The following is a 456,240-nucleotide window of genomic DNA, read 5'->3' as shown; positions in this document are numbered from 1 at the left end:
CATGAACGCGAAAACCGACACCGCGCAGTCCTCGGCCGAGGCACTGCGGTACCCCTGGGACCAGCATCCCGGCCCCGAAGAGGTCGTGGAGGTCCGGCCCGGCGTGTTGTGGGCGCGGCTGAAATTGCCGTTCCGCCTCAACCACGTGAACATCTACCTGCTCGCCGATGGCGACGGCTATGCGATGATCGACGCCGGCTTCGGCAACGAGGAAACCATCGAGGCCTGGACCAGGCTGTTCGAGGGACCGCTGAAGGGCGTCAACATCACGCGCCTGATCGTCACGCACTCGCACCCTGATCATGTCGGCCTTGCGGGCTGGATCGTCGACCGCTTCAACTGCCCGTTGGTGATGTCGCAGGTCGAATATCTGCAATCGGTCTATCATCAGAACCGCGGCACCGAAGAACGGCGCGAGGCGCAGCGGCTGTTCTTCCGCCGCCACGGCATGGACGAGTCGCTCACCGAAAAACTGCTCGGCCGCGGCCAGGATTATCTCAAGCGTGTCTCGGTGCTGCCGCCGTCCTACCGCCGCATCTCGCATGGCGACGAGGTCGTGATCGGCACACGCCGCTTCAAGGTGATCACCGGGGGCGGCCACGCGCTCGACCAGGTGATGCTGTATTGCGCCGACGACAAGCTGTTCCTCTCCGCCGATCAGGTGCTCAGCAAGATCTCGCCGAATGTCAGCGTGTGGGCGGTCGAGCCCGACCAGAACTCGCTCGGCGAATATCTGGCCTCGCTCGCAAGCCTCACCACCACGCTGCCCTATGACCTGCTGGTACTACCCGGCCACGGCGTGCCGTTCTACGGATTGAAGACCCGCATCAAGCAGCTCGCCGACCATCACGAGGAGCGCTGCAGCCTGATCGCGGAAGCCTGCCGCGAGGTGCCGCAGACCTCGCGTGCCCTGGTACCTGTCGTGTTCAACAAGCACGTGCTGGACGAGCACCAGATGGGTTTTGCCGCCGGCGAGCTCGTCGCCCACGTCAACTACATGATCGTCGAGGGCCGGCTGACGGCCGAGACGAAGGACGGCGTGCTCCAGTTCAGGACGACATGAGCCTTCGCCTCTCCCCGTAAGAACGCGGAGAGAGAGAGACGGATGGTGCAGAGCAATATTGCCATCTCGCGCGAACTTGATCGGGATCAAGTTTCAAATCGCACGATAGGGCATTTTGCCCAAATGCCCCTCGTGGCCAAATGTGGGATAGCGCATAGACATTGGAGCTGGAAAAGCTCTAAGAAGATGCGACCCTTGGTCCGGTTCCGTTGCAGGTTTCGCCGATGGATTACGCCCAGTTCTTCAATTCCGCCCTTGATCGCCTCCACTCCGAACGGCGCTATCGCGTGTTCGCCGACCTCGAGCGGATCGCCGGCCGGTTTCCGCATGCGCTCTGGCATTCGCCCAAGGGCAAGCGCGACGTCGTGATCTGGTGCTCCAACGATTATCTCGGCATGGGCCAGCACCCGAAGGTGGTCGGCGCCATGGTCGAGACCGCGACGCGCGTCGGCACCGGCGCAGGCGGCACCCGCAACATCGCCGGCACGCATCATCCGCTGGTGCAGCTCGAGGCCGAGCTGGCCGATCTCCACGGCAAAGAAGCCGCGCTGCTGTTCACCTCGGGCTATGTCTCGAACCAGACCGGCATCGCGACCATCGCCAAGCTCATTCCGAACTGTCTGATCGTGTCGGACGAGCTCAACCACAATTCGATGATCGAAGGCATCCGCCAGTCCGGCTGCGAGCGCGTCGTGTTCCGCCACAACGACCTCGCCGACCTCGAGGAGAAGCTGAAGGCTGCGGGTGCGAACCGGCCGAAGCTGATCGCCTGCGAGAGCCTCTATTCCATGGACGGCGACGTCGCCCCGCTCGCGAAGATCTGCGATCTCGCCGAGAAGTACAACGCGATGACCTATGTCGACGAAGTTCATGCCGTCGGCATGTACGGACCGCGCGGCGGCGGCATCGCCGAACGTGACGGCGTCATGCATCGGATCGACATTCTCGAAGGCACGCTGGCCAAGGCGTTCGGCTGCCTCGGCGGCTACATCGCCGCCAACGGCCAGATCATCGACGCCGTGCGCTCCTATGCGCCGGGCTTCATCTTCACCACCGCGCTGCCGCCGGCGATCTGCTCGGCCGCGACCGCGGCGATCAAGCACCTGAAGACCTCGAACTGGGAGCGCGAGCGCCACCAGGACCGCGCCGCGCGCGTCAAGGCGATCCTCAACGCCGCCGGCCTGCCGGTGATGTCGAGCGACACCCACATCGTGCCGCTGTTCATCGGCGATGCCGAGAAGTGCAAGCAGGCCTCCGACCTGCTGCTCGAAGAGCACGGCATCTACATTCAGCCGATCAATTATCCGACGGTCGCCAAAGGCACCGAACGGCTGCGCATCACGCCCTCGCCCTATCACGACGACGGCCTGATCGATCGGCTCGCCGAAGCCCTCTTGCAGGTGTGGGACCGCTTGGGTCTGCCGCTGCGCGAAAAGTCGCTGGCCGCGGAGTAGGCTTCGCTCTCACCCTCCCCTGGAGGGGGAGGGTAAGAGCCGGCCGCTCGCCGACCACCTTAACGACACCTGCAGTTCCCGGCTCCACCCGGCATTTCGCTGTCGCTTGCGCCTGCCCAACGCGCTAGATTTGCTGAGAAAATGAGACCGGGCGCGACTGCGCCTTGAGAACGTCGGGCGCTGCCGCGCCTTGGGAGAAGCACGCTCGCCATGCTGCACGACTGGGGCGTGATCGCCGCCGCCTTCGGCTATATCGGCTTCCTGTTCCTGGTGGCGAGCCATGGCGACCGCCGCTCGCCGGCCGGGCGCGGCCGCGCGTCCGGGCTGATCTATCCGCTGTCGCTGGCGATCTACTGCACTTCCTGGACCTTCTTCGGCTCGGTCGGCTTCGCCACTCGCACCTCGACCGACTTCCTGGCGATCTATGTGGGCCCGATCTTGATGATCGGTCTCGGCGCCGGCGTGCTCCGCCGCGTGATCCAGCTCGCCAAGGCCCACAACATCACCTCGATCGCCGACTTCATCGGCGCGCGCTACGGCAAGAGCCAGGCGGTGGCGGCGACCGTGGCGCTGATCGCGATCATCGGCTCGGTGCCCTACATCGCGCTCCAGCTGAAGGCGGTCGCGTCATCGCTCGAAACCATCCTGAGCGAGGACCAGGCCTTCTCCCACATCCCGATCGTCGGCGACGTGGCGCTGATGGTGACGCTGGCGATGGCAGCCTTCGCCGTGCTGTTCGGCACCCGGCAGACCGACGCCACCGAGCACCAGCACGGCCTGATGCTGGCGGTCGCGACGGAATCCATCATCAAGCTGGTCGCCTTCCTCGCCGCCGGCATCTTCGTCACCTTCTGGATGTTCTCGCCGCACGAGCTGATCGAGCGCGCGATGAAGACGCCGGAGGCGGTGCGTGCCATCAACTATTCGCCGTCGATCGGCAACTTCCTCACGATGACGCTGCTGTCGCTGTGTGCGATCATGCTGCTGCCGCGCCAGTTCCATGTCAGCGTCGTCGAGAATTCCAGCGACGCCGAGGTCGGCCGCGCGCGCTGGCTATTTCCGCTCTATCTCGTTGCCATCAACCTGTTCGTGATCCCGATCGCGATCGCCGGCCTGGTCAGCTTTCCGTTCGGCGCGGCGGATCCCGATATGTACGTGCTGGCGCTGCCGATGGAAGGCGGCGCGGACCTGCTGAGCGTCGCCGTGTTCGTCGGCGGCCTGTCGGCGGCGACCGCGATGGTGATCGTCGAATGCGTCGCGCTCTCCATCATGGTCTCGAACGACCTCATCGTGCCGCTGGTGCTGCAGCGGCGGCCGGAGGGACGCACCGGCGGCGCCGATTTCAGCGACTTCCTGCTGCGCTCGCGGCGGCTTGCGATCTTCGCCATCATGGTGATGGCCTATTTCTACTACCGCGCGCTCGGCAACACCCAGCTTGCCGCGATCGGCCTGCTCTCCTTTGCCGCCATCGCGCAGCTTGCACCGAGCTTCTTCGGCGGGCTGCTGTGGCGGCGGGCGACCGCGCGCGGCGCCATCGGCGGCATGCTCGTCGGCTTCGCGGTGTGGCTCTACACGCTGTTCATCCCGAGCTTCATGGACTCCTCGACGTCGGGCATCCTGCTGCTCCAGCACGGCCCGTTCGGGATCGAGGCACTGCGGCCGCAGGCGCTGTTCGGCGCCGATCTGCCGCCGCTGATGCACGGCGTGATCTGGTCGCTGTCGCTCAATGTCCTCACCTATGTCTTGTTGTCGCTGGCGCGCCGGCCATCATCGATCGAGCTGGTGCAGGCCGATCTGTTCGTGCCCAACACGCTCGCGCCGATCTCGCCGAGCTTCCGGCGCTGGCGCACCACCGTGACGGTGCAGGACATCCAGACCACGGTCGCGCAATATCTCGGGCCCGACCGCGCGCGGCATTCGTTCGAGGCCTTCTCCGCGCGGCGCAATGTCCGGATCGAGCCCGGGGCACCCGCCGATTTCGAGCTGCTGCAACATGCCGAGCACCTGATTGCCTCCTCGATCGGGGCCGCGTCCTCGCGCCTCGTGATGTCGCTGCTGCTGCGCAAGCGGACTGTCTCCGCCAAGGCCGCGCTGAAACTGCTCGACGATTCTCACGCAGCGCTGCACTTCAACCGCGAGATCCTCCAGACCGCGCTCAACCATGTCCGGCAGGGCATCGCGGTGTTCGACGCCGATCTGCAGCTGATCTGCTCCAACCGGCAGTTCGGCGACCTCCTCAACGTGCCCCCGCATTTCATTCAGTTCGGCACGCCCTTGCGCGAGATCCTGGAATTCATGGGCGTGAGCGATCCGGATGATCCGGCCGGGCGCGAAGCGATGATCGAACGGCGGCTCGCGGCCTACACCACCGAGGGCGAGCCCTATCTCGAACGCCTGCCGGAACGCCACATGGTGATCGAGGTACTCACCAACCGCATGCCCGGCAGCGGCTTCGTCATTACCTTCACCGACGTTACGCCCACCTTCGAGGCGGCCGAAGCGCTGGAACGCGCCAACGCAACTCTGGAAAAGCGCGTGCGCGACCGCACCGAGGAGCTGACGCGGCTGAACTCCGAACTCGCATTGGCCAAGAGCGCCGCGGAAGACGCCAGCATCTCCAAGACGCGCTTCCTCGCCGCCGCCAGCCACGACATTCTCCAGCCGCTGAACGCGGCGCGGCTCTACGTCACGAGCCTGGTCGAGCGCCAGCACAGCGGCGAGGAAACACGGCTGGTCGAGAACATCGACGAATCGCTCCAGGCGATCGAGGAGATCCTCGGCGCGCTGCTCGACATCTCCAGGCTCGACGCCGGCGCGATGACGACCTCGATCTCGAGCTTCAAGATGGCCGATCTGATGCGATCGCTGGAGATCGAGTTCGCACCGATCGCGCGCGCCAAGAATCTGGAGCTCGCTTTCGTGCCCTGCTCGCTGCCGGTCGAGTCCGATCGCCTGCTGCTGCGGCGCCTGCTTCAGAACCTGATCTCCAACGCGATCAAATACACCCCGCGCGGCCGCGTGCTGGTCGGCTGCCGCCGCCAAGGGCCCTCGCTCAAGATCTGCGTCTACGACACCGGCGTCGGCATCCCCCTGGTCAAGCGCGGCGAGATCTTCAAGGAATTCCACCGCCTGGAGCAGGGCGCGCGGATCGCACGCGGGCTCGGGCTTGGGTTGTCGATCGTCGAGCGGCTGGCGCGCGTGCTCAACCACGGCATCGCCATCGACTCCAATACAGGCGGCGGCTCGGTGTTCTCGGTGACGGTGCCGACGGCAAAGGCGATCACCCACACCGCCGCGGTGACCAGCGCGACGCCGCTGGCGCGCACGCCGATCTCGGGCGCCCTGATCGTCTGCATCGAGAACGACGCCGCGATCCTCGACGGCATGCGCACGCTGATGAAAGCCTGGGACGCCGAGGTGATCGCGGTCACGGATCCCGAAGGCGCCATGGCTGCCATGGAGGCCGCCGGCCGCCGCGTCACCGGCCTGCTCGTCGACTATCATCTCGACCGCGGCAACGGCATCGCTGCGATCCGAGACATCCGCCGCCGCTTCGGCGACACCATCCCCGCGATCCTGATCACCGCCGATCGCAGCCCTGCCGTTCAGGTCGCCGCGCGCGACGAGAGGATCGCGGTACTCAACAAGCCGGTGAAGCCGGCGTCGCTGCGCGCCCTCCTCGGACAGTGGCGCACACAGCAGATGGTGGCGGCGGAGTGAAACGCTTCAGTAGTCCGTCGACACGCTGAGTGCGCGCCAGCTCTCGAGCTCTTCGAGGCGTTGCCGGTCAGTCGCGGAGATGGCGTTGACGGCATCGCTGCCGAGCGCGATGCGCAAGGGTGGCCGATCCATCCCGACGAGCTTCAGGAGAACTGCTGCCGCCTTCGCGGGGTCGCCGGGCTGACGGCCGTCGTAGTCTCGCTGCATCCTGACAGCGGCGCCGACGACGGCATCATACTCGGCACGCCCCTCTCCGGCCGCGTGCGCGGTCTGCGCGAAGCCGGTCCTGAAGCCGCCGGGCTCGACAATCGTCACGTGCACGCCAATCAGCGCCATCTCGCGCGCCAGCGATTCCGAGAAGCCCTCGACGCCCCATTTCGCCGCGGAATAGGCGGCGCGGGCGGGAGCACCGATCCGTCCGCCAACGGACGAGACCTGCACGATATGGCCGTGGCGCTGACGACGCAGCACGGGGATCGCCGCCTTGGTGACGATGATGGTGCCGATCAGATTGACCTCGATCTGCTGCCGAAAAGACGCCAGGCCGGTGTCCTCGACCGATCCGAGCTCGCCGTAACCGGCGTTGTTCACGACCACATCGATGTCGCCATACGCCTCCACGGCGAGACCGATTGCGGCCTGCGCGGCGGCATCATCGGTCACGTCGAGTCTTGTCAGCCGCAATCGCTCCCCGAAACGTTCACGCAAGGGTTCGAGCGGAACCGTGTCGCGCGCGGAAGCGACAACACGATTTCCCGCCGCGAGCGCGGCTTCCGTGAGCGCGCGGCCGAGTCCGCGCGAGCTGCCGCTGATGAACCAGGTCTTCGACACGATCGTTTCCGGGGGGTTCACGGCGCAAGCCGGGTGAATACGTAATCCCGGCTCTTGGCACGAGCTTCGTGACAGCCCCAGCAGGTGCGGTGCTGGGCTTCGTCGACCGGCTTGCCGTTGATGAAACGGCCGAAGCCCCAGCCGCCGGTCGCGGCATATTTTTTGGAATCCTTGACCATCACCTGCACGGTGGTGGCAGCGCCCGGAATCGTTGCGGATGCGAATTCCGGCGATTGCTTCCGCTTCCAGGCGCGCTTGACCAGCATGGTACCGTCGGGAAACGGAAGCTTTCCGGCCTGATAGGCGTCGATTGCGGTCTGGTTGCCGACGACAGCGCGAAGCTCGTCGAGCGGCGCGGCCTCTTCGGCCGGCGCGATCAACTCCCACTGCTTGTAGCCGGGCGGAATCGTGACACCGAAGATCGGCGACGCGTCGGGGTTCGCGCGCTCCACCGCCGCCTCCGCAAGCGCGATCGTGACGAGATACGGCACGCATGTCAGGAGAGCCACAATCAGAATCGCAGCGAGCACGATCACCGTCGGGAACGACGATCTTTCTTTTTCAGTTTCAGTCGACGCCATGATCTTTCACCAGGCTGGGATTAACGAATGTCCTCGGTCCAGCGCGGCCGGACCGAGGGGCTGACGATTACTCAAGCGCCGTCGGCGTCGATGACAGCCTTGGCAAAGGCCTGCGGTGCCTCCTGCGGCAAATTGTGGCCGACGCCGCCGGTGATCAGCCGGAATTCGTACCGCCCAGAAAACTTCTTGGCATAGGCGCTGGGGTCGGGGTGCGGCGCACCGTTGGCGTCGCCTTCCATCGTGATCGTCGGGACGTTGATGACTGGAGCTGCCGCAAGCTTCTTTTCAAGCTCTTCGTATTTCGCTTCACCCTTGGCGAGCCCGAGCCGCCAGCGGTAATTGTGGATCGTGATCGCGACATGGTCCTTGTTATCGAGTGCGGCTGCGCTGCGGCCGAAGGTCGCGTCGTCGAACTTCCACTGCGGCGAAGCCAGTTTCCAGATCAGCTTTGCGAAATCATGTGTGTATTTCTCGTATCCGGCACGGCCGCGCTCGGTCGCGAAGTAGAACTGGTACCACCATTGCAGCTCAGCCGATGGCGGCAGCGGCGCATTGCCCGCGGCCTGGCTGGAGATCAAATAGCCGCTGACCGAGACCAGCGCACGGCAGCGCTCCGGCCATAGCGCCGCGATGATGTCGGCGGTGCGCGCGCCCCAGTCGAAGCCGGCGACGACCGCCTTCTTGATGTCGAGCTTGTCCATCAGCGCGATGATGTCCGCCGCCATGGCCGCGGGCTCGCCATTGCGTAGCGTCTCGCCGGAGAGGAAAAGCGTCGAGCCGTAACCGCGCAGATAAGGAATGATCACGCGATAGCCGGCCTTGGCGAGGATCGGCGCGACATCGACAAAGGCGTGAATGTCGTAGGGCCAGCCATGCAGCAGGATCGCGACGGGACCGTTTGACGGGCCGGCCTCGGCATAGCCGACGTTGAGAACACCGGCGTCGATCTGCTTGATCGTGCCGAACGACGCATTCGATACCGACGACCTTGGCGCTTCCGTCTCGGCGCGGGCGAAGTCGACGATGCCGAGACCGACAGCGACGGTTCCCGCGGCGACGCCGAAGAATTTGCGGCGATGCTGGTCGATGATCTGCTTCATGCTGGTGTACCTCGTTGGTAGTTGGTCGTTGGTGGCGCGTCAGATCAGTGCGACCGTGACGTCGATATTGCCGCGCACGGCGATGGAGTAAGGACAGGTCCGGTGGGCATCATCGATGATGCCGCGCGCGACCTCGGGATCTAGCCCCGGCAGGCTGACATTGAGGCGCGCCCGGAGAGCGAAGCTGCCCTCATCGAGGAGAAGATCGATTTCCGCATCGATCGCGCTTTTTCTCGGAAGCACGATTTTCCGCTTGCGCGCGGCAATCTCCATCGCGCCTTCGAAGCAGGCCGACCAGCCGGCCGCGAACAATTGCTCGGGATTGGTGCCGATGCCTGCGCCCCCCGGCGGCGACAGCTTGACGTCGAGGCGGCCATCGGAGCTGCGCGATATGCCGTCGTGTCGTCCGCCGCTGGTGTGGGTCCTGGCCGTGTAAAGTGTTTTCGCCGCTTGGGTCATGAACGTCTCCTAGCCGTCAAAGCAATGACTAGCAGCGGTTGTCCGAGCATACCCGTTTGGACTTGTGAGAAATTGTGAGGTCGCCACGCGCTTGCCTCACGAGGCCTGCATGCGCGGTCAGATGCCGATAGGGCGGACTTGCCCGATCGTCGCCATCTGGCTATCCGGTCGGTTCGAAGGGATCAGATTTCACCATGACCGAGCCGGCCAGTATCGCGACGGGAACTTTATCGTTCGGGCCGTTCACCGTAATGCCGCATGAGCGGCTCGTTACGCGCGACGGCGTGGCGCTTCCGCTCGGCGCAAAAGCCTTCGACACGCTGATCGCGCTGATGTCGCGGCCAAACGCGGTCGTCAGCAAATGGGATCTGATGGCGCTGGTGTGGCCCGGCATCACCGTTGATGAAGCCAATTTGCGCTTCCACGTCGCCGCGCTGCGCAAGGCGCTCGGCGACGGCAAGGACGGCGCCCGCTACATCACCACGCTCTCGGGCCGAGGCTATTGCTTCGTCGCACCGATCGTGAAAACGGAGAGTCCCGGAGAGCCGCGCGCGACGCCATACCGGGATTTGCCACCGGTAAAACTTCCCAACCGCCTGCTTCGGATGGTCGGGCGCGAGGAAGCAATCGCCGCCATCTCGGACAAGCTCATCGCCTCCCGCTTCGTCACGATCGCAGGCCCCGGCGGCGTCGGCAAGACCGCCGTCGCGGTGGCGATCGCTCACGACCTGCTCGAAACATTCTGCAACGCCGCGCATTTCGTTGATCTGGCCGCGCTCAGCGATCCCGATCTCGTGATCACCTCGATCCTGCTGATGCTGGGACTGCCGGCGCAGACCGACGATCCCCTCCCCGCATTGCTTGCGCATCTCCGGGACAAACGGATGCTGCTGATCCTGGACAATTGCGAGCACGTCATCGGCGCCGCCGCACCGCTGGCGGCCGAGATCTTTCACGGTGCACCGCACATCCACATCCTCGCCACGAGCCGCGAGGCTCTGCGCGTCGAGGGCGAACAGGTGTATCGGCTGGCGCCACTTGCCGTTCCGCCCGGTGATACCGGGATGACAGCCGCGTCGGCACAGACCTATCCAGCCCTGCAATTGTTCCTCGAACGTGCAACGGCCGGCGGCGCGCAGATCGTACTCGACGATGCAAATGCTGCGATCATCGCGAACATCTGCCGCAAGCTCGACGGCATGGCGCTGGCAATCGAGCTCGCCGCCGGCCGGGTCGAAGCCTACGGCCTGGAGCAGACGGCGGCGCTGCTCGACGAACGCCTCAATCTGGTTTGGCAGGGCCAACGCACCGCGCCGCCGCGGCAGAAGACGCTGCACGCGACGCTGGACTGGAGCTATAGCCTCCTGTCCGACACCGAGCGGCTCGTGCTGCGCCGGCTCGCGGTTTTCGCCGGTCATTTCACCATCGATGCCGCGCTCGAGGTGGTGCCTGACGACCGCGTCGACCGCTCCCGCCTGTTCGACGCCATCGACGGTCTCGTCGCCAAGTCGATGGTTGCGCCGCGCCCGATCGGCGCCATGATGCGCTACCGCCTGCTCGACACGACGCGCGCCTATCTGCTCGAGATTGATCCTTTCGACGCCGCACTCGCCGCCCGCCACGCGACCTATTACCGGCATTGGCTGGAACAGGCCGGCACGACATGGGCGACGCTGCCGAGCGCCGACGAGCGCGCGGTCCACTTCTCCGCGCTTCACAATGTGCGCGCGGCGCTCGACTGGTGCTTTGGCGCAAACGGCGACATCGGCGTCGGCATCGCGCTTGCCGCTGCCGCGGCCCCGATCTTCCTTGCGATGTCACTGCTGATCGAATGCCGGCGCTGGTCGGATCGTGCCTTGCTTGCGATCGATCCGTCCTCGCGCGGCAGCGCCGAGGAGATGCACATCCAGGCTGCGCTCGGGCTGACCTTGATGTTCACCCGCGGCGGCAGCGAGGCGGCGCGTGCTGCGTTGCGCAGGGCGCTTGCGATCGCCGAGGCGCGCGGCGATACGCCGAACCAGCTCCAGTTGCTCGGCCGCATGCATATCTTTCACGAGCGGACGGGACAGTTCGACGCCGCGCTCGGTTACGCCCAGCGGAGTCTCGTGGTCGCCCAAACGCTCGGCGATGCCGCCTCGATCGCCCTCGCTCATTCGCTGCTGGGCGTGTCGCTGCATCTGGCCGGCGAGCATCGCGAAGCGATGGCCATGCTGGAGACCGCCTGGCGGGGGCCGGGCACGGAACGGATCAGCACGGTCCATGGCTTCGATCATCGCAACCGCGCCGGCATCTCGCTCGCGCGCGAACTCTGGCTACAGGGCCGGCCCGCGGATGCACGGCGGCTGGCGCGTCAGACCATCGACGAAGCCGCGCAGATGGATCATCCGATCACACTCTGCATCGCGCTGATCTGGGCGGTTTCGATCGATCTCTGGAGCGGCGACCTCGACGGCGCCGAAACGAACATCGACCGTTTCATCGCGCATGCCAATTCGCGTTCGATGGGCCCCTATCTCGCGGTCGGTCGCGGCGTCAAAGGCGAGATCGCGATCCAACGGGGAAATGCCACCGATGGCGTCGAGACGATCAGGGCCTGCCTGCGCGAGCTCCATGATGCGGGCTACGAGCTGCTTACCACGACGTTCAACATCGCGCTGGTCCAAGGCCTGTTGGCAATCGGCCAGATCGAGCAGGGCGCAGGCCTGATCGACGATGCCATCCGCCTCGTCGAGCAAAGCGGCGATCACCTCTACATGCCGGAACTGCTGCGCATGAAGGGCAGGGTCCTGTCGCACCAGCCGCTGCCGCGGATCGAGGAGGCCGAGGCCTGCCTGATGCAGGCAGTTGAACTCAGCCGCACGAAGGGGGCGAAAGCGTGGGAATTGCGGGCGGCCATCGATCTGGCGCAGCTTCTCGTCGTCCGGCGTCGCCACCAGGAGGCAAGGCTATTGCTCCAATCGACGCGCGACGGTTTCGCTGCGGGCTCCGAGACGGAAGATATCAGGGACGCCGATGCGCTCCTGACGACGCTGTAGCAGGCTCACCCCGTCGGGGTGCCCTGCCTCCACTGGCCGCCCGCGATCTTCGCCGCGGCAATCACGGCCTGCGTCCGGCTCTCGACGCCGAGCTTTTGCAGGATCGCCGAGACATGCGCCTTGATGGTGGCCTCGGAGACGCCGAGCTCATAGGCGATCTGCTTGTTGAGCAGTCCTTCCGACAGCATCATCAGGACCCGAACCTGCTGCGGCGTCAGCGTGACCAGGCGGTCGCGCAGGCGTGTCATATCCGGGTCGGCGGCCGCGGTCAGGTCGATGTCGGCGGGAACCCAGACGTCACCCTCCATGACCTTGAGAATGGCGTCGCGCAACGTCTCGACGCCGTATCGCTTCGGGATGAAACCGGAGGCGCCGAAGTCGAGCGAACGGCGGATCGTGGCGCCGTCGTCGGAGGCCGAGACGATCACCACCGGGATCGCGGGATATTGCGCGCGCAGATAGATCAGGCCGGAAAAGCCGGAGATACCGGGCATCGAGAGGTCGAGCAGGATCAGATCGACGTCGGATGTCTGTTCCAGCAGCCTGGTCAGATCCTCGAACGATCCGGCCTCGTCGATCCTGGCCGAGGGCAGGACGCCCGCCACCGCCTGCCGCAATGCGTCACGGAACAGGGGATGATCATCGGCAATGACGAGATGGGTCGAAGGAGCGTTCATCGTTCTCTTGCTGTGGTTCGCGACCGGACGGCGAGTCGTTGCCGCGGCGGGTCAATTCTTCCCTGACCGGCCGTGGCATGCAAGCACACATTATCCCTTTGCAGCAAAGGGGTTAATCCCCAGCCTTCGGGATCAGCACCAGCGCCCGATACCGCACGTCAGGTGCGCGTCAGTGCGCAAGGCCGAAAGTCGTATTGGGGCGGGTTTCACGCCGATGTTACTTTGCGGTCAAGACCCAGGTTGATCCGGCATGCCCGGACATCTGGGGCGCGAGGAAATGATCTTTCGGGGAGCGACTCAACATGTCGACAATTGCTGTGGCTGAAACACGCGCGGGAGGGATGACGAAGGACGAACGGTTCGTCATTCTCGCCTCCTCGCTCGGTACCGTCTTCGAGTGGTACGACTTCTATCTCTACGGTTCGCTGGCCGGCATCATCGGCGCGCAGTTCTTTTCGGCCTATCCGCCGGCAACCCGCGACATCTTCGCGCTGCTGGCCTTTGCTGCGGGCTTCCTGGTGCGCCCGTTCGGCGCGATCGTGTTCGGCCGTGTCGGCGACATAGTCGGCCGCAAATACACCTTCCTCGTCACCATCCTGATCATGGGTCTGTCGACCTTCATCGTCGGCCTGCTGCCCAACGCGGCAACGATCGGCATCGCGGCTCCGATCATCCTGATCGCGCTGCGCCTCGCCCAGGGCCTGGCGCTCGGCGGTGAATACGGCGGTGCGGCGACTTACGTCGCGGAGCACGCGCCGAACGGCAAGCGCGGCTATTACACCTCCTTCATTCAGACGACCGCCACGCTCGGCCTGTTCCTGTCGCTGCTGGTGATCCTGTTCACCCGCAGCGCGCTCGGCGAAACCGAGTTCGCGGCCTGGGGCTGGCGCATTCCGTTCCTGGTCTCGGTGCTGCTGCTCGGCGTCTCGGTCTGGATCCGGCTGCGGCTGAATGAATCGCCGATCTTCCAGAAGATGAAGGACGAGGGGAAGAGCTCGAAGGCCCCGCTGACGGAAGCCTTCGGCAACTGGCAGAACGGCAAGCTCGTGCTGCTCGCGCTGCTCGGCGGCGTGATGGGCCAGGGCGTGGTCTGGTACACCGGCCAGTTCTACGCGCTGTTCTTCCTGCAATCGATCCTGAAGGTCGACGGCTATACCGCCAACCTCCTGATCGCCTGGTCGCTGCTGCTCGGCACCGGCTTCTTCATCGTGTTCGGCATGCTCTCCGACAAGATCGGCCGCAAGCCGATCATCCTTGGCGGTTGCCTGATTGCGGCGCTGACCTTCTTCCCGATCTTCAAGATGATCACCACCAACGCCAACCCGGCGCTGGAAAAGGCGATCGAGTCGGTCAAGGTCGAGGTGGTGGCGGATCCCGCAGGTTGCGGCGACCTGTTCAACCCGGTCGGCACCCGCGTCTTCACCGCGCCTTGCGACACCGCGCGTGCCTACCTCGCCCAGTCATCGGTCAAGTACACGACCTCGTCAGGCGCAGCGGGCTCGGGCGTCAAGGTCATGGTCAACGGCAAGGACGTCGCCTACGCCAACGCCAAGGACGGCAACCCGGCAGTGCTGGCCGCCGTGCAGGCCGCCGGCTATCCGAAGACCGGCGACGCCGGCATCGTGAAGATGTCGCATCCGTTCGACATCTTCCGCCCGCAGGTGGCCGCGACCATCGGGCTGCTGTTCATCCTGGTGCTCTTCGTCACCATGGTGTACGGCCCGATCGCCGCGATGCTGGTCGAATTGTTCCCGACCCGCATCCGCTACACCTCGATGTCGCTGCCCTACCACATCGGCAACGGCTGGTTCGGAGGCCTCTTGCCCGCGACCGCCTTCGCCATCGTGGCCTCGACCGGCGATATCTACGCGGGTCTCTGGTATCCGGTCATCTTCGCGTCCATCACGGTCGTGATCGGCTTCTTCCTGCTGCCCGAAACCAAGGACGTCGACATCAAGGCGACCTGATCGACAGCAACGATCGACAACCCAACCGGCCGCGGTCTCCGCGGCCGGTTTTGTTTTGGGCACTATCAGAGAAACATTACTGATTGCTGCCGATGAACTGCAGCACCACCTCTCGCCGGTGCGGCCGCATGCGGTGCTCGATCAAATAGATCGCCTGCCATGTCCCGAGTACGAGATTGCCATTCAGCACCGGGATCTGAAGCGAGGTCCCCGTCAACATGGTCTTGACGTGGGCCGGCATGTCGTCCGGTCCTTCGGTGTCGTGCGTCCAGCCGGCATTCTCGGGCGCGAGCCGCGACAGCGCCGTGGTGAGATCGGCGAGCACGGACGGATCGGCGTTCTCCTGGATCGTCAGCGAAGCCGAGGTGTGACGGATGAACAGCGTCAGCGCACCGTCGCGCGCGTGAACGTCCTTGATGAACGTCGTAGCTTCAGCGGTGAGATCGGTGAAACCGCGCCCGGGCGTCGGCACTGTCAACAGAGCGGTACTGATGGACGTGACCTGCACGGTCGACGGCGCCGAGCGCGTCAGGTGTTTCTCGGGTTTCATTCAAGCTCTCAAATCTTTCCCGACACGTCCTTCTGCACGCGGTTGGCCATGTCGATCAGCCGGCGCCAGGCCTTTTCCAGGAACGACATCACGCGATCGACGTCCTGCTCGCTTGGCAGCGGAATCTCGATCTTGCGATCGCCCTCGGCGACCTTCGGCTCCGCCTTCTTCAGCGGGTCGGATTTCGGCATGGACTCGTCGATCTTGCCCGACACGGTCGGTCCCGCCGCGAGCTGCGCTTTCAGCTTCTCGACCTCGGCCTGAAGCCGGCCGATCTCGGCATCGAGCGCGGTACGTTCGTCGGGCACGGCATAACAGGCCCAACCGGCGCCATTCCTGGTGCAGGTCGACACCGTTCCGGTGCGGGTGTCGAGCCGCAGCACGCCTTCGGGGATGGGCGTCATGCTGTAGCGGCCGTTTTCGCTATCGGGGGCCGGTTGCGCGGCCGCGAGATCGCCGCTGGTTGCCATCAACGCGGCAAGCGCGGCTGCCGCAAGCCATGATGCTGTGGATGATGTCGCAAGTCTCATCGCGCTCTCCGCCACGACGCGCAGGTGGCACGCCCGCACTTCTACACCCCGGCGCGGCCATCCGCCGCCAAAAACGCGCCTATGAAATCAAAGATCGCGGCAGCCGGTTTGATCCAGGCAGCGCGGCAAAATCGCGGCCGCCTTCGCCGATCATGAGCAGAGCTGCTGCGGTGCGGCGTCACGCTGTGTGCAGCGCTGTCGCACACGCCAATATCGTCAAGAAAATCAGCTACATAGTAGAAGGCGACGCAATCGTGACTTGGCTTGACTTGATTATGGGCCATCAGTATGGTCCGCGCGGCTTTTGAGGGTGGCGGGCGTAATTTCCATTCAGCCGCGGCGTTTCGGGTCTTCGTTGCATGACACAGGGCACGGGACACGGCGGGAATGGAGATCGCGATAGATCATCCGAGGAAGCTGCGCTTTCCGAACGGCTCGGGAATCTTGATCAGCGGTTGTCCGAACTTCGCGACCGCCACGTCAAGACCGAGCAACCCGCAGGTGACGGTGGAGACAGGGCGGCCAGAGCCTCGGCGATGGCGCTTGGTTTTCGGTTATCCTCCGAGTTGGTCGCCGGGGTCGTTGTCGGAGCGGGGATTGGCTGGGGTTTCGACCGCTTGCTGTCGACGTCGCCTTTCGGGTTTATCGTGTTCCTGCTGCTGGGCTTCGTGGCCGGCGTGGTGAATGTGGTGAGAACGGCGGGCGCGGGTCAAAACAGGCGCGGTGGTTCTTAAGCGATCCGCACAGGAGAGGAATGATCGTACCGGCCTCGCTGGTACGGGCCGGCCCGGCCGGCAGACCGAGACCCGCCGGCATTGCCCGGCAGACAAGAGATGCCGCGCTGATGAAAATCGACCCGATCCACCAGTTCAACATCGAGCCGCTCTTCACGCTGGGCCATATCGGCAATCAAACGATCGCCTTTACCAATTCATCGCTCTACATGCTGATCGCCGTGGCGATCATCTCGCTCCTGATGCTGGCGAGCGGCTCACAGCTGGTTCCCGGGCGCCTCCAGTCGGTCGCCGAAATCTCCTACGAGTTCGTGGCCTCGACCATCCGCTCGACCGCCGGCTCGGAAGGCATGAAGTTCTTCCCGCTGATCTTCTCGCTGTTCATGTTCATCTGCGTCTCGAACCTGATCGGCATCATTCCCTACACCTTCACGATCTCGAGCCATCTGATCGTGACGGCGGCCCTGGCGCTCCTGGTCTTCTTCACGGTCCTGATCTACGGCGTTGCCAAGAACGGCGTGAAATTCTTCTCGATCTTCGTACCTCACGGAGTTCCCGGCTACATCCTGCCGCTGGTGATGTTCATCGAGATCCTGTCGTTCTTCCTGCGGCCGGTCTCCCACAGCGTCCGTCTGTTCGCCAACATGCTGGCCGGCCACATCGCGCTGAAGGTGTTCGCGGGCTTCGTCGCCATGCTCGGCTTCTCGCTCGGCGCCCTCGGCTGGGTCGGCGGCGTCCTGCCGCTCGCGCTCACGGTCGCGCTGTACGCCCTCGAGATTCTGGTCGCGTTCCTGCAAGCCTATGTGTTTGCGATCCTGACCTGTATCTACCTCAACGACGCCATTCATCCGGGACACTGAGCGGTCCGGGGAATTTCCACCCAAAACCCAATCTTTCTTCCAAGGAGTCTAAAATGGATCCGGCAGCAGCAAAACTTATCGGCGCGGGCATCGCATGCATCGGCATGGGCGGCGCGGGCGTCGGCGTCGGCGTGATCTTCGGCAACTACCTCGCCGCGGCCGTTCGCAACCCGTCGGCCGCTCAGGGCCAGTTCGGCAACCTGATCTTCGGCTTCGCCGTGACCGAAGCGCTCGGCATTTTCTCGCTGCTGATCGCGCTGCTGCTGCTGTTCGTTCCGCTCTGAGGACGACGTTCTTCGCGCCGCTTCGACCGAAGCGGCGCGCCTGACAGCAACAGGAGTACTCCATGGCTGAGAGTCATGGCGGGGCGAAAGGTCCGGCGGCGGGCGCCCATACCGAGGCTGACGGTGGTCACCACGGTGGCGGCTTCCCGCCGTTCGAGAGCAGCACCTATGCTTCGCAGCTGGTGTCGCTCGCGATCTTCTTCGTCGTGCTTTACGTGGTCGTGTCCAAGCTCGCTCTGCCCAAGGTCGGCGGTGCGATCGAGGCGCGTCAGAACAAGATCGAGGGCGACCTCGCCGAAGCGCAGAAGCTGAAGGATCAGTCCGAGGCGGCGCTGAAGGCCTATGAAAGCGAGCTCGCTGCGGCGCGCGCGCGTGCGCAGGCGATCGGCAATGAATCCCGCGACAAGGCGAATGCGCAGGCAGACGCCGAGCGCAAGACGCTCGAAGAACAGCTGGCGGCCAAGCTCGCCGGGGCGGAAAAGACCATCGCCTCGACTCGCGCCAGCGCCATGAGCAACGTCCGCGCCATCGCGGCCGATTCGGCAGGCCAGATCGTGCAGCAACTTACGGGCGTCGTTCCGGATGCAGCGTCGGTCAATGCCGCCGTTGATGCGTCCTTGAAGGGTTAGTCGATATGTTCTTCGATCCTGAAACCTGGGTCGCCATCGCCTTCGTGATCCTGATGGTCCTGTTTGGCTATCTCGGGGTCTTCAAGAAAGCGATGACTGCGCTCGACCATCGCGCCGACCGCATCAAAGCCGAACTGGACGACGCGACGCGCCTCAAGCAGGAAGCTGCCAAGGTGCTCGCCGACTACAAGGCTCGCACCGCGTCGGCCGAACGTGAAGCTGCCGACATCATTGCCAACGCCAGGTCCGAAGCCGAGCGCATCGCGACCGAGGCCAAGGCGAAGATGGAAGACTTCGTCGCCCGCCGCACCAAGAACGCGGAGGGCAAGATCGCGCTTGCCGAGGCCCAGGCGCTGGCCGATGTCCGTGCCGCAGCCGCGGAGGCCGCCATCCAGGCCGCTTCCACGATCCTGTCGCAATCGGTCAAGGGTCAGGTCGCCGACGATCTGCTCGCCAAAGGCATCACCGAGGTTCGGCAGAAGCTGAACTGAGGGGTTTCGCCTCACCAATCAAAAAGCCGGCGCGATGAGCGCCGGCTTTTTTGTTTGTCCAAGCGATCGTGGACGGACCGACCGTTTGGCTGTCTAATCAAGTCATAAGGGCCATGATCTTTTGAGATCGTATGAAAACTGTCCAATGCAGCACGCACGGTCCCCAGCCGATGACATTCGTGTGCCAGCACGTTGTCCACGGCCTCACGAGGCGTGAACGCGTTGGCTTCTTCTGGGCGTCCGATCCAGAAAATCCAAGATCCGACGCATGGTGCAGTGAGTGCAATAACCGGGTTGCCGCGACCGGCGGTGAGTGGATCGGCGATGCACTGGAACATCTCGATCCAAAGGTACTTTGCGGAGCTTGCTATGACCTCGCAAAGGTCTTCCACATGGGCGGAAACCCTTGGTCCTAGCAGCCCCCGAGGGGGCCTACGCTGCCAGAGATATAGCCGCTACTTCTTTTTCCCCCGCGCCTTCGGCTCGGGCGCGAGCGCCTGCGGGTCGAAGCCGACATAGAAAATGTAGGTATCGGCGACCGCGGCCGACGGCACCGGATAGGCCAGATCCTCGGCGACGAAGGTGAAGGGCACGCTGCCGCCTTCCGCCATCCCGACCGTGGTCCGATAGGCCTTCGAGGCGATCACCTTCTCGCCGACGCCGCCCTGCACCACGGCGATGCGCAAGGGCACATCGACCGTAGCTGGTGCACCGGCGGGACCGGCGATGACGCGGCCCTGGATGCCGATCCGGGCCGTGACATCGCCGCCGTTGCGGAAGCATTCACGCGCCATCTTGGTGATGGTGGCCTGGAAGCGGATCTCGTTGCCGACGGCCGGCTTGCCAGTGACTCCGACCGCATAGGTGGAGGCGCCGGCGCGCACCGTGACCGGCGGGCAATCGACGTCGTCATCGGCCGGCTGGCCAGGCGCAGGTGCCGGCTTGGGCTGGGCCGGCTCGTCGGACTTGCCGCCAAACAGGCCCTTGAAGCGGTCGGTCAGCGACTGCGCCGAGGCCGGCGAGACGGCCGCAAGCGACACCGAGAACGCCAGTGCGATCACCGGGCCCTGCCGCAGCACATGCCGCAATGATCGAAGCTGCTTCACCATCAACGCCCGTACTCCATGACAATCTTCCGGCCCATCGCCGGCCGGCCAGCGGTTTATATCGCCAAAATCGGCGAACCCAAGGCAAGGAAAATAAGGCGCCGAAGACACTTTGGCCGCATGGATAAGCGGGCTCAGCCGCGAAAATCCTCGTGCAGCAGGCCGAACAACAGATGGTCCTGCCAGACCCCGTTGATGCAAAGATAGCGGCGCGCCAGCCCCTCGCGGGTGAAACCGCACTTCTCCAGCACCCGGATCGACGGCGCATTGGTGGGGATGCAGGCCGCCTCGACCCGGTGCAGATTGAGCTCGCCGAACAGCGTCGGCAGCAGCACCCGGAGCGCCGCCGTCATGTAGCCGCGATGGGCATTGGGCTTGCCGACCCAGTAGCCGATGGTGCCGGCCTGGACGATGCCGCGCCGGACATTGGCCAGGGTGATGCCGCCGACCATGGCGCCGTCGAGTTCGCGGAAGATCAGGAAGGGATAGGAGCGGTCTGCAGCGATGTCCTCGGAATAGCGGCGCAGACGGCGGCGGAAGCCGGACCGGGTGAGGTCGTCCGACGGCCAGATCGGCTCCCAGGGGGTCAGGTATTCGCGGCTGGACTCGCGCAAATGCGCCCATTGCAGAAAGTCCGACATCTGCGGCGCGCGCAGCAGAAGTCCGTTGCCGCGCGGCGCGAGGGCGGCGGGTCCACTGGATGGCAGGCGAAACAGGGCCATGGTGATGCTTCCCGGGGCAGATCAGCCCGTCTGCGCGGCTCCTAATGCAGCCGCGCCTTGGCACGTGCCCGGGTCAATCCTTCCGCAAAAGACACCGCCGTGTCCAGACCCCTGCCACTGCCTAATGCGACAACCGCAGGGCGGCTCCGCGAAAGCAGTGCACGCGCGGCGTCCCGGGTCGATTCGACGCTGACGGCGTCGATCCGGCCCACCAGCTCCTCCACCGTCTGCGGCCGGCCGTAGGCCAGCACGTGGCGGGCGAGCTGTTCGGCGCGGGACGAGCAGCTTTCCAGCGCCATCAGGAGGCCCGCCTTCATCTGCGCCTTGGCCCGCGCGATCTCGGCCTCGGTCAGCGTCTCCACCGAATCGTTCATGATGTCGACCACGACCTCCATCATCTCCGGCGCATCGGCGGGATCGGTGCCGGTGTAGAGGCCGAAGAAGCCGGTGTCGCTATAGGGCGCGTGGAAACTGTAGATCGAGTAGCAGAGGCCGCGCTTCTCGCGGACCTCCTGGAACAGCCGCGACGACATCCCGCCGCCGAGGATGTTGGTGAAGACCTGGAGCGAGAACAGCGACAGATCGCTTTGCGGCACGCCTTCCAGCGCCAGCGTCAGATGCGCCTGCTCGAGCTCGCGATGCACCACCTTGGCGCCGCCCTTGCCGAACATGGCAGATTGCGGCTTTGGCCCCGCCGTGCCCTCGAAGCTCGCAAAGCGCTTCTCGACCTCGGCGACCACCTGCCTGTGATCGACGGCGCCGGCTGCGGCCACCACCATGTCGGGTCCGCGGTAATGCGTCGAGAGGTAGCCGCGCAGCATGTCGCGGTCAAAGGCGCGCAAGGTCTTGGCGGTGCCGAGCAGCGAGCGGCCCATCGGCTGGTCGGGATAGCAGAGCTCGTTGAGGTGCTCGAAAACGACGTCGTCGGGCGTGTCCTGCGCGGCGCCGATCTCCTGCACGATGACGTTCTTCTCGCGCTCCAGCTCGTCCGGCTCGAAGGCCGGATTGGCCAGGATGTCGGCGAGCACGTCGAGTGCAAGCGGCACGTCGGCCTTCAACACCCGCGCATAATAGGACGTGGTCTCGGTCGAGGTGCCGGCATTGAGGTCGCCGCCGACCGCTTCGATCTCCTCGACGATCTCGCGCGAGGTGCGCTTGGTCGTGCCCTTGAACGCCATGTGCTCGAGCAGATGCGAGATGCCGTGCTCGTTCGGCTTCTCGTCGCGTCCGCCGACGCCGGCCCAGACGCCGAGCGCCGCGGTCTCGAGATGGGGCATTCTGTCGGTGACGACGGTCAGGCCGGACGCAAGCTTGGAAATCTCGACGCTCATCCGGCAACTCCCTGTTTCGCGGCGCGGCTGACCGACAGCACGAACCGCTCGACCTCGCCCTGCTCGTTCTTCATCACCTTCATGTGTTCGGATTTGGTCATGAGACCGTCGAGCCAGGCCGGCAGTTGCGGCCGCTGGCCGCAGGCCGCTTCGACCGCATCGGGGAATTTGGCCGGATGGGCCGTCGAGAGCACGATGCTGGGGACCGTCGTATCGGTGGTGTCGCGGTCGGCGACCGCGAGCGCGACCGCGGTGTGGGGATCGACCAGCTCACCCGCCTCGCGCCAGGCGGCGCGGATCGCAGCCGCGGTCTCGGTCTCGTCGGCGCGACCTGCGTCGAACTCCTCGCGGATCGCGGCCAGCGTCGCGTCGGGCAGCACGAACCGTCCGGACTGCTTCAGCGACTCCATCAAGCGGCGCACGCCGGCGGCGTCGCGCCGGCCGGCTTCGAACATCAGCCGCTCGAAATTCGAGGAGATCTGGATGTCCATCGACGGCGACGCGGTCGCGTGCACCTCGCGCACCTCGTAGATCCCGGTCTTGAGCGTACGCGCCAGGATGTCGTTGACGTTGGCGGCGATGCGCAGGGTGCGGATCGGAAGACCCATGCGCTTGGCGACATAGCCTGCAAAGATGTCGCCGAAATTGCCGGTCGGCACGACGAAATCCACCGCGCGCGCCGGCGCACCGACGGCAACGGCCGAGGTGAAGTAGTAGACGACCTGCGCGACGATGCGTGCCCAGTTGATGGAATTGACGCCGGACAGCGAGGTCGCATCGCGGAAACGATGGTTGTTGAACATCGCCTTCACGAGCGCCTGGCAGTCGTCGAAATTGCCTTCGATGGCGAGCGCATGGACGTTGGCCGCACCCGCCGAGGTCATCATCCGGCGCTGCACCTCGGAGATGCGGCCGTGCGGAAACAGCACGACGAGATCGACATTCTCGAGGCCCGCAAACGCCTCGACAGCGGCGCCGCCGGTGTCACCGGAAGTCGCGACCACGATGGTGGTGCGCTGGCTGCGCTTGGCGAGCACGTGGTCCATCAGCCGCGAAATCAGCTGCATCGCCACGTCCTTGAAGGCGAGCGTCGGACCGTGAAACAGCTCCAGCACGAACTGGTGCGGCGACATCTGGCGCAGCGGCACCACCGCCGGGTGACGGAAGGTGGCATAGGCCTCGTTGGCCATGCGACCGAGCTCCGCATCCGAAATCTCGCCGCCGGCGAAGGGGCGGATCACATCGACCGCGACCTCCCAATAGGGGCGACCGAAGAAGCCGGCGATGGTGTCGGCCGAGAGCTGCGGCCAAGTGGCCGGCACATACAGGCCGCCGTCGCGGGCAAGCCCGGTCAGCATCACGTCGCAGAAGCCGAGTTCGGGGGCCTCGCCCCGGGTCGAGATATAACGAGTCAAACTGCCCTCCAAAGGCCGGCCAAGCCTGAGCTTATCCGTAAGCCTTTGATTTTACGAAATTACTTGTTAACAGCCAGAGGCTTTGGGCCACCATAAAGTGTTTTGCGGCATCGGGAAACCGCTTCCCGTCTGCACTTGCCTCCAACGAAAAAGGGCTGCGGTGATGCCGCAGCCCCTCTCTTGGAAGGTCTGTCATTGATTTGTGCAGACCAGTTTGCCTTGTGCGGGTCACAGCCCGCGAAAACAGTTCGCGCCAGCTTTCGTCGCCTGTCACGACATCGTCAAGAGCGAAAACGACGGGCGCAAAGAAAATGTTCCTACTTTTCCCGACGCGCTATCGTCCGCCATTGCGCGTTGCGGCGGTTCTTGAGCGCGATACTGCTTCTTTTTCCCGAATCTAGCACTAGTTCCGGAACGAATATCACCTCCGCCCATTGTGCCCGAGGATGGTGTCGGCGGTGTCCATGCATTGCCCGGCTGGCGCCGATGCCGATCCGCCCCGCCGAACCGGATGCATCCTGGAGCAGCCGGTTCGGCGACCGGGCGGTCCTGCGAACTCAGTTCATCCCGATTTCCACTGCGATCCGGATCAGGTCGGAATGGTTCTTGGCGCCGAGCTTCTGCTTGAGCAGGGACGTGGTGTTGGCGACCGTCTTGTAGGAGATGCCGAGCGCCTCGGCGACTTCGACGATCTTGTCGCCGCGTCCGAGCAGGCGGAGAATTTCAAGCTCCCGCGGCGTCATCTGCGAGGCCGGATTGGCCTTGATCGCGGCGCCGGAGAAGGTCACGGCCTCCGCGAGCTGCGGCGAGATGAAGTTGTCGCCCGCGATCACCTTGCGCACCGCCTTGAGCAGAATCCGGGGATCGTCGCCCTTGGAGACGTAGCCCTGCGCCCCCAGCTCGACCGCCCGCACGACGAAAGCCGGATCATCGTTCATGCTGAACATGATGATCTTGGCCTCGGGATCGTCCTTGCGGATCCGCCGCATCAGCTCGAAGCCGGAGACGTCGGGCAGGCTGATGTCGATGACGGTGACGTCAGGCCGCTTGCTGATATAAGCGCGGTGCCCGGATTTGGCATCGATCGCCTCGTCGATCCGGATCGAGTGGTCCGACGCGAAAAGCGTCCGGCAACCGGACAGCACCACAGGATGGTCGTCGACGATCAGAACCTTGGTCGCCGGCTTGGCAGTATCTTGCATCGCGCGCTCTCTTGTTTTTCGACTCATAGACCGGCGGGAACAAATGGAAAGAGAAAATCCCGCCGATGCGCGTTAGAATTGACCTAATGTGGCAACGACTCTCCTTCCGGACGCAACTGTTTCTTCCGCTCGGCCTGAGCTTCCTCGCCGCGCTGGCCATGGGCGGCGTGCTGCTCCAGACCTTCGCGACCGGCCAGCTGGCGGACGAGAACGAGCCGGGGCTACGCTCGACCCGGACGGTCGCCGGAGCGCTCAACAACACCCTGAGCGCCTCGAACGATCCCCAGAAGACTCTGGACGCTTTTGTCCATTCCTTGGGCACATCCTCCGATATTCAATTCCGTTCAGTGGAAGCAGGTCCTGCGCCAGTTCCGAAGGACAGCCTGCGTGGGCTGCATAGCGTGCCCCAATGGTTCGTCGACCTGATCGCCATCCCGGACATGGATGCGGCATCTCCGATCATCATCGACGGCAGGCGCGTCGGCGATCTCGTCTTCCTGCCCGACTTGTCGGCCGACCTGTTCGAGAAATGGATCGGCTTTCTGGCGCTGACGAGCCTCATCGCCGTGCTGATGGTGCTGACCGGAACGATCGCCTATCTCTTCGCGGGATCGGCGCTGCGCCCCCTGCAGAATCTCGGCGCGGGCCTCACCCGCATCCGGCGCGGCGATTATGTGACGCCGATCCCGGTGGCAGGGCCGCCCGAGATCCGGCAGAGCTGCGAGGAGGCCAATGCACTGGCAACGACGCTCGCACGATTGAGCCGGGATAATCGCGACCTGCTGCACCGCCTGGTGTCGCTCCAGGACGACGAGCGGCGCGACCTCGCCCGCGAACTGCACGACGAGCTCGGGCCACTGCTGTTCAGCATTCGCGCCGGCGCGACCGCGTTGATCGAGACCGCGCCACCGTCGGGAAATCTCGGCAATGCCACGCAGGAGGTGATGCGATCGGTCGAGGCGCTCCAGCAGACCAACCGCCGCATTCTCGACCGGCTCCGGCCGCTCTACATCGAGGAACTGGGGCTGGAGAGCAGCGTGCAGACGCTACTCCAGAACTTTCGCAGGCAAGCGCCGCATATCGCCCTGACCGCAACGCTCGACCCTGATCTCAACGAGATCGACGGACCGCTGGCGCAGACCGTCTATCGCGTGATCCAGGAGGCATTGACCAATGTGTTGCGCCACGCCGGAGCAAGCCATGCCCATGTGCAGGCAACCATTGCCGACAGCGCGCTCACCATCGAGATCGCTGATGATGGCGGCGGCTTTCCCGCCGACAACATCTTCGGCCGAGGCCTGACCGGGATGCACGAGCGCGTGCGCGCGCTCAGCGGATCGCTGTCACTGCTTCGCGCGGACGAGCGAACCTATGTGCGATGTCGCTTGCCGGTCGAAACGAGGCGCGATGCGCAGACCTGAGGCTAGCAGGCGCAACCGGCGTGCGGCTCCTGCAGTGCCGGTCCGCACAGCGTGCTGTGGATTTTGCCTTCGGGACTGAAGCGAAACGAGGCGTGGATGCGCAGCGAGCCGGCGACGGAATATTCGAGATCGATGCCAAATGGCACGGGATTGATCTCTTCCAGGCCGAAACCCGCCGAGGAATAGGCGCTGAGCCGCGGGCCCCAATAGGTTTCGAGTTCGCGCCGTCCGCGATAACGTCGCGTGCCGTTGCAGCTGCATTCGACCTGAGCGTCGTCCGTATAGAGGTCGAGCAGCATGGCGAGGTCGCCCTTACGGCACGCATCCACCCAGTCGACGATAATTCCCATCTGATCGAAATCGCTCACGCCAAAGTCCTGTCTGCCGCGAAAATTTGCATGCGGCTTAGGATCACACTCGTGAATGTGTGCTGAATAATAAACCCCGGGCGATACCGGGTTCCTTCCGGGAACCTACGGAAAGTTCAGGCCGCGCGGCGTCCCCTCACCCAGACGCCGAATGCAATCAGCACCGCGCCTGCGAGTGCGAACCATGTGATGGCGTATTGCAGATGGTCGTCCTTCAGATGCACGTCGAGCGGGCCCGGACGCGGGATGTTGTTCTCGGGAGCGGGCTGCTCCAGGTCGATGTAGAACGGCGCAACCGCGCCCCAGCCGAGCGCGCCGGCAATGGCGAGATGATTGCGCACGAACCAGAGCCGCTTGTCGCGGTTCTCCGCCGGCGTCATCCAACCCGGCGGTTCGGGAAAGCGCAGATAGCCGGTGAGCGCGACAGCTTGCCCGGTCACGAGCTTCTTCACCGCGCGATCCTCGACGCTGCGATCCTGCATCGTGTTCTCGACGAAGCCAGCATCGATCACGACCGTCTCGCCGGTCGGGAGCCGCGCGGGCAGAAAGGCCCAGGTGCCGGGCCCTGAGGCGTCCCTGCGCACAGCCGAGCCGGACGAATAAACCATCGCATCGGGCGAAGCCGCGTAGGTCGCGGTGAAGCTGACGCGGCGGAATTCGTCGTTCGCGGGATTGAGCGCGGCCCATTGCGCCGGCGGCGGCAGCGGGACCGGCGCTTCGGCAAGCCGCTCGGTGAGCGCGGCGACCAGCTCGTGCTTGGCGGTCCGCCGCTGCAACTGCCAGACGCCGAGTGCGACGAAGGACGCGGTCAGGAACAGCGTGAACAGCGCGAAGCCGGCCACGCGAGGCTTGCGCGCAGTCTCGTTCATTTCGCGCGGTCGACCAGCCGGCCCGGCGCCGCTTTGTGGTGGAATTGCAGGGAGATCAACAGCGACTTCATGGCACGCAGCGGCAGCAGTGTGGTGGCGAGGATCAACGGCAGCCATAGCACCGCATGCAGCCAGTACGGCGGCTGATACTTGACCTCGACCACGAGCGCGCAGCCGACCACGATCGCGCCAGCCAGCATGATGATGAAAATCGCCGGACCGTCGCCGGTATCAATGAAGGCGTAGTCGAGGCCGCAACGGTCGCAAGATGGCGCAAGCGTCAGGAAGCCCGCATAGAGCTTACCCTGGCCGCAGCGCGGGCATTTGCAGCCCAGCCCCCGCATGGCGCTTTGCAGGACGGTGGTTACGGGTTCGGACGGGCCGGCGGTGTCGTTCATGATGGCGGACTCTATCACAGTTTCCGCCGAGACAGCCCGGCAGCTGAAAAGCGAAAGGGCGGCCCTGCGGCCGCCCTTTCTGATGGATCCATCACGGCTCAGTGCGCGCCGTGAGCCATGGTCTCGGCACCGTGTCCCCACACATAGATGCAGAGGAACAGGAACAGCCAGACCACGTCGACGAAGTGCCAGTACCAGGCGGCGAACTCGAAACCGAGATGCTGCTTCGACGTGAAGTGGCCGGCATAGGCCCGGAACAGGCAGACCAGCAGGAAGATGGTGCCGACCAGCACGTGGAAACCGTGGAAGCCGGTCGCCATGAAGAAGGTCGCGCCATAGACGTTGCCGGCGAAGGAGAACGCCGCGTGGCTATACTCATAGGCCTGCACGCAGGTGAACAGCGCTCCAAGCACCACCGTGAGGATCAGGCCGTATTTGAGGCCCTGTCGATCGTCCTCGAGCAGCGCGTGGTGCGCCCAGGTCACCGTGGTGCCTGAGGTGAGCAGGATCAGCGTGTTCAGGAGCGGCAGGTGCCAGGGATCGAAGGTCTCGATGCCGTGCGGCGGCCATGTGCCGGGCACCGCGCAGGCGCCGGCAGCGGTGCCGAGACCGCACCCGAACACGGCATCGCGCGTGGCGTGGACAGCGTCGGCCGGGAACAGCGCCGCGTTGAAATAGGCCCAGAACCAGGCGACGAAGAACATCACCTCGGAGGCGATGAACAGGATCATGCCGTAGCGGTGATGGAGCTGCACGACGCGGGTGTGGTCACCCTTGTACTGGGCTTCCTTGATCACATCGCCCCACCAGCTCGCCATGGTGTAGAGCACGCCCACCGTGCCGACGCCGAACACGATCGGAGCAGCCGAGAACATGTGATGCATCCAGGAGATCGCACCGACCGCCATGATGAAGGCCGAGAGCGAGCCTACGGCCGGCCAGGGAGAGGGATCGACCAGGTGATAGTCGTGATGCTTGGTTTGCGCAGCCATTGCCGTCTCTCTCCTCAATCCCGTGCCTGTCAGGCACTTATCCCCTTGTTTCCAACCCCCTGAGCGTGGGCCCGGCGATCAGAGATTCCCCTTGCGTTTGTCATCTTCGCTGGCCGCCAGCGGCTTCACCACCGGATCCTTCACCGCATAGAACGTGTAGGACAGCGTGATCGTGTTGAGCCCGTCGTTCTCGTGATCCTCGGCGATCGACGGATCGACATAGAACACGACCGGCATCTCGCGCGTCTCGCCCGGCGCCATGGTCTGCTCGGTGAAGCAGAAGCAGTTGATCTTCTGGAAGTAGGATCCGACCGTCAGCGGCGCGACGTTGTAGGCGGCCTGGCCGGCGGTGGTGCGCGCGGCCTGGTTGGTCACGGTGTAGAAGACGGTGACGACCTGGCCGATATTGACCTCGATCTCGCTCTGCTCCGGCACGAACTTCCAGGGCAGGCCGGGCGCGACGTTGGAGTCGAAGCGCACAGCGATCTTCCGCGCGATCGGCCCGGTGGCCGGCGCCGAAATGGCGACCTGGGTGGTGCCGTTGAAGCCGGTGGCGCGGCAGAACCAGTTGTAGAACGGCACCGCCGCGTAGGAGGCGCCGACCATCAGCGCGACCACGCCGCCGCAGATCGAAGCAACCAGGACGTCACGGCCAACGCCTTTGAAAGGACCACGCCCCTTGCTGGCCGCCCGGCTCTGATCCCGCGATATGGTGGGCTCGTGATCCATCTTTCCTACATCGGCCGGACGAGAACTGCCGGCCCTTTGACGATGGTGACGGCGAAGAACAGCACAACGAGCACGCCCAGCGCGAGCGCGATCGCGATCGAGCGCTGACGACGGCTCTTCCGCTGCGCCTCGGTGAGGACGATTCCATCTGGCTCGGGTTTGTCAGCCATCTGCGCGATCATGCGCCCCCAACCATCGGAGCAAGCGCGCGGACCACGACCTCGGCCAGCAGGGTCGCGAACAGTGCGAAAAGATAAAGGATCGAGAAAGCGAACAGTTTTCGCGTCGCGCGCAGCGACTGGCTGCGCTCGCGGCGGATATAGACGTTGATGGCGAGCACCAGCATGCCGGCGCCAAGGATCAGCGAGACGATGCCGTAGACGGCGTCGAAATAGCCGAGCGCCCAAGGCGCCGCGGCGACCGCGATCAGGACGATCGTGTAGAGCAGGATCTGGAGGCGGGTCGCGTCGGGACCGGCGACGTTGGGCAGCATCGGAATGCCGGCGCGCGCGTAATCGTCGGAGCGGAACAGCGCCAGCGCCCAGAAGTGCGGCGGGGTCCAGAAGAAAATGATGGCGAACAGCAGCAGCGGCTCGACGTCGACCGTGCCTGTCACCGCGGCCCAGGCCACCACCGGCGGCAGGGCGCCGGCGGCGCCGCCGATCACGATATTCTGCGCGGTCCAGCGCTTCAGGCCCATCGTGTAGATCACGACGTAGAAGAAGATGGTGAAGGCCAGCAGCGCGCCCGCGATCCAGTTGACGAGGATGCCGAGCGTCATCACCGAGAAGAAGGAAAGCGTCAGCCCGAACGCCATCGCCTCGGGACGGGTGATGCGGCCGCGCGGGATCGGCCGGTTCGCCGTGCGCGACATCTTGGCGTCGATGTCGCCTTCCAGCGCCATGTTGAGCGCGCCGGAGGCGCCGGCGCCGACGGCGATGCAGAGCAGCGAGGTGATCGCCAGCACCCAGTGGAAATGCCCGGGCGCCATCCCCAGCCCGACCAGCGCGGTGAAGATCACCAGCGACATCACCCGTGGCTTCAACAGTGCGACATAGTCGCCGACCTCCGCCTCGGAGATGCGGGGATTGATGTCGATGGCATTCTGGTCGAGGACGGACACTAATTTGACTCGTTTCTTGATCGAGCCGCGGCGCCGTCATGGGCGCCGCGGGAGATCGATTACTGGACGCGGGGCAGCACTTCGAACTGGTGGAAGGGCGGTGGCGAAGGCAGCGTCCACTCCAGCGTGGTCGCACCGGCGCCCCACGGATTGTCGCCGGCCGGCACCTTCTTCGCGAAGGCGTCGATCACGGTGTAGAGGAAGATCAGGACGCCGAAGCCGGAGATGTAGGAGCCGACCGACGAGACCAGATTCCAGCCTGCGAAGGCGTCGGGATAGTCGACATAGCGGCGCGGCATGCCCGACAGGCCGAGGAAGTGCTGGGGGAAGAACACCAGGTTCACACCGATGAAGGTGACCCAGAAGTGCGCCTTGGCCAGCGTCTCATTGTACATGTAGCCCGACATCTTCGGGAACCAGTAGTACCAGCCGGCGAAGATCCCGAACACCGCGCCGAGCGACAGCACATAATGGAAGTGGGCGACGACGTAGTAGGTCTCCTGCAGCACGCGATCGACGCCGGCGTTCGCCAGCACGACGCCGGTGACACCGCCGACCGTGAACAGGAAGATGAAGCCCACCGCCCAGATCATCGGGGCGCGGAATTCGATCGAGCCGCCCCACATCGTGGCGATCCACGAGAAGATCTTCACGCCGGTCGGAACCGCGATGACCATCGTCGCCGCGACGAAATAGGCCTGCGTCGCCGAGGACATGCCGACCGTGTACATGTGGTGCGCCCACACCACGAAGCCGATGCCGCCGATCGCGACCATCGCGTAGGCCATGCCGAGATAGCCGAACACGGGCTTGCGCGAGAAGGTCGAGACGATCTGGCTGATCATGCCGAAGGCAGGCAGGATCAGGATGTACACCTCGGGGTGACCGAAGAACCAGAACAGATGCTGGAACAGCACGGGGTCGCCGCCGCCGTCGGGCGCGAAGAACGTCGTGCCGAAATTGCGGTCGGTCAGCAGCATGGTGATCGCACCGGCGAGCACCGGCAGCGACAACAGCAGCAGGAACACCGTCACCAGGATCGACCATACGAACAGCGGCATCTTGTGCAGGGTCATGCCCGGCGCGCGCATGTTGAAGATGGTGGTGATGAAGTTGATGGCGCCGAGGATCGACGAGGCGCCCGCCAGATGCAGCGACAGGATCGCGAAGTCGACGGCCGGGCCCGGATGGCCCGAGCTCGACAGCGGCACGTACATGGTCCAGCCGGCACCGACGCCGTTGGCACCGGGCTCGCCCTCCACGAAGGTCGACATCAGCAGCAGGGCGAAGGACGCCGGCAGCAGCCAGAACGAGATGTTGTTCATGCGCGGGAACGCCATGTCGGGCGCGCCGATCATCAGCGGCACGAACCAGTTGCCGAAGCCGCCGATCATCGCGGGCATGACCATGAAGAAGATCATGATCAGGCCGTGCGAGGTCACGAACACGTTATAGGTGTGCGTCTCGTGGAAGATCTGCACGCCCGGATACATCAGCTCGGCACGGATCGCGATCGACATCGCGGCGCCGATGACGCCGGCGATGACCGCGAAGATCAGGTACATCGTGCCGATGTCCTTGTGGTTGGTCGAATAGACGTAACGGCGCCATCCGGTCGGATGGGCATGCTCGTCATGTCCGTGGTCTTGCGCGTGATCGCCGTGTGCCGCTGCGCTCGTTGCCATTTTCAAATCCTGCCTTGCGTCCCGTTCGGACCTTATGCGGTCCCGCCCTTTTTGTCGCTTTCAGTCCCCTCGAGCCTTCACCCGGCGCTTACTGCGTCGGGCCGGCCGCGGAAGCATAGGTGCTGGTGCCGCCGCTCGCGTATTTCTTCTTCGCCGTTTCGACCCAGGAGGCGAACTCCTGGTCGTTCACCACACGGATGGCGATCGGCATGAAGGCGTGGTCCTTGCCGCACAGCTCCGAGCACTGACCGTAGAACATGCCGGTCTTGGTGGCCTTGAACCAGGTCTCGTTCAGCCGCCCCGGGATGGCATCGATCTTGACGCCGAAAGCCGGCAGCGCAAAGGCGTGAATGACGTCGGCGCCGGTGACCTGGACACGAATCACCTTGTTGACGGGCACCACCATCTCGTTGTCGACGCCGAGCAGGCGGGGCTGCTTGTCCTGGGCCATCAGCGAGTCGAACTCGAACTTGCCGTTATCGGGATAGGCATAGGACCAGTACCACTGCTTGCCGGTCGCCTTGATGGTCAAATCCGCCTTCGGCACGTCGAGCTCGAGGAACAGCAGTCGGAACGACGGCACCGAGATACCAACCAGGATGAGCACCGGAACCAGCGTCCAGGCCACCTCGATCAGCGTGTTGTGCGTGGTCCGCGACGGCACCGGATTGGCCTTCGCGTTGAACTTGACCACCACGACGACGAGCAGCGCCAGAACGAACAGCGTGATCAGCGTGATCAGCACGAACAGGAAATTGTGGAACCAGACGATGTTGTCCATCACCGGAGAACCGGATTCCTGCAGCGTCCATTCCCACGGCTTCGGCTGCCCGAGTTCGGCGAATGCCGCCCCGCCCGTCGCCAATGTCAGACCCGCTACGGCCAATCCCAGCAAATGCCGGCCTACCCGGCCTATCGACATCCTCATGCCGTTCGCGCTCCCCTTACGAAATCACCCCAAGTGCGTTCCCCTATTTCCGGGAAACGCTTATTCGATCCGAACCTCTGACAAACTGCCACGCAAGAATACCTCTAAGAGGAATTGGGGCCAGATCGCTCAAACGCCGAAATCAAGCTTCTCAAACCATAATTCTTGATCTATCGCAATGCAGTCTTGAGCATCGTCTGTCAGCCATCACCCGCAAGATATTTCCTAGTAACATCAAACAAAAATACCGTTTCCCGGGACGCTGCCGCTTGACAGCGGAATTGCCCGCGGTAGGCACTGGCGAACAGCCGCGCAGGAACCTGATTCGTGCGGGCGATGGCGGTGCAAGGCGGCGCGGAATTTGCTTGCGAATCGCCTTCAAGACGCCGTCATTCCCGTATCAGTCCGCCAGGCGCGAGCGACCCAGGCGAGCAGAGGGACCGACCCGATGGGGTTTTCGAGAGGCATGGCAAGGCGGGCTAAAAGGCAGGCTGGCAGCCTCGCGAAGCTGGCCGCTCTGCTGGCGGCGGTCGTCGTCATGGCGCTTCCGGGCCTCGCCCATGCGCAGGGCGCGGTGCGCTCCGTCCATGGCGACTGGCAGATTCGCTGCGACACCCCTCCGGGCGCCCAGGCCGAGCAATGCGCCCTGATCCAGAGCGTGGTGGCCGAAGACCGCTCCAATGCCGGCCTGACCGTGATCGTGCTCAAGACCGCCGACCAGAAGAGCCGCCTGATGCGCGTGGTCGCCCCGCTCGGCGTCCTGTTGCCCTCCGGCCTCGGCCTGAAGCTCGACAACCAGGACGTCGGCCGCGCCGGCTTCGTCCGCTGCCTGCCCAATGGCTGCGTTGCCGAGGTCGTCATGGACGACAAGCTGCTCGGCCAGCTCCGCACCGCCAAGACCGCCACCTTCATCATCTTTGAGACGCCCGAGGAAGGCATTGGCTTCCCGCTCAGCCTGAACGGGCTCGGCGAGGGCTATGACAAGCTGCCGTAGGGCCGTGAGCCCGGCTGCGATCCTATTGTTTCCGTAATGTGAGACGTCGCGCCCTCGCGGATCCCGTCCGAAACCATTATCTTGCCCCACATCTCCAGATAATGGACGGACGCATGACCAACCCTGCCACGACCTCCCTGCTCGACCGCGCCAATCTCGACCGCGACCAGGTTCGCAGCGAGCTCGCGCGCGGGCTTGCCGGTGCCGACGACGGCGAATTGTTCCTGGAATACAGCCAGACCGAAGCGCTGATGTTCGACAACGGCCGGCTGAAGCAGGCGACTTATGACACCTCGCAGGGTTTTGGCCTGCGCGCCGTCAAGGACGATGCGGTCGGCTACGCGCATTCCTCCGACGTCTCGCTGCCGGCGCTGATTCGCGCCGCCGATGCGGTCGCGGCCGTGCGCGGCGGCTATTCCGGCAGCTTTGCCGCCCCGCCTCCCCACACCAATGTACGGCTCTATGCCGACGACAATCCGCTCGATGCCCCCGGCTTCGAGACCAAGGTCAAACTGCTCGCCGAGATCGACGCCTATTTGCGCGACAAGGACCCGCGGGTGCGTCAGGTCAGCGTGAGCCTCGGCGCGACCTGGCAGGTGGTCGAGATCCTGCGGCCCGACGGCGAGAGCTATCGCGACATCCGCCCGCTGGTTCGGGTGAACGTCTCCGTCGTCGCCGGCCAGGGTGATCGCCAAGAGAGCGGCAGCAAGGGCTATGGCGGCCGCGCCGGTTATGCCGAATTCATCGAGAGCAAGAACTGGCGCGATGCCGCCGACGGCGCGCTGCGCGAGGCCCTGGTCAATCTGGAATCGATTCCCGCCCCCGCCGGCGAAATGGACGTCGTGCTTGGCGCCGGCTGGCCCGGTGTGATGCTGCATGAAGCGGTCGGCCACGGCCTCGAGGGCGATTTCAACCGCAAGAAGACATCTGCCTTTGCAGGCCTGATGGGCCAGCAGGTCGCGGCCAAGGGCGTCACCGTGGTCGACGACGGCACCATTGCCTCGCGGCGCGGCTCACTCTCGATCGACGACGAGGGCACGCCGACCAACCGCACCGTGCTGATCGAGGACGGCATTCTGGTCGGCTACATGCAGGACCGCCAGAACGCGCGCCTGATGAACATGAAGCCGACCGGCAACGGCCGCCGCCAGGGCTATGCCCATGTGCCGATGCCGCGCATGACCAACACCTACATGCTCGCCGGCGACCGCGATCCGGCCGAGATCCTCGCCTCGGTGAAGAACGGCGTGTTCGCCGCGAATTTCGGCGGCGGACAGGTCGACATCACCTCGGGCAAATACGTGTTCCAGTGCACCGAGGCCTACAAGATCGAGAACGGCAAGATCGGCGCGCCGCTCAAGGGCGCCATGCTGATCGGCAACGGGCCGACCGATTTGCATCGCATCCGCATGATCGGCAACGACCTCGCGCTCGACACCGGCATCGGCACCTGCGGCAAGAACGGCCAGGGCGTGCCGGTCGGCGTCGGCCAGCCGTCGCTGCTGATGGAACGCATTACGGTGGGTGGAACGGGCGCATGAGCGTTGAGAAGGTAACTGTCACCGCCAAGCGGAAGAGCAGCGGATGGGGCGGGCAGCTCATGCAGCTCGCCGGCATCGTCGCCGCCGTGTTCATCGCCAAGGGCGCGCTCGCCGAGCCGTTCTATGTTCCGTCGGGCTCGATGGAGCCGACGCTGCTGATCGGCGATGCGCTGCTCGCGTCGAAATTCCCCTACGGCTACGGCACCTCGTCGCTGCCGATCCAGATCAATTTGCCCGAGAGCGGCCGCGTCTTCGCGGAAACGCCGAAGCAGGGTGACGTCGTGGTGTTCCGCTGGCCCGGAGATCGCTCGCAGGCCTGGGTCAAGCGCGTCGTGGGATTGCCGGGCGACCGCATCCAGATGCGGCAGGGCCAGCTCTTCATCAACGACCGCCCCGCCGAGTTGAAGCCGGATGGCGTCGGCGCTGCAGAAGACGACAATGGTGGCAGCGAGCCGGCGCATCGCTATGTCGAGACGCTGCCGAACGGCGTCTCGCACCTGATCTTCAAGATGCGCGACAACGGCCCGCTCGACAACACGCAGGAAGTCACGGTGCCGCCGGGCCATCTCTTCGTGCTCGGCGACAACCGCGACAATTCCGCCGACAGCCGCGTGCCACTGCGCTCCGGCGGCGTCGGCCTGTTGCCGATCGACAATCTGGTCGGACGCGCGGATGCCGTGGTCGGCTCCTGGGATCTCGGCATGCGCAGCCAGCCGGTTTACACGTGGCTGTCCGGCTTCCGGCTCGGGCGGTTTTTCACCGCCGTGCACTGACGGCGCACAAGCGAGGCGAAGGATCACGCCGCCTTCGCCTGCACGTTCTCGCAGAACTCCGCCAGCCGATCCGCCAGCCGCAGCGTTGCGGGGCTGGCGTCGGGTGCGGCCATCAGCGCCACCTCGGTGCGGTTGATCGGCGCAAAGCCGTCCTTGGCGGTCAACACGCGGTGCTCGGACTGGATCGACATCTCCGACAGGATGCTGAGGCCCATGCCGGCGGCCACCGCAGCCTGGATGCCGGCAAGGCTCGATGACGAGTAGGACATGTGCCAGGCCCGGCCCGCGCTTTCCAGCGCGTGGATCGCGCCGGCGCGATAGAGGCAGCCGAGCGGAAAGCCGATCAGCGGCACCGATGACGCGTTGACGTCAACCCGGTGGCTCTTGCTGGTGACCCAGTGCACCTTCTCCGGCCACACTGCGATGGCGCCCTTGGCGCCGGCCTCGCGCTTGAACAGGGCGAGGTCGAGCTCGCCCCGATCGAGATCGCGGGACAGGTTCTTGCTCTGGTCGGCGCGCACATCGAGCCGCAGGCCGGGATGCGAACGCGAGAACGCGCCCAGCAGCTTGGCGAGGCGATACGCTGCAAAATCCTCGGGGATGCCGAGCCGGACCGCGCCCTCGCTGTCGGGCTCGCGCAACACGTCGCGCGCTTCCTCGGCGAGCGTGAGCAGCCGGCGTGCATAGGAGAGCAGCCGTTCGCCGGCTTCGGTCGGACGCACGTCCTTGCCGTCGCGATGCAACAGCACCTGGCCGACGTCCTCCTCCAGCCGCTTGATCTGCTGGCTGACGGTCGACTGCGTGCGGTGAACGCGCTCCCCGGCACGGGTGAAGCCGCCGGCCTCGACCACCGAGACGAAGCTGCGCAGGAGCTCCAGGTCGAGCATGGGCGCCTCCATTCGAAAAACCACTGATTGGCAGTTAATCATTTAATTTCCAAATGACAAGCCGTCTCCCTAGATCGAGGGCTCAGGAGAATGCCCCCATGTCGCTCGCCCTCTCGATGTCCGTCCCGCGCAGCCGCTTCGACGCCCTGCCGTTCTATATCGGCCTGTTCTGCCTGCTCTGGAGCTATGCCTTCGTCGCCGGCAAGATCGGCGTCACCCATTGCCCGCCGCTGATCCTGCTCGCCGCGCGTTTCTCGCTCGCCGGCATCCTCATCATCGGTGCCACGCTGATCCGCGGTGACTGGTCGCTGTCATGGCGGGATGCGGCGATCTTCGCCGTGCTCGGCATCGCCAACAACGCGCTCTATCTCGGGCTCGGCTATACCGGCCTGCAATCGGTCTCCGCCGGCCTCGGCGGCCTGATCGTCTCGGCCAATCCGGTCTTCACCGCGGCGCTCGCCGCGCTGCTGCTCGGCGAAGGCATGACCTGGCGCAAGGCCAGCGGCCTCTTGCTCGGCGTCATCGGCGTGACCGCGATCGTCTGGCATCGCCTCGCAGTCGGCACCGATTCCATGCATGGCATCCTCTTCACGCTGGCTTCGCTCGCCTCTATCGTCGCCGGCACCATCCTGTTCAAGCTGCTGGCGCCGAAGGGAAGCCTCTGGATCGGCAACGGCGTGCAGAATCTCGCCGCTGGCATCGTGCTGACGCCGGTCGCGCTCACCTTCGCCGATATTGGCGCGATCGACGTCACGCCGAGCCTGATCGGCGCCTTCGCCTTCCTGGTGCTCGGCGGCTCGATCCTTGCCTATTGGCTCTGGTTTCATCTCCTGAAAGTGTGTGGCGCGACCGCTGCCAGCGCCTATCATTTCCTGATGCCGCCGCTCGGCATCCTGTTCGCCTACATCGTGCTCGGCGAGCATGTCGAGGCCCGCGACCTCTTCGGCATCATCCCGGTCGCACTCGGCATCTATCTGGTCACGCGACCGGCGAAGCCGGCATCGTAAGGAAGGTTCACCATGCCCATTTCCATCACCCTGATCGGCGGCCCCACCGCATTGATCGAGATCGACGGCTTCCGCCTGCTCACCGACCCGACTTTCGATGCGCCCGGCGCCTACCAGCTCCCGCATGTGAAGCTGGAGAAGACGATAGGCCCCGCGATGAAGGCCGATGCCATTGGTCCGATCGATGCCGTGCTGCTCAGCCACGACCAGCACTCCGACAATCTCGACAATTCCGGGCGCGAATATCTCCTCAAGGCAAAGCGCGCGCTGACGACCGAAGCGGGCGCCAAGCGTCTCGGCGGCCATGTCGAGGGCCTTGCCCCCTGGGCGACCGCACATCTGAAGGACCGCGACGGCAACACGCTGACCATCACCGCCACGCCCGCGCGTCATGGCCCGGCCGGCATCGAGCCGCTGTCGGGCGACGTCATCGGCTTCGTGGTGTCATCGAGCCGGAAAGACACGAGCGACGTCTATATCAGCGGCGACACCACCTGGTTCGACGGTGTCGCCGAAGTCGCACGCCGCTTCAAATGCGGCGTCGTGATGCCGTTCGCGGGCGCCGCGCAAACGCGCGGGCCGTTCCACCTTACCATGGACACCAACGACACCATCGAGACCGCACGCGCCTTTCCTAATGCGATGATCGTGCCCGTGCATACCGAAGGCTGGGCGCATTTCCGCCAGAACAGCGAGGACCTGCGCAAGACCTTCGACGTGCTCGGTTTCGGCACGCGGCTGCGCCTGCTGGAGCCCGGCGTGCCCACGGTGGTGGAGGCGCCGTGATTTGAAGTGCGGTGAACTCCCTCTTCCTCGTCATGGCCGGGCTTGACGGCGAGTCTGTGGCTCGCACGGCCAACTCAATCCTTGCGAAACACGATCGACGCCATCCAGCCCGTCATCAGCGCCATCGCCGCGGTGACGAGGCCGTAGATCAGGCCGTTCTGCCGCGCGCTCATCGCGACGAACTGCTCGAAGCCGACCTTGACAATCTCGAACGCGGTCTCGGTCTTGCCGATGAACGCGCCATCGGCGAACAGCTTGATCTCGACCTGATAGGTTCCGATCGGCACTTCCGCGGGCAGCGGAATGCCGGTGCGGAACAGCGTCGGCGTCAGGAACGTCACCGCGCCCGCATCCTCGCGATAGAGGCCGCGCTGGGTGCGCAGGCGGACGAAGGCCGAGCGGAAGGCGTCTTGCGGCACCACGTCGGCAAAGTCGCCGCTGACGCGCTGGGTCAGCAGCACGTTGTTGAGCCCGATCTGCTGCCGCCGCGCGATCTCGGGCGAGGTGATGACATCGAAGGGGCGGTTGGCGAACAGCGCCAGATAGCTCGGCACCTGCAGGAACTGCCGGTAGTCGGTGTTGATCCAGATGCCGAAGGCGCGCTCCTTGCGCCGTGTCACCATATCCGCGCGCGGGCCCATCACGGTGACCACGAGATCGTATGTCGTACGGTCGGCCGGTGTGGAAGCATCCTTCTCGATCGAGCCGAACAGCACCAACTCCTCGCCGGAATAGTCCGGCGTCACCGTGACGCGATGGTTGGAGACCGACACGATCAGCCGCTCGGCGCGCGCGGCCGAGACGGTCAACGTGACGAGCAGGATTGCGAGGAGCGCGCGCATCATCCGCTCGCTCCGAGCTCACGAATGGTGAAGAGATCCGCAGGCTGGATCACCAGCTCGATCGCGAAGCGGACGCCGACCGAGAGGATCAGCAGGCCGAGCAGCAGCCGCAATTGCTCGCCGCGGATCTTCTGGCCCGCGCGTGCGCCGAACTGCGCGCCGGTAACGCCGCCGACCATGAGGATCAGCGCCAGCACCGCGTCGACCAGATGATTGGTCACCGCATGCAGCATGGTCGCGAACAGCATGGTGACCAGGGTGAGGACCATCGAGGTCCCGATCACCGTCGAGGTCGGCACCCGCAGCAGGTAGATCATGACCGGCACCAGGATGAAGCCGCCGCCGATGCCCATGATGGCGCCGATGAAGCCGATCACGATGCCGACGATCACCACGGGAATCACGGAGAGGTAGATCTTGGAGCGCTTGAACCGCATCTTGAGCGGCAGGCCGTGGATCCAGTTGTGGGTGCGCCGCGGCGGCACCGCCCCGCGCCGGGTCCGCATCAGGGCGCGCAGGCCCTCGGAGAACATCAGGCTGCCGACCGTAGTGAGCAGCACCACGTAGGACAGCGCGATCATCAGATCGAGCTGGCCGAGCGCGCGGAGCTGCGTGAACGTCCACACCCCCAGCGCCGTGCCGGTCACGCCGCCGCACAACAACACGCCGGCCAGCGCCGGGTCGATCGCACGCCGCCGCCAATAGGCCAGCGCGCCGGAGAAGGACGACGCCGCGATGTGGCTCGCGACCGAGGCGACCGCGACCGCCGGCGTGATGCCGATGAAGATCAGGAGCGGCGTCATCAGGAAGCCGCCGCCGATCCCGAACATGCCGGACACGAAGCCGACCGCCGCGCCCATCGCCAGCACCAGGAAGATGTTGACCGGAAGATCGGCGATCGGGAGATAGAGCTGCATCGAGGGACCACGCTCCGGCGAGACGGATCGATTGTGCGGAATGCTCGCCGGACGGTCGAACGATTGCCGCGCCCTTCAATAGCGGAATTCGGTCGCGGGCGTGATCGGGAATTTCGGGCGTGGTGAATGAGCGCGCGATGAGTGTGATGAGGCTGGACTCAAGCGCAGCCAGGGCAAAGGTGCGCCTCCTCCCCCGCCTGCGGGGGAGGGCTGGGGATAGGGTATGTCCACAACGGGATAATCCCCTAGAGGATAGAACCCTCACCCGGCGCGCGGGACGATGCTTCGCATCGCCCGGAACGCGCCGACCTCTCCCGCAAGCGGGAGAGGTGCACCGAGCCCGGGGCTCGTTCTGTCTGCCTAATGCTATTCCGCCTAATGCGCAGCCGAGGCCGAGCGCTTGCTCGCCACCGGCTTCGGCGCGGGCTTGGCGTTCGCCTGCGGCGCGCTGTCCCAGCCGCCGGCGGGCGCAGTGACGTTGACGGCATCGTCCGGCTGCGGCTCTGCGCTGAAGGTCTGGATGGCGAGCTTGGCGGCGGCGAGCGATTGCGGGTCGAGGCGCTTGGCGACGTCGTCGCGCTTGCCGGAGGCATCCCCGTCGCCCTGGGCAGCTGCCAGGCTGAACCATTTGTAGGACTCGGCGAGGTTCTGTTCGACGCCGATGCCGCGGGCATAGAGGATGCCGAGGTTGAACTGGCTGTCGGCGACGCCGCGATCGGCGGCTTTCCGGAACCACTGCGCCGCGCTCTTGTAATTGGCCCCGCGTCCGCCGCCGTCGGCGTCGAGCACCGCGAGATTGTGCATCGCCTTGGCATTGCCGCGCTCTGCCGCCTGCGTGTAGTAGCGGCGGGCGATGTCGGCGTCCTTCTTCACGCCGAGGCCCTTTTCGTAGAGCGTGCCGAGGCGGAAGGTCGCGGGCACCACGCCGGCCTGTGCCGCGCGGTCGTACCATTTGGCGGCTTCGTCGTAGTTCGCCGCAACGCCCTTGCCCTCGGCGAACCGCATGCCGATCTCGAAGGCCGCAGCCGCATCACCCTTCATCGCGGCTGTGCGCAGCACGGGACCGCCGATGCCGTCAGGCAGTTTTTCGCTGGGCGGCACCTGAACCAGACCGATCCGCGCGCGGCTCGTGCCCGTCAGCGCGCCGGTGACATCGCTGCTCGCCGCGGGCGGCGGCGCCGCAGCGGGAGCGGGCGGGATTTCAACCGAGGCCGAGTTGCCCGAACCGGCGACGGGGGCCGGCGCGGAATTGTTCAGCGACTGCTTTCCGATCGGCGTCGGCGAGGTCATCGACGGCGTGACCTGCTCGGGCGCAGCCGGCTTGCTTTCGACCGGCGGCGTCTGCGGCGCGGGTGCGCTGGAGGAGTCCTCCATCGCCTGCGGCGCCGGCGGCGCAGTGCCGCCGTCGAGCAGGTTCATCGCCATCTTGAACGTGCCGAGCACGATCACGACCACGCTCGCGCCGACCAGCAACGAGCGGATCTTCGAGGTGATGGTCGAGCCGCCTTCCTGGCCCTTGTCCTTGGCGCGGCTGGCACTGGTCGCTTTGACCTTGGCACCGCGGGCGGGCTTTTCGGGCTGCGCGGCTGCGGCCTGGGCCGCCCGGCGCGCTGCGGCGATGAAGCTCGACGATGACACCGGCTCCTTCGGAGCGGTAGGGATCTCGCTGATCGCGCTTTCGGACGCGGCAATGCGCTCCGACGGCGTGGCGACGCGGCCGCCCGGCCGCGTGCCCGGCTCGAGCGGATGATCCGGCGGCAATTCCGGCGCAAGCGCCGAGCGGGCCGGCGCCGTGTGGGGCTCCAGGATCTCGCTGATCGCGCGCGGCGGCAAAGGTGGTGTGGATTGCGGCGCCATCGGCGCAAGCGGCGGCGCCGCCGGATTGGCAGCAGCATGGAATTCGCGCGGCGCCGCGACGAAGGCCGACTGCGGTGGCTGATGCGCAGCGGCCGGGTTCGGCAATTCGGGCTTGGGATCGTATTTCGGCTGCGGCTGTTGCTGCGGCCGCACTTCGCGCGCCATCGGCGCGGGCTCCATCGGCGCGGCCATGGGCATCGCCATGGACGTCGTCATGGGCTGCGGCGCCGGTGGCGCGGTGCGCACCGCGCGCAGATCGCCCTCGATCATGGACAGGCGATCGACGACGTGGCCGAGCGCGTTATGGACGGCTTCGAGCGAGTCCTGGGTGCTGCGGTTGGTCTCCGCCTGGCTGAAGCGGATGTCCGAGAGCTCGCGCTTGACGACATCCACCACGCCGGAATCGGACGATGGCGTGGAATTGCGGCTCTCGGCCAGCGCGGAATAGGTCGCCTGCTGCCGTTCCAGATGCCTGAGAATGTCGTGCAGCCCGTCCTCGACGCGGCTCAAATTGCCGTTGCGCGGATCGGAGGCGGCCTCGATCCGCTCCAGCAGATACGACACCCGCTGTTCGAGATGCGCGAACGTCGATGCGGAATCGGTACCGACCTGCATGCGGTCGAAACGGTCCGACAGCGCTCGGATCGCAGCTTCCAGATGTTCGCTGCTCTCCGACGGCTGAGGCCGCTCGCGGGTCTCCAGCGCGGCGGTGAGCGCCGCGATGCGCTGCTCGAGCACCGCGAAGCTGTCGCCTGGGCCGGAGGCGCGGGTCACTTGGTCGACCTTGGACGAGAGCAGCTGCACGTCGTCCGAAAGCCGCGCCAGCGCCTCGTTGGAGGCGACGTTGGAGACGATGCCACGCAGCGCCGAGATCGCGTCTTCGAGCTGCCGCACCGTCGAGGGATCGTCATTGGCGCGCAGGATCAGATCGAGCTTGGCGCCGAGATTGCGGATCGCCTCGTCATAGCCGGTGAGTTGCTCGGCCGGCGTCAGCGTGCGCAGCACCTGCTTGATGTCGGACAGCGCGTGCTCGATGCCTGATAGCACCTGGCCGTCGGTGCCGGACGAACGGGTCTCGTCGATGCGACGATGCAGCGAGCGGATCTCGTTCTCGATCGACTCGATCGCGCGGCGCGGCATCGCCTCGGTGATGGCGGTACGGATCTCGGCAAGCTCGCTGCGGAAGGCGTTGATCGCCTGCTCGGTATTGTCAGGACGCTGGAGCGATTCGATCTGGCTCGTGATCTTGAGCAAATGGCGCTCGAGCGACGAGAAATCGGGCCCGGGCTGCGGTGGCGGCGGAGCGTAGGCGGGTTTGGGCGGCGCCATCGGGGGCGCGAATGGAGCTGCCGCCGGCGCAATCGGCGGCGCGGCGCGCGGCGGCACCTGCCGCGGCGCGAAGCCGTCGAGTTCGCTCTGCCGCGCCGTGATCTCGGCGACGGCAACGTCGAACGACGCGGGGCTCAGCGGCGGTGAGTTGCGATAGACCTGCGCGGCGGCGCGCTCGACCGCATCGGCCTGGCGCCGACGCGTTTCGATTGGTGCCGGCCGAGGCGCCTGCGGCTGCGGCTGCGGCGGCTTTGCGATTTGCGACAGCCGTGCGTCGAGCCGCGAGATGGCGTCATTGAGCTGGCGCGCGACGCCCTGCTCGCGCGAGACGTCTGGCCGCGCAGCGTCCAGTCGTGAGGCGTCCTGTCGTGAAACGTCTTGCCGCGGCGCGGGCTTCGAGATTCGTTCGATCTGCTGGGTGATCGCGTCGAGCCGCTGGTGGATGTCGGCGACTTCGCGGCTCTCCTGGCTCGGCATTTGCGCTGAACGCGGATCGGGACGTTGATCCTGACGTTGGTCCTGGCGCTGATCGTAAGGTCCGCGAAAGTTTGGCGGGGCCGTCTCGCCGAGCGTGGAGTTCAGCCAATCGTTGAGTGACATGCCGGCACGGCGCGCGGCAGCTTCGGCCCGCTCCCGGACGGATGGGTCGATACCGTCAACACTCCACGATACGCGCGAATTCATGACTCTGTCCGGTTCCGACTCCGACGCCCCACCCGGCGCCTCCAGTCTCCCCACGCGTGCCGGTTGCAAAGACAATCGGATTTGGCGCGGGTCGTCTGCCTCGAAAACCGACTTTTGTCTGTTACGGTAAATAACGGGTTAAGGAACCCGTTGGCGGTGTCTTAAAGTTGGGCGGCCTATCTGTCGGATGCGATTGGAATCTCACCCCTCAGCACGCTCTCGGCCAGGAACTCTATGCGGGCTCACCGCTTGGAGCTTCAGCAACCAAGGAGGCTGAGAATGGCCGGTTTGACTGAAGAAGACGTCCGCAAACGCGCCTATGAAATCTGGAAAGGTGCGGGCCAGCCCAACGAGAAAATGGACAGCTTCTGGTATGAGGCTGAGAAGGAGCTGTTGGCCGAACGGTCCGAACAGGGCGATGTGCCGCCCGGCATGAGCGACAATTTGCCGGTCTAGCTGGCTGCCGATCTCCCCGCCCGGCGACGGAAGTCCCGCGGCTTTCGGTCCATTCTTCGAGGCGGCTGCCTCAGCCCTTCCCTTCGCGCTTGCCGTCCTCCAGAATCACCACCGTGCTCTTGCTGCTCATGGCTGACAGAGCCTCGAGGGCCTCCTCGCAGAAGTCGGCCACCATCTGCTCGTGCCGGGCGCCGAGCTGAAGCAGCAGCAGATTGCCGAGATCCAGCACACCCGAGGCCGTCCCCTCCGGAAAGCGCTTTTTCAGGATGCGCTCGTAGTTCGCGTGGCGGTCGCGGTGATGCTCCAGCCGGGCCATCAGATCGGTGCGCATGGGCTCGATGTCGATGCTGTCCAGCGCATGCAGCCGGATCAGGAGATCGTCCTTGATCGAGGGCGGCGTGCTCGGCCGCGCGGCCCAGTGCCGCAGCGCTGTTCGGCCCTCGGGAGTGAGCGTATAGATGAGTTTATTGGGTTTGCCTGATTGGACGACCTCACGGCCCTGGATGTAGCCGCGGTCGCGCAGCTTGGAGAGCTCGCGGTAGATCTGCTGATGGTCGGCCTTCCAGAAGAAGCCGATCGAGGAGTCGAACGTCTTGGCCAGCTCGTAGCCTGTCATCGGACGTTCCGTCAGGCATGCGAGGATTGCGTCGCCCAGCGCCATGGCACCAGCTCCCTTGAGGTCCGACCAATTGACTTGACTTTATGCGCATTGATGCATATGCGTCAATGTGCATATGAGATGCCAAAGGTCGGGGCTCAATACTCGACCCGAAAACATAGCGAAATCAAACTCCTCGCTACTGTGCATGGGGTTGTTTTCGAGCTTTTTGCCAAGGCCTTTGATCTAGGGAGGCATCCTGACAATGACCGGCCTCGAGTCCTGGTACGCCTTCATGAAGTCCCATGATGCGAAAGCGCTCTGGGACCTGCTGCATCCTGACGCCGTGTTCGAAAGCCCCGTGGTGCACTCGCCGCAGCGCGGCCGCGACATCACCTTCAAATACCTCGCGAGCGCCGAAAAAGTGCTCGGCGGTCCCGGCTTTGCCTATGTCGGCGAGTGGACAAGCGCCAATGGCGCCGTGCTCGAGTTCAAGACCATCATCGACGGCATCGAGCTCAACGGCGTCGACATCATCACCTTCGATTCCGAGGGACGCATCACGAATTTCAAGGTGATGGTGCGTCCGCTCAAGGCGATCAACATGCTGCACCGCCTGATGGCGGAGCAGCTTGCCGCCGCCCAATCCTAAGCCAAACATCATCAGGCCGCCTGCCGGGAGACCACCATGCCGATCTACAAAGCCCCCGTCGAAGACGTAAACTTCCTGCTCAACGACGTCTTCCAGATCGACCGCTACGACAACCTCGCCGGCTTCTCCGACGCGTCGAGCGACGTGCGCGAAGCCATTCTCGGCGAAGCCGCCAAGCTCGCCGAAGAGGTGCTGCAGCCGCTGAATCGTGTGGGCGATCTCGAAGGCTGCAAGCGCGCCGATGACGGCAGCGTCACCACGCCGAAGGGCTTCAAGGACGCGTTCAAGCAGGTCGCCGAGGGCGGCTGGCTCGGTCTGTCGGCTCCGACCGAGTTCGGCGGCCAGGGCCTGCCGGTGACGCTGAGCCAGGCGGTCAACGAATTCCAGTGCTCGGCCAACATGGCGTTTTCGATGTATGGCGGCCTCACCATGGGCGCGACCGCGGCGCTCATCGTCCACGGTTCGCCGGAGCAGAAAAAGACCTACGTTCCGAAGATGGTGGCGGGTGAATGGACCGGCACCATGAACCTGACGGAGCCGCAGTGCGGCACCGATCTCGGCATGCTCCGCACCAAGGCGGTGCGCCAGGCCGACGGCAGCTTCAAGATATCAGGCACCAAGATCTTCATCTCGGCCGGCGAGCATGACCTCGCTCCCAACATCATTCACCTCGTGCTTGCCCGCATCGAGGGCGCGCCGGCCGGTATCAAGGGCGTGTCGCTGTTCGTGGTGCCGAAATTCCTGGTCAATGCCGATGGTTCGGTGGGCGCGCGCAACGGCGTGGTCTGCGGCTCGATCGAGCACAAGATGGGCATCCACGGCAATTCCACCTGCGTGATGAATTACGACAACGCCACCGGCTGGCTGATCGGCGAAGAGAACAAGGGCATGCAGGGCATGTTCGTGATGATGAACGAGGCCCGCCTCGGCGTCGCGGTTCAGGGCCTCGCGCAGTCCGAGGTCGCCTATCAGAATGCCGTCGCCTATGCCCGCGAGCGCATCCAGGGCCGCTCGCTCACCGGCGCCAAGGCGCCGGACAAGGCGGCCGACCCGATCATCGTGCATCCCGACGTGCGCCGCACGTTGCTCTCGATCCGCGCCTTCAACGAGGCCGCGCGCGCCTTCGTGATGTGGACTGCGCTGAAGAGCGACGTTGCCCATCGCTCCGAGGATGCCAAGGACCGCCAGGCCGCCGACGACCACATGGGGCTGATGACGCCGGTGCTGAAGGGCTTCCTCACCGAGTACGGCTTCGCCAACGCGGTGCAGGCGCAGCAGATGTATGGCGGCCACGGCTACATCGCCGAACAGGGCATGGAGCAGTTCGTGCGCGATGCCCGTATTGCGATGATCTATGAAGGCGCCAACGGCATCCAGGCGCTCGACCTCGTCGGCCGCAAGCTGCCGCGCGACGGTGGCCGCGCCATCATGGCCTTCTTCGGCGAGGTCGGCGCGTTCGCCAAGGAGAATGGCGGCGACGAGGCGATGGCACCGTTCATCACTCCGCTGTCGACGGCGCTCGGCCACCTCCAGCAGGCCACCACCTGGCTGATGCAGAACGCGATGATGAAGCCGGACAATGCCGGCGCCGCCGCAACGGACTACCTGCACCTCTTCGGCTTCGTCGCCCTCGGCTACATGTGGGCGAGGATGGCAAAGGTGACCCAGGCCAAGATTGCCGAGAGCGGGGCCACGCCCTATCTCTCGACCAAGCTCGTCACCGGCCGCTTCTTCATGGAACGGATGCTGCCCGAGACCGCCGCCAATCTCGCGCGCATCCAGGCCGGCTCCGCCACCATCATGGAATTGCCGGCGGAAGCTTTCTGAGATTATTCGCTTCCCCAACAATCTCGACCGCACCGCGGTCGCAACCAATCGCTGCAATCAGGAGGCTCCCATGGCAGATGCCTATATCTACGATCACGTCCGCACCCCCCGCGGCCGCGGCAAGGCCGACGGCGCGCTGCACGAAGTGACCGCGCTCGCACTTGCCACCGTGCCGCTGAAGGCACTGAAGGACCGCAACAACCTGCCGGAAGATTCCGTCGACGACGTCATACTCGGCGTGGTCGATCCGGTCGGCGAAGCCGGCTCCGACATCGCGCGCTTTGCCGCGCTCAAGGCCGGTCTCGGTGAAGCCGTGCCCGGCGTGCAGATCAGCCGCTTCTGCGCTTCCGGCCTCGACGCCGTGAACTTTGCCGCAGCCCAGGTGATGAGCGGCCAGCATGAGCTGGTGATCGGCGGCGGCGCGGAATCGATGAGCCGCGTCGGCATCGGCGCCTCCGGCGGCGCCTGGCCGATGGATCCGTCAATGGCGGTGCCGTACTATTTCATGCCGCAGGGCGTCTCGGCCGACTTGATCGCCACAAAGTACGGGTTCTCGCGCGACGACGTGGATGCGTATGCCGTGCAGAGCCAGCAGCGTGCCGCGAAGTCCTGGGATGAAGGCCGTTTCGACAAGTCGATCGTGCCGGTCAAGGACATCAACGGCCTCACCATCCTCGCCAAGGACGAGCACATGCGTCCCTCGACGACGATGCAGTCGCTGGCACAGCTGCAGCCGGCGTTCACGATGATGGCACAGATGGGCGGCTTCGACGGCGTCGCCGTTCAGTCGCATCCGGAAATCGAGCGCGTCAACTACGTGCACCACGCCGGCAACTCCTCGGGCATCGTCGACGGCGCCGGCGCCGTGCTGCTCGGCAGCAAGGAGGCCGCAAGCAAGTACGGCCTGAAGCCGCGTGCAAAAATCCGCGCCTTTGCCAATATCGGCTCCGAGCCTGCGATGATGCTGACCGGCCCGGTCGACGTCACCGAGAAGCTGTTCGCACGCTCCGGCATGAAGAAGTCGGACATCGACCTGTTCGAGCTCAACGAGGCCTTCGCCTCCGTCGTGCTGCGCTACATCCAGGCCTTCGACATCGACAACGCCAAGATCAACGTCAATGGCGGCGCGATTGCGCTCGGCCATCCGCTCGGCGCCACGGGCGCGATGATCCTCGGCACCGTGCTCGACGAGCTCGAGCGCACCAACAAATCCACGGCCCTTGTGACGCTATGCATCGGCGGCGGCATGGGCACCGCGACCATCATCGAACGCGTCTAAGGATAGGGAGCGACCAACATGGCTTACAAGAACTTCAAGGTTGAGACCGATTCCGACGGCATCGCGCTCGTGACCTGGGACATCCCGGGCCGTTCGATGAACGTGCTCGACGAGACCTCGACCAACGAGCTCGACGCGATCGTCAAGCAAACCACGGCTGATGCCGCGGTGAAGGGCGTCGTCATCACCTCCGCCAAGGAGGCATTCTGCGCCGGCGCCGATCTGTCGATGCTGGAAGGCATGAACCAGGCCTACGCCAAGGTCTTTGGGGAGCAAGGCGAGACCGCCGCGAACCAGATGCTGTTCGACCAGAGCCGGCGCTTCTCGCTGGTGCTGCGTTCGATCGAGACATCCGGCAAGCCGTGGGCGGCCGCGATCAACGGCCTCGCGCTCGGCGGCGGCTTCGAAATCACGCTGTGCTGCCACTATCGCGTGGCGGCGGAGAATCCCAAGACCCGCCTCGGCCTGCCGGAGGTCAAGGTCGGCCTGTTCCCCGGCGCCGGCGGCACGCAGCGCGTGCCGCGCCTGGTGCCGCCGCAGGACGCCATGACGATCCTGCTCAAGGGCGACCCGGTTACGGTCGAAAAGGCGAAGGCGCTGAACCTCATTCACGCCGTCGTTCCCGCCGCCGACCTCGTCAAGGCCGCCAAGGACTGGATCAAGGGCGGCGGCAAGGCCGTCGCGCCCTGGGACGAGAAGGGCTTCAAGCTCCCGGGCGGTCCGGTGTTCTCCAAGGCCGGCATGATGATGTTCCCGGCCGGCAACGCAATCTATCGCCGCGAGACCTACGACAACTACCCGGCCGCGCGCGCGATCATGAGCTGCGTCTATGAAGGCCTGCAGTTGCCGATCGACGCTGCCCTGCGTGTCGAGTCGCGCTACTTCACCTCGGTGCTGCGCTCGAAGGAAGCGGCCGCGATGATCCGCAGCCTGTTCCTGTCGATGCAGGAGCTCAACAAGGGCGCTCGCCGTCCGAAGGACGTGCCCGCAACCAAGGTGAAGAAGATCGCCGTGATCGGCGCCGGCTTCATGGGCGCGAGCGTCGGCTACGTCTCGGCCCGTGCCGGCCTCGACGTCGTCCTGATCGACCGCGACCAGGAGAGCGCCGACAAGGGCAAGGCGCACGCGCAGAAGGTGATCGAGGAGCAGATCAAGAAGGGCCGCGCCAAGCCCGCCGATGCAGAAGCCCTGCTCGCGCGCATCACGGCGACCGCCGACTATGCCGCGCTGAAGGACGTCGACCTCGTCATCGAGGCCGTGTTCGAGGACCGCAAGGTCAAGGCGGAGACCTTCGCCAAGGCGCAGGAGCATATGAAGCCGGACGTGATCTTCGCATCGAACACCTCGACGCTGCCGATCACCTCGCTGGCCGAAGGGTTCAAGGACCAGGGCAAGTTCGTCGGCATCCACTTCTTCTCGCCGGTCGAGAAGATGATGCTGGTCGAGATCATCAAGGGCAAGAACACCGGCGATGTCGCGCTCGCGACCGCGCTCGATTACGTCCGGCAGATCGGCAAGACGCCGATCGTGGTGAACGACAGCCGCGGCTTCTTCGCCAATCGCTGCGTCGGCCGCTATGTCGCCGAGGGCAACGAGATGTTCCTCGAAGGCGTGCCGTCGGCGATGATCGAGAACTGCGCCAAGATGGCCGGCATGCCGGTCGGCCCGCTCTCGCTCTCGGATGAAGTCGCGCTCGACCTCGGCCTCAAGATCATGAAGGCGACGGAAGCCGATCTCGGCCCCAACGCCATCAACCCCGATCAGAAGAAGCTGATGGTGGAGCTGGTCGAGAAACAGGGCCGCCTGGGCCGCAAGAACAGCAAGGGCTTCTACGACTACCCCGAGAAGGGCAAGGGCCAGAAGAGCCTGTGGCCGGGCCTCTCGGCCCTGCAGCCGAAGCAGCTCGATCCCGATACGCTCGATGTCGAGGAGCTGAAGCAGCGTTTCCTGGTGGTGCAGGCGGTGGAAGCTGCGCGTACGGTGGAAGACCACGTCATCACCGATCCGCGCGAGGCGGATGTCGGCTCGATCCTCGGCTTCGGCTTCGCACCGTTCACCGGCGGCACGCTGTCCTACATCGACTTCATGGGCACGAAGAAGTTCGTCGAGCTCTGCCACAAGCTGGAAGCAAAGTACGGCTCGCGTTTCACCCCGCCGAAATTGCTCGAGGAGATGGCCACGAAGGGCGAAACCTTCTACGGACGCTTCGCGCCGAAGAAGGCAGCTGCCTGATCGTCTGAGCTCGTAGCGAACCAAACTGCGAAGGCCGGATCATCGATCCGGCCTTTTCCTTTGGGCAATGTCATCACGGTTGCGTCAGATATATTCCCGGTTGTGGAACCGATCACAAAATCCGCTTAGGAACCGTGTCAGCGTCCCGCTACCGCGGTATCGCTCAATGTCATAGGCGCGCCAAAGCGGCGCCGTTTTTTCGCTCGGCCCTGGCATTAGTCTTGCTGCGGGTCGGGGTCATGAATCGCGTTGGGACACTTGCCGATCCATCGGCAAGTTGAAGACGAAATAAGAAAGTGTCCTTGATGAACTCGTTGGTGCTGCGGAAGACCGCGCTCGATCGCGATCTTGCCGCCAAATATCCCTTTGCGTCTGCGACCGGTCGCCTCTCGCGGCAACAGAAGCCGGCTCGCCTGCGTCGCAAGGGACCGGTGCTTTGGACGGCCCTGGCGTCACTTGTGCTGGCTGCGGATTTTCTGCTCGCTTATCTCGCCTGGCTGGCCGTCGACTTCCTCATGGGGTGAGGCCTCGCGCCCGTGCAGCAGATACGTCGCCGCGAAGTACGCGAGCTGGCAGACGGCGAGGCAGGCGGCAATGACGGTCACGCCCGCCAGCATTCCGAAATCGTAAGCGCGAAGAACAAACGCGGATAGAATTGCGATGATCGGAGAGATCAGAACCAGCGCCCAGATCCTGAAGACATAACCCGTGGCTATTCCCACCAAGCCACTTGCAACGATCAGGACGGAGGCAATCGTCAAGTTCAACTCCGAAGAGAGTCCGAACACATCCTCAATAGTTCCAGCAAGCTCGCCCGCTTTGCGAGCATTAACAAGACAGCACTACTTACATTTGACGAACAGTCGTTCATAGGTCGGTTATGAGGGACGGCGATCCGCTGAAATGGATTCGCACCCCTGCCGTCCCGCGGCATATAAAAAGGGCCGGATCGTCGACCCGGCCCTTTCGACGATCGATCGCTCTTGCAGCTCAGGCGGCCTGCGCCAGCCCTTCCTTCTTCAGCGCTTCCTGCACCTGCGGGCGCGCGGCGACGCGGGCTTTGTAGGCGGCGAGGTTCGGCATCGCCGAAAAGTCGAACTTCATCCGGTCGGCCCAGGTCAGCATCGTGAAGAGATAGCCGTCCGCGACCGTGAACTGCTTGCCCATGAGGTAGTCACGGCCGGCGAGCTGGCTGTCGATGTATTTCAGCTTGCCCATGACGCGGTCCTTGAAGAAGGCCTTGGCCTCGTCGTTCAGCGCCGGTGCGAACATCGGACCGAAGCTCTTGTGCACCTCCGAGGTGAGGAAGTTCAGCCATTCGAGCAGCTTGTAGCGCTCGGCGCTGCCGTGGGCGGGCGCCAGCGCCTTGGCCGCGGCCTTGTCGGCGATCATCTGGACAATGACCGGACCTTCGGTCACGATCTCACCGCTGTCGAGGCCCAGCGCGGGGACCTGACCTTTGGGGTTCAGCTTCAGATAATCCTCACCATTTTCGAGCTTCTTGGCCCGGATATCGACCTTGACCAGCTCGTAGGGCAGGCCGGCTTCCAGGAGGGCGATGTGAGGAGACAGGGAGCAGGCGCCGGGCGAGTAATAGAGTTTCATGGAATTTCCTCCTCTTGACGCTTGGTTGCAGCGAATAGACGCCTACATGCACGTGCATGCAATAGTCAAGATTGATGCAGGTGCATCGAGTGGGGTAAGAGACGGGCGACGAGTTTGAGCGGGACCATGAAACGCAAGCCATCGACCGAGGCGACTTCCGCCTGGATCCGCCTGATGCGGGTGCAGAGCCGCGTGCTCGATTGCGTCGAGCAGGACCTGAAGAAGGCGGGCTTCCCGCCGCTGGCCTGGTACGACGCACTGCTGGAACTATCGCGGGCGCCCTCGGGCGAATTGCGGCCGGTGGAACTCGAGCGGCAGATGCTGATCCCGCAATATTCCACATCGCGCCTGATCGACCGCCTGGTCGACGAGGGCCTCGCCTCCCGGCGCGAATGCAAGATCGACAAGCGTGGCCAGTTCGTTGAGATCACGGAAGCGGGCCGCGAGTTGCAGAAGCGGATGTGGGGCGCCTACTCCGCCGCGATCGAGAAATATGTCGGCTCGAAACTGTCCGATGCGGATGCCGTCAAGCTCAGCGGTCTGCTCGACCGCCTGGGCTGCTCGTGCGGCGAGATGAAACTGCCACCCGTCGCCAGTGTCAACGAAACCTCGCCGCCGCGATGATCGCGCGGCCAACCAGCACGTCCGCGCACCCCATGGGTTCGCGGACCATCCCTGTCACCCGCGCGCCTTCGATCGAAGCGCCCTTTTGATTAGAGTTTGATATGGCGCGAGACCAGATCGATATGACGCCGCTGCAATCGCGTGACGAGCTCGTCGCGTGGTTCGAGGCTGGCTGCAAGGACCCGTCCGAATTCCGCATGGGCACCGAGCACGAGAAGACGCCCTTCACGCTCGAAGGCCACCGGCCGGTGCCTTACGAAGGTGCGCGCGGCATTGGCGCGCTGCTCGAGGGCATGAAGCTCCTGCTCGGCTGGGAGCCGATCATGGAGAAGGGCAACATCATCGGCCTCTACGACGTCACCGGCGGCGGCGCGATCTCGCTCGAACCCGGCGGACAGTTCGAGCTCTCCGGCGCCCCCGTCGAGAACGTGCACCAGACCCAGAGCGAGCTGATGGCGCATCTGGCGCAGGTGCGCGAGATCGCGACGCCGCTCGGCATCGGCTTCCTCGGCCTTGGGATGACGCCGTCCTGGTCGCGCGCCGACATCCCGGTGATGCCCAAGGGCCGCTACAAGATCATGACCAACTACATGCCGAAGGTTGGCCAGTACGGCCTCGACATGATGTACCGGACCTGCACGGTGCAGACCAATCTCGACTTCTCCTCCGAAGCCGACATGGTCAAGAAGCTGCGCGTCTCGCTCGCGCTGCAGCCGGTAGCGACCGCCTTGTTCGCCAATTCGCCCTTTACCGAAGGCAAGCCGAACGGCTTCCTCTCCTTCCGCTCCGAGATCTGGCGCGACACCGACAATGCGCGCGCCGGCATGATGCCGTGGGCGTTCGAGGACGGCATGGGCTTCGAGCGCTACGTCGATTACGCGCTCGACGTGCCCATGTATTTCGTCAAGCGCGAAGACGACTACATCGACGTGTCGGGCTCCTCGTTCCGCGCCTTCTTCGAAGGCCGCAACAATAATCTGCCCGGCGAGCGTCCGACGCTGTCGGACTGGGCCAACCATCTTTCGACGATTTTCCCCGAGGTGCGCCTCAAGCGCTATCTGGAAATGCGCGGCTCCGATGGCGGCCCGTGGGGCCGGTTGCCGGCGCTGTCGGCATTCTGGGCCGGGCTGCTCTACGACGACGTGTCGCTCGATGCCGCCTGGGACCTGGTGAAGCACTGGACCTCGCCCGAGCGCCAGGCCTTGCGCGACGACGTGCCGCGCTTCGGCTTCAAGGCGCGGATCAAGGATCGCTATCTGTTCGAGATCGCCAAGGAATGCCTCGTCCTGGCCCATGCCGGCCTGCGCCGGCGCGGCCGGATCGATCAGCTCGGCCGCGACGAAACCCGGCATCTGGAGCCGCTCGACCGCATCATCGATTCCGGCCGGACTCCGGCCGAGGAGATGCTGGAGAAGTTCAACGGGCCCTGGAAAGGCTCGGTGGAACCGGCCTACGCGGAATACGCTTTCTAGATTCCGGCGTTCGGAAGTTCAGCCGTTCATCGCCCATACAGGTTTGCGGCGATCAAATGGCCGGCTGAAAAAGCTGAGCGCCGTCAATAACTCGAAAGCTGTTCCGATGGGAAAGGGCCGCCTGCCTGGCGCTGTCATGTCAAAGCTCCCGGCAAGGGTCTTGGCAAGCGTCATGGCCTGCGCGACGCTGCTCTCGCTCGTGTTTTCGAGCGACCCCGCACGCGCCCAGACGGCGTTCGACCGGCCGGGCGGCGACTATTTCAACACGCCGGTCACCTCGGGTGACCCCGAGGATTGCGCACTGCAGTGTGAGCGAGATCGCCGCTGTCGCGCCTGGAGTTTCAGCTATCCCGACGTTGAAGGCGGCTCGGCCGTGTGCTGGCTCAAGAACACGGTGCCGCCGCGCGTCCCGGGCAATTGCTGCATCTCCGGTGTCCGCGGCGCCGGCGTGATCGAGCCGCGGGTCGAGGGCGTGGAAACGTCGATCGACCGTCCAGGCGGTGACCTGCGCAATTTCGAGCTCAAGGACGGCGAAGGCGAGGAGGCCTGCAAGGCCGCCTGCACCGCCGACAACAAATGCCGCGCCTTCACCTACGCCCGTCCCGGCTACACCGGACGTGAAGCGCGCTGCTTCCTGAAAAAGGAAATCAAGCCGCCGCGCCGCAAGGCGGGATTCACGTCAGGCGTGGTCAGATAGCTGCTCGCTCCTTGCGGAGCGGCCAATCGCGTCCTGCCGTTCAGTTCGCCGCCGAGACCAGCCTGCCCCCGCACGCATTCGCGTAGAACTTGCCGCCGCATTGGCGCTTGATCGCGGCGCAGCGCGCGGCCGGAGATGAATTTTGCGGGACAGTAAAACCGCAGCTCAGCCCGTCGGCGCCGCGGCCCATCCTGCCGGCGGCAAAGGCCGCGCTGGAGACGGTGATGCAGACGACGAGAATGGCTGCGGCGGCGATCTCGATCAGCAGTCTCATCAGCAGTGTCATGGGGCGCTTCCTCCATACTGATGGCTGAATTGGCCGTTAGCCTAGCACCAAATCCGCATCTCTCCGTACGCTTCCGGGTTCCCAAATCGGCCCGTTACTTGCATAATTTTACGCCAGCGCAGTGCACGGCCGCACCAGCGATGGTTCCGGTGCAGGGGCAATACGCTTAGGATGACAAGACGCGTAGGGTTAGTGGTGTTCTCGCGACCAGGAAGTGACGGCCTTGCAAGATCAATCGTTCCAGCCAAATTTCCCAGCTGCCGGCCAGCCCATCGACGAACTCGCGCTGGCTGAGATCAAGGGCACGATCCTGGCGAAACTGCGCCTTGCCATCGGCAAGGACGCCGGCATGGCGACCAAGCACGACTGGTACCAGGCCGCGGCGCTCGCGCTGCGCGACCGCATCGTGCACCGCTGGCTCACGGCCGAGAAGCACAGCTACGACGCCGGGCGCAAGCGCGTCTACTATCTCTCGCTCGAATTCCTGATCGGCCGTCTGTTCACCGACGCGCTGAACAACATGGGGCTGCTCAAGATCTTCGAGGTCGCGCTCGGCGATCTCGGCGTTTCGCTGCCCGAGCTCCGCAAATGCGAGCCGGATGCCGCGCTCGGCAATGGCGGCCTGGGACGGCTCGCCGCCTGCTTCATGGAAAGCATGGCCACGCTGTCGATCCCCGCGATCGGCTACGGCATCCGCTACGATTACGGCCTGTTCCGCCAGATCATCAATCAAGGCTGGCAGCAGGAATATCCGGATGAATGGCTCGGCTTCGGCAATCCCTGGGAATTGCAGCGGCCGGAGGTCATCTACGACATCAACTTCGGCGGCGGTGTCGAGCATGTCGACGACAAGGGCCGCGACCGCGCGATCTGGCACCCGGGCGAGACGGTGCAGGCGATCGCCTATGACACGCCGATCGTCGGCTGGCGCGGTCAGCACGTCAATGCGCTCCGCCTGTGGTCGGCGCGCTCGCCCGATCCGTTGAAGCTCGATGCCTTCAACAAGGGCGACTATGTCAGCGCCAGCGCCGAGCAGTCGCGCGCCGAAGCGATCTGCAAATTCCTCTATCCGAACGACGAGAGCCCCGCCGGCCGCGAGCTGCGCCTGCGCCAGGAATATTTCTTCGTCTCGGCTTCGCTGCAGGACCTCATCAAGCGGCATCTGTCGTCCGACGGCCAGCTCCGCAGCCTGTCGTCCAAGGTCGCGGTGCAGCTCAACGACACCCATCCGAGCCTTGCCGTCACCGAGTTGATGCGCATCCTCGTCGACCTCCACAATTTCCGCTGGGACGAGGCCTGGAAAATCACGGTCGCCACCCTCTCCTACACCAACCACACGCTGCTGCCAGAGGCGCTCGAAACCTGGCCGGTCGAGCTGTTCGAGCGGCTGCTGCCGCGGCATCTGGAAATCATCTACCGCATCAACGTGCAGCATCTCGCGCTCGCCGAAGCGCGCGCGCCCGGCGACATCGATTTCCGCGCCTCGGTTTCGCTGATCGACGAGAAGAGCGGTCGCCGCGTGCGCATGGGCCAGCTCGCCTTCGTCGGCTCGCACCGCATCAACGGCGTCTCGGCGATGCATTCCGACCTGATGCGCGAGACCGTGTTCCACGATCTCAACCATCTCTACCCCGGCCGCATCACCAACAAGACCAACGGCATCACCTTCCGCCGCTGGCTGATGCTGGCAAACCCGAAGCTGACGGACCTATTGCGCGAGACCTGCGGCGATGCCGTGCTCGACGATCCGACCCAGCTCAGCCTGATCGAGGCGCGCGCCAGCGACGTCGAATTCCAGAAGAAGTTCCGCAGCGTCAAGCTTCACAACAAGATGGCGCTTGCGCGCCTGATCGGCGAACGGCTCGGCATCAAGGTCGACCCGAGCGCGCTGTTCGACGTGCAGATCAAGCGCATCCATGAATACAAGCGCCAGCTGCTCAACATCATCGAAACAGTTGCGCTGTACCAGTCGATCAAGGACGATCCCGACGGGAATTGGGTGCCGCGGGTCAAGATCTTCGCTGGCAAGGCGGCAGCGAGCTATCGCTACGCCAAGCTGATCATCAAGCTGATCAACGATGTCGCGGAGGTGGTCAACAACGACCCCGCGATCGGCGGCAAGCTCAAGGTCGTCTTCCTGCCCGACTACAATGTCAGCCTCGCGGAAGTGATCATTCCCGCGGCCGACCTGTCCGAGCAGATCTCGACCGCCGGCATGGAAGCCTCCGGCACCGGCAACATGAAGCTGTCACTGAACGGCGCCCTCACCATCGGCACGCTCGACGGCGCCAATATCGAGATCCGCGATCACGTCGGCGCCGAGAACATCGCGATCTTCGGCATGGAAGCGGGCGACGTCATGATCCGGCGCAAGCAGGGGCTGGATGCCTCCGACGTGATCCGCAAATCGCCAAAGCTCCAGCGCGCCATCAATGCGATCGGCGGCGGTGAATTCTCCCCCGGCGATCCCGGCCGCTTCGAATCCATCGCGCATGCGCTGCGCTATCTCGATCACTACATGGTCAGCGCCGACTTCGATTCCTACTACGAGGCACAGCGCAGCGTCGATGCGCGCTGGCAGGTGGCGCCGGCCTGGACGCGCGCCTCCATCCTCAACGTCGCGCGCATGGCGTGGTTCTCATCCGACCGCACCATTCGTGAATACGCCGAGGAAATCTGGACCGTGCCGGTAAACCCGACCACGCCACTGCTGCCGAATCTGCGCGACGTCGCGGGCTGATTTTCCGCAGGATGAAATCGGCGTTACGCAGCAGGTAATTGCGCAGGCCGGCGGCGGGCGTGATATGACGTCCGTCATTGAAAGCTGGAAACAACAATGCACGCCAAGCTCCCGCATCCCTTCGACGACGCCACCCGCATCACCGCCGGTGACTCCAGTTGGCAGGGGCACACCAGCGACGACTACTGGGCCTTTGTCGGCCCGTTCGGCGGTATCACGGCCGCGACGATCCTGCGCGCGCTGATCGAGCACCCGCAACGCGCCGGCGAACCGCTGGCGCTAACCGTCAATTACTGCGCGCCGATCGCCAAGGGCCCGTTCGATCTCGACCTGCGGCTGGTGAAGGCCAACCGCTCCAGCCAGCACTGGAGCGTTGAACTGTCGCAGGGCGGCGGCGAGGTCGCAACGCTCGCCACCGCGGTGTTCGCCGAGCGCCGACCGTCGTGGGAGCACAGGGTGGCGCAATATCCTGAAGCAAAGCCGTTCGAACAGACGCTGCCGTTCCCAAAGATCTCGGCGTCGTGGGCCAACCAGTATGAATTCCGCTTCGTCGAGGGCGAGATGCGGATCGGCCCGCCGCAGGCCGAACTTGCCGGCACCTATTCGAAGATCTGGATCAGCGACCGCACTCCGCGCAAGCTCGATATGCTGTCGCTGATGTCGATGTCAGACGCTTTCTTCGGCCGCATCTTCCACGCAAGGCGCGAACTGGTGCCGTTCGGCACGGTGTCGCTGACGACGTATTTCCACACCGACAGCGAAGAGCTCGCGGCCGAGGACATCACCCGCGTGCTGGCGACGGCCGATTCGAAGATCATGCACAAGAGCTACGCCGACCAGAACGCCGAGCTGTGGTCGCCGAACGGGCGGCTGCTCGCGACGACCACGCAGATCGCGTACTTCAAGGCCTGAGTGCTTCCAAAGACTCGTCCTTGCCAGCGCAGCGAAGCAATCCAGGCTGTCACTGCGGAGGGATTCTGGATTGCTTCGCTGCGCTCGCAATGACGGCGGAAAGATCGCAAGAAACAAAAAAGGGCGGCCTCTCGGCCGCCCTTTTGCATTCAACCAAAGGCGAGAGAAATCACTCCGCCGCGAGCTTCACGTCCGGCGCGGCTGCGCGGACCTCGGCATCGACATGGGCTTCGAACTTGGCGAAGTTCTTCTGGAACATGCCGACCAGCGCGCGGGCGGTCTTGTCGAACTCGTCCTTGTCCTTCCAGGTGTTGACCGGGTTGAGGATCTCGCTCGGCACGCCCGGCAGCGCGGTCGGGACCGCGAAGCCAAAATATTTGTCGGTGCGGAATTCGACGTTGCGAAGCGAGCCGTCGAGCGCGGCGGTCAGCAGCGCGCGCGTCACCTTGATCGGCATGCGCGAGCCAACACCATACTTGCCGCCGGTCCAGCCCGTGTTGACCAGCCAGCAATCGACATTGTGCTGGGCAATGAGGTCGCGCAGCATGTTGCCGTAGACGGACGGATCGAGCGGCAGGAAGGGCGAGCCGAAGCAGGTCGAGAATTCCGGCTGCGGCTCGTTGCCGAGGCCGCGCTCGGTGCCCGCGACCTTGGCAGTGTAGCCGGACAGGAAGTGATACATCGCCTGCGCCGGCGACAGCTTGGCGATCGGCGGCAGCACGCCGAAGGCGTCGGCGGCGAGCATCACCACGTTCTTCGGCTGCGGGGCGCGACCGGTACGCGAGGCGTTCGGGATGAAGTCGAGCGGATAGGCCGAACGCGTGTTCTCGGTCTTGGAGCCGTCGTCGAAGTCCACCACGCGGGTGTCCTCGTCGAGCACGCAGTTCTCGAGCACCGCGCCGAAGCGCGTCGACGCCGCATAGATCTGCGGCTCGGCTTCCTGCGAGAGCTTGATGCACTTGGCGTAGCAGCCGCCCTCGAAGTTGAACACGCCGTTCGGGCCCCAGCCGTGCTCATCGTCGCCGATCAGGGTGCGGTTGGGATCGGCCGACAGCGTGGTCTTGCCGGTGCCTGACAGCCCGAAGAAGATCGCGGCGTCGCCCTTGGCGCCGACATTGGCCGAGCAGTGCATCGGCATCACGCCGCGCTCCGGCAGATAGTAGTTCAGCGTGGTGAAGACCGACTTCTTCATCTCGCCGGCATAATAGGAGCCGCCGATCAGCACGATCTTGCGGGCGAAGTCGATCGCGACGACGTTTTCCGACTTGCAACCATGGCGCTTCGGATCGGCGCGGAAGCTCGGCATGTCGATGATGGTGAGCTCAGGCGTGAAGGTCGACAGCTCGATCGCCTCGGGGCGGATAAGCAGCGTCCGGATGAACAGCGAGTGCCAGGCGAGCTCGGTGAAGACCCGGGTCTTGATCCGGTAAGCCGGATCGGCGCCGCCATAGAGGTCCTGCGCGAACAGCTTCTTGCCTTCGGCGTGCTTGAGGAAATCCTGGTAGAGCGTCTCGAACTGCTCGGCGGTGATCGACTGGTTGCCGGCCCACCACATCTTCTTGTCGGTGGTGGCGTCACGCACCGTGAACTTGTCCTTCGGACTGCGACCGGTAAACTCACCGGTGTCGGCGCAGAGCGCGCCGTCAGCGGACAGCACCGCCTCGCCCGCGGCGAGCGAGTACTGATAGAGTTGCGGTGCGCCGAGGTTCCAGTGAACCTGCTTGAGATTCTTTAAGCCGAATTTGTCGGCGCCGAAGGCACCGTTGCGCACGCCCGTCTCTTGCACGAAAAATCCTCCTAGAACCCGCGACACATAGCGCGACCTGACTTTGGCACCATCGCGGTCACCGTGAATTACAGGCCGTCCGGCCTCGGTTGGACGACCTAATATCGGTGAACGCTGACGTTGCCAAGCCGATCCCTTAGGATTTGGTTTATTCAAAGACCGCGCCAAACGTCGCGCATGTCAGCCCTGAGCATCCGCATCCAGAAATCACGAATGATCGCGCAACCAAATGCGTGTTTCGGCGTTTCCTGGGGTTGTTGCGACGCACAATCGTGGACCGGGCTATCGCACCTCGCCTTCACCGATCAGCGCGAACGGTCCCCAGATCGCGGGGTAAGCGTTGCGCGGCGACGAGGCGTCATCAACATACGCCAACATCGCGCGGCGCAAGGCTTCGGCACGGCCTATTTCTGGTTCGTTCTTGAGCAACTCGAAAGTCGAGGTGGTCAAGCGTGTGGCAGCTTCCGAATCCACGGCCCAGTGCGAGACCAGCAGCGCGCGGGCGCCGGCGTAGAAGAACGAGCGCGCCAGTCCCGACAGCGCTTCAGCGCCCGGCTTGTCGCCGGCAATAGTGTTGCAGGCCGACAGCACAACCCAATCCGCATTGAGCTTGAGCTGGGCAACTTCACTCGCCGTGAGCAGGCCGTCGTCCAGCTCCGTGGGTTGTTCAGGAATGGAGAGAGCAAGCGAAGGCTCGCCCAATCCCTTGATGTCGCCAGCGACGAGGCCGTGGGTGGCAAAGTAGATGATGCTGTATTGAGCAAGCGCTGCACGCTTCAGCGTCGTCTCGCTGGCATCGCGGCCGAGATGGATGTCGGCTGCGGTCGCGCCGACATCCTTGGCCACTGCATTCAACTCATCCGCCGTATCCGGCAATTGCGGCAGCGCCTGCGCCAGCTGCGCGCGATCGACGCCGGCACCGCGCCAAAAGTCGGTATAGGCTGATGTCACGATGCTGCGCGCGGCAACCTTTCCATTCGCAGCGCGACGATCGGCCGGCCCTTCCAGCGCGGGATTGAACACGGGATCGCCGAAGCCGGTCATCGGCTTCACGCCGTGGTCTCTCCGCGCAAAGGCACGCAGCGATTTCAGGCTGGCCACCGACGGCAGCACCGACACGGCCTGACGCCGCAGCAGCCAGGCGGCGCTGCGATAGCCATCGAGCGTATCCGGGATCGCAGCCTGCGGTTTCTCCGTGACGAGCAGGTGAAACGGCAAGGCGGTCAGCGCGGCCGACGGCACCACCAGCAGGTTACGCTTGCCTTGTGTCAGAGCCTCGACCGGACCGAGCAGCGCGACATAGAGTTCGTTGGCGAGCGCAAGATCGAACAATCCGGATTTGCCGGACGCATCGCGCGCTTTGCCGACATCGAGTCCGCGGCGGAACGCCGTGACCTTCTGCGCCAGCGCGTCCGCGCCGAGCGGAATCTCCTTCCACTCGACACCCTCGCGCGTGATCGCGATGACATGGCTCTGCTTGTCGACCACGGAAAAGAGCACCATCGCCTCATCGGCCGACAGCAGCGGCTGAATGTCCTTGACGGCCAGCGGCAGCGGATTGGAAAGCGAGGCGTAGTCCGGGAACTCGACGACGAACGTCTTCTGCAAGCCTGCACGCTCGTTCGCAATCGTCGCGATCCGCGCGCGGCTGCGCGCCTCGGCCGCGGCGTCGCGCTGGGCCGACTGCTTCGACACCGCGACGATGATCGCCTTGTCGAGCGCCTCGGACTCGGCCGCGAGGTCCTGATCCCGGCGCACCAGTTCGGCAAGCCGGTCGCTGCCGGCGGCAAGGCGCACGGCGAGCTTGTTCACGGCGGATGCGGCAGACGATTGCGTGCCGCGCTGGATCGCGGCGAGCGCCTCGTCCAGCGCCTTGTCGTCAGGTAGCAGATGTTGCTGCCGCGCAGCGAACAGGACCGGCAGCACGACGCGCAACTGCGCGCGGTCGCTGCGAAGGGTTTTTTCCGCGAGAGGCAGCGCGTCCGCATTTCGACCAGACACGTAGAGGAAATAAGCGAGGTTGCTGGTCGAGGTCGCGACATCAGGGTGATCGGGCCCGAGCGCCCGCTCGCGGATAGCAAGCGCACGGCGATAGAGCGGCTCGGCGTCGGCATAGCGCCGCTGGTGCTCGGAGAGGCCGGCAAGATTGTTGAGGGACCGCGCGACGTCGGGATGATCCATCCCCAGCACCTTTTCGCGGATCACGAGCGAGCGCCTGATCGGCACTTCGGCCTCCGCGTCGCGGTCGAGATCGCGATAGAGTTGACCGAGATTGTTCAGGAGGGTCGCGACGGCCGGATGCTCGGGACCACCGACTTTCTGGTAGATCGCCAGCGCCCGTTGAAACAAGGGCTCCGCGTCCGCGTAGTGCTGCTGCTTCACATAGAGCGTGCCGAGATTGTTGAGCGACTGGCCGACATCGGGATGCTCGCGCGACAGCGCCTTCTCGCGAACGGCGAGCGCACGCTTGAACAGCGGCTCAGCCTCGGAAAGCCGGCTCTGCCGCTGATAGAGTGCAGCAAGGTTGTTCAGGACCGGTGCGATCTCGACGCTGCCCAGACCCGTCCCCTTTTCCATCAGCGCGATGGCACGCTTGTAGATCGGCTCGGCCTGGTCGTCGTGGCCCTGGTCGGCATGGATTTGCGCGAGATTGTTGAGAGCGCCTGCGAGGTCGCGATTGTTGGTGGTTTTCTCGAGAGACGCCACCATGGCCTGCGCCAGCGGCAGCGCTTCCGAATATTTGCCGGCGCTTCTCAGCGCGTTGATCCGCGCGCTTTGCGCGGAGAGATCACCCTTCTGGGCGAGGCCGGGCGTGGCCAGCGATACCGTGATTGCGAGCGCCAGACCCGCAACCAGCGTCAGACGACGGCGTGTCATGAATCCTCTCGCTGCGCACCTCAAGATCATTACGGTCTTGGGTCGCAGCGATGGGCAACGGCGTTCAATTTGTAGTGCTGGAATCCAGCTTGGTGCGCGCTTCGCCAGCGAGGCGGACCAGCATTTTTCGTAGCGCCGTGCCGTTGGTCACGCGCTCCGGGAAATCGAGCCGCAGCGCGGTCTGGCCATCCTGCATATCGAGGCCCTCGGGGTCACAGCCGGTGCAGCGCCAGTCGCCCTCGGCCGCACCGAGGAGTTTGGTGGCGTAGAGCCCCATGGCGTCGCGGTGGTCGGCGTTCATGTGCTCGACGGCCCCCTCCTCCGCCACCAGCAGGTCCTCAGCGCCGGCGAGGTCGGTTAGGAACTGCTCCGGCCGGAGGTCGACGATCCGGCCAAAGCCGGCGACCAGATGGGTCCCCGTGGGCCGGATCCGGAAAAAGGAGAAATCCTTAAACGATACAAAGGCTTCAGCGGACGGATGGGCATTGAGATACCGCCGCTTGAGGAGTTCCTTGTCGGCTGCGGCCTGTTCGGCGTGGCCAGAAAGCATGATGCGGGCGCCTTCCAAGGGATCGCCGGCCCCACGTTCGTCCAGCATTAACGAGACCCGGCTATCCGCGAGAATGTTCCTGGTATGGACCGCCAAGCCCGAGATCAGCAGGATCGGGGAGCCGTCCGGGTGGCTGGCCAGATTGACCAGGGAACAATAGGGATCGCCGGAGCCCGCCATCAGCGTTGCCAGCGCGCCTTGGCGCGACCGCCTGAGCAGCGATCTGGCGAGCTTTCCGGGGTCGAAATCGGGGGTCGGTTGCATTGGCTTTCTCGGCTCGGGTGGTTGCAAGGAGGGCCTTTTTTCGGGTAAACGAGGGTCGGGTTATGGGTCGACATGCGGCGAATCTGCCGTGTTTCGTGGAACTTGGTCACACTTCAGCCCAGCTTGCATTGCTCGGTGACAAGGTTCGAACGCCAAATTCGGCACCCATGTATGCGGCGCATCAGTGGATTGCTCGCCGTTTAAGCCACGACCCAAACGGAAAGCAGAAAGCAGAGGCTCATGCCCACAATCGCTTTGGTCGACGACGACCGCAACATTCTCACATCCGTCTCGATCGCGCTGGAAGCCGAAGGCTATCGCATCATGACCTACACCGACGGCGCCTCCGCGCTGGACGGTTTCCGTACCACCCAGCCCGATCTCGCCATCCTCGACATCAAGATGCCGCGCATGGACGGCATGGAGACGCTGCGGCGCCTGCGGCAGAAGTCCGACCTGCCGGTCATCTTCCTGACCTCCAAGGACGAAGAAATCGACGAGCTGTTCGGCCTCAAGATGGGCGCCGACGATTTCATCCGCAAACCTTTCTCGCAGCGCCTGCTGGTCGAGCGCGTCAAGGCCGTGCTGCGCCGCTCGGCGCCGAAGGACCCGACCGTCACGCCGAAGGAGAACGACGCCAAGGCGCTCGACCGCGGCCTGCTGCGCATGGATCCGGAACGTCATACCTGCACCTGGAAGAACGAGCCGGTGACGCTGACCGTCACCGAGTTCCTGATCCTCCAGGCGCTGGCGACCCGGCCCGGCGTGGTCAAGAGCCGCAACGCGCTGATGGACGCCGCCTATGACGACCAGGTCTATGTCGACGACCGCACCATCGACAGCCACATCAAGCGGCTGCGCAAGAAGTTCAAGGTGGTCGACAACGAGTTCGAGATGATCGAGACGCTGTACGGCGTCGGCTACCGCTTCAAGGAAGCCTGAGCCTCACGCGCCTTCAACAAAGACCAGGAGTATCGCCGGTCCTGATTCCATCGGGACCGGGATGGCTCGATAGCTTGAGCGTGATCTTTTCGGAAAACCGCTGCACACTTTTCCGGATCATGCTCTAGGATGCGGGGATCCTTCCCACGAGAAGTCCCAACGCGGGCGTAAGCATTGCTTGACCGAACGCAGCCTGACGAGAACCAGAGCGCCGGGGATGTCGCATCCGACGGCGGTCTGGAGCACGTCGCCGAGGACAGGCCGGCCGCGCAGGGGTGGCGACCGCTGAACTGGCTGAAGCGCGCCGGGCAGTTCTTCTTCGCGCTGTCCTTCTCGAGCCTGACCCGCCGCATCGTCTCGCTCAACCTTGCCGGCCTCGTCGCGCTGGTCGCGAGCATCCTTTACCTGTCGCAGTTCCGCGCCGGCCTGATCGACGCGCGCGCGCAGAGCCTGCTGGTGCAGGCCGAAATCATCGCCGGCGCGATCGCGGCGTCCGCGACCGTCCAAACCAACACCATCACCATCGATCCCGACCGGCTGCTCGATCTCAAGCCGGGCGAGACCTATGGCGGACCGGACGAGTATTCGCCGCTGGACTTTCCGATCAATCCGGAACGCGTGGCGCCGGTGCTGCGCACGCTGATCTCGCCGACCAAGACGCGAGCCCGCATCTACGATCCGAACGGCAGCCTGCTGCTCGACAGCCGCAATCTCGAAAACGTGCTGCGCCTCAACCTTCCGCCGCCGGCCGACAAGCCCGGCTTCGTCGAGCGCGGCATGGTCGCGGTGCGCACCTGGCTGAACCGCGGCGACCTGCCGCTCTATCGCGAGCTCGGGCCCGAGAACGGCAACGGCTATGCGGAAGTGAGTGACGCACTCCAGGGCCAGAAGCGCTCGATGGTGCGGGTCAATGCGCGCGGCGAGGTGATCGTCTCGGTCGCGGTCCCCGTGCTGCGCTCACGCGCCATCCACGGCGCGTTGATGCTGTCCACCCAGGGCGACGACATCGACCAGATGGTCACCGCCGAGCGCCTCGCGATCCTGAAGGTCGGCGGTGTTGCCGCCGCGGTCATGATCATGCTGTCACTGCTGCTCGCCAGCACGATCGCAGGACCGGTGCGCCGGCTTGCCGACAGCGCCGAGAGCGTTCGCCGCCGCATCAAGGCCCGCATCGAGATTCCCGACTTCACCCGCCGCCGCGACGAGATCGGCCATCTCTCCGGCGCGCTGCGCGACATGACCAGCGCGCTCTACAGCCGGATCGAAGCCATCGAGATGTTCGCCGCCGACGTCGCGCACGAATTGAAGAATCCGCTGACCTCGCTGCGCTCCGCGGTCGAGACGCTGCCGCTGGCGCGCAACGAGAACAGCCGCGCCCGCCTGCTCGAGGTGATCGAGCACGACGTCAAGCGGCTGGACCGGCTGATTTCGGACATCTCCGACGCCAGCCGCCTCGACGCCGAATTGCAGCGCCAGGATGCGGTCCCGGTCGACCTGCGCCGCCTGCTGACGACCCTCGTGTCCGTCGCCAACGAGACCAAGCTCGGCCATGACGTCGCGGTCGAGACCCGCTTCGAGGGCCGCAGCCCAACCGACGCCTTCGCCGTGACCGGCCATGATTCGCGGCTCGGGCAGGTGGTCTCCAACCTGCTCTCCAACGCGCAATCCTTCTCGGAAGCAGGCAAAAAGGTACGCCTCACCTGCCGCCGCGTCCGTTCCGAGATCGAGATCGTGGTCGACGACGACGGCCCCGGCATCCGCGACGACGCGCTGGAGCGCATCTTCGAGCGCTTCTACACCGACCGTCCGCATCAAGGCTTTGGCCAGAACTCCGGCCTCGGCCTGTCGATCTCCAAGCAGATCGTCGATGCCCATGGCGGGCGCATCTGGGCCGAAAACCGTGCCGGCCCGCTGGACGCGGACGGCGCGCCGACAGTTGCCGGCGCGCGCTTCGTGGTGAGGCTGCCGGCGCTATGAGCCAAGGGAGATTGAGCGACGGCGGCCCCAGCGTTCACGCCTCCGCGGTCAAGGTGGGGACTCTGGCCGTGCTGATCCGCGGGCCGTCCGGCTCGGGCAAGTCGCGGCTTGCCTTCGATTTGATCATGGCGGGGCGCGCCGGCGTGGTCGAAAGCGCCGTTCTGGTCGGGGACGACCGTGTCCATCTGGCGACAGTCGGCCATGAAATTGAGGTCCGTCCCGCACCGAGACTGGCCGGCCTGATCGAGATCCGGGGACTGGGGATCCGCCACTGCGACTTCGTGGAGCATGCGACCGTCGGTCTCGTGGTCGATCTGGACGCCGCGGAGGCGGAACGCCTGCCCGCGGCAGAATCGCTCAAAACAAGCATTTCCGGTGTCGAAATACCCCGAATCCCGGTCGGACGCGGCTATTCGCCCCTCCCCTTGGTTGTTGCGGCCTTGACCACTACCAAGAGTTAACCTTCCACTAACCCTTGAGGCGATTGTTTGAAGGGAAATTGTAACCATATGAACCCCACACTCGCGACCGAATAGACCGACGCAGCTCCCCTTATCCATCCGTCTAGATTCAGGGAGATACGCAACATCCCCCCTTGCGCGGGGGCTCTGGATGGTCAAAGTGGCGCGTTCGTGCGGTGCACCAAAAGCGCCCGCGAGGAGTTTTCCGATGATTGGTCTAGTACTTGTGACCCACGGGCGCCTTGCCGACGAGTTCAAGGCAGCGCTTGAGCATGTCATGGGCCCACAAAAGCAAATCGAAGCGATCACGATCGGCGCTGAAGATGATTCCGATCTCTGTCGAAGCGACATCATCGAGGCGGTTAACCGCGTCGATTCCGGCGATGGCGTTGCGATCCTCACCGACATGTTCGGCGGCACGCCGTCCAACCTGGCGATATCCTGCATGAGCCGGCCGAAGGTCGAAGTCCTCGCGGGCATCAACCTTCCCATGCTGGTGAAGCTCGCCAAGGTGCGCGAAGAGCGCACGCTGCCCGACGCGATCGCGATGGCCCAGGAAGCGGGCCGCAAATACGTCACCATCGCCAGCCGCGTGCTCGCCGGCAAATGAGCGAGGACGCGCCGCAAGCCGGGTCGGGCGTGCCCGCGGGCGCGATCTCCAAGGACCTCCTGATCATCAACAAGCGCGGCCTGCACGCCCGCGCCTCCGCGAAATTCGTCCAGGCCGTCGAGCGCTTCAACGCGCAGGTGTGGGTGACACGCGGCGGCGAGACCGTCGGCGGCACCTCGATCATGGGCCTGATGATGCTCGCGGCCGGCCCGGGCACGACGATCACGGTGGCCGCGGCCGGTGCTGAAGCGGATGCCGCGCTCGCGGCAATCACCGAACTCGTTGAAAGCAAGTTCAACGAGGAAGGGATTTAGTCCCTCGTCACTTCGCCGGCGGCGCGATGTAGATGTTCCAGCTCATCGACGGACCAGCCTTGCCGTGGGTGAAGCGGCGCGTGGTCATCACGATGCGCTCGGCGTTCGGCGCGATCTCCGACACCCATTTCTCGAACGCCGGCAGGCGGCCGTCGGTCGGATCGAACACGCCGATGAAGCCGTATGTCTTGGCGTCCTCGCGCGAGGTCAGCCCGGAATCCCAGGCTTCGAGCGGCATCAACGCAGCCGGATGATCCGGGCTGTAGAACACCATCGGCTGGATCGATTCCATGGTGCCGGCAACGACCGCCCAGCGCGAGGCGAAGCGCGTGTGCCAGGCCTGCGTCAGCTCGCGTGCGAGATCCGAGCGCGCGCCGTAGGTCGCGGTATTGCCGGCATTGGCGGCCATCTCGCGCGCGGCGATCCAGGGCGAGGCTATCAGCGTCGCGACGCTGAGCACGAACCAGATTGCGGCGATGTTGAACAGCACCGCACCCTGCACCCGCAGCGCAGGGATCGCGACCAGCGCGAGCGGCACCAGGAAGAACAGCGAGATGCCCCAGTCGGTCTTCATGTAGATGCTGAAGACCAGCGCGCCGAGCGGCGGGCCGACCGCGACGATGATCTGGATGATCCAGACGTTCATCGCCTGCGAGAGATTGACGCCCGCATTGGCGCCGCGCGCCCAGGCCCGCGTGACGATACGCGAGGGCGCGCGCAACAGCAGCGTGAACCAATGCGGCACCAGCGCCATGGCCAGCGCGGCGAGCGCCACCGGCAAGGCCAGCAGCGCGAAATTATGCAGGACATAGCCGGCGACGAGCTGATGCACGAGGCGGCTGTCCTCGAGGCTGTAGGTGTCGCCGGCATAGGTCAGCGGCACGAAATGCACGTCCGCCAGCCAGACGACGTGCGGGATCATCGCCACCGCCATCGTCGCGATCGCCACCCACGGGGCCGCCGACAGGAGGAATTTGATACGATCGGGATGGATCAGCGCGGCAAGGCCAATGGCGCCGATCATGGTCAGTATCCAGTATTTGGTCATCAGCGCCAGCGCGCCGGCGAGCCCGAACCAGATGCCGGACTGCCAGCTCCGCTTCTCGAAGGCGTTGAGATAGGCGAGCACCAGAAGCGGCAGCGTGACGAGCTGCAGCAGGTCCGGGTTGTACTTGAAACCCTTGAAATTGAAGATCGGGTAGAGCGCGATCATCACCACGACCAGGAAGGCGCGCCGCGCGTCCACGACGCGCAAGCTCACGAGCCAGCAGATCACCATGCCGAGGCCGACAGTCGCCATCGCCAGCGCATAGGTCGCCCAGTCCGTCGCCGGGAACACCATGAACCAGAGGCCGGCCACCCAGCCCGACAGCGGCGGGTGCTTGCCGTAGCCGAGCAGGAATTTCTGGCCCCAGCCATAGGCTTCCGCGACGTCCATGTGAACGTCCTGCGCCGCCTTGAGATTGATCAGGATGAAGGTCCAGATCACCGCATGCAGGATGGCGAACTGGATCACCAGCCAAAGACGGGCCTCCGGGCGGATAGCGCTGGCAACCAGCCAGGCCCGAAAGCGGCCAAGGCTCACTCGGGCTTTGACGCGTGGTCGAGCGGAGGGGATCGAGGTCGTTGACATGGGCCGTTGCGTAGCGCGTTTTGGGCCGTCGTGGAATCAGCTTGGCGTGAAGAAAGGCCCTGAAAATACAGCAATATGGTTGCCGCACGGGGATGTGAGTGGTATCCCGCGCCCATGACGACCGTCCCCATTTCGAACATCCGCAATTTCTCCATCGTCGCCCATATCGACCATGGCAAATCGACGCTGGCCGACCGCCTGATCCAGATGACGGGCGGCCTCTCCGACCGCGAGATGGCGGGCAAGGAGCAGGTGCTCGATTCCATGGATATCGAGCGCGAGCGCGGCATCACCATCAAGGCGCAGACGGTGCGCCTTGCGTACAAGGCCAAGGACGGCAAGGACTACATCTTCAACCTGATGGACACGCCCGGCCATGTCGACTTCGCCTACGAAGTCTCGCGGTCGCTGGCGGCGTGCGAGGGTTCCCTGCTGGTGGTCGACGCCAGCCAGGGCGTCGAGGCGCAGACGCTCGCCAACGTCTACCACGCGCTCGATGCGGGTCATGAGATCGTGCCGGTCCTGAACAAGGTCGATCTTCCCGCCGCAGAGCCGGAGAAGGTCAAGCAGCAGATCGAGGACGTCATCGGCATCGACGCTTCCGACGCGGTGATGATCTCCGCCAAGACCGGCCTCGGCGTTCCCGATGTACTCGAAGCCATCGTCACCCGCCTGCCGCCGCCGAAGGGCGATCGCGACGCGACGCTGAAGGCGCTGCTGGTCGACAGCTGGTACGATGTCTATCTCGGCGTCGTCGTGCTGATCCGCGTCGTCGACGGCGTCATGAAGAAGGGCAGCCGAGTCCGCATGATGGGCACCGGCGCGGCCTATGACATCGAGCGCGTCGGTTTCTTCACGCCGAAGATGACGCAGGTCGACGAGCTCGGCCCGGGCGAGATCGGTTTCATCACGGCGGCCATCAAGGAAGTCGCCGACACCCGCGTCGGCGACACCATCACCGACGACAAGAAGCCCGTGACGGAAATGCTGCCGGGCTTCAAGCCGGCCATCCCCGTGGTGTTCTGCGGTCTATTCCCGGCCGACGCCGATGATTTCGAGACGCTGCGCGCCGCGATGGGCAAGCTGCGCCTCAACGACGCCAGCTTCTCCTACGAGATGGAGACGTCGGCCGCACTCGGCTTCGGCTTCCGCTGCGGCTTCCTCGGGCTGTTGCATCTGGAGATCATCCAGGAACGCCTGTCGCGCGAATTCGACCTCAACCTGATCGCGACCGCGCCGAGCGTGATCTACAAGATGAAGCTGACCGACGGTCAGGAAATCTCGATTCACAATCCCGTCGACATGCCCGACGTGGTCAAGATCGCGGAGATCCAGGAGCCCTGGATCGAGGCCACGATCCTCACCCCCGACGAATATCTCGGCAGCGTGTTGAAGCTGTGCCAGGACCGCCGCGGCGTGCAGAAGGAGCTGACCTATGTCGGCTCGCGCGCGATGGTGAAATACGACCTGCCGCTCAACGAAGTCGTGTTCGACTTCTACGACCGTCTGAAGTCGGTCTCCAAGGGTTACGCCTCGTTCGACTATCATCTCACCGACTACAAGCCGGCCGACCTCGTCAAGATGCAGATCCTCGTCAACGCCGAGCCGGTCGACGCGCTCTCGATGCTGGTGCATCGCACCCGCGCCGAAGGCCGCGGCCGCGCCATGGTCGAGAAGATGAAGGAGCTGATCCCGCCGCACATGTTCCAGATCCCGATCCAGGCGGCGATCGGCGGCAAGGTGATCGCCCGCGAGACGGTGCGCGCGCTGCGCAAGGACGTCACCGCCAAGTGCTATGGCGGCGACATCACGCGTAAGCGCAAACTTCTGGAGAAGCAGAAGGAAGGCAAGAAGAAGATGCGGCAGTTCGGCAAGGTCGACATCCCGCAGGAAGCTTTCATTGCCGCGCTGAAGGTCGATAGCTGAGGCGACGGCCGGGACCAGACCAGCCGGCCCGGCAAACAAGAAGCGCGAAAACAACCCCATGCACAGTAGCCGCCTCTCTGGCGGCATTGCATTTTTTGGATTTTACGAAATCTGGTTGACCCGTCGGGCAAAACAGGGGTATGGTGGCATCATCGCCGGGTGTGTGATGCAACCACCCGTCATTCCCTTCGACCGTTTGATCGATCAGGCCTTCCGCTTTGCCTCGACGTAGCGCGCGAAGCTGTCGAGGATCGCCTGCCAGCCGGCCTGCTGCTGCTCGACCGAATGCGTCGTCTCGCCGTCGAAGACGACGCGGACGACAATGCCAGTCGGACCCGGCACGAACTCCACCTCGGCCTTGCGATCGCCGAACGCGTATTCGATCCGCCTGTGTTCGACGATCTTCGTGTAGGTGCCCGCGAAGTCGAAACCCATGCTACCGTCCTTGGCCTCCATCCGGGACGAGAAGGCGCCGCCTTCCCGCAGGTCAACGGTCGCCTTGGTCGTATGCCAATCGTCGGACGCGGCATTCCACTTCACGATGTCGGCAGGCGTCGTATAGGCATCCCAGACCCGATCGATCGGGGCTGCTACGCTGGTTTCAACGGTGATCCTCATGCATTGCTCCAGTTCGTCTTTGACAGTCGAGGCGACGACTCGCCTCAGATGTGCGGGACTCATCCACGGCACGTCGGGGAGTGTCCATCCAAGGACGGTCGAGACCAGTCCGTGCCGACATGGTCGCGTCGTCGATATCTTAAAAAATTGCCGGTGGAACAGCTCCTGACCATCCGCCGACTGCCGCGAACAACTCGGCCGCCGCGGTCAATGCCCGAGCTGTTGAAGCACGGCGGACCACAGCGCAAGCGGCTCCCTGAGGGCTCCCGGCTCGGACGGCTTTGGGCGAACGGCGGTGTGCACCATGACGAGCTTGGTGGCCGGATCGACCAGGATGACCTGACCGCGGATGCCGAGCAGGGCAAATCTGCGCTCCTCGCCGGGGAGGAGCCACACCTGATAGCCGTAGCCGAAATACGGTGTGGCCACGCGCGGAGCGAGATGACCGTCGCCTGGCCTGACGGTCGTGGCATCCAGCAGCCACTGCCGGGGGATCAACTGACGGCCCTCCCAGACGCCGTCGCTTGCGAGCAGCCGGGCCAGGCGCGCATAGTCACGCAAGGTTGCGTTGAAGCAGCAGAAGGCGATCTCCTGCCCGCTCCCATCGATCGCCCATGACGCATCCGCTTCGGTGCCGATGGCATCCCAGATCCGGTCGTGGAGATAGTCGGCAACGGGCGTGCCGGTCGCAGAGCGCAGGACCAGGCCCAGGATCTCGGTCTCCACGCTTGCATAATGCCATCTGGTCCCCGGCGGCGCGGTTCGGGTATTGAATTGCGCGACGACGGCGGCAGGGTCTTGCGTCTCTTCAACGAACAGCGCTCGTCCGAGCCGGGCGATGTCATCGTGCCCATCATAGACTTCCGAGAATTCAACGCCTGACGACATGTTCAGCAGGGCCCGGATGGATGTGTTTCCATATTCCGTGCCGGCAAGGCGAGGGACGTAGGTCGAGATGAGGTCGTCGATCGACTTGATGCGGCCCTCCGAGACCGCGATCCCGACCAGCATGGCCACCAGCGTCTTGGCCATGGACTGCGACAGAAAGCGGTCGTGATCGGTCCGCGAATATTGATAGTGCTCGTACAGGATGGTGTCGTCTCTGGCGATCAAGAGGCCCGTCACCGGATTACGCTTGAGGTAGTCCGCGATGCTCAGCCGTTCCGTGCCGAAACTGTAGGTGATCGACGGCTCCGGCGCGCGCTTGAATTGCCAGGGCGCCGCCGCGCGACCGATCTTGCGCGAGGGGTAGATCTCGCCGAAATGGCTGTAGACCCCAACGAGCTTGTCAAGCTGGGTGGCGGTCCCCCGCACCCCGACGGGATAGCCCTCGGCCGCACCGTAGATATCAGCATCGGGGCCGCTATCCGAAAACACCGGCCCCGGCTCGGCGGGAGAGTTTTGGGCGTCCTGTGCAGAGGCCAAGGGCGACCAGACCGCGGAGGCGAAAATGATAGACAAGAAAAGGCTGCGGCAAACGTGCGGCCTGCGGAGCGCTCCCCAAGACATCGTACCTGACTCCCCACACGGTCTGACGTGCGCGTGACGAGAGGCACGCTATCATTCCGGATGGACGGTGTCAGCATGTGGGCCCATGGCCGTCATGGGCGGCGCACCTCGAAGTAGGTTTTGCTTCCACGATCAAAGCCCGCTCCCTCATAGAAGTGGAGGGTGCTCTCCTGCTTCGAGCCCGTTGCCAATAGAACCTTATAGCAGTCTGCCTCCCAGCCAATTTCCAACGCATGGGCAAGAACTCGTCGACCGAGCCCCAAGCGGCGGTAGTCGGCGTGAGTAACAACATTCTCGATCACACCGTATGATCGGCCGCCGCGGGACAAGTTGGGCACGATCGCAAGCGTGCACGAAGCAACCAGCAGCTCCGCTGCTTGCGCCACGATCACGGTCATGAAGCCGGATGCAAGTAATCTCGACCAGACGCGCTCGGCATCAGCCGCCTCGAGCTGAGGATCGTGCGGATGAAGATGCCGGTAGAGGTTCAGCACCTCGGGCAGATCATGTCTTGTTGCAGTGCGGATAATGGCTTCGGTCATCTACTGACATCAAGGGACGTGGTTCGCTGGCGATATTATCAGAAACCAGCAATTGTTGTCGTGAGGCGACGTGCAATGCACCGCTGACCTTGCCCTCCACCGCCGGATACGCCACCATCTCAAGGCGCGCACCATCAACAAGACCAGAAGCGCCGAGGAAACGCATGAGCAAGCCGCTGGGCATCGACTATGGCTGGGTGATCGTCGCCGCGGGGGCGCTGATGACCTGTGTCGGTTTCGGCACGATGCTGTCGCTTGCGGTGTTCCTGCAGCCGATCTCGGAGACGATGGGATGGTCGCGCGCCGGCGTGTCGGCTGCGGCGACGATCGATTTCCTCTGCATGGGCGTGGCCGCGTTCCTGTGGGGCACGCTGTCCGACCGGTTCGGCACCCGCATGGTGGTGCTTGCCGGAAGCCTGCTGCTGGGGCTCGGCCTGGTTACGGCGAGCCAGGCCACGCAGCTGTGGCAGTTCCAGCTTTGCTTCGGCGTGCTGATCGGAATTGCCGCCGGCAGCTTCTACGCGCCGATGATGGCGCTCGCGAGCGCCTGGATCGACAAGAACCGCAGCCTCGCGGTGGCGCTGGTCTCCGCCGGCATGGGCGTGTCACCAGTGACGATTGCGCCGACCGCAAGCTGGCTGATCACGGCCTATGACTGGCGCACCGCGATGCTGGTGATCGGCATCGCCGCCTGGGCGCTGCTGATCCCGGCGTGCTTCCTGGTACGCCCGGCGCCGGTAGCTGCTGGCCCCGCGGCGGCGGATGCAGCACCGGAAGTCGAGCTGACCGCAGCGCAAGCGCTGCGCACGCCGCAATTCATCGCGCTCGCGGCGGCGCACTTCGCCTGCTGCGCCGCGCATTCCGGCCCGATCTTCCACATGGTGTCCTATGCGATGGTCTGCGGCATCGCACCACTGACGGCGGTGACGGTCTACAGCGTTGCCGGCGTCTCCGGGCTCGGCGGGCGCCTGCTGCTGGGCGCGGCGGCCGATCGCATCGGCGCAAAACCGGTGCTGGTCGGCGGCCTGTTCGTGCAGGCGATGTGCATCGCGACCTATCTTGCGGTGGCGCAGCTCGGCGAATTCTACGCGCTGTCGGTCGTGTTCGGGCTCGCCTATGGCGGGGTGATGCCACTCTATGCGGTGCTGGTTCGCGAGTTCTTCGGCGCGCGCATCATGGGCACCGTGTTCGGCGCGGTGTCCGCCTTTGCCAGCCTCGGCATGGCACTAGGGCCATGGGCCGGCGGACTCGTGTTCGACAACTTCCAGCGCTACACATGGCTGCACGCCGGCTCCTTCGCGATCGGGCTTGCTGCGGTCGCGGTGGCGCTGAGCTTCCCGACCAAACGCAGGCAGCAGCTCGACCTCGGCCGTGCGGCGGTGTGACGGGAACCGGGCCTCACGGGCCGCGCAGAACATAGAATTTCGAGTCGACGACATCACCGGAAGCGACGCCGGCAATTCCGCCTTCTGCACTTCCTTGAAGTTTCTCTTCTCGTAAGATCGATGCGCGGCAAGAAACTTGTCGGTCGTGCCGAGGTAGATTGCGCTCACGCGCCGGCTGCGCATGCGCCAGCAGCGTATCGAGAAGCTTTCCCGCCACCCGCCGGTCCGCGAACGGAGCCGCAACGAACATCTTGCGAAACGCCGCCTCGTCCTGACCCGATATCCTTCAACCGAAGCGGGGACGCGCACTCATCACAGTGATGAGTGCGCGCGCCCAAGCCGGCACGCGATCAGTAGTCCCAGAACACCGGCACGAAGCGAAAGGTGTCGCCGTCGCGCGCCACGTGCCCGACCGACGGGAACGGCATATGCGTGGCGACCAGCAGCTCGCCGGTCTTCGCCAGATCCCGCAAGAGCCGGCCGCGAACGCGGGAGGCCTCCTCCGGGTCGTGTTCGAACCCGTTGAACCAGTCAGGGTGGTCGAAGCCGACCGTAAAGACGGCGTCGCCGGCGAAGGTCAGCGCATCGGCGCCGGACGTCAGGCGGACAATGCTGTGCCCGGGCGTGTGGCCGCCGGTGCGACGGACGACAACGCCCGGCGCAATCTCGTGCTCCTCGTCGAACTGCCGCAACTGGTTGTGGTACATCCTGGTGAACTGCCTGGCCGCCGCCCGCAGCGCGTCCGGAAAACCTTCCGGCATGGCGGTGCGGGAGAAATCAGGCGCCTCCCAGAACGCGACCTCCGCGGCCGCGACGTGAAGCTGCAGGTCGGGCCGCAGCCGCTCCTTCACACCGTCGACGAGCAGGCCGCCGACGTGGTCCATGTGCATGTGGGTCAGCACCACGTCGGTCACGGAGGAGAGATCGATGCCGGCCGCCTCCAGCCGCCTGATCAACTGCCCGGCCCTCGGCAAATGCAGGTCCGGGTCAGACCCCAGGCCTGCGTCGATCAGGATGGTCCTGTCGCCGCTGCGGACAACGACCGCGTTCAGAGCCCAGTCGAACGCGTCTTGCGGCAGGAACATGTCCTTCAACCAGGCGGCGCGGACGGATGGGGCGGCGTTGTGTCCCAGCATCTGGGTCGGGAGCGGCAGCACGCCGTCGCTGACCACAAGCACGTCGATGTCGCCGACTTTCAAGGCGTAGCGCGACGGGACCAGCTCTTCGGGCTGCGGTCCGGCGAGGTGCGGGGTGTCGTGCAGATTCATGGTCGTCTCCTGTTGGGTGTTGCGGATGGCTCGATTCATCGTTGAGAACTCCTGGCGCTTGGCGCTGATGATGTGTTCAGAGATCGGTGACGCGCTCCGGATCGGCCGACGCCAGCGCGGCGGCGCGTTCGGCGAGCGGCGGATAGATCCAGACCGTGTTGATCTCGCGCTTCGTCTTCTTCGCCTGATCGCCGACCATCTCCACCTTCCGCTCCCAGCCGCGCGTGAACAGAGCGCCGGCTTCGCCGAGATCGAGGCAGGTGACGTAGGCCTTCTGGTGATACGGCCTGGTCGGAACGCCTAGCAGCTCGGCGGCAGCGTTGTTGCCGGCAAAGGCGCCCATCCGCGTCGCGTGCTGGCACGACATCAGCGCGTAGTTGCCGGCATCGTCGCAGGCCGCGCGCGCGGCGTCGCCGGTGGCGAAGACACTGGCCACACCGGGCACGCGCAGATCGCGGTCGACCAGCAGCCGGCCGAAATTGTCGCGCTCGCCGGGAATCTGCGCGGTCAACGGTGCGGCCCGGATGCCCGCGGCCCAGATCACCGTTGCGGTCTCGATGCGTTCGCCGTCGGACAGGGTGACGCCGGATTTGTCGAGCGAAGCGACGCCGACACCGAGCCGGGTCTCCACGCCGACCTGCTTCAGCGCATCCGCGATGACGGGACGCGCAGCTTCACCCATGTCGGGCGCAATCGCCGTGTTGCGCTCGACGATGATGATTCGCGGCCTAGCGTCACGGCCCAGGCTCTTGCAGAGTCGCGCCGGCATTTCGGTTGCCGCCTCGATGCCCGTGAATCCGCCGCCCGCGATCACGACGGTGTCGCGCATGTCCGATATCGGCCAGCTCACCAAATGTTGCAGATGCCGGTCGAGCGCGATCGCGTCGTCGAGCGAGTCGACGCTGAAGCCGTGCTCGGCAAGGCCGGGAATGTTCGGGCGGAACAGCCGGCTGCCGGTGGCCACGACCAGACGATCATAGGAGAGCTTCGTTCGCTTCCCACCGGGCGTCGCAATGCCCACTTCGCGCGCTTTGGTATCCACCGTCTCGGCGGCGCCCTGCACGTAGACGACATCGACCGCCTTGAGCACGTCCAGCAGTGGCGCCGTCAACGTCTCGGGCTTTGGCTCGTAAAGCCGCGGGCGAACAACGAGTGTCGGCTGTGGTGCGACCAGCGCGATCTCGAGCTGATCGGGCGAGGCGCCCTTGATGTCACGCAGCCGAGCAGCGGACAGTGCGGCGTACATGCCGGCGAAGCCGGCGCCAATGATGACCAGTCGCATGTGATATCTCCTGTGATTTGAACGGATCGATGCGGAACGATCACGCCGCGAAGAACGCCGACAGCTCGGCGTTGACGACGCCGGCATGGGTCGTGCACATGCCGTGCGGCAATCCTTGGTAAATCTTGAGCTTGCTGTTCCTGAGCAGCTTCGCCGACAGCGGCGCGGAATCGGCAATCGGCACGATCTGATCATCGTCGCCATGCAGGACGAGGGTCGGCACCGCGACGCTCTTCAGATCCTCTGTGAAATCGGTCTCCGAGAAAGCCTTGATGCCGTCGTAGTGCGCCTTGGCGCCGCCCATCATGCCCTGGCGCCACCTGTTCCAGATCACTGCCTGCGATGCCGCGGCGCCCGGGCGGTTGTAGCCATAGAAGGGACCACTCGCGAAATCCAAATAGAATCGCGGCCTGTTGGTGGCGAGTTGCCGACGCAGATCGTCGAGAACCTCGATCGGCACGCCGCCGGGATTGTCTTCCGTCTTCAGCATCAGTGGCGGCACCGCGCTGATCAGCACCAGCCTGGCCACGCGATCACGGCCGTACCGCGCGACGTAGCGTACGGCTTCGCCGCCACCGGTGGAATGTCCGACATGGATGGCGTTGCGGAGGTCGAGGTGGTCGACGACCGCCGCGACATCGGCCGCATAGTGATCCATGTCGTGGCCGTCGCCGACCTGGCTCGAACGCCCGTGACCCCGGCGATCGTGCGCGATCACGCGATATCCCTTGCCGGCGAAGTACAGCATCTGGGTGTCCCAGTCGTCGGCGCAAAGCGGCCAGCCGTGGTGAAAGACGATCGGCTGGGCGGATTTCGGTCCCCAGTCCTTGTAGAAGATCCGTACGCCGTCCTTCGTCGTCACCGACGTCGTCGGATCGATCCATTGAGCGGCGGATGTCGAGCGGCTGGATTCCTCGCCGGTCGCCGTCGAGGAGCGGACGGAGAGTGAAATCGCAGACATGACCGAGGTCGCGAGGACCTTCCGGCGCGAGGTGTTCGCAAGCTGATTGAGCGGGACGTTCCAGGCCATTCTTCTTCTCCGTGTGATTGGCGTAGGCATGCTGCTGATCTAGCCAACCGGATGTGCCGCTGCCCCAGCGCCGTTGCTGCGATTGCAGAGCGATTGCTCTTCTGGCGAACCAATTTTCAAATTCGCACGAAACGCTCTAGCGCCCACGCCGGCGCCAACCGGTCGGAGTCTCGCCTGTCAGCCGCTTGAATGCAGCGGCGAACGCGGTCTGGGAGGCGTAGCCAAGCGCGGCGGCGACCGTGACGACCGACGCGTCGGTCTCGCGCAGCATCTGCATCGCCTGCTCGAGCCGGTGCTGGCGCAGCCAGGCATGGGGCGAGAGCCCGGTGCTCTCCTTGAAGGCCCGGCAGAAGTGGAAGCGCGAGAGGCCAGCGTCCGCAGCGAGCGTCGCAAGCGAAACATCCGCATCGCTCTCCGAGCGGAGGCGCTCGATAGCGCGCATCAGCACCTTCGGTGCCAGCCCGCCCACAACCGGCCGGACCGTGCTCGGCGCGCCGGCATGCGCGGCCAGCAGACGCGTCGCCAGAAGGTCCGTCAGTTGCTGCCGGAAAAGCGAGTCGAGAGTTTCATTGCCTTCCAGCACATCCGCGGCGCTCAGCAGCAGCCGGGACGTGATGGGATCGGGATGCGCCGTGCGCTCCAGCAGATCGATCGGCCGGGCCGTGTCGGCTTCATCGGCCACGCGCATAAGCGTCTTGTGCGGAAGATAGAGCTGAACGACATCGACCGGTTTTGGAATATCCCATCTGGAGCTCGCGCCCTCCGGAATGATGATCACGACCCCGGGACGAAACGTGCCGGCCGAGACAAACCGTCCCGAACGCCGCTCCATGCGCTGCACCGCGCCGTTGTAGGCCATGATCACATGATGGGTCATGGGCGCGACGACGTCGTGCAGCGGGTCGTGTCTCCAGTGCGCGATCCCGCCGCCGGAGGAGTCCAGGGCCATGCGGAACGGCTCGGTCCCGAGCACGCGGGCCATTTCCGCATCGGCGAGGGGCCGATCGGCCGCGGCTGGAGACGCCTGGCGCGGCTCGGACGTGGCCGCCGGCTCCTCCCGCGAGCGATCGTGCGAGACAGGCTTGGTCATGGAAATGGGCTCGCAAGCTCGGCGGCAGACGGGCGTGATGAAGGCCGCGCGCTACTTGCGACGCGTGCCCAGCCAATCCTCGAAGCGGATGGCGCCAATCCGCGGGTTGCTGCCGGGCGTGAGCGACCGGTCGTCCAGCTCCGCTCCGAAATAGCGGGCGTGGATATCGGCAACGACCTTGCGCGGGTCCCTGGTCGCGGCCAGGTATTTGCGGCCGAATTCGTCGAGGCTCAGTTGCTCCGGGCCGGCGAGCTCGATCATGCCGTTAATGGGATCGGCGAGCGTCACATCGGCCAGCGCGGCTGCGACATCGTCCGAGGCCACCGGTTGAAACAGCGCGGGTGACAGCCGAGCGGTCTGGCCGTCGGATGAGGAATCGACGATGCCGCCGATGAATTCGAAGAACTGGGTGGCGCGCAGGATGCTGAAGGGAATCGTCGAACTGCGGATCAGATTCTCCTGTGCGAGCTTGGCGCGGAAGTAGCCGCATTCCGGAAGGCGATCGGTCCCGACGATGGACAACGCGACGTGATGCCGCACTTTGGCGACGGCCTCGGCCGCAAGGAGATTGCGCGTCGACGTTTCGAAGAACGCCAGAACGGCGCGGTCCTCGAAGGACGGTGAGTTCGCGACATCCACGACGATGTCTGCGCCCGAAAGGGCCCGATCGAGACCCTCGCCCGTGACGGCGTCGACGCCCGAGCGGGGCGAGGCCTGAACGACATCGTGGCCTTTTTCACAAAGCACGGCCGCAAGCTTGGCTCCGATCAGGCCGGTCCCGCCGATGATGACGATCTTCATGATGATTTTCCTCGATTTTTCCGGCCAACGATGGCCTTGTGACTGACGCGAGGATGCGCGCATGCGGACGGGAAAGCCTTGCACCCGGCCTGAATTAGCCTTCAATTTTCCTTGGCTTCCCGTCCAAGCGGAGCGTGGATTTGCGTTTCTTGTTTGAGAACTATTGCCTGGACGCCGAACGGCGCGAGTTGACCTGCGGCACCGAGCTCGTCGCGATCGGGCCAAAGGTGTTCGACCTGCTGCTCTTTCTGGTTCGCAACAGGGACCAGGTGGTGAGCCGCGACGATCTGCTGGCGGCCGTCTGGGACGGCCGGATCGTCTCCGAATCGACGCTGACGAGCCACGTCAACGCGGTCCGAAAGGCGCTCGGTGATACCGGCAAGGAGCAGCGCCTGATCCGGACGGTGTCGCGCAAGGGGATGCGCTTCGTCGGCGACGTCCGGGAGGACGCGCCGCTCGCGCGCGCGGCGGCTGCACCGTCGGCCATCGCGATCGAAGCCCCCGCACCGATCCTGTCGCTGCCGGATTCTCCGTCGATTGCGGTGCTTCCGTTTCGAAACCTCAGCGGCGACGCCGGGCAGGATTATTTTGCCGACGGCGTGGTGGAAGACATCATCACCGCGCTGTCGCGCATCCGCTGGCTGTTCGTGATCGCCCGTAATTCGAGCTTCACCTACAAGGGCCGGACCGTGAACGAGAAGCAGGTCGGCCGCGAGCTCGGCGTGCGCTATGTCGTCGAAGGCAGCGTGCGTCACGCCGCAGGCCGGGTGCGCATCACGGGACAGCTCGTGGACGCCGCGACAGGCATCCACCTATGGGCTGAAAGATTTGAAGGAACGCTCGATGACATCTTCGAGCTGCAGGACCAGATCGCAATCAGCATCGTCGGCGCGATCGCCTCCCAGCTCGAGCGCGCCGAGATCGAGCGCGCCCGGCGGAAACCGACCGGCAATCTCAGCGCCTACGATCACTATCTGCGCGCCATGCCGCATTTGCACCGCGGCACGCGAGAAGCGATCGACGACGCGTTGCCGCTGTTTCACAAGGCCATCGCACTCGATCCCGAGTTCGCCTCGGCCCATGCCATGGCGGCCTGGTGCCATTGCTGGCGCAAGATCAACGGATGGATGACCGATCAGCCGCGGGAGTCCGCCGAGGGTATCCGGCTGGCGCGTCTGGCGATGGAGTTGGGCAAGGACGACGCCGTCGCGCTGACACGGGCCGGACACACGCTCGCCCATCTCGCCGGCGACGTGGACGGCGCCCTCGCACTGCTCGACAAGGCGCTGTTGCTCAACCCGAACCTGGCGGCGGCCTGGTTCCTAGGAGGCTTCCTGCGGGCCGAGCGCGGCGATCCCGAAGCTGCAATCGAGTTCCTGACCCGTGCCATGCGGTTCAGCCCGCTGGATCCCGAGATGTTCCGGATGCAGGCCGGCATGGCGATGTCGCATCTGTTTGCCGGACGTTTCGAGCTGGCCTTGTCCTGGGGTGAACAATCTCTCCGGCAGTTGCCAAGCTTCGTGTTCGTCGCGGTGATCATCGCCGCCTGTCACGGGCTCGCCGGACAAGCGGAGCAGGCGCGGGATGCTGCGGATCATCTGCGCAAGCTCGATCCTGCGTTTCGCATCTCCAGGCTCGATGGCTGGATACCGATCCGGCGTCCGGAGCATCGCGCCAGCCTCGCGAACGGCTTGCGGCTGGCGGGCTTGCCCGAGTGAGAGGCACGTCGGTGCGCTCACTCCTGGAGTGAGGACATCCCGGCCGTACCGACCGCTCCGGCGCGCGCAGCACCGCCAGCCATCACTCGATGATGCCGAAGTCCGCCACCGGCATCACCCAATAGACGAGGTTGGTCCCGGCAAACGACACCTTGAGCCGCTCCAGCAGGCGCTCGGCAGCAGCGTTTGGCAGGACGATCCGGACCAGCACCTGGTCGGCATGTCCCTTGACGCGTTCCTCCGGGCTCTGCAGCCGCACGTTGGCGCCATGTCCCGCGGCATCGGAGGCCGTAAAACCCGGCACCAGATCAGTCTGCTCGCTGAGATAGTCGAACAGCTCGTCGCGAAGCTGGCGCGCGGCGATCAGGGTGAGGCAGACCGCTTCGCTGGTCATCTGGCCGCCTTGGCAGTGCCGCCGAACCGGCGATACAGGATCGGCAGCAGGATCAGGGTCAGCAGCGTCGAGGACAACAGGCCCCCGATCACCACGATGGCGAGGGGGCGCTGGATCTCCGATCCCGGCCCCGTCGCAAACAGCAGCGGGATCAATCCGAGCGCAGTGATGCTCGCGGTCATCAGCACCGGCCGCAGCCGCCGCCTGGCGCCGTCGATGACGATGCGCTCCTCGGCCAGACCGTGCGCGCGCAACTGATTGAAATACGAGACCAGCACGACGCCGTTCAGGACCGCGATGCCGAGCAGCGCGATGAAGCCGACGGACGCCGGCACCGACAGATATTCACCGGTCGACACCAGCGCAAAGACGCCGCCGATCAGCGCAAAGGGGATGTTCACGAGCACCAGCAGGGCATGGCGCACGGAGCCGAAGGTGGTGAACAGCAGCACGAAGATGAGGCCGATCGCGACCGGTACCACGATCGACAGCCGCGCGGCCGCGCGCTGCTGGTTCTCGAACTGTCCGCCCCAGGTGAGCCGATAGCCCTTCGGCAGCGGGAGCTCGGTCGTGACCTTCTGCTGGGCCGCTTGCACGAACCCGACCATGTCGCGGCCGCGGACGTTGGCGCGGACGACGCTCATCCGGTTGCCGTTCTCGCGGTCGATCTTGACGGGGCCATCGACCCGCTGGATGCGGGCGACCTGCGACAACGCGACGTGCTGGCCGGACGACAACGTCAGCGGCAGGCTCGCGAGCAGGGTCGGCGCCTCCCGCGTCGTCTCGCTGCCCCGGACCAGGATCGGGGTGCGGCGGCCGTCCTCCAGCGCCGTCCCGATGATTCGTCCCTCGATCTGGGTGCGCAGCGCGTTGGAAATGGCATCCACGGTCAGGCCGAGGCGCCCGGCTTCCATCCGGTTGACCGCGACCGTGTAGTATTGGGCGCCCTCGTTGATGGTCGTGTAGACGTCTTCAGCGCCATCGATGCTCGACAGGATCGCGGAGAGTTTCGTCGCGATGTTGTTGAGCTGGCCGATGTCGGTCCCGAAGATCTTGACCGCGACGTCGCCGCGCACGCCGCTGATCATCTCCTGCACGCGCATGTCGATCGGCTGGGTGAAGCTGAGCGACAGGCCCGGGAAATCCGCCAGCACGTCGCGCAGGACCTGAAGCAATTCCGTCCGGTCCCGGGTTTTCCTCTCATCCACGGGTTTCAGCACCAGAAACGTATCGGTCTGGTTCGGCCCCATGGGATCGAGGCCGAGCTCGTCCGAGCCGGTCCGGGCGACGATCCCGGCCACGTCAGGCACCTTCATGAGGGCCGCCTGCAGCCTGGCATTGATGGCCATGGATTCATCGAGATTGACGGACGGCAGCGTCTCCACGCTGACGATGACGTCGCCTTCATCCATGGTCGGCATGAAGGTCTTGCCGAGCTGCGTGTAGGCGTAGCCTGCCGCGACGAGCCCCAGCAGCGCGACGAAGACGACCTTGCGTTCGTTCTCCAGGGCCCAGTCCAGCGCCGGCGCATAGACACGCTGCGCGAGGCGGATCAGCAGCGGATCGCCATGGCTCGCGGATTTGAGCAGAAAGGAGGTCGCGACCGGAACCACGGTGAGAGCCAGCAGCAGCGAGCCGGCCAGCGCGAAGATGATGGCGAGCGCGACCGGAATGAAGAGTTTGCCCTCCAGCCCCTGCAGCGTCAGCAGGGGCACGAACACGATGATGATGATCAGGACGCCGGAGGCGACCGGCTGCAGCACCTCGCACACCGACCGGAATATTATATGGATCAACGGCGGGCCCTTTCCGGGCTCGTGCTTGCCGAGATTGCCGACGATGTTCTCGACCACGACGACCAGCGCGTCGATCAGCATGCCGATCGCGATGGCGAGGCCGCCGAGGCTCATCAGATTGGCGGACATGCCGACCGCGCGCATGGCAAGAAGCGCAATGACGATGGCCAGCGGCAGGCTGAGCGCGATCACCAGCGAGGCGCGCCAATTGCCGAGAAACAGCAGCAGGAGCACCACGACGAGCACGGTGGCTTCGCCGAGAGCCCGCACCACCGTTCCGACCGCACGCCCGACCAGCCGGCTGCGGTCGTAGAACACGTTGATGGAGACGCCCTTCGGCAGCGACGGTTGCAGTTCCTCGAGGCGCGCGCGGACGTCACGCACGAGCTGGCCGGCATTGGCGCCGCGCAGGCCGAGCACGAGGCCTTCCACCGTTTCGCCATGGCCATCGGAGGAGACGGCCCCGTAGCGCGTCAGCGCGCCGACCCTGACGCGCGCCACGTCGTTGACCCGGATCGGAACCCCCTCGCGGGTGTCGATGACGATGGCCCTGATGTCGTCGATGGTGCGAATGCTGCCCTCGATGCGCACGAGCGAGCTGTCCTCGCCCTGGTTCACGCGCCCGGCCCCGTCGTTTCGGCTGTTGGCCTCGATGGCCCGCCGGAACAGCTCGGAGGAAATCCCGCGGGCGGCGAGCGCGTCGGCCAGGGGAACGATCTCGAACGCCCGCACATGGCCGCCCAGCGAATTGACGTCGGCAACGCCTGGGACGGTGCGCAGCGCGGGGCGGATCACCCAATCGAGCAGGGTTCGCCGCTCGGCCAGCGACAATTCGGCGCTGTCGATGGTGAACATGAACATCTCGCCGAGCGGGCTGGTGATCGGCGCCAGTCCGCCGCTGACGCCCTCCGGAAAATCGCGCGCGATGTTGGACAGCCGCTCGGAGACCTGGTTGCGGGCCCAGTAGATGTCGGTGCCGTCCTCGAAATCGACGGTGATGTCGGCCAGCGCGTATTTGGTGGTGGAGCGGAGAATCTTCTTGTCGGGAAGCCCGAGCAGCTCGAGCTCGATCGGAACGGTAATGCGCTGCTCGACCTCTTCCGGGGTCAGGCCCGGTGCCTTCATGATGATCTTCACCTGCACCGGAGACACGTCCGGAAAGGCGTCGATCGGAAGGCCCGGGAGAAAGACCGCAGCGGCTCCGACCAGCAGCAGCACGCCGAGTGCAACGAACAGCCGCTGCGACAGCGCAAATGCGACCAGACGCTGCAGCATTACTGGCCAGCTCCGAGCCGCGAGAGAATGCCCCGCAATGCCGAGATGCCGCCGATTGCGATCTCGTCCTTGTCGCTGATCGGGCCGGCGACCACAACGTGATCCTGGTCCTCGGCCAGCAACGTGACGGGAACGAGACGGAAGCCGCCTGCGATGGCCACAAAAACCGAGGTCTGCTCGCCGCGGCGAACGAGGCCGCTATAGGGAATCTCCCAGGCGCTTTCGCCCGCGGAGAGAAAGCTGATGCGCGCCGTTGCGGTCTGGCCGGGGCGCAGCCCACCGCCCTCGTTCGGCATCTCCGCGCGAACGAGGATGGTCTGGCTTGCCGCGTCGGTCGTCTCGGACACCAGGATGACACGGCCCGGCGCATCATAGCCTTCGATCTCGACCTTAGCGCCGGCTTGAACGGCCCGGATGCTCGACGCGGGAATTGCAATCTCGGCCCACACCGGTGAAAGCCGCGCCAGCTTCACCAGCGGCGCTGCCTGCTCCAGCCGCTGCCCCGGGGAGACCGCGATGTCGACGACGGAAGCCGCCTGCGGCGCGTGGACGGTCAGCGTGGCGCTGATCGCGGCGTCGTTGATCAGGCGTGAGACCGCCTCGTCCGACATGCCGCTCAGATGGAGCATTTGCCGCCGCTCGGCCAGCACGATGCCGGCCTGGCGAGCCTCGGTCTGGCTGGCCTCCAGAACGCGCTGAGGCACCGCCTTGCCCTCGAACAGATCGGCATTCCGCCTCAACTGGTTGTTGGCGAGAACCTCCTGCGCCACGGCTTGCAGATAGTCGCGCTGCAGCGAGACGAAGCTCGGGCTCTGCAGGGTTACCAGCTTCTGTCCAGCGATGACCCGATCGCCGCGCGCGACCGCCAGATTGGTGACCATGCCGGCGACCGGCGCGCTCACCACCCATAATTGCGGGGTGGGAATTACGATCTGCGCCGGATAGGGCAGCGTCTGATCGGTCCGGCTCGAGATCGGATGGGTCACGCGGACCCCGAGGTTCTGAGCCTGCGTCGCGGTGAGCTTCACCTCGTCATCGGCGATCGCAGCGCAAGGCAGGCTGGCGAGTGCAAGCAGGACTGGGCCCAGCATCCGCGATCGGCGCCGCGGGCACTTCACGCGAGGGAGCGAGAGCATCAATGCAAACTTCGAATGTGATTACGGACTTTAGATAGTCCGGATGGATCCGGGGGTGTTGACCTGCATCAATCCGGGGGCATGACGAGGATGTCGGCAAGGCGATCTCTTGCCGAAAACCGATAGTCGCCGGCAGGCGAAGCTCCGGCGCACCGTCCCCGCTTGCGGCGAATGAGCGCGCTCTCCATGCACCCACTGCATCGAGTCATGCAAAAGGATGGGACGCCCCCATTGAAACACCGAGGCCTGCCGCCCTTGTTGTTAAGCAATTTCTGACAGCTTTCGACAAAAGCAAGATTCTGGAAATGCCTGGGAATTCTCAATGATCAAGCTCAAGTCGATTGCCGCTCGCCTGATTCTCGCCATCGCGCTCACGGTCGCGGTGGCCTGCGCCATCCTCTCCGGCTTCTCGATCACCCAGCAGCGGGCGCTGACACGCATGGCGCTCGATCAGCAGCTCAAGCTGCAATATGAAAGCGTGATCGCGGCGATCGACTATGAGGGGCGCGCGGCGCTCGCCGTCTCGTCCGTGATTGCCTCACTGCCGCCGGTCGGCGACGCCATCGCCAAGGGCGACCGTGACGGCCTCGCCGCGCTGCTCGGCGACGCCAACAAGTCGCTGAAGGCGCAGGGCATTCCGCTGATCACCTTCCAGCTTCCGCCCGCAATCGCGTTTTACCGCGTCCATGCCCCGAAGACCTTCGGCGACGACGTCTCCACACGCCGGGAGACCGTCGTCGAGGCGATCAAGACAGGCCGGTCAATCGTGGGCGTCGAACCGGGTCGCGAGGCGCTCGGCATCTTCGGCATGACGCCGATCATGCGCGACGGCAAGAGCGTTGCGAACGTGGACGTCGGCGCGGCCTTCGGCAAGGAATTCGTCGAGCGCGCCAAGAAGCGCTTCGGCATCGACCTTGCCGTCTACTCGCTCGACGGCAAGACCCTTAACAAGCTGTCCTCGACCTTCGGCAGCACGGTGGTCACCCCGCTCGACCAGTTGAAGGGCGCGGTCGACGGCACATCGGTCCGGCACGAAGCCGAACTCGACGGCCATCCGGTGGAGGTCTATGCCGGCCCGATCAAGAACTATGCAGGGGCGCCGGTCGGCGTGCTCGAGATCATCAAGGACACGACCGAATACGAGGCCGCGTTCGCCACCGCCGAGCGCAATTTGATCCTCGGCACGGTCGCGATCCTGGCCGCGGCGATCGTGCTGGCGCTGCTGCTCGGACGCGGGCTGTCGCGCCCGCTCACCGCGATCACCGCCGTCATGAACCGGCTGTCCAGCGGTGACACCAGCGTCACCATTCCTGGTAGCGAGCGCCCGGACGAGCTCGGCACCATGGCCAAGGCAGTCGAGATGTTCCGCCGCAACATGCTCGAATCCGTTGCGATGCGTGAGGCGCAGGAGGCCGACAAGGCCAAGGCGGAGGTCGAGAAGCAGGCGCTGCAGCGCCAGATGGCCGACCGCTTCGAGGCCGACGTCAAGGGCGTGGTCGCGGCGGTCGCCAGGGCCACCGAAGGTATGCAGAGCGTCGCCGGCGAGATCACTGCAAGCGTCAACGGCACCTCGCAGCGCGCATCCGCCGCGGCGACGGCGTCCGAGGAAGCCTCGACCAGCGTGAATGCGGTTGCCGCGGCGACCGAGGAACTGGCCTCGTCGGTGAGCGAGATCGGCCGTCAGGTCACCCATTCAAGCCAGGTCGCCAGCGGCGCGGTGGTCAAGGCGGCCGAGACCACCGAGATGGTCACGAGCCTTGCCGGCGCCGCCGAGCGCATCGGCGACGTGCTGCGGCTGATCAGCGAGATCGCGAGCCAGACCAATCTGCTGGCCCTCAACGCCACGATCGAGGCGGCGCGCGCAGGCGAGGCCGGCCGCGGCTTTGCCGTCGTCGCATCCGAGGTGAAGGAGCTGGCCAGCCAGACCGCGAAGGCGACCGACGAGATCGCAAGCCAGGTCTCGGCGATCCAGGCGGCGACCGGCAATTGCGTCACTGCCATCTCAAGCATCAGCGGCACCATCCGCGAGATCAGCGGCATCACCACGACGATTGCCGCCGCCGTCGAAGAGCAGGGCTCGGCGACGCGGGAGATCGCCCGCAGCGTGCAGCAGGCCTCCGCGGGCACCACCGACGTCTCCGCCAATGTCGCCGGCGCAAGCCAGGCCGCGGATCAATCGCGCGCGCTGGCCGGCAATGTGATGGCGGCCTCGGGCGAGCTCGGGCAGCATGCATCGGCGCTGAAGACGAGCGTGGACACATTCCTGGCGGGGCTTCGGGCGGCTTAAGGTTTCGGCTGGGGTTAGGACCGCCGGGCCGCGGGCTCGCTTAAACCTCTCCCGCTTGCGGCAGGGGCGCACCGCCAATCTCCCCTCGTCATGGCCGGGCTTGTCCCGGCCATCCACGTCTTGCTTCACGGTACGAAGAACGTGGATGCCCGGGACAAGCCCGGGCATGACGACCTTTTCGGATCGCGACAGCTCGTAGTCTCAAGCCACCATCGCAGCGTGGTCCTCGTCGCCGTCGATGCCGCGCTGCGCCTTCAGCAGGCTGATGATCTCGGCGTTGGGGCGAGCCTTGCTGAACAGGAAGCCCTGGCCCTCGTCGCAGCCTTCGGCTCGCAGGCAGCTCAGCTCGGCCTCGGTCTCGACGCCTTCGGCGGTGATGGTGACGCCCAAGCCTTTGCCGAGGCTGACGATCGAGCGGATGATCGCCTGGGCCTCGCGGTTGGCGCCGAGATCGCGCACGAAGGACTGGTCGATCTTGATCTTGTCGAACGGGAAGCTTCTGAGATAGCTGAGGCTGGAATAGCCGGTGCCGAAATCGTCCATCGAGATGCGCACGCCGAGCGCGCGCAGCGCATGCAGCGTCGCCAGCACCTGGGCGCTCTTCTCCAGCAGCAGCGTCTCGGTGATCTCGAGCTCCAACCGCCGCGGCGGCAGGCCGGAATGCTTCAGCGCGTCGGTCACCACCGAGAGCAGATTGCCGCTGCGGAACTGCAGCGGGGACAGATTGACGGCGACGCGGACGTCGTCCGGCCAGGTCGCGGCGTCGAGGCAGGCACGGCGCAGCATCAACCCGCCGAGCGGATTGATCAGGCCGGTTTCCTCGGCCACCGGAATGAATTCGGCCGGCGACACCATGCCGCGCTCGGCATGCGGCCAGCGCACCAGCGCCTCGAAGCCGGTGATGCGTCCGCTCGTAAGATCGATCAGCGGCTGGTAATACGGCCGCAGCACGTCGTTCTGGATGGCGTCGCGCAGCTCGACCTCGATCTTGCGGCGGCTCTGCGCCTTTGCATCGAGCGCGGCCTCGAAGAAGGCGAAGGTGCCGCGCGCATCGGCCTTGGCGCGCGACAGCGCCATGTCGGCGCTCTTGAGCAGCTTTTCGGACTCATCGCCGTCGCCGGGCGCCATCGCGATGCCGATGGAGGCGCCGATCACCACCGAATGGCCGTCGAGCAGATAGGGATCGGCGATGGCATCCAGCAGGCGTTTGGCGAGTATCACCGCGTCTTCGGGCCGCGTGAGGCCGCTTTGAACGATGGCGAACTCGTCCGAGTTGAGCCGCGCCAGCGCGTCGTCCTCGCGCAAGGTCGAGCGCAGCCGCTTGGCGACGCCGCGCAGGAGCTTGTCGCCGACCGCATGTCCCAGCGTGTCGTTGACCGCCCTGAAATTGTCCAGTCCCAGCATCAGCAGCGCGACCTTGTCCGAGCTGCGCCGCATATGCTGCAGCATCTCGTCGACCTGCTGGCGCAGCAGATTGCGGTTGGGCAGTCCGGTGAGCCCGTCATGCTGGGCCATGAAGGCGAGCCGCGCCTCGGCGCGCTTGCGCTCGGTGATGTCCATCAGCGCGAGCAGCACCGCGGGCCGCTCGGCATAGGTCAACTCGCGCGAGTAGATCGCAAGATCGATCAGCGCGCCGTCGGCCTTGACGTGCTTCCAGGTGCGCGCCGCCTGCTCGTCGCTGGACCGATCGGCGGTCCAGGGCGGCTCGCTGTCGAAGGCCTGCAGGGAGCGGATCTTCAGCCGCTCGAACTCGGCGCGGCTATAGCCGTAATGGGCGACCGCGGCGTCGTTGACGCCGAGGATGCGCTCGTCGTCCAGCGCGCAGACGATCATGGGCACGGGATTGCCGTCGAACAGCAGCCGGAACGAGGCCTCGCGCTGCTTCAACTCGGTGATGTCGACGCGCAGGCCGACCACACCGCCGTCATCGGTGCGGCGCTCCTCGATCAGGATGACACGGCCATCCGACAGCGTCTGCTCATGCCGCTTGCCGGGCTCGTAGAGCTTCTTCAGCCGCTGCGCGATCCACTCTTCCTCGTGGCCGGCGGCTTCCGGATAGTCGCCGCGGGCAACCCCGACGCGCAGCGTATCCTCCAGCCGGGCGCCTTCCTTGAAGAGATCGGCGGTCTTGCTGTAGATCTCGGCGTATTGCTTGTTCCAGAGGACGTAGCGGCCTTCCGGATCGAGGATCACGATGCCCTGCGGCAGCAAATCGACGGCCTGGCGCAGCCGTTCATGCGATTTGCGGGCCTCGGCGATGGCCGCTTCGGCTTCGGCGCGGCTCTGCACCAGCGCGTCATCTTCAACGGGCCGATGAGGCGCGCGCGCGAATCGCGGCTTGCGCGGCTGTCGGCCAGCCCTCGCGAGCACGCTCTGCTTTCGCTTTTTTGTCTTTCGAGACCCCAAACCCAACTTCACTCGTCCTCGCCGCGTCCAGCGGCCGCAAGCTTTGAGGCAAGTGTCTGAAAAAAAAGTAATCTTCGCCGGGACCGCCCCGAGACCGTCGGCTTCGCGACTGCTGCGGGCGGCCCGTTTTGCCTGTTTGGGAGGCGCGAACGGCGTCGGCGGGCAGGGCGATCCTGCTCCCTCGTCGCAATCGGAGCGAGAGGTGGTGCAAAAACGCGCGCTCTCCATGAATCAATTCCGGAGGCGCGTCCGATTGCATGCACCTATCAAGCGAATCCCGCTCCACGCACGAATATTGGTCAACGCAGGATACGGTTATCGCGCTGTTAAAAAAGCGGCCGGACGGCGCGAAATCCAGAACTTTCGAACGATCGCGGATGGTCGAGGTGCGCTCGGAGGCCGCGGCTGTAAAGACAGCGTGAGCTGCCGTCGGCTGCGTGCCTGATTGTTAACCCTGACGAGGCGTTCGGCTATAAGGATCAGCATGAGTCCCCGCCGCCTCGCACCTCTCCTGCTTGTCATGACGTTCCTGGCCGCCGGCGACGCGCCGGCTCAGGACAAGGGCAGCGTCACGCCAAAGCCCCTGCCGCCGCTCGCCAATCCAGATGATCCCACGCTCGGCGCCAAGGAGCTGTTTGCGCGCAAGCTGTTGCCGTCGAAGGGGCCGGCCCATGTCATCGGTTCCTACACCAGGGGCTGCATCGGCGGCGCCATGCCGATGCCGCTCAACGGCGACCATTGGCAGGTGATGCGGCTGTCGCGTAACCGCAATTTCGGCCACCCCGACATGATCGCGCTGATCAAGCGGCTCGCGGCCAAAGCGAGCAAGGATTCCGGCTGGCCCGGCATCCTGGTCGGCGACATCGCCCAGCCGCGCGGCGGGCCGGCGCTGTCAGGCCATGCCAGCCACCAGATCGGGCTCGACGCCGACATCTGGCTGACGCCGATGCCGGACCGTCGGCTCTCGCGCGAGGAGCGCGAAGAGATGTCGGCGGTGATGATGGTGCGGCAGGACCGGCTCGACGTCGATCCGAAGGTGTTCACGCCCGGCCATGTGCTGGTGCTGCGCGACGCCGCGCGGGAGCCGGCGGTGCAGCGCATTTTCGTCAATGCCGCGATCAAGAAGGCGCTGTGCCGCGAAGCCAAGGGCGACCGCGCCTGGCTGTCGAAGATCCGGCCGTGGTGGGGCCACGACTATCATTTCCACATCCGCATGCACTGCCCGGCGGGCGCGGGCGAATGCGAGGGTCAGCCGTCGCAATCCGAGGACGAAGGCTGCAAGCCGGCCGATCTCGCCTATTGGTTCAGCGACGGTGTGCTGCACCCGAAGCCGCCACCGGAACCGCCCAAGCCGAAGCCGCCGATGACGCTGGCGCAGATGCCGGCCGCCTGCAAGGTCGTGCTGCACGCGAGCGACGCGAAGCCGTAGGGTGTGCTTTAGGGCAAGCTGCCGCCTCATCACTCGCTGTCGTCCCGGGGCGCGCAGCGAGCCCGGGATCCATAGCCACCGGGAGTGGTTGTGGCGCGAGCCAGTAACTCAGAGTCTTCGCCAAATTCCTCCCCGTGGTTATGGATCCCGGGCTCGCGCTGCGTGCGCCCCGGGATGACAGAGTCATTACTGGCTCCTATCCCGCGGAATGCGCTAGGATCGTCCTCGCCGCCGTGCCGTAAGTCCGTGGCATCCCGGGACGCGCATCCCGCTCTTCATACCTAACCGCAAGCCCCGCATTCACAGCGCGGCCAACGATGGGATTTGACATGCGCGCCCTCGCCATCCTCGCCGCGCTCTCGCTCGGCGTCACCTCCGCTCTCGCCGCCGAAGAGCCCAGCGGCTGCGACAAGTTCAAATGGCCGATCGCGCGCGAGCGCGCCGCGCTCACTGCGCCGGATCGTGCCAGGCTCGCGTCGGGGAGCGAACAGGCCGCGATGCCGTCGTCGGCGATCACGTTGGGGCTGGTCGCGACCACGGAGGCAAAACTGCCGACACCGCCCGAACGGGCGCCGAAGGATGGCACCTTTGCCGGTTTCATCAGCGTCAGGACCGCGAAGGCCGGGCTCTATACGATCAGCCTGTCCGGCGGGGCCTGGGTCGACGTGGTCCAGGACGGCCATGTCCTCAAGCCGGTGGCCTTCAGCGGCGCCACCGACTGCGACGGCATCCGCAAGACCATGAAATACCAGCTGTCGGCCCAGCCCTTCGTGCTCCAGATCAGCGGCGCCGGGGACAATCTCGTCTCGATCGCGATCCTGCCGGGCGAATAGGCAGGGAGCGGGCGAAAGCTCGGCTTTGACCTCAAAGGTCAGCTTTGACCTCGAAGGTCGGCTTTGACCTGTTCCGCCAGCCTGTTATGGTCACGCCCAGCGACATCCTGAGGGACCGTAAGTCCATCGGGCTTCCCGGAACAGCGCGTCCGCCGATCGCGAACCTTACTCAACCAACGCCGTCTTGCGTGCCCTATTGGCGCGCACACGCGCGCATGGAGCGCCCCGATGTCCCGCCTTTCCGTACTTTTCTCCGCCTTCGTCGTTCTGCTCGCGGCCGTGTCGCCTGCCGCCGCACAGGACAAGACCATCACCGTGTTCGCGGCAGCCTCGATGAAGAACGCGCTCGACGAGATCGACGCCGCCTATACGGTCAAAACCGGCGTCAAGTTCAGCGTCAGCTATGCCGCAAGCTCCGTGCTCGCCAAGCAGATCGAGCAGGGCGCACCGGCCGACGTGTTCGTCTCGGCCGATACCGACTGGATGGATTACGCGACAGCCAAGAAGACCATCAACGAGCCGACCCGGGTCAATTTGCTCGGCAACAGCATCGTGCTGATCGCCCCGAAGGATTCCAAGCTCGACAACGTCACCATCGCGCAGGGCTTCGATCTCGCAAAACTCGCCGGTGACGGCAGGATCGCGACCGGCGACGTCAAGTCGGTGCCGGTAGGAAAGTATGCGAAGGCGGCGCTGGAGAAGCTGGGCGCCTGGCAGGCTGCCGAGCCGAAATTCGCGATGGCCGAGAGCGTGCGCGCCGCGCTGACGCTGGTGGCGCGCGGCGAAGCCAACCTCGGCATCGTCTATTCCACCGACGCCAAGGTCGAGCCCGGCGTGAAGATCGTCGGCACCTTCCCGGCCGACTCGCATCCCGCGATCATCTATCCGGTCGCCGCGACCACGACCGCAAAACCCTGGACCAGCGACTATCTCGCCTTCCTGCGCTCGACCGCCGCCAAGACCATCCTGGAAAAATACGGTTTCAAGTTCCTGGTCAGCCCGACCACCTGAGTTTTGCGACCTGATTTTCGTGCTCGACATCTCTCCCGCCGAATGGACGGCGATCCTGCTCTCGCTCAGGGTCGCCGTGATCGCAACGCTGGTGGCAACGCCGTTCGGCATTGCGCTGGCGTGGCTGCTTGCGCGTCGCGATTTCTGGGGCAAATCATTTCTCGACGCGGTGGTGCATCTGCCGCTGGTGCTGCCGCCTGTCGTCACCGGCTATCTCCTGCTCCTCACCTTCGGCCGCAAGGGCCTCGTCGGCGGCTTCCTCGCCGACTATCTCGGCATCGTCTTCTCCTTCCGATGGACCGGTGCAGCGCTCGCCTGCGGCGTGATGTCGTTTCCGCTGCTGGTGCGCCCGATGCGGCTCTCGATCGAGGCGATCGACCGCCGGCTCGAGCAGGCAGCCGAGACGCTGGGCGCAGCACCGTGGAAGGTGTTCTTCACGGTGACGCTGCCGCTGGCGCTGCCGGGCGTGCTCGCCGGCATGGTGCTCGGCTTTGCCAAGGCGATCGGCGAGTTCGGCGCGACCATCACATTCGTCTCGAACATTCCCGGCGAAACCCAGACGATTTCGTCCGCGATCTATTCGCTGATCCAGACGCCGGACGGTGACACGGCAGCGGGCCGGCTCGTGATCGTCTCGATCGTCCTGGCGCTGGGCGCATTGATCGCCGCCGAATGGTTCGCCCGCCGCGCGACGCAGCGCCTGCACGGGAACTGATCATGCTGCGGGTCGACGTCGAAAAACAGCTTGGCGAATTCTCGCTCTCCGCATCCTTCACCAGCGAAGGCCGCGTCATCGGCCTGTTCGGCGCGTCGGGCGCGGGCAAGAGTTCGCTGGTCAACATGATCGCCGGGCTGCTGCGGCCCGATCGTGGCACCATCGTGATCGACGGCGAGACCGTCGACGACACCGCGGCCGGCATCCATGTGCCCACTTATCGCCGCCGCATCGGCTATGTGTTCCAGGATGCGCGGCTGTTTCCGCATCTCAACGTCGCGCAGAATCTCGACTATGGACGGCGGATGAACGGCCTCGCGCCCGATCCGGCCCAGCACAAGCGCATCATCGACCTGCTCGACATCGGCGCCCTGCTCGATCGCCGCCCCGGAAAACTCTCCGGGGGCGAGCGCCAGCGCGTCGCGCTCGGCCGCGCGCTGCTGTCAAAGCCGCGCCTGCTGCTGCTCGACGAGCCGCTCGGCGCGCTCGACGAGGCCCGCAAGCTCGAGATCCTGCCCTATCTGGTGCGGCTGCGCGACGAGGCCAACATCCCGATGGTCTATGTCAGCCACGACGTCGCCGAGCTGCGCCAGCTCGCGACGCAGATCGTGATGCTGAAGCAGGGCCGCGTGACGTCGTTCGGCGGGGTGAAGGTGCTGCCGTGAGAAAGGCCCGTGGCCCATCCCGCCAAACTCAATGCGGGTTGCGCGGCACCTAAACCCCCGCGACCGACGTCCACAGGTCCGCAAGCTTCCTCCGCAGCTCCTGCCTTCGCGTCAGCGGCGCAGGCGTTTCCTCGTCCTCGGGCAGACGCAGACCGACGACGCTGACGCGGCCGCCGGAGATGCTGCGTGCGACCAGGACGATCTCGCCCAGCGCCAGCTCAGCGCCCTCTTTCGGCGCGCGGTCGAGATGGACGTCGAAATAGTCGGCCAGGGTCAGCTTGCTTTCGTCATCGCTTACCTTCACGCCGTAGATCTCGGCGAGCTCGGCCAGCGTGTGCTCGGCGGACACCATGAAGTCGCCGAGCAGATGCGGATCAGGCGTCGAGCTCGGCTGCATGTCGACGAAGAAGCGGTCGAGCGATTCGGCCTTCTCCGGCGGGGCCAGCAGATAGATGTAATCGCCCGGCGCGATCGGATCGGCTTCCACGGGCGTCAGGATGTTCTCGTTGCGGATCACCAGCGTCGGCTTAGACCAGGACGGGATCAGGCCGCGGCGGAAATACAGGCTCTTTGCGCGCACCGGATAGCCCACCAGTTGCTGCTCGAGCTGGCCCGGCAGATCCAGCTCGACACGCCGCGGGCCGCGCTCGGCGCGCGGCAGCGCGACGTGCAGCTTGCGCGCGGCGGGCGCCAGGGTCCAGCCTTGCAGCAGCAGCGAGATGATGACGACGACGAAGGCGACGTCGAAATAGAGATAGGCCTTCGACAGCCCGACCAGCATCGGGATCGAGGCCAGGAAGATCGCGACGGCACCGCGCAGGCCGGTCCAGGCGATGAAGATTTTCTCGCGCCAGTTGAAGCGGAACGGCGCCAGGCACACGAACACCGCGATCGGCCGCGCGACCAGCATCAGCACGAACGCGACCCCGACCGCCGGCAGCACGCTTGAACCAAGCCGGCTCGGCGAGACCAGCAGGCCGAGCAGCACGAACATCACGATCTGCGCGAGCCAGGTCGCGGCGTCGAGGAACGCCACCACTGAATTATGCGCGCGGGTCGGCCGGTTGCCGATGATGATGCCGGCGAGATAGACCGCGAGGAAGCCGGAGGCGTGCATGATCTGCGAGCCGCCGAAAATGACGAGCGCCGCGGTGGTCACGAACGGCGCATGCAGGCCCTGCGGCAACGCGACCTTGTTGAGTGCGATGACGACGAGGCGTCCGCCGAGGAAGCCGACGGCAGCGCCGAGCACCGCCTCCTGGATGAACTCCATCGCCACATGGCCGGCCGAGCTCGATCCCAGCGAGATGTATTCGACCAGCATCAGGGTGAGGAAGATCGCGAAGGGATCGTTGGTGCCGGACTCGGCCTCCAGCGTCGCACCGACGCGCGGGCGCAGGCGCAGGCCCTGGGTGTGCACCAGCAGGAACACCGCGGCCGCGTCGGTTGAGGCCACCACGGCGCCGACCAGCAGCGACTCCGTCCAGTTGAGGTCGAGCGCGTATTTGGCGAACGGCGCCGTGATCAGCGCGGTCAGCAGCACGCCGACGGTCGCGAGCACCACGGACGGCGCGAGCACGGTGCGGATGCTGGCAAAGCGCGTCTTCAGGCCGCCGTCGAACAGGATCAGGGCGAGCGCGACGGAGCCGACCAGATAGGTGGTGCGGACGTCGTCGAACTGGAGCTGCCCGGGGCCGGAATCACCGGCGAGCATGCCGACCGCAAGAAAGACGAGCAGCAAGGGCGCGCCGAAGCGCAGCGCAAGCAGGCTCGACAGGATACCGGCCATCACGAGGACGGCACCGAGCAATATGGCGAGGCTGACAGAGTCGAGGGAGGCCATTCACCTTCCGGGTACGAATTGCTGGATTTGCATCCTTATCGTCGCAGCCCCGGCGCGCCAACCCATTTTCTCCCGCTCGCGGCCATCTGGCCGTATTTTGCGGCCTTAACGCGCTTCACTTGGCGGTGTATCAATCGCCGCGCTGCCGCCTTTGTGGGATTCTGCGGCGCCATCGAATCAAATCCTTCCGCCCCCGCCTTCCGACGAGACCTATGGACATGGACCTCAAAGACTTCATGGAGTTCGTGCAGACCACCGCACGCAGCGTCGGGGCGGAAATCTCCTCACCGTGGTTCTACCTGCAATTCGGCCTGATGTTGGCCGCGGCCGGCATCGCCTATGCCGCGGAAGCCACCATTCGCAGCCGCGTCGACATGACCTCGCTGGCGATGCGCCTGCCGCTGCCGCTCCGGCACTTTGCCCGTGTCATGGTCGCCAGCGCGTCGACGGCGGTGTTCACCCTGCTCGTGATCGTCTCCCGCGTGGTGATGTACCATGCGACCTGGCCGAGCCGCTCCTATCTCCTGATGGTCGCGGCCAAGCTGGGCTTCGCCTGGCTCGCGATCCGGCTGGTGACCTCGGTGCTGCGCAACGCCTTCATCGTCAGGCTGGTGTCGATCACCGCCTGGTTCGTGGCGGCGCTGTCCATCCTCGGCCAGCTCGATTCGACGGTCGACCTGCTCGACTCCGTCGCGATCGTGCTCGGTGGCCTCAGGCTGACGCCGCTGCTGGTGATCAAGGCGGGCGCGCTGCTGCTGATCGCGCTCTGGCTCACCAACATCGCCAGCAATTTCGCCGAAAGCCGGATCAACGCGACCAGCGACCTGACGCCGTCGGTGCAGGTGCTGCTGGTCAAGATCATCCGCATCGGACTTCTGACCGTCGCAATCGTCATTGCGCTCGGCGCGGTCGGCATCGACCTCTCGGCGCTCGCGGTGTTCTCCGGAGCGGTCGGCGTCGGCATCGGTATCGGCCTGCAGAAGATCGTCGCCAATTTCATCTCGGGCATCATCCTCCTGGCGGACAAATCGGTGAAGCCGGGCGACCTCGTCACCATCGGAGACAACACCGGACGCATCAGCGCGATGAAGACGCGCTATATTTCCGTCGCCGCCGGCGACGGCCGCGAATTCCTGGTACCGAACGAGGATCTGGTGACGCAGAAGGTCGTCAACTGGACCTATACCGACAAGAACACGCTGGTGAAGATCGCCTTCGGCACCAATTACGACGCCGATCCCAGGCTGGTGTGCAAGCTCGCCGCCGAGACCGCAGCGGCCCATCCCCGCGCCCAGAAGGGCAAGCCGCCGAACAGCATTCTGACCGAGTTCGCGGAGGCCGGCATGAAGTTCTCGCTGACCTTCTGGATCGCCGATCCCGACGGCATGGACAACGTCAAGAGCGACGTCATGCTGGCGCTGTGGGACTCCTTCAAGCGCGAGGGCATCCGGGTTCCCTATCCGGTCCGTGAAATCCGCATCCGCGGCGGCGCCCTGCCGGTCGAAACCACCGTAGAAGTCCCTAATTAGGTCGTTTTCGGCTACCAGGCCAGTAAGCTCGGCTTGCATGCAGGCCCGCAACCATTAGATTGGGACGTGAAATCAAGCCTTTCCGCGACATCGAGATTTGAGCCCAGAAAACCGCCCCGCATGAGCTACGTCGAAGCCTCCGATACCTCCCTGCGCAAGACCGGACAGATCAAGCTGCATGGTCCGGGCGCCTTTGCCGGCATGCGCAAGGCCGGTGCGCTGGTGTCCAAGTGCCTCGACGAGCTCACCGACATCGTCGGGCCGGGCGTACCGACCGAACGTATCGACCAGTTCGTCCGCGACTTCGCCTTCGACCACGGCGCCTATCCGGCGACGCTGATGTATCGCGGCTATCGCTACTCGACCTGCACCTCGCTCAACCACGTGGTCTGCCACGGCATGCCCGGCGACCGGCCGCTGAAGGAAGGCGACATCGTCAACATCGACGTCACCTTCATCGTCGACGGCTGGTATGGCGATTCCAGCCGGATGTACGCGGTCGGCCCGATCGCCCGCAGGGCCGAGCGCCTCATCGAGGTGACGTATGAAGCCATGATGCGCGGCATCGCCGCGGTGAAGCCCGGCGCCACCACCGGCGACATCGGCCACGCCATCCAGAGCTTCGTCGAACCGCAGGGCATGAGCGTGGTGCGCGATTTCTGCGGCCACGGCCTCGGGCGCATGTTCCACGACGAGCCGAACATCATCCATATCGGCCGGCCCGGCGAGGGCGTCCAGCTCAAGCCCGGCATGTTCTTCACCATCGAGCCGATGATCAATCTCGGCAAGCCGCATGTGAAGATCCTCTCGGACGGCTGGACCGCCGTCACCCGGGACCGTTCGCTGTCTGCGCAGTTCGAGCACTCGGTCGGCGTCACCGCGACGGGCGTCGAGATCTTCACGCTGTCGGAGCGGCACGGCGAGAAGCAGATCGGCTGATTGCCACCGGGGTCAACGGCCCGACGTGAACCGGATTTGCCGCCGCAATTGACGGTTGCAAAAACGGGGCTCCTTGGCAATGCTGGCGGCCGATGCCCGCCAAGCCTGACAACCACAAGAGCAAGCCTGAAGACACGCCGCACTATCACGGCCATCGCGAACGGCTGCGCGAGCGATTTTACAGCGCCGGGGCGGATGCGCTCAGCGACTACGAGCTGCTGGAGATGGCGTTGTTTCCGGCGCTGCCGCGGCGCGATACCAAGCCGCTGGCGAAGACGCTAATCAAGATTTTTGGGTCGTTCGCCGAAGTCGTGCACGCGCCGGTCGCGCGCCTGCGCGAGGTCGAGGGCGTCGGCGAGGCCGCGGTCAACCAGCTCAAGCTGATCGCGGCCGCCGCAAGCCGCGTGACCAAGGGCGAGGTCAACAGCCGCAACGCGCTGTCGTCCTGGAACGAGGTGATCGACTATTGCCGCTCGAGCATGGCGTTTGCCGACAAGGAGCAATTCCGCCTGCTGTTCCTCGACAAGCGCAACCAGCTGATCGCCGACGAGGTGCAGCAAACCGGCACCGTCGACCACACCCCGGTCTATCCGCGCGAGGTGATCAAGCGCGCGCTCGAGCTATCGGCCACCGCGCTGATCCTGGTGCATAACCACCCCTCGGGCGATCCCTCGCCCTCGCAGGCCGACATCCAGATGACGAAAGCGATCATCGACATCGCCAAGCCGCTGGGGATCGCCGTGCACGACCACATCATCGTCGGCAAGAGCGGGCACGCGAGCCTGCGCGGGATGCGGTTGATCTAGAGAACGCGGACAAGCGCCTCGGCCGATTTCGAAATCGGCCCTCCCCACCGGCGCTGTTTTCTCCCCGAGCGTGTAAGCCATTTCACATGCATCCGGCCCGCGGCCTGCCAGATTTGCCGGATCACGCTGGAGCCATGCCGCGACCAAGGCGCATGGCTCACACCTGACTTGCATGAAGAATATTTTCATCAATTTTTGCGGGAGCGGGAGATGGTTTCATTCGAGAGCTTGAAAAACGAATATGAGCGGAATTGGGCCAGTCTCGAGATCCGGCCTGCACGCCTCGCCGACGCCAATGCGGTCGCTCGCAAGGCGATCAACGGCAAGGCGACCTATCAGCAGATCGAACGGCTGACCGGCGTGCCCTGGTATTTTGCCGCCCTCTGTCACTACCGCGAGTCTAACTTCGATTTCGACACCTATCTCGGCAACGGCGAGTCGCTTCATCGCGTGACGACGATCGTTCCGAAAGGGCGCGGCCCGTTCGCCACCTTCGTGGACGGCGCCGTGGACGCCTTCCGGATCGAGAATTTCGTCGGCGCGCAGGACTGGAGCATCGGGCGGATCCTGTACCGTCTGGAGGCGTTCAACGGCTTCGGCTATCACGCCAAGGGGTGCAATTCGCCTTATCTCTACGGCGGCTCGACCCTGTACGGCCCACCCGAGGCACGGGCCGGAAAATTCGTCCGCGACCACGTGTTCGACGCGAACCATGTCGACTCTCAGCTCGGCACGGCGGTGATCCTGCACGCGATGATGGCGCTCGACTCCTCGATCGCCCTCGATAACGGCCCGCAATTTGCGAACCGCGCCGAGCCCGAGGACGATGCGGCATCGACGATCGCGCTCATGCAGCAGGCGCTCAACAAGCTCGGCGCCAATCCGCCGCTCGTGGAGGACGGCATCAGCGGACCGAAGACGAAGGCCGCGGTCTCGCAGTTTCAACAGCAGAACGGGCTGCGGGACACCGGACTTCTGGACGCGGCCACGGTCGCCGCCATCACGCGTGCGACGCAGGCCGGAGGCGCCGTGCAGAGCGGCGATCTGTCCCAGGTCCTGAAGCGCCTGGAAGACGTCGCACAATTGCTGCGGGGCGGCACGCCGCAGGCAAGCACGCCGCCAGCGACCACGTTGCCGGCGACCAACGATCCGATCAACCTGTTCGAACGGCTGTTCTCCCTCATCAACAAGACGGCGCCCATGCCCGGACCAGTCACCCCGACGACCAACCCTGCTCCCGTCGATCAGCTGAAGCAGGTCGTCGACTTGCTCAGCACCCTGCTCAACAAGGACAACAAGCCCGTGCTCGGCCAGGTCAACGGGGCGCTAGGCGAGACCATCGGCAAGCTGCTCGACGGCAAGAAGACCGCGCTCGGCATCGGCGGCTCAGTGCTCACCGCGCTCCTCTCCTCCGTCACGGCGAGCCCCAATGCTGGCGGCATCGCCGGACTGCTCGGCACGGTCGTGTCGGCGGTGCCGGGCCTCGGCCAGTTCGCGATGCCGATCTCGCTGGCGCTCACCGCCTGGGGCATGCTCGGCAAGCTGGAGAAGTGGGCGCAAGGCACCGCGCCGCCACCCAAGCCGACGACGTAGTGCGTCGGCGGTGCCTACTGACGCAGCATGATCAGGGGATCGGCGGTGTCAGGAACGCGCCGCCACTGCGCGTTGTCGTCGGCCTCGAACTGCCAGATATCGCCGGATTTTGACATCAGGATGATCTGGCCGCGCTCGAGCCGCCATTGCGTCGGGTTGAACTGCGCGATGGCCGCATCGCATCGCGGCTTGAGAAAGACCTGGAAATTGTCGGGGCCGGATTCCGTGTTGGTCAGCGTCAATCCACAGACCGGCTGGCCGTTGCCACGCACCATCGACCAGTCGCCGATCATCTGGTCCATCGACTTGGCCATCGAGCGGGCGGCGGCGAGATCCTGCAGGATGTAGACGCCCTCGCCCTGCCGCAGACCTTCGAAGATGCCGGCCTCGACCTCGGTGAAGTCGATCACGGCCTCACCGGTCGCATCCTGCAAACGAACGATGTCGAGCCCCCTGACGCTCCAGGCTACGATGTCTTTGGTGAAAGGCAGGGCGGTCTTGCAGGCCGGCTCCAGCTCGAGCTTGTAGCCCTGCCCCGCGGCGTCGGCCTTGAGGGTGACGACGCAGGTCTTGCTGCGCTCGGTGGTGGAGAGCTCCCACTGCCCGGGCATGTCCTTCTTCAAGGTCGACGTATCTTGCGCATGCGCAATGCCGATCGCGGCGACACACGCCGCGATGACCGATGCTCCGACCCGAAGAACGCGCATCAGCGGCTCTTCACCGGCGTTTCCGCAACCGGCGTCAACGGCGCCTTGCCGGAGAACCAGGCCTTGAGGTTGTCGATCACGAGCTGGTTCATCGCGTTGCGCGTCACCACCGAGGCCGAGCCGATATGCGGCAGCAGCACGACGTTCTGCATGGTCTTGAGCTCGTCCGGCACGTTCGGCTCGGCCGCGAACACGTCGAGACCAGCGGCGAGGATGGTGCCGGATTTCAGCGCCTGCACCAGCGCAGCCTCGTCGACCACGGAGCCGCGCGCGACATTGACCAGCACGCCGCGCGGGCCGAGCGCCTTGAGCACTTCGGCATTGACCATCTTGTTTGTCGAGGCGCCGCCCGGCACGATCACCATCAGCGTGTCTACCGCCTTCGCCATCTCGATCAAGTCAGGATAGTGCTTGTAGGAGACGTCCTTGGACGGATTGCGTGTGTGGTAGACAACAGGCACCAGCGAGGCATCGAGCCGGCGCGCGATGGCCTGGCCGATCCGGCCCATGCCGACGATGCCGACCTTGCGGTCGCGCAGCGAGCCTACGCTGAGCGGATAGTTCTGGGTCTGCCAGAGACCGGAACGCACATAACGGTCAGCCTTGATGAATTCGCGCAGCGTGCAGATTAGGAGGCCCATCGCGACATCGGCGACCTCCTCGGTCAGCACATCAGGCGTGTTGGTGACGATGATGTTGCGCTCGGCCGCGTATTTGACATCGACGTGGTCGTAGCCGACACCGAAGCTCGACACGAGTTCGAGCTTGGGCAATTGCGACAATGAATCCTTGTCGACGCGGGCGGTGTGATCGGTCACCGCCACGCCGCGGATCTTTTCGCGGATCGCGGGCGTCAGCCTCTCGAGGTCACCTCGCGTCTCGGCCGTGTGCACGACGAAATGATCGGAGAACCCGTTTTCGAGGATCGGCCGCGCCGGCCCATAGATCAGAAGGTCGATCTTTTCGGACGAAATCGAACCGGCAGCCATCAGTTGTCCTTTCCAAGCGCGCTTTCATGCCAGCGCCGTAAAACGAGGTGGGAAACTACCGCCAGCACCCCATAGATGACAATCCCGGCGAGCGACAACAACAGCAGCGCCGCGAACATGCGGGGTATGTTCAACCGATAGCCGGATTCGGCGATCCTGTAGGCAAGGCCGGAGCCCGCGCCGGCGGTGCCGGCCGCGATTTCGGCCACGACCGCGCCGATCAGCGACAGGCCGCCGGCAATGCGCAAGCCGCCGAGAATGTAGGGCAGCGCCGCCGGCAGCTTCAGGAACCGCAGGGTCTGCTGTGGCGAGGCGCCATAGAGCTGGAACAGCCCCGCCAGGTTGCGATCGACGGAGTTCAGCCCGAGCGTGGTGTTCGACAGCACCGGGAAAAAGGCGACGATGAAGGCGCAGACGACCACCGCGGTCTGCTGCTCCAGATAGATCAGAAGCAGCGGCGCGATCGCGATCACCGGCGTCACCTGGAGCACCACGGCGTAGGGGAACAGCGAATATTCCACCCATTTCGACTGGTTGAACAACAGCGCCAGCGCGATCCCGCCGATGCTGGCGGCGGCAAAACCTTCGAGCGTCGTCAGCAGCGTGGCGGCGAGCGATTGTGACAACACCGCCCAGTCCTTGATCAGCGTCAGGACAATGACGGAGGGCGCCGGCAGCACGTAGGGCGGAATCTCCCTGACACGGACCACGAATTCCCAGGCGAGAAGGCCGGCCGCGAACACGATGACGGGAAGCACGAAACGCGCCGCGCGCTGCGCCCCGGAGGATTTCGCGGTGACGGAGGCTTGCGCGTTCATAGCGTCGACTGCCCCGCATAGGACGGCGCCAGCGCGGCCGACACGCGGCGGCAATAGTCGGAATAGGCGGTCGAGGTGCGAAACTCCTCTCCGCGCGGCTCGACGGTCTCGATGCGGATGTCGGCCTGGATGCGGCCGGGCCGCGCCGTCATGACCACCACGCGCTGCGACAGGTAGACGGATTCGAACACAGAATGGGTGACGAAGACGACGGTCTTGCCAAGGCTGCGCCACAGCGCGAGCAAATCGTTGTTGAGGCGAAAGCGCGTGATCTCGTCGAGCGCGGCGAACGGCTCATCCATCAGAAGGATATCGGGGTCGGTGACGAGCGCACGCGCCAGCGACACCCGCATCTTCATGCCGCCGGAGAGCTCGCGCGGGAACGCTTCGGCGAAATCGGCGAGCCCGACGCTTGCCAGCGCCGCATCGGCACGCGCGAGAGCTTCGGCCTTCGGCACGCGCGCGAGCCTCAAGGGCAGCCTGACGTTTTCGCGCACGCTGGTCCAGGGCATCAGGGTCGGCTCCTGGAACACGAAGCCGATGCCATGACCTGGTTGAACACGACCTGGCTGCGCTTCGCCATCATGGCGCGACACCCGCACGATGCCGGACGACGGCGCGCCGAGCCCGGCAATCAGGCGCAGCGCTGTCGACTTGCCGCAGCCGGAGGGCCCGAGCAGCGAGATGAACTCGCCCTTGCGCACGGCGAGATCGAGCGGACCAAGCGCCATGACGCCATTGTCATAGGTCTTCGTCACGCCGCGCAGACTGACGGCCAAGGCCGTCAGGCTAGCCTCGACCCCGGACGAAGTTTTGCTCTCTACCATTGGTCGCTGATCGTGATGTGGAGGGACCGAGTCGCGCGCCACACCTCTCCCCGACGGGGAGAGGTAAGCGACGCCGCCACACCTTGATCCAGTCTCAGCATGCGTTACGGCTTGCTCGGGCGTAGCTCGACGCCGACGCCCTTGTTGACGAAGCGCAGAGTGTAGGACTTCCGGAAGTCGAGATCGGGCTTCACGACGCCGGCCTTCACCATCTTGTTGAAGAAGGAGGTGTAGCGATCGTCGCTCATCGCGCCGATGCCGTCTTTGATGCTGTCGCCGGAATCGACGATGCCGTACTCCTTCATCTTCGCAACCGAATAGGCGAGCAGCTCGTCGGTCATTTCCGGATTGAGCTTCTTGATCATGGCATTGCCGGCCGAATTGTCGCCGTAGATGTAATTGTACCAGCCGACCATGGAGGCATCGACGAAGCGCTGCACCAGATCCGGCTTCTTCTCGGCGATGTCGCGGCGGGTCTCGATCAGGGTCGAATAGGTGTTGAAGCCGGAATCGGCAAGCAGCAGCACGTTGGGCTTAAAGCCGGCGGCCTTCTCGACCGCGAAGGGCTCCGATGTGACGTAGCCCTGCATCGCGCTCTTGGGATTGGCGATGAAGGGCTGCGGGTTGAAATTGTAGGGACGGACGTTCTTCTCGCTGAAACCGTATTCCGATTTCAGCCACTGGAAGTAACTGGTCATGCCCTCCTTGGAGACGAACAGCGTCAGCGGCTTGAGGTCCTCGATCTTGGCGACCTTGGCGTCCGGCTGCGTCAGCATCACCTGCGGGTCTTTCTGGAAGATCGCGGCGATCGTCACGACAGGAACGTTGTTGGCGACCGCGTCGAACGACATCAGCGTGTTCGCAGCCATGAAGAAATCGATCTTGCCGGCGACCAGCAGCATCCGGTTGTTTTCGTTGGGGCCGCCGGGGATGATGGTGACGTCGAGCCCGTATTTCTTGTAGGTGCCGTCGGCGGCGGCCTGGAAGAAGCCGCCATGCTCGGCCTCGGCGACCCAGTTGGTGCCGAAGGTGACCTTGTCCAGCGTCTCGGCACGCGCCGGGACCGTCGAGACCAAAGCGGCCAACAAGCCCGCCGTTAACGCACGCCGCAGATGAGAGGGGCTCATGATGGCACTCCGTCGATCGCTTCTAGCCGACACCAAACCAACGCGATAGAACCGTAAGATATCAGGGGACGCGAGCCGGCCTGGCCCGCGTCCCCTGATAACCCCAAATTACGCGACAAATTCGGGCAAAGAAACCTTGATGACGCCTCCCCGCGACTGGACCGAGATTGGCTGGGCCGATGCTGCGCCCACCGAGGTTTCGCGCTGGATCGCGGTGCTGCCGCTGGCGGCGACCGAGCAGCACGGCCCGCATCTGCCTGTTACCACCGACGTGCTGATCGCGGACGCCTATCTGGCGCGCGTGCGCGAGCTTTTGCCCGCGAGCGTTCCGGCGACGTTCCTGCCCGTTGAACCCATCGGGATTTCCACCGAGCATATCGACTATCCGGGCACGCAGACGCTGCCGACCGACGTCGCGTTGAAGCGATGGACCGGGATCGGCGAGGACATCGCGCGGCGCGGAGTGAAGAAGCTCGTTATCATCACCAGCCATGGCGGCAACAGCGCGGCAATGATGCTGATCGCGCAGGATCTGCGTGCACACCAAAAGCTGTTCGTGGTCACGACCTCGTGGTCGCGGCTATCAGGCGCGGACACATTGTTCCCGGCCGATGAAGTCCGCCATGGCATTCACGGCGGCGCGGTCGAAACCTCGATCATGCTGGCGCGCTATCCCGATCAGGTGCGCAGCGACGCCGTTGCGGATTTTCCCGCAAGCAGCATCGCGCTGGAGAAGCAGTATCGCTGGCTGTCGACGCAGCGGCCGGCGCCGTTCGCCTGGCAGACGCAGGATCTCAACGCCAGCGGTGCGGTCGGCAATGCGACGCTGGCCGTGGCTGCGAAGGGCGAGCAGCTCATCGATCAGGGCGCGACGGCCTTCTGCGAGTTGCTGGCCGAGGTCGATAACTTCGACGTGAACAGGCTCGCCAAAGGCCCCCTCGGTTAGTCTGCATCTCTCTGTAACTGTTGAGGAAAGGGCCTTGCTTCGGAGCCACGTTGGCGGCTTTCGAACCGGACGCGAGGAGCCTCCGTCCAACTGGGCATGCGGACCACAACGGACCGCCTCAACCCGGATGGAGTTTCAAATGTCGATCAAGACCAGGATTGCCGCCGTCGCTCTCGCCACCCTCGCCGTCACCGGCACCATGGTGTCCACCACCTCGCAGGCTCAAGCCAAGCCGCCCGGCTGGGTCTGGGGTGTCGGCGCCGGCATCGCCACCGCCGCAGTGGTCGGCTCCGCGATCGCCGCCACCAACGACCCCTATTACGGCTACCACCGCTGCGGCTGGGTCGCCCAGTACAACGCCTTCGGCCAGTACGTTGGCCGCGTTCGCACCTGCTACTGATTCAGATACCTGAGGCCGATCTCACGTGGATCCCGCGTCCGACACGGGCGCCTCATCCACCCCGTGTCGCGCCCCCGACCCCGCCCGGCTGTCCCCCCGGGCGGGGTCATTCATTTGGGCACCGGGAATCTGTTGCAGTCCCGTCACACAGCGATGCCAACCATCTCTTGCGGCAATTCGCTCTAGTTGCTACTGCGAATTAATCGCAATAAAGTCGGTAACGAGCCTAGGGACTTGGGAAGAAATCACACCGAATCGGAATCATCTCGTCCGATCGCGTGAGCACCCGAGACTTGATGACAGGGCCGCGGCGAATCGGCAGGGATAGCGGGGCGTGGATATTCGCGTTTTGGGGGCGTGCGTTTTGACGTTGAGGGGGCTTCGACATCGGTATTTGCGAACGGCCGCGGCAATCGCCTCGGGCGTGCTGGCTTTTCCCGCCGCCGGCCGCGCGGCCGATCTGCCGCTGAAGGCGCCCGCGCTGAAAGCGGTCTATGACTGGACCGGCCTCTATATCGGCGCGCACACCGGTTTCACCCGGGGCACATCCTCCGCGACGCTGACCGATCCCACGCTCGCAACCGACAACCATGTTTTCACCGGAGCGACCGGCGGCGTCCAGGCCGGCTACAACTGGCGCCTCAATTCGGGGCTGCTGCTCGGCGTCGAAGGCGACATCTCGTTTCCGAACTATCTGCCCTCCAATCACGTCGTGTCATCGGCGGCGACCGCGCTGTCGAGCGTGGAGGAGCGCTGGGACTATGTCGCGAGCCTGCGCGCGCGCCTCGGCTACGCCACCGGCAACTGGCTGGTCTACGGCACCGGCGGCGCCGCGTTTGCCGGCGAGCGCTTCCTCGCGACGCCGACAGGCGGCAATGAAGAGAAGGTGTTGAACACGCGGTTCGGCTGGACTGCCGGCGGCGGCGTCGAATATGCCTTCGCGCCGCACTGGAGCGCGCGGCTCGAATATCTCTACAGCAAGTTCGAGAACGCCGACGTCAGCTTCCCATCGGGCGCGCAATATTCGTCGTCGATGGATTTCCATAGCCTGCGCATCGGCCTCAATCGCAAGATCGACTGGCCGGGAATACCGACCTACAATCCGAAGTCGGACGTCACGGACACCGAGTCGAGCCGCTGGGAGATCCACGGCCAGTCGACCGTGCTGGGACAAGGCTACCCGGCGTTCCGCGCGCCCTATACCGGGCCGAACAGCCTGCTCCCGTCGCCGGATTTCCAGCAGACCTGGAGCAACTCGCTCTACCTGAATGCGCGGCTATGGGATGGCGGCGAGGTCTATTTCAATCCCGAGCTTCTGCAGGGATTTGGCTTCAACAACACGACGGGCGCCGCGGGCTTTCCCAACGGCGAAGCGCAGAAATCCGGCTTCCCCTATCCGCACTTCAACGCCTCGCGGCTGTTCGTGCGCCAGACGTTTGGCTTCGGCGGCGAGCAGGAAGAGCTTGCCAGCGGGCAGCTTCAGCTCGCCAGCAAGGTCGATGTCTCGCGCCTGACCTTGCAGGTCGGAAAGTTCTCCGTGGTCGACGTGTTCGACGGCAATTCCTACGCGCATGACCCGCGAAAGGATTTCATGAACTGGTCGATCTGGGCCTCCGGCGCGTTCGACTATGCGGCCGACAAGCTCGGCCTCGGCTATGGCGCGACGGCCGAATTGAACCAGAAGCAATGGGCGCTGCGCGCCGGCTACTTCCTGATCGGCGCGGAGTCCAACTCCAGCAATTTCGACACGAATGTCGGCCGGCGCGGCGAATATGTGATGGAGCTCGAGACGCGCTATTCGCTGTTCGGCCTGCCCGGCAAGCTGCGCACGCTCGGCTTCGTCAACAGCGCCTTTGCGGGCAGTTATCGCGAGACGTTGGATAACCCCGCGTTTGGCGTGAACATCACCCAGACCCGCCGCGGCCGTCTCAAATACGGCTACGCGTTTAACCTCGAACAGGCCGTCACCGACGACATCGGCGTGTTCGGCCGCTGGAGCTGGAACGACGGCCGCAACGAGATCATGGCCTTCACCGACATCGACCGCAGCCTGTCCGGCGGCGTCTCGGTGAAGGGTGCGAAATGGGGCCGGCCCGACGACATCGTCGCCATCGCCGGCGCCATCAACGGCCTCTCGCGGGACCATCGCGACTTCATTGCCGCCGGCGGACTCGGGCCGTTGATCGGCGACGGCCAGCTCAACTACCGGCAGGAACGCGTGCTGGAGACCTACTACGCCTACGCGCTGAACAAGGCGCTGACCTTCACCGCCGACTACCAGCTCATCGTCAATCCCGCCTACAACGCCGACCGCGGACCGGTCTCGGTGTTCTCGGGGCGGCTGCACGGCGAATTCTGATCGCAGCCCGCCGTCGGTCGATCCCGAGGGCGGTTCGCGTTCGCGTCACCAGGCTAGCAGGTCTTCTGCTGCAGATGCTGGATGCATGTGCACGTCGCCGCTGCCGGGTACTTCACGTCATAATACGGGAAGCTCGACGTGGCCGGGCTGTTCGTCGAGCAGCGCGGGAACAGATAATAGCTGTCGGTCAGCTTGATGGTGCCGCTGACCGCGAAGCCGAGATTGGGCGTGTAGTCATAGGACACCTCGCTCAGAATGAGCGAGATATTCGCATTGCTCGGATTTTTCGAGTCCGGCGCCGTATATGACGACAATGTCATCTGCTGACCGATGGCTCGCGCTCCCGACGAGCTGGTCGACTTGCTCCATTGAACCGTCGCCTTGCCGGAGCTGTCGGTCGAGACCTCGGAAACCGTGATGGTTATCAGGGAGGCGCCGCCACTCGTGACGGCGTACGGGGCCATGATGGCCGACGAAGCCGCAAGAATGCTGTCCATCTGGCTCGACGTGACCTGCGTGTTTTGCGACACCATGTCGGCGACACTGCGCGCGGTTGCCGTGACCTTGACGTTCATGGACAATCCGTTGCCGAGCTCGACGCCGCCGACGTAGAGCAACAGCAAGAACGGACTGATGATGGCGAACTCCGTCGCGGCAACGCCCCTGGCATCGGTCCACAGGTGCCGCGCGCGAGACCTCATGCGGGCGATCATGACAAGCTCCTTCTAAGAACCCGGTTCATTCTGGAAAGCGGCCGACGACATGATGAGCCGGTTGCCGTTCGAAAGATTTGAGAGATTGAAACCAAGCGGCCCCAGGACGACCGGCCATACGTACATCACGCGGAGAACGACGATGTCGCCGGCATTTCCGGGATTGTACTGCCAGACATTCGAGACGGCGCCCTTGCTGTCGAACGTCAATGTGGGTGTGGCCGTGTTCGCCGAAGACCACGCATTGGCGACCTGCATGTCGACCATCAGGCCACTGCAGGTGAAGAATATCACGACCTGATCGCAGACCTTCTGCTTGAACACGGCCTGCGTCATCTGCTGGGCCTGCACCTGCCCGGTCAGAACCAGGCGAGCCGATTGGCGCGTCACTGTTTCGAGCGTCTGCTGGGCAAAGAAGACGAGAAACGTCTGAATGACCGCGATCATGAGAGCAAGGAACGGCGCGCCAACGAGGGCGAATTCGACAGCCGTGGCTCCTTTGTCATCGCCAACAAAGGCGGCGCAGCAATTGCGGCGCCTCTTCTTCGTTGCGACGTCCGGCGGGGTCATGGCGCTTTCCCTACTGCATGAGACTGGCTGTGCTTGACGCAACCTTGATGAAGAGGTTGGTCAGCGCCGTGGAAATGTCGCCGCCGGTCTGAACGCCCGCGTACAGACCGGGCGACGCGCAAGCCTGCAGTTTCTGTGCGATCGCCCCCGTAGACGAGCTCGGATTGTTGAACTGCGAGATGCGGCTCGTGTACCAGCTGTCGCTCGGCAATTGCAGATACTCGGTGTAGAGGATCGCGATGCGGATGCCCCGGTTCTTGATGGTGGTGCAGATCGCGTTGTCGAGCGGCTGCTGGCATCGCACCTGCGAGCCGGCGGCCGGAAGCGGATAGGTGGCGTTCGGGTCGCAGCTCGCCGACTTCGCGATGAGCTTGTCTTCCACCCCGTCGGTGACGAGGAAGACCACCTCTTGGGGGGTATCGCCCGCCTGATTGGTGCCGGTGCCCGGCAGCGGCATGATGGCATTCACACCCGACAGCCCGCCCGCAATGTCCGAGCCGTAGTCGGTGTTGCAACTGCCGGCAATGACACAGTTCTGGTGATCGACCGTCATCAGCTGAATGTTCGAAATCTTCGTTCCGGCGGTGGTCGGGGTGGTCAGCGTCTGGATCGTGTTCAGCTTGTAGTCGAAGGTGTAGATGCCGGCCTTGTAGGTGGTGTTGTTGATGGCCGACATGCACTGCATGACGCCGCCCGAAACACCGGACTGCGGGCATGTCCAGGGTCCGACGAGCAACTGCTTGACGGCGTTGGTCACCAGATCGATGCGCAGCGTGATGTTGTTCGCGCGCGCGACCGTGAGGTTGTCCTTGTTCGAAGAGCTTGGAGCCTTGTTGTTGGGATTGGTTTCATGGCAGGCGAACGCGCAGTTCGCCGCGTAAGACGGCTGGCTCTTCGTGGCCTTGACCATGTTGTCGATGTCGGCCTGGGTCGCACCAAGCGCCATCGACGGGGAGTCGTCCAGCAACAGATAGAAGTTCATGTTGGGCGCGCTTGACGCTCGCGCCGTCGACGAACCGGCGATCTGCCAGGTCTGCTTGCCGAGAACTCCCGGGAAATTGTTGATGGACTCGGCGGCGTAGGAGACCGTAATGGTCCGCTGCAGACCGGAATCGACGACATTGACCGTCGGTGTCGGCGCGGCCTTGAGGCCCGCCAGATTGGCCTTCGCTGCAAAGACGGCTGTCGCGGTGGCCTGGACGACCGCGTTGTCGGTCTGCGTCAGCATCGCCGGCCTCACCGCCGCGATCGCGGCCGCGTCGGCGGCCGCGTTCAGCTGCTCCCGCTTGCGCAGGGCCAGCGTGTAGTCGAGCGCCATGCCGAGCAAAAAGATGGTGGGCACCATCATCAGCGCGAAGATGATGGCGACGTTGGCCTTCCGGTTTCGGACGAAACGAAGCACTACGCGGCGGAGCATTTGACCTTCACCCTGATTGCCGTCGCTGCGGCCGAGACCATTTCCTGGTGCCTTGCGACCGGAGGAGACCAAAGGTTTTCGCAGCCGATCGCTCGCTCGTTATGAGGGCAAATATGGCTATCGCGCCTTAATCAACGCTTACGCGCGTTCCATAAACTCGGACTGCGACGGATCGAGATGTGTCACATTGAGAAAGCATCATTAACGCCGCTTAAACAGGTTCGCCGAGATTGACCCCACGGGATCAGCCCCCTCGAAAATCGAGCGAAGGCGCGAGCCTGTGCTGGGATAATTTGGGTTGAGACCGGGCATATCCCGCCTGGAGTTCCTATATAAGGGGCTCGGTCCGGCGTCCGCCGGGCCTGACATCCTCTTTCCTGCACACAATGTTGTCCGTCGAACTCATCATCGTCGTCGTCCTGATCGTCATCAACGGCCTGTTATCCATGTCGGAGCTGGCCGTGGTCTCGTCCCGCCCGGCCCGGCTGTCGCTGCTTGCCGCCAAGGGCGTGCGCGGCGCCGAGCGGGCGCTGACGCTGGCGGCCGATCCTGGAAAGTTCCTCTCGACGGTGCAGATCGGCATCACCCTGGTGGGCGTGCTCTCGGGCGCGTTCTCCGGCGCGACGCTCGGCCAGCGGCTGACGCTATGGCTGGTCGAGGCCGGTCTCTCCGCCGGCGTTGCCGACATCGTCGGCGTCGGCATCGTGGTCACTCTGATCACCTACGCCACGCTGATCGTCGGCGAGCTGGTGCCGAAACAGGTGGCGCTACGCGATCCCGAGAGCGTCGCGGTAAAGGTCGCGCCGGCGATGCACGTGCTTGCGAAGGTATCGCTGCCGCTCGTCTTCCTGCTCGATCTCTCCGGCAAGCTGATCCTCTCCTTGCTCGGCCGCGGCGGCAAGGCCGAGGAAAAGGTGTCGGAGGATGAGATCCATCATCTCGTCACCGAGGCGGAGAATGCAGGCGTGCTCGAGCCCGGCGAGAAGGAGATGATCGCGGGCGTGATGCGACTCGGCGACCGGCCGGTCGGCGCCGTCATGACGCCGCGCACGGAGGTCCACGAGATCGACCTGAATGATGCGCCGGAAGCCATTCAGGAGATCATCGCAAAGAGCCCGCATTCGCGCTTTCCCGTCTCCGACGGCGACCGCGACAAGCCGATCGGCGTGCTGCAGGCCAAGGACCTGCTGATCGCCTATATGAACGAACGCACGCCGGATCTGCGCGCGCTGGTGCGCGAGGCGCCAGGCATTCCGGCGTCGGCCGACGCTCGCGACGTACTGGCGATCCTGAGATCTGCGCCGGTTCACATCGGTTTCGTCTACGACGAATACGGTGCCTTCGAAGGCATGGTGACGGCCGCGGACATCCTCGAATCGATCGTCGGCGCCTTCCATTCGGAGCAAGGACCGCCGGAGCCGGCCTATGTCAGGCGCGGCGACGACTCGCTGCTGGTCTCCGGCTGGATGCCGGTCGACGAGTTCGGCGAGCTGCTCGGCATCGAGCTACCGCCGCACCGCTACAACACGGTGGCCGGCCTCGTGCTGCAGCAGTTCAACGCGCTGCCTGACATCGGCGATGCCTTCGACTTCGGCGGCTGGCACATCGAGGTGATCGATCTCGACGGGCGGCGGATCGACAAGATTCTGGCAAGCCGGACGGGTGAAGTCGAGACGGGGTGAGCTGGGCTCCGCTCATCATTCAACGTCTCCCGAACTTCACGCCGATGCGCCTTTCCTTGCGCCAGACCACGGTGCAGGCGAGATGCGTTCCCTCCGCCTGGATGATGAGCGTGAAGTGTTCGGGGATGCCGACGGGGCTGCTGACGTCGAGGGCGGCGCCGGTGTCGGAAAAATTGCGGACGGTACAGTCGATCGCGCCGCCGCCGAACTCGATGGTTCCGGCCTTCAGCACACGATGCCTGGCTCTATCGCGCCGCTCGTCCATGGGGCCAGTTTACACCCGAAGCTGACATCGACGTTAAAGCACGACTCCGATCCCCGATGAATTTCGCCGCCGCAAAATGCGGCGGTATCATGCGGTGGATCGGCGCCTCAGGGCGCCGGCTGGAACGTCTCCGCCTGCGCCATCCGCCAGGCGTCGCGGAACCGGGGATCCTCGGTGCCTTCCAGTAATTCTCCGGGGCGCAACGCCGGATAGAGCTGCGCGAAGGACTTCACGTCGGTCGTCGACGTCCGCTGGCTGAAGTGAATCGGGCGCAGCTGCTGCGGATGTTCGAGGCCGGCCGCGGCGATCAGCTCGGTCAGCGAATGCAGCGTGGCGTGGTGATAATTGTGCACGCGGTCGATCTTGAGCGGCACGTAGAGCGCGCGTGCGCGGGTCGGGTCCTGCGTCGCGACCCCGGTCGGGCAGCGGTCGGTGTGGCAGCTCAGCGACTGGATGCAGCCAAGCGAGAACATGAAACCGCGCGCCGAATTGCAATAGTCCGCGCCGATCGCCATCGCGCGCGCCATGTCGAAGGCCGTGGCGATCTTGCCGGACGCGCCGATCTTGATGCGGTCGCGTGCCTTGATGCCGATCAGCGCGTTGTGCACGAAGCTGACGCCCTCGCGCATCGGCATGCCCAGATGGTCCATGAACTCCAGCGGCGCGGCGCCGGTGCCGCCCTCATTGCCGTCGACGACGATGAAGTCCGGATAGATGCCGGTCTGCAGCATCGCCTTGCAGATCGCCAGGAATTCCCAGGGGTGGCCGATGCACAGCTTGAAGCCGGCCGGCTTGCCGCCGGAGAGCCTTCGCATCTCGGCAACGAACTGCATCATGCCAACGGGCGTCGAGAAGGCGCGGTGCGAAGCCGGCGAGATGCAGTCCTCGCCCATCGCGACGCCGCGGATCTTCGAAATCTCCTCCGAGACTTTCGCGGCCGGCAGCACGCCGCCATGGCCGGGCTTGGCGCCCTGGCTGATCTTGAGCTCGACCATCTTGATCTGGTCCTGGGCGGCGACGCGCGCGAACGCCTCCGGATCGAAAGTGCCGTCGTGATGCCGGCAACCGAAATAGCCCGAGCCAATCTCCCAGATGATGTCGCCGCCCATCTCGCGATGATAGGGGCTGAAGCCGCCCTCGCCGGTGTCGTGCGCGAAGCCGCCCTTTTTCGCGCCGGCATTCAACGCACGCACGGCGTTCGGGCTGAGCGCGCCGAAACTCATGGCGGAGATGTTGAACACCGAGGCCGAATAGGGCTTCTGGCAGTCGGGGCCACCGATGGTGATGCGGAATTTTTCCTCGGCATGGCTCTTTGGCGACACCGAGTGATTCATCCACTCGTAACCCTCGCGGTAGACGTCCTCCTGGGTGCCGAAGGGGCGCTTGTCGAGCTCCATCTTGGCGCGCTGATAGACCACCGCGCGGGTGTCGCGCGAGAACGGCATGCCGTCCTTCTCGCTCTCGAAGAAATACTGCCGCATCTCGGGCCGGATCTCTTCGAGCAGAAAGCGGATATGCGCCGAGATCGGATAGTTGCGCAGCACCGCGTGGCTCTTTTGCAGGAGATCGCGCACACCGAGCAAGGTGAGCGCGGCAAAGATCAGGATCGGGACCAGCAGGATGTCGAAGATCTTGCGGTCGGCGATGCCGATGCCGATCAGGAGCGCGGTGACGACCGCACAGATCGTCAGCACGATGAAACGTGGCGAGAATGGCAGAAGCAGGGTTTCCATGATCCCCTCTTCCGCAAGCGCCAGACGCTTGGGAGATAAGGATTCGGGAGCTTCCTGCGGTTTGTTGTCTTCGGCCACGATTCCCATCCTCTCGCCAGCATGAGGCGGTACGATACGCCTGCGCCAGTCATACGGATATGACGCGGCCCTTGTTTCAGGCTAGCGAATTCGGCCGTAGCAAATCAATCAGCCGGATGGGCGGATTTTGCAGTGCAGCAGAGGGATGGGGTTATCCGAGGGGACTTCAGCGATTCCCGGGCCGGAAAATGCAGACCCGGGACCCTGCGAGTTTGGCGAACGCCGATCAGCGCTCGACGAACGCCTTCTCGATCACGAAGTGGCCTGGCTTGTTGCCGGAGCCTTCGATGAAATCGCGGCCTTCGAACATCACCTTGAGCTCTTCGAGCATCGCCGGGCTGCCGCACATCATCACGCGGTCGGTGGCGATGTCGAGCGGACCCTGACCGATGTCGTTGAAGATCTGCTCGGAGTTGATGAGGTCGGTGATGCGGCCGCGATTGCGGAACGGCTCGCGGGTCACGGTCGGATAATAGATGAGCTTGTCCGCCAGCAGCTCCCCGAACAGCTCGTCCTCACGCAAAGCCGCAACGAGCTTCTCGCCATAGGCGAGCTCGGAGACCTGACGGCAGCCATGCACAAGAACGATGCTTTCGAACTGATCGTAGACATCGGGGTCCTTGATCAGGCTGGCGAACGGCGCGAGGCCCGTGCCGGTCGAGAGCAGCATCAGCCGCTTGCCGGGAATGAGATTGTCGGTGATCAGCGTGCCGGTCGCCTTGCGGCCGACCAGGATGGTGTCGCCTTCCTTGATCTTCTGGAGGCGCGAGGTGAGCGGGCCGTCCTGAACCTTGATCGAGAAGAACTCGAGCTCTTCCTCGTGGTTGGCGCTCGCCATGCTGTAGGCGCGCAGCAGCGGACGGCCGTCGATCTCGAGGCCGATCATCGCGAACTGGCCGTTCTGGAAGCGGAAGCCGGTGTCGCGCGTGGCGCGGAAGCTGAACAACGTGTCGGTCCAGTGCTGGACGGAAAGAACCTTCTCTCGGTAAAACGCGCTCATGATTTTCGATATTCCGAATATTTGCGGTTTTAGAACAACAGCGTTGCACGGCCTCTTGAAGCGAGGCGGGCACCACTTGCCATGGCGGAGGATTTCTCAGGCGTGATCTACGCCATTGAGACCAATAATCAACCTCGTTTCGGGTGCAATTGATGCCGATCAAACCGGCATTTGCGGCGGAATTGGCCGGATCATTAACGGATCTGCTGTCAGGCCCGCATCAAGGGTAATTTCTTTTCCCTGAAGGGCTCGATCGCAGCACTTAATTTCCGTCGCGCTCGCGAGAATTTCATTAAGAATAGCTCTGGTTTTCACTCAGGCATGGCGCCGTTTCCCGCATTTTTGCGGCCTTTGGCGCCAGGAATGATCAGGCAATGAGCGGCGAGCGGATCTTCGTCCAGGCGATCAGGCACTATTGTGCGAACCACGGCATCGCCGTCGATGTCCGTGCCGGTGGCTGGCTGATCGCGATGCGCCGGGGGGCAAGGCGCCATTTCGCCTTCGGCTACGACATCGGCCTCAACAGCGCCATCGCGCATCGCCTCGCCAACGACAAATCCGCGACCGCCGAGGCGCTGATGCTGGAAGGCGTGCCCTGCATTCCCCATCAGCTCTTCCTCAACCCGAAACTCGGCGAGGCTATTGTTGGCGCCGGCTGGCGAGAGGCCATGCTCGTGCTGCTGCACGACAATCCGCAAGGCGTGGTGGTCAAGCCGAACGAGGGGACGTCGGGACGATCCGTCTTCAGGGCGACGACGGAGGCCGAGCTCGACCACGCGGCTGGCGAGGTATTTTCGATGAGCACGGGGCTGGTGATCTCGCCCTATGTCGCGATCGAGCAAGAGGTACGCGTGATCCTGCTCGATGGCGTGCCACTCGTCGTCTACAGCAAGCAGCGCGGCGCGGACTGGCGGCACAATCTCGATGCCGGCGCGCAGCCGGTGCTGATGGAGAACGGCGATGTTCGCGCGGCCTGCGTGAAGCTTGCGATCGACGCCGCGCGCGCCATCGGCATCACCTTCGCGTCGATCGACCTCGTGCGCGTCGACGTCGATTGGCGCGTGCTCGAGATTAATTCCGGGGTGATGATGGAAGCCCTGGGGAAACTTCATCCGGAACTGGTGCAGGCGACGTATGACGCGGCGCTGGACCGGGTGTTTGGTCTAGCTGACCACGCGCGCTGATCTATCCCCGTCACCCTGAGGTGGCCGCTTCTTCAGCGGCCCTCGAAGGGCGACAGCCCGGCTGCAACTGCGTGGCCGTTCATCCTTCGAGGCTCGCCCAGCGATGCATTTGCATCGCTGGCCTCGCACTTCAGGATGACGGAATTTACACCTCGAACTCTTCGGCGAAGAGCACCCGCCTCAATTATTCGCGCCCGCTGAATCGTCCATCGCCTTGAAGGCTTCCTCCAGCTGCAGCGAGATCGGCACGTTCAGGCGTTCGCCGGTGGGAAGCCGTGCGGTGAACCATTTGTTGTAGAGCGGCACGAGGTCACGGTTCGAGCCGAGCTTGCGGAAACTGCGCTCGACCACGGCCGAGAGTTGCGGCTCGCCTTTCCTGAACATGATGCCGTAGGGGTCGTAGGACAGATAGTCGCCGGTGACGCGAAACTTGTCCTGTGCCTTATGGCGCGCGATCAGGCCGGAAAGCAGGATGTCGTCGGTTGCGAACGCATCGGCCTTGCCGTCGACGAGCATCTGGTACGACTGTTCGTGATCGGGCGAGGTGACGATGTTGAGGCCTAGCGATGATTTCCTGTCGGCCGCCTGGATCGCCTGCTCGTTGGTGGTGCCCTTCGTCACCACGATGGTCTTGCCCTTCAGATCGGTCAGCGACTGGACGCTCGACGCTTTCGGCACCATCAGCTTGGTGCCGGCGACGAACATCAGCGGCGAGAACGCGACACGCTTGCCGCGCTCGGCATTGGCCGTGGTCGAGCCGCACTCCAGGTCGATCTTGTTCTGGAGCACCGCATCGATGCGGTCGTCCGAGGTAACCTTGACGTAGTCGATCTTCAGATTGGGGTCGTCGACCTCGACGCCGATCTCCTCGACGATGGCCTCGCAGAGTTCGAGGCTGTAGCCGATCGGGCGGCCCGACTGGTCGAGGAACGAGAACGGCGGCGAGCTCTCGCGATAGCCGAGCCGCACGAGATGCGCTTTCTTGATGGCCGACAGCGTCGGGCTGAGCCCTTCGCCGCCGGTCTGGGCGGAAGCCGCGGTCGCGAGCAACGATGCCGCGAGCCACAGGCAGCCGCCGATCACTGACCTTGCCAGTGTCTGGCCCATGATATGCCCCTAACCATGGCCGGCCATGGCGGGCACCTCGCCGGGGATCATGTCTTCCGGCACGGCATCGCCTGGTCCCATCGCATGCTCGGGCCCGAGCTCGCCTTCCCACTTCGCGACCACGGAGGTCGCCAGCGTGTTGCCGATGACGTTGGTGGCGCTTCGGCCCATGTCGAGGAAGGTGTCGATGCCCATGATCATGAGCAGGCCCGCCTCGGGAATGTTGAACTGCGCCAGCGTCGAGGCGATCACGACGAGGGAGGCGCGCGGCACGCCGGCGACACCCTTCGAGGTGATCATCAACGTCGCCAGCATCGCGAGCTGGGTGCCGAGCGGCATATCGATGTGATAGCTCTGCGCGATGAAGACGCTCGCGAAGGTGCAGTACATCATCGTGCCGTCGAGGTTGAAGGAATAGCCGAGCGGCAGCACGAAGCTCGATATCCGCGACGAAGCGCCGAAGCGGTTGAGGCCCTCCAGCGTCTTCGGATAGGCCGCCTCCGAGCTCGCGGTCGAGAACGCGATCATCAGCGGTTCGCGGATCAGCTTCAGCAGATGGGCGTAGCGCGGCCCGATCACGATGAAGCCGACGATGACCAGGATGCCCCACAGCAGCGCGAGCGAGAGATAGAAGCCGCCCATGAACACGATGAGCTTCCAGAGCACCAGCAGGCCGTTCTTGGCGACCGTCGCGGTGATGGCGGCCCAGACCGCGAGCGGCGCGAAGAGCATCACATAGCTCGTCACCTTGAGCATGATGTGGCCGATATCGTCGATCAGCGCCAGGATCGGCTTGGAGCGCTCGGGCATCGCGCCCATCGCCACCGAGAAGAACACGGCGAAGATCACGATCTGGAGGATCTCGTTCTGCGCCATCGCGTCCGCGATCGAGGTCGGAATCAGATGGGTCAGGAATTTCTCGATCGAGAAGGCCGAGACCGGCAGGCCGGTCGATTGCGCCTTGTCGGGCAGCGTGCCGGGAAAGTTCGCGCCGGGCTGCAGCAGATTGACCATCACGAGACCCAGCAGCAGCGAGACGAAGGAGGCGCTGACGAACCAGCCCATGGTCTTGGCGAAGATGCGGCCGAGCTTGGAGCCCGAGCCCATATGGGCGATGCCGCCGACCAGGGTCGCGAACACCAGGGGCGCGATGATCATCTTGATCAGGCGCAGAAACATCATGGCGATCAGGTTGATGGAGGAGGCCCAGTCGGCGCGCGTATCGGGCAGGAAGTTGTAGATCGCCGAGCCCATGATGATGCCGAGCACCATCGCCGCCAGAATGTATTGCGTAAACCTGTTCGACATCGATTACCCCCACGTACACCGGCGCTTCATAGTGTCGCAGATATGACAGCTGCGCAACACGCTTGGCGTGCGGTCGCTTTGTCCGGATGTTCCCATTGTGAAACTGGAGGCGCCGATCTAGCCTTCATGCAGCGCACAACGGCGGCTTGCATGTTTTGTTTGCGGCGGCTGCATCAATAATCGTCAAACAAGCGAAGAGGAAACGCCATGAGCGGCAGCATCAATCGCCAGATTCTTCTGGTGGAAAAGCCCAGCGGCAAGCTCGGCCCTGAACATTTCAAGATGGTCGACGGCACGATGCCAGAGCCGAAGGACGGCGAGGCCCTGCTGCGCGTGCGTTACATCTCGCTCGACGCGGCCAACCGTGCCTGGATGCATGGCGCGACCTATCGATCCGCCGTCGAGGCCAACAGCGTGATGGCCGGCGGCGCCATCGCCGAGGTCATCAGCTCGAAGGCGCCGGAGCTCGCCGCCGGCGACATCGTGTTCGGCGACACCGGCTGGCAGGACTATGCGGCGGTGCCGGCGAAGCATCTCACCAAAATGCCGAAGCTCGAACCGATGACGCATCTGCTCAGCGTGTTCGGCATCGCCGGCCTCACCGCCTATTTCGGCCTGCTCGAGATCGGCAGGCCCAAAGAGGGTGAGACGGTCGTAGTCTCCGCGGCCGCGGGCTCGGTCGGCTCGATCGTTGGACAGATCGCCAGGATCAAGGGATGCCGCGTGGTCGGCATCGCCGGCGGCGCCGACAAATGCAACTGGCTGACCTCCGAACTCGGCTTCGATGCCGCGGTCGATTACAAGGACGGCGCCGTGTTCAAGGCGCTGCGCGCGGCGGCGCCCAAGGGCATCGACGTCTATTTCGACAATGTCGGCGGCGACATTCTCGAAGCCTGCCTGCCGCAGATGAACAATTACGGTCGCATCGCCTGCTGCGGCGCGATCTCGCAATATGACGGCGCGCCCTCCGCGCACGGCCCGCGCGGCGTGCCGGGCCTGATCGTGGTGAAGCGCCTGATCATGCAGGGCTTCATCGTGATGGACTACATGAAGGAGAGCCAGCGCGCGCTTGCCGATCTCCAGAGCTGGGTGAAATCCGGCAGGCTGAAGGTGCAGGAAGACATCATCGATGGCCTGGAGAACACGCCGAAAGCGCTGATCGGATTGCTTGCGGGCGAGAACCGCGGCAAGCGCATGGTCAGGCTCTGACGTCAGTGTCTCAGCTGCCGAGGTAATATCTACTTGCGGTAGAGGCCAAAGCGGCCAAAGATAACGTCGCGAGGCATTGCTCGCGACGCTTGCGATTGCATCACATTGATAAAGCGCCGGGCTTGCCCGGCAGGGCAGGATTCACTCGGATGTTCAACACGTTGAAACATGTTTCGACGCGCGGCGCATTGTTGGCGGCGGCGTTCTTCGCAACTGCAACAAGCGCCTTCGCGCAAGCGCCGACCGACGCGCAGAAGAGCGCCATCCGGTCCGCATGCCGCTCCGACTTCATGGCGCACTGCGCGAGTGTCACGCCCGGCGGGGTGGAGGCGTATCAATGTCTGCAGAAGAACATGTCCAGCCTGTCATCGGGATGCCAGACCGCGGTTCGCGCGGTCGAGCCGGCCGCCGCTCCAAAGACGGAAGCCGCACCCGCCGCACCGAAGACCGAAGCTGCTCCCAAGGCGGAGACGGCGCCTGCCGCGCCGAAGGCTGAGGCCACCCCCGCCGCGAAGCCGGCCGCAGCACCGGCGCCGAAGGCGGCTGCAGCCAAGCAGCCGACCAGCGCGCAGGCCGCCGCGGTGAAGAGCGCATGCCGCGCCGATTATCCCAAGGTCTGCGCCAGCGTGCCGCCGGGCGGCGCGCCCGCGCTCGAATGCCTGGAAAAGAACAAGTCGAAGGTTTCGCCGGCCTGCGAGAAGGCCGTGACCGCTGCAACCGGTGGCGGCAGTGCAGCAGCGACGGTCACGCCCGCGGGCGCTGCACCTCCAGCAGCAGCACCGGCGGCCGCGCCAACCGTGATCGTCCTGCGCCCGCTGCGGCCGCGCGAAGAGCTGTTCATCGTCCAGTCCGCATGTCGCGAGGATATCCGGACGCTGTGCGGCAGCGTCGCGCCAGGTGGCGGCCGTATCATACAGTGCGTGGCCAGCAACGCCGCCTCGCTGTCGCCCGCCTGCAAGGACGTGCTGGCACCGTTCGCGGCGCGATAAGCGGCGCGCATCCTTGCGGCACGCGTGAATGAATTTTCGCGCGCCAGCAGCGACAAACCTTTTGCCGATATCCGATTTCAATCACGACAAGACCGGGAGAAAGACATGCGTGCATTGCTGCTCATCGCTTCCGCGCTCCTTGCCTTCGGGGCGACCATGACGTTCGAGGCTACCGACGCCAACGCGGTGGTGTGTGCCCGCGGGGTCTATCGCGCCGGCTGCGCCGGGCCGAACGCAGCCGTCGTGGTCCGCAAGCCGGTTCCGGTGGTCCGCTGCACCAGGGTGCTGGTGAACGGTGTCTACGTGAAGCGTTGCGTCTGATACCCGGATGGCCAAGCCGTTGCGGTTTGGCTATGCTTGCAACGACATTGCTGCGGGCGCGCGTCAAACACGCGTCCGGAGGTGAGTTTCGGCGCACCTTGCCTTGCTGATAATTCCGCTGGCGCGGGAAGCCGGAGCCCATTAGTCTAGCCCCAGATAGTAAGTATACTGTCAATTAGGGAGGCAGACGTTGCGGATCGCCGTGATTGGCGGGGGGCCCGGTGGGCTCTACTTCGCCTATCTCTGGAAGAAGCGTCACCCCGAGGATCAAGTCGACCTGTTCGAACAGAACCCGGCCGACGCGACCTGGGGCTTTGGCGTGGTGTTCTCCGACCAGGCCCTGGAATTCCTGCGCGCCGACGACCCCGAGACGGTCGACGCGATCGCGCCGCACATGGAGAGCTGGGAGAACATCACGCTGAACCTGCATGGCGATCACGTCGCCATCGACGGCGTCGGCTTCTCGTCGATCGGCCGGCTCGAGCTGTTGCAGTTCCTGCAGCAGCGCGCGCTCGATGTCGGCGTCACGCCGCGGTTCGACACCCAGATCCAGACCATCGACCAGCTGGGCGGGCACGATCTGATCGTTGCCGCCGACGGGCTGAACTCGCTGGTGCGCCGCGCCTATGAGGGCGATTTCGGCACCTCGCTGTCCTACTCCTCCAACAAGTTCGTCTGGTACGGCACCTCGAAGCGCTTCGACACGCTGTCGCAGACCTTCGTGAAGACCGATCGCGGTGCCTTCAACGCCCATCACTACCGCTACTCGCCGACCATGAGTACCTTCCTGGTCGAATGCGACCACGCGACGTGGCAGGCCTATGGCTTTGCCTACAAGGACGCCGAGCAGTCGAAGGGCGTCTGCGAGGAGGTGTTTGCCGACACGCTCGGCGGCCATTGCCTGGTCTCCAACAAATCGGTCTGGCGCAACTTTCCCTGGGTCTGGAACGAGCATTGGTCGTTCAAGAACATGGTGCTGATCGGAGACGCTCTGCATTCGGCACATTTCTCGATCGGCTCGGGCACACGCCTCGCGATCGAGGACGCCATCGCGCTGGTCAAGGCGCTGGAATCGGACGCGCATCTGTCGACCGCGCTGCATCGCTATCAGGCCGCGCGCAAGCCGGTGGTGCAAAAGCTCGTCAACGCGGCGCGAACCAGCGCCTTCTGGTACGAGCACTTCGCCCAGCACATGCAGCTCGGCCTGATGGATCTCGCCTATAGCTACATTACCCGCTCCGGGCGCATCGACGATGCGCGCCTGCGCCATATGTCGCCCGCCTTCATGGCGCGCTACGAGGCCGCCAAGAACGGTGGCAGGGATGCGGACGGCGAGGCGACGGCATGAGCAACGAGATTCGCGACCAGGTGCCCGCGGACTGCGCGGGCGCCCGCGAGATCGGCTTTGCCGTTCCTGATATCTACAACGCCAGCCGCGTGCTGTTCGACAACCTCGGCAAGGGATACGGCGCCAAGCCCGCCCTCATGGGTGCTTCGGGTACCCGCACCTACGGGAGCTCTGCGCTGACGCGTGCCGCTGGGGCAACGGCTTCGCCTCGCTCGGCCTGAAGCGCGGCGACCGCGTGCTGCTGTTCCTCGACGACACGCCAGCCTATCCCGCCGCCTTCTTCGGCGCGGTGCGCGCCGGCTTCGTGCCGCTGCTGATCAACACGCTGACGCCGCCGGACCTGCTGCAATTCTATCTCGCCGATTCCGGCGCCACCGTTGCGGTGGCGGACGCCGAGTTCTGCGCGCGCTTCAACGTCGAGGCCTGCAAGGACACGGATCTGCTCACGCTGATCGTCGTCAATGGCGCGGTCGGCGATCACGCCGCGCCGCAGGCGATCGCCGCAGCAGACTGGCTCGCGCAATTCCCGGACGAACTGGCGGAGGCCCCGACACATCGCAACGAGATGGCGTTCTGGATGTATTCCTCCGGCTCGACCGGCCGGCCCAAGGGCATAGTGCATCTCCAGCACGACATGGCCTATAGCGACGCTGCCTTTGCACAGAACGTGCTGACGCTGACGCCGGATGACATCTGCTTCTCCGTGCCGAAGATTTTCTTCGCCTATGGTTTCGGCAACTCCGTCACCTTCCCGTTCTCCGCGGGCGCGGCGACGCTGCTGCTGCCGGGGCAACCGAAGCCGGCGTCGATCTTCGCGGCGATCGAGCAGTACAGGCCGACGGTCTTCTTCGGGCTGCCGACACTCTATACCTCGCTGACCAAGGCCGAGGGTGCGGACAAGACGGACTTTTCCTCGCTGCGCATGTCCCTCTCCGCCGCCGAAGTGCTCTCGGCAGACGTCTTCAATGGCTGGAAGACACTCACGGGCCTGGAGATCGTCGAAAGCCTCGGCTCGACCGAGGTGCTGCACATCTATCTCTCCAATCGTCCCGAGCAGAAGAAGCTCGGCGCCGCCGGCCTGCGCGTGCCCGGCTACGAGGTCGCGCTCCGCGACAAGGACGGTCGCGAGGTCGGGGACAACGAGGAAGGCATCTTGTGGGTACGCGGCGATTCCAACACGCCGCTGTACTGGAACCGGCCGGACAAGTCCGCCGAGACCATCCGCGATGGCGGCTGGATCTACACCGGCGATCGCTTCGTCCGCGATGCCGACGGCTTCCACTTCTTCCGGGGCCGCGCCGACGATCTCATCAAGATCTCCGGCCAGTGGGTCTATCCGCTCGAAGTCGAACTGTGCCTCGCCGACCACCCCGACATCCGCGAATGCGCGGTGTTCGCGGCCGAGCTGCCGGATCGCCGCATGACGCTGAAGGCTGTGGTGGTGATGAACAACCGCGCCGCCGACGAGAGCCAGGCAACGCGGCGGCTGCAGGACTATGTGAAAGGCAAGCTGCTGCCGTACAAATATCCGCGCGAGGTGATCTTCATCGACGAGCTGCCGAAGACGGGCACGGGGAAGATCGATCGGCAGGCGTTGTTGCGGATGTGAGGGGGCGAACGTAAGGAGCGCACTGGCGTCGCAACATTCTCGGTGTCATCCCCGCGAAGGCGGGGATCCATAACCACAGGGAGTGATTGTAGTCCGAGACAGATAACCACGAGTCTTCGCCAAACTCCTCCCTGTGGCTATGGGTCCCGGATCTGCGCTTCGCTTGTCCGGGACGACAGTTGTGTGTGAGGCACGAGAATCGCCTCACTTCCCCCTCACCCCGCCTTCCCCAGATGCTCCAGCGCATCCTCCGCGCGCAGCGGCACGCGCGAGGCTTCGTTGTTGAGATCGACGAGCTGTGCCATCAGTCCCATCAGCGCCTTGCGCTCAGCGGGCTTCAGCGGCTCCAGCATGCGCGCCTGGGCGCGTTCGACGGCGGGGATGATCTCGCGCAGGATCGCGGCGCCCGGCTTCGTCAGATAGAGCAGCTTGATGCGCTTGTCCTCGGGCGCGGGCTTGCGCTCGATGTAGTCCTTGGCCTGTAGCCGCTCGATCACGCTGCCGAGCGTGGAGCGGTCGAAGGCGATCACCGCCGACAGCCGCGTCGCGTCGATGCCGGGATGGGTGTGGATCGCGATCAAGGCCGCATATTGCACCGGCGTGAGGTCGAATGCCTTGCACTCCTCCATGAAGATCGCGACCGCGATCTGCTGCATCCGCCGGAACAGATAGCCCGGCGCGGCATAGACCGCGTCGATCGTGATCGGAGCCGCGGGCTTACTCGGCATCGGGCTGCTTCTCCGGCGCGGCGTTGGCGAACGCCGGCAGCGCCTTGGCCGCGGCCTCCGCTTTGAGCAGGCGCGGATAGGCCGCGACATCGACGCCGAAGCGGCGCGCATTGGCAAGCTGCGGCACCAGGCAGAGATCGGCGAGCGTCGGCGCGTCGCCGAAGCAGAACGGCCCCGGTTCGTGCCTGATCAGCGTCTCGCAGGCCGACAGTCCCTCACGGTTGACCCACGCCGCCCATTCCTGGACCTTCTCTTCGGCAAGCCCGAGCTCGCGCAGCCGCGCCAGCACCTTCAGATTCTGCACCGGATGAGTGTCGCAAGCGATGGCCAGCGCGAAGGCCCGCACCTTGGCGCGCTGCAACGGATCCTTGGGCAGCAGCGGCGGATTGGGATGGGTCTCGTCGAGCCATTCGATGATCGCGACCGATTGGGTCAGCACCACACCCGCATCATCCTCCAGCGCCGGCACGAGGCCTTGCGGATTGATGGCGAGATAGGCTGGCGCGCATTGCTCGCCCTTGCGCAGATGATGCGGCAGGTGCTCGGCGCCGAGGCCCTTCAGGTTCAGCGCAATCCGCACGCGATAGGCGGCGCTGGAACGGAAATAGCCATGCAGCTTCATCGAAACCCTCCCTTATAGTCTTGTAACGTTGACGCTACCTAGACCGTCAGTATACTGTCAATCAACAAAACAGCCGGGAGCCGCGCCATGGAAGCCGTGACCAAGACGCCGGAACGCGAAGCCTTCTACAAGAAGATCGACGGCGAGAATCTCACCGCGCTGTGGACGGTGATGAGCGACCTGATCACACCGGAGCCGAAGAGCGCGTGCCGGCCTCACTTGTGGAAATTCGACGTCATCCGCGACTACATGACGGAAGCCGGCAAGCTGATCACGGCGAAGGAAGCCGAGCGGCGCGTGCTGGTGCTGGAGAACCCCGGCCTGCGCGGACAATCCAGGATCACGACCTCGCTCTATGCCGGCGTGCAGATGGTGGTGCCCGGCGACGTCGCGCCCGCGCACCGCCACAGCCAGTCGGCGCTGCGCTTCGTGCTCGAGGGCAAGGGCGCCCACACGGCGGTGGACGGCGAGCGCACCGCGATGGAGCCCGGCGATTTCATCATCACTCCATCGATGACCTGGCACGATCATTCCAACGAAACCGACCAGCCGATGTTCTGGCTCGACGGCCTCGACATCCCGCTGGTGCAGTTCTTCGATTGCTCCTTCGCCGAAGGATCGAAGGAAGACCAGCAGCGGATCACCAAGCCCGCCGGCGACAGCTTTGCGCGCTACGGCCATAATCTGCTGCCGGTCGATGTGAAGCGGAGCTCGAAGACCTCACCGATCTTCAGCTATCCCTATGCCCACACCCGCGAGGCGCTGGAGAAGGCTCGCGCGAGCCAGGAATGGGATGCCTGCCACGGGCTGAAGCTGAAATTCAGCAATCCCGAGACCGGCGATTTCGCAATGCCGACCATCGGCACCTTCATTCAACTGCTGCCGAAGGGTTTCAAGACCGCACGCTACCGTTCGACCGATGCGACGGTGTTCTGTCCGATCGAGGGGCGCGGTCGCAGCCGCATTGGCGACGCCGTCTTCGAATGGGGCCCGCGCGATTTGTTCGTGGTGCCGAGCTGGCAGTGGGTCACGCACGAGGCCGAGGACGATGCTGTGCTGTTCAGCTTCTCGGATCGCCCGGTGCAGCAGAAGCTGGATCTGTTTCGCGAGGATCGGGGGAATGCGTGAGGGCTCGCTGCTCGCCACATCGTCATTGCGAGCGCAGCGAAGCAATCCAGAGTCTTTCCGCGGAGGGATTCTGGATTGCTTCGCTGCGCTCGCAATGACGAAATAGGCCTCACCGCCAGTGCAGCAGCTTGACCTCCAGCCAGCCGATCACCTTCCCCACCGCCAGCCCGAACACCGACAAGATCACCACGCCCGCGAGCAGTTGATCGGTCTGCATCAGGTTGCCGGCCTGGAGCACAAACGCGCCGATGCCGTATTGCGCGCCGATCATCTCGGCGCTGACGACGAGCAGCAGCGCGACCGAGGCGGTGATGCGGAAGCCGGCGAGGATCGCGGGTAGCGCGCCGGGCCAGATCACCTTGCGCACGATGGTGGCGAAGGGAACGTTGAAGCTCTGCGCCATGCGGATGAGGTTCCGCGGCACGGCGTCGACGCCGCTGTAGACCGAGATCGCGGTCGAGAAGAACACGCCGAGCGCAATGGTCGCGATCTTCGGCTCTTCGCCGATGCCGAGCCAGAGGATCAGGAGCGGCAGCAGCGCGATCTTCGGGATCGGAAACAGCGCCGAGATGAAAGTGATGCCGACGCCGCGCGCGAGCCGCGACAGGCCGATGGCGAAGCCGACCGCAATGCCCGCCGCGGTGCCTAGCACCCAGCCGACGCCGATGCGCAGCAACGAGGCGGACAGATGCTGCCAGAGCGCACCCGAGATCGCGAGCTGGTAGATCGCGCGCGCAATGGCCAGGGGCGCCGGCAGGAACAGCGGATTGACGAGACCGGCACTGCCGGCCGCCTGCCAGAGCGCGATTACGAGCGCGAGCGCGATCCAGCCGCCGAAGCGGCTCGACGCCGGCACGAAGCCGGCGCCGCGGAAGCGAACGCGCCGAGTCGTGTCGTCCTTTGCGGGCGCGCCCGCGCGCTCAAGCATCCAGAACCTCGCGTTCAGCGTCGATCGCCTCGTTGCGGATCAGCGACCAGATCTGGTCCTGCAGCGCGAGCAGCTTTTCCCGCGCCACCGTCTCGCCGCGCTCTGCGCGGGTCATCGGCACCATCACGACCTCGCGAATCCGGCCCGGCCGGCGCGACAGCACCACGATGCGGTCGGCCAGCCGCGCGGCCTCTTCGAGATTGTGCGTGACATAGACCGCGCCCATGTCGCCATCGGCGAGCAGACGGACGAAATCCTCCATCAGCAGCTCGCGGGTCTGCGAGTCCAGCGCCGACAGCGGTTCGTCCATCAGCAGGATCGCGGGCCGTACCGCCAGCGCCCGCGAAATGCCGACACGCTGGCGCATGCCGCCGGACAGCTGTTTTGGATAGGTCTTGCGGAAATCGGTGAGGCCCGTGCGACGCAGGGCGTCCTCGACCTGCGAACGCCGCTGCGCGGCCGAGAGCCGGGCGTGCAGCAGCGGGAATTCGACGTTCTCCTCGACGCTCGCCCAGGGCAGCAGCGCAAAATCCTGGAACACGAAGGTCAGCGGATTGAGGCTGTCCGCCGGCGGCGTCCCGCGCAGCTCGGGCGCGCCGGAGGTCGGCTGCAGCAATCCGCCGAGGATCGACAGCAGTGTGCTCTTGCCGCAGCCCGACGGACCCACGATCGCCACCACCTCGCCGGCGCCGACGGTGAAGGAAACGTCGTCGAGCACGGCGAGGTCGCCGAAGCGATGGGAGATGTGGCTGGCGATCAGGTCCATGAGCAAGACTCAGTTCCCGCCCCGTCACCCTGAGGTGCCGGAGCGTAGCGGAGGCCTCGAAGGGCGGCGGCCCCGCTGCATCCGGGCCGTGCATCCTTCGAGGCTCGCTTCGCTCGCACCTCAGGATGACGGAGAGAGGTAATCGCCTGCAGCATCAATCCGCCTTCACAAAGTCCCTGGCGATGATCGCATTTGCGTCAAAACCCTTGTCCGCGAATCCCTGCTCCTGGAGCCATTTGATCTGGTTGTCGACGTTCTTCACGTCCAGCTTGCCGTCGGGATCGATATAGGCGCAGTTGCCGACCACCTGCTCGACCGGAAGGTTGGTGTACTTTGCGATGATCTCCAGCAGCGGCTTGGTCTGCTCGTTGATCGGCGCGACACCGTCCTTCATCGCGGCGAGGATCACGTCGTGATATTCGCGGTCGGCTCTTGCGAGCGCGCCGAGAAGCTTCGTCGCCAGCACCTTGTTGGTCAGCGTCTTCGGCGCGGCGAACACCGCGCCCAATTGCCAGGGCGTCTCGTCCCCGACCCACCCCAAGAATTTCGCGCCGCCTTCGTCCATCAACTTGCGCGCGGTGGAGACGGGGAGCAGCGCCGCGTCGACGGTCTCGCCCTTCAGCGCAGCGGCCGCGTTCGACAGCGATTGCAGCGGGATGATCTTCACCTCGGCGAGCTTGAAGCCATACTTGTCGGCGAGCAGGCCAAGCGAATAATGAAAGGAGGAGCCGACCTGCGTGACCGCAATGCGCTTGCCCGCGAGATCCTTCGGCGTCTTCAGCCCGGCCGCGTAGGCATTGTTGCTGGCGAAATAGCCGATCAGGGGATAGCCTGCCTTCTCGCGGCTCATGCCGCCGATCACCTTCAGCACGCCCTTGCCGGCGAGATTGTAGAGACCGGCGGTGAAAGCAGTGACGCCGAAATCGATGTCGCCCGAAGTGACGGCGACGGCGATCGGCTGGGCCGCATCGAAAAACTTCAGGTCGACGTCGAGGCCGGCCTCGCGGAAATAGCCCTTGTCCTGCGCGATGAAGACCGGCGCGGAAGACGACAGGCGGAGCACGCCAACCCTCGCCTTCAGCGCGTCCTCGGCCCGGGCCGTGCCCACCGCCATGATCGCCAACAGGCTCGCCAATGCGAGCCGCGCAATCCCGATCATCCCGTTTCCTCCAGTGGTTCTCTTGTCGGCCCGTCAGAGCCCTGCGGGCACGGGCTGATCCCGCCCGATGAAGGCGCCCTGTTGTTTCAACGTTTCCTGCAACTTTTCAACCGGGATTTCGCGTGGAATCCGGTTTCCGGCGAGCGCGATCGCGGCGGCGGAACCGGCCGCCTCGCCCATCACGAAACAGGCACCGGACACCCGCGCCGCCGACTGGCCCTCATGGGTCATCGAGGCGCAGCGGCCGGCGACGAGGAGATTGTCGACGCCTTCGGGCACCAGCATCCGATAAGGCAGCTCATTATAGCCGCGCGATTCCGGGATCGGCGGGAAGGTGAACACGACATCGCCGGGAACATGGGCCTCGATCGGCCAGCCGTTGACGCCGATGGAGTCCTCGAACGAGGCACAGCCGAGCACGTCCTCGCCGCTGAGCTGGTAGCCGCCCTTGATGCGACGGGTTTCGCGAATGCCGAGCTGCGGCGGCAGGTCGACGATGTAGGATTTTTCAAAGCCCGGCACGGTGCGCAGGAATTCGAACGCGGCCAGCGCCTGCTTGCGGCCCTCGATCTCGCCGCGGGTGAGATCGTCAGGCTCGATGCCGTTGATGGCGTGGCCATCCTCGCGCGCGACTTGGGTAAAATTCACCCGCCATTCGATGCCGGATTTCTGCGGCCGCACGATGGCGCTCTTGCGCGGGAATGTGTGGGTGCCGGCGGCGAGCGCCTTTTCCATCAATTGCGGGATGGTCCGCCAGGCCTCCCCGGCCCTCACGGGATCGATGCCGTTGAGGCGCAGCATCATCGAGGGATACATCGGGTGACCGTGTTCATCGCCGAGCTCGAACGGTGCACCGGCCCAGACGGCGAGATCGCCGTCGCCGGAGCAATCGATGAAGATCTCCGCGCGCACCGCCTGCCGGCCGGCCTTGGTCTCGACCAGCAGCGCATCGATGCGGCTGTTATCGCCCATCACGACGCCGGCACCGAGCGCGTGGAAGAGGATGTGAACCTTGTGGCTCGCCAGCAGCTCGTCGGCCGCGATCTTGTAGGCCGCGGTGTCATAGGCCTGCGCGAAGACCTTGCCGAGGATCAGGTGCGGCGCATTGAGGCCGTTGAGGCGATCGATCCGCGCCAGCAGATCGGACGCCATGCCCTGCACCAGCCGATGCGCCTGACCATAGACATTGCCATGCAGGCCGCAGAAATTTGTGACGCCGGCAGCGGTGCCCATGCCGCCGAGAAAGCCGTAACGCTCGATCAGCAGAGTCTTGCGCCCGGCCCGCGCGGCCGAGGCCGCAGCGATGATGCCGGCCGGGCCGCCGCCGAGCACGACGACTTCATATTCGCCATAGAGTGGAATCTGGCGAGCGGGTTCCTCGATTGTCATGGCTCGCATGGGACGTTCCCTCTGTGGCTGTTCGTCGGGAGGATGAGGCGCGAAAAAGCACAAGCAGCAGATACGGCAGGACGATGGTGCCGTCTATCGCAGCATCGACAACATATGCCGCAGCTTCTGACGTTCAGCCCTTTGCGCTGCCCCAGTTCGCCGCCCGCTTCTCCGCGAACGACGCCAGGCCCTCAGCCGCCTCCGCGCTCTGGCGCTTGACCGAATGCAGGTGCACGAGCCGCTTGTAAGCCGCATCGTCCACCGCCATCCCGCCGAACGAGCTCTCCAGCGCGAGCCGCTTGGTCTCGGCCATCGCCTCGGGTCCGTTGGCGAGCAGCTGCTCGACCACCCTGGCACCGGCGGCCTCCAGATCGGCGAGCGGCACCACGTCATGGACGAGGCCGATGCGGCGCGCGTCCTCGGCACCGAAGCGTTCGCCCGTGAGCGCATAGCGACGGACTTGCCTGGTACCAATGGCATCGCAGAGCTGCGGGATGATGATCGCGGCCGTCAGGCCCCAGCGTACCTCGGTAATGGAGAACACGGCATTGTCGGCCGCGATCACGACGTCGCAGGCCGCGATCACGCCGGTGCCGCCGCCGAAACAGCCGCCCTGCACCAGCGCGACGGTTGGGATCGGCAGCGTGTTGAGCCGCTGCACCGCCTCGAAGGTCGCCCGCGAGGCCGCCTCGTTGACCTCGATCGATTGCGGCCGCACGCCGTTGATCCATTTGAGGTCGGCGCCGGCCTGGAAATGCTTGCCGTTGCCCCGGAGCACGACGACCCGCAGGCCCGGTTTCCGGCCGAGATCGTCTATGGCCGCGAGCACGCCGGCGATCAGCCCGCCATCATAGGCGTTGTTGACCTCCGGCCGGTTCAATGTGACGGTCGCGACGCCGCGCGCGTCGAGGCTCCACAGGACGGGGCTGGCAGTCATCGGCGATCCTCCGGTCGTTTGTTTAGCCCGCACTATGGGCGAGGCCGCGCGCCCTGATCCATATCTTTGTGGCGTAGCGCGGCCGCGCCCATCGCATGGCAGCTTGTGTCATGCTGGCGCCTGGCGGCACTATGGGATCAGGGACGGGACATATCCATGCGCATCTGCATTTTCGGCGCGGGCGCCGTCGGCAGCCACATCGCGGTTCGGCTGGCACGCGCCGGCCATGACGTCTCGTGCGTGATGCGCGGGGCGCATCTGGAGGCGGCCCGTGCCAACGGCCTCAAGCTGCGCGTCGGCGATTCCGAGGTCACCGCCAAGGTGAATGCCTCCGGCGATCCAGCCCAGCTCGGGCCGCAGGACGTGGTGATCAGCACGTTGAAGGCGACGGCGCTTCCGGGGCTGGTTTCCAGCATCAAGCCGCTGCTGCAGGACGACACCGCGATCGTGTTCGCGCAGAACGGCATTCCCTGGTGGTACGGGATCGGCCTGCCGCCGCGGCACCCGACTCCGCCCGACATTTCCTTCCTCGACCCGGGTGGGCGCCTGCGGGCTTGCATTCCGAAGGAGCGGATCATCGGCGGCGTCGTCTTCTCCTCCAACGAGGTGGTCGCGCCCGGCGTGGTGCAGAACCTGACGCCGGACCGCAACCGGTTCCTGATCGGCGAATGCGACGACCGCAATTGCGAGCGCATCACCAGGCTCCGCGGCGTCTTCAACGACGCGCGACTGGAATCGCCGCCGGTGGCCGAGATCCGCGAGGCGATCTGGTCGAAACTGCTGATCAACATGTCGCTCTCGGTGCTGTGCCTGCTGACCGGCCAGACTGCGCGCGGGGTACGCGACGACCCGGCCTTCGCCGAGGTCATTCCGCGCATGCTGAACGAGGCCAACGACATCGCCCAGCATTTCATCCCCGAGGTCAAGCGCGTGACGCGCAGCGGCCCCGCCCCCAACCACAAGCCGTCGCTGCTGCAGGATTACGAGCTCGGCCGCGCCATGGAGATCGACGTGCTGGTGAAGGCGCCCGCCGCCTTCGCCCGCACTGCAGGCCTGTCGACGCCGACGCTCGACTTGATCGCCGCGCTGGCGATCCAGAAGGCGCGCGACAAGGGGCTTTATTCCGCGTGAAACTCAGCCGAGCTGGTCGATCCAGGCGGTAAGCGCGTCGAGCACCTCTGTGAGCGCATTCTCGTTCGTACGCCCCGACTTCTTGAGCACCGCGAAGGAATGATCGCCACCTTCGACCTCATGCAGCATCGCCTTCGCTCCGAGCGCCGCGATCACAGGCTTGAGGAGGCCGAGATCAGCAAGTCCGTCGCGCGTGCCTTGCAGGAACAGCATGGGGATCTCGACATCGGCGAGATGTTCGGCGCGCTCGGTCGACGGCTTCTTGGCCGCATGCAGGGGAAAGCCGAGGAAGGCGAGCCCTTTGACGCCAGAAAATGGCGCCTTGGACTGCGCCTGCGAGGTCATGCGCCCGCCGAAGGACTTTCCCCCGGCCACGAGCGTCACGCCCGGGCACAGCCGCGCCGCCGCTTGCACCGCTGCGCGGATAGTGGCGTGCGCGACCGCCGGCTGGTCGGGACGGCCCTGCTTCTTCTCCATGTAGGGGAAATTGAAGCGGAGCGTCGCGATGCCGCGGCTCGCAAGGCCCTCGGCGACCTTCTCCATGAAGGAATGCCTCATATCGGCGCCCGCACCATGCGCCAGCACGTAGCAGGCGCGCGCATGGTCCGGCCGCGTCAGGAGCGCCGAAACCGTACCGACGCGTTCGATGTCGAGCTTGAGTTCGCGCGTCTCGACCAAGACCAGATGTTCCCGATGAATTCCCTCGATGATACCTGCGCGACCACGATCTGAAAACAGCAGACCTCGCGCTTGACCCTGATGTGTGCGGACCCGCACGAACGAAGGTCTTAGCTGACCCGCCGTTCCCGACCATCCCAGAACGGCCTGCGCAGCTCGCGCTTCAGCACCTTGCCGGCGCCCGACAGCGGCAGCGGCGTCTCGGTGATCTCGATGCTGCGGGGACATTTGTAGCCGGCAATCAACGTCTTCGTGAACTCGATCAGCTCACCGGGCGAAACCTCCACGCCGCTGCGCTTGACCACGACGGCATGGACCTGCTCTCCCCATTGCTCATTGGGAACTCCGATGACCGCACATTGCAGCACCGACGGGTGCTGCGCCAGCGCGTTCTCGACCTCGATCGAGTACACATTCTCGCCGCCCGAGATGATCATGTCCTTGACGCGATCGACGACATAGATGAACCCGTCCTCGTCCATGTAGCCGCCATCGCCCGTGTGCATCCAGCCGTCAATGACGGCCCGCGCGGTCTCCTCGGGCCGCTCCCAATAGCCCATCATCACGGTATCGCCGCGCACCACGATCTCGCCGACGGACCCTGCCGGCACGGGCCGGTCGTTCTCGTCGACGATCCGTACCTCGCAGCCGAGCGTGGCACGGCCAGCACCGCGATGACGGCCCTTTCTGCGCCCCTCCCCGACATGCTCATCGGCGTGCAGCAACGTCGCGATTGGCGACAATTCGGTCATGCCGTAAGCCTGGGTGAAACGTACATGCGGCAATGCGCGCGCGGCACGGTCGAGCACCGCCTCGCTGATGGGCGAGGCCCCATAGATGATGTGCTTGAGCGACGACAGGTCGTAGTTTCCAATCGCGGGGTGATCGACAAGCATCTGGATCATCGTGGGGACCAGCAGCACGTCGGTGACGCGCTCGTTCTGCATCGCAGCCATCACGCCCTCGGGAGTGAAGCCCTGAACGATCACGTTTGAGCCGCCGGAGAGCAGCAGCGAATACATCGCGGCCCCGTTCGCGAGATGAAACATCGGTGCCGCATGCAGATAAGTCGTGCTCGCCGGGAAAAGGCCTTCTCCGAGAGCGTTGAGGGCATTGGCCATCAGGTTCTGGTGACTGAGCATCACGCCCTTCGAACGTCCGGTGGTGCCGCCGGTGTAGAAGATGCCGGCGAGATCTTCGCCCTCGCGCATGGCATCGGCAACCGGAGCGCTGGCCGCGACCAGATCCTCATGGCTCTCCATTCCGGCCGGCCCCTCGCCGTCGTCGGCATAGATCAGCTTCAGCCCCGGAATGGCGCCAGCGAGCTGCGCGCCAACCTGCGCAAAGGCCTTGTCGACCAGCAGAACGGAGGCACGGCAATCGCGCAGCGCGTCCTCGTTTTCAAGGGCGCTCCAGCGAATGTTGAGCGGCACGATCACGCCGCCTGCCCAACCTATCGCCAGATAAAGCTCGAGATAGCGATCCGAGTTAAAGGACAGCACGGCGACGCGATCACCGTCCTTGATGCCGCGGGTGCGCAGGCCGCCGGCCAGCCTTGCAACGCGCTCGCCAAGCTCCCCCCAACTGCGGCGCCGCTGGCCATAGACGGTGGCGGGCCCGTTCGGGTTAATCTGCAACGCGCGCCGTAGCCCATGTGTGACGTTCATCCCGTTCCTCCTCCTGTGCGTTTCGTCCCTGTTGTTTTGCGTCCTGAGTTACGCCCTTGCGGCGCCCTCGGCGTCTTCTTTGCTATTTTCTGCCGGCTTTCGGTCGCCAGGCCTTCGGTCAGGCGAACCGTGAACTCGTCGGCGATTTCGCTCGGCGACAGCCCGCCGTCACGGCGATACCAGTGGCCGATCCAGTTGAGCGAGCCCGCGATCGCGAATGCCGCAAGCTTGGGATCGCAAGGCCTGATCGAACCGTCGGCAATGCCCGCGGCGATGTATCGCCGGAACGTGGCGTCGATCCGCTTCTTGGCGGCGCGGGCGACACCGGCGTTCCGCTCGGCCAGATCACGGAGGTCGAATCGCACCAGGCTCGCGCCGAAATCGGTTGCCATCAGCGCGGCATAGGCGTGCACCAGCTTGCGCAGCCTGGCGAGGCCCGAACCACCGCCGGCGGCAATCTCCGTGATCACACTGTCCACGAGCTCGGCGCCCATCGACCAGCACTCGAACAGGATTTCGTCCTTGCCCCGGAAGTAATTGTACAGCGCGGGCTTGGTGATGTTCAGCCGATCAGCGACCTCGTTCAGGGTCACGCGATGATAGCCCTGCTCCAGGAAGAGCTGCACGGCGGCGCGCAGCACCGCCTCGCGCTTCTCGTCGCGGGCGCGGCGCCTGCTCTCGAACGGCAGCCAAGGGGAAGGCGGCGCCGAGGGCGGCGGAATGGACGGCGCTGAAGCCATGCTCGATCGGTTGACTCTGGTAGGCATCGGACGATATGTTACCCATGGGTAATAAAAAGTCCAATGGGTAATTTATTGGGAGGACGCGATGTCTGACGTCATCGTCGCAGGGGTCGGCATGATCCCCTTCACCAAGCCGGGCGCCAGCGCGCCCTATCACGAGATGGGGACGGAGGCGACCAGGCTCGCGCTCGCCGACGCCGGCCTCGGCTACGAGACGGTTCAGCAGGCCTATGTCGGATATGTCTACGGCGATTCCACCTGCGGGCAGCGGGCGCTCTACCATGTCGGGATGACCGGCATCCCCATCGTCAACGTCAACAACAATTGCTCGACAGGCTCGACCGCGCTGTTCATGGCGCGGCAGATGATCGCGAGCGGCGCGCTGGATTGCGTGCTGGCGGTCGGCTTCGAGCAGATGAAGCCCGGCGCGCTCGGCAGCGTCTATACCGATCGTCCGAGCGCATTCGAGGAATTCGACGCGGCTGCGGACCGGCTGATTGATGCCCCCGGTATTCCGCTGGCGCTACGCTATTTCGGCGGCGCCGGCCTCAGCCACATGAAGAAATACGGCACCCCACTGGACGCCTTCGCCAAGGTGCGCGCCAAGGCGAGCCGCCACGCCCGGAACAATCCGCTGGCACTCTTTCGCAAGGAGGTCACGGCGGACGACGTGATGAACGATCAGGTGATCTGGCCGGGCGTGATGACGCGCCTGATGGCGTGCCCGCCGACCTGCGGCGGTGCCGCCGCCGTGCTGGTGTCCGAACGGTTTGCGGACAAGCATGGCATCGGCAAAGAGGTACGCATCGCGGCGCAGGCCATGACTACCGACACGCCGTCGACCTTCCAGGCCGGCGACATGATGCAGCTCGTCGGCTACGACATGGCAAAGGAGGCGGCAAGCCGGGTTTACGAGAGCGCCGGCGTCGGGCCTGACGATCTCGATGTCGTCGAGTTGCACGACTGCTTTGCCCACAACGAGCTCATCACCTACGAGGCGCTCGGCCTCTGCGGCGAGGGCGAGGCCGGCAAGTTCATCAATGACGGCGACAACACCTATGGTGGCCGGATCGTGACAAACCCGTCCGGCGGATTGCTGTCGAAGGGGCATCCGCTCGGCGCCACCGGACTTGCGCAGTGTTACGAGCTGACGCGGCAGTTGCGCGGCACGGCTGGTCCGACGCAGGTCGAGGGGGCAAAGGTCGCGCTCCAGCACAATCTCGGCCTCGGCGGCGCCTGTGTCGTTACGCTCTACAAGCGGCACTGACATCCATGGTCGATCAGTCAGCCGTAGGGCGCTGCTTCACGCCCGTCACCGCTCGCGTGGAGCCGGGTCGCCTTCGCTACTTCCTCAATACGCTGGATGAAAGGAACCCGGTCTACCGCAACGCAGATGCTGCGCGGGCGGCGGGTTTCACCGGCACGCCGGTGCCGCCGACCTATTTGTTCTGCCTCGAGATGACGGACGTCGACGACCCCTTCGAGATGTTCACCGCGCTCGGCATCGACCTCGCCCGCGTGCTGCATGGCGAGCAGAGCTTCGTCTATCACGCGCCGGTTCTGGTCGGCGACACCCTGACGTTCCAGCCGAGCGTGACCAGCGTGATGGAGAAGAAGGGCGGCGCGATGACGCTGATTGGCATCCGATGCGAGGTGACCAATCAGGACGGCGTGCATGTCGCCGATACCGCGCGCACCATCGTCGTGCGCAACGAGGTGGCGTCATGACGGCATCCGGAGACATCAGGGCCGGCGACCGTCTCGTCCACAAGGTCTTTCCACCGATCACCCGCCACACGCTCGCGCTCTACTGCGGTGCATCGGGCGACCATAATCCGATCCACGTCGATATCGACTTTGCCAAGGCCGCCGGATTTCCGGATGTGTTCGCGCACGGCATGCTGGTGATGGCCTATCTCGGGCAGGCGCTCACGGATGTGGTGCCACCGTCGAGGCTCCGCAGTTTTTCGACCCGGTTCGTCGCCATCACCCAGCTTGGCGCCAAGCTGACCTGCGAAGGCACCGTGACCGAACTCTTCGCCGTAGACGGCGAGCGGCGCGCAAGGCTCGCACTCACCACCAGGGACGATCGCGGCGAGGTCAAGCTCGAAGGCAACGCCATCGTCGCGCTGTAACAGCAAGAGGACACATGCAAATGGCAAAGCTGCAAGGAAAGGTCGCGCTCGTCACCGGCTCGGGCCGCGGCATCGGGCGCGCGATCGCACTGAAGCTGGCGCGCGAAGGCGCCAAGGTCGTCGTCAACGATCTCGATGCCGAGCCTGGTAACGCCGTGGTGGCGGAGATCAAGGCGCTCGGCGGCGACGCCGCCGCCGTGAACGGCAGCGTCTCGGAATCAGGTTTCGCCGACCGCTTCGTCGGGGCTGCGCTGGACAAGTTCGGCGGGCTCGACATCATCGTCAACAATGCCGGCTACACCTGGGATTCGACAATCCAGAAGATGACGGACGAGCAGTTCCAGGCCATGCTGGACGTCCATCTCGTCGCTCCGTTCCGGCTCCTGCGCGCGGCCGCCGAGCCGATCCGGGTCTTCGCCCGGAAGGAAGCCGAGGAAGGCCGCGAGGTATTCCGCAAGGTCGTGAACATCTCCTCGATCGCCGGCCTGTACGGCAATGCGGGTCAGGCCAGCTATTCCTCGGCCAAGGCCTCGCTCATCGGGCTGACGCGCACCATGTGCAAGGAGTGGGGCCGCTACAAGGTCAACGTCAATTGTGTCGCTTTCGGCCTTATCAAAACCCGCCTGACACAACCGATCGAGGCACAGCAGAAAACCATCGACGTCGCCGGCCGCGACATCAAGGTGGGCGTGCAGCCGCACATGCTGGAGGCGATGTCGCGCATGATCCCGCTCGGCCGCGGCGGCACGCCGGAAGAGGCGGCCGATGCCGTCTATCTGTTCTGCAGCCCGGAATCCAATTATATCAGCGGCCAGGTGGTCGTCGCCGGTGGCGGCCTGATTGTCTGAGAGCGAGGCACTGATGCATTACCGATCGTCGTGGATGACCGAAGAGCTGGATACGTTCCGCGACCAGTTCCGGAAGTATCTTGCCAAGGACCTGGCCCCGCATGCCGAGAAATGGCGCGCGCAGAAGATGGTCGACCGCTTTGCCTGGCGCGGGCTCGGCGAGATGGGCGCGCTGCTCGCCAGCGTACCGGAGGAATATGGCGGCCTGGGCGCCACCTTCGCCTATGACGCCGCCGTGCTGGAGGACCTCGAAAGCACGGTGCCGGAACTGACGACCGGCGTCTCCGTGCACAGCGCCATCGTCGCGCACTACATCCTCAACTACGGCTCGGAGGAGCAGAAGAAGCGGTGGCTGCCGAAGATGGCCTCCGGCGAGATGGTCGGCGCCATCGCCATGACCGAACCCGGCACCGGCTCGGACCTCCAGGCCGTCAAGACCACCGCGAAGAAGCAGGGCAATTCCTACGTCATCAACGGCCAGAAGACGTTCATCACCAACGGCCAGGCCGCCGATCTCATCGTGGTCGTCGCCCGCACCGGCGATGTCGGCGCCAAGGGCATTTCCCTGATCGTCGTCGAGACCGCGGGCGCGGACGGTTACAAGCGCGGGCGTAACCTCGACAAGATCGGCCTGCACGCCTCCGACACGTCGGAGCTGTTCTTCGACAACGTCACGGTGCCGCCGGAAAACCTGCTCGGCAATGAGGAAGGCAAGGGCTTCGTCCAGTTGATGCAGCAATTGCCGCAGGAGCGCCTCGCGCTCGCGGTCGGCGCTGTCGCCGCGATGGAGCGCGCGGTCAGGCTCACCACCGAGTACACCAAGGAGCGAAAGGCGTTCGGCAAGCCGCTGATGGACTTCCAGAACACCGCCTTCACGCTCGCCGAGCGCAAGACCGAAGCGATGATCGCGCGCGTCTTCGTCGACTGGTGCATCGAGCGCCTGATCGCCGGGGATCTCGACACCGTCACGGCGTCGATGGCGAAATACTGGTGCTCGGACAAGCAGGTCCAGACCGCCGACGAATGCCTCCAGCTGTTCGGCGGCTACGGCTACATGCAGGAATACCCGATCTCGCGCATCTTCATCGATTCCCGCATCCAGAAGATCTACGGCGGCACCAACGAGATCATGAAGCTGCTGATCGCGAGGTCGCTGTAGGGCGGAGCTAGCGCGCGCGCCAATCACGCGGCCGGCAGCCGAAACGCTGTTTGAAGCGCCGCGTGAAATGGGAGAGGTCGGAAAAGCCCCAGTCGAAGGCAATGGCGCCGATCGCGCGATCAGCCATGGCGGAATCCTTGAGATCCCCGGCCGCGCCATCTAGGCGACGATCGATGACGTAATCGGTGAAGCTGACGCCCGATCGCGCCAGCAGCTTGTGGACGTAGCGCTCGCTGATGCCGATCGCGTCGGCGACGTCGACAACGGCAAGGCCGGGTTCGCGGAGCTTGCGATGGATGGCCCGTTTCAGCGCGAGCGTCGTGACGTCGGCAAGGCTCCCAGCCTCGGCAGTCCCCGACCGGCTGCGCCGCGACAGGCTGACGGCAACCAGTTCGATCAGCGCGTGGAACAGCCTTGCGCCTTCGTCCTCGGTCATGCGCAGCGCGCCATCGCTGAGCGTGCGCGCCGTCTCCACGATGAGATGACCGACGAAGGGATCATCGGAGACGCGAGAAGCGCTGACGTCGAACGAAACCGGCAGGCGTTCGCGCAGGACCTCCGCCGGCACCCAGAACGAGGCGACCCGCAATTGCGGACCATGGTCGTGCAGGAGGGCGAACTGCCGGTCGCTGTCGAAGATGCCGACCTGTCCGGATGACAGGCTGATCTCGCGGCCATCCTGCTGGATGCGGCAGCGGCCCGCGAGTTTCAAATTGAGATAGAAGCAACTGCGGTCGGACGCGGCGATGTCGGCCGCGGAGCGACGCACCACATGCGCGGGAAAGCTGACGCGATTGAGCGCGGCACCGCCCAAGCGGATGTTTTCGACACTGGCCGGGAAGCCGGCGGCCGCCATCGGCTCCGGCGTCAGGTTCATGAAAGCCTGGCAGATCGCCTCGCGATAATAGGCGAATTGCTCGTTCGGCCGGAGGCCCGCGGTATTCCAGGCCGATTGGCGTGACGGAGTGGCGCGCTCGATCTGCTGCATCGGTTCACTCCGAGACCAATCCGGTTCACTCCCAGCCAAGCGAAAAACGGCCCGCCAGTTCACACTCCGCACAACAAGAATTGTCCGCAGCGCCTTGCGGGCGCCGCAAAAGACCCAATTCGTTCCGATCTAACCACATCCGGCGGAGGAGCCACAACATGTCGACCTACGTTCTCGTCCACGGCGCCTGGCACACCGGTGCCGAGCTTGAGCCTGTCGCGGCTCCCATCCGCGCCGCCGGCCACCAGGTCTACCTGCCGACGATCAAGGGCAACCGCCCTGGTGACGCCAAGACGACGGGGCTGAAGGAAGCAATCCAGTCGATCGCCGATTACCTCGCCGAAAACGATCTGACGGACGTCATTCTGCTCGGCCATTCCTATGGCGGCATGATCATCACCGGCGTTGCCGACCTCGCGCCCGCGCGCATCCGCCGGCTGGTCTACTGGAACGCCTTCGTGCCCAACAACGGCGAGTGCCTCAACGACATGGTGCCGCCGCACTATATAGGGCTGTTCGACGCGATCGCGGCCGAGCGCGGCGACGGCTCGGTGGTGCTGCCATTCCCGGTCTGGCGCGAGGCCTTCATCAACGACGCCGACATCGAGACCGCGCAGCGCGCCTACGACGTGCTCAATCCGCATCCGCTGGCGACCTTCACCGACAGGATCGCGCTCAAGGCCAATCCGGCCGAAATGCCGCTGGCAAAATCCTACATCAACTGCACCGAAGACACTGCGATGCCGCACAGCTACGGCTGGCATCCGCGGCTATCGGAGAAGCTCGGCCTGTTCCGGCTGGTGCAGGTGCCCGGAAGCCACGAACTTTGCTTCTCCGACCCGGCACGGCTTGCCAGGGCGATCATGGAGGCGGGGCGCGACTGAGCGGCGCGACCAGTCGCGCGGTCGCCGCTCACCTCATCCGCTTGTCGGCCACGACGAAGTCGATGAAGGTCCTCACCTTGGCGGACAAATACTTGCGGCTGGGATAGACCGCGAACAGGCGCCCTTCGAAAGCGACATCATCAGGCAGAATGTGCAACAGCCGACCGGCAGCGATGTCATCTGCAACCAGCCATTTCGGCAGGAAGGCGAAACCCATGCCTTCCAGCGCCGCCATGTGCAGCAGCGTTTCGTTGCCACTGCGCAGCACCGGATTGAGCTTGACGGTTTCGACGCCATGCTCGCCCGGATACGAAAAGCTCTCGCCCGGATAAAGCGCGTAGTGCAACAGCGCCCGCCCTGCGAGGTCGGCCGGCTTTGTCGGGCGGCCGGCGCGATCGAGATAGGGGGGTGCGGCGACCAGGTGGAACGCAACCTTGGTAATGGGACGCGCAATCAGCGACTCGTCGGGTGCGCCCGTCGCGCGCAAGGCGAGATCGAATCCCTCCTCGACCAGATTGACCAGCCGGCCGCTAAGATCGACGTCGAGACACACCTCGGGATGGCGGGCCTGGTAGTCCGCCAGCACGCCCGCGAACATCGTGTTCGCCATCCACACCGGCGCAGTCAGCCGCAGCCGGCCGCGCGCCACGACGGTCGCCTTGCTGACAGCGGCTTCGACCTCGTCGAGCGAATCCAGCATCTGGCGCGCCTGCTCGAAATAGAGCGTGCCGCTCTCGCTCAGGCTGACGCGCCGGCTGGTCCGGTTAAGCAGCCGCGTCCCCAGCCGCTTCTCGAGCTGCATGACGTGCTTGCTCGCCATGGCGGGCGAAATGCGCAGGCGCTCCGCCGCGGCCGAAAAGCTCTTCAGCTCCGCGATCAGGCAAAACACCCTCATGCTCACCAGGGAGTCCATGGAATCATCAACATTCAGGAAATGAATCGATCTTGAAATACACAATGATCAAAGACGGAGAAACTATCAAATGGTGGCAACCATCACATTATGGAGAAACCACCATGTCCGCCACCACCTTCGAGACCACCACACCCGGCCGCGCCCTTCGGATCGGCCTCTGGGCTGCGCAGGGCCTGCTCTTTTTCGTCTTCACGTCTGCCGGCCTAGTGAAGTTGCTGACGCCCATTCCCCAGCTTGCCGCGATGATGCCGTGGGCCGGCCAGTATTCCGAAGCCTTCGTCCGCAGCATCGGGCTGATCGATCTCGCCGGCGGGCTCGGCATTCTGCTTCCCGCCCTGACGCGGATCCTGCCACGGTTGACCGTGCTGGCCGCGCTGGGCTGTACCGTGTTGCAGGTGTTTGCGCTCATTTTCCACGTCTCGCGCGGCGAGGCGGAGGTGACCCCGCTCAATCTCCTGCTGCTGACCCTCAGCGTCTTCGTGCTGTGGGGACGCGGCCGCAAGGCGCCGATCGCGCCGCGGCAGTTCTGACCGCGCGGGCGCCCCGGCCATGCTGCCTGCCAACGGATGGTCCCGCAGGGGCCTGCTCGCGGGGGCGTCGATCCTCACGGCCGGCGGCGCCGCCGCGGCCAGAGGTGATCGCCTCGTCGATGGCGTCGTGATCCTGATCGACCGCAACGAGCCCTCTGTCATGGGGCATGCCGTCAGCTACGCGGCCAACCTCGCAAAACATTTCGCCGACAAGGGCGCGAGGCTGCTGATCGAGGTCGTCGCCAACGGCAAGGGCATCGACGTGTTTCGGGCCGACAGGACCCCGCTCGCCGAGCCGCTCGCGACGCTGCGGCAGACGCTGCCTGATCTCACCTACAGCATGTGCGCCTCGTCAAAAGCGATCGCTGAAGCCAAGGAGCAGGTCACGATTCCGCTGATATCGGGCGCGAGCCTCGTCCCCTTCGGGATCGGCCGCGTGGTCGACCTGCAACTCAAGGGCTGGGCCTACATTCATGCGTGAACGGCCTCGTACACCACTCACGGCATTATCGCGACGATCGATCCTCATGGCCGCGCCGGTGCTGCTTGCTTCGCTACGCGCAAGCCGCGCTCAGCCCGACACTCAGTCCTGGCCACCTGTATTCGAGTCCGGACGCAACCAGTTCATCGTGGTGCGGCCACGCAGACCGATGCCGCAGCTCAGGCTTCAGGACATCGGCGGCAAGGAGACAGTGGTCACGGCCAAGCCGGGCCGCATCACCCTCGTCAATTTCTGGGCGACCTGGTGTGCAGCCTGCCGGCTCGATCTGCCCACGCTCGCAAGCCTTGCCGGATCTCGCCTCGACCGACTCGACATCGTCGCGATCTGCACCGATACGAAGGATCTCCGCAAGATCCGCACCTTCCTCAGTGGCCTCGCCGTACAAAACCTTGCCTGCTATGTCGATGCCTATGGCACGGCGACCGAAGCATCCGGCGCAATGTTCGGCCTCGTCGGCATGCCCGTCACTTATCTGGTTGGAACGGGCGGCCACGTCGAAGGCTATATCGCCGGCGCGCCCGATTGGCTCTCACCCCCGGGCGCGCAGCTGCTGCAATATTATCGCGAGCAGAGCTAGCGCTGCGTCAAATTGGATGCCACCAGCGGCCGCCGATGACGACGCCCTCCGAGACGATCTTGCGGTCGCCGGTCAGGTGCTCGCCGACCACATCGACATAGTCGAACTGGCCCTGCCTGACCGTAACAAGCGTCGCGTCGCCGACGCTGCCGGGCCTGAGGCTGCCGAGCTCGGGACGCCGCAACGCCATTGCGGCGTTCACCGTCGAGGTCGCGATCACGTCCGAAAGCTCCATGCCCATGCACAGGAATTTCGACAGTGTCGTGACCTGGTCGAAGGCCGGACCGTCGATGCAGAGCTGGTGGATGTCGGAGGAGATCGTGTCCGGATAGAAGCCGTTGGCGAGCATCGCGCGCGCGGTCTTGAAGGCGAACGAGCCCTTGCCGTGGCCGATGTCGAACAGCACGCCGCGCTCGCGCGCGTCGAGCACCGCCTTCTTCACCGTGCCTTGCGCGGTCGCCGGCGTGTTCGGGAAGGGGCGGAACGCATGGGTCAGCACGTCGCCGGGCCGCAGGCGCGCCAGCACCTCTTCATAGCTCGGCGGCGGATGGTCGATATGTGCCATCAGGGGCATGCCGACCTCGTTCGCGACCTCGAGCGCGATGTCGAGCGGCACCGCCCCGGAGGTCCCCGATGAGTGCAGGCCGACGCGCACCTTGATGCCGACGATGAGATCGCGGTTGGCGTCGGCCACCTTGGCCGCCTCGATCGGATTCATCAGCCGCAACTCCTCGCTCTCGCCGACCATGATCCGGTGCGAGAAGCCGAAGATGCCGGCATGCGAGACGTGAAGATAAGCGAGGATGCGGACCTGGCTCGGCTCGATCACGTGCTTGCGGAAGCCGGCGAAATTGCCGGGACCGGCGCTGCCGGTGTCGACCGCGGTGGTGACGCCGGAAAGACGGCAGAATTCCTCGGCGTCGATGCCGAGCGAGGTGCCGCCCCAATAGACATGGGTGTGGAGATCGATCAGCCCCGGCGTCACGATGTATCTCGAAACGTCGCGCACATCCGTGCCCGGATCAGCCTTGAGCCCCGTGCCGATCGCAGCGACCTTGCCGCCGGCAAAGGCGACATCGGTCACGGCGTCGAGCTTCTGGGACGGGTCGACCACACGGCCGCCGCGCAGGATCAAGTCGAAAGGCATTATTGTCTCCGGATGTCGTGCTGAGATGGCCGACCGTCAGTCGGCCCAAAGGAAGGAAGCCTATGCTTCCAGCAATTTTTGCGCCGGACGGACGGAAAAGCGCAACCATTGTTTTGGCCGACGCTGCCCCATAGCCCCGCGCCTTCGTCCGCCACATCGGCGTGACACCTGCCGACCATCGCAAGCGCCTTGCGCCGATGTCGGCTTAAGCGGTGGGAGGGGAGACAGTTATGGCGATCCCGGCATGACTCGAACATGCGACCTACGGTTTAGGAAACCGCCGCTCTATCCGGCTGAGCTACGGGACCGCGGAACCCGCCGCTAGGGCAGGTTGCCTGGAGGTGTTCATATCAAAGCGAGGGCGGGATCGGAAGCCCTCCGCCGGCCGAATGCGGAGGTCTTCCCGTCCCTCACGCCTTGATATTGTTGTCCTTCACCACTTTGCCCCAATAGGCGACCTGCTTGTCGAAGAAGGTCTTGAAGGCGGGGCCGTCCTCGAGCAGCAGCGTCATCTGCTGGGTCTCCTTGAGCTGGGCGGCGGTCGCGGGCTCGCTCAATATCTCTTTGACCGATTTCGCCATCTCCGCGACGACATCGGCGGGTGTGCCTGTCGGCGCGAAGATGCCCCACCAGGCCAGCGTCTCGAAGTCCGGAAAGCCCGCCTCGATCGCGGTCGGCGTATCCGGCAGCGCCGGCAGCCGCTCGCGGCCGAGCTGCAGGATCGGGCGCAGCATATTGCTGCCGAGCTGCGCTGCGACCAGCGCCGCCGATCCTGCGATCAGATCGACATGGCCGCCAAGCACGTCGTTCATGGCCGGGCCGCCGCCGCGATAGGGCACGTGCATGATCTCGACGCCGGCCTTGTTGCCGAGCACGGTCATGGCGAGATGGCCGAGCGTGCCGATGCCGACGGATGCATATTTCACCGCACCCGGCGTCGCCTTGCAGGCCGCGACCACGTCGGCAAAGCTCTTGTAGGGACGGCCGGCGCCGGCAGCGATCACGTAAGGCGCGGTGCCGACCAGAAAGACTGGCATCAGTTCCCGCTCGACGTCGAGCGGCGGCTTGTCGAGAATGGCCGGGATCACCGCGTGGGAATCGAAGGTGACGAGGAACGCCGAGCCGTCCGCTGGGCTCTTGGCGACTTGCGCGGCGCCGAGCGCGCCGGCGGCGCCCGACTTGTTCTCGACCACGACGATGCGGTTGAGTTTCGTCTGCAGATTGCTCTGCAGCAGCCGCGCCATCGAATCGGTCGAGCCGCCCGGTGGAAACGGCACGACCAGCGTGATCTTGCCGGCCTGCGCCATCGCCGGCGCCATTGCAAGAATGGCCGGCGCGGCCAGCAGCGTTCGTCTTGTGATCGTCATGGTCCCCTCCCTTTTTTGTCTTGCGCCCGGCTTTTGCTCTGTGGCGCGTGCGGCAGGCTTCAGGTCATCCCGAAGCCCGATCCCGCTTTCTTGTATTCTGGCCGCGGCGGACTGAAGATGTCCAGCACCCGGGCGCCGTCAGGGCCGGCGCGCATGGTGTGCGGCACGTTGCCGGGCGTCCGCCAGAAATCGCCCTTCTTCACCGCGATCTCCTCATCACCCTGGACGCGGATGGCGGAGCCGTCGAGCAGCACGCCCCATTGCTCCTCGGGGTGGTGATGCAGCGTTCCCTGCGCATGCGGGCCCAGCGTCACCACCGACAGCATCGCCTGCTCGCCGGAGAAGATGCGCGTGGTGACGCCCGCGGCTAGCTCGCGGAACAGCCCGTCGGCGGGATTGTCGATATTATGGAATTCTTCCTTCTGGCTCACGCCATTCTCCCCTTCGTTTTTTCGTTGCTCAGGATTTGCCGTAGGAGCCCTGGTAGCGGCCCTCGCGGATCGCCTTCATGGTCTCCTCCTCGCGCGCAACCTGGGCGCGGACCGCTTCGAGCAGTGCTGCGGCACCAGCCGCAGGAAACGACACCACGCCGTCCTCGTCGCCGACCACGATATCGCCCGGCGAGATCACGCTGCCGCCGATCGACACAGGCACGTTGATCTCGCCGGGACCGTTCTTGTAGGGACCGCGATGGATCACCGCGCGGGCGTAGCAGGGGAAGTCGTCGCCGGCGAAGGACGCGACGTCGCGGATCGCGCCGTCGATCACATAGCCTTCGGCTTTGCGCCACTGCGCGATGGTCTTCATGATCTCGCCGACCAGCGCGCGGGTCTCGTCGCCGCCGCCGTCGACCACGATGACGTCGCCGGGGCCGACCAGCTCGAGCGCGCGGTGGATGGCGAGATTGTCGCCAGGGCGGGTGCGCACGGTGAAGGCCGTCCCCACTAGCTTGCCGCCGCGATGATAGGGCTTCAGGCCGACCGCGCCCGGCAGCCGGGCGAGATTGTCTGAAATGACCGAGGTCGGCGCACCCCTGAAGCCCTCGATGATCTCAGCGGGCGGCTTCGGCACGCTGTTCGCAGCGATCGTGATCGTCATGTCAAAAGAGTCCTTTCGTGAATTTTCTTATTCGGCGTGCGAAGATGCTTTCGCCGGCCAGATCCGGAAAGCGCGCCCTTCCTTCATCCATGCTGCGCGTTCGTCGCGCAACAGGGTGCGTCGGACTTTTCCGGAATCATCACGCGGCGGGGCGGCCACGATCTCGAAACTCTCGGGGTGCTTGTAGCGGCTGAGTCGATCCTTCAGGAAATCCGCCATGCCGTCTGCGATGGCCTGGCCGTCCGCATCCGGCTCAGGCTCGATGATGGCGTGCACGCGCTGGCCCAATTCCGGATCGGGCAATCCCACCACGACGCAGGAGCGCACACCGGGTGCTTCGGAGACGGCAGCCTCGACCTCGGCCGGATAGATGTTGGCGCCGCCGCGCAGCACCATGTCGGCGAGGCGGTCGCCGAGATAGAGATAGCCTTCCGCATCGAACCTGCCGATATCGCCGAGCGATTCCCAGCCGTCCGCGCGGCGCTTCGGCTCGGCGCCGAGATAGTGGTAGGTGGCATCCTTGCCGTCATTGTTGAGGAAATAGATCTCGCCGGTCTCGCCGGGCGCGACGTCGTTGCCGTCCTCGCCGATGATGCGCAGTTTGGCCATCTCGCCGATCTTGCCGACCGAGCCCTTGTGGGTGAGCCATTCCGTGCCCGATATGATGCACGCGCCCTGCCGCTCGGTGCCGCCATAGAGCTCCCACACCCGCTCCGGGCCGAGCCAGTTGATCCAGTTCTCCTTGAGCCACGGCGGCATTGGCGCGGCCATGTGAAACACGGTCTGCAGGCTCGAGACGTCGTAGGCGTTGCGCACGTTCTCAGGCAAGGCCCAGATCCGGTGCATCATGGTCGGCACGAAATTGACCCATTGCACGCGTTCGCGCGCGATCTGGCGCAGCGTCTCCTCGGCGTCGAACTTGACGAGGCCGGTCAGCTTGCCGCCGCCGAACAACGCGTAATGCGACACGATGAACGGTGCATTGTGATAGAGTGGCCCCGGATTGAGCAGCGACGCCCCGAAGGGAATGCTGAGCGGCAGCGCCGCCGCCGTGTCGATCACCGCCGGCTGGTGATCGAGGATCACTTTCGGCCGGCCGGTCGAGCCGCCTGAGGTCATGGCCTTCCAGTAGCGCGACACTGGCGGGTCGAGCGGCTGATCCGAAAACCCTTCCGGCACGAAATCCGCAGGCAAACGGTTCGGCGCGTTCCAGTCGGCCTCGCCGCCGACCACCAGCGCCGGCTTCAGGATCTCGAGCACTGCGGCGGCCTCGCCGCGCGGCAGCCGCCAGGATAGCGAGGTCGGCGTCGCCCCGCACTTCCACACCGCAAAAGACGTCTCGAAGAACGCATTGCCGTTCGGCAGGCCGACCGCGACGAAATCGCCGGGCTTGACGCCCTTGGCGGCAAACGCCCGCGCACGCCGGTTGGCGCCGCGCTCGAGCTCATCCCATGTCAGCGTATCCTGCCCATGTTGGACGGCGATCGTGCCTTGCGGTTTGCGCTCGGCGTACCAGCGCGGCACATCGGACAGGGGCAGCAGCATCAGGCATTTCCACTTCGTCTTCTTGGCGCCGCCTCAGGATGAGGCGCTCACGGTGCGAAGTGTAACAGCCGGAGCAAACCCTTCAAGCTATCTGCCTTCAATGCATCACCGCTCTGCCCCGCAGCCCGGAATATCGAACAGCGCCGCGAGCCCGCATTTCGAGGTCAGCATCTTGTCGCCGTCGTGGCCGACGCCGGCGATATCCCAGACCCGGTGATTGGGTGTTCCGTGGTCGCGCTTGGCCATCGCGTCCGCATAGGCATGGCCGCGGGCGTAGCGGGTGGGGCCCTGCGCCTCCGCCATGCAGCTCTTGTCCAGTGCAGCGTGCTTGGGATTGGTGTCGAGCGTGCCGAGCAGGTAGATCACCTCGCGCTCGACATAGCGCTGCTCGAGCGCCGCCGGTGTCGCGTCCGCGAGATAGTGCGGGCGGTCGCCCATGCCGTATTTCCAGTTGTTGTAGCCGGGACAGGATGCGGCGATCTTGGGCAGGGGCCGGTCCGTACTGAAATAGGCATAGGACGAGGGATTGGCGACGACATAGCGGATGTCGATGTGCTGGCGAGACAGCCTTGCCTCGCCCTTACCGGCGATGGCGTAGCGCTGCACGACCTGGCCGCCACCGGAATGACCGGCCACCACGACCTGCTTCAGGTTCGGAAAGATGCGCCGGTCGGAGAGTTTTGCCAGAATCGCATCGAGTGCCTCGAAGGACGACACCGGGGTCGGTGCGAGCGCGGCGTCGCCGCCCTCCCATCCCTCCAGCGACCAGCGCAGCATGTCCTCCGGCAGCTTGTGCGCTTCGATATCGATCTCCGTCAGAAACTGCGGCACGATCATCAGCGCGCTCTTGCCGTCGTCGCCCGCTGCGGCCTGGGCGTTGTTGGCCGATATGTAATATTCGTCGGCATTGCGCAGGCGTCCGTGCAGCACGATGATCGCGCGCGAGATCGCCGGCAACGGCATGGACCAGTCGCGGGAGAGGTAGAGCGGCAGCATTCCCCGGCCGCCGACCGCAAGCCGCGCATCGCCGATGGCCTTCACAGGCTTGCGGTTGGGCGCATCTTCGTCGGCTGCGAAGGCATGGCTGGAAAGGAGCGCCCACGCGATTGCGGCAAAACCGGCCAGCGCTCTCATGACGGACATTCCCCTTCGCATTCAAATCGATAAAACTCTAGACGCAACAGGTGCCGCGCGGCTGTGACTCTCGCGCCACGTCAAGCAAAAAATGTCAGCAATGCAGCCATGAAATTCCCGGGTTCCACGGGTGACAAGCCGGCGATAAAGGGGCAAAAATCAGACCCGACTCAGTTCGAGTTGAGTCTTGCAAGGAATGCTCTCGTAGAATGTCGGTCGTGGTTGCATCGCGTCGTGCGGCGCTTTTCGTTGCCGCAGCAGGATTTTTTCTGCTGACGCTGTCGCATGCCCAGGCACAGTGGTGGAAGCGCGCACCTGTCGATTTCGAGGAATGCGCCGACGCCGCCGAGAAGGCCGCAACCAAGACCGAGAAGACATCCGCGCTCGCCGATTGCAATGCGAAGTTCGCCGGCCGGCGCAAGGCCGGCGGCGGCTATTCCTATTACGACTTCCTGCAGGATCGCACCTTCGACATCGCAGGTCCCAATCCGACGCCGGACGAGCAGAAGAAGATCGACGAATCCTACACCGCCTATCTCGCCAATCAGCGCCGCAGCAATGAAGCGGCCCAGGCCGCCATGCGTCAGCAGCGCGAGCAGGAGGAACGACAGGCGCAGCAGATCCAGCAGGTCGCGCTGCGCACCGAGGTCGAGCGCGTGCCCGTGCCGGTGGAGCGGCCGAAGGTGCAGCAGGCCGTTGGCCCGCGAGCGAAGGGCGCCCCCTGTGCTAAGGGTTCGTTCTCCTGCGAATGGCCGCGGCTATCGGAAGGCTTGAACGATCTGAAGAAGCTGTTCAACCCGACGCCGAGCAAGCCGGCGAAGAAGGGGTGAGCTTCAGCCGTCATTGCGAGCGCAGCGAAGCAATCCAGAGTCTTTCCGCGGAGGGATTCTGGATTGCTTCGCTGCGCTCGCAATGACGGGTTGGATGGGGATTGGCGCCTACGTCCTTAATTCGGATGCTTCTTCTTGCCGCGCTTCGGTTTGACCACCGGTGTACTCGCCGGCTCCGTGACCGCCGACGAGCTGCCCAACTGCGACCGGCTCTCCTGCAATCGCCTGTCATAGCCGGGAGAGTTCATGACGGTCGGCGGCCTCGCCAAGGCGAGTGTCGATGCACCGCAGAGCGCGGCCAGCGCGAGCCCGATCGTTAGTAACCGCCTCATCGCGCCCCTCCATCACTTTCAAGCCACGCCCCGGATCTGCTGCGGCGTCAGCCGCGGCGGGCCGTTACCCGCCGCCTCGGCCTCCTTGATCAGCGCAACAATGCGGCGCATCAGCGGCACGGCGATCTTGTTCTGCTCTGCAAGAGCAATGACCGCGCCCTGGAGATAGTCGATCTCGGTCTTGCGGCCCAGCTTCAGATCCTGCCACATCGACGAGCGCGCCTCCGGATCGATCTTCATCGTGCGTCCGAGGATCGCATTGAAGATCACGTCCGGCAGCTTCAGCAAGGTCGGTGTCGAGTTCGCCGGGATCGGCGTCGCCGAGACCGGCGCAATGCCGGCCGCCTTCAGCGCAGCCAGGCCCTCCGCCATCTGGTCGGCGAACAATCTTCGCCAGTCCCGGTTCGCCAGTTGCGCGGCGAGCGGCATGTCGGACAGCGCGCTGAGTGCGTTGTTGAGATTGATGATCAGCTTGCCCCATTGCACGCCGGCGATGTCGCGGCTGGCGCGCATCGTGAGGCCGGGCACCGAGAGCGCCGCTGCCGTGTTCGCTTCGTCTTCGCCGACATGAATGTCGCCGGAAGTCGAGCGATGGAAGCGCCCCTCGCCCATCGCGATCACGTTGAACGGCACCATGCCGGCGAGCACGCGCCGCCCGCCCAGGCGCTCGCGCAGAACCGCGACATTGCCGACGCCGTTTTGCAGGGAGACGATGACGGCATCCTGCGGCGCATGCTGCGCGATCTGGTCCGCAACATCGGCGGTGTCGGCGCTCTTCACCGTGACCAGCACGATGCCGGCACTGTGGAGGATCGAAGCATCCTCCGACAGCGCGAGCTGGCCCGCGCCCAACTTTTTCTCGGAGCCGTCGAAATCCGTCAGCCGCAGGCCGAACCGCTCGATCTCGGCCTTCACCCGTGGCCGCACCAGCAGCGCGACGCGGGCGCCGGCGGCCGCCAGCATGCCGCCGACGAAGCATCCGATGGCGCCCGCGCCGGCCACCACGATCGGTCGATCCGTAACCACCAGACCTTAACTCCCTGAAGGACACGCCTTCGATAGCAGAGGAGAGGCCTGCTGCCCATGGAACGGTTGCGGTGCAATCGCCTTGTATCCGTCATGAGGGCCTCATATGTTTTCAAACGGGGCTTGTTTCCGGCAAGAGATCGCCAAGGGAGAACGCCATGGGTTTGCTCGACGTCCTCAACGGCATGCAGAACGGCCCGCGCGGCCCAAGCACGCCAAGCTCTGAGAAATCCTCCGGCGGCATGTCGCCGATGACGATGGCGCTGCTCGGCCTGCTCGCCTGGAAGGCTTTCAAGCATCTGACGGCAGGCCAGCCCGGCACAGCGCCGCAAACGTCCCCGACGCCGACACACCTCCCCCCGCCTGTGAATGCGGGCGCAGGCGGTGGCCTCGGCGGCGCACTTGGTGGAAGCGGCGGGCTCGGTGATCTCCTGAAGGGCGGCCTCGGCGGCCTGCTGGCGGGCGGCGCGGCCGGCAGCGTGCTGAGCGGCGGGCTCGGCGATCTCCTCAACCAGCTCCAGCAGGGTGGCCAAGGCGAGACCGCAAATACCTGGGTCGGCAAGGGCGAGAACAAGGCGATCGAGCCCGGCGATCTCGCCAAGGCGCTGGGCGCCGACCAGATCGAGAGCCTGTCCGCCCAGAGCGGCCTGTCGCGCGATGAGCTGCTCTCCGGCCTCAGCCAGTACCTGCCTCAGGTGATCGACCACCTGACGCCGGACGGCCGGCTACCGACCGAGAACGAGATCTCGGGCAGAATTTAAACAGAGGCCTGATCTACGAATTCGGGAAGGGAAGCACTGTCATGAGTTTCGGCGGCCTGTTGTGGATCATCGTCGTCGGCTTCATCGCCGGCCTCATCGCGCGCTGGCTCGCGCCGGGACCGAACAACCCGAGCGGCTTCATCCTCACCACCATCCTGGGTATCGCCGGCGCGTTTCTGGCGACTTTCATCGGCCAGTCGATCGGGCATTACAGCCCCGACCAGGGCGCCGGCTTCATCATGGCCACGATCGGCGCCGTGGTGGTACTGTTCATCTGGCACCGGCTGGTGGCGAGCGGTGTGATTAAAGGGTAGCGGCTCGAAGCGCCGAGAGACGGCACGCCTACTCGATATCGTCATGCCCGGGCTTGACCCGGGCATCCACGTCTTTCGATCTGCGCGGCGACACGTGGATGGCCGGGTCAAGCCCGGCCATGACGCGGAGAGAGCTTGCCGAGCACTCTCAGGTAATCAAATGCATCCCCGCATCCATCCGCACGACCTCACCGGTCATGTTGCTGGACGCCGGCATCGCCAGGAAGCAGACGAGCTGCGCGATGTCGTCGGCGGTCGAGGCGACCTTGAGCGGCACCTTGGCGACCACGCTGTCGCGCACTTGCTTGGCGCCGGCCTCGCCGCGGCCCTTGGTGAACCAGGGCGTATCGATATAGCCGGGGCACACCGTGTTGACGCGGATCAGAGGCGCCAGTGCGCGCGACAGCGACAGCGTCATGGTGTTGAGCGCGCCCTTGCTCGCGGCATAGGCGATCGACGAGCCGACGCCGCTGATGCCGGCGACCGAGGACACGTTGACCACCGCCGACGGCCGGCTAGAGGCTTTCGACCCGGCCTCGAGCAGGCTGCGCGCCGCGCGCACCATCTGGAACGGACCGATGGTGTTGACGCCGTAAAGGCGCTGGAAATCCTCCGCCGACAATCCGTCGAGATCGGCGTGAGCCACATGCTTGGTGGTGCCGGCATTGTTGACGAGGATGTCGAGCCGGCCCCAGCCGCTGGCGGCCGCGACGATCTTGCGGCAATCCTCATCCTTCGAGACATCGCCCTGCGCGACCACAACCTCCGCGGCCCCGGCCTTGCGGCAGAGCTCTGCCGTGGCCTCGGCTTCCTTCTGACTCGACGAATAGTTGATGACGAGCCGCGCCCCGCTCCGCGCGAGAATTTCCGCGGTCGCCGCACCCAGCCCGGATGCAGACCCCGTCACGATTGCGCACAGACTGTCTTTTGCCATCCGGATGTCCTTCCCCTTGATTGATTTTCGGCGACCTGTTTAGCGAGTTTGGCGCGCCCTGCAAATCGAGCAAACTCCGCTAAGCGGAATTAATCCAGATGCCGTCTCGCGCCCATGCCGGAGCCGCAGATGGGCCTGCGGTCAACGCTTGTCAGGGCCATGGCTTTTTCCGATCATCGGGCGCAAGAAGAGACTGCGCGCCGGCCCATCTGGCGGACCGCGCCAATGGTAAAACACGGGGAACGCTGTGGCGGAGAGTGACAATATCGTCGTCGAGACCGCGGAGAAAATCTTCTCCGATCTCGCCGACCCGCAGACGATCAATAATGACAAGAAGGATTCGTGGCAGGCGCCGCTGTGGCAGGCGCTGAGCGAAGCCGGCTTGCCCTTGTCGTGGGTGCCGGACGATCTCGGCGGCTCCGGCGCGAGCCTCGCCGACGGCTTTGCGCTGCTCAACGCCGCCGGCCGTTTCGCGGTCGCAGTTCCCCTGGCCGAAACGATGCTCGCCGGCTGGCTGCTGGCGCAGGCGAAGATCAACTCGCCGGAAGGTGAGATGACGGTGCTGCCGGCCTCTCCAAGAGACCGCATCACGCTCGATGCCGATGGCGCACTCTCCGGCCGTGCCCGTGGCGTACCCTTCGCGAAGGCCGCCAGGCACTTCGCGGTGCTGGCGCACGGCAAGGACGGCGTCTCCATCGCACTGGTCGACGCCGGCAAGGGCCGCATCGAATTCGGCCTCAATGTCGGCTACGACCACAGCGACACCGTCACGCTCGACAAGGTCCAGCCCGTCACCATCAAGGCCGCGCCGAAGGGCGTCGACCAAACCAGCCTGATGCTGATGGGCGGCGTTGCGCGCAGCCTTCAGATCGCGGGCGCGCTGGAAGCGATGCTCGACATTTCCGTGCGCTACTCCAACGAGCGTGTCGCCTTCGAGAAGAAGATCTCGAAATTCCAGGCTGTACAGCACAATCTCGCCCGTCTCGCCGGCGAGTCCGCCGCAGCGCTCGCTGCCGCAACCTCCGCGGCCGACGCGATCGCGAATGCAAAATCATTTGACGACGCGGTTTACCTCGAAGCCGCCTCGGCAAAAATCCGCTGCGCCGAAGCCGCGGAAAAGGGTGGCGCCATCGCGCATCAGGTCCACGGCGCGATCGGCTTCACCATCGAGCACATCCTGCACCGTTACTCGCTGCGGGCGCTGGCCTGGCGCGACGATTTCGGCTCGGAGAGCCATTGGGCCGTCGAGCTCGGCAAGCTGGTCGCGAGCCGTGGTGCCGACGAATTGTGGCCGCTCGTGGCATCGCGCTGATCAGGAGACGAGACAACAATGACCGCCGCCCTCCGTTTCGATCCGATCCGCCTGCCCGAGAAGTGCGAGCAATTGCGCAAGGAAGTGCGTGCGTTCCTTGCCGAGGAAATCGCCGCCGGCACCTTTGATCCGCACAAGCCCAACCGCGAAGACACCGACGCGCCGGAATTCTCGCGCCGGGTCGGGGCCAAGGGCTGGCTCGGCATGACCTGGCCGAAGAAATATGGTGGCCAGGAGCGTTCCTTCCTCGAACGTTACGTAGTGACCGAGGAGATGCGCGTGGCCAACGCGCCGACGCGGCGCTTCTTCGTCGCCGACCGCCAGAGCGGGCCGGTGCTGATCAAATATGCACCCGAGCACATCAAGATGGATATCCTGCCGCGCATCTGCCGCGGCGAGATCTGCTTCGCCATCGGCATGAGCGAGCCGAACTCCGGCTCGGATCTGTTCGCCGCCAAGACGCGCGCGACCAAGACCGACGGCGGCTATCTCATCAACGGCACCAAGATCTGGACCTCGTCGGCGCACATCGCCGACTACATGATCGCGATCTTCCGGACCTCGCCGCCGACCAAGGAAAACCGTCGTCACGGCCTGACGCAGTTCCTGGTCAAGATGAAGCAGCCGGGCATCCAGGTGAACCCGATCGGCCAGATCACCGGCCAGTACGAGTTCAACGAGGTCGTCTTCACCGACTTCTTCGTTCCCGAGGATCACGTGCTCGGCGAGGTCGACGGTGCCTGGAAGCAGGCCACGTCGGAGCTCGCCTATGAGCGAAGCGGTCCCGAGCGTTTTCTCGAGACCTATTATGTGCTGACAGAGCTGGTTCGCGCGGTCGGACCCAACCCGGACACGCGCAGCGCCGAAGGCATCGGCCGGCTCGTGGCGCAGCTCCACACCATGCGGCGCATGTCGGTCTCGGTTGCCGGCATGCTTCAGGCCGGCAAGGAGCCGGTGGTGGAGGCCTCCATCGTCAAGGACATCGGGACGGTCTGGGAGCAGCAGCTTCCGCATCGCGTGCGCGATCTCGCCGCTTTCGTCGAGGAGACGGCGACCAACCGCGAGACGCTGGAGCGGCAGCTCGACTTCGCCATCAAGACCGCGCCCAAACTCACCATCCAGGGCGGCACCACCGAGGTGCTGCGCGGCATCATCGCGCGCGGACTTGGTCTGCGCTAGTCGCACCGACCGGGCTTGCACTCATTCAATCGAGGATCGTCATGAGCACCTATAAAGACATCGGCGTCGAAAAAGTCGGCCACGTCGGCACCATCGAGATCCGCCGTCCGCCGCTGAACTTCTTCGACATCTCGCTGATCAACCAGATCGCGGATGCGCTCGACGAGTTCGACCGCGACATCGAAATCCGCAGCTCCGTGCTGTCGGCACAAGGCAAGGCGTTCTGCGCCGGCGCCAATTTCGGTGATCCCGCGCGGCAGGAGCAGGAAGCGCGCGAGGCCGAGAAAAAGGGCGACCCGGCCGACAACCTCGGTCCCATCAACCATCTCTACCTCCAGGCCGTGCGTATCTTCCGCGCCAAGAAGCCGATCGTCGCCGCCGTGCAGGGTGCAGCCATCGGCGGCGGCCTGGGTCTCGCGGTGTCGGCGGATTTCCGCGTCACCTGCCCCGAAGCCCGCTTCTCGGCCAACTTCACAAAACTCGGCTTCCATCCCGGCTTCGGCCTGACCACGACGCTGCCGGAGCTGATCGGCAAGAACAATGCAGAATTGATGTTCTACACCAGCCGCCGCGTCACCGGCGAAGAGGCATATAAATGGGGCCTCGCCAACGAGCTGGTGCCGCAGGATCAGGTGAAGGCAGCCGCGATGAAGCTCGCCGGCGAGATCGCCGAATGCTCGCCGCTCGGCCTCGTCTCAACTCGCGCCACGATGCGCGCAGGCCTGGCCGACCGCGTGATGGCCGCGACCAATCACGAGCTCGCCGAGCAGACGAGGCTGCGGGCGACGGAGGATTTCAAGGAAGGCGTCAAGGCCACGGAAGAGCGGCGGACGCCGAATTTCAAGGGAAGGTGACGCCGTATCACGTCAGCGTCCGCTCGCGCGGGGGTCCCGGATTTGCGCTACGCTTGTCCGGGACGACGGCGGTGTGTGAGGCAATCGCTCAGGCTCCAAGCCGGAACGTCACCCCGCCAAGCAGGAACTCGTTCCCCGCCACCGCGAGCCCCCTGGCCTTCGCGGCATGCAGCACGCTCGCAGCGTCGGTCACCCGAAACTCCAGCGCACTCATGATCTCGCTGGCCCCCTTCACGAAGCGGAAGGTCGCATTGGGCAGCTTCAGTTCGGCACCGCTACCTGGCGCAACACCGATGATCTTGCCCCAATGCTCCGCCAGCCCCTGCGGATCCGGGCTCTGCATCTCCACCGCGGTCAGCGCCTGCGTCACATCCTTGCGGATGAACTTCTGCCAGTTGGGACCGGCCGGCGGATAGGCACCAAGGATGTCGTCGCTGCCGTCGGTGTGGTTGAACTCGATGAAGGCGGCGCGGCAGTCGCGGGGGTGGAGCTGCACGCCGTGATAGGGCGCGTGGTCGATCACGTTGGCGGTGCGCACGCCCATCGCATTGGCGTTGCGGCCGCGCTCGTCCGGATCGTTACAGCAGAAGATCGCCATATAGCCGCCGCGGCCGCCGGTCTTCTCGATGAAGCGGCCGGCCGTGGTACCGTCCTTGAACGGCGCGACCACCTCCAGCAGGATGGCGTCGACCGGGAGCAACGCGTTCTCCAGGCCGTATTTGGCGACGTTGCCGTCACGGTAGCAGACCGCGAGGCCCATGATTTCGGCGATGTCCGAGATCACGGGCGCGAGCTGCGGCGCGACCAGGCAGATCTGCCGCAGCCGCACATAGGGCGCCATCGTCATGAGCCCTTGAAGGCCGGCTTGCGCTTCTCGACGAAGGCCTTGGCGGCCTCCTTGTGGTCCTCGGTGTCGCTGCAGCGGGTATGGTGGATCGCTTCGCCGTCGAAGCAATCCTCCAGCGGCAGATGCTCGGCATTGTTGATGTTGCGCTTGATGAAGCCGAGCGCAATCGATGGCCCTTGCGCCAGCGACAGCGCGAGTTCGTGCGCCGCCGTATCGATCTCGGCGTCGGGCACAACCTTGGTCACCATGCCGATCGCATGCGCCTCCTTCGCTGATAGCACCGGCGACATCAGATAGAGTTCGCGCGACCGCGCACTGCCGAGCAGCTGGGTGAGGAAATAGGTGCCGCCGTAATCGCCGGAGAATCCGACCTTGGCGAAGGCTGTCGTGATTTTGCAGGATTCGGATGCGATGCGCAGGTCGCACGACAGCGCCATCGACAGGCCGGCGCCCGCCGCCGCGCCGTCAAGCTGAGCCACCACGGGCTTCGGCATCTGGTGCAGGATTCGCGAGACCTCCATGCCGCGGCGCAGGTTCGCCATCTTCACCTCGAACGGCAGCGGCGCACGGCCCGCCGCCATCGACTTGACGTCGCCGCCGACGCAGAACGAGCCGCCCGCGCCCTTGAACAGCACCGCGCGCACCTCGGGATCATCGGCCGCGCGCCGCGCCGCTTCGACCAATCCTGCGACCATCTCGGGGTTGAGCGCGTTCTTCCGCTCGGGACGGTTCATGGTGATGGTGAGCAGCCCGCCTTCGAGCTTTTGCAGGACCATATCGTTCATGCGAGGTCTCCCTTGTTGTTGTTTGCTTCGTCATTCCGGGGCGCGCGAAGCGCGAGCCCGGAATCCATTCTTCAACCGTCACTGCCGCTCGATGGATCCCGGGTTCTCGCTACGCGAGCCCCGGGATGACGACCTGTCGTGAGGCACGCTCGCCGCCACGACGCCTCACGCCGTCACTTCTTCACCAGCGGACAGCGCGACTGCTCCAGCGGCTGGAATGCCTCGCTGCCGGGCACGGTGGCGAGCAGCTTGTAATCGTCCCAGCGGCCCTTGGATTCCGCCGGCTTCTTGACCTCGAACAGGTACATGTCGTGGATCATGCGGCCGTCCTCGCGGATCTTGCCGTTCTTGGCGAAGAAGTCGTTGATCGGCGTCTCCTTCATCACCTTGATGACCGTAGCTGCATCGGTCGTGCCGGCCGCCTTCACCGCCTTCAGATAATGCGTGACCGAGGAATAGACGCCGGCCTGTGCCGAGGTCGGCACCCGCTTGGTGCGCTCCATGAAGCGCTTGGAGAAAGCGCGGGTGTCGTCGTTGAGATCCCAGTAGAATGCTTCGGCGAGCAGCAGGCCCTGAGCGGTCTCCAGCCCGATCGAGTCGATGTCGGAGACGAAGGCGAGCAGCGGCGAGACCTTCTGGCCGCCCTTGGTGATGCCGAACTCGGCCGCCTGCTTGATGGCGTTGACGGTGTCACCGCCGGCGTTGGCAAGGCCAATCACCTTGGCCTTGGAGGCCTGCGCCTGCAGCAGGAACGACGAGAAATCCGAGGTGTTGAGCGGATGACGCACCGCGCCGAGCACCTTGCCGCCGGTCTTGGTGACGACGGCGCTGGTGTCCTTCTCCAGGTCCTGGCCGAAGGCGTAGTCGGCGGTGAGGAAGAACCAGGTGTCGAGGCCGGTCTTCACGGCTGCAAGGCCGGTCACGTTGGCCTGTCCGTAGGTGTCGAACACGTAGTGGATGGTGTAGGGACCGCAGGCCTCGTTGGTGAGACGGATCGAGCCCGGACCGTTGAACATGATGATCTTGTTGCGCGCTTTCGCGATCTCGCCGGCGGCAAGCGCAGTCGCTGAGGCCGCGACGTCGTAGATCATCTCGACGCCCTGATTGTCGAGCATGTCGCGCGCGATGTTGGCGGAGAGATCGGCCTTGTTCTGATGGTCCGCGGCCAGCACCTGGATCTTGCGTCCGAGTACCTCGCCGCCGAAATCCTCGACCGCCATCTTGGCTGCCGTCTCGCTGCCGGGGCCGGTGATATCTGCGTAAAGGCTCGACATGTCGAGGATGCCGCCGATCTTGAGCGGCGGCTTGTCCTGGGCCTGCACGGCGCTCGCGCTCAGAGCGAGCGACGCGGCAAAAATGCCCGACAAAATATTCTTCATCGTAAAGAGACCTCCCTTATCGCGCCGCACTCTTTGGGCGCTTGATTATGGCTGTTGCCGCAATCATGCCGCATGCGCAAGAGGGCAGCAAGCGCAGGTGCGAAGAGGCCGCATATTCGGCGCGCGATTTCCGCAAAGCGGAATGGTGAGGTGCGGATAAATGTTTCCACGTCGTTGCAAGAGCAGCGAGACAATCCAGACTGTCACCGCGGTCGGATTCTGGATTGCTTCGCTTCGCTCGCAATGATGGGATATGAGGAAGCCTCTTCGCGCCTCGCCACGCTTGAGTTAAGACTGACGCGCAACGCAACCTCTCCGGGCGCCGTGACGCGACTGCTTCATCTCATCGTCGCATTTCTTTTCGTCGCAGGTCGCACGGCGTTCGCCGTGCCGTGCCAATTCGAAACGCAAGGCGAAGGCCGCGCCGCCGCAATCGTCGATGCGCGTAGCGTGCGTCTCGACGATGGCCGCGAGGTCCGCCTCACCGGGATCGAACCAACCACAACGACGAAGCCGGCGCTGACGGCGCTGCTCGTCGGCCGCAAGGTCACGCTGCGGAGCACTGACGACACGCCCGACCGCTATGGCCGCCAGGGCGCGCTGGTCTTTGTCGGCGAGGACGATACCTCGGTGCAGGCCGCCCTCCTTGCCCGGGGCGACGCGATCGTCTCCGCCGAAATCACCGACAGGGATTGCGCAGCAGCCCTGATGGCGTCGGAGGCCGAGGCGCGGCGCGAAAAAAAGGGCAACTGGGCTGACCCGTCGGCCATAAAAAACGCGGAAAGTCCGGACGATATTTTGGCAGGGATCGGGCGCTTTATGGTGGTCGAAGGCAAAGTCCTGTCGGTCCGGCAAGCTGGGGCAGTGACCTACCTCAACTTCGGACGGAACTGGACACGCGGCTTTGCCGTGACTATTTCAAGGCGCATGCTACCGGCGTTCGAAAGCGCCGGGATATCCCTTAAGTCCCTGGAAAATAGACGCATTCGCGTCCGGGGCTGGGTCGAGGGGAATACGGGGCCGCGTATCGATGTGCTCCGGGTGGGACAGGTCGAGTTGCTGGGCGCAATCGAGCCGACAGGGGTAAGGCCCTAGGGGGCCAGGCACGGGTTAAGCGACGTGAATGGGGTGCTAGAACGGCACGGACGAGGTGATGGCCGCCGCCTGCGGGCTGCGCCGGCCGCGCTTTGCCTCGTGCTGGGCACAGCCCTTGCCGGTTGCGGCGATATGGGCCGGTTCCAGGCCGCGGTGCCGACCCAGACGGTCGCGATGCCGAAGCCGAAGCCGGCCGTCGCGCAGACCCCCGCCACCGAGAAGGAGCACGAGCGCATCCTGGCCAGCTATGGCGGCACCTATGACGATCCCAGGCTCGAATCGCTGGTCAGCAAGACGGTGGACCGGCTCGTTGCGGCCTCCGACCGTCCCGACCAGGGTTACAAGGTCACGATTCTCAACTCCGGCGCGGTCAACGCCTTCGCGCTGCCGAACGGCCAGCTCTACGTCACGCGCGGACTTCTTGCGCTTGCGAGCGACACGTCGGAATTGTCCTCCGTGCTCAGCCACGAGATGGCGCATGTGCTGTCCAAGCACGCCGCGATGCGCGAGGACCAGGCCCGCCAGGCCGCGATCGTCACCCGCGTCGTCACCGACATGAGCAACGACCCCGATCTTACCGCGCTGGCACTCGCCAAGACCAAGCTCACCATGGCGAGCTTTTCGCGCAATCAGGAGTTCGAGGCCGACGGCATCGGCGTCGGCATTTCCGCCAAGGCCCATTTCGATCCCTATGGCGCCGCGCGCTTCCTCTCGGCAATGGAGCGCAATGCCGAGCTGAAGGCCGGCAAGAGTTCGCTCGATCCGCGCGCGCAGGATTTCACCTCGTCGCATCCGGCGACCCCGGAGCGGGTGCAGAACGCGCAGACCATCGCACGCCAATACGTCGCTCCTGAAGGGGGCGAGCGCGACCGCGAGACCTATCTCGCCGCGATCGACAATCTCGTCTATGGCGAAGATCCCAGCGAGGGTTTCGTCCGCGGCCGGCGGTTCCTGCATCCCAAGCTCGGCTTCACCTTCCAGGCGCCGGATAATTTCACGCTCGACAACACCGCGCAGGCGGTGATCGGCGTGCGCGACGGCGGCTCGCAGGCGATGCGTTTCGACGTCGTGCGCGTACCGGCCGAGCAGTCGCTCGGCGATTACCTGAACTCGGGCTGGATGGAAGGCGTGGAGAAGGCGTCCATCGAGGACATCACCATCAACGGTTTTCCGGCGGCGTCCGCCACTGCCAAGGGCGATCAGTGGCAGTTCAAGGTCTACGCGCTGCGCTTCGGCAGCGACGTCTATCGCTTCATCTTCGCGGCACGGCAGAAGTCGACCGAGAGCGAACGCAACGCGCGCGAGACCGTCAATTCGTTCCGCCGCCTGACCCTCGACGAAATCCAGGCCGCGCGCCCGCTGCGCATCAAGGTCATCACCGTGCAGCCCGGCGACACCGTCGAATCGCTGTCCCACCGCATGGCCGGTGTCGATCACCCCGCCGAACGCTTTCGCGTCCTCAACGGGCTCGATCGCAGCGCGCAGGTGAAGGTGCGCGATCGCGTGAAGATCGTAGCGGATTGACGCTGCAGACTGTCAGCGTAGCTCGGATGGAGCGCAGAGCAATCCAGAGTTCGTGCAGGCCTCCGCGGGCGGCTTAAGCGCCCGCGTCCATGTCGCCGGCCTCGCGCTGGCCGGCGAGCCAGAGCGCGAGAAGGGTCCAGAACGCGCCGGACAGGAGATACGCGCCGGAGGCGATGACGCCGAGATTGGTGGCGAGCAACAGCGCAACGAGCGGCGCGAAACCTGCTCCGAACAGCCAGGCCATATCCGAGGTCAGCGCCGAGGCCGTGTAGCGATACGCCTGCCTGAAGTTCGAGGCGATCGCGCCGGAGGACTGACCGAAGGACAGGCCGAGCAGGATGAAGCCGATCACCATGTAGATGGTCTCACCGAACGCGCCGGCGTCGAGCAGCTGCGGGGCGAAGCCGCTGTAGATCGCGATCGCGATCGCCGATCCCATCAGCAGCGACTTGCGGCCGACACGGTCGGCAATGACGCCGGAGAGCACGATCGCCACGACACCGAACACGGCGGCGACGATCTCGATGATCAGGAAGCGCACCGGGCTTTCGCGGGTGAACAGGAACACCCAGGACAGCGGAAACACCGTCACCATGTGGAACAGCGCGAAGCTCGCCAGCGGCGCGAACGCGCCGAGCATGATGTTATGGCCTTCGCGCGCAACGGTCTCGGAGATGCGCGCGGGCTGCAATTCGCGGGTCTCGAACAGCGACGCATACTCCTCCGTCGTTACCATGCGCAGGCGCGCGAACAGCGCCACGACGTTGATGGCGAAGGCGACGAAGAACGGATAGCGCCAGCCCCAGTCGAAGAAATCGTCGGCGGAGAGATTGCCGGCGAAATAGGCGAACAGCGCGCTCGCCACGATCAGCCCGAGCGGAGCACCGAGCTGCGGCACCATCGCGTACCAGCCGCGCTGGGACGGCGGCGCGTTCAGAGCGAGCAGCGAGGCCATACCGTCCCAGGCACCGCCCCAGGCCAGACCCTGCGCAATGCGCGCCAGCGCCAGCAGCCAGATCGCAGCAACGCCGATCTCGGAATAGCCGGGCAGGAACGCGAGCGCCACGGTGGCGGTACCGAGCAGGAACAGCGCCGAGACCAGCTTGGCCGTCTTGCCGTACTCCCGGTCGATCGTCATGAAAATGACGGTTCCGATCGGGCGCGCGATGAAGGCCAGCGCGAAGATCATGAAGGAATAGAAGGTGCCGGTCAGCTCGCTCGTGAACGGGAACACCAGGCGCGGGAACACGATCACCGAGGCGATCGCATAGACGAAGAAATCGAAGAATTCCGAGGTCCGGCCGATGATGACGCCGATGGCGATCTCGCCGGGACTGGCCAGGTCATGGCCGTGCTCGCCCGAGGGAGTGTCTGCCAATGCGGTGGTCTGTGCCGTCGCCATTCGTGCGCCCTTAACGTCCTGAAAACCAAAGCCAACCGCCCGGCGGGGCGCCAGGCGATCCGGGCTTGTCTGGCTCAACATTTCGCACCGCAACATTGGACAAATTGTCCAATGTCCGGATTGCTGCGCCGCAGCTACCCGTTGCCCTCGCAAAAGAAACTCATTCTCAAAGGCTCGGCCCGTGTCCCGTCTCAAGATCCTGGCGCTGCTACCCCTGGCAGTTGCGCTTAGTGGCTGCAACTACGTCGTGCTGGCGCCAGCCGGCGACATCGCTGCCCAGCAGCGCGACCTCGTCATCATCTCCACTCTCCTGATGCTTTTGATCGTCGTCCCCGTGATGGCGCTGACGGTGGTGTTCGCCTGGCGCTACCGCCAGTCCAACACCTCGGCCCGTTATGAGCCGGAATGGGATCACTCGACCAAGCTCGAGCTGGTGATCTGGTCGGCGCCGTTGCTGATCATCATCTGCCTGGGCGCGCTGACCTGGATGGGCACGCATCTGCTCGACCCCTATCGCACGCTCGGCCGCATCCATGCCGACCGCGCCGTGGATCAGTCCAAGGCCCCGCTCGAGGTCGACGTCGTCGCGCTCGACTGGAAGTGGCTCTTCATCTATCCGGACTACGGCATCGCCACCGTCAACGACCTCGCCGCGCCCGTCGACCGCCCGATCAACTTCCGCATCACCGCGTCCTCGGTGATGAACTCGTTCTACATCCCCGCGCTTGCCGGCCAGATCTACGCGATGCCGGGCATGGAGACCAAGCTCCACGCCGTGGTGAACCACGCCGGCACCTACAAGGGCTTTTCGGCGAACTATAGCGGTGCCGGCTTCTCCGGCATGCACTTCAACTTCCAGGGCCTCGACGACAAGGGTTTTGACGCCTGGGTCGCCAGTGCCAAATCCGCCGGCGGCTCGCTCGGCCGCGCCGAATATCTCCAGCTCGAGAAGCCCAGCCAGAACGAGCCGGTGCGCCGCTACGGCACCATCGATTCCGATCTCTACCGCCTGATCCTCAACATGTGCGTCGAGACCGGCAAGATGTGCCAGAGCGAGATGATGGCGATCGACGCCAAGGGCGGCCGCGGCCATGAGGGCCTGAACAACACGCTGCCGCTGGCCTACGACAAATACGCCCGCCGCGGCAGCGCGCTCGGGCCGGAGCCGACCTTCGTCGCCGGCACCTGCACGCCCGAGGCGCCGCAGGGCAAGACGACGGCCTCCATCACGGCACCCGTCGACACCGCGCCGCTTACCGGCGCCGGCCTGAAGCGGCCGACTTTCACGCCGCTGAAGTCCTCGTCCTTCTTCCTCGGACAGCGTCCGAAGTCAGACTCCTAAAGAGAGCTCGCATGTCTCCTGATCTTCTCAAGCTCATCTTCGGCCGGCTCGGCATCGAATCGCTGCCGCTGCACGAGCCGATCGTCGTCGGCACCTTCGTGATGGTCGCGCTCGGCGGCGCCACGCTGCTCGCCGGCCTCACCTATTTCCGTCTCTGGGGCTACCTCTGGCGCGAATGGTTCACCACGGTCGACCACAAGCGTATCGGCATCATGTACATGATCCTCGGCATCGTGATGCTGCTGCGCGGCTTCGCCGACGCGCTGATGATGCGCGGCCAGCAGATGCTCGCCTTTGGCGGCTCCGAAGGCTATCTCAACGCCCATCACTACGACCAGGTCTTCACCGCCCACGGCGTGATCATGATCTTCTTCGTGGCGATGCCGCTGGTCACCGGCCTGATGAACTACGTCGTGCCGCTCCAGATCGGCGCCCGCGACGTGTCGTTCCCGTTCCTGAACAATTTCAGCTTCTGGATGACGGTCGGCGGCGCGGTGCTGGTGATGGCCTCGCTGTTCATCGGCGAATTCGCCCGCACCGGCTGGCTGGCTTATCCGCCGCTGTCCAACATCGGCTACAGTCCTGACGTCGGCGTCGACTATTACATCTGGGCGCTGCAGGTCGCGGGCGTCGGCACGACGCTGTCCGGCATCAACCTGATCTGTACCATCGTCAAGCTGCGCTGCCCCGGCATGACCATGATGAAGATGCCGGTGTTCACCTGGACCTCGCTCTGCACCAACATCCTGATCGTCGCCTCCTTCCCCGTCCTGACCGTCGTGCTCGCGCTGCTCTCGCTTGATCGCTATGTCGGCACCAATTTCTTCACGAACGATTTCGGCGGCAGCCCGATGATGTACGTGAACCTGATCTGGATCTGGGGCCATCCCGAGGTCTACATCCTGGTTCTCCCGGCCTTCGGCATCTTCTCGGAAGTCACCTCGACCTTCTCCGGCAAGCGCCTGTTCGGCTATACCTCGATGGTCTACGCCACGGTCGTCATCACCATCCTGTCGTACCTGGTGTGGCTGCACCACTTCTTCACGATGGGTTCGGGCGCCAGCGTCAATTCGTTCTTCGGCATCACCACGATGATCATCTCGATCCCGACGGGCGCGAAGATGTTCAACTGGCTGTTCACGATGTATCGCGGCCGTATCCGCTACGAACTGCCGATGATGTGGACGATCGCCTTCATGCTGACCTTCGTGCTCGGCGGCATGACCGGCGTTCTGCTCGCGGTGCCGCCGGCCGACTTCGTCCTGCACAACAGCCTGTTCCTGATCGCGCATTTCCACAACGTGATCATCGGCGGCGTCGTGTTCGGCGCCTTTGCCGGCATCAACTACTGGTTCCCGAAGGCGTTCGGCTTCAAGCTCGATGTGTTCTGGGGCAAGCTGTCGTTCTGGTTCTGGGTCGTCGGCTTCTATCTCGCCTTCATGCCGCTCTACGTGCTCGGCCTGATGGGCGTGACCCGCCGCCTCCGCGTGTTCGACGATCCGAGCTTGCAGATCTGGTTCGTCATCGCCGCGATCGGTGCCTTCCTCGTCTTCCTCGGCATCCTCTCGATGCTGATGCAGTTCGCGGTCTCCTTCCTCAAGCGCGAGCAGCTTAAGGACGTCACCGGCGATCCCTGGGACGCGCGCACGCTGGAATGGGCGACCTCCTCGCCGCCGCCGGACTACAACTTCGCCTTCACCCCCGTCGTTCACGACAATGACGCGTGGTGGGACATGAAGAGGCGCGGCTACCAGCGTCCGCTCACCGGGTTCAAGCCGATCCACATGCCCAGCAGCACCGGCACCGGCGTCATTCTCGCCGGCTTCGCCACCGCGATGGGTTTCGGCCTGATCTGGTACATCTGGTGGCTGGCGGCTGCGAGCTTCATCGCGATGCTCGTCGTCGGGATCGGCCACACCTTCAACTATCATCGCGACTTCGACATTCCGGCCGACGACGTCATCCGGACCGAGGACGCGCGAACCAAACTGCTCGCCGGAGCCAAGTAAATGACTGTCGCTGTCAATTCCTCGCAGGCCGGCGAGCCGGTCTTCTATCTCGCCGACGAACACCCGCATCCGGAAGGCTACAGCACCTCGCTGGGCTTCTGGATCTACCTGATGAGCGACTGTCTCATCTTCGCGATGCTGTTCGCCGCCTTCGGCGTGCTCGGCGCCAACTACGCCGCCGGGCCCGCACCAAAGGACCTGTTCGACCTCGACCTGGTCGCGGTGAACACCTCGATGCTGCTGCTGTCCTCGATCACCTATGGCTTCGCCATGCTGGCGATGCAGCAGAACAAGATCGCGCAGACGCAGATGTGGCTGGCGATCACCGGCCTGTTCGGCCTCGCCTTCATCGGGATCGAGCTCACCGAGTTCGCCCACATGATCCATGAAGGCGCCACACCCCAGCGCAGCGCCTTCCTGTCCGCCTTCTTCACCCTGGTCGGCACCCACGGCCTGCACGTCTCCTGCGGCCTGATCTGGCTGGTCACGCTGATGGTTCAGGTCTGGAAGTTCGGCCTGATCGAGGCCAATCGCCGCCGGCTGATGTGCCTGTCGATGTTCTGGCACTTCCTCGACGTGGTCTGGATCGGCGTCTTCACCTTCGTCTATCTCCTGGGAGTTCTGCGATGAACACCGATACCCACGCCGCTGGCGCGCACGACCATCACCACGACGACGGCCACGCCCACAGTACGTTCTCGGGCTACATGCTCGGCTTCGTGCTCTCCGTGGTGCTGACCGCGATCCCGTTCTGGCTGGTGATGAGCGGCGCGCTTCCGAGCAAGCAGATCACCGCACTCGTCATCATGGCCTTCGCGGTCGTGCAGATCGTCGTGCACATGATCTACTTCCTGCACATGAGCCCCAAATCCGAGAACGGCTGGACCATGATGGCGCTGATCTTCACCATCGTCATGGTGGTGATCGCACTGTCCGGTTCGCTGTGGGTGATGAACCACCTCAACAGCAACATGATGCCGATGCACGAGATGACGGGAATGAAGTGAGCGAGGCTCTGAATTGAGCAAGACCAGGACCGCGGCGAGCGAAACAGAGGGGACGCGCGACGACACTGCGCGCTCCCCGTCCTTGTGGCTCGCGGTCCTCTCGCTTACGGCCTTTGCCGTTCTGATCGCGCTCGGCGTCTGGCAGGTCGAGCGCCGCGCCTGGAAGCTGGCGCTGATCGACCGCGTCGAGCAGCGCGTTCACGCCCCCGCCCAGCCGATCCCCTCGCCGGCGGCATGGTCCGCGGTCACCGCCGCGAACGACGAATACCGGCACGTCAGCCTCACCGGCCGCTTCCTGCACGACCGCGAGACGCTGGTACAGGCCGTCACCGAGGGAGGCCCCGGCTATTGGGTACTGACGCCGCTTCAACGCGGCGACGGCACGCAGGTTCTGGTCAACCGGGGCTTCGTGCCGTCCGAGCGGCGCGACGCATCGGCACGCCGGGACGGCAATCCGGACGGCCCGGTCGAGATCACCGGCCTGTTACGCATGTCCGAGCCGAAAGGCGGCTTCCTCCGGAATAATGTCCCCCAGCATAACCGCTGGTATTCGCGGGACGTCGCCGCGATTGCCGCCGCCCGTGGCCTCCACGAGGCCGCTCCCTTTTTCGTCGACGCCGACGCCGGATCACAATCAGGCGGTGGCCCCATCGGCGGATTGACCGTGGTCCGCTTTCCCAATAACCACCTGATCTACGCGCTGACGTGGTTTGCCCTGGCTTTGATGCTGGCCGGCTGGCTTTTCGTCACTTTCGGCGGCGGGCTGTTCCGCCGCCAGCGCATCGTCCACGAACCGGCCGGCGGCCCCGATGCCTCCGCCCGCAGGACGGGATCAGATGCTGGAACGATCGTCGAGCAGACCTGACGACGGCAAGATGCCTCCCCAAGCACTTGCCAAAGAGCTGGGCGGGTTCGCCGTCACGCTGCAATCGCAGGCGGACGCGCGCAGCGGCTTGATCGGCGCCGCGCCGACCGACGACGAGACCAACCGCAAGAACATGGCGTTGCTGATCCAGCTGCGCTGGACCGCGGTAGTCGGCCAGATCTTGACCATCGGTGGCGTGCATTTCGGTCTCGGCATCCCCTTGCCTCTCGAGCGGATGGGCGCGGTGATCGGCGCGCTGCTGCTGCTCAACGTTTCGAGCCTCGTTTGGGTACGCCATCGCGCCGCGATCACCAACAACGAGCTGCTGGTCGCGCTGATGCTCGACGTCGCCGCGCTGACCGCGCAGCTCTACCTCAGCGGCGGCGCCACCAATCCCTTCACCTCGCTGTTCTTGCTCCAGGTCACGCTGGGCGCGGTGCTGCTCGATGCCCGCTCGACCTGGTCGCTGGTCGCGCTGACCTGCGCATGTTTCGTGTGGTTGACGCTGGCCTACAGACCGCTCGACCTGCCGCCAAATCCGCTCAGCGAGACCTATTCGCTCACCGTCGCCGGCATGCTGCTGGGCTTCGCCCTCAATGCGGTTCTGCTGGTCGTCTTTGTCACGCGCATCAACAGGAACTTGCGCGAGCGCGACGCCCATCTGGCGGCGCTGCGCCAGCATGCGGCCGAGCAGGACCACATCGTGCGCATGGGCCTGCTCGCCTCCGGCGCGGCGCACGAGCTCGGCACGCCCCTCGCCTCGCTCTCGGTCATCCTCAGCGACTGGCGCCGCATGCCGGATCTCGCCGCCGATCAGGAGCTCGCCGAGGATCTTTCGGAGATGGAGACGTCGCTGCAACGCTGCAAATCCATCGTGACAGGAATCCTGGTGTCGGCGGGGGAAGCGCGCGGCGAAGGCTCTTCGCCAACGACGGTGACGGCTTTCGTCACGGCGCTGGTGGAGGAGTGGCGCGACGCGCGCTCGGCGCGCACGCTCTACTTCGTCAATACGTTCGGCGAGGATGTCGCGATCGTCTCGGACGTTGCGCTGAAACAGGTGATCTTCAACGTGCTCGACAACGCCTACGAGGTCTCGCGTGATTGGGTCGAATTTCTGGCCGAGCGCGAGGGTGACAATCTCGTACTATCGATCAGCGATCGCGGTCCCGGCTTCGCTCCGGAAATGCTGGCGCAGCTCGGAAAGCCCTACCAGTCGAGCAAGGGCCGGGCCGGCGGCGGGCTCGGCCTGTTCCTGGTGGTGAACGTCGTGCGCAAGCTCGGGGGCAGTGTGACCGCCGAGAATCATCGCAAGCGTGGCGCCACCGTCCGCCTGACGCTGCCGCTCGCAACGCTCGCGATCGGAGGCAGCTTTGACGCCTGACCGATCGCTCATCGTCGTCGAGGACGATGCCGGCTTCGCGCGCACGCTGAAGCGCTCATTCGAGCGCCGCGGCTATGATGTCGTGCTCGCCGCCTCGATCGAGGAGGTCCGCAAGGTGCTGGAGGAACGGTCCTTCGGCCACGCCGTCGTCGACCTCAAACTCGGCGGCGCCTCAGGCCTTGCCTGCGTCGAGCTGCTGCATACGCATGATCCGGAGATGCTGATCGTGGTGCTAACCGGCTTTGCCAGCATCTCGACGGCCGTCGAGGCGATCAAGCTGGGAGCCTGCCACTACCTGGCAAAGCCGTCGAACACCGACGACATCGAGGCCGCCTTCAACAAGGCCGAAGGCAATGTCGAAGTCGCGCTCGATGCGCGGCCGACCTCGATCAAGACGCTGGAATGGGAGCGCATCCACCAGACGCTGATCGAGACCGATTTCAACATCTCGGAGGCAGCGCGGCGGCTCGGCATGCACCGGCGCACGCTGGCACGGAAGCTCGAGAAGCGGCCGGTGAAGTGAGCTGCCGTCCCGGCTAGGCCCCGCGCAGGTCCGGGACGATTCTGACATTGCGGCCCGACTTCGCCGCCTCGCTCCAGTGCCCGAGGCCAGCCGATCTTGACCGCGCAATTGCGATCATCGATGATCCCGCCGGCAAGCAGCGATGGATCGATACATCCTGGACGTGAATTGCACTCTGCTGCCGTGACTACATGTCTGTGAGAACGCGCACGGACGAATATTGTTTTTCAGATCATTTTTGGAGGCCGAGATGTTACTGGCGCGCGCGCGATGGTGTTCGCTTCTACTTGCTGCAAGCTTGTCCCCGGCGCTGGCGCAAGGCGCCGCACCGCAACTGCGTGGCAAGTCAGTGACGGCGGGATGGACCGAGGAGAGGCTTCAGCGCCTGGGCGGCATGGGCGAGTTTGCGCCGAAGAGCTTTTCGCACACGCTCAGTGCCTACGTGTCGTCGGAGGGCCGCGTGTTCGCGCGGCGGACAGTTTACGGCGGCGGCAGGGGCAGGCCGAAAACAGGCCAGGCCAGCAGTGTCGGATCGGATGGCGCGGGAAGTCAGCAGGCCCGGATCAGCGGCCGGTCTCTGATCGTGACGACCCAGTTTGCCGGCGGTGTTCGTCTCGTGCGGATCGAGTTCAACGCGGACTTCTCGGGCTGTACCGCCAATGTGGTACTCGGTCGGGAAAACGGCACCGCAATCGCGCGGGGACGCTCCTTGATCAACGGAGCGAGGCTCGAGATCAAGGAGGCGCATGTGAGCAATACGAGCTGCTCGATCCAGGCCGGCAACGTCTTCGAGCACTAGGCTGAAACCGGATGCCGAGAGCGCCCCGCCATTTCGACCATAGCGAGCCCCATTCATGAAGACGTCGCACAGTGTCACCATCGCGCTGGCCGCGTTCGCGGTGCTTTCAGCCGCCACGCCGGGCCAGGCCGAGCAGGCCACGCCGACCTGCGTCTACGCCAGCAGGAGCTACAGCGACGGCGCGTTCCTGTGCGTACAGAAATCGATTGCCCTGATCTGCCGCTCGGACGGCGGACGCTTCACCTGGACAACCGTCGCCGACAAGGATCTGGCGGATCGATGCACCGCTTCCGTACCTCATGTCCGCCCGCGTCATGTGCGGGTCCGGACGGCGGCCTATCGCGTGCACCACCGCGATCCCTCGATCAGCGCCGCCAAATGCTTCGACTTCAACGGCAAGCGATATTGCGAGTGACCGGTCTGCGCCGGACGGCGCGAAGCCCGGCGCTGAGCCGTCGATACCAAAAAGGCGACAACAAAAAGCCCGGCCGAGCGGCCGGGCTTGATGTGTTGCGATCGACGCGATGAGAAGCTTACGCGGCCTCGTCGGCGACGGTGGTGTCGCCATCGGTCTCGTCGGTCTCGCCCTCGGCATCCGCCTCGCCTTCGCCCTCGGCGGCTTCCGCCTTGGCGTTGCGGCGCGGGCTCTTGGCGAGCTGGGCCTCGATCTCCTTGACCGCTTCGGTCTCGGTCGAGTGCTGCACGACCGCGATCTCGCGGGACAGACGATCGAGCGCCGCTTCATAGAGCTGGCGTTCGCTATAGGACTGCTCAGGCTGCGATTCGGAGCGATAGAGGTCGCGCACGACTTCCGCGATCGCGACGATGTCGCCCGAGTTGATCTTCGCTTCGTATTCCTGGGCGCGACGCGACCACATGGTGCGCTTGACGCGGGCGCGGCCCTTGAGGGTCTCGAGCGCCTTCTTCACCAGCGTCGGCTCGGACAGCTTGCGCATACCGACATTGGCGACCTTGGCGGTCGGCACGCGCAGCGTCATCTTGTCCTTGATGAAGTTGATGACGAACAGCTCGAGCTTCGCGCCGGCGATCTCCTGCTCTTCGATGGCCAGGATCTGGCCGACGCCGTGAGCGGGATAGACGACGAATTCGTTGGCCTTGAAGCCCTGACGCTGGGTCACGACCTTCTTTTCCTCGACCTTCGGCGCGGGTGCAGCGGCCTTCACGGCCGGCTTGGCAGCAGCAACGGGCGCCTTGGCAGGGGCGGCAGCAACAGGGGCCTTCGGAGCAACGGGCTTGGCAGCGGGAGCCTTGACGGCAGCGGGCTTGGCAGCAGGCTTTGCAACGGTCGCCTTCGCGGCCGGTTTGGCAGTCTTGTTAGGCATTGCGCTTCTTTTGTTCTTCGAGGACTTTGCAGCCGGCGGCGCCTTGGCAGCGGCCCGACCCTTGGATGCGCTACGGCTGGCCGCGGCGACTTTTTTGGCCTCCTTATGGGAAGCCCTCGCGGAAGTACTCTTTTTACGCGTTTTCTGTGACACAGCCTGCGCGCGGAAACTGCCACGCCCCTGTTCGACATTTGGTTTCACGGGAACCCAACGGGGCCAACTGGGCTGACGGGGGGTTCAGCTTAATGTGCCCAATATAGCACATTTCCCGCAAAAATCAATGATTTAGGGGTCTTCAGGCCTGTTTTCAGCGTTCACGAAGCTATTAGGGTTAAGTTTGAGCCCGAATTAGTCTCCGGAGCCGGGGTTCGGGGAGAAATATTTCTCGAACTTGCCTTCCATCCCGTCGAATTCCTTCGCGTCGTCGGGTGATTCTTTCTTCTGGGTGATGTTCGGCCAGCTCTTGGCGTAGTCGGCGTTGACCGACAGCCACTTTTCTAGGCCCGGTTCCGTATCCGGCTTGATGGCGTCGGCGGGGCATTCCGGCTCGCACACGCCGCAGTCGATGCACTCGTCAGGATGGATGACGAGCATGTTGTCGCCCTCGTAGAAACAATCGACCGGGCAGACCTCGACGCAGTCGGTGTACTTGCACTTGATGCAGTTTTCAGTGACGACGTAAGTCATCCAACGCTCCGAAAAGCTCTTTTAAAAGTCGCGGCTTGCGTAGCGCGGATGGCCCGGCGCTGCAAGGTCGGGAACGGCCGATCATGACGGCTTTGTGCGTTTGACGGACCAAGAAATGAATTCAAAGCGCAATTAATTGCGCTGAGAATCCGGATTGGCTTCGCTGAGCTCCTCGTAGAGCACGCGGGCCGAGGCGGCATCGCCACGGCGCTCGTTGAAGGCTGTGACTTTCAACACCCGCACGGTGCGGTCCAGCGCGATGGTGAGCACGTCGCCGGTCTTGATCGCGTGCCCCGGCGATGTCTCGCGCGCGCCGTTGACGCGGACGCGGCCTTTTTCGACGAGCTCAGCCGCAGAGGTGCGCGCCTTCACCACCCGCGCATGCCACAGCCATTTGTCGAGGCGCTGCCGCTCGGACGTAGCTCACTCCATTTGACGCGTTGTCTTCACGCGAACCGCTCCACACTTCGCCTGAAACCGCTATTCCTTGCGCCCGGCAAGCTGCTCCTTCAGCGCAGCGAGTTTCGCGAAGGGCGAGTTCGGATCGACCGGACGATCGCGCTCGCGCGGGTTCGCGCTCGAGGCGTAGGGCCGCAGCGAGGGACCGCCCTGACGATCGCGGCCCTTGTCGCGGCCGCGGCTGTCGCGGTCGCCACCGGGCTTGCCCTTGTTGCGATCGCCGCCGAACTTGCCCTTGTTGCGATCACGATCCTTGTCGCGATCCTTGCCTTCGAAGCGGCGGTTCTTGTCGTCGCGTCCCTCGGGACGCGGCGCGCCTTCAGCACCACCCTCGCGCGGCTTGCGGAAATCCCTTCCGCCGTCTCTGCGACCGCCGCCATGACGATGGCGCTCACCTGGCTTGCCGCCTTCGGCAGCTTCGCCGGAGGCAGCCTCGGCCGGCGCGGCGCCTGCTTCGGCGCCAGCCTGCGGACGCTGATTGTGATGGCGCTGGTGGCGATGGCGCTCGTGGCGCGGCTTGCGATCCTCGTGACGGCCAGCCGGACGCCAGACCTCGATGAGCTCAGGCTCCGCGGGAGCGGCCGCGGCTTCCGCAGGTGCGGCGGGATCGGCCGATGCGGCGGCTTCCGGCGCGGCAGCCTCTGCCGGGGCAATCTCGGCCGGAGCAGCCTCAGCTGAAGCATTCTCAGCTGTAGCGGTCTCAGCCGGAGCAGCCTCAGCGGCTTCTTCCGCAGGCGGCGCGATGCCGGGGGCGTCTTCGGGCGTGACGGGTGCCTCGGGGGATGCTTCGAGCGCCGGCTCTTCGGGGGCGGGCTCGTCGTGCTGCTCGATGCCGGGCGCGTCTTCGACGGTCAGAGGCTCGGCGGCGGCTTCGATCGCGGTGTCCGTAGGCACGGCGGCATCCGCGGCCGGCGCTTCGGCCACGGCGGCTTCAGCCTCGGCAGCCGGCGTCTCAGCAGGAGCCACGACCGGCTTCGGCGGCAACGGTGCACGCTTCTCCATGCGATAGCCGAGCGCGCGCAGCACCGAGGCGAAATCCTCGCCGGCCGAGCCGGTGAGCGAGGTCATCGCCTGCGTCACGATGAAGCTGCGGCCGTCGAACGTGCCGGCGGGCTTTTCGCCGGGCGAATTCTCGCGCCAGGCCAGCGCCGGGCGGATCAAATCGGCCAGGCGCTCCAGGATGTCGACGCGGACGGCGCGTTCGCCGGCCTGCTTGTAGCCGAGCACGCGATAGGCATCGCGCGGCAGCTGCTTGTCGACCGGGAACGAGGTGCGGCCTGATGAGGCCAGATGCTGCGCGCCCGACAGCGAGGACAGATCGACATTGTCCTGCTTCAGCGCCCACAGCAGCGCGGCGAGCGCACGGGCGGCCGGCTTCAAGAGCCCGGGGAAATAGATGTGATAGGCGCCGAAGCGGACGCCGTATTTGCGCAAGGTCGCGCGCGAGGACTGGTCGAGATCCTTCAGCTCGCTCGCGATCTTGGGACGCTCGAGCACGCCCAGCGCCTCGACCAGCTGATAGGCGATGCCGCGGGCAATGCCGGTGACGTCCTCGGCCTTGGACAGCTCGAACATCGGCCCGAGCAGCTTTTCGATATGGGTCTTGAGCCAGAGCTCGAGCCGCGCCTGCACCTTCTCGCGCGGCGGGCCGGTGAGACGCTCGTCGGAGATGATGCGGATGCGCGGCGCCAGCGCGTCCTCTGCGGCAGACAGTCGCGCCACGGCGTCGCCGGTCCAGCGGATGGTGCCTTCCGACGTCAGCACGAACTGCTCGTCGGGCGCGCCGCCCAGTTTTTCGGCACGCGCGTTGATCTCGCCGGCGAGCACCGCTTGCGCGGCAGCCTGCAAGGCTTTCGCATCGGAGCCGGCTTCCGCCGCATCCGGTGCAAAGGTGAAGCCATCGAGACGGCCGATGACATGGCCTTCGACGATGACTTCGCCGGTCTTGCCGATTTCCGTATTCAAGCTCGTGTTCTCCCGCAGGCGGCGCATCAATACACTGGTCCGACGATCAACGAAACGCTCAGTCAAGCGTTCATGGAGCGCATCCGATAATTTATTTTCGACCTCGCGGGCGATTCCCTGCCAGCGTTCGGGGTCTCTCAGCCAGTCCGGACGGTTGGCGACGAAGGTCCAGGTGCGAATCTGCGCGATCCGGGCCGACAGCGTGTCGATGTCGCCGTCGACGCGGTCGGCCTGGTCGATTTGGGCCGCGAACCAGGAATCGGGGATGCAGCCCTTCTGCATCAGGAAGCCGTAGAGCGTGGTGACGAGCTCGGCATGGGCCGCGGGCGACAGTTTTCGGTAATCCGGGACCTGGCAGGCCTCCCACAGCCGTTCCACCGCGTCCTTGCCATGCGCGATATCGCGCACATCGGCGTCGCGGGCGGCGTGGTCGAGCACTCGCATGTCCTCGGCGATCGGCGCGCGCGTCAGCGCCTCGTGGCCGGGCGACTGGTTCAGCGACACCTGCAGCGCGCCGAGCGAGGAGAAATCCAGCTTCGAATTGCGCCATTGCAGCATCTTCACGTGATCGAAGGTGTGGTTCTGCAGCGCGTTGACGAGCTCGGGCTCGAATGGCCCGCAGCGGCCGGTGGTGCCGAAGGTGCCGTTGCGCGTGGCACGGCCGGCGCGGCCGGCGATCTGCGCGAATTCGGACGGCGTCAGGCGGCGGAACTGATAGCCGTCGTATTTGCGGTCGGAGGCGAAGGCGACGTGGTCGACGTCGAGATTGAGGCCCATGCCGACGGCGTCGGTGGCGACGAGATAGTCGACGTCGCCGCTCTGGAACATCTCGACCTGCGCATTGCGCGTGCGCGGCGACAGCGAGCCCAGCACCACGGCGGCGCCGCCATGCTGGCGCTTGATCAGCTCGGCGATGGCGTAGACCTCGTCGGCGGAGAAGGCGACGATGGCGGTGCGGCGCGGCTGGCGGGTGATCTTGCGGTCGCCGGCGAATTCCAGCTGCGACAGCCGCGGACGGGTGATCATGGAGACGCCCGGCAGCAGCCGCTCGATGATCGGGCGCATGGTGGCGGCGCCCAGCAGCAGCGTCTCGTCGCGGCCGCGTCGGTTGAGAATGCGGTCGGTGAAGACGTGGCCGCGTTCCAGATCAGATGCGATCTGGATCTCGTCGACGGCGAGGAAGGACACGTCGAGGTCGCGCGGCATCGCCTCGACGGTCGACACCCAGTAGCGCGGGTTCTTCGGCTTGATCTTCTCCTCGCCGGTCACCAGCGCAACGGCTTCGGGCCCCACCCGCGCGACGATCTTGTTGTAGACCTCGCGCGCGAGCAGCCGCAGCGGCAGGCCGATCACGCCGGACGAATGCGCGAGCATCCGTTCGATGGCCAGATGGGTCTTGCCGGTGTTGGTCGGCCCGAGCACCGCAGTGACGCCGGCGCCGGGCACACGATCGGAACGGGCGCGCTCGGAGGCGAAGGGGGGGAGGAAAAGGGCATCTGCTGATTAGGTAATGCCTGATGCGGCGAATGTCAGTGCTGTTTGGGGCGGCGAGGTGCTGACGCAGTCAGCCTGAGGCGCGAAGCGCTTGGAAGTCACCTCGCCCCGCTTGCGGCGAGAGGTCGAATTCGAGCGCAGCTCGAATTCGGGTGAGGGGGAGCTTCCGCGAATCCATCTGTCACTGCCTCTGCGGACACTCCCCCTCACCCCAACCCTCTCCCCGCAAGCGGGGCGAGGGAGAAGAATCCCGCGCAACTGTCTCACTTTGCGACGCTTTTCCCGCTGGCCTTAAGCTTCGGAACGACTCTAGAACGAATCGCGGCCGAATCGCTGACTCCCCCGAGAGTCCTGTTCCGTTCACGCAACATGTCGCGGGACTCTGATTTGACCAGCACTAGATGGAGTTTCGGCCGGTCGCACAAGCGACGATTTGATGACGGAAACTGTTAAGTTGGGGATGGCGCGGAGTCGAATCAGAATCGGGGAGGAGTCAAATGGATTCCCCGATTCCGGTCCCTTCAAATTCGGTTCGGCGAAAACAACCCCATGCACAGTAGGGAGGGTATTGAAAAGGCGTCGCTTTCTCACCCTCCCCTGGAGGGGGAGGGTCGTGACGCCTGGAGCGCAGCGAAAGGCGTCGCGGGGTGGGGTGATCTCTCCGCTCGGGCACCGTTCGTGGGGAGAGATCACCCCACCCCGCTCGCGCTGCGCGCGATCGACCCTCCCCCTCCAGGGGAGGGTAAACAAGGTCACTGCGTCTTGGCGACCTTGGGCGGCTGGGCTGAGGTGATGAAGCTGGTCGCTTCCAGCATGGCCGGTCCCAGCGGGGTCGGCACTTTCAGCCAGAACGGGACCAGGATGCGGGTGCCCGCGATCGGCGCGAAGGCGACCTCGATGTTGCGCTGGGCGGCGAGGTATTTGATCACGGGGCGATCGGGGATGTAGCCGGCCACGGGCACGAAATACAGCGAGCAGACCACGACCGGGCCGCGATAGCCCTTCTCGGCCTTCACCGCCTCCATGCGCTTGAAATCGAGCTTGAGCTCGTAGCGCATGCGGCCGTCGAACACCGCGGCGTTGCCGTGGCAGGCCTCCGGCGACAGCACATCGCCCGTGCCTGCTACGCGCACCAGCGAAGCCGTCATCGGGTCCCAGACGCCGCGGCGATGCGCTTCGGTGACGACGATGCGGTCGGCATCGACCGGCGGCTCCGGCACGATGCCGAACTCCTTCACATTGCCCTTGTCGAGCGTGATGCGGATCTCTTCGGTCTTCTTCGAGGTGGTGGTGGAGGCCTGGTAGCCGGTCGCGACCAGCGCGCCGTTGACCACCCGGCCCTGCGAGGCGCCGGCGCCGGACCCGTTGGCGATCGATTTCAGCAGGCCCGAGGTGCCGCCGCTGGCCGCGGCCGAGAACACGTCGTCGCCGATGTCGATGTTCCAGACGCCCTTGCCGACGGGAATGCCGGCCAGCGTCGCCTCATACTGCGCCTCGAGCTTGCCCTGCGCCGCCGCGGGCGCGGCTCCCCACGCCACGGCGAGCCCGCAAAGGGCCGCCAGAGCCAGCCGGCCGGCAGAACCCGGCCGGGGCGCGAAGGGGGAGGATGCGGGCACGAAACGATCCAATCGGAGTGCAGACGGTGGTTACTTAAGCCAAAAACCGCGGCAAACAATGCGTCTGGACATGTCAGGCGCGGAACTCCACCCGTTATCTCGGGGGTGAATACGCCCTTTATGTGATGGTAAGGTGCGGCAAACACTGCCGTTTTGGTGATCGGGGTCGACCTCCCCCTCGCCCCGCTTGCGGGGAGAGGGTCGGGGTGAGGGGGACTCTCCCCGGGGGAGGAGGGAATGGGGCGCAATCAACCGGCTCCTCCCTCGCGGAGACTCCCCCTCACCCGGAATCCGCGCTAATCGCGCGCATTCCGGCCTCTCCCCGCACGCGGGGAGAGGCGAAAGCCCCGCCCAAATCCTTGACTACCCGCCCCTTCCCCCCTATACGTCCGCCGCTCCCTGCAAGGACGAAAGAATTAGCCCCCGTGGCGCCCCGAATGGCGGCCGCACTCGTTGGGGATCGAACTCAAGGATTTATGCCATGTCTCGCCGCTGCGAACTGACGGCCAAGGGCCCCCTCGTCGGGAACAAGGTCAGCCACTCCAACATCAAGACCAAGCGCCGCTTCCTGCCGAACCTGGTGAACATCACCTTCATCAGCGAAGCCCTGGAGCGCAACGTGCGCCTGCGCGTCTCCACCAACGCGGTGAAGAGCGTCGACCACAATGGCGGCCTCGACGCCTACCTGCTCAAGGCCAACGCCGACGCCCTGTCGCCGCGCGCCCTCGAGCTGAAGCGCGCCATCCAGAAGAAGGTTGGCCCGTCGGTCGCGCCGGAGAAGAAGGCGAGCTAAGCGAATTTTTTGAATTGGGCGGGGGCTAGGTTGCGTCGCGTGGCGTAGGCTTAGCCGAGTAAGAGTTTGCGTGACGGCCGGATCGGAAGATCCGGCCGTTTTTGTTTGCTCGCGTAGACACCCTTTAGTTGAGACGCAACAATACTCGCTGGACCACTCATCACCTGGACGCCTCATTCTCAGGAAGGAACAGTGCATGGTTTGGACACCAATGTTCGCGTTGCCCAACGTCCAAATTGCAATGCCTATTGAAGTCCAACACTTCGGACTGATTGCGGCGACCGATCCGCGCATTGTCGAACTGAAGAAGAAGTACAAAAATTTCGCCTCGTACCTCGGTCAATTCTCAACGGAGTTTGGCAATCAAGTTACCCCAAGCCTCTTGATGTGGGATGATAAGGGTCCACAAACATATAGAAACACCGAAGCGATCTCCGCATTTCGGGACACCATCGCTCTATCGATTACGCCATATGCTTGGGCACGAAACATACGATTCCAGCGGCCGGAGAATGTGCGATTTTCCGACTGGTTTAATATCTACCCTTGGATGATAGACAAAAACTACGAGCACGTAGTGATGCAAAATTCGGGAGGACTAAACCTTCACGACACAAAGCTTTTAAAGGCGCAGACGACACCAGGCATCTCCCCTGAAGTCATACGCAGCAATGAAATAGATGACCCTCTCCTTCGCGCTCTCTTGGCACGATGGGAAATTAGATTCACAGCCGAGAAACCCGAATGGAATGACCTAAAGCTGTTCCGCGCAATTAACATGGCCAATGTTGCGGGAGCCCTTCCATCTCAAGGAGACTTCACGCCGTATGACGAAGGACGAGCCTTAGCACTATGGGCAAGCGCGTTTGAGATCCTTGCCCATCCGGGGGATGGCCAGTCCGGGCATCTGCAAGTTTATGACCTTCTTGATCGGGCAGACTGGAAATCACCCGCTTGCCAAGATGCTCGGCACCCAGCAATGGCGCCGACTGGCGTCCGCCGACCGCGCATACTTGCCTGTGCGATCTACAGCAGGATTCATACAGCTCGCAACAACTACCTCCACGGCAATCCAGTTTCAGCCGTTCAGCTAATCATCGAGCCCTATAAGCGTTACCTGCTGGATTATGCTCCAATACTATTCCGTATGGCACTCGCGGCCTCTCTCGATCTCCGCTTCAAAGAAGCTGCGCCCAATGGAGCGAACGAAAAAGCGATCAAGGACTACAAGGATCGCGAATTTGCTTTTGGGTACTCGCAACGCACCATGGAAGCCGCTTTAGGCACGTTTTATATGACACGCCATGAGCAAAATCGGCGATCAGGTCGAGTAATTTTGTGAGTTCGATTGCACAATCCCGATCGCGGGATCTGCGGGGTGCGGAGCCATCGAGACAAGCATCTCAAAGCCGAGCTTCCCTTGCCAATCTCACTACTTTGTCACAAGGAATCGCATCGTGTCAGGCGAGCTAATTACGTCCGTCCACACTAAATGACCTTCGCGACGCTACAGCCCACGGTCGTGGCTCGTGGTCTCTTTGGACGAAAGTTGTCGAAGACGCTCGCGAGGTTTGGGATGATTTTTTCTCAGTGATCAAGAAGGCATTGCGGTCGCTGGCTCATTCTCCCTAGAAAGAAGCGATCGATCTCACTGATCTTTGCGGCTGCCGCTCGCCCCCTACCCCCGAAAATCAATGCTCCGCAGCACGATCCCCGGCGGGGTGCCTTCGAACTCCGTCGCCTGATACTTCCGTTCCACGCAGGCTTCGATGCGCTCGCGCAGGCGGGTGAACTGGGCTTCGCGCTCACTGGGCCTGGCGCGCGGGCCGCGTTCGAGGTCGTCCATAGCGGAGGTGGAGATCGCGCAGGCGAATTCCTTGGCCCCGTCCTGCATCGAGAACTGGACGATACCGCGGTCCTGGTCGTGGCCGATGAAGCGGCTGGTGGTGAGTGTCATGGGATGTTCCTTTGCGCGGTTGTCGTTCCGGCGGAAGCCGGACCTACACCACGGAAGAGTGGATACGGGGACTCGGGATTACCGCCGTCGCCCCAAACCGCTTCCTGTGGTGATGGGTCCCGGCGCCCGTGCGCAATTGCGCACCAGGCCGGGACGACAGATGTGTCTGCGGCTAACTTCCGTCTTCCACCGAGAGCCTGGCGAAATCGTCGAACAGCGCGGCCACCAGGGCGCGGTGGCGGGTGTCTTCGGTGGACAGGCTCGCGGCATAGAGGTTGAGCAGATAGCGCGCCTTCACCGCAGCCTCGGGCCACGACGTGGCGGGCGCCGACATCATGCGGTTTTCGAGATCGGCCTCGCGCTCGCGCAGCTCCCTGACGTTGTTCTCGACGTCGGCCAGCGCGCGGCGCAGATCGGTCGCCTTCTGGGCGGCCATGCCGCGATGCTTGTCGAGATCCACCGGGACGTCAGTCATGGGCAACTCTTGCCTCCAGGGCTTGGACATCCGAAGCCTGCGCGTCGGCCGCCTGCGCGTCGGCGAGGTCGACCGAGCCGATCGACAGCATCTCGGTTGCGCCCCTGACGCCTTCGGACGGCACAGTGATCATGGTGGCGATGCGGCGCCAGGATGCGAAGGACAGGCCCTCGATCATCTCCTCGTCGGTGACGACCTCATAGGCGCCGGCCGGCAATTCGCGTTCGATGCCGCGAATGTGGGCCGGATGCCTGAATGTGATGGTTTCGCGCCGCGAGCGAATGGTCATGCAAGCCTCCCTTTCGCTGGTCAGGCCCCAACCGACGCTGCTGGGACGAACATGCGCCCCTTTCGCCGCAATAGCCAACGCTTTCTTCGGCGGCATCGGCGCGCAGGCTACAGCTTTAGCGCTCGCTATCGCCGGACCGCAGGCGTACGCTGGCGCATCATTGCGCGTTCACAGGAGACCGACATCATGGCCAAGGGACAGCAACGCAGCAATCGCGAGACCAAGAAGCCGAAGAAGGACAAGGCCAAGGCGATCGCCGCCGCGCCGAGCCGCAAGGACGCGGCGTGGCAGCCGGATTTCGGACCGGGGAAGAAGAAGTAGGAACGAGCGAACGAGGGCGCTGCGCTTACCCTCCCCTGGAGGGGGAGGGTCGGATCGCAGCGCGATAGCGGTGCGAGCCGGGGTGGGGTGATCTCTCCACGCGAGCACTGTTGGATGCGGAGAGACCTTCACCCCACCCCGTCTCACGTTTCGCTGCGCTCAACGTGAGCCGACCCTCCCCCTCCAGGGGAGGGTAAGAGAGGCCACCATCTCCTCGCCGTCGCGCTTTTCGGCTATGCTCGCCCGGGTCGCATGTCCGGGAGGGGGATACTGTGGAGCACGAGCGCAAAGCCGAGCCGAAGAACCTCGTCATCTGCTGTGACGGCACCGGCAACGAGATCTCCGAAAACATCTCCAACGTCCTGAAGCTGTATCGCTGCCTGCGCAAGACCGACAAGACGCAGCCGCGGCAGATGGTGTTCTACGATCCCGGCGTCGGCACGGTGACGGAGCCGACGACGTGGCACCGGCTCAGGGCCAACGTCAATCTGGTGCTGGGGCTCGCCACCGGCTACGGGCTCGATGACAACGTGCTCTCAGCCTATTGCTTCCTGGTCGAGCATTACGCGCCGGGCGACAGGATCTATCTGTTCGGTTTTTCGCGCGGCGCCTACACGGTGCGGGTGCTGGCGGGGCTGATCCACAAGATCGGGCTGATCTCGCCGGAGCAGGCCAACCTCGCGGGTTCGGGCCTGATCTCCTACAAGCAATATTCCGGCTCCGGGCGCGGCAACGACATCGCCGATCTCACCGATGCCGGCTTCGACGATAGCGGGCCGCTACCCAAGGACAAGTTCGATCTCGCCGCGCAATTCGCGCGCATCACCTCCTCGCGCTGGCCGACCGTCCATTTCATCGGCGTCTGGGACACGGTGGCGAGCGTGATCGTGCCGCGCCCCGACCGGCTGTATTGGCCGAGCTTCGAGGAGCTGGCCTTCACGCTGCGCAACCCGAGCGTCAACATCTTCCGGCAGGCGATCGCGATCGATGAGCGGCGCTGCATGTTCCGCCTCAAGCAATGGCGCGAGCCGCAGGAGTTCTGGAGCAACCGCTTCGTGCCCGACGACAGGAAGAAGCCGCAGGACATCATGCAGGTGTGGTTCGCCGGCGTGCATTGCGATGTCGGCGGCGGCTATCCGGAGACCGAGAGCGGGGAGTCGAAATATCCGCTGGTGTGGATGATCGACGAGGCGGCGAAGGCCGGGCTGAACTTCAACCCGCGCACGGTGAACCAGCTTGCCTGGGGCGTGCAGCGCAAGAACTCGCCGTTCAAATATGTTCCGCCTGAATACACCGGCACGACGGGCCAATTGCACAATTCGATGAACGCGGCCTGGCGCGTGCTGGAGTATTTTCCGAAGAGCGCGAAGTACAAGGAATGGCCGGAGCGGAAGGTGTTTCTCGGCTTCTACATCCCCGATTGCGAGCCGCGCGTGATCCCCGAAGGCGCGCATGTGCACGAGAGCGTGGTGAAGCGGATGGAGGTGGATCCGGACTATCGGCCGGTGAACTTGCCGAAGGCGTATGTGACGGTGCCGATGCCGGTGGGGCCGCATGGTGAGGTCGATCCGGGCATACTGCCACCCTCGCATGGAGGGGGAGGGTCGGCTCGCATCGCGTAGCGAGGCGGGACGGGGTGGGGTGATCTCTCCACACCTGCAGTCCCCGTGTGGAGAGATCACCCCACCCCGCTCGCGCTACGCGCGATCGACCCTCCCCCTCCAGGGGAGGGTGGGCATCCCGCGCTTTCACGCTTCGCCGCAACTTTTCATTAAAATTCTCACCCCCGCTTTAGCCGGATCGCATCATCTGCTCCGCATCATCGCGCCAAGCCCGCCGCGATCTGCGGAATTGGAGGAGAGTGCCAATGCATCCGCGCCGACATGCCCGCGTCAAGCCGGCAGGCCTGGTGTCCCGCCAGGCCAAGATCATCACCGACCCGCGCGCGCCGGTGATCCCGTGCACGCTGATCGACTATTCGGCGGGCGGGGCCTGTGTCGATCTCGGCGGCCAGGTGAATATCCCCGACAGGTTCGAGCTCCTGCACGTCAACACCAAGAAGCGCTGCCGTATCGCCTGGAAGCGCGGCACGCGCGTGGGCGTGGTGTTTTAGCGCTACTTCCGCATCCGCGCCTTGGCGCCGGCGACGATCTGCATGGCGACGCCGCCGATCCAGCCGATCAGGGCAAGCCAGGTCCAGACCATGTGCGGCTCGAGCCGCAGCACGATGACGGCCACCGACGCGAACGCGGTCAGCGTGGCGCACAGCGTTCCGGCGGAGCTGAGCAATTCCGCGGCGTCGATGTGGCTGTGGGCCTCGTCGAAGGGAAGCTGCGGCGTGTCGATGCCGAGATAGAAGCCGACGAAGCCGAGCACCATCATCAGCAGCAGAAAGCCCTGCGTGGTGAGCACGGCGATGGCCGAGCCGACATAGGCGCCGACGAACAGCCCGCACGCCGCGCCCGCGACCGCAAGACCCACGCGTTCGAAAACGTGGGCAGCCTTCCGAACCCGAAACCGCATGGCCAGCCTCCGTGTTGCCGCGAGTACACGGAGGTTAGGCCAGTTTTGCGGGGGGCGGAAGCTAAGGGGATTTACGGATGCGTGAGGGGGAAGGTTCACTCCCTCTCCCCGCTGGCGGGGAGAGGGTTGGGGTGAGGGGGAGTCGCCGCGGGGACGGCAGCAGATAGACTCGCGGAGAGTCCCCCTCACCCACATCGCATCTTCGATGCGATGTGACCTCTCCCCGCAAGCGGGGAGAGGTGAAGACCCTTACCTCGCCCCGAACGTGGTCTTGCCGAACAGCGCCTTCTGCGTCGAGGGCTGCGAGCGCCAGTATTGCGGCGGGGCTTCGACCTCGCCGCCGAGTTCGGCCGCGGCGTGCCAGCCCCAGCGCGGGTCGTAGAGCATGCCGCGGGCGAGCGCGACCATGTCGGCCTTGCCGCTCGCGACGATCTCCTCGGCGTGCTTGCCTTCCGTGATCAGGCCGACAGCAATGGTCGGCAATCCGGTCTCGCGCTTGATGGCTTCAGCGAACTGCACCTGGTAGCCGGGGCCGAGCGTGATCTTCTGCAGCGGCGAGACGCCGCCGGAGGAGGCATCGATCCAGTCGACGCCGCGCGCCTTCAGCGCATTGGAAAACTCGATGGTCTGCGCCAGATCCCAGCCGCCCTCGACCCAGTCGGTCGACGACACCCGCATGCCGACCGGCTTGTCGTGCGGGAACACCGCGCGCACCGCGTCGTACACTTCCAGCGGGAAGCGCATGCGGTTTTCGAGCGAACCGCCATATTCATCGGTGCGCTTGTTCGAGATCGGCGACAGGAACTGGTGCAAGAGATAGCCGTGCGCGCCGTGCAGTTCGATGGCGTCGATGCCGAGCCGCGCGGCACGCCTGGCGCAGTCGACGAAGGCGTCGCGGATGCGCTTGATGCCCGCGGCGTCGAGCGCGAGCGGCGCGGCCTCGCCGTCCTTGTGCGGCAGCGCCGACGGCGCCACCGTCTGCCAGCCACCTTCACTCACGGGAATGAGCTGACCGCCGTCCCAGGGCCGCGCGCTGGAAGCCTTGCGGCCGGCATGGGCGAGCTGCATCGCGATCGCCGTGGAGGAATGCTTTCGCACCGAGGTGAGGATCTGCTTCAGCGCGGCCTCGGCGGCGTCGCTGTAGAGCCCGAGGCAGCCCGGCGTGATGCGGCCGATCGCCTCGACATGGGTCGCCTCGATGCAGAACATCGCGGCGCCCGACAGCGCCAGATTGTTGATGTGGGTGAAGTGCCAGTCGGTGGCGACGCCGTCGTCGGCCGAATACTGGCACATCGGCGACACCACGAGACGGTTCTTCAAGGTCAGGCCGCGCAGCTTGATCGGGGAAAACAGGGCGCTCATGCGGGGGTTCCGGAGGATGAGAGGAATGGAAGCGATTGCATGAAGTTTAGTCGGTGAACGGCGAATTGCCAGCCGCGCAGCGGGCATGACCGCCGGCACGGCCATGCATTGCGCGCGTCATGTAGTCACAAGCCCGCACCGCATATTCCGCCGTCGTCCCTGCGCACGCAGGGACCCATAACCCCAGGGAGGGGTTTGGCGAAGACTGGTCGTTCGGAATCCGCACCAATCGCAGTCGATCAATCACGCGGTATGGGTCCCTGCGTGCGCAGGGACGACAGTGGAAATTGGGATGGCAGCGGAGGCCCTACTCCACCAGCGTGAACTGCAGCAGCAGCGTGCGCTGGAGCAGCGAAAAATTGTCGTCCGAGATCAGCGTCAGCACCGTCTCGCCCTCGCCCGTGACGTGGGCGTCGATGCCTTCCATGTTGTCGACCTCGTGGCCGAGATCGGCGTTGAACAGAGCGGGGCCGTCCACCAGCGCGCCCGGCGCGATCGATTTCAGGGGAATCGACCGGATGCGGATGTTGATGCCGGTGAACCAGGAGAATTTGCGCTCGAGGATGAGCAGCTCGCCCGAGGGCAGCAGCACCGCGTCACTGATGAGCTGCTTGTCGGTGCGGCGGATGCTGAACTGGCCCGGCGTCGGGCCGCCGATCAGAAACCCGATCAGATTGCCGTCGGCATCGAAGCCGCCCTCCGACAGCGCGATCAGCGTCCCCGCCAGCGGCTGGCCTTTCGGGACGACGACGAGAGCTTCGATCCCCTTGTTGGTCGGCAGCTTGCGCATCGCCGCCGGCGACGGGATCACCTCGCCGCGGGCGCGCGTGCCGCCTTTGGCGAAATCGAAGCGCATGATCTGGTTGACGCGCTCGAGCCCGACGTAAACGGTCGAGCCGTCGCGCGCGAGCGACTCGGTATCGTACCAATAGCGCTTCTCCGTGATCGGCCGCCCCTCGGCCCCCAGCACCGGCGCGGCCTCGACGTCGTCGAGCCCGACCATCTTGCCGCCGGAATAGCGGATGGCCCCGGTGAACCAGCCGCCCTGGTCGGAGATCGCGAGGAAGCGCTCGCCCTTGGGATCGAGCCGGATGCCGGACAGGCCGCCGAAGCCGCGAAAGGGCGAGGTCAGCACCAGGCCGCTGCGATATTGCAGTGAGCCGAACCGCACGCGCGAGCGATCGCGCGGCTCGAAATTGGGAATCGGCCGCGCGTTGACCTCGACGCTGACCGGCTCGGTGACGCTGTGCTCGGGCGGCGGTACCGGTCCGCGCGGCGGCGGCGGCACGGTCGCAGGCTGCGCTTGCGCCAGCCTCGAGAGTGCGAGAGTGGAAAATCCCGCCGCCGCGTGGCCAAGGAAGCTGCGGCGGGATCGAAGCGCGCTCACGAATGCAGTTTGCGTCGCGGGCGACCGGCCGGTTGCGTCGGCGCGGTGTTGGTCTCGCTGAACAGCTCGGCCAGCTTCTCGGTGATGGCGCCGCCGAGTTCTTCCGCGTCCACGATCGTCACCGCGCGGCGATAATAGCGCGTCACGTCATGGCCGATGCCGATCGCGATCAGCTCGACCGGCGAGCGGGTCTCGATCTCCTCGATGATGTGGCGCAGGTGCCGCTCGAGATAATTGCCGGGATTGACCGACAGCGTGGAATCGTCGACCGGCGCACCGTCGGAGATCATCATCAGGATCTTGCGCTGCTCGGGACGGCCGAGCAGGCGCTTGTGCGCCCAGTCGAGCGCCTCGCCGTCGATGTTCTCCTTCAGCAGGCCCTCGCGCATCATCAGGCCAAGGTTCTTTCGCGCACGGCGCCAGGGGGCGTCGGCCGACTTGTAGATGATGTGGCGAAGGTCGTTGAGGCGGCCCGGATTGGCCGGCTTGCCGGCGGCAAGCCACGCCTCGCGCGACTGCCCGCCCTTCCAGGCGCGGGTGGTGAAGCCCAGAATCTCGACCTTGACGCCGCAGCGCTCCAGCGTGCGCGCGAGGATGTCGGCGCAGGTCGCGGCCACCGTGATGGGGCGTCCGCGCATCGAGCCGGAATTGTCGAGCAGCAGCGTCACCACGGTGTCGCGGAAGGTCGCTTCCTTCTCGTGCATGAAGGACAACGGATGATGCGGGTCGGTCACCACGCGCGACAGCCGCGCGGGGTCGAGGATGCCCTCTTCGAGGTCGAACTCCCAGGCGCGGTTCTGCTGCGCCATCAGCTTGCGCTGCAACCGGTTGGCGAGACGGGCGACGATGCCCTGCAGATGCGCGAGCTGCTTGTCGAGATAGGCGCGCAGGCGCTCCAGCTCGTCATGGTCGCAGAGGTCTTCCGCGGCGATGACCTCGTCGAATTTCGGTGCGAAGGCGTGGTACTCCGGCCCGCGCGGCTCGTTCTTGCCGTGCGAGTTCGGACGGGTCGCCTCGCCGGGCGTCTCGTCGTCGCCGAGCTCGCCGTCGTCGAACGTGTCGGAGGTCGAGGCCTGCGCGCTTTCCATCGCGCTGTCGCTCATCTCCTCGCTCGATGCCTGCGCCTGGTCCGCGCTCATCTCCTGGGCGGCGTCGGAATCGGGCGACCCTTCCGCGCCGGACTGGTCGTTGTCGCCGTCCTGGTTCTCGTCGTTGTCCTCATTGTCTTCGCTGTCGGCATTGCGCTCGTCGCCGAGCTCGAGCGCCGTCAGCAGATCATGCACGGCATCGCCGAACCTGGTCTGGTCCTCGACCAGGGTGTCGAGTCGGTCGAGCCGCTTGCCGATCTTGTCTTCGAGGATCGGCCGCCAGAGATCGACCACCTTTTTCGCAGCCGTCGGCGGCGCGAGGCCGGTGAGGCGCTCGCGCACCAGCATCGCCAGCGCGTCGGCGAGCGGCGCGTCGGCCCGGTCGGTGATCTCGTCGAACTTGCCGCGATGAAAATGGTCGTCGAGCATCGCGGTGAGGTTTTTGGCAACGCCGGCCATGCGGCGCGCGCCGATCGCTTCGACGCGGGCCTGCTCCACCGCCTCAAACACGCCCCGCGCCTGCGGATTGCCGGGCATCAGCTTGCGATGCAGCTTTGCATCGTGACAGGCGAGCTTGAGCGCGATGGAATCGGCGTGTCCCCGCACGATCGCCGCGTCGCGCTTGGTCATCTTGCGCGCAGGCTCAGGGAGCCGCGCCTTGCCCGGCGCAAGGCCCGGCCGCTCGGCGGCAAAACTCACATCGAGCTCGGGCGACTTCGCGATCGCCTTCAGGCAGGCCGCGACCGATCGCTTGAACGGCTCGGTCGGGGCTTCCTTGGTATTGCGAAACTTGCTGTTGGAGGTGGTCATTTCACCCTATCCGTCGTCCCGGCGAAAGCCGGGACCCATAACCACCGGCCGTCGTTGGGTCAGGAAAACTATCGGCGTCGCTTCGATCGATACATCGCGCGGTGTGGGTCCCGGCTCCCCGTGCGCCGTTGCGCACTCGGCCGGGACGACACGCCGAGAGAGGTCAGCTCAGCGCCACATTCACCGAGGATTCCGGCAGCTCCGCGTTGAAGCAGCGCTGATAGAATTCGGCAACCAGGGGACGCTCGAGCTCGTCACACTTGTTGAGGAAGGTGACGCGGAACGCGAAGCCGATATCGCCGAAGATGTCGGCGTTCTCGGCCCAGGTGATCACCGTGCGCGGGCTCATCACCGTCGACAGGTCGCCGTTGGCGAAGGCGTTGCGGGTGAGATCGGCGAGACGCACCATCTTGTTGACGATGTCGCGGCCCTCGCTGGTGCGATAGTGCTTGGCCTTGGCCAGCACGATCTCCACTTCCTCGTCATGGCTGAGATAGTTCAGCGTGGTGACGATCGACCAGCGGTCCATCTGGCCCTGGTTGATCTGCTGGGTGCCGTGATAGAGGCCCGAGGTGTCGCCGAGGCCGACCGTGTTGGCGGTCGCGAACAGGCGGAACGACGGGTGCGGCTTGATCACCTTGTTCTGGTCGAGCAGCGTCAGGCGGCCCGAGACTTCGAGCACACGCTGGATCACGAACATCACGTCCGGGCGGCCGGCATCGTATTCGTCGAACACCAGCGCGACGTTGTGCTGCAGCGCCCACGGCAAAATGCCGTCGCGGAATTCGGTGACCTGCTTGCCGTCGCGGACCACGATCGAGTCCTTGCCGACGAGGTCGATGCGGCTGATATGGCTATCGAGATTGACGCGCACGCAGGGCCAGTTCAGGCGCGCCGCGACCTGCTCGATATGGGTGGATTTGCCGGTGCCGTGATAGCCGGTCACCATCACGCGGCGGTTGCGGGCGAAACCGGCGAGAATGGCGAGCGTTGTGGCACGGTCGAAGCGGTAATCAGGATCAACATCGGGCACGTGAGGATCGACTTCGGAATAGGCCGGCACTTCGAGATCGCTGTCGATCCCGAACACCTGGCGCACCGACACCTTCATGTCGGGCAAACCGGAAACTTCCTGAACTTTGGACATGGCGGCGGTCGTCATCAATCCTCCGAGGTCCCGGGCGGTCCCGAAACCGGTTATTCGCACGTTGGCTGCGGCTGGGTGCTGAAAATCAACCTATCAGAGACAACGGGCTGGCAGAAGCCCGCCCCCCAATCAAAGTTCCGTTGTCTTTTCATTGAGATAGGTAAGGAACGCGATTTTTGGAAGGCTGCCCTGCAAATCACGCTCGAATTTGGCGCCCTGAGGCACGATCGGCTGGCGCGAATGGCACTTTTACCGTCGCTCCTTACTTATGTAGGGTCTGAAGCCCCATGCCCGCCGCCAACATAGAGACGACGTGACGTCCTTTCTCGATCCCCTCATATCTTTCGTTTCGGCCCATGCGTGGCTGGCCTATCTGACCCTGTTCCTGGCAGCGCTTCTCGAGGCCGTTCCAGTGGTGGGATCGGTGATCCCCGGCTCGACCCTCATCCTGGCGCTGAGCGCCCTGATTCCGGGCGGGGAACTGAAGCTCCAATGGGTGCTGCTGGCCGCCGCGCTCGGCGCGGTGCTGGGTGACGGCTCGGCCTACTGGATCGGGCACCGCCAGCAGCGCGAAATCCTCAACACCTGGCCGCTGACCAATTATCCGCGCGTGGTCGCCGAGAGCGAGAGCTTCTTCAACCGCTTCGGCACCTGGGCCGTGTTTTTCGCCCGCTTCGTGCCGCCGATCCGCGCCTTCGTGCCCGTGACCGCCGGGGCGCTCGGGATGGTGCCGGCGCGGTTCTATGCGATCAATATCCCGGCGATTTTGGTCTGGGCGCCCGCGCATGTGCTGCCAGGGGTGCTGGCGGTGTCAGCGCTGCATGAATATGCCGGGCTGCCGCATCATGCGCACGTCGGCAAGCACATCTGGATGCTGACCGTGGTCGGCGTCGCGATCATCGGCGCCCTGGGCGTCTGGTACTATCGCCGTCGGCAGAATGGCGTCGTCGCGGAAGCAAAGCCGCGAGTTTAGACCCTGCGGAGCCACGCGCTTGCTTGCCTTACGCCGTTCACCGCGCTTGTTGCCGCTAGCGCAAGGGGACCGCTTCGGGCGACACCGCGACCGAGCCAAGCGGCACATCCAATGAATAGATGAACCCACCGGGTTCGTAGGCAAGGTGCACCCGACCGGTCAGCTGCTGGCCGAGAGACTCCATCATTCGGGTGCCGAAGCTTCGCCGGGTTGGAGGCTCGACGGCCGGACCGCCTCTTTCCATCCACACCAGCCGGAGTCTCTGCTTCGGCTCGTCTATCGTCCACGCAATTTCGACGCGGCCCGTAGGAATCGACAACGCCCCGAACTTGGTGGTGTTGGTGCACAGCTCGTTGACGGTCATGGCGAGCGCGATGACCGCCGCGGAGGTAATCCTGATGTCGGGTCCGTTGAAATGAAAACGCCGATCGCCCTGACCGTCATAAGGCTCTGTCGCGCTGCTCAGCGTGTGAGTAAGGCTGGCATCTGCCCAACTGACATGCATCAGCAGATCGTGCGCTCGTCCCAATGCAGTCAGCCTTCCCTCCATTGCCTTCTGTCCGTGCTCAATACTGGGGGCTGCGCGGAAGCTCTGGGACGCGATAGCGCTGACCATCGCCAGAGTATTCTTGACGCGATGGTGAAGCTCCCCGAGGATCAGCGTCTGCAATTTGTCTGCGGCTTGTCGCTGCTCTGCATCGATCCCGGCCTGGACAAGGAGGGCCTGCGCGTCAATCCCGGCCTGTTCGAGCAGCAGGCGGAGGCTGTCGTTCTCCGCGGAAAGGACGGCCTCCTGCGCGGGGCGGACCGCGGAATCAGCCGTCGCCAGGGCGTGAAGCGCCTGATCCGCCGGCCGCCAGTCGGTTGGTCCCGGAATGATCCTGAGCGCCCCCGCACCCACCATCTTCTGCAACTCGGCGATCATCTGCTCGACGCCAAGCGGTTTGCCGAAGAAGCGGCTATTCTCCGGCCTTTCCGCGTCAGATGGCCTCACCTGGCCTGAAACCAGTATGATCTTGATCGAGGGCCAGCGCTCGTGCACCGCATGCGCGAGTTTCAAGCCGTCGATGCTTCCTGGCATCTGGATATCGGTGAATAGCAGCGAGATGTCCGAGCGGGACTCGAGAATCGATATCGCCTCGTCGGCGTTGACGGCCTCGACTGGATGAAAGCCGGCATCCTCCACGATGTCGACGGCGCGCATGCGCAGGACCATTTCGTCCTCGACGACAAGCACGTTCGGCACCGAATCTGGATCTGTTGACATGGACGGCCTCACTCTTTCGAAAGCAGCTGGATCGGTCAGAAAGATTGTTCGCGGACGGCGAAAGGGAGCTACCCAGAAGGGACTTGCCCAGAAGGGACTTGCCCAACCACTCAGCCGCTCGACGCGGTTCGTGATTACTGCGTCTGTCGCATGAGATGACGGGCATTGGCGGCTTCCGTCAGCGCGTCGCCTCCGATCAACGGACGGAGGGGATCCGGCCTATCGCCGGGCGGTCACAAGACGAGCTTCCACGATTTTTCCGCCCGAGCCCATGTCTTGCAAACAAGAGGCGGAGAAATTGGGCCAGGTCTGTGTGGAGCAATGCGAAGCTGCTGCCCGGACTTCAAGCCGGTCCCCCTTGGCCATCGCGACGACCTCACTCGATTGCACCTGGGGGGTAAAACCCGGGAGGGCGATAACCAAAGCTCCGAGGAGCGAGAACATCGCCGCCGCCGAGAGTAATCTGACCATTTTGGGCTGCTGACTTTTTGATCTTCGGTCCCGCCACTTTCGGGGACCACTTTGACAACAACCAAAATGGCAAATGGTTCCACGAGAACAACTTGTATTTGTACAGCTATTGGAATAGTGCCGTTGCCTTGGCGAGTGAACCGGCGTGGCGCTCCTCAGCTCTTGAACGCGCTAGCCGTCCCTCTCCGCCCCGGCGCCGGGCCCACATAGCGCGCCCGCGGCCTGATCAGCTTGCCGAACAGCAATTGCTCGCCCGCATGCGCAATCCAACCGACGCTGCGGGCCATCGCGAACAAAGCGAGCTCGCTGCCCGCCGGTAGCGCAGCGCGTGCACGAGCACTGCGAGCGCGTAGTCGATATTAATGAGCTCGCCGGTCGCCTCGACGATCCGCTCGGGGACTTCCCGTGTCTACGTGCCCAAGAGCAAGATCGTCGAGGTCGAGATGAGCACCGAGGATGCCGCGACGCTGATCATGCCGGCCGACGTGGTGCAACCGGGTTCTACGCGGTGAACATTCCGGCGATCGTAGTCTGGGCGCCCGCGCATGTCCTGCCGGGCGTGCTGGCGGTGTCGGCCCTACGTGAATATGCCAAGTTGCATCATCACGGGCATGTCGGCAAACACATTTGGATGCTGACGGTGGTTACCGTGGCGATCATCGGTGGGCTCGGCGTCTAGTACTATCGCCGCCGACAGAACGGCAGTGCCGCGGCGGCGAAGCTGCAGACCTAGCGCGGGCGGCTCGCCCCATTCCTAGGGCTTATTGAGCAACACCCACAGCCGCGCGATTTTTCCGCCTTGGATTTCGGCAACATCGGCGCCCGTCACCGCGACCGGGCCGTGCTCCGGTCCGGCCTGCCAGGCCAGGTGCGCCAGACCATGATGCCCGACCGCGACGCCATCCGGCACGAATCTGAACGTTGGCCCAAACTGCGCCAGAAGCTTGCCGGCGACGCTTGATATGTCTGCCCGTCCTCGGACGATATTCGTCGGCTCGTACATGACGGGCTTCTCAACGAACAACTCGGCGATGGCGGCTCGCCGCTTGTCATCGTCCCGCTCGTTGAACACACGCTCCAGATTTGAGCGAAGCAGGTGGTCGTAATCAAAATCGGTGGTCATTTCGTAGCCTTTCGTAATTCCATCTTGCCCACAGCCGGTACAACGCCATCATTCGAACTTGACCAGATTCAGCGCTGGAAGCGGGCCTCCGGGAAACTGGGTCAACCTGCCGCCGATCGCGAGCGAACCAAGATCGATGCCGAAGAGTCCGAGCTGGTCGATCAGCGCACCGACAGCCGCCTTCGCGCCAGCATCATCGCCCGAGTAGAACAGCACGCGCTTGCCGCCGTCGCTCGCCGGGTCAGTTGCCAGCAGTTGCGACAGCAGATGATTGAATGCCTTCACCACCCGCGCACCGGGCACCAGATCGGCGAAGATTTCTGACGAGAGCCGGCCACCGAGCTCAGCCGGCTTGAACAGCGGCGCCTCGATCGGATTATTGGCATCAACCACGATGCGGCCGTCGAATGGGGGCAGGCCGGCAAGCGCGTCGGGCAGCTTCGACCAGTTGACCGCGACGAACACGATATCCTTGGCGGCAGCCTCCTCGCGGGTGCCGGCGGTCACGAGCGGGCCCAACTCGGCCACGGTCGTCGCCAAACTCTCCGGGCCGCGGCTGTTGGAGAGGGTCACTGCGATCCCCTTGGCCGAAAAGGCCTGAGCGATGGCGCGGCCGATATTGCCGGCGCCGATGATGCCAATGCTGGACATGAAAATTACTCCTGAGCTGTACGGCGATCAGCGGTGCGCTGATCGGTGGCTCAGAGGTGCCCCAAATATTCCCCTTTGATTAGCCGGGAATTTATCGTAAGATTTTCAATGATTGCTTGAGAATAGATCGTTGGAAACTCTGGCGAACCTCGAATCCTTCCTCCGCAGCGCCGAATGCCGCAGCTTTTCCGAGGCCGCCCGGCGTCTCTCGGTGACCCCGGCCGCCGTGAGCCGCAACGTCGCCATGCTGGAGCGCAATCTCGGCGTCCGGCTGTTTCATCGTTCGACGCGGAAGCTGACGCTGACAGAGGCAGGCGAGACGTTTCGCTCGGCGATCGCCGACAATCTGGAGGGCCTTCAGGCAGCCATTGCAGGGATATCGACCGGAAACGAAGAGCCTGCTGGACGCCTCAAAGTGAGCCTTCCGCCGAGCTTCGGCGCAGCTCATATCCTTCCGCTGCTTCCCGCTTTCCTCGCGCGGTATCCGCAGGTCCGCCCCGAATGGCATTTCGAGAATCGCCAGGTCGATCTGATCGGCGAGGGCTACGACGCGGCGATTGGAGGCGGATTCGAGTTGTCGCCGGGTCTTGTGAGCCGAACGCTCGCGCCGGCGCACGTCGTCGCCGTGGCGTCCCCGGCCTACATGTCCGGGAGAGTACCTCCGACCAGGCCGGACGAATTAGCTGCTCTCAACGGCATCGTGATGCGCTCGTTGCAAACCGGGCGCATCCGGCACTGGATGATGCGCGATGTTTCAGGACGCGAGGCTCAGGGATCGTTGTCCGAATCCATCGTCGTCAACGATCCCGCGGCGATGCGTGAGGCGGCGTTGTTGGGCCTCGGGGTTGCCATGCTCGCGACTGCCGACGTCCTGCCCGCGCTCGAAGATGGTTCGCTGATACGTCTCGTGCCACGCTGGTACAGCGACGCTGGCGCGATCTCGATTTACTATGCGTCGCGTAAGCTGGTGCCCGCGAAGACAAGAGCCTTCGTGGACTGGGTGATGGACGCGTTCAGGAAGAACAGGCTTGCTGAGCGCTTCGCTGGAAGTCTGAGCTGATGGCACGTATGTGCGCGCGCTTGCTCAGACTTTCTAGCCTGCGCTTGCTGCCCTCCGCCCCGGCGCTGGCCCCACATACCTTGCCCGCGGCCTGATCAGCTTGCCGAACTGCAATTGCTCGCTCGCATGCGCAATCCAGCCGACGCTGCGGGCCATCGCGAACAAAGCAAGCTCGCTGCCCGCCGGCAGGCGCAGTGCGTGCACGAGCACCGCGAGCGCGTAGTCGATGTTTACGAGCTCGCCGGTCGCCTCGACGATCCGCTCCGGGACTTCCCGTGTGAACTTTCGCGGTGCGCCGGCGCGCGAGAGCGCGTTGAGCAACGACTGCGCGCGCGGGTCGCCGCGCTTGTAGACGCCATGGCCGAAGCCGGCGAAGTGCTCGCCGAGCGCGACGCGCTCGCGCACCAGCGGCTCGACGTCGCGATCAATCAGCGTCTTGACGAGCTGCGAGGCCAGCACGCCGGCACCACCGTGCTTGGGGCCTTTCAGCGCCGCTAGCCCTGCGATGACGGAATCATAGAGGTTGAGGCCGGTCGAGGCCGCGCAGCGCGCGGTGAAAGTCGAGGCATTCAATTCGTGATCGGCGAGCAGCACCAGTGCGCGGCGGATGAGATCGGCGGCATGCTTGTTGTCGGGCGCCCAGGCCGTTGCGATCTGCTGGTGCAGCGGCTCGGCCGACGGCGCGGCGTTGAGCATGGTCGCCACCAGCAGCCGGACGATGCGTCCGCCGACCAGCGCGCGGCCGTCGTGCGCGCGGGTGAAGGCGCGGGGATCGGCGCTCGCGGCAAGCGCCAGCACGGCGATGGCGCGGTCGATTGGCGCGGCGCGGCGCGCGGCTTCCGCGATCGCGCGCATCTCGTCGGGGATTTCGGGCTGATTGTCCGGCGCGAAGGGATCGACGCCGGAGACGTCCCAGAGCAGCGTCGCGGTGTGCTCCAGCGTGTCGTCCTCGGCGAGATCGACGCAGTTGACGCCGCGGTAGATCGCGCCGTCCTCGGTGATGGTCGATATCTCCGTGTCCATCACCGGCAGGTCGGCATCGAAGCTGCGCAGGCCGCGCGGCTCCGGCGACGGCACCCGGCGCTCCTTCAGCGCGCGGACGTCCTCGGCGCGGTAGCGGTTCTTGCGCGAGTCCGGCGTCGGCTCGGAGCGGATCAGGCCGCGGCTGACATAGGCGTAGAGGGTCGCCGGCGAGATCGCGAGCTCGGCCGCGGCTTCCCGGGCGGAGAGGTAGAGCTCACTGGAATTTTTCATATTGATTTATGTAATCAAGATTGATCAATCTGTCGAGAGGCTTGAATTTCACGTCCTGCAAAGGAGATTTGGGCCATGAACATCCACCTCACCAAAAGCCAGACCGGGCTGGACGGCGTTTCCGCGGCCGAGACCGTGCTCAGCCATGTCGATGGCGAGCGCGGCGAGCTGATCATCGCCGGCGAGCATGTCGGGCGCCTCGCCGCCACATCGAGCTTCGAGGGCGTCACTGCCCGGCTCTGGAACGGCGCCAGCAAGACCACGCTCAGCGAAGCCGATGTGCGGGCCAGCCTGGGCGCAGCTCGCGCGCGCGCCTTCGCGCTCCTGCCGGAGCTGCTGGCGGCGACCGGCAGCATGGGCATCGTCGACGGGTTTCGCGCAGCGGTCGCCGGACTTCGCGCCGAGCACGGCCTTGCGCACGAAGCGACCATCGTCGGCGCGTTTCCGGTGATCGCGGGCGCGCTGGTCCGCCGCGCCAGGGGTCTTGATCCGGTCGCGCCCGATCCGAGCGCAAGCCACGCCGCCGATACGCTTCGGATGCTGCATGGGCGCGCGCCTGAAACGCGCGAGGTCACCGCGCTCGACGCCTATCTCGTCACCGCCAGCGACCACGGCATGAACGCCTCGACCTTCACCGCGCGCGTGGTGGCCTCGACGCAGGCCGATCTGTTTGCCGTCGTGACCGCAGGCTACTGCGCGCTCACGGGGCCGCTGCATGGCGGCGCACCGGAGCCGGTGCTGGAAATGCTCGACGCCATCGGCTCGCGCGAGCGCATCCAGCCCTGGGTGGATGCGGCGCTGGCTCGCGGCGAGCGGATGATGGGCTTTGGCCATCGCGTCTACCGCGTGCGCGATCCGCGCGCCGATGTGCTCAAGACCGCGATCGAGGCGCTCGCCTCTGATGGAGCCGACCTGCCTTTCGCCGGCGAGGTCGAGGCCTATATCCGCAGCGCGCTGCGAAGGAAGAATCCGGAACGGCCGCTGGAGACCAATGTGGAATTCTTCACCGCGATCCTGCTCGACGCGCTGGCCATTCCAAGGCAGGCCTTCACGCCGATCTTCGCGGTGGCCCGCGCCGCCGGTTGGACCGCCCATGCGCGCGAGCAGCAGCGGACGGGACGATTGATCCGTCCGAGCTCGTCGTATGTGGGGGCGATGCCTGCAGATTGAATGCGAGCGGCCTATCCGCGCCCGTCGGCGCTGAATCTGGTTCGGCAATTCGCCATGCGACCCAGCGACCCAGCGACCCAGCGACAAGCCGGAACAAAAGCGCCGGCCACGCATTCAATCTCGCCCCTACGAAGGTCATCGGGGGCGAACAAGAAAAGGAATGATAATGAAAAAGCTCTCCTACGCCCTCGCTGCAGGAATGCTGCTCGCTCTATCCTCACTCGCAGCACCCGCCAATGCGCTGCCGGCTCACCCTATCTCCAGCGCATCGGTTTCCGGGGACGTCGTGAACGCACGCTATCATTACGTTCCGCGGAGAGTCTGCACCGTACGCACCGTCGTCACGCGCGGCTATCATGGACGCCGCGTCGTCAAGCGCGTCCGCGTCTGTCGGGCAAGGTAACTTTGAAAGTGCCGTCCGCTTACGAGCGGGCGGCATCCAATCGCCGCGCGGTGAGGCCTCAGGCCTCCCGCACCACCGTCTTCAGATAATTATACGCCTTGATGATCTCGATCAGGCGGTCTTCGGTGGAGCGGTCGCCGCCATTGGCGTCGGGGTGATGCTGCTTCACCAGCGCCTTGTACTTGGACTTGACGTCGGCGAGCGTGGCGCTGGGTCCGAGGCCCATGACTTGGAGCGCCTTGCGCTCGGCGTTCATGATCTTGCGGGTTTCGACCTTGGGCTGGGCCTCCGGACCCTTCCGCCAGCCGGTGCGGCCGTTGAGCTCGGCGAACATGCTGAACGGATCGAAGGCGCCATCGATCTCGGCCTCCGCGCCTTTCTTGACGCCGCCATTGGCGCCCATCTTCCAGGTCGGACGGTGGCCGGTCAGCGCATCCTTCTGGTAGCGCGCGACGGCGTCGGCATTCATACCGGAGAAGAAATTGTAGTTCTGGTTGTACTCGCGCACGTGGTTCAGGCAGAAATGCCAGTACTCGCGCGAATTCTCGCGGCCCTTGGGCGCGCGGTGGGCGCCCTTGTTCTGACACCCGGTCCATTCGCAATTGACCACGGTGTCGCGCGGCTTCACTTCCGCCTGCTTGCCTTTCGGCTTGACGCGGATGGAGTCGAAGAACTTTGATGAATCGATCGGCATGACCAACTTTGACTACGCAATGCAAAAACCTTCAAGTCTTGACATTGCAATTAGCTGAGCACCCCGGGCATTGACGGGGGGCGATGACGCGCACGAAAGGCACTCATGGTTATGAAAGACACTATCAGCAACAAGTTGCGGGAAGCTTTCAAGCCGGAAAGCCTCGAGGTCGTCGACGAGTCACATTTGCATGAGGGCCACGCCGGCCATCGGCCGAGCGGCGAGACGCACTTTCGCGTGTATATCGTGTCTGCAGCCTTCAAAGGGAAGAGCCGGGTCGATCGCCACCGCATGATAAATTCGGCCCTGGCCGCGGAACTCTCCGGCAGCGTGCATGCGCTCGCGATCCATGCGCAGGCGCCGGGGGAAGGCGGGACTTAGCTCACCCTCCCCCTCCGCGGGAGGGTAAGAGTCAAAACGACGTCCCGGCCCGCTTTGGCCTGGCCCCTTCCGTCTCCGCCTCGCGCGGCACCGGTGAAATACGGAGCGCGGTGATGCGGTTGCGTTCGCGGCGCAGGACGCGGAAGCGGAAGCCGTGGAAGGTGAAGCTCTGGCCGCGATCGGGGATCGAGCGCGCCTCGTGAATGACGAGGCCGGCAACCGTGGTTGCCTCTTCGTCGGGCAGGTGCCAGTCCATGGCGCGGTTGAGATCGCGGATCGGCACCGAGCCGTCGACCACGACCGAGCCATCCGGCTGGGCGCGCACGCCCGCGACCACGACGTCGTGCTCATCGGAGATGTCGCCGACGATCTCCTCCAGGATGTCTTCCAGCGTCACCAGACCTTCCACCTCGCCGTACTCGTCGACGACGAGCGCGAAATGGGTCTTCCGGCGGCGGAACGCCTTCAGCTGCTCGGACACCGGGCGCATCTCCGGCACGAACCAGGGCGGCAGCGCGATGGTGGAGACGTCGATGCGCGAGGTGTCGCCGTCGGCGGCGCGGATTGCGCGCAAGAGATCCTTGGCGTGGAGCACGCCGATGATGTTTTCCGGCTTCTCGCGCCAGAGCGGGATGCGGGTGTATTCGGTCGCCAGCACCTCGCGCACCAGCTCCTCCGCCGGCAGGTCGGCGTTGATCATCATCATCTCGGTGCGATGGATCATGACGTCGGAGACCTGGAGCTCGCGCAGGTCCAGCAGGCCGCCGAGCATGTCGCGGTCCACCTTCTCGACCTTGCCCTCGTGATGCAGCAGATCGACCGCGCCGCGGAGGCGCTCGGTCGGCGACAGGATCGCCTGGTGCTCGCCGGCGAGGCCGAACAGCCGCATCAACACGCGCACGATGACTTCGACGATCTTGAGCAGCGGGCCCAGCACGTACATCGTCAGCCGCATCGGCCGTGCGACCGCGAGCGCCATGCGGTCCGGCGCGTTGATGGCGATGGTCTTGGGCAGCACCTCCGCGAAGATCACGACCAGGGCCGTCATCAGGCCGGTGGCATAGAGCACGCCGACATCGCCGAACCAGGCCGTGAAGATCGAGGTCGCAAGCGCGGAAGCGCTGATATTGGCGATGTTGTTGCCGAGCAGCAGCGCGCCGATCAGGCGTTCGCGCATGTCGAGCAGCTGCGAGACCACGTCGGCATCGCGATTACCCTGCTTGGACAGCCGCAGCATGCTGGCGCGCGAGGCGCCGGTCAGCGCAGTTTCGCTCGCGGCAAAGAAGCCCGAGACCAGCAGGCAGAGAATGACGATGGTGAAGCCGAGCCAGTCCATGCAGCGCTCTAGTTACTCTTGACGCGTTTTCCTGGCGCGAACCGGTACCACTTCGCTCGAAAACGCTTTGGCAAAATTCGGTTCAGCCGCGCGTCATGCCTTTTGCGCAAGCTTCTCTTGCAGGAAATCGCGCACCGGCGCCGGCTCGACATCCTTCGCGATAACGGCGCGGCCCACGGCCTCCAGCAGGATGAAGGTGAGCTTGCCACGCTTGACCTTCTTGTCCTGCGCCATCAGCGCCATCAGCGCGTCGGCATCGGCGAGACCCTCCTGCGTGAAGCCGGCGATGTCCTGCAGGCGCGTCGGCAGGCCCGCCTCGATGAGGTGACGTTCGACGCGCGCCGCATCGGCTTCGCCGATCATGCCGAGCCTGGCCGAGAACTGCGCCGCCAGCGTCATGCCGATGGCGACGCCCTCGCCGTGGAACAGACGATCGGAGAAACCGGTCGCGGCCTCCAGCGCGTGGCCAAAGGTGTGACCGAGATTTAGCAGCGCGCGCTCGCCGGTCTCGCGCTCGTCGCGCGAGACCACGCCGGCCTTGGCGCGGCAGGAGGTCGCGATCGCATGCTCGCGGCCGGGACCACCCTTGAAGATGTCGGTGTGGTTCTTTTCCAGCCAGGCGAAGAAGGCCTCATCCCCAAGCACGCCGTATTTGGCGACCTCGGCATAGCCGGCGCGGAACTGCCGCGGCGACAGCGTATCGAGCACGGCCGTGTCGGCGATCACCAGCACCGGCTGATGGAAGGCACCGAGCAGGTTCTTGCCCTGCGGCGAGTTGATGCCGGTCTTGCCGCCGACGGAGGAATCGACCTGCGCCAGCAGCGAGGTCGGCACCTGCACGAAATCGACGCCGCGGCGCAGGATCGCGGCTGCAAAGCCGGCGAGATCGCCGACCACACCGCCGCCGAGCGCGATGACGAGATCATTGCGCTCGATCCTGGCGGCGATCAGGGCCTCGCCGACCTTTTCCAGACCGGCGTAGGTCTTGGAGATCTCGCCTTCCTCGACGACGATGCGCGAGGTCGGGATACCGCTTGCTGCGAGCGACGCTTCGGCGGGCTCGAGCCAGTGCTTTGCGACGGTCCGGTCCGTCACGATCGCGGTGCGCACGCCGGGGTGTAAACGCGCGACCCGTTCGCCAAGCGAGGCCAGCACGCCGCGGCCGATGACGATGTCATAGGCGCGGTCGCCGAGCGCAACGTCGACGTTGACGGGGTCGGAATGTTTCAAGGGGGCAGTCATCGTACGGCACTCGCGACGTCGGCAGGTGGTTGGGCGGCCTGCTCGCCGCACAGATGAGCCCGCAGCGTCTCGATGCACTCCTCGACGATCTTGTCGTGCGGCACGTCGCGCGAGGCGATGGTGAGGTCGGCCTTGGCATAGACCGGCTCGCGCTCGGTGAGCAGGCGCGTGACGGTTCCTTCGGGATCGGCGGTCTGCAGCAGCGGGCGGTCGGCGCGGCGGCGCACGCGGCGCATGATGACGTCGTGATCGGCCTTGAGCCAGATCGAGACCGCCTTCGCCGCGATGCGGCTGCGCGTCTCCTCGCGCATGAAGGCACCGCCGCCGGTCGCCAGCACGATCGGCTCGCTGTCAAGCAGGCGCGCAATCACCCGGGCCTCGCCGTCGCGGAAATGCGGCTCGCCGTGGTGCTCAAAGATCTCAGGTATGGTCATGCCGGCCGCCGTCTCGATCTCGGTGTCGGCATCGACGAAGGGAAGCTTGAGCCTGAGAGCCAGGCGGCGGCCGATGGTGGATTTTCCCACCCCCATCATGCCGACGAGCACGATCGAGCGCGACCCGAGCGCCGACAGGATGTCGGCCTCAGGCGAAGCTTGGATCGGCAACGCGGCGTCGGACATGAAACTCGCTCTGGATCTTGCTCAACCTGCCGCCAAAGGCGGCATCCTTTCGCCACCTATACGACCCCGCAGGGGGCCTCGCCAGAGGACTCTTGCCACGAAACGGCGAACATGTTGGATGATTTCATTGGTTTATTTGCCCGCCAAGAGCCCTACCGAGACCCTGCACGATGCCCAGCCTGTTCCGCTTCCTGACGGTCGTCGCCGTGATCGCCGGCATCGTCTATGGCGTGGTCTTCGCGCTGGCGAACTTCGTCAGCCCGAAGTCGCGGGAAATGACGGTGACAATCCCGCCGGATAAGTTTCTCAAGAAATAGGGACTAGCTTCCTGGGCATGCGTGCAAAGCCCTCAGATGCAAAACTCACCGGCCTGTTCCTCGACATGCTCGCGGCGGAACAGGGCGCCGGGCCCAATACGCTCGATGCCTATCGCCGCGACCTCACCGATTTCTCCGAGTTTCTCGGCCGCACCGGACATACATTTGCGGATGCGGAGACGCAGACGCTGCGCGACTATCTCGCCGATCTCGACACGCGCGGATTCAAATCCACCAGCGTCGCGCGGCGCCTGTCGGCGATGCGGCATCTCTACCGCTTTCTCCTCAACGAACGCATTCGCAATGAGGATCCCGCCGCGATCCTGTCGGGCCCCAAGCGCGGCCGCGGCCTGCCAAAAGTGCTGTCGATCGCGGATGTCGACCGTATGCTCCGCCGCGCCAAGGAATTGAGCGAGGCGGCGGAGGCCTCGCCGGCACAGCGGCTACGCGCTTTGCGGCTCTATTGCCTGCTCGAGGTGCTCTACGCCACGGGCCTGCGCGTCTCCGAGCTGGTGGCGCTGCCACGAACGGCGGCCAAGCGCGATGCCCGCATGATCGTGGTGCGCGGCAAGGGCGACAAGGAACGCCTGGTGCCGCTCAACGAGGCCTCGCGGCAGGCGATGGCGGATTATCTCAGCGCAACGGAAGCGGCAAAAGCCGACAAGAAGAACAGCCTCGCCGCCTCGAAATGGCTGTTTCCCTCCTTCGGCGAGAGCGGACACCTGACGCGGCAGCATTTCGCCCGCGACCTCAAGGAGCTTGCGGTCGCCTCCGGGCTACAGGCCCGGCTGGTGTCCCCGCACGTGCTGCGCCACGCCTTCGCCAGCCACCTCCTGCACAACGGCGCCGATCTGCGCATCGTGCAGACCCTGCTCGGCCATACCGACATCTCGACCACGCAGATCTACACCCATGTGGTCGAGGAGCGGCTCAAGAGCCTAGTGCGCGACCTGCACCCGCTGGCGGAGAAGTAGCCGTCGTCCCTGCGAAAGCAGGGACCCATACCGCGTGATTTATCGGCGAGGGAAGGTGTTGGTCGTGCGGGAGGAACGCATCACTGCCAGTCTTCGCCAAACTTCTCCCTGTGGTTATGGGTCCCCGCGTTCGCGGGGACGACAGGCAGAGGCGGAAACCGCCTTGACTTCGGCCACATCTCCGCAGAAAGAGCCGTGGCCTCCCGCATGATTTGGCCCGCTCACGAACCGCCCACAAGCCAACTCATTGAAGAAGCTACACTTCTTTCCGCGACCCCAACCTCGCTTCGCTCTCTCGCCCCGTCCCCCTATATTGAGTTGATGCCAGACCAGATGCGCAGCTATCTCGACTTCGAAAAGCCCGTCGCCGAGCTCGATTCCAGGCTCGACGAACTGCGCGCGTTAGCTGCCTCCGGCAGCGACATCGGCGAGGAGATCGGGCGGATCGAGGACAAGGCGGCGCAGGCGCTGGCCGACCTCTATACCAACCTGACGCCATGGCAGAAGACGCTGGTGGCGCGGCATCCGCAGCGGCCGCATTTCAACGATTTCATCAAGGGCCTGATCACCGAATTCACCCCGCTCGCCGGCGATCGCAAGTTCGGCGAGGACGAGGCGCTGGTCGCCGGCTTCGGCCGCTTCCGCGGCGAGGCGATCTGCGTGATGGGCCAGGAAAAGGGCGATTCCACCGAGAGCCGCATCAAGCACAATTTCGGCATGGCGCGGCCCGAGGGCTATCGCAAATGCGTGCGGCTGATGGAAATGGCCGAGCGGTTCGGCTTGCCGGTACTGTCGCTGGCCGATTCCGCCGGCGCCTATCCCGGCATCGGCGCGGAGGAGCGCGGCCAGGCCGAGGCGATCGCGCGCTCGACCGATGCCTGCATGGCGCTGACCGTGCCGAACATCGCCATCATCACCGGTGAGGGCATGTCGGGCGGCGCCATCGCGATCACCACCGCCAACAGGGTCCTGATGCTGGAGCACGCGATCTACAGCGTGATTTCGCCGGAGGCGGCCTCCTCGATCCTGTGGCGCGACGGCAGCAAGGCGCAGGAAGCCGCCAACAACATGAAGATCACCGCCCAGGACATGCTCCGGTTCGGGGTGATCGACAGCATCCTGAAAGAACCGGTCGGCGGCGCCCACCGCGACCCCGCCGCCATGATCGCCACCACGGGCGACGCCATCGCCAAGGCTTTCGACGAGCTCCGTGGCCTCGACGGCGACGCCATCCGCAAGCAGCGGCGGCAGAAATTCCTTGATATCGGCCGGAAACTGGGCTGATTCGGACGGTTTTGGTGCGGTAGGGACGGTGCGCTCCCTCCCCCACCTGCGGGGGAGGGTTGGGGAGAGGGTATTTCCTCACGCGATATTCCCGATGCGGCGCGAGCCCTCTCCCGGCCTCCCCCGCAAGCGGGGGAGGCGAAGAGCCACCCCGGTAACCCCGCGTTAACCCTTTTTTTGCCCAAATCAGCGATCTCAGTTCGGTTAGGGCCCATAGGCCCAAGTAAAGCCTGAAGTCGCGTCCATTTAGTCTCTGTTGACCATGTGACTGGGCCAACGGGCTCGTGATCCCCGTTCGGGTTGCGACCACATGACCCAGAGGTTAGAATTTTAATCAATGGCTTCAGGGCATAAGCGCTGGAGCGTGGTCTGAAAAACCCGCCGCTGCGGGTCCGGATGTCCGGTCGGTCCATGCTTCGAATTGGGGTTCGCGCTGCTTGCCCGGGACGGTGTGGGGTCCATCTTGATTTCTCGTTCGCTTGCTCGCGCGCTCTTGGCTTCGGTTGCGCTGATGACGGCCAGTGTTCTGCTGGCCGGCTGCGACACCGACCAGGTTTCGCTCGCGACCAACGCCAAGGCCAACCAGCCGGTGCCGCCAAAACTTCTCGCAGCGATGGTCGAGAAGGACATGGATCTACAATCGCCGATCCTGGTGCGCCTGTTCAAGCAGGAGGCCGAGCTCGAGGTCTGGAAGCAGGCCCGCAACGGCCAATTCGCGCTGCTCAAGACCTATCCGATCTGCCGATGGTCGGGCGATCTCGGACCGAAGGTGCGCGAGGGCGACCGCCAGGCGCCGGAGGGATTCTACTCGATCAATCCGAGCCAGATGAATCCGCAGTCGGCCTATTATCTCTCGTTCAACACCGGCTATCCGAACGCGTTCGACAAGGCCCTGGGCCGCACCGGTTCGCAGCTGATGGTGCACGGCGATTGTTCGTCGCGCGGTTGCTACGCGATGACCGACGAGCAGATCGCGGAAATCTATTCGCTCGGCCGCGAGTCGTTCTTCGGCGGCCAGAAGGCGTTCCAGCTCCAGGCCTATCCGTTCAAGATGACGCCGGTGAACATGGCCAAGCACCGGAACAATCCGAACATGCCGTTCTGGAAGATGATCAAGGAAGGCTATGATCATTTCGAGGTGACGCGGCAGGAGCCGAAGGTCGATTTCTGCGAGCGCAAATACGTATTCGACGCAGCCAAGGCGCCCGACGCCAAGCGCGATCCCGTGTTCGACGCCTCCGCGAAGTGCCCGGCCTATGTGATCCCCGAGGAAATCGCCAGCGCCGTGCGCGAGAAGGATGCGCGCGACCAGGCCGAATACGCCAAGCTGGTCTCGCGCGGCACGCCGGTGGCGCGCATGAACACCGGCATCGACGGCGGCATGAACAAGATCTTCGCCGCCAAGATCCCCGAAGGATCGACCGGCCTGTCCGAGGGCGCCGAAGGCACGACCTTGCAGATGCTGGCGATGGCGAAGGCGCCGGGCACAATCCCGGGACATGTCAATCCGCCGAAGCCGAATCTCGACGCGGTCACGACCTCGCCCCAGGACGAGCCTGTCGTCGCCGTCAGCGCCCCCGCCAACACGCGCGTCGCGGCAGCCGCGCCGACCGAGAAATCCGGCTTCTTCTCGAGCCTCGGCCGCAAGATGGGCATGGGCTCTGCCGAGACCACGGCGACCACACCGCCGCCGCAAGCCACCGCGTCCGTCGCTCCGGCCACCGCGTCGACGACGCCAACCACCGCAGCGTCGAGGCTGAAGGCCGCGGTGACCCGGTTCGTACCGGGGCATGACAAGTCCAAGGACGCCGCAAAGGATGCGCCGAAGCCGGCCGTTGCAGCGAAGCCGGTCGAGCCGACGAAGCCCGATACGCGGCTTGCCGCGACGCGTCCCGCGCTGAAGCCGTCGGTGTCGGATGGCACCGGTGAAGCAACCCAGATCATGGGCGCCGCGCCGGTGGTGCAGTCGAACTCGTTCGACAGCCGGTTTGGGGCGGTGAAGTAGGCGGCGGCGACTTTCGCTCTCGCCCTGCCCTCAGCTGTCATCGCCCGCGAAAGCGGACGATCCAGTACTCAGAAACGGTTGTGATTGAACCGATAGGCCGCGACGTACTGGATGCCCCGCCTTCGCGGGGCATGACAGTCGAGATCGGAGTAAGGCCGGCGCGCTTCAGCCGCGCCGCATCTTACGGCGCCAGATACCGCACCAGCTCCGGATTGTCCCTCACCTCGCCCGCCTGCCCCTGCAGCGCGACCCGTCCGCGGTCCAGCACGTAGGCGTAGTCGGCGACGCGCAGCGCGAGGTCGAGGTGCTGTTCGACGATGATGACGGAGATCTCCTTGGCGAGTTCGATCAGGCGCTCGGTGATTTCCTCGATCACGCCGATCCAGACGCCTTCGGTCGGCTCGTCGAGCAGCAACAATTTGGGATCGCCCAGCATGGCGCGGCCGATGGCGAGCATCTTGCGTTCGCCGCCGGAGAGCGTGCCGGCGGGCTGGTCGAGGCGCTGGCCGAGTTTCGGGAAGATGGACAGCACGTGGTCGACAGCGTCGGCCTTCTTGCTCGCGAGCGAGCCGACCGCGAGATTGTCGCGCACCGACAGGCGCGCGAACACCGAATGCTCCTGCGGCACGTAGCCGATGCCGGCGCGGACGCGCTCCTGGGTGGCGCGGCGGCTGATGTCGCGGCCGTCGAAGCCGATCTCGCCCTTCCATGCCGGCAACTCGCCGACGATGGTCTTCATCAGCGTGGTCTTGCCGGCGCCGTTGCGGCCGAGCACGGCGACGCCGCCGCGCCAGGGAATGCCGAGGTTGACGTCGAACAGGACCTGGCTGCGGCCATAGCCGGCGTCGAGATGCTTGATGTCCAAAAATTCAGGCACGGCGCAGATAAATCTCCTGGACGGCTTTGTTGGCCTGGATCTCGGACACGGTGCCCGATGCCAGCACCTTGCCCTGGTCGAGCACGGTGAGGCGATCGCAGATGTCGCGGATGAAATCGAGGTCGTGCTCGACGATGACGAGCGAACAGTGCTGCTTGATCGGCTGGAGCAACTCGCCGGTGACGCGGCGCTCCTCCAGGCTCATGCCCCCGGTCGGCTCGTCCAGCAGCAGAAGCTTCGGCTTGCCGGCGAGCGCCATCGCGATCTCCAGCCATTGCTGCTGGCCGTGCGACAGCGCCGCCGCTGCGTCGAAGGCGCGATCGGCGAGGCGGAATTGCGTCAGCATGGTCATGACCTGATCGTGCAGCGCTGCGCGGGTGCGCGAGAACACGAGGTCGAGCAGCGAGGACTGCGCCTGCAGCGCGAGCAGGATGTTGTCGTACAGCGTCAAGGTCGGCAGCACGCTGGTGATCTGGAATTTCAGGCTCATGCCGGCCCGCGCACGCTCGGTCGGCGTGAACGTGGTGATGTCGGTGTTGACGAAGGAGACCTTGCCTTGCGTCGGCACCTCGGCGCCGGCGATGCACTTCATCAGCGTGCTCTTGCCGGAGCCGTTCGGGCCGATCAGCCCGTGGAACTCGTTCTCGCCGACGGTGAGCGCGGCGCCGTCGAGCGCGGTGAGCTTGCCGAAGATCTTCTTGATGCCGGCGGCTTCAAGGAGCGGCATTGCGCTTCTCCTTTTTGGCCGTCTTGGGTGTCGCACCGAAGCTGCCGACCCGCTCGCGCTCGCCGAGCACGAAACTGATCAGGCCGAGCGGGCGGAACAGGATCACGAGCAGCAGCAGCAGACCCAGGATGATCGGCCAGATGTCGCGGTAATTGTCCGAGAGCCAGAAGCTGACGCCTTCGACGATGATGGCGCCGATGACGGCGCCGATCAGCGTGCCGGAGCCGCCGAAAAGCACATAGAGCACCACCTGGGTCGAGACCACGACGCCGACCATGTTGGGCCAGACGAAACCTTCGTGGAAGGCATAGAGGCTGCCGGCAAGGCCGGCGACGGCGCCCCCAATCGTGAAGATGATCGCCTTCAGGTGCTGGACCTTGTAGCCGAAGAAGGCGATGCGCTGCTCGTTCTCGCGCAGGCCTGCGAGCGCGAGGCCAAACTGCGAGCGCACCAGGAAGCGGCACAGCAGGTAGACCACGACGAGAATGCCGAGCACGAGATAATAGAAAGCAGGGCCTTCGGTGAATTCGTAACCGCCGAGCGTCATCGGCGCGATCGAAGGAATGCCGTTCTGGCCGCCGAGATAGTACCAGCCGCGCGCGAGGCGGTCGGCGGCGTAGGAGCCGGTGAGCGTGCCGAGCGACACGAAGATCACGCTAGAGGGATGCCGGCCGAGCAGCAGGAAGCCGCCGAGCAGCAGCGAGAAGGCGAGTCCGATCAGCGTGCCCGCCGGCAGCACCAGGAAGATGTTGGTGATGTCGAGGTCACGCGCGAGCAGCGCGACGCCATAGCCGGCCGAGCCGAAGAACAGGGCCTGACCGAAGCTCATGATGCCGGCATAGCCCCAGACCAGGTCGAACGACAGCGCGAACAGCGCGAGGATGATCACGCGCGTCGCGAACACCGTGAGATAGTCCTGCAGAACCAGCGGCGCGAGCAGCGCCGCGACGAGCACGACGCCCTCGACGATCGGCAGGATCTTTCGTCCCGCCGCCGCCTGTCCTGCCGTGCCGCCGTTACTCATTGCGACGCCCGCCTCCCCGCCGATCCCGGCGGGGACCGCCTGCTCCACTACGCCCATCGATTTCGGCATTTCACGTTGAGACATCTCTGGATTGGGTTCACTTTGGTCGGCCGGAAATTTCACCTCTCCCCAGCGGGGAGAGGTGAAGAGAATGCCTCGGCATCCGCCTCAGCATTCCTTGGGATCGACGAGCCCGTCGCTGCGTCCGACGATCTCATAGTTACCGGCCTTGGCGACCGCGGTGTACATCTTCATCTTGCAGTGCCGCTTGCCCGGCACCATCTCGGCGGGTCCGCCCGGACCTTCGGCGATCTTGGCATGGTCGAGCGCGGCGGCAACCGAATCGCGATCGACCTTGCCGGCCTCCTTGACGGCGGCTTCCCACAGCTTCAGGCCGCGATAGGTGCCGGTCGCGGCGCTACCGGCGGCGAACAGGAAGTTGCCCGGAAAATCCTTCTCGTAGGCCGCCTGGATCTTGGCGTCGAAAGGATTCTCCTTGGTCAGCACCTTGAAGTAATCGAGGCAGCTGGCCAGGCCCTCGATCTCGGCGGCCTGGTTGATGTTGAGGGTGTTCTCGTCATAGTAGACGCAGGCGAGCCTGCCGCCGTTCTTGAGGAAGCCCGCTTCATAGAGCTGCTTGAAGAACGGGCCGACGCCCGGCGGAATGACGGTGTTGAAGACGACGTCGACCTTGTTGGAGATGATGCGGTTAACGGTCGAGGAGAAGTCGACCTGGTCGAGCGGGTAATATTCCTCGAACACGACTTCGCCGCCGTTCGCCTCGATCACCTTGCGGGCGTAGACGTTGAGCGTGTGCGGCCAGACATAGTTGGCGCTCGGCAGCGCGAACTTCTTGCCGCCGTTCTTGATCAGCCAGGGAATGAATTCGTCGCACTGCTGAGCCGGCGTCGGACCGGTGCAGAACAGGTAGGGCGTGCACTCCTTGCCTTCGTAGAGCTGCGGATAGATGTAGAGCGTCTTGCCGCGCGCCACGATCGGGTCCTTGATGGCGTTGCGCATCGAGGAGGTGATGCCGCCCAGCACCATGTCGACCTTGTCGCGCTGGATCAGCTTGCGCACATTTCCGACGGCGACGGACTCGTTCGACGCGGTGTCCTCGATGTAGAGCTCGAGCGGACGGCCGAGCAGACCGCCGGCAGCGTTCATGTCCTTGATAAGCATCTTGGCGACATTGGCGTCCGCCGTGCCGGCATAGGCGATCGGGCCGGTGAGGTCGGTGGCGATGCCGACCTTGATCGGGCCTTCCGCCGCGTTGGCCCAGGGCGCCGGGATCACCCAGCTGCCGACGCCGGTCGCGACCGCGCCGGTCGCAAAGGCGAAATTCGAGAGGAAACGACGGCGCGTGAGATTGGTACGATCAGCAAACATGCTTAAACCCCTTTTCCAGCGATGAGGCCCTGTGGCCGGAATTTGATGAAGACAATGGCAAGAACGAAGACGAGGACGTCGGCGACGACGGGCGCCATCACCCATGGCAGCGCGGCGCTGAGCGTGCCGATGACGCCGGCACCCGCGACCGGTCCGATGAAGGAGCCGACGCCGCCGACCATGACCGCGACAAAGCCCTGGATCAGGAAGCGCAGGCCGAGATCGGCGTAGAGGCTGAACACCGGCACGATCAGCGCGCCGGCAAGACCGGCGAGCGCCGAACCGAACGCGAAGGTGGCGCCGTACATCAGGGGCGTTGAAATGCCCGAGGCGCGCGCCAGCAACGGGTTCTCCAGCGTGGCGCGCATGCGCAGGCCGAAGCTCGTGCGCGACAGCAGGAGATAGCAGCCCGCCATCACCAGCAGCGTGATGACGATGATGGTGAAGCGCCAGGCCGAGATGTGCATGGCGCCGATATCGATGGAGCCGCCGATCGGCTCCGGCACGGTGAGATAGAAGCCGCCGATCAGCCCGCGCACGGCCTCGCGGATGATGAGCCCGAGCGCATAGGTGCCAAGCATCGCCACGATGGGCGCGGCGTAGAAGCGGCGGATGATCAGCGCTTCCAGCGCGAAGCCGAGCGCGCCGACCACGAAGGGCGCCGCGACCATGCCGGTCCAGATCGGCATGCCCTTGGCGTAGGCGAGATAAGTGATGTAGGCCCCAAGCAGAACGAACTCGCCCTGCGCGAAGTTGAAGATCCCCATCATGCTGGCGATGATCCCGAGCCCCAGCACGATCAGGACGATGATCGCGCCAAAGCTCAGGATCTCGAACGCCGCGACGAACGCGTTAGCCATGCTTTGCTGTTCCGTCCGTCTGCATTGGTGCTTCCCTCACATCTTCTTCCAGTCGCCGATCTGCTCGAAGGCATGCGCGGCGCGGTAGATGGTGGATTCCTCGAACATCCGGCCGACCAGCATCAGGCCGACGGGCAGGCCGTCGACCATGCCGCAGGGCAGCGACATCGCGGGATGATGGGTGATGTCGAACGGCGCGGTGTTGGAGATCATCTCCAGCGCCCGGGCGACGTAATCCTCACGGCTGGCGGTCGGCTCCGGTAATTTTGTCGCCTTCATCGGCGTCGTTGGCAGCAGCAACAGGTCGTATTCGGCGAAGGCCTTGTCATAGGCGGCGGTGAGACGGCGGGAGATGTTGAGCGCCTTGCCATAGTAGCGGGGACCGAAGGTGTTGTTGATGTAGGTGCCAAGCATCAGGAACAGCTTCGTCGTCTCCGACAGCGAATCCGCCTGCCGGCGCCAGCCGCGATGGAAATCCATCAGCGAGGTCGAATAGAGGTCGGACCGGGAGAGGCCATAGCCATCGCCGTACATCATGGTCTGGGTCATGCCCTCGGTGCCGATCGGCGTCCAGATCGCAGGTCCAACGAGATGCATCGGAATCGACACGGTCTCGACGGTGGCGCCAAGGTCCTTGAAGCGCTTGGCGGCTTCCCGCACGCTCTCATTCACGGCGGATTCGGCGGTCACCTGCTCGAAGCCTTCCTTGAGGATGCCGATCTTCATGCCCTTGACACCCTGACCGAGCGCCTTGGTGTACTCCTCGACCTTGGGCGCCTTGATGCGGGGATCGTAGCCGTCGTCACCGGCCAGCACTTCCAGCAGCAGCGCGTTGTCGGCAACGGTGGCGGTCATCGGACCGGTGTGATCGACGAAAACCTCGATCGGCATGATCCCGGTGTAGGGGACCAGGCCCCAGGTCGGCTTCATGCCATAGGTGCCGCAGAACGAGGACGGCATGCGGATCGAGCCGCCCTGGTCGCCGCCGATCGCCATGTCGACCTCGCCAAGCGCGACGACGACGCCGCTGCCCGAGGACGAGCCGCCGGCCGAATAGCCCATCTTGTGCGGATTATGCACCGCGCCGACCGCACCGGTGTGGCTGCCGCCGGACATGCAGAAGGATTCGCAGTGGGTCTTGCCGGCGATCTCGGCGCCAGCATCGAGCATGCGGGTGACGATGGTGGCGTCAAAATCGGGGACGTAGCCTTCCAGCGTCGCCGAGCCATTCATCATGGGCACGCCTGCAAGCATGATGTTGTCCTTCAGCGCGACGGTCTTGCCCTTGAGCTTGCCGGAGCCAGCGCCCTTCACGGTCGACTTGCGGTACCAGGCATTGCGCGGATTCTCTTCCGGCGAGGGCCGATAGCCCGGCGTGCGCGGGTATTTGACCTCCGGCACTTCGTCCGGCATCGCGCCCACGAGATTGTAGGCGTCGATCGAGCCCTGCATCAGGCCGCGAAACGAGGTGACGTCTTCATCGGACAGCGCGAGGCCGCACTGCTCGGCGACGGTGCGCAATTGGGCTGGCGTGGGAAGGGCAACGGTCACGGCGTTCTCCTTGAGGCTTCTTGGTCCCTGGCTTTGGACGAAAGCCTCCCGGTCACGCTTGCACAGCGCGGGCCAATCGGCTTCGCGTCGATACTACAGACGGAAATATTTTCCTTTTCAAGCATTATTTCGCAAATCGCCCGCGCCGGATGTGCGGCCGCCTCTCAGAGCGTCTTGACGAGCTTGAAGTCGAGGCCGTCAGCTTCGGCGAGATACATCGGCATCTCGGCCCGGCCGTCGCGCAGGGTCACGGGGCCGCGGGCGGCCGTGTAGACCGTGTTGCGCGCCGCCTTCAGCAGCGGACGCAACCCCAGCGAACCGGCCCGATTGGCGACCGTCTCCAGGAAGCGCAGCCCCTCGTAATTGGACTGGCCGACCGAGCCGACCGGCGGGGCATGCGGACCGAACATGGAATAATAGGCGCCGAGGAACTCGTCATTGGCGCGCGAAGCCATGCCGCTGAAATAGCCGGAGGCGCAGAACAGGTTCGCGGTGTTGTCGGCGCCGATGCCCAGCAGCACGGTCTCGTCCATCGCACCCGCGAGCCGCAGCGTCGAATTGGCGAGACCCGCGTCCGCGAAGGCACGATTGAAGGTGATGCTGTCGGTGCCGATCAGCGAGATCAGCACGACATCCGGCTTGGCGGCGCGGATGCGCGCCAGATGCGCCTCGTGATTGTCCTCGCCGACGGGGACGAACTCCTCCCCGACGACTTGGCCGCCGGCCTCCTTGATGTAGCGCTTGACCGAACGATGCGACTGCCAGGGCCAGACGTAATCGCTGCCGATCAGATACCAGCGCGCCGCCTTCTTGACGTCGGTGAGCCAGTGGATGGCGGGGCGGCTCTGCCAGCGCGGCGTCTCGCCGATCGCCATCACGCCCGGCGTGCGCTCGCCACCTTCATAGACCGGCGTGTAGATGTAGGGGATGCGGTTGCCCGTGACCTCGCGCAGCGCGACGCGGACGGCGCTGATATGCGAGCCCATGATGAGATCGACCTCATCGAAGGCGATCGCCTGCTCGGCGCGCCGCACGACCTCGTCGATCGGGCCGCCGGAATCGTAGATCGACAGCTCAAGCTCGCGACCGAGGATGCCGCCGCGCTTGTTGATCTCGGCGACCGCCAGCATCGCGCTGTTGGTGGAGGTCGGACCCCATATCCCTGGCGAGCCGGTGAAGGTGAGGAAATTGCCGATGCGGAGCTTGTTGCGCGCGCCGCGGCGCTTCATGAAATGCGCGTCGATTGGCGACAGGTCGAAATCCGCTGCCGACGACGACAGATTCCTGAACAGCATGGACGGCGGCAACGCCGGACCGCCGTGAGCCGGGAAGTTTACCGTCGCGCGCACGCCAACTCCTGTCCGGTACCAGACCTGAAAGCACAATGAGCAGGCGGTCGCGGCTTCCGCCCTTTTGTTGTGCAATGATCCTATTTTGAAAATATTGAATGTTCAAGAATTGAAGTGCATATAGAAGCAGCATCGATTGCAAGACATTCACTCATTTGGGTCAAGACGAAGTCTTAGCCGTGGCAAAACCGAACTCTCCGATCACCGAACACCTCGCCTACCTGCTCGCGCAGGCCAACCGGGAGATCAACCGGCAGTTGGAACTGCGCTTGAGCAAGGAAGGCGTTCCCGTCGAACAATGGCGCATCCTGAAGGTGCTGTCGGATGGCAACGGCCATTCGATGGGCGAGCTTGCCGACGCGGTGCTGCTCAATCATCCGACGCTGACCAAGATGATCGACCGAATGGTTTCCGACACACTGGTCTATCGCGTGCAGGACCCGAACGACCGCCGCAAGGTGCTGATGTTCATCTCCGACCGCGGCAAGGTGCTGTGCAGGAAGCTCAACTCACTCGCGGTGGACCAGGAAGAGCACATCCTGGAGAGCTATGGCGACAAGTCGACGAGTGAGCTGAAGCGGTTGCTGGAGAGCTTGATCGACAGCTCGAATTGAGCGGGCACATCTTCGCACGCGCCTGCGGATTCAACCTGCTACCTTGGGTCGCATTTGGGAACAAAAGCGAGGATCTCGGGTTGTCTTGCGCTCGATGTCCTATTCCGGTCCGGGTGAATTACTGACGTGGTCGCAAATGACGCCCTCCGTATTGATTGTTGAAGACGAAATCTTCGTGGCCACCGACATTGCACGCATTCTGGAAGATGCGGGCTATCGCGTGGCCGCGATTGCAGCCGACCGCGAGGAGGCTTTGGAGGCAGGTCCGGAGGCCGAGATTGCTCTTGTGGACATCAATTTGCGCGACGGTCTGACCGGGCCGCAGATCGCGCTCGAACTGTCGCGGAAGTACGGGACCAAGATCTTCTACGTCACCGCCAACCCCAAGCAAATCGCACCCAAAGCCGACACCGCGATCGGATTCATCCGGAAGCCGTTCAGCGATGATGCAATCCTGGCGGCGATCCACCACGCATGCGGGGAGGCCGAACGGTCCAGTTCGGCAGAGATTACGTTATTTACGGCGTAGGACGGCTCATCGAGCTTTTGGGGATTGCGGCCACGACGTGCAATCCGCCCGGTTTCCATGTGTTTGAAATACGCCCTCCGAGCTGGTTTGAAACGCTCAACTCGATCAGCTTCGACCCGAAGCCCTCGACGCTCGGCGCCAGATCGATGGTCGGACCTCCGCTCTCGCTCCATCCAATGACGACATCCTCGGCCGACTCGCTGATGTCGATGGCAACGCGCCCCTCGAGCGTCGAAAGAGCACCGTACTTTGCGGCATTTGTCGCCAGTTCGTGAAACGTCAGGGCAAGCGGTGTGGCGGCGCGGTCGTCGATACGACAGTCTCTTCCCGTGATCAGAATACGCCGCGGGTCTGATTGATAGGCGGACAAAAGCTTGTCCAGCAGGCCTTTCAGCGTCGCCTGCGTCGCGCTCGGCCGGGATCTGGCACTGTGAGGACGCACGAAGTCGTGCGCTTTTCCCAGCGACATGATGCGTGAACGAAGCTCGTCGGCCAAACCCTTCATCTGGGGGTGCACACGCGTCGACAGCCCGATCAGCCCGTTGATGACGGAGAAAATGTTCTTGATGCGATGGCTCAGCTCCTGGCTGACCATCTCGCGCTGCTCCATCAGCAGCTTCTGCTCGTGGATGTCGGTGCAGGTTCCGAACCAGCGGGTGATTCGGCCCTCCGCATCGCGGATCGGCAGGGCCCGTCCCAAAGTCCAACGATATCCGCCGTCCGCAGCTCTCAAACGATATTCGATTTCGTAAGGCTCGCCGGTTCTCAGAGAGTGTCGCCAGCGCTCCCAGGCGCCGTCCTGATCGTCAGGGTGGAACATTCCATTCCAGCCCTCACCGTCGGTGGAGCCCTCGGGAACCCCCGTGAATTCGTACCATCTCGCATTGTAGTAATCGTGGTGCCCATCGGGCAGCGTCGACCACACCATCTGCGGCATCGTGTCTGCAAGGATGCGAAACTTCTGCTCTGTCTCCGACAGCGCCTGCTTTGCGACGGCCTCGTTGGTCCGCTGAATCTTTGTCTTCTTGCGAAATCCCATCGCGGTCATGACCTGAGCCGCCATCACGCGCAGGCCTTGCTCCTGCAATGGCGTCAGGCCGGCTCTGGGGACGCGATCGATTACGCAGAGCGAACCGAGCGGAAATCCGTCATCGGTCACGAGCGGAGTGCCGGCGTAGAACCTGATCATGGGCTCTCCGGTCACCAGGGGATTGTCCGCGAACCTTGGGTCCTTGGTGGCATCAGGCACGACCATCAGGCCGGCGCCCAACATGGCGTGCGCACAGAACGACGTTTCACGCGGTGTCCCGGATACGTCGAGGCCTTGCTTCGCAATGAAATGTTGCATCGTGTCGCCGACGATGCTGACGAGACATATCGGGGTCTGACAGAGTGCCGCCGTGAACGACGTCAGCTCGTCGAACCCCACATCCTCCGGGGCATTTTCGAGATCATGCGCCTCGAGGATCGCGGACCTGGACGGAGTGGAATTCTCTGCGGAAGTCATGAAACCGTCTCAAGCCCATTAACACGCGCAACCAGGTTAGCCTTCAAATCCTGCGGAGGCGTCGCGAATGGCTGGCCCGACTCAAAATTCCGTTACGAGAAATTAATTCCGCAACGACCGACTGCATTGCTTTCCGCAGCAAGACAGGCAAGCGGAGCACCCGCCTGGCACGCTATCAATCACAACATCAATCGTTGCAGGGAGTTCCCGGCATATTCAGCGGCGCCATGACGTCGGCCCAGCGCAACCGTCGCCCCGACCGACGCCGAAAAGCCGCTCTACGCATACCGCCCGTGGCAGTGTTTGTACTTCTTGCCGCTGCCGCACGGACAGTCCTCGTTGCGGCCGATCTTGCCCCAGCTGGCAGGGTTCTTCGGATCGCGCAGCGCCGCGTCGGTGGCCTGCGGCGCGAGCGAGACGTTGGCGACGGCCATTTCGTCTTCGCCGGTGTTCGGGTCGAACTTGTGCGCTTCCATCGGCGGCAACACCGGCGCTTCCTGCTCCGGCGGGACGATCTCGACGCGCATCAGCTGCGCGGTAACGGCCTCGCGCAGATGCGCGCTCATCTCCTGGAAGAGATTGAAAGCCTCGGTCTTGTACTCCTGCAAGGGATCGCGCTGGCCGTAGCCGCGCAGGCCGATGACCTGACGCAGATGGTCGAGCATGACCAGATGCTCGCGCCAGAGATGGTCCAGCGTCTGGAGCAAAATGGTCTTCTCGACGTAACGCATCACGTCGGGACCCCATTGCGCGACCTTGGCCGCCATGTGCTCGTCGGCCTTGGTCTCGATGCGGGTCAGCAGTTCCTCGTCGGCGATGCCCTCTTCCTTGGCCCATTCGTCGACGGGCAGGTCGAGGCCTAGCACGCGCGTCAGCTCGTCCTTCAGGCCGGCGACGTCCCACTGCTCGGCATAGGCATGCTCGGGCACGTGCTTGGCGACCAGGTCATCGATGAAGGCATGACGCATGTCGGTGACCGTTTCGACGACGCTCTCGTCCTTCATCAGGTCGACGCGCTGATCGAAGATCACCTTGCGCTGGTCGTTCTGGACGTTGTCGAACTTGAGCAGGTTCTTGCGGATGTCGAAGTTGCGCGCCTCGACCTTCTGCTGCGCCTTCTCCAGCGCCTTGTTGATCCAGGGATGGATGATCGCCTCGCCTTCCTTCAGGCCGAGACGCTGCAGCATGCTGTCGAGACGGTCCGAGCCGAAGATCCGCATCAGATCGTCTTCCAGCGACAGGAAGAACTTCGATCGGCCGGGATCGCCCTGACGGCCGGAACGGCCGCGGAGTTGGTTGTCGATGCGGCGGGATTCGTGGCGCTCGGAGCCCATGATGTAGAGGCCGCCGGGCTTCTTGATGGTCTTGGCGGGCTTGCTGCCCTTCGCCGGCTCGATCTCGACTTCTTCCTCGGCCTTCAGCACGATCTCACGGAAATGCTCGATGTCGGCCTTGATCTGCTCGATCTTTTTGGCCTTCTCGGCCTCGTCCGTGATGCCTGCGGTCTCCTGCTGAATGCGCATCTCGAGCGAGCCGCCGAGCTTGATGTCGGTGCCGCGGCCGGCCATGTTGGTCGCGATCGTGATGGCACCGGGAACGCCGGCTTCGGCGACGATGTAGGCTTCCTGCTCGTGGAAGCGCGCGTTGAGCACGGCGAACAGCTTCGCCGGCTTGTTGGCGCGCGCCGCGGCGTACAGCTTCTGCATCGAATTCTCGCTGCCGAAATCGATCTGCCGGTAGCCGTGCTTCTTGAGGTACTCGGCAATCACTTCCGACTTTTCGATCGAGGCGGTGCCGACCAGCACCGGCTGCAGCCGCGCATTGGCGCGCTCGATTTCGGCCAGGATCGCGGCGTATTTCTCGTTCTGGGTGCGATAGACCTCGTCGTCCTCGTCCAGGCGGCCGACCGGCACGTTGGTCGGGATCTCCACGACTTCGAGCTTGTAGATGTCGAACAGCTCGTCGGCTTCGGTCAGCGCCGTGCCGGTCATGCCGGCGAGCTTCTCGTACATGCGAAAGTAGTTCTGGAAGGTAATCGAGGCCAGCGTCTGGTTTTCCGGCTGGACCTGGACGTGCTCCTTGGCTTCCAGCGCCTGGTGCAGGCCTTCCGAATAGCGCCGGCCGGCCATCATGCGGCCGGTGAACTCGTCGATGATCACGACCTCGTCGTCGCGGACGATGTAGTCCTTGTCGCGGGTGAACAGCGTGTGGGCGCGCAGGGCCTGGTTGATGTGGTGCACGACGGAGACGTTCTCGACGTCGTAGAGCGACTCGCCCTTGAGCTGGCCGGCATCGCGCAGCAGCCCCTCGATCTTCTCCATGCCGGCTTCGGTCAGCGTCACCGTGCGCTGCTTCTCGTCCACGTCGTAGTCGGTCTTGTCGAGCTTGGGCAGGAACGAGTCGATGGTGTTGTAGAAATCCGAGCGGTCGTCGAGCGGGCCGGAGATGATCAGCGGCGTACGCGCTTCGTCGATCAGGATGGAGTCGACTTCGTCGACGATGGCATAAAAGTGCGGCCGCTGGACCATGTCCTCGAGCCGGTACTTCATGTTGTCGCGCAGATAGTCGAAGCCGTATTCGTTGTTGGTGCCGTAGGTGATGTCGCAGGCATAGGCCGCCTTGCGCTCGGCATCGTCGAGGCCGTGGACGATCACGCCGGTGGTCAGGCCGAGGAAGCCATAGATCTGGCCCATCCAGCCGGAGTCGCGGCGGGCGAGGTAGTCGTTGACGGTGACGACGTGGATGCCCTTGCCGGCGAGCGCGTTGAGGTAGACCGCGAGCGTTGCGACCAGCGTCTTGCCTTCGCCGGTCTTCATCTCGGCGATGTCGCCCTCGTGCAGCACCATGCCGCCTATCAGCTGGACGTCGAAATGGCGCTGGCCAAGCGTGCGCTTGGCGGCCTCGCGCACGGTGGCGAAGGCGGGCACCAGCAGGTCGTCGAGCGTCTTGCCCTCGGCGAGCTGCTGCTTGAACTCGGCGGTTCGGGCCCTGAGCGCCTCGTCCGAGAGTTTCGAGACCTCTGGTTCCAGCGCGTTGATCGCGTTGACGCGGGACTGATATCCCTTCACCCGCCGGTCGTTGGCGGAGCCGAAAAACTTGCGGGCGAGCGCGCCGATCATGCCTTGTTCCTGTGTTCGCGATTCAACCGCGGTGCAGCCAAGAAGTTGTCACCCGCCTGCCTATCAACTCACCGTGACGCCTGATGGCGCCAGAGCCCGGACTGCGGGGGTCATCCGCCATATGGGTGGGAATTGGGCAAGCCTGGGTTCAACGGCCAAAAACGCAGCAAAATAAACGCCATCGCCATGGTCGCGACCGGGCAGAGATATGGCCCGGTCAGGGCCTTGTCAACGGCAGCCGCATTGCGGCTAATTCATCATTTTGACAGACTTTTCGCGTTGCCAAGCCCCCCTGAATTGGGCGAGTGTCCGCCCGCTTCGAGCAGCCCCCTGCTTCAACAAAAGGATTTTCCATGACCACCTCGTTCCCGGTAACCAAAACCGGCCTGCGCTTCGGCCTCGCCACCGCCCTCGTGGGCTGCCTTGCGCTGGCGCTGATCGCGGGTCCCGGCCGGGCTGCCGACGATCCGGTCCTGGCGAAGGTCAATGGCGCGGAAATCAAGAAGAGCGACGTCGCCATGGCCGAAGAGGAACTCGGGCCGAGCCTCGCCCAGATGGACCCGGCGACCAAGGACGAGAACGTCCTGTCGTTCCTGATCGACATGAAGATCGTGTCCAAGGCCGCCGAGGACAAGAAGGTCGCCGACAGCGAGGAGTTCAAGAAGCGCCTGGCATTCGCCCGCAACCGCCTGCTGATGGACAATTTGCTGGCTCAGGAGGGCAAGGCCGCCACCACCCCCGACGCCATGAAGAAGGTCTATGAGGAGGCCTCCAAGCAGATCACCGGCGAGCAGGAAGTGCGCGCCCGCCACATCCTGGTCGAGACCGAGGACGAGGCCAAGGCGGTGAAGGCCGAGCTCGACAAGGGCGCCGATTTCGCCGAGCTCGCCAAGAAGAAGTCCAAGGATCCGGGCTCCGCCGACGGCGGCGACCTCGGTTTCTTCACCAAGGAGCAGATGGTGCCGGAATTCTCGACGGTGGCCTTCGCGCTCGAGCCGGGCAAGATCTCCGACCCCGTGAAGTCGCAGTTCGGCTGGCACATCATCAAGGTCGAGGAAAAGCGCAGCCGCAAGGCGCCGGACTTCGAGCAGGTCAAGGCCCAGATCGAACAGTACGTCACCCGCAAGGCCCAGGCCGACTACGTCGCCAAGCTGCGCGCGGAAGCCAAGGTCGAGCGCACGGACCAGCCGGCGGCGGACGCCAAGCCGGCCGACCCCGCCAAGCCTTCCGACGCCAAGCCGTCCGACAGCAAGATGGCGCCGCCCGCGAAGAAGTAAGAATTCGCTGTCACTTCGCGGACGCCAATAGTATCTAACGTCGCAATGGCCGGGCAAATGCCCGGCCATCTGCATATCCAGACCTCATCAAGGCGCCACACGATGTCCTCCTCCGTCTCCCCGCTCGCTCCGAAACACGTTCCCGATTTGCCCACCATCGCGGGCGTCCGTCTTGCGACGGCAGAGGCCGGCATCCGCTACAAGAACCGCACCGACGTGTTGCTGGCGATAATGGACAAGGGCACCGCGGTCGCCGGCGTCTTCACCAAGTCGAAATGCCCGTCCGCCCCGGTGGAATGGTGCCGCGCCAAGCTGAAGGGCGGCAAGGCGCGCGCCCTCGTCGTCAATTCCGGCAACGCCAATGCCTTCACCGGCAAGACCGGCCGCAGCTCGACCGCGCTGACCGCGAAGATCGCGGCCAAGGCCGTCGGCTGCAGCGAGAGCGAAATCTTCCTGGCCTCGACCGGCGTGATCGGCGAGCCGCTGGATGCGACCAAGTTCGACGGCGTGCTCGGCGGTCTCGCCGAGACCGCCGAGGCCGGCGATTATCTCGCCGCCGCCAAGGCGATCATGACCACCGACACCTTCCCCAAGGTCGCGACCGCGACCGTCAAGCTCGGCAAGGCCAAGGTCACCATCAACGGCATGGCCAAGGGCGCCGGCATGATCGCCCCGGACATGGCGACGATGCTGTCCTTCATCTTCACCGACGCGCCGATCGCGCCGGCCGCACTGCAGGCGCTGCTCAAGGCCGGCGTCGAGGACACATTCAACGCGGTGACGATCGACGGCGACACCTCGACCTCGGACACGCTGCTGGCCTTCGCGACAGGCGCCGCCGCCGAGCACGGCGCACCTAAGATCAGCCGCGCCAGCGATCCCAGGCTAAAAGCCTTCGTCAAAGCCTTCAACCAAGTGCTCGCCAACCTCTCCGAGCAGGTCGCCCGCGACGGTGAAGGCGCGCGCAAGCTGGTCGAGATCACCGTCGAAGGCGCCAAGACCAAGGCCTCCGCGCGCAAGATCGCGATGTCGATAGCCAACTCCCCGCTGGTGAAGACCGCGATCGCCGGCGAGGACGCCAATTGGGGCCGCGTGGTGATGGCGGTCGGCAAGGCCGGCGAGCCGGCCGATCGCGACAAGCTGTCGATCTCGTTCAACGGCATCCGCGTCGCCAAGAGCGGCGCGCGCGACCCATCCTATGACGAGGCGCAGGTGTCGGAAGCGATGAAGGCGCCGGAGATCGCGATCAAGGTCTCGCTCGGCCTGGGCAAGGGCCGCGACCGCGTTCTGACCTGCGACCTCACCAAGGAATATGTCGCGATCAACGGGGATTACAGGTCGTAAGCAAACGCCGATGGCCGATCTCAAACTGACACTGGTGGTAGCTTGCGCGCTGGTCGATGCCGACAAGCGTGTCCTGATCGCGCAGCGCCCCGAGGGCAAAACGCTGGCCGGCCTCTGGGAGTTTCCCGGCGGCAAGTGCGAACCCGGCGAGCGGCCGGAGCAGAGCCTGATCCGCGAGCTCCACGAGGAGCTCGGCATCACCGTCGCCGAGCCGTGCCTGGCGCCACTGACCTTTGCCAGCTACGCCTACGAGACCTTTCATCTGTTGATGCCGCTCTATATTTGCCGGCGCTGGGAGGGCCAGGTCACACCGCGCGAAGGCCAGACCCTGGCCTGGGTCCGTGCCAACAAGCTGCGCGACTATCCGATGCCGCCGGCGGACATTCCGCTGATCCCGCATCTGATTGACTTGTTGATGTGAGGCCGACGGACTCACCACGCGCTCGGCGTCATGCCGGGCTTGTCCCGGGCATCCACAATCTTCGTGCCTGGCTGAAAGACGTGGATGGCCGGGTCAAGCCCGGCCATGACGGAGGAGAGCGTCTACGTCTCCCCCGCCTTCTTCACCGCCTCCGCCAGGCTCGCCTTCGCCGAACCCGGTTTCAACGGCTGCTGCTGGCTCGCATGCGGGGCCCAGCCCGACAGCCAGATGATGTCGAACGTCGCGCGGATACGGCCGTCCGCATCGGCGAAGCGCTCGGCGTAGATTTCGGCCATACGCAGCAGCGTCGCGCGGCGGCTGGGTGTGCGGCGCCGTTCGATCAGCACGTTGGCCGCGCCCATGCGGCGGAGATCCTGCATCAGCGCAAAGGCATTGCCATAACGCACGACGACGCGATCGACGTCGGTCACCGGCAACGCAAAGCCCGCCCGCTGCAGCAGCGCGCCGATGTCCCTGAGATCGGCGAACGGCGCCACCCGCGGCGACACCCCGCCCTCGCATTCGGCCTCCGCCGCAGCAAAGGCCTGGCGCAGCTCGGTCAGGCTGTCGCCGCCGATCATCGCGGCGAGCAGCAAGCCGTCCGGCTTCAGCGCACGACGGATTTGCGTGAGCACGCCTGGGAGGTCGTTGACGAATTGCAGTGCCAGCGCCGAGACGACGAGATCGAGGCTTTCGGGAGCGAAGGGCAGCTTCTCGGCGCCAGTCGGATCGAGTGCGATCCGCTCGATGGCAGGAAGCCGCGTGCGCAGCCCGGCGAGCCCTTCGCCTGGCGTCCAGAGATCGGCCGCCAAGTGAAACTCTCGCATCACTGCGGCTAACCGGTCGGACATGTCCTCTGCCACACGTGCCAGCAGGAAGCTCACGGCACCTTGCGCCTGCGCGCGCCGCTGCCGCGCATGCAGCAAAGCGCGGTCGAACAGGGCGGGCGGGGTTTGTGGGGTCGAAGCCATGCCGCTGGTTACGCCGATCACGGCGGTTCTGGCAATCCACCCCGTGTGGCGCTAGCTTCCCTCATGGAAGCCGACAACGGCCCTCGCGTTCCAAGCCAATAATCCGCGCCAGGTGCGCGGCGCGCCGGAGTATCCGACGATGGTCACTTGTTATCTGCGATACGAAGTCCCGCCGGACAAGCTCGCCGAATTCGAGGCTTACGGCAGGATGTGGCTGGAACTACTGCCTAGATTCGGCGGCATTCACCACGGGTATTTCCTGCCCTCGGAAGGGGCGAGCGACGTCGCGCTGGCGATGTTCAGCTTCCCGAGCTTCGCGGCCTACGAGCAATATCGGAAAGACAGCGCCGAAGATCCGGACGTCCAGAGGGCGATCGCCTTTGCAAAGGAAACGCGCTGCTTCCGCCGTTATGAGCGATCGTTCTTCCGACCCGTGCTCCCGAACACGCCCTAGGCCGATGGAGGCAGAGGCATCACGCTTCATTTCGAGCTATCTGCGCGGCGCACTCGGCGCCGGCCGCCACGTGCTGTCGCGGGCGGCACGGCTCGCGCTCGACATTGCGCTGCCGACGCTGTGCGTGTCCTGCCGCGAGCCGGTCGACGGCGAGGGGGTGTGCGCGGCGTGCTGGGCGCGGCTGTCGTTCATCGAGCGGCCCTATTGCCCGCGGCTCGGCATTCCCTTTGTTTATGATCCCGGCCCCGACATGCTGTCGATGGAGGCGATCGCGAGCCCGCCGGCCTACCAGCGGGCGCGCGCGGCGGTTCGATATGACGACGTCGCGCGCACGCTCGTACACGCTCTGAAGTACCAGGACCGCACCGACCTGGCCCCCGCCATGGGCCGCTGGATGGCGCGCGCGGGGAGCGAACTGCTTGCAGGGGCCGACATGCTGGTGCCGGTGCCGCTGCACTGGCGCCGGGCCTGGCGGCGCCGCTACAACCAGTCCGGGGCGCTCGCGCGGATCATCGCGCGGCAGAGCGGAGTCAAGGTGCGCGGCGAGGTGCTGCGCCGGGTGCGCGCCACGGAGCAGCAGATCGGCCTGTCGCGGGCCCAGCGCGCCACCAATGTGCAGGGCGCATTCCAGGTATCCGCCGACCGTCAGGCCGAGGTCCAGGGCCGCCGCATCGTCCTGATCGACGATGTCCTGACCTCGGGCGCGACGCTGGACGCCTGCGCACGGGCATTGCTCCGCGCCAAGGCGGCCCAGGTCGACGTGCTGGTCTTTGCCCGGGTTGTGGAGATCAGGTGAAGTCCCATATAATTCAATGAATTCATGACATGAGAGCGCCAGCCAACATGACCGCTGCTGTCGAGATCTACACGAGGCCCGGCTGCGGCTATTGTTCCGCCGCCAAATCGCTGCTGACCCGCAAAAAGGCGACTTTCGCCGAGTTCGACGTCGCCAAGAACCCGTCCTGGCGCGACGAGATGTACGACCGCGCCGGCGAAGGCTCGACCTTCCCGCAGATCTGGATCGGCGGCACCCATGTCGGCGGCTGCGACGACCTCTACGCGCTCGACCGCGAGGGCAAGCTCGATGCGATGCTCGAGAGCGTGAAGGCGATATCATGAGCCAGGATCAAGCTCAGGATCGCACCTTCACCGCGGCCATGATCCAGCTGCGCACCGGCCTGCTACCCGGGCCGAGCCTTGCGCAGGCCACCCAGCTGATCCGGCAGGCGGCGGCCAGTGGCGCCGACTACGTGCAGACGCCCGAAGTCAGCAACATGATGCAGCTGAACCGGACGGCGCTGTTCGAGCACCTCCAGAGCGAAGAGGACGACGCCTCGTTGAAGGCCTATCGTGCGCTCGCGGCCGAGCTGAAGATCCACCTTCATGTCGGCTCGCTGGCGCTGCGCTTCTCCGAGGAGAAGGCGGTGAACCGCTCGTTCCTGATCGGGCCCGAGGGCAATGTGCTCGCGAGCTACGACAAGATCCACATGTTCGACATCGTGCTGCCGGACGGCGAGAGCTATCGCGAATCCGCCAATTACCAGCCGGGCGAGACCGCGGTGATCTCCGACCTACCCTGGGGCCGCGTGGGCTTGACGATCTGCTACGACGTGCGCTTTCCCGCGCTCTACCGCGCGCTGGCCGAGAGCGGGGCATCCTTCCTCACGGTGCCCTCCGCCTTCACCCGCAAGACCGGCGAAGCGCATTGGCACATCCTGCTGCGCGCACGCGCCATCGAGACCGGCTGCTTCGTGTTCGCGGCGGCGCAGGCCGGCACCCACGAGAACAAGCGCGAGACCTATGGCCACTCGCTGATCATCGATCCCTGGGGCGAGATCCTCGCCGAGGGCGATGTCGAACCCGGCATCATCATGGCCAAGATCGATCCGGCCAAGGTCGAGACCGCACGCCGCGCGATCCCCTCGCTCCAGCACGGCCGCCGCTTCGGCGTGGCTGACCCCAAGGCGGGACCGGACCATCTGCACCTCGTGCGGGGATCGGCATGATCCGCTACGCGCTCCACTGCGACAAAAACCACGAATTCGAAAGCTGGTTCCAGAGTTCGTCGGCCTATGATTCCCAGGTGAAGCGCAAGCTGGTGACCTGTCCGATCTGCGGCTCGGCCAAGGTCGGCAAGGCGATCATGGCCCCGCGCATCGTCGGCAAGAAGGGGCGCGGACCCGCAACGCCGCCGCCCGAGTTTGCCGCCACGCCTGCGCCCGAGGCGGCGCCGTCCGGACCGACCTCGCTGCTGATGGCGCAGGAGCGCGAGCTGCGCGCCAAGCTGAAGGAACTGCGCGACCACATCGTGAAAAACGCCGACAATGTCGGCGAGCGCTTCGCTAACGAAGCGCGCGCGATGCATTACGGCGACAAGGAGCATCGTCCGATCTATGGCGAGGCCTCGCCGGACGAGGCAAAGTCGCTGATCGACGAGGGCATCGAGGTGTCGCCGCTGCCGACGCTGCCGGAAGACCGGAACTGACGCGGCCCCATGAGCCGCGAATCCACTCTTTCGTCACTTATCAGGTTGGATGCACCCATAGAGCAGCTCAAGACAAAACTTGGTACGTTAACTTGGGACGGCGACCCGGTGGTTACGTTGTTACGGAGCCACATCGCTGCCGTGCTCGACCGCTATTCTAGGGGAGAGATCGATGCGTCAACCGTTGAAGAGTGGGCTAATCTCGTGGAATGCCGCGAAGACATCGACTTCGAAGCAGGGTTCGAGGAACTGATCCAAGCCGCGATCTTTGATTTGGCAAACCCGATCTTGAACGGCGAGTTAAGCACACTGGTGACCGGCATCCTCGCCGGACTCCGCTGACAAGTCCTACGCCCCCACCAGCACCGCCACACCGATCACGATCAGTGCGATGCCAAGAATCTCGCGCGCCGCGATCGGCTGCTTGAACGAGTAGTACGCCACGCCTTGTGCGAACAGCACCTCGATCAGAGCAAGCGTGCGGACATTGGCGGCGGCCGTCAGCGCGAACGCCAGGAACCAGAATTGCGAGGCGAACGCGCCCATGAAGCCCGCAAGCAGCGACGGCTTCCACAAGGCCAGGATCGACTGCAGCACCTTCGGCGCGCGCCAGAGCAGGAAGATCGTCAGAATCAGCGTCTGCACGAACAGGCCGAGCACCAGCGTGAACGACGCCGACGTCACGAAGGAGACGCCCGGCACGTTGATGATCGCGCCGCGAAAACCCACCGCCGACAGCGCGAAGGCCGCGGCTGCGACGAGGCCAGTGATGGTCGGCTTCAGCTCGGCAAAACTCTTCTCGCCGCCGGGCCGCAGCGCCGTGATGACGACGCCGATTGTCGCGACCACGATCGCCAGCACCTTGAGCCAGGTCAGGTGGTCGCCGAGGAAGACGAAGCCAAAGATCGCGGTCTGGATCGCTTCCGTCTTGAGATACGCCGTCGTCACCACGAAGGAGCGGTCGTTCATGGCGAGCAGCATCAGGCCGGTCGCGACGATCTGGCTGAGCGCGCCCAGCAGCAGCCACGGCCAGAACACGGTCGGCGGCACATTGAGATGATCGCCGGTCGCCACCAGCACCACACCCAGAAACAGCAGCGAGAACGGGAAGCCGAACAGGAAGCGGATATTGGTCGCCCCCCACGTCCCCAGCGGCTTCGTCAACGACCGCTGCATCGCATTGCGCGCGACCTGGCCGAGCGCAGCGATGACGGTGAAGGGAATCCAGAGGCTGGCGATGGTGAGCATGGGGGCGGGGCTGGAGAACTGAAAGATTCCGGCCAACCTGCCGCTAGCGGCCAAGCAGGTCAATCAGGCGGATGTCATGGGTGCGATGCTAGCGCCTCGCGCGCCCCTCACACCATGCCTTCCGCCACCACCATGTAGTTCACGTCCATGTCCGACGAGAGGGACCATTTGTCGGCGAACGGGCTGTAGACGACGCCGGTCTGCTCGGTGATGACGAGGCGGTTGTCGAGGAGGTATTTCGTCAGCTCGTCGGGCGTGACGAACTTGTTCCATTCATGGGTGCCGCGCGGCAGCCAGCGCAGGACGTATTCGGCGCCGACGATGGCGAGCGCGAAGCTCTTCCAGTTCCGGTTCAGCGTCGAGACCACCATCAGGCCGTTCGGCTTCAGCATCGCCGCGCAGCGTTTCAGAAAGACGCCGACGTCGACGACGTGCTCGACCACTTCCATCGCCAGCACGATGTCGAAGCGCTCGCGCGGGTCGATCTCCTCCACCGTGGTGCAGCGGTAGTCGATCGCCAGATGGCCCTTGTCGGCGTGCAACTTCGCCGCCGCGATGTTGCTCGCCGATGGATCGACGCCGATGACCTGCGCGCCGAGCCGCGACAGCGGCTCGCACAGCAGGCCGGCGCCACAGCCGATGTCGAGCACGCGCAGGCCACCGAGACTGTTGAGGCTGCGCACGTTGCGCTCGAACTTGCGGCAGGCGGCGTCGCGGATGTAGCCGAGCCGCAGCGGGTTGATCCGGTGCAGCGGGGCCATCTTGCCGTTGGGATCCCACCACTCGGCCGAGAGCTTCGAGAATTTCGCGATCTCGGCGGCGTCGACGGTCGAGCCTGGCTGAGGGCTTGCGGGTGCGGAAGTATTTTGCTGCATGCTCATGGTTGCGCGCGGTCCTACCGCGTGGTGATCGAACTGCGGAAGGCGAGCGGCGAGGCGATGGTGGTGATCTTCTCGATACCCTCGCCCACACCCCGGATCGTCACGTCGCCATAGTTGAGAATACGTCCAAGAATCGACTGGTCGACGTCGACGCTCTCGACCTTGTCCAGCGCCATCTCGAAGGTGCGGCGCTTGATGAAGCCGGTCTTGTGCACCACCCTGAGGTTGGTAACGTCGGTCTCCGTGGTGAAGCGATGGAACCAGCCCTTCACGGTCCAGTACAGCGCGGCCAGAGCCGCGAGGCCGGAGGCGACGAGACAGAGCAGCACGAGCCCCTCGACGATGGTTTGCCGGGACGCGACGAAGAACGCCAAGGCCACAACCCAGGCCACGATCGCCGGAAAATAGAAAATCCAGTGCGCATTGGTCGAATACAGCACCTTCTCGCCGGGCTGAAGAATCTCGTCGATATAGCGCGCCATGATCCCGGTTAACCCATTACCCCACAACCGGCCCCGCAGGAACCCGCTTGCCCCCGGCCCCGCCGCTATGTATACGCGCGGTCGGTGTCCGCAGGCACCCGTCCGGTGCGGGTCACCATACTGATCCTTATGAAGGAATGCACGCGTCGTCATGAGCCGCCTCGTGATGAAATTCGGCGGCACATCCGTCGCCAACATCGAACGTATCCGCAACGTCGCACGCCATGTGAAGCGTGAGGTCGACGCCGGCCATGAAGTGGCCGTGGTCGTCTCGGCGATGTCCGGAAAGACCAACGAGCTGGTGGCCTGGTGCACCGAGGCCTCGCCGATGCACGACGCGCGCGAATACGACGCCGTCGTCGCCTCCGGCGAACAGGTGACCTCGGGCCTCCTGGCCATCGTGCTCCAGAGCATGGGAATCCAGGCCCGCTCCTGGCAGGGCTGGCAGATCCCGATCAAGACCAGCGACGCCCATGCCTCGGCCCGGATCGAGGACATCGATGGCAGCGAGATCATCAAGCGCTTTCAGGAGCGCAAGGAAGTCGCGGTCATCGCCGGCTTCCAGGGCGTCAATCCTGAAACGAACCGCATCACCACGCTCGGCCGCGGCGGCTCCGACACCTCGGCCGTGGCGATTGCCGCCGCCGTCAAGGCAGATCGCTGCGACATCTACACCGACGTCGACGGGGTCTACACCACCGACCCGCGAATCGTGCCGAAGGCCAAGCGGCTCGACAAGATCGCGTTCGAGGACATGCTGGAACTGGCATCCCAGGGCGCCAAAGTGCTCCAGGTTCGCTCGGTGGAACTCGGCATGGTCCACAACATGCCGATCTTCGTCCGCTCGAGCTTCGACAAGCCCGAGGATATCGACCCGCATGCCAACCAGCCGCCCGGCACGCTGATCTGCAGCGAGGAGGAGATCATGGAAAGCCACGTCGTCACCGGTATCGCCTTTTCGAAGGACGAGGCCCAGATCTCGGTGCGCCAGATCGAGGACAAGCCGGGCGTCGCCGCGTCGATCTTCGGCCCGCTGGCCGATGCCAACATCAACGTCGACATGATCGTCCAGAACGTGTCCGAGGACGGCAAGACCACCGACCTCACCTTCACGGTGCCGGCCGCCGACTACACCCGCGCCAAGGACACGATTACCGCCGCCAAGGCCAAGATCGGCTATGCCAGGCTGGATACCGCCACCGACGTCGCCAAGATCTCGGTGATCGGCAGCGGCATGCGCAGCCATGCCGGCGTCGCCGCCCAGGCATTTTCGGCCCTCGCGGGACGAAATATCAACATCCGGGCCATTACAACCTCCGAGATCAAATTCTCGGTTTTGATCGACACCGCCTATACCGAACTCGCGGTCCGCACCCTGCACACGCTCTACGGGCTTGATCAGGCCTAAAGCGCGACCGTCGTCGCGCTTTAGAATGTTGTTAGAGCATGGTCCTTCCGGGAGACCGCTTCGCACTCTTTTCCGGACCATGCCTGGACTAATTTTCTCTTAGCGGTCGCAGCAAACGCGAAGGTATACACACCTTCGCGTTTGGCAGGCGTTTTGCTTGGCAAAACAAGCCTCAATTCGCTATACGGCGAACAGGGTGGGCTGCCGCAGACTGTGTCCCAGTTCAGGCCGCTGATTCGGTGCAAAGCACGAAATCTCAAGAAGATTTGGGTTTGCGCCTGCGCCGGACAGACAATTCGGTTGTTTTTCTGGGATTTTGGGCCAGCCGCCGGCTGATACCGCCGGGCCCGGCAGACGGAGGAGATTGACGGTTCATGCGGAGCGCGTCGGGAGGTCCCCGCGTCTTGTTGAGACGGCTCCGCGAAACCATGGCGGAGCAGGTCTCGGCCCAGGAGCGGCTGGACAAGATCGTGGTGCTGATCGCCGCCAACATGGTGGCAGAGGTGTGCTCGGTCTATGTGCTGCGCATCGACAACACGCTCGAGCTCTACGCCACCGAAGGCCTCAACCGCGAGGCCGTCCACCACACCGTGCTGAGCGCACATGAGGGCCTGGTCGGCCTCGTCGCCAGCGAGGCGACTCCGCTCAATTTGAGCGATGCGCAGAGCCACCCGGCCTTCTCGTTCCGCCCCGAGACCGGCGAGGAAATCTACCACTCCTTCCTCGGCGTGCCGATCCTGCGCGCCGGCAACACGCTTGGCGTGCTGGTGGTGCAGAACCGCGCCAAGCGCAACTATGTCGAGGAAGAGCTCGAGGCGCTGCAGACCACCGCGATGGTGCTGGCGGAGCTGATCGCCTCCGGCGAATTGTCCGCACTGGCCCAGCCGGGCCAGGAGCCCGCTGCGCGCCATTCCGCACAGAAGGTCGGCGCGATCCTGTCGGAAGGCATCGCGCTCGGCCATGTCGTGCTGCACGAGCCGCGCGTCGTCATCAAGGATTACATCGCCGAGGACCTGCCGAAGGAAATCAAGCGGCTCGACACCGCGCTGGCCAAGCTGCGCGCCGATCTCGACCGCATGCTGGAGCGCGGCGACGTCGCCGAGGGGGGCGAGCACCGCGAGGTGCTGGAAGCCTACCGCATGTTCGCCAACGACCAGGGCTGGTCGCACAAGCTGCACGAGGCGGTCGCCACCGGCCTCACCGCGGAAGCCGCCGTCGAGCGCGTGCAGTCCGACACCCGCGCGCGCATGCTGCGCTCGACCGACCCCTATTTGCGCGACCGGCTGCATGACCTCGAGGACCTCGGCTACCGCCTGATGCGGCAGCTGGTCGGGCAGGACCACGCGCCGTCACGCGAACAATTGCCCGACAATGCCATCGTCATCGCGCGCGCGATGGGACCGGCGGCACTGCTCGACTACGACCGCAAGCGCCTGCGCGGCATCATATTGGAGGAAGGCACCGCCAATTCCCACGTTTCGATCGTGGCGCGTGCGCTTGGTATCCCCGCCGTCGGCGAGGTGCCGAACGCGCCCGGCATCGCCGATCCCGGCGATGCCGTCATCGTCGACGGCACATCCGGCACGATCTATGTGCGCCCGTCGCAGGAGGTCGAGGCGGCCTTCGCCGAGCGCGTGCGCTTCCGTGCCCGCCGCCAGGCGCAATATTTGGCGTTGCGCGATCGGCCCTGCGTCACCAGGGACGGCCAGAAGGTCGAACTGATGATCAACGCAGGGTTAGCCATCGACCTGCCGCATATCGAGGACACCGGCAGCGCCGGCATCGGCCTGTTCCGCACCGAGCTGCAATTCATGGTCGGCCAGAGCCTTCCGCGCACCAGCGACCAGCTCGCGCTGTATCGCACCGTGCTGGATGCCGCCGGCCCCAAGCCCGTCACCTTCCGCACGCTCGACATCGGCGGCGACAAGGCGCTGCCCTATATGGAAGCGGTGATCGAGGAAAATCCCGCCCTCGGCTGGCGCGCGATCCGGCTCGGGCTGGACCGTCCGGGCCTTTTGCGCGGCCAGATCCGCGCGCTGCTGCGTGCCGGCGGCGGCCGCGCGTTGCGCATCATGTTCCCGATGATCTCGGAGGTCGCCGAGTTCGACTCGGCGAAGGCACTGGTCGAGCGCGAGCTCACTTATCTGCGCCAGCACGGCCACACGCTGCCTGAAAGGATCGACATCGGCACCATGGTCGAGGTGCCCGCTTTGCTCTACCAGCTCGACGAGCTTCTGAAGAAGGTCGACTTCATCTCGGTCGGCTCCAACGATCTGTTCCAGTTCCTGTTCGCGGTCGATCGCGGCAACGCCAAGGTCTCCGAGCGCTTCGACACCATGTCGGCGCCGATCCTGCGCGTGCTGCGCGAGATCGCACGCAAGTCCAACGCCGCGAAGAAGTCGCTGTCGCTCTGCGGCGAGATGGCGTCGAAGCCGATCGGCGCGCTCGCCCTGATCGCGATGGGCTATCGCTCGCTGTCGCTGTCGGCGACCGCGCTCGGCCCGGTCAAGGCGCTCGTCATCGACCTCGACGCGAAAAAGGCCGAGGCGATGCTCGACCCGCTGCTGGACGCGCCCGCCGGCAGCGTCTCGATCCGGCAGAAGCTGACGGAATTTGCCGAGGCCGAAGGCCTGGCGTTGTAGCGGGCCTGTCCGCTCGCCTTCGCCGCCTTGCTTCCTCCGCTTTTTTTGAGACCAAACCGATGTCGTCACTCCCCGAAACCAAACTGGACGTCCTGCTCGCGCACCACGCCTCGCTCGAGGCCGAATCGCTTAGCCAGCTCTCCTCCGAACGCTACGTGCAGGTCACGCGCGAGCTTGCCGAGATCACGCCGCTGATCGAGGCGGTGAAGACTTACCGGTCTGCCGTCAAGGAACTCGCCGACACCGAGGCGCTGATCGCCGATCCCGCCACGGATGCCGAGATGCGCGGCATGGCGGAAGCCGAGCGCGACGAACTCCATCCGAAGATCGAGGAACTCGTCCAGAAAATCCGCGTCGCGCTGCTGCCAAAGGACGCCATGGACGACCGCAACGTGGTGCTGGAAATCCGCGCCGGCACCGGCGGCGACGAGGCCTCGCTGTTCGCCGGCGACCTGTTCCGGATGTACGAGCGCTTCGCTGCCTTGCAGGGCTGGAAGGTCGAGGTGATCTCGGCGAGCGAAGGCACCGTCGGCGGCTACAAGGAAATCATCGCGGAGGTGCAGGGCCGCGGCGCGTTCTCGAAACTGAAGTTCGAATCCGGCGTGCACCGCGTGCAACGCGTGCCCGACACCGAGACGCAGGGCCGCATCCACACCTCGGCGGCAACGGTGGCCGTGATGCCGGAGGTCGAGGAGGTCGACGTCGAGATCAAGAACGACGATCTGCGCATCGAGACCATGCGCGCGCAGGGCGCCGGCGGCCAGCACGTCAACAAGACCGAATCGGCGATCCGCATCACCCACATCCCGACCGGGATCGTGGTGATGATGCAGGACAGCCGCTCGCAGCACAAGAACAGGGCTTCGGCCATGAACATCCTGCGCTCGCGCATCTACGACGCCGAGCAGCAGCGCCTCGATGCCGCGCGCTCGGCCGAGCGCAAGGAGAAGGTCGGCTCGGGCGACCGCAGCGAGCGCATCCGCACCTATAATTTCCCCCAAGGACGTGTCACCGATCACCGCATCAATTTGACGCTCTACAAGCTGCCGCAGGTTATTGCGGGCGAAGCGCTCGGCGAATTGATCGACGCACTGACCACCGAGCATCAGGCCGCTCAGCTTGCCGCGCAGGGTGTTGCAGCGTGACGGGCGCGTGAGCACTCCCTTCACCGGACTATCGATCGAGAGCGCGCGCCGCGCGCTGGCCGCGCAGCTGAAGGCCGCGCAACTCGACGAAGCCGAGCTCGATGCCCGTATCCTGCTCGGCGCGGCGGTCGGCCTCGACCTCACCGGCCTGATTGCACAGGCCAGCCGGCTCCTCACTGAGGCCGAGGCATTGCGTCTCGCGCAGCATGCGCAACGCCGCATCGCCGGTGAGCCGGTGGCGCGGATTCTCGGCGTCAGGGAGTTCTGGGGCCTGCCGTTCCGGCTCTCGGAAGCAACCCTGGTCCCGCGTCCCGATACCGAGACCGTGGTCGAGCTCACACTCGAGATTTTTCGCGAACGGAAGACACCTCACCCGCCGCGCATCGCCGACATCGGCACCGGATCCGGCGCGATCCTGCTCGCGTTGCTGCATGAAATTCCCGGCGCCTTCGGCGTCGGCACCGATCTCAGCCTCACCGCGCTCAAAACCGCGAAAGGCAATGCCGCTTCTCTCGGCCTCGCCGGCCGCTCGGCTTTCCTGGCCTGCTCCTATGCTGCGGCGCTACGCGGCCCGTTCGATCTCATCGTGTCGAACCCGCCCTACATTCCCTCTGGGGAAATTCCGACCTTGAGCATCGAGGTGCGCGAGCATGATCCGCATCTGGCGCTTGACGGCGGCAATGACGGCTATGACGCCTATCGCGCGTTGATCCCGCAGGCAGCCGAACGGCTCGCGCCCGGCGGGGCCTTGATCGTCGAGGCCGGACGGGGCCAGGCGCGGGATATCGAGGCCTTGATGACGGCCGCCGGGTTAGCGGTGGACAGGCCGCCCAGGGCGGATCTGGCAGGCATTCCACGGGCGGTTTCGGCCCGAAAAATGCCCCCATAAAAGCCGGATTGGCCTGCAAAAACCTCTTGGAATATCCCTTGGGAACGACTACCTTCCCTTCAGCACATCAGTGTCGGCCCCGTAGACTTACGGGCGAAAGCCGGGCTCAAGCGAGAGCTTCACTGATTTTAGGTTCCAAGCCGCAGGTCCTGTTAAGCGCGATGGCCCATTGAGGTGCGCTGCTTTCCGACCGCAAAGTGAACGAAAGCCTGATATTGCGCGCGAAGACTAACGCAAGAAACCAGGGCTTGTTTTGGCAGGCAATATGAATGGGTTCGCTGGCAATGACTGCTGGCGGGTGGGGAACGCGTCCTTGTTGAACGCGGCGGTCGACGAACATCGGCAGGGTTCAAGCCGCTTCTCGCGCTGTGTACGCGAGGGATGTGAACCTTTGTCATCAGGTCACTCTCAGCAATCAGTAATGCGTGCAACCTTTAGGGCTGGAATTAAAGGCAGGACATGAGAAACGGTCAGAACAAGCAGCGGATGCGCAACCGCAACAATAATAACAACAACAATAATAATAACCGGCGCGGCCAGAACCCGATGACCCGGGTCTACGAGTCCAACGGGCCCGACATCAAGATCCGCGGCACCGCCTCGCATATCGCTGAAAAGTATCTTCAGCTCGCGCGCGATGCGCGCTCCTCCGGCGACCCCGTGGCAGCCGAGAACTACTACCAGCACGCCGAGCATTATTTCCGCCTGATCGCGACGGCCCAGGAACAGTTCCGCCAGAACCAGCAACCGCGCGGCGACGAGCCGATCAGCAGCAACAGCGGCGACGATGGCGAGGACGACGGCGAGAATTTCTCGAACTTCGGCCAGGAGCCGGGATTCGTCCCGCAGCCGCAGCAGCAACCCTTCGTTCGTGATGGCCAGCGCGATCATCAGCAGCGTGACAACCAGCCGACCTATCAGCGCGACAACCAGCAGCCGCGCGAGCATCGCGAACGCGACCACCGTCCGCAGCCGCAATATCAGCCGCCGCAGCCGCTGAACCAGCCCCAGCCCGTGGTTGCCGATACCGGCAGCGTCGATCGCCTGCCCTCCTTCATCACCGGCCCGCAGCCGCAGGTGAACGGCGCCCCGAATGGCGGTCCGGGCGGCTTCGAGGGCGGTGGCGGTGGCGAGCGCTTCCCGCGCCGGCGTCGCCGGCCGCACGGCCCGCGTCCCGAGCGCGAAGCCGCTCCGGCCGGCTCGAGCGACGAAGTCGCCCCCGGCGAGTAGGCCCCAGGGCTTCTTCTGATTTCATCGACCGCAAACGTCCCGGCCTTGCCGGGACGTTTTGTTTTCAGTTGCGCCCGACCGTCGTCGAGGACGGCACCAGCACCGGCTTGGTCAGCGCGGGAATCAACCGCGCCCGCTCGCGCTTGGCGGGGATCGCGCGATAGACCTGCTTGGAAGCCTCGACGATATGTACGCCCGCAAAGGGCAGTGACAGCGCCGCGCCGGCGCGCTCCCACATCTGCGCCGATTTCAGCACCCATCCGCCGGCATAGGGCGGCATGAACAGCGCCTCGCCCCATGAGGTCGGGGTGAACCAGGTCTGGCGCAACAGGTCCGTGATCTGCGAGCGGGAATAGGGCCGGCCGTGACCGAACGGCGTGTTGTCGCTGCGGGTCCACACGCCGCGCCGGTTCGGGATCACCGCGATGACGCGGCCGGACGGCGACAGCACGCGCCACACCTCGCGCAAGAGTGCGGCCGGATCGTCCGACATCTCCAGCGCATGGACCAGCAGGATGCGGTCGACCGCGGCGTCGGGAAGCGGCAGCGAGAATTCATCGACCAGCGAGGCCAGCGCCGGCCGTCCCGTCGGCCATTTCAGAACGCCCTGGGCCGCCGGCATGAAGGCGATGCAGCGCTCCGCATCTTCGCGGAACAACCCGAGATAGGGCGTCGGATAGCCGACGCCGAGCACGCGCTGGCCCTCGGCGTTCGGCCAGCGTTCTCTGATGCCGCGATTGATCATTTGCCGCGCCACGATCCCGAGGCGGCGGGAATAGAACTCGCGGAGGTCGACGACGTCGATGGTCATGACGGCAATGTAACATGCACAGGGGCGACGCCGCGCGCGGAATATTGCATTGCCTGTGCAACGTTAACGCCATATTTGTCTGACGGGGCTGAGCCCGATGGAGATGACATGGCCGCCGAAATTCGTACTTTCACGTGTTTAAACGACAATTTCGGTTATCTGATCCACGATGTGGAAACCAAGGCGACGGCGTCGATCGACGCGCCCGAGGCCGGCCCCATCCTGAAGGCGCTGGAGCGCGAGGGCTGGCAGCTCACCGACATCCTGATCACCCATCATCACGGCGATCATGTCGGGGGCGTCGCCGAGCTCAAGCAGAAATACAATTGCCGCGTCGTCGCGCCGCATGACAAGACGACGAAGATCGCCAACGTCGATCTGCGCGTCGCCAATGCTGACGTGGTCAAGATCGGCAATCTGCTCGCGCGCGTCGTCGAGACGCCCGGCCACACGCTCGACCACATCTCCTACGTGTTCGACAACGAGAAGACGCTGTTCGCCGCCGACACGCTGTTCTCGATCGGCTGCGGCCGCGTGTTCGAAGGCGACTACCCGATGATGTGGGACTCGCTGTTGAAGCTGCGGGCGCTGCCCGACGACTTCAAGCTCTATTGCGGCCACGAATACACGGCGTCGAACGTCAAGTTCGCGCTTACGGTCGATCCGGACAATGCGGCGCTGCAGGCGCGCGCGGCGGAGGTGACGAAGCTGCGGGCCGAGAACAAGCCGACGATTCCCTCACTGCTTGGTGACGAGAAGCGAGCAAACGTGTTCCTGCGGGCTGATGCGCCCGAGGTCGCAGCCAGGCTACACATGAAGGGCGCGGATGCCGCAGCGGTGTTCGGCGAGCTGCGCGAGCGCAAAAACAAATCCTGACGGGGACCGATGCCGACCGCAGCCGAGATCATCGCACGCCTCGAACTCCGCCCGCATCCCGAAGGCGGACATTACCGCGAGACGTTTCGCGACCAGACCAGCGACACCAACGGCCGGTCGCGCTCGACTCTCATTTACTTCCTGCTCGCACGCGGCGAGCGTTCGCACTGGCACCGGATCGATGCGGTCGAGACCTGGCACTATTATGCGGGCAGCCCGCTGACCCTGCGCATCGCGCATGAGGGCTGCTCCCAGCACGAGGTGCGGCTCGGCACCGACCTGCTCGGTGGCGAGCGGCCGCAGGGAATCGTCCCGGCGAATGCGTGGCAGATGGCGGAGACGACGGGCGAGTGGACGCTGGTCGGCTGTACCGTGGCACCGGCGTTCGAATTCGCGAAGTTCGAGCTCGCTCCAAAGGGCTGGGAGCCGTAGGCAAAACCGTCATCGTTTCCGCAGCACCATATCCTTCGCGGCGATCAGGCCACCGCCCGCAATCAGCACCGCGGCGATGGCGATGTTGGCGCTGGCCTTGGCAAAACCGGCGGCGATGAGGAAGCTTGTCGAGAGCAGCGGCGTTGCATAGGAGGCGGCGCCGAGCACGCGGATATCCCCCCGTTTCATGCCGATGTCCCAGGCGTAGAAGGCGGCACCGACGGGTCCGATGCCGAGCGCGATGACGGAAAGCCATTGCAGCGTCGTCCCTGGCCAGACCGTGGTTTCGAGCAAACCATGCATCAGAGCGGCGAGCACAGCGGTGGCGAGGCAGAAGCCCGCGACTGCATCGGTCGGCACCGCCTTGAGCCGGCGCGACAGCACTGAATAAATCGCCCAGACGAAGGCGGCGATGAAGGCCGCAATCAATCCCGGCACTGCTCCCGGCGCGAAGCCGCTGGTGTTCCCGGCGAACAGCAGCACGGTGCCGACGAGGCCGAGCACGGCGCCGATGACGTGATGCGCGGCAAGCCGCTCGCCCGGCAGGAACGACGAGAACAGCACGATCAAGAGCGGCCAGAGATAGTTGAGCAGCCCGGCTTCAGCCGGCGGCGCGAAACGCAGCGCGAGGAAATACAGCGCGTGATAGCCGAACAGGCCGCCGACACCGACCGCCCATACCGCGAATGGCTGACGCAGGCTCTTCGCCGCCTCGCCGCGACCGATCCAGGTGAGGAGGCCGACGAGACCGCCGATCGCGAAGGTCATGGCGGCGAGCTGGAACGCCGGGATCTTTCCGGTCGCCACCGTCATCACGGACAGCAGCGACCACATCAGGATCGCGGTCAATCCGATCAGCGTCGCGGTGCGGGGAGTCATCGGCCACTATTTCCGTCATGGCCGGGCTCGTCCCGGCCATCCACGTTGCTCCGTGGCTCGGCTGTTGTAAGGCCATGGGTGCCCGGGACAAGCCCGGGCATGACGGGAAATTGGCTTTAGGGCCGCGCGTGATGCGATCGCATCACACCATGTACTGGCCGCCATTGACGGTCAGCGTCGAGCCGGTGATGGCGCCGGCCTCGTCGGCGGCGAGGAACACGACCGCGCGCGCGATTTCCTCGGGCTCGCCGAGACGGCCGATCGGGATCAGCGGCAGGATGGCCTTTTCCAGCACGTCCTTCGGCACCGCCTGCACCATCTCGGTGTTGATATAGCCTGGGCAGATCGCGTTCACGGTGACGCCGGCCTTGGCGTTCTCCAGCGCCAGCGCCTTGGTGAAGCCGATCTCGCCGGCCTTGGCCGCGGAATAGTTCACCTGGCCGAACTGGCCCTTCTGTCCGTTGATCGAGGAGATGTTGATGATGCGGCCGAACTTGCGTCCGCGCATGCCTTCGATGACCTGGCGCGACATGTTGAACAGCGAGCCGAGATTGGTGCCGATCACGGCGTTCCATTGCTCGAGGCTCATCTTGTGGAAGGCGCCGTCCTTGGTGATGCCGGCATTGTTGACGAGCACGTCGATGGGACCGACCTCGGCCTCGACCTTCTTCACGCCCTCGGCGCAGGCCTCGAAATTGCTGACGTCCCATTTGTAGGCGGCGATGCCGGTCTCGGCCTTGAACTTCTCCGCCGCCGCATCGTTGCCCGCATAGCTCGCCGCGACCTTGTAGCCGGACGCCTTCAGCGCCTTGCTGATCGCAGCTCCGATGCCCCGCGTACCACCCGTCACCAACGCAACACGTGCCATTTCGTATTCCTTCCCTTGGACTCGTCGGACGTTTCTGGGTTTCGTTTTTAGCTACGGATTATGGGGGACGTTTGACGGACATCAAGAACAAAACGCCCGGCGTTGAGCCGGGCGTTTCTCTTTAGTCGAGGCTGGTACGGTTGCGAAGAATATTTGATTTGCAACCGCCGCCTTTTTAGTCGCGTGCAACGCACGCACTGCTGTGTGCAGCGCACGCGTCAACGACGCGCAAGCTGCCTTCAGTCACGCGCCAGACACATCGCGATACCCATGCCGCCGCCGATGCACAGCGTGGCGAGGCCCTTCTTGGAATCGCGCTTCTGCATCTCGTGCAGCAGCGTCACCAGCACGCGCGCGCCGGACGCACCGACCGGATGGCCGATTGCGATCGCGCCGCCGTTGACGTTGACCTTGGCGGTATCCCAGCCGAGGTCCTTGTTGACGGCGCAGGCCTGCGCCGCGAAGGCCTCGTTGGCCTCGATCAGGTCGAGATCGCCGACGCTCCAGCCGGCCTTCTTCAGCGCGGCGCGCGAGGCCGGGATCGGGCCCGAGCCCATGATCTTCGGATCGACGCCAGCCTGCGCCCACGACACGATGCGCGCGAGCGGCTTCTTGCCTTCCTTGGCGGCCTGCTTCGCCGTCATCAGCACCACGGCGGCGGCGCCGTCATTGATGCCGGAGGCCGAACCCGCGGTGACCGTGCCTTCCTTTTCGAAGGCGGGCTTCAGCTTCGCCATCGCCTCGAGCGTTGCGCCATGGCGGGGATATTCGTCGGCGCTGACGACGATGTCGCCCTTGCGGGTCTTGATGGTGACGGGGACGATCTCGTCGCTGAACTTGCCGGCCTTCTGCGCGGCCTCGGCCTTCTGCTGCGAGGCGACCGCGAACTCGTCCTGCTGAGCGCGGGTAATCTGCCACTGCCGGGCGACGTTCTCGGCGGTGTTGCCCATGTGGTAGCCGTTGAAGGCATCCCACAATCCGTCCTTGATCATGGTGTCGACGAACTCGACCGGGCCCATCTTGACGCCGCCACGCAGATACTGGGCGTGCGGAGCCATGCTCATGGATTCCTGGCCGCCGGCGACGACGATTTCGGAATCGCCGTTGAGCAGCGCCTGATAGCCGAGCGCGACCGTACGCAGGCCCGAGCCGCAAAGCTGGTTGACGCCCCAGGCCGGGCTCTCCACCGGAATACCGGCGCCGATCGAGGCCTGGCGGGCCGGGTTCTGGCCCTGAGCAGCGGTCAGAATCTGGCCCATGATGACTTCCGAGACCCGGCCGGGCTCGATGCCGCCGCGCTCGAGCGCGGCCTTGATGGCGATGGCGCCGAGATCGTGGGCGGGAAGGGTCGCGAACGCTCCGTTGAAGCTTCCGACCGGGGTGCGGGCGGCGCTGACGATGACGACATCGTCTGACATGGGCATCTCCTGAGAGGTTGTATGGGGCAGACGGGGCTGGGGAAACGGCTCGCCAGTCTCGGACGGCATCCTGTTAACGTCGTTGCGGCATGTCAATTGGCGGGTGACCGAATTCATGCCGCACCGCATTCAAAATAGCGTTCTTGGCGATTTCGCAAGCACGTTTTTGCTGTGCAATTAACCGTGGCGCACAAAACGGTAGCGTGAGCCCGTTGAAAATGCTTATTTTGTTGCGTTGCGTACTCTTCCCGCCCTGCGGCATAGCCCGGCAGGTTCCCGTTCTCAGCGTTTGCAAGTGAGAGCCCATGGCGAAATCAGACCAACCCACCACGATCAAGAAATACGCGAACCGCCGGCTCTATAACACCGGAACGAGCACCTACGTAACGCTGGAAGACCTCGCCTCCATGGTCAAGGACGGCGAAGATTTCCTGGTCTACGACGCCAAGACCGGCGACGACATCACCCGCTCCGTGCTCGCCCAGATCATCTTCGAGCAGGAGAACAAGGCCGGCCAGAACCTGCTGCCAACCACTTTCCTGCGCCAGCTGATCCGCTTCTACGGCGACAGCATGCAGATGGTGGTGCCGAAATATCTGGAGCAAGCCATCGCGTCGCTGACCCAGGAGCAGGAGAAGTTCCGCAAGCAGATCGCCACCTCACTTTCCGGAACCCCGTTCGCACCGCTGGAAGAACAGGTCCGCCGCAACATGGAGCTGTTCCAGCAGACGTTCTCGATGTTCAAGCCGTTTGTCCCCACTGCGGGCCGTCCGGTGACGGCGACCACGGAGGCCGAGCCCGATGCGAGCGCAGAGCCGGCCAAGGACACCAACATCGACGATCTGCGCCAGCAGATGAAGGACATGCAGGAACGCCTCGAGAAGATGTCGAAGAAGGAAGAGTAAGCCTTACGTTCGTACCGACGCGTCCGCTCGCGGCGGGCGCGCAAGCTGCCGGTGTATGGGGGTGCCACCACTTGCATGCTCTCGTCCCGGTAGGGGCCGGAGCCGCCATGCCCAACCGCAGCTCACATTGGGACAATGTCTACGCCACCAAGAGCGAGGCCGAGGTCAGCTGGTTTCAGGACAGCCCGACGATCTCGATCGAGATGATCCGCACTGCAAATCCGGATCATGGCGCGGCCATCATCGATATCGGTGGCGGTACATCCCGGCTGGTCGATTCGCTCCTGCAAGCCGGATATCGCAATGTCGCCGTGCTGGATCTTTCAGCCAACGCGTTTGATGCAGCGAGGAAACGCATCGGTCCGACCGCTTCACTGGTCGACTGGATCGTTGCCGACGCTACGACATGGCGGCCCGCCAGGACCTACGATGTCTGGCACGACCGCGCGGCGTTTCATTTCCTGATCGATCCGCGCGACAGAGCAGCTTACGTCGACCGCCTGCAGTCGGCCGTTGCACCCGGCGGCCAGGTCATCATCGCGACGTTCGCGCCCGACGGCCCGGAGAAATGCAGCGGACTGCCGGTGCAGCGACATGACAGCGCGAGCCTCGCGGCAGAACTCGGACCGGAGTTCGAGCCCGTCGAAACGCGGAGCGAGACACATCGCACGCCGTGGGATTCGACGCAGGCGTTTCAGTTCAGCCGGTTTCGCAGACGAGGCTAGCTCCGTCAGGCCGCCAGTTTCACCGCATGCGCAAACTCCCAATAAAGCTTGCGCGCTTTGGTGTAGAACGGACCCGGTTTCAGCTCGCGCTCGTCGATGCGGATTACCGGCGCGACCTTGGCAAAATTGCCGGTCGAGAAGATCTCGTCGGCGGCGAGGAAGTCGGCATAGCGCAGCGTTGTCTCGACCACGGTGACGCCATCGCCGCGCAGCAGATTGATGACGCGCTGGCGCGTGATTCCGTTGAGGAAGGTGCCGTTCGGCGCCGGCGTGAAGACCACGCCGTCCTTGGCCATGAAGACGTTTGAATTGCCGAACTCTGCGACGTTGCCGAGCATGTCGAGCATCAGCGCATTCTGGAAGCCGCGGGAAGCTGCCTCCGAAAGCGCACGGGAATTGTTCGGATAGAGGCAGGCCGCCTTGGCCTCGACCGGCGCGCATTCGGCGGTGGGCCTGCGGAACGGCGACAGCGTAATCGCGTTGCCGACGGGCTTCGGCATCGGCGCCTCGTAGATGCACAGGCACCAATTGGTGGTCTCGGGGTCGAACAGCACGCCGCCGCCCGAGCCGTTCTGCGCCCAGTACATCGGACGGACATAGAGCTCGGCATTCGCCGCGAAACGCGCGATGCCTTCGTTTGCGAGCGCGAGCCAGGTGCCGGCAACGACCACCGGCTTCAGGCCGAAGTTGATCGCGGATTGATTGGCGCGGGCGACGTGACGGTCGAGATCGGGCGCAACGCCTTCGAACGCGCGCGCACCGTCGAACACGACGGAGCCGAGCCAGGCCGCATGCGTGCGCGGCCCCATGATCGGGACGTTGCCGTCGTGCCACTTGCCCTCGAAGAAAGTCCAGCTCGGCGAATAGTCGATGGGTTTTGCGATGTTGGCCACGACCGGCCTCCCCTTGGAAATTATCCGGGCACTATTCTCCCAATTTCTAAAGGATTTCCTGCGGAGCAATGGTGAGTTACCCTCTCGGCTCGCAGGATGAGGAAAGGTCCATGCCGCTCGATCCGCTCGCAAAGCGTTTGTTGACCATGATGGCTGCGGCTGCACCGCAGCCACGGAGTCGGCCGAGTGTGGAGGCGCGTCGGCAATCGCTCGCGAAGCTGATGCAGTTTGCGCGCGCTGATGCGGGAGATGTAACGGCGTCCGACGGCATGCTGCCCGGCCCCGGCGGCGAGCTGACTTATCGGCTCTATTCACCCGCGTCTGCCGGCGAGCGTGCACCGGGCTTTGTGTTCTTTCATGGCGGCGGTCTCGTTGCCGGCAGCATCGCCACGCACGACCGCATTGCCGCGGCGCTGGCGCATGTGACCGGCTGCCGCCTCGTCTCGGTCGACTACCGGCTCGCGCCCGAGCACAAATTTCCGGCCGCCGCCGACGACGCGATCGCTGCCACCGAATGGGTGGCGCGGCAAGCCCCGTCGCTCGGCATCGATGCCGGGCGTCTGGTGGTCGGCGGCGATTCCGCCGGCGCCACGCTCGCCGCGATCGTGTGCCAGGAGGCGGCGCAGAGCGCCGGCCTCTCCATCGTCGCGCAATGCCTGATCTGCCCGGTGCTGGATTTCGAGGAGACCTCGCCGTCGCGCGAGGCCTTTGCCGAGGGCCATCTGATCGATCGCGCCACGATCGAGGCGGATCTCGCCGACTATCTGCCTGAAGGCATCGATGCCGCCGATCCCCGCATCTCGCCCTTGCGGGCGACGCGGCTTGCCGGCCTGCCCACCGCGATCATCCACACCGCCGAATTCGATCCGATGCGCGACGAGGGCAATGCCTATGCCCGCAAGCTGCTCGCCGCGGGCGTCGCGGTCGAGCATGTCTGCCATGACGGCATGGTCCACAACTTCCACGCCATGGGCGCGATCCTGCCGCAGGCGCAGCTCGTGCTGTCGCAGATCGGCGAACAGGTGCGGCGGGCGGTAGAGAAGTAAAGGCGCGAATCAGACGCGCGCGTCGAGCACGGCCCTGGCTGCCACGACATATTCCGGCCAGTGCGCGTCCGCATACCGCTCCGCCTGCCGCGCGCACGTGACGTCGGGTGCATGCGCTGCGGCGATCGTGCGCGCGAAGCGCTCCTCGGCGACCGTCACGTCGCCAGGCTCGGGAGACGGCACGGCGGCCGCCACGGCGGTCGGAGCGACAGCGAGCCCAGCCAGACCAGCGAGCAGGATGCGGCGTGACGTGTTCATGGGCTGATGTCCTTCCAATGTCCGGCCTGCACTCTGACCGGTGCGTGTGGCAGTGCGATCACGACAGGGTAACCGCGCGCATCCCTACAGTCCATCGCTTACGCGATAGTGCTTGACCGCACGAGCGATCACGTCCCATCTAGCCACCGTTCCGCCATCAAATCGTCGCGCGTCGGATTGTCACGTGTTCCATCACCGCCCATCGCATCTTCAGGCTTTGCGCGCGACTGCGATCGGACTGTCTTGTCTGACGTTGTCGGCGGGCGCCGCCTTTGCCGTCGACGATGGGGACGCACCGGCGAAGCCGACTGTGCCGAACATCTACCTCGATCTGCGCACGACCTATGCGACGATTCCGGCGGGCACGCTCGGGCTCGGTTTCGGTAACACGTCATTGTCGGCGGCGTTCGAAGCCCTGGCGGCACGACGCGGCGCCACGCTGCCCAGTGGCCTGCCCGCGGCAAAATCGATCGCCATTGATCTGCCGCTGACCGTCGACGTCAGTGATCGCGTCTCGCTCTATGGCGGCGTGTCGGGCTCGACGACCGATATCGGCAGCGGCTGGTCGACGTTCGACATCACCAGCTGGAACATCGGCATACAGGCCGACCTCTATCAGCAGAACGGCGGCAAGATCCCGACCATCACGCTGCAATCGACCCTGACCCAGTCGGTGCCGACCGAGCAGGGCATGACGACGACGTTCAACAATATCCTGGAGTTCGACTACGCACTCGACGAGGATGAGACGCGCGGCTGGCTTGCCGGCGTGCAATATACCTACACCGACATCGCCAGCCAGCTCGCCAGCATCAAGCCGAACACGATCCTCTATGCCGGCGGCTATTACCAATGGCCGAGCAACTGGAAGTTCACCGGGCGCCTTGGGGTGCAGTCGTTCGGCGGCGCTCGGATCGCCGGCCGGACGCTGGCGGAGTCCTTCACCCAGCCGATCCTGCGGCTCGACCTCGATCGCATGGACGACAACGACAACCGCCTGTTCGGCATCACCGCCCAGATCGCGTGGATGCCGAAGCCGTCATACCAGCTGACGTTGCGCACGCCGCTTTACGCCGTGCGCAAGTAGGCGCGGGCTACTCCGGAACCGGTACGTCAAAGGTGTTGAGCGTGACCGAGACCATGCAGTAGACCCCGACGAGATAGGACAGCTCGGCCGCGCCGTGCTCGCCGAACTCCTTCACCGCCGCGCGATAAGTCAACTCAGGCAGCACGCCGCCGCTCACCAGCGCTGACGCCATGTCATAAGCGATCGCCTCCTGTCTGGTGAGATCCACCGGCCGCTGCCCGGCGACGATGGTCGCGAGTTTTTCGTCGGAGAGGCCCCGTTGCTCGGCGACCAGCACATGGGCGTAGAGCTCGTAGCCCGAGCGGAAATGCGAGCCGGTGACGAGAATCGCGACCTCGCGCACAGGCGCGGGCAGCAGCGGGTTCGATGCGATCGCCTTGACCAGCTCCCACACCGGCTTGCCGAAACGGGGCTCGCGGATCCAGGGATTCCAGGGCCCGAGCAGCGCGCCGTCGTCGCGCATGTTCACGAAGCCCTTGAAGTGGTCCGTGATGCCGGCTCGCATGTCGTCATAGAGCGGCTTCTGTTCGGCGCTCAGATCTTTCGGATCGAGAATGGGAAGGCGCACGGTGGAGGTCTCCTCGTTGAGAAGACAGAAGGTCGCCCGCACCCGTGCGCATGGCAAGTGAAGTTGCCGTGACGACCGTGCCATTTTGCGAATCCGCACGGAGACGTCAGCTCACGCCTCAACGCTTCATGCGCTCTGCGGATTGACGACGTCTTCGACCGTGAGTGCCAAGGGCTGTCCTGTATCGAGGAACGACGCCAGCGCCGCCTCGAACGGCGCCGGATCGAGACCGCGCGCGGCGAGCCAGGCGGGTTCGTAATAGGTCTGCCGGTAGCGCTCGCCGGAATCGCAGATCAGCGTCACCAGCGATCCCGTCGTATTGGCCTTGAGCATCTCCGAGGCCAGTCGGCATAACGCCAGGAAATTGGTGCCGGTCGAACCGCCGACCGCGCGGCGTAGCCGGCGCGACAGCACGTTCATCGCCGCGATCGTCGCCGCATCCGGGATCTTCATCATGCGATCGACCACGCCCGGCACGAAGGACGGCTCGCAGCGGGGACGGCCGACGCCTTCGATCAGCGAAGGGCGCTCGCAAACATGGGAGCGGTCCTGCGAGCGGAAGCAGTCGAAAAAGGCGGAGTTCTCGACATCGGCGACGCACAGCCGGGTCGGATACTGGCGATAGCGCAGATAGCGGCCGATCGTGGCCGAGGTGCCGCCGGTGCCCGCGCCCATCACGATCCAGTCCGGCAACGGGCGCCGCTCGCCCTTTAATTGCGCGAAGATCGATTCGGCGATGTTGTTGTTGCCGCGCCAGTCGGTGGCTCGCTCGGCGAAGGTGAACTGGTCCATGTAGTGACCGCCCAAGCGGGCCGCGAGCGTAGCAGCCTCAGCATAGAGCGCGCGACCGTCGTCGATCAGATGGCAATTGCCGCCATAATGCTTGATCGCGGCGATCTTCTCCGCCGAAGTCGTGCGCGGCATGACGGCGTAGAAGGGAACGCCGATCATCTCCGCGAAATAGGCTTCCGACACCGCGGTCGATCCCGACGACGCCTCCACGACGGGCGTGCCCTCGCGGATATGGCCGTTGCAGAGCGCATAGAGGAACAGCGAGCGGGCCAGCCGGTGCTTCAGGCTGCCGGTCGGATGTGTGGACTCGTCCTTCAGATAAAGGTCGATGCCTGATAGCGCCGGCACGAACAGCCGGATCAGATGGGTGTCGGCGGTGCGGCACTGGTCGGCTTCGATCGCGGCCACGGCCTCGTCGACCCAGCCGCGCCGGTAGGCCGGCGTGGCGGGATCGTGCGGACGGAAGGGAAGCGGCTGCATCGGACGATATCTCTCATGATGCGAACTGCGCATCAATAGCTACGGCTCAGAATTCCAGCGGCGCGTTGTCGACGACTTCCTTCATCACGAAGAAGGTGCGTGTCTGGCGCACGCCGGGCAGCGCGATCAGCAGCTCGCCGTGGATGCGGTTGAAATCCTCCATGTCGCCGACGCGGATCTTGAGGAAATAGTCGAAATCGCCGGCGACGAGGTGGCAGTCGAGCACGAATTTCAGCTTGGCGATCGCCTGCTCAAAGGTGGCAAAGCTCTCCGGCGTCGAGCGGTCGAGCACGACGCCGACCATCACCAGCGTGCCCTTAGCCACCTTCTTCGGCGCCACCATGGCCCGGACGGTGGCGATGAAGCCGTCTTCGAACAGGCGCTGGGTGCGGCGATGGCAGGTAGCGGGGCTGATGGCGACGGTTTCAGCCAGTTCGGCGTTGCTGAGCCGGCCGTTATTTTGCAGCAATCTCAACATCTTGAGGTCGATGCGGTCGAGCCGTGGCGACATGAATGAATCTTCCGATAATTATCAGTTTTTCGGAAGAAATCCTATCACAACGCCCCTTTGCCGCAAGTTGACGCGCAACATCAGCGCAATATTCGAGAGCACCTTCTCCGGCAGCAATGCTAGCCAGCTCCCAGACAGCAACGCCAATCGGGGTGCCCCATGATACTGGACAAATTCGCGCGCTATCCGCTGACCTTCGGCCCGACGCCCGTCGAGAAGCTGGAGCGGCTGTCGAAGCATCTCGGCGGCAATGTCGAGATCTATGCCAAGCGCGAGGACTGCAATTCCGGCCTCGCCTATGGCGGCAACAAGCTGCGCAAGCTCGAATACATCGTTCCCGACGCGATCGCCTCCAACGCCGATACGCTGGTGTCGATCGGCGGCGTGCAGTCCAACCATACCCGCATGATCGCTGCCGTTGCCGCCAAGATCGGCATGAAGTGCCGCCTGGTGCAGGAAGCCTGGGTGCCGCACGAGGACGCCGTCTATGACCGCGTCGGCAACATCATGCTCTCGCGCATCATGGGCGCCGACGTGCGCCTGGTCGACGACGGCTTCGACATCGGCATCCGCAAGAGCTGGGAACAGGCGATCGACGAGGTAAAGGCGGCGGGCGGCAAGCCTTACGCAATTCCGGCCGGCGCCTCCGTGCACAAATATGGCGGGCTCGGCTATGTCGGCTTCGCCGAGGAAGTGCGCAAGCAGGAAGCCGAGCTCGGCTTCAAGTTCGACTACATCATCGTCTGCACTGTCACCGGCTCCACCCATGCCGGCATGCTGGTCGGCTTTGCCGCCGACGGCCGCGCGCGAAAGGTGATCGGCATCGATGCCTCGTTCACGCCGGCGCAGACGAAAGCGCAGGTGCTCTCGATTGCGCAGAACACGGCAAAGCTGGTCGAGCTCGGCAAGGACATCGTTGCAGACGATGTCGTGCTGATCGAGGATTACGCCTATCCCGCCTATGGCGTACCGTCGGAGGAGACCAAGGAGGCGATCCGCCTCACTGCACGGTTGGAGGCGATGATCACCGACCCCGTCTATGAAGGCAAATCGATGCAGGGCCTGATCGACTTGACCCAGAAGGGTTATTTCGAGAAGGGCGCAAAGATCCTCTACGCACATCTCGGCGGTGCGCCGGCGCTGAACGGTTACGGTTATGCGTTCCGGAACGGGTAAGGCTGAGTAGCTCTCGCCTCCTCTCCACTGTCGTCCCGGGCAAGCGTCAGTGCAGACCCGGGACGCATAGTCACAGGGAGGTGTTTGGCTAAGACTTGCAGTTCGGTACTCCTACCGATCGCAATCGATAGATTCCGCGGTATGGATCCCGGATCTGCGCTCCGCTTTGCTGCGCTTGTCCGGGATGACAATGGAGTTTTTGGAGCGCCTATCGCGTCCTGACGATCTGCAGCAGCTCGTCGCCGTAATGCTCGAGCTTCTTGTCGCCGATGCCGGGGACGTTGCGGAGTTCGTCGAGCGTCGTCGGCCAGGCCCGGACGATGCCGTCGATGGTGGCATCGTGCAACACCACATAGGCCGGCACGCCGCGTTCGCGCGCGATGTCCGAGCGCCAGGACCGCAGCCGCGCGCGCAGCTCAGGATCGACGTCGCCCTGCGGCGTGTTGGCGGCGGGCGCGAGATCGCCGCGGCGGGATTTGGCGCGGCTCGAGCGGATGCGGGTGCCAGGGGCTTCCTCGCGCAGCCACACCTCTGTTTCGCCGCGCAGCACCCCGCGCGCGGAATCCGTCAGCTTCAGCGCACCGAACGCTTCGCTGTCGCTCTGCAGATGGCCCATCGCCACCAATTGCCGCAGCACGGTGCGCCACTGCTTCTCATTGAACTCGCGGCCGATGCCGAACACCGACAGCTTGTCGTGGCCGAACTGAGTGACCTTCTCGGTCAGGCGTCCGATCAGCACGTCGATCAGGTGCATCGCGCCGAACCGCTGCCCGGTGCGATAGGCGCAGGAGAGCAGCTTTTGCGCCAGCACCTTGCCGTCGCGCATCTGCGGCGGCGTCAGGCAATTGTCGCAATTGCCGCAGTTTGCGCCATCGAGGTTCTCGCCGAAATAGCCGAGCAGCCGTTTGCGCCGGCACTGCGCGGTTTCGGCGAGCCCGACCAGCGCATCGAGCTTGCCGATCGAGACGCGTTTGAAATCGTCGGACGCGGTGGATTCGTCGATCATGCGACGCTGCTGCACGATGTCGGAGAGACCGTAGGCCATCCAAGCCGCGGAGGCCTTGCCGTCGCGGCCGGCGCGCCCCGTCTCCTGGTAATAGGCCTCGATGCTCTTGGGCAGGTCGAGATGCGCGACGAAGCGCACGTCGGGCTTGTCGATGCCCATGCCGAAGGCGATGGTGGCGACGATGACGATGCCGTCCTCGTTGAGGAAGCGGTCCTGGTTGCGCGAGCGCACGCTGCTGTCGAGCCCGGCGTGGTAGGGCAGCGCCGCGATGCCGGCATCCGCGAGTGCGGCAGCGACTTCCTCGACGCGATTGCGCGACAGGCAATAGACCACGCCGGCATCGCCCGCATGCCGTTCCCGGATGAACTCCTTGAGCTGCGACACCGCGTTGCGCTTGTCGACGATCTCGTAACGGATATTGGGCCGGTCGAAGCTAGAGACGAATTGCGGGGAGCCGCCAAGCTGAAGCCGCTCGACGATCTCCTTGCGCGTCAAATCGTCAGCGGTCGCGGTCAGCGCGATGCGCGGGACATTTGGAAAGCGCTCGGCGATGACGGAGAGGCCGACATATTCGGGCCGGAAGTCGTGACCCCATTGCGAGACGCAATGCGCCTCGTCGATCGCGAACAGCGCCACCTTGGCCTGCGCCAGCATCGACAGGCAGCGCGGCGTCACCAGCCGTTCCGGCGCGACATAGAGCAGGTCGAGATCGCCTGCGATCAGGCGTCGCTCGATGTCGGAGGCTTCCTGCAGCGTCAGCGACGAGTTCAGCGCCGCGGCATTGACGCCGGCCTCGAGCAGGCCCGCGACCTGGTCGCGCATCAGCGCGATCAGCGGCGACACCACGATGCCGCAGCCTTCGCGCAGCAGTGAGGGGAGTTGGTAGCACAGCGACTTGCCGCCGCCGGTCGGCATCAGGACCAGGCAATTGCCGCCATTCGTGACATGCCGGATGATCTCGCCCTGAGCACCGCGGAACCCGGGCAGGCCGAACACCGAATGCAGCACCGACAGCGCATCGCGGCCGTTGGACGGCGCAGGAAGCGGGGCAGTGGACGGAGGGGACATGGGGTGGCGGACCGGGCCAGGAGATTCGTCACAAGGCCAGTCGCATGACCGCGCGGGCATGGCAAGACCATCTTCTCCCCCTCCCCGCTTGCGGGGAGAGTTCAGAAAGCTACGCCCCGATTCGCCGCAGCGCTTCGGCAACCGTCACGATCGGCATGCCACGCCGCTGAGCCGATTCCAGCGCGTGACGCATCAGGGCCGGCGTACAGCCATAGGGGCTCGGCGCATCGACGACGTCATGGCTGTAGAAGATCAGCCATCCGCCGCTCGCGGCCGCCTCGTCGAAATGCCGGTCGACGCCGGCGGCATCGATCTCGAAATTGACCAAAGGCGCGGCCCGCAGGAACTGGAGGTCGATCACGTCGCGATTGACGCCGGGAAGGATGCCGCGGGCCGAGCGGAAGATTTTGGCAAGCTGCGGCTTGCGCCAGACCGAGGCGAGGCCATACGGATAGGCAAAATTCTCCAGCTTGATCGAGGAATCGATGTCGCGAAAATGATTGCGATTGCGCTCGATCTCGAGGGCCATCGTGGCCTCGTCGAGATTGGCTGCGCTCTGATGCGAGAAAGTGTGGCAGGCGATCTCATGTCCTGCACGGTGGAGCCGGACCACTGCGTCGTTCGAGAGGCCGTGCCAGTGGTCCGAAGGCCGGTCGATCAGGCTGCCGGCAATATAATACGTGCCACGGCCGCCATGCGCTTCGAGGAGCGAGGCGCCCTCGCCCGCGGCGCTATCGGGGGCATCGTCGAAGGTGAAACTCACCATCGGCGCATGCGCAGGCAGCCGGTGCGGCGCGGCTCGGAAATGCCGGGCCAGCCGATTGCTCACGCGTCCCTGAAGTGCCGACCACACGACCGCATTTCCTGTGATTCCGTATTTCTGTACTGAAACATTCGCGCCCCGGTTGAGGCAAGCTTAACGCTTGGGTAATCCTAACGCGGAACCAACGCCACTACGGCTAGCGCGCCAGGGCCGGCGCATCGGCCTCTGCGCCGAGATATTGCAGCCAGTTGCGAAATAACACCGCCGCGGCGCTGCCGGCGGCGATATCGGCGCGCAAATTCAGTGCAGGCAGCTCGTTGCTGAGCGCCGGATGGCGCTGGTGCCTCGCCTGCTTCTCGAATCGGACCAGCTTCTCTTCCGTCGCTGCGTCAAAATAGCTCACGGGCAGGTGCGGATAATCGTCCCGCTCGCGCGCGAGATAGCGGCCGACGTCGCGCAGATATTCGCGCTGGAGCGACAGTGCGTCATATTCCGGGTGACCCTGGAAAAACACGAAGCGGCTGGCATATTGCCGGACGAAGATATCGACGCCGGCCTTTGCCGAACGCGTCAGCACCTGGTAGCCGGCCGCGTCGAGGTCGCGCTCGGCGATCTCGTTCAGGCGCGAATGCGAGACCTTGAACGGGACGGGCGCGGCGCGCGTCAACAGATCGTTCGTGACCGTATCGCAGTCGAAAATGCCGTGGCATTTGGCGGGCAGCCGCCGCCGTTCGATCCGGTCGAGATGCAGCACCGCCGCATGGGCAGCAAGGCACGACCAGATCGTCGAGCGGGTGTTGACCTTTGCCCAGTCGATCAGCTCGGTCAGATCGCGCCAATACGGCTCCTGGTCGAGTTCGGGCGCGACCGGCTCGGCGCCGGTGACGATAAGCCCGTCGAATTTGTGCCGCCCGAGTTCAGTGAGCTCCGAATATTCGCTCTCGACATGCCACTTGGCCTCGGGCGATCGCTTCACCGACGGCAGCGAGAAGCAGTGGAAGCGGATGCGGTGCGGGCCTGCGGCGGCCTGGAGCAGCTTCATGAACTGCCGCTCGGTGGCCTTCAATGCCGGATCCGGCATGTTGTTGATCAGGCCGATGTTGAGATCCGCGCCGCCATGATCGCGCGCGAGATCGCCCTCGGCCGGCACCAGCGCCGGGCTCGGAATACCTTGATCCCTGTCGATCAAGATCGTCATCGCAACAGCCGCCTACTCCGCAGCCTGGAGGCGCGCCGACGGGCAGGCCTTTTCCAGCGCCTGGTCGATGTCTCCGATGATATCCGCGGAATGCTCGATGCCGATCGAGAGGCGAATCGTCTCGGGTAGGACGCCGGCAGCGCGCTGCTGCTCCGCCGACATCTGCCGATGCGTGGTCGAGGCCGGATGGCAGGCCAGCGACTTGGCATCGCCGATATTGACGAGGCGCGTGATCAGCTTGAGCGCATCGTAGAAGGTCTTGCCGGCCTCCATGCCGCCCTTGATGCCGAAGGTGAACAGCGAGGAGGCGTTGCCGTCGAGATATTTCTGGACCAGCGGATAATACGGGCTATCCGGGAAACCGGTGTAGTTGACCCACGCGACGCGCGGATCCGCGCGCAGGAATTCCGCGACCTTGCGGGCGTTCTCGCAGTGGCGCTCCATCCGCAGCGCCACGGTCTCGATGCCCTGCAGCAGCAGGAAGGCGTTGAACGGCGACAGCACCGAACCCATGGTGCGCTGATAGATACTGCGCGCGCGCTCGATATAGGCCGTCTTGCCGAAACGCTCGGCATAGACGAGGCCGTGATAGGAGGCGTCCGGCTTGTTGTAGCCGGGGAAGCGATCCGCGTGTTTCGCCCACGGAAAGTTTCCGGAATCGACGATGGCGCCGCCGAGCGTGGTGCCGTGGCCGCCGAGGAACTTGGTAAGCGAATGCACGGCGATGTCGGCGCCGTAGTCGAACGGCTTGAGCAGGATCGGCGTTGCGACCGTGTTGTCGACGATCAGCGGCACGCCATGCTTATGGGCGATTTTCGCCAGCGCCTCGATGTCGCAGACATTGCCGGCGGGATTTCCGATGGTCTCGGCGAACACGGCGCGGGTGCTCTCGTCGATCAGCTTCTCGATCGCTTCGGGCCGGTCGCTCTCGGCGAAACGGCCTTTGATGCCCTGTCGCGGCAGGATGTGCGAGAGCAGCGTGTGGGTGGTGCCGTAGAGCTGCGGCACGGAAACGATGTTGCCGCCGTGATCGGCGACGTTGACGAAGGAGAAATGCAACGCTGCCTGCCCGGTCGCGACCGCGAGCGCCCCGACGCCGCCTTCGAGCTGGGCGATGCGTTTCTCCAGCACCGCGCTGGTCGGATTGGCGATGCGGCTGTAACGGTAACCCTCGGCCTCGAGATTGAAGAGCGCCGCGCCGTGATCGGCGCTGTCGAAGGCGTAGGCCGCTGTCTGGTAGATCGGCACGGCAACCGCGTGCGTGGTGGCCTCGGGCTCGTAGCCGGCGTGAATAGCGATCGTCTCGTTGCGCATCGTGCCACCTCCGCGTGGAGCGGGCCGCACTTATTGGCCTGTATGAGGCATGTGCGTTGCCCGCCGTTCCTCTGTTAGAGGCGGGTGGTAAAGCGGACAATAATTCGCTTAGAGATCGAGGAAGTAACCCTAATGCTTGTTGATGAATTGGCTAAAATTTGAGTCAATTTGGAGAAGGCAGCCTCACATTTGTCGAATGAATCCAGCCAGGAGGGCCTCGCGCAAGCGCGCGAGGCCCTCGAACGCTGATCAGTCCATCGTTTCCCAGAGACGATGGCTGAGCACGCCGGCGCGCTTCTCGATCGCCCCTGCCGCATCGAGCGCGAGATCCTCGCGATAACGCCCGGCGATGAGCTGCACGCCGATCGGCTTGCCATCATGCAAGGCCACCGGCACCACCGCGCCGGGCAGGCCCAGCACGTTGATCGCGGAGATGAAGCGAATCTCGCCCCAGAAGATCTCCTGCACGCGCTCGGCGCTGACGGTGTCGTCGCGCGGCCCCGGCGTCGGCTTCACCGTGGTCGGCGCCAGCACCACCGGATAGTCCTCGAAGAACAGCTGCCAGGCGCGGATATGGCCGCTGCGCGCCGCGGTAGCCCGCATCCAGGCCGGCAGGTCGAGCACATTGGCCTTGCTCTTCATGCCGTTCCACGCCTTGTGGAAGTCCTCGGAGGTGACCTTCAGCATGCCGGCTTCCTGCATCACCACCGTCTCGTTGGTGATGATGTCGCACCAGGTCTGCCAGACGCCGTTGATATCGGGCACGTCGGCCTCGCTGACGCGATAACCGGAACGCTCCAGATGATCGGCAGCCTGACGCAGCGCCGCGCGCACCGACGGATCGACGTCCATGTCCTCGGGGATCTTGGCCAGCGCGACCTTGATCGGTCCCTTCGGCTTCGGTCCGACCAGCGGCGCCGGCACCCACCATGGATCGCGCGGATCACGCTGGCTCATCGCCTCCAGCGCAAGGCGGACGTCGGCAACGTGACGGGCGAGCGGCCCCTGCGCCGACATCAAATGCGCCAGCATCGGCCGCTCGGCCGTTGCGCTGGCATTGAAGGCGGGAATGCGGCCCTGCGTCGGCTTGATGGTGGCGACACCATTGCAATGCGCCGGCCAGCGCAACGAGCCGCCGATGTCGTTGCCATGCGCAATGGTACCGATGCCGGCGGCGACCGCCGAACCCGCGCCACCGGATGAGCCGCCGCAGGTGATGTTCGGATCCCAGGGATTGAGCGTCAGCCCGTGCAGGGGATTGTCGGTGAAGCCGCGGAAGGAGAATTCCGGCGTGTTGGTGAGGCCAATGACGATCGCCCCGGCCTTCTTCAGGTTACGAACGACGGGCGAATCCGAGGGAGCAATCAAATCCTTGTTGGCGGGAACGCCATTGAAATTCGGCCGGCCCTCGTAGTCGACGTTCTCCTTGATGGTGATCGGCACGCCGTGCAACAAGCCGAGTTCGCCGCCCTTGGCGCGCTGCTTGTCGGCCGCATGCGCTGCAGCCAGAGCCTCTTCCGAGAGATCGACGACGACCGCATTCAGCTTCGGATTGACGGTGCGCATCCGCTCCAGATGCGCTTCGACGGTTTCGACCGCGGAGATTGCGCCGGAGCGGATCGCCGCCGCGGTCTCCACAGCCGACCATTGCCAGGCCGCCCCCTTCGGGCGGCGCGCCACGGCCGGCTTGCGCGTTGCCGCCTTTTTCACCGCCGGCTTGCCCGTCTTCCGGGCCGCTTTCGCTGCAGCTCCCTTGCGGGCCGTGCTGGTCTTCACCACTGCTTTCTTCGAAGCAGTTTTCTTCTTGGTCGCCGTCTTCTTCGCCACGTCGCATCTCCTGAAATTGCGCGGCGGAGGTTATGAAGGTCACGCGACCGTGTACAGGTGCGTTTCTGCATGGCGCGTTGGCGGCAGCCGCCAATGCGACGAATCGTCAGCAGCCGGTCCCCCGGCGAAATTCGCGGCGGCTTATTCCGCCGGGCACGCAGCGACGGCGGCCTGCCTGCGGTCGAGCTGGAGGCTCCACAGCGCGAGCGCGAAGCCGATGGCTGTGATGCCGGCCGCAACCAGAGGCAGCGTTGCGAGGCCGAACCCCCGATCGATGGTGACGCCGCCGGCCCAGGCACCGAGCGCGTTGCCAAGATTGAACGCGGCGATGTTGAGGCTGGAGGCGAGCGTGCGGCCGCTCGGGCCGGCGGCTTCGAGCACGCGAAGCTGGAGCGGCGCGACCGTCGCGAAGGCCGCAATGCCGAGCAGCAGGATCAGCGAGACGGCGGCGATCTTGACCGACAACAGGGCGGCGAGACCAAGCAGCACGATGGCGAGCGCCGCGAGCGTGCCGATCAGGGCGCGTGCAAGGCCGCGATCGGCGAGCTTGCCGCCGGCGACATTGCCGATCGCAAGACCTGCGCCGAACACCAGCAGGATCGGCGAGACCGCGGCCTCCGGAAAGCCGGTGAAGCGGGTCAGGATCGGCTGGATGTAGGTGAAGACGACGAACAGGCCGGCGAAACCGAACACGGTCATGGCAAGGCCGAGCAGCACCTGCGGACGGGCGAGCACAGCCACTTCTTCAGCGAGCGAGATCGGCTTGTCGCCGTTGCCGACATGGCCGGGCACGAACGCGGCCACCACGGCAAAGGCGACCACGCCGATCACCGTCACCGCCCAGAACGCCGCGCGCCAGCCGAGCATCAGGCCGAACCATGCGCCGAAGGGCACGCCGAGGAGGGTTGCGACCGTCAGGCCGATGAACATGGTGGCAATGGCGGAGGCCCGCTTGTCCTCCGCGACGAGGCTGGTGGCCACCACCGAGCCGACGCCGAAGAAGGTGCCGTGAGCAAGCGACGTCAGTACGCGCGCGGCCATCAGCAATTCGTAGTTCGGCGCCAGCGCGCAGGCGGCATTGCCCAGCGTGAAGATCGCCATCAGCGCCAGCAGCCCCGTTTTCCGCGGCATCCGCCGCGTCGCCAGGGTCAGCAGGGGGGCGCCGACGAACACGCCGAGTGCATAGCCGGAGATGAGCAGGCCCGCGACCGGCACGGAGACATGCATGTCGGCGGCGACCTGGAGCAGCAGGCCCATGATGATGAACTCGGTGGTGCCGATGCCGAAGGCACCGGCGGTGAGGGCGAGGACGGCGGGAGGCATGCGTGGCTCCAAGGGATGGGACGAGCCACGCAGATAGCCGCGCCGCAGCAAAGCCACTAGAATGTCCGCAATCCAATCATTTGTGACATGAATTCAACATGGCCCGTTTCGACACCAACCGCTCCGCCGAGATGGAAGTCTTCGTCCGTGTCGTCGATCTCGGCGGCTTCACGCAGGCCGCGCGAAAACTGCGCCTGACGCCGTCGGGCGTCAGCAAGCTGATCTCGCGGCTCGAGGCGCGGCTCGGCACGCGGCTGATCAACCGCACCACGCGCAAGCTCACGCTGACGGAGGAAGGCCAGGCCTTCTATCAGCGCGCGGTGCGCATCCTCGCCGAGATGGAGGAAGCCGAACGCGAAGCCGCCTCAGGCGCCACGCCGCGTGGCCGCCTCACCGTGAACAGCAACATCCCCTTCGGCATACTGCATGTGATGCCGCTGATCCCGCGCTTCCTCGAACAGCATCCCGACGTCACGCTCGATCTCGTCCTGACCGACACGTTGATCGACCTGATGCAGGAACGCGCCGATGTCGCCATCCGCGTCGGACCACTGCGTGCCTCACGCCTCGTCGCACGAAAGCTCGGCAGCAGCCGCATGGTCGTGGTCGGCGCGCCGGCTTATCTGGCGCGCTGGGGCACGCCGAAGATACCGGCGGATCTCGCCGATCACCGCGGCATCGGCTGGACCTTTCCGCGCAGTATCCGCGGCTGGCCGTTCAAGCGCGGCGACCATTCCGAGGAAGCCGTGCCGCTCCCGGCCTCACGCGTGAGCGATGGCGAAGCGGCCCGCCGCCTCTGCCTCGGCGGCGTCGGTCTCGCCCGCCTCGCCCTCTTCCACATCGGCCCCGACATCGAGGCCGGCCGCCTCGTGCCTGTGCTGCAAAACTACAATCCCGGCGACCGCGAAGACATCCACGCCGTCTATGTCGGCCACACCGCACCGCTGCCCGCGCGTGTCCGCGCGTTCATCGATTTTCTGGCGGAGCATGTGCGGGTGAGCGATCCGGCACTGAAGCGTGCGGGGGATGGGAGGTGGAGGGTGGTGAAGTGAGGCGGCGCGCTGCGCGCGTCATCTGCCGTCGCTGTCGTTTCCGGCCGCGTTCGCAACGCCAGGTGGCTTCCGCTGTCCGGCCCAGGTGAGTAGCGCGTCGAGTGCCGGGCAAAGCGCCTGCCCCCAATCCGTCAGCGCGTATTCAACCTTGGGGGGCACCTGATGGTGGACGATCCGGCGCACGATGCCGGCCTGCTCCATCTGCCGCAATTGTTGGATCAGCATCTTCTGGGACACCGCCGGGATGGCGCGTTCGAGATCCGAGAAGCGCAGCACCCTGCCACCGAACAGGTGGAAGAGAATGGTCAGCTTCCATCGCCCTTCGAGCAGCTTCAATGCCTGTTCAACGCCTTCAGCTGCTGTTTCGCGGGTGTAGCCGGAAGACTGCTTACCTTCGGGTGAGTACCTTACTTTTTCGTCCGTTCTTGCCATTTGGCAAGTTTAGGACGAGCTCTCATGCCGTGCAACGCCGTCACCGGGACGGCCCACGCGCCATGAAGGGAGTTTCCATGTCCGTCACCTTGCCACAGCCTATTGCCGCCTATTTTGCCGCCGACCGCACGGAGCGCGCCAGCATTGCGGACTGCTTCACCGAGGGCGCCGTCGTGAAAGATGAGGGAAAGACCCACACCGGCCGCGAGGCGATCCGTCGCTGGAAGGCGGAAGCGTCCACCAAATACACCTATAGCAGCGAACCCTTCGCCGTCGTGGAGGACACGGAGAGGACGATCGTGACAAGCCGCGTCACAGGTAACTTCCCCGGCAGTCCGGTCGACCTGCGCTACAGCTTCATTCTTGAAGGCGACAAGATCGCCCACCTGGAGATCGGGGCATGAATTTCGATCTCGAACTGCGCGGCCGTCGTGTTCTCGTCACGGGCGGCACGAAAGGCGTCGGCGCTGCCGTAGTCGAAATCCTGCACCAGGCCGGCGCGCTCGTCGTGACGACGGCGCGCTCCGTCCCGGCGACGTCTGCGCCCGGCGTCAGCTACATTGCCGCAGATCTGACCACAGGCGAAGGCTGTGCGCTTGTCGCCAAAGGCGTTCTCGATCTGCTCGGTGGCATCGATATCGTCGTCAACGTCGTCGGCGGTTCGAGCACGCCGGCAGGTGGTTTTGCCGTCATTGACGACGATGCATGGGAGCGAGAGATAAATCTCAACCTCATGCCGGCGGTTCGGCTCGATCGCGCGCTGCTGCCAACGATGATCGCGCAAGGCTCCGGTGTCATCATCCATGTGACATCGATCCAACATCAGCTGCCGCTTCCGCAATCGACGACCGCGTATGCGGCCGCGAAGGCGGCACTCTCCACCTACAGCAAGAGTCTCTCGAAGGAGGTGACTCCAAAGGGAGTCCGCGTCGTTCGCGTTTCGCCAGGCTGGGTCGAGACCGAAGCTGCCGTCCATTTCGTTGAGCGTCTCGCCGCAGAGGCCGGCACGGACTACGAAAGCGGCAAAGCGATGGTCATGCAGGGGCTCGGCGGCATCCCGCTCGGTCGACCGGCGAGCCCGCGCGAGGTTGCCAACCTCATCGCGTTCCTCGCGTCGCCACGTGCCAGCGCCATCACGGGCACCGAATATGTCATTGATGGTGGAACGGTGCCGACGGCCTGAAAGATCGAGGCTGGGAAGCATGATGGCGGAGGGAGAGAATCTCGAAAGAAACTTGCTCGACTGCTGGGCCAGGATCTCTCGCAGACCGAGCCGAAAACCCCGAAAACCTACTCGCGCAGCTTTTGGGGCAGCTCGATAGCCCTCGGGTGGAATTGGGCCTAGCTCGAACTAACCCTTTCGGCGAAGCGCATTCTGCAGGAAATCAATGAACACACCGACACGTGGAGGCAGGGTTCGCCCAACCGGATAAACGATCGATATCGACCTCGTCCACAACCCATTCAGGCAGAACCTCGACCAGCGACCCGTTGGCCAATTCATCCTGGGCCAGGATACGGGGGACCTGCCCGATCCCTGCACCCGCATCGGCCGAAAGCTTGATAACTGCAGGGTCGATCGACAGCAGTCGTGGCGCTGCCGTGACCATGCGCAGCGTCTTTCCGCGGGGCAGTGTGACGGCGGAGGCGGAACGCGGGTTTCCTATGAAAAGCCTCGCATTCAGTGGCGGCTTGGCCATGTTCGGCCAGATAGCCCGGGCTAGCGCACAGCGCGAGCGGATTGCCCATCAGGCTACGTGCGACATCCTATCTGGCGAAGGCCCGATCCGCATGGCCAGATCATAGCCCTGCTCAACCAGATCGACATCCTGCGAGGGTGCCCAGGAAGCATCCAGTCAACTCGGTGCCGCCAAGTCGACGACCGAGCAGCCAACCTTGGAGGAGATCGCTACCCACAGACCTGACGGGCTCCGCCTACGAACTCACGGATCCGATCTTCCTTGCTCGCTACCAGACCTCGCACCTCTATGCGAACCGGTTTTCACAAGGACGCGCCTTCATCGCGGGCGACGCGGCACATGTTCACGTGCCCATAGGCGGCCAGAGCATGAGCACGGGCATACAGGGCGCCTTCAATAGTGGCCGGAAGCTTGCTGGGCGTGGCCAAGGCGAGAATGGCTGCCGCCATGCTGCAAACCTACCACGACGAGCGGCGCCGATGGCAGAAGGCCTGATCCGCGGCACCGACTTCGCTTATCCTGGCGCCCAGCGAGGTACGCCAGCATGCCGATCGGTTGTTTGGGCCCCACAAATGCGCGTCAAGACCGGACGTCCGAAATGTGCCGGAGAAGTTTGCTCGCGGGGAACCGAGCACGCGAGCAGAAGCACAGCAAGAAACGTACAATTAGACGAAAATACCAGATTGACAACGCGTGATCGCACGTTTTATACCAAGATCACACGTCGGATGAGCCGATGTTGAGGGGCCCGCAAGGGCCCCTCGCTTCTTACCTGCAGTTGGTACGACCTAGGAAATCAGCCGACTGCGAAATTTGAGGATAACTCCAATGGGAACCCTTATCAAGACCGTGCTCCTCGGCAAGCAAGCCGGGAAGGTGGTATTTACTGGCTCCATGCCGGCCAGCGAGCACGTGAATCTGCTTCGCGCTAAGGAGATGATTGTTAACCCCAACGCGCAGCGCTCGCTGGGGAAGGCCGGTCCGGGCAAGGAAACGACCTCGGACCTGATCGACAACGACAAGATCCTCAAGACGGATCGCGCGGTGAACTTCATCAAGTTCGTCAACCGCGTGATGGACAACGTTGATAGGGCGGTCGTGAACGAAGGCTTCTTCGGTTCGGTGTCGTTCGTCCTACCGGCGTCCTTCACCAAGGCCAAGTTCGACATGAAATTGGCGGAAGACACCGTCGTCGGGACGCTCACGGCCAAGGCTGACATGGGCGAAAGCTTCATCAACATCGCTGACGGCCAAGGGCGCATCGTCGGCTTCCACGCGATGGAACGCGAACTTGTGCTCAAGATCAATCGCCTGAAGGAAGCGATCAAGCGTATCGAGAAGAAGGCGCAATCGGCTGCGGAGGAGAAGAATGAGTTGGCTGAAGCTGAGGCTGCGCTCGCACGGGTGCGTCACTTCCTGTCCCACAATGATCTGCCGTTCGTCCTCTATGCCCACAAGGTTGAGACCAACGGCACGGTGGTGGGATTGAACGAGGACGCCGAGAAGCGTTGTTACATTGAGGGCAATGCGCTCAACTCGCAGGCTAGCAAAGAAGACGTGATCAAGTACGAGCAGTTCTCGCCCATCATTGTCGACCTTCACGCATTCCGCGACGATCTGGACTGGATGTCCGCCGACATGATCGAGGAAGACAGCAAGTCCATCGGGTCCACCAGCCCCAAGATCTTCACGCTCTCGGCCCTCGTTCAGGCCTATAGCTGGGGTATCGTCAACGACAACAAGCCACTGAAGAATCTTGATCTTCAGTTGCGCGAGACGGTGGAAAAGCGCAAGGGCTTCTGCCATGCCTTCTGGCGCAAGGTCACCGACCTCTTCGAACCAATCTGGACGGATTCGGTCGACGGCGAACTCAGTGACCGCATCGATTACCTCAAGAAGTCGCGCCAGAACGAGAAGAACGTCCTCTTTCAGGCGATCTTCCTCCAGGCCCTGGGGCGCCTCTGTTACGTCATGGGCAAACAGGCGGGATGGGATGAGGAATCCCCCCTCCTCATGAAGCTCAATCAGTTGAGCCCGTCGTTGGTCGACTATCGTGCTGCGAAGAAGCACCATTTCGACGCCGACGGCGAATTGGTGGTCGACGAGTGGAACGAGGAATGGCGCAACGCCATGATGAAGCAGTCGGTCGATAAGACCACCGGCGAGGTGAAGGGGTATTCCTTCAACAACGCCACGGAGAACATCAGCGCGACGCGGCATCTGCTGTCCAAGAAGATCGGCCTTTCGGACGTCGAGGTCCCTGACCAAGCAGATCTGGCCGAGGCTGCTTAAGCGCGCACATACACACCATGCTGCACCCCCGCCCCAGTGGCGGGGGTTTTTGTATCCGCACAAAATAGTTTATTCGTAAGCATTCGGTGAGAACCGCGGCAGGACCACTCAGGCGGCCTGATCGACGCGCCGCCAATTCCACGGAAGGAGTTCGTCGAGCCGGTGGGCGGGATGCTCTGCGATGCGGTCCAGAACGTCAGTCAGCCAGGCTTGCAGGTCGATGTCATTCATCTTGGCGGTGACGATCAGGCTGTACATCAGCGCGGCGCGGTCGCCGCCGCGGTCGGAGCCGCAGAACAGCGAGGACTTCCTACCGAGCGCGCGATGCCGCGCAGCGCCCTCTGCCGGTTGTTGGATAGACAGATACGGCCGTCGTCGAGGAAGCGGGTGAACGCGCTCAACGCTTGAGCATGTAATCCATCGCCTTGGCGACGTCGTTGCCGGTGGACCCAGCAAGCGGCTTCCAGGATTGGACCCACATTGCGGCCGGCCTCGTAAAGTCTGCCATAGCCGCCATAGGCGTCGGCTTGGAAGATCCCGCTGTAGCTCGCCAGATGCGGCTGCGGATGCTCTCCAGCGCGATCGCGCGAGTAGTAGAACACAGCCCCGGGCGGCGCCTGTCCGCCGAACGGCTTGTCGTCCCGGACATAGCCCCAGATCCGGCCAGTCGAGGTCTTGCCCTTGGCTAGAACCGGCACCGTGGTGTCGACGCCGTGCAAGCGGTCGGCGGCGAGCACATGGACTTCGAGGCGATTGAACAGCGGCATCAGCGCGAGCGTGCAACCGCCGACCTGGCCGGCAAGCGTCGACAGGCTGACCGGCACACCTTCCCGGGCTTAGCGCTCGGCATGCCGGTTCAGCGGCCGGTGCTGGCCGAACTTCTCGAACAGCACCATCGCCCGGAAGCTCGGGCCGGCCAGCCGCGGGCGATGACGTGGAACGGCGGCGGCGCCTGGCTAATCTTCTCGCAGTCACGGCAGGTGAACCTCTCCCGGACGTGCTGGACCACCTTCCAGGATTTCGGGATCACCTCCAGTGTCTCGGTGATGTCCTTGCCGAGCTTGGCAGCCGCGAACCGCTGCACCAGGCGCATCAGGTCGGCCCGGATACGATCACGCGCTCGCGGGGCAGATGATCCGGCAATGGTTTGCGGGATGGGCGCTGGCGGGTGAACGACGCCACGGTCGTGGTGTTCGTGATCCTGGCCGCGGCCATCTCGGCAGCCAATACGTCCTCAGTCGCTGAGGCCTCGAGTTCCTCTAGCGTCAGTTCGAGTTGATCCAGCGGCCTTGCGGTACGTTCCGAGCGAGGGCCATGACGATCACGGTTTAGCTTTTTGATCTGCTGCTTCAGGTGGGCGATCAACGCATGGTCGTCAGACTGTTGGGCGCGAACGATTGCGAATTCGGCGCGCGTTGCCAGCAACGCCGCCTGCAGCGCCTCAACATCTTCCGGCAGCGTCTCGGGACCGTCACTACCCGCAGCGAACAACCGCCGCCACGTCAGCAGCAACGACCGCGATATCCCGTGCCGCCGCGCCGTCGACGAAATCGCCCGCGGCGCGTGCACGCCTTCCAGCACGATCTTCAGTTTCTCGTCGCGAATGATCTCATCAATCAACTGCAGCATGGCCTGTCTACAGAGGCGCTCAAATCCGCTGTCCAACTTACCGAACAACTTAAACCTTCTGCCGGCTGAGTCGACCAGTAGAATAGGATGTATAGACTCATTCTACGATACCGGAGGCCACTCGATAGAGAACGATCGCCGTCAGATGTCGCTAGGCTTCATCGATCAGCTCAATACGGAATCTATTGAAACGAACACCCAGGCGTCGCACCATCACACCTTCGTCGTATGGTTTAAAAAATTCTGGACAGACCCACTCGCTTTCAATCATACGTTGGCAACACGAATTGGAGGCAACTCGCTTCTCCAGCTATGAGTAGGCAATGCCGGAACCAAGTTCCTTAGGTCGTCAAATTGAAACCGCGTTGAGTTCCGTCTACGCAACCGACAAAGCAGGACACAGCCAGTATGTTCTGCGATACCGAACGCCAACGAGAATCCCCTTCGCAATTAATAGAACACCACAAAGCGCGACGAGGTTTTGGTTTCCGGCGATTGATCGCCTAAGGGTGGCGTTGGAGCAAAAGGGTTTTGCATGCCATCAAAGCGAGCCTCGATCTGACTCGCAGCATGGTACGGGCCGAAATAGCAATCTCGATGTAATTCCCGAGTTCAAAGGAAAGTCGGTCCTGTGGACGAGTGTCAAGACGGCAAGTCAAGCAATCGAGGCAGCGTCCTGCCTTCGATAATTGCGCCGCATCTCGATTAACTGATGCGTTGTTATGACATAAATCGGCCATTGACCGACCAACGCCACTCGGAATGACCAAAACCAGGGAATTCACCCGCCAAGAACTTTACGACCTCGTCTGGACAACCCCTCTCGTGAAACTCGCCAAGGAGTTTGGGCTGTCCGACGTCGGCTTGCGAAAAACCTGTGTCCGCCATCAGGTACCCACTCCGCCGCTCGGCTATTGGGCCAAGCTCAGTTTTGGCAAGCCGGCTAAAAAGACGCCTCTGTTGCCGCCCAGTCCGGGCGTGTCCGACCGCGTCCTCGTCTCTGTATTTGTGCGTCCGGTTCCCCCTAAGGAAGTCATAGAGGCTGCCGCAAGGGCTCACGAGCGGATATCGACCCCCATTGTTGTGCCGGACGAGAGCCCCACCCGCCTGCACCCGACTGCCAAAGCGCTCAGGCAGGCACTCCGTTCGGCAAGGCCAGATGATGAGGGTTTTCTGCGGGTTGGTGGCCCGGGCCTTCTGGTCGCCTCCCTAGGGGCGGTCAACCGCGAACGGGCCTGGCTAATTGTCGATACGCTGCTAAAGGCCGTGGAAGCTGCTGGCCAGCAGATTAAGGCGACCGACACCGGGCTTGTTGCGATCGTTGATGGCGAAACCCTGTCACTGCGGCTTGGCGAGACAAAGGAGAAGACAGCACATCAGCCGACCCTGGCCGAACTCAAGGCTAAGGCAAACTGGGAAGAACAACACCGCAAATGGCCGTCACTGTATAATCTCGACCGACGGCATTGGCGCAACTGGGACTATCAACCCTCCGGTCGGTTGTCGCTGACCCTGACGGACCCGCTTAGAACGCAATGGCAGGACGACTACGTGCTGGCTCGGTGGAGCGACAGAAAGGCGAGCAAACTCGAGGCCCACCTGGAGGACGTTCTGGTCGCGATGCTGACGGGCGCTGCAACGGCGCGACATAACCGGCTTGCCGCGGAAGCCGAAAAGCGCCGGAGAGAGGAAACTCACCAGGCTTACCTCAAAGAACAAGAACGACGGAGATACGAAGCTCAGCTTGATGCCTTCATTGAAGCCAAGGCGGATGAGTTGATCAGGCTGCAGAAGATTGTTGCGTTCAGAGACCATCTTTCGTGGGAGCCAGGCACCCCATGTTCGCCTGCGGAAGAGGGAATCCTTCGCGCCACAAACGACCTCATCAGCCGCCTACAACATGGCTTATCCGCTGAGGCGCTCAAACGAGCAGTCAAGCTGTATAACTAGCTCGGCTGGTCTGCGACCGTCGCCCGCGTATTGCGACGCAGCAAGCGTTGCGGGTGCTTTGCCTTGTGAGTAGGGCGCAAGAACGTTCGAATGGACATTTAGTCGGTCTTGTTTGCGATCGCAGGTTGTGACAGCCTGCAGGCGTCATCGGGAACAAATTGCCATTTCTGACTTCGGTGTGACGTTTCAATAATGCACTCACCTTTTCTGCTGGAGCGCGCTCCCGTCTACTGCCTTCGTAAATTAGGCTGAGTGCGCTTGAATAGTTTAAGCTGGCATATACGAGCGATTGACCGCTGCTACAGAGCCCTCAAAGCAGCAACCTCTTCGGCTGACCGGCTTGCGCTGATGCGCTCACTAGTGCGACTGCAACACGGCAGGCTCAGCCTCCGCGAGTCCGGAATAGAACTCACGTCTGACGAGGTTGGTCTTCTCGCCCGCTTCGGACTTGCGCTCACAGGCAACCATGATGCGCTTCGTCTAATACCAGACCAAGAGATTGTTGCAGGTCTGGAGCAGGCACTTGAACTGGACACCAGCAACAGAAGGGTCTTCGAGCCCGCCGTCGCCGACGCCGTTTTGTTGAGGCTGACGCCGCATATCAGGTACCAAAGCGAAGCCCAAAAGGCGGCGGTGCGAGCGCTCTTGACACAGCCGTCCGGCAGCGGACTCCTGGTCAGCATGCCGACCGGATCAGGTAAGAGCCTACTATTCCAATTGGCTGCCCTGTTCGAACGGCGTCGGGCCGCGGGGGCGTGTGTGCTCGTCATCACACCGACCATTGCGCTCGCACTCGACCACGCCCGCACACTTCGGAACTTTCCCGGACTTGAAGCAAGCCGGGCTCTCACGGGTGATACGCCGGTTCAGGAGAAGAATTTAATCATCGACGCGTTTAGACGCGGCGAGATTCCCATCCTTCTGCTCTCGCCTGAGAAGGCTCTCAGCTCAGAGTTATTGCCGCACCTCTGCGAGGCTGCTCGTCCAGACTCTGTGTTGTTCGGCCTCGATGCCAGGCTGACGCACTTATTCGTGGACGAGGCGCATATCATAGAAAGTTGGGGCCGAAGTTTCCGGCCAGACTTTCAGCGTCTTCCTGCATTGCTCGTTGAGCTCCGTAATGCCAATCCCAACATACGGACTGTCCTGCTTTCCGCAACAATTCCGCCAACGGCACGCGACGTGATCTGCAAGACCTGGAGGCTCAACGGCGAATGGCTCGAAGTGGACGCTAGGACGCCTCGCTATGAGCATGATGTCGTGGTAGCATCGTTTGATTGGCCGTCAGACCGAGACAAGGCTTTCGAGTACGTCCTGGACCGGATTCCGCGGCCAGCGATCGTTTATACGACACAGGTCGCACACGCGAACATGCTTTTCGCACGCCTGACCCAAGATCTTAGATATGCCCGCGTCGCAGTTTTTACCGGCGACACCCCACCCGCCGAACGTCAATCCATTATAGATGGCTGGGCTGCGGACAACTATGACGTAGTCGTAGCCACCTCGGCCTTCGGTCTAGGAATCGACAAGCAGGACGTTCGATCGGTCGTTCATGTCTGCTTGCCCGAAAGCGCGGCACGTTGGTACCAAGAGATCGGTCGCGCCGCACGGGATGGCGGGCAAGGCACCGCAATATGCTTATTCACAAAGGGAGTTCGCGACCGAGATAGCGATGTCTCCCAAGCATTCGGACTTGCGACAAGTGGCTGGCTCACGCGTGAACTCGCCGAAAGCCGCTGGTCTGCACTGGTCTTCGGGGCTACAGGCAAGCATTGGGAAGCAGGACACGAAATCATGTCCGTGAATCTCAATTCCTTGCGCGAAGGTCTCCCGCGTCAGCTCACAGACTATAACCGCGGCTGGAATATGGCTCTTCTCACCTTGATGCAACGCGCCGGCGTCATTCGAGTCCGAACCGTTTCGATCATTCGCGATCAACCCGGATCGACCTGGGATCTGGAGGTATTGGATCGAAGAATTGTCAGTACGACAGACCCCGTCGCCTGGGACCACGTCTTCGAAGTTCGCGAGGAGGAGAAAGCTGCAGCGAGAGAAACGCTGAAGCCATTTGTAGGCGCGATGCTAAATCCGCAGCGAGAATGCATTGCCCGTTCCGCCTTCGAACTTATAGAGCCCGAAGCAGCAGTCCCACCCTGCGGTCGCTGTCAAGCCTGCCGGACCATTGGGCATAGACCGCCGGGTATCCTGCCGTGCACTGGACTCGAGACCGCATGGCCTATTTCTCCTGATTGCGTCTCACCACTTCCCAAAGAGATCCTCATCATCGCACCGGACGACCCCGCATTAGGCCGGCATTTCCCGAAGCTCCTGACGCGACTATCACATGCCGGAGCTGAGCAATTCATCTTGTCGTCCGAATTGGCTCTGCAAGCCGCACGCACGCTCTGTGCTTGCTCGGAGTTCGGGTTGGTCCTAGAGGCTGAAAACATTGGGTCACAAACGAAATTCGCAGCTGTTCCCACAGCTGTCGTGCTTCCAGACGACCCGGCATTGGCAAGCTTTCTGATTGGCCGGCTCAATGAATTCCGCTCCATTTCGCCCAACATTCCGATTGTTGTTGTTGCGGAACCTCACCGGATGCTGGGCGGACGACGTCTGGATCAAACGCTATCAACGTCCGCGCCGATACACGAACAGATGCTCGACACTTTGACCAAAAGGCTGAATTGAATGAGTGTACTTGCCCGACCACAAGGCTCGCCCGAGAGAGTCTGGTCACTGGTCGCAGGTCTCGCTGCGCTGGGTGGACGCACAGACCGCACCACATTCGAATCTTTAATCAACCCCGGCTACAATAAGGCCGGCGTTATGACGAAGACCAAGGCAGAGTTGGCACGAGACACCCTCGGGGCAGCATCAAGTCTAGGATTGGTCGAATACAACAACGTTGAAGCTTTTCTTCGAGTAGACGTTGGGTCCGTCGATCAACTGGCTGATCATCTACATCATCACCTCACGCATTTGTCAGACGAGGACACCAACTCGGTTCTATTGGAAGCCTATTCTTGGGTGGCCGTGGAGAGTGATAGGCACGGAAACCTGAGCTGGATCTATGAACTGGACCGAAAAACATTTGCCGATCAAGCGAACTCTGCTCTCGTTGGCGAGGACGAGGATGGTCGCCCAATGAATGAAACAAAGCTTGCCCCATGGCGACGATGGCTCACCTTTATAGGACTGGAGATGCCACTCCCGCTTCCGGGAAATCCAAGCTTTCCGTCCCCCGTACGCCGCCTTTTGAAGGAAATTCGGCTTGCCGGATTGCCAATTGGCGAAGAGGTCGCAGGACAGGAATTTCTATCGATCATAGCAAATTGCGCTCCCTATCTCGATGGGGGCCGCCTCTTTCTTCAGGCTTGCGATAGAATGAGTCATTCGCTTAAGCCGAGCACTTTGTCTCCCGTACTAAGCGCTGCGCTGTGGGATCTGCACGACGATGGCGCGATCACATTGCGTCCGCGAGGCGACTCAACAAACGCAGTGAAACTGACTGGAGACGCCTCGCACAAGATACAGAACTTCAGCCTCGTCGTATTGAACGCGGAGGAGAAGGCCGCGTGAATAGCCCTGTTTCAGCCTGTTGGACTAGAGATCAAGCCAAGTCTGTTTTCGTCACTGAGGCACTCGAAGGGGGGGATGCAATCTTCCTCGCAACCCATACGCCCATTCAAGGTTTCGACAGGGGTGGTCGAGATGCAGGTGAGATCGATGGGGACAACGAGCATGCCATTCTTAAGGCTCTCGCGGACCCCAATCGCCGACACGCATTTTGTGTAGTCCAGGGCGAGCCTGGATCCGGCAAGTCGCATTTGGTGCGCTGGCTCTCCGTCAACTGGTCGGTCGACACTGATATTAAGCTTCTACTTCGGCGCGCCGACGGGAGCCTTGAAGGCGCTCTCCGTCAACTGAAGGACCGCTTGCCGGCCGAGTTCGGAAAGCTATTTGACAATATCGGTCAACGACAAAGGGCCAACTTGGGAGGACGAGCAAACGTGTTTGCGGCCACGCTCGCAGCAACTCTGGAGCCAACCCATTTTGAGAAACCAATAGGGGACGAGAAGTGGTGCGCGGATTTTGCGCCCGGCGATATCTTGGCCAATCCAGTCATTCGACGCACTTGGAAGGGCCCGTCCCGAATTCTTAATCTCCTGGAGGGCGCCGGAGGGGAGAGAAATAGCGCCACCGCATCATTTGACCTTTACGACATTGAGGACCTAGCCAATGCATGCGATCGACTCACGGCCGGCGCACTTAGCTATCGCTCTCAGCAACTGGTAAGCCGCCTGCAACGAGAAGCCGAAACAATCCAACGGTACCGGGAGCAGCAGTGGCGCGCCGATGAACTGGCCATTGAAGTGGCAACGTTTGTGCCAAATAGCGTTGCCCTGATCAAGGCTTTGAATGACCGCCGCAATGAGGCGATTCGAAATGTACTGGGCGTCTCGGCAGACAGCCTCAAGACACTCTTCCGCAGCGTCCGGGAGGCGTTGGGAGGTCGCGGTCAACGACTGGTCCTCCTATTGGAGGACATCACTAGTTGGGAGGGCCTTGATGACAGCCTACTCGATGTCCTTGTCGACAACGCCGAGGCGCATGGAGGAGACAGTCAAAAGGCGATCTGCCCGATCATCTCGATCGTTGGCGTCACTCCCGATTTCTATGACAAACTGCCAGGAAATATCCGGCAGCGCATCACCCACGAAATCAAGTTGGGAACAGCAAATGGCGGGCTTCAAGATGTGGCGACGCTCCGCGATCCTCGAAATCGACGAGTGTTTATGGCGCGCTACTTGGCTTCAGTCCGCGTTAGCCTGTCAGCTTTGGAACAGTGGCGCGACGAGTTTCGACGCAAACCTAGTTTGCCACCGCCCAACGCTTGTACGGGATGCGAGAGAAAGGAGCAGTGCTTTCAAGTGTTCGGAGACGAAGACGGCATCGGGCTATTCCCCTTTACCGCTCATGCCCTCGATCGCTTTTTCGATGGCTTGAAGGAAAATGATAACGGACAGACCTGGCGTACACCGCGAGGCATTCTCCAAGGAATCCTGAACGTCAATCTCAATCAACCGGAAGCGTTGAGTGAATCCCGCTTTCCTGATCCCCTGATCGAGCGAAGCGCAATACGGGAAGATCGGCGCTCGGACAGAGTAATTTCAAACCGATTGGACCGACTTATTGTAAACAGGATCGAGGATGCCGGCGAACAAGCTCGAATGCGTCGGTTTCTAGCGTATTGGGGAAACCCGGCTCGCGCCGATACAATTGAAGTGGACGGAGAGTTGGCTTTGGCCGGCGCAAAGCGTCGTCTCTTCGAAGCCTTTGCCTTACCCTGGATTGGCGATGAGACGGCAGACAATGGGAAAGCCGCCTACAAACCGCTCGACCCACCCAACGAGCAGCCCGCACCTGTTGTACCTGATGAACAAGAGGATGAAACGATCGAACCCAACATCGACTCCGGCCTCACTCGTAGTCCACAATTACCCGCGAGACCTCGTCCCTCCGTCGCCCCTCCGAAGCCGAGGCGCTTAACGAGTACTCGAACGGAACTCGAAAGACATCAGCACGAATTACGAAACTGGTCGAGCGGCGAAGGAATTGAGAATCCAAGTGCGTGGAACAAGATTTTGTTCGAACTACTCCAACATGTAGACTCGCGAAGGTTTGGCATTCAACCGTATCTGTTCGAACGACTCGTGACGCAGGATATGGTTAAGCTACAGGGTAGTACGGCGGGATCCCGGCAGTATCTCGTCGTCGACGCGGAGCCTTGGGTGAGGGACGGCCTCGAAGGCTATCTTTCGCTCAAACTTGATCGAGGTCTCTCGGCGCAAGAGGCAGATTTCCATCGTCGCAATCTATTAAGAATGATGCGGCGCTTCGAAAAGCTGATCGTCTCTTACATCGAGTCGCGTATTCCAACGTTCTCCCCTGGCGAGCGCTGGTCACCCATCGTCAGTATTGCACAGGTACTTGTGGTACGCGCCTGGCTACGGGGAACACTCGCACCTGAAGCATCAACTCTTGAACATCTAAGGGCAATCCTTAGCGATGAGCCGGACCCAACGAGTGACCCGAAGTCGAGGTCTGCACCGTGGCAAGACTGGCTTAGCACTACGGACAAATGGCATGATCGCCTCAGAAGTGAGCTCAGAGGCCTAGTCACTTTGTCAATTGGAGAGGGAAGTAGCGGGCTTATCGATGCGAGCGAAGTCATCGCCGCGATCGAACGCATTAGAGCGACAGGCAAGGTAGACGCAGTGCCTCAGGAAGAGGGCAACATGCCTGATATTTTGGAGCAGGCATACGAATTAACGTCCGCCTGGAAAGACAAGTGGGTCAACGTTTACAGGATTGAAGCATCAACACTAGAGGGACGGGTCAAGTCCTTGTTGTCGCGCTTGCGCGGCAACGGAATTGCTCAGCACATGACCCGACTTGATGCGGCGATTACGGCCGTTGCAGACCTATTGCCAGGGGCGGCGTCCGAAGCCGTGGGCAAGTGGAAGGAGACCTACTCCAGATTGAAGAATAGGCTAGAGACGGATGGACGGGCACTCGAAGAATTCATTGTAAGCTTTGAGGACGCCGAACTCGGCCTACCAGAGGGGGCGGCCAAGCGATTCGGTTGGATGGCGCGAGCTCCAGCCAAAGTTCTGTCCGATTTTCTTGAACTGGCCAATATCGGCGAGAAACTGATCGAAGATCTTTATGAGCACGTCAATGACTGTATTCGAGAGGCCAGCGGCACCGCATCTTTGTCAGATGTAAAACGCGCAGGCCTTGCTCTGAAGGCCGCGACGGGGGACGGAGACACCTAGGCATGTCTGATAAGCTATTGGAGCTAGAGATCCTCCTTAAGCAACTTCCAGGGGCCGTGGAGCGTCGGCGTCTTGGCGACCGGTTGAGACAAGCCGTAGACGTGCTCAGGGATTCCGACTACCGGGTCAATCGAACAAGGGCCGTGCTTGAATTGGCCCATCTAACTGAGTTTCAGCAGAGTAGCCCGCAAGGCGATGTGATCGATAAGCTCAAGGAGGAGGCGTGGGAAGTCGGTGATGCGCTACAAAACGCAACAACAGAAGATGAACTAAAGAATGCGGTTTATGACTACGACCGCGTATTAAAACCAGCCCTCGCCTCGGCTGATAAAGCTGTGAGGATTCATTGGAGCAGGGTTGTGGATGAGAGATTCCGTCCCATCGAGCTCTTAGGTGAATTGCTTGAACGTATTGGGATCGCGGGAAACCTCGGACAACAGTTGCGGGACTGCGCAAGGCGTGGATTGGCCTCGACCAACAACTCTCAACTGACAGATATCGTCGCCAACGCCAAAAATCTGCTTGCAGAACTGTCTGTGCTACAAAAGCGGAGAGCTGAGGCGATAGGGAACGGAAATGTGGGGACGTTTGTGAATGCCCTAGCGGAAGGCAGGGCCACCCTTGAATTGATCACCCCTGACGTCCGCGAATGGCTTGAAATGAACAACGCGCTCGATCGCTTGGGTGTCACACCGCGGTAGCGAAAAAGCGCTGGAGCACGTTACGACTTACGCTTGCGGTGGAGAGGGAATCGCTCATCAAATCGTTTGGCTGATGGACGCATCCTCGGCATCCATCGAGGCAAAGAGGCGAGACGAGACGATAAGCTTGCTCCGCGAGCCGGGCATCAGGCGACAGCGATTCGTCGTTATTTGCGTCGATCGTCTCGTAGGCTCGATAGAGCTTGTGTAATACGCCCGATGTGTATGCTTTGGCCGAGGTCACAGCAGCGGTTGCCAACTCCCAGTCGAGAACTCGCCTTCCAGCGGCCCGTTCAGAACTACGTTTGACGTTCTCGAGACTTTGAGCAATCTCGTACAGTGAAAATGACTCTGCCTCGACCGATTCGGAGTCAAACAGTATTCGCAAGATTTGTGCCGGAATGGGTCTATCTGGATCATTCGGCGTTAGCCTTTGTGCGATCCGGCCGAGCCACCGAGGATCGCGTGGATCCCCGTTGCGCCAAGCGTCGTGTTCCGCATCCAAAGCCCAGAACCGGCTTATTATGGCGTCTTCCTCGGCATTAGCGCAGGTCGTAAGAAACCCTTCAGCGCCCAGCTTTTTCACTTCGTCCCAGCGCTCGATCACGGCTCTGATTGTGCCATCGCCAAGAGACCCGACTTCACAAACTGTGATTGTATCTGAGCTATCGTCACCGAATTGGATGGGCAACTTTGCGTGAGCAAGCAGACGACGTTCGTCCCCTTGACCTACATGGGAAACCAACTCCTTAAGGCGAATAGCCATGCTATTAAGGACCAGACTACGTACGTAGCCGGCCAGAGCTGATTTATCCGCCACTCGTCGCAACATGTTTTGCAATAGTACTTGGAAAGGCCGTCCGACCAATGCCGCTGCAGTCTTCTGAACCCTTGCTCTGGTCATTAATGGGTGTTGCTGCAGTAATTGAGCCCGGGTATCCTCCAGAAGGGCCGCAAACTCACTGTCTGACCAAAAACGAAGCAGATGGTTCAGACGCTTGCGAAGCGCGGGCTCCCCAGCAGCCGCGACAAGTAGATCGGCTCCGCGCTTTGCTTCATAAGCATTCAGACCAAGACCACGAGCACTACTCTCGACAACATAGCGCGTGAACTGCGAAGTACGCCATCGACGCTCTGCTTCGTCATCATTTAGCTGCATCAATTCGCTTGCGACAAACCTGTCGAGTTCACCGCTGTCGACCTGAAACTGTAATCCTTCGGTTTCAACCTTATAGCCATGAAGCAAGGGGCGCTTAGTGCGAGGGCTTACGAATGTTTGGGTGAATGGAATAGGGTCCGCGCCTACCTCGTCCAAACGCACTTCAGCATCAGCCCCCCAGAATACTCGCGCCATTTCTAGTCCTGTGGCACTGGCACTTGCGCCAAAGCCAGCATAGGCGGTAACCGATCGCAGGCCTGACGGCAGGACATCGCGTTCCAAGTCACGTCCCAACTCTTGTGTCAGCTTGATCACAACAAAGCCGCGAAGCTCGCCACGGCTGTCATGCCTTACCGCAACGTCGGTGTCTGGGTTTGCAATTTGCGTTATGCGTCCCTCCTTAAGAGTGATTTCGCCGGTCCAATGTGCTCCGGCCATCCAACCCATCTTCGAGAGCGTGATGCGCGTGGGCCTGCAAAGTTCCGTGTGTAGGCCCGCGAGGAGATCACGAGCATCGGTCGGAAGCTGCTCAAGTAACTCATCCGAATCGGCGGTCAGAGGAATCGGCTCAGCGACCCCATAATCCTCGTCTATGAACCATGGCGCGTTGCCTTGGACAGGAGTTCGCCAGTGCACCGCGGTGGCGCTATATCGTCGCGTTGCATTGCCTGGTGCGACCGTTGGAAACGCCAGGCTGATGTCCTCGCGCTTCCCCCCCGTGACGTCGGGGCCGGATATTTCAAGCGAGGGCAGATTAATGGTGTCGAACAACAAGGTGGGAGCCCATGCGAGCGTCTCGCGCAGTTGACTCAGATACTGTGGAGATGGACCACTTAACCTCACCTTGTTTGCTTCTATCCAGAATTCATAGGCACCTTCGAAGCCCAATTCGCGCCACACGTTGGGTCCAAGAGCCTCTTCAGCGATCTTGCCAGCTTCTGCCAACACAGATCGGGCAGGTTGGGCCAAGTTCTCTTGCTGCCCGCTCTTCGCAGCAATCCAAGCAAGACCATCAAACAATGCCGAAAGGGCCTGCCCCCGGCGTACGAAGGCATTTTCGGGGTTCAAGGGAGCCTGAAAGCCAAGCGGTGAAACCAACTCGTTCGGCCGACGGAAGTACCAGGTGTCCCGAGGCGAATAGATCGATAACGTGACAGCAGTTAACGCGCGATCGTCAATGCTGCGACCGGCGCGCCCCTTCCGCTGGATAAAGCTCGCTAGGTTCTGAGGCGAATAGTGCTGATAAACGAGGGTTATATCGGGATCGTCATAACCGACTTCGAGAGATGACGTCGCAAAAACGACGTCCGAGCCCTTCACCAAGGCCTCCGCGTCTCCGCTTGTACCGGAATATATTGGCGCGCGCGCTACTCTTAGGGGGGTCCCCGGTGGGCGGTAACCGCTAGCGCCGTATTGACGATCGTCGTTGGCTGCAAACCACCAGCATTCGCCATCTCGAAAACGATCGCACCCAACGGGGTCTCGGCAGCATTCGGTCTGAGGCGCACCCTGAGCATCATCTCCGAAGGCTGTGATCCTATATGCCGCGAGGTCTCTGCCCTCCTCCGCATCAATGTATGCGCCATGCAGGCGACGCATCTTGTCAATTGAGTCGAAAAATACGAGCGCTCGATATCCGCCTTCGTCTCCCGTACGCCTGCGCATTCCATGGCCAAGGCACATAAGGCTCTGAATCGTAGTCGACGCACCGGCAATATCCGCTCCGCGTGATTCAACACTCGGCTGAACAAAGAAAAAGTACTCTCTTCCTCTCGGTGAGGGGCGAAGCTCCCCGCCTTCTGGTCGTATAACCGTTACTTCGTCACGCCCAATGAGACGACCCCAGGCTCGCGATGGATTTCCCATTGTCGCGCTCATCCCGATGGCTATGACGTCCCTCTTTAGGGGATCGTTGACCTTTGATCTGGCTGCAACGCGTCGCAAAGCCACACCTACTTGGGCGCCATGAATATGAGTGTAGAGATGTATCTCATCGGCCAATATCGCGCGCGGCGAGGCGAAGTGCGGGTCATCGCCAAAGATTTTGCCCGCGCGAACGTCGTGCATCCATTGGTGCAAGCTATCCGTCGTTGGCAAGAAAAATGCCGGGGGCTGCGAGCGGAGCTTCTCTTTGGATCCTATCCATCCATCAAACCGCCAATCCCCTCGCACGCAAACTAGTTGATCAGCCCCGTCTAAGCCTTCGTCAACTAGCAGATTGAGCGCTTGCCCGCAGTTTGGGCAAGCAAAGAATGGAAATCTAAACGCATCTGTTCCAACCGTAGGCCAAAGTTCTTGATAGCGCGGATGCATGCCCTTGAACGTATCAGGGACATCCTTCACCTGAAGTCCCAAGGTGAGCAAAGGTAGATCAGCTGCATTGGAACAGGCTGCAAGATAGGTCGCTAGGCGTTGTGACTGATTGGCTACCAAGCGGATTCTTGGATAGGCGAGAATAGCACGGGTTCCTCTCACGCCTTTTATGCGATCCGCTAAAGCCCCGGCAATCAGCGGCAAACAAGCCGCCTCGGTTTTTCCTGACCCGGTATCGGCGGCAATTGCAATGGTTGGATTTGCTTCACCTCGCCAAGCAGCAAGACCCAACCTAAGGCCCCGCTCTTGGAATTGCGCAAGGGCGGCCTGCGGACCCCAAATCCTAGTCAATGCGCGTTCCAGGCCATTCAGAGCTGAGCGCTGCTCCGAGTCAGCTTCGTTCGAAGCTCTCTCAAACACCTCGCTAATTGCGAGATCGCGTGCGGGCTTTGTACGGTCCTTGAACTCTACCTTCAGGCCTCGTACGAGGTACGGCCGCCGGCCTGCGTCGTCTGATCGAAACCTCTGCTTAACATGACGAACCTCGCGCGCAATCTCAGCAACTCGGCTGCGGACACGTCCCTCGGAAGCTAACATGAGGTATCCGTTGGCTTCCAAGCGGGCCAGAGCTTCAGTCAGTGGGTCGATCGCACAATTCAAACTTCGTGCGAGTTCGACAACGGAAATCCAGGTTTCGACCACGCCAAAGTTGATCCGGGCCGCTTCAATATCCTCGATCCGGTTAAGTATTTCAAAGTCAGCGTCACCCGGGGGGTCAATCGCTGGGGGAGCGGGCAGGTGGGCCGCTGCGTCTGGCTGCTGAGCCAACGCGATTGTCCGAGATCCTTTGAAGTCACCAAAGATGATGACTTGCTCAGCTTGTAATTGCTTCAAGACCGGCAGGAGCGCGTCCTCTCCCTCTGCCGTCATCCAAGAAAATCTGTCTCGCACGCGGTCGTAGAAGCAGTAGCGGCCCGATTTCGACTCTCGGACAATCACGGCGATCCGACTTCGGACCGAGTCGAGATCGATCGAATAGACCCGCCTGGGCTTATCGAAGGGGGCAGCCGACCAAAAGTATCCATATTGGCTTTTTGGCTGCTGGAGCGAGACCCAGCCAATTTGATGAAGTGAGCGGGCATCGCCAAACACGTCATCTTGCCGCGCAAGTCTCCTTTTGACTGCAGATAAGGGTGCGGAGGCCCTGTTCCTTTGAGCAACAACCTGACGAATTGCTGCAAGCACACCCTCTAGCTGTGGTGTTAGGATAGGGGTTACATCCGGCTTTGGCGAGGCTTGACTGACATCGTCACTGACATCGTCAACCGAGGTTATCTCGCCTGGGAAACCTCGCAAACGAATCTGTACATTAACAAGACGCCCCCCCGGGCCGTCGACTTGTACATCCGCAGCAGCAATACAAGAGAATACAAATTCTCGTAAAGTCTCGGCATTGTCCATCAACTCTTGCTCTGTTGGTACGGCATCCAACAACCTCTTGCTGACGAGCATGATCAGCTTATGTCGGGCGCGGGTAATCGAGACGTTTAGACGCTCTGGCGAGAAGATGAACTCGGCCTCAGCTAAGGCAAACTCTGGATCACCCACGCAATACGAAAGGATGACAACATCTCGCTCCTTACCCTGGATTCGGTCTACCGTCTCAACGAACGCGTCAGGCCTCAAGTCTTCTGGGAGTAAATTTCTGATTAGTGCGTTTTGTGCGCGGTGAGGACTTACGATGGCAGTCAACCTAGACCAAAACTGATCAGGCGATATCTGTTGGCCATTCTTGTCTACTGAACGGGACGCGAGCGCGGTTGCGAATCGAGAGGACAGGGCCGCCTCAAATGCATTGGAGGTCGATGCCGTCGGCCCGTCATGAAGTAGAACGACTACTGGGTACGCAGGATCGAGCGCCAATCGGGTTACGTGATCCAAACCGTCCATCCACCCGTCTCGCAGCACGAGCCTGGACGTGGGGTTAGCTGACACATACCGACCGGGATAGAACTTCTGTTCTGGAAAATCCGCCAGCGGTTGATTGAGCCGGAAGGTCTCTTCGAGAGCGAACTCTCTAGCGGTCGCAGACTTCATGAACGCGTACAGGGAACCTCCCATCTGGCGTCCCCCAACTGCAAGCTCGCGAGCCGCACGTACCGGCGGGAGCTGCTGATCGTCTCCGGAGACGATGACGCGTCCACCGGGGGCTAATCCTCCAAGCGCCATCAACCCCTGCCCAAGAACCATTTGCGATGCTTCATCGATGCAGATCAGGTCGAACAAGGGAGCAGTCGGACCTTCCGCGTCTGGCGCGCGACCAGAATCAAGCAAGCGGTATAGGGACCAAATTGTTGCCCCAATAACAGCGCGACCACTTGCGAGTGCTGCGAACAGATCTGCCTCGTCACCGCGGCCCATGACGTCAACACCCGCGGATAAACCAGCTGCGGGTTCCGAGCCAAAATATATAGGACGGGGAGCATTGGGTTCATGCATTTCCTGCCGGCTTACGACGGCATCAAGCACGTTTCCGATCGCGTTCTTTGTAAAGGCGGTTACAAACGTCCTGGCCGGCAAACCGACGGCGCGTCGGGCTGGCGCGTAGCCAGCCACGAGCCACGAGAGCAAATGGGTCTTACCAGTCCCTGGCGGTCCAAGCACCAATCCAGATCGACATGTTGCAAGACCCCGCCAAGCGGCTTCCTGGGCCGGACGTAATGGCCGGTCTGCCTTTGCAGCAATCCAAGGCAACGCGTAAGATTCCAGACCAGCGAGCCAGACATCAGGATCCTGCACGGATGCCGAAAATCCCAACGGATCGCGCAGAAACTTGACGACATCATCGCGTACCGTCATGCCGCACCCGACTGAGCCAGAAAGCTGATAAAGTTGTCGGCCTTCGCCGTGTTAAGGTCTACGAAGCTCCGGTCAAGAAACCATCCCTCCTCCCCAATCCGCCGCATCATTTCCTGGAATACGGCACTTTCGAAATTGGGCCGAAACACTCGCACCCGCCGCAGGTTTGTGGTGTCGTTCGGCTTGGGATCCAGCAATTCACAGGAGATCTGAGGCCACATTCGCGGCTCGAGCACGTACTCAGGTTCGCCGTTACTAAGAATAAGACCGAATGCACCGGCGGCGATTTCATCATCTAGGGCATCTGGCGGTGCGGATAAGAATATCACTACGCTTCGTGCGTACTTGTATACGTTCAACAGGCGCATGGGCCCGATGGCGCGCCCAGCCTCCCGTCGAACTCGCGTCGGCTGAGCTAGCTTGATCATCGTCTCAAGCAGGCCTGAGCGATTCTCGAGGAGCTCGAAAGCACGAAGCATATCGAGATCCGCTACAGCAAGTGGATCGAATGTGGCCTGCATTCGAAATGGCTGCTTGTTAAGCCGCAACATCGCTCGCTCACCAGCCTGAATCCGCCGGCGGTGCTCTGAGCGAAGCCATTCCGCGGCAGCATGAGTAGCTTGAAGACGCGCAGCCACGTCGGATTCGATTTGATCGATAGTGGGACATCCAGGTCGCCCCTCCCGAAGTGCTCGCGAAACATCGATTGACAAAAGGGAAGAGAACGGACGATGGAAGAGATCGTTGGGGCTGTACGCGTTGCCGATAAACCCATTTCTCTGCAGGGCATCCGACACTTGGCGTAGGTCGTACGAAACCGTTACTGGCAGCGCGAAAAGCTGCTCAATTACAGACCTCAGTGCAGTAGCCGGGAGATGCTGCATCCCGCGAAACTCGGGCTCAGGTACAATCTCGTCAGGCGGAAACAACCGCACCATGTCGAGCAGTCCATGTCGCACTCTCGGATCGTCGAGATGGCGCTTCACTGCATTTTGCAAGCCAACACCTTCTGCAGCCTCGTATACAAATATATGAGAGAAGATTGAAGCTGGGTTGCTCGGTCCGCCAGGCAGGGAGGCATTGTGAGCATCGATCTCACGCAGATCAGAAATCAGCTGGCTGAAGATTTCAACAAGAGCGTTCGCTTCGGCTTTGCGATCGGCGGTTGGTAGCACTTTTATCAATTGGCGCGTGATGTCGCCTCGCACATATAAATAACCCAAGGTAACAAGGCCGTCGTCTACTGGATCCTGATCGGCCGCTAGATACAGCGCTGCGTCCGTTCGAGGCGGCATTAAGAATGTGTGCGATTCCGAACCTGGAGCGACTTTGTCATCGCGCATTGCCTGTGCGCGAGCGATAAGGGTCTCCGCGCGGCGAGATAAGGACCAACCGGCACCGTCCATACGTCCGATGCCTGCACCCATCTCGGCTAATTGGGCAACGGTCTTACCACCCATCGAAATCAGGGTACGCTTGGCCTCGTGGCTCAAGCCTGGAACGGCTGAAACATCACGCAAGTAAGCAGGACGATCGCGGTCCACTGCCTGAATGCAATGGGGCAAGTATGCACACTGCTCGCATTTGAAATAGACGTGAAAGAACGTTTCGTCTTGTCCCGGCCTAACCGGTTTAGACGCGATCTCAGACAGAGTGTTGGCACAAAACTCGCGTACTAACCTCTTGTATGGCTCAATCGCAAAGCTCTCAACCTGCCAACGATCTCCTTCAGCGTCACCATCGTCAGGTATTCGCCAGATTTCGCCCTCGGGATCGATTTCGCCGACGATTGCATTTTCGTTGATCACCGCGTCAAGCAAGAGCGCATAAAAAGCCACTTGCATCTTGTGGAACGCTCTTGCGCTCCGAGTTGCCTTAACATCGATTATTCGAAAGTTTGCCTTACCCCTCACCGTGGTGCGACAGACGAGATCGGCAAAGCTTCGGCGCAGTTCCAGGTTGTTTCCGAGCCAAGCTGGCCGCAGTCGAGGCTTTAACTTTAGTTGGGCCGCGTAGTCCGCGTTGCCTCTCCCGCGCAAGAATTCAGCGGCCAAGCCTTCACGTAGACCTTCCTTATCCCCCTTAGGCGGCCGAAGAACGACCTTCTCTTGAGAGAGGCGCTGAACCACCCGTTCCTCGAAATCGACCCCGAGGATAGCCCATCGGTTCTCTCGGTTGTCCTTCGCTACCGGCACCGCGGCTAGCTCCGCGGGATCCATCGTCTCGTAGCGAGTCTTCCTTTCGCACCTATACTGAAACCAAGACTTAATCGTAGATCCGCTTAACCCACTAGCCATATCCAGGCGTTCCCGCTCACCACTCCAAAACCCGAGAATGCACTGATCGGCGGTACCACGCTAGAGTATTTGCGGATGTACAACTGGAGGGGGCGCTAGGAGATACGATCCAATGCAGTTCTGGCCCGCTCAGTTCGAGAGCGCGCCCGTACTGCACTGCACACAAGAAAGCCTAAAAACAGTCGAACCAATAGCATGCTCATCGAGCGGGCGAAGAAATTTCTGCCCAACAATCATCGTTCTCGTAGACTCTGACGCTTTCACAATTGGCAATTCGCGCCAAAAACCATGCAGCGATGACTTCTGCGGTGGGATTTTCGAGACCAGGCACATCATTCAAAACTCGATGGTCCACCTGCCTGATCAGAGGAAATACGTCCGCATCCATCTCTGCAAAGTCAGCAACAAAGCCGCGCTCATCCAGCTTTCCGGATAAGACCACCTCAATTCGATAATTGTGACCGTGCATGTTCTTGCACTTGTGGCCATCGGGCACCTTCGGCAGATGGTGGGCTGCTTCGAAACGATAGGTACGACCAATCCGCGTCATGACCCGGGTCTCCGACAAAGTGGCTGGTTCAGCCGAGGCCTGATCTGAACTGAACTTGTCGACCTCGATATGTCTATTCATGGGATCCCCATAAGCTTGTGTGTTTGCAGGCTCACGCGCCAACTCGGATTTTCGAGGCAATACTCTACCGCGAGCTTCGTGTTCAAAGCTCTGTCCGGGCCATCCATTGGTTGTAAAAAGAAATGCTCAAAATGTAGATGCTCAAAGGCGCTTGGCTTTGCGTTTTGTTGTGGGAAAACCAGCTTGAGCTCATTGCCCTTCTGCTGCACCAACCGGCTGCCCGCCTTCGGGCTTACGCAAATCCAGTCGATGCCCGGGAGAGCCGGAAGCGTTCCATTGCTTTCGATCGCAACCTCAAATCCCAGCGCCTTTACCTCCCGCAGCAGGTCGGCATCTAGCTGCAGAAGCGGCTCGCCCCCCGTCATCACAACATACTTGCGATCCGATGCATTAGTCCAAGCCCGATCTCCCTTCCAGACGAGGTCAATGGTACGCGCCAGCGCAGCAGGCGTTTCGAACTTTCCACCACCCTCCCCGTCTGTTCCCACGAAGTCGGTGTCGCAAAATTTGCATATGGCGGAGGCTCGATCTGACTCTCGACCGGACCACAGATTACAACCCGCAAAGCGACAGAAGACTGCCGCTCGCCCGGATTGGGCGCCCTCGCCCTGCAAGGTGTAGAAGAGTTCCTTGACTGAATAAGCCATCACAGATCTCGCCTAAGACCAAGGCTGCCTTCCGCAAATCGATCGAAGCCCTTGGCTCGAATCTCGCAAGCCGGGCAAGTTCCACAACCCCATCCCCACACATGTCGATGGGATCTGTCACCCAGGTAGCAGGTATGAGTATGCTCGATGATGAGATCAACTAAGGGCTTCCCTCCAATCGAAGCCGCCAGATCCCAAGTCTGGGCCTTATCGATCCACATCAACGGCGTATGAAGCACAAACCTAGTGTCCATTCCGAGATTAAGGGTCGCTTGCAACGACTTGATGGTGTCGTCTCTACAGTCTGGATATCCAGAGAAATCAGTTTCGCACATCCCCCCGACGATGTGCTTGATGCCACGTCGATATGCGATGCAGGCGGCAACGGTCATGAAAAGCAGGTTCCGGCCCGGCACAAAGGTACTTGGCAGATTGTTTGCCGCAATCTGGATTTCGACGTTTCGCGTCAGGGCGGTCTCACTCAGTAAGCCGAGCACGCCGAGATCCACGAGGTGATCCTCGCCGAGGGCAGCAGCCCACTTAGGAAATGCAGCGAGGATTGCTTCTCGAACAGTACCGCGGCATTGAAGTTCGATTGCATGACGTTGCCGGTAATCGAATCCCACGGTCTCGACACACGAAAACTTCTCAAGGGCCCAGGCCAAACAGGTGGCGGAGTCCTGCCCGCCTGAAAAAAGGACAAGGGCACTTTGCTGATTCAAATTCATTTGCATTCCTAACCGGTCGCTGTCTTACGGACGAGATCGACGGTGGGCTCTTGGAGGACACGGTCACGATTGGTCTGCCGAACCAGACGATCGAGATGATCGGAGAGCAATTGGATGTCCGGATGAACGCTCTGAAGCTCGTTCCACGCTCGTTTACGTACATTGTCAGAGTTTCCGAACGACCAGACGCCCTGCGTCCAATGAGTTTGCCCGCTGATATTTTTCAGAACTTCGCGGAAGTCTGCAAACGTACGAGCCCCACAGACATGGAAGGCCACCTCCATGACCCGCCCCATTGAAATAATGCCAACGCTATGGACCAGTCTCGATGTTTTCGGAGAAAGTCCGACCCAATCCTTCTTGAAAACTTCCTGTATTGCTCCGTAGAAGTCGCTAACTAGTCCAAAGCATCGCTCGTCACCATCGGGGCTTTGTGCGAGGACACGAAGAGCACCGTGCGATCGCGAAGCCATTATGACACGCTGAATTGCATTACTCGCAATGACGCCTTCGGGGTTCGTATGTAGCCTGATCTGCCGATATAAAGTTGAATTCCGATCAAAATTAAGCCGCTGCGTCAAAGCCGAAGCCATAGACCGAGAAGACATTCGTTCTGGCAGGCTCGCGATACCGGGAAGAAGCTCATAGATAAGTTCTTTCGGGAGAGGGCGGGTATTGTTGATCAGGATGAATTGACGACGGAGTTCTTCTTCGTTCTGGCAGATGATTCCAGAGACGAAGACCTGAAATGACTTATCCGTTAGCGGAGCCAGAGCACTTAGTCGCTGCTGTCCATCGACAATTAGCCCCGGAGGGCCATCAGAGACGTCAACTTCCACTTCGACGATACTATCTTTGACTTGCGTCACTGTAACTCGGTCGGTGAAAGCAAGAACCACAGAATTCGGGAGGACCGCGTCCTCACGCTCTAGGTAGTCCCGGATTTCCAAAATGTGAGACGCGATCTGAGGCCTTTGAAATCCTCTTAGGGTTCCACCATCGCCGCGGCCTGCGCGCTCAATCCTGCCCATGGCGAAAACCTCTGCAGCGGTTGCAGCGAAAGAAAACACGACATGCTGTGGGCTCTGCGCAGCTCTAACTGCAGAAAAGACTAGCTTGTTCGTCATAGGTGTCTGCCTTCTCTAGCCCTTTTACGTGGTTGTAGAAAACGTGCAGGTTGTGGATGCCCCGACGCTTGTTGCGATTGCTCGATCGGAAGATAATAACCTCGATCGATATCTCTCGGCAGATCGCGCACCTGCAATCCTTCCAAGGCTTCGATTCCAGAGTTTGGCGATAACGCGAGCGAATATCGAAGAGCTTCTTCTCGGATGCTGACGCGTCATCTGCATGAGGGCTCATCAGCAGCACTTCAGAATAGCGTGTCACGGCATCGAGCGTCCCCTCGATGTCGGCTTGCCCCCGATCGAACCGACGCAAGGTATCTAGAGCTTCACGCTCTAAGGCCAACAGTTCTTCTTGTGTAATCCGCCCAGACTTGACGAGTCGCCCCAAGGTAAGATTTTCCAACGCCTGCGGAATCCGGATTGCTGTAAAGTACTTGAGCTTTTCGTCGCCAGCAGGAAGATAATAGTTGGATTTCTGGTCCTTGAATGCCCTCAATAGCGGTGAAGTCGTATCAAAGCTCGTGATGTTGTGCCGCTGAAATTCGAAGATGTTGTCTGCTTTTGCAAATCCGAGAACATGAATCCGGGTACTTGGTTTGATTTGCCCCCTGATCGCGTCGAGACACCTGTGGATCGCGTCGCTTTTCAACGGCGCCATGCCTCCAAGGGCAAGATATGTGTAGCCCATAGCCTCCAACTTCTGCGCTGCGCAGCCCATCGAATCTGGTGACCACCCCTGCACGACGCCCATCGGCGTAAAGCCTGGCCCCAAACTCTTAGTCGACGCAAGAAATCGTCGCGCATTTTCAATTGTAATTTCGAAGCGTCGACGAGACTCTTCGGTTCCACCCGCCATGCCCACAACGCTCTCGTCGAATTCGAAGATCACGTGGTCGACTGAGCAGCCATGAGTAAAACCAGCCTCACCGTAGAACTCGGTCATGTCCTCCACGGAAATTGGGGGCTCAGTATCCCGGTGGTACGAAAAGGCACCGGAGTCGCCGATTACCCATGTCCCTGGAAACTTTTTCTCAGTGAAGCGAAGAAACTCGCGCGCACCTACAAGGCGAAACCGCATTGCTTGCGGCAGCGTATACTTTCCCCGCATGACGATGGCATGGGATACCAGAAGTCCGCTGTACGGCGCATAGCCGAGTATCTCATGAGGATACTCGTCGTCCCACTGAGGCTCACGATCAGTGGGCGACCTGTCAGCGAGAAAATCGTATCGCGGGTCCACGAAATCGAGGCTATCGGCGTATATAAACTTCATGCGACCTCATGAGACAAATTGAAGTCTAGCCGAACCAAGAGGTCCGCAAGTCCCCGAACATGCTTTGGTACGTTCTGGACTTCATCCCATTTGAGGCCCAGACCTTCCCAAGTTCCCGATGTCCAGTGGCAGTGTGGGCGCAGCCGACGTAGGGATTGCCTGATCTCATTCTTAGGATCATCTCGCCCGTGGAGTCGGGTCATGATTCGGTCCATCAGCACTCCGACCGCCTGAATTCCAGCAGAATGCATCAACCTGCTCCGAGTGGGCGGCTTACCCCATGCATCTGGAAATTCTTCACGGACTGTCTGCCAGAAGAGAAACATCGTCCGATACATTCCGTCGATGTCCTGGCTGCCATCATCTGACTGCCGATAAAGCGCGAGCGCTCCCAAGGGATTATTGATGCTGTTTGTCATGACCTTGATCAGAGCGGTGTCAATGATCACCGCCTTCTCACTATTCTCTTGCGACATCCGCCGGATGAGACCAAAGAAAGGCGAACTCTGATCCCGGTTCAACAGCGTGCAAAGCTCGCTTGGAATTTTTCGGATACTGAGCTCGCGCGGCAACTGCACACCAATCTCTGGGAGTAGTTCGTTTATAAGTCGCACCGGGAGTGGTCGCGCCTTGTTCACAAGAATGAATTGCTCGCGCTGAACATCAATGTCGCCCGAGATAAATGCGACCACAGGAACAAGGATCTGCGTGTTCTTGGTTCGGGATAGCGCCAGCGAACGTTGCTGACCGTCTACGATCCACGCAACCCGTCTTCCTTCTTCGCGGATTGGAATAGATAGAGTACCGATTTGCGCTAGATCGGAGATGCCATCGGGCGTGGGCCCACGCGACTGCTTGAAGCTGATTTCCGGAGACAGGGCAAGAATGATCGCATTGGGAAAGAGGATATCTCCGCGATCAAGGTACTGAACGATGCCTTTGACGTGATTCTGGATCTCTTTCCGTTGAAACCCCTTAAGACTATCACTCGCGTCCCGAGATACCCGAGAAATCTCGGCGATCCTCGTGATATCAGCCCCCTTAATGAAGAAGGAGAACACATGGACACGCTTGCCCTGCGTGGTCCGGAGCGCTCGAACGCAAATGTTTTTTAATTTGCTAGGATTTTTCATTGGGACATTCCCTCGGCGACGCGGCGAAAAAGACCCGCAAATCGCCCCTGCTCGCACGCGATATTCTCGACATCACGCAAATAGCGAAGGCCTCGGCCGGACTTTCCTTCAATGCGGCTCCAATGTCTTTCGATTACGCGCATGATCTCGTCGTCAGTCTTCGTCTGACGGGCATGTACCACCGGATCTCGCCAACTCGATAACGCCGCGAGAACAGCATTCGAATGCTCGCGGATAGATCCTCTCTTTGCCAAGCCGCTGTCGACAAAGTGCCTTAGGGCACGTGAGGCAAAGTCGCTCCTCGTCCCACGAATTGGACTGTCTGGTCCGTCGAGGCGACCATCGTAGGGAAGCATCAGGCCTCGAAGTCGGTCATCCGCCAGCTTTGCTAGCCCGAGTCCAGCGATTCGCACTCGCGCCAAGTCGCGGTCTGGCAAACTATTCAAGTCACTCCGAACCATCGGGAGATACCTGCTGGACAGACCGAATAATATCAATGCGGCAGGAGTTGCCCTGACCAGGTCGGCCAGCGGGGTAGGGCTTCCTGTCGACTGAATGCCCGACCACCAATCGTTGTGGGAGAACCCGGAACTGATCGAGCGGCCAACGAAGTCTTCGCTGGCAGGCACGAGGGTGGCGCTGTAGCTAGCGATCTGATCGCTAGCACTCACCAGCCCGTACCCCGCAGATATAATGTAGAAGTCAGCATGGCCCGCCTGCGACGCTTTATCGGCCTCCTGAAAGCTTCGTCCCCCATAAACACGGCGGGCTTCAGCTACCGGCTGAGCTTTTGCACGCCGAGACCTCCACTGCTCCAGTAGCTCCCTCAGGTTCCCAGCACGCAGTTCGCGCGCCCTCATCTCAGCCGCGACCGGGAAGCGCTTTGTATCTGAGCAAGTGGTGACGACAATAACCGACATGTAAGTTCTTTTAGCGTTTTGCTAGTTATTTGGCCTAGATAGGTCAGCTGGATTGTAAGTTATTTAGCTCCGGGGTCCCCTAGCTTTCCAGTTGAAAGTCGCCCCCAGCAGTTATTCGCGACATCGGCAGTGGATAACTGCCAACAGGCTCTAGGAAAGGGGTATCGGGATCGAGGCCCAGCGTCGCGGTCCTCGGACTTTCTCAGCCTGTGGCTGACTTACGGACAAAGGGGCTTTAGGGATGGTCGCCAGTTGAAAGTGGGTTCACCAGAGAGCCGAATCTCGGCACGAACTCGGAGCAAATCTTTGGGGTCTTAGTGGAGCCGCTTATATGCTTAGCTCCCATTTCCTGCTTTCTCCTCATCGTATTCATCCATTGCAAGATCCAGAAGCGGCAACTGGTCTGGCGGTAACGCCGAGAGGCGACTTCGGCTGGCTGGCGTGAAACCGAACTCCGATGACACCCTCATCATGATTTCAGCTTGCCGGTTTACGATGGCGAGATACGGGGACTGGATCGGGTAGCCTGTCGGCGACTTCACCATCATCCCGTACTTCTGGATCTGCTCCATTGCCTCAGCCCAGAGCGCATAGGCTCCGCAGTAAGTGGCAAGCGCGCCGCGATCGAGGTGCGTGACCAGGTTCAGTTTCGAAAGTTCTGCGGTGATGCGGATCCATTCCTGTCGGGCGATCGGACTGAGTTGCGGGGGACATTCCGGCATTGCCGGCTCTGGCCGCGGCTCATGGGAATTGAGAGGCCGTTTGCCGGGATTACCAGTCAGTGCCTTCAGTCGCGTAGGCTTTGGGGGACGGCCTCGCGTCATTGCGCTTCCTCAACAGCCGGAATTTCCTTCACTAGAGTATCGAAATTCAAGCCATCGCTGTCGCGCCTAGCTTTCTCCCCGGTGAAGGACTGCCACCGGCGGATCGCAAGGTCCACAAAGAGCGGGTCTAGCTCAATAGCCAGACAGACTCGCCCACACGATTGCGCCGCGATCAGCGTCGTTCCGCTGCCGAGGAAGGGCTCATAGACTGCCTGGCCGGGGCCGGAGTTGTTGAGCATAGGCCTGCGCATGCATTCGACCGGCTTTTGGGTGGCGTGCCTGGTTTCGGCGTCCTGGCCGCCGCTAGCGATCGTCCACAGCGTGGTTTGCTTGCGGTCGCCGGTCCAGTTACCCTTCCTTCGGACCGCATACCAACAGGGCTCATGCTGCCAGTGATAGTCTCCCTGGCTCATGACCAAGCGCTCCTTGGCCCAGATGATCTGCGCGCGAATCGAAAAGCCGCTCTTGAGAAGGCTTTCGGCAACGATGGTCGACCGTAAAGCACCATGCCAAACATAAGCGATTTCGCCTGGATATAAGCCCCAGGTAGGCGCCCAGTCGGCGATCTCGTCGTTGCGGATTTTGCCTGTACGCTTCGAATTGTTGACGCCGCGGCGATGACGCCATTCCGGGTCGTACTCGACGCCATAGGGCGGATCGGTGACCATCAATTGAGGCAAAGCACCAGCCAGCAGCGAGTGGACGAGAACTGCATCTCGACTATCGCCGCACGCAACGCGATGAGGGCCGAGTTGCCAGATGTCACCGGATCGGGAGACCGCGGCCTCGACGATAGAGGGGGTATCGTTCTCGTCCGTTAAGCCGCTCTCGACCCTTGATAGCGCGGCCGCCAACTCTTTTTTGCTGAAGCCAATAGATGCGAGATCGGCACCCAGCGCAGACAGGTCAGCCAGTTCGAGGTTGAGCATCTTGCTGTCCCAACCTGAATTTAGCGCAATCCTATTGTCGGCAAGCACCAACTGGCGGCGTTGCACCTCCGTCAATCCTCGGAGGACCACGACCGGCGCCTCCGTCAGACCAAGCTTGCGAGCAGCGGCCAGCCGGCCATGTCCCGCGATGATATCTGCGTCTTCGCTGACGAGGATTGGATTCGAAAAGCCAAAGGCGCGAATGCTGCCGGCGATCTCGGCGACCTGGGCCGGACTATGGGTGCGCGCATTGCGCGCGTAGGGGATCAGCCGATCAAGCGGCCAGTATTCGACTTGAAGGCGTGCGTTCGCTTCTTCTGGGCACGTCGCGTGTGTCATGTCTCGGCCTTTTGCACATCGCCCGTCATCGGGCACCCCTCCCCCCCTAGGGAATTTCGCGACATTCTTTGCAAGCCACGGCCGTTGCTTTGATTCGTCTTTTTTGCGCTGGCCCGCTGGTGATCATCCTCGCCGCGAAGGAAATTAAATGGTGGATTTTGCCGGGTGCTTAAGTCGTTGGAGCGGTCAGCCGCGGAGGCAGACTGATGTGCGCAGAAAATATGACGCGACCTCAAGGGCTTATGGGCCGTGACGGCCCACCCTGATGCCTCATCTCGCGAAAGACTCGAAATGCATCCCTCTACAGGCCCGAAAATTCGCCTGCACTGAAAAAAAATCCCTGAATGAGAGTGGCGCCGGTCCGTGCTTGCACACGCGCCTGACTTTTTACCCGCCCCCCCGGTCTGTCTATTCACCACGATCACCCATCTTCGCGGCACTATCGCGGTAGCGCTGCAGGACAAGTCTCAGCCCAGCACCGCGACAGTTGAGTTCAGCTTCCGTGGCAGCAATACGCAGTGGCTCGTCAATGAAATCGACGATTGCTCCGTACACCGCAACCTTCGTCGACAGCTCACATCGGAGATTATCGCTCCATCGCCGTTCGGCAGCGATACGCGCCACGTTTGCGGAAGACGTCGTCGGCACTCGCGGATTGGATGCTTCGAACTCCTTCCTCGGCAACTTCGTCGCCAAGCCTCTACTCCAGGACATAACTGGCGCTGCTCGCGCAGCAGAACCCTCATGGCGTTTGGCTGCTAAGGTTCTATATAGTGGATTGCTAGAATAGGTTTGGTGGCCATGCCCGTCACCCTCAGGGTGTCGCGTTGGTCCCGCCGAAGGTGACACATTGAGCGACCCAAACTTCTGTTGCCGAAACTTGCGTCGAGAATTCCATCGATCTTCGGCCTCCCTAAACGAGGACCAGATCGGCTCGTAACTGTTGCGGTGGAACTTCCCACCGTGCCGCACCTTCCGAAAAAAGCTCAACCGTTCCAGACGAGCGACCGCACGCATAACCGTGCGACGGCTCATGCCAATAAGATCAGCGAGCGTATTGAGACTCGGGTCGCACTGTCCTGTGCGGCGGTTGAAATGATCAATTAGCGCCCCGGCCACTCGCTTTTCTGCTCCCGAAAGCTCGGCAGCCAGATTTATGACCTTATGAGCGAGGAGCGTCTCTAGTGGAGTGACTGACATGCGAATCCCGTCTGCGATACGGACGCAATCAGAGGCCCCTTTGTACCGAATGGAAATTGTGAAGATCGACTACTACTATGTAAAAGGATTATTCTTGCTCGCAGGCGCTCGAATATTATCGTGATGACGAATCATTACGAGGGTTTCGAGCCATGGAAATGCATCGAACGCACTCAGCAACTGACGACCCTAGACAGCGTCAGCTCCATCGATTGCAGATGGCGACCGATGCTGGCATCGAACTCGCACCAGCCGCCGCGCTTTTCTTTTGCGATCGTCACAAGGTACCCGTTCCCGACTGGCTAGTGAGTCGTGCTGCTCGGGGATACTGCCAACAATTGGGTCCCAGTCGACCCAGGAACCGAGGCCGCTCGTCTGGCATCCTGGACCGTTGCCGGCAGGATATGATCGATCTGATGCGTTGGGATTCAGTCCGAGAAGCGCGCTTTCAGCAAAAGACCTTTAGCGAAACGCTCAAAACGGATGCAGACGCACCTCCCAGCGTGCTCGAGCATCCAAGGAAGATGTCAATCTGGTACGGACACGACTGGCTAAGGGCCTACGAATGCGCATCGATGATCCTCAAAGACACGCCTGCGTTCGGCGGACCAGATGCGATGAAGGCAAGCTACTGCCGCGTCGAGCGCAATATGGCGCACCCGAAAGAGTCTTGGAGATACTTCCTGTTCGAGCCCGAATTTCTTGAGACCATTGGACTTGAGCATCCCAGCCGCTGGGGTCAGTCTAGCAAATGGACGCCGTTGTATCACCTGACGCTATAAGCACCTTCTGACAGTTTCCTTGGCACAAGGCGAATCGTAGTGACCAAGGAGCATGAAGGTGCATCAAGAACAAAGCGAACGGCTGCGGGCCATTGAAGCAGCCAAGTACCTTCGCGTAAGCCGATCCACGCTCGCCAAGTGGCGCATGGCCAAGATCGGACCGCCCCACCATCGCTGTGGGTCTCGCCTAGTTTACTATTTCATTCATGAAATCGATGCCTGGTTGGCCGCGTGCGACGCCGCAGCAAATGGTAATTCGCGATGATCCAGCGGGTTCATTCAGCTTCGGGGGTCAACCTCGCAGGTGATAACTCCTTGCCCGAAATTGCTGAGATTTTGGCATGCGGTCTTGAACGCTTGCTGAATCGAAAGTCCAGTCAAGTTTCGGAAGTGAGCGAGGAGATCTCGCTTTACTTTTCGGCTTTCCAGAGCGGTGGTCGACCCGTTCCGCTAAACGGAGAACGGCCATGAAATCGTCTATGCTGGCCCAATTGGCCGCCCTTAAAGGCGCTGCTGCCCCCGTACTGAAGGCCCGCTGGCGCGAACTATTTGATACCGAGCCGCCGGCCTATAACCGCCGCTTCCTTGAGAGCCGATTGGCCTACCGTATCCAAGAATTGGCCCATGGCGGCCTTTCCCGCGAAACCACCGAACGCCTCAAAGCCATGGCTAAGCAATATGCCGACCAGAAGCCGGCGGACCGCAAGGCTCGACCGCTTTTGCGGCCCGTCGCGGGGACGAAGCTGATCCGCGAATGGGAGGGCGTGGAGCACTGCGTCACGGTTCGCCACGACGATTTCGAATATCTAGGCCGCCCCTACAAATCCCTGTCCTCGGTCGCCCGCCAGATCACGGGCACCAAATGGAATGGCTGGGTCTTCTTCGGCTTGAAGAACTCGGTGGGAAAATGACTTCCCGCAAACCGGCAAAGGGACGAGCCAGCCCATTCGCGAATGCCTTCGAGCGATCAGGCTCTAGCCTCGCCTCCGTCCGAAAGGTCCGCTGTGCGGTATATACCCGCAAGTCGAGCGAGGAAGGGCTCGACATGGACTTCAATTCGCTCGACGCCCAGAGAGAGTCTTGTGAAGCTTATATCGTGAGCCAACGAGCAGAGGGGTGGACCGCAGTTTCAGATCACTATGATGATGGTGGCTTCTCGGGAGGCACGCTGGAAAGACCGGCGTTGAAGCGGCTTTTGACAGACGTCAAAACAGGCAAGATCGACGTCATCGTGGTCTATAAGATTGACCGGCTCTCCCGGTCGATGCTCGACTTTCTCAATTTGGTCGAGCTGTTCGAAAGCCACGGGGTGACGTTCGTTTCCGTCACCCAATCGTTTAACACCAAGGATGCCATGGGGCGCATGGCGCTGAACATCCTGGTGACATTCGCCCAGTTCGAGCGCGAGCTGATTGGCGAGCGGATTCGCGACAAGGTCGCAGCCTCTCGCAAGCGCGGTAAGTGGATGGGCGGATGGACGCCGCTTGGCTATGAAGTCCGTGACCGCAAACTGCTGGTTCACGAAGTGGATGCCGAACGGGTCAGAGCTATTTTTCGGCGGTTCGTGCAACTCAAATCTGCCACTCGGCTCGCCCGCGAGCTGGTCGCAGCCAACGAGCGCAACCGATACGGTCATCTTCTAGACAAGGGGGTGCTGTACAAGATCCTCCACAACCGGGTCTATCTTGGCGAGGCGGTCCATAAAGGCACCTCATACCCCGGCGAGCACGAGGCGATCATCGATCGCAAGCTCTGGGATCAGGTCCATACTATTTTGAAGGTGAGCCCCCGCAAACGCGCCGGCAATGCTCGCGCGCAGACCCCTGCAATTCTGAAAGGTCTGCTCTTCGGCCCCGACGGCGCCGCGATGTCACCAACCCACACCCGAAAGTCTGGTCGCCTCTATCGCTACTACATCAGCCAAACCGCCATGAAGCAGGCAAGGTCGGACTGCCCCGTCAAGTCGGTGCCCGCCGCCGAGTTAGAGCGGATCGTCGTCGATCAGGTTCGGCAGCTCCTGCAAACCCCAGAAGTCATCGTTCACACCTGGCGCGCTCTGCGAAAGCAATCCTCCGAGATCAGCGAGGCCGAAGTACGGGGCGCGCTCCTCGGCTTTGACGAGCTCTGGGACGAGCTGTTTCCGGCAGAACAGGCGCGCATTGTCGAACTGCTTGTCGAGCGCATCGACATGCAAGCAGAGAGGATGGATATCACCTTGAACGTCCAGGGACTGACCTCGCTCTCCTCGGAATTGCAGCCCCACCCCTTCCAGCAGGCTACTGAATGAACAGGCCGACCACCCTCACCCTCGGGCCCATCGGACGACCGAGACTCAGCCGTGACGGGCGAACAATGATCGTGAGCATCCCGATTGCGTTGCGACGATCGGGTGGGCGCAAGCGCGTGGTTACTCCGGCAAATGCGGAAGTCTGGTCGCCCCCGAAGCCTCAGGTCGACAACACATTAGTCAAGGCAATGGTGCGGGCGCATCGCTGGCGCAACATGCTCGAATCCAACCTGTTTAGCTCAGTGCGAGACCTCGCTAGGGCCGAGAAGATCAACGAGTCCTATCTCTGCCGGGTACTTCGGCTGACCCTGCTCTCGCCGGCCATCACCGAAGCCATCCTGAATGGGCTGCAGTCGGAGGGGCTGGAGCTAGCACAGTTGTTGAAATCCATCCCTGCCGAGTGGGACGAGCAGCAGGCGGTGTTCAGCTCGTCTGCCAAGAAAGCTGAAGCGCGTTAAAACCCCTTACAAGATGGAAGTGGTTTCAGCCGGCACGGATTCGCCCATCGAATGTTATGGAACCTCGACCGCTCGCTTGACGGCATTCCGTCACTTCCGTGCAGGACTTATGCCCAAACTAAATAGTTGATTTCGCTCCAATCCCGTGCGCGGGAAAAATTCTAACTTTAGTTCAAGCGGAGCGCACGACGCGACGCAGAGCCAACGTGCAAGCCTAGCGACAATGACCAGCCGCGCGCTGCGATGTGGGATCGCTCACCCGGGCTTAGGACACCGCCCCGGGGTAGGCTCAAAAGTCGGGCGCTCGGCCCATGCATAGGCCCTTCTGGCACGACGCAGGCAATTCCGAAATTCGGCAATTTCCCAGCATCGCTTGCTTGGATCCCTACTCTGCGCAAATGCGGGGTTACGGGCAGGCCGCCAAATCTCTCGCAAAATAGTAGTGTGGGCTTGCCGAGCGGAGTTGCTGGTTGACGAGACCAACGGCTATTCGGTCAAGCGTCTGATTCATAGCAGGGTGGGCCAATGCGAGCGTTGGTTCAATCGGTATGAACGGGTACGCGGGCCGATCCGGCACAACGAATTCGCCGCCTGAAGCGCGCACAACACCCCAACTCGCTGACGGGTTTATCTCACGAAGAAGCCGCCCCACTCTTATCCGTAACCCGATGCCGTTCGCCTGCCGGGCTGGGATCGTTATACCTCTTTGGAAGCCAAGCCCCGCCTTCTCCAGGCGCTCCTCCTGGTCCCTAGACCATGCACGACCAGGCAGGACCCCTTGTAGAACGGCGTCCTCTACCGGTTGTTCGCGCATCTCCGTCCTCACCACCCAAAGAGCGAAGAAGGAGCTAATGACGTGCGTTAGCTCTCGATCAAACGTCGAAACGTGACCGTCGACTATCGATTGGGCTAGAGGCTGGAAACGGTCTTCAATTTCTTTCATGAAGCCGACTTCAGTACCATGATCCCACGCTCGCCGTGCGCAAAAGACCCTGTCCGTCGGCTTCGCGCGTCGAACCACGGCGCCCTGCATGTGGAACATCTCGACTCTTCGATCGGACCCGCAGAATCTTGCAATACTCTTCGACGGAAACGTGTGCTGGGCGACCGCCAGCCGGTGGGGGTTTCCTTTTTGAGGCTTCTCGAATCTGGACATTGCAAGTCCTAAGAAAGGATCACTTCTAGGTGGACCCCGAGCAAAGCGCCCACTCGCCCACGTGGCTATCTTTCGGCCCGGCCCACCCAGAAGACTATTGGGCCTAGCAATAGACCAAATACGGCAACGGCAATGCCGGTCCAGAATGACGCGGGCGCCTCGACGGGCCAGCGCTCGATGTCGGTCCCGTAAGTTGTTTCTTCAAGCACGCGCTTAATTGGCGCAATCTCCAAACACTTTGTCCTAATCGTGGTAGCCAAGTCACTTGGGAAAGCTGTCAAACCTAGCAAATAGTTTGCGGCCGCAGCGACTTTATCGTCCACTCGAAATGATCGTCAGAATAAAGCAGCCCCCGCGATGAAGTCGTTTTGCTCCAGTGAAAGAGCGACGCCCCGAGAATCGCTAGTCCCAATAGAGCAACTACGATACCTATACGAGCAATGCGGGTCGTTACCACAAGCGCTATCCCGAGTGTCCCTTTGCGACAACATTAGGTAGAGTTTGTAGTTTCTATCAGTGTATTGCCCTTTCGTCAGCCCTTGCGAAAAGGATATATCGAGCGTGCGTCGCGCCTGGCTTTCCTTAAGGCGGACGCCGGGCGCTCGAACACATCGGAGGTGCGACTATGCCAAAGGAGACACCCTCGCCAGAAGCCGAAGTCATCGCCGCCCATGGCCGCCATGGTTGCGGCATTCCAAGTGCTGATAAACTGCTTAGAGGAAAGCGATGCGCTCTTGCCGGGGCAATTCCCCGATGCGCTTGGCGTTTACATGGAAATGGTGAAGAGCCGAACGGGTGGCGTGAACGATATGACGCTTGCGGTGCTCCATGACATTCGAGCGGCTACGCTGGATTAGGGCTCCAGGAGGGGGGCCGAATTCGCAGCGGTTCTGACACGGGCCTTTTGCTAAGCGATTACGCCCGTTAGTAGTCGGATTGCACGTGTATGCTTTGCCCAGTCTTCCTACGGCAAGGAATACTCGGTGCGCGAGGGTGACGCGCAATACGTGTCTTTCACCTTTAATTCCGGCGGAACAGGCACGCCTGATTCTCGAATGGAAACCGACTTGAGGTTCGGCAACCCAAGTAAGACTTCTGCATTTTTAAGCAGGGGCAATCTTAGGAGTTGAACACATTCCAGTTTGGACAGTCCCTTGAGCGGCTTTAAGTCAGTTACCCGAGGCAGATCAGACAAAAATAATTGTCTTAGTTCGCTGAGTGCAGCTATCGGTTCTAGATCGGGTATGTCTGCATCAGTGATGTAAAGGAATTTTAGATTTGGCATTCTCGTCAAGAAATGGAGACTAGAGGCGAACTTTGGTTTTCCGATAATAAATGCCTCCAAATGTGGCATGGTCCCAAGTGGATCGAGATCGTTCAAACCGTCGGCATTCGTAATTTCGATTCCGACGATATTTGATGGCGCACCAAGACCAGGAATTAGCTGATACGCGGGCTCCTCCTTTTGCAGGAGGAAGGGGCTGGAACGTGCCTTCTTTATGCTGATAGCGATCGGTCCCATATCTTTGAAGGCATTCGGTAACGACTCTAGCATCGAGCCAGTGCTGCTATACTCGATAACCTTTTCTGCGCTTGAAAAACTGAATATGCTGCTGGCTGCGCCCCTTATGGAAGGAGAACTGAATCTGCTGCTAAGAATTTCGGCTTCGGCGGCACGCTCTCGCGCCAGTTTTAGGTAGGACGACGCTCCCGCTAAGAGCAGTGGAAGCAAGCAAAGTGCCGCCGCACTCAACCGGTATTCGTAGACCGTCTCCCGCGAAAATAGCTTCCTTGAAACGTTCGACGGCTTTTGGGCTGAAAACGATGACCAATCTACAAGAACCGGATTATCACCCTCGATTAACGTTGAATTTTCCGTATCCGATGGGCCAATACGATATTTTTTAGCTATCGTGGTCGCGAACTCAACCAAGAGTCGATGCTGGATTGCCTGCAAGGAAGCTGGCTTCGCGATCGTGAAATGATCAGTCCGCTCAATCTTTACAGGCTCTCCAAAATATCGCGCTCCACTGAATCGTTGGACAATCTGCTTTCGTCTAAAAAAACGATCACTCCCTATGAAATTATCCTCAATCAGCTCCTTTCCGAAAATGGGTAGCCTGTCGCCCTCCTTGATATTGATGAAGTCTTTGTCCAGTGCAGATAGCCATTGGTTCTCCTCGCTGAAACGCAGAATATCAATCTGGGCATTATAGAATGGCGCGATTGCACTAACAAAATTTGCGTACTCGGATCCGAGAGAAGGCGAGGCGATGAGAAACAGACCGATCGGAAGCTTTCGATCAACAAGCGTCAGTTGTTGCGCCACGACAAATCGTCGGGCAAGTATACCGCCCATGCTATGACACACGAAGATCAAACCGGCGCCGACGCTGCCGTTATCGAACAAGCCGTCCAGCCGAAACCTTTCGCGCATCGCATCAACTGCGTTTTCCAGCGAGAAGGTGCCAGCGTGAATGTCTGCCCGGTACGAAAACAGATACACCCCGAAGTCACCAAGCTGCGGTTCGTCGCAGACCAGCTTTGGCCAGAACGAGCCGTCGGGATGGAGCCAAGCGGTCTCGTTGCTTGAAAATAATCCGTGCACAAATACGATGGTCGCGGCGTTTCGCGGTTTGCGCAGCCACATTGGCTCCATGGTTATCTAAGTCTCCTCTGTGCAACCGGAAATCAATCATAGGAGCATCTACGTGGCGTGACTAGACCCACTACACGCTACGGTTTATAGCGCGCACATGACGTTGGCGGGGGCTTATGGTGACTGAGGAATCAATTGGTCGGAATCCGAATTAAACACGGGACGAGCTTATTTTGGCATTAGAACTTTATCGGCGCCATCAGGGTAACCCGCCCGGCAAAGGTAGCATGGAGATAGTGGAGCTTTCGAAGCTCTTGAACAAAATGGGCGCCCAGCTCTCAACCGGGAGAGAAGACTTCCGCAATCCCAACGGCGTCTATATGAAGGCCATGAATTTCCGGCGCTTCGATCTTGCTTACAAAGCTGAGGGCAAGAAGGGACTGGAGCGAGACGGGAGGCTGGAGGGGGATATCTGGACCGCCTTCGCAGGCAACGAAGTCTTGCTGTCATTGACCGCTAGCTCCATTCGCGCAAACGTTGATGCGGGGTTGCCCATCGGGCCGGCACCTGAGGCAGAAGAAACGTTTGAGGCGGAGGAAGGGCGGGTACTGACGCGTGTGCATCTATCACGTGAGCGTAACCGTAAGCTCGTTGAGCAAAAGAAGCTCGCTGCGATCAAGGGGGCCGGCAAGCTAGCCTGCGAAGTATGCTCCTTCGATTTTGAGGCCGCTTACGGCGAGCATGGGGCAGGGTTTATCGAAGCTCATCATCTTAAGCCCGTCCACACGCTTCTGCCCGGGCACAAAACGAAGCTAGACGACCTGGCATTGCTCTGCTCGAATTGTCATCGGATGGTGCACGCTCGCAGACCCTGGCTCACCGTGCAGCAACTCAAGGAGCGGCTAGTAAAGCTCTGAGTCCCTATGAGGCGGGGAGCATTTTTCCGCGCCGCAGCGCAACAGTTGCGAACTCTAGCCTCAGCAACACATCCTCTGTGGGAGGCGCAAGTTGACGGCTTCGGCCTTGAACATATTGATCTCTTTCTACGATTGTCGCTAGTGTGTCCTCGATTCTACGACCGAGGATTGCATGAAGCTAACTCATTTTGGGATTGAAGATTATCGTAGCATGTCGCGAGCAGCATTTGATGACTTAGCGAATGTTACTACGTTGATAGGCCCTAATAACGAGGGCAAGTCGAATGTGCTCTATGCTCTAAAGATGTGCCTGGAGCTGCTGCGCAGCGGTCGTATCGCAAGCGGCCGCGAGACAATTCGTATTCGGCTCGATACTTATGCATACGATTGGGAGGCGGATTTCCCGGTCAAGAAGCAAAAGACGAATCCGGAGGGTTGGACAACATTTGAGCTGCACTTCCTGCTTACTGATCAAGAGATGTTGCGGTTTTCGGCGTCTGTAAAAAGCAAGCTCAACGGAATTTTGCCGATCCAGTTGCGACTTAGTTCTGGTCCTTATGCGGAGTTCCGCGTAGCGAAGCCAGGCAAAGGTGGAAAGGCGCTCTCTAATAAGGCCGAGCGGATCTGTCGGTTCATTGCCGACAATCTGGACTTTGCATACGTGCCCGCAATTCGAACGGCGGAGACATCGCACGAACTTGTTAATGAGCTGGTCGCGCGCGAGCTGCGGCTGCTAGAAAAAGACAATCAATACTCCAGGCTTCAGCAGGAACTTACGAAGCTGCAACAGCCAGTCTTGGATTCAATCGCTACGAAGATTCGAGCGAACCTTAAAGGTGTTCTTGGCAATTCGCTACGGGAGGTGAAAATCAATCTGCCGACTAGAAATCGGCTACGCGCTGTGGCTCGCGCCGCTCAAATCACAATCGACGACGGGGCCGCAACCTCGCTAGAACGGAAGGGCGATGGGGTAAAGAGCCTTGTGGCAATTGGCCTGCTAACCAATGCTCTGCAGCAGTCTGAATCAACTAAGGATATTATTCTGCTCATCGAAGAGCCGGAATCTCACCTACATCCCAAAGCGATACATCAGCTGAAGGACGTACTTGATAGCCTGAAAGAAGATCGTCAGATCATTCTCACTACACATTGCCCGGCGCTAGTGAATAGATCGAATGTACCTTCGAACAGAATAATATCGCGAAACAAAGCGGCGCCAGCAAAGAACTTGGAACAGCTGCGTGAGATTCTGGGCGTGAGGGCATCCGACAATCTCCGACATGCGGCACTAATCGTGGTGGTGGAAGGAACGGAGGACGAAATCGCTTTGCGTGCGTTGCTGCCCCACTATTCAACGATTTTGAAGGCCGCCCTGGAAAGCGGAAGTTTAACATTCGAGCCAATCGGAGGCGCCTCGAAGCTTTCATATTCCCTGAACCTTCTTCAGACCTTGCTCTGCAATTATTACGTGATGCTCGATGACGATAAAGAGGGTCGAAAGGCATTCGAAGAAGCGAAAGCGGATTCGCTGATCAATCAAGCGCAAGTCACCATGACACTTTGCCAAGGGATGACTGAAGCAGAGTTTGAGGACTTACTGGACGAGAGCGTTTATCGCGACTATTTCCAAAAAACTTACAACGTGGATGTGACTTGGAAGATATTTGGCGGGAAAGCCAAATGGAGTGACCGGATCAAAGCTGGGCTTACCAAGGCAGGCAAGCCATGGACGGACGGCGACAAACAAAAAGATAAAGCAGAAATTGCCAAGCTAGTAACTGAGGCGCCTGGTGCCGCAGTTCATCCGGAGCGGGTTCAGGTCCTAAAGACTTTTGTTGCGTCGCTGGAGAAGGCTTTGCATACGCCCTGACAGGACGCGGCGCATCCGGCACGACGTAGAAAATTCCGGGATTCGGCTATTGGAGTTCTTCGCGCGCATACTTTCCGAGCGCTGAAAGCAAGTTCTCGCGCTTCTCCATATATGGCCGGTACGCCTCCGCTTGGCCGTCGTTCAAACCAGCGATGTCTTTGTTGAGACGTTTGTGCGCGCCTTTGGCAATCCAAACCTCCAACCCACTTGCAGCAACATCCAACTCAGTGAGCAAATTTGAGAAGCGCGGAAAATAGATCGATGAAATGGATTGCACCTTGGCAAACGGCGTCATTGTCGCCGGGATGTCTTCGCCATACACCTTGCGATTTCGCTCGCATTCCAGCCAATGGTCGAACTCGTAAATGGCCGCAACCAGTTCTTCGAGCTTGTCCGCGCGTCGTTTCTTCGCATCCCGCCGGTGTTGCGCAATTTCGCGGATGATCGTCACCACCGAGCCCGCAGCGGTGCCCGCCAATGTCAGAAGCCCACCGACGACTACGGGCCACAGCGATGCATCTGATCCGGCCATAACTATCTGTCGATCATTCAGCGGGCAGCGCCCGGCTCACTTTCTTCCGGGTAAATCGTGGGGAACTATCCCTTGATCCCTTGAATCCGGGACCCTTCTCCCTGAGAGTCCCTAGGCGAGTCGGCAACCCCGATTTGCAATCGTAGCGGCAGAGCCGGTCAACTGCCAAGTCCGATCCGGCTCCGCTCGCTCGTGGCGATCCGCGTCAGTAACCTGACGGGACCAGCAAACGGCTCGTTGGAGAAATCCGGCGGGCCGTTTGTTTATGCATTAGGACGCTTCGTCCAAATATCACGCGTACACTAGGCGTACAGATTATTCTGTAAAGCACTCGTTGTTACCAACGTGGCAACATCCACTGCGCTATCACCATCAAACGCAGAATCATCATCAAAACTATCATCGCAAGAAATACGCGTAGCCAACAAAATACGCCACAGCGTACCTATGCCGGCGCCGCAGAGATGCAAATGGGAGGTAAGTGCTTGAAAAGGCTGGTGCCGCAAGAGGAATTCGAACCCCGACCCCGTCATTACGAATGAAGGGCTTTTTGGGTGAGCGAGAGAGATACAAACCGCGGCGCATCGAAGCCGTCGATTTTCCGAGAAATGCCGTACTGGACCAATTTTACGGGTTCTAAGATTCGGAGAAAATTCGGTTCTCCGGCTTCATTCTGGCCCTTGTTGGGTGAGGGACGGGAGATCTCCGCCCGCAGAAAAGCAGGAAAACGGCCGAGTTTCCTGCCTAATCTCCAGCTCCAAGTACGAGACGACTTTGGTGGGGTGGCGGAGAGAGTGGGATTCGAACCCACGGTACGGTTTCCCGCACACACGCTTTCCAAGCGTGCGCCTTAAGCCACTCGGCCATCTCTCCGGAGCGCCCTCTCTTGAAGGGGCGCCGGTGATTTTGCAAGGGATCGCAGGAAAATCGGGTGAATTTTCCGCAAGCCATTGTATTTTAAGGACAATATATGACGCGAGTCGGGGCAACGGAACCGATCTTTGGCTGAACCCGGGGCGGGTATGGCGCGACGATTCACTGAAGGCCATCAATCACGACCGGGGACGCCATGACCATCCTTAACACCATCGCTGCTGTGGGCTTGATTTCAGCTCTTGGCTCCGCCTTCGCCGGGCCCGCGCCGGCGCAGGTCTGCACCCGACAGGGCGTCGATGTCAGCTGCGACGACGGAAGGCGCGGGATGATGCTTTCGGGCGATGCCATTCTCTGGCCCGACGGGACGCGCTCGAGCTCGACGCCGCATCAGAGTGTGATCATCGGCAACAAGAGCTCGGTGCATGTCGGACCCGGCGTGTTCGTCGGCCAGGGCAAGGGCATGGCGCCGCTGGATGATCCGAATGCGCCGAACAAGCGGCAATGCGCGATCCTGGACGGCGTGTCGTATTGCTATTGATGACCTCGCTCTCCCTTGCGCCGTAGGAACGGGGCGAGGAAGAAGAAGGCTAGATCAACCGCACACCCGAAATCGCCGACTTCAGCCAGCGCAGTGCTTGCGGCGGCTGGGCGGCCAACGGAGCTACTGCGTGCTTCTCGGTCCGGCACTTCTCCAGCTCCGCAACGAAATCCGCCGACCATTGCTGGATGGTATGGCCGCGCAACTTGTTCATCATCACTTCCCAGCGCATCTTGCGCTCGGTCAGCGGCATCGCGGCGGCGACAGCGATCGCGCGGGCCATGCCGTCGATGTCGTGCGGATTGACCAGTAGTGCAGTATCGAGCTCGTTCGCGGCCCCCGCGAACTTCGACAGAACCAGCACGCCGGGATCGGCCGGGTTCTGTGCGGCGACATATTCCTTGGCGACGAGGTTCATGCCGTCATGCAGCGGGGTCACCACGCCGATCTGCGCGGTGCGGTAAAGGCCCGCGAGCACGGCCTGGCTGAAACCCTTGTTGAGGTAGCGGATCGGCGTCCAGTCGACTTCGCCGTGGCGGCCGTTGACGTCGCTGACGAGCCGGGCGACGTCGTTCTGCAGATTGCCATAAGCCTCGATCGCGCCTCGCGACGGGTTGGCGATCTGGAGCAGCGAGATGCTGCGCGCAAACTGCGGATGCTCGGTCCAGAGCCGGTCGAACGCACTGATACGGTTGACGAGGCCCTTGGAATAATCGAGCCGGTCGACGCCGATCGCGAGCCGCTCGCCGTTGAGGCTGCGGCGCAACCGCGACACGTCGGGATGCGAGGCCGACTTCGCGGCATATTGCGCAAACTTCTCGGCATCGATGCCGATCGGGAAGACTTCGCAACGGGTGCGGCCGTTTTGCGAGATGACGACGCCATCGTCGACGGTAAGACCAAGTTCGCCGCCGGCATAGCCGAGAAAATTCTGGCAATCCTCGCCGGTCTGGAAACCGAGGAGATCATAAGCCAGCATCGCCGTGACCAGCTCGCGATGATTGGGCACGCCCTGCATCACCGTAGCCACGGGCCAGGGCGTATGCAGGAAAAAGCCGATCGGATCATCGACGCCGAGATCGCGCAACTCCGCGCCGAGCGCCAGGAAATGATAGTCCTGCACCCAGAACGCGGTCTGGTCTTTCCGGAAGCGCATCAAGGCGCGCGCCATGAACGCGTTGACCTCGCGATAGCTGACATAGTCGTCGCGCGAGACGCGGATCAGATCGCTGCGCGAGTGCAGCGCCGGCCATAGTGCCGAATTGGCGAAGCCTTCATAATAGCCGCCGTAATGCGCCGCCGGCAGATCCAGCGTCGCGATCGCGCCCGAGCCAAGCGCTTCGATTTCGGCGAACGGCTCCTTCTGGTGGCCGTCGCGTACGCGGCCGGAGGAACCCACCCAGATCGCACCTGAATTTTCCACGACGGGAAGCAAGGCCGCAGCGAGGCCGCCCGTCATCGGCTCGTTGGGTTTACCGCGCGCAACTCGATTTGAAACGACGATCAAGTTCACAGGTCGTCCCCTCCTGTTCATTCCACCCCATTTAACTGCCGTTCATCAATATGGTTCCTGTCATCATTTCTACCGATTGAAACCAAAATCAGGCATGCGCGTTGGAACCAGTTTTCCATCGAGGGAACCCGGCGATATCGCTCGACAAAGGCGGCTTTCTCGCCGGGATGCACAACATGAATTGCGCGTTCGCAGGAACTTTCGTGAACGACAATGTGGCTCCGCTGTGACGACGCCTTATTCCAACCTTGTGTCGTCGAGCAGACGTGCCAGGAACGCGCGCACATCGCTCGGCGCATCGAAGTGGCCATTGACGCCGATGGCGCGGCGGCCGACCGAGAAGGAGAGGCCGTTCATGTCAGGCATGATCGCGAACACGGTTTCATCGGTGACGTCGTCGCCGATGAAGATAGGCCGGCGTCCCCTGAACGGCTCGTGCTTCATCAATTCGCGCACGCCGGTCGCCTTGGTGAATCCGGAATGCTTGATCTCGCAGACGAACTTGCCGGGCAGCACCTCGATCGGCGCATTGGGCAGATCGGCGCGTATCAGCGAGACCGCTTCGTAGATCGCCTTCTCCGCATGCGGCGCGAGGCGATAGTGCAGCGCCAGCGAATAGCCCTTGTCCTCGAGCAGGATCCCGGGGCTGAGCTTTGCGACCGCAGCGAGCCGTCGCTTCAACTCCTTGTCCATCGGCGGCGCGTTCACCGCATCGGCCTCGTTGCCCACCGACAGGCGCATCTCCGCGCCGTGACCTGCGACCGCGCGAAACACCTCGGGCGCGAAGATCAGGTCGATGTCGTTGAGCGAGCGGCCACTGACCATCGCCAGCGCGCCGGACGTGCGTTCGGTCAGCCGGCTCAACGTCTCCGACAGGCCCGGCGGCACCCACACCTCGCGCGGCGTCGGCATCAGGTCGAGCAGGGTGCCGTCGATATCGAGCAGGATCGCGGTCTCGCGGAGATGCGGGACCAGCGCATGCGGCACCGGCACCGATTCCGGCCTGTCATTGTCGTTGCGCCCGGCTTGTTGGTCGACCATCGGCATTTCCGCCAGTTCCGATTTCATGAGCTTACTCCATAAAGGCGAGCGGCCGCGCGATTTGTTCGAGCGATTTTCGCTCCGCCGCGACGGCATACCGCCACGCCACGATCGCGGCCGCGATCATCAAAAATGCCCCCAGCAAATAGCCGGCGAACACGCTGGTGCGTGATCCCGTGTCGATCAGTACGCCAAACAGCGCGGGCCCCGCGACACCGCCGATGCCGGTGCCGACCGCATAGAACACCGCGATCGCCAGCGCGCGAACTTCCAGAGGGAAGGTCTCGCTGACGGTGAGATAGGCCGCGCTCGCGGCGGGCGACGCAAAGAAGAAGATCACCATCCACGCGATGGTCTGCCCTTGCGCGCTCAGCGCGCCGATCGAGAACAGATAGCCCGACAGCGCCAGCAGCAGGCCCGACGCGCCATAGGTGAACATGATCATGACGCGGCGGCCGAGCGTATCGAACAGCCGGCCGAGCAGCAGCGGCCCGAGGAAATTTCCGGCCGCAAAGGGGAGCAGATACCAGCCGACATGATCGGCGCTGATACCGTAGAAGTCAGTCAGCACCAGCGCGAACGTAAAGAAGATCGCGTTGTAGAAGAACGCCTGCGCGCTCATCAGCACGAGGCCGACCAGCGCACGCTTGCGATAGGTTGAGAACAGTGTGTGCACGACCTCCCTGATCGGCGTATGGTCGCGCATCTTCAAGCGGATCTTGGCGAAGCGGCTTTCGTCGGCATCCTGGTCGTGCCCGATCACCGAGCGTTCGATCTCGTCGACGATCTTGTGCGCCTGATCGGGATGGCCGTGGATCATCAGCCAGCGCGGACTTTCCGGAATCCACATCCGCATCAGCAGCACGACGAGGCCGATGCTCGCGCCGATGAGATAGGCCAGCCGCCAACCGAGATCGGGATCGATCACGCCGGGATCGAGCAGCACGATCGCCGCCACCGCACCCATCGCCGCGCCGATCCAGAAGCTGCCGTTGATGACCAGATCGGTCCAACCGCGATAGCGCGCCGGCACCAGTTCCTGGATCGTCGAGTTGATCGCGGTGTATTCACCGCCGATGCCGGCGCCGGTGAGGAAACGGAACAGCGCGTAGCTCGCGACATTCCAGGAGAACGCCGTCGCGGCCGTCGCTGACAGATACAGCGCGAGGGTGATAAAGAACAACTTCTTGCGGCCGATGCGGTCGGTGAGCCAGCCAAAGCCGAGTGCACCGAGCACCGCACCCGCAAGATAGGCGGAGTTGGCGATACCGAGATCCAGATTGGAGAAGTGCAGCGAAGGGCTCTGCTTGAGCGCACCCGAAAGTGCGCCGGCCAGCGTCACCTCGAGCCCGTCGAGAATCCAGGTGATGCCAAGCGCCAGCACGACGCGGGTGTGAAAGCCGCTCCACGGCAGCGCATCGAGCCGCGCAGGAATGCTGGTCTCGATGACGCGATCGGCCGCAGCCGCCATCGAGACGTCAGATCCATAGTTCAGCGCCGGGCTTTGCTGCAATTCCATCACGTTTTGGGTTTGACCAAATGAAAGCGGCCCCGCTTCACATCACGTGGACGGGGTTGTTCCAATCACGCGGGTGCGGCATTCCGCCTGCCACCTGCGACAACGTCTGCGGCAAGGGCAGGTTCCCGCAGGAACGGCGCGGGAGGCGGCCTGTTTTCCATGGAGCCGCAAGGAGTTGACGCATGGCTCATGTCAGAAAGACGACACATTCGAAAAAGCGGGGCGGGCAAAAGACAGCGCGCCGTACGACAAGCACGGGTCGCAGCACGACGACCCGCAAGAGCGCGAAGCGTGATGCGCCAAAGCGCTGGTCGCAGCGCGTGACAAAGGAGAGCGACGCGCTCGACCTCAAGCAAGGTGTGTTCAAGCTGACCAGCGCGAGGAAGATCGCCGCCTCGCTCAAGCGCTCGGCCGAGCGCAGCTCACGCCGCAAGACCGGCGCCTACCGCTCGGCGCTGTCGATGCTGACCTTTTACATCAACCGCGCGGGCAAGACGCTGCCAAAGGCGCAGCGCACGCGGCTGGAACGGGCGAAAACGGAGCTGAAACGGGCCTTCGGGAGGGAATGAGCCTCGGCTGAGCCTCACGCCGCCCGAATCGTGCCCATGAAGCGATCGAGCTCGGCACGCAAGCGCGTGCTCTCGCTGGAGAGGGTTTTGGCCGAGTTCAGGACCTCCTCCGAGGCCGAGCCGGTCTCGGCGGCGCCGCGGTTGACCTGGCCGATGTCGGTGGCCGCGGTCTGGGTACCCTGCGCGACGGTCTGGACACTCCGCGCGATCTCCTGCGTCGCCGCACCCTGCTGCTCGACAGCGCTGGCGATCGAGGTCGAGATCGACGAGATCTGGCCGATGGTCGCGCCGATCTCCTTGATCGCGGCGACCGATTCGGCGGTGGCACCCTGCATGCCGGTGATGTGCGAGGAAATCTCGTCGGTGGCCTTCGCGGTCTGGCTCGCCAGTGACTTCACTTCGCTTGCGACCACAGCGAAGCCGCGGCCGGCTTCGCCTGCGCGCGCCGCCTCGATGGTGGCGTTGAGCGCGAGAAGATTGGTCTGCTCGGCAATCGCGGTGATGAGCTTGACGACTTCGCCGATCTGCTGGGCGGCGTGCGAGAGCTTGCCGATGCGGCCATCGGTCTCCTTGGCCTGCACCACGGCGGCTTCGGCGATGCGGCTGGAGTCGCGAACCTGGCGGCCGATCTCCTCGACCGAGGCCGAGAGCTCTTCGGTCGCGGTCGCAACCGACTGCATGTTCGAAGAAGCCTGTTCGGACACGTCAGCGACTTGGCTCGACAGGCTCTGCGTGGTCTCGGCGGTGCGGGTCAGCGTGGACGCGGCCGATTCGAGCTGAACGGCCGACGCCGAGACGTTGGAGACGATGGCACCGACGGCGCTCTCGAAATCATCGGCAAAGCGGATCAGCTCGGAGCGACGTGCGGCCTCCTGCGCCTTGTTCTGGGCTTCGCTGGCGGCAGCGTCGCGCTCCGCCTTGGCCACCGCCTGAACCTTGAACTCCTCGACCGCACCGGCCATCTCGCCGATCTCGTCCCTGCGCCCCAAACCCGGCAGCACGACATCGAAGTTGCCCGAGGCCAGCTCGCGCATCGCCTTGCACATCGCGATCATCGGACGCGAGATGCCATTGCCGAGCATCAGAGCCAGCACCGCGCCAACGGCGAGGCCGCCCAACGCCAGCATCAACATCAGCTGCTCGGTGTCGACGATGGTGGCGTTGGCGCTCGCTTCGATGCGCTGCTGATCGGCGGTCAGGTCCGACCGCAGCTCGGCCGAGAGTTTCAGGATAGACGCGGCCGTCTTGGTCATCTCGCCATTCGACTTGACGATGACCTTCACGTTCTCGGTCAGCTTCGAGAAGGAGGTGCGGTACTGCTTCAGGAGATTGCCAATCTCGGTGACGCGGTCGCTGATCTTCTGGTCGTTGGCATAGATCGAGACCAGCAGGGTCTCCAGGAACTTGATGCGGGCGATCACGCCGTCGGCGGTCTTCGGCTCCGGCTTGGCGACAAAGGCGCTCACCGAGGTGGAGACCGCCAGATATTGCGAGGTGACGTCCTTGGCCGTGGTCTGAACCGAGTTCAGGCCGGCCAGGGCCGCGGTATCGGCGAGATCGTCAAACTTGAAGCGGATCTTGTTGCCGACGCTATTGAGCTCGTCGGTCGCGATCTTGTTGTTCTCGCGCGTCAGCGTGATGATCTCGCTGAACACCTTCGTGAAGCGCTGGAACTCGGCCTCGAGCTTGCCGACCTGCTCGCGGCGCGCGGCGCCGGTGGTCGCGGCCATCGACTTGGCGATCGCGCCCTTCAGATTCTCTTCGGCCGCCTTGGCCGCGGTCTCGTCATCGACCGCACCGGTAAGTGTGTAGGCCCGGGCCAGCCCCTGGTAAGCGATCAGATCGCGATCGACCGTCCGCGCGAGGTCAGCTTCGGCCACGCTGGTGCGGTAGGAGGCCACGGCGCCGGCGATTCGCTCGAAGCCGAAATAGGCGAAAGCCATGCTGACAGCGAGGATGGCCAGCACCGCCACGAAACCGAGGATGATTTTTGCACGAAAACGCAAGGTGAGCAGCTTCCATTTGTTCGGCTTCGACTTGGCGGACATTCCCCAACCCATTCCATTCGCGGAAAACCAGGCGCAGCCTGGGAGCAGCCCGCTCCCCGACTCGTACGCACGGTAATTGGCAAAGGATAAGCGGCGGTAAATTTATGGCGCCGCAACTTGCGGTTAGGTGACGCGGGAGGGCCTCCCGCGAGCAATGCTGAAAATCCGGCTGGAGCGGACGCAGTAAAATGCAGCCTTATGCCGCCCGGATATTCCCCATGAAGCGATCGAGTTCGGCGCGCAGCCGCGTGCTCTCGCTGGAGAGGGTTTTGGCTGAGTTCAGGACCTCCTCCGAGGCCGAGCCGGTCTCGGCGGCGCCGCGGTTGACCTGGCCGATGTCGGTGGCCGCGGTCTGGGTACCCTGCGCGACGGTCTGGACACTCCGCGCGATCTCCTGCGTCGCCGCACCCTGCTGCTCGACAGCGCTGGCGATCGAGGTCGAGATCGACGAGATCTGGCCGATGGTCGCGCCGATCTCCTTGATCGCGGCGACCGATTCGGCGGTGGCACCCTGCATGCCGGTGATGTGCGAGGAAATCTCGTCGGTGGCCTTCGCGGTCTGGCTCGCCAGTGACTTCACTTCGCTTGCGACCACAGCGAAGCCGCGGCCGGCTTCGCCTGCGCGCGCCGCCTCGATGGTGGCGTTGAGCGCGAGAAGATTGGTCTGCTCGGCAATCGCGGTGATGAGCTTGACGACTTCGCCGATCTGCTGGGCGGCGTGCGAGAGCTTGCCGATGCGGCCATCGGTCTCCTTGGCCTGCACCACGGCGGCTTCGGCGATGCGGCTGGAGTCGCGAACCTGGCGGCCGATCTCCTCGACCGAGGCCGAGAGCTCTTCGGTCGCGGTCGCAACCGACTGCATGTTCGAAGAAGCCTGTTCGGACACGTCAGCGACTTGGCTCGACAGGCTCTGCGTGGTCTCGGCGGTGCGGGTCAGCGTGGACGCGGCCGATTCGAGCTGAACGGCCGACGCCGAGACGTTGGAGACGATGGCACCGACGGCGCTCTCGAAATCATCGGCAAAGCGGATCAGCTCGGAGCGACGTGCGGCCTCCTGCGCCTTGTTCTGGGCTTCGCTGGCGGCAGCGTCGCGCTCCGCCTTGGCGACGGCCTGAACCTTGAACTCCTCGACCGCACCGGCCATCTCGCCGATCTCGTCCCTGCGCCCCAAACCCGGCAGCACGACATCGAAGTTGCCCGAGGCCAGCTCGCGCATCGCCTTGCACATCGCGATCATCGGACGCGAGATGCCGGTGCCGAGCAGGAAGGCGAGCACCGCGCCAAGCAGCGTGCCGCCGACGGCCAGCATCAACACTAGTTGCTCGGTCTGCCCGATGGTCGCTTCCGACTCCGAATCCAGCCGCTGCTGCTCGGCGACGAGGTCCGTCTTCATGGCGGTGGCGCCCTGGAGGATCACACCAGCCGAATTGGTCATCGCGGAGACGAGTTCGTCGACCATCTTGGCATTTGCGATCAGCTTCTCCAGCGATTCACGATAGGCGACGAGCATCGCCTTGGCGTCCTTCAGCCCGGCGACGATCTTGTCGTCCATGGAGTAGACCGCGCCGAGCGAATTCTCGACGAATTTCAGCCGCGCCAGCGCGCTGGTCGCAATCGACTGGTCGGATGTCAGCACGAAATTGGTCGCCGCAGCACTCGCAGTCTGGAACTGGGCGTTGACCTGCTTGGTGCCGAACTCGATCGACTGCGCCTCGGAATCGGAGGCGTTGTTGCCGATGTCGTCGAGCTTGTATTTCAGGAGGTTGGCGTTACGCGTGAGCTGATTCTGCACCAGCAACGCGCTGTCGCGCTTGGCCTGGAGCACCTTTGCAAAGGTCGTGGAGAAATTGACGAACTCCTTGGCGAGCTTGTCGAGACCGTCCCGCCGCGCCGGCTGCTTGACGCTCTTGACGGCCTGATCGATGGCGTTCTTCAGGCTGCTTTCAGCATCCAGTGCCGCCTTGGCGTCGTCCTCCTTGCCGGTGACGACGAAATATTTGACGGCCGAACGGTAGCCGAGCAGCTCGCGGTCGATGTTTCGGGCCAGGTCGGCCTCGGAAACGCTGCTGCGGTAGGACCCGACCCCGTCCGATACCCGTTCAAAGCCGAAATAAGAGAAGGCCATGCTGCCGGCGGAGATCACCAGGACTGCGGCGAAGCCCAGAATGATCTTGGCACGGAACCGGAGGGTCGGAAATATTGTACGCTTCGACGGCGACGCGGTACGCCCGGACATTCCCAACCCCCATTTATTCTATTCAGCCGTGGCTCGGGGGCGCCCCGCCTCCAAGCCCGGATGCGCAAAACTAGGGCACAATGGATAAAGGGCGGTAAACTCGGCAGTCCCGTGCAATCCAGGGCTTCATCGGCCAAAGGCCTACCGGCTGGTCCCGATGGCTGGCATCCCGCCACCGGCGACCGTTCCGACGGGCAATCCCGAGGCAAGTCTGGCGCCCTCGGCGGGATCAATGACTTTTCAATGACCGCGGCGACCAAAATCCTAGTTGCAAAGTTCCGGGTCGCTGTCTCTAATTAGAAACAATCAAAATCAATCCCGGGAGGACTCCACCGTGTCTACAGTCAAGCTGACAGTGAACGGCAAGGCCGTTGCTGTCGATGTCGAGGACCGCACGCTGCTGGTCCAGCTTCTGCGCGATACCCTCAACCTCACCGGGACCCATGTCGGCTGCGACACCAGCCAGTGCGGCGCCTGCATCGTCCACGTCGACGGCAAGGCCGTAAAATCCTGCACCATGCTGGCGGGCCAAGCCGACGGCGCCAACGTCACCACCATCGAAGGCATCGCCAAGGGCGACGAGCTGCACCCGATGCAGGCCGCGTTCCGGGACAATCACGGCCTGCAGTGCGGTTATTGCACGCCGGGCATGATCATGTCGGCGATCGACATCGTTCAGCGTCACGGCGGCCAGCTCGACGAGGCGACCGTCCGCCACGAGCTCGAAGGCAATATCTGCCGCTGCACCGGCTACCACAACATCGTCAAGGCTGTGCTGGACGCAGCCGGGCGCATGAAGGTCTCGCAGGCGGCCGAGTAAAGCGGCTCGCCTCGAAAAAGAACAATCGCTGCGGCTTTCGAGGGAAAGCGCAGTCAAGACAATTCCGGTCGGGAGGACCAGACAATGGGTGTTGAAGGCATCGGCGCGCGAGTCGTGCGCAAGGAAGACAAGCGTTTCATTACCGGCAAGGGCCGCTACGTCGACGACATCAAATTGCAAGGCATGACCCATGCCCATTTCATCAGAAGCCCGCACGCGCACGCCAAGGTGAAGAAGATCGACTCGTCCGCCGCGCTGAAGATGCCGGGCGTGGTCGCGGTGCTCACGGGCCAGCAGATCGTCGACGACAAGGTCGGCAACCTGATCTGCGGCTGGGCCATCACCTCCAAGGACGGTAGCCCAATGAAGATGGGCGCATGGCCGGCGATGGCGCCGGAAACCGTGCGTTTCGTCGGTCAGGCCGTCGCGGTCGTGATCGCCGAGAGCAAGAATTTGGCGCGCGATGCGGCCGAAGCGGTCGTCGTCGACTACGAAGAGCTCCCCGCGGTGGCCGACGTTCACGCCGCGATCAAGTCCGGCGCGCCACAGCTTCACCCTGAAGCGCCCGGCAACCAGGTCTATGACTGGGTGATCGGCGACGAAGGCGCGACGGATGCCGCCTTCGCCAAGGCCGCCAATGTCGTGAAACTCGACGTCACCAACAATCGCCTCGCGCCGAACGCGATGGAGCCGCGCGCGGCGATCGCCGATTACGACGCGGCGGAAGAGCACTTCACGCTCTACACGACCTCGCAGAACCCGCACGTCGCCCGCCTCGTGCTGTCGGCATTCTACAACATCGCCCCAGAGCACAAGCTGCGCGTGATCGCCCCCGACGTCGGCGGCGGTTTCGGCTCGAAAATCTTCATCTATCCCGAGGAGATGGTGGCGCTGTGGGCGTCGAAGAAGGTCGGTCGTCCCGTCAAATGGACCGGCGACCGCACCGAGGCCTTCCTCACCGACGCGCATGGCCGCGATCATGTCACCCATGCCGAGATGGCGTTCGACGCCAACAACAGGATCACCGGCCTGAAGGTGAAGACCTACGCCAATTTCGGCGCCTACATGTCGCTGTTCTCGTCGTCGGTCCCGACCTATCTCTACGCGACGCTGCTGTCGGGCCAGTACAACATCCCGGCAATCCATGCCGAGGTGATCGGCGTCTACACCAACACGACGCCGGTCGACGCCTATCGCGGCGCGGGCCGCCCCGAGGCGAGCTATCTGATCGAACGTCTGATGGAGACGGCGGCCCGGCAGTTGAAGGTTGACCCGGCGGCACTGCGCCGGACCAACTTCATCACCCAGTTCCCGCACCAGACCCCCGTGATCATGGCCTATGACGTCGGCGACTTTAATGCCTCGCTCGACGCCGCGATGAAGGCGATCGACTATGCCGGCTTCGCTGCCCGCAAGGCCAAGGCGAAAGCCGACGGCAAGCTGCGCGGCATCGGTCTGTCCTGCTACATCGAGGCCTGCGGCATCGCGCCGTCGAAGGCCGTCGGCAGCCTGGGCGCCGGCGTCGGCCTGTGGGAGTCGGCCGAAGTGCGCGTCAACCCGGTCGGCACCATCGAGATCCTCACGGGCTCGCACAGCCACGGCCAGGGGCACGAGACCACCTTCTGCCAGCTGGTCTCGGAACGCCTCGGCATTCCCATCAGCCAAGTCTCGATCGTCCATGGCGACACCGACAAGGTGCAGTTCGGCATGGGCACCTACGGCTCGCGCTCCGCGGCTGTCGGTCTCACCGCGATCCTGAAGGCGATGGAGAAGATGGAATCCAAGGCCAAGAAGATCGCGGCGCACGCGCTGGAGGCCTCCGAAGCCGACATCGTCATCGAGAATGGCGAGTTCAAGGTGACCGGCACCGACAAGGCGATCGCACTGCCGATGGTCGCGCTCGCGGCCTACACCGCGCACAATCTGCCTGACGGGATGGAGCCGGGCCTGAAGGAAAGCGCCTTCTACGACCCGACCAACTTCACCTTCCCGGCTGGCACGTATATCTGCGAGCTCGAGGTCGATCCCGGCACCGGCAAGACGTCCTTCGTCAACTTCGTCGCGGCCGACGATTTCGGCCGGCTGATCAACCCGATGATCGTCGAAGGCCAGGTTCATGGCGGCCTTGTGCAAGGCATCGGGCAAGCGCTGCTGGAACACGCGATCTACGACGCCAACGGCCAGCCCGTCACGGCCTCGTTCATGGATTACGCCATGCCCCGCGCCGACGATGTGCCGTCGTTCAATCTCTCCCACACCACGACGCTGTGCCCGGGCAATCCGCTCGGCATCAAGGGTTGCGGTGAGGCCGGCGCGATCGGCGCCTCTGCGGCCGTGATCAACGCGATCACGGATGCGATCGGCACGAACAATCTGGAAATGCCCGCAACCCCGGATCGGGTGTGGCGCACGATCCACGCGGCTTGAGAGGAGCAGGAAGATGTACCAGACCACTTATCATCGCGCTTCCTCTGTCGACGAAGCGGTAAGCCTGTTCGCCAAGGGCAGCGAAGCCAAGTTCCTCGCCGGCGGCCAGACGCTGCTGCCGGTGATGAAGCAGCGCCTCGCCAGCCCCTCCGACGTGATCGACCTCGGCAAGATCAAGGAGCTGCAGGGTGTCGAGCTCTCGGGCGACGTGCTGACCATCAAGGCCGGCACGACCTATTTCGACATCATGCAGAATGCCGACGTGAAGAAGGCGATCCCCGCGATCACCTATCTCACCTCGGTGCTCGGCGACCCCGCGGTGCGCTATCGCGGCACCATCGGCGGCTCGATCGCCAACAACGATCCTGCCGCGGATTATCCCGCCGCCCTGCTCGCGCTCGGCGCCACCGTGAAGACCAACAAGCGGTCGATTGCGGCGGAGGACTTCTTCCAGGGCCTGTTTACGACGGCGCTCGAAGACGGCGAGATCATCACCGCCGTGTCGTTCCCGGTTCCGGCCAAGGCGGGCTACGAGAAAATGCGGCACCCGGCCTCGCGCTTCGCATTGACCGGCGTGTTCGTCGCGCAGACGAAGTCGGGCGAGGTTCGTGTTGCCGCCACCGGCGCCTCGCAGAGCGGCGTGATGCGGGTGCCCGCGATCGAAGCGGCGCTGAAGGCGAACTGGTCACCGTCGGCGATCGATGGCGTCAGCATTTCGGCGAGCAACCTGCTGGCCGATATCCACGGCACGGCGGAATACCGCGCCAATCTCGTCAAGGTGATGGCGCAGCGCGCGGTGACCGCCGCAGGCTGACGTTTCGCCTTAGCGCCTCAACACAAATATTCCGCGGCGCGCAGCAATGCGCGCCGCTTTTATTATGCGCCCACGCATGAAAAGCGCTTGCCTCGCTGGCGTGAAGGCGAGAAAAGTTAATCAGCCAATTAACTCGCCCACAGAGGAACGTCCGAGGCGATTGCCGGATCATCGGCATTCGCCCGCGACCCGAGGAAACAACACGTGCTCGATAAACCAGCCCAGACCGCTTCCGTCCGCACCTCCGGCCCGCTCTCCGGTTTCCGCGTCGTCGAATTCGCGGGCATCGGTCCCGGCCCGTTCGCCTGTATGATGCTGGCCGACATGGGTGCCGACGTCGTCACGCTCGACCGCGTCGGCGCCAAGAAGAGCATGAAGTCGGTGGCGGGCCGCGGCCGCAAGGTGATCGAGCTCGATCTCAAGGACAAGGCGGCGATCGCGCAGGTGCTCGACCTGCTGGCGAATGCCGACGCGCTGGTCGAAGGCTTTCGCCCGGGCGTGATGGAGCGGCTCGGGCTCGGCCCCGACGTCGTGCTCGCGCGCAACCCAAAACTCGTCTACGGCCGCATGACCGGCTGGGGCCAGGAGGGCCCGCTCGCCAACGCGGCCGGCCATGACATCAACTACATCTCGATCACCGGCGCGCTCGCCGCAATCGGCACCAAGGAGGCCCCGGTGCCGCCGCTCAACCTGGTCGGCGATTTCGGCGGCGGCGCGCTCTATCTCGTCGTCGGCGTGCTCGCGGCGCTGCTCGAAGCGCAGAGGTCCGGCAAGGGCCAGGTTGTCGATGCAGCGATGTGCGACGGCGCGGCATCGCTGATGTCGTTCTTCTTCGACATGAAAACGCTTGGCCGCTGGACCGAAGGCCGCAACCGGAACTTCCTGGACGGCGGCGCTCACTTCTACGGCGTCTATGAATGCGCCTGCGGCCATTTCGTCTCGATCGGCTCGATCGAACCGCAATTCTACGCGCTGCTGCGCGAGCACGCAGGCCTCACCGACGCCGATTTCGACGCGCAGATGGACCCCAAGGCCTGGCCCGCGCTGAAGGAGAAGTTGAAGGCCGTCTTCAAGAGCAAGACGCGCGAGGACTGGTGCAAGATCATGGAAGGCACCGACATCTGCTTCGCGCCGGTCCTGACCATGTCTGAGGCGACCGAGCATCCGCACATGGTCGCCCGCAACGTCTTCGTCGAACGCCACGGCGTGAAGCAGCCCGCGCCGGCGCCAAGGTTCTCGCGCACGCCGTCGTCGGTGCGTGAGCCGGAGGGAGCCGAGATCGGCGCGGTGACGAGCGCGTGGAAGCGGTAAGGCTCCGCCGTCGCAAAACACTCCGCCGTCGTCCCGGACAAGCGCAGCGAAGCGGAGCGCTGATCCGGGATCCATAACCACAGGAAGTGGTTTGGCTGAGACTAGCCGTTCGGTACTCCTAGCGATCGCAACCGATGGATTCCGCGGTATGGGCCCCGGATCTGCGCTCACGCTTGTCCGGGGCGACAGCCGTTATGAAGCGCAGACGGGGCCAACAGCAGCGTCTACGCCGCCGTATCCACCTTCAGCACCCCGCGCCGGATCTGGTCCTCCTCGATCGACTCGAACAGGGCCTTGAAATTGCCCTCGCCAAAGCCGTCGTCGCCCTTGCGCTGGATGAACTCGAAGAAGATCGGGCCGATCGCGTTCGCCGAGAAGATCTGCAGCAGCACCTTGGTCTGGCCGCCGTCAACCACGCCTTCGCCGTCGATCAGGATGCCGTTCTTCTGCAGGCGGGTGAGATCCTCGCCATGCTTGGGCAGGCGCGCGTCGATCCGCTCGAAATAGGTCTCTGGCGGTGAGGGCATGAACGGCAAGCCGGCTGCACGCAGGCCTTCGATCGTGCCATAGATGTCGCGGCAGCCGCAGGCGATGTGCTGGATGCCTTCGCCGCGATAGATATTCAGATATTCCTCGATCTGGCCGGAATCGCCAGCGTCCTCATTGATCGGGATCCGGATCTTGCCGTCCGGGCTGGTCAGCGCACGCGAGAACAGGCCCGAGGCGCGGCCCTCGATGTCGAAGAAGCGGATCTGGCGGAAATTGAAGAGCTTTTGGTAGAAGCCCGTCCACACGTCCATGCGGCCGCGATGGACGTTGTGGGTGAGGTGATCGAGATAGAACAGGCCCGCGCCGGCCGGGCGCGGGTCGCGCGCACCCAGCCACTCGAACTCGGAATCGTAGGCCGAGCCCTTGGCGCCATAGCGATCGACGAAATAGAGCAAGCTGCCGCCGATGCCCTTGATCCCTGGCACATCGAGCGTCTTCTGCGCCGATGAAACATCGGCAGGCTCCGCGCCGAGCGAAATCGCACGGTCGTAGGCCGCCTTCGCATCGACGACGCGAAACGCCATCGACGGCGCGCAGGGGCCATGCGCGGCGACGAAATCATGGCCGTGGGTGCCGGGCTCCTCGTTGACGAGATAGTTGATGTCGCCCTGGCGATAGACGGTGATCCGCTTGCTCTTGTGGCGCGCGACGGGCGCGTAGCCCATCAGCTTGAACAGCGCATGCAGCTCTTCCGGATTAGGATGGGCGTATTCGACAAACTCGAACCCGTCGGTGCCCATCGGATTGTCGGCGGTGATCGTGGCCGGCGGTGCATCGTGCGGAAACGGACCCATGGTGTTCTCCAGATTGCTGTTGCCATGAACTATCCTTCATTGAGCGCGCAAGGAGCGTGCAAACGGGACGCGTCTTGGCTATCCTATGCACGATCTGTGCATTAAATGGACAAATGACGCATGATTTCGGTAGACGCCTTCGACCTCAAGATTCTGACCGCGCTCCAGGATGACGGCCGCCTCACCAACCAGGAGCTTGCCGACATCGCGGGCCTCTCGGCGTCGCAATGCTCGCGGCGGCGGATGCGGCTGGAGGAGGAGAAGGTGATCTCGGGCTATCACGCCGATCTCTCCAGCGAGGCGCTCGGCTTCGGCGTGATCGCCTTCATCCAGGTGGGGCTCGCGACCCACTCGCCCGACAACTCCAAGCGGTTTCGCACGCTGGTCAACCGCATCGACGAGATCCAGGAAGCCTATTCCCTGACGGGCGACGCCGACTACGTGCTGAAGGCCGTGCTGCGTGACCTCAAGGGGCTCTCCAATCTCGTCAATGACGTCTTGATGCCGCACCAGAGCGTAGCGCATGTGCGCTCGTCGATCGTGCTCGACCGGCTGAAGGAGAGCTCAAAGCTGCCGCTGAAGGATTTGAAGGCTGGCTGAAATCGAGGGAACTACGGCCTTCGCCCACCACGCCCCGTCTGCGATGATCAGGGCATCTTGCGGAGATTCGACCATGGCCCTCCAGCTTCGACCGAACTGCGAATATTGCGACCGCGACCTGCCCCCTGATGCGAAGGATGCGCGGATCTGCTCCTACGAATGCACGTTCTGCGCGGACTGCGTGGAAACCAAGCTGTCGAACGTCTGCCCGAACTGCGGTGGCGGCTTTGCGCCGCGCCCGATCAGGCCGACGCAGGAATGGCGGCCGGGCGTATGCACGACGAAACAGGTGCCGTCGGACAAGCGAGTGCATTTGAAATACAGCGTGGAGGATGTCGCGGCGCATTGCGCGCGGATACGCGATGTACCACCCGAGAGGCGGTAAACTCGCTCCACGCCGTCATCGCGAGCGCAGCGAAGCATCCAGAATCCCTCCGCTGAAAGATTCTGGATTGCTTCGTCGCCAGCGCAAAATTGCTTCGCAATTTTGTCGCCGGCTCCTCGCAATGATGGAGGTTGTGGCCGCAGCGAGGCCTACTCCGCCGGCAAAATCGTCCCCTCGACCTCGCCGAACCCGACGCGATAGCCGTTGCCCTGGCACCAGCCACGCATGACGAGGCTGTCGCCGTCTTCCAGGAACGAGCGCTTGACGCCGCCGGGGAGTTCGACCGGCTCGGTGCCGTTCCAGCTGATCTCGAGCAAGCTACCGCGTTGATCCTTCTCCGGGCCGGAGATGGTGCCGCTGCCCAGGAGATCGCCGACATTCATGGCACAGCCCGAGGAGGCGTGGTGCACCAGCTGCTGCACCGAGGACCAGTACATGTATTTGAAATTGGTGCGGCTGATGCTGATAGGAGCATTCGCGCCGCCAGGGCGCAACGAGACGTCGAGCTCGACGTTGTAATTCTGAGGTCTCGTCTGCTTGAGATAGTCGAGCGGCACCGGCTCCTGCTCCGGCCCCTTCAGGCGGAACGGCTCCAGCGCCTCGCGCGTCACCACCCACGGGCTGATCGAGGTCGCAAACGCCTTGGCGAGGAACGGGCCGAGCGGCACATATTCCCATTGCTGGATGTCGCGCGCGCTCCAGTCGTTGAGAAGCACGAAGCCGAAGATCATCTCCTCGGCCTGCTGCTCCGTCAGCATGCAGCCGATCGGCGACGACTGGCCGACCACCACGCCCATCTCCAGCTCGAAATCGAGGCGCTTGCAGGGCCCGAAACTGGGCACATCGACATTCGGCGGCTTCAGCTGCCCGCGCGGCCGCTTCACCTTGGTACCTGACACCACGACGGTGGAGGCGCGGCCGTTATAAGCGATCGGCATATGCAGCCAGTTCGGCTGCAGCGCATTGTCCTTGCCGCGGAACATCACGCCGACATTGGTGGCGTGCTCTTTCGACGAGTAGAAGTCTGTGTAGCCGGAGACGTTGAACGGCATGTGCATCGTCACGTCGGCGCGCGGGATCAGCACGTGGTCACGCAGTTGCTTGTTGTCGCGTAGCTCGGGATTGTCGTCGCGCAGCAACTCGGAAATTCGCGAACGTATCCGAGACCAGACCTGCGGCCCCTTGTGCATCAGCGCATTGAGACCGACGGCAAAGACGCCGGGATCGCCGACGCTGATCAGCCCCTCCTGCTCCAATTCCCAGAGGTCGAGCACAAAATCGCCGATGGCGACACCGAGACGTGGGCTCGTCTTCGCTGTCGAGAACACCCCATAGGGCAGGTTCTGGATCGGGAAGTCGGAGGCGGCATCGACGTCGATGAAGGAGCGGAGGCTGGGATCGTTGGGGTGAGGCATTGGTTTCCCGTGCGCACGGCGGTGACGGTGTTACCCTCCCCTGGAGGGGGAGGGTCGGCTCATATTGAGCGCAGCGAAATATGAGACGGGGTGAGGTGATCTCTCAACACGGGCAGTGCTCCATGCGGAGAGACCGTCACCCCACCCCCCTCGCTAACGCGAACGCCCCTCCCCCTCCAGGGGAGGGTAAGAAAGGCTACGGCCTATTCGGGTCGAACCGCTTCTCCAGCCCCTTCCAACAATCCGCGTAGTCCTCCTGCAACGTCGACGCATTCGCGGCATGCGCCGTGACGCGCTGCGGGTAGCGGGTCTCGAACATGAAGGCCATCGTGCCCGTCAGCTTCACCGGCTTCAGTTCGCCATTGCTGGCATGCTCGAAGGCGTCGCGGTCGGGGCCGTGCGGCAGCATGCAGTTATGCAGGCTGGCCCCACCGGGGACAAAGCCCTGCGGCTTGGCGTCGTAGACGCCGTAGATCAGGCCCATGAACTCGCTCATGATGTTCATGTGATACCACGGCGGACGGAAGGTGTTGTCGGCGACCATCCAGCGCTCCGGGAAGATCACGAAGTCGATGTTCGCGGTGCCCGCCGTCTCGGACGGCGAGGTCAGTACCGTGAAGATCGAGGGATCGGGATGGTCGAAGCCGATCGCGCCGACCGGAGAGAAGGTGCGCAGATCGTATTTGTAAGGCGCGTAGTTGCCGTGCCAGGCGACCACGTCGATCGGCGAGTGCGGCAAATTCGTCTTGAATAGCGCGCCGCCCCATTTGACGAACAGCTCGGTGGGCGTGTCCTTGTCCTCGTAGTAGGCAACCGGCGTGAGGAAGTCGCGCGCATTGGCGAGACAATTGGCGCCGATCGGCCCACGCTCCGGCAGCGTGAAGGCACCGCCATAATTCTCGCAGAGATAGCCGCGCGCAGGCCCGTTCGAAATCTCGACGCGGAATTTCACGCCGCGCGGGATCACCACGATCTCGCCGGGCTCGGCGTCGATGCGGCCGAACTCGGTTACGAGGCGGAGCTTGCCGTGCTGGAGCACGAACATCAGCTCGCCATCGGCATTGTAGAAATGCTGGTCCACCATCGACTTGGTGATGAGGTACATATGCGCCGCCATGCCCGCCTGCGTATTGACGTCACCCGCGGTCGTCATGGTCTGCACGCCCTGCAGAAAGGTCGTATCCTCCTTCGGGATCGGCGCCGGATCCCAGCGCAACTGCGCGATCGGCAAATCGTATTCATGACACGGCGCCGACCGCCACAGGCCGGCATCGGCCTTTTCGAACCGGCCGGAGTGCTTGACCGAGGGGCGGATGCGATAGAGCCAGGACCGCTCGTTGGTGCCACGCGGCGCAGTGAAGGGCGAGCCCGAGAGCTGCTCGGCATAGAGCCCGTAGGCGCAGCGCTGCGGCGAGTTGCGCCCGATCGGCAAGGCGCCCGGCAGCGCTTCGGTCTCGAAGCTGTTGCCGAAGCCGGACATGTAGCCCGGCGTGACCTGCGCCGAGCTGCGGATGATCTGATCAGGCGAGGTATTGATGTTCATTTCTATCCTCCTCCTTGCAGAGCGGCCCACATTTCCTGGTCGCGCTTGTCGGTCCAGATCACGGGATCGTCGATCCCCGACGCTTCGTCATAGGCGCGCGACACGTTGAACGGCAGGCAGTGCTCGTAGATGGCGAAGCTGTGGAACTTCGGATCCATCACTTCGCGCGTCGCCGCCATCGTCTCCTTCAGCGTCCGGCCTTTGGCGACGGAGATCTCGGCGGCGCCATAGAGCGAGGTGACGAAGTCGCGCGTCATCGCGATGGCTTCGCGCACCGTCGCGGTGCCCTTCAGCGCATCGCCGCGACCCGGCGCGATCGCCTTCGGATTGAAGTTGCGGATCTCGTTCAGCGTCATCGGCCATTCCCGCAAATGCGCATCGCCGCAATAGCAGGCCGAGTGATACTCGATGAGATCGCCGGAGAACATGACGTCGGCATCCGGCACCCAGGCGACGATGTCGCCCGAAGTGTGGCCGGCGCCAAGCTGCATCAGGCGGACTTCGCGCTTGCCCAGATAGATCGACATCTCACCTTCGAAGGTCAGCGTCGGCCAGGTCAGCCCCGGAATGCTGGCGGCATCCTGGAACAGGCGCGGGAAACGGCCATATTCGGAATCCCAATCCTGCTGGCCGCGCTCGGCGATCAGCCGACGGGTCTCCTGCGAGGCCACGATGCCTTGCGCCTTGTAGGCGGACGCTCCCAGCACGCGCACGGCGTGATAATGCGACAGCACGACATATTTGATCGGCTTGTCGGTGACAGTCTTGACGCGCTCGATCACCTTGTTGGCCATCGCCGGCGTCGACTGTGCATCGAACACGAGGCAGCCGTCGTCGCCGACGATGATCGCCGTGTTCGGATCGCCCTCGGCGGTGAAGGCGTAGAGATCGGGGCCAATCTCGGAGAAGGTGATTTTCTTCTCGGAGAGATCGCCGGTGGATGCGAAGTTCTTCGCCATCAATTCATCCTTAGGTCACGAGGTTATTGTTGTTGCTGTTGTTGCTGCTGGCCGACGATCATGCGGCGCTTTGCAAGCCCGATCGCCTCACGGAGCACGTCGAGGTCGCCGATGTGGTTGGCGAGGATCAGCACCAGGGCCGCGTCGAAATCCGCGCTCTGCTCGTCGGTGAGGCCGCGATGCGCTTCGACGATGGCGCGGAAGGCATCGTCGGGACGCGCGAAATTGGAGTTGGTGGAAAGCGGCATGCCAGTCCTCAATTCAAACCTTGGGCGCGCGACAGCGCCGCCGCGACCAGCTCGCGCGTCGGATGACGGAAGCGCGCCGCAACGTAGCCATCGGGCCGCAGCAGATAGGCTGCCCCGGCCTCGGCGTCGTAGCGCTTCGCGACGAGGCCCGAGGGGTCGGCCAGTCCGCCCGCGCCGCCGATGCGGATATCCTTGACGCCATCGGGCGTCTTGATCCCCGCGCCATTGCTGAACGACAGCAAGGTGAACTCCGTTCCGCCCTTGCTGAACGCGTCCGTCAAATAGGCGCTCTCGCCCGCAATCGGCGCATCGAGCATCGAACGTCCCGGCGACGGCCCGCCGCACCACGCATCCGCGTCGGGCGATGACAGCGGCGAGTCATAGCCGCACGGCACCGAGAGCCGGCCACCGTTGACCATTCGCTTGCCGAACTCCGTCTCCTTGGCCAGCGACAGCACGGCCTTGCGCAGCCGCGCCTCCTGGTGCGAGTTCGGCGCCATGAAATCGGTCGAACGGGTGGATTCGCGGATGTTCTCGTCGGCCGCCATGCTGCGCTCGGCATGGTAGCTCTCGAGCAGGCTCGCGGGCGACTTGCCGCGCAGCACACGATCGAGCTTCCATGACAGATTCTCTGCGTCCTCGAGACCCGAATTGGCGCCCCGCGCACCGAACGGCGAGACCTGATGCGCGGAATCGCCGGCGAAAATCACGCGGCCGTGGATGAAGCGGTCCATTCGTCGGCACTGGAACTTGTAGAGTGAGATCCACTCGAACTCGAACTTGTCGTGGCCGAGCATGCGCGCGATCCGCGGCCGTACGTTCTCGGGTTTCTTCTCAACGACCGGATCGGCATAGCGATTGAGCTGGAGGTCGATCCGCCAGACGTCGTCGGGCTGGCGGTGCAGCAGCGCCGAACGTCCCGCATGGAACGGCGGATCGAACCAGAACCAGCGCTCAGTCGGGAATTCCGCGGTCATCTTGACGTCGGCGATCAAGAACTGGTCTTCGAACACCTGGCCGGCGAACTCGGCGCCGACCATCTGCCGCAGGGAGGAGCGTGCGCCGTCGCAGGCGACGACATATTGCGCGTGCAGGCGATAGGCGCCCTCCGGCGTCTCGATCGTCAGCGCGACGGAGTCGTTGCGCTGCTCGAGCGCCGTCACCTTGTTGCGCCAGCGCAGGTCGATCGCAGGCAGATCGCCGATGCGGTCGACCAGATAGGCCTCCGCGTAATATTGCTGCAGATTGATGAACGCGGGCCGCTTGTGACCATCTTCCGGCAGCAGGTTGAACTGGTAGAGCTGGGACTCGCCGTGAAAGATTCGGCCGACGCTCCACACCACGCCCTTGTCGACCATGCGGTCGCCGACGCCGAGCCGGTCCCAATATTCCAGCGAACGTTTCGAGAAGCAGATCGCGCGCGAGCCTTCGCCGATGCGGTCGGCGTCATCCAGAAGAACGACGTGCTGGCCGCGCTGGGCAAGATCAATCGCCAGCGACAGCCCGACCGGGCCTGCGCCGACGATCACGACCGGGTGCTCCGCCGGATTTTGGCCGGCTCGGTCCTGGTCGGGATGACGGCGATAGCCGAACTGGGTTTTGGCCTGATCCGTATTGGCCGGCGCCATACACTAACCTCGGCTCTGGTCAGAAGAAGACTGATCTGCTAGATAGTCTCACGTGCAACTATTTTGGACCGGAGCCGGCCGGCCGTCAACTGGAATTCGGAGCGCTCTGCTTGGCGAGGACATCCAGCGACATCGCGCTGAAAACACGGCAGGCTCGCGAGGCATCGCCGCGAGAAAAAACCCGGCTCGATCTGTTCAAGTTCGTACCGTTCCGCCTCAACCGGCTCGCCGCGGAGGTGAGCGCCGCGCTCGCGGTCGAGTATCAGGAGCGCCACGGCCTCGATATTCCGGCCTGGCGCGTGATCGCCACGCTCGGCTTCCGCAACGACGCATGCAGTGCGCAATACATCTCGCAATGCACGCGCACGCACAAATCGACCATCAGCCGCGCGGTGACGACGCTGCTGCACGAAAAGCTGATCGAGCGGGTCGAGAACGAGGCCGACCGCCGCGAATTCCGCCTGCAACTGACGGCCAAGGGCCGCGCCCTATACGAGGAGCTGTTCCCGCAATTGCTGCGGCGGGAAGACGAGATCCTCGCCTGCCTGTCCGCGCAAGAGCGTAAGCTGCTATCGGCTTTGCTCGGCAAGATCGAGGACAGCCTCGACCTGATCCAGACAAGCGAAGAGGCCGACGCCAAGCAGGCGTATTGATCTCCGCTGTCATTCCGGGGCGCCGCAAAGCGGCGAGCCCGGAATGACGCTATCGCATCATTTCGCAAACGACCGCGACGGCGGCAGGTGCAGCGCCCAGGCGTCGACCTTGTCGCTGGCGCGTGGATAGATCTCCGTGACGATCGGATCATGGCCGGGAATGAACCGGTCAGGATGCCCCGCGAGACGTTCGATCATCTCCCAGCCCTGCGCCATGTCGCCGATATCAAGGACGATCGGGAACGGGCTGCGCCGCTGCAGATTGGCGTAGTAATGCGCGGCGTCGGACGCCAGCACCACCGGCCCGCGCGCGGTCTCGACCTTGACTACCTGCAAGCCGTCCGAATGGCCGCCGACACGGTGCACGGTGACGCCGGGCGCAACCTCGCCGTCGCCGGAATAGAAGGTGACACGCTCGCGATAGACGTGGCGCACCATCTGCGTGACGTGCTCGACCGAGAACGGATGTCGCAACAGTCCGTTGCACATGCAGCGTCCGGTCGCGTAAGCCATCTCGCGCTCCTGGAGATGGAAGCGCGCATTCGGGAAGCGGTCGAGATTGCCGGCATGATCGTAGTGCAGATGTGTCACGATAATGTCGCGAATGGCCGGCGCCGCGACGCCGAAGCGCTCCAGCGCGTCGACCGGATTGAGCGTCAGCTTGCGCGCCCGCGCGCTCGCTTCCTCGGCATTGAAGCCGGTATCGACCAGGATGTCGCGGCCGCCGCCGCGGATCAGCCAGACGAAGTAGTCGAGGTCCTGCGCTGCGCTGTCGTGCGGATCGGGCTGAAGGAAATTCATGCTGGGGGTGCGCGGCGTCATTGTCGCATAGCGCAGGGCGTAGATTTCGTAGGCGTTTCCCATGGTCTTTCTTTTTCTGAAGTTGGATCGTGCGGGATGATCGCGCGCACCAAGCCATTGTCCGCCGCAAAGGTCAAACACCGCGCATTGCGACAAGGGCAGAGCTGCAATGTGAGACCAATCACACTGGCTTCGCCATAACGGCCCTAGAACGTAGCTGCCTCAAGATTTTGGCGGCCCTCGCAAGTCCGCCGCAAGACCCAACCCCAATCGTGTCGAGCGCGAATGTGACAATCCTCTTATTATTCCCCTCGCAGCGTTCCCGAGCGTCGCGGTCAATTGTCGCGATAACGCCGAATCTCCAAGCGGTTGACGCCCCCCTTCCCCGGTTTGATAATGCACATTGCGTAAGTTAAGGTCGCCGCGGCGCAAGCTGGTAACGGCGCCTTTTTGGCTGGACCGCGCTCATTATGAAAATTCGCTTCCTTTTTCTTCTGCCCTTGCTCGTTTCGCTCGTTCCGACTGCGCCGTCGCTGGCCGCCGGCGACCGTTTTGCGCTGGTGATCGGCAATGCGAAATATCCTGATGCGGATGCCCCGCTGAAGGAACCGCTCAACGATGCGCGCGACGTCGCCGACGAGCTCAAGCGCGACGGCTTCTCCGTCGAGATCGGCGAAAACCTGACCGGCGACGGCATGCGCCGCGCCTTCGACAAGCTCTACGGCAAGATCAAGCCGGGCTCGGTGGCGCTGGTGTTCTTCAGCGGCTTCGGCATCCAGTCGGCGCGCCAGAGCTACATGCTGCCGGTCGATGCTCAGATCTGGACCGAATCCGACGTGCGCCGCGACGGCATCAGCCTCGAAACCGTGCTCGGCGAGCTCAACACCCGCGGCGCCGGCGTCAAGATCGCGCTGATCGACGCCTCCAGGCGCAACCCGTTCGAACGCCGGTTCCGCAGCTTCTCGGCCGGCCTGACCCCGGTCATCGCGCCGAATGGCACGCTGGTGATGTACTCGGCGGCGCTGGCCTCGGTGGTATCCGACGCCGGCGGCGACCACAGCCTGTTCGTCCAAGAGCTCCTGAAGGAAATCCGCGTCCCCGATCTGATGGCAGAGGAGACGCTGAACCGCACCAAGATGGGCGTCACCCGCGCGTCCCGCGGCGAGCAGGTGCCGTGGATATCCTCGTCGCTCGCCGAAGACTTCTCGTTCATTCCGGGAGCCGGCGGATCGCGCCCACCGGCGACGACACAGCCGCCTCCCCCGCCGCCGGTCATCGCCAACAACCCGCCTCCGGCTCCGCCCGCGCCGCCATCACCGCCTGCGCCGCCGAAGCCGGCCGATACGGCGGCCGCACCGGCGCCTGCCCCTCCTCCCGCACCGGCCCCGGCACCGGCGCCGAAGCCGCAGGTCGAGGCCGCCCTGCCTCCGCCGCCACCGCCACCGCCGGTGAAACCTGCCGAGACCGCCCCCGCTCCAAGCATGGATAGCGGGCCGAGCGCGGCCGCGCTGGCGGAAGACCCGACCATCAAGGGCCTGACGGCCAAGATCGCGGCCAACCCGGACGACGTGAACGCGCTATACCGGCGCGGCCAGGTCTATGCCAGCAAGGGCGCCTACAACCTCGCCATCAAGGATTTCGACGACACGCTTCGCATCAACTCGAAGGACGTCGAGGCACTCAACAACCGCTGCTGGACCCGCACTGTGATCGGGGACCTCCAGGGCGCCCTGAAGGATTGCAACGAGGCTCTGCGGCTCCGCCCGAATTTCGTCGATGCGCTGGACAGCCGGGGCCTCGTCAACCTGAAATCGGGCGCGGTCAAGAACGCCATTGCCGATTTCGACGCGGCTTTGAAGATCAACCCGCGCCTGACTTCCTCGCTGTTCGGGCGCGGAATCGCCAAGCAGCGCAACGGCTCGGCCCAGGAAGGCGCGCTCGATATCGCCAACGCCAAGGCGATGGATCCGAACATCGTTCAGGAATTCGCAAGCTACGGAGTACGCTAGTATTTTTTGAATTGAGGCGACGACGCCTCGAACCCTCGGCGGCCCTGCGCAGACTAACAATCGGATGCCGCAGGTGGCCTTTTCGGGGGCCTATTGCAGGAATTTTAGAACCGCGCAGGTCGGCTGCGCAGGGAGGGACTGGCAATGAGATCGGCTGCAAGAGGACTTACCGCAATCCTGTCCATCATGGCCATCGGCGCCGCGCTGTCGCTGCCGGCCTCCCCCGCATTCGCCGGCGACGACGGCAACAGCAAGAACGTCACCGAGGACGAGATCGTCCGCGCACTGGCGCCGCCGCCGAAGAAACCACTGACCCGCGGCCTCTCGATTGCCCCGCAGGCCGATCCCGCGCCGAGTGCATCCGAGACCAAGCTGATCCAGTCGGTGCGCGGCCGTTCGACGCGCTCGCTGTCGTCGACCGAGCGCGAGGAGATCGCCTCGGCCGCAAAGGACAAGCCGAACATCGATCTCGAAATCACCTTCGACTACAACTCGGCCAATATCAGCGCGAAGTCGCTGGCTTCGGTGCAGGCGCTCGGCCGCGCGCTGACCAGCCCCGACCTGAAGGGCTCGACCTTCGTGGTTGCCGGCCACACCGACGCCGCCGGCGGCGAGAGCTACAATCAGGACCTGTCGGAGCGCCGCGCGGATTCGATCAAGCGCTACCTCGTCGACAAGTACAGCATCTCGGCGACAGATCTGGTCACCGTCGGCTACGGCAAGAGCAAGCTGAAGGACCCGAGCCAGCCGATGGCGGAGGTCAATCGCCGCGTGCAGGTCGTCAACATGGAAAACAAGACCACCGCATCGAAGTAAGCACGACCCAATCCTACCGAAGTGACAAGTCGTGATGTGGTGTAAGGTCTTGCTACCAGAGCGCGTCCCGCAGCCTTGCGGGACGCCGCTTCATTTCAGGGAAACACTCTCAGCAGGCCTCGTGCGGATGGCCGTGAGCCAGGCCAGGACAATCCGGCGATGAACGTCTCCGACTATCTCAAGCCTGCCGGAACCGTAGTGTTCGTCGTTGCGCTCGGCGTCGGCTATTATCTGTTCGAGCATCGGCATCGCCCCGAGGCGAAGGAAACGCCGGGCGAGGCGCTCGTCATTGTGACGAAATCGACCAATGCCTGCTTCTCCGACCTGGTCCGGGTCACCGGCTTTTTCGTGCCGCGCCGCGAGGCCGTGGTCGTCGCCGACCAGGAAGGCTCCAGGGTCACCGACCTCTTCGTCACAGAGGGCGCCATGGTCACCGACAACCAGGAACTGGCACGCCTGACGGCGCCACCGCAGATCCCGGGCCAGCCGCAGCGGCCTGGTCCGCAAGGCCCGGTCTCGCTGAAGGCACCTGCGCCGGGGCTCGTCACCGAAGTTCGCACCATCGTCGGCGCGCCCGCCTCACCGCAGGCCGGCCCGATGTTCCGCATCGCCGTCAACAACGAGATCGAGCTCGACGCCCAGGTCCCCGCCGTGCACATGCCCAAGCTCAGCCCCGGCGCGACCGTGCGCATCAGCCGCGACGACGCGCCCGACCTGATCGGACGGGTCCGGCTGGTTGCGCCGGAGATCGACCGCGCCACCCAGCTCGGCCGCGTCCGCATCAGCGTCACCAACAATCCGTCGCTGAAGGTCGGCGTGTTCGCCCGTGCCTCGATCGACGCCAAGCGGAGCTGCGGCGTCGCGGTCCCCAAGACCGCGATCGACCATCTCATCGTGCAGGTCGTCAAAGGCAACACGATCGAGACGCGCAAGGTGCGGGTCGGACTGTCGTCCGACAGCGCGACCGAAATTCTGGAAGGGCTCGACGTCGGCGACATCGTCGTGGCCGACGCCGGCTCTTCGCTCCATGACGGCGACCAGATCAAGACCATGTTCGCCGATGAACTCGATCGCACGCGGGTACGCTGATGGCTCTCAATATCTCGGCATGGTCGATCCGTAATCCGCTGCCGTCGGTCGTCTTTTCCATCATCCTCCTGATCCTCGGCTGGGTGTCCTTCACCAAGCTCGCGGTGACGCGGCTGCCTTCGGCCGACATTCCGGTGATCTCGGTCGCGGTGTCGCAGTTCGGCGCGGCGCCCGCCGAGCTCGAATCCCAGGTCACCAAGACAGTTGAAGACGCGGTCTCCGGCGTCGAGGGCGTCAGGCACATCACCTCGCAAATTACCGACGGCCTGTCGGTCACCACCATCCAGTTCGCGCTGGAGACCAACACCGACCGCGCGCTCAACGACGTCAAGGACGCGGTGACGCGCGTGCGCTCCAACCTGCCGCAGAACGTCACCGAGCCCCTGATCCAGCGTGTCGACGTCATCGGCCTGCCGATCGTCACCTATGCCGCGATCTCGCCCGGCAAGACGCCGGAACAGCTCTCCTATTTCGTCGACGACGTGGTCAAGCGCGCGCTGCAGGGCGTCCGCGGCGTCGCCCAGGTCGAACGCATCGGCGGCGTCGAGCGCGAGATCCTGGTCTCGCTCGATCCCGACCGCCTGCAGGCGATGGGGCTGACCGCCGTCAACGTCAGCCAGAGCCTGCGCGGCACCAATGTCGACGTCGCCGGCGGCCGCGCCGAGATCGGCAAGAACGACCAGGCGATCCGCACGCTGGCCGGCGCCAAGACGCTGAGCGACCTCGCCGGCACCATGATTCCGCTGTTCGGCGGCGGCGAGGTCCGTATCGACGATCTCGGCACGGTCACCGACACCATCGCGGACCGCCGCACGTTCGCCCGCTTCAACGGCGAGCCGATCGTCGCGCTGGGCATCAAGCGCTCCAAGGGCGCCAGCGACGTGAAGGTCGCCGAGGCCGTCGAGAAGCGCGTCGCCGCGCTGAAAGCCGCCTATCCGGACGTCGACCTCAAGGTGATCGACACATCGGTCGAGTACACCAAGGGCAATTACGAGGCGGCTATCTCGACCCTGTTCGAAGGCGCCATCCTCGCCGTCGTCATCGTGCTGCTGTTCCTGCGCGATTTGCGCGCAACCATCATCGCCGCGATCTCGCTGCCGCTGTCGATCTTCCCGGCCTTCTGGGCGATGGACATTCTCGGCTTCTCGCTCAACCTCGTCAGCTTCCTCGCCATCACCCTGTCGACAGGTATCCTCGTCGACGACGCCATCGTCGAGATCGAGAACATCGTCCGGCACATGAATATGGGCAAGTCGCCCTACCGTGCCGCGCTCGAGGCTGCCGACGAGATCGGCCTCGCCGTCATCGCGATCTCGCTGACCATCATCGCGATCTTCGCGCCCGCGAGTTTCATGTCCGGCATCGCCGGACAGTTCTTCAAGCAGTTCGGCATCACCGTGTCGGTGCAGGTGTTCTTCTCGCTGCTCGCGGCGCGCTTCGTCACGCCGGTGCTGGCCGCCTATTTCCTCAAGCACCATACGCATGAAGAGCCGCCGCCCGGCCGCGTGTTGCGGTCCTATCACAGGATCGTGGCCTGGTCGGTAAAACACTACTTCATCACGGTGCTGATCGGCTTCGGTGTCTTCGCCGCCTCGATCTGGAGCATTACGCTGCTGCCGCAGGGCTTCCTGCCGGCGCAGGACAGCGCACGTTCGCTGCTTGCCCTCGAGCTGCCGCCGGGCACTCAGCTCGCCTATACCGAAAAGGTCACCGAGGACATCGTCGCGCGCCTGCGCAAGCGGCCCGAGGTCAAGAGCATCTTCGTCGACGGCGGGCGCGTTCCACCGGGAACCCAGGAAGTCCGGCGCGCCGCCTTGATCATCAACTACGTTCCCAAGGCCGACCGCAACATCACCCAGCGCGAGCTCGAATTCTCGATCAGCAAGGAGATGGAGAACGTTCCCGACATCCGCTTCTGGTTCCTCGACGAAAACGGGCTGCGTGCGATCGCGCTCGTGGTCACCGGTGCCGACGCCAACATCGTGAACAACGTCGCGAGCGAACTTGCGACGCAGATGAAGCGGATTCCGATCATCTCCAATGTGATCTCGGAAACCTCCCTGGAGCGCCCGGAGCTGCGCGTCGAGCCGCGCGCCGATCTCGCCGCGCGGCTCGGCGTCTCGACCGAAAGTCTGTCACAGACCATCCGTGTCGCAACCATCGGCGACGTCGGCCCTGCGCTCGCCAAATTCGATGTCGGCGACCGCCTGGTGCCGATCCGCGTGCAGCTCGAGGATGCCGCGCGCGGCAATCTCAAGACGCTCGAGCAGCTGCGCGTCCCGCTCGGCGAGCACGGCGAGAAGGGTGGCGTGCCGCTCTCGGTGATCGCCGACGTCAAGCTCGACCAGGGTCCGACCAGCATCAACCGCTACGACCGTGAGCGACAGGCCACCGTCGCCGCGGACCTCGTCGGCTCCGCCGCGCTCGGCGATGCCACGAAGATGATCGACGATCTGCCGGTGAAGAAGAGCCTGCCACCGGGCGTGAAGGTGAATCCCTCGGGTGACGCCGAAAGCCTGGCCGAGTTGTCGAGCGGTTTCGCTACCGCGATCACGGCTGGCTTGATGATGGTCTATGCGGTGCTCGTGCTGCTGTTCGGCACCTTCCTGCAGCCGATCACCATCCTGTTCTCGCTGCCGCTCTCGATCGGCGGCGCGATCGCGGCCCTGCTCGTCACCGGCAAGCAGCTCACCACGCCGGTCTGGATCGGCATCCTGATGCTGATGGGCATCGTAACCAAGAACGCGATCATGCTGGTGGAGTTCGCCATCGAAGCGATTCACGCCGGCAAGCCGCGCGATGAAGCGATGATCGACGCCGGCATGAAGCGCGCCCGCCCGATCGTGATGACCACGATCGCGATGGCCGCCGGCATGATGCCGAGCGCCCTCGCCGTCGGCGCCGGCGGCGAGTTCCGCTCGCCGATGGCCCTCGCGGTGATCGGCGGCCTGATCTTCTCGACCATCCTGTCGCTGGTATTCGTGCCCGCGATGTTCATGGTGATGGACGATCTCGGCGCCCTGATCTGGCGCTTCGGCAAGCGCCTGGTCGTGCACAGCGAGGACGCCGAGACCGGCGATCATCACGCGGCCCCGCCCGTCGGCGCGGCGCCCGCGGGAGCGCTGCCCGCGCCGAAGAGCATCGTGCACCCCGCGGCGGAGTAAGGCACGGACGAGCCGGCTGACAGGCACGCTGGCGCAAGCCGTTAGCGCGCGCTTATGCTATCCGTCCGAACGAAGTGAATTGGCTCGACTTACTCGTTCCGCGCGATCGCGGTCAGCTTGGTCATGTTCCGCAGCAGGATGCGGCCGCGCTGGAGATCGAGGATCGCTTCCTTGCGCCAGGTCTGAAGCTGGCGGTTGACGCTCTCGCGGGCGGCGCCGACGAAGACGCCGAGTTGCTCCTGCGAGATGTGCACCTCGGAGCCGAAATCGGCCGCGAGCGCGCAGAGCCGTCGCGCCAGCCGCACCGGCAGCGGCTGCAGCATGGATTCCTCCATGCGCTCGCTCTGCCAGCGGATGCGCTGACAGAGCAGCGCGATGATCTTGATCGCGACTTTCGGCTCGCGCTCGAGGAAGGCGAGAAAGTCTTCGCGCCGTAGCACGAACAATTCGCTGGCTTCGCCCGCGGTCGCGTCCGCGGTGCGGCTCTGGCCGTCCAGCACCGCGACCTCGCCGAACAGATCGCCCGGGCCCATGAAATTCAGCGTCAGCCGGCTGCCGTCGGAGGCGCCGGTCTCGATGCGGACCTGTCCGCGGCGTACGCCGAACAGCGCATCGCCCGGATCGCCCTTCTGGAACAGCACCTCGCCGTTCCCCAGATGCTGGGTGTGGCAGAGATTGGACAACCGCTGGAGCTCGTCAGTGCCGAGATCCGCGAACATCGCGTTCATTTTCAGGATGACCGCAAATTCGGCCTGCTTGCTCATTTCAACTTCCTTGTGAACTTTCCTTGGCCAGTGAACCTGGCCAATCTCCTTGGCAAATCGCTTGGAACCATCGAGAGCAGGATCGCGTAAAACCGCGTCGGGGAAGTGTGCCATAAGTCACATAACTTTGCAGCTCCCCCGGACTATTTTTACGTGCTTGGAGCCGCTTCCCGTCCGGGGATAAACTCAGGCGCAAAGGACGGATGCAAAGGACGGTACTTTGACGGATTCGAAGCCGCTCGTCCGTCGTTGGAAAGTCGACATGAGAGCAGTGAAATTCGCCGGCGCGGCTGTGGCCGCCGTCATCATCGTGATCGCGCTCCTGCTGGTGGTCGGGATTCCCTCGGGCTTCCTGACCTCGACGATCGCGTCGCGGGTCGAGAGCGCGACCGGCTATCGCCTGTCGATCGACGGCACCACCGGGATCAGCCTGTGGCCGACGCTGAACGTCACGCTGAACGACCTCACGTTGCAGGACCCCAAGGACCGCAGCGGCATCACGCGCCTCACGATCGATCGCGTGCAGGCCGACATGTCGCTCTCGAGCGTGTGGTCGGGCCGTCCTGAGATCAGTGAGCTCGTCGTCACCCATCCCATGCTCTACCAGCCGCTGCTGCGCGAGCGCCTGCCGAACGCCGGCGGCTCGTCGAAGAAGCCACTCGCGCTCGACACCGACGGCGTGAGCATCGGTCGCGTCAAGGTCAATGACGGCGAGGTCGCGTTCGCACGCGTGCGCGATCGCGTCGAGGGCCGCATCAGCGCCATCAATGCCGACGCGACCGTTGGCCGCGACCGCAAGGTCACCATCACCGGCACCGCGCGCGTCGGCGAGCACCCGACCAAGTTCGACATCAAGGCGACGACGCCGGCGCCGCCGATCGACCGGCCGACCGTTCCGGTGGAATTCGCCATCGACATGCCCGACGTGCTGAAGTCCCAGCTCACCGGTCATGCCGAGATGCGGCTGAACGGTGACGTCGTGATGATCAACGGCGTCAACGGCCGGCTCGGCGACGGCGCCTTCAACGGCTGGGCCTCGGTGGACATCGCGAGCAAGCCGCTGGTCAAAGTCGATCTCGATTTCCAGCGTCTGGCGATTCCGCTGGCGAAAACGCCCGACGGCGCGTCGGGACAACCCTGGAGCAACGCGCCGATCGACGTGTCCGGGCTCAATTATGTCGACGCGCAAATCAGGATCTCCGCGAACGAGGCCGTGATCGGCGATGCGCGCTTCGCGCCGCTCGCGCTCGACGCGAAGCTCGCCGGCGGCGTGCTGAAGGCCGGCACCGCCAATCTCGGCACCTATGGCGGCCAGGTCTCGGGCGAAGTGATCCTGGACGCGACCACCGGCGCACCGAGCTTTGCCATGCATTCCGATCTCGTCGGCGTGCGCGCACTGCCGCTGCTTCAGGGCCTCGCCGAATTCGACCGGATCGACGGCAAGCTGCAGGCCAAGCTCGCGCTGCGCAGCGCCGGCACCAGCCAGCGCGCACTGATGGCGAACATGCAGGGCACGGCTTTCGTCAATTTCCAGGACGGCGCCATCCGCGGCATCAATGTCGCGCAGATGATCCGCTCGCTGACGTCGGGCACGCTCTCCGGCTGGCAAGACAACCAGAACGGCAGCCAGGAACAGAGCACCGACCTGTCGCAGCTCTCGGCGTCCTTCCGTATCGACAAGGGCCAGGCGGTGACGACCGACCTCAATCTGATCGGGCCGCTGGTGCGCGTCACCGGCGCCGGCACCATCGCGCTCGACACCAAGATGATGGGTTTTCGCGTCGAGCCCAAGCTGGTGATGACGACCGAAGGCCAGGGCCGCGCCTCCGAGCCGGTCGGCTTCGGCATCCCCGTGATGATCACCGGCGCCTGGTCGCAGCCGCGGATCTACCCCGACATGGCCGGCATGCTGGACAATCCGGACGCCGCCTACGCCAAGCTGCGCGAGATGGGCAAGGGCCTGTTCGGTCCCGACGGCGCCGGGCTCAGCAACATTCTGGGCAGCCTCGGCCTCGGCGGCTCCGCGCCGGGTGGCAGCAGTGCCGCTCCCGGCAACGTCAATCCGCAGACACAGCAGCCGGGACAGAACAATCTGCTCGGTGGCCCCTTGGGCGAAGCGATCGGAAACCTGATCCAGCAAGGACTTTCCAGCGGCTCGGGCGCCAACGCCGGCGCCGCGACGGGCACCGGCCGCAGCCGCAGCCTGCCGGCCACGCCGACCACCCCCGCGCCGCAGGCCTCTCCCGCGCCCCCGGCCCAGGATGACCCGGCGGTGGCGCAGCAGGACAGCCAGCCGATGAACGACGTGCTGCGGCAGCTCTTTAACAATCGATGATTGGCGGACCAACGTGCTGGACTCCACGCCAGTCCCTTACATCGGCTTCCCCGCCCGCCGCTTCATCCGAACGGATGAGGCTGCGACAATTCACCACCATTTCGGCCTCCCCCGGCGTCCATAACGGGTAACCACGCCGGCCGGTCCGCCGGTCCGGGACGGTCCATTGGCTCAAATTATGGTAGAAGGGCGGTCGGGCCTGTAGGGCCCGCAGCGCCGGCGTCGAGGGCGGCGCGAGAGGATCCGGATGGCGGGAGCGAAAGACAAGACACGGTTTCTGCGCGAGGGCCTGTTCGCCAAATACGTCGTCTCCCTCGTCGGCCTCGTCGTGTTCGTGCTCGCCGTCAACGGCGCGATGGAGACCTGGATCTCCTATCGCGCCACCAAGACCCAGCTGACCGACGGGCTCGAGGACAAAGCGCAAGGAGCCGCAAGGCGGATCGAGCAGTCGATCTCCGAACTCGAGCGCCAGATCAGCTGGGTGACGCGGGCGAGCCAGGACACGCTGGAGAAGCGGCGCGCCGACTACGCCGCGCTGCTGCACCAGGTCTCGGTCGTCAACCAGCTGTTCCAGCTCAACGGCGACGGACGCGAGGTGCTGCGCGTCTCGCGCCAGTCGACCACGACCGGCGGCAACGCCGACCTGTCCCGCGACATGCGCTTCACCGACACGGTCGCCCGCGGCGTCAGCTATGCGCCGGCCTGGTTCGTCGACCGGACGCCGATGATGTCGATCTCGGTGGCGCATTCCGGCTTCAACGCCGGCGTCACCGTGGCCGAGATCGACCTCGGCTTCCTCTCCGACTTCCTGTCCGACGCCCAGGTCGGCAAGGCTGCCTTCGCCTACGTGGTCGATCCGCGCGGCCGCGTGCTGGCGAGTTCGTCGAAGGGGCCCGATGTCGGCAAGGATCTGTCGAAGCTGCCGCAGGTGGCGGCCGCGATCGCGCCGGGGCGCGCGCCCGACACATCGGGCACCGATTTCAACGGCCATTCGGTGATGAGCGCCGCCAGCACCGTACCGAAGCTCGGCTGGAGCGTGATGTTCGAGCAGCCGACCACGCAGGCCCTGATGCCGATCCGCGACCAGCTGGTGCGCATCGCGCTGCTGATCGGGATGGGCCTGCTGGTCGCTATCCTCGCCGGCACGCTGCTCGCCCGCCGCATGATCATCCCGATCACCGCGCTGCGCGACGGCGCGCACAAGCTCGGCGAAGGCGATTTCAGCCACCGCATCGACGTGCATACCTCCGACGAGCTGGAAGACCTCGCCGGTCAGTTCAACCGCATGGCCGACCAGATCCAGGAAACTTATTCGAATCTCGAAACCAAGGTCGACGAGCGCACCCGCGATCTCGCCCAGTCGATCAACGAGCTGAAGGTGCTGGAAGAGGTCGGCCGCGCCGTCGCCTCCTCGCTCGATCTCAACGCCGTGCTGCCGACCATCGCCGCGCGCGCGATCGAGATCACCCATGCCGACGCGGTGCTGATCTACGGCTACGATGCCGCGACGCGCCGCTTCAACCTGGTGGAATCCAACGGCATCGACAAATCGGCCGATGGCGCCCATGTCACCATCGACGAAGGCGAGAACATCCTCAGCGATGCCGCCGGAAGCGGCGAGCCGATCGCGCTGGCCGATCTCGACCAGGCCGCCGGGCAGCCGCTGCGCGACGTCGCGGTCGATGCCGGATTCCACTCGGTGCTGGTGGTGCCGCTGGTGGACCAGCAGGGCACGCTCGGCTCGCTCGTCGTGCTGCGCCGCGCCAGCGGCGAGTTCGCAGCCAGCATCATCGGCCTGATGCGCACCTTTGCCAACCAGGCCGTGCTGGCGATGCGCAACGCGCGGCTGTTCACCGAGGTCGACCACAAGGGCCGCGAGCTCGCGGCCGCGAACGAGACCGTGCGCGCCCAGGCCGACAAGCTGCGCGTGCAGACCGAGCAGCTCAAGGACTGGAACAAGTCGCTGGAGGAGCGTGTCGAGACCCAGCTTGGCGAGATCGAGCGCATCCGCAAGCTCGAGCGCTTCCTGGCGCCGCAGGTGGCGCAGCTGATCGCCTCCTCCGACAGCCCCGAGGGGCTGCTCACCAGCCAGCGCCGCGAAGTGACCGTGGTGTTCTGCGACCTGCGCGGCTTCACCGCCTTCACCGAGGCGACCGAACCGGAAGAGGCGATGAACGTGCTGCGCGAATATCACGCCGCGCTCGGCACGCTGATCTTCAAATACGAGGGCACGCTCGACAAATATGCCGGCGACGGCGTGATGATCCTGTTCAACGCGCCGATCCAGTTCGAGGACCACACCAAGCGCGCCGTGAAGATGGCGGTGGAGATGCGCGACACGATCGGCCCGCTGACCGAGCGCTGGCGCAACCGCGGCCATAGCCTGGGGTTCGGCATCGGCATCGCGCTCGGCTATGCCACGCTCGGCCAGGTCGGCTTCGAGCAGCGGCTGGAATATGCCGCGATCGGCAGCGTCACCAACCTCGCCTCGCGCCTCTGCGGCGAGGCCAAGCCCAACCAGATCGTGGTGAGCCGCCGCGTCTACGGCATCGTCGAGCAATGGGTCGAAGCCCGCGCGCTCGACGATCTCCAGCTCAAGGGATTCAATCATCCCGTGCTGGCGATGGAGATCTTGAACTGGCGCGAGGAAGTGGAGAACGTGGTGGACGCGGCTGCGGCGGCGCGGCGGCGGGGGTAGGCAAAACAGAACCGTCGAAAACAACCCCATGCACAGTAGGCAAGGCGCTGGCTAACATTGCAAATCTCCGGCCTGCTGATTTTACGAATTTTTCATTGACGCGTCGGGCAAAACACCGGCATAATGGCAACATCTCTCCTCTTCTCACGAACCACATCCCTCCTCCCTGCGACCAACGATCGCCTCGACATCGAGACAGGACTCGGATGGGAGACGACCGTGGCGTTTGCCTTGCCTTCGCGTGCGTATGATTTGCAGATGCTGGACCGGCCCGCCGATCGCGGGCGCGACCAGGGTTGGATCTACGGCCTGCCGCCGGGCATCAGCAGCGAGCAATGGCCGCTCGATCCCGTCACAGGGTTTCCGCTGATGCACGGCTTCACGCTTCTGCTGCCGGAGGATTATCGCGTGCATGGCGAGGACATCGTCGCGGTGTCATTCTTTGCCACCGCGCCCGATCACAATGACGGCGGCGCGCCGGACGATCCTGAAATCCGCGAGGCGGCGCTGGCGCGCCCCGCGCATCCGCGGCTGTCGCGCATGACTGACATCCTCGACTACGCATATGCCGCGCTGCTGCTGACCCAGACCGAATATGACGGCGCGTTCGCGACGCCGCCGGCACCGCTTGCGCTGGCGATGGCGGATCGGCCGCGCTGGCTCGATGTCGGAGGCGCCAACGCGTTCTTCGAGGCCGCCGCGCCCCATGCGAAGAAGATGTTCGCCGCGCCGCCGCGCGGCAATCTCACCGAGACCCGCGCGATCGCGATCGCGCCGCGCGCGAGCGATCCGAATGCCGGCAAGGGCCCGCAGGACGAGCACACAAGGCAAAACCCGCCAACCGGCTATCAGCCTTATTACTACTATGCCGGCGGCGTGCCGGGCCGCGATAATTTCCGCCTGCACGACTGGGGCAAGGACCACGCCCTCAACCATCTCGGCGGCACCATGCGGCCCTGCCAGGCGGTGCCGGAGATGAGCCCGTTCTACATCGAGTTCGAGGAATATTTCGGCGGCTACAATTTCGGCGGCGGCAACGCGCAGCTCGACTTCAGGGACATGAAGTTCGACTGGGCCTGCGGGTGATTACGCCCCCCGCTTCGGCCCGATCGCCTCGAACCTCGCCTTCTGCTCGTCACTCAGATCCGCCTCGAAATCATCAAGCGCGTCGCCGACGCCTTTCACGGCTTGCAGCATCGTCTCCAGCCGCGCCTTCACCGCGGCGAGACGGCCCTGCGGTGTTGCGGCGGGCTTGGTCGGGCAGGCGCTAAGCGTTTCCATGGTGCGCAGCGTGGTGTCCTGGAGCACGTCGAGCCGCGCGCGGGCGACCTCGTCGAGCCTCAGCGTGGACGCGATCTCGGCGGCGGGCCATTGCTGCTGCACGAGTTGCTCGTACTGGCGCTGCGCCTGCACATCGTAGCGGGGATCATAGCCGGGCGCGCAAGCGCTGGCGGCTTGCGCGTCCTTGCGCTGGGCCGCACTGAGCGCGGCGCGGCGCTCGCCGGAGATCGTCTCCAGCTTGGCCTTCTGGCCGTCGTCGAGCAGACCTTCGAATTTGGCCAGCGGCGGGGCGATCGCATCCGTTGCCTTGATCATGGCCTCGATGCGCGTCTGCATCAGGCCGAGGCGCTCCGTGGCATTTGCCGGCGCCTGCGCCGGGCAGGCGGAGCGGATGGTGTCGCGCGCAAGACTCCAGGCGGCCGCGAGCTCGTCCAGCGCTGCGCGCTGCAATTCGTTCGGCTGCACGGCGGCGGCGATCCGGTCGACCGGCAGGCCGCCGCTGTCGCTGGCATCGCAGATGGCGTCTGGGGTCGGCACCCTTCGCCCGCGCCTCGTTGGCGGCGCGGTGTAGGCGGCGAGTTCGGTCGCCGCATAGGGCGAAAAGATCGCGGCATAGATGTCGCCATAGCCGTAGAGCGAGAGGCTTGTGGCATCGCCAAGGATGATCGCATTGGTGAGATCGTCATGCGCGAACGGCCAGAACACCGGGCCGACCCAGCCATAGCTGCCGTCGGGATGGCGCCACCAGCCCTGCGGGCGGCGGCCGCCATGCCAGCCCGATAGCGCGGCCTGCGCCGTGAGTGCGGCACGTAGAACGTAGGGATTGGCGAGTTGGCCGCGCTGGGCACCGCGGGGATCCTGCGACCGCAACGCGGCGGCGCGGTAGCGGCCGCCGCGCACCGCCATGCGGGAATGGCGCAGGCGCGACATGCCGATGACGTGGCCGACCGCGAAACGTGCGACGCCCAGCGGACCGCCGCGAATGCCGAACTGCGCCTCGGCTTTGCCTGGCAGCAACACGATCAGCATCACGAGCGCCGCGCCCGATAGCGCCAATCCCAGGCGTGATCCCGACATGACCGCTGACCTGACCAACGAGTTGACCACTTCTTGGCCCTCCTCCAGCGCCAAGCGCGCACTGCGTCGCATGGAGAAGACTCAAAGCGGAACCAAACGTTCCGGAGCAGCGGCGGTCAAAGCGTCGCGGGCGGAGCCATGGATGAGACTCTTTTCCGCCAGCGACAGGGCGATCGCATATGGGGGCTGGCCGCCTCAACGACGTCATGGCCGGGCTTGTCCCGGCCATCCACGCCTTCATCCGCACCATCAAGACCGTGGATGCCCGGGACAAGCCCGGGCATGACGAAGGGAGAGCTGAGCTCACTCCGCCTTCTGCGGCAGCACGAAGGTCTGGCCGGGATAGATCAGATTGGGATTGTGGATCTTGTCGCGGTTGGCGTTGAAGATCACGGCGTAGCGGGCGCCGTCGCCGTAAGCGAGCCGGCTCAGGGTCCACAGGCTGTCGCCGCGGGTGATCACCCGGCTGCCGGTCCCTGCGGGCGCGGTGTTGAAGACGTCCACCGTCGATGCCGATGCGACCGTCGTGGGCGTCGGCGCGGCTGGCGCATGTGCCATCAGCCGCGGCTTCGGTGCGCCGGTCAGCCTAGGCCGCGCCGCTGATTTCTCCGATGCGGACGACAGGCGCGGACCCGGAAGAGCCGCGACGACGTCCGACTTGTCATCCGGCTTGTCGGCCTGCTTTGCCTCCGGCCGGGCGGCCGGCGCGGGGCGCGCGGGCGGCGGCGCGGCTTCGGCGACGGTCACCGGCATGGTGCGGGCGGATTGCATGACGGTGCCGTCAGGCGATTTCGCGCGCAGGGTCAGTTCATAGGAGCCGGCGGGAAGCTTTGGCGGGGTCATCACGAACTGGCCCGACGCATCGGCCACCACAGCATCGAGCGGCTGGCCGTCGCGCAGCAGCTCGACCCTGGCGCCCGGCGCGGCCACGCCCGCGATCACCGCCGCCTCGCCATGATCGTCGACGCGCGCAACGTCGAAACGGGGGCCCGCGTCGGTCGCGGCCGCCGGCGGCTTGGCCGGCACCAGATCGGCCAGCGCCGTAACCTGCTTCTGCGTCTCGGCCATCGCATCCGCCTTCGGCGCGGATGGCGCGGGCGGCGCCGTGGCGGCAAGCTTTGGCTCGTCGGGCCTGGCTTCAGGTTTGGCTGCCGGCTTGGCGTCGACTTTGGCTTCGACTTTCGCCTCGGCCTTCGGCTCCGGCCTGACTTCCGGCTTCGCGGCCGCCGCGATCTCGGTCTTGGTCGCGCCCGGCAGGAGGCGGCGCAGCTCGGTGGGGCCGATCACCAGCACGGTGCCGACCAATGCGAGCAGACAGAGGGCAATGAAGGCCTTGGACGCTGTGATCATCAGGACATGAACCTTGGCTGGCAAATCGGCCGAAGGCGGCAAATTGCGCCGATTTGGCTGCGGCAGCAAGACGGTCGATGGGATGAACCGGGGCGGCCCCCTCGACGTCAAATCAGCGAGGCCGCGTTGCGGCATTTTTCAGGGATTTTCCGTGACCGCGCTTTTTCGCACCGCGCCATGGCTGGCGCTCGCCTTGATGCTCGCCGCCTCCCCCGCGCTTGCCGGGTCCGGCCCGCCGCCGGACTACGTCCTCACTGACAATGCCGATCTCGCCTTCACCTCGCCCGACGGCGCCACCCGGATCGAGCAGTACATGAAGGACGGCGGCGACTGGGACGTCAAATGGCAGGCCTGGGCGCGGCGCGGCGAGCAGATGACCGAGCTAAAGCCGGAGCAGGGCTATGGCGCCGGCTTCCGCTTCACCGCCGACTCGCAATGGCTGGTGCGGATGCAGAAGACCGGCTCCGGCGCGCAGGACCTGTTTCTCTACCATGTCGAGAACGGCGCTTTCGTGAACGCGACCAAGACGTCGCTCAGCGATCTCGCCTGGGCCTATTTCCACAGCCGGCCGGACACCAAGAAGATGAAGCTCGACTACCACATCTCGGCCAATCTGATGAAGGGCACCGAAGATGCCTATCGCTGGCTCGGCGTCGACTGGCCCAACAACCGCTACCTCCTCATCTCGCTGTCGGGCGAAATGGACAAACATCCAAAGAACGTCGCCGTGAAGGGACTGGCCGACTGGAAGTGCCGTTACGACCTCAAGACCGGCAAGTTCGACGTGCCGGAGATGTTCACCAAGGGGAATGCGGAAGCGCTGAAATGGGAAATTCGGCGGTGAACGCCGGCCGGCGCACCAACCTTCTAATTCCGCTCCGATTCATCATTTCCTAACCCTTGCTGGTAACGGGGTCTTGGCGGTTTTGCTGCATCTTGCATCCCACGGGAGGGCTGGATGGGCACATCGATCCGATGGACCGCGCGCATGCGCGCGTCGCTCCGCCGTTGGCAGGGCGCGCCGCTGACGTGGCTGATCGCCGGCGGCGTCGTGCTGATGGTCGCGATGGCGATCGGCACCGCGCTCACCATCGACCGCTTCCGGCAGAATGCGATCGAGAGCGGCCGCGACAGCCTGGAAAGCGCCGTGCGGCTGCTGGCCCGGCATTTCGACCGTGAGTTCGAGGATTTCGCGGTGCTCCAGAAGAGCATCATCGCCGAACTCGAAAGCCACGGCATCGAATCCACCGAGATCTTCCGCAGCGAGATGGGCACCCTTGCGATGCACGAGGTGCTGCGTGCCAAGGCCAGCGGCTGGTCCGATGTCGCCGGCGCCAATTTGTTCGATTCCAGGGGCGTGCTGATCAATTCGTCGAAGCGCTGGCCGGTCGCCGACATCTCGGTATCGGACCGCGGCTATTTCAACCGCCTCATGAACGATCCCGCCGCACAGGAAGAGATCGAGGTCGTGCCCGGCCGGCTCGGCGACGGACCCGCGATCGTGTTCGCACGCCGCATCTCCGGTCCGCACGGCGAATTCCTGGGCATGGTGTCGCGCGCGATCGCGCCCGAGCAACTGGAATCCTTCTTCGCATCGAGCGGGCTCGGCGAGGACTCCTCGATCGCGATGCATCACCAGAACGGCCAGCTGCTCGCGCGCATTCCGCATGTCGACGCGATGATCGGGCAGAACTACCGCAAGGGCACGCCCGAGCAGATGGCGGTGTTCGAGCGAACTTTCGTCACGACCCAGCTCGCCAGCCCGATGGACGGCAAGGACCGTATCGTCGCCTCGCGCATGCTGACCGGCGAACCGCTGGTCGTGGTCGCCACCCGATCGCTGGACGCGACCCTCGCCACCTGGCACACCCAAACAAAATTCTTCGTCGCCGTCGCCGTGCTGTCGATCGGCCTGCTCGTGCTCACGCTCTATCTGATCTTCCGCCAGATGACACGCCGGCTGTCGATCGAGAAGCAGCGGCTCGACACCGCCCTGAACACGATGACGCAGGGCCTTCTGATGTTCGATCAGGACGAGCAGCTGATCGTCTGTAACCGGCGCTACATCGAGATGTACGGCCTCTCCACCGACGTGGTGAAGCCCGGCGCCTATTTCCGCGACGTGATCCAGCACCGCCACGACACCGGCTCGTTCGAGGGCGACGTCGATGCCTATTGCGACGGGATCCTGAGCCAGGTCGGGCTGACGCAGAGCGCCATCGTGGAGACTTCCGACGGCCGCCTGATCGAGATCAAGAACCAGCCCGGCGCCTCCGGCGGCTGGCTCGCCACCCATGACGACGTCACCGAGCGCATCCGCGCCGACGAGCGCATCGCGCACATGGCGCATTACGACGCGCTGACCGACCTGCCCAACCGCGTACTGATGCGCGGCCATCTGGAGCGCCGCGTGGCGGAGCTGGCCCAGGGCAAGCCGTTCGCGATCCTCTATATCGACGTCGACGAGTTCAAGGGCGTCAACGATTCGCTCGGTCACGAGGTCGGCGACGAATTGCTGCGCCAGGTCGCGAGCCGCCTGCGCGCCTGCGTCAGCGGCAACGACCTCGTCGCGCGTCTCGGCGGCGACGAGTTCGCCATCGTCAAGGCCGGAACCAGCGACCCGGCCGAACTGACGGCATTGGCTGAAGATATCCTCAAGGCGCTGCGCTCGCCCGTGAACTGCAAGGGCCAGGAGATTCCGACTGACGCCAGCATCGGCATCGCGATCGCGCCCGACCATGGCGACAATCTCGACGACCTGCTCAAGCGCGCCGATCTGGCGATGTATGCGGCGAAGTCGGAGGGCCGCCGCACCTTCCGCCTGTTCGTGCCCGAATACGACGCCAAGGCGCGGCAGCGCCGGCAGCTCGAGCTCGATTTGCGCCAGGCGCTCGCCCGCGGCGAATTCGAGGTGCATTACCAGCCGCTGGTCGACCTTGCCGCCAATGTCGTCACCGGCTGCGAGGCGCTGCTGCGCTGGCGCCATCCCGAGCGCGGCATGATCTCGCCTGCCGACTTCATTCCGGTCGCCGAAGAAACCGGGCTGATCGGCGAGATCGGCGAATGGGTGCTGAAGCAGGCCTGCACCGAAGCCGCCAGCTGGCCGGGCAACATCCATGTCGCCGTCAACGTCTCTCCGGTGCAGTTCCGCGCCCGCACGCTGGCGCTCAAGGTCGCCGCGGCGCTCGCGGAATCAGGCCTCGCGCCCGGCCGGCTCGAGCTCGAGGTCACCGAAACCGTGCTGATCCGCGACGACGAGGAAGCGCTGACGATCCTGCAGCAGCTGCGCGAGCTCGGCGTGCGCATCGCGCTCGACGATTTCGGCACCGGCTATTCCTCGCTGAGCTACCTGCACCGTTTCCCCTTCGACAAGATCAAGATAGACCGCAGCTTCATCAGCGACATCGGCGAGCCCGAGGACTCGTCGCCGATCGTGCAGGCGGTGGTGCACATGGCCGCTGCCCGCCACATGGCGACGACGGCCGAAGGCGTCGAGACCGAAGCCCAGCGCGACGTGCTGCGGCAGCTCGGATGCAGCCAGATGCAAGGCTGGCTGTTCAGCCCAGCGGTGCCGGCCGCGAAACTGAAGCAATTGTTGGCCGCGCAGGCGGTGGCTGCCTAGCGCTCCCTCGCCCCGCCCCGCGCGGGTTCCGGACCGCGAATTGACGTCCAGGAACGCCTTATCGATTGACACGGCCGCCCGGGAGTGTTCACGTCGCCCCGAACTGTATCGCGATGCCAAGTCGCTCGCGTGTTCGAGGCCGGCGGACCAGATCGCCGTTGCTGTCACCCTCACGATCGCAATGAAACTCCTGCGCAATCGGCTGCGTGCAGGACTGCCTCATTTCGCAGCTGAGCCAAGGAATTTCAATTGCAGGTCCTCGTCCGCGACAACAACATCGATCAGGCGCTTCGTGTTCTGAAGAAGAAGATGCAGCGCGAAGGCGTTTTTCGCGAGATGAAACAGCGGCGCTCCTACGAGAAGCCCTCAGAGAAGAAAACACGCGAGAAAGCCGAGGCCATTCGCCGGGCCCGCAAGCTCGCCCGCAAGCAGATGATCAGGGAAGGCCTGCTTCCCGCGCCTCCGAAAAAGAAGCTTCCCGAGCGCAAGCCCGGCTTGCCGCAGATCAACGCAAGACCCGCGAGCTGAACGCGGCCGCCCCGGCGGCTGCGCTCTTCAGCGCAAGGGATTGACCATGCGGAAGGCTTCGTCAAGCAGATGCGGCGTGTGCTTTCCAGGCGAGAGCCGGCACGCACGGTCGAAATAATCCTTCAGTGCCGGCCGGAACGACGGGTGCGCTGCATTGCCGATGACGACCGCGGCCCGCTGTTTCGGCGACAGGCCGCGCAAATCGGCAAGACCGTGCTCGGTCACGATGATCTGCACGTCGTGCTCGGTGTGATCGACGTGCGTCACCATCGGCACGATTGCCGAGATCGATCCGCCCTTGGCGGTCGACGGCGTCATGAAGATCGAGAGATAGGCGTTGCGGGCGAAATCGCCGGAGCCGCCGATCCCGTTCATGATGGTGGTGCCGCGAATGTGGGTCGAGTTGACGTTGCCGTAGATGTCGGCCTCGATCAATCCGTTCATCGCGATCACGCCGAGCCGCCGGATCACCTCGGGATGGTTGGAGATCTCCTGCGTGCGCAGCACGATTTTCGTCTTGAGGTTTTCGATGTCGCGATCGAATTGCCGGGTCGCGTCGGCACTGAACGATAGCGCGGTGGCGGAGGCGAGCACCATCCGGCCGGAGCGAACCAGGTTCAGCATGCCGTCCTGCAACACTTCGGTATAGGCGGTCAGCCCGGAGAACGGGCCGTTCTCGAGTCCCGCCATCACGGCATTGGCCACGTTGCCGACGCCGGACTGGATCGGCAGCAATTCCGGCGGTAGCCGGCCGCGGCGAACCTCGTGCCCCAGAAATTCGAGGATATGACCGGCGATCGCTTCGGACGTCGCATCGGGTGCGGCGAAGCTGGTGTCGCGGTCCGGAGCATTGGTTTCGACCACGGCAATGACCTTGGCGGGATCGCAGCGAAACGTGGTCTCGCCGATCCTGTCGCCGGGCGCGATGATGGGAATGGGCTTGCGGTGCGGCGGCAGCCGGGTGCCGTAATAGACGTCGTGCATCCCCTGCAGCGCCGTGCTCATTCCCGAATTGACCTCGATAATGATGCGATCGGCCTGGTCCAGCCAGGTCTTGTTGTTGCCGATGGACTTCGAGGGCACCAAGCTGCCGTCCGGCAGGATGGCCGTGACCTCGATCAGCGCGACATCCAGATGTCCGAGAAAGCCGAACCAGACGAACTGCGCGACATGGCTGAGGTGGATGTCGACGTACTCCATCGCGCCTGCATTGATGCGCTCGCGCGTGATCGGATCGGATTGGTAGGGCAAGCGCATCTCGACGCCGTTGACCTTGGCCAGCGCACCATCCAGCTCGGGCGCGGTCGAAGCCCCGGTCCACACGCCGATCCGGAACTGTTCGCCGCGCGCATGCGCCTGCTCGATCCGGCGCGCCAGCGCCGTCGGGACCGCCTTCGGGTGACCGGATCCGGTAAAGCCGCTCATGCCCACATTGGCGCCGTGCGGCACGAGGGCGGCGGCATCATCGGCCGACATGATTTTCGAGCGAAATGCCGGCGACGCGATGCGCGAACGATCGATGGACACGTGAACCCCTCTGGTTTCACGGGACTTTCCATCAAATCAGCCGTGTGCGGATGATTTAGATCAAGCGAGGCGGCGCGCCTTCGACACGCGCGTAGCGCGCGGCTACCAGACGATCGGGGTGAATTTCAACCCGCGTTCGACGATTTCCTTACGAAGGCGCTCCGCCCGCTCCCTGGCGGCGGCACCGACCAGGCGATACTTCTCTCCGAGTGCCCTGTCCGCGTCGACCTGACGGCGGATGCCGTCGTAGAGGCGCAGGACGCCCTCATCGCTGAGATGCTCGAAACTCCTGAGGGGGGCTTGGGAAGGTCTGGCAGAGGAATCTATTCGCAGGCCTGAAAGAACATCCTCGATCGATTTCTTGTCGTCCATCATTCAATTTGAATCTGTTGTCGTATCCAGGCGGTGCCGCCCGCGATCGGGGATATTTACATCTTTTTCCCGACAACGACGCGGGTATCGATAAAGTTCCAATTCTGGCCGGGAGTATCTATGCAGCAGCTATACTGATGCGATCCTCCCGACATGATCCTTTTGGAACGATTGCATGTTTTTCCCGTTAGCGCCGCGTCCTGCTTCATGGGACGCGATTGCGGGTGTTCATGCCTATCCTCAAATATCTCGTCTTCGCCGGCGGACTATTGCTGTCGCTGCTGTTCGCCGCCGACCATTTTCTTCCGCCTGCCGTAGAGCCGATTTCGGCCGCCGAGGTGGACAGAAGCATCATCCGGATCAGCTCGACCCGTCCTGTCCCTGAAAAGATCGTGTTCGACGTCTCGCATCGTTCGTCCCTCCCTGCGGCTTCCGTGACCGCCGACATCGCGCACGACGAGCAGCCGCCGCGTGAAGCGCTTGCAATGATGACGCAGGACCACGCGACCGAGACGCCGATACGCGCCGTCACCGAACATGTCACCAAACCACGGCACGCCCGCCGCTCCTCTCGATCCGCCCGCGGCGCATCGGAGCGGCGTTTGGCTTTCGAACACCGTGAAGCCTTTAGCGGCTGGTGAGAGCGAACTTCGAATACGTGGGGACCCGGCCCCGCGTGCCCGATGTGATCCGGGATCAGAAGAGCAGCAGGAGAGAACGACCATGAGACTTTTGGGACTGGCCGCAACGGCGGCCGTGATGGCGACGATCGGATTGTCATCGCCGGCTTCGGCGCGGCTGGGAATAGCTCCCTTGGCCGACACGCAGAGCGACGCGTTGATCCAGGTTCGCCATGGCCATGGTCACGGCCATGGCGGCTGGCATCGTAATCGCGGACATCACTATGGCTGGTACCGGGGACGCGGCAACTGGCGTCATCATCACCACTAGCCTGACAGGCGCATGTCGCGGCCTTCGGCCCGAGACCGATCGCTTCCAAGCGGTCGGGTTTCGGCGCGGCATCTCGCCGCTGCTAAAACGTCACGTCACCCCGGAGGGGACGAGGCCCGGAAACGGAGGCGAATCCAAACCGGACCTCGGACCGTGACTTCACCGCGAAGGTGAGGCCAGCGATCGGTCAGCTAACGTCTCAGAAGGCCTCGAAGTTCACATCAGCCGCTGCTTTGCGGCACGCACTTCGGCGAATTCGGAGTCGGGATGGCTGACGATGGTGGCGACCATGATGCCGCTGATAATCAGCGACCAGGCGGTGTTCCAATAGATCCAAAACATGCCAGCCTCCGTTCGATCTCCACCGCCCGCGGGGATCAAGGTAACGGCAAGGCAAGGCTGCCGTTCCCCGCGCGATTGCGGCACGGTGTGGCGCGGGCGAAGCGCGGCGCTATTTCTTGTTGGTCGGCGGTGACGTGCGATCGGTTTGACCGGTGTGGCGCTTTGCCACGACGTCTCCATCCCGCGCGCCTTCGCGCGGGCGCGGGGGGGGTTTGGGCTGGCCGGCCTGGCCGCCATGCTTGCCGCCCATGTCGGGCTTGCCTTCGAGGTCGTTGTCACGGGACATGCGGGGTCAATGCGCCGGCGCGGCAATCGTTCGTATCGCATGCGCTGTTTTCTGCTGTGAACGAGTTCATAGGATCGTCGCTTTTTGCGGTGCACGATAGATCGAGCTTTCATCGACGGATTTGGCTTGATGCGGGACCGACTCGTTGCCTGGACCATCCTGACCTCAGCCCTGGTCGCGGTGGCCGTTTGGACGGTGCTCGGACCGCCTGACCACCCGACCGGTCCGCGTCCGCCCTCCCGCGACTTGACCGCGGCGGTGCGCTAGCACGCGCGACCGATACGATTTCGGTATCGATCGATCCCCATTGGAATTTGGTGCGGCGGCACGCCTGCCGTTATCCTCCCCGGCAAAACAACAAGCCCGCATCGGCTCGAGGAGGACGCCCATGTTCAGATCCATGTTCAGACCGGCACGCCGCGCCGCATCACGCGCTGCGATCGTCACCGCCCTCGCCTTCCTTACCCTCGTTCCTGGAGTTCGCGCCGGCATGACCGACACCTTCGCCTATGTCGGCAATGCCGACAGCAACGACATCAGCGTATTCAAGATGGCCGAGAGCGGCGAGATGACGCCGGTGCAGACCGCCGCCTTCACCGGCGTCGAGAAGCCCGGCTCCTCGACGCCGCTCGCGATCACGCCCGACCGCCGCGTGCTGGTTGCTGGCGTCCGATCGCAGCCCTTTCTCGCGGTGAGCTTTGCGATCGATCCCAGGACGGGCCAGCTCAGCCATATCGGCAACGGGCCGCTCGCCGACAGCATGGCCAATATCGCATTCGATCGCGGCGGCAAATTCCTGTTCAGCGCGTCCTACGGCGGCAACAAGGTCGCGCTCAATCCGCTGCAGGCGAGCGGCGTCGTCGGCGAGCCGATGCAGGTGATCCCGACCGGACTCAACGCGCACGCCTTCCTGCCCTCGCCCGACAACCGCTTCGTGTTCGCGACCAATCTCGGCTCCGACCAGGTGCTGGCCTTCGCCTTCGATGCGACAGCCGGCACGCTGACGCCGAACGATCCGCCTGTTATCAAGGTGCCGGAGAAATCCGGGCCGCGGCACTTCGTGTTCCATCCCAATGGCAAGTTCGTCTATCTCGTCCACGAGCTGAACGGCGACGTCGCGGCATTTGCCTATGAGGCCAGAAGCGGCGCCTGGGACGAGATCCAGCGCACAACTGCGCTGCCGGAAGGCTTCTCGGGCAAAGACTCTGGTCAAAAGCCCTGGGCCGCCGACATCCACATCACGCCGGACGGCCGCTTCCTCTATGCCTCCGAGCGCACCACCAACACGCTGACCGGCTACAAGGTCGACGGCACAAGCGGCAGGCTGACCACGCTCGGCAGCGTGCCGACCGAGAAGCAGCCGCGCGGCTTCCACATCGATCCCTCCGGGCGCTACCTTGCCGCAGTCGGCGAGATGTCTGACAGCATGACGGTCTATTCCATCGACCAGAGCAGCGGCGCACTGGCCAAGCTGAAATCCTATCCGACCGGCAAGAAGCCGAACTGGGTGGAGTTCTTGAGCCTGCCGTGAGCTTATCCTCCTCTGGAGGGGGAGGGTAAACGCTCCAGCGAACCTCTCGGCCTTCGCGGCGACTAATTCAACAGGCGGCATCGCGCCGCCTGCTCCTGCGGCATTCTCATCTGGCCGGACCATGGCCCGCCGCGGTCGCTTCTGCTAACGATGAGGCCGTCAAGGCCCCAACCGGAATGACCGATGCGTCCATTGCCTGCGCGTTCCTTTTCCCGACATCTCGTTGCGCTCACCGGGCTGCTGCTGCTGTCCGCCGAGCCCGTGCTCGCCGCCGATGACGACACGCCCAAGGGGCCGGCGGTCACGGTGCTGAAGGTCGCAAAATCCTGCTTCTCGGACATCGTCGAGGCGACCGGCACGATCATCGCGCGCGAGGCGGCCTCGGTGCGGCCCGAACGTCCGGGCCTGAAGGTCACGGACTTGCTGGCGGAAGCCGGCGACACCACCACGGCCGGCCAGGTGCTGGCGCGGCTGGCGCTGCCGGAAGGCGGCTCGCTTCAGGTCACCGCCCCCGTGGCGGGTGTGATCGCGACGTCGACCGCGCAGATCGGCAACTTCGCCTCGGCCAAGGGCGAAGCGCTGTTCACGATCGTGGCGCGCAGCGAATACGATCTGGTCGGCCTGGTGGCGACCACCGATATCAGAAAGCTGGCGATCAATCAGCCGACCACCGTGCGCATTGCCGGTGCCGGCGACATCGACGGCAAGGTGCGCCGCATCGGGCCGACCGTCGAGCCCAACATCCAGCAGGGCCTGGTCTATATCGGCATCTCCTCTCAGAAGCGGCTGCTGCTGAATGCGAGCGGACGTGCGCTGATCAAGACCGGACAGAGCTGCAACGTCGCGGTGCCGCTGACCTCCGTGCAATATTCGACCGCCGGCACCGTGGTGCAAGTGATCCGCCGCAACCGCGTCGAAACCAAGCGCGTCGAGATCGGTTTGATGTCAGGCGGCAATATCGAGGTGCGGGAAGGCCTCAACGAAGGCGATATCGTCGTCGCCCGCGCCGGCGCGCTGCTCCGCGAAGGCGATCCGGTGCGCCCGGTGATGGCCGCGGAAGCGGCGAAGTAGGATTTATTGCGGCGTGACGCTGCACCCTCCCCTGGAGGGGGAGGGTCGGCTCACATGGAGCGCAGCGAAATGTGAGACGGGGTGGGGTGACAGTCTCTCCACGGAAGCGGTGCCCGAGTGGAGAGATCACCCCACCCCGCTCGCGCTTCGCGCGATCGACCCTCCCCCTCCAGGGGAGGGTAAAAAAACTAGCCGCCGGCTGCGTCGAAATGAACGTCTTCGAGCAGCGATGAGGAGACGGTCGGGACCTGATCGCCTTCGGAGGCGCGGGAGATGGCGACGCGGGTCTTGTTGAAGACGCTTTCGGCGCTGCCCTGCGCATTGAGATTGCCGAGCAGCTCGCTGACCAGCACGCTGTGCTCGCCCTTGCCGTCGTCGGCGACCTTGCCGGGCGAGGCCGAGGTGAGGATCAGCGCGTTGTCGGACGCGCTGATCGGCGCGAGTCCGTGGCTGTAGGAGCGGAAGCGGCGCTCGTAGGGGTTACGGCGGGAGGCGTCGACGACGACGAGCTTGGCCTTGGCGCCCTGCTCCTTCATCATGTCGAGCACGCCGTCGATGGAGACGCCCTGGCGACGGACATCGCTTTCCTTCCAGATCACGGCATCGACCGGCAGCATGTAGCTCTGGCGGCCGGCCTGCACGCCGAAGCCACCGAAGAACAGCATGACGACGGTGTCGCGCTTGATCCGGGACTTCAGGCGGTTGACGGCACGGACCATGTCGTCCCTGGTCGCGTCTTCCACCATGTCGACGTCAAAGCCGTTCCTGCGCAGCGACGAGGACAGCGCGCGGGCGTCGTTGATCGACTGTGTCAGCGGCGCGCCGGCGTCGGGATAATGTCCATTGCCGATGACGAGGGCGAGGCGCGAGGCCTGGCCGATCGAGCCGGTGACCTGGTCGGTCGTGACAGCCTTGGCGGCATCGAGCGCGCGCATGTTGAGGGCAGCATGGGCGCCGATCACGAGCGAGACCGTCCCGATGAGGGCTGCGGCCACCGCGATCGTGCGTCGGGAAATGTCGAGCTGCCTTACATTCATCTCGCTTCATTCCTGTCAGTGCCAAAGACCAGCCAAGCGCGCGCACACAGATTAAGTAGCGCGATAGCGTCTTCAGGTTTGAGGGATTGGCCGGGGGTGTGCCCCCGAATTGCGCGCAATTTGCGGCGCCGCACCAAACAAACCCTTAACCGGATATCGCCTCCCCGGCAATAGATTGCCCAAAATTTGAGCTAAGCCACTGAATGTATTAATTAATTCAGCGGACACAATTTGCGCATTTTCCCGATCCCCGTAGCCTTCCGGGGGTCAAATATGCAGCCCTCGTGCCGGGTTTTTCCGTGAGATCCCTCACATTTGTATTTCCTGCGAATCCGGGTAGCCTTTTCAAAGACTTGCAGGGGGTGGCACGCAGGTGGGAGCGTGCCGGCCGGCCCCCGGCCGAGGCCCCGCGACCAGGTATTTCATGAGCTTTCATTACTTTGCCGGCGCCGCCTGCCGGGCGCTGCTGGCGCCGAAGGACGGCCCCTCTCTTTATGACGTCTGCGATCCCGTATTGTCTGCGACCACCAGCGGCGATCCGCATCTGGCCAAGTTCTACAAGACTGCGCTCGGCAATCCCGCACTGCGGGTGCTGCTGCGACGCGCCGGCCTGCCGGAGCTGCGTGACGAGGCGAAGCTCGGCAAACTGCGCGCGGCGCTCGCGCACGCCCGAGACGAGGCCGAGCCCGACTGGGCGGCGGTCAGCCAGCCCGTCGCCGATCTCGTCGACAGCATCGCGCTTGACCATCCGAAACCGCCCCCCGCAATGTTCACCGGCTCGGCACCGCCCCAGGCGCAGATCGACGGCGTGATCCGCGACTGCGCGCAGCATCTGCTCGGCTCGTACCGCCGAAACGGCTTTCTGCCGACCTACGCCGCCTTCAATTTGATCGGCGACCCCGATTTTCGCGGGCGCGAGCTGACCATGGCGCTGACGGGGCTGAACGCGCGCGGCTACAAGAATTCCTCGCTGCTGTTCAACCTCGCCCGTGTCTTCATCGCGCGATCGCCGGCACGGGCCGTCATCAATCCGCCCTGGACCGGCATCGCCGAGCCAATGTGGGAGCCGGTGCAGATCCGGCACCGCTCGGCCTATTACGACGCGTTCTTCATCGAGGCACTGCTGAGCTATGCCGAGACCGGCCTCGCCTCGCCGGCCGACAAGATCGCGGCAGAGCGCGCGATCGCCGACATGGTGGATTTCTGCGTCAACATCAGCCGCGAGGAGGTCGAGGGCCTGGACGGCGCGCGGTTCAACGTCATCACCGCACTGGCGCCGGCGCCGCATCCGCGCTTTTCGCGCTTCTTCGCGCAGATCAAGCAGGAGCTTGGCTTCGGCGTCTACGTGCCGGATTGCGACACCACGGCGTGCTCAATCTCGGCGGCGACGCAGGCCGGCTGCAGCGATCCGATCATCGACCAGCCGCTGCTGGATTTCTATTCGGCCTACCAGGTACGCGCCGGCGTCAACGAGCCCCGCGTGACGGTGCCGATCAACGACAACATCGACTACGAGGGCGGGGTCGCGACCTGGATCGACAATCTCAAAGGCGAGCGCCCTTACGGCAACGATCTCGATCCGACGCTCAATCTCGACATTCTCGAGGTGAGCTTTCGTAACCTTGCGCGCTGGAAGATCCTGGAGACGCCGGCGCGACTGGCCACCGTGCATCGCATCATCGGTTTCCAGAAGCGGCTCGCCGCCAGCGGCGCCTTCGCCAATCCGCGCTCGCACATCTATTATCTGCCGGAGCTCTACAGCGCCTATTTCGGCCGCTGCTATGCAGCCTTCCTGGCGCTGCCGCTGGCGGCGCAGGCCGCGATCGACCCCAACGGCGATTTCGACTTCATCCGCCACCGCGTGCTCTCCTACGTCAAGGGCGAGCTGATGGCCGCCGAGATGAACGTGTTCGACGCGGCGCTGGCGCTGATCGCGCTCGGCCATCTCGGCGCCGACCCGCGTGCGTTCGCGCCGGCGCTGAACGTGATCGTCGCCAGCCTCGGCGAAGGCGGCCGCCGCGGCCCGTTTCGCGCCTATGAATGGAACAAGATGAAGACGCCGACACGGATTCTGGTGGGCGGACCGGAGGTGACGTCGGCGTTCGTGCTGATGGGACTGGCGGTAGCGAAGCGGGCGATGGCGGGACGGGGGTAGCCCGGCCTCGTGCCCAGGCTCTGCGGAGCGGCGTTGCACGCCGCACCGCGTCCGGGACACGCGAGCGGAGAAGACCCTCGCGCAATGACGGGAAGTTGAAAGGTCAATCGTCAGGCTGGCGCTGGCCGGGCGGACAAAAGCCGACCACAATTGCGGGCTCTATCGAGATTGTCTTCACACGCGGGCCGGGCATGTTGCGAAAATTTCTGATTGCGCTGTCATTACTCGGCTTGTCCCAGCTCGCCTTGCCCTCGCATGCTGATGCCGCCGACATCTCCGGCACGGCCAAGGTGCGTTCCGGCGATGCCGTCGTGATCGGCAACACGCGCGTCCGGCTGGGCGGCATCGACGCGCCACAGGTCGACCAGCTCTGCCTCAACACCAAGAGCGAGCGCTGGACCTGCGGCATCGCCGCCCGCGACGAGCTCGCCAAATATGCCGAAGGCAAGAACTGGCTCTGCCATGCCCGCGCGATCGACCGGCGCGGCCGCACCGTGGCGCGCTGCGAGGTCGGCGGCGAGGATATCCAGAAATGGCTGGTGCGCAGCGGCTGGGCCTTGTCCTACACCCGCGTCTCGCATGATTACGACGCCGACGAGGCCGCCGCGCGCGAGGCAAAAGCCGGCATGTGGCAGGGGGCTTTCATTGCGCCGTGGGACTGGCGCGTGCGCAACAAGAAGACGACGATATTGGGCGCGACCAAGCCGCCGGACGGGGCGCATGCGGTGCTGCTCGCTTCGGCCTCGGGGCCGGTCGCGCCCTCGCCCGACTGCACCATCAAGGGCAATGTCAACAGCGCCGGCGAGTGCATTTTTCACCAGCCGACCAGCCGCTGGTACACCCAGATCAAGATGCGGATCAGCAAGGGCACCCGCTGGTTCTGCTCGGTGGAAGAGGCGGAGGCCGCCGGCTGCCGGGAAACGAAGAGATAGAGCCCCAGACCTGCGTTTTAGGCGCTTTTCTTGCATCGCGGCGCCGCGTAAAAGCATGAATCAGCGACCCACCACCCTGTTCTCAAGCGACAAGGACTGACCGCAATGACCGTTCGCGCGGGCCGGGAATTTCTGGCCATCCCCGGGCCCACCACGATGCCCGACGCCGTGTTGCAGGCGATGCATCGTCCGGCGATCGACATCTACTCCAAACAGATGACCGATCTGACCGAGAGCCTGCTCCGCGACATCTCGGGCCTGTTTGCCACCAAGGGCAAGTCCTACATCTACATCGCCAACGGCCATGGCGCCTGGGAAGCCGCGCTGAGCAACGTGCTGTCGCGCGGCGACAAGGTGCTGGTGCTGGAAAGCGGGCGCTTCGCGATCGGCTGGGGCCATGCGGCAGCCCTGATGGGCGCCGAGGTCGAGGTGCTGAAGGGCGACTGGCGCCGCGCGGTGCGGCCGCACGAGGTCGAGGAGCGCCTGCGCCGCGACAAGGAGCACGCGATCAAGGCCGTCGTCGTCGTCCAGGTCGACACGGCCTCGGGTGTGCAGAACGACATCGAGGCGATCGGCAAGGCGATCAAGGCGAGCGGCCATCCGGCTCTGTACATGGTCGACACCGTGGCCTCGCTCGGCTGCATGCCGTTCGAGATGGACAAATGGGGCGTCGACGTCGCGATGTCCGGCTCGCAGAAGGGCCTGATGACGCCGCCCGGCCTCGGCTTCGTTGCCGCCAATGCGCGCGCGCTCGAAGTGCAGAAGAAGGCCAACATGAGCACGCCCTATTGGAGCTGGAGCGAACGCGAAGGCAGCGAGCACTATCGCAAATATGCCGGCACCGCACCGGTGCATCTCTTGTTCGCTTTACGCCAGGCGATCGACCTACTGCACGAAGAAGGGCTGGAGAACGCCTTCCGCCGCCACAGCCTGCTCGGCGAAGCCACGCGCCGCGCGGTTGGCGCATGGTCGGAGGGCCAGGTGCTCGGCTTCAACATCGCGGAAGCCAGCGAGCGCTCCAACACCGTGACCACGGTGACGATGAGCAACGGGCATGATCCGGCAATCCTGCAACGCTATTGCAAGGAGAAGTGCGGCGTCGTGCTCGGCACCGGCATCGGCGATCTCTCGGGCCAGGCCTTCCGCATCGCCCATATGGGCCATATCAACGCGCCGATGCTGCTCGGCACGCTGGGGGTGATCGAGGTCGGGCTGAACGCGCTGAAGATCCCGCACGGCAAGGGCGGACTGGAAGCGGCGGTCGCGTATCTCGGTGAAGAGGTGGCGGCGTAGGCGCCGCCCGCGCCCCACACTCCGCCGTCGTCCCGGGGCGCGCATAGCGCGAACCCGGGACCCATAACCACAGGGAGTGGTTTGGCGAAGACTCGGAGTCGCCAGTTCGGGCGATAACTCCTGCCTGTGGTTATGGGTCCCGGATCTGCGCTTCGCTTCTCCGGGACGACAGGGAGTTTTTGGCTAAGGCTGCGGCACCCGATACGATTCGACCTGCGCCTTCAGCTTCTCCAGCGACGCCAGCGGCGTATTTGGATCGACGCGATATTCCCCGCTCGCCAGCCATCCCAGCACCATCGCATCCACCACCGGCGAATGGTGGATGACGTCGCTGTAATTGCCGAGGTCGTGCGTCACCGCCTTGATCGCGCGAAAGTCGTAGAGCCGGACGTTCGAAAGCTGCGACAGGCGCTGCGCGATGTGTGCGGTGAGATCGGTGACGATCTTCAGCGTCGCCGGCGAGGCATCGCGCATCGCGACGAATTGCAGGATCGAATAGGGCGGGAAGTAGATATCGAAGGTCACATCCGGGTGGCGCGTGACGAGGCCTGCAACGTCGCGCTCGAAATGCCGCACCATGGCCTCATAGCCATAGCCTTCGCCCAGGAAGCGGCTGCGGACGGGATCGGTGATGTAGGCGAAGGCGGCAAGCGTCCTCTCCGCATTGTAGCCGCGCGCGACGTCGAAATTCCGCGGCAGCGCGTAGATGTCGTCGACGTCGGACAGCGCGAACTTGACGGGAAGATAAGGTGCAGCCCGTGTCAGCGGGTCCCGTAGCGGCGGAATCGATCGCAGCAGTGCGAACAGGGATTCCTTCGCCATCGCGGCGCTGAACAGATAGGACGCGATGCCCCTCGGCGTCCTGCGATAGAGATCGACGGACAGATACGGATCGGCCTCGATATCGGCCGCAGCGATAAAGCTGAAATCGTCCATCGCCCAGATCACGCGCCGGGCGCCGTGGTCGATCGCCTGCTCCAGCACGAAGCCTTGCTGGCGCGAGTTGGAGCCGGTCATCGCCAGCTTGAGCGAACGGACGCCGAGCGCGCGGTCGATGTCGCTCTGGCGGAAGTGGATCGCGAGCGACGTGCCCATGAAGGCCGTGTCGAACGACTGGCTGCGAATCAACCCGGCATTCTGCACGCGCGTGTCTTCGGAGTAACCGGCTGCGACCAGACGCGAGGGGCGGAACAGTTGCAGCGGATCGACCACGAACGTGAGCGCAGCCGCGCCCAGCACGCAGGCGATGCTCGCGAGGATGAGACGCTTCAGACTGGTGACGGCGCTGCGCATCAGAACCGGAAGTAGATGAATTCGCTGTGGCTCTGGATGCCGAGAATCCCGAGCGCGAGCACCAGCGATGCGCCATAAAGGACCAGCGGCCGCATGCGCCCTGCCCGCATGGCCTCGCCGACCCTGCGATTGCCGTGATCGTATCCCATGATCGCTTGCGTGTTCGGCGCCAGCCACACCAGCGCCGCGTAGATCGATACCATCACGAGTGCCGCGATCTCCTCGCGCCCGAACACGATATTCGCGGGATCCGCCATGGCGTTGAGGATCCGCAGCGCCCAATCGACCCGCTCGGCGCGGAAGAACACCCAGGCAGCGACGACGGCGAGGAAAGTCAGCACGGCGCCGGCGAAACGAACGGGTCGCGCAAGGATCGCCGGGACGCTCGGCACCAGCGCGTTGAAGGCGTGGTTGACGCAGAGATAGACGCCGTGCAGCGCGCCCCAAATGACGAAAGTCCAGGCCGCGCCGTGCCAAAGTCCGCCAAGCAGCATCGTGAGCAGCAGGTTGACGTAGCGCAACACGCGGCCGCGGCGGTTGCCGCCGAGCGGGATGTAGAGATAGTCGCGCAAGAACTGCGACAAGGTCATGTGCCAGCGCCGCCAGAAATCGACGATGCTGGTCGCCTTGTAGGGCGAGTTGAAATTGATCGGCAGGAATATGCCGAACATCAGCGATATCCCGATCGCCATGTCGGAATAGCCGGAGAAGTCGAAATAGAGCTGGAACGTGTAGGCGAGTGCGCCGAGCCAGGCCTGGTCAAAGCTCGGCGCGCGCGCGTCGAAGGCGAGCGCGACCAGTGGCTGTATGCCGTCGGCAAGGCAGGTCTTCTTGAACAGACCGATCGCGAAGATGATCATTCCGCACAGGATGAGATGCGGGTCCGGATGCTTGGACTCCTCCCGTTCGAATTGCGGGATCATGTCCTTGTGATGGAGGATCGGCCCGGCGATCAGATGCGGAAAATAAGTCACGAACAGCGCGTAATGCGGCAGCGCGTAGGCCGCGACCTGGCCGCGATATGCGTCCACCAAAAACGCGATCTGGGTGAAGGTGTAGAAGGAGATGCCGACCGGCAGCAGGATGTGGACAGCAAGATGCGTACCGAACAGCGCGTTGATGTTGTCGGTGGCAAAGCCGGCATATTTGAAGATGCCGAGCACGAGGAGATCGCCGACGACCCCGAGCGCGAGCGCGGCCTTTCGCTGCGGCGGAGTAAGCTTCGCCACGATGAGGAGATGGCCGACGCCGTAGTTGAAGGCGATCGACAGCAGCAACAGGGCCACGAACTGCCAGCTGCCGATGGCGTAGAAGGCGAGCGAGGCCAGCGCCAGCCAGATCACCGGGGCCAGATTGCTGCGCCGCCCGAACCAGAAATACCCGGCCAGCACGACCGGCAGGAACAGCAGGATGAACGGATAGGAATTGAACAGCATCAGGCTGGACCGGCGGCGGGATATCGTCCCTAAAGCATACCAGGGGGCGATCAACAACCCGGCGACTTGGCGCGGTCGCTGGCAATTCGTTAGATCGGGACGATATAAGACGGGACAGACATCTGAACGAGGACCGAGTGACCCAGACCAAGACACCTTCGAAGCCCCCCGTCGCCCCGCGCCGGCCGCATTCCTTTACGCGGCACGGCATCACCGTGACCGACGACTATGCCTGGCTGAAGGACGAGAAATGGCAGGAGGTGCTGCGCGACCCCAAGGTGCTCGATCCCGATATTCGAAAATATCTCGATGAAGAGAACATCTACACCGAGAGCCTGCTCGGCCATACCGGAGCCCTCCAGAAGACGCTGGTGCGCGAGATGCGCGGGCGGATCAAGGAGGACGATTCCAGCGTGCCCTCGCCGGACGGGCCGTTCGCCTATTTCCGCAAGTTCCGCGAAGGCGGCCAGCACGAGCTGTTCGGCCGCATGCCGCGCGACGGCGGCGAGGGTCATATCGTGCTCGACGGCGACGCGCTGGCCAAGGACCACACCTATTTCAAGTTCGGCGGCAGCCGCCACTCCAACGATCACAAGCTGCAGGCCTGGAGCGCGGACACCAAGGGCTCCGAATATTTTTCGATCCGTGTCCGCGACTGGGCCACGGGCAAGGATCTCGACGACGTCGTCGAGGAGACCGATGGCGGCGTGGTCTGGGCCGCGGACGCGAAGTCCTTCTTCTACGTGAAGCTCGACGACAATCACCGGCCGATGCAGGTGTGGCGGCACAAGCTCGGCACCAGGCAGGCCGACGACACGCTCGTCTACGAAGAGCAGGATGCCGGCTGGTTCACCCATCTGCACGAGAGCACCAGCGGCCGCTTCTGTGTGATCGCCGGCGGCGACCACGAGACCTCGGAACAGCGGCTGATCGATCTCGCCCATCCCGAAGCGCCGCCGCGGCTGGTCGCGGCACGCGAGGAAGGCGTGCAATATTCGCTGGCCGATCGCGGCGACGAGCTCTTCATCCTCACCAATGCCGACGACGCCATCGACTTCAAGATCGTCACGGCGCCGCTTGGCCAGCCCGAGCGCGCGAACTGGCGCGACCTGATCCCGTATCGTCCGGGCATCTACATCATCGATCTCGATCTCTATGCCGGCCATCTGGTGCGGCTGGAGCGCGCCAATGCGCTGCCGGGAATCGTGATCCGCGATCTCACGACCAAGGAAGAGCACGCCATCGCCTTCGACGAGGCCGCCTATTCGCTGGACACGATGGGCTCCTACGAATTCGAGACGACGAATCTGCGCTTCGCCTATTCGTCGATGACGACGCCGTCGGAGGTCTACGACTATGACATGGCCAAGCGCACGCGCACCTTGCGCAAGCGCCAGGAGATTCCATCCGGCCACAATGCGGCCGACTACGTCACCACGCGCATCATGGCGAAGGCGCATGACGGCGCCGAGGTGCCGGTGTCGATCCTCTATCGTCGCGGCCTGAAGCTCGACGGATCGGCGCCGCTGCTGCTCTACGGTTACGGCTCCTACGGCATGGCGATGCCGGCCTCGTTCAATGCCAACCGCCTGTCGCTGGTCGATCGCGGCTTCGTCTACGCCATCGCCCATATTCGCGGCGGCGCCGACAAGGGTTGGGGCTGGTATCTGGACGGCAAGCGCGAGAAGAAGACCAACAGCTTCGACGACTTCTCGGCCAGCGCCCGCGCGCTGATCGACGCGAAGTACACCAGCGCAAAGCGCATCGTCGGCCATGGCGGCTCGGCCGGCGGCATGTTGATGGGCGCGGTGGCGAACCGCGCCGGCGAGCTGTTCGCCGGCATCGTCGCCGAGGTGCCGTTCGTCGACGTGCTCAACACCATGCTCGACGACACGCTGCCGCTGACGCCGCCGGAATGGCCGGAATGGGGCAACCCGATCGAAAGCGAGAAGGACTTTCGCACCATCCTGTCCTACTCGCCCTACGACAACGTCGCCGCGAAGGAGTATCCGGCGATCCTGGCAATGGGCGGCTTGACCGATCCGCGCGTCACCTATTGGGAGCCGGCCAAGTGGATCGCCCGCCTGCGCGCCACCATGAGCGGCGGCGGCCCGGTTCTCCTGCGCACCAACATGGGCGCCGGCCACGGCGGCGCGTCGGGGCGCTTCGACCGGCTCGATGAGGTCGCGATCGTCTACGCGTTCGCGCTGTGGGCGGCGGGAATGGCGCAGGCGTAGATTCGCAGGAGCGAGCATGCGGCGTTACATCAAGCGGGATTTTCCGACCTCGAACGTCCGCCGCCTGCTCGAGCCGGGGCCCATCGTCCTTGTGAGCTCAGCCCACAAGAACGAGACCAACATCATGACGATGGGCTGGCACATGATGATGGAATTCTCGCCGGCGCTGGTGGCTTGCATCATCTCGAGCGCGAACCACAGTTTCGAGCTGATCCGCAAAAGCCGCCAATGCGTGATCAACATCCCGACCGCCGACCTCGCAACGACGGTCGTGAAAATCGGCAACAGCTCCGGGCGCGATATCGACAAGTTCGGCGAATTCGGCCTGACGCCCAAGCCGGGCACGCATGTCCGGGCGCCGCTGATCGACGAGTGCTATGCCAGCTTCGAATGCCAGCTTGCCGACGCCAGCCAGGTGAAGAAGTACAACATGTTCGTCTTCGAGGTCGTCAACGCTCACGTGGCGACGGCGCCGAAGCTGCCAAAGACCATCCACTATCGCGGCGACGGCGAATTCATGATCTCCGGCGCCGAGACACGCAAGTACCGGAAGCTGTTCCAGCCCGGGATGCTGTGATCCCTCCACGACCGGCGCCTGCTACCGACCGTTCTTCTTGCGCCATTCCGCAAAGTCGGTGAGCGTCTGCGGATCGGTGGCCGGATAGAGACCGAAGATGCCGCGGCCCTTGCCGACTTCCTCGGTGACGAAATCCTCGAACGCGGTCATCTCGAAGGTTTCGTTGGCGATCTCGTCGGCGAGATGCGCGGGGATCACGATGACGCCGTCGGCATCGCCCAGGATGACGTCGCCGGGAAACACCGGCGCGTCACCGCAGCCGATCGGCACGTTGATCTCGATCGCCTGGTGCAGCGTCAGGTTCGTCGGCGCCGAGGGGCGATGGTGGTAGGCGGGAATGCCAAGTTTTGCGATCTCGGCGGAGTCGCGAAAGCCGCCGTCGGTGACGACGCCAGCAACGCCGCGCTTCATCAGCCGCGTCACCAGGATCGCGCCGGCCGAGGCCGCGCGCGCGTCCTTGCGGCTGTCCATCACCAGCACCGAACCGGGCGGGCAATCCTCGACCGCCTTGCGCTGCGGATGCGAGCGGTCCTTGAAGACGTCGATGGTGTTGAGATCCTCGCGCGCCGGCATGTAGCGCAGCGTGAAGGCCTCCCCGACCATGGTCGGCTGGTCCGCACCCAGGGGGTGCACATCCTGGATCATCTGGATGCGCAGGCCGCGCTTGAACAGCGCGGTGGCGACGGTGGCGGTGGAGACGGATTTGAGCTTGGTGCGGGTGGCTTCGCTGAGTTTTGACATGTGCGTCCTTTAGTAAATCGACGGCTCGCCGATCGGCGCACCGAAATCGGTCTCGAGGAAGTCGAAGTCGCAGCCTTCATTGGCCTGCTTGATGTGCTTGGTGAACATCCAGCCATAGCCGCGCTCGAAGCGGCGCTCCGGCTGCTTCCAGGCAGCGCGGCGCTTGTCGAGCTCGGCTTCCGGTACGTCGAGGTTGATGGTGCGCGCGGCGACATCGAGCGTGATGCGATCCCCGTTCTGCACCAGCGCCAGCGGGCCGCCGATGTAGGACTCCGGCGAGACGTGCAGGATGCAGGCGCCGTAGCTGGTGCCGCTCATGCGCGCGTCGGAGAGGCGCACCATGTCGCGCACGCCCTGCTTCACGAGCTTGGTCGGGATCGGCAGCATGCCCCATTCCGGCATGCCCGGTCCGCCCTGCGGGCCCGCATTGCGCAGGATCAGGATGTGATCCTCGGTGACATCCAAGTCGGGATCATCCACCGCCTTCTTCATCGCGGGATAGTCGTCGAACACCAGCGCGGGACCGGTGTGCTTGAGGAAGCGCGGCGCGCAGGCGGAGGGCTTGATGACGCAGCCGTCGGGCGCGAGGTTGCCCTTGAGCACGGCGAGCGCGCCTTCCTTGTAGATGGGATTGTCGACCGAGCGGATCACGTCGCCGTTGTAGACTTCGGCGCCCTCGATGTTCTCACCAACAGTCTTGCCGGTCACAGTGACGCAACCGAGATGCAGATGTTGCTTGATCTCGCCCATCAGCGCCGGCAAGCCGCCGGCATAGAAGAAGTCTTCCATCAGATAGGCATCGCCACTCGGCCGCACGTTGGCGATCACGGGCACCTTGCGGCTCGCAATCTCGAAATCGTCGAGGCCGATGTCCTGGCCGGCGCGGCGGGCCTGCGCGATCAGATGGATGATCGCGTTGGTCGAGCAGCCCATCGCCATCGCCACCGCGATGGCATTTTCGAAGGCTTCGCGGGTCTGGATCGTCTTCGGCGTCAGATCCTCCCACACCATCTCGACGATGCGGCGGCCGCATTCGCTGGCCATGCGGATGTGGTTGGCATCGGCGGCCGGAATCGAGGAGGCGCCCGGCAGCGTCATGCCGATCGCTTCCGCGATCGCGGTCATGGTCGAGGCCGTGCCCATGGTCATGCAGGTGCCGTAGCTGCGGGCGATGCCGGCTTCGATGTCGAGCCAGTCCTTTTCAGAAATTTTTCCAGCGCGCCGCTCGTCCCAGTATTTCCAGCCGTCGGAACCGGAGCCGAGCGTCTTGCCCTTCCAATTGCCGCGCAGCATCGGACCTGCCGGCAGGTAGATCGCCGGGATGTTCATCGAAGTCGCGCCCAGCAGCAGCGCCGGCGTGGTCTTGTCGCAGCCGCCCATCAGCACGACGCCGTCGACGGGATGGCTGCGCAGCAGCTCCTCGGCATCCATCGCCAGCAGATTGCGGTAGAGCATCGTGGTCGGCTTCAGCAGCGATTCCGACAGCGACAGGGCCGGCAACTCCAGCGGCAGGCCGCCCGCCATCAGGATGCCGCGCTTGACGTCGTCGACGCGCGACTTGAAGTGCATGTGGCAGGGCTGCGCATCCGACCAGGTGTTGAGGATCGCGATGATCGGGCGGTCCTTCCACTCCTCCGGAGCATAGCCCATCTGCATGGTGCGGGAACGGTGGCCGAACGAGCGGAGATCGTCGGGCGCGAACCAGCGGGCGCTGCGGAGCTGGTCGGGTGTTTTCTTCTTGGTCTTGGTCATGATTGGGTGCCCCATTTCTGCACGGTGTTCCGCTCGATGGCGCGGAAGATCAGGTTCTCGACAAAGAGCCCGATGATAATCACCGTCAAGAGGCCTGCGAAGACCGCAGGTATGTCGAGCAGGTTGCGGTTTTCGAAGATGAACCAGCCGAGCCCGCCCTGCCCCGAGGACACGCCGAACACCAGCTCGGCTGCGATCAGCGTGCGCCAGGCAAAGGCCCAGCCGATCTTCAGGCCGGTGAGGATCGAGCCGAAGGCGGCGGGGATCAGGATTTTCGCCACATAGGGCAATCCGCGCAGGCCGTAGTTGCGGCCGACCATGCGCAGCGTGTTGGACACGCTCTTGAAGCCGGAATGGGTGTTGAGCGCGACCGGCCACAGCACCGAGTGGATCAGCACGAAGACCAGGCTGCCATTGCCGAGACCGAACCAGATCAGGGCCAGCGGCAGCAGCGCGATCGCCGGCAACGGGTTGAACATCGCCGTGACCGTCTCCAGGAAGTCTGTCCCGATGCGGGTGGAGATCGCAATCACGGTGAAGATGGCAGCGAGCACGATGCCGGCCGAATAGCCCATGAACAGGACCTTGAGCGAGGCCCAGGCGCGCATCGGGATCGAGCCGTCCCTGACGCGGTCCCAGAGCGTGGCGATCGTATCGTGCAGCGTCGGAAACAACAGGGGATTGTCGAGAGTGACGCCGTAGGCCTCCCAGACCGCGGCGAGAAACAGGATGATGACGGTCTTGCGGACGAAACCGTCATTCCACAGCATTTCAGGCACGCTCAGCTTGCGCTCGACCTCGCTTGCGCCGCTCGCGGTCGCAGCCGGCGCGTCACGCAGCAATATTCTTGCTTCGCCCATGAGAGGCTCCTTCAATGCGCCGTTGCTTCGGCGGCGAACAGCAGATCGTGGATCTCCTTCTCCAGTCGGCCAGCGCTGCCATCGTCGCTGGAGACCTTGTCGACGTCGACCACCTCTGCCTTGACGCGGCCGGGATGCGGCGACAGCAGCAGGATGCGGTTGCCGATGCGAATCGCCTCCGCAATCGAATGGGTCACGAACAGAACGGTGAACCTGGTCTCGCTCCAGAGCTGGAGCAGCTCGTCCTGGCAGGTCCGGCGCGTCAGCGCGTCGAGCGCCGCGAACGGCTCGTCCATCAGGAGAATGTCCGGCTCCATCGCCATGCCGCGCGCGATCGCAACCCGCTGCTTCATGCCGCCGGACAGCGTGTGCGGATAGGCGTCGACGACACGGGTCAGGCCGACCTTCTCGATATACGCCCGCGCCCGTGCCTCGGCCTCCTTGCGCGACAGCTTTCGCGCAGTCAGCAGCGGAAACATCACGTTCGCAAGCACGCTCTTCCAGGGCAGCAGCTGGTCGAATTCCTGGAAGATCATCATGCGGTCGGCGCCGGGACCACGGATCTCGCGGTCGTTGATGCTCATGCGCCCCTCGCTCGGCGTCATGTAGCCGCCGACGGCCTTGAGCAAGGTCGACTTGCCGCAGCCGGAGGGCCCGAGCAGCACGAAGCGATCGGACCTGTCGACAGTGAAGCTCACCCTTTCGGTGGCGGTGACGACCGTGCTGGAGGTCTTGTAGCGCAGCGTCACCCCGCTGACGTCGAGCAGCGCCATCAGTTGCCCTTCAGATCGTGCGCGACGGGAAGATAGTAATCAGTCCAGGCCTTGGGCTGGTTCTTCAGCGTGCCGGTCTTGAACAGGTGCGCCGCGAACTTCATCGTACCTTGCGGCTCGAGATTCCACTCCATCATGCCGGGCTCCTTGAGGAGATCGAGCAGCTCTTCCACGGAAGTCTTGTCGCCGGTGATCTCCTTGTAGATCTCGACGGCCTGCCTGGTGTCGCTACGGATCAGATCCTGCGCTTCCCTGGTCGCGTCGCGCACGGCCTGGATGATCTTCGGATTGGCATCGGCGAATTTGGTCGTGGTGAAGAACTGCGCCTGGCTGAGCGGGCCGCCCATCACGTCGGGCGATGACAGCACGACATGCGCGCCCGGCACGTTCTTCAGCTCCAGGAAGGTGAACGGCGGGATCGAGAAATGGGTGTGCACCTCGTGCTTGGGATTGGCGAGCGCCGCATAGGCGTCGGGATGACCGAGCTGCACGGTGTTGGTATCGAGCTTCGCCCATTGATCGGCGCCAAAGGCCTCGGCCGCCGCGATCTGAAGCACGATCGCCTGGGTCGAGACTTTCACCGTCGGCACCGCGATCTTGTCGTTCGGGCCGAAATCCCTGATCGACTTGATGTTAGCATCGCGGCTGATCAGCGTCATCGGCTGCGCCGAGGTCGCGACGATGCCCTTCACCCCGCCGCGGGTCCGATCCCACAGCAGCAGCAGATTGCCGGTGCCAGTGTTGAGGATGTCGACGCCGCCGGCCAGCAGCGCATCGGTTTGCGCCCCGCCGCCAGAGAAGGTGATCCATTTGGTGGTGACACCTGGCACGCCGAGAGCGGCCGCATGCTTCTCGATCAGCTTCTGCTTTTCCATGATGTGGCTCGGCATGTAGAAGATGCCGGGCTGGCGCGACAGCGAGATCTCGGACTTCTGCTGCGCATATGCCGCGGATAATGTGAAGGCGGCTGCTGCGATGACGGCAGCAGCCGCAAGCCTGCTACGAAGATGCTTGATCATTGTTGTGTGTTTCCTCCGGTCAGCGTCGCGCCGCGTTGACCCCGGTGATGCACTAATATATTAGTTCATCGAAGGCAAGCCCGCGGGACCCGACATGGAAGCAACCCATACTGCGCCTCGCGCGGCCCGGCTCGATCGTGCCCGCCAGGCCGCGCCGCAGGTGTTCGAGCGCCTGCGCAATGCGATCATCGCCCTGGAGCTGCCGCCGGGCGCGCCGCTGTCACGCGCCGAACTCGCCGGGCAGTTTGGCGTCAGCTTGACGCCGGTGCGCGATGCGCTGATGCGGCTCGAGGAGGAAGGCCTGGTCGACGTTTTTCCGCAGCACGCGACCGTGGTCAGCCGGATCGACATCAGCCGTGCCGAGCAGGCGCACTTCCTGCGCCAGGCGCTGGAGCTGGAGATCGTGCGCCTGCTCGCGGGCAACTGCGACGCCGCGCTGGTGGCCCGCCTGGATCAGGCCATTGCATTGCAGCAACAATTTGCCAAGGCCGGTGACTTCGAGGCGTTCATGGCCGGCGACAATGATTTCCATGCCCAGCTCTACGCCGCCGCGGGCAAGCAGGAGCTTTGGACGCTGGTGCGCAGCCGCAGCGGACATATCGACCGGCTGCGCCGGCTGCATCTACCCTCGCCCGGCAAGGCCCAGAACATCGTCCGCCATCACAAGCTGATCGTACGCGCGATCGAGGCCGGAGACGCCGATGCGGCTCAGCAGCATCTGCGCAGGCACCTGTCCGGCACGCTCAGCGAGCTCGACAAGATCCGAAGCCATCATCCGGAGTACTTGACCGACTAGGTCCGCCCGGAACTCCATATGCACGCAAACATGCATATGAGCGCCGCCGCCGGAATCGCGAAGCGAACGCTGCGTGGCCGCGAAGTGCTTGCAGGATGGGCACAATCCGCGCGACAATTTCTCATTTGAAACTTTGATTTGGGTCGGCGGGAACATCCCGTTCGACCGGAGGATTTTAGACGTGGCCAACATCCTGATCGTGGATGACGACCCGGCCGTGCAGCTCACGATCCGGCTGATCCTGGAGAGGGCCGGTCATCACGTCAGCGTCGCCGGCGATGGCCGCACGGGACTGGTGCTGTTCGAAGCCAGCCAGTTTGAATTGCTGTTCCTCGACATCTTCATGCCCGGCGTGGACGGCCTTGGGACGATGCGCCACATCCGGGCGCGGCAGCCGGCGATTCCCATCATCGTCATTTCCGGCCGCTCGGTTACGCCGGACGCTTACGCGGAGCCGGACTTCCTGAAGATGGCGACCAAGCTCGGCGCGGTCGCCAGCTTGCAAAAGCCGTTTCGGCCCGACGCGCTGCTTGCGGCTGTCGACAGCTGCCTCGGATCGGCGCAATCGTCGTCCCCGCCGCAATCCAATGCCGGCTGCGGCTGCTGATGGCTGAAAGCTCCATGTTTAAGGGTAGCAGAAGGTTCCAGACTGTTCCCGACGGGGCGCAAAGGCCGACATGACCCTCGCAACACGCCTGGCCATCGCAATGATCCTGCTGGTCGCGGTTGCGGTCGCCGCAGTCGGATGGCTGAGCCATTACAGCCTGGAGCAGGCTTTCCTGCCCCGCGTGCTCGAACGCATCGAGAGCCAGTCACGGCTGCTCGCCTCCCAGCTCGAAGCCCAGACCGCCGGCGCGCGTGCCGACATCGTGACATTCCGCGCCAATGCCGCCGTGCGCGGCATGATCGATGCCCATTTCAACGGCGGCGTCGATCCGATCGATCACGTCTCGGAAAAGACCTGGCGCGAGCGGCTGCTGACGCGCCTCCTGGCCGATGTCGGGGCCCACCCGGCCTACGCAAAGTTTCGCGTAATCGGCGCTGACGGCCGCGAATATCTGCGCGTCGACCGATCGGGACCGGGCGGATCGGTGCGCATCGTTCCCGACGAGGCTCTGCAGAGCAAGGACGATCGCTTCTTCTTCCAGGACGCAATCAAGCTGTCCGAGGACCAGGTCTACGTCTCTCCGGTCGACCTCAACGTCGATGACGGCGTCATTCAGATGCCGCATGTTCCAACATTGCGCGTCGCGGGACCGCTGTTCGGGCCCGATCACCGGCTGTTCGGCATCGTCGTCGTCAATATCGACATGCGCCAGGTGTTCGATCGCATTCGCATATCGATCCGGCAGGGCGAGTCGGTCTATGTCGTCGGCCGCAACGGTGATTACCTCGTGCATCCGGATCGTACCCGCGAGTTCGGTTCGCAACTGGGGACACCGACGCGCTGGCAGGACGACTTCCCCTATTTTGCCGCGACCACAGGATCGACGCTGCCCGCTACGCAGGTCGTGCCAGACAGCGACGGCAAGCCGAGCGGGACCGCGATCGCGCCCGCGATCCTGGCCGAGGGGCAGTGGGCCGCCATCATCCGTGTCGTGCCTAACGCCGTCTTCATGGCGCCTGCCGCCATCATCGAACGAACCACCCTCACGATCGGCCTCATCGCGGTGATGGTCGCGGCTGTGCTTGCCGTGCTGCTGGCGCGGTCGCTGACCCGGCCGATCGGACGGCTCACGACCGCGGTCGAGGCGATCGGGCGCGGCCAGCCCGCGAACATCCCGATCGACGCCTCGGGCGAGACCGGCATGCTGGCGCGGGCCTTTGCCCGCATGGTCGAGGAGACCAAGGCGAAGACATCGGCATTGGAACACGAGGTCGAAGAGCGGCGGCGCACCGAGGCCGCACGCGACCAGCTCGCCGTCCGCGAGCGCCTGTTCAGTGCGGCGGTCGAGTCCTCAGACGATTCGATCGTCATGCAGACGCTCGATGGCATCATCATCGGCTGGAACGGAGCGGCCGAGCGGCTCTACGGCTATTCGGCCGAGGAAGCGGTCGGACAACCGACCTCGATCATCCTGCCGACCGAGCGCCGCGATGAGGGCAAGGACTACCTTGCCCGGATTTCGCGGGGCGAGCGGATCGAGCACTTCGAGACCATGCGTTTGCACCGGGATGGCAGTCCGGTCGAAATCTCGGTCAGCCTCTCACCGATCAGGGGGGCCTCGGGCGAAATCATCGGCGCGTCCGGCTCTGCACGCCGCCTCACCGATGCGCGGCGGACCGAACGGGCCTTGCAGCAGCAGCTCGAGGAACGGCGGCAGCTGTTCGACGCCTCGCAGGATCTCATCATGATCATGAACTCGCGGGGCCATATCGTGCAGATCAGTCCGAGCAGCGCGACCATTCTCGGCTACCGGCCGGAGGAGATGATCGGCCGCAGCGGTGTCGATTTCATCCATCCTGACCATCTCGAGCAATCCCGCGAGGAAATGCGTGCGCTCCGGCACGGCGGCGCGCCCAAGCTCGCGGACACCCGCTGCTTTCACAAGGACGGACACGAAGTCTGGCTGTCATGGCTCGGCAACTGGTCGGATCAGGCCCGGCGCTTCTTTTTCGTCGGGCGCGACATGACCGAAGCGAGGCTCGCGGAGGAGTCTTTGCGTGAGAGCGAGCATCTCGCCCGCAACATCGTCGAGACCGCACTCGACGCCTTCGTCCAGACCGACGACCGCAGCACCATCCTGAACTGGAGCTCGCGGGCCGAAGAGCTGTTCGGCTGGCGCCGCGACGAGGTGCTGGGCAGAAACGCGATTGATCTCATCGTCGCCGAGGCTGAGCGTGAAAGGGTCACGACCAGCCTCGCGCGGTTCCTCGAGTCCGCGGAGGGCCAGACCCTCAATCGCCGCCGCGAGCTCATGTGCCGCCGCCGCGACGGCAAGGACTTCAAGGCCGAGCTGAGCGTCACCGCACTGCGGCGCCGCGAAGGCGTCCTGTTCAACGTGTTTTACCGCGACCTGACCGACAAGATCGCGTCCGAGGAGCGCATCCGCCAAGCCGAGAAGATGGAGGCGGTCGGCCAGCTCACCGGCGGCGTGGCGCATGACTTCAACAACATCCTGACCGTCATCACCGGGACGATCGAGATCCTGAGCGACGCGGTGGCGAAGGAGCCGGAGCTTGCGGCGATCACGAAGATGATCGACGAGGCCGCCGGGCGCGGCGCAGAGCTGACCCAGCACCTGCTCGCCTTCGCGCGCAAGCAACCGCTCCAACCGCGCGAGATCGACATCAATTCGCTGATCATCGACACCGCGAAGCTTCTGCGGCCGACTCTGGGCGAGCAGATCCACATCGAATCGGTGTTCGAGGGCGAAAGCGTCGTCGCGATCGTCGACCCCAACCAGCTCACCACAGCGCTGCTCAATCTTGCGCTCAATGCCCGCGACGCCATGCCCGGAGGCGGCAAGCTGATCGTGGAGACTGGCGCCGCTTATCTCGACGAGGCCTATGCCAGCGTCAACGACGTCCGGCCCGGCCACTATGTCATGATCGCCGTGAGCGACACCGGCACCGGCATTCCCGCCAACATCCTGGCCAGGGTGTTCGATCCCTTCTTCACCTCGAAGGGGCCAGGCAAGGGCACCGGGCTCGGACTCTCGATGGTCTACGGCTTCATCAAGCAGTCCGCGGGCCACATCAAGATCTACAGCGAGGAGGGCCACGGCACCACGATCAAGATGTACCTGCCGCCAGGCAAGACGCCTACGGCGGTGGGCGAAGGCGCGACCCAGGCGACGGTCGAGGGTGGACACGAGACCATCCTCGTGGTCGAGGACGACCGGCTGGTCCGCGAGTACGTGCTGGCGCAGCTGCATTCGCTCGGCTACGTCACCTTGCAGGCCGCGAATGCCGCAGAAGCGCTCGCGATCGTCGCGAGCGGAGAGCCGTTCGACCTCCTGTTCACCGACGTCATCATGCCCGGCAAGATGAACGGACGGCAGCTGGCCGACGAAGTCCTGAAGACGCGCCCCGATCTCAAGGTGGTCTTCACGTCCGGCTATACCGAGAACGCGATCATCCATCACGGCCGGCTCGATTTGGGCGTGCTGCTGCTCGCGAAGCCGTATCGCAAATCGGATCTGGCGCGGATCATCCGCAAGGCGCTGAGCGGCTAACGTCTCGATCTCGTGTCCCGGACTCAGCGCATCGTTGCAGGATGCGCTGCGTCCGGGGCACGAGAGGAGAGCAGCCGCTTACGACGCGCGCTGGGCCGCGGTCATCACGATGCGGATCAGGTCGGCGGCATTGCGCGCGCCGAGCTTCTTCATGATGTTGGCGCGGTGGTCCTCGATGGTGCGCGGGCTGATGCCGAGCGTGCGGCCGGCCTCCTTGTTGGAGGCACCGGAAGCGAACTGTTCGAGCACCTCCCGTTCACGCCGCGTCAATGGCTCGCGTCCGGGGAAATGCAGCGAGTTGAATTTCGGCGACGCACTCTCTGCCTGCCTGCGTGCATAGGCTCCGATCGCCTCGTCGAGCCGGCCGACGATCTCGCTGCCGCGGAACGGCTTCTCGATGAAATCGAGCGCGCCGCTCTTGATCGCACCCACCGCCATCGCGATGTCGCCCTGTCCGGAGATCATGAAGATCGGCGCCGGATAGTCCTCGCCGTGCAGCTCCTTGAGAATGTCGAGACCCGACTTTCCAGGAATGTTCACGTCAAGCAGGATCGCAGCCGGTGTGCGGCTTCGCGCGACGGAGAGCAGTGCCGCGCCGTCCGCAAAACAAATCACTTCATAGCCCGCCGCCTTCAACACCATCGACAAGGTGTCGCGAACGGCAGGGTCGTCATCGACCACGAAGATCTCACCACGGGAGGTTTGTTCGACCATGTGCCATGTCCATCCGACATTAAGGAGTCGCGTCCGCGCCTCTCGTTATGGCGTTCGGCGCAGATTCGGCCCACCCGTATTTGTACGGGACATGGACTTAACGCACAAGTAGCGGCGGGAGGCCTAATTGCGGGACACGGAGAATATCCATGCTAAATTTCGCTGGCACACCCTCGTTCATCGCGGCGCCTGAAACTGACAGCCGTCAGTTGATCGCAGCGGACCTTCGCTCTCTGATCGCGCGCATCGACATCAGCATGCGCCTGATCGACGCAGCCATGGAGCGGGACGATTCAGGCAGTGCCGCAGGTTCCGTCGATGTGGTCGTGCTCGACGACGTGACGCCCCGTTATGCCGCAGCGAGCGCCACCCTCAACGTGTGCCGGGCGGGCCTTGGCCGCGCCCTGCAGCAACTGTCGGAATTCAGCAACTCGGATTGAGCCGCAATCAGTGCGGCTGATCTGCCGCAGCTGACTGCATGGCATCTGCGCGCATCAGGCCCGGTGCCGCCCCACGATCGCGTCGGTGGCGACGCCGCCCCAGGTGTGTATCGCAGGAAGGCCCATCGCCGTCTTGCCGAGATTGGCGAGGCTGATGCGCAGGGCCGCGAGATCCAGCGGCTTCGGCAGGCTCTGGAGCTCGATGCCGACGGAGCGGGCGAAGCTGCGGGCGGCACTGCGGCGCTTCCCATCCATCCCGCTGATGACGATCACCGCGCCGGCGAACTTCACCTTCGCCATCTCGCCAAGCACCTCGATGCCGTCGCCATCCTCCAGCACGAGATCGAGCGTCACGCAGTCGAAGCGCGAGGCGCGGAGCTTTTCGATCGCTTCCGCGACGGACGGCGCTACCGTGACCTCGTGGCCGGCCTGCTTGGCGGCGACGGTGATCAGGCTGCGCTGCGTGGCGTCGTCGTCGACGACAAGGAGCTGAAGCGCGCGCCGCTCGGCAACGTCGGGCAGGTTTGACGGGATGGGGGAGAGGGAACTTCTGGGCATTTCCGTATCCTGGGATTGAGACCATTCATGGATACACGGATCGCGCTTAGGCGACGTAAAGCTGATGCGGCGAATTCACCCGGAAATTTCAGCAATTGTGAACCAACGTCTCGGCGACGCGGGCTGCGTCAGGATCACGCTGCTTCGTCACGGCCGCCGGAGGCACCGCGCTTCTTCCGGTTCTTACCGCGCAGGAACTGGATGTCCATTTCGGCGCCGTTGACGCGCACCAGTTCGCAGCGGCGATAGGCGAGCCCCGTCGACGACAGCAGCAGGAAGAACTCCTTCAGGTTCAGTCCCTGGATCGAGCCTTCTACCGTGAGGATCGCGTCGGTGTCGGAGATCGCGTTGAGCTTGCAGTCGCGCCGCCACGTGCCGTCGATGGCCATGATGCAGACATCATAGCCGCGACTGAACGTGACGCGCTCCGCACCCTTGCCATCCTCGGCCATGCTTATCGTCCTGCCATCACCGCGATGCGCGGCGACCCGGCACTGGCGACAGCCGGCTTGGACGCGGCCGCACGCGGGTCGTTCGGCTTGTAGAGGCCGCGCTTTTCGGGGAGCGGGCGGAACGTGTCGGTCAGGCCGACCACGGTCTCCGCCGCACCGAGCACCAGGAAGCCGTCGGGCTCGATCTGGCGAGCCAGGCGGTTGAAGATGTTGATCTTGGTGTCCTGGTCGAAATAGATCAGCACGTTGCGGCAGAAGATGACGTCGAACGTGCCGAGCTGGGCGAAATCGTGCAGCAGGTTGAGCTGCCGGTGCTGAATCATCGCCCGCAGTTCGGGATTGATCTGCCAGGTCTCACCATTCTGCTTGAAATATTTCATCAGCATCTGGATCGGCAGCCCGCGCTGCACTTCGAACTGGCTGTAGATGCCGGACTTGGCCTTCTCCAGCACCTCCTGCGACAGGTCGGTCGCGATGATTTCGATGCGCCAGCCGGTGAGGGCCGCCCCCATCTCCTTCAGGCACATCGCCAGCGAATAGGGCTCCTGCCCGGTCGAGCCAGCGGCACACCAGATGCGCACGCTGCGTTTGCCGGCGCGCGCCTTGATCACCTCGGGCATGATGGTGTCGCGGAAATGATCGAACGGGACCTTGTCGCGGAAGAAGAAGGTCTCGTTCGTGGTCATGGCTTCGACCACGCTGCCGACCAGCGCGCTCGAGCCGGCCTGAAGCTTTTGCACGAGTTCGCCGATGCCGGAGAGTCCGGCCTTCCGCGCGAGCGGCAGCAAGCGGCTTTCGATCAGATACTGCTTGTCGGCAGACAGGTCGAGACCGGAACTGTCCTTCAGAAACTTACGCAGGTACTCGTACTCGGTCGGGTTCACGGAAGACCTCTTGGCGTTAGCGAATGAGCTTCAGGCAGCAGTTTCTTCGCCGAGCGCAATCAGCCCCACTTCCTGGAACTTCGCCATCACGATGTCCTTGTCGAACGGCTTCATGATGTATTCGTTGGCACCGCCGCCCATCGCACGCGTGATATGGTCGATACCGGTCTCGGTGGTGCAGAATACGACCATGGGTTCCTCGCCGCCGGGCATGCGGCGCAGCGTGCCGAGAAACTGGAAGCCGTCCATGACCGGCATGTTCCAGTCGAGCAGGATGGCTTCCGGCATCGCCTTCTTGCAGTGGACCAGCGCCTCGACGCCGTCTTCCGCTTCGATGACCTGAAAGCCGAGCGCTTCGACGATACGACGCGCGACTTTGCGCACGATGCTGGAATCGTCGACCACCAAACACGTCTTCATCTTGAATCTCCCGCTTAAATTTCTTCTGTGAAAGTTCAGGCAGCCAATTGCACTTCGGTCTTGAGCTCGAGGACGCGGTCGACGTCGAGGACGACCATGAGCTGTCCGTCGAGGCGGTGGACGCCGCCGGCAAGCTTCGCCATGCGGGGATCGAGGTTGACGGGGTTCTCTTCCTTGCCGTCTTCGGCGAGCCGCAGTACTTCGCCGATCTGGTCGATCAGCAGGCCGTAGGATTCACCACGGAGGTCGACGCCGACCGCCATCGGGGTCTTGCCGTCCTCCGGCTTGGGCAGGCCGAGCCGGGCGCGCATGTCGACCACGGTGACGATGCGGCCGCGCAGGTTCAGCACGCCCGCGATCTCGCGCGAGGACAGCGGAACGCGAGTGACGCGCTCGGGCATGAACACGTCCTGGACGCGGGAGATCGGCAGCCCGAACAGCTGCCCGCCGATCATCGCGGTGACGTATTCGACCATGGCGCCTTCGGTGGTCTGCATCTTGTTGGTCATGTGCGTGTTCCCCTGGTCCCGTTACGCCGCAGCCCGGCTCAGCTCGGAGGCGCCGGCGGCGCCCGCGGTCTGTTCCTTCAGCGCCGCGATCAGACCGGGACGGTCGAACTTGGCGACATAGTCGTGGAAGCCGGCCTGACGGCCGCGCTCGATCGCCGCCGGCGACACCAGGGCGGAGAGGCCGATGATCGGCATCGAGCCGAGATTGTTGTCCGAGCGGATGGTCTCGGCAAACTCGAACCCGTTCATGTCGGGCATCTCGATGTCGGTCAGGACCACGTCGAAGCTCTGCGCACGCAGCGCAGCCAGGCCCTCCTGCGCGGTCGGCGCGGTGCGGACGCGGTAGCCGGCGGCCTTGAGCACCGGCGCCAGCATGTTGCGGAAGAACGCGCTGTCGTCGACCAGCAGCACCGACTGCGAGTGCATCGACGGCTTCATCTCCTTGCGGGTGAACCAGTCGGAGAACGCCATCGGCAGGAAGTGGCCGACGTCGATCACTTCGGTGGCCTGGCCCTTGATCACGGCCGAGCCCAGGATGCCCTGGCTGGCGCCGCCGACCTCGATGTTGAGCCGCTCCTCGACGATGTCGATGATCTCGTCGACGACCAGGCCCATGGAGCGGCCGTCATCGGAGAACACCAGGATCGGCTGGGCGCCCTGCGAGGCGATGGTGACGCTCTCCATGGCGACGAGCGGCATCAGCTGCTCGCGGTACTGCACCATGTAGCGGCCGTTGGAGAACTCGATCTTGTCGGCGGGGAGCTCTTCCAGGCGGGTGACGAGCCCGAGCGGGACCGCCTTGGGCTGGCTGGAGCCGGCGCGGAACACCAGCAGCGAGGTGGTCTGCTCGCCCGAGGAGGCGTGGTGGGCCGAGGCGTCGTCGCCCATCTCGTGAGCCGAGGAGCCGGCGGCGCCGAGCGCCTTGGCGATGCCGTTGGGGTCGATGATCATGATCACGGCGCCGTCGCCCAGGATGGTGTTGCCCGAGAACATGTCGATGTGACGCAGTTTCGTCGACATCGGCTTGACCACGATTTCTTCGGTGTGGAACACGCCGTCGACGACGATGCCGAAGGTCTGGCTGCCGACCTGCGTCACCACGATGAAGCCGTTCTCGGGATCGCTGGCCGCGCCGTCGTCGATCTTGAGCAGCTTCTTGAGGTGGATCAGCGGCAGCAGCTTGTTGCGCAGGCGAAGCACCGCGGTGTCCTTGATGCGCTCGATGCGGTGCTCGCTGTTGGCGCGGGCACGGACGAGCTCGACCACCGAGAGCTGCGGGATCGCAAAGCGGTCGCCGGCCGCTTCCACGATCAGCGCCGAGACGATGGCGAGCGTCAGCGGGATCTTGATGGTGACCGAGGAGCCCTCGCCGGCCACCGACTTGATGTCGATGGTGCCGCCGATCTGGTCGATATTGGTGCGGACCACGTCCATGCCGACGCCGCGGCCGGAGACCGAGGTGATGGCGGCCGCGGTCGAGAAGCCCGGCGCGAAGATGAACTTGTGGATCTGGGCTTCGCTCATCTTCTCGAGCTCGGCCTCGGTGACCAGACCGGAGGAGATCGCCTTGGCCTTGATCTTCTCGGTGTTCAGCCCGCGGCCGTTGTCGGCGATGCAGATGATGATGTGGCCGCCCTCGTGATAGGCGGACAGGCGGATGGTGCCCTGCTCGCCCTTGCCGCTCGCCAGCCGCTCGGCCGGGGTCTCGAGGCCATGGTCGGCGGAGTTGCGCACCATGTGGGTGAGCGGGTCCTTGATCAGGTCGAGCACCTGGCGGTCGAGCTCGGTGTCGGCACCGTGCATCTCCAGATCGATCTGCTTGCCGAGTTCGCTCGAGAGGTCGCGGACGATGCGGGGCAGCTTCTGCCAGGCATTGCCGATCGGCTGCATGCGCGTCTTCATGACGCCTTCCTGCAGCTCGGCGGTGACGTTGGACAGGCGCTGCAACGGCACCTTGAACTCGGTGTCCTCGTTGCGGCGGGAGATCTCCAGCAGCTGGTTGCGGGTCAGCACCAGCTCGGAGACCATGGTCATCAGATGCTCCAGCGTATCCACGTTGACGCGGATCGACTGGTTGGCGACGCGGTCGCCCTCGCCTGCGGCCTCGTCGGCCACCGATTTCTTCGGCGCGGCCTTGTCCTTGGGCGCTTTTTCGCTGGAAGCCTTGACGACTTCCTTGACGACTTCCTTGGCAACCGGCGCCGGCGCTTCAGGGGCGGGCTCGGCCTTGACCTCGGCAACGGGCGCTTCGATCGCGGTCTCGCGGAAGGCGCGCTCGAGCTCGTCGAGCGACACTTCGCCCGGACGCAGCGGACGCTCCAGCGTCTGGTCGATCAGCGAACCTTGCGTCATTTCCTTTTCCTTCGAGGAAGCTTCAGTCTCAATCATGGCTTCGGCTGGAGCTTCGGGCGCCAGCGGCGGCGCTTCCGCCACGGGGGCAGCGGCTGCAGCCGCCGGCATCGGCTGCGCCGAGCCTTCCGCGATCGGCGAAGCCGACGCTGACATCGACGCCATGCCCTGCACGACCATCGCCTCCAGCTTGTCGATGAGATCGCGGTCGTTGCCCTCGGGCTCGGCCTCGGTCGCTTCGAGGCCCGCCAGGATCTCCTTGATGCGGTCGATCGAGGCGAGGATCAGAGTCACCGCCGCCGCCGTCACCGGCATGCCACAGCGGAATTTGTCCATCAGGGTCTCGCCGGCATGCGCCAGCGCTTCCAGCCGCGGCAGTCCGAGGAAGCCGCAGGTGCCCTTGATGGTGTGGACCAGGCGGAAGATGTTATCCAGGATCTTGGCGTTGTTCGGCTCCTGCTCGAACTTCACCAGCTGATTGTCGACGGTGTCCAGGCTCTCGCTGGTCTCCGTCAAAAACTCCCGCAACAGATCATCCATGAGCTACGCCTTAACTGAGCTGAACTTCGATGCCTGTGCCGCGCTTGGATCAGACGGAAGTCCTCGACTGGATCGTTAGACATCCCCTTTCACGGTCCCGTTAATTTCAGCCTCCGTGCTAATACGGATATTGAAGCGAAGTTTGCCGTTTGATCGCATCCGATAGCGTTTTCCGGCAGGAGAAGTGCGACATCTCTCGCATCGGCGCCCTAGGTAAACGCACCGATAACGGCGTTTCGATCTGCCCGAAAAATCCTGTTATCGCGGCAGCATATGCACGGACCGCGCGAATTGAATCAAATCACGCGCAATCAGAAACGCTCTCGCCGCCGCTCGTAGAAATGCGCAAGACACGCGCTTGCGGTAAACGGAAACTTATTTCGCGGAAGTCGCGATTGATAACGCGCTAACCCAGTCGCGCGGCAGCGGCGCGGTGCTCGGCAAGGCAATTATTGATCGCGGCGAGCAACGCATCCGGCGTGAACGGCTTGCGAAGGCAACGCGCCGCACCGAGCTCCAGCGCCATTCGGAGGAAGTCGGGAGCGGGCGAGTTCAGATTCGCGAAGGCGTAGCCGGACATCGCGATGAGCGGAATGGCCGGCGCGCGCTCGTGGAAGATCCGAATCGACTCGAAACCTCGCATGTGGGGCATAAAAATGTCGATCATCATGAGATCAAATCGCCCGTTTTCAAGAGCGCGCAATCCGGCTTCTCCTCCTTCGGCGATCGTCACCTGGAAATTATTCCGCTGGAGATAGATCTCGATGGCCATGCACACCATCGGATCGTCGTCGACAACGAGAATATGGTGCAGATCTCCCGTCCCCGTTTGAGCTTCCCGTTTTGGCGATTCAAGAATTGAACCGTGGGGCACGCCGTTCTCCTCTGGCTGGGATCGAAACATTGATGACCGCAAACGTCGCCGACCGCGTCAAAAAATTGGGGGAAGGGGATGCGACATTCGCGGCGCCGCGAAGCCGCGTTGCAGACCGGTCCCTGATGACTGAAATGCTCGCTTGAGAAGTATGGCCGCATGTGTCGGCCGGCGCGCGATGACGGCACGGATGCGATGCTTCCGGCTCACGATGGCCCCCCTTGCCGCTTTATCCCGTCGACCAGAACGGGACGGGCGCTCCGAGTTCATGAGCGAATCAGCGCGCCATTCTCATTTCCGCCGTAAATGAGACGGTCTGTCTGCCTCCCAACGGGTATATGGACGACACTACAACCTTTACAATATTCTTGGATCAATGTGCAACTGGATCACGAAGATGATGCGCGGCATCGATTTGTCGATGAACGCACCAGATGGATCTCGCATGAGCGCAAGCCAGCCGCCAAACCAGTTGCTGCAAATGCTCGACGTTGCAGACTTCGATCTGCTGCGCCCCCACTTGGTAACGGTTGAATTGGTCAGGGGGGCTGCCTTGGGAGAAGCTGGCGCGACGTTACGCCACGCCTACTTCCCGCACAGCGGATCCGTCTCGATCACGGTGGGGCCTTTCCGAAGGACAGATGATCGAGGTTGCCATGCTGGGTCGCGACAGCGTCGTGGGCGGCGGGGCGGCACTCGCCGATGGCGTCGCTCCGGCAGACGCCATCGTGCTGTTCCCAGGCGCTGCGGCAATGCTGGAGATCGCGGCTTTCCGCGCGGTCGCCACCGCGAGCGCGCGGTTCCGCAGCCTGATGATTCGCCATGAACAAGTCATGCTCGCGCACGCGCAGCAATCGTTGCTCTGCAATACGCTGCATCCGGTCGAAGCCCGGCTGGCGCGCTGGCTGTTGCGCGCACACGACCTCTCCGACAGCAAGATCCTCCCGCTGACTCAGGAGGCACTGGCGCAGATGATAGGCGTACGGCGCAACGCGATTTCCCTCGTCGCAAACGCACTCCAACGCGCCGGCATCATTCACTACACCCGCGGCCAGATCGAGATCATCGACCTGCCCGCGTTGGAGACGACGTCCTGTCATTGTCATGCGATCGCGAGGGCCCGCCACGCAGCCTTGATCGGAATCCGGCAATGACGCTGGCGGAGCCCCTCCCCGGCTGCATGCCGCCGTGCACACAGGCAGTATCTGACGATTGCGTAATTACCCGGATAACAAAGTACCAATTGCCAATATATCCCGACGTGAACATGATGAAACTTACCAGTGCAAGGGATCGTCGAACTCCGCTTCGCTGACGAGACGGGAGGCAGCTTTGGAAACGATCGTGCGCCCATCCAACGGTTTCCTGTCTGCGTTGTCGGCGGACGATTACGAGTTGATCCGCCCGCATCTGCGCACGATTGATCTGCCGCATGAAGCGGTCCTGGTCGAAACCGGCGAAACGCTCAAGCGCGCCTACTTTCCCCACCGCGGCGTCATCTCGCTGGTGGTGAAACTCGCCAAGGGCGAACATGTGCAGGTCGCCATGGTCGGCCGCGACAGCCTGCTTGGCACGCTCTCGATCATGGGCGACGCCTGCGCGCTGAACACGGCGATCGTGCTGGTTCCGGGCGCCGCCTCCGTGATGGACCTCGACCGGTTGCGAGTCATAGCCGACCAGAGCAGCACCCTGCGGACGTTGCTCACACGCCACGGGCTGGCGGTCTACGCCCAGGTCCAGCAGACCGCAGGGTGCAACGCCGCCCACCCGGTGGAATCGCGCCTGTCGCGCTGCTTGCTGCACACCCATGACCTGTCGGGCGACTACCGGCTGCTGCTGACCCAGGAGGTGATGGCGCAGATGATCGGGGCGCGGCGCAACAGCGTGTCACTGGTCGCCAATACGTTGCAGCAGGCGAATTTCATCCACTACAGCCGCGGGCACATCCAGATCCTCAACCTGGAGGGCCTGCGCCAGACGGCGTGCGAATGTTACGCCACCGTGAAGGGCCAGTACGACCGGCTGCTCGGGGCGCGCTGACCGGCGGGGCCGCGTGGTAAACCGGCAGCTAACGCCAGCCCGCAAACACCTGCTGTCCTGCTACCGGAACTGAAATCCGAATGTCGTAGACATGGGCGAGCATCGCGCCGGACGGGCGGCGCGACAGACCAACCGTGATCAAGATCGACAAGGCCATGCTTGAAGAGACCGTCGCACCCGCGCAGATGGCGCTCGATGCCGAACCCGCGCGCGAGCCCGGCGCATACCAGGCCCTGGTGCGCGAGATCGGCGACGACGGTGCCAGCGAAGTTCGAGCCGTGTTCTGGAGCGAGACCAGCGCGCGCCTGCAATTGTTCCGCACGCTCCCGCTCGCGCAACACCACGCCAGGATCGCGCGCGAAGCGCATTCGCTAAAGAGCGCGGCCGGAACGTTCGGCTATCTCAGGCTGGCAGCGCTGGCGTTGCGACTGGAGGCGTCCGCAGAGGCGCTCGGCGAGACCGAATTCTGCGATCTCCTCGATCTGATGGATGCCGCCTATGCCGCCGGGCGCGTCCAGGAGCCGCAGGACTAGCGAAACGCGTGCAAAACCCGCCGTACTTCTACGGTTTGGGATTTTCACAGATGGCTAATCATGGGCGGCGATATTCACCGGAAACCAGGAGGGTTTCCATGTTCACCTACGAGACCGCGGACCAGAAAGAGGTTCGCCGCTTCCGCATCGCCCAGTTCAACGGCCGGATGGCCACGGTGAAGGCAGGCGAGTCGACGGTGACAGGCTTCGTGCGCTCGGTGCTGGAGCAGGAATCGAGCACCCCTCCGCGCTGGACCATCACGATCATCCCGAACGCGCCGAAGGAAGCGATCAAGCCGCTGCGGCCCGGCTCGCGGTTGCGTCCCTTCGCCGAGGACTATCTCTGAGCGCGAGCGGGTTCGGAGCCGGCCTGCCCCGCAAGCGGCGGCGCAACAACTGACCTTCAATCGATCGAATAGAGCAGCGCCGCACGGACGAGGTCCGCGGTGTTGCGCGCACCTAGCTTGCGCATCGCCTCGGCGCGATGGCTCTCGAAGGTACGCGGGCTGATCTGCATCCGCAGCGCGCCCTGCTTGTTCGAGTAGCCCTCGCTGATCAGCCTCAGCACCTCGCGTTCGCGCTTGGTCAGCCGCTTCTGGCCCGACAACTCCGCGTTAGGCGTACGCTGCGGCTGCGGTGCACGGACGACCTGCGTTTCGGCGCCCTCGGTTCTGGACGGGATCGGCAAGCCGGCCTTGTGAGGACCGGCAAGCTGCTTGACCACGCCGCAAACGCGCTCGGTCTGCGCCAGCGCGTTCTCGATCACCCGCTGCAGATAGGCGCGCTCGCCCGTCACGGGCGCGAGCTGATCGCTGTGATGCTTGATCTCGCCCATGTAGAGCAGAAGCGCGGTCAGGGGGCCGTTGAGTTCACGGGCGATGGCAGCGGCCATTTCGTCGGCGGCCTTGGCGCGAGCCGCATTCAGGCGAACGTAGTCGAGCTCTTCGGTCGGAGCAGTGCTGCTTTCGAACCATTCCGACGGCCGCGAATCAGTGGCCGTATCGTTCTGTGACGCCATGTGATTCGTTTAGCGGAACTCAGGGCATTCTGTGGTTAACTTTTTTCTCCGTAAGACTACGGTAATTTTGGCAGTTCTGTGCTAAAAAGTTGGAGAAGGCACAATTTGTGCTTGTGGGCTGGCACCCTCGACTATGTCAGGGTTGATGAATTTGCCCAGATCATCGGCAATCAGGCGAAAGCCTCCTTAACCGTCACCTCCAGACCGGACGTCCGCGGGCCCCGAATTTTACGGATAAATTAACGGCGACTTGCTTCTCTATGTCACGATTGAGAGCGCGCAAATGCCTCCACGCATTAGGCCGGTAGGTCTGCTGGAATCGTTGCGGAAGATTGCGTGCCATGAACGACATCGACCAGCTATCCGAGTTCTTGCAAAAGCTGACGCCGCTGTCGCGCAGCTGTCTGCTCAGCGAGCTCGAGCGGCTCGAGCTGTGCGGCATCGACATGCCGGGCTCGGCCGCCGTCCAGGCCCGCTTGCGCGCCGAGTTCCGCAAGGACGGATCGACCCAGGCGCGCGCCACCAGCCCCTCACGCTACTTCTTCGCCCCGCTCGAGCTGCTGCTGATCGACGGCGCGCCTGAGCATCCCAATATGGGGCGGATCTCGCGCAACACGCTCACCCCGATCTGGGAGTGGATCTGCCGCGACCTGCTGCCGACCATGGCGCGCGACTACATCAAGGCGATCAACGACCAGGTCGCAGCCAACAACCCGAAGGAAGTGCTGAAGACCGCCTCGGCCTTCCAGACCAAGGTCATCAAGGTCCTCGAGAATACCCTCGCATCAGCGGAGAGCACCGAGTTCGCGCGTGCCAAGCTCGCGCAGTACACGGCTTCGCGCACCGCCTTCGACGACGTCAAGAAGATGCAACATGTGCTGCGCGCCGGCGACGCGCTGCCGAAGTTCAACGAGAAGCTGCCCGCGACAATCGCGAAGTTCGACGACGGCCAGGTTGCCCAGATCACGGCACAGCTCGACGCCTTCAAGAAGTCCCATCCCGAGGCGCTGCCCTTCGCGCTGACGCTGGTGGCGAGGCGCCTCAAGACCTCATGGCAATTGGTGCGCCTCGCCACCAAAGCCGCGGCAAGCAAGAGCGCGTCCGACGTCGCCGCCACGCCCTATGCCTGCGTCGTTGCCATGGTGCTCGACCGGCTCGACGACAAGCGCCTCGCTCTCAGGGTCGCGCTCCGGCACAACCGGGTGCTGGTCGCCCGCGACCTGCTCACCGAAATCTACGACACCGAATATGCGCTCAAGGTCCGCATCGATGGCATCGAGCGCTGCGAATGGGGTGTCCGGCTGCAGCAATTGATGGACGCGATCGCGACGCTGGTGTCCGCCGAGGTCAGCCGCTTCCCGGCCAATGTCGGACACATTCTCGGCTCACGCCGGCTGCGCAATCACGACACGCTTGGCGGCAAGCTGTCCTATCTGGCCTGGAAGGGACGCGACGCGGTGCAGGATGGCGCGGCGGCGTTTCGCAAATTGATCGGGCAGACCTGACACTGCACAGCTAACGCGGCAGGCACAGGAAGCGATCGAGAAATCGCCCTGACAGCACGAATCTGAACCACCAATACATCATTCGCCGCATCGACATAGCTGTAGTCCTCGACAGCCCACCACCGGCTGCGCGGAGCATTAGCGCAGGTGCAGCAATACGCATGTGATGTATTTCACATTTGCGCCCACACGCCCGGACGCGTCGTCGCGGATCCGTCACGCGTAACGACGCATCGCGTGAAATGAGTCTGCCGACCAGGGGGCCGCACCGTTCAGCACGACAAGACGACCAGCAATTGAGGCGGGCATTATTCAATTGGGCAAAGCGCGTCCTGCCCCGTCCAATTGCAGGACAGTGCGCACACGCGCTGGAAAACTGCGCCGCACGAAAATCTCACATGATTGTCACATGCCGGCGCGCCGGCACGCGGGCAGACGTAAAAACTTCTGCAACGAGACCCGGACAATTTTAGAAGTGATGCGGGCTTTAACGTTACCCAGATAATTCGACGATCGGCTGAAGCCCTCCATATTTGAAACTGCTCCCATCGCTAACACCGGTCGCGGAACGGGAGTGGTTTGCGATGAACGATGAAATTGTTGAGCTCGCCGGGCGAAGGCCAAAGACCTTCGGACGGCGGAAGGTAACGCCGCGCGCATGCGTCGCCGACGGCAAGCGCCATCTGCGCGCCTTCCTCGCGGAGGTGCTGGAGGATCTCGGCTTCGTCACCAGCGAATGCGCCAGCGCCGACGAGCTGCAGGCCGTGCTGACGAGCGACCTGCCGGACCTGATCCTGCTCGGCATTGCTGCCGACGGCATCGAGCCCGGACAGTTTCTGGAGACGCTGGTGCGCGAGGCGTTCGACGGCAAGGTCCTGGCCGTGGGCGCCCGCGAGTCGATCATCGTCAGGGCGGTGCAGCAGGTCGGCGAGGAATATGGCCTTGCGATGCTGCCGCCGCTGACGACGCCCTTTGCCGCGGAGACGCTGCGCGATCGCGTCGCGATGCTGCTGCCGGACGAGCCGGCGCCGAGCCCGGCCGTGCATGTCGGCGAGGCACTGCATGCCGGCTGGCTCGAGCTCTGGTACCAGCCCAAGATCGACGCGCGCACGCTGATTCGCTGCGGCGCCGAGGCGCTGGTGCGGATGCGGCATCCGACCTGGGGCGTGGTGCCGCCGGCCTATTTCATCCCCGAAGAGCACGATCCGCACCTGCGCGACCTCTCGGAGTTCGTGATCGAGCGCGCTGTGCAGGACTGGCACTATCTGCTGGAGCAGCAGAGCCCGGTCGATCTCTCGATCAACCTGCCTGCGTCGTATCTGAAGGAGCCGCAGGCCGTGCGAGATCTCTGCCGCCGCGTGCCGACGCATCCGGCCTTCGGCGGACTGACGATCGAGATCGACAGCGAGGAGGCAATCCGCGAACTCGATCTCCTGGCCGAGGTCGCGCGCGAGGTGCGGCTGCACAATATCGGCCTGTCGGTCGACAATCTCGGCGCCAACTGGCCGTCGCTGATGGATCTGGACAAGATTCCCTTCATCAAGCTCAAGGCCGACCGGCACTTCGTCACCGGCAGCGGCAGTGACCGCCTCAAGCGCACGGTGTGCCGTCACATCGTCGAGCTCTCACATGGCTATGGCGTGCACGCCGTCGCCGAGGGCGTTGAGAGTCGCGCCGACCTCGTGTCCGCGAACGAGCTCGGCTTCGACCTCGTGCAAGGCTTTCTGTTCGGCAAGCCGATGCCGCTGAAGAAGTTTGCAAGAGGCTCGCTGACGAAGACGGTGATGGGACAGGCGTGAGATGCGGCCTAAGGCCTGGCCCGAGCGGCGATTGCACCCACCAATCGACCATCCGGAAGCATTGCTTTCAACGATGGATTCAATCTAAACCCACGCAGTGTCCAAATGGGACTCGACCGAAGATCGTAATGTCAACTTCCGACGTAATCGGAGAGATCCGCGCTGATGTGGCACGTCAGATTTGGCAAGCAGGCCGATCGGGCTCGGGAAATCTCCACTCACGCCAATCACGCCCGTTTCGACTGCACGTTCGGCGAACTTCGCACGACTGATATTTCCCGTTTCGATTGCGTCGTACCACTGGACTTGCCCGACTATGACGAGGTCCGGTGGAACGAAGGCTACTGGGGAAGGAAATTCTGGTCGCCGCACCCGGACCACGTCAAACTCTGTGACGACAAGCTTTCGTTGAACCGCTTCCTGCTCGACAGCGAATTTGCCGCGCTGGTGCCGCCGCTGCGCGAAAGCAACTCCGATCAGTTTCCCTATATTCTCAAACGACGCCGGGACGAGTGGGGTCGGAATTCCTTTGTCATCCGCAATGTCGAGGACGAGCGGATGCTGGCAGAACTGGTGGCCTCTTCGGACTATTTCCGTCAGGCCTACGTGTACGGCCGCGAGGAATACGCGGTGCATATCCTGATGGTCGACAATACGGTCGAATACGCCCAAACCGTGAAATACGAGATGGGCTCAGCGAGCCGGATCAAGGGAGAAAAGGCCGCGCCGGAGAGCATCGTTTATCTCCCGCCTGATGATTACCTCGCCGTCTTTGCAAGGCTCCTGACGAAAACCGGCTACTGCGGGACGTGTTGCATCGACTACAAGATGGACAACGGCCGGCCGATGCTGCTGGAAATCAACCCGCGCGTCGGCGCTTCATTGACACGCGATATCGACCGGTATCTCGACGCGTATCTCCGCAGCCTGGGTCTAAGCGATTCGCGGGTGTGGAATGTGCTGCGGCGCGCACTGAAGACGCGCCGGAAATGACCTGTAGCTAGTACAACGGCTCCTCATACACCGGCGAGCCGTCGAGCAGCAGACGCTTGATGGCGGCGCGGCCTGAGGGCAGCACGGAGGCGACCACGCGCAGCTTCTGCGCGTTGCGGGCCTGCTCGAGCTTCCTGCCCTCGCCTTCCGGCACGAAGTAGCTTTCGAGGCCGTATTTGATCACGAGCTTTTCGCAGAAGGTCTGCCGGCCCGTGCCGCAGGATCCACCATAATAGGCGACACGGCCGCGGATCAGCACTTCGGGAGCGGTGACCGGGACAGGTGCGGCATGCACCGAGACGGCCTCGTAGAGCCCGTTGGCGTTGGGCGCGAGCTTGACGAACACGACGGGGTGGCGCTCGGCGGCCGGCGTGCCGGCAAGCGCGCCTGCCGGCAACTGCGAGATGTCGTACTGCAGCACGACATAGTCGCCGCGCAGGAGATCACGGGGATCGACCGGCTGGGTCTGCAGGGTCACCTCGCGGCCTTCGCGCAGGATCTGCATGCGATCGGCGACCATCAGGACCAGCAGAACACATTGCAGCAGGATGGCGGCCCCGAACAGCACGGCTTTCGGGATGCGCTGCCAGAGCCTTGCGACGGACGTGATCATCTCGTTCATCGCCCAGCCCCCGGCAGCGCGCGATTGAGCGCGGTGGCAAACACGACGGCGACGATGCCGGCCGCGGCAAGGAAGGCCGAGCGGCGCAGCAGCGAGCCCTTCACTGCCCAGGTGATGCCCGCGACGACGCCGGCGATGCCGAGCCAGCCGGCGACGATGCGCGGGCGGACATCATCGAGCATGCCGGAGACGACGAGGCACAGCATGGCGCAGAGCAGCGCGGCATAGGCGAACCACGGCTCGCCGGCCGCGGAGGCCGGCCAGATCGGCGCGGCGAGCAGGACGAGCCCGATCGAACATCCCGCCAGAACTTCACCTGCGCGCCTGGTAAGCGCGGCGGACCCGAGGGCAAGGATCACGCCCGCAGCCCCGCACAGGATCGCCCATAGCGGCTGGGCCGACTCCGTTCGGGTGCTGAAGCGGAAGAGATCGTCGACCGTCGTCACCTCCAGGAAAGCGACCACGGCCAGCGCAAACGCACCGTAGATCGACAGAACGCTCCCGAGCCGGAGCGCCCGCGGCGACGGCACAGCCGCGATCGCGAGCCCGGCGCCGAACAGCAGCGCCGCGCCGTTCGCGAGCAGGAAGGACGGCTGGGCGCCGTCGAAGTCGAATCGAACCGACGTCGCGATCCACCACGGCAGCACGGCCAGCGCGGCGAGGTGGGCGGCGACGCGGGAATTCCACGCCAGCGCAAGCGCGGCGGCGATCAGCCAGACCATCACGAACGGAAGATGCAGCACATCCGGCGCATCATGGATGCGCATGCAGCTCCAGATGCAGGCGGCGACGAGGCCGACCGCGAGCGCGCCGCGCGAGCCGGTCAGCAGTGCGGTGGCAAACGCGCCGATCGACCACAGCAGCATGCCGCCGGCAAAATCGTCGCCGAGATGATACATCTGCCCGACCAGCGCGATGCCCGCGCCGAAGATGATGGCGCCGATGCTGGCGCAGAGATCGGCCAGTACGCTGCGGCCGGTCGCGGCGAACCACGCCCCGAGGCCGCCCGCGATGATCATGCCGGCGAGCAGGATCGCGAACCGCAGCAGCCGCGCGATCTCGGTCCAGTGCGCAGCGACGAAGGCCAGGAAGGCGGCTGCGATCAGCAGCCCGCCGACGATGCCGACGACCACCGCGATGTTGATGCCGGGCGCCAGCGGCGGCAACGCATTGCGGATGGAGAGCGCCGCCGCCGGCGCGATCACACCATCGGCCTCCCATTGCGCCAGATCAGCTTCGAGGCGCTGCCGGTAGGTCTTGTCGAACATCGTGGTGAATCACCTGTATCACTGCCGGCTGGCAGGATGCTGTTGGTCGGACCGCAAGGGTAGCAGGTTCAAGCTGGCACTGCTTTGCGCGAGGTTTCTAAGGCCAGGCAACAAAAAGGTCGAAAACAACCCCATGCACAGTAGACGGCGGTTTCACCCGCGGCACTCGCCGGATGCGACGAAGCGTTTGAAGCGCTGGAGAAATTCGGGGGGTGGCGCAAACCGATGGCGGTGAGTTGGAATCGGTGCTGGAGCTTGTTGCGCCGACACCGTCACTTGATTCCGATTGCGCTCCGGAGGTCGGCAAAGCGAGCGGCGGTCGTAGCGTCGGCAGATGCCCGATGACGTCGCCCACCATTTGACACGTCGGGCAAAACACCGGCACAATGCCATCATTGCAAGGTGTGTGATCGATGCCGAGCCCGTTGCAGGCCGCGTGGCCCATCGCCCCCCAGCGGCGAACGTGTATCATCTAACGATCGTCGAGGGCAGCATCTTTGCTGATTTCGAATCAGGGCGTTTTGCGCGCTCATCCACCAATCTTATCCTGAAGCTGCCCACGCATATCCCGGTCGCCAAGCTGCTTTTCGACGGTAAGGAACAAACAATTCCCGCCGCTACTCTGCTCCCACAAACGGCCGATAGCCCGCTTCTCGTTCGTGTCATCCACGCCGCCGCCGGCTAACAGAGCGCCCTTGTACTCGATCACGATCATGCGGCCATCGTGGAGCTGAGCCACGAAGTCGGGATAGAACTTACCTGCGGCTGTTGGCAGCCAGAATGACTCGGCATTCTTCGCAACATTCCGTAGCCAGAACTTTACTTCAGGCAGGCTATCGATGGCCTGTGCGCATTGGAATTCCTCGCCGTCTTCGACACCATCGAACGCAGGCAAGCCATCGGCCCCCAGGAAGTGTTTGCGCGGCTTCCATCGCCCACCGCGCTGCTTCTTTACGTCACGGTACATGCCGTCGCGGAACTGGAAGCCGTTGTCGAAAGACACTTGAACGCGGGCGTCCGGCGCAAAAAGATAACGTTGGTAGACCGACTGCTGCTCTGTCAAACGAGCAGAGGCGAGGCGTTCGCGTAGCTTGCGCGCCAAAATGAATTTCGTCCGCATCAGCGCTGCGATATGAATTTTACGCGGGCCGATCAGATGACCGACAGCATCGGTCAGCCATTTCAGGAGGTCAGACTGGTTGATATCCGGCTGACGCAACTGGCGGTCCAGCCACAGGACGAGATTTTGCGGCGACCATCCTTCCACATCGACGTCGAGTGCGAGTTGTTCATCCTCGCTAGCGAACTGGTAGGCGACACGGTTGCCGTCCACATCGATTTCAAAGCTCCGCGCCGTCTCGCGAATGGCGAATGCAGCCTCATCTAGCCGCGCGGGATGGGAGACCAGCGACCAGTCATGAAATTCCATGAACACATCGGGATCGGCAAACTCGAAGCTGCCCTGAATTTCCGTGAGCAGCCGCGGCACGCGGAAAATTTCACCCTGCTCGGCAGGCGTGAGTTGGTCCCTGATCTCGACACGATATTTCTGGACGGCCTCCGCGAAACCTTCTCGCGCTTGGGCCGGGATGGTGGCGGCAATCGCCGCTTCAAGCTCCGGCGCGACACGGCCTGTCACGGCGATCTCAACCGTGCCGCCTTCCTTGGCAACAACCGATATGTTCTTTTCGATACCGACCGAAGCAAGAGCGGCAATCACATCAGGGCTCGCGGTGACACGGTGGCGGAACACCGGGGCGGGCCTTTCGCGCGGCGCGAATAGGCCAGTATCGTCCAGATGGCCTTGCGCCGGCTCGATGATGTCCTTGGCTTCCTGCTCGTCAAAGCCCATCGCAACCAGCTTATCCGCCAACGCCGATGCGGCGACGCCAAATGATGGCTCCGAAACATGCGCATATGGCCGATTCAGGGCGTCATCTTTGCGACGCTGCGCGTAGGGCATCCGCAGCACCCGGCCGAGCAACTGCTCCACATCGGTTGCGCTCTGGATGCGTGAGACCGAACAGAACACATAGGCGAAGGAGCAATCCCAGCCCTCTTTCAGGGCCTCGATGGTAATGATGTATTCGATGCGGCATGTGGGGTCGAACAGATCGATGCCGTCCAGTTCACGCTGATCACCGGTGGCGATCGCAATCCGGTCCTCGGGGATCTGCTCCACATCCATTAGATGCTTCTTCAGCACCTCGACCGTCACCTCCTGGTTCTTCGGTTGCGCCTGGAACAGAACGATGGGGCGAATGTAGTCTGCCTCCCCTTTAGCCGCCTCCGCGAGTACCGCACGGCTCGCGATCGCGCCGTTGACTGCAGTTTGCCAGCTATCGTGCTCGGCCAGGATGATCGGCAGCTTGATCATCTCCGCTGCCTTCAATTCCTGCGCGGTGACGCTGTACAGGATGTTCGAGTTGAAGCGCGGGGTCGCAGTGAACTCAATGATGGCGCAGGGATTGACGCGCGCCTGCATATCGCGTGTTAGCCCGGTGACGGCGTTGTGGGCCTCGTCCACGATCATCAGCGGGCGATGGATGTGCAGCAGATTGGCGAATGAAAAGCGCGGGTTTCCGGTCGCCTCTGTAGAGCCATTCACCTGCTCCAGCCCCGCCATGGTCTTTGGAACCGAGCTGAAATGGGGCTCCATGTTCTCATTGTGGGCGTAGACCTTGCGGCCTTCTGTGTTGTTCACCCGCAGCGTTTGGATCGTACCGACGACAATGCAAGCGTTATCGCGGATATCGTGCGGCCGGATCGTCGTGAAATCGGCGATATCGAAAACGCGCACCCGGCCCTCAAACTGGTCGTCGAGCGCCTGGCGGTAGGGATGACGTGTATTGCGCAGCGCCTCGACCGTCTGCAGACGGATGGTGTTCGACGGCACCAGCCACAACACCAGCGGGTAATCCTTCTCCACCCAGGCGTCGCGCGCCACACCGATGGCGTTCGCGGCGAGGACGGTCTTGCCGCCACCGGTCGGCAGCCGCAAGCAGACATAGGGCGCGCCCGGAAGGCCATCGAGCGCCGTATAGTCGGTCCGGTAGCGCCCCAGCCTTTTGGCTAGCTCCGGCGTTTTGGTAGCAGTGTCATAGGCGTTCTTCGGGCCGGCGACGCGCGCCTCTTCCAGAAAGCGGCGAAGGATGTCGAGCGTGTCGGTCTGATACTGCTTGAGCTTCATGACCGGACCTCAGCGCCGCGCTTTGACGTCGTAAGGCGTCTGTTTGAACGTCACGGCCTCGCGTTCCAACGTAGGTGCTGTGATGCGAGATTGTTCGCCATAAACCGTGACTGGTCCCGCGAAGGAGGGATCGGCCTTTGCGATTGCGGCGCGGATCAGCGCCAGCGTCGCGCGCGTCAGCACATTGCCGCCCTCAGGACGTTTGTCGCCGAGGATGCCGTTATATAGCAGCGCGAACGCGCGTCCGTTGTAAATGCCAAGGAATGGCGTACGTCGCGTCGTAGTCCGAGGCGTCGCGGTCTCGCTAAACCAGATATGCGCGGCCAGCAACGGGAACGCGATATCCGGCCGAATATGGCCTTCCTCGTCGAAAACCGGCGGGCCGAGCCGATAGAAGCGAAAGCCGCCCCCGCCCTTCCAGCCGACGCTTTCCGAGATGCCGCCCTGTTCGCCCTCGATCACCTTCTTCAGCCGTGGCACGCAGTGGGTAACAGCGTGCTCGCCCATCTCGATGCCGACGTACCGGCGACCCATTTTGTGCGCCACGGCCGCCGTGGTGCCTGAGCCGAGGAAGGAATCGAGAACGAGATCACCAGGTGCTGTAAACAGCTCAAGTACTCTCTTTATGAGGGCTTCGGGCTTTTTGCCTTTTGGGAAAGAAACGCCACCTTCATTGTGAAGGTTGTTTGACAAAAGATCATCCCAGATGTTGGTTAGCGGCTCTCCCGACACCAACTCTCCATCAATTTCTTTCAGCTTCTCGCGATAAAATAGCCACCGCTTTCCATTCCTAATATAGATATTCGAGTACCCCTGCCGAATCTGCAGAAATACGCGATCCGGTTCATTCCTTGATTTATCAATCAAATCTCGCGTTTCCTGTCCAACACCGTCATAGGCGGGCGGCACGGGCTGAACAACACGATCCGGATTTGCAAGAACGAAGCGGTCAAGCTCCGCCTCATAGTCATCACCAAGACGTTTCTTCTGTTCGCGCGGGGTCTCGCCAGTTTGCTGAGCAAAACCTTGCGACAGAGGAATCAGACGCCACTCCGCATAGTCGTCCTCAAAATTCTCGATATAGGAAGCATATCGCGAATCTCGCTCACGCCTTGTGAACACCCGGTTAGGTTTCCAACCGTTGGCTTTGTCCCTAGCGTAAATGACGATATAGTTTGAGACTGTGACGACGCCGGGGTTGATCGCCTTGTGCCCAACGGCAGCACCTTGACGAAACGTGCATATATTGATCCGATTCCTTCGCCCAAAAACCTCGTCGAGTATCACGATCAGATAGGCAAGCTCTTCGTCATCAAGATGAATTGCTATCGTCCCGTTTGGTGCTAGGAGATCACGCAAACTCTCAAGCCGCGCGTACATCATTCCCAGCCAGATTGAGTGTTCGATGTTGTCGTCGTAGTGCTCGAACGCCTGCCCAGTGTTGAATGGCGGGTCGATGTAAATGCACTTCACCTGCCCGGCATAGAACGGCAAAAGTGCCTTGAGGGCGTCGAGATTGTGGCCCTGGATTAGCATGTTTCCCGTCGCCGGGTCGCCCGCCGAAAGGTCGGATGTTTCCTCCAGCAAGCGGTAGGGCACACGCCGCGCAGCGCGGATGTCATCGTCTCGGGTGAGCCAATTCAGGATGGGCATTCAACTCTTCTCGTTCCGCACCGTCCGCCGGTTCACCCACTCATATTCAACCACCGCGACGATGGCCACCACATCACGCCTGTGTTGTTCGATTAGCGGGGGATCTGCGAAATCGGTCGGATGCCGGCTCGAAAATACTCTTCGCCTCGCACGATACGGCGCTGTTCTATTATGGCGGAGAGGGAGGGATTCGAACCCCCGATAGGCTTGCACCTATGCCGCATTTCGAGTGCGGTGCATTCAACCACTCTGCCACCTCTCCTGAAGGCGCCATGGTAGGAGCAGGGCCCCTGTGGTTGGGGGCGTTAATAGGCGAGGATGGCTGGCCAGACAAGGCGCGAAAGGGGAAAATCCGCTGCCTGTTTCAGCCCCGCACCAGCCAGATTCTTGTTTGACGCGTTTTCTTGACGCGAACCGGGGTCCAGTTCGCTTGAAAACGCTTCTAGCCGGGAGGAACTGCCATGGAGCACCTGACGATCTCGGCCAAGGGCGCCGATTTCCACCTGGTCCGGGCCGGACGGGGCAAACCGCTGCTTTTGCTGCATGGTTGGCCGGAATTCTGGCTGACCTGGGAGCCGGTGATATCAAGGCTGGCCGACCGCTTCATGCTTGTCGCGCCCGATCTGCGCGGCTTCGGCGACAGCGACAAGCCGGATGGGCCTTTTGGTCCGGACGGCCATGCCGCGGACATGCTGGCGCTGATGGACGGGCTCGGCATCACGCGATTCGGGGTGGTCGGCCATGACGTCGGCGGCGCGGTGATGCAGCCGCTGGCCCGGCTGGCGCCCGGGCGACTGGCCGGGCTGTTCTTCTTCGATTTCGTCTATCCCGGCATCGGGCCGCGCATGGCGGCGCCGGATAGACTCAACCACATCTGGTATCAGTCGTTTCACCAGATGGAGATGGCGCCGCAGCTGATCGGCGCGAGCCGCGAGAGCTGCCGGCTGTATATCAGCCACTTCCTGAGGGGATGGGCGCATCGCAAGAATGCCTTCGACGATGTGCTCGACGCCTTCGCCGACAATTTCTTAGGAGACGGCAACCTTGCCGGCGGCTTTGCGCATTATCGCGCGTCGCATGCCGGGCGGGTGGCGATGATGAAGGGCGAGGCGCCGCAATTGCCGCCGATCGGCGTGCCGACCTGCGTGCGCTGGGCCGAGCACGATCCGCTGTTTCCCTATGCCTGGACCGACCGGCTGGGCGAGACGTTCAGCGATGTCGATGTCGCGATGTTTCCCGATGTCGGACACTTCCCGCACCGGGAAGATCCGGATCGCGCGGCCGCGGAGATCGCGGCGTTCTTCCAGCGGATCGGCTGGAGCTGAAGACGGGGAAGCTGAGCCGAGGGGTTTATGTTGAAGCACTTGAGCAGCCGCGGGCTCGCTCAACCTCTCCCGCTTGCGGGGGAGGTCGGAAGCGCCGGGTGGGGGCTCTCTCCACATTAAGAGTCTCGATTGCGGAGACACCCCCACCCCAACCCTCCCCCGCAAGCGGGAGAAGGGGCACACATCTCCGTCGTGGCAGCCACGAAGCCTAATCTCATGCTGAAACAGGGGTGGGACCGCCAGACGCGGTAAACACTGGCGGTCCCGGTGCCGCTCATTGAAATACTGGCTGGGAAGGGCGGCTTCGCCGGCCAGGTGAGGCGACGATTCGACCGTAGCGTGTGCCCTGTGCGCCGCAACGCAATCCGGTCCTTAACCTAACCAGTCAAGGTTACTCCTTGTCGGATTTGGCCTTTTTCTTCCCGGTCTCCGCAGAATCCTTGTCCTTGCCGTTGCCATTGTCCTTGCGGCGGTTGGTGAAGCGGGCGTTGCCGAGGCCGGTACCGATGGTGAGCACGCCCCAGCGGTCGACATCCTGCATGAACGGCACCTCGGAGAGGCCCTGAACCACGCCGTCATTGTGCATCAGGATCGCGGTGTCGTGCTCGCCGATCTCGGGGATGCCCTCGATCAGGCTCGCCGGCAGGTTGAACTTGCTGCTCTCCCAATTGCCCGGCAGGTTCTGCGCGCCCTTCTCGATCGAACCATCGGCATTGATGACGCCGGGGCAGGCGATGCCGATGAAGGGCGCGAGCTTGTAGCCTTCCTTCTCGGCTTCGGTGATCAGCCCCTTCAGCATCTTGGTGAGGCGCTTCACTGCGCCTTCGCGCGTCGGCTCGTCGTCGGCATGGCGCCACAACTCGGATTGCACGACCTTGGCCTTCGACAGGTCTTTTGCCTTCTTCCAGCTGGTTTCCACCAGTCCGCAGCGGATGTTGGTGCCGCCGATATCGACGGCGAGGATGCTGTCATGGGCCTCGAATATCCAGGACGGCGCCAGATGCAGCGCGCCGAGCAGGCCGGCTTCATCGGGATGATGGCGGATCGGCACCATCTCGATCTTGATGTCCTCGTGCCGGAGGATGATCTCGGTACGCGCGATTGCGAGCTCGCCCAGCTTGGAGTCGCGAAAGCCGCCGCCGACGACGATGCGCTCGGTCTTGGCCCAGGCCTTGGTCTTGAGGAAACGCCGCGTGACATAAGCGAGCTCCTGGGCGAACTCCTCGATCGCGCTGTGGACCAGCGCGGTCGCCTTGATGTCGTCACCGGCCAGGATGGCATCCAGGGTCTTCTTGCTGATCTCCTCCGAGGGCTCGTCGCCGAACGGGTCCTCGCCGGATTTGCGCAGCGGTTTGCGCCAGCGGTCGAGCATGTCTCGGAACGCGCCCTTGCTGGCGCGGTCGCCGAGGAAACCGTCCTCGTCCTTCATCTCGATGTTGAAACTGTCGACGTCCACCGACGGCAGCCGCTCGGCACCGTGATGGGCAATGCCCGTCGTCGTCTTGACCAGCTCGTCGGTTGCCATGAAAAGCCCCTTGCCCGTTTGCCCGTGTCCAAATTCGCGGAGACAACGGCGAGGGAACCGGTTGGTTGCAAAGCGAGGCGTGGATTCGGCCGGCGCCGCAAACCGCCCAAATCCTTCAAATCCGGGCGGTTTTCGGGAGTTTTCCTTGACTCCCGGCGTTCGGCGGCTATAAGTCCCACAACCGGCGCGGGGCGTTTCTCGCGCCGCTTGTTTTTGCGTGGTTTTTCAAAGGGATAACTCCCGCCCGCACAAAACTCGCAATAAACCCATAGCGACTGACAAAAAGCCGGCCCCGACAAACTGTCGCGAGGCCGGGAATGAACACGAAGGAAAACAACGATGTTCGCAGTCATCAAAACCGGCGGCCGGCAGTACCGCGTCGTTCCGGATGATGTCCTGGAAGTAGGCAAGATCGAAGGCGAAGTCGGCACGATCATTCAGCTGACTGAGGTTCTGATGGTCGGCGGCGACACGCCGGTCCTGGGTCTGCCGACGGTGGCAGGCGCCACCGTGGCCGTCGAGGTGCTCGACCACAAGCGCGGACCGAAGGTCATCGCGTTCAAGAAGCGCCGCCGCAAGAATTCGCGCCGCAAGCGCGGCTACCGCGACGAGATCACGGTGCTGCGCATCAGCGAGATCCTGACCGACGGCGCCAAGCCCACCAAGGGGCCGCGTCCGAAGCGGGAGAAGGTCGTCAAGGAGACGGCCAAGGAAGAAGCCGACGCCGCATAAATTGATCACGCCAATTCACGAATTGATGCGTGAGAAATTGTGAAATGATTCCGTCAAGGAATTGATCTAGAACTACGCAGGATTTGGAGACGAGCCATGGCTCACAAAAAAGCAGGCGGTTCATCGCGCAACGGTCGCGATTCCAAGGGCAAGCGCCTCGGGATCAAGGCGTTCGGCGGGGAAGTCGTCATTCCCGGCAACATCATTGCGCGTCAGCGCGGCACCACCTGGCATCCCGGCCTTAATGTCGGCATGGGCACTGACCACACTCTGTTCGCCAAGATCGAGGGTCGTGTCACGTTCCAGGCCAAAGCCAATGGCCGCACTTTCGTATCGGTACTCCCGCTCGCAGAGGCGGCTGAATAGACGGCGGATCAAATTTGGAGTCCGCCGGGTCCTTGACCGAACCGGCGGAGTCCTTGAGATCAAAGAGATCGAAGGCTCCAGGGGAGGCAGGGAAACCGGCCTCCCCTTTCGTTTGACTTGCTCACTTTTCACTTAGTGACTTCGACGGAGCCGAACATGTTGCAGGATTTTTCGAGCGCGACCTTGCAGGAGGCGAGACCCAGCGTCGTCGCCACCGAACGGTTGACCTTGCGGCGGCCGACCCTGGCCGACGTCAGAACCATCGCCCGCCTCGCCAACGACCGCCGCGTCGCGGAAAACACCCGCCGGCTGCCGCATCCCTATTCGCAGGACGACGCCGTTACATTCATCCGCGCCACCGCCGCGCTCGGCAGCGAGACCGTGTTCCTGATCGAGCACGACAGCGGGCCGGTCGGCATGGTCGGGATCGATTGCTCCACACCCGGCAATGCCGAGCTCGGCTACTGGCTCGGCGTCGAGCATTGGGGCCAGGGCTTTGCCACCGAGGCCGCGCGCGGCGCGATCGACTTCTTCTTCGAGGAGTTCGAGGACGATCATCTCTATGCCGGCGCGCGCGTCACCAACCCGGCCTCGCGCAACGTGCTGGAGAAGTGCGGCTTCCAGTGGAGCGGCGTGCAGCTACACCGCTTCCTGGCGCTGGGCTCCTCCACGCCTGTCGATTGCTTCCGGCTGTCACGCGGGGTGTGGTCGTCGCTGAAGAGCTGGAGCAGCGCGCGGCGCGTGAGGTAGGGCGCGCTTACCCTCCCCTGGAGGGGTCCGGGACGTGCGTAGCTCGCCCGTGGGTCGGCTCACATCGAGCGCAGCGAAGATGAGAGACGGGGTGGGGTGACGGTCTCCCCCCGTCCAACAGTGCCCGTGCGGAGAGATCACCCCACCCCGCTCGCGCTGCGCGCGATCGACCCTCCCCCTCCAGGGGAGGGTAAGCGCTACACCGGCGGATTCACGTCCGCACTCGGGCGTCCCAGATCGCGCTCGCGCAGATAGATATAGAACCCGGCGGCGATGATGATGGCGGCGCCGACGATGGTGGCGACCTGCGGGACGTCGCCGAACACGACGAAGCCGAAGATCACGGCCCAGACGATCATCGAATATTGATAGGGCACCACCACGCTGGCCGGCGCGAGCTTGAGCGAACGGTTGACGCAGAACAGCGCGGTGACCGAAATGAGCCCGGCGGCCGCGAAGATCACGAGGCTGCCTGGCGTCGGCGGCACCCAGTGGAAGGCCGACAGCACCGCGCCGAGCAGGAACGTGCCGACGAACTGCGAGGATGCCATCACGATGTCCGGCGTCTTGCGCAGGCTGCGCGTGATCAACATCAAGGTCGCAAACGACAGGCTGCCGCCGAGCGCGATCAGCGCCGGCAGGCTGACGGTCTGCGCCGACGGCCGCAGCGCGATCAGCACGCCGCAGAAGCCGATCAGGATCGCGGTCCAGCGCCGCCAGCCGACCTTCTCGCGCAGGAAGATCGCCGACATCGCGGTGACGAAGATGGGGCCGGCGAGATAATAGGTGATGACGTCCGCGAGCGGCAGATAGACCGTCGCGAGGAAGAACGCCGCCACTTCCAGCGTTGACAGCACGACGCGAAACAGCTGCAGGCGCGGCCGCTCCAGATGCAGGAACTGATGGCGCTGCTTCCAGATCAGCGGCAGCAGCAGCAGCAGCGCCGCGCAGGCGCGCAGGAACAGCAGCTGCCCCACCGAATACGTCCCGACCAGGAACTTGCCCATGGCATCGCCGAACGAGAACATGAAGATCGACAGCACCATCAGCGCAATGCCGGCAAGGCGCGCGGAGCGTTCGTCATAGGCGGAGAGATTTTTGAAGAGGGGCATTGGCGCCGTTTTAATCGCGCTGGCGCCCGCGACAAGCCCGACTCTGACGAATTGAACGCATTGTCGCACTGCGCGGCACGCGATACGGATCAATCTCCGCATTCGTCCCGATGGTGCAGCGCATGACCGACTTCGACCCGACCCAGCATCGCATGATCTCCCGGCAACGCTGGTTTGAGGATTTCGTCGTCGGCGAGCGCTTCGTGATCCCGAGCCGCACGCAGACCCCGGCGGTGTTCGCCGCCTTCCAGACCGCGAGCGGCGACACCCATCCGGTGCATTACGATGTCGAGTATTGCCGCAGCCGCGGCATGCCGCATCTGCTGGCCCACGGCTTCCAGACCCTGATCCACACCGCGCCCGGCGCCGGCCTGTTTCCGTTCATGGTCGAGGACTCCCTGGTCGGTTTCCTCGAGCAGTCGAGCCGGTTCCTCAAGCCGGTGTTCGCCGACGACACCATCTACCCCGCGCTCGAAGTCACCGAGCTGGTACCGGGCCGCACGACCGGCGCGGTGACGCTCAAAAGCACCGTGTTCAACCAGCGCAAGGAGCTGGTGCTGGAGGGGATGCAGAAATTCCTGATCCGGCGCCGGCCGACTGGTTAAGCAAGGGCCGACATTCGCGGAAATTCGGCCGATTCAGGGGTAAGCCCGGGTTGCCGCGCGGGACCGGCTGGCCTACCTATGGCCCATGAAATTCCTCGACGAAGCAAAGGTCTATATCCGCTCCGGTGACGGCGGGAACGGCTGCGTGGCGTTCCGCCGCGAGAAGTTCATCGAATTCGGCGGTCCCTCCGGCGGCAATGGCGGCCGCGGCGGCAATGTCATCATCGAGGTCGCCGACGGCCTCAACACGCTGATCGATTACCGCTACCAGCAGCATTTCAAGGCCCAGAAGGGCGAGAACGGTTCGGGCTCGGACCGCCATGGCGCCAACGGCAAGTCGATCGTGCTGAAAGTGCCCCTGGGCACGCAGATCTTCGACGAGGACCGCGAGACGCTGATCCACGACTTCACCGATGTCGGCGAGAAATTCGTGCTCGCCGAGGGCGGTAATGGCGGCTTCGGCAACGCGCATTTCAAGTCCTCGACCAACCGCGCGCCGCGCAACGCCAACCCCGGCCAACCCGGCGAAGAGCGCTGGATCTGGCTGCGGCTGAAGCTGATCGCGGATGCCGGCCTGGTCGGCCTGCCCAATGCCGGCAAGTCGACCTTCCTCAGCAAGGTCAGCGCCGCCAAGCCGAAGATCGCCGACTATCCCTTCACCACGCTGCATCCGCAGCTCGGCGTCGTGAATGCCGACGGCCGCGAATTCGTGCTGGCGGACATTCCCGGCCTGATCGAAGGCGCGCATGAGGGTACCGGCCTCGGCGACCGCTTCCTCGGCCATGTCGAACGTTGCCGGGTGCTGCTGCATCTGATCGATGCGACCTGCGAACATGCCGGCAAGGCCTACAAGACGGTTCGCAAGGAGCTCGACGCCTATGGCGGGCTGCTGACCGACAAGATCGAGATCGTCGCGCTTAACAAGATCGACGCGGTCGAGCCGGACGAATTGAAGAAGCAGAAGGACCGGCTGAAGCGCGCCGCCAAGAAGACGCCGCTGCTGATGTCGGGCGCGACCGGAGAGGGCGTCAAGGAAGCGCTGCGCGCGCTGGTGGATGTGATCGGCGAGGCCCCGGTGTCTGCCAAGGCCAAGAGCACCGCCGAGGCGGAGCCCTGGTCGGCGTAGACTCCCTGTCGTCCCTGCGAACGCAGGGACCCATACCGCGTGATCCGTCGGGTTTGACCGGTCATCGTCCGAACCACAAGCCTTAGCCAAACTGCTCCCTGTGGCTATGGATCCCCGCGTTCGCGGGGATGACGGTTGAATATGTGGCAACGCGTCCGCGCATCATGGGCTGGCTTGTCATCGCGTCCTCGATAGCGCAGCATCGACCGTCAGGAAATTCAGGGATGACGCATGGCGCGCGCGAAGAACGTTCTCTGGATCATGTGCGACCAGCTTCGCTATGACTATCTCGGCTGCACCGGCCATCCCACCCTGAAGACGCCGAACATCGACGCCATGGCGAGGCGCGGCGTGCTGTTCAGCAAGGCCTATGTGCAGTCGCCGATCTGCGGGCCGTCGCGGATGTCGTTCTACACCGGCCGTTACATGCGCTCGCATGGCTCGCACTGGAACGGCTGGCCGCTGCGCGTCGGCGAGCCCACCCTCGGCGACCACCTCAAGAAGATCGGCGTGCGCAACGTGCTGGTCGGCAAGACCCACATGGCGCCAGATCTCGAAGGCATGAAGGCGCTCGGCATCCCGCCGGAATCTGTCATCGGCGTGCATGTCACCGAATGCGGGTTCGAGCCGTACGAGCGTGACGACGGCCTGCATCCGACCGGCCGGCCCCGGCCGAAATACGACGAATATCTGCGCCAGCAGGGATTCGAAGCGACCAATCCCTGGGAGCACTGGGCGAACTCGGGCGCAGCGGACGATGGCTCCCTGCAGAACGGCTGGCTGCTGGTGCACGCCGACAAGGCCGCGCGCGTGCCGGACGAGCATTCCGAAACGCCCTACATGACGCGGCGCGCGATGGACTTCATCAGCGAAGCCGAGACCGACGGCCGGCCGTGGTGCCTGCATCTGTCCTACATCAAGCCGCACTGGCCCTACATCGCGCCGGAGCCCTACGCCAGCATGTATTCGCCCCGCGACATGATCCCGGTGATCCGCTCCGAGCGCGAGCGGCAGAATCCGCATCCGGTGTTCGGCGCCTATATGGACATGCGCTACTCCCGCAACATGGCGCGCGACGACGCCCGCGAGAAGGTGATCCCGACCTATATGGGCCTGATCACCCAGATCGACGACCAGATGGGCGTGCTGATGACGTTTCTCGGGGAGCGCGACCTGCTGGACACTACCATGATCGTGTTCACCTCCGATCATGGCGACTATCTCGGCGACCACTGGATGGGCGAGAAGGATCTGTTCCACGAGCAATCGGCGAAGATTCCGCTGATCGTCATCGATCCGTCCAGCGAAGCCGATGCGACGCGCGGCACGCGCAGCGATGCGCTGGTGGAAGCCATCGACCTCGCCCCGACCTTCGTCGATTATTTCGGCGGCAAGGTCCCGGGCCACATTCTCGAAGGCCGTTCGCTGCTGCCGCTGCTGCGCGGGCCGACGCCGGGCGATTGGCGCAAGGTCGCGTTCTCCGAATACGATTACGCCATGCAGGACGTACGGCTGAAGCTGAACCAGCCGATCGAGCGCTGCCGCCTGTTCATGGTGTTCGACGGCCGCTGGAAATACATCCACGCCTCCGGCTTCCGCCCGATGCTGTACGATCTCGAAACCGATCCAGAGGAATTTCTGGATCGCGGCGACGATCCGGAGTGCGCCGGCATCATCGCGCGGCTGCAGGCCGAGCTGTTCGACTGGGCGCTGCATCCCAACGACCACATCACCACGCCGCGCGAGAAGATCGCGAACTATGCCGACAACCAACTCCAGGTCAAGGGCGGGATCCTGATCGGCATCTGGGATGAGGCGGAGCTGGCGTCGATCAAGGACGGCATCGCGCAGCGCGCAAAACTCTAAAACCCTCATGGTGAGGAGGCGCAACAGCGCCGTCGCGAACCATGCAGGCCCCGATGCAACAGCAGGGCCGTTCATCCTTCGAGACGCGCGCAAGAGCACGCTCCTCAGGATGAGGGGATAGAGTGGCGCGCGAGGATCTAATTCTCGATCTTGTATCCCGTCGCAGTCACGATCGGTTGCCAGAATGCGGTGTTCGCGGCGAGCTCCTTCGATAGCCCCTCCGCATTGCTGCCGACCGGGATCAGACCGATCGCGGTAAGCTTCTCCTTCACCTCGGGCCTCGCGAGCGCGGCGCTCGCGGCGGCGCCGAGCTTGCTGGCGAAGTCCGGCGGGCTGCCGGCGGGAAGCCACATGCCGTACCAGCCGTCGGCCACGAGATCGATGCCGCTCTCCCTCAGCGTCGGGACCTCGGGCGCAAACGGCGAACGTTCCGCGCTGCTCACCGCGATGATCTTGACGCCCTTGGCGCGATGCTGCGGCAGCGCATCGGCCAATGTCACGATGCCGAACGAGACATGGCCGCCGACGAGGTCGTTGAGGATCGGCGCGCTGCCGCGATAAGGCACGCGGGTCAGGGGAATGCCGAGATCCTTCTCGAGCCGGGAGCCCATGAAATGCGGAATGGTGCCGTTGCTCGGTACGCCGAACGACGTCTTGTCCGGATGCGCCTTCAGCCAGGCGGCAAATCCCTTGAAATCGGCGGCATCGACCGCCGGACCGACCACGACGGCGAACTCGAACCGCGCCAGCAGCGACACCGGCATGAAGTCTTTCGCCGTGTCGAAGCTCGACGTCTTCTCCACCATCGGCAGCAGGTACATGGTGGGCCCCGTCGTCACCAGCACCATGCTGCCGTCGGGGCTTGCGCCCTTCACCGCCTTGATGCCGATCAGGCCGTCGCCGCCGGTGCGGTTTTCGACCACGATGGTCCGCTGCAGTACCGGGGCCATCTCCTGCGCGATCAGCCGGCACAGCGTGTCGCCGCCCGCCCCCGACGCGAACGGGAAGATGATCTTCGTCAGCCCCGCCTGTGCGTACGCTCCGCCCGTTTGCGCCAGCAGCGGCAGCCCAAGACCTCCACCAAGACATCCGGCGATGAAATTGCGACGATCCATTCGTTTCCTCGTTCCGCCCTTTTTCGTTGGCGGCAATTAGAGCCGGCCCGGCGCCCGACACAAGGCCGACATTGGTGGCGTTTACCATTCCGGCCGCCTTGCGCCGGCCATCGTCCTGCTGCAAAAGCAGGCTCATCGGCGCCGCCAGTCGCTCCGCCGTTTTCCGAGCATTCCGTCACGCAGCACCATGGCCAGCCCCGAACTCAGCCAATTCCGCCGCATCGTCGTCAAGGTCGGCTCCGCACTGCTGGTCGATTCCGACAAGGGCGAGGTGCGGGCGTCCTGGCTCGCCGCGCTCGCCGACGACATGGCCAGGCTGCACCGCGAGGGCCGCGACGTTCTCGTCGTCTCCTCCGGCTCGATCGCGCTCGGGCGCAGCCGGCTCAAGCTGCCGCGCGGCCCGCTGAAGCTGGAAGAGAGCCAGGCCGCCGCCGCCGTCGGCCAGATCGCACTGGCGCGGATCTGGTCCGAGGTGCTCGGCGCGCACGGCATCGGCGCCGGCCAGATCCTGGTCACGCTCCAGGACACCGAGGAGCGCCGCCGCTATCTCAATGCCCGCTCCACCATCGGCAAGCTGCTGGAATGGCGCGCGATCCCCGTGATCAACGAGAACGACACGGTCGCCACCAACGAAATCCGCTACGGCGACAACGACCGCCTCGCCGCGCGCGTCGCCACCATGGCGAGCGCGGACCTGCTGGTGTTGCTGTCCGACATCGACGGGCTCTACGATGCGCCGCCGAAGAACAATCCGAACGCCAAACTCATTCCAGTGGTCGAGAGCATCTCCTCGGAGATCGAGGCCGTCGCAGGCGACGCCGAGTCCGAGCTGTCGCGCGGCGGCATGCGCACCAAGGTCGAGGCGGCCAAGATCGCCACCACGGGCGGCACGCATATGCTGATCGCCTCCGGCAAGATCGAGCATCCCCTGCAGGCGATCGCCGATGGCGGCCGCTGCACCTGGTTCCTGACGCCGGCCAATCCTATCACCTCGCGAAAGCGCTGGATCGCAGGATCGCTGGAGCCGAAGGGCACGCTGACCATCGACGCCGGCGCGGTCGCCGCACTGCGGGCCGGCGCCAGCCTGCTGCCGGCCGGCGTGATCAAGGTCGAGGGCCAGTTCGCCCGCGGCGACGCCGTGATCGTGCGCGGCCCCGACACCAGCGAGGTCGGCCGCGGCCTGATCGCCTACGACGCCGACGACGCCGAGCGGATCAAGGGCCGCTCCTCCCCGGACGTGATGGCGATCCTCGGCATCAGCGGCCGCTCGGAGATGATCCACCGCGACGATCTGGTGATGGGCGGGTAGCACCCGACCGATCCCATCTGACGATCAAGGCCTACCACGCATAGCGGATACTGCCTTTGCCGGCGTAGCTCCTGACAACGTCCGAGAACGCCCCTTCGAACGACGCGGCGATCGAGACGCCATTGCGCCACGCGATCTCGGCGGACGCGCTGGTCAGCGCGGCGTCGGGCCCGGGCGATGCGCCGTCGACGACGAAGCTTGCCCCGGGCAAGGTCTGAAAGGTGGCGACGATGCTGCGATCGACGCCGTATTCGTGCGCCCACGCGGCACGGCCGCGGACGGTCAGCACCGCCTGATCGATCAGGAGCGACTTGTCGGTACGCAGGCCGATCTCACTGCGCGTCGCAGTCGCCGTCCTCGCCGCGTAGCTCAATGCAAAGGTTGCGGAGCCGGCCAGCGCCTGCTCGGCATAGGCGGGCAGATCGAACGCGATCACCTGTGCGGCGGCATACGGCGTGACACCGAGCCATCGCGCCGCGAAACGATAGCCGGCCTCGGCTCGCGCGGAAAAGGCATTGGCATCGAATTGTGCCCGCAGCCGCTCGCTGCCGCTCACCGTAACGGTGCGGTCGGTGGTGACGTCCTGCCAACCATAGGCGAGCGCCGCGCTGACATAGGATGGCCCGGCGGTATGCCGCACGAAAGCGCCGGCCTGGAACAGGTCGGAGCGACCGCTGCCGCCCGCGGCGACGTTGAAGCTCGTTCCGCCGCCGGCCAGCGCGAAGCCAGCGACCGTGCGCGGCGACAGCCACACATCCGCGCCGACGGCGGTGCCGGCCACGCGACTGGTGGCGGTGTTGGAGCCGGTCACCACATTGCCGTCGGTCGTCTGCGAGCCGCCAAAGCCTGCGGCCCAAACGCTCCAGCGCGACTCGAAGCTCGCGCGCGACGGCGCCTTGGTCATCATGCCGTAGGCCTCGCGCTCGGCGCCGCGGCGCTTGCCAGAAGCGGCGGCGTAGCCCATCGCACCATCGGCGTCAGCGGCGCGCGAACCGCGCCCGTCGACAAAGGGGTCGGTGAGCACGCCGAGAAACTGGTCCATGGCATCGAAGGTCGTCTGCTGCGCGCCGGTCGCGGTCTCGCCGGAGAGCTGGGTCAGCGCGCCCGCCAGCGGCGTGCCGCTCAGCCCGAACAATGCGACGAAGCCGGGCGGCAACGTCCCGCCGCCGTTGAAGAAACCGTTGAGCGCATCGGCGACGTTTCGCTGATTGCGGTTCAACCCGCCGGGGGAGAGCGCACCAAGTTGCGCCGTCAACTCGATCAGCACGTCGGTTGCCGTGGTCCGCAGGCCGGCGCTGATTCCGGCCGGAAGGGCGACGGTGGAGAAGGCGGCAAAATTGCCGCTGATCGACCCCGCATGCAGGATCGAATAGCTGCGGGTGAAATACGTTCCGGACGCGAACGCCGCGGTCACGCTGCCCGCGAGCGTCGCAGCGCCGTTGATGATGGCGCCGGTCGCAGCGGCCGGATTGAGTTGCACCAGATAGATCGCTCCCGACTGGAAGGCGAGATTGCCGGCGATCGTCGTTGCGCTGCCCGGCGTACCCGAGCCGGGCGCGAAGATCGCGCCGCCCTGGATCAGCGTATTGCCGAGCGTGCCGCTGCCGCTGAGGATGGCACCGCTGCCGACCGTGGTCAGGCTCGACGACGCAATCGAGCCATTCACGCGCAGCTCGCCGCCGCCGACAAGGGTTGCCCCGCTGTAGGTGTTGACGCCGGTGAGCACCAGCAGGCCGCTGCCGGACTTGGTCAGCGCCATCGGTCCCGCGCCGTCCTGAATCGTGCCGGAGAACACCGTCGAGCTGTTGTCCCCGCCCGCGGTCAGGACGACAGCGCCGCCGCTGTTGGTGACGGTGCCGGCGCCGGCCAGCGATCCCACGGCGTTGGAGAATCCGCCGAGGTCGAGCACCGCGCCGCCCGAGACCGTCATGGCGGAATTGCTGCCGAAGGCGCTAGTCGAGCCGGCCTGCAGCGTGCCGGCTTCGACCACGGTCGGGCCGGTATAGGTGTTCAGGCCCGACAGAACGAGCGTTCCGGCATAGCCGCTCTGATTGTTGACGACGACGTCTCCCGACCCCGACAGCGCGCCGCTCAGGTTGACGGTGTTGCCGGTGAGAACGTTGTAGGTCGGATCGCCTGTTGCCGTGATGTCGTTGGCGACAGTGAAGCTGCCGTTGAAGTTCACGGTGACGCCCGTGGCGCCGCCGTTGAGCGTCAACGTGCCGCTGCCGAGCGCGCCGGAATTGCCGACGACGAGCGTCGTGCCTTCGTTGATCGTGGTGCCACCGCTATAGGTGTTGGGGCCCGCAAGGGTGAGCGTGCCGCCGCCGCTCTTGGTGAGCGCGACGCTGCCGCCTTGGTCCGCGGCGTTGGCGCCGCCGCCGGGATTGGTGCCGCCCGAGCCGATGTAGTCGGCAATTCCGTTCGCAATCGACTGGCTGCCGGCGCCAAAGGCGAGCGTGGTCGGGGTGCCGCCGGTGCCCTGGAAGAAGATGCCGGACCCGAAGGCGCTGCCAGGATCGCCGTAGCCGCCGCCACCACCACCGCCGGCAACGCCGTTGCCGTTGACGGTCAGCGAGCCGGTGACCGTGACGGTGCCGCCGGTCTGGACATAGACCGCGCCGCCGGCGCCGAGCCCGCCACCGCCGCCCGCGGCGCCCGGAACGGACAGGCTGACATCCGCGGCTCCGGCGCCGAAGCCACCGGCACCGCCGGTGCGCGTCATTGCGTAAACGGCGGCGCCGCCGCCACCGAAACCGCCATTGCCACCAGCGGCGGTGGTTCCGCTGATTGCCCCGCCGCCACCGCCGCCATACCCACCCGCGCCGCCGATACCTTGGCCACTGAAGAAGTTACCGCCGCCGCCACCGCCGCCGCCGAACCCTCCGTTGCCGCCTTGCACGGCACTTGCAATAAAACTCGTCTCACTACCGCCGCCGCCACCACCGAACCCTCCGTTACCCCCGGTGCCGGCACCGGTCATCGTGCCTACGCCACCGTTGGTGCCGCCGCCGTTGGTCCCAAGTCCGCTCACGCTATTGCTGCCCACGGCCAGCCCGCCGCCGCCATTGCCCGCTGAGCTCGAGCTGCTTCCGCCATTTCCTCCCATGCCGCCGCCGCCGCCGCTCAGATTGTTGGTGAAGGCGCCGCCCGCACCCCCGCTCGCCTGGTTGTTGCTCAGGCTGACATTGCTGAGCGTCAGCGCGCCGTTGCTCGAAACGAACACCGCGCCGCCGAGACCGGCGCCGCCGCCACCACCGTCGATGCCCCGGCCGCCCTGAGCCGCCGCGTTGGCGATGGAAAGATTTGCGATCGTGACCGAATAGGTCGAGCCGGTCGTCCCGGCATCGCCAATGAAGAACGGACGATAGGTCCCGGCGCCGCTGATGACGGGGTTGTTGCCGTTGCCGTCGATGGTCAGGTTCCTGGTGATGACGGGCAGCTCGCTCGCAAGCGTGATGGTGCCGCCGGTCTGGAACATGATGGTGTCGCCATTGCCGGCGCTGGTGATGGCAGCCCGCAGGCTCCCGGCGCCGCTATCGGCCGTGGACGTCACGAACAGCGTGCCTGCGTTTGCCTGGCAGGCGAGACCGAGCGTGGTGGCGAGAAGCGCGAAGCGCAGCGGCAGTCCGGTGGACTTCAATGTCGCGAACCTCAAGCAGAAGCATTGCAGCGCCTGCCAGCAGGTCGGGCACGCGACGTCGTAAGACGCCGCCGAGGGGTAACAGGTTGTCCATGCGGGCAATGCGCTCAGCGTCTCACGCGACGATTTCCTCCATGCTGGTGCGCGCGGAGCACAGAGCCGCCCGGCTCCGCCCGCCTCGCCTTGGCGCCGACCGAGCCTGATGCCGGCGACCCCAAAGCCCCGATCGAGCCTTGCGAGGCCTTGCCGAAGGTGATTCCCAGCCTCGCCAAACCCGGGATTTCCGTGCTAGGACACTGCCTTAGCAGAAGGTTTAAATTCCAATGGCCGCCCCCCTCAAAGCCGTCGATGGCAGTGCCGATCGCACCAGCGATCTCCTGGCGCTGATGTCCGATCTCGCCAACCGTGCCCGCGCCGCCGCGCGCGTGCTGGCGCTGGCGCCGCCGGAGCAGAAGAACCGGGCGCTGGAAGCCATGGAGCGGGCGATCCGCGCGAGCTCTGCAGCAATTCTCGCCGCCAATGCCGAGGACGTCGCGGAGGCCCGCGCGTCGAGCAACATGACGGCGTCCTTCATCGATCGCCTGACGCTGACGCCGGCGCGCGTCGAAGCGATGGCCGAGGGGGTAGGCATCGTGCGGGGCATCGCCGATCCCGTCGGCATCGTCACCGAGAGCTGGCAGCGGCCGAACGGGATGACCATCGAACGCGTGCGCGTGCCGCTCGGCGTCGTCGGCGTGATTTTTGAGAGCCGGCCCAATGTCGCTGCCGATGCCGGCGTGCTGTGCCTGAAGTCGGGAAATGCCGTGATCCTGCGCGGAGGCTCCGACAGTTTCCGCTCCTGCCGCGCCATCCATGAATGCCTGGTGCAGGGCCTGCGCGAAGCCGGCCTGCCCGAAGCCGCGATCACGCTGGTACCGACGCGCGACCGCGCCGCGGTTGGCATGATGCTGTCCGGATTGAACGGCGCCATCGATGTCATCGTGCCGCGCGGCGGCAAGAGCCTCGTCTCGCGCGTCGAGGCCGAGGCACGCGTGCCGGTGTTCGCGCATCTCGAAGGCGTCAACCACGTCTATATCGACGCCAGCGCCGACCTCGCCATGGCGAAGTCGATCGTGCTCAACGCCAAGATGCGCCGCACCGGCGTCTGCGGCGCCGCCGAGACGCTGCTGGTCGATCGCGCCGCTGCCGGCAAAAACCTGAAGCCGCTGGTCGAGATGCTGATCGAGGCGGGCTGCGAGGTGCGCGGCGACGACGCCGTGCAGAAGGTCGACAGCCGCGTCAAGCCCGCGAACGAAGATGATTGGGACACCGAATATCTCGACGCGATCATCGCAGCGAAAGTGGTTGACGGCGTCGACGGCGCGATCGCGCACATCCAGACCCACGGCTCGCATCACACCGATGCGATCGTGAGCGCGGACGAGGCCGCCGCGAAGAAATTCCTCAGCGAAGTCGATTCCGCGATCGTGCTGCACAACGCATCGACGCAATTCGCCGACGGCGGCGAGTTCGGCTTCGGCGCCGAGATCGGCATCGCCACCGGCCGCTTCCACGCCCGCGGTCCTGTCGGCGCCGAGCAATTGACCAGCTTCAAGTATCGCGTTCACGGCACCGGGCAGACGCGGCCCTAAGCAACGTCGTGGGGCGCGGGCCTTGAGTAACAATTTCGTCGTGCCGCGTTTCCCGGCGCAAGCGATCCCGCCCTATACGGAGGGCATGCGCATCGGCCTGCTCGGCGGCTCATTCAATCCGCCGCATCAGGCCCATCGCGCCATCAGCCAGTTCGCGCTCAAGCGATTGCAACTCGATCGCGTGTGGTGGCTGGTGACGCCGGGCAATCCGCTGAAGGAGAACGGTACGCTGCATGAGCTCGGTGAGCGGATGCAGGCTGCGCGCGAGGTCGCAAACGACCCCAGGATCGAGGTGAGCTGTCTCGAATCCGTCATCCGTACGCGCTACACTATCGACACGATCAACACCCTGCGCCGCCGCCTCCGCGGCCTGCGCTTTGTCTGGATCATGGGCGCCGACAACCTCGCTCAATTCCATCGTTGGCAGGACTGGCGCCGCATCGCCGGCCAGGTGCCGATCGCGGTCATCGACCGCCCGCCGCAGAGTTTTCGTGCCCTCGCCTCTCCCGCCGCCAAGGCGCTCGCGCGCTACCGCCTGCCCGAGAATAAGGCAGCACTGCTTGCGGATCAGCCGGCCCCGGCCTGGGTTTTCCTGACCGGATTGAAGCTGAATCTCTCCTCGACGGGCTTACGGAACCCGGACGGGAGCTGGATAGGTACGAAGTGAGTCAGACTGTGCGGACGGCGTGTGGAATTCGGGCTCTCTGGCATATTGAAACCCTTAACCCCACATGATGTAGTGTAACCAGTGGACGCTGGATTCGGCGTTCGCGATACAGTGAAAGGAATGGTCCCTGACCACATCTGTATTGTCCAAGACAGCTTCAACGAAGACAGCTTCGACGAAGTCTGTTTTACCCAACGCAAAGCCGGCGCGTAAAACATCGACCAAAGCTGCGGCCTTGAAGGCGCAACCCGACGCCGACAAGACGCTGAGCCTGATCCTCTCCCGCCTCGACGACATGAAGGCGGAAGAGACGGTCACCATCGACCTTCGCGGCAAATCGGCGTACTCGGACTACATGATCGTCACCACCGGCCGGGTGAACCGGCACGTTGGCGCGATCGCGGAAAACGTCGCCAAGGGCCTCAAGGAAAACGGTATCAAGAACATCCACGTCGAGGGCTTGCCCAATTGCGACTGGGTGCTGATCGATTCCGGCGATGTGATCGTGCACGTGTTCAGACCCGAAGTCCGCGAATTCTACAATCTCGAGCGATTGTACACGCAGGGCCCAGGGGCGGCGAAAGCGATCGCGGCGAAGGCGGTCTAGAGGCGACTGGCCGATTTCGAATCGGCTGACGCGCATGCTAGCGTCGTGCGCGCGCAACCTGCGCGCGGTCTCGAAAACACGACCCTGAAAACATCATGCGTGTTGCAGTCATTGCGGTGGGCCGGCTGAAGCAGGGCCCCGAACGGGAGCTGGCCGACCGCTATTTCGAGCGGTTCGACGAGGCCGGCCGCAAGCTCGGATTCCGCGAGCTCGCCATCCACGAAATCCCCGAAAGCCGCGCGCGCGACACCGCGACACGGATGGCCGAGGAGGCCGCGGCGATCTCCGCGCATGTTCCGGACAAGTCGATCCTGGTGGCGCTGGACGAGCGCGGCCAGAACCTCGACTCCACCGTATTCGCACGGAATCTCGGGCGCTGGCGCGACGAGGGCGCCGGTCATACGATCTTCGTAATCGGAGGGGCGGACGGACTTTCGCCCGAATTGCGCCGTAAGGCCAAGCTCGCGATTGCGTTCGGCTCGGCGACCTGGCCGCATCAAATGGTCCGCGTCATGCTTCTGGAACAGCTTTATCGGGCCGCCACCATCCTGGCCGGCCACCCCTATCACCGCGCGTGATGCGCGCCACAACGAGCACCTTTGCTTAAAGCGATGCGAGCGCCCGTCATCAACCTGCTGCTGATCGCAAGCGTCTCGGGCGCAAGCCTGTTGGGCGCAAGCCCCGCGCAAGCTCAGACGACAACGCCGGCACAGCAGGCCGCGGCCGTTTCACCCGATGCGGTCAAGCAGCGCGAGCAGGAGCTGGAAGCCGCGCGCGCCAGGCAGAAGAGCGCGGAAGAGGCGCAGGCCAAGCTCAAGGCCGAGATCATTTCGCTCGGCCAGGATCGCACCCAGCTCAACCAGCAATTGATCGACACCGCCGCCAATGTGCGCGCCGTCGAGACCAAGGTCGACGAAGCGGAAGCGCGGCTGCGGTCGTTGAACGGCCGCGAGCAGCAGATGCGCGCCTCGCTGGATTCGCGCCGCGCCGACATCGTCGAGGTGCTGGCCGCCCTGCAGCGCGCCGGCCGGCGGACGCCGCCGGCGCTGCTGGTGCGGCCCGAGGACGCGCTGCAATCGCTGCGCACCGCCATGCTGCTCGGCGCCGTGGTGCCGGAACTGCGCGGACGCGCGGAAGCAATTGCAGGCGAGCTCGGCGAACTCGTGGCCTTGCGCCGGAACATCGCCGCCGAGCGCGACCAGCTTGCCACCGACCGCGACAGGATTCGCAGCGACCAGACCCGGCTCGCGGCCCTCGTCGACGAGCGGCAGCGCCAGCAGGCGTCACGGGAAAAGGACCTCAGCGCCGAGAGCGCGCGCGCCATCACGCTGTCGAAACAGGTCGGCGATCTCCAGGGCCTGATCGCCAAGATGGAGCAGGATCTGCAGAGCGCCGCCAAGGCCGCTGAAAAGGCCGCCGAGGCCGCAAAGCTGGCGGAGGCAAAGGCGTCCGCCAGCGCCAAGCCCGGCCCCGGCGCTTTCAAGGATCGGTCCCGGACCACCCCGGCCATCGCCTTCGCCTCGGCCAAGGGCCTGCTGCCGCTCCCGGTTAACGGTAACAAGATCAGGGATTTTGGCGGTTCCGACGGAGTCGGCGGGGTTCAGAAGGGCATTTCGCTGGCCACCAAGCCCGGCTCCCAGATCACGACGCCGTGTGATGGCTGGGTGGTCTATGCCGGCCCGTTCCGCAGCTATGGACAACTCTTGATCCTCAATGCCGGGGGCGGGTATCATGTCCTGATCGCCGGGATGGAGCGCATTTCGGTCAACATCGGACAGTTTGTGCTCACGGGGGAGCCTGTCGCGACCATGGGGTCGACCTCTCAAGTCGCCTCCATTCTCGCCACGAACGCGAGTCAACCTGTGCTGTATGTCGAGTTCCGTAAGGACGGCACTCCAATCGATCCAGGCCCATGGTGGGCCGCAAATGAAGGCGAGAAGGTTCGCGGATGATGCGCAAGACTTCAGTTATCCTCCTCAGCGCGGCCACCGGTGCTGCGCTGACGCTGTTCGTGACCCAGCCGCGCGCGGTCTTCATGGGCTCGAGCGCACGGGCCGCCACCGCGGACACCTATCGCCAGCTCAACCTTTTCGGCGACGTCTTCGAGCGCGTGCGCTCGGACTATGTCGAGAAGCCCGACGACACCAAGCTGATCGAATCCGCCATCAGCGGCATGCTCACGGGCCTCGATCCGCATTCGAGCTACATGGACGCGAAGAGCTTCCGCGACATGCAGGTGCAGACCCGCGGTGAGTTCGGCGGCCTCGGCATCGAGGTGACGATGGAGGACGGCCTGATCAAGGTGGTCTCGCCGATCGACGACACGCCCGCCTCGCGCGCCGGCGTCATGGCCAACGACATCATCACCAATCTCGACGAGGAGGCGGTGCAGGGCCTGACCCTGAACCAGGCCGTCGAGAAGATGCGCGGTCCGGTCAACACCAAGATCAAGCTCAAGATCATCCGCAAGGGCCAGGACAATCCGATCGACGTCACGCTGGTGCGCGACAACATCCGCGTCCGCTCGGTGCGCGCGCGCGTCGAGACCGACGACATCGCCTATATCCGCATCACCACCTTCAACGAGCAGACCACCGAGGGCCTGAAGCGCGAGGTCGCCAACCTCTCGAATCAGATCGGCGACAAGCTGAAGGGCTACATCATCGACCTGCGCAACAACCCGGGCGGCCTGCTCGAGGAAGCTGTCACCGTCTCCGACTCGTTCCTGGAGAAGGGCGAGATCGTCTCGACTCGCGGCCGCAATGCCGAGGAGACGCAGCGTCGCACCGCGCATGCGGGCGATCTGACCAAGGGCAAGCCGGTCATCGTGCTGGTCAATGGCGGCTCGGCCTCGGCGTCGGAGATCGTCGCCGGCGCGCTGCAGGACCACAAGCGCGCGACCATCGTCGGCACGCGCTCGTTCGGCAAGGGCTCGGTGCAGACCATCATCCCGCTCGGCTCGGGCAATGGCGCGTTGCGTCTGACCACGGCGCGCTACTACACGCCGTCGGGCAAGTCGATCCAGGCCAAGGGCATCGTGCCCGACATCGAAGTGCTGCAGGACGTGCCGGACGAGTTGAAGTCGCGCACCGATACCAAGGGCGAGGCTTCGCTGCGCGGCCATCTGAAGAACGACGGCGACGAGAAGACCGGCTCGCAGTCCTACGTTCCGCCGGACGCCAAGGACGACAAGGCGCTCAAGCTCGCCGGCGACCTGCTCCACGGCATCAAGAACAGCGCCTCCGCGGCGCCCACGCCGGGCGACAACAAGGGCGCGACCACCGACAAGCCCAAAGCGGCGAACTAAGTCGGGCGCATCACGCGATTCGGCAAAAGGGCGGCTCCTGGAGCCGCCCTTTTTGCTTGGTCTTGCGCAATCCCCGGCGCATCCCGGCCTGCCGCCGCTTGACCCCGGCGTGGTATCGTCGGCGGGAGTGATTCGGGATCTCGCATGACTGAAACGGCCGATGATCTGAGCGCCCCGCTCGGACAGGACAAGCCGCGCCGGAAGCGCCGGCTGCGGCTGCCGTTCACGGCCATGCAGGCGCTGGCCCTCATGCTCGGCCTGTTCCTGGCCGCCTTTGCCGGCTTTGCCATCTTCAACAAGGATCCGCTCGGCGGCGAGCCGATGACGCGGATCGCGATCCGCGAGCCCAAAGCCACCGGCGAGAAGCCCGCCGCTGCCGGTCATGGCCAGGAGAGCAAGCAGGACAGCAAGCACGAGGCCAAGGAAGCACCGAAGCAAGCGGGCGAGCAGAAGACCGTCACCATGATCGACGGCTCCACCGGCGCGCGCCACGACGTGGTGATCGGTGGCGGGGACTCGGCGGACAAGGGCGAAGCGGCCGCGGCGAACGCGCCGCCGCCCGTCATGGCCGGGATCGATGCGAAACTGCTGGAGAAGTCGCGCTACGGCATGATCCCGGTGGTGGCCGGAGACCTGAAGCCGTTCAACGTCTATGCTGCGGATGCCGACCGCGCCAAGGCCGCCAAGATGCCCGTGGTCGCGATCCTGATCGGCGGCCTCGGAGTCGGCGCCGCCAAGACCACCGACGCGATCATGCGGCTGCCGCCGGCAGTGACGCTGGCCTTCACGCCCTACGGTGCCGACCCCGGCAAGCTGGCCGAACGGGCCCGCGCCCAGCGCCACGAGATCTTCCTCCAGATCCCGATGGAGCCCTACGACTTCCCGGACAACGACCCGGGGCCGCAGACGCTGCTGACCTCGCTCACCACCGACCAGAACATGGACCGCCTGTACTGGCACCTCAGCCGCATGCAGGGCTATGCCGGCCTCACCAATTTCATGGGCGCCCGCTTCGTGGCGACGGAGCCGGCGATGCAGCCGATCATTCGCGAGGCGGCCAAGCGCGGCCTCGGCTTCTTCGACGACGGCTCCTCGCCCCGCAGCATCGCATCGCAGGCAGCGGCCAGCGCGGCGATGCCGTTCGGCAAGGGCGACATCGCAATCGACGTGGTGCCGACCCCGGCCGAGATCGACCGCGCCCTGAGCAAGCTCGAATCGCTGGCGCGCGAGCGGGGCGCCGCCGTCGGCATCGCCTCGGCCCTGCCGGTCTCGATCGAGCGCATCGGCGCCTGGACCAAGACATTGAGCGACCGGGGTATCCTTTTGGTGCCATTGACAACCGCGATGCTGAAATCAAAATCCAGCTAAATCAACGGATTGGTACGGCACAGGTCCCGCGGGGGCCGGCATGCCCGCCAAAAGCACGCGAGAGGCCTGGCGGAATGGCGCGTTACGAGGATTTGCCCTACCGGACCTGCGTCGGCGTGATGCTGATCAACCGGAAGGGACTGGTGTTCATCGGTCGCCGCGCCGGCGGCATCGAGCATGTCGACGACAGCCATGTCTGGCAGATGCCACAAGGCGGCGTCGATCCCGGCGAGGACACCTGGGACGCGGCCAGGCGCGAGCTCTATGAGGAGACCAGCGTGCGCTCGGTCGAGCGGCTCGGCGAGGTCCCGGACTGGCTCACTTACGACATTCCGCGCACGGTCGCGGGGCGCGCCTGGAAGGGCCGTTACCGGGGCCAGCGCCAGAAATGGTTCGCAGTGCGCTTCACCGGCGAGGACAGCGAGATCAACGTCGAGCACCCCGGCGGCGGCCACAAGGCCGAGTTCGTGAGCTGGCGCTGGGAACCGATGAAGAATTTGACCGGGCTGATCATTCCCTTCAAGCGACCGGTCTACGAGCGCGTGGTGAAGGAATTTTCCACGCTGGCGGATGAATAAATAAAATTGGCATTCCGGGTTCGGTGCTAAGGCATCGCCGGAATGACACGGAAGATCCGCACGTGACGAATGAAAAGCCCTACCGTCCCAATGTGGGCATCGCCTTGTTCAATGCCGATGGCCGCGTTCTGATCGGGCACCGCTTCAAGGGCGACGGGCCCGAGATCATCCTGCCGGGCCTCGACTGGCAGATGCCGCAGGGCGGGGTCGATGACGGCGAGAACCTGCGCGACGCCGCGATGCGCGAGCTCTGGGAAGAGACCAGCGTCGTCAGCGCTGATTTTCTCGGCGAGACCGACTGGCTCACCTACGAATTCCCTCCCTATGACGGACCGCAAACGCACCGGCTGGCGAAGTTCCGCGGCCAGCGCCAAAAGTGGTTCGCGCTGCGCTTCACCGGCAAGGACGACGAGATCGATCCGCTGACGCCGCGCAACGACCAGCCTGCGGAGTTCGACGCATGGCGCTGGGAGCGCCTCGACCGCGTCGCCGATCTCGTGGTGCCGTTCCGCCGCGACGTCTACCGCGCGGTGGCGCAGCAGTTCGCGCCGTTCGGAAACTGAAGCTGCGAAACAACCCCATGCACAGTAGAATGGGGTTTGAAATCCTTAGGGAATTTTTCGGCGAAAATTTGGGCGTCAGGGGCGCACCATTCCCTCGCGCCCTCTCCCGCTTGCGCCGCGATCTTGCGCTTCATCCGCGCGCGCGGAATGCCGCTATCGGCGGCAAGGTGCAACAAAGTCAGCGCCCGCCACGGCCGCGACGAGCGCTGAACCTGTTCAGGAATTTGAAGCTTGAGCCCCGGAGCGGTGCCCCGGGGCTTAATGCATAGCCGTGCTGTTGAGCTGCTGCTGGATGCTCTTGAAGTGGTCGAGCCGCGCGATGGCCTGGTCGAGCTCGTTGCCTTCGTGCTCCTTCAGACCCTCTTCCATCTCCGAGACGGTCGCCGCGAACTGGGCGCGGTCGAGCTCGGCCAGCGACGTCGCCACGTCGGCGAGCACGGTCAGGCCCTTTTCGGAAACCTCGGCGATGCCGCCGAGCACGATCACCTTCTCGTGCTTGCCGCCGGTGGTGACGGTGAGAATGCCGGGGCGGATCGCAGCCACAACCGGCGCATGTCCCGCCAGCACGCCGAAATCACCCTCGACGCCGGGAATGTCGACCTGATCGACCTCACCCGAGAATGCGAGCTTTTCCGGCGAGACGAGATCGAAGTGGAAGGTGGCCATGGGCTATCCGTTGTTTTCCGCTTGTCACCCGCGGGCCTGACCCGCGGGTCCATCCATCAAGATTCCTATCTGATGGATCGCCGGGTCAAGCCCGGCAATGACACCTAGAATCAGGCCGCTTCCGCCGCCAGCTTCTTGCCCTTCTCGACAGCCTCTTCGATGGTGCCGACCATGTAGAAGGCGGCTTCCGGCAGGTGATCGTACTTGCCTTCCACCAGGCCCTTGAAGCCCTTGATGGTGTCAGCGAGCTCGACGAACTTGCCCGGCGATCCCGTGAAGATTTCGGCGACGTGGAACGGCTGCGACATGAAGCGCTCGACCTTGCGAGCGCGGGCCACGGTCAGCTTGTCCTCTTCCGAAAGCTCGTCCATGCCGAGAATGGCGATGATGTCCTGCAGTGCCTTGTAGCGCTGCAGCACCTGCTGGACCTGACGGGCGACCGCGTAGTGCTCCTCGCCGACGACCAGCGGAGAGAGCATGCGCGAGGTCGAGTCGAGCGGGTCCACCGCCGGATAGATGCCCTTTTCGGCGATCGAGCGCGACAGCGTGGTGGTCGCGTCCAAATGCGCGAACGAGGTCGCGGGCGCCGGGTCGGTCAAGTCGTCGGCCGGAACGTAGATGGCCTGCACCGAGGTGATCGAGCCCTTCTGGGTGGTGGTGATGCGCTCCTGCAGCGCGCCCATGTCGGTCGCGAGCGTCGGCTGATAACCCACCGCCGAGGGAATACGACCCAAGAGCGCCGACACTTCCGAGCCGGCCTGGGTGAAGCGGAAGATGTTGTCGACGAAGAACAGCACGTCCTGGCCCTTGTCGCGGAAATCTTCCGCGATGGTCAGACCCGTGAGCGCGACGCGGGCACGGGCGCCGGGCGGCTCGTTCATCTGGCCGAACACCAGCGCGCACTTCGACTTGACGCTCGGATCGGGGTTCTTCGGGTCGGCGTTGACCTTGGACTCGATGAACTCGTGATAGAGGTCGTTGCCCTCGCGGGTACGCTCGCCGACGCCGGCGAACACGGAGTAACCACCGTGCGCCTTCGCGACGTTGTTGATCAGCTCCTGAATCAGCACGGTCTTGCCGACGCCGGCGCCGCCGAACAGGCCGATCTTGCCGCCCTTCGCGTACGGGGCCAGCAGGTCGACGACCTTGATGCCGGTGACGAGAATTTCAGCTTCGGTCGACTGGTCGGTGTAGCTCGGAGCTTCCTGGTGGATGGCGCGCAGGCCTTCGGTCTTGACCGGGCCGGCTTCGTCGATCGGCTCGCCGATGACGTTGATGATGCGGCCGAGCGTGCCCTCGCCGACCGGAACACGGATCGGCGAACCGGTGTCGGTCACTTCCTGGCCGCGAACCAGACCTTCGGTCACGTCCATCGCGATCGTGCGCACGGTGGACTCACCGAGATGCTGCGCAACCTCCAGCACGAGGCGGATGTTGCCGTTCCTGGTTTCCAGCGAATTGAGAATGGCCGGCAGGTGGCCTTCGAACTTGACGTCGACGACGGCGCCCATGACCTGGGTGACGCGACCGACCGGGTTAGCTGCTGTAGCCATGAAGCTCTCCTTCGAAATTCTGTACTTGAACGACCGTCGTGAGTTCGTGCGTCAGACCGCCTCGGCGCCGGAGATGATCTCGATCAGCTCCTTGGTGATCTGGGCTTGACGGGTTCGGTTGTAGATCTGGGTTTGCTTGCGGATCATTTCGCCGGCGTTGCGGGTGGCGTTGTCCATCGAGCTCATCTGCGCGCCGTAGAACGAAGCGTTGTTTTCCAGCAGCGCGCGGAAGATCTGCACCGCGATGTTGCGCGGCAGCAGGCGGGAGAGGAGTTCGTCCTCCTCCGGCTCGTATTCGTAGGAGGTCGCCGGCGCGTTCGCCGCCTTTTCTTCCACCGCCAGCGGAATGATCTGCTGCGCGGTCGGGACCTGGGCGATCACCGACTTGAACTGCGCGTAGAACAGCGTGCAGACGTCGAACTCGCCGTTGTCGAAACGGGCCAGCACTTTCCTGGCGATGTCCTCGGCGTTGACGAAGCCGAGCTGGCGAACGCTGCGCAGGTCGAGATGCTCGACGATCTGCTTGTCGAACAGGCGGCGGAGCTGCTCGTAGCCCTTGCGGCCGACGCAGAAGAATTTCACTTCCTTGCCCTGCGCCATCAGCGCCTGGGCGCGATCACGCGCCAGGCGCACGATCGACGAGTTGAAGGCGCCGGACAGGCCGCGCTCGCCGGTGCAGACCAGCAGCAAATGAACCTGGTCCTTGCCGGTGCCGGCGAGCAGCGCCGGTGCGCCGGGCGAACCCGCGGCAGCGCTGGCGATGTTGGAGATCACCGCGCCCATCTTGTCGGCATAGGGCCGGGCCGCCTCGGCGGCCTGCTGGGCACGGCGCAACCGGGACGCAGCAACCATCTGCATCGCCTTGGTGATCTTTTGCGTCGCCTTGGTGGAGGCGATGCGGACGCGCATGTCTTTAAGAGACGCCATTCTTCGTTCACCCCGGCGGTTCGACCCTTATGATCGAGCCGCTGACTATCCCAGTCGTCATGCCCGGGCTTGTCCCGGGCATCCACGTTCTATCTTGCAAGTCGAAACGCGTGGATGGCCGGGACAAGCCCGGCCATGACGGCGTTCTTAAGCGAAGCTCTTGGCAAAACCTTCGACCACCGACTTCAGCTTGGCAGCGGTGTCGTCGGTGAGGTCGCGGGTGTCGCGGATCGAATTGAGGATCTCGACGTTCTTGCCGCGCAGCAGCGAGAGCAGGCCGTCCTCGAACGCGCGCACCTTGCTGACCGGAAGCGGATCGAGATAGCCGTTGGTGCCGGCCCAGATCACGCAGACCTGCTCTTCCATCTTCAGCGGCGCGAACTGCGGCTGCTTCAGGAGCTCGGTCAGGCGCGAACCGCGGTTCAGCAGGCGCTGGGTCGAGGCGTCGAGGTCGGAGCCGAACTGCGCGAACGCCGCCATTTCGCGGTACTGCGCAAGCTCGCCCTTGATCTTGCCGGCGACCTTCTTGGTGGCCTTGGTCTGCGCCGAGGAGCCGACGCGCGACACCGACAGACCGACGTTCACGGCGGGACGGATGCCCTGGAAGAACAGGTCGGTTTCCAGGAAGATCTGGCCGTCGGTGATCGAGATGACGTTGGTCGGGATGTAAGCCGACACGTCGTTGGCCTGGGTTTCGATGACCGGCAGCGCCGTCAGCGAGCCCGAGCCCTGGTCCTTGTTCAGCTTCGCCGCGCGCTCGAGCAGGCGGGAATGCAGATAGAACACGTCGCCCGGATAGGCTTCACGGCCCGGCGGGCGGCGCAGCAGCAGCGACATCTGGCGGTAGGCGACGGCCTGCTTGGACAGATCGTCATAGATGATGACCGCGTGCATGCCGTTGTCGCGGAAATACTCGCCCATGGTGCAGCCGGTGAACGGCGCGATGTACTGCATCGGCGCCGGATCCGAAGCGGTGGCGGCGACGATGATCGAGTACTCGAGCGCGCCCTGCTCTTCCAGCACCTTCACGAACTGGGCGACGGTCGAACGCTTCTGGCCGACCGCGACGTAGACGCAGTACAGCTTGATGTTCTCGTCGGGCTGCGCGTTGAGCGGCTTCTGGTTCAGGATGGTGTCGAGCGCGATCGCGGTCTTGCCGGTCTGACGGTCGCCGATGATCAGCTCGCGCTGGCCGCGGCCGATCGGGATCAGGGCGTCGATCGCCTTGAGGCCGGTCGCCATCGGCTCGTTCACCGATTTGCGCGGGATGATGCCGGGCGCCTTGACGTCGACGCGCATGCGCTTGTCGGCCTGGATCGGGCCCTTGCCGTCGATCGGGTTGCCGAGCGCGTCGACGACGCGGCCGAGCAGGCCCTTGCCGACCGGCGCGTCCACGATGGCGCGGGTGCGCTTGACGGTCTGGCCTTCCTTGATCTCGCGGTCGGCACCGAAAATAACGATACCGACGTTGTCGGTCTCGAGGTTCAGCGCCATGCCGCGGGTGCCGTTCTCGAACTCGACCATTTCGCCGGCCTGGACGTTGTCCAGACCGTAGACGCGGGCGATACCGTCGCCGACGGACAACACCTGTCCGACTTCGGAGACTTCAGCTTCCTGGCCGAAATTCTTGATCTGGTCCTTGAGGATCGCGGAAATTTCCGCGGCGCGGATGTCCATCAGCCTGCCTCTTTCATCGCGTGCTTGATCGAATTGAGTTTGGTGCGAAGCGAACTATCGACCATGCGGCTGCCAAGCTTCACGACGAGGCCACCGATGATCGAGGGATCGACATTCACGTTCAGCGCGACGTCCTTGCCGGTCACCGACTTCAGGGCAACCTTGAGGGCGTCGAGATTCTTGTCCGAGAGCGCTTCCGCCACTGTCACGTCCGCGGTCGCCTCGCCCTTGAACCTGGCGACGAGGGCACGGTAGGCGCGGATGACATCCGTCACCACGAACAGGCGGCGATTGGCGGTCAGCACTTTCAGGAAATTGGCGGAGATGCCGGCGATGCCGGCCTTGTCCAGCACGGCCGAGAGGGCCCTGGACTGAGCCTCGGCGGCGAACACCGGACTGCGGACGAGGCGCCTGAGATCGGCGCTTTCGTTCAGCAAGCCCTCGAACCTCTCGAGATCGGCTTTGACCTCGTCGACCGCTTTCTGGTCGCGGGCCAGTTCAAACAAGGCCGTTGCATAACGGCCCGACACACCGGAAACGGACGTATCTTCTGCAGCCACAGACGCGCTCTTTTTGCTGTCAAACTCGCAAGGGAAAAACCGTCGCCACAACGCGGCGCCTAGCGATCCAAGCCCTTGGAATTCAAGCGGGACTTCGATTTTCGGCCGGCACGGGAAGTGCCGGGTCCGTTAAAATCGCGGCTTTGCTAACATAGCAGGCGCGCACGTGCAACATGACGGCAACTTAAAGGCTTGGCTGTTTCTCGCCAGTTCGTCGCAGCTTGCGACGTAGCGACCACACGTTCGACCACCTTGCACCAACTTGGAGGACGACCTGCCGCGCCACGGAATTGCCGTGAGCCTTAACTGCGCCATTGCGCTCATTCGTTCCTGCCCTCAGCGCATAGCGGCCATGAACATGAATCGCAGAGCCGTGAATCCGGCGCCGATGCGCGGGCTGCCGAATACTTACCCAATTCTAAACGTCGAGTGTGATGACTTCGCTCTACAGTATTAGAAAGTAATCATTGAGTTAATAAATCGTTAAAGCGAAATATTACGGAATATTGGCCGATTAACTGCGCAGGTCACAAGATATTACATCCCGACACATACCTAAAATACTGCCTAATTCACGCCTCATTGCGAAAGGAAACGCAAGTCGCTCACAACTGATGGGGGCTCCACTAGCCACATATGTGGCAATACTAGCTTAGGGACCACTAAATGCTGTCTTTGAAGACGCTGGGCTTTGTGACCCAGCCGCGTACGGCGATCGCTTTTGTTGCTGCAACTCTCCTCGTTGGTGGGACTGCCACGGAGGCTTCCGCCAAATCCAGGCATCACCACCGGTACTCTCACCATCATCACCGCCACCACGCCCAGAACGTCGCCAACGCGACCCCTGATTGGCGCAACGCCAATGCGTCGATGACGCCGTCGTCGGGCACCGGGCGCTCCTTTTCCGGCATGGCTTCCTATTACGGCAACGAGTCCGGTAGCCGGACCGCGTCGGGCCAGCGCTTCAACCAGAACGCCATGACCGCGGCGCACCGTTCGCTGCCGTTCGGCACCAAGCTCCGCGTCACCCACGGCAGCTCGAGCGTCATCGTCACCATCAACGACCGTGGCCCGTTCATTCGCGGCCGTGTGCTCGATCTCTCCACGGGCGCTGCCCGCGCCATCGGCCTCACCGGCGCCGGCGTCGGCCGCGTCACCGCCGAAGTGGTGTCCTAAGCGCTCCAGGTCAAAGTGCAGTTCTCGTCATTGTCTGCGGACATGTGAGCGGCGAGATCAGAGCAAGCGAAACAAGCCCGCCGTCTTGGGGGACGGCGGGCTTTTTTATGTGCTGTCGGGCCTACAAAAAACTCTGCGGATCGACGTCGACTTCCAGCTTCTGATTGCCCTTCGGCTTCGGGCACACCGCGAGCCAGTTGCGCAAATAATCCGACAGGTCGAAGCCGCGCGCCGATTTCACCAGGATGCGGAAGCGATAGCGGCCCTTGATGACCGCGAGCGGTGCTTCCGCCGGCCCCAGCACCACCACGCGCTCGTCGCGCGGCGCGAGCGCAACGAGTCTCCGGCCAAAGCCTTCCGCGCTCGGGCGGTCGCCGGCCGAGATTATCAGGCTCGCGAGCCGGCCGAACGGCGGATAGAGCGTGCGCTCGCGCAGGTCGATCTCGCTGTCGTAGAAGGCCTCGCGGTCGCAGGCGATCAGCGCCTTCATCACGGGATGATCGGGCTGATGGGTCTGCAGATAGCCGACGCCGCGGCCCTGCTCGCGTCCGGCGCGCCCGATCACCTGGTTGAGCAATTGCCAGGTGCGTTCCGACGCCCTGGGATCGCCATTGGACAGGCCGAGATCCGCATCGACCACGCCGACCAGATTGAGCCGCGGGAAATTGTGGCCCTTGGCCACGAGCTGCGTGCCGATGATGACATCGACCCGGCCTTCGGCAATCTCGTTGAGCTCGGAGCGCATCGTCTCGATCGAGGTGATGAGGTCGCTCGACAGCACCATGGTGCGCGCATCCGGGAACAGCGCGGCGGCTTCCTCCTGCAAGCGCTCGACACCGGGCCCGACCGCTACGAGCGATTCCTCGGCTGCGCAATGCGGGCAAGTCTGCGGGCGCGGCATCGAGAAGCCGCAATGGTGGCAGACCAGCCGCTGGCGAAAGCGATGATCGACCAGCCAGGCGTCGCAGATGGTGCAGGCAAAGCGATGGCCGCAGGCGCGGCACAGCGTCAGCGGCGCATAGCCGCGGCGATTGAGGAACAGCAGCGCCTGCTCGCGCTTCTCGATCGCGTTCCTGATTTCGGAGGCGAGGCGCGGCGAGATGAAACGGCCGCGCGCGGGAGGCTCGCGGCGCATGTCGATGGCCTCGATATGCGGCATGTGCTGCCCGCCGAAGCGCGAGGGCAGCGCGATGCGCTGATAGCGGTTCTTGCGCGCGTTGACTTCGGATTCGACCGAGGGCGTGGCGGAGGCCAGCACGATCGGGATCCTGGCAATATGCGCGCGCACCACCGCCATGTCACGGGCGTGATAATGCACGCCCTCGTCCTGCTTGTAGGCCTGGTCGTGCTCTTCATCGACGACGATGAGACCGAGATTGGCGTAAGGCAGAAACAGCGCCGAGCGCGCGCCGACCACGACCGGCGCAGTGCCCTCGGAAATCGCGGCCCAGTTGCGCGCGCGGGTGCGCGGCGTCAGTTCGGAATGCCATTCGATCGGGCGCACGCCAAAGCGCTGCGCGAAGCGATCGAGGAACTGGCCGGTGAGCGCGATCTCCGGCATCAGGATCAGAGTCTGTTTGCCGCGGCGGATGCACTCCGCAATGGCTTCGAAATAGACCTCGGTCTTGCCCGAGCCGGTGACACCGTCGAGCAGCGCGACGCGGAACGAGCCGTTGGCCGCGAGCGCGCGCATCGTATCGGCGGCGGCGCGCTGCAGCGGCGAGAAATCCGGCCGGCCGAAATCCGGATCGGGCGCAGGCGGCGGCGGTGGCGGCGGCATCGGCTCGACCGTGAGCGTGCCCTCGTCGACGAGCCCGTCGATCACGCCAGCGGAGACGCCGGCTTCCCTGGCGGCTTCGGACTTGCCGTGCAGCAGCCGGTCCGACAGCACCTCGAGCAGGCGCTGCCGCGCCGGCGTCAGCCTCTTGGGGGGATCGCCGACCAGGCGCACGCCGGCACGAGTCCGCTCGGGGCCGAGGTTCTCGCCCATCCGCAGGCACATGCGCAGCACCATGCCGCGCGGGCTCAGCGTGTAGTTGGCGACCCAGTCGACCATCGAACGCAGCTCGGGCTTCAGGGGCGGAAGGTCGAGCTTCTCGCTGACCTCTTTTAGGCGATTGTGCAGGCGCGGATCGGGGTTGGCGTTCTCGGCCCAAACCACGGCGAGCACCTCGCGGGGCCCGAGCGGCACGCCGACCAGATCGCCCGCCTTCAGCTCCATGCCGCGCGGCATCTTGTAGGAATAGGTCTGGTCGAGCGCGACCGGCACCAGCACGTCGACCATGCCGGTCGCGTGGGTAGGGGCGGCTTTGCTGCGCGACGTATGATCCATGAAGGGAGAATCGGAACCTGGCGTTTGGAGGCTAGCGCCACGGGCGCGCCTTAGCGAACAGTAAACGAGTGTGATGCGATATACTGAGTGGAATCACCACGTCCAGAGCGCATGAGCAAAGCGGCCGCCCCCCCAATCGAGCTCGCCAGCGCCGATCCCTCGATCGCGCAGGAGATGACGCGCTGGCTGTCGCATCTCGGCGCCGAGCGGCGGCTGTCGCCGAAGACGCTGGAGGCCTATGCCCGCGACCTCAGGCAGTGCCTGGATTTTCTCTGCGCCCATTGGGGCGAGCGCGTCACGCTGAAGCGGTTCGCCGCGCTGGAAGCCACCGATATCCGCGCCTTCATGGCGATGCGCCGCGCCGACGACATTGCCGGCCGCTCGCTGATGCGCGCGCTCGCCGGGCTGCGCTCGTTCGGCCGCTTCCTCGAACGCGAGGGCAAAGGCAAGGTCGGCGCATTGTCGGCGATCCGCGCACCCAAGATCGGAAAGAGCCTGCCAAAGCCGCTGCCGATGGCATCGGCCAAGCGCCTTGCGGATGCCGACGAGCGTGCCGGCGAGGATCGCGAGACCTGGGTTTTGGCGCGCGACGCCGCCGTGATGGCGCTGCTGTACGGCTCGGGCCTGCGCATCTCCGAGGCGCTCGGCCTGAAGCGCCGCGAGGTGCCGCGTCCCGGCGAAGGCGACGTGCTGATCGTGACCGGCAAAGGCAACAAGACCCGCATGGTGCCGGTGCTGCAGAACGTGCTCGCGCTGGTGCAGGAATATGTTTCGATGTGCCCGTATCCGCTGCCCGCCGAAGGCCCGATCTTCCTCGGCGCACGCGGCGGGCCGCTCAGCCCACGCATCATCCAGCTCGCCATGGAGCGGCTGCGCGGCGCGCTCGGATTGCCCGACAGCGCCACGCCGCACGCGCTGCGGCATTCCTTTGCGACGCATCTTCTCTCGCGCGGCGGCGATCTACGCGCGATCCAGGAGTTGCTCGGCCATTCCTCGCTCTCGACCACGCAGATCTATACCGGCATCGATTCCGAGCGCCTGCTAGAAGTCTATGCCAGCGCGCATCCGCGGCGGTGAAGCTGCGGTTCAGTTCGCGAGATACTCGATCTCGTAGACATAATTCGAGCCGCGACCGACCTCGACGCGAACCTTCGGCCTGAATTGCTGCAGCCGTTCATAGACCGGCGCCGTCACCTTCACAGTCTGACCCGCGATGATGGCAACGTACCCGGACCCGCGCCCGGTTGTCCTGCTCGCGTATTGAACACGGCCTTCGATCACGAGGCGGGACGTGAGGAGGTCGAGAACCAGCATCCGTCCGAAGAACCATGCAAGGCCGATTCCGAACAGCACGATCGCGATCATCGTGCCGTACCCTTTCACTTTGTCGCGCCATGAGCCTTGAGGCGCAGGGACCCGCAGCTGGGAGCCGACGGCCGCGAGACCGAAGAGAACGGGAAGGACATTCATATCGTTGATCGCGACGATCGAGCTGTTCACCCAAAACAACACCAGCACGAAGTAGGCCAGGCCGACCCAGATCACGATCTTGAAAATGAACGGAAAGGCCGCGCTATTGCGGGCCTTCAGAAGCGCGAACGCGGCGATGACGACGGAAGGCCAGAAGCAGGCTGCGATGAAATCCGCTGTGCTCATGTGACAGGACTAAAACGGCCCGTACGCGAAACCATTAATTGCAACCGTCATTGCGCTTGCCACTTGCGCCCGTCGCGCGGTTCGGTCAATCGTTGGTAAACAGGCAGGAGGCATTTATGAGCGCACATGAAAGCATGGAGCATGCGGAGCATGCCGAGCACGCGTCAGGCTCGAACAAGAAGATCGCCCTTCTGATCGCGGTGCTGGCGCTGTTCCTGGCGATCTCCGAGACGCTGGGCAAGGGCGCCCAGACCGAATCGATCAGCAAGAATGTCGAGGGCGCCAATCTCTGGGCGTTCTTCCAGGCCAAGAGCATCCGCCGCACCGTGGTGGTGACCGCGGCCGAGCAGGGCAAGCTGACACTGGCCACCACGACCGACGACGCCCTGAAGGCGACGGTGCAGAAGCAGATCGACGACTGGACCAAGACCGCGCAGCGCTACCGCTCCGAGCCCGAGACCGGCGAAGGCACCGAGCAGCTCGCCGAGAAGGCCAAACATGCCGAGCACGAGCGCGACGAGGCCACCGCAAAGTACCATCACTTCGAGCTGGCGTCGGCCGCCTTCCAGATCGGCATCGTGCTGGCTTCGGCCACCATCATCACCGGCATGTTCGCGCTCGCCTATGTCGCCGGCATCCTGACGCTGGGCGGCATCCTCATGACTGGGCTCGGCCTGTGGTGGCCGCATCTGCTGCATTTGCATTGAGGGGCGCGCAACGACCGCACCGTCCTGAGGTGCGAGGCGCGCGATGCACAGCATCGCGCGGGGAGCCTCGAAGGATGAACGGCCGAGATGCAGCAGGGCCGTCGCCCTTCGAGGGCCGCTGAAGAAGCGGCCGCCTCAGGGTGACGGGGATAGATGAGTGAAAGCACTCACCGCGCTTCGTGCACGCTCTTCCTGAAACGCTGGATCAAACGCAGCGTACGTGAGGACCAGCCTTCGCCGTTGCCGGAGATCAGCTCCCGGATGCGCCGCTTGATCGGGTCGACCAGCTCGGCGGCCTTGGCGCGCAGCTTCAGCACGAAATCGTAGATCCGCTCGAACCAGTGCATCTCGAGCAGCTTGTCGCGCGTGACGTCGAACACGAAGGCGGTGACGCCGACGCCGACCATCTTGGCGAACAGGAACGTGGACATGCCGGTGAGCCAGTATTCATGCGTGAGCAGATACAGGCCGACCAGCTTGAGCGGAAACAGCGGAAGGATCGGCACCGCGAACACGATCAGCGTCATGGCCGGCGGGAGCGCATCGACGCGCTCCGTCAGCCATTGCTTGAACCGCGCGAGCGGAATGAGTGCGACAACCCGCGCGACGATCGGTTCGAGATGGTCCCACAGCCAGGCTTCGATCAGGAAGATGATCGCCAGCAGAACCCAGACCGGTTGAAGTAGGCGGCGCAGCATATGTTGTCCCGCCCGATTCAGCTCGGCGCGTGGTCTACATATGGATGGCCCGCTTGCCGACTGCAAGCGCGGCTTCCTTGACGGCCTCCGAGCGGGTCGGATGCGCGTGGCAGGTCCGTGCGAGATCCTCCGCACTGCCGCCAAATTCCATGAGAACGCACGCTTCATGGATCATTTCACCAGCTTCGCGGCCGATAATGTGCACGCCGAGCACGCGATCGGTCTTCGCATCTGCGAGAATCTTCACAAAGCCGTCGGTGGTCTGGTTGACCTTGGAGCGGCCGTTGGCGGTAAAGGGAAACTTTCCGACCGTATAAGCCACACCGGCCTGCTTCAGTTCCTCCTCGGTCTTGCCGACGGACGACACTTCCGGCGTGGTATACACGACGCCTGGGATAACATCGTAGTTCACGTGGCCGGCCTGGCCTGCGATGATCTCCGCAACCGCAACGCCTTCATCCTCGGCCTTGTGCGCAAGCATCGGGCCCGCGACGACGTCGCCGATGGCATAGACGCCCTTCACGCTGGTGGCGAAGTGCGGATCGATCTGCACGCGGCCGCGGGGATCGAGCGCGACACCCGCTTCCTTCAGGCCGAGGCCATCGGTGTAGGGCACGCGGCCGATCGCGACGAGCACGACGTCGGCCTCCAGCGTCTCGGCGGCACCGCCGGAAGCAGGCTCGATCGTCGCCTTCAGCGTCTTGCCCGAGGTATCGACGGCGGTGACCTTGGCCCCCAGCTTGAACGCAAAGCCCTGCTTTTCCAGGATGCGCTGGAATTGCTTGGCGATCTCGCCGTCCATGCCGGGCAGGATGCGGTCGAGGAATTCGACGACGACGACTTCGGCGCCGAGTCGCTTCCAGACCGAGCCAAGCTCGAGGCCGATCACGCCCGCGCCGACGATCAGGAGCTTGCCGGGGACCTTGTCGAGCGACAGAGCGCCGGTCGACGACACGATGCGCTTCTCGTCGATCTCGATGCCCTTGAGGCGCGCGATGTCCGAGCCGGTGGCGATCACGATGTTCTTCGTTTCGATCGTCTGCGACTTGCCGTCGGCGGAGATCTCGACCTTGCCGGTGCCCAGGATCTTGCCGGTGCCCTTGAGCACGTCGATCTTGTTCTTCTTCATCAGGAACTCGACGCCCTTGACGTTGCCGTCGATGCCCTGCTGCTTGAAGTTCATCATCGCCGGCAATTCGAGCTTCGGCGCGGAGACGCTGACGCCCATCTTGGCGAAGGAGTGCCCGGCTTCCTCGAACATCTCGGACGCATGCAGCAGCGCCTTCGACGGCATGCAACCGACATTGAGGCAGGTGCCGCCGAGCGTGGCGTTCTTCTCCACCACGGCGACTTTCATGCCGAGCTGGGCCGCGCGCACCGCGCAGACATAACCGCCAGGTCCGGTGCCGATGACGACGAGATCGTAGGATGCCATGAGAGAAAGTCCCGTAGGTTTTGCGTGAGAGGACGTGTCAGCGTCCGCGCGGCGCGTCAGCGTCCGCCGGACACATCGAGCGTGGCAGCGGTGATGTAGGACGCCTCGTCCGACATCAGCCAGATGATGGCGTTGGCAATCTCGTCGGCGGTGCCGACGCGTTTCATCGGCACCATATGGGCCAGACGGTGGTGCCGGTCGGGCTCGCCGCCCGAGGCGTGAATTTCGGTATCGATCAGGCCGGGGCGAATGCCCGCAACGCGAATGCCTTCGTTTGCGACCTCATAGCCGAGGCCGGTGGTGAAGGAATCGATCGCGCCCTTGGACGCGGCATAGTCGACATAGGTGTTGGGCGCGCCGAGCTTGGCCGCGACCGACGACAGGTTGACGATGACGCCACCCTTGCCGCCATGCCTGGTCGACATCCGCTTCACGGCCTCGCGCGCGCAGAGGATGGAGCCGGTGACGTTGACGGCCATGACGCGCTGGATGCGCTCGGCTGACATCTCGTCAACGCGCACGCCGCTCGTACCGACAATGCCGCCATTGTTGACCAGCGCGCCGAGCGTGCCGAACTTGTCGGCTTGCTTGAACAGCTCGACGATGTCGCGTTCCTCGGCGACATCGCATTTTACCGCGATGGCCTTGCCGTTGCTGGCCTCGATCAGGCCGACGACCTCGTCGGCGGCCTTCTTGTTGCTGGCATAGCCGACCACGACGCGATAGCCGCGCGCGGCCGCCGCAATCGCGGTCGCACGACCGATGCCGCGGCTGCCGCCGGTGATGACAACGACTTTATCCGTCACGCGCGCCTCCATGGTTCGACACGCGCCGTCGCGCCAAAGGGCGACGGCGCTCGCAGAGCACTAGGGATCAGAGATCGAGCACCAGGCGCGCCGGATCTTCCAGGCTTTCCTTGACGCGCACCAGGAAGGTGACGGCTTCCTTGCCGTCGATGACGCGGTGATCGTAGGACAGCGCCAGATACATCATCGGGCGGACCTCGACCTTGCCGCCGATCACCATCGGCCGCTCCTGGATCTTGTGCATGCCGAGGATGCCGGACTGCGGTGCGTTCAGGATCGGGGTCGACATCAGCGAGCCGTAGATGCCGCCATTGGTGATGGTGAAGGTGCCGCCCTGCATCTCGTCGATCTTGAGCTGGCCGTCACGGGCGCGGCGGCCGAAATCGGCGATGCCCTTCTCGATGTCGGCGATCGACTTATTGTCGCAGTCGCGCACGACCGGGACGACGAGGCCCTTGTCGGTGCCAACGGCGACGCCGATGTGGTAGTAGTTCTTGTAGATCAAATCGGTGCCGTCGATCTCGGCGTTGACGGCCGGGATGTCCTTCAGCGCCTGCACGACGGCCTTGGTGAAGAAGCCCATGAAGCCGAGCTTGCTGCCGTGCTTCTTCTCGAACGCATCCTTGTAGTGCGCGCGCAGCGCCATGACGTTGGTCATGTCGACCTCGTTGAAGGTCGTCAGCATCGCGGCCGTGTTCTGGACGTCCTTGAGGCGGCGCGCGATGGTCTGGCGCAGGCGGGTCATCTTGACCCGCTCTTCGCGAGCGGCGTCATCGGCCGGCGAGGCGCTGCGCACCTGCACGGCGGCGGCGGGCTGGTTGACCGGGGTCGGCGCGGAGGCCGCGCGCTCGATCGCAGCTAACATGTCGCCCTTGGTGACGCGGCCGTCCTTGCCGGAGCCCGGAACGGTCGAAGCATCGACGCCGGTCTCGGCGGAGAGCTTGCGAACGGACGGGGCGAGCGGCGCGTCGGCCGGCGGCGCCTTCGCGGCCGGGGCAGGCGCGGGAGCTGCAGCAGCCGCGGCGGCGGGAGCAGCAGCGGCGGGCTTGGCGGGCGCCGCGGCAGGCTTCGCAGCGCCGACGCCGTCGGTGATCTGGCCGAGCAGCGCGCCCACCGCGACTGTCGTGCCATCGGCAGCGATGATCTCGCTCAGCGTGCCGGCGGAGGGCGCCGGGACTTCGATGGTGACCTTGTCGGTCTCGAGCTCCACCAAGGGCTCGTCGACGGCGACGGCATCGCCGGCCTTCTTGAACCAGCGGCCGATGGTGGCCTCGGTGACGGATTCGCCGAGCGTCGGCACACGAATTTCAGTCATGGTCTTTTCCTTAAGGAGATCGCCAATGCGGTCGTGAATTTCAGGTGTCATCGGCCGACGAAAAGCAGGCCATCCAGCAAACCGGACGTCGTACTCTGCGCGGACGTCGCGGCGTACTGGATGCCCCGCTCCGATGCGCGATTGCGCACAAGGCGGGGCATGACGCAGTTCAAAAATTTTAGCTCAGTGCTTCGTCCAGGAACGCCTTCAACTGCGCCTGATGCTTGGACATCAGACCAGTGGCGGTCGCGGCGGAAGCGGCGCGACCGACATAACGCGGACGCCGGCTGACGCCGTTCACCTGGTTCAGCACCCATTCCAGATACGGCTCGATGAAGTGCCACGCACCCATGTTGCGCGGCTCTTCCTGGCACCAGATCACTTCCGCCTTCTTGAAGCGGGACAGCTCGGCCACCAGCGCCTTCAGCGGCACCGGATAGAGCTGCTCGACGCGCATCAGGTAGATGTCGTCGATGCCGCGCTTCTCGCGCTCCTCGTAGAGGTCGTAATAGACCTTGCCGGAGCACAACACGATGCGGCGGATCTTCTCGTCGGGGACGAGCTTGACCGCCTCGCTCGGAAGCATCTGGGCGTCATCATACAGGATGCGATGGAACGTCGTGCCCTTGGCGAGCTCCTCGAGCCGCGAGACCGCCCGCTTGTGACGCAGCAGCGACTTCGGCGTCATCACGATCAACGGCTTGCGGATCTCGCGATGCAGCTGGCGGCGCAGCACGTGGAAGTAATTCGCCGGCGTGGTGGGGTAGACCACCTGCATGTTGTCTTCGGCGCACATCTGCAGATAGCGCTCGAGACGTGCCGAGGAGTGCTCCGGTCCCTGGCCCTCATAGCCGTGCGGCAAGAGGCAGACGAGACCGGACATGCGCAGCCATTTGCGCTCGCCCGAGGAGATGAACTGGTCGAACACGACCTGCGCGCCGTTGGCGAAGTCGCCGAACTGGGCTTCCCACAGCGTCAGCGTGTTCGGCTCGGCGAGCGAGTAGCCGTATTCGAAGCCGAGCACGGCCTCTTCCGACAGCAGCGAGTTGATGACCTCGTAATGGCCCTGCTCGTTGCCGAGATGGTTGAACGGCGTGTAGCGGCTCTCGTCTTCCTGGTCGATCAGGACCGAGTGGCGCTGCGAGAAGGTGCCGCGCTCCGAATCCTGGCCCGACAGGCGGACGTGATGGTTCTCGTTGAGCAGCGTGCAGAACGCCAGCGCCTCGCCGGTCGCCCAGTCGATACCCGTGCCGCCGTCGATCGCCTTGGAGCGGTTTTCGAGGAAGCGCTGGATGGTGCGGTGGACGCGGAAGCCGTCCGGCACCTTGGTGATCTTGCGGCCGATGTCCTTCAGGACCGGCAGGTCGACGCCGGTGACGCCGCGGCGCGCGTCCTCTTCCTGGTCTGCGATCTTGAAGCCGGCCCACTTGCCATCGAGCCAGTCGGCCTTGTTCGGCTTGTAGGAGGTGCCGGCTTCAAACTCGGCATCGAGCCGTGCGCGCCAGTCGGCCTTGGCCTTGTCGACCTCGCCCTGGGTCATCACGCCTTCGCTGACGAGGCGGCGGGAATAGAGCTCGAGCGTGGACGGATGGGCCGCGATCTTCTTGTACATCACCGGCTGGGTGAAAGCCGGCTCGTCGCCTTCGTTATGGCCATGCCTGCGGTAGCAGAACATGTCGATGACGACGGGCTTGTGGAATTTCTGCCGGAACTCGGTCGCGACCTTGGCCGCGAACACGACGGCTTCCGGATCGTCGCCGTTGACGTGGAAGATCGGCGCGTCGATCATCTTCGCCACATCCGACGGATAGGGCGAGGAGCGCGAGTAGCGCGGATAGGTGGTGAAGCCGATCTGGTTGTTGACGATGAAATGCACGGAGCCGCCGGTGCGGTAGCCCTTCAGGTCCGACAGGCCGAAGCATTCCGCGACCACGCCCTGGCCGGCGAACGCGGCGTCGCCATGCATCAGCAGCGGCATCACCGAGATGCGCTGGTCCGGCGGATCGCCATGCTGATCCTGCTTGGCGCGGACTTTTCCGAGCACCACGGGATCGACGATCTCAAGATGCGAGGGGTTGGCGGTGAGCGACAGATGGATGCGGTTGCCGTCGAACTCGCGGTCCGAGGACGCGCCGAGATGGTACTTGACGTCGCCCGACCCTTCGACCGCGTCGGGATTGGCCGAGCCACCCTTGAATTCGTGGAACAGCGCGCGATGGGCCTTGCCCATCACCTGCGTCAGCACGTTGAGGCGGCCGCGATGCGGCATACCGAGCACGACTTCCTTCACGCCGAGATTACCGCCGCGCTTGATGATCTGCTCGAGCGCGGGGATCAGCGCTTCACCGCCGTCGAGGCCGAAGCGCTTGGTGCCGGTGAACTTGGTGTCGCAGAACTTCTCGAAGCCTTCGGCTTCGACCAGCTTCATCAGGATCGCGCGGCGGCCTTCGCGGGTGAACGAGATTTCCTTGTCCGGCCCCTCGATGCGCTCCTGGATCCACGCCTTCTGCGCGGCATTGCTGATATGCATGAACTCGACGCCGAGCGTCTGGCAGTAGGTCCGCTCGCAGATCGCGGTGATTTCGCGCAAGTTCGCGTATTCGAGACCGAGCACGTGATCGAGGAAGATCTTGCGGTCGAAATCGGCTTCGCTGAAGCCGTAGGTGCGCGGGTCGAGCTCCTCGCGATTGCGCGGAGCTTCGATGCCGAGCGGATCGAGCTTGGCATGGAAGTGGCCACGCATGCGGTAGGCGCGGATCAGCATCAACGCGCGGACGGAGTCGCGCGTGGCCTGCAGCATGTCGGCGGAGGAGAAATCAGCGCCCTTGTTGGCTGCCTGGGCCTTGGCGGCGATCTTGGCGCCGACCTTCTTCTCGACTTCGGCCCAATTGCCGTCGAGGGCGGAGGTCAGGTCGTCCTGCGGGGTCGGCGGCCAGTTGTCACGCTCCCAGGACGGGCCCTGGGCGTTCTTGCGGACGTCGTCCGGCTGGTCCTTCAGGCTCTTGAAGAACTCCTGCCACTCGGCATCCACCGAGGACGGATCCTTCTCGTAGCGGGCGTAGATTTCGTCGATGTAGGTAGCGTTGGTGCCCTGCAAAAATGATGACAAGGCAAAGGCTGCGTTCGCGTCCTGGCGAGACATACTTGAGTTCCTGGCGATTTCGGTTCGCGCATAACAAACGGCGCTGGCGCCGAGCTCCCCCGACAGGACCCGACGCGACAGGCACCCTTTACCCTATTTGCTGCGAAACTTCGCCCGGAAAAGTACGAAGAAGTGAATTAGCCTTTCAACTTTTCGGCAAGCGTGTGGCCGAGGCGAGCGGGAGACGGCGACACTGTAATCCCTGCCGATTTCATAGCGTCGGTCTTGGAACCGGCGTCGCCCTTGCCGCCCGAAATGATCGCGCCGGCATGACCCATGCGGCGGCCGGGAGGTGCGGTCACGCCGGCGATGAAACCGACCATCGGCTTCTTGCGGCCGCGCTTGGCCTCGTCCTTGAGGAACTGGGCGGCGTCTTCCTCGGCGGAACCGCCGATCTCGCCGATCATGATGATCGCTTCGGTCTTGGGGTCGCCGAGCAGCATCTCCAGCACGTCGATGAACTCGGTTCCCTTGACCGGGTCGCCGCCGATGCCGACCGCGGTGGTCTGGCCGAGGCCCTCCTGGGAGGTCTGGAACACGGCTTCGTAGGTCAGCGTACCCGAGCGGGAGACGATGCCGACGGAGCCGGTCTTGAAGATGTTGGCGGGCATGATGCCGATCTTGCACTCGCCGGCGGTCATGACGCCCGGGCAGTTCGGCCCGATCAGGCGGGATTTGGAGCCGGACAGCGAGCGCTTGACGCGCACCATGTCGAGCACCGGAATGCCTTCGGTGATGCAGACGATCAGCGGGATCTCGGCGTCGATCGCCTCGCAGATCGCATCCGCCGCGCCCGGCGGCGGCACGTAGATCACCGACGCGTCAGCGCCGGTCTTCTCGCGCGCCTCGCGAACGGTGTCGAACACTGGCAGGTTCAGATGCGTCGAGCCGCCTTTGCCCGGCGAGGTGCCGCCGACCATCTTGGTGCCGTAGGCAATCGCGGCCTCCGAGTGGAAGGTGCCGTTCTTGCCGGTGAAGCCCTGGCAGATGACCTTGGTGTTCTTGTCGATCAGGATGGACATGAGGTCTGCTTTCGCGAAACTAACGAGTGAGAGGTCAGTGGATGCGGCGGTAGACGCCGGTGAGCACGTCGGCCCAGCCTTCCGCGTCCGGCGAGAACTGGATCTTCAACGAATAGGAATTGTCGTCGATGATTTCGTAGACGTGGCGCGCATTGCCGCGCAGCGAGCCGCGCACCAGCGTCAGGGTCTTGCCGACCCACCCGCCGGAGGCGGGCGATGGCGGCGTGTAGCCGAGCGAATCGTACCAGAACAATTTGTAGGTCCGGTCGTCGCGATCGTAGGTGAAGAGGCCATGGGTGGCGAAGCTCTGCTTGCCACCGCGCATCTGGATTGCATCCTGGATCAGATAGAATCCGTTGAGGTCCATGCGCGCGTGGACGTGAGAGGTGGCGGGGCCGCCCTCCGTCCAGCGCGAGGGGAAGACCACCTCTTCACCATCCCATTCGCCAGCGAACGCGGCGAGACGCGCGTGCTCTGCAAGCGGGGACGATGCGGCGAGATGGTCCTGGGTCATGGCCTCAGCCTCCCTTGACGGCCTTCACGATCTTCTGCGCGGCGTCATCGAGATTGTCGGCCGGCACCACGTTCAGGCCGGATTCATTGATGATCTTCTTGCCGAGCTCGACATTGGTGCCTTCGAGGCGGACGACCAGTGGCACGCTGAGGCCGACCTCGCGCACCGCGGCGGTGACGCCCTCGGCGATCACGTCGCACTTCATGATACCACCGAAGATGTTGACCAGGATGCCCTTCACGTTGGGATCGGCGGTGATGATCTTGAACGCGGCCGCGACCTTCTCCTTGCTGGCGCTGCCGCCGACGTCGAGGAAGTTCGCCGGCGCCATGCCGTACAGCTTGATGATGTCCATCGTCGCCATGGCGAGACCGGCGCCATTGACCATGCAGCCGATATTGCCGTCGAGCGTGACGTAGTTGAGGTCGTGCTTCGACGCCTCGATTTCCTTGGCGTCTTCCTCGGTCTCGTCGCGCAGCGCGAGCACCTCGGGATGACGGAACAGCGAATTGTCGTCGAACGACACCTTGGCGTCGAGCACGCGGAGCTGGCCCTGCTTGGTCACGACCAGCGGGTTGATCTCCAGCATCGCCATGTCCTTGGCAACGAAGGCCGCGTAGAGCTGCGCGGTGAGCTTCTCGGCCTGCTTGGCGAGGTCGCCCGTGAGCTTCAGCGCGTTGGCGACGGTGCGGCCGTGATGGCCCATGATGCCGGTCGCGGGATCGATCGAGAAGGTGACGATCTTCTCAGGGCTGTTGTGCGCGACGTCCTCGATGTTGACGCCGCCTTCGGTCGACACCACGAACGAAACACGCGAGGTCTCGCGATCGACCAGGATCGAGAGATAGAACTCCTTGTCGATGTCGGAGCCGTCCTCGATGTAGAGGCGGTTGACCTGCTTGCCGGCGGGGCCGGTCTGGATCGTCACCAGCGTCGCGCCGAGCATCTGCTTGGCGAATTCGGTGACCTCGGCGGCCGACTTGGCGATGCGGACGCCGCCCTTGTCGCCGGCGGAGGCTTCCTTGAACTTGCCCTTGCCCCGGCCACCGGCGTGGATCTGGCTCTTGACCACCCAGACCGGACCCGGGAGCGCCTTGGCGGCGGCTTCTGCGTCAGCCGCCTTCAGGACCGGAACGCCCTTGGAGATCGCCACGCCGAACTCGTTGAGCAGCGCTTTGGCCTGATATTCATGGATATTCATATGGTCGCTCCCTGAACCCGCGGGCGGTGACCTCGGAGGCCCACCTCAGTCTTGTGGCTGGCATACCATATACCACAGGAACTGCAACCCGGATTCTCTGACATCGAGATCTCTGGACTTTCGACCGGAACCCGCCCGACACGGCCCCCGGAAATGAAACCGCCGAAGACCGGTTTTCGATCTTCGGCGGGATTGTTTGCGCCTTAGCGGCCGAGAAGATCGGGGGCGATCTTCCTGCAGGCGTCTACCAGGCCCTGCACCGCGCCGACCGACTTGTCGAAGGCCTCGCGGTCCTTGCCGGAGAGCTCGATCTCGACGACGCGCTCGACGCCCTTGGAGCCGATCACGACGGGCACGCCGACATACATGTCCTTCACGCCGTATTCGCCGTTGAGGTAGGCGGCGCTGGGCAGCACGCGCTTCTTATCACGCAGATAGCTCTCCGCCATCGCGATCGCGGAGGCTGCCGGCGCGTAGAAGGCCGAGCCGGTCTTGAGCAGGTTGACGATCTCGGCGCCGCCGTTGCGGGTGCGGTCGACGATCTCG

404 protein-coding genes, 3 tRNA genes and 9 pseudogenes (1 of these 416 running past the window's edge) are annotated in these 456,240 nt (G+C 63.9%); 198 read left to right on the top strand and 218 right to left on the bottom strand.

Annotated features, from left to right (window positions below; translation table 11 throughout):
- Position 1: 1 nt before the first annotated feature.
- The 3 genes from FNV92_RS03940 (at position 2) to FNV92_RS03930 (ending at position 6,237) form a co-directional block, all read left to right on the top strand.
- On the top strand, positions 2–1,063 hold the full coding sequence (locus FNV92_RS03940; RefSeq protein WP_014439448.1) for an MBL fold metallo-hydrolase: 1,062 nt from the start codon (positions 2–4) through the stop codon (positions 1,061–1,063).
- Positions 1,064–1,287: 224 nt separating this feature from the next.
- Positions 1,288–2,517: a 5-aminolevulinate synthase gene (hemA, locus tag FNV92_RS03935; RefSeq protein WP_143842097.1), complete on the top strand. Its 1,230-nt coding sequence runs from the start codon at positions 1,288–1,290 to the stop codon at positions 2,515–2,517.
- 210 nt (positions 2,518–2,727) lie between these two features.
- On the top strand, positions 2,728–6,237 hold the full coding sequence (locus FNV92_RS03930; protein ID WP_143842099.1) for a PAS domain-containing hybrid sensor histidine kinase/response regulator: 3,510 nt from the start codon (positions 2,728–2,730) through the stop codon (positions 6,235–6,237).
- Between the two features lie 6 nt (positions 6,238–6,243).
- On the opposite strand, the gene FNV92_RS03925 is transcribed toward FNV92_RS03930, so the two are convergent.
- The 4 genes from FNV92_RS03925 to FNV92_RS03910 all read right to left on the bottom strand — a co-directional run bounded on the left by FNV92_RS03925 (position 6,244) and on the right by FNV92_RS03910 (position 9,208).
- Entirely contained in the window at positions 6,244–7,068 is an 825-nt protein-coding gene (locus FNV92_RS03925; RefSeq protein ID WP_143842101.1) for an SDR family NAD(P)-dependent oxidoreductase, read from the bottom strand.
- A gap of 17 nt (positions 7,069–7,085) precedes the next feature.
- Positions 7,086–7,649, bottom strand: a complete 564-nt coding sequence (locus FNV92_RS03920; protein WP_143842103.1) for a cytochrome P460 family protein — start codon at positions 7,647–7,649, stop codon at positions 7,086–7,088.
- 71 nt (positions 7,650–7,720) lie between these two features.
- Positions 7,721–8,749 (bottom strand): alpha/beta fold hydrolase, encoded by a 1,029-nt coding sequence (locus FNV92_RS03915; RefSeq protein ID WP_143842105.1) that lies wholly within the window; start codon positions 8,747–8,749, stop codon positions 7,721–7,723.
- Between the two features lie 39 nt (positions 8,750–8,788).
- Complete coding sequence (locus FNV92_RS03910; RefSeq protein ID WP_014439442.1) at positions 8,789–9,208, bottom strand: organic hydroperoxide resistance protein; 420 nt, start codon at positions 9,206–9,208, stop codon at positions 8,789–8,791.
- Positions 9,209–9,402: 194 nt separating this feature from the next.
- On the opposite strand from FNV92_RS03910, the gene FNV92_RS03905 reads away from it, so the two are divergent.
- On the top strand, positions 9,403–12,243 hold the full coding sequence (locus tag FNV92_RS03905) for an ATP-binding protein (RefSeq protein ID WP_143842107.1): 2,841 nt from the start codon (positions 9,403–9,405) through the stop codon (positions 12,241–12,243).
- A gap of 5 nt (positions 12,244–12,248) precedes the next feature.
- Here FNV92_RS03905 and FNV92_RS03900 read toward each other — a convergent pair whose 3' ends face one another.
- A complete protein-coding gene (locus FNV92_RS03900) occupies positions 12,249–12,920 on the bottom strand; it encodes a response regulator (RefSeq protein ID WP_143842109.1) in 672 nt (223 codons plus the stop codon).
- A gap of 341 nt (positions 12,921–13,261) precedes the next feature.
- On the opposite strand from FNV92_RS03900, the gene FNV92_RS03895 reads away from it, so the two are divergent.
- Complete coding sequence (locus FNV92_RS03895; RefSeq protein ID WP_014439439.1) at positions 13,262–14,887, top strand: MFS transporter; 1,626 nt, start codon at positions 13,262–13,264, stop codon at positions 14,885–14,887.
- A 76-nt stretch (positions 14,888–14,963) separates the two neighbouring features.
- On the opposite strand, the gene FNV92_RS03890 is transcribed toward FNV92_RS03895, so the two are convergent.
- The 3 genes from FNV92_RS03890 to FNV92_RS03880 are packed head-to-tail and all read right to left on the bottom strand — an operon-like array spanning position 14,964 to position 16,251.
- Entirely contained in the window at positions 14,964–15,437 is a 474-nt protein-coding gene (locus FNV92_RS03890; RefSeq protein WP_014439438.1) for a secondary thiamine-phosphate synthase enzyme YjbQ, read from the bottom strand.
- 8 nt (positions 15,438–15,445) lie between these two features.
- A complete protein-coding gene (locus tag FNV92_RS03885; RefSeq protein WP_143842113.1) occupies positions 15,446–15,967 on the bottom strand; it encodes a hypothetical protein in 522 nt (173 codons plus the stop codon).
- Between the two features lie 41 nt (positions 15,968–16,008).
- The gene (locus tag FNV92_RS03880; RefSeq protein ID WP_143842115.1) at positions 16,009–16,251 is read right to left on the bottom strand and encodes a hypothetical protein; all 243 of its coding nucleotides are present in this window, start codon (positions 16,249–16,251) and stop codon (positions 16,009–16,011) included.
- Positions 16,252–16,326: 75 nt separating this feature from the next.
- Here FNV92_RS03880 and FNV92_RS03875 point away from each other — a divergent pair, with 75 nt between their 5' ends.
- From FNV92_RS03875 to FNV92_RS03855, 5 genes are all read left to right on the top strand, one after another.
- On the top strand, positions 16,327–16,701 hold the full coding sequence (locus FNV92_RS03875; RefSeq protein ID WP_014439436.1) for an AtpZ/AtpI family protein: 375 nt from the start codon (positions 16,327–16,329) through the stop codon (positions 16,699–16,701).
- Positions 16,702–16,811: 110 nt separating this feature from the next.
- Positions 16,812–17,561, top strand: coding sequence for a F0F1 ATP synthase subunit A (locus FNV92_RS03870; RefSeq protein WP_041748016.1), 750 nt, complete (start codon positions 16,812–16,814; stop codon positions 17,559–17,561).
- Between the two features lie 53 nt (positions 17,562–17,614).
- Positions 17,615–17,845 carry a F0F1 ATP synthase subunit C gene (locus FNV92_RS03865; protein WP_007599451.1) on the top strand — a complete coding sequence of 77 codons (231 nt, stop codon included), beginning with the start codon at positions 17,615–17,617 and terminating at the stop codon, positions 17,843–17,845.
- A gap of 62 nt (positions 17,846–17,907) precedes the next feature.
- Complete coding sequence (locus tag FNV92_RS03860; protein WP_014439434.1) at positions 17,908–18,474, top strand: F0F1 ATP synthase subunit B family protein; 567 nt, start codon at positions 17,908–17,910, stop codon at positions 18,472–18,474.
- 5 nt (positions 18,475–18,479) lie between these two features.
- On the top strand, positions 18,480–18,965 hold the full coding sequence (locus FNV92_RS03855) for a F0F1 ATP synthase subunit B family protein (RefSeq protein ID WP_143842118.1): 486 nt from the start codon (positions 18,480–18,482) through the stop codon (positions 18,963–18,965).
- 455 nt (positions 18,966–19,420) lie between these two features.
- Here the strand turns inward: FNV92_RS03855 and FNV92_RS03850 are convergent, their stop codons facing one another.
- The 5 genes from FNV92_RS03850 to FNV92_RS03830 all read right to left on the bottom strand — a co-directional run bounded on the left by FNV92_RS03850 (position 19,421) and on the right by FNV92_RS03830 (position 24,741).
- On the bottom strand, positions 19,421–20,074 hold the full coding sequence (locus FNV92_RS03850) for a hypothetical protein (RefSeq protein WP_143842120.1): 654 nt from the start codon (positions 20,072–20,074) through the stop codon (positions 19,421–19,423).
- Positions 20,075–20,205: 131 nt separating this feature from the next.
- Entirely contained in the window at positions 20,206–20,793 is a 588-nt protein-coding gene (locus FNV92_RS03845) for a GNAT family N-acetyltransferase (RefSeq protein ID WP_014439431.1), read from the bottom strand.
- Positions 20,794–20,834: 41 nt separating this feature from the next.
- A complete protein-coding gene (locus FNV92_RS03840; RefSeq protein ID WP_143842122.1) occupies positions 20,835–22,124 on the bottom strand; it encodes a M16 family metallopeptidase in 1,290 nt (429 codons plus the stop codon).
- Positions 22,121–23,539, bottom strand: a complete 1,419-nt coding sequence (gene thrC / locus FNV92_RS03835; protein ID WP_168213365.1) for a threonine synthase — start codon at positions 23,537–23,539, stop codon at positions 22,121–22,123. The genes FNV92_RS03840 and thrC overlap by 4 nt, the downstream gene beginning before the upstream one ends.
- Before the next feature lie 557 nt (positions 23,540–24,096).
- Positions 24,097–24,741, bottom strand: coding sequence for a response regulator transcription factor (locus FNV92_RS03830; protein ID WP_014439428.1), 645 nt, complete (start codon positions 24,739–24,741; stop codon positions 24,097–24,099).
- Positions 24,742–24,827: 86 nt separating this feature from the next.
- Here FNV92_RS03830 and FNV92_RS03825 point away from each other — a divergent pair, with 86 nt between their 5' ends.
- Positions 24,828–26,162, top strand: coding sequence for a histidine kinase (locus tag FNV92_RS03825; RefSeq protein WP_143842126.1), 1,335 nt, complete (start codon positions 24,828–24,830; stop codon positions 26,160–26,162).
- A 2-nt stretch (positions 26,163–26,164) separates the two neighbouring features.
- On the opposite strand, the gene FNV92_RS03820 is transcribed toward FNV92_RS03825, so the two are convergent.
- The 9 genes from FNV92_RS03820 to coxB form a co-directional block, all read right to left on the bottom strand.
- Positions 26,165–26,530, bottom strand: a complete 366-nt coding sequence (locus FNV92_RS03820) for a nuclear transport factor 2-like protein (RefSeq protein ID WP_143842128.1) — start codon at positions 26,528–26,530, stop codon at positions 26,165–26,167.
- Between the two features lie 116 nt (positions 26,531–26,646).
- On the bottom strand, positions 26,647–27,399 hold the full coding sequence (locus FNV92_RS03815; protein ID WP_143842130.1) for an SURF1 family protein: 753 nt from the start codon (positions 27,397–27,399) through the stop codon (positions 26,647–26,649).
- Positions 27,396–27,797, bottom strand: coding sequence for a DUF983 domain-containing protein (locus FNV92_RS03810; protein WP_143842131.1), 402 nt, complete (start codon positions 27,795–27,797; stop codon positions 27,396–27,398). Before FNV92_RS03810 ends, FNV92_RS03815 begins: the two co-directional genes overlap by 4 nt.
- A 98-nt stretch (positions 27,798–27,895) precedes the next feature.
- A complete protein-coding gene (locus FNV92_RS03805; protein WP_014439423.1) occupies positions 27,896–28,789 on the bottom strand; it encodes a cytochrome c oxidase subunit 3 in 894 nt (297 codons plus the stop codon).
- A gap of 78 nt (positions 28,790–28,867) precedes the next feature.
- Positions 28,868–29,518 (bottom strand): cytochrome c oxidase assembly protein, encoded by a 651-nt coding sequence (locus FNV92_RS03800; protein ID WP_143842133.1) that lies wholly within the window; start codon positions 29,516–29,518, stop codon positions 28,868–28,870.
- Between the two features lie 5 nt (positions 29,519–29,523).
- On the bottom strand, positions 29,524–29,700 hold the full coding sequence (locus FNV92_RS03795; protein ID WP_014439421.1) for a hypothetical protein: 177 nt from the start codon (positions 29,698–29,700) through the stop codon (positions 29,524–29,526).
- The gene (locus FNV92_RS03790; protein WP_143842135.1) at positions 29,697–30,641 is read right to left on the bottom strand and encodes a heme o synthase; all 945 of its coding nucleotides are present in this window, start codon (positions 30,639–30,641) and stop codon (positions 29,697–29,699) included. Before FNV92_RS03790 ends, FNV92_RS03795 begins: the two co-directional genes overlap by 4 nt.
- A 59-nt stretch (positions 30,642–30,700) precedes the next feature.
- A complete protein-coding gene (gene ctaD, locus FNV92_RS03785; RefSeq protein ID WP_014439419.1) occupies positions 30,701–32,326 on the bottom strand; it encodes a cytochrome c oxidase subunit I in 1,626 nt (541 codons plus the stop codon).
- Between the two features lie 88 nt (positions 32,327–32,414).
- Positions 32,415–33,254 (bottom strand): cytochrome c oxidase subunit II, encoded by an 840-nt coding sequence (coxB, locus tag FNV92_RS03780; RefSeq protein ID WP_143842137.1) that lies wholly within the window; start codon positions 33,252–33,254, stop codon positions 32,415–32,417.
- Positions 33,255–33,702: 448 nt separating this feature from the next.
- Here coxB and FNV92_RS03775 point away from each other — a divergent pair, with 448 nt between their 5' ends.
- The 3 genes from FNV92_RS03775 (at position 33,703) to lepB (ending at position 36,562) form a co-directional block, all read left to right on the top strand.
- Positions 33,703–34,248: an invasion associated locus B family protein gene (locus FNV92_RS03775; protein ID WP_143842139.1), complete on the top strand. Its 546-nt coding sequence runs from the start codon at positions 33,703–33,705 to the stop codon at positions 34,246–34,248.
- A 113-nt stretch (positions 34,249–34,361) separates the two neighbouring features.
- Positions 34,362–35,789 carry a metalloprotease TldD gene (gene tldD, locus FNV92_RS03770; RefSeq protein WP_014439416.1) on the top strand — a complete coding sequence of 476 codons (1,428 nt, stop codon included), beginning with the start codon at positions 34,362–34,364 and terminating at the stop codon, positions 35,787–35,789.
- On the top strand, positions 35,786–36,562 hold the full coding sequence (gene lepB / locus FNV92_RS03765; RefSeq protein ID WP_014439415.1) for a signal peptidase I: 777 nt from the start codon (positions 35,786–35,788) through the stop codon (positions 36,560–36,562). The genes tldD and lepB overlap by 4 nt, the downstream gene beginning before the upstream one ends.
- Before the next feature lie 23 nt (positions 36,563–36,585).
- Here lepB and FNV92_RS03760 read toward each other — a convergent pair whose 3' ends face one another.
- Positions 36,586–37,449, bottom strand: coding sequence for a LysR family transcriptional regulator (locus FNV92_RS03760; RefSeq protein WP_168213366.1), 864 nt, complete (start codon positions 37,447–37,449; stop codon positions 36,586–36,588).
- Positions 37,450–37,547: 98 nt separating this feature from the next.
- Here FNV92_RS03760 and FNV92_RS03755 point away from each other — a divergent pair, with 98 nt between their 5' ends.
- Entirely contained in the window at positions 37,548–38,456 is a 909-nt protein-coding gene (locus tag FNV92_RS03755) for a DMT family transporter (RefSeq protein ID WP_143842143.1), read from the top strand.
- A 12-nt stretch (positions 38,457–38,468) separates the two neighbouring features.
- Entirely contained in the window at positions 38,469–39,242 is a 774-nt protein-coding gene (locus FNV92_RS03750) for an MBL fold metallo-hydrolase (RefSeq protein ID WP_143842145.1), read from the top strand.
- A 74-nt stretch (positions 39,243–39,316) separates the two neighbouring features.
- Here FNV92_RS03750 and FNV92_RS03745 read toward each other — a convergent pair whose 3' ends face one another.
- The 3 genes from FNV92_RS03745 to FNV92_RS03735 form a co-directional block, all read right to left on the bottom strand.
- The gene (locus FNV92_RS03745; protein WP_143842147.1) at positions 39,317–40,087 is read right to left on the bottom strand and encodes a TIGR02186 family protein; all 771 of its coding nucleotides are present in this window, start codon (positions 40,085–40,087) and stop codon (positions 39,317–39,319) included.
- The gene (locus FNV92_RS03740) at positions 40,084–41,001 is read right to left on the bottom strand and encodes a sulfite exporter TauE/SafE family protein (RefSeq protein WP_014439410.1); all 918 of its coding nucleotides are present in this window, start codon (positions 40,999–41,001) and stop codon (positions 40,084–40,086) included. Before FNV92_RS03740 ends, FNV92_RS03745 begins: the two co-directional genes overlap by 4 nt.
- A 375-nt stretch (positions 41,002–41,376) precedes the next feature.
- Entirely contained in the window at positions 41,377–44,871 is a 3,495-nt protein-coding gene (locus FNV92_RS03735) for a tetratricopeptide repeat protein (RefSeq protein WP_168213367.1), read from the bottom strand.
- Between the two features lie 279 nt (positions 44,872–45,150).
- Here FNV92_RS03735 and FNV92_RS03730 point away from each other — a divergent pair, with 279 nt between their 5' ends.
- The gene (locus FNV92_RS03730; protein WP_014439408.1) at positions 45,151–45,327 is read left to right on the top strand and encodes a DUF2934 domain-containing protein; all 177 of its coding nucleotides are present in this window, start codon (positions 45,151–45,153) and stop codon (positions 45,325–45,327) included.
- Between the two features lie 70 nt (positions 45,328–45,397).
- Here FNV92_RS03730 and FNV92_RS03725 read toward each other — a convergent pair whose 3' ends face one another.
- On the bottom strand, positions 45,398–45,988 hold the full coding sequence (locus FNV92_RS03725; RefSeq protein ID WP_143842150.1) for a PadR family transcriptional regulator: 591 nt from the start codon (positions 45,986–45,988) through the stop codon (positions 45,398–45,400).
- Positions 45,989–46,190: 202 nt separating this feature from the next.
- On the opposite strand from FNV92_RS03725, the gene FNV92_RS03720 reads away from it, so the two are divergent.
- From FNV92_RS03720 to FNV92_RS03705, 4 genes are all read left to right on the top strand, one after another.
- A complete protein-coding gene (locus FNV92_RS03720; protein WP_014439406.1) occupies positions 46,191–46,577 on the top strand; it encodes a nuclear transport factor 2 family protein in 387 nt (128 codons plus the stop codon).
- A 36-nt stretch (positions 46,578–46,613) separates the two neighbouring features.
- Positions 46,614–48,404 carry an acyl-CoA dehydrogenase C-terminal domain-containing protein gene (locus FNV92_RS03715; RefSeq protein ID WP_143842151.1) on the top strand — a complete coding sequence of 597 codons (1,791 nt, stop codon included), beginning with the start codon at positions 46,614–46,616 and terminating at the stop codon, positions 48,402–48,404.
- 70 nt (positions 48,405–48,474) lie between these two features.
- On the top strand, positions 48,475–49,683 hold the full coding sequence (locus FNV92_RS03710; RefSeq protein WP_143842153.1) for an acetyl-CoA C-acetyltransferase: 1,209 nt from the start codon (positions 48,475–48,477) through the stop codon (positions 49,681–49,683).
- A gap of 18 nt (positions 49,684–49,701) precedes the next feature.
- Positions 49,702–51,915: an FAD-dependent oxidoreductase gene (locus FNV92_RS03705; RefSeq protein WP_143842155.1), complete on the top strand. Its 2,214-nt coding sequence runs from the start codon at positions 49,702–49,704 to the stop codon at positions 51,913–51,915.
- 452 nt (positions 51,916–52,367) lie between these two features.
- Here FNV92_RS03705 and FNV92_RS03700 read toward each other — a convergent pair whose 3' ends face one another.
- Together FNV92_RS03700 and gstA are read right to left on the bottom strand one after the other, a co-directional pair.
- Positions 52,368–52,676, bottom strand: a complete 309-nt coding sequence (locus FNV92_RS03700; RefSeq protein ID WP_244623769.1) for a hypothetical protein — start codon at positions 52,674–52,676, stop codon at positions 52,368–52,370.
- Positions 52,677–52,905: 229 nt separating this feature from the next.
- Complete coding sequence (gene gstA, locus FNV92_RS03695; protein WP_014439400.1) at positions 52,906–53,520, bottom strand: glutathione transferase GstA; 615 nt, start codon at positions 53,518–53,520, stop codon at positions 52,906–52,908.
- A 126-nt stretch (positions 53,521–53,646) separates the two neighbouring features.
- Here gstA and FNV92_RS03690 point away from each other — a divergent pair, with 126 nt between their 5' ends.
- From FNV92_RS03690 to FNV92_RS03680, 3 genes are all read left to right on the top strand, one after another.
- Positions 53,647–54,144, top strand: coding sequence for a MarR family winged helix-turn-helix transcriptional regulator (locus tag FNV92_RS03690; protein WP_014439399.1), 498 nt, complete (start codon positions 53,647–53,649; stop codon positions 54,142–54,144).
- Between the two features lie 101 nt (positions 54,145–54,245).
- Positions 54,246–55,616, top strand: coding sequence for a glutamate--cysteine ligase (locus FNV92_RS03685; protein WP_143842159.1), 1,371 nt, complete (start codon positions 54,246–54,248; stop codon positions 55,614–55,616).
- A gap of 106 nt (positions 55,617–55,722) precedes the next feature.
- Positions 55,723–56,313, top strand: coding sequence for a PAN domain-containing protein (locus tag FNV92_RS03680; protein WP_143842160.1), 591 nt, complete (start codon positions 55,723–55,725; stop codon positions 56,311–56,313).
- 40 nt (positions 56,314–56,353) lie between these two features.
- Here FNV92_RS03680 and FNV92_RS03675 read toward each other — a convergent pair whose 3' ends face one another.
- Positions 56,354–56,599: a hypothetical protein gene (locus tag FNV92_RS03675; RefSeq protein WP_143842162.1), complete on the bottom strand. Its 246-nt coding sequence runs from the start codon at positions 56,597–56,599 to the stop codon at positions 56,354–56,356.
- A gap of 223 nt (positions 56,600–56,822) precedes the next feature.
- Between FNV92_RS03675 and FNV92_RS03670 the strand changes: the two genes are divergently transcribed.
- Together FNV92_RS03670 and FNV92_RS03665 are read left to right on the top strand one after the other, a co-directional pair.
- Positions 56,823–59,339 carry a glycogen/starch/alpha-glucan phosphorylase gene (locus FNV92_RS03670; RefSeq protein ID WP_168213368.1) on the top strand — a complete coding sequence of 839 codons (2,517 nt, stop codon included), beginning with the start codon at positions 56,823–56,825 and terminating at the stop codon, positions 59,337–59,339.
- 96 nt (positions 59,340–59,435) lie between these two features.
- Positions 59,436–60,251, top strand: coding sequence for an acyl-CoA thioesterase (locus FNV92_RS03665; RefSeq protein WP_014439393.1), 816 nt, complete (start codon positions 59,436–59,438; stop codon positions 60,249–60,251).
- A gap of 169 nt (positions 60,252–60,420) precedes the next feature.
- Here the strand turns inward: FNV92_RS03665 and FNV92_RS03660 are convergent, their stop codons facing one another.
- The 3 genes from FNV92_RS03660 to FNV92_RS03650 form a co-directional block, all read right to left on the bottom strand.
- Positions 60,421–62,037: a phosphoenolpyruvate carboxykinase gene (locus FNV92_RS03660; protein WP_014439392.1), complete on the bottom strand. Its 1,617-nt coding sequence runs from the start codon at positions 62,035–62,037 to the stop codon at positions 60,421–60,423.
- Positions 62,038–62,319: 282 nt separating this feature from the next.
- On the bottom strand, positions 62,320–64,914 hold the full coding sequence (locus FNV92_RS03655) for a CHAT domain-containing tetratricopeptide repeat protein (protein WP_168213369.1): 2,595 nt from the start codon (positions 64,912–64,914) through the stop codon (positions 62,320–62,322).
- A gap of 64 nt (positions 64,915–64,978) precedes the next feature.
- Positions 64,979–65,728 carry a HugZ family pyridoxamine 5'-phosphate oxidase gene (locus FNV92_RS03650; RefSeq protein ID WP_143842168.1) on the bottom strand — a complete coding sequence of 250 codons (750 nt, stop codon included), beginning with the start codon at positions 65,726–65,728 and terminating at the stop codon, positions 64,979–64,981.
- Between the two features lie 240 nt (positions 65,729–65,968).
- On the opposite strand from FNV92_RS03650, the gene FNV92_RS03645 reads away from it, so the two are divergent.
- The 5 genes and pseudogenes from FNV92_RS03645 to FNV92_RS03625 all read left to right on the top strand — a co-directional run bounded on the left by FNV92_RS03645 (position 65,969) and on the right by FNV92_RS03625 (position 70,032).
- A complete protein-coding gene (locus FNV92_RS03645) occupies positions 65,969–66,670 on the top strand; it encodes a response regulator transcription factor (protein ID WP_007597749.1) in 702 nt (233 codons plus the stop codon).
- A gap of 174 nt (positions 66,671–66,844) precedes the next feature.
- Positions 66,845–68,647 (top strand): sensor histidine kinase, encoded by a 1,803-nt coding sequence (locus tag FNV92_RS03640; RefSeq protein WP_168213370.1) that lies wholly within the window; start codon positions 66,845–66,847, stop codon positions 68,645–68,647.
- Positions 68,648–68,658: 11 nt separating this feature from the next.
- A pseudogene (locus FNV92_RS03635) lies at positions 68,659–69,126 on the top strand (HPr kinase/phosphorylase).
- A 190-nt stretch (positions 69,127–69,316) separates the two neighbouring features.
- Entirely contained in the window at positions 69,317–69,718 is a 402-nt protein-coding gene (locus tag FNV92_RS03630) for a PTS sugar transporter subunit IIA (RefSeq protein WP_028134014.1), read from the top strand.
- The gene (locus FNV92_RS03625) at positions 69,715–70,032 is read left to right on the top strand and encodes an HPr family phosphocarrier protein (RefSeq protein ID WP_143842177.1); all 318 of its coding nucleotides are present in this window, start codon (positions 69,715–69,717) and stop codon (positions 70,030–70,032) included. Before FNV92_RS03630 ends, FNV92_RS03625 begins: the two co-directional genes overlap by 4 nt.
- A gap of 7 nt (positions 70,033–70,039) precedes the next feature.
- Here FNV92_RS03625 and FNV92_RS03620 read toward each other — a convergent pair whose 3' ends face one another.
- The gene (locus tag FNV92_RS03620) at positions 70,040–71,665 is read right to left on the bottom strand and encodes a glycosyltransferase family 39 protein (RefSeq protein ID WP_143842179.1); all 1,626 of its coding nucleotides are present in this window, start codon (positions 71,663–71,665) and stop codon (positions 70,040–70,042) included.
- 114 nt (positions 71,666–71,779) lie between these two features.
- On the opposite strand from FNV92_RS03620, the gene lepA reads away from it, so the two are divergent.
- Positions 71,780–73,591, top strand: a complete 1,812-nt coding sequence (lepA, locus tag FNV92_RS03615; RefSeq protein WP_014439385.1) for a translation elongation factor 4 — start codon at positions 71,780–71,782, stop codon at positions 73,589–73,591.
- A 204-nt stretch (positions 73,592–73,795) separates the two neighbouring features.
- Here lepA and FNV92_RS03610 read toward each other — a convergent pair whose 3' ends face one another.
- The 4 genes from FNV92_RS03610 to FNV92_RS03595 form a co-directional block, all read right to left on the bottom strand.
- A complete protein-coding gene (locus tag FNV92_RS03610) occupies positions 73,796–74,209 on the bottom strand; it encodes an SRPBCC family protein (protein ID WP_143842181.1) in 414 nt (137 codons plus the stop codon).
- A 207-nt stretch (positions 74,210–74,416) separates the two neighbouring features.
- Positions 74,417–75,670 (bottom strand): serine hydrolase domain-containing protein, encoded by a 1,254-nt coding sequence (locus tag FNV92_RS03605; protein ID WP_244623770.1) that lies wholly within the window; start codon positions 75,668–75,670, stop codon positions 74,417–74,419.
- 140 nt (positions 75,671–75,810) lie between these two features.
- Positions 75,811–76,260 carry a GNAT family N-acetyltransferase gene (locus FNV92_RS03600; protein WP_014439382.1) on the bottom strand — a complete coding sequence of 150 codons (450 nt, stop codon included), beginning with the start codon at positions 76,258–76,260 and terminating at the stop codon, positions 75,811–75,813.
- Positions 76,223–76,426 (bottom strand): hypothetical protein, encoded by a 204-nt coding sequence (locus FNV92_RS03595; protein ID WP_144031477.1) that lies wholly within the window; start codon positions 76,424–76,426, stop codon positions 76,223–76,225. Before FNV92_RS03595 ends, FNV92_RS03600 begins: the two co-directional genes overlap by 38 nt.
- Here FNV92_RS03595 and FNV92_RS03590 point away from each other — a divergent pair.
- On the top strand, positions 76,425–77,645 hold the full coding sequence (locus tag FNV92_RS03590) for an MFS transporter (protein WP_143842183.1): 1,221 nt from the start codon (positions 76,425–76,427) through the stop codon (positions 77,643–77,645). The genes FNV92_RS03595 and FNV92_RS03590 overlap by 2 nt on opposite strands.
- Before the next feature lie 13 nt (positions 77,646–77,658).
- On the opposite strand, the gene FNV92_RS03585 is transcribed toward FNV92_RS03590, so the two are convergent.
- The 6 genes from FNV92_RS03585 to FNV92_RS03560 form a co-directional block, all read right to left on the bottom strand.
- A complete protein-coding gene (locus FNV92_RS03585; RefSeq protein ID WP_244623771.1) occupies positions 77,659–77,895 on the bottom strand; it encodes a GNAT family N-acetyltransferase in 237 nt (78 codons plus the stop codon).
- 100 nt (positions 77,896–77,995) lie between these two features.
- Positions 77,996–78,952 (bottom strand): MBL fold metallo-hydrolase, encoded by a 957-nt coding sequence (locus tag FNV92_RS03580; protein ID WP_143842184.1) that lies wholly within the window; start codon positions 78,950–78,952, stop codon positions 77,996–77,998.
- A 37-nt stretch (positions 78,953–78,989) separates the two neighbouring features.
- Positions 78,990–80,195 carry an NAD(P)/FAD-dependent oxidoreductase gene (locus FNV92_RS03575; protein ID WP_143842186.1) on the bottom strand — a complete coding sequence of 402 codons (1,206 nt, stop codon included), beginning with the start codon at positions 80,193–80,195 and terminating at the stop codon, positions 78,990–78,992.
- Positions 80,196–80,235: 40 nt separating this feature from the next.
- Entirely contained in the window at positions 80,236–81,225 is a 990-nt protein-coding gene (locus FNV92_RS03570) for an alpha/beta fold hydrolase (RefSeq protein WP_244623772.1), read from the bottom strand.
- Between the two features lie 136 nt (positions 81,226–81,361).
- Positions 81,362–82,315, bottom strand: coding sequence for a helix-turn-helix domain-containing protein (locus FNV92_RS03565; protein WP_143842188.1), 954 nt, complete (start codon positions 82,313–82,315; stop codon positions 81,362–81,364).
- Positions 82,316–82,366: 51 nt separating this feature from the next.
- Complete coding sequence (locus tag FNV92_RS03560; RefSeq protein WP_143842189.1) at positions 82,367–83,116, bottom strand: SDR family oxidoreductase; 750 nt, start codon at positions 83,114–83,116, stop codon at positions 82,367–82,369.
- A 140-nt stretch (positions 83,117–83,256) separates the two neighbouring features.
- Here FNV92_RS03560 and FNV92_RS03555 point away from each other — a divergent pair, with 140 nt between their 5' ends.
- Positions 83,257–84,834, top strand: a complete 1,578-nt coding sequence (locus FNV92_RS03555; protein WP_143842191.1) for a winged helix-turn-helix domain-containing tetratricopeptide repeat protein — start codon at positions 83,257–83,259, stop codon at positions 84,832–84,834.
- A gap of 82 nt (positions 84,835–84,916) precedes the next feature.
- Here FNV92_RS03555 and FNV92_RS03550 read toward each other — a convergent pair whose 3' ends face one another.
- The 3 genes from FNV92_RS03550 to FNV92_RS03540 are packed head-to-tail and all read right to left on the bottom strand — an operon-like array spanning position 84,917 to position 89,390.
- Positions 84,917–85,228 (bottom strand): DUF3240 family protein, encoded by a 312-nt coding sequence (locus tag FNV92_RS03550; protein WP_143842193.1) that lies wholly within the window; start codon positions 85,226–85,228, stop codon positions 84,917–84,919.
- Entirely contained in the window at positions 85,225–88,299 is a 3,075-nt protein-coding gene (locus FNV92_RS03545; protein WP_143842195.1) for an efflux RND transporter permease subunit, read from the bottom strand. The genes FNV92_RS03550 and FNV92_RS03545 overlap by 4 nt, the downstream gene beginning before the upstream one ends.
- The gene (locus FNV92_RS03540) at positions 88,299–89,390 is read right to left on the bottom strand and encodes an efflux RND transporter periplasmic adaptor subunit (RefSeq protein WP_168213372.1); all 1,092 of its coding nucleotides are present in this window, start codon (positions 89,388–89,390) and stop codon (positions 88,299–88,301) included. Before FNV92_RS03540 ends, FNV92_RS03545 begins: the two co-directional genes overlap by 1 nt.
- Positions 89,391–89,757: 367 nt before the next feature.
- Here FNV92_RS03540 and FNV92_RS03535 point away from each other — a divergent pair, with 367 nt between their 5' ends.
- Complete coding sequence (locus FNV92_RS03535; RefSeq protein WP_143842198.1) at positions 89,758–91,722, top strand: methyl-accepting chemotaxis protein; 1,965 nt, start codon at positions 89,758–89,760, stop codon at positions 91,720–91,722.
- Positions 91,723–91,923: 201 nt separating this feature from the next.
- Here the strand turns inward: FNV92_RS03535 and FNV92_RS03530 are convergent, their stop codons facing one another.
- Entirely contained in the window at positions 91,924–94,092 is a 2,169-nt protein-coding gene (locus FNV92_RS03530; protein WP_143842200.1) for an EAL domain-containing protein, read from the bottom strand.
- Between the two features lie 520 nt (positions 94,093–94,612).
- On the opposite strand from FNV92_RS03530, the gene mepA reads away from it, so the two are divergent.
- The 5 genes from mepA (at position 94,613) to modC (ending at position 98,781) form a co-directional block, all read left to right on the top strand.
- Positions 94,613–95,557 (top strand): penicillin-insensitive murein endopeptidase, encoded by a 945-nt coding sequence (mepA, locus tag FNV92_RS03525; protein ID WP_143842202.1) that lies wholly within the window; start codon positions 94,613–94,615, stop codon positions 95,555–95,557.
- Between the two features lie 329 nt (positions 95,558–95,886).
- Positions 95,887–96,390, top strand: a complete 504-nt coding sequence (locus tag FNV92_RS03520; RefSeq protein ID WP_244623773.1) for a hypothetical protein — start codon at positions 95,887–95,889, stop codon at positions 96,388–96,390.
- Positions 96,391–96,618: 228 nt separating this feature from the next.
- On the top strand, positions 96,619–97,401 hold the full coding sequence (gene modA / locus FNV92_RS03515) for a molybdate ABC transporter substrate-binding protein (protein ID WP_143842206.1): 783 nt from the start codon (positions 96,619–96,621) through the stop codon (positions 97,399–97,401).
- A gap of 19 nt (positions 97,402–97,420) precedes the next feature.
- The gene (modB, locus tag FNV92_RS03510) at positions 97,421–98,116 is read left to right on the top strand and encodes a molybdate ABC transporter permease subunit (protein WP_014439365.1); all 696 of its coding nucleotides are present in this window, start codon (positions 97,421–97,423) and stop codon (positions 98,114–98,116) included.
- 2 nt (positions 98,117–98,118) lie between these two features.
- Positions 98,119–98,781, top strand: a complete 663-nt coding sequence (modC, locus tag FNV92_RS03505) for a molybdenum ABC transporter ATP-binding protein (protein WP_143842208.1) — start codon at positions 98,119–98,121, stop codon at positions 98,779–98,781.
- Between the two features lie 49 nt (positions 98,782–98,830).
- Here the strand turns inward: modC and FNV92_RS03500 are convergent, their stop codons facing one another.
- Complete coding sequence (locus FNV92_RS03500; protein WP_143842210.1) at positions 98,831–100,624, bottom strand: potassium/proton antiporter; 1,794 nt, start codon at positions 100,622–100,624, stop codon at positions 98,831–98,833.
- Between the two features lie 212 nt (positions 100,625–100,836).
- On the opposite strand from FNV92_RS03500, the gene FNV92_RS03495 reads away from it, so the two are divergent.
- The 4 genes from FNV92_RS03495 to FNV92_RS03480 all read left to right on the top strand — a co-directional run bounded on the left by FNV92_RS03495 (position 100,837) and on the right by FNV92_RS03480 (position 105,491).
- Entirely contained in the window at positions 100,837–102,153 is a 1,317-nt protein-coding gene (locus FNV92_RS03495; RefSeq protein WP_143842212.1) for a mechanosensitive ion channel family protein, read from the top strand.
- A 120-nt stretch (positions 102,154–102,273) separates the two neighbouring features.
- Positions 102,274–103,092: a type I methionyl aminopeptidase gene (gene map, locus FNV92_RS03490; RefSeq protein WP_143842214.1), complete on the top strand. Its 819-nt coding sequence runs from the start codon at positions 102,274–102,276 to the stop codon at positions 103,090–103,092.
- 92 nt (positions 103,093–103,184) lie between these two features.
- Positions 103,185–103,898 carry a RadC family protein gene (gene radC / locus FNV92_RS03485; protein ID WP_143842215.1) on the top strand — a complete coding sequence of 238 codons (714 nt, stop codon included), beginning with the start codon at positions 103,185–103,187 and terminating at the stop codon, positions 103,896–103,898.
- 210 nt (positions 103,899–104,108) lie between these two features.
- Positions 104,109–105,491 (top strand): peptidoglycan-binding protein, encoded by a 1,383-nt coding sequence (locus tag FNV92_RS03480; RefSeq protein ID WP_143842217.1) that lies wholly within the window; start codon positions 104,109–104,111, stop codon positions 105,489–105,491.
- Positions 105,492–105,505: 14 nt separating this feature from the next.
- Here FNV92_RS03480 and FNV92_RS03475 read toward each other — a convergent pair whose 3' ends face one another.
- From FNV92_RS03475 to FNV92_RS03455, 5 genes are all read right to left on the bottom strand, one after another.
- Positions 105,506–106,198, bottom strand: coding sequence for an AprI/Inh family metalloprotease inhibitor (locus FNV92_RS03475; RefSeq protein ID WP_143842219.1), 693 nt, complete (start codon positions 106,196–106,198; stop codon positions 105,506–105,508).
- Positions 106,198–107,187: a 2-hydroxyacid dehydrogenase gene (locus tag FNV92_RS03470; RefSeq protein ID WP_143842221.1), complete on the bottom strand. Its 990-nt coding sequence runs from the start codon at positions 107,185–107,187 to the stop codon at positions 106,198–106,200. Before FNV92_RS03470 ends, FNV92_RS03475 begins: the two co-directional genes overlap by 1 nt.
- Positions 107,187–108,005, bottom strand: coding sequence for an ABC transporter permease (locus FNV92_RS03465; protein WP_143842223.1), 819 nt, complete (start codon positions 108,003–108,005; stop codon positions 107,187–107,189). Before FNV92_RS03465 ends, FNV92_RS03470 begins: the two co-directional genes overlap by 1 nt.
- Entirely contained in the window at positions 108,002–108,832 is an 831-nt protein-coding gene (locus tag FNV92_RS03460) for an ABC transporter ATP-binding protein (RefSeq protein ID WP_143842225.1), read from the bottom strand. Before FNV92_RS03460 ends, FNV92_RS03465 begins: the two co-directional genes overlap by 4 nt.
- Positions 108,833–108,936: 104 nt before the next feature.
- Positions 108,937–109,959 (bottom strand): ABC transporter substrate-binding protein, encoded by a 1,023-nt coding sequence (locus FNV92_RS03455; protein ID WP_143842226.1) that lies wholly within the window; start codon positions 109,957–109,959, stop codon positions 108,937–108,939.
- A 139-nt stretch (positions 109,960–110,098) separates the two neighbouring features.
- Here FNV92_RS03455 and FNV92_RS03450 point away from each other — a divergent pair, with 139 nt between their 5' ends.
- The 3 genes from FNV92_RS03450 to FNV92_RS03440 all read left to right on the top strand — a co-directional run bounded on the left by FNV92_RS03450 (position 110,099) and on the right by FNV92_RS03440 (position 113,664).
- Complete coding sequence (locus FNV92_RS03450; RefSeq protein ID WP_143842228.1) at positions 110,099–110,905, top strand: creatininase family protein; 807 nt, start codon at positions 110,099–110,101, stop codon at positions 110,903–110,905.
- A 139-nt stretch (positions 110,906–111,044) separates the two neighbouring features.
- Entirely contained in the window at positions 111,045–111,305 is a 261-nt protein-coding gene (locus FNV92_RS03445; RefSeq protein ID WP_014439352.1) for a hypothetical protein, read from the top strand.
- 394 nt (positions 111,306–111,699) lie between these two features.
- Positions 111,700–113,664, top strand: a complete 1,965-nt coding sequence (locus FNV92_RS03440) for a carbohydrate porin (protein ID WP_168213373.1) — start codon at positions 111,700–111,702, stop codon at positions 113,662–113,664.
- A gap of 53 nt (positions 113,665–113,717) precedes the next feature.
- On the opposite strand, the gene FNV92_RS03435 is transcribed toward FNV92_RS03440, so the two are convergent.
- Genes FNV92_RS03435 through FNV92_RS03425 form a run of 3 tightly spaced genes read right to left on the bottom strand, consistent with a single transcriptional unit; the run spans position 113,718 to position 116,364 of the window.
- Entirely contained in the window at positions 113,718–114,377 is a 660-nt protein-coding gene (locus tag FNV92_RS03435; protein WP_014439350.1) for a TadE/TadG family type IV pilus assembly protein, read from the bottom strand.
- A 12-nt stretch (positions 114,378–114,389) separates the two neighbouring features.
- Positions 114,390–114,947 (bottom strand): TadE/TadG family type IV pilus assembly protein, encoded by a 558-nt coding sequence (locus tag FNV92_RS03430; protein WP_041748008.1) that lies wholly within the window; start codon positions 114,945–114,947, stop codon positions 114,390–114,392.
- Between the two features lie 10 nt (positions 114,948–114,957).
- Positions 114,958–116,364, bottom strand: coding sequence for a TadE/TadG family type IV pilus assembly protein (locus tag FNV92_RS03425; RefSeq protein WP_014439347.1), 1,407 nt, complete (start codon positions 116,362–116,364; stop codon positions 114,958–114,960).
- A gap of 386 nt (positions 116,365–116,750) precedes the next feature.
- On the opposite strand from FNV92_RS03425, the gene FNV92_RS03420 reads away from it, so the two are divergent.
- On the top strand, positions 116,751–118,046 hold the full coding sequence (locus tag FNV92_RS03420) for a hemolysin family protein (RefSeq protein WP_143842234.1): 1,296 nt from the start codon (positions 116,751–116,753) through the stop codon (positions 118,044–118,046).
- Between the two features lie 19 nt (positions 118,047–118,065).
- Here FNV92_RS03420 and FNV92_RS03415 read toward each other — a convergent pair whose 3' ends face one another.
- From FNV92_RS03415 to FNV92_RS03405, 3 genes are all read right to left on the bottom strand, one after another.
- The gene (locus FNV92_RS03415) at positions 118,066–118,311 is read right to left on the bottom strand and encodes a PilZ domain-containing protein (RefSeq protein ID WP_143842236.1); all 246 of its coding nucleotides are present in this window, start codon (positions 118,309–118,311) and stop codon (positions 118,066–118,068) included.
- A 107-nt stretch (positions 118,312–118,418) separates the two neighbouring features.
- Complete coding sequence (locus FNV92_RS03410; protein WP_186355505.1) at positions 118,419–120,131, bottom strand: FMN-binding glutamate synthase family protein; 1,713 nt, start codon at positions 120,129–120,131, stop codon at positions 118,419–118,421.
- 217 nt (positions 120,132–120,348) lie between these two features.
- The gene (locus FNV92_RS03405; protein ID WP_014439343.1) at positions 120,349–121,122 is read right to left on the bottom strand and encodes a ferredoxin--NADP reductase; all 774 of its coding nucleotides are present in this window, start codon (positions 121,120–121,122) and stop codon (positions 120,349–120,351) included.
- Positions 121,123–121,496: 374 nt separating this feature from the next.
- Between FNV92_RS03405 and FNV92_RS03400 the strand changes: the two genes are divergently transcribed.
- Entirely contained in the window at positions 121,497–122,306 is an 810-nt protein-coding gene (locus tag FNV92_RS03400) for an ATP-grasp domain-containing protein (RefSeq protein WP_014439342.1), read from the top strand.
- 180 nt (positions 122,307–122,486) lie between these two features.
- Here the strand turns inward: FNV92_RS03400 and FNV92_RS03395 are convergent, their stop codons facing one another.
- Positions 122,487–123,413, bottom strand: coding sequence for an amino acid ABC transporter substrate-binding protein (locus FNV92_RS03395; RefSeq protein ID WP_014439341.1), 927 nt, complete (start codon positions 123,411–123,413; stop codon positions 122,487–122,489).
- A gap of 9 nt (positions 123,414–123,422) precedes the next feature.
- Positions 123,423–124,721, bottom strand: a complete 1,299-nt coding sequence (locus FNV92_RS03390; RefSeq protein ID WP_014439340.1) for a dicarboxylate/amino acid:cation symporter — start codon at positions 124,719–124,721, stop codon at positions 123,423–123,425.
- Positions 124,722–124,928: 207 nt separating this feature from the next.
- Between FNV92_RS03390 and FNV92_RS03385 the strand changes: the two genes are divergently transcribed.
- The 5 genes and pseudogenes from FNV92_RS03385 to FNV92_RS03365 all read left to right on the top strand — a co-directional run bounded on the left by FNV92_RS03385 (position 124,929) and on the right by FNV92_RS03365 (position 130,197).
- Positions 124,929–125,930, top strand: coding sequence for an NADP-dependent oxidoreductase (locus FNV92_RS03385; RefSeq protein ID WP_143842238.1), 1,002 nt, complete (start codon positions 124,929–124,931; stop codon positions 125,928–125,930).
- A gap of 149 nt (positions 125,931–126,079) precedes the next feature.
- Complete coding sequence (locus tag FNV92_RS03380; RefSeq protein WP_143842240.1) at positions 126,080–126,919, top strand: cysteine rich repeat-containing protein; 840 nt, start codon at positions 126,080–126,082, stop codon at positions 126,917–126,919.
- Between the two features lie 105 nt (positions 126,920–127,024).
- Positions 127,025–127,240 (top strand): hypothetical protein, encoded by a 216-nt coding sequence (locus tag FNV92_RS03375; protein WP_143842242.1) that lies wholly within the window; start codon positions 127,025–127,027, stop codon positions 127,238–127,240.
- A 190-nt stretch (positions 127,241–127,430) separates the two neighbouring features.
- A complete protein-coding gene (locus FNV92_RS03370) occupies positions 127,431–128,588 on the top strand; it encodes an FAD-dependent monooxygenase (protein ID WP_168213374.1) in 1,158 nt (385 codons plus the stop codon).
- Positions 128,585–130,197: pseudogene (locus tag FNV92_RS03365) on the top strand (benzoate-CoA ligase family protein). Before FNV92_RS03370 ends, FNV92_RS03365 begins: the two are co-directional and overlap by 4 nt.
- Positions 130,198–130,412: 215 nt before the next feature.
- Here the strand turns inward: FNV92_RS03365 and FNV92_RS03360 are convergent.
- Positions 130,413–130,925, bottom strand: a complete 513-nt coding sequence (locus FNV92_RS03360; RefSeq protein WP_143842243.1) for a MarR family winged helix-turn-helix transcriptional regulator — start codon at positions 130,923–130,925, stop codon at positions 130,413–130,415.
- A complete protein-coding gene (gene maiA, locus FNV92_RS03355) occupies positions 130,915–131,547 on the bottom strand; it encodes a maleylacetoacetate isomerase (RefSeq protein ID WP_143842245.1) in 633 nt (210 codons plus the stop codon). Before maiA ends, FNV92_RS03360 begins: the two co-directional genes overlap by 11 nt.
- A gap of 87 nt (positions 131,548–131,634) precedes the next feature.
- On the opposite strand from maiA, the gene gtdA reads away from it, so the two are divergent.
- The gene (gene gtdA, locus FNV92_RS03350) at positions 131,635–132,675 is read left to right on the top strand and encodes a gentisate 1,2-dioxygenase (protein ID WP_143842247.1); all 1,041 of its coding nucleotides are present in this window, start codon (positions 131,635–131,637) and stop codon (positions 132,673–132,675) included.
- Positions 132,676–132,784: 109 nt separating this feature from the next.
- On the opposite strand, the gene FNV92_RS03345 is transcribed toward gtdA, so the two are convergent.
- The 5 genes from FNV92_RS03345 to FNV92_RS03325 all read right to left on the bottom strand — a co-directional run bounded on the left by FNV92_RS03345 (position 132,785) and on the right by FNV92_RS03325 (position 137,854).
- Entirely contained in the window at positions 132,785–133,603 is an 819-nt protein-coding gene (locus FNV92_RS03345) for an ABC transporter permease (RefSeq protein WP_014439331.1), read from the bottom strand.
- Positions 133,596–134,369, bottom strand: coding sequence for an ABC transporter ATP-binding protein (locus FNV92_RS03340; protein ID WP_143842249.1), 774 nt, complete (start codon positions 134,367–134,369; stop codon positions 133,596–133,598). The genes FNV92_RS03345 and FNV92_RS03340 overlap by 8 nt, the downstream gene beginning before the upstream one ends.
- A 154-nt stretch (positions 134,370–134,523) precedes the next feature.
- Positions 134,524–135,528 carry an ABC transporter substrate-binding protein gene (locus FNV92_RS03335; RefSeq protein WP_143842251.1) on the bottom strand — a complete coding sequence of 335 codons (1,005 nt, stop codon included), beginning with the start codon at positions 135,526–135,528 and terminating at the stop codon, positions 134,524–134,526.
- A gap of 33 nt (positions 135,529–135,561) precedes the next feature.
- Positions 135,562–136,926 carry an FAD-dependent oxidoreductase gene (locus tag FNV92_RS03330; RefSeq protein WP_143842253.1) on the bottom strand — a complete coding sequence of 455 codons (1,365 nt, stop codon included), beginning with the start codon at positions 136,924–136,926 and terminating at the stop codon, positions 135,562–135,564.
- A gap of 124 nt (positions 136,927–137,050) precedes the next feature.
- The gene (locus tag FNV92_RS03325; RefSeq protein WP_143842255.1) at positions 137,051–137,854 is read right to left on the bottom strand and encodes an enoyl-CoA hydratase-related protein; all 804 of its coding nucleotides are present in this window, start codon (positions 137,852–137,854) and stop codon (positions 137,051–137,053) included.
- A gap of 156 nt (positions 137,855–138,010) precedes the next feature.
- Between FNV92_RS03325 and FNV92_RS03320 the strand changes: the two genes are divergently transcribed.
- On the top strand, positions 138,011–138,985 hold the full coding sequence (locus FNV92_RS03320) for a ketopantoate reductase family protein (RefSeq protein ID WP_143842256.1): 975 nt from the start codon (positions 138,011–138,013) through the stop codon (positions 138,983–138,985).
- 3 nt (positions 138,986–138,988) lie between these two features.
- Here FNV92_RS03320 and FNV92_RS03315 read toward each other — a convergent pair whose 3' ends face one another.
- The 3 genes from FNV92_RS03315 to FNV92_RS03305 form a co-directional block, all read right to left on the bottom strand.
- Positions 138,989–139,663, bottom strand: coding sequence for an alpha/beta hydrolase family protein (locus FNV92_RS03315; RefSeq protein WP_186355506.1), 675 nt, complete (start codon positions 139,661–139,663; stop codon positions 138,989–138,991).
- Positions 139,664–139,773: 110 nt separating this feature from the next.
- Positions 139,774–141,330 carry an acyl-CoA synthetase gene (locus FNV92_RS03310; protein WP_143842258.1) on the bottom strand — a complete coding sequence of 519 codons (1,557 nt, stop codon included), beginning with the start codon at positions 141,328–141,330 and terminating at the stop codon, positions 139,774–139,776.
- Positions 141,327–142,070 carry a TetR/AcrR family transcriptional regulator gene (locus FNV92_RS03305; RefSeq protein WP_143842261.1) on the bottom strand — a complete coding sequence of 248 codons (744 nt, stop codon included), beginning with the start codon at positions 142,068–142,070 and terminating at the stop codon, positions 141,327–141,329. The genes FNV92_RS03310 and FNV92_RS03305 overlap by 4 nt, the downstream gene beginning before the upstream one ends.
- An 88-nt stretch (positions 142,071–142,158) precedes the next feature.
- Between FNV92_RS03305 and FNV92_RS03300 the strand changes: the two genes are divergently transcribed.
- The 5 genes from FNV92_RS03300 to FNV92_RS03280 are packed head-to-tail and all read left to right on the top strand — an operon-like array spanning position 142,159 to position 146,215.
- Positions 142,159–143,340: a lipid-transfer protein gene (locus FNV92_RS03300; protein ID WP_143842263.1), complete on the top strand. Its 1,182-nt coding sequence runs from the start codon at positions 142,159–142,161 to the stop codon at positions 143,338–143,340.
- Between the two features lie 5 nt (positions 143,341–143,345).
- The gene (locus FNV92_RS03295) at positions 143,346–143,801 is read left to right on the top strand and encodes a MaoC family dehydratase N-terminal domain-containing protein (RefSeq protein WP_143842264.1); all 456 of its coding nucleotides are present in this window, start codon (positions 143,346–143,348) and stop codon (positions 143,799–143,801) included.
- The gene (locus FNV92_RS03290; RefSeq protein ID WP_143842266.1) at positions 143,798–144,208 is read left to right on the top strand and encodes a MaoC family dehydratase; all 411 of its coding nucleotides are present in this window, start codon (positions 143,798–143,800) and stop codon (positions 144,206–144,208) included. Before FNV92_RS03295 ends, FNV92_RS03290 begins: the two co-directional genes overlap by 4 nt.
- Positions 144,209–144,228: 20 nt before the next feature.
- Positions 144,229–145,056: an SDR family NAD(P)-dependent oxidoreductase gene (locus FNV92_RS03285; RefSeq protein WP_143842268.1), complete on the top strand. Its 828-nt coding sequence runs from the start codon at positions 144,229–144,231 to the stop codon at positions 145,054–145,056.
- Positions 145,057–145,069: 13 nt separating this feature from the next.
- On the top strand, positions 145,070–146,215 hold the full coding sequence (locus FNV92_RS03280) for an acyl-CoA dehydrogenase family protein (RefSeq protein ID WP_143842270.1): 1,146 nt from the start codon (positions 145,070–145,072) through the stop codon (positions 146,213–146,215).
- Positions 146,216–146,222: 7 nt separating this feature from the next.
- Here the strand turns inward: FNV92_RS03280 and FNV92_RS03275 are convergent, their stop codons facing one another.
- A complete protein-coding gene (locus tag FNV92_RS03275; RefSeq protein WP_143842271.1) occupies positions 146,223–147,203 on the bottom strand; it encodes a helix-turn-helix domain-containing protein in 981 nt (326 codons plus the stop codon).
- Between the two features lie 158 nt (positions 147,204–147,361).
- Between FNV92_RS03275 and FNV92_RS03270 the strand changes: the two genes are divergently transcribed.
- Positions 147,362–148,087 (top strand): alpha/beta hydrolase, encoded by a 726-nt coding sequence (locus FNV92_RS03270; protein ID WP_143842273.1) that lies wholly within the window; start codon positions 147,362–147,364, stop codon positions 148,085–148,087.
- Between the two features lie 28 nt (positions 148,088–148,115).
- Here FNV92_RS03270 and FNV92_RS03265 read toward each other — a convergent pair whose 3' ends face one another.
- Complete coding sequence (locus FNV92_RS03265; protein ID WP_014439312.1) at positions 148,116–149,000, bottom strand: LysR family transcriptional regulator; 885 nt, start codon at positions 148,998–149,000, stop codon at positions 148,116–148,118.
- Positions 149,001–149,104: 104 nt separating this feature from the next.
- Between FNV92_RS03265 and FNV92_RS03260 the strand changes: the two genes are divergently transcribed.
- From FNV92_RS03260 to FNV92_RS03250, 3 genes are read left to right on the top strand one after another with little or no spacing between them, the layout of a single operon-like run.
- Complete coding sequence (locus FNV92_RS03260; RefSeq protein ID WP_143842275.1) at positions 149,105–149,533, top strand: DoxX family protein; 429 nt, start codon at positions 149,105–149,107, stop codon at positions 149,531–149,533.
- 19 nt (positions 149,534–149,552) lie between these two features.
- Complete coding sequence (locus FNV92_RS03255) at positions 149,553–150,014, top strand: DsrE family protein (RefSeq protein ID WP_143842276.1); 462 nt, start codon at positions 149,553–149,555, stop codon at positions 150,012–150,014.
- A gap of 46 nt (positions 150,015–150,060) precedes the next feature.
- Positions 150,061–150,612 (top strand): TlpA family protein disulfide reductase, encoded by a 552-nt coding sequence (locus FNV92_RS03250; protein WP_244623774.1) that lies wholly within the window; start codon positions 150,061–150,063, stop codon positions 150,610–150,612.
- 7 nt (positions 150,613–150,619) lie between these two features.
- Here the strand turns inward: FNV92_RS03250 and FNV92_RS03245 are convergent, their stop codons facing one another.
- The 7 genes from FNV92_RS03245 to FNV92_RS03215 all read right to left on the bottom strand — a co-directional run bounded on the left by FNV92_RS03245 (position 150,620) and on the right by FNV92_RS03215 (position 156,903).
- Entirely contained in the window at positions 150,620–151,759 is a 1,140-nt protein-coding gene (locus FNV92_RS03245) for an amidohydrolase/deacetylase family metallohydrolase (RefSeq protein WP_143842280.1), read from the bottom strand.
- 231 nt (positions 151,760–151,990) lie between these two features.
- Positions 151,991–152,067, bottom strand: a tRNA-Arg gene (locus FNV92_RS03240).
- A gap of 102 nt (positions 152,068–152,169) precedes the next feature.
- On the bottom strand, positions 152,170–153,126 hold the full coding sequence (locus FNV92_RS03235; RefSeq protein WP_143842282.1) for a tripartite tricarboxylate transporter substrate-binding protein: 957 nt from the start codon (positions 153,124–153,126) through the stop codon (positions 152,170–152,172).
- Positions 153,127–153,185: 59 nt separating this feature from the next.
- The gene (locus FNV92_RS03230; RefSeq protein ID WP_143842283.1) at positions 153,186–153,557 is read right to left on the bottom strand and encodes a cupin domain-containing protein; all 372 of its coding nucleotides are present in this window, start codon (positions 153,555–153,557) and stop codon (positions 153,186–153,188) included.
- Positions 153,558–153,585: 28 nt separating this feature from the next.
- On the bottom strand, positions 153,586–154,224 hold the full coding sequence (locus FNV92_RS03225; RefSeq protein WP_014439303.1) for an RraA family protein: 639 nt from the start codon (positions 154,222–154,224) through the stop codon (positions 153,586–153,588).
- A 27-nt stretch (positions 154,225–154,251) separates the two neighbouring features.
- Positions 154,252–155,769 (bottom strand): AMP-binding protein, encoded by a 1,518-nt coding sequence (locus FNV92_RS03220; protein ID WP_143842285.1) that lies wholly within the window; start codon positions 155,767–155,769, stop codon positions 154,252–154,254.
- A 105-nt stretch (positions 155,770–155,874) separates the two neighbouring features.
- A complete protein-coding gene (locus FNV92_RS03215; RefSeq protein WP_168213771.1) occupies positions 155,875–156,903 on the bottom strand; it encodes an alpha/beta hydrolase in 1,029 nt (342 codons plus the stop codon).
- A 209-nt stretch (positions 156,904–157,112) separates the two neighbouring features.
- Here FNV92_RS03215 and FNV92_RS03210 point away from each other — a divergent pair, with 209 nt between their 5' ends.
- Complete coding sequence (locus tag FNV92_RS03210) at positions 157,113–157,733, top strand: hypothetical protein (protein ID WP_168213375.1); 621 nt, start codon at positions 157,113–157,115, stop codon at positions 157,731–157,733.
- Between the two features lie 116 nt (positions 157,734–157,849).
- Here the strand turns inward: FNV92_RS03210 and FNV92_RS03205 are convergent, their stop codons facing one another.
- Together FNV92_RS03205 and FNV92_RS03200 are read right to left on the bottom strand one after the other, a co-directional pair.
- Positions 157,850–158,065, bottom strand: coding sequence for a hypothetical protein (locus tag FNV92_RS03205; RefSeq protein ID WP_143842289.1), 216 nt, complete (start codon positions 158,063–158,065; stop codon positions 157,850–157,852).
- Between the two features lie 18 nt (positions 158,066–158,083).
- Positions 158,084–159,091, bottom strand: coding sequence for a 2-dehydropantoate 2-reductase (locus FNV92_RS03200; RefSeq protein WP_143842290.1), 1,008 nt, complete (start codon positions 159,089–159,091; stop codon positions 158,084–158,086).
- Positions 159,092–159,249: 158 nt separating this feature from the next.
- Here FNV92_RS03200 and FNV92_RS03195 point away from each other — a divergent pair, with 158 nt between their 5' ends.
- Both FNV92_RS03195 and FNV92_RS03190 read left to right on the top strand, forming a co-directional pair.
- Positions 159,250–159,852: a YidB family protein gene (locus FNV92_RS03195; RefSeq protein WP_014439297.1), complete on the top strand. Its 603-nt coding sequence runs from the start codon at positions 159,250–159,252 to the stop codon at positions 159,850–159,852.
- 41 nt (positions 159,853–159,893) lie between these two features.
- Complete coding sequence (locus FNV92_RS03190; RefSeq protein WP_143842292.1) at positions 159,894–160,166, top strand: GlsB/YeaQ/YmgE family stress response membrane protein; 273 nt, start codon at positions 159,894–159,896, stop codon at positions 160,164–160,166.
- Between the two features lie 148 nt (positions 160,167–160,314).
- Here the strand turns inward: FNV92_RS03190 and FNV92_RS03185 are convergent, their stop codons facing one another.
- Complete coding sequence (locus FNV92_RS03185) at positions 160,315–161,100, bottom strand: SDR family NAD(P)-dependent oxidoreductase (RefSeq protein ID WP_143842294.1); 786 nt, start codon at positions 161,098–161,100, stop codon at positions 160,315–160,317.
- A gap of 247 nt (positions 161,101–161,347) precedes the next feature.
- Here FNV92_RS03185 and FNV92_RS03180 point away from each other — a divergent pair, with 247 nt between their 5' ends.
- The 3 genes from FNV92_RS03180 to FNV92_RS03170 are packed head-to-tail and all read left to right on the top strand — an operon-like array spanning position 161,348 to position 164,445.
- Positions 161,348–162,412 (top strand): acyl-CoA dehydrogenase family protein, encoded by a 1,065-nt coding sequence (locus FNV92_RS03180; RefSeq protein WP_143842295.1) that lies wholly within the window; start codon positions 161,348–161,350, stop codon positions 162,410–162,412.
- Between the two features lie 18 nt (positions 162,413–162,430).
- Positions 162,431–163,591 (top strand): acyl-CoA dehydrogenase family protein, encoded by a 1,161-nt coding sequence (locus FNV92_RS03175; protein WP_094890895.1) that lies wholly within the window; start codon positions 162,431–162,433, stop codon positions 163,589–163,591.
- A gap of 41 nt (positions 163,592–163,632) precedes the next feature.
- On the top strand, positions 163,633–164,445 hold the full coding sequence (locus FNV92_RS03170; RefSeq protein WP_143842297.1) for an enoyl-CoA hydratase/isomerase family protein: 813 nt from the start codon (positions 163,633–163,635) through the stop codon (positions 164,443–164,445).
- Between the two features lie 88 nt (positions 164,446–164,533).
- Here the strand turns inward: FNV92_RS03170 and FNV92_RS03165 are convergent, their stop codons facing one another.
- From FNV92_RS03165 to FNV92_RS03155, 3 genes are all read right to left on the bottom strand, one after another.
- Positions 164,534–165,286, bottom strand: a complete 753-nt coding sequence (locus FNV92_RS03165; RefSeq protein WP_168213772.1) for a VOC family protein — start codon at positions 165,284–165,286, stop codon at positions 164,534–164,536.
- 2 nt (positions 165,287–165,288) lie between these two features.
- On the bottom strand, positions 165,289–166,077 hold the full coding sequence (locus FNV92_RS03160; protein WP_143842300.1) for an enoyl-CoA hydratase: 789 nt from the start codon (positions 166,075–166,077) through the stop codon (positions 165,289–165,291).
- Between the two features lie 173 nt (positions 166,078–166,250).
- Positions 166,251–167,456 (bottom strand): ABC transporter substrate-binding protein, encoded by a 1,206-nt coding sequence (locus FNV92_RS03155; protein ID WP_143842301.1) that lies wholly within the window; start codon positions 167,454–167,456, stop codon positions 166,251–166,253.
- Between the two features lie 243 nt (positions 167,457–167,699).
- On the opposite strand from FNV92_RS03155, the gene FNV92_RS03150 reads away from it, so the two are divergent.
- Together FNV92_RS03150 and FNV92_RS03145 are read left to right on the top strand one after the other, a co-directional pair.
- On the top strand, positions 167,700–168,551 hold the full coding sequence (locus FNV92_RS03150) for a thermonuclease family protein (RefSeq protein ID WP_143842304.1): 852 nt from the start codon (positions 167,700–167,702) through the stop codon (positions 168,549–168,551).
- A 132-nt stretch (positions 168,552–168,683) separates the two neighbouring features.
- Entirely contained in the window at positions 168,684–170,075 is a 1,392-nt protein-coding gene (locus FNV92_RS03145) for a M48 family metalloprotease (RefSeq protein ID WP_244623816.1), read from the top strand.
- A gap of 73 nt (positions 170,076–170,148) precedes the next feature.
- Here the strand turns inward: FNV92_RS03145 and FNV92_RS03140 are convergent, their stop codons facing one another.
- A complete protein-coding gene (locus FNV92_RS03140) occupies positions 170,149–171,477 on the bottom strand; it encodes an MFS transporter (RefSeq protein ID WP_014439285.1) in 1,329 nt (442 codons plus the stop codon).
- Positions 171,478–171,658: 181 nt separating this feature from the next.
- On the opposite strand from FNV92_RS03140, the gene cyoA reads away from it, so the two are divergent.
- From cyoA to FNV92_RS03095, 9 genes are all read left to right on the top strand, one after another.
- Positions 171,659–172,819 carry a ubiquinol oxidase subunit II gene (gene cyoA / locus FNV92_RS03135; RefSeq protein ID WP_143842305.1) on the top strand — a complete coding sequence of 387 codons (1,161 nt, stop codon included), beginning with the start codon at positions 171,659–171,661 and terminating at the stop codon, positions 172,817–172,819.
- A gap of 11 nt (positions 172,820–172,830) precedes the next feature.
- Positions 172,831–174,828 carry a cytochrome o ubiquinol oxidase subunit I gene (gene cyoB / locus FNV92_RS03130; protein WP_143842307.1) on the top strand — a complete coding sequence of 666 codons (1,998 nt, stop codon included), beginning with the start codon at positions 172,831–172,833 and terminating at the stop codon, positions 174,826–174,828.
- Positions 174,829–175,458, top strand: coding sequence for a cytochrome o ubiquinol oxidase subunit III (gene cyoC, locus FNV92_RS03125; RefSeq protein WP_143842308.1), 630 nt, complete (start codon positions 174,829–174,831; stop codon positions 175,456–175,458).
- The gene (gene cyoD / locus FNV92_RS03120; protein ID WP_014439281.1) at positions 175,455–175,835 is read left to right on the top strand and encodes a cytochrome o ubiquinol oxidase subunit IV; all 381 of its coding nucleotides are present in this window, start codon (positions 175,455–175,457) and stop codon (positions 175,833–175,835) included. Before cyoC ends, cyoD begins: the two co-directional genes overlap by 4 nt.
- Positions 175,836–175,848: 13 nt before the next feature.
- On the top strand, positions 175,849–176,700 hold the full coding sequence (locus FNV92_RS03115) for an SURF1 family protein (RefSeq protein ID WP_143842309.1): 852 nt from the start codon (positions 175,849–175,851) through the stop codon (positions 176,698–176,700).
- Entirely contained in the window at positions 176,672–178,081 is a 1,410-nt protein-coding gene (locus tag FNV92_RS03110; RefSeq protein WP_168213376.1) for an ATP-binding protein, read from the top strand. Before FNV92_RS03115 ends, FNV92_RS03110 begins: the two co-directional genes overlap by 29 nt.
- The gene (locus FNV92_RS03105; protein WP_014439278.1) at positions 178,071–178,604 is read left to right on the top strand and encodes a response regulator transcription factor; all 534 of its coding nucleotides are present in this window, start codon (positions 178,071–178,073) and stop codon (positions 178,602–178,604) included. Before FNV92_RS03110 ends, FNV92_RS03105 begins: the two co-directional genes overlap by 11 nt.
- A 250-nt stretch (positions 178,605–178,854) precedes the next feature.
- Positions 178,855–179,403, top strand: a complete 549-nt coding sequence (locus FNV92_RS03100) for a hypothetical protein (protein WP_014439277.1) — start codon at positions 178,855–178,857, stop codon at positions 179,401–179,403.
- A 55-nt stretch (positions 179,404–179,458) separates the two neighbouring features.
- On the top strand, positions 179,459–179,818 hold the full coding sequence (locus FNV92_RS03095) for a DUF1496 domain-containing protein (RefSeq protein ID WP_143842311.1): 360 nt from the start codon (positions 179,459–179,461) through the stop codon (positions 179,816–179,818).
- Between the two features lie 118 nt (positions 179,819–179,936).
- On the opposite strand, the gene FNV92_RS03090 is transcribed toward FNV92_RS03095, so the two are convergent.
- The 5 genes from FNV92_RS03090 to FNV92_RS03070 form a co-directional block, all read right to left on the bottom strand.
- Positions 179,937–180,746: a CarD family transcriptional regulator gene (locus FNV92_RS03090; protein WP_168213377.1), complete on the bottom strand. Its 810-nt coding sequence runs from the start codon at positions 180,744–180,746 to the stop codon at positions 179,937–179,939.
- Positions 180,747–181,094: 348 nt separating this feature from the next.
- Positions 181,095–181,433, bottom strand: a complete 339-nt coding sequence (gene fdxA / locus FNV92_RS03085; RefSeq protein ID WP_014439274.1) for a ferredoxin FdxA — start codon at positions 181,431–181,433, stop codon at positions 181,095–181,097.
- Positions 181,434–181,565: 132 nt separating this feature from the next.
- The gene (locus FNV92_RS03080; RefSeq protein WP_244623775.1) at positions 181,566–181,808 is read right to left on the bottom strand and encodes a S4 domain-containing protein; all 243 of its coding nucleotides are present in this window, start codon (positions 181,806–181,808) and stop codon (positions 181,566–181,568) included.
- Positions 181,809–181,913: 105 nt separating this feature from the next.
- Positions 181,914–185,303, bottom strand: coding sequence for a helicase-related protein (locus FNV92_RS03075; protein WP_334266088.1), 3,390 nt, complete (start codon positions 185,301–185,303; stop codon positions 181,914–181,916).
- A gap of 800 nt (positions 185,304–186,103) precedes the next feature.
- A complete protein-coding gene (locus FNV92_RS03070; protein WP_143842316.1) occupies positions 186,104–186,967 on the bottom strand; it encodes a DUF3108 domain-containing protein in 864 nt (287 codons plus the stop codon).
- Positions 186,968–187,448: 481 nt separating this feature from the next.
- On the opposite strand from FNV92_RS03070, the gene rpmB reads away from it, so the two are divergent.
- Complete coding sequence (rpmB, locus tag FNV92_RS03065; RefSeq protein WP_014439270.1) at positions 187,449–187,760, top strand: 50S ribosomal protein L28; 312 nt, start codon at positions 187,449–187,451, stop codon at positions 187,758–187,760.
- A gap of 196 nt (positions 187,761–187,956) precedes the next feature.
- On the top strand, positions 187,957–189,102 hold the full coding sequence (locus FNV92_RS03060; RefSeq protein WP_143842317.1) for a hypothetical protein: 1,146 nt from the start codon (positions 187,957–187,959) through the stop codon (positions 189,100–189,102).
- Positions 189,103–189,438: 336 nt separating this feature from the next.
- Here FNV92_RS03060 and FNV92_RS03055 read toward each other — a convergent pair whose 3' ends face one another.
- The 3 genes from FNV92_RS03055 to FNV92_RS03045 form a co-directional block, all read right to left on the bottom strand.
- On the bottom strand, positions 189,439–189,717 hold the full coding sequence (locus FNV92_RS03055; RefSeq protein WP_014439269.1) for a DUF1488 family protein: 279 nt from the start codon (positions 189,715–189,717) through the stop codon (positions 189,439–189,441).
- Positions 189,718–189,889: 172 nt separating this feature from the next.
- Positions 189,890–190,192, bottom strand: a complete 303-nt coding sequence (locus FNV92_RS03050) for a hypothetical protein (protein ID WP_014439268.1) — start codon at positions 190,190–190,192, stop codon at positions 189,890–189,892.
- Complete coding sequence (locus FNV92_RS03045; RefSeq protein WP_143842318.1) at positions 190,185–190,481, bottom strand: hypothetical protein; 297 nt, start codon at positions 190,479–190,481, stop codon at positions 190,185–190,187. Before FNV92_RS03045 ends, FNV92_RS03050 begins: the two co-directional genes overlap by 8 nt.
- 186 nt (positions 190,482–190,667) lie before the next feature.
- On the opposite strand from FNV92_RS03045, the gene FNV92_RS03040 reads away from it, so the two are divergent.
- The 3 genes from FNV92_RS03040 to FNV92_RS03030 all read left to right on the top strand — a co-directional run bounded on the left by FNV92_RS03040 (position 190,668) and on the right by FNV92_RS03030 (position 192,915).
- Positions 190,668–190,802 (top strand): hypothetical protein, encoded by a 135-nt coding sequence (locus FNV92_RS03040; protein ID WP_283812550.1) that lies wholly within the window; start codon positions 190,668–190,670, stop codon positions 190,800–190,802.
- Between the two features lie 272 nt (positions 190,803–191,074).
- Entirely contained in the window at positions 191,075–192,424 is a 1,350-nt protein-coding gene (locus FNV92_RS03035) for a DUF2235 domain-containing protein (RefSeq protein ID WP_168213378.1), read from the top strand.
- 245 nt (positions 192,425–192,669) lie between these two features.
- On the top strand, positions 192,670–192,915 hold the full coding sequence (locus FNV92_RS03030) for a PilZ domain-containing protein (RefSeq protein ID WP_168213379.1): 246 nt from the start codon (positions 192,670–192,672) through the stop codon (positions 192,913–192,915).
- Positions 192,916–192,917: 2 nt separating this feature from the next.
- Here the strand turns inward: FNV92_RS03030 and FNV92_RS03025 are convergent, their stop codons facing one another.
- The 5 genes from FNV92_RS03025 to cobS all read right to left on the bottom strand — a co-directional run bounded on the left by FNV92_RS03025 (position 192,918) and on the right by cobS (position 199,134).
- Positions 192,918–193,325: a hypothetical protein gene (locus FNV92_RS03025; protein WP_014439263.1), complete on the bottom strand. Its 408-nt coding sequence runs from the start codon at positions 193,323–193,325 to the stop codon at positions 192,918–192,920.
- Positions 193,326–193,574: 249 nt separating this feature from the next.
- Positions 193,575–194,687 (bottom strand): NADH:flavin oxidoreductase/NADH oxidase, encoded by a 1,113-nt coding sequence (locus FNV92_RS03020; protein WP_143842320.1) that lies wholly within the window; start codon positions 194,685–194,687, stop codon positions 193,575–193,577.
- 307 nt (positions 194,688–194,994) lie between these two features.
- Positions 194,995–196,074: an esterase-like activity of phytase family protein gene (locus FNV92_RS03015; protein ID WP_143842321.1), complete on the bottom strand. Its 1,080-nt coding sequence runs from the start codon at positions 196,072–196,074 to the stop codon at positions 194,995–194,997.
- The gene (gene cobT, locus FNV92_RS03010; RefSeq protein WP_143842322.1) at positions 196,071–197,972 is read right to left on the bottom strand and encodes a cobaltochelatase subunit CobT; all 1,902 of its coding nucleotides are present in this window, start codon (positions 197,970–197,972) and stop codon (positions 196,071–196,073) included. The genes FNV92_RS03015 and cobT overlap by 4 nt, the downstream gene beginning before the upstream one ends.
- Before the next feature lie 163 nt (positions 197,973–198,135).
- Positions 198,136–199,134 carry a cobaltochelatase subunit CobS gene (gene cobS, locus FNV92_RS03005; RefSeq protein ID WP_014439259.1) on the bottom strand — a complete coding sequence of 333 codons (999 nt, stop codon included), beginning with the start codon at positions 199,132–199,134 and terminating at the stop codon, positions 198,136–198,138.
- A 298-nt stretch (positions 199,135–199,432) separates the two neighbouring features.
- Between cobS and FNV92_RS03000 the strand changes: the two genes are divergently transcribed.
- Positions 199,433–200,092: a DedA family protein gene (locus tag FNV92_RS03000; protein ID WP_143842323.1), complete on the top strand. Its 660-nt coding sequence runs from the start codon at positions 199,433–199,435 to the stop codon at positions 200,090–200,092.
- Between the two features lie 55 nt (positions 200,093–200,147).
- On the opposite strand, the gene FNV92_RS02995 is transcribed toward FNV92_RS03000, so the two are convergent.
- Together FNV92_RS02995 and FNV92_RS02990 are read right to left on the bottom strand one after the other, a co-directional pair.
- Positions 200,148–201,359, bottom strand: coding sequence for a sensor histidine kinase (locus FNV92_RS02995; RefSeq protein ID WP_143842324.1), 1,212 nt, complete (start codon positions 201,357–201,359; stop codon positions 200,148–200,150).
- 626 nt (positions 201,360–201,985) lie between these two features.
- Positions 201,986–202,239, bottom strand: a pseudogene (locus FNV92_RS02990) (citrate/2-methylcitrate synthase); the annotation flags it as partial.
- 1 nt (position 202,240) lies between these two features.
- On the opposite strand from FNV92_RS02990, the pseudogene FNV92_RS34680 reads away from it, so the two are divergent.
- Together FNV92_RS34680 and FNV92_RS02980 are read left to right on the top strand one after the other, a co-directional pair.
- Positions 202,241–202,333: pseudogene (locus FNV92_RS34680) on the top strand (DUF502 domain-containing protein); the annotation flags it as partial.
- Positions 202,330–202,509: pseudogene (locus FNV92_RS02980) on the top strand (DedA family protein); the annotation flags it as partial. The pseudogenes FNV92_RS34680 and FNV92_RS02980, both read left to right, overlap by 4 nt.
- A gap of 75 nt (positions 202,510–202,584) precedes the next feature.
- On the opposite strand, the gene FNV92_RS02975 reads toward FNV92_RS02980, so the two are convergent.
- Positions 202,585–202,953: a nuclear transport factor 2 family protein gene (locus FNV92_RS02975; protein WP_143842325.1), complete on the bottom strand. Its 369-nt coding sequence runs from the start codon at positions 202,951–202,953 to the stop codon at positions 202,585–202,587.
- 48 nt (positions 202,954–203,001) lie between these two features.
- Positions 203,002–203,604 carry an NADPH-dependent F420 reductase gene (locus FNV92_RS02970; RefSeq protein ID WP_143842326.1) on the bottom strand — a complete coding sequence of 201 codons (603 nt, stop codon included), beginning with the start codon at positions 203,602–203,604 and terminating at the stop codon, positions 203,002–203,004.
- Between the two features lie 130 nt (positions 203,605–203,734).
- Here FNV92_RS02970 and FNV92_RS02965 point away from each other — a divergent pair, with 130 nt between their 5' ends.
- Positions 203,735–204,664, top strand: coding sequence for a LysR family transcriptional regulator (locus FNV92_RS02965; protein WP_143842327.1), 930 nt, complete (start codon positions 203,735–203,737; stop codon positions 204,662–204,664).
- A 33-nt stretch (positions 204,665–204,697) separates the two neighbouring features.
- On the opposite strand, the gene FNV92_RS02960 is transcribed toward FNV92_RS02965, so the two are convergent.
- On the bottom strand, positions 204,698–205,918 hold the full coding sequence (locus tag FNV92_RS02960; RefSeq protein ID WP_143842328.1) for a citrate synthase family protein: 1,221 nt from the start codon (positions 205,916–205,918) through the stop codon (positions 204,698–204,700).
- A gap of 75 nt (positions 205,919–205,993) precedes the next feature.
- Between FNV92_RS02960 and FNV92_RS02955 the strand changes: the two genes are divergently transcribed.
- The gene (locus tag FNV92_RS02955) at positions 205,994–207,088 is read left to right on the top strand and encodes a citrate synthase/methylcitrate synthase (RefSeq protein ID WP_143842329.1); all 1,095 of its coding nucleotides are present in this window, start codon (positions 205,994–205,996) and stop codon (positions 207,086–207,088) included.
- A 461-nt stretch (positions 207,089–207,549) separates the two neighbouring features.
- Here the strand turns inward: FNV92_RS02955 and FNV92_RS02950 are convergent, their stop codons facing one another.
- Positions 207,550–208,185, bottom strand: a complete 636-nt coding sequence (locus tag FNV92_RS02950) for a J domain-containing protein (RefSeq protein WP_014439248.1) — start codon at positions 208,183–208,185, stop codon at positions 207,550–207,552.
- A gap of 105 nt (positions 208,186–208,290) precedes the next feature.
- Between FNV92_RS02950 and FNV92_RS02945 the strand changes: the two genes are divergently transcribed.
- Positions 208,291–208,566 carry a BolA family protein gene (locus FNV92_RS02945; RefSeq protein ID WP_014439247.1) on the top strand — a complete coding sequence of 92 codons (276 nt, stop codon included), beginning with the start codon at positions 208,291–208,293 and terminating at the stop codon, positions 208,564–208,566.
- 31 nt (positions 208,567–208,597) lie between these two features.
- On the opposite strand, the gene FNV92_RS02940 is transcribed toward FNV92_RS02945, so the two are convergent.
- From FNV92_RS02940 to FNV92_RS02930, 3 genes are all read right to left on the bottom strand, one after another.
- Entirely contained in the window at positions 208,598–209,902 is a 1,305-nt protein-coding gene (locus tag FNV92_RS02940) for an HlyC/CorC family transporter (RefSeq protein WP_143842331.1), read from the bottom strand.
- 93 nt (positions 209,903–209,995) lie between these two features.
- On the bottom strand, positions 209,996–211,144 hold the full coding sequence (aroB, locus tag FNV92_RS02935) for a 3-dehydroquinate synthase (protein ID WP_143842332.1): 1,149 nt from the start codon (positions 211,142–211,144) through the stop codon (positions 209,996–209,998).
- Positions 211,141–211,764, bottom strand: a complete 624-nt coding sequence (locus FNV92_RS02930; protein ID WP_143842333.1) for a shikimate kinase — start codon at positions 211,762–211,764, stop codon at positions 211,141–211,143. The genes aroB and FNV92_RS02930 overlap by 4 nt, the downstream gene beginning before the upstream one ends.
- 170 nt (positions 211,765–211,934) lie before the next feature.
- Between FNV92_RS02930 and FNV92_RS02925 the strand changes: the two genes are divergently transcribed.
- The 4 genes from FNV92_RS02925 to FNV92_RS02910 all read left to right on the top strand — a co-directional run bounded on the left by FNV92_RS02925 (position 211,935) and on the right by FNV92_RS02910 (position 216,344).
- Positions 211,935–212,081 (top strand): hypothetical protein, encoded by a 147-nt coding sequence (locus FNV92_RS02925; protein ID WP_014439243.1) that lies wholly within the window; start codon positions 211,935–211,937, stop codon positions 212,079–212,081.
- Positions 212,082–212,098: 17 nt separating this feature from the next.
- Entirely contained in the window at positions 212,099–213,055 is a 957-nt protein-coding gene (gene xerD / locus FNV92_RS02920; protein WP_143842334.1) for a site-specific tyrosine recombinase XerD, read from the top strand.
- 321 nt (positions 213,056–213,376) lie between these two features.
- A complete protein-coding gene (locus FNV92_RS02915; RefSeq protein WP_143842335.1) occupies positions 213,377–214,339 on the top strand; it encodes an acetyl-CoA carboxylase carboxyltransferase subunit alpha in 963 nt (320 codons plus the stop codon).
- A 511-nt stretch (positions 214,340–214,850) separates the two neighbouring features.
- Entirely contained in the window at positions 214,851–216,344 is a 1,494-nt protein-coding gene (locus FNV92_RS02910) for a L,D-transpeptidase family protein (protein ID WP_244623776.1), read from the top strand.
- Between the two features lie 181 nt (positions 216,345–216,525).
- On the opposite strand, the gene FNV92_RS02905 is transcribed toward FNV92_RS02910, so the two are convergent.
- From FNV92_RS02905 to FNV92_RS02875, 7 genes are all read right to left on the bottom strand, one after another.
- Positions 216,526–217,221, bottom strand: a complete 696-nt coding sequence (locus tag FNV92_RS02905; RefSeq protein WP_143842337.1) for a branched-chain amino acid ABC transporter ATP-binding protein — start codon at positions 217,219–217,221, stop codon at positions 216,526–216,528.
- A complete protein-coding gene (locus tag FNV92_RS02900) occupies positions 217,214–217,948 on the bottom strand; it encodes an ABC transporter ATP-binding protein (RefSeq protein ID WP_014439238.1) in 735 nt (244 codons plus the stop codon). The genes FNV92_RS02905 and FNV92_RS02900 overlap by 8 nt, the downstream gene beginning before the upstream one ends.
- The gene (locus FNV92_RS02895; protein WP_143846105.1) at positions 217,935–219,041 is read right to left on the bottom strand and encodes a branched-chain amino acid ABC transporter permease; all 1,107 of its coding nucleotides are present in this window, start codon (positions 219,039–219,041) and stop codon (positions 217,935–217,937) included. The genes FNV92_RS02900 and FNV92_RS02895 overlap by 14 nt, the downstream gene beginning before the upstream one ends.
- Positions 219,042–219,140: 99 nt before the next feature.
- Complete coding sequence (locus FNV92_RS02890; protein WP_143842338.1) at positions 219,141–220,361, bottom strand: substrate-binding protein; 1,221 nt, start codon at positions 220,359–220,361, stop codon at positions 219,141–219,143.
- A gap of 2 nt (positions 220,362–220,363) precedes the next feature.
- Positions 220,364–221,221 (bottom strand): branched-chain amino acid ABC transporter permease, encoded by an 858-nt coding sequence (locus FNV92_RS02885; RefSeq protein WP_143842339.1) that lies wholly within the window; start codon positions 221,219–221,221, stop codon positions 220,364–220,366.
- Between the two features lie 36 nt (positions 221,222–221,257).
- A complete protein-coding gene (locus tag FNV92_RS02880) occupies positions 221,258–222,772 on the bottom strand; it encodes an amidase (protein WP_143842340.1) in 1,515 nt (504 codons plus the stop codon).
- Positions 222,773–222,936: 164 nt separating this feature from the next.
- Positions 222,937–224,121, bottom strand: coding sequence for a substrate-binding domain-containing protein (locus FNV92_RS02875; protein ID WP_168213381.1), 1,185 nt, complete (start codon positions 224,119–224,121; stop codon positions 222,937–222,939).
- A 179-nt stretch (positions 224,122–224,300) separates the two neighbouring features.
- On the opposite strand from FNV92_RS02875, the gene FNV92_RS02870 reads away from it, so the two are divergent.
- Both FNV92_RS02870 and FNV92_RS02865 read left to right on the top strand, forming a co-directional pair.
- On the top strand, positions 224,301–224,735 hold the full coding sequence (locus tag FNV92_RS02870; RefSeq protein ID WP_014439232.1) for a MarR family winged helix-turn-helix transcriptional regulator: 435 nt from the start codon (positions 224,301–224,303) through the stop codon (positions 224,733–224,735).
- 94 nt (positions 224,736–224,829) lie between these two features.
- Positions 224,830–225,264: a response regulator gene (locus tag FNV92_RS02865; protein ID WP_244623817.1), complete on the top strand. Its 435-nt coding sequence runs from the start codon at positions 224,830–224,832 to the stop codon at positions 225,262–225,264.
- Here the strand turns inward: FNV92_RS02865 and FNV92_RS02860 are convergent.
- Both FNV92_RS02860 and secA read right to left on the bottom strand, forming a co-directional pair.
- The gene (locus tag FNV92_RS02860) at positions 225,254–226,771 is read right to left on the bottom strand and encodes a PAS domain-containing protein (protein WP_143842341.1); all 1,518 of its coding nucleotides are present in this window, start codon (positions 226,769–226,771) and stop codon (positions 225,254–225,256) included. The two genes, FNV92_RS02865 and FNV92_RS02860, sit on opposite strands and share 11 nt — an antisense overlap.
- Before the next feature lie 278 nt (positions 226,772–227,049).
- Positions 227,050–229,890, bottom strand: coding sequence for a preprotein translocase subunit SecA (gene secA, locus FNV92_RS02855; protein ID WP_014439231.1), 2,841 nt, complete (start codon positions 229,888–229,890; stop codon positions 227,050–227,052).
- Positions 229,891–230,243: 353 nt separating this feature from the next.
- On the opposite strand from secA, the gene FNV92_RS02850 reads away from it, so the two are divergent.
- The 3 genes from FNV92_RS02850 to FNV92_RS02840 all read left to right on the top strand — a co-directional run bounded on the left by FNV92_RS02850 (position 230,244) and on the right by FNV92_RS02840 (position 232,932).
- Positions 230,244–231,167 (top strand): peptidylprolyl isomerase, encoded by a 924-nt coding sequence (locus FNV92_RS02850; protein WP_014439230.1) that lies wholly within the window; start codon positions 230,244–230,246, stop codon positions 231,165–231,167.
- Between the two features lie 102 nt (positions 231,168–231,269).
- Positions 231,270–232,511, top strand: coding sequence for a bifunctional glutamate N-acetyltransferase/amino-acid acetyltransferase ArgJ (gene argJ / locus FNV92_RS02845; RefSeq protein ID WP_014439229.1), 1,242 nt, complete (start codon positions 231,270–231,272; stop codon positions 232,509–232,511).
- A 10-nt stretch (positions 232,512–232,521) separates the two neighbouring features.
- On the top strand, positions 232,522–232,932 hold the full coding sequence (locus FNV92_RS02840) for a (deoxy)nucleoside triphosphate pyrophosphohydrolase (protein WP_143842343.1): 411 nt from the start codon (positions 232,522–232,524) through the stop codon (positions 232,930–232,932).
- A gap of 122 nt (positions 232,933–233,054) precedes the next feature.
- Here the strand turns inward: FNV92_RS02840 and FNV92_RS02835 are convergent, their stop codons facing one another.
- Positions 233,055–233,903, bottom strand: a complete 849-nt coding sequence (locus FNV92_RS02835; RefSeq protein ID WP_143846108.1) for a methyltransferase domain-containing protein — start codon at positions 233,901–233,903, stop codon at positions 233,055–233,057.
- A 139-nt stretch (positions 233,904–234,042) separates the two neighbouring features.
- Here FNV92_RS02835 and FNV92_RS02830 point away from each other — a divergent pair, with 139 nt between their 5' ends.
- The 6 genes from FNV92_RS02830 to FNV92_RS02805 are packed head-to-tail and all read left to right on the top strand — an operon-like array spanning position 234,043 to position 237,184.
- On the top strand, positions 234,043–234,357 hold the full coding sequence (locus FNV92_RS02830) for an NIPSNAP family protein (protein ID WP_143842344.1): 315 nt from the start codon (positions 234,043–234,045) through the stop codon (positions 234,355–234,357).
- A gap of 4 nt (positions 234,358–234,361) precedes the next feature.
- Complete coding sequence (locus FNV92_RS02825; RefSeq protein WP_143842345.1) at positions 234,362–235,153, top strand: ComF family protein; 792 nt, start codon at positions 234,362–234,364, stop codon at positions 235,151–235,153.
- Positions 235,154–235,200: 47 nt separating this feature from the next.
- A complete protein-coding gene (gene grxC, locus FNV92_RS02820) occupies positions 235,201–235,476 on the top strand; it encodes a glutaredoxin 3 (protein WP_014439224.1) in 276 nt (91 codons plus the stop codon).
- Positions 235,473–236,363 (top strand): carbon-nitrogen hydrolase family protein, encoded by an 891-nt coding sequence (locus tag FNV92_RS02815; RefSeq protein WP_143842346.1) that lies wholly within the window; start codon positions 235,473–235,475, stop codon positions 236,361–236,363. The genes grxC and FNV92_RS02815 overlap by 4 nt, the downstream gene beginning before the upstream one ends.
- Positions 236,360–236,842: a DUF1178 family protein gene (locus FNV92_RS02810; protein ID WP_143842347.1), complete on the top strand. Its 483-nt coding sequence runs from the start codon at positions 236,360–236,362 to the stop codon at positions 236,840–236,842. The genes FNV92_RS02815 and FNV92_RS02810 overlap by 4 nt, the downstream gene beginning before the upstream one ends.
- A 9-nt stretch (positions 236,843–236,851) precedes the next feature.
- Positions 236,852–237,184: a hypothetical protein gene (locus tag FNV92_RS02805; RefSeq protein WP_143842348.1), complete on the top strand. Its 333-nt coding sequence runs from the start codon at positions 236,852–236,854 to the stop codon at positions 237,182–237,184.
- Between the two features lie 6 nt (positions 237,185–237,190).
- Here the strand turns inward: FNV92_RS02805 and FNV92_RS02800 are convergent, their stop codons facing one another.
- From FNV92_RS02800 to FNV92_RS02790, 3 genes are all read right to left on the bottom strand, one after another.
- Positions 237,191–238,090 carry an EamA family transporter gene (locus tag FNV92_RS02800; protein ID WP_143842349.1) on the bottom strand — a complete coding sequence of 300 codons (900 nt, stop codon included), beginning with the start codon at positions 238,088–238,090 and terminating at the stop codon, positions 237,191–237,193.
- Between the two features lie 107 nt (positions 238,091–238,197).
- Positions 238,198–238,971, bottom strand: a complete 774-nt coding sequence (ubiG, locus tag FNV92_RS02795; protein WP_168213382.1) for a bifunctional 2-polyprenyl-6-hydroxyphenol methylase/3-demethylubiquinol 3-O-methyltransferase UbiG — start codon at positions 238,969–238,971, stop codon at positions 238,198–238,200.
- 14 nt (positions 238,972–238,985) lie between these two features.
- Complete coding sequence (locus FNV92_RS02790) at positions 238,986–239,453, bottom strand: PH domain-containing protein (RefSeq protein WP_014439218.1); 468 nt, start codon at positions 239,451–239,453, stop codon at positions 238,986–238,988.
- A 151-nt stretch (positions 239,454–239,604) separates the two neighbouring features.
- On the opposite strand from FNV92_RS02790, the gene FNV92_RS02785 reads away from it, so the two are divergent.
- The 5 genes from FNV92_RS02785 to FNV92_RS02765 all read left to right on the top strand — a co-directional run bounded on the left by FNV92_RS02785 (position 239,605) and on the right by FNV92_RS02765 (position 246,767).
- Positions 239,605–240,861 (top strand): aspartate kinase, encoded by a 1,257-nt coding sequence (locus FNV92_RS02785; protein ID WP_014439217.1) that lies wholly within the window; start codon positions 239,605–239,607, stop codon positions 240,859–240,861.
- Positions 240,862–241,235: 374 nt separating this feature from the next.
- Positions 241,236–243,503: a phosphoenolpyruvate--protein phosphotransferase gene (gene ptsP, locus FNV92_RS02780; protein WP_014439216.1), complete on the top strand. Its 2,268-nt coding sequence runs from the start codon at positions 241,236–241,238 to the stop codon at positions 243,501–243,503.
- Positions 243,504–243,562: 59 nt separating this feature from the next.
- Complete coding sequence (gene prfA, locus FNV92_RS02775; protein ID WP_143842350.1) at positions 243,563–244,648, top strand: peptide chain release factor 1; 1,086 nt, start codon at positions 243,563–243,565, stop codon at positions 244,646–244,648.
- A 7-nt stretch (positions 244,649–244,655) separates the two neighbouring features.
- On the top strand, positions 244,656–245,537 hold the full coding sequence (gene prmC, locus FNV92_RS02770) for a peptide chain release factor N(5)-glutamine methyltransferase (protein ID WP_168213383.1): 882 nt from the start codon (positions 244,656–244,658) through the stop codon (positions 245,535–245,537).
- 459 nt (positions 245,538–245,996) lie between these two features.
- Positions 245,997–246,767: a DUF4167 domain-containing protein gene (locus FNV92_RS02765; RefSeq protein WP_143842351.1), complete on the top strand. Its 771-nt coding sequence runs from the start codon at positions 245,997–245,999 to the stop codon at positions 246,765–246,767.
- Positions 246,768–246,831: 64 nt separating this feature from the next.
- On the opposite strand, the gene FNV92_RS02760 is transcribed toward FNV92_RS02765, so the two are convergent.
- Complete coding sequence (locus FNV92_RS02760; RefSeq protein WP_014439212.1) at positions 246,832–247,578, bottom strand: methyltransferase domain-containing protein; 747 nt, start codon at positions 247,576–247,578, stop codon at positions 246,832–246,834.
- Positions 247,579–247,686: 108 nt separating this feature from the next.
- Here FNV92_RS02760 and gloB point away from each other — a divergent pair, with 108 nt between their 5' ends.
- Both gloB and FNV92_RS02750 read left to right on the top strand, forming a co-directional pair.
- Positions 247,687–248,454, top strand: coding sequence for a hydroxyacylglutathione hydrolase (gloB, locus tag FNV92_RS02755; protein WP_143842352.1), 768 nt, complete (start codon positions 247,687–247,689; stop codon positions 248,452–248,454).
- A gap of 9 nt (positions 248,455–248,463) precedes the next feature.
- The gene (locus tag FNV92_RS02750) at positions 248,464–248,886 is read left to right on the top strand and encodes a cupin domain-containing protein (protein ID WP_014439210.1); all 423 of its coding nucleotides are present in this window, start codon (positions 248,464–248,466) and stop codon (positions 248,884–248,886) included.
- A gap of 9 nt (positions 248,887–248,895) precedes the next feature.
- Here FNV92_RS02750 and yddG read toward each other — a convergent pair whose 3' ends face one another.
- From yddG to FNV92_RS02735, 3 genes are all read right to left on the bottom strand, one after another.
- Positions 248,896–249,765, bottom strand: a complete 870-nt coding sequence (yddG, locus tag FNV92_RS02745; RefSeq protein WP_143842353.1) for an aromatic amino acid exporter YddG — start codon at positions 249,763–249,765, stop codon at positions 248,896–248,898.
- Positions 249,766–249,907: 142 nt separating this feature from the next.
- The gene (gene phbB / locus FNV92_RS02740; protein WP_143842355.1) at positions 249,908–250,633 is read right to left on the bottom strand and encodes an acetoacetyl-CoA reductase; all 726 of its coding nucleotides are present in this window, start codon (positions 250,631–250,633) and stop codon (positions 249,908–249,910) included.
- 239 nt (positions 250,634–250,872) lie between these two features.
- Positions 250,873–252,051, bottom strand: a complete 1,179-nt coding sequence (locus FNV92_RS02735) for an acetyl-CoA C-acetyltransferase (protein ID WP_014439207.1) — start codon at positions 252,049–252,051, stop codon at positions 250,873–250,875.
- A 305-nt stretch (positions 252,052–252,356) separates the two neighbouring features.
- Here FNV92_RS02735 and phaR point away from each other — a divergent pair, with 305 nt between their 5' ends.
- Positions 252,357–252,956: a polyhydroxyalkanoate synthesis repressor PhaR gene (gene phaR, locus FNV92_RS02730; protein WP_143842356.1), complete on the top strand. Its 600-nt coding sequence runs from the start codon at positions 252,357–252,359 to the stop codon at positions 252,954–252,956.
- Between the two features lie 107 nt (positions 252,957–253,063).
- Positions 253,064–253,681 (top strand): class I SAM-dependent methyltransferase, encoded by a 618-nt coding sequence (locus FNV92_RS02725; protein ID WP_014439205.1) that lies wholly within the window; start codon positions 253,064–253,066, stop codon positions 253,679–253,681.
- A 5-nt stretch (positions 253,682–253,686) separates the two neighbouring features.
- On the opposite strand, the gene FNV92_RS02720 is transcribed toward FNV92_RS02725, so the two are convergent.
- Positions 253,687–254,574 (bottom strand): branched-chain amino acid aminotransferase, encoded by an 888-nt coding sequence (locus FNV92_RS02720; protein ID WP_143842357.1) that lies wholly within the window; start codon positions 254,572–254,574, stop codon positions 253,687–253,689.
- 110 nt (positions 254,575–254,684) lie between these two features.
- Here FNV92_RS02720 and FNV92_RS02715 point away from each other — a divergent pair, with 110 nt between their 5' ends.
- Positions 254,685–255,620: an alpha/beta hydrolase gene (locus FNV92_RS02715; protein ID WP_143842358.1), complete on the top strand. Its 936-nt coding sequence runs from the start codon at positions 254,685–254,687 to the stop codon at positions 255,618–255,620.
- Positions 255,621–255,629: 9 nt separating this feature from the next.
- Here the strand turns inward: FNV92_RS02715 and FNV92_RS02710 are convergent, their stop codons facing one another.
- A complete protein-coding gene (locus FNV92_RS02710; RefSeq protein ID WP_014439202.1) occupies positions 255,630–255,878 on the bottom strand; it encodes a hypothetical protein in 249 nt (82 codons plus the stop codon).
- A 217-nt stretch (positions 255,879–256,095) separates the two neighbouring features.
- On the opposite strand from FNV92_RS02710, the gene FNV92_RS02705 reads away from it, so the two are divergent.
- Entirely contained in the window at positions 256,096–256,965 is an 870-nt protein-coding gene (locus FNV92_RS02705) for a hypothetical protein (protein ID WP_014439201.1), read from the top strand.
- A 7-nt stretch (positions 256,966–256,972) separates the two neighbouring features.
- Here the strand turns inward: FNV92_RS02705 and FNV92_RS02700 are convergent, their stop codons facing one another.
- The 3 genes from FNV92_RS02700 to FNV92_RS02690 all read right to left on the bottom strand — a co-directional run bounded on the left by FNV92_RS02700 (position 256,973) and on the right by FNV92_RS02690 (position 259,316).
- Positions 256,973–257,533: a carboxymuconolactone decarboxylase family protein gene (locus FNV92_RS02700; RefSeq protein ID WP_014439200.1), complete on the bottom strand. Its 561-nt coding sequence runs from the start codon at positions 257,531–257,533 to the stop codon at positions 256,973–256,975.
- Positions 257,534–257,659: 126 nt separating this feature from the next.
- The gene (locus FNV92_RS02695) at positions 257,660–258,805 is read right to left on the bottom strand and encodes a PLP-dependent cysteine synthase family protein (RefSeq protein WP_014439199.1); all 1,146 of its coding nucleotides are present in this window, start codon (positions 258,803–258,805) and stop codon (positions 257,660–257,662) included.
- Between the two features lie 46 nt (positions 258,806–258,851).
- Positions 258,852–259,316 (bottom strand): Lrp/AsnC family transcriptional regulator, encoded by a 465-nt coding sequence (locus FNV92_RS02690; protein WP_143842360.1) that lies wholly within the window; start codon positions 259,314–259,316, stop codon positions 258,852–258,854.
- A 162-nt stretch (positions 259,317–259,478) separates the two neighbouring features.
- Between FNV92_RS02690 and FNV92_RS02685 the strand changes: the two genes are divergently transcribed.
- Complete coding sequence (locus FNV92_RS02685) at positions 259,479–260,492, top strand: 1-aminocyclopropane-1-carboxylate deaminase (protein WP_143846112.1); 1,014 nt, start codon at positions 259,479–259,481, stop codon at positions 260,490–260,492.
- A gap of 208 nt (positions 260,493–260,700) precedes the next feature.
- Here FNV92_RS02685 and recQ read toward each other — a convergent pair whose 3' ends face one another.
- From recQ to FNV92_RS02655, 6 genes are all read right to left on the bottom strand, one after another.
- A complete protein-coding gene (gene recQ, locus FNV92_RS02680) occupies positions 260,701–262,566 on the bottom strand; it encodes a DNA helicase RecQ (RefSeq protein WP_143842361.1) in 1,866 nt (621 codons plus the stop codon).
- 109 nt (positions 262,567–262,675) lie between these two features.
- Positions 262,676–263,419: a polysaccharide deacetylase family protein gene (locus FNV92_RS02675; RefSeq protein ID WP_014439195.1), complete on the bottom strand. Its 744-nt coding sequence runs from the start codon at positions 263,417–263,419 to the stop codon at positions 262,676–262,678.
- Between the two features lie 106 nt (positions 263,420–263,525).
- Positions 263,526–264,527: a homoserine O-succinyltransferase MetA gene (gene metA / locus FNV92_RS02670; protein ID WP_143842362.1), complete on the bottom strand. Its 1,002-nt coding sequence runs from the start codon at positions 264,525–264,527 to the stop codon at positions 263,526–263,528.
- A gap of 12 nt (positions 264,528–264,539) precedes the next feature.
- Positions 264,540–265,841: an O-acetylhomoserine aminocarboxypropyltransferase/cysteine synthase family protein gene (locus tag FNV92_RS02665; RefSeq protein ID WP_143842363.1), complete on the bottom strand. Its 1,302-nt coding sequence runs from the start codon at positions 265,839–265,841 to the stop codon at positions 264,540–264,542.
- A 249-nt stretch (positions 265,842–266,090) separates the two neighbouring features.
- The gene (locus tag FNV92_RS02660) at positions 266,091–267,668 is read right to left on the bottom strand and encodes an amidase family protein (protein ID WP_143842364.1); all 1,578 of its coding nucleotides are present in this window, start codon (positions 267,666–267,668) and stop codon (positions 266,091–266,093) included.
- A 141-nt stretch (positions 267,669–267,809) separates the two neighbouring features.
- Positions 267,810–268,991 (bottom strand): MFS transporter, encoded by a 1,182-nt coding sequence (locus FNV92_RS02655; RefSeq protein WP_168213384.1) that lies wholly within the window; start codon positions 268,989–268,991, stop codon positions 267,810–267,812.
- A 98-nt stretch (positions 268,992–269,089) separates the two neighbouring features.
- Here FNV92_RS02655 and FNV92_RS02650 point away from each other — a divergent pair, with 98 nt between their 5' ends.
- Positions 269,090–270,043, top strand: a complete 954-nt coding sequence (locus FNV92_RS02650; RefSeq protein ID WP_143842366.1) for a LysR family transcriptional regulator — start codon at positions 269,090–269,092, stop codon at positions 270,041–270,043.
- A gap of 18 nt (positions 270,044–270,061) precedes the next feature.
- On the opposite strand, the gene FNV92_RS02645 is transcribed toward FNV92_RS02650, so the two are convergent.
- Positions 270,062–270,475 (bottom strand): winged helix-turn-helix transcriptional regulator, encoded by a 414-nt coding sequence (locus FNV92_RS02645; protein ID WP_143842367.1) that lies wholly within the window; start codon positions 270,473–270,475, stop codon positions 270,062–270,064.
- A 77-nt stretch (positions 270,476–270,552) separates the two neighbouring features.
- On the opposite strand from FNV92_RS02645, the gene FNV92_RS02640 reads away from it, so the two are divergent.
- The gene (locus FNV92_RS02640) at positions 270,553–270,879 is read left to right on the top strand and encodes a nuclear transport factor 2 family protein (RefSeq protein ID WP_143842368.1); all 327 of its coding nucleotides are present in this window, start codon (positions 270,553–270,555) and stop codon (positions 270,877–270,879) included.
- Positions 270,876–271,658 (top strand): SDR family oxidoreductase, encoded by a 783-nt coding sequence (locus tag FNV92_RS02635; RefSeq protein ID WP_143842369.1) that lies wholly within the window; start codon positions 270,876–270,878, stop codon positions 271,656–271,658. The genes FNV92_RS02640 and FNV92_RS02635 overlap by 4 nt, the downstream gene beginning before the upstream one ends.
- 202 nt (positions 271,659–271,860) lie before the next feature.
- Here FNV92_RS02635 and FNV92_RS02630 read toward each other — a convergent pair whose 3' ends face one another.
- Positions 271,861–272,175, bottom strand: coding sequence for a type 2 periplasmic-binding domain-containing protein (locus tag FNV92_RS02630; RefSeq protein ID WP_147250256.1), 315 nt, complete (start codon positions 272,173–272,175; stop codon positions 271,861–271,863).
- Between the two features lie 137 nt (positions 272,176–272,312).
- Between FNV92_RS02630 and FNV92_RS02625 the strand changes: the two genes are divergently transcribed.
- Together FNV92_RS02625 and FNV92_RS02620 are read left to right on the top strand one after the other, a co-directional pair.
- Positions 272,313–272,918, top strand: a complete 606-nt coding sequence (locus FNV92_RS02625; protein WP_334266087.1) for an FAD-dependent monooxygenase — start codon at positions 272,313–272,315, stop codon at positions 272,916–272,918.
- Between the two features lie 85 nt (positions 272,919–273,003).
- Positions 273,004–274,467, top strand: coding sequence for a DNA sulfur modification protein DndB (locus FNV92_RS02620; RefSeq protein WP_106949634.1), 1,464 nt, complete (start codon positions 273,004–273,006; stop codon positions 274,465–274,467).
- 108 nt (positions 274,468–274,575) lie between these two features.
- On the opposite strand, the pseudogene tnpC reads toward FNV92_RS02620, so the two are convergent.
- Positions 274,576–276,096, bottom strand: a pseudogene (gene tnpC / locus FNV92_RS02615) (IS66 family transposase).
- 762 nt (positions 276,097–276,858) lie between these two features.
- Between tnpC and FNV92_RS02605 the strand changes: the two are divergent.
- The 5 genes from FNV92_RS02605 (at position 276,859) to FNV92_RS02585 (ending at position 285,592) form a co-directional block, all read left to right on the top strand.
- Positions 276,859–278,046 carry a hypothetical protein gene (locus FNV92_RS02605; RefSeq protein WP_106949635.1) on the top strand — a complete coding sequence of 396 codons (1,188 nt, stop codon included), beginning with the start codon at positions 276,859–276,861 and terminating at the stop codon, positions 278,044–278,046.
- A gap of 348 nt (positions 278,047–278,394) precedes the next feature.
- Complete coding sequence (locus tag FNV92_RS02600; RefSeq protein WP_106949636.1) at positions 278,395–280,740, top strand: DEAD/DEAH box helicase; 2,346 nt, start codon at positions 278,395–278,397, stop codon at positions 280,738–280,740.
- Complete coding sequence (locus tag FNV92_RS02595) at positions 280,741–281,631, top strand: hypothetical protein (RefSeq protein ID WP_143842371.1); 891 nt, start codon at positions 280,741–280,743, stop codon at positions 281,629–281,631.
- Entirely contained in the window at positions 281,628–284,891 is a 3,264-nt protein-coding gene (locus tag FNV92_RS02590) for a hypothetical protein (protein WP_143842372.1), read from the top strand. The genes FNV92_RS02595 and FNV92_RS02590 overlap by 4 nt, the downstream gene beginning before the upstream one ends.
- 2 nt (positions 284,892–284,893) lie before the next feature.
- Positions 284,894–285,592, top strand: coding sequence for a hypothetical protein (locus tag FNV92_RS02585; RefSeq protein WP_106949639.1), 699 nt, complete (start codon positions 284,894–284,896; stop codon positions 285,590–285,592).
- On the opposite strand, the gene FNV92_RS02580 is transcribed toward FNV92_RS02585, so the two are convergent.
- From FNV92_RS02580 to dbpB (FNV92_RS02545), 8 genes are all read right to left on the bottom strand, one after another.
- Positions 285,579–291,923 carry an AAA domain-containing protein gene (locus tag FNV92_RS02580; RefSeq protein ID WP_106949640.1) on the bottom strand — a complete coding sequence of 2,115 codons (6,345 nt, stop codon included), beginning with the start codon at positions 291,921–291,923 and terminating at the stop codon, positions 285,579–285,581. The two genes, FNV92_RS02585 and FNV92_RS02580, sit on opposite strands and share 14 nt — an antisense overlap.
- Entirely contained in the window at positions 291,920–294,118 is a 2,199-nt protein-coding gene (locus tag FNV92_RS02575; RefSeq protein WP_143842373.1) for a PD-(D/E)XK nuclease family protein, read from the bottom strand. The genes FNV92_RS02580 and FNV92_RS02575 overlap by 4 nt, the downstream gene beginning before the upstream one ends.
- Before the next feature lie 301 nt (positions 294,119–294,419).
- Positions 294,420–294,851, bottom strand: a complete 432-nt coding sequence (gene queD / locus FNV92_RS02570; protein ID WP_186355507.1) for a 6-carboxytetrahydropterin synthase QueD — start codon at positions 294,849–294,851, stop codon at positions 294,420–294,422.
- Positions 294,848–295,498, bottom strand: a complete 651-nt coding sequence (queE, locus tag FNV92_RS02565) for a 7-carboxy-7-deazaguanine synthase (RefSeq protein ID WP_106949642.1) — start codon at positions 295,496–295,498, stop codon at positions 294,848–294,850. The genes queD and queE overlap by 4 nt, the downstream gene beginning before the upstream one ends.
- Positions 295,498–296,226 carry a 7-cyano-7-deazaguanine synthase QueC gene (queC, locus tag FNV92_RS02560; RefSeq protein WP_106949752.1) on the bottom strand — a complete coding sequence of 243 codons (729 nt, stop codon included), beginning with the start codon at positions 296,224–296,226 and terminating at the stop codon, positions 295,498–295,500. The genes queE and queC overlap by 1 nt, the downstream gene beginning before the upstream one ends.
- Before the next feature lie 8 nt (positions 296,227–296,234).
- A complete protein-coding gene (gene dbpB / locus FNV92_RS02555; RefSeq protein WP_106949643.1) occupies positions 296,235–297,353 on the bottom strand; it encodes a DGQHR domain-containing protein DpdB in 1,119 nt (372 codons plus the stop codon).
- Positions 297,322–298,626: a tRNA-guanine transglycosylase DpdA gene (dpdA, locus tag FNV92_RS02550; protein ID WP_106949644.1), complete on the bottom strand. Its 1,305-nt coding sequence runs from the start codon at positions 298,624–298,626 to the stop codon at positions 297,322–297,324. The genes dbpB (FNV92_RS02555) and dpdA overlap by 32 nt, the downstream gene beginning before the upstream one ends.
- Positions 298,623–299,759, bottom strand: coding sequence for a DGQHR domain-containing protein DpdB (dbpB, locus tag FNV92_RS02545; protein ID WP_106949645.1), 1,137 nt, complete (start codon positions 299,757–299,759; stop codon positions 298,623–298,625). Before dbpB (FNV92_RS02545) ends, dpdA begins: the two co-directional genes overlap by 4 nt.
- On the opposite strand from dbpB (FNV92_RS02545), the gene FNV92_RS02540 reads away from it, so the two are divergent.
- The gene (locus tag FNV92_RS02540; RefSeq protein WP_143842374.1) at positions 299,759–299,962 is read left to right on the top strand and encodes a hypothetical protein; all 204 of its coding nucleotides are present in this window, start codon (positions 299,759–299,761) and stop codon (positions 299,960–299,962) included. The two genes, dbpB (FNV92_RS02545) and FNV92_RS02540, sit on opposite strands and share 1 nt — an antisense overlap.
- A 483-nt stretch (positions 299,963–300,445) precedes the next feature.
- On the opposite strand, the pseudogene FNV92_RS34675 reads toward FNV92_RS02540, so the two are convergent.
- From FNV92_RS34675 to FNV92_RS34580, 5 genes and pseudogenes are all read right to left on the bottom strand, one after another.
- Positions 300,446–300,619 (bottom strand): annotated as a pseudogene (locus tag FNV92_RS34675) (hypothetical protein); the annotation flags it as partial.
- A gap of 395 nt (positions 300,620–301,014) precedes the next feature.
- Complete coding sequence (locus tag FNV92_RS02535) at positions 301,015–301,401, bottom strand: phage terminase small subunit P27 family (protein WP_244623777.1); 387 nt, start codon at positions 301,399–301,401, stop codon at positions 301,015–301,017.
- Between the two features lie 98 nt (positions 301,402–301,499).
- Entirely contained in the window at positions 301,500–302,771 is a 1,272-nt protein-coding gene (locus FNV92_RS02530; RefSeq protein WP_168213385.1) for a site-specific DNA-methyltransferase, read from the bottom strand.
- A 408-nt stretch (positions 302,772–303,179) separates the two neighbouring features.
- Positions 303,180–303,467 carry a hypothetical protein gene (locus FNV92_RS02525; protein WP_244623778.1) on the bottom strand — a complete coding sequence of 96 codons (288 nt, stop codon included), beginning with the start codon at positions 303,465–303,467 and terminating at the stop codon, positions 303,180–303,182.
- A gap of 348 nt (positions 303,468–303,815) precedes the next feature.
- Positions 303,816–303,971, bottom strand: a pseudogene (locus FNV92_RS34580) (hypothetical protein); the annotation flags it as partial.
- A 404-nt stretch (positions 303,972–304,375) separates the two neighbouring features.
- Here FNV92_RS34580 and FNV92_RS02520 point away from each other — a divergent pair.
- The 6 genes from FNV92_RS02520 (at position 304,376) to FNV92_RS02500 (ending at position 309,511) form a co-directional block, all read left to right on the top strand.
- Positions 304,376–304,753 carry a hypothetical protein gene (locus FNV92_RS02520; protein ID WP_106949650.1) on the top strand — a complete coding sequence of 126 codons (378 nt, stop codon included), beginning with the start codon at positions 304,376–304,378 and terminating at the stop codon, positions 304,751–304,753.
- 52 nt (positions 304,754–304,805) lie between these two features.
- Entirely contained in the window at positions 304,806–305,018 is a 213-nt protein-coding gene (locus tag FNV92_RS34575) for a helix-turn-helix transcriptional regulator (RefSeq protein ID WP_106949651.1), read from the top strand.
- Between the two features lie 202 nt (positions 305,019–305,220).
- Positions 305,221–305,664, top strand: a complete 444-nt coding sequence (locus tag FNV92_RS02515; RefSeq protein WP_106949652.1) for a DUF2924 domain-containing protein — start codon at positions 305,221–305,223, stop codon at positions 305,662–305,664.
- A 134-nt stretch (positions 305,665–305,798) separates the two neighbouring features.
- On the top strand, positions 305,799–307,040 hold the full coding sequence (locus tag FNV92_RS02510) for a recombinase family protein (protein WP_244623779.1): 1,242 nt from the start codon (positions 305,799–305,801) through the stop codon (positions 307,038–307,040).
- Between the two features lie 65 nt (positions 307,041–307,105).
- Positions 307,106–307,498 carry a hypothetical protein gene (locus tag FNV92_RS02505; RefSeq protein ID WP_244623780.1) on the top strand — a complete coding sequence of 131 codons (393 nt, stop codon included), beginning with the start codon at positions 307,106–307,108 and terminating at the stop codon, positions 307,496–307,498.
- Positions 307,499–309,325: 1,827 nt separating this feature from the next.
- The gene (locus tag FNV92_RS02500; RefSeq protein ID WP_106949656.1) at positions 309,326–309,511 is read left to right on the top strand and encodes a hypothetical protein; all 186 of its coding nucleotides are present in this window, start codon (positions 309,326–309,328) and stop codon (positions 309,509–309,511) included.
- Positions 309,512–309,618: 107 nt separating this feature from the next.
- On the opposite strand, the gene FNV92_RS02495 is transcribed toward FNV92_RS02500, so the two are convergent.
- A complete protein-coding gene (locus FNV92_RS02495; RefSeq protein WP_168213386.1) occupies positions 309,619–311,304 on the bottom strand; it encodes an alpha/beta fold hydrolase in 1,686 nt (561 codons plus the stop codon).
- Between the two features lie 182 nt (positions 311,305–311,486).
- On the opposite strand from FNV92_RS02495, the gene FNV92_RS02490 reads away from it, so the two are divergent.
- Both FNV92_RS02490 and FNV92_RS02485 read left to right on the top strand, forming a co-directional pair.
- Positions 311,487–312,170, top strand: coding sequence for an HNH endonuclease (locus FNV92_RS02490; RefSeq protein ID WP_199580903.1), 684 nt, complete (start codon positions 311,487–311,489; stop codon positions 312,168–312,170).
- Positions 312,171–312,342: 172 nt separating this feature from the next.
- On the top strand, positions 312,343–314,040 hold the full coding sequence (locus FNV92_RS02485) for an ATP-dependent nuclease (protein ID WP_106949658.1): 1,698 nt from the start codon (positions 312,343–312,345) through the stop codon (positions 314,038–314,040).
- Positions 314,041–314,086: 46 nt separating this feature from the next.
- Here the strand turns inward: FNV92_RS02485 and FNV92_RS02480 are convergent, their stop codons facing one another.
- Both FNV92_RS02480 and FNV92_RS02475 read right to left on the bottom strand, forming a co-directional pair.
- Positions 314,087–314,572 carry a hypothetical protein gene (locus FNV92_RS02480; RefSeq protein WP_106949659.1) on the bottom strand — a complete coding sequence of 162 codons (486 nt, stop codon included), beginning with the start codon at positions 314,570–314,572 and terminating at the stop codon, positions 314,087–314,089.
- A 783-nt stretch (positions 314,573–315,355) separates the two neighbouring features.
- Positions 315,356–315,445 (bottom strand) — tRNA-Ser (locus FNV92_RS02475).
- A 196-nt stretch (positions 315,446–315,641) separates the two neighbouring features.
- Here FNV92_RS02475 and FNV92_RS02470 point away from each other — a divergent pair.
- A complete protein-coding gene (locus tag FNV92_RS02470) occupies positions 315,642–315,986 on the top strand; it encodes a hypothetical protein (RefSeq protein WP_143842375.1) in 345 nt (114 codons plus the stop codon).
- Between the two features lie 49 nt (positions 315,987–316,035).
- On the opposite strand, the gene FNV92_RS02465 is transcribed toward FNV92_RS02470, so the two are convergent.
- The 3 genes from FNV92_RS02465 to FNV92_RS02455 all read right to left on the bottom strand — a co-directional run bounded on the left by FNV92_RS02465 (position 316,036) and on the right by FNV92_RS02455 (position 320,059).
- Entirely contained in the window at positions 316,036–317,499 is a 1,464-nt protein-coding gene (locus FNV92_RS02465; RefSeq protein ID WP_168213387.1) for a trehalose-6-phosphate synthase, read from the bottom strand.
- 237 nt (positions 317,500–317,736) lie between these two features.
- Complete coding sequence (otsB, locus tag FNV92_RS02460) at positions 317,737–318,567, bottom strand: trehalose-phosphatase (RefSeq protein ID WP_143842377.1); 831 nt, start codon at positions 318,565–318,567, stop codon at positions 317,737–317,739.
- Positions 318,568–318,571: 4 nt separating this feature from the next.
- On the bottom strand, positions 318,572–320,059 hold the full coding sequence (locus FNV92_RS02455; protein ID WP_143842378.1) for an MFS transporter: 1,488 nt from the start codon (positions 320,057–320,059) through the stop codon (positions 318,572–318,574).
- A gap of 182 nt (positions 320,060–320,241) precedes the next feature.
- On the opposite strand from FNV92_RS02455, the gene FNV92_RS02450 reads away from it, so the two are divergent.
- Positions 320,242–320,628 (top strand): DUF3175 domain-containing protein, encoded by a 387-nt coding sequence (locus FNV92_RS02450; RefSeq protein WP_143842379.1) that lies wholly within the window; start codon positions 320,242–320,244, stop codon positions 320,626–320,628.
- A 14-nt stretch (positions 320,629–320,642) separates the two neighbouring features.
- On the opposite strand, the gene FNV92_RS02445 is transcribed toward FNV92_RS02450, so the two are convergent.
- Positions 320,643–322,676, bottom strand: coding sequence for a methyl-accepting chemotaxis protein (locus FNV92_RS02445; RefSeq protein ID WP_143842380.1), 2,034 nt, complete (start codon positions 322,674–322,676; stop codon positions 320,643–320,645).
- A 196-nt stretch (positions 322,677–322,872) separates the two neighbouring features.
- Positions 322,873–324,912, bottom strand: a complete 2,040-nt coding sequence (locus FNV92_RS02440) for a methyl-accepting chemotaxis protein (protein WP_143842381.1) — start codon at positions 324,910–324,912, stop codon at positions 322,873–322,875.
- A 334-nt stretch (positions 324,913–325,246) separates the two neighbouring features.
- On the opposite strand from FNV92_RS02440, the gene FNV92_RS02435 reads away from it, so the two are divergent.
- From FNV92_RS02435 to FNV92_RS02420, 4 genes are all read left to right on the top strand, one after another.
- Complete coding sequence (locus FNV92_RS02435; RefSeq protein WP_143842382.1) at positions 325,247–325,732, top strand: (2Fe-2S)-binding protein; 486 nt, start codon at positions 325,247–325,249, stop codon at positions 325,730–325,732.
- A gap of 84 nt (positions 325,733–325,816) precedes the next feature.
- The gene (locus FNV92_RS02430; RefSeq protein WP_143842383.1) at positions 325,817–328,159 is read left to right on the top strand and encodes a xanthine dehydrogenase family protein molybdopterin-binding subunit; all 2,343 of its coding nucleotides are present in this window, start codon (positions 325,817–325,819) and stop codon (positions 328,157–328,159) included.
- A 13-nt stretch (positions 328,160–328,172) separates the two neighbouring features.
- Positions 328,173–328,973 (top strand): FAD binding domain-containing protein, encoded by an 801-nt coding sequence (locus FNV92_RS02425; RefSeq protein ID WP_143842384.1) that lies wholly within the window; start codon positions 328,173–328,175, stop codon positions 328,971–328,973.
- Between the two features lie 204 nt (positions 328,974–329,177).
- Positions 329,178–330,284 carry a CaiB/BaiF CoA transferase family protein gene (locus FNV92_RS02420; protein WP_143842385.1) on the top strand — a complete coding sequence of 369 codons (1,107 nt, stop codon included), beginning with the start codon at positions 329,178–329,180 and terminating at the stop codon, positions 330,282–330,284.
- Positions 330,285–330,508: 224 nt separating this feature from the next.
- Here FNV92_RS02420 and hppD read toward each other — a convergent pair whose 3' ends face one another.
- The gene (hppD, locus tag FNV92_RS02415; RefSeq protein ID WP_143842386.1) at positions 330,509–331,627 is read right to left on the bottom strand and encodes a 4-hydroxyphenylpyruvate dioxygenase; all 1,119 of its coding nucleotides are present in this window, start codon (positions 331,625–331,627) and stop codon (positions 330,509–330,511) included.
- Positions 331,628–331,747: 120 nt separating this feature from the next.
- Between hppD and FNV92_RS02410 the strand changes: the two genes are divergently transcribed.
- Complete coding sequence (locus tag FNV92_RS02410; protein WP_014439128.1) at positions 331,748–332,227, top strand: Lrp/AsnC family transcriptional regulator; 480 nt, start codon at positions 331,748–331,750, stop codon at positions 332,225–332,227.
- Positions 332,228–332,300: 73 nt separating this feature from the next.
- Complete coding sequence (locus tag FNV92_RS02405; RefSeq protein WP_143842387.1) at positions 332,301–332,612, top strand: DUF1272 domain-containing protein; 312 nt, start codon at positions 332,301–332,303, stop codon at positions 332,610–332,612.
- Positions 332,613–332,761: 149 nt separating this feature from the next.
- On the opposite strand, the gene fahA is transcribed toward FNV92_RS02405, so the two are convergent.
- The 5 genes from fahA to FNV92_RS02380 all read right to left on the bottom strand — a co-directional run bounded on the left by fahA (position 332,762) and on the right by FNV92_RS02380 (position 338,405).
- Positions 332,762–334,027: a fumarylacetoacetase gene (fahA, locus tag FNV92_RS02400; RefSeq protein WP_143842388.1), complete on the bottom strand. Its 1,266-nt coding sequence runs from the start codon at positions 334,025–334,027 to the stop codon at positions 332,762–332,764.
- A gap of 196 nt (positions 334,028–334,223) precedes the next feature.
- A complete protein-coding gene (hmgA, locus tag FNV92_RS02395) occupies positions 334,224–335,570 on the bottom strand; it encodes a homogentisate 1,2-dioxygenase (RefSeq protein WP_168213388.1) in 1,347 nt (448 codons plus the stop codon).
- A 2-nt stretch (positions 335,571–335,572) separates the two neighbouring features.
- Positions 335,573–336,529, bottom strand: coding sequence for an MBL fold metallo-hydrolase (locus FNV92_RS02390; RefSeq protein WP_143842390.1), 957 nt, complete (start codon positions 336,527–336,529; stop codon positions 335,573–335,575).
- 23 nt (positions 336,530–336,552) lie between these two features.
- Positions 336,553–336,777 carry a DUF2783 domain-containing protein gene (locus FNV92_RS02385; RefSeq protein ID WP_143842391.1) on the bottom strand — a complete coding sequence of 75 codons (225 nt, stop codon included), beginning with the start codon at positions 336,775–336,777 and terminating at the stop codon, positions 336,553–336,555.
- An 8-nt stretch (positions 336,778–336,785) separates the two neighbouring features.
- The gene (locus tag FNV92_RS02380) at positions 336,786–338,405 is read right to left on the bottom strand and encodes an FAD-dependent oxidoreductase (protein ID WP_143842392.1); all 1,620 of its coding nucleotides are present in this window, start codon (positions 338,403–338,405) and stop codon (positions 336,786–336,788) included.
- Positions 338,406–338,515: 110 nt separating this feature from the next.
- Between FNV92_RS02380 and FNV92_RS02375 the strand changes: the two genes are divergently transcribed.
- Positions 338,516–339,058, top strand: coding sequence for a MarR family winged helix-turn-helix transcriptional regulator (locus FNV92_RS02375; RefSeq protein ID WP_143842393.1), 543 nt, complete (start codon positions 338,516–338,518; stop codon positions 339,056–339,058).
- Between the two features lie 57 nt (positions 339,059–339,115).
- On the opposite strand, the gene FNV92_RS02370 is transcribed toward FNV92_RS02375, so the two are convergent.
- Entirely contained in the window at positions 339,116–339,922 is an 807-nt protein-coding gene (locus tag FNV92_RS02370) for an N-acyl homoserine lactonase family protein (protein WP_143842394.1), read from the bottom strand.
- 407 nt (positions 339,923–340,329) lie between these two features.
- Here FNV92_RS02370 and FNV92_RS02365 point away from each other — a divergent pair, with 407 nt between their 5' ends.
- The 4 genes from FNV92_RS02365 (at position 340,330) to FNV92_RS02350 (ending at position 346,937) form a co-directional block, all read left to right on the top strand.
- The gene (locus FNV92_RS02365; protein ID WP_143842395.1) at positions 340,330–341,868 is read left to right on the top strand and encodes a caspase family protein; all 1,539 of its coding nucleotides are present in this window, start codon (positions 340,330–340,332) and stop codon (positions 341,866–341,868) included.
- Between the two features lie 144 nt (positions 341,869–342,012).
- Complete coding sequence (locus FNV92_RS02360) at positions 342,013–342,684, top strand: OmpA family protein (RefSeq protein ID WP_143842396.1); 672 nt, start codon at positions 342,013–342,015, stop codon at positions 342,682–342,684.
- A 159-nt stretch (positions 342,685–342,843) separates the two neighbouring features.
- A complete protein-coding gene (locus FNV92_RS02355) occupies positions 342,844–343,773 on the top strand; it encodes an efflux RND transporter periplasmic adaptor subunit (protein ID WP_143842397.1) in 930 nt (309 codons plus the stop codon).
- On the top strand, positions 343,773–346,937 hold the full coding sequence (locus FNV92_RS02350; protein WP_143842398.1) for an efflux RND transporter permease subunit: 3,165 nt from the start codon (positions 343,773–343,775) through the stop codon (positions 346,935–346,937). The genes FNV92_RS02355 and FNV92_RS02350 overlap by 1 nt, the downstream gene beginning before the upstream one ends.
- 89 nt (positions 346,938–347,026) lie before the next feature.
- Here FNV92_RS02350 and FNV92_RS02345 read toward each other — a convergent pair whose 3' ends face one another.
- A complete protein-coding gene (locus tag FNV92_RS02345; RefSeq protein WP_014439115.1) occupies positions 347,027–347,701 on the bottom strand; it encodes a Crp/Fnr family transcriptional regulator in 675 nt (224 codons plus the stop codon).
- Positions 347,702–347,963: 262 nt separating this feature from the next.
- Here FNV92_RS02345 and FNV92_RS02340 point away from each other — a divergent pair, with 262 nt between their 5' ends.
- The 3 genes from FNV92_RS02340 (at position 347,964) to FNV92_RS02330 (ending at position 353,820) form a co-directional block, all read left to right on the top strand.
- The gene (locus FNV92_RS02340) at positions 347,964–350,036 is read left to right on the top strand and encodes an AsmA family protein (RefSeq protein ID WP_143842399.1); all 2,073 of its coding nucleotides are present in this window, start codon (positions 347,964–347,966) and stop codon (positions 350,034–350,036) included.
- A gap of 247 nt (positions 350,037–350,283) precedes the next feature.
- Positions 350,284–352,734, top strand: a complete 2,451-nt coding sequence (locus tag FNV92_RS02335; RefSeq protein ID WP_143842400.1) for an adenylate/guanylate cyclase domain-containing protein — start codon at positions 350,284–350,286, stop codon at positions 352,732–352,734.
- A 219-nt stretch (positions 352,735–352,953) separates the two neighbouring features.
- Positions 352,954–353,820 carry a hypothetical protein gene (locus FNV92_RS02330; RefSeq protein WP_143842401.1) on the top strand — a complete coding sequence of 289 codons (867 nt, stop codon included), beginning with the start codon at positions 352,954–352,956 and terminating at the stop codon, positions 353,818–353,820.
- On the opposite strand, the gene FNV92_RS02325 is transcribed toward FNV92_RS02330, so the two are convergent.
- A complete protein-coding gene (locus tag FNV92_RS02325) occupies positions 353,821–355,092 on the bottom strand; it encodes a Spy/CpxP family protein refolding chaperone (RefSeq protein ID WP_143842402.1) in 1,272 nt (423 codons plus the stop codon).
- Positions 355,093–355,395: 303 nt separating this feature from the next.
- Complete coding sequence (locus FNV92_RS02320) at positions 355,396–356,442, bottom strand: LysM peptidoglycan-binding domain-containing protein (RefSeq protein ID WP_143842404.1); 1,047 nt, start codon at positions 356,440–356,442, stop codon at positions 355,396–355,398.
- A gap of 151 nt (positions 356,443–356,593) precedes the next feature.
- Here FNV92_RS02320 and FNV92_RS02315 point away from each other — a divergent pair, with 151 nt between their 5' ends.
- The 3 genes from FNV92_RS02315 (at position 356,594) to rpsU (ending at position 360,592) form a co-directional block, all read left to right on the top strand.
- Positions 356,594–357,286, top strand: coding sequence for a hypothetical protein (locus tag FNV92_RS02315; protein WP_186355508.1), 693 nt, complete (start codon positions 356,594–356,596; stop codon positions 357,284–357,286).
- Between the two features lie 114 nt (positions 357,287–357,400).
- On the top strand, positions 357,401–360,064 hold the full coding sequence (locus tag FNV92_RS02310; protein ID WP_143842405.1) for a bifunctional diguanylate cyclase/phosphodiesterase: 2,664 nt from the start codon (positions 357,401–357,403) through the stop codon (positions 360,062–360,064).
- A gap of 249 nt (positions 360,065–360,313) precedes the next feature.
- Positions 360,314–360,592, top strand: a complete 279-nt coding sequence (rpsU, locus tag FNV92_RS02305) for a 30S ribosomal protein S21 (protein ID WP_014439107.1) — start codon at positions 360,314–360,316, stop codon at positions 360,590–360,592.
- Positions 360,593–360,619: 27 nt separating this feature from the next.
- Here the strand turns inward: rpsU and FNV92_RS02300 are convergent, their stop codons facing one another.
- Both FNV92_RS02300 and FNV92_RS02295 read right to left on the bottom strand, forming a co-directional pair.
- Entirely contained in the window at positions 360,620–362,068 is a 1,449-nt protein-coding gene (locus FNV92_RS02300; RefSeq protein ID WP_416377769.1) for an acetyl-CoA hydrolase/transferase family protein, read from the bottom strand.
- A gap of 153 nt (positions 362,069–362,221) precedes the next feature.
- Positions 362,222–362,494: a hypothetical protein gene (locus tag FNV92_RS02295; protein WP_143842406.1), complete on the bottom strand. Its 273-nt coding sequence runs from the start codon at positions 362,492–362,494 to the stop codon at positions 362,222–362,224.
- 227 nt (positions 362,495–362,721) lie between these two features.
- Here FNV92_RS02295 and FNV92_RS02290 point away from each other — a divergent pair, with 227 nt between their 5' ends.
- Positions 362,722–363,132: a hypothetical protein gene (locus FNV92_RS02290; RefSeq protein ID WP_143842407.1), complete on the top strand. Its 411-nt coding sequence runs from the start codon at positions 362,722–362,724 to the stop codon at positions 363,130–363,132.
- Positions 363,133–363,214: 82 nt separating this feature from the next.
- Positions 363,215–363,442: a hypothetical protein gene (locus FNV92_RS02285; protein WP_143842408.1), complete on the top strand. Its 228-nt coding sequence runs from the start codon at positions 363,215–363,217 to the stop codon at positions 363,440–363,442.
- 216 nt (positions 363,443–363,658) lie between these two features.
- Here FNV92_RS02285 and FNV92_RS02280 read toward each other — a convergent pair whose 3' ends face one another.
- Together FNV92_RS02280 and FNV92_RS02275 are read right to left on the bottom strand one after the other, a co-directional pair.
- On the bottom strand, positions 363,659–363,784 hold the full coding sequence (locus tag FNV92_RS02280) for a hypothetical protein (protein ID WP_014439102.1): 126 nt from the start codon (positions 363,782–363,784) through the stop codon (positions 363,659–363,661).
- A 109-nt stretch (positions 363,785–363,893) separates the two neighbouring features.
- Positions 363,894–364,070 carry a hypothetical protein gene (locus tag FNV92_RS02275; protein WP_334266086.1) on the bottom strand — a complete coding sequence of 59 codons (177 nt, stop codon included), beginning with the start codon at positions 364,068–364,070 and terminating at the stop codon, positions 363,894–363,896.
- 400 nt (positions 364,071–364,470) lie between these two features.
- Here FNV92_RS02275 and FNV92_RS02270 point away from each other — a divergent pair, with 400 nt between their 5' ends.
- Together FNV92_RS02270 and FNV92_RS02265 are read left to right on the top strand one after the other, a co-directional pair.
- Positions 364,471–365,601, top strand: a complete 1,131-nt coding sequence (locus FNV92_RS02270; RefSeq protein WP_143846114.1) for a lactonase family protein — start codon at positions 364,471–364,473, stop codon at positions 365,599–365,601.
- Between the two features lie 183 nt (positions 365,602–365,784).
- Positions 365,785–366,672 (top strand): efflux RND transporter periplasmic adaptor subunit, encoded by an 888-nt coding sequence (locus tag FNV92_RS02265; RefSeq protein WP_143842409.1) that lies wholly within the window; start codon positions 365,785–365,787, stop codon positions 366,670–366,672.
- A gap of 188 nt (positions 366,673–366,860) precedes the next feature.
- Here FNV92_RS02265 and FNV92_RS02260 read toward each other — a convergent pair whose 3' ends face one another.
- On the bottom strand, positions 366,861–367,709 hold the full coding sequence (locus tag FNV92_RS02260) for a caspase family protein (protein WP_014439098.1): 849 nt from the start codon (positions 367,707–367,709) through the stop codon (positions 366,861–366,863).
- A gap of 424 nt (positions 367,710–368,133) precedes the next feature.
- On the opposite strand from FNV92_RS02260, the gene FNV92_RS02255 reads away from it, so the two are divergent.
- The 3 genes from FNV92_RS02255 to FNV92_RS02245 all read left to right on the top strand — a co-directional run bounded on the left by FNV92_RS02255 (position 368,134) and on the right by FNV92_RS02245 (position 372,089).
- Entirely contained in the window at positions 368,134–369,864 is a 1,731-nt protein-coding gene (locus tag FNV92_RS02255; RefSeq protein ID WP_143842410.1) for a hypothetical protein, read from the top strand.
- A 191-nt stretch (positions 369,865–370,055) separates the two neighbouring features.
- Complete coding sequence (locus FNV92_RS02250; protein WP_143842411.1) at positions 370,056–370,796, top strand: thermonuclease family protein; 741 nt, start codon at positions 370,056–370,058, stop codon at positions 370,794–370,796.
- Between the two features lie 105 nt (positions 370,797–370,901).
- The gene (locus tag FNV92_RS02245) at positions 370,902–372,089 is read left to right on the top strand and encodes a pyridoxal-phosphate-dependent aminotransferase family protein (RefSeq protein ID WP_014439095.1); all 1,188 of its coding nucleotides are present in this window, start codon (positions 370,902–370,904) and stop codon (positions 372,087–372,089) included.
- 183 nt (positions 372,090–372,272) lie between these two features.
- Here the strand turns inward: FNV92_RS02245 and FNV92_RS02240 are convergent, their stop codons facing one another.
- Together FNV92_RS02240 and FNV92_RS02235 are read right to left on the bottom strand one after the other, a co-directional pair.
- Positions 372,273–373,382 (bottom strand): hypothetical protein, encoded by a 1,110-nt coding sequence (locus tag FNV92_RS02240; protein WP_143842412.1) that lies wholly within the window; start codon positions 373,380–373,382, stop codon positions 372,273–372,275.
- A complete protein-coding gene (locus tag FNV92_RS02235; RefSeq protein WP_143842413.1) occupies positions 373,382–374,818 on the bottom strand; it encodes an MBOAT family O-acyltransferase in 1,437 nt (478 codons plus the stop codon). Before FNV92_RS02235 ends, FNV92_RS02240 begins: the two co-directional genes overlap by 1 nt.
- 137 nt (positions 374,819–374,955) lie before the next feature.
- Between FNV92_RS02235 and FNV92_RS02230 the strand changes: the two genes are divergently transcribed.
- Positions 374,956–377,055 (top strand): S9 family peptidase, encoded by a 2,100-nt coding sequence (locus tag FNV92_RS02230; RefSeq protein WP_143842414.1) that lies wholly within the window; start codon positions 374,956–374,958, stop codon positions 377,053–377,055.
- A gap of 16 nt (positions 377,056–377,071) precedes the next feature.
- The gene (locus FNV92_RS02225; RefSeq protein WP_143842415.1) at positions 377,072–377,632 is read left to right on the top strand and encodes a flavin reductase family protein; all 561 of its coding nucleotides are present in this window, start codon (positions 377,072–377,074) and stop codon (positions 377,630–377,632) included.
- 21 nt (positions 377,633–377,653) lie between these two features.
- Here FNV92_RS02225 and FNV92_RS02220 read toward each other — a convergent pair whose 3' ends face one another.
- From FNV92_RS02220 to FNV92_RS02200, 5 genes are read right to left on the bottom strand one after another with little or no spacing between them, the layout of a single operon-like run.
- A complete protein-coding gene (locus FNV92_RS02220; protein ID WP_143842416.1) occupies positions 377,654–378,373 on the bottom strand; it encodes a ribonuclease activity regulator RraA in 720 nt (239 codons plus the stop codon).
- Between the two features lie 9 nt (positions 378,374–378,382).
- Positions 378,383–380,125, bottom strand: coding sequence for an L-arabinonate dehydratase (gene araD, locus FNV92_RS02215; RefSeq protein WP_143842417.1), 1,743 nt, complete (start codon positions 380,123–380,125; stop codon positions 378,383–378,385).
- Positions 380,122–380,985 (bottom strand): ABC transporter permease, encoded by an 864-nt coding sequence (locus FNV92_RS02210; RefSeq protein WP_143842418.1) that lies wholly within the window; start codon positions 380,983–380,985, stop codon positions 380,122–380,124. The genes araD and FNV92_RS02210 overlap by 4 nt, the downstream gene beginning before the upstream one ends.
- An 11-nt stretch (positions 380,986–380,996) precedes the next feature.
- Positions 380,997–381,758 carry an ABC transporter ATP-binding protein gene (locus FNV92_RS02205; RefSeq protein ID WP_143842419.1) on the bottom strand — a complete coding sequence of 254 codons (762 nt, stop codon included), beginning with the start codon at positions 381,756–381,758 and terminating at the stop codon, positions 380,997–380,999.
- On the bottom strand, positions 381,758–382,777 hold the full coding sequence (locus FNV92_RS02200) for an ABC transporter substrate-binding protein (protein ID WP_143842420.1): 1,020 nt from the start codon (positions 382,775–382,777) through the stop codon (positions 381,758–381,760). Before FNV92_RS02200 ends, FNV92_RS02205 begins: the two co-directional genes overlap by 1 nt.
- A gap of 94 nt (positions 382,778–382,871) precedes the next feature.
- Between FNV92_RS02200 and FNV92_RS02195 the strand changes: the two genes are divergently transcribed.
- The 3 genes from FNV92_RS02195 to FNV92_RS02185 all read left to right on the top strand — a co-directional run bounded on the left by FNV92_RS02195 (position 382,872) and on the right by FNV92_RS02185 (position 387,751).
- The gene (locus FNV92_RS02195) at positions 382,872–383,573 is read left to right on the top strand and encodes a GntR family transcriptional regulator (RefSeq protein ID WP_143842421.1); all 702 of its coding nucleotides are present in this window, start codon (positions 382,872–382,874) and stop codon (positions 383,571–383,573) included.
- Positions 383,574–383,754: 181 nt separating this feature from the next.
- The gene (locus tag FNV92_RS02190; RefSeq protein ID WP_143842422.1) at positions 383,755–384,180 is read left to right on the top strand and encodes a response regulator; all 426 of its coding nucleotides are present in this window, start codon (positions 383,755–383,757) and stop codon (positions 384,178–384,180) included.
- Positions 384,181–384,250: 70 nt separating this feature from the next.
- A complete protein-coding gene (locus tag FNV92_RS02185) occupies positions 384,251–387,751 on the top strand; it encodes a PAS domain S-box protein (RefSeq protein ID WP_143842423.1) in 3,501 nt (1,166 codons plus the stop codon).
- 78 nt (positions 387,752–387,829) lie between these two features.
- Here FNV92_RS02185 and FNV92_RS02180 read toward each other — a convergent pair whose 3' ends face one another.
- A complete protein-coding gene (locus tag FNV92_RS02180) occupies positions 387,830–388,465 on the bottom strand; it encodes a response regulator transcription factor (protein ID WP_014439082.1) in 636 nt (211 codons plus the stop codon).
- A gap of 149 nt (positions 388,466–388,614) precedes the next feature.
- On the opposite strand from FNV92_RS02180, the gene FNV92_RS02175 reads away from it, so the two are divergent.
- Positions 388,615–388,905, top strand: coding sequence for a hypothetical protein (locus FNV92_RS02175; protein ID WP_143842424.1), 291 nt, complete (start codon positions 388,615–388,617; stop codon positions 388,903–388,905).
- 54 nt (positions 388,906–388,959) lie between these two features.
- Here the strand turns inward: FNV92_RS02175 and FNV92_RS02170 are convergent, their stop codons facing one another.
- The 7 genes from FNV92_RS02170 to FNV92_RS02140 form a co-directional block, all read right to left on the bottom strand.
- On the bottom strand, positions 388,960–389,463 hold the full coding sequence (locus tag FNV92_RS02170; protein WP_014439080.1) for a response regulator: 504 nt from the start codon (positions 389,461–389,463) through the stop codon (positions 388,960–388,962).
- Between the two features lie 134 nt (positions 389,464–389,597).
- Positions 389,598–389,915 carry a hypothetical protein gene (locus tag FNV92_RS02165; protein WP_014439079.1) on the bottom strand — a complete coding sequence of 106 codons (318 nt, stop codon included), beginning with the start codon at positions 389,913–389,915 and terminating at the stop codon, positions 389,598–389,600.
- Between the two features lie 2 nt (positions 389,916–389,917).
- Positions 389,918–390,799: a CheR family methyltransferase gene (locus tag FNV92_RS02160; protein WP_143842425.1), complete on the bottom strand. Its 882-nt coding sequence runs from the start codon at positions 390,797–390,799 to the stop codon at positions 389,918–389,920.
- Between the two features lie 30 nt (positions 390,800–390,829).
- Positions 390,830–391,219 carry a response regulator gene (locus FNV92_RS02155; protein ID WP_014439077.1) on the bottom strand — a complete coding sequence of 130 codons (390 nt, stop codon included), beginning with the start codon at positions 391,217–391,219 and terminating at the stop codon, positions 390,830–390,832.
- A gap of 35 nt (positions 391,220–391,254) precedes the next feature.
- Positions 391,255–391,728 (bottom strand): chemotaxis protein CheW, encoded by a 474-nt coding sequence (locus tag FNV92_RS02150; protein WP_143842426.1) that lies wholly within the window; start codon positions 391,726–391,728, stop codon positions 391,255–391,257.
- A 21-nt stretch (positions 391,729–391,749) separates the two neighbouring features.
- Positions 391,750–394,617 carry a hybrid sensor histidine kinase/response regulator gene (locus FNV92_RS02145; RefSeq protein ID WP_143842427.1) on the bottom strand — a complete coding sequence of 956 codons (2,868 nt, stop codon included), beginning with the start codon at positions 394,615–394,617 and terminating at the stop codon, positions 391,750–391,752.
- A gap of 406 nt (positions 394,618–395,023) precedes the next feature.
- A complete protein-coding gene (locus tag FNV92_RS02140) occupies positions 395,024–395,491 on the bottom strand; it encodes a response regulator (protein WP_014439074.1) in 468 nt (155 codons plus the stop codon).
- A gap of 445 nt (positions 395,492–395,936) precedes the next feature.
- On the opposite strand from FNV92_RS02140, the pseudogene FNV92_RS02135 reads away from it, so the two are divergent.
- The 4 genes and pseudogenes from FNV92_RS02135 to FNV92_RS02120 all read left to right on the top strand — a co-directional run bounded on the left by FNV92_RS02135 (position 395,937) and on the right by FNV92_RS02120 (position 398,411).
- Positions 395,937–396,645, top strand: a pseudogene (locus FNV92_RS02135) (Crp/Fnr family transcriptional regulator).
- Between the two features lie 178 nt (positions 396,646–396,823).
- On the top strand, positions 396,824–397,531 hold the full coding sequence (locus tag FNV92_RS02130) for a Crp/Fnr family transcriptional regulator (RefSeq protein ID WP_041747970.1): 708 nt from the start codon (positions 396,824–396,826) through the stop codon (positions 397,529–397,531).
- Between the two features lie 155 nt (positions 397,532–397,686).
- A complete protein-coding gene (locus FNV92_RS02125) occupies positions 397,687–398,064 on the top strand; it encodes an Hpt domain-containing protein (RefSeq protein WP_168213774.1) in 378 nt (125 codons plus the stop codon).
- A gap of 98 nt (positions 398,065–398,162) precedes the next feature.
- Positions 398,163–398,411 carry a hypothetical protein gene (locus FNV92_RS02120; RefSeq protein ID WP_143842429.1) on the top strand — a complete coding sequence of 83 codons (249 nt, stop codon included), beginning with the start codon at positions 398,163–398,165 and terminating at the stop codon, positions 398,409–398,411.
- A gap of 56 nt (positions 398,412–398,467) precedes the next feature.
- Here FNV92_RS02120 and FNV92_RS02115 read toward each other — a convergent pair whose 3' ends face one another.
- Entirely contained in the window at positions 398,468–399,082 is a 615-nt protein-coding gene (locus FNV92_RS02115; protein ID WP_143842430.1) for a helix-turn-helix domain-containing protein, read from the bottom strand.
- Positions 399,083–399,423: 341 nt separating this feature from the next.
- Here FNV92_RS02115 and FNV92_RS02110 point away from each other — a divergent pair, with 341 nt between their 5' ends.
- The 3 genes from FNV92_RS02110 to FNV92_RS02100 all read left to right on the top strand — a co-directional run bounded on the left by FNV92_RS02110 (position 399,424) and on the right by FNV92_RS02100 (position 403,379).
- On the top strand, positions 399,424–400,587 hold the full coding sequence (locus tag FNV92_RS02110) for a hypothetical protein (RefSeq protein ID WP_143842431.1): 1,164 nt from the start codon (positions 399,424–399,426) through the stop codon (positions 400,585–400,587).
- Positions 400,588–401,171: 584 nt separating this feature from the next.
- Positions 401,172–402,386: an EAL domain-containing response regulator gene (locus FNV92_RS02105; protein WP_143842432.1), complete on the top strand. Its 1,215-nt coding sequence runs from the start codon at positions 401,172–401,174 to the stop codon at positions 402,384–402,386.
- A 165-nt stretch (positions 402,387–402,551) separates the two neighbouring features.
- Positions 402,552–403,379 (top strand): ATP-grasp domain-containing protein, encoded by an 828-nt coding sequence (locus tag FNV92_RS02100; protein WP_143842433.1) that lies wholly within the window; start codon positions 402,552–402,554, stop codon positions 403,377–403,379.
- A 7-nt stretch (positions 403,380–403,386) separates the two neighbouring features.
- Here the strand turns inward: FNV92_RS02100 and FNV92_RS02095 are convergent, their stop codons facing one another.
- The 5 genes from FNV92_RS02095 to FNV92_RS02075 all read right to left on the bottom strand — a co-directional run bounded on the left by FNV92_RS02095 (position 403,387) and on the right by FNV92_RS02075 (position 410,374).
- Positions 403,387–404,001 (bottom strand): GDYXXLXY domain-containing protein, encoded by a 615-nt coding sequence (locus FNV92_RS02095; RefSeq protein ID WP_143842434.1) that lies wholly within the window; start codon positions 403,999–404,001, stop codon positions 403,387–403,389.
- Positions 403,998–405,269 carry a DUF2157 domain-containing protein gene (locus tag FNV92_RS02090; protein WP_143842435.1) on the bottom strand — a complete coding sequence of 424 codons (1,272 nt, stop codon included), beginning with the start codon at positions 405,267–405,269 and terminating at the stop codon, positions 403,998–404,000. Before FNV92_RS02090 ends, FNV92_RS02095 begins: the two co-directional genes overlap by 4 nt.
- A gap of 529 nt (positions 405,270–405,798) precedes the next feature.
- Positions 405,799–408,459: a DEAD/DEAH box helicase gene (locus tag FNV92_RS02085; RefSeq protein ID WP_143842436.1), complete on the bottom strand. Its 2,661-nt coding sequence runs from the start codon at positions 408,457–408,459 to the stop codon at positions 405,799–405,801.
- A 9-nt stretch (positions 408,460–408,468) separates the two neighbouring features.
- Positions 408,469–410,112 carry a site-specific DNA-methyltransferase gene (locus tag FNV92_RS02080; RefSeq protein ID WP_143842437.1) on the bottom strand — a complete coding sequence of 548 codons (1,644 nt, stop codon included), beginning with the start codon at positions 410,110–410,112 and terminating at the stop codon, positions 408,469–408,471.
- 172 nt (positions 410,113–410,284) lie between these two features.
- Positions 410,285–410,374 (bottom strand) — tRNA-Ser (locus FNV92_RS02075).
- Between the two features lie 199 nt (positions 410,375–410,573).
- On the opposite strand from FNV92_RS02075, the gene FNV92_RS02070 reads away from it, so the two are divergent.
- The gene (locus tag FNV92_RS02070; RefSeq protein ID WP_143842438.1) at positions 410,574–411,437 is read left to right on the top strand and encodes an alpha/beta fold hydrolase; all 864 of its coding nucleotides are present in this window, start codon (positions 410,574–410,576) and stop codon (positions 411,435–411,437) included.
- A 391-nt stretch (positions 411,438–411,828) separates the two neighbouring features.
- On the opposite strand, the gene FNV92_RS02065 is transcribed toward FNV92_RS02070, so the two are convergent.
- Positions 411,829–412,962 carry an ROK family protein gene (locus tag FNV92_RS02065; RefSeq protein WP_143842439.1) on the bottom strand — a complete coding sequence of 378 codons (1,134 nt, stop codon included), beginning with the start codon at positions 412,960–412,962 and terminating at the stop codon, positions 411,829–411,831.
- A gap of 339 nt (positions 412,963–413,301) precedes the next feature.
- Here FNV92_RS02065 and rplU point away from each other — a divergent pair, with 339 nt between their 5' ends.
- The 3 genes from rplU to FNV92_RS02050 all read left to right on the top strand — a co-directional run bounded on the left by rplU (position 413,302) and on the right by FNV92_RS02050 (position 414,810).
- Positions 413,302–413,694: a 50S ribosomal protein L21 gene (rplU, locus tag FNV92_RS02060; RefSeq protein ID WP_014439058.1), complete on the top strand. Its 393-nt coding sequence runs from the start codon at positions 413,302–413,304 to the stop codon at positions 413,692–413,694.
- 96 nt (positions 413,695–413,790) lie between these two features.
- Positions 413,791–414,060 (top strand): 50S ribosomal protein L27, encoded by a 270-nt coding sequence (gene rpmA, locus FNV92_RS02055; protein ID WP_008137923.1) that lies wholly within the window; start codon positions 413,791–413,793, stop codon positions 414,058–414,060.
- A 156-nt stretch (positions 414,061–414,216) separates the two neighbouring features.
- Positions 414,217–414,810 carry a GNAT family N-acetyltransferase gene (locus FNV92_RS02050; RefSeq protein WP_168213389.1) on the top strand — a complete coding sequence of 198 codons (594 nt, stop codon included), beginning with the start codon at positions 414,217–414,219 and terminating at the stop codon, positions 414,808–414,810.
- 197 nt (positions 414,811–415,007) lie between these two features.
- On the opposite strand, the gene FNV92_RS02045 is transcribed toward FNV92_RS02050, so the two are convergent.
- Positions 415,008–415,922 (bottom strand): DMT family transporter, encoded by a 915-nt coding sequence (locus FNV92_RS02045; protein WP_014439056.1) that lies wholly within the window; start codon positions 415,920–415,922, stop codon positions 415,008–415,010.
- Positions 415,923–416,044: 122 nt separating this feature from the next.
- Here FNV92_RS02045 and FNV92_RS02040 point away from each other — a divergent pair, with 122 nt between their 5' ends.
- The 3 genes from FNV92_RS02040 (at position 416,045) to FNV92_RS02030 (ending at position 419,519) form a co-directional block, all read left to right on the top strand.
- Positions 416,045–416,527, top strand: a complete 483-nt coding sequence (locus tag FNV92_RS02040) for a MaoC family dehydratase (protein ID WP_143842441.1) — start codon at positions 416,045–416,047, stop codon at positions 416,525–416,527.
- 85 nt (positions 416,528–416,612) lie between these two features.
- The gene (obgE, locus tag FNV92_RS02035) at positions 416,613–417,653 is read left to right on the top strand and encodes a GTPase ObgE (protein WP_143842442.1); all 1,041 of its coding nucleotides are present in this window, start codon (positions 416,613–416,615) and stop codon (positions 417,651–417,653) included.
- 231 nt (positions 417,654–417,884) lie between these two features.
- Entirely contained in the window at positions 417,885–419,519 is a 1,635-nt protein-coding gene (locus tag FNV92_RS02030) for an alkaline phosphatase family protein (RefSeq protein ID WP_143842443.1), read from the top strand.
- Positions 419,520–419,656: 137 nt separating this feature from the next.
- Here the strand turns inward: FNV92_RS02030 and FNV92_RS02025 are convergent, their stop codons facing one another.
- On the bottom strand, positions 419,657–420,634 hold the full coding sequence (locus FNV92_RS02025) for a Bug family tripartite tricarboxylate transporter substrate binding protein (RefSeq protein ID WP_143842444.1): 978 nt from the start codon (positions 420,632–420,634) through the stop codon (positions 419,657–419,659).
- 187 nt (positions 420,635–420,821) lie between these two features.
- On the opposite strand from FNV92_RS02025, the gene proB reads away from it, so the two are divergent.
- Entirely contained in the window at positions 420,822–421,943 is a 1,122-nt protein-coding gene (proB, locus tag FNV92_RS02020; protein ID WP_143842445.1) for a glutamate 5-kinase, read from the top strand.
- 31 nt (positions 421,944–421,974) lie between these two features.
- On the opposite strand, the gene FNV92_RS02015 is transcribed toward proB, so the two are convergent.
- Positions 421,975–425,586, bottom strand: coding sequence for an autotransporter domain-containing protein (locus FNV92_RS02015; RefSeq protein WP_143842446.1), 3,612 nt, complete (start codon positions 425,584–425,586; stop codon positions 421,975–421,977).
- 323 nt (positions 425,587–425,909) lie between these two features.
- Between FNV92_RS02015 and FNV92_RS02010 the strand changes: the two genes are divergently transcribed.
- The 9 genes from FNV92_RS02010 to FNV92_RS01970 all read left to right on the top strand — a co-directional run bounded on the left by FNV92_RS02010 (position 425,910) and on the right by FNV92_RS01970 (position 434,307).
- Positions 425,910–427,217 (top strand): glutamate-5-semialdehyde dehydrogenase, encoded by a 1,308-nt coding sequence (locus FNV92_RS02010; protein WP_143842447.1) that lies wholly within the window; start codon positions 425,910–425,912, stop codon positions 427,215–427,217.
- A gap of 22 nt (positions 427,218–427,239) precedes the next feature.
- Positions 427,240–427,884, top strand: coding sequence for a nicotinate-nucleotide adenylyltransferase (locus FNV92_RS02005; RefSeq protein WP_014439048.1), 645 nt, complete (start codon positions 427,240–427,242; stop codon positions 427,882–427,884).
- A 235-nt stretch (positions 427,885–428,119) separates the two neighbouring features.
- Positions 428,120–428,491, top strand: a complete 372-nt coding sequence (rsfS, locus tag FNV92_RS02000) for a ribosome silencing factor (protein ID WP_014439047.1) — start codon at positions 428,120–428,122, stop codon at positions 428,489–428,491.
- A gap of 95 nt (positions 428,492–428,586) precedes the next feature.
- Positions 428,587–429,069: a 23S rRNA (pseudouridine(1915)-N(3))-methyltransferase RlmH gene (gene rlmH / locus FNV92_RS01995; protein WP_143842448.1), complete on the top strand. Its 483-nt coding sequence runs from the start codon at positions 428,587–428,589 to the stop codon at positions 429,067–429,069.
- A gap of 33 nt (positions 429,070–429,102) precedes the next feature.
- Positions 429,103–430,443, top strand: coding sequence for a murein hydrolase activator EnvC family protein (locus tag FNV92_RS01990; protein WP_143842449.1), 1,341 nt, complete (start codon positions 429,103–429,105; stop codon positions 430,441–430,443).
- Complete coding sequence (locus FNV92_RS01985) at positions 430,440–431,798, top strand: S41 family peptidase (protein ID WP_143842450.1); 1,359 nt, start codon at positions 430,440–430,442, stop codon at positions 431,796–431,798. The genes FNV92_RS01990 and FNV92_RS01985 overlap by 4 nt, the downstream gene beginning before the upstream one ends.
- A gap of 144 nt (positions 431,799–431,942) precedes the next feature.
- Positions 431,943–433,166 carry a divergent polysaccharide deacetylase family protein gene (locus FNV92_RS01980; protein WP_143842451.1) on the top strand — a complete coding sequence of 408 codons (1,224 nt, stop codon included), beginning with the start codon at positions 431,943–431,945 and terminating at the stop codon, positions 433,164–433,166.
- A gap of 74 nt (positions 433,167–433,240) precedes the next feature.
- Positions 433,241–433,744: an RNA pyrophosphohydrolase gene (locus FNV92_RS01975; RefSeq protein ID WP_143842452.1), complete on the top strand. Its 504-nt coding sequence runs from the start codon at positions 433,241–433,243 to the stop codon at positions 433,742–433,744.
- A 62-nt stretch (positions 433,745–433,806) separates the two neighbouring features.
- On the top strand, positions 433,807–434,307 hold the full coding sequence (locus FNV92_RS01970; RefSeq protein WP_014439041.1) for an RNA pyrophosphohydrolase: 501 nt from the start codon (positions 433,807–433,809) through the stop codon (positions 434,305–434,307).
- Between the two features lie 258 nt (positions 434,308–434,565).
- Here the strand turns inward: FNV92_RS01970 and FNV92_RS01965 are convergent, their stop codons facing one another.
- The 5 genes from FNV92_RS01965 to FNV92_RS01945 form a co-directional block, all read right to left on the bottom strand.
- Positions 434,566–434,973, bottom strand: a complete 408-nt coding sequence (locus tag FNV92_RS01965; RefSeq protein WP_143842453.1) for a F0F1 ATP synthase subunit epsilon — start codon at positions 434,971–434,973, stop codon at positions 434,566–434,568.
- 110 nt (positions 434,974–435,083) lie between these two features.
- Positions 435,084–436,526, bottom strand: a complete 1,443-nt coding sequence (atpD, locus tag FNV92_RS01960; protein WP_143842454.1) for a F0F1 ATP synthase subunit beta — start codon at positions 436,524–436,526, stop codon at positions 435,084–435,086.
- Between the two features lie 51 nt (positions 436,527–436,577).
- Positions 436,578–437,453, bottom strand: a complete 876-nt coding sequence (locus tag FNV92_RS01955; protein WP_014439036.1) for a F0F1 ATP synthase subunit gamma — start codon at positions 437,451–437,453, stop codon at positions 436,578–436,580.
- Between the two features lie 147 nt (positions 437,454–437,600).
- On the bottom strand, positions 437,601–439,130 hold the full coding sequence (gene atpA / locus FNV92_RS01950) for a F0F1 ATP synthase subunit alpha (protein WP_143842456.1): 1,530 nt from the start codon (positions 439,128–439,130) through the stop codon (positions 437,601–437,603).
- Positions 439,130–439,690, bottom strand: a complete 561-nt coding sequence (locus FNV92_RS01945; protein ID WP_014439034.1) for a F0F1 ATP synthase subunit delta — start codon at positions 439,688–439,690, stop codon at positions 439,130–439,132. Before FNV92_RS01945 ends, atpA begins: the two co-directional genes overlap by 1 nt.
- A 666-nt stretch (positions 439,691–440,356) precedes the next feature.
- On the opposite strand from FNV92_RS01945, the gene FNV92_RS01940 reads away from it, so the two are divergent.
- Positions 440,357–440,866, top strand: coding sequence for a septal ring lytic transglycosylase RlpA family protein (locus FNV92_RS01940; protein ID WP_143842457.1), 510 nt, complete (start codon positions 440,357–440,359; stop codon positions 440,864–440,866).
- Positions 440,867–440,987: 121 nt separating this feature from the next.
- On the opposite strand, the gene FNV92_RS01935 is transcribed toward FNV92_RS01940, so the two are convergent.
- Positions 440,988–443,198, bottom strand: coding sequence for a primosomal protein N' (locus FNV92_RS01935; protein WP_143842458.1), 2,211 nt, complete (start codon positions 443,196–443,198; stop codon positions 440,988–440,990).
- Positions 443,199–443,309: 111 nt separating this feature from the next.
- Between FNV92_RS01935 and FNV92_RS01930 the strand changes: the two genes are divergently transcribed.
- On the top strand, positions 443,310–444,275 hold the full coding sequence (locus tag FNV92_RS01930; protein ID WP_014439031.1) for a tyrosine recombinase XerC: 966 nt from the start codon (positions 443,310–443,312) through the stop codon (positions 444,273–444,275).
- Between the two features lie 9 nt (positions 444,276–444,284).
- Here FNV92_RS01930 and FNV92_RS01925 read toward each other — a convergent pair whose 3' ends face one another.
- Positions 444,285–444,854: a hypothetical protein gene (locus FNV92_RS01925; RefSeq protein WP_143842459.1), complete on the bottom strand. Its 570-nt coding sequence runs from the start codon at positions 444,852–444,854 to the stop codon at positions 444,285–444,287.
- Positions 444,855–444,970: 116 nt separating this feature from the next.
- Here FNV92_RS01925 and FNV92_RS01920 point away from each other — a divergent pair, with 116 nt between their 5' ends.
- Entirely contained in the window at positions 444,971–445,561 is a 591-nt protein-coding gene (locus FNV92_RS01920; RefSeq protein WP_014439029.1) for a DUF4337 domain-containing protein, read from the top strand.
- Between the two features lie 167 nt (positions 445,562–445,728).
- Here the strand turns inward: FNV92_RS01920 and FNV92_RS01915 are convergent, their stop codons facing one another.
- From FNV92_RS01915 to mdh, 9 genes are all read right to left on the bottom strand, one after another.
- Positions 445,729–446,259, bottom strand: a complete 531-nt coding sequence (locus FNV92_RS01915) for a hypothetical protein (RefSeq protein ID WP_014439028.1) — start codon at positions 446,257–446,259, stop codon at positions 445,729–445,731.
- A gap of 34 nt (positions 446,260–446,293) precedes the next feature.
- The gene (lpdA, locus tag FNV92_RS01910; RefSeq protein ID WP_143842460.1) at positions 446,294–447,694 is read right to left on the bottom strand and encodes a dihydrolipoyl dehydrogenase; all 1,401 of its coding nucleotides are present in this window, start codon (positions 447,692–447,694) and stop codon (positions 446,294–446,296) included.
- Between the two features lie 56 nt (positions 447,695–447,750).
- A complete protein-coding gene (locus tag FNV92_RS01905) occupies positions 447,751–448,512 on the bottom strand; it encodes an SDR family oxidoreductase (protein ID WP_143842461.1) in 762 nt (253 codons plus the stop codon).
- Between the two features lie 55 nt (positions 448,513–448,567).
- Entirely contained in the window at positions 448,568–449,815 is a 1,248-nt protein-coding gene (odhB, locus tag FNV92_RS01900; protein ID WP_143842462.1) for a 2-oxoglutarate dehydrogenase complex dihydrolipoyllysine-residue succinyltransferase, read from the bottom strand.
- A gap of 178 nt (positions 449,816–449,993) precedes the next feature.
- Positions 449,994–452,957: a 2-oxoglutarate dehydrogenase E1 component gene (locus FNV92_RS01895; protein ID WP_143842463.1), complete on the bottom strand. Its 2,964-nt coding sequence runs from the start codon at positions 452,955–452,957 to the stop codon at positions 449,994–449,996.
- A 137-nt stretch (positions 452,958–453,094) separates the two neighbouring features.
- On the bottom strand, positions 453,095–453,979 hold the full coding sequence (gene sucD / locus FNV92_RS01890; RefSeq protein WP_143842464.1) for a succinate--CoA ligase subunit alpha: 885 nt from the start codon (positions 453,977–453,979) through the stop codon (positions 453,095–453,097).
- A gap of 34 nt (positions 453,980–454,013) precedes the next feature.
- The gene (locus FNV92_RS01885) at positions 454,014–454,493 is read right to left on the bottom strand and encodes a DUF1579 family protein (RefSeq protein ID WP_014439022.1); all 480 of its coding nucleotides are present in this window, start codon (positions 454,491–454,493) and stop codon (positions 454,014–454,016) included.
- A gap of 4 nt (positions 454,494–454,497) precedes the next feature.
- Positions 454,498–455,694, bottom strand: coding sequence for an ADP-forming succinate--CoA ligase subunit beta (gene sucC / locus FNV92_RS01880; RefSeq protein ID WP_014439021.1), 1,197 nt, complete (start codon positions 455,692–455,694; stop codon positions 454,498–454,500).
- A gap of 203 nt (positions 455,695–455,897) precedes the next feature.
- On the bottom strand, positions 455,898–456,240 hold the 3' portion of the coding sequence (mdh, locus tag FNV92_RS01875; RefSeq protein WP_014439020.1) for a malate dehydrogenase. It continues 626 nt past the right edge of the window; only the last 343 of its 969 coding nucleotides appear in the window; the start codon falls outside the window, past its right edge; it ends in the stop codon at positions 455,898–455,900.

Origin of the sequence: Bradyrhizobium cosmicum (assembly GCF_007290395.2) — a bacterium.
GTDB lineage: Bacteria > Pseudomonadota > Alphaproteobacteria > Rhizobiales > Xanthobacteraceae > Bradyrhizobium > Bradyrhizobium cosmicum.
The sequence above is the reverse complement of the archived record's forward strand: the minus strand, read 5'-3'. Positions and strand labels throughout refer to the sequence as shown.

Excerpts from the sequence above, each read along its gene's own strand:
- FNV92_RS03940 (WP_014439448.1), top strand. The coding sequence starts at position 2 with ATGAACGCGAAAACCGACACCGCGCAGTCCTCGGCCGAGGCACTGCGG.
- hemA (WP_143842097.1), top strand. The coding sequence starts at position 1,288 with ATGGATTACGCCCAGTTCTTCAATTCCGCCCTTGATCGCCTCCACTCC.
- FNV92_RS03930 (WP_143842099.1), top strand. The coding sequence starts at position 2,728 with ATGCTGCACGACTGGGGCGTGATCGCCGCCGCCTTCGGCTATATCGGC.
- FNV92_RS03920 (WP_143842103.1), bottom strand. The coding sequence starts at position 7,649 with ATGGCGTCGACTGAAACTGAAAAAGAAAGATCGTCGTTCCCGACGGTG.
- FNV92_RS03915 (WP_143842105.1), bottom strand. The coding sequence starts at position 8,749 with ATGAAGCAGATCATCGACCAGCATCGCCGCAAATTCTTCGGCGTCGCC.
- FNV92_RS03910 (WP_014439442.1), bottom strand. The coding sequence starts at position 9,208 with ATGACCCAAGCGGCGAAAACACTTTACACGGCCAGGACCCACACCAGC.
- FNV92_RS03905 (WP_143842107.1), top strand. The coding sequence starts at position 9,403 with ATGACCGAGCCGGCCAGTATCGCGACGGGAACTTTATCGTTCGGGCCG.
- FNV92_RS03900 (WP_143842109.1), bottom strand. The coding sequence starts at position 12,920 with ATGAACGCTCCTTCGACCCATCTCGTCATTGCCGATGATCATCCCCTG.
- FNV92_RS03895 (WP_014439439.1), top strand. The coding sequence starts at position 13,262 with ATGACGAAGGACGAACGGTTCGTCATTCTCGCCTCCTCGCTCGGTACC.
- FNV92_RS03890 (WP_014439438.1), bottom strand. The coding sequence starts at position 15,437 with ATGAAACCCGAGAAACACCTGACGCGCTCGGCGCCGTCGACCGTGCAG.
- FNV92_RS03885 (WP_143842113.1), bottom strand. The coding sequence starts at position 15,967 with ATGAGACTTGCGACATCATCCACAGCATCATGGCTTGCGGCAGCCGCG.
- FNV92_RS03880 (WP_143842115.1), bottom strand. The coding sequence starts at position 16,251 with ATGGCCCATAATCAAGTCAAGCCAAGTCACGATTGCGTCGCCTTCTAC.
- FNV92_RS03875 (WP_014439436.1), top strand. The coding sequence starts at position 16,327 with ATGACACAGGGCACGGGACACGGCGGGAATGGAGATCGCGATAGATCA.
- FNV92_RS03870 (WP_041748016.1), top strand. The coding sequence starts at position 16,812 with ATGAAAATCGACCCGATCCACCAGTTCAACATCGAGCCGCTCTTCACG.
- FNV92_RS03865 (WP_007599451.1), top strand. The coding sequence starts at position 17,615 with ATGGATCCGGCAGCAGCAAAACTTATCGGCGCGGGCATCGCATGCATC.
- FNV92_RS03860 (WP_014439434.1), top strand. The coding sequence starts at position 17,908 with ATGGCTGAGAGTCATGGCGGGGCGAAAGGTCCGGCGGCGGGCGCCCAT.
- FNV92_RS03855 (WP_143842118.1), top strand. The coding sequence starts at position 18,480 with ATGTTCTTCGATCCTGAAACCTGGGTCGCCATCGCCTTCGTGATCCTG.
- FNV92_RS03850 (WP_143842120.1), bottom strand. The coding sequence starts at position 20,074 with ATGGTGAAGCAGCTTCGATCATTGCGGCATGTGCTGCGGCAGGGCCCG.
- FNV92_RS03845 (WP_014439431.1), bottom strand. The coding sequence starts at position 20,793 with ATGGCCCTGTTTCGCCTGCCATCCAGTGGACCCGCCGCCCTCGCGCCG.
- FNV92_RS03840 (WP_143842122.1), bottom strand. The coding sequence starts at position 22,124 with ATGAGCGTCGAGATTTCCAAGCTTGCGTCCGGCCTGACCGTCGTCACC.
- FNV92_RS03830 (WP_014439428.1), bottom strand. The coding sequence starts at position 24,741 with ATGCAAGATACTGCCAAGCCGGCGACCAAGGTTCTGATCGTCGACGAC.
- FNV92_RS03825 (WP_143842126.1), top strand. The coding sequence starts at position 24,828 with ATGTGGCAACGACTCTCCTTCCGGACGCAACTGTTTCTTCCGCTCGGC.
- FNV92_RS03815 (WP_143842130.1), bottom strand. The coding sequence starts at position 27,399 with ATGAACGAGACTGCGCGCAAGCCTCGCGTGGCCGGCTTCGCGCTGTTC.
- FNV92_RS03810 (WP_143842131.1), bottom strand. The coding sequence starts at position 27,797 with ATGAACGACACCGCCGGCCCGTCCGAACCCGTAACCACCGTCCTGCAA.
- FNV92_RS03805 (WP_014439423.1), bottom strand. The coding sequence starts at position 28,789 with ATGGCTGCGCAAACCAAGCATCACGACTATCACCTGGTCGATCCCTCT.
- FNV92_RS03800 (WP_143842133.1), bottom strand. The coding sequence starts at position 29,518 with ATGGATCACGAGCCCACCATATCGCGGGATCAGAGCCGGGCGGCCAGC.
- FNV92_RS03795 (WP_014439421.1), bottom strand. The coding sequence starts at position 29,700 with ATGATCGCGCAGATGGCTGACAAACCCGAGCCAGATGGAATCGTCCTC.
- ctaD (WP_014439419.1), bottom strand. The coding sequence starts at position 32,326 with ATGGCAACGAGCGCAGCGGCACACGGCGATCACGCGCAAGACCACGGA.
- coxB (WP_143842137.1), bottom strand. The coding sequence starts at position 33,254 with ATGAGGATGTCGATAGGCCGGGTAGGCCGGCATTTGCTGGGATTGGCC.
- FNV92_RS03775 (WP_143842139.1), top strand. The coding sequence starts at position 33,703 with ATGGGGTTTTCGAGAGGCATGGCAAGGCGGGCTAAAAGGCAGGCTGGC.
- tldD (WP_014439416.1), top strand. The coding sequence starts at position 34,362 with ATGACCAACCCTGCCACGACCTCCCTGCTCGACCGCGCCAATCTCGAC.
- lepB (WP_014439415.1), top strand. The coding sequence starts at position 35,786 with ATGAGCGTTGAGAAGGTAACTGTCACCGCCAAGCGGAAGAGCAGCGGA.
- FNV92_RS03760 (WP_168213366.1), bottom strand. The coding sequence starts at position 37,449 with ATGCTCGACCTGGAGCTCCTGCGCAGCTTCGTCTCGGTGGTCGAGGCC.
- FNV92_RS03755 (WP_143842143.1), top strand. The coding sequence starts at position 37,548 with ATGTCGCTCGCCCTCTCGATGTCCGTCCCGCGCAGCCGCTTCGACGCC.
- FNV92_RS03750 (WP_143842145.1), top strand. The coding sequence starts at position 38,469 with ATGCCCATTTCCATCACCCTGATCGGCGGCCCCACCGCATTGATCGAG.
- FNV92_RS03745 (WP_143842147.1), bottom strand. The coding sequence starts at position 40,087 with ATGATGCGCGCGCTCCTCGCAATCCTGCTCGTCACGTTGACCGTCTCG.
- FNV92_RS03740 (WP_014439410.1), bottom strand. The coding sequence starts at position 41,001 with ATGCAGCTCTATCTCCCGATCGCCGATCTTCCGGTCAACATCTTCCTG.
- FNV92_RS03735 (WP_168213367.1), bottom strand. The coding sequence starts at position 44,871 with ATGAATTCGCGCGTATCGTGGAGTGTTGACGGTATCGACCCATCCGTC.
- FNV92_RS03730 (WP_014439408.1), top strand. The coding sequence starts at position 45,151 with ATGGCCGGTTTGACTGAAGAAGACGTCCGCAAACGCGCCTATGAAATC.
- FNV92_RS03725 (WP_143842150.1), bottom strand. The coding sequence starts at position 45,988 with ATGGCGCTGGGCGACGCAATCCTCGCATGCCTGACGGAACGTCCGATG.
- FNV92_RS03720 (WP_014439406.1), top strand. The coding sequence starts at position 46,191 with ATGACCGGCCTCGAGTCCTGGTACGCCTTCATGAAGTCCCATGATGCG.
- FNV92_RS03715 (WP_143842151.1), top strand. The coding sequence starts at position 46,614 with ATGCCGATCTACAAAGCCCCCGTCGAAGACGTAAACTTCCTGCTCAAC.
- FNV92_RS03710 (WP_143842153.1), top strand. The coding sequence starts at position 48,475 with ATGGCAGATGCCTATATCTACGATCACGTCCGCACCCCCCGCGGCCGC.
- FNV92_RS03705 (WP_143842155.1), top strand. The coding sequence starts at position 49,702 with ATGGCTTACAAGAACTTCAAGGTTGAGACCGATTCCGACGGCATCGCG.
- gstA (WP_014439400.1), bottom strand. The coding sequence starts at position 53,520 with ATGAAACTCTATTACTCGCCCGGCGCCTGCTCCCTGTCTCCTCACATC.
- FNV92_RS03690 (WP_014439399.1), top strand. The coding sequence starts at position 53,647 with ATGAAACGCAAGCCATCGACCGAGGCGACTTCCGCCTGGATCCGCCTG.
- FNV92_RS03685 (WP_143842159.1), top strand. The coding sequence starts at position 54,246 with ATGGCGCGAGACCAGATCGATATGACGCCGCTGCAATCGCGTGACGAG.
- FNV92_RS03680 (WP_143842160.1), top strand. The coding sequence starts at position 55,723 with ATGGGAAAGGGCCGCCTGCCTGGCGCTGTCATGTCAAAGCTCCCGGCA.
- FNV92_RS03675 (WP_143842162.1), bottom strand. The coding sequence starts at position 56,599 with ATGACACTGCTGATGAGACTGCTGATCGAGATCGCCGCCGCAGCCATT.
- FNV92_RS03665 (WP_014439393.1), top strand. The coding sequence starts at position 59,436 with ATGCACGCCAAGCTCCCGCATCCCTTCGACGACGCCACCCGCATCACC.
- FNV92_RS03655 (WP_168213369.1), bottom strand. The coding sequence starts at position 64,914 with ATGACACGCCGTCGTCTGACGCTGGTTGCGGGTCTGGCGCTCGCAATC.
- FNV92_RS03650 (WP_143842168.1), bottom strand. The coding sequence starts at position 65,728 with ATGCAACCGACCCCCGATTTCGACCCCGGAAAGCTCGCCAGATCGCTG.
- FNV92_RS03645 (WP_007597749.1), top strand. The coding sequence starts at position 65,969 with ATGCCCACAATCGCTTTGGTCGACGACGACCGCAACATTCTCACATCC.
- FNV92_RS03630 (WP_028134014.1), top strand. The coding sequence starts at position 69,317 with ATGATTGGTCTAGTACTTGTGACCCACGGGCGCCTTGCCGACGAGTTC.
- FNV92_RS03625 (WP_143842177.1), top strand. The coding sequence starts at position 69,715 with ATGAGCGAGGACGCGCCGCAAGCCGGGTCGGGCGTGCCCGCGGGCGCG.
- FNV92_RS03620 (WP_143842179.1), bottom strand. The coding sequence starts at position 71,665 with ATGTCAACGACCTCGATCCCCTCCGCTCGACCACGCGTCAAAGCCCGA.
- lepA (WP_014439385.1), top strand. The coding sequence starts at position 71,780 with ATGACGACCGTCCCCATTTCGAACATCCGCAATTTCTCCATCGTCGCC.
- FNV92_RS03610 (WP_143842181.1), bottom strand. The coding sequence starts at position 74,209 with ATGAGGATCACCGTTGAAACCAGCGTAGCAGCCCCGATCGATCGGGTC.
- FNV92_RS03600 (WP_014439382.1), bottom strand. The coding sequence starts at position 76,260 with ATGACCGAAGCCATTATCCGCACTGCAACAAGACATGATCTGCCCGAG.
- FNV92_RS03590 (WP_143842183.1), top strand. The coding sequence starts at position 76,425 with ATGAGCAAGCCGCTGGGCATCGACTATGGCTGGGTGATCGTCGCCGCG.
- FNV92_RS03595 (WP_144031477.1), bottom strand. The coding sequence starts at position 76,426 with ATGCGTTTCCTCGGCGCTTCTGGTCTTGTTGATGGTGCGCGCCTTGAG.
- FNV92_RS03585 (WP_244623771.1), bottom strand. The coding sequence starts at position 77,895 with ATGTTCGTTGCGGCTCCGTTCGCGGACCGGCGGGTGGCGGGAAAGCTT.
- FNV92_RS03580 (WP_143842184.1), bottom strand. The coding sequence starts at position 78,952 with ATGAATCGAGCCATCCGCAACACCCAACAGGAGACGACCATGAATCTG.
- FNV92_RS03575 (WP_143842186.1), bottom strand. The coding sequence starts at position 80,195 with ATGCGACTGGTCATCATTGGCGCCGGCTTCGCCGGCATGTACGCCGCA.
- FNV92_RS03570 (WP_244623772.1), bottom strand. The coding sequence starts at position 81,225 with ATGGCCTGGAACGTCCCGCTCAATCAGCTTGCGAACACCTCGCGCCGG.
- FNV92_RS03565 (WP_143842188.1), bottom strand. The coding sequence starts at position 82,315 with ATGACCAAGCCTGTCTCGCACGATCGCTCGCGGGAGGAGCCGGCGGCC.
- FNV92_RS03560 (WP_143842189.1), bottom strand. The coding sequence starts at position 83,116 with ATGAAGATCGTCATCATCGGCGGGACCGGCCTGATCGGAGCCAAGCTT.
- FNV92_RS03550 (WP_143842193.1), bottom strand. The coding sequence starts at position 85,228 with ATGACCAGCGAAGCGGTCTGCCTCACCCTGATCGCCGCGCGCCAGCTT.
- FNV92_RS03545 (WP_143842195.1), bottom strand. The coding sequence starts at position 88,299 with ATGCTGCAGCGTCTGGTCGCATTTGCGCTGTCGCAGCGGCTGTTCGTT.
- FNV92_RS03540 (WP_168213372.1), bottom strand. The coding sequence starts at position 89,390 with ATGCTGGGCCCAGTCCTGCTTGCACTCGCCAGCCTGCCTTGCGCTGCG.
- FNV92_RS03535 (WP_143842198.1), top strand. The coding sequence starts at position 89,758 with ATGATCAAGCTCAAGTCGATTGCCGCTCGCCTGATTCTCGCCATCGCG.
- mepA (WP_143842202.1), top strand. The coding sequence starts at position 94,613 with ATGAGTCCCCGCCGCCTCGCACCTCTCCTGCTTGTCATGACGTTCCTG.
- FNV92_RS03520 (WP_244623773.1), top strand. The coding sequence starts at position 95,887 with ATGCGCGCCCTCGCCATCCTCGCCGCGCTCTCGCTCGGCGTCACCTCC.
- modA (WP_143842206.1), top strand. The coding sequence starts at position 96,619 with ATGTCCCGCCTTTCCGTACTTTTCTCCGCCTTCGTCGTTCTGCTCGCG.
- modC (WP_143842208.1), top strand. The coding sequence starts at position 98,119 with ATGCTGCGGGTCGACGTCGAAAAACAGCTTGGCGAATTCTCGCTCTCC.
- FNV92_RS03500 (WP_143842210.1), bottom strand. The coding sequence starts at position 100,624 with ATGGCCTCCCTCGACTCTGTCAGCCTCGCCATATTGCTCGGTGCCGTC.
- FNV92_RS03495 (WP_143842212.1), top strand. The coding sequence starts at position 100,837 with ATGGACATGGACCTCAAAGACTTCATGGAGTTCGTGCAGACCACCGCA.
- map (WP_143842214.1), top strand. The coding sequence starts at position 102,274 with ATGAGCTACGTCGAAGCCTCCGATACCTCCCTGCGCAAGACCGGACAG.
- radC (WP_143842215.1), top strand. The coding sequence starts at position 103,185 with ATGCCCGCCAAGCCTGACAACCACAAGAGCAAGCCTGAAGACACGCCG.
- FNV92_RS03480 (WP_143842217.1), top strand. The coding sequence starts at position 104,109 with ATGGTTTCATTCGAGAGCTTGAAAAACGAATATGAGCGGAATTGGGCC.
- FNV92_RS03475 (WP_143842219.1), bottom strand. The coding sequence starts at position 106,198 with ATGCGCGTTCTTCGGGTCGGAGCATCGGTCATCGCGGCGTGTGTCGCC.
- FNV92_RS03470 (WP_143842221.1), bottom strand. The coding sequence starts at position 107,187 with ATGGCTGCCGGTTCGATTTCGTCCGAAAAGATCGACCTTCTGATCTAT.
- FNV92_RS03465 (WP_143842223.1), bottom strand. The coding sequence starts at position 108,005 with ATGAACGCGCAAGCCTCCGTCACCGCGAAATCCTCCGGGGCGCAGCGC.
- FNV92_RS03460 (WP_143842225.1), bottom strand. The coding sequence starts at position 108,832 with ATGGTAGAGAGCAAAACTTCGTCCGGGGTCGAGGCTAGCCTGACGGCC.
- FNV92_RS03455 (WP_143842226.1), bottom strand. The coding sequence starts at position 109,959 with ATGAGCCCCTCTCATCTGCGGCGTGCGTTAACGGCGGGCTTGTTGGCC.
- FNV92_RS03450 (WP_143842228.1), top strand. The coding sequence starts at position 110,099 with ATGACGCCTCCCCGCGACTGGACCGAGATTGGCTGGGCCGATGCTGCG.
- FNV92_RS03445 (WP_014439352.1), top strand. The coding sequence starts at position 111,045 with ATGTCGATCAAGACCAGGATTGCCGCCGTCGCTCTCGCCACCCTCGCC.
- FNV92_RS03435 (WP_014439350.1), bottom strand. The coding sequence starts at position 114,377 with ATGATCGCCCGCATGAGGTCTCGCGCGCGGCACCTGTGGACCGATGCC.
- FNV92_RS03430 (WP_041748008.1), bottom strand. The coding sequence starts at position 114,947 with ATGACCCCGCCGGACGTCGCAACGAAGAAGAGGCGCCGCAATTGCTGC.
- FNV92_RS03425 (WP_014439347.1), bottom strand. The coding sequence starts at position 116,364 with ATGCTCCGCCGCGTAGTGCTTCGTTTCGTCCGAAACCGGAAGGCCAAC.
- FNV92_RS03420 (WP_143842234.1), top strand. The coding sequence starts at position 116,751 with ATGTTGTCCGTCGAACTCATCATCGTCGTCGTCCTGATCGTCATCAAC.
- FNV92_RS03415 (WP_143842236.1), bottom strand. The coding sequence starts at position 118,311 with ATGGACGAGCGGCGCGATAGAGCCAGGCATCGTGTGCTGAAGGCCGGA.
- FNV92_RS03410 (WP_186355505.1), bottom strand. The coding sequence starts at position 120,131 with ATGGGAATCGTGGCCGAAGACAACAAACCGCAGGAAGCTCCCGAATCC.
- FNV92_RS03405 (WP_014439343.1), bottom strand. The coding sequence starts at position 121,122 with ATGAGCGCGTTTTACCGAGAGAAGGTTCTTTCCGTCCAGCACTGGACC.
- FNV92_RS03400 (WP_014439342.1), top strand. The coding sequence starts at position 121,497 with ATGAGCGGCGAGCGGATCTTCGTCCAGGCGATCAGGCACTATTGTGCG.
- FNV92_RS03395 (WP_014439341.1), bottom strand. The coding sequence starts at position 123,413 with ATGGGCCAGACACTGGCAAGGTCAGTGATCGGCGGCTGCCTGTGGCTC.
- FNV92_RS03390 (WP_014439340.1), bottom strand. The coding sequence starts at position 124,721 with ATGTCGAACAGGTTTACGCAATACATTCTGGCGGCGATGGTGCTCGGC.
- FNV92_RS03385 (WP_143842238.1), top strand. The coding sequence starts at position 124,929 with ATGAGCGGCAGCATCAATCGCCAGATTCTTCTGGTGGAAAAGCCCAGC.
- FNV92_RS03380 (WP_143842240.1), top strand. The coding sequence starts at position 126,080 with ATGTTCAACACGTTGAAACATGTTTCGACGCGCGGCGCATTGTTGGCG.
- FNV92_RS03375 (WP_143842242.1), top strand. The coding sequence starts at position 127,025 with ATGCGTGCATTGCTGCTCATCGCTTCCGCGCTCCTTGCCTTCGGGGCG.
- FNV92_RS03360 (WP_143842243.1), bottom strand. The coding sequence starts at position 130,925 with ATGCCGAGTAAGCCCGCGGCTCCGATCACGATCGACGCGGTCTATGCC.
- maiA (WP_143842245.1), bottom strand. The coding sequence starts at position 131,547 with ATGAAGCTGCATGGCTATTTCCGTTCCAGCGCCGCCTATCGCGTGCGG.
- gtdA (WP_143842247.1), top strand. The coding sequence starts at position 131,635 with ATGGAAGCCGTGACCAAGACGCCGGAACGCGAAGCCTTCTACAAGAAG.
- FNV92_RS03345 (WP_014439331.1), bottom strand. The coding sequence starts at position 133,603 with ATGCTTGAGCGCGCGGGCGCGCCCGCAAAGGACGACACGACTCGGCGC.
- FNV92_RS03340 (WP_143842249.1), bottom strand. The coding sequence starts at position 134,369 with ATGGACCTGATCGCCAGCCACATCTCCCATCGCTTCGGCGACCTCGCC.
- FNV92_RS03335 (WP_143842251.1), bottom strand. The coding sequence starts at position 135,528 with ATGATCGGGATTGCGCGGCTCGCATTGGCGAGCCTGTTGGCGATCATG.
- FNV92_RS03330 (WP_143842253.1), bottom strand. The coding sequence starts at position 136,926 with ATGCGAGCCATGACAATCGAGGAACCCGCTCGCCAGATTCCACTCTAT.
- FNV92_RS03325 (WP_143842255.1), bottom strand. The coding sequence starts at position 137,854 with ATGACTGCCAGCCCCGTCCTGTGGAGCCTCGACGCGCGCGGCGTCGCG.
- FNV92_RS03320 (WP_143842256.1), top strand. The coding sequence starts at position 138,011 with ATGCGCATCTGCATTTTCGGCGCGGGCGCCGTCGGCAGCCACATCGCG.
- FNV92_RS03310 (WP_143842258.1), bottom strand. The coding sequence starts at position 141,330 with ATGAACGTCACACATGGGCTACGGCGCGCGTTGCAGATTAACCCGAAC.
- FNV92_RS03305 (WP_143842261.1), bottom strand. The coding sequence starts at position 142,070 with ATGGCTTCAGCGCCGTCCATTCCGCCGCCCTCGGCGCCGCCTTCCCCT.
- FNV92_RS03300 (WP_143842263.1), top strand. The coding sequence starts at position 142,159 with ATGTCTGACGTCATCGTCGCAGGGGTCGGCATGATCCCCTTCACCAAG.
- FNV92_RS03295 (WP_143842264.1), top strand. The coding sequence starts at position 143,346 with ATGGTCGATCAGTCAGCCGTAGGGCGCTGCTTCACGCCCGTCACCGCT.
- FNV92_RS03290 (WP_143842266.1), top strand. The coding sequence starts at position 143,798 with ATGACGGCATCCGGAGACATCAGGGCCGGCGACCGTCTCGTCCACAAG.
- FNV92_RS03285 (WP_143842268.1), top strand. The coding sequence starts at position 144,229 with ATGGCAAAGCTGCAAGGAAAGGTCGCGCTCGTCACCGGCTCGGGCCGC.
- FNV92_RS03280 (WP_143842270.1), top strand. The coding sequence starts at position 145,070 with ATGCATTACCGATCGTCGTGGATGACCGAAGAGCTGGATACGTTCCGC.
- FNV92_RS03275 (WP_143842271.1), bottom strand. The coding sequence starts at position 147,203 with ATGCAGCAGATCGAGCGCGCCACTCCGTCACGCCAATCGGCCTGGAAT.
- FNV92_RS03270 (WP_143842273.1), top strand. The coding sequence starts at position 147,362 with ATGTCGACCTACGTTCTCGTCCACGGCGCCTGGCACACCGGTGCCGAG.
- FNV92_RS03265 (WP_014439312.1), bottom strand. The coding sequence starts at position 149,000 with ATGGACTCCCTGGTGAGCATGAGGGTGTTTTGCCTGATCGCGGAGCTG.
- FNV92_RS03260 (WP_143842275.1), top strand. The coding sequence starts at position 149,105 with ATGTCCGCCACCACCTTCGAGACCACCACACCCGGCCGCGCCCTTCGG.
- FNV92_RS03255 (WP_143842276.1), top strand. The coding sequence starts at position 149,553 with ATGCTGCCTGCCAACGGATGGTCCCGCAGGGGCCTGCTCGCGGGGGCG.
- FNV92_RS03250 (WP_244623774.1), top strand. The coding sequence starts at position 150,061 with ATGGCCGCGCCGGTGCTGCTTGCTTCGCTACGCGCAAGCCGCGCTCAG.
- FNV92_RS03245 (WP_143842280.1), bottom strand. The coding sequence starts at position 151,759 with ATGCCTTTCGACTTGATCCTGCGCGGCGGCCGTGTGGTCGACCCGTCC.
- FNV92_RS03235 (WP_143842282.1), bottom strand. The coding sequence starts at position 153,126 with ATGACGATCACAAGACGAACGCTGCTGGCCGCGCCGGCCATTCTTGCA.
- FNV92_RS03225 (WP_014439303.1), bottom strand. The coding sequence starts at position 154,224 with ATGACGATCACGATCGCTGCGAACAGCGTGCCGAAGCCGCCCGCTGAG.
- FNV92_RS03220 (WP_143842285.1), bottom strand. The coding sequence starts at position 155,769 with ATGCTGCTGCCCCTGTCCGATGTGCCGCGCTGGTACGCCGAGCGCAAA.
- FNV92_RS03215 (WP_168213771.1), bottom strand. The coding sequence starts at position 156,903 with ATGAGAGCGCTGGCCGGTTTTGCCGCAATCGCGTGGGCGCTCCTTTCC.
- FNV92_RS03210 (WP_168213375.1), top strand. The coding sequence starts at position 157,113 with ATGTCGGTCGTGGTTGCATCGCGTCGTGCGGCGCTTTTCGTTGCCGCA.
- FNV92_RS03205 (WP_143842289.1), bottom strand. The coding sequence starts at position 158,065 with ATGAGGCGGTTACTAACGATCGGGCTCGCGCTGGCCGCGCTCTGCGGT.
- FNV92_RS03195 (WP_014439297.1), top strand. The coding sequence starts at position 159,250 with ATGGGTTTGCTCGACGTCCTCAACGGCATGCAGAACGGCCCGCGCGGC.
- FNV92_RS03190 (WP_143842292.1), top strand. The coding sequence starts at position 159,894 with ATGAGTTTCGGCGGCCTGTTGTGGATCATCGTCGTCGGCTTCATCGCC.
- FNV92_RS03185 (WP_143842294.1), bottom strand. The coding sequence starts at position 161,100 with ATGGCAAAAGACAGTCTGTGCGCAATCGTGACGGGGTCTGCATCCGGG.
- FNV92_RS03175 (WP_094890895.1), top strand. The coding sequence starts at position 162,431 with ATGACCGCCGCCCTCCGTTTCGATCCGATCCGCCTGCCCGAGAAGTGC.
- FNV92_RS03170 (WP_143842297.1), top strand. The coding sequence starts at position 163,633 with ATGAGCACCTATAAAGACATCGGCGTCGAAAAAGTCGGCCACGTCGGC.
- FNV92_RS03165 (WP_168213772.1), bottom strand. The coding sequence starts at position 165,286 with ATGGCGCCCTATGTGCGGCTGCGGCAGATCTGCCTGGTCGCGCCGCAG.
- FNV92_RS03160 (WP_143842300.1), bottom strand. The coding sequence starts at position 166,077 with ATGAACGATATGGTCCTGCAAAAGCTCGAAGGCGGGCTGCTCACCATC.
- FNV92_RS03155 (WP_143842301.1), bottom strand. The coding sequence starts at position 167,456 with ATGAAGAATATTTTGTCGGGCATTTTTGCCGCGTCGCTCGCTCTGAGC.
- FNV92_RS03150 (WP_143842304.1), top strand. The coding sequence starts at position 167,700 with ATGATGGGATATGAGGAAGCCTCTTCGCGCCTCGCCACGCTTGAGTTA.
- FNV92_RS03145 (WP_244623816.1), top strand. The coding sequence starts at position 168,684 with ATGGGCCGGTTCCAGGCCGCGGTGCCGACCCAGACGGTCGCGATGCCG.
- FNV92_RS03140 (WP_014439285.1), bottom strand. The coding sequence starts at position 171,477 with ATGGCGACGGCACAGACCACCGCATTGGCAGACACTCCCTCGGGCGAG.
- cyoB (WP_143842307.1), top strand. The coding sequence starts at position 172,831 with ATGTCTCCTGATCTTCTCAAGCTCATCTTCGGCCGGCTCGGCATCGAA.
- cyoC (WP_143842308.1), top strand. The coding sequence starts at position 174,829 with ATGACTGTCGCTGTCAATTCCTCGCAGGCCGGCGAGCCGGTCTTCTAT.
- cyoD (WP_014439281.1), top strand. The coding sequence starts at position 175,455 with ATGAACACCGATACCCACGCCGCTGGCGCGCACGACCATCACCACGAC.
- FNV92_RS03110 (WP_168213376.1), top strand. The coding sequence starts at position 176,672 with ATGCTGGAACGATCGTCGAGCAGACCTGACGACGGCAAGATGCCTCCC.
- FNV92_RS03100 (WP_014439277.1), top strand. The coding sequence starts at position 178,855 with ATGTTACTGGCGCGCGCGCGATGGTGTTCGCTTCTACTTGCTGCAAGC.
- FNV92_RS03095 (WP_143842311.1), top strand. The coding sequence starts at position 179,459 with ATGAAGACGTCGCACAGTGTCACCATCGCGCTGGCCGCGTTCGCGGTG.
- FNV92_RS03090 (WP_168213377.1), bottom strand. The coding sequence starts at position 180,746 with ATGCCTAACAAGACTGCCAAACCGGCCGCGAAGGCGACCGTTGCAAAG.
- fdxA (WP_014439274.1), bottom strand. The coding sequence starts at position 181,433 with ATGACTTACGTCGTCACTGAAAACTGCATCAAGTGCAAGTACACCGAC.
- rpmB (WP_014439270.1), top strand. The coding sequence starts at position 187,449 with ATGTCTCGCCGCTGCGAACTGACGGCCAAGGGCCCCCTCGTCGGGAAC.
- FNV92_RS03060 (WP_143842317.1), top strand. The coding sequence starts at position 187,957 with ATGGTTTGGACACCAATGTTCGCGTTGCCCAACGTCCAAATTGCAATG.
- FNV92_RS03055 (WP_014439269.1), bottom strand. The coding sequence starts at position 189,717 with ATGACACTCACCACCAGCCGCTTCATCGGCCACGACCAGGACCGCGGT.
- FNV92_RS03050 (WP_014439268.1), bottom strand. The coding sequence starts at position 190,192 with ATGACTGACGTCCCGGTGGATCTCGACAAGCATCGCGGCATGGCCGCC.
- FNV92_RS03045 (WP_143842318.1), bottom strand. The coding sequence starts at position 190,481 with ATGACCATTCGCTCGCGGCGCGAAACCATCACATTCAGGCATCCGGCC.
- FNV92_RS03040 (WP_283812550.1), top strand. The coding sequence starts at position 190,668 with ATGGCCAAGGGACAGCAACGCAGCAATCGCGAGACCAAGAAGCCGAAG.
- FNV92_RS03030 (WP_168213379.1), top strand. The coding sequence starts at position 192,670 with ATGCATCCGCGCCGACATGCCCGCGTCAAGCCGGCAGGCCTGGTGTCC.
- FNV92_RS03025 (WP_014439263.1), bottom strand. The coding sequence starts at position 193,325 with ATGCGGTTTCGGGTTCGGAAGGCTGCCCACGTTTTCGAACGCGTGGGT.
- FNV92_RS03020 (WP_143842320.1), bottom strand. The coding sequence starts at position 194,687 with ATGAGCGCCCTGTTTTCCCCGATCAAGCTGCGCGGCCTGACCTTGAAG.
- cobT (WP_143842322.1), bottom strand. The coding sequence starts at position 197,972 with ATGACCACCTCCAACAGCAAGTTTCGCAATACCAAGGAAGCCCCGACC.
- cobS (WP_014439259.1), bottom strand. The coding sequence starts at position 199,134 with ATGACGACCGCCGCCATGTCCAAAGTTCAGGAAGTTTCCGGTTTGCCC.
- FNV92_RS02995 (WP_143842324.1), bottom strand. The coding sequence starts at position 201,359 with ATGTCAACAGATCCAGATTCGGTGCCGAACGTGCTTGTCGTCGAGGAC.
- FNV92_RS02975 (WP_143842325.1), bottom strand. The coding sequence starts at position 202,953 with ATGACCACCGATTTTGATTACGACCACCTGCTTCGCTCAAATCTGGAG.
- FNV92_RS02970 (WP_143842326.1), bottom strand. The coding sequence starts at position 203,604 with ATGTCCAGCATTGGCATCATCGGCGCCGGCAATATCGGCCGCGCCATC.
- FNV92_RS02960 (WP_143842328.1), bottom strand. The coding sequence starts at position 205,918 with ATGAAAAATTCCAGTGAGCTCTACCTCTCCGCCCGGGAAGCCGCGGCC.
- FNV92_RS02955 (WP_143842329.1), top strand. The coding sequence starts at position 205,994 with ATGAACATCCACCTCACCAAAAGCCAGACCGGGCTGGACGGCGTTTCC.
- FNV92_RS02950 (WP_014439248.1), bottom strand. The coding sequence starts at position 208,185 with ATGCCGATCGATTCATCAAAGTTCTTCGACTCCATCCGCGTCAAGCCG.
- FNV92_RS02945 (WP_014439247.1), top strand. The coding sequence starts at position 208,291 with ATGGTTATGAAAGACACTATCAGCAACAAGTTGCGGGAAGCTTTCAAG.
- FNV92_RS02940 (WP_143842331.1), bottom strand. The coding sequence starts at position 209,902 with ATGGACTGGCTCGGCTTCACCATCGTCATTCTCTGCCTGCTGGTCTCG.
- aroB (WP_143842332.1), bottom strand. The coding sequence starts at position 211,144 with ATGACTGCCCCCTTGAAACATTCCGACCCCGTCAACGTCGACGTTGCG.
- FNV92_RS02930 (WP_143842333.1), bottom strand. The coding sequence starts at position 211,764 with ATGTCCGACGCCGCGTTGCCGATCCAAGCTTCGCCTGAGGCCGACATC.
- FNV92_RS02925 (WP_014439243.1), top strand. The coding sequence starts at position 211,935 with ATGCCCAGCCTGTTCCGCTTCCTGACGGTCGTCGCCGTGATCGCCGGC.
- xerD (WP_143842334.1), top strand. The coding sequence starts at position 212,099 with ATGCGTGCAAAGCCCTCAGATGCAAAACTCACCGGCCTGTTCCTCGAC.
- FNV92_RS02915 (WP_143842335.1), top strand. The coding sequence starts at position 213,377 with ATGCCAGACCAGATGCGCAGCTATCTCGACTTCGAAAAGCCCGTCGCC.
- FNV92_RS02910 (WP_244623776.1), top strand. The coding sequence starts at position 214,851 with ATGACGGCCAGTGTTCTGCTGGCCGGCTGCGACACCGACCAGGTTTCG.
- FNV92_RS02900 (WP_014439238.1), bottom strand. The coding sequence starts at position 217,948 with ATGCCGCTCCTTGAAGCCGCCGGCATCAAGAAGATCTTCGGCAAGCTC.
- FNV92_RS02895 (WP_143846105.1), bottom strand. The coding sequence starts at position 219,041 with ATGCCGAAATCGATGGGCGTAGTGGAGCAGGCGGTCCCCGCCGGGATC.
- FNV92_RS02890 (WP_143842338.1), bottom strand. The coding sequence starts at position 220,361 with ATGTTTGCTGATCGTACCAATCTCACGCGCCGTCGTTTCCTCTCGAAT.
- FNV92_RS02885 (WP_143842339.1), bottom strand. The coding sequence starts at position 221,221 with ATGGCTAACGCGTTCGTCGCGGCGTTCGAGATCCTGAGCTTTGGCGCG.
- FNV92_RS02865 (WP_244623817.1), top strand. The coding sequence starts at position 224,830 with ATGTCCTATTCCGGTCCGGGTGAATTACTGACGTGGTCGCAAATGACG.
- FNV92_RS02860 (WP_143842341.1), bottom strand. The coding sequence starts at position 226,771 with ATGACTTCCGCAGAGAATTCCACTCCGTCCAGGTCCGCGATCCTCGAG.
- secA (WP_014439231.1), bottom strand. The coding sequence starts at position 229,890 with ATGATCGGCGCGCTCGCCCGCAAGTTTTTCGGCTCCGCCAACGACCGG.
- FNV92_RS02850 (WP_014439230.1), top strand. The coding sequence starts at position 230,244 with ATGACCACCTCGTTCCCGGTAACCAAAACCGGCCTGCGCTTCGGCCTC.
- argJ (WP_014439229.1), top strand. The coding sequence starts at position 231,270 with ATGTCCTCCTCCGTCTCCCCGCTCGCTCCGAAACACGTTCCCGATTTG.
- FNV92_RS02840 (WP_143842343.1), top strand. The coding sequence starts at position 232,522 with ATGGCCGATCTCAAACTGACACTGGTGGTAGCTTGCGCGCTGGTCGAT.
- FNV92_RS02835 (WP_143846108.1), bottom strand. The coding sequence starts at position 233,903 with ATGGCTTCGACCCCACAAACCCCGCCCGCCCTGTTCGACCGCGCTTTG.
- FNV92_RS02830 (WP_143842344.1), top strand. The coding sequence starts at position 234,043 with ATGGTCACTTGTTATCTGCGATACGAAGTCCCGCCGGACAAGCTCGCC.
- FNV92_RS02825 (WP_143842345.1), top strand. The coding sequence starts at position 234,362 with ATGGAGGCAGAGGCATCACGCTTCATTTCGAGCTATCTGCGCGGCGCA.
- grxC (WP_014439224.1), top strand. The coding sequence starts at position 235,201 with ATGACCGCTGCTGTCGAGATCTACACGAGGCCCGGCTGCGGCTATTGT.
- FNV92_RS02815 (WP_143842346.1), top strand. The coding sequence starts at position 235,473 with ATGAGCCAGGATCAAGCTCAGGATCGCACCTTCACCGCGGCCATGATC.
- FNV92_RS02810 (WP_143842347.1), top strand. The coding sequence starts at position 236,360 with ATGATCCGCTACGCGCTCCACTGCGACAAAAACCACGAATTCGAAAGC.
- FNV92_RS02805 (WP_143842348.1), top strand. The coding sequence starts at position 236,852 with ATGAGCCGCGAATCCACTCTTTCGTCACTTATCAGGTTGGATGCACCC.
- FNV92_RS02800 (WP_143842349.1), bottom strand. The coding sequence starts at position 238,090 with ATGCTCACCATCGCCAGCCTCTGGATTCCCTTCACCGTCATCGCTGCG.
- ubiG (WP_168213382.1), bottom strand. The coding sequence starts at position 238,971 with ATGAGCATGCAGCAAAATACTTCCGCACCCGCAAGCCCTCAGCCAGGC.
- FNV92_RS02790 (WP_014439218.1), bottom strand. The coding sequence starts at position 239,453 with ATGGCGCGCTATATCGACGAGATTCTTCAGCCCGGCGAGAAGGTGCTG.
- FNV92_RS02785 (WP_014439217.1), top strand. The coding sequence starts at position 239,605 with ATGAGCCGCCTCGTGATGAAATTCGGCGGCACATCCGTCGCCAACATC.
- ptsP (WP_014439216.1), top strand. The coding sequence starts at position 241,236 with ATGCGGAGCGCGTCGGGAGGTCCCCGCGTCTTGTTGAGACGGCTCCGC.
- prfA (WP_143842350.1), top strand. The coding sequence starts at position 243,563 with ATGTCGTCACTCCCCGAAACCAAACTGGACGTCCTGCTCGCGCACCAC.
- FNV92_RS02765 (WP_143842351.1), top strand. The coding sequence starts at position 245,997 with ATGAGAAACGGTCAGAACAAGCAGCGGATGCGCAACCGCAACAATAAT.
- FNV92_RS02760 (WP_014439212.1), bottom strand. The coding sequence starts at position 247,578 with ATGACCATCGACGTCGTCGACCTCCGCGAGTTCTATTCCCGCCGCCTC.
- gloB (WP_143842352.1), top strand. The coding sequence starts at position 247,687 with ATGGCCGCCGAAATTCGTACTTTCACGTGTTTAAACGACAATTTCGGT.
- FNV92_RS02750 (WP_014439210.1), top strand. The coding sequence starts at position 248,464 with ATGCCGACCGCAGCCGAGATCATCGCACGCCTCGAACTCCGCCCGCAT.
- yddG (WP_143842353.1), bottom strand. The coding sequence starts at position 249,765 with ATGACTCCCCGCACCGCGACGCTGATCGGATTGACCGCGATCCTGATG.
- phbB (WP_143842355.1), bottom strand. The coding sequence starts at position 250,633 with ATGGCACGTGTTGCGTTGGTGACGGGTGGTACGCGGGGCATCGGAGCT.
- FNV92_RS02735 (WP_014439207.1), bottom strand. The coding sequence starts at position 252,051 with ATGTCAGACGATGTCGTCATCGTCAGCGCCGCCCGCACCCCGGTCGGA.
- phaR (WP_143842356.1), top strand. The coding sequence starts at position 252,357 with ATGGCGAAATCAGACCAACCCACCACGATCAAGAAATACGCGAACCGC.
- FNV92_RS02725 (WP_014439205.1), top strand. The coding sequence starts at position 253,064 with ATGCCCAACCGCAGCTCACATTGGGACAATGTCTACGCCACCAAGAGC.
- FNV92_RS02715 (WP_143842358.1), top strand. The coding sequence starts at position 254,685 with ATGCCGCTCGATCCGCTCGCAAAGCGTTTGTTGACCATGATGGCTGCG.
- FNV92_RS02710 (WP_014439202.1), bottom strand. The coding sequence starts at position 255,878 with ATGAACACGTCACGCCGCATCCTGCTCGCTGGTCTGGCTGGGCTCGCT.
- FNV92_RS02695 (WP_014439199.1), bottom strand. The coding sequence starts at position 258,805 with ATGCAGCCGCTTCCCTTCCGTCCGCACGATCCCGCCACGCCGGCCTAC.
- FNV92_RS02690 (WP_143842360.1), bottom strand. The coding sequence starts at position 259,316 with ATGTCGCCACGGCTCGACCGCATCGACCTCAAGATGTTGAGATTGCTG.
- recQ (WP_143842361.1), bottom strand. The coding sequence starts at position 262,566 with ATGTCCCCTCCGTCCACTGCCCCGCTTCCTGCGCCGTCCAACGGCCGC.
- metA (WP_143842362.1), bottom strand. The coding sequence starts at position 264,527 with ATGACGATCTTGATCGACAGGGATCAAGGTATTCCGAGCCCGGCGCTG.
- FNV92_RS02665 (WP_143842363.1), bottom strand. The coding sequence starts at position 265,841 with ATGCGCAACGAGACGATCGCTATTCACGCCGGCTACGAGCCCGAGGCC.
- FNV92_RS02655 (WP_168213384.1), bottom strand. The coding sequence starts at position 268,991 with ATGCCTCCCGCCGTCCTCGCCCTCACCGCCGGTGCCTTCGGCATCGGC.
- FNV92_RS02650 (WP_143842366.1), top strand. The coding sequence starts at position 269,090 with ATGGCCCGTTTCGACACCAACCGCTCCGCCGAGATGGAAGTCTTCGTC.
- FNV92_RS02645 (WP_143842367.1), bottom strand. The coding sequence starts at position 270,475 with ATGGCAAGAACGGACGAAAAAGTAAGGTACTCACCCGAAGGTAAGCAG.
- FNV92_RS02640 (WP_143842368.1), top strand. The coding sequence starts at position 270,553 with ATGTCCGTCACCTTGCCACAGCCTATTGCCGCCTATTTTGCCGCCGAC.
- FNV92_RS02635 (WP_143842369.1), top strand. The coding sequence starts at position 270,876 with ATGAATTTCGATCTCGAACTGCGCGGCCGTCGTGTTCTCGTCACGGGC.
- FNV92_RS02630 (WP_147250256.1), bottom strand. The coding sequence starts at position 272,175 with ATGGCCAAGCCGCCACTGAATGCGAGGCTTTTCATAGGAAACCCGCGT.
- FNV92_RS02620 (WP_106949634.1), top strand. The coding sequence starts at position 273,004 with ATGGGAACCCTTATCAAGACCGTGCTCCTCGGCAAGCAAGCCGGGAAG.
- FNV92_RS02605 (WP_106949635.1), top strand. The coding sequence starts at position 276,859 with ATGACCAAAACCAGGGAATTCACCCGCCAAGAACTTTACGACCTCGTC.
- FNV92_RS02600 (WP_106949636.1), top strand. The coding sequence starts at position 278,395 with ATGCGCTCACTAGTGCGACTGCAACACGGCAGGCTCAGCCTCCGCGAG.
- FNV92_RS02595 (WP_143842371.1), top strand. The coding sequence starts at position 280,741 with ATGAGTGTACTTGCCCGACCACAAGGCTCGCCCGAGAGAGTCTGGTCA.
- FNV92_RS02585 (WP_106949639.1), top strand. The coding sequence starts at position 284,894 with ATGTCTGATAAGCTATTGGAGCTAGAGATCCTCCTTAAGCAACTTCCA.
- FNV92_RS02580 (WP_106949640.1), bottom strand. The coding sequence starts at position 291,923 with ATGACGGTACGCGATGATGTCGTCAAGTTTCTGCGCGATCCGTTGGGA.
- queD (WP_186355507.1), bottom strand. The coding sequence starts at position 294,851 with ATGAATAGACATATCGAGGTCGACAAGTTCAGTTCAGATCAGGCCTCG.
- queE (WP_106949642.1), bottom strand. The coding sequence starts at position 295,498 with ATGGCTTATTCAGTCAAGGAACTCTTCTACACCTTGCAGGGCGAGGGC.
- queC (WP_106949752.1), bottom strand. The coding sequence starts at position 296,226 with ATGAATTTGAATCAGCAAAGTGCCCTTGTCCTTTTTTCAGGCGGGCAG.
- dbpB (WP_106949643.1), bottom strand. The coding sequence starts at position 297,353 with ATGACGAACAAGCTAGTCTTTTCTGCAGTTAGAGCTGCGCAGAGCCCA.
- dpdA (WP_106949644.1), bottom strand. The coding sequence starts at position 298,626 with ATGAAGTTTATATACGCCGATAGCCTCGATTTCGTGGACCCGCGATAC.
- dbpB (WP_106949645.1), bottom strand. The coding sequence starts at position 299,759 with ATGAAAAATCCTAGCAAATTAAAAAACATTTGCGTTCGAGCGCTCCGG.
- FNV92_RS02535 (WP_244623777.1), bottom strand. The coding sequence starts at position 301,401 with ATGCCGGAATGTCCCCCGCAACTCAGTCCGATCGCCCGACAGGAATGG.
- FNV92_RS02530 (WP_168213385.1), bottom strand. The coding sequence starts at position 302,771 with ATGACACACGCGACGTGCCCAGAAGAAGCGAACGCACGCCTTCAAGTC.
- FNV92_RS02520 (WP_106949650.1), top strand. The coding sequence starts at position 304,376 with ATGATCGATCTGATGCGTTGGGATTCAGTCCGAGAAGCGCGCTTTCAG.
- FNV92_RS34575 (WP_106949651.1), top strand. The coding sequence starts at position 304,806 with ATGAAGGTGCATCAAGAACAAAGCGAACGGCTGCGGGCCATTGAAGCA.
- FNV92_RS02515 (WP_106949652.1), top strand. The coding sequence starts at position 305,221 with ATGAAATCGTCTATGCTGGCCCAATTGGCCGCCCTTAAAGGCGCTGCT.
- FNV92_RS02510 (WP_244623779.1), top strand. The coding sequence starts at position 305,799 with ATGGACTTCAATTCGCTCGACGCCCAGAGAGAGTCTTGTGAAGCTTAT.
- FNV92_RS02505 (WP_244623780.1), top strand. The coding sequence starts at position 307,106 with ATGATCGTGAGCATCCCGATTGCGTTGCGACGATCGGGTGGGCGCAAG.
- FNV92_RS02500 (WP_106949656.1), top strand. The coding sequence starts at position 309,326 with ATGGCCGCCATGGTTGCGGCATTCCAAGTGCTGATAAACTGCTTAGAG.
- FNV92_RS02495 (WP_168213386.1), bottom strand. The coding sequence starts at position 311,304 with ATGTGGCTGCGCAAACCGCGAAACGCCGCGACCATCGTATTTGTGCAC.
- FNV92_RS02485 (WP_106949658.1), top strand. The coding sequence starts at position 312,343 with ATGAAGCTAACTCATTTTGGGATTGAAGATTATCGTAGCATGTCGCGA.
- FNV92_RS02480 (WP_106949659.1), bottom strand. The coding sequence starts at position 314,572 with ATGGCCGGATCAGATGCATCGCTGTGGCCCGTAGTCGTCGGTGGGCTT.
- FNV92_RS02470 (WP_143842375.1), top strand. The coding sequence starts at position 315,642 with ATGACCATCCTTAACACCATCGCTGCTGTGGGCTTGATTTCAGCTCTT.
- otsB (WP_143842377.1), bottom strand. The coding sequence starts at position 318,567 with ATGAAATCGGAACTGGCGGAAATGCCGATGGTCGACCAACAAGCCGGG.
- FNV92_RS02455 (WP_143842378.1), bottom strand. The coding sequence starts at position 320,059 with ATGGAATTGCAGCAAAGCCCGGCGCTGAACTATGGATCTGACGTCTCG.
- FNV92_RS02450 (WP_143842379.1), top strand. The coding sequence starts at position 320,242 with ATGGCTCATGTCAGAAAGACGACACATTCGAAAAAGCGGGGCGGGCAA.
- FNV92_RS02445 (WP_143842380.1), bottom strand. The coding sequence starts at position 322,676 with ATGTCCGCCAAGTCGAAGCCGAACAAATGGAAGCTGCTCACCTTGCGT.
- FNV92_RS02440 (WP_143842381.1), bottom strand. The coding sequence starts at position 324,912 with ATGTCCGGGCGTACCGCGTCGCCGTCGAAGCGTACAATATTTCCGACC.
- FNV92_RS02430 (WP_143842383.1), top strand. The coding sequence starts at position 325,817 with ATGGGTGTTGAAGGCATCGGCGCGCGAGTCGTGCGCAAGGAAGACAAG.
- FNV92_RS02425 (WP_143842384.1), top strand. The coding sequence starts at position 328,173 with ATGTACCAGACCACTTATCATCGCGCTTCCTCTGTCGACGAAGCGGTA.
- hppD (WP_143842386.1), bottom strand. The coding sequence starts at position 331,627 with ATGGGTCCGTTTCCGCACGATGCACCGCCGGCCACGATCACCGCCGAC.
- FNV92_RS02410 (WP_014439128.1), top strand. The coding sequence starts at position 331,748 with ATGATTTCGGTAGACGCCTTCGACCTCAAGATTCTGACCGCGCTCCAG.
- FNV92_RS02405 (WP_143842387.1), top strand. The coding sequence starts at position 332,301 with ATGGCCCTCCAGCTTCGACCGAACTGCGAATATTGCGACCGCGACCTG.
- fahA (WP_143842388.1), bottom strand. The coding sequence starts at position 334,027 with ATGCCTCACCCCAACGATCCCAGCCTCCGCTCCTTCATCGACGTCGAT.
- hmgA (WP_168213388.1), bottom strand. The coding sequence starts at position 335,570 with ATGAACATCAATACCTCGCCTGATCAGATCATCCGCAGCTCGGCGCAG.
- FNV92_RS02390 (WP_143842390.1), bottom strand. The coding sequence starts at position 336,529 with ATGGCGAAGAACTTCGCATCCACCGGCGATCTCTCCGAGAAGAAAATC.
- FNV92_RS02385 (WP_143842391.1), bottom strand. The coding sequence starts at position 336,777 with ATGCCGCTTTCCACCAACTCCAATTTCGCGCGTCCCGACGATGCCTTC.
- FNV92_RS02380 (WP_143842392.1), bottom strand. The coding sequence starts at position 338,405 with ATGGCGCCGGCCAATACGGATCAGGCCAAAACCCAGTTCGGCTATCGC.
- FNV92_RS02370 (WP_143842394.1), bottom strand. The coding sequence starts at position 339,922 with ATGGGAAACGCCTACGAAATCTACGCCCTGCGCTATGCGACAATGACG.
- FNV92_RS02365 (WP_143842395.1), top strand. The coding sequence starts at position 340,330 with ATGAAAATTCGCTTCCTTTTTCTTCTGCCCTTGCTCGTTTCGCTCGTT.
- FNV92_RS02360 (WP_143842396.1), top strand. The coding sequence starts at position 342,013 with ATGAGATCGGCTGCAAGAGGACTTACCGCAATCCTGTCCATCATGGCC.
- FNV92_RS02355 (WP_143842397.1), top strand. The coding sequence starts at position 342,844 with ATGAACGTCTCCGACTATCTCAAGCCTGCCGGAACCGTAGTGTTCGTC.
- FNV92_RS02350 (WP_143842398.1), top strand. The coding sequence starts at position 343,773 with ATGGCTCTCAATATCTCGGCATGGTCGATCCGTAATCCGCTGCCGTCG.
- FNV92_RS02345 (WP_014439115.1), bottom strand. The coding sequence starts at position 347,701 with ATGAGCAAGCAGGCCGAATTTGCGGTCATCCTGAAAATGAACGCGATG.
- FNV92_RS02340 (WP_143842399.1), top strand. The coding sequence starts at position 347,964 with ATGAGAGCAGTGAAATTCGCCGGCGCGGCTGTGGCCGCCGTCATCATC.
- FNV92_RS02335 (WP_143842400.1), top strand. The coding sequence starts at position 350,284 with ATGGCGGGAGCGAAAGACAAGACACGGTTTCTGCGCGAGGGCCTGTTC.
- FNV92_RS02325 (WP_143842402.1), bottom strand. The coding sequence starts at position 355,092 with ATGTCGGGATCACGCCTGGGATTGGCGCTATCGGGCGCGGCGCTCGTG.
- FNV92_RS02320 (WP_143842404.1), bottom strand. The coding sequence starts at position 356,442 with ATGATCACAGCGTCCAAGGCCTTCATTGCCCTCTGTCTGCTCGCATTG.
- FNV92_RS02310 (WP_143842405.1), top strand. The coding sequence starts at position 357,401 with ATGGGCACATCGATCCGATGGACCGCGCGCATGCGCGCGTCGCTCCGC.
- FNV92_RS02300 (WP_416377769.1), bottom strand. The coding sequence starts at position 362,068 with ATGTCGGCCGATGATGCCGCCGCCCTCGTGCCGCACGGCGCCAATGTG.
- FNV92_RS02295 (WP_143842406.1), bottom strand. The coding sequence starts at position 362,494 with ATGATGGACGACAAGAAATCGATCGAGGATGTTCTTTCAGGCCTGCGA.
- FNV92_RS02290 (WP_143842407.1), top strand. The coding sequence starts at position 362,722 with ATGCCTATCCTCAAATATCTCGTCTTCGCCGGCGGACTATTGCTGTCG.
- FNV92_RS02285 (WP_143842408.1), top strand. The coding sequence starts at position 363,215 with ATGAGACTTTTGGGACTGGCCGCAACGGCGGCCGTGATGGCGACGATC.
- FNV92_RS02280 (WP_014439102.1), bottom strand. The coding sequence starts at position 363,784 with ATGTTTTGGATCTATTGGAACACCGCCTGGTCGCTGATTATCAGCGGC.
- FNV92_RS02275 (WP_334266086.1), bottom strand. The coding sequence starts at position 364,070 with ATGTCCCGTGACAACGACCTCGAAGGCAAGCCCGACATGGGCGGCAAG.
- FNV92_RS02270 (WP_143846114.1), top strand. The coding sequence starts at position 364,471 with ATGTTCAGACCGGCACGCCGCGCCGCATCACGCGCTGCGATCGTCACC.
- FNV92_RS02265 (WP_143842409.1), top strand. The coding sequence starts at position 365,785 with ATGCGTCCATTGCCTGCGCGTTCCTTTTCCCGACATCTCGTTGCGCTC.
- FNV92_RS02260 (WP_014439098.1), bottom strand. The coding sequence starts at position 367,709 with ATGAATGTAAGGCAGCTCGACATTTCCCGACGCACGATCGCGGTGGCC.
- FNV92_RS02255 (WP_143842410.1), top strand. The coding sequence starts at position 368,134 with ATGAGCTTTCATTACTTTGCCGGCGCCGCCTGCCGGGCGCTGCTGGCG.
- FNV92_RS02250 (WP_143842411.1), top strand. The coding sequence starts at position 370,056 with ATGTTGCGAAAATTTCTGATTGCGCTGTCATTACTCGGCTTGTCCCAG.
- FNV92_RS02245 (WP_014439095.1), top strand. The coding sequence starts at position 370,902 with ATGACCGTTCGCGCGGGCCGGGAATTTCTGGCCATCCCCGGGCCCACC.
- FNV92_RS02240 (WP_143842412.1), bottom strand. The coding sequence starts at position 373,382 with ATGCGCAGCGCCGTCACCAGTCTGAAGCGTCTCATCCTCGCGAGCATC.
- FNV92_RS02235 (WP_143842413.1), bottom strand. The coding sequence starts at position 374,818 with ATGCTGTTCAATTCCTATCCGTTCATCCTGCTGTTCCTGCCGGTCGTG.
- FNV92_RS02225 (WP_143842415.1), top strand. The coding sequence starts at position 377,072 with ATGCGGCGTTACATCAAGCGGGATTTTCCGACCTCGAACGTCCGCCGC.
- FNV92_RS02220 (WP_143842416.1), bottom strand. The coding sequence starts at position 378,373 with ATGTCAAAACTCAGCGAAGCCACCCGCACCAAGCTCAAATCCGTCTCC.
- araD (WP_143842417.1), bottom strand. The coding sequence starts at position 380,125 with ATGACCAAGACCAAGAAGAAAACACCCGACCAGCTCCGCAGCGCCCGC.
- FNV92_RS02210 (WP_143842418.1), bottom strand. The coding sequence starts at position 380,985 with ATGGGCGAAGCAAGAATATTGCTGCGTGACGCGCCGGCTGCGACCGCG.
- FNV92_RS02205 (WP_143842419.1), bottom strand. The coding sequence starts at position 381,758 with ATGGCGCTGCTCGACGTCAGCGGGGTGACGCTGCGCTACAAGACCTCC.
- FNV92_RS02200 (WP_143842420.1), bottom strand. The coding sequence starts at position 382,777 with ATGATCAAGCATCTTCGTAGCAGGCTTGCGGCTGCTGCCGTCATCGCA.
- FNV92_RS02195 (WP_143842421.1), top strand. The coding sequence starts at position 382,872 with ATGGAAGCAACCCATACTGCGCCTCGCGCGGCCCGGCTCGATCGTGCC.
- FNV92_RS02185 (WP_143842423.1), top strand. The coding sequence starts at position 384,251 with ATGACCCTCGCAACACGCCTGGCCATCGCAATGATCCTGCTGGTCGCG.
- FNV92_RS02180 (WP_014439082.1), bottom strand. The coding sequence starts at position 388,465 with ATGGTCGAACAAACCTCCCGTGGTGAGATCTTCGTGGTCGATGACGAC.
- FNV92_RS02175 (WP_143842424.1), top strand. The coding sequence starts at position 388,615 with ATGCTAAATTTCGCTGGCACACCCTCGTTCATCGCGGCGCCTGAAACT.
- FNV92_RS02170 (WP_014439080.1), bottom strand. The coding sequence starts at position 389,463 with ATGCCCAGAAGTTCCCTCTCCCCCATCCCGTCAAACCTGCCCGACGTT.
- FNV92_RS02165 (WP_014439079.1), bottom strand. The coding sequence starts at position 389,915 with ATGGCCGAGGATGGCAAGGGTGCGGAGCGCGTCACGTTCAGTCGCGGC.
- FNV92_RS02155 (WP_014439077.1), bottom strand. The coding sequence starts at position 391,219 with ATGAAGACGTGTTTGGTGGTCGACGATTCCAGCATCGTGCGCAAAGTC.
- FNV92_RS02150 (WP_143842426.1), bottom strand. The coding sequence starts at position 391,728 with ATGACCAACAAGATGCAGACCACCGAAGGCGCCATGGTCGAATACGTC.
- FNV92_RS02145 (WP_143842427.1), bottom strand. The coding sequence starts at position 394,617 with ATGGATGATCTGTTGCGGGAGTTTTTGACGGAGACCAGCGAGAGCCTG.
- FNV92_RS02125 (WP_168213774.1), top strand. The coding sequence starts at position 397,687 with ATGCTTGAAGAGACCGTCGCACCCGCGCAGATGGCGCTCGATGCCGAA.
- FNV92_RS02120 (WP_143842429.1), top strand. The coding sequence starts at position 398,163 with ATGTTCACCTACGAGACCGCGGACCAGAAAGAGGTTCGCCGCTTCCGC.
- FNV92_RS02115 (WP_143842430.1), bottom strand. The coding sequence starts at position 399,082 with ATGGCGTCACAGAACGATACGGCCACTGATTCGCGGCCGTCGGAATGG.
- FNV92_RS02110 (WP_143842431.1), top strand. The coding sequence starts at position 399,424 with ATGAACGACATCGACCAGCTATCCGAGTTCTTGCAAAAGCTGACGCCG.
- FNV92_RS02105 (WP_143842432.1), top strand. The coding sequence starts at position 401,172 with ATGAACGATGAAATTGTTGAGCTCGCCGGGCGAAGGCCAAAGACCTTC.
- FNV92_RS02100 (WP_143842433.1), top strand. The coding sequence starts at position 402,552 with ATGTGGCACGTCAGATTTGGCAAGCAGGCCGATCGGGCTCGGGAAATC.
- FNV92_RS02095 (WP_143842434.1), bottom strand. The coding sequence starts at position 404,001 with ATGAACGAGATGATCACGTCCGTCGCAAGGCTCTGGCAGCGCATCCCG.
- FNV92_RS02090 (WP_143842435.1), bottom strand. The coding sequence starts at position 405,269 with ATGTTCGACAAGACCTACCGGCAGCGCCTCGAAGCTGATCTGGCGCAA.
- FNV92_RS02085 (WP_143842436.1), bottom strand. The coding sequence starts at position 408,459 with ATGAAGCTCAAGCAGTATCAGACCGACACGCTCGACATCCTTCGCCGC.
- FNV92_RS02080 (WP_143842437.1), bottom strand. The coding sequence starts at position 410,112 with ATGCCCATCCTGAATTGGCTCACCCGAGACGATGACATCCGCGCTGCG.
- FNV92_RS02070 (WP_143842438.1), top strand. The coding sequence starts at position 410,574 with ATGGAGCACCTGACGATCTCGGCCAAGGGCGCCGATTTCCACCTGGTC.
- FNV92_RS02065 (WP_143842439.1), bottom strand. The coding sequence starts at position 412,962 with ATGGCAACCGACGAGCTGGTCAAGACGACGACGGGCATTGCCCATCAC.
- rplU (WP_014439058.1), top strand. The coding sequence starts at position 413,302 with ATGTTCGCAGTCATCAAAACCGGCGGCCGGCAGTACCGCGTCGTTCCG.
- rpmA (WP_008137923.1), top strand. The coding sequence starts at position 413,791 with ATGGCTCACAAAAAAGCAGGCGGTTCATCGCGCAACGGTCGCGATTCC.
- FNV92_RS02050 (WP_168213389.1), top strand. The coding sequence starts at position 414,217 with ATGTTGCAGGATTTTTCGAGCGCGACCTTGCAGGAGGCGAGACCCAGC.
- FNV92_RS02045 (WP_014439056.1), bottom strand. The coding sequence starts at position 415,922 with ATGCCCCTCTTCAAAAATCTCTCCGCCTATGACGAACGCTCCGCGCGC.
- FNV92_RS02040 (WP_143842441.1), top strand. The coding sequence starts at position 416,045 with ATGACCGACTTCGACCCGACCCAGCATCGCATGATCTCCCGGCAACGC.
- obgE (WP_143842442.1), top strand. The coding sequence starts at position 416,613 with ATGAAATTCCTCGACGAAGCAAAGGTCTATATCCGCTCCGGTGACGGC.
- FNV92_RS02030 (WP_143842443.1), top strand. The coding sequence starts at position 417,885 with ATGGCGCGCGCGAAGAACGTTCTCTGGATCATGTGCGACCAGCTTCGC.
- FNV92_RS02025 (WP_143842444.1), bottom strand. The coding sequence starts at position 420,634 with ATGGATCGTCGCAATTTCATCGCCGGATGTCTTGGTGGAGGTCTTGGG.
- proB (WP_143842445.1), top strand. The coding sequence starts at position 420,822 with ATGGCCAGCCCCGAACTCAGCCAATTCCGCCGCATCGTCGTCAAGGTC.
- FNV92_RS02010 (WP_143842447.1), top strand. The coding sequence starts at position 425,910 with ATGGCCGCCCCCCTCAAAGCCGTCGATGGCAGTGCCGATCGCACCAGC.
- rlmH (WP_143842448.1), top strand. The coding sequence starts at position 428,587 with ATGCGTGTTGCAGTCATTGCGGTGGGCCGGCTGAAGCAGGGCCCCGAA.
- FNV92_RS01990 (WP_143842449.1), top strand. The coding sequence starts at position 429,103 with ATGCGAGCGCCCGTCATCAACCTGCTGCTGATCGCAAGCGTCTCGGGC.
- FNV92_RS01985 (WP_143842450.1), top strand. The coding sequence starts at position 430,440 with ATGATGCGCAAGACTTCAGTTATCCTCCTCAGCGCGGCCACCGGTGCT.
- FNV92_RS01980 (WP_143842451.1), top strand. The coding sequence starts at position 431,943 with ATGACTGAAACGGCCGATGATCTGAGCGCCCCGCTCGGACAGGACAAG.
- FNV92_RS01975 (WP_143842452.1), top strand. The coding sequence starts at position 433,241 with ATGGCGCGTTACGAGGATTTGCCCTACCGGACCTGCGTCGGCGTGATG.
- FNV92_RS01965 (WP_143842453.1), bottom strand. The coding sequence starts at position 434,973 with ATGGCCACCTTCCACTTCGATCTCGTCTCGCCGGAAAAGCTCGCATTC.
- atpD (WP_143842454.1), bottom strand. The coding sequence starts at position 436,526 with ATGGCTACAGCAGCTAACCCGGTCGGTCGCGTCACCCAGGTCATGGGC.
- FNV92_RS01955 (WP_014439036.1), bottom strand. The coding sequence starts at position 437,453 with ATGGCGTCTCTTAAAGACATGCGCGTCCGCATCGCCTCCACCAAGGCG.
- atpA (WP_143842456.1), bottom strand. The coding sequence starts at position 439,130 with ATGGACATCCGCGCCGCGGAAATTTCCGCGATCCTCAAGGACCAGATC.
- FNV92_RS01940 (WP_143842457.1), top strand. The coding sequence starts at position 440,357 with ATGCTGTCTTTGAAGACGCTGGGCTTTGTGACCCAGCCGCGTACGGCG.
- FNV92_RS01935 (WP_143842458.1), bottom strand. The coding sequence starts at position 443,198 with ATGGATCATACGTCGCGCAGCAAAGCCGCCCCTACCCACGCGACCGGC.
- FNV92_RS01930 (WP_014439031.1), top strand. The coding sequence starts at position 443,310 with ATGAGCAAAGCGGCCGCCCCCCCAATCGAGCTCGCCAGCGCCGATCCC.
- FNV92_RS01925 (WP_143842459.1), bottom strand. The coding sequence starts at position 444,854 with ATGAGCACAGCGGATTTCATCGCAGCCTGCTTCTGGCCTTCCGTCGTC.
- FNV92_RS01920 (WP_014439029.1), top strand. The coding sequence starts at position 444,971 with ATGAGCGCACATGAAAGCATGGAGCATGCGGAGCATGCCGAGCACGCG.
- FNV92_RS01915 (WP_014439028.1), bottom strand. The coding sequence starts at position 446,259 with ATGCTGCGCCGCCTACTTCAACCGGTCTGGGTTCTGCTGGCGATCATC.
- lpdA (WP_143842460.1), bottom strand. The coding sequence starts at position 447,694 with ATGGCATCCTACGATCTCGTCGTCATCGGCACCGGACCTGGCGGTTAT.
- FNV92_RS01905 (WP_143842461.1), bottom strand. The coding sequence starts at position 448,512 with ATGGAGGCGCGCGTGACGGATAAAGTCGTTGTCATCACCGGCGGCAGC.
- odhB (WP_143842462.1), bottom strand. The coding sequence starts at position 449,815 with ATGACTGAAATTCGTGTGCCGACGCTCGGCGAATCCGTCACCGAGGCC.
- FNV92_RS01895 (WP_143842463.1), bottom strand. The coding sequence starts at position 452,957 with ATGTCTCGCCAGGACGCGAACGCAGCCTTTGCCTTGTCATCATTTTTG.
- sucD (WP_143842464.1), bottom strand. The coding sequence starts at position 453,979 with ATGTCCATCCTGATCGACAAGAACACCAAGGTCATCTGCCAGGGCTTC.
- FNV92_RS01885 (WP_014439022.1), bottom strand. The coding sequence starts at position 454,493 with ATGACCCAGGACCATCTCGCCGCATCGTCCCCGCTTGCAGAGCACGCG.
- sucC (WP_014439021.1), bottom strand. The coding sequence starts at position 455,694 with ATGAATATCCATGAATATCAGGCCAAAGCGCTGCTCAACGAGTTCGGC.